At 65.7% G+C, this 461373-nt stretch carries 397 protein-coding genes and 1 pseudogene (2 of these 398 running past the window's edge); 228 read left to right on the top strand and 170 right to left on the bottom strand.

Annotation, left to right across the window (positions count from 1 at the left end; translation table 11 throughout):
• The 3 genes in view from ACQR1Y_RS04930 to ACQR1Y_RS04920 are tightly spaced (at most 26 nt apart) and all read right to left on the bottom strand, a layout consistent with a single transcriptional unit that may run on beyond the window.
• Positions 1-607, bottom strand: the beginning of a protein-coding gene (locus tag ACQR1Y_RS04930; protein ID WP_434856651.1) for an efflux RND transporter permease subunit. It extends 2468 nt beyond the left edge of the window; 607 of the gene's 3075 nt are visible here — the first part of the coding sequence; it begins with the start codon at positions 605-607; its stop codon lies beyond the left edge, outside the window.
• Between the two features lie 26 nt (positions 608-633).
• Positions 634-1749: an efflux RND transporter periplasmic adaptor subunit gene (locus ACQR1Y_RS04925; protein WP_434879815.1), complete on the bottom strand. Its 1116-nt coding sequence runs from the start codon at positions 1747-1749 to the stop codon at positions 634-636.
• Positions 1749-3329 (bottom strand): efflux transporter outer membrane subunit, encoded by a 1581-nt coding sequence (locus tag ACQR1Y_RS04920; RefSeq protein ID WP_434879816.1) that lies wholly within the window; start codon positions 3327-3329, stop codon positions 1749-1751. The genes ACQR1Y_RS04925 and ACQR1Y_RS04920 overlap by 1 nt, the downstream gene beginning before the upstream one ends.
• Before the next feature lie 84 nt (positions 3330-3413).
• On the opposite strand from ACQR1Y_RS04920, the gene ACQR1Y_RS04915 reads away from it, so the two are divergent.
• Positions 3414-4166: a TetR/AcrR family transcriptional regulator gene (locus ACQR1Y_RS04915; protein WP_434879817.1), complete on the top strand. Its 753-nt coding sequence runs from the start codon at positions 3414-3416 to the stop codon at positions 4164-4166.
• Positions 4167-4169: 3 nt separating this feature from the next.
• On the opposite strand, the gene ACQR1Y_RS04910 is transcribed toward ACQR1Y_RS04915, so the two are convergent.
• Together ACQR1Y_RS04910 and dctA are read right to left on the bottom strand one after the other, a co-directional pair.
• Positions 4170-5087, bottom strand: coding sequence for a PepSY domain-containing protein (locus ACQR1Y_RS04910; RefSeq protein WP_434879818.1), 918 nt, complete (start codon positions 5085-5087; stop codon positions 4170-4172).
• A gap of 240 nt (positions 5088-5327) precedes the next feature.
• Positions 5328-6644: a C4-dicarboxylate transporter DctA gene (gene dctA / locus ACQR1Y_RS04905; RefSeq protein ID WP_434879819.1), complete on the bottom strand. Its 1317-nt coding sequence runs from the start codon at positions 6642-6644 to the stop codon at positions 5328-5330.
• A 506-nt stretch (positions 6645-7150) separates the two neighbouring features.
• Here dctA and ACQR1Y_RS04900 point away from each other — a divergent pair.
• The 6 genes from ACQR1Y_RS04900 (at position 7151) to cyoD (ending at position 13805) form a co-directional block, all read left to right on the top strand.
• The gene (locus tag ACQR1Y_RS04900) at positions 7151-8383 is read left to right on the top strand and encodes an acetyl-CoA C-acetyltransferase (protein WP_434879820.1); all 1233 of its coding nucleotides are present in this window, start codon (positions 7151-7153) and stop codon (positions 8381-8383) included.
• Positions 8384-8643: 260 nt separating this feature from the next.
• Positions 8644-10440 carry a chloride channel protein gene (locus tag ACQR1Y_RS04895; protein ID WP_434879821.1) on the top strand — a complete coding sequence of 599 codons (1797 nt, stop codon included), beginning with the start codon at positions 8644-8646 and terminating at the stop codon, positions 10438-10440.
• 78 nt (positions 10441-10518) lie between these two features.
• The gene (locus ACQR1Y_RS04890) at positions 10519-11841 is read left to right on the top strand and encodes a PQQ-dependent sugar dehydrogenase (RefSeq protein ID WP_434879822.1); all 1323 of its coding nucleotides are present in this window, start codon (positions 10519-10521) and stop codon (positions 11839-11841) included.
• A 75-nt stretch (positions 11842-11916) separates the two neighbouring features.
• Positions 11917-12750, top strand: coding sequence for a COX aromatic rich motif-containing protein (locus ACQR1Y_RS04885; RefSeq protein WP_434879823.1), 834 nt, complete (start codon positions 11917-11919; stop codon positions 12748-12750).
• Between the two features lie 24 nt (positions 12751-12774).
• The gene (gene cyoC / locus ACQR1Y_RS04880; protein WP_434879824.1) at positions 12775-13416 is read left to right on the top strand and encodes a cytochrome o ubiquinol oxidase subunit III; all 642 of its coding nucleotides are present in this window, start codon (positions 12775-12777) and stop codon (positions 13414-13416) included.
• Positions 13413-13805, top strand: a complete 393-nt coding sequence (gene cyoD / locus ACQR1Y_RS04875) for a cytochrome o ubiquinol oxidase subunit IV (RefSeq protein ID WP_434879825.1) — start codon at positions 13413-13415, stop codon at positions 13803-13805. Before cyoC ends, cyoD begins: the two co-directional genes overlap by 4 nt.
• 174 nt (positions 13806-13979) lie before the next feature.
• On the opposite strand, the gene ACQR1Y_RS04870 is transcribed toward cyoD, so the two are convergent.
• Complete coding sequence (locus tag ACQR1Y_RS04870; protein WP_434857232.1) at positions 13980-14696, bottom strand: thermonuclease family protein; 717 nt, start codon at positions 14694-14696, stop codon at positions 13980-13982.
• 278 nt (positions 14697-14974) lie between these two features.
• On the opposite strand from ACQR1Y_RS04870, the gene ACQR1Y_RS04865 reads away from it, so the two are divergent.
• From ACQR1Y_RS04865 to ACQR1Y_RS04840, 6 genes are all read left to right on the top strand, one after another.
• Positions 14975-15766: a gluconate 2-dehydrogenase subunit 3 family protein gene (locus tag ACQR1Y_RS04865; RefSeq protein ID WP_434879826.1), complete on the top strand. Its 792-nt coding sequence runs from the start codon at positions 14975-14977 to the stop codon at positions 15764-15766.
• A gap of 1 nt (position 15767) precedes the next feature.
• Entirely contained in the window at positions 15768-17534 is a 1767-nt protein-coding gene (locus ACQR1Y_RS04860) for a GMC family oxidoreductase (protein ID WP_434879827.1), read from the top strand.
• Positions 17535-17542: 8 nt separating this feature from the next.
• Positions 17543-18796 (top strand): c-type cytochrome, encoded by a 1254-nt coding sequence (locus tag ACQR1Y_RS04855; protein ID WP_434879828.1) that lies wholly within the window; start codon positions 17543-17545, stop codon positions 18794-18796.
• A 67-nt stretch (positions 18797-18863) separates the two neighbouring features.
• Complete coding sequence (locus tag ACQR1Y_RS04850; RefSeq protein WP_434879829.1) at positions 18864-19898, top strand: S1C family serine protease; 1035 nt, start codon at positions 18864-18866, stop codon at positions 19896-19898.
• A 1159-nt stretch (positions 19899-21057) separates the two neighbouring features.
• Positions 21058-21744 (top strand): cysteine hydrolase family protein, encoded by a 687-nt coding sequence (locus tag ACQR1Y_RS04845; RefSeq protein ID WP_434875209.1) that lies wholly within the window; start codon positions 21058-21060, stop codon positions 21742-21744.
• 85 nt (positions 21745-21829) lie between these two features.
• A complete protein-coding gene (locus ACQR1Y_RS04840; protein ID WP_434875210.1) occupies positions 21830-23485 on the top strand; it encodes a regulator in 1656 nt (551 codons plus the stop codon).
• Between the two features lie 244 nt (positions 23486-23729).
• On the opposite strand, the gene ACQR1Y_RS04835 is transcribed toward ACQR1Y_RS04840, so the two are convergent.
• The 3 genes from ACQR1Y_RS04835 to ACQR1Y_RS04825 form a co-directional block, all read right to left on the bottom strand.
• Entirely contained in the window at positions 23730-24221 is a 492-nt protein-coding gene (locus ACQR1Y_RS04835) for a TlpA family protein disulfide reductase (RefSeq protein WP_434875211.1), read from the bottom strand.
• Positions 24222-24333: 112 nt separating this feature from the next.
• The gene (locus tag ACQR1Y_RS04830; protein WP_434875212.1) at positions 24334-24798 is read right to left on the bottom strand and encodes a hypothetical protein; all 465 of its coding nucleotides are present in this window, start codon (positions 24796-24798) and stop codon (positions 24334-24336) included.
• 64 nt (positions 24799-24862) lie between these two features.
• Positions 24863-25294, bottom strand: a complete 432-nt coding sequence (locus ACQR1Y_RS04825) for a DoxX family protein (RefSeq protein ID WP_434875213.1) — start codon at positions 25292-25294, stop codon at positions 24863-24865.
• Positions 25295-25393: 99 nt separating this feature from the next.
• On the opposite strand from ACQR1Y_RS04825, the gene ACQR1Y_RS04820 reads away from it, so the two are divergent.
• Positions 25394-26353 (top strand): LysR substrate-binding domain-containing protein, encoded by a 960-nt coding sequence (locus ACQR1Y_RS04820; RefSeq protein ID WP_434875214.1) that lies wholly within the window; start codon positions 25394-25396, stop codon positions 26351-26353.
• Between the two features lie 155 nt (positions 26354-26508).
• Here the strand turns inward: ACQR1Y_RS04820 and soxA are convergent, their stop codons facing one another.
• From soxA to ACQR1Y_RS04780, 8 genes are all read right to left on the bottom strand, one after another.
• On the bottom strand, positions 26509-27285 hold the full coding sequence (gene soxA, locus ACQR1Y_RS04815; RefSeq protein WP_434875215.1) for a sulfur oxidation c-type cytochrome SoxA: 777 nt from the start codon (positions 27283-27285) through the stop codon (positions 26509-26511).
• Entirely contained in the window at positions 27282-27602 is a 321-nt protein-coding gene (soxZ, locus tag ACQR1Y_RS04810; protein WP_434875216.1) for a thiosulfate oxidation carrier complex protein SoxZ, read from the bottom strand. The genes soxA and soxZ overlap by 4 nt, the downstream gene beginning before the upstream one ends.
• A complete protein-coding gene (locus tag ACQR1Y_RS04805) occupies positions 27602-28081 on the bottom strand; it encodes a SoxY-related AACIE arm protein (protein ID WP_434875217.1) in 480 nt (159 codons plus the stop codon). Before ACQR1Y_RS04805 ends, soxZ begins: the two co-directional genes overlap by 1 nt.
• Before the next feature lie 15 nt (positions 28082-28096).
• The gene (soxX, locus tag ACQR1Y_RS04800; RefSeq protein ID WP_434875218.1) at positions 28097-28543 is read right to left on the bottom strand and encodes a sulfur oxidation c-type cytochrome SoxX; all 447 of its coding nucleotides are present in this window, start codon (positions 28541-28543) and stop codon (positions 28097-28099) included.
• Positions 28527-29804 (bottom strand): FCSD flavin-binding domain-containing protein, encoded by a 1278-nt coding sequence (locus tag ACQR1Y_RS04795; protein WP_434875219.1) that lies wholly within the window; start codon positions 29802-29804, stop codon positions 28527-28529. The genes soxX and ACQR1Y_RS04795 overlap by 17 nt, the downstream gene beginning before the upstream one ends.
• Positions 29805-29859: 55 nt before the next feature.
• Complete coding sequence (locus ACQR1Y_RS04790; protein WP_434875220.1) at positions 29860-32043, bottom strand: molybdopterin cofactor-binding domain-containing protein; 2184 nt, start codon at positions 32041-32043, stop codon at positions 29860-29862.
• Positions 32044-32053: 10 nt separating this feature from the next.
• Positions 32054-32503 (bottom strand): (2Fe-2S)-binding protein, encoded by a 450-nt coding sequence (locus ACQR1Y_RS04785; protein WP_434875221.1) that lies wholly within the window; start codon positions 32501-32503, stop codon positions 32054-32056.
• Positions 32504-32643: 140 nt separating this feature from the next.
• On the bottom strand, positions 32644-34041 hold the full coding sequence (locus ACQR1Y_RS04780) for an MFS transporter (protein WP_434875222.1): 1398 nt from the start codon (positions 34039-34041) through the stop codon (positions 32644-32646).
• A gap of 496 nt (positions 34042-34537) precedes the next feature.
• Here ACQR1Y_RS04780 and ACQR1Y_RS04775 point away from each other — a divergent pair, with 496 nt between their 5' ends.
• Entirely contained in the window at positions 34538-34981 is a 444-nt protein-coding gene (locus ACQR1Y_RS04775) for a CBS domain-containing protein (RefSeq protein ID WP_434875223.1), read from the top strand.
• An 871-nt stretch (positions 34982-35852) separates the two neighbouring features.
• Here ACQR1Y_RS04775 and ACQR1Y_RS04770 read toward each other — a convergent pair.
• A complete protein-coding gene (locus tag ACQR1Y_RS04770) occupies positions 35853-36488 on the bottom strand; it encodes a GntR family transcriptional regulator (RefSeq protein WP_434875224.1) in 636 nt (211 codons plus the stop codon).
• 117 nt (positions 36489-36605) lie between these two features.
• On the opposite strand from ACQR1Y_RS04770, the gene bioB reads away from it, so the two are divergent.
• The 5 genes from bioB to ACQR1Y_RS04745 all read left to right on the top strand — a co-directional run bounded on the left by bioB (position 36606) and on the right by ACQR1Y_RS04745 (position 43030).
• Positions 36606-37652 (top strand): biotin synthase BioB, encoded by a 1047-nt coding sequence (gene bioB / locus ACQR1Y_RS04765; protein WP_434875225.1) that lies wholly within the window; start codon positions 36606-36608, stop codon positions 37650-37652.
• Positions 37653-37968: 316 nt separating this feature from the next.
• Positions 37969-39177, top strand: coding sequence for an 8-amino-7-oxononanoate synthase (locus ACQR1Y_RS04760; RefSeq protein WP_434875226.1), 1209 nt, complete (start codon positions 37969-37971; stop codon positions 39175-39177).
• Positions 39108-39737 carry a dethiobiotin synthase gene (bioD, locus tag ACQR1Y_RS04755; RefSeq protein ID WP_434875227.1) on the top strand — a complete coding sequence of 210 codons (630 nt, stop codon included), beginning with the start codon at positions 39108-39110 and terminating at the stop codon, positions 39735-39737. Before ACQR1Y_RS04760 ends, bioD begins: the two co-directional genes overlap by 70 nt.
• Positions 39734-40999: an adenosylmethionine--8-amino-7-oxononanoate transaminase gene (locus ACQR1Y_RS04750; protein WP_434875228.1), complete on the top strand. Its 1266-nt coding sequence runs from the start codon at positions 39734-39736 to the stop codon at positions 40997-40999. Before bioD ends, ACQR1Y_RS04750 begins: the two co-directional genes overlap by 4 nt.
• 165 nt (positions 41000-41164) lie before the next feature.
• Positions 41165-43030 carry an alkyl/aryl-sulfatase gene (locus ACQR1Y_RS04745; RefSeq protein ID WP_434875599.1) on the top strand — a complete coding sequence of 622 codons (1866 nt, stop codon included), beginning with the start codon at positions 41165-41167 and terminating at the stop codon, positions 43028-43030.
• A gap of 37 nt (positions 43031-43067) precedes the next feature.
• On the opposite strand, the gene ACQR1Y_RS04740 is transcribed toward ACQR1Y_RS04745, so the two are convergent.
• Positions 43068-44138, bottom strand: coding sequence for a glycosyltransferase family 4 protein (locus tag ACQR1Y_RS04740; RefSeq protein ID WP_434875229.1), 1071 nt, complete (start codon positions 44136-44138; stop codon positions 43068-43070).
• Positions 44139-44426: 288 nt separating this feature from the next.
• Here ACQR1Y_RS04740 and ACQR1Y_RS04735 point away from each other — a divergent pair, with 288 nt between their 5' ends.
• The 4 genes from ACQR1Y_RS04735 to ACQR1Y_RS04720 all read left to right on the top strand — a co-directional run bounded on the left by ACQR1Y_RS04735 (position 44427) and on the right by ACQR1Y_RS04720 (position 50372).
• Positions 44427-46190, top strand: coding sequence for an ABC transporter ATP-binding protein (locus ACQR1Y_RS04735; protein WP_434875230.1), 1764 nt, complete (start codon positions 44427-44429; stop codon positions 46188-46190).
• Positions 46191-46257: 67 nt separating this feature from the next.
• On the top strand, positions 46258-48459 hold the full coding sequence (locus ACQR1Y_RS04730) for an amylo-alpha-1,6-glucosidase (RefSeq protein WP_434875231.1): 2202 nt from the start codon (positions 46258-46260) through the stop codon (positions 48457-48459).
• On the top strand, positions 48456-48959 hold the full coding sequence (locus ACQR1Y_RS04725; RefSeq protein ID WP_434875232.1) for a PRC-barrel domain-containing protein: 504 nt from the start codon (positions 48456-48458) through the stop codon (positions 48957-48959). The genes ACQR1Y_RS04730 and ACQR1Y_RS04725 overlap by 4 nt, the downstream gene beginning before the upstream one ends.
• A 93-nt stretch (positions 48960-49052) precedes the next feature.
• Positions 49053-50372 (top strand): MFS transporter, encoded by a 1320-nt coding sequence (locus ACQR1Y_RS04720; RefSeq protein ID WP_434875233.1) that lies wholly within the window; start codon positions 49053-49055, stop codon positions 50370-50372.
• Positions 50373-50382: 10 nt separating this feature from the next.
• Here the strand turns inward: ACQR1Y_RS04720 and ACQR1Y_RS04715 are convergent, their stop codons facing one another.
• From ACQR1Y_RS04715 to fixL, 4 genes are all read right to left on the bottom strand, one after another.
• Entirely contained in the window at positions 50383-51072 is a 690-nt protein-coding gene (locus tag ACQR1Y_RS04715; RefSeq protein ID WP_434875600.1) for a helix-turn-helix domain-containing protein, read from the bottom strand.
• Between the two features lie 110 nt (positions 51073-51182).
• On the bottom strand, positions 51183-51587 hold the full coding sequence (locus tag ACQR1Y_RS04710; RefSeq protein ID WP_434875234.1) for a response regulator: 405 nt from the start codon (positions 51585-51587) through the stop codon (positions 51183-51185).
• A gap of 77 nt (positions 51588-51664) precedes the next feature.
• A complete protein-coding gene (gene fixJ, locus ACQR1Y_RS04705) occupies positions 51665-52282 on the bottom strand; it encodes a response regulator FixJ (protein ID WP_434856610.1) in 618 nt (205 codons plus the stop codon).
• Positions 52275-53786, bottom strand: coding sequence for a sensor protein FixL (gene fixL / locus ACQR1Y_RS04700; RefSeq protein ID WP_434875601.1), 1512 nt, complete (start codon positions 53784-53786; stop codon positions 52275-52277). Before fixL ends, fixJ begins: the two co-directional genes overlap by 8 nt.
• Positions 53787-54037: 251 nt before the next feature.
• On the opposite strand from fixL, the gene ACQR1Y_RS04695 reads away from it, so the two are divergent.
• From ACQR1Y_RS04695 to ACQR1Y_RS04640, 12 genes are all read left to right on the top strand, one after another.
• Positions 54038-54871, top strand: coding sequence for a universal stress protein (locus tag ACQR1Y_RS04695; protein ID WP_434875235.1), 834 nt, complete (start codon positions 54038-54040; stop codon positions 54869-54871).
• Positions 54872-54909: 38 nt separating this feature from the next.
• Positions 54910-55335 carry a CBS domain-containing protein gene (locus ACQR1Y_RS04690; protein ID WP_434875236.1) on the top strand — a complete coding sequence of 142 codons (426 nt, stop codon included), beginning with the start codon at positions 54910-54912 and terminating at the stop codon, positions 55333-55335.
• 509 nt (positions 55336-55844) lie between these two features.
• A complete protein-coding gene (gene ccoN / locus ACQR1Y_RS04685) occupies positions 55845-57491 on the top strand; it encodes a cytochrome-c oxidase, cbb3-type subunit I (RefSeq protein ID WP_434875237.1) in 1647 nt (548 codons plus the stop codon).
• Between the two features lie 11 nt (positions 57492-57502).
• On the top strand, positions 57503-58237 hold the full coding sequence (gene ccoO, locus ACQR1Y_RS04680; RefSeq protein ID WP_035646365.1) for a cytochrome-c oxidase, cbb3-type subunit II: 735 nt from the start codon (positions 57503-57505) through the stop codon (positions 58235-58237).
• A gap of 18 nt (positions 58238-58255) precedes the next feature.
• On the top strand, positions 58256-58420 hold the full coding sequence (locus ACQR1Y_RS04675) for a CcoQ/FixQ family Cbb3-type cytochrome c oxidase assembly chaperone (protein WP_035639721.1): 165 nt from the start codon (positions 58256-58258) through the stop codon (positions 58418-58420).
• Positions 58421-58426: 6 nt separating this feature from the next.
• Positions 58427-59299, top strand: a complete 873-nt coding sequence (ccoP, locus tag ACQR1Y_RS04670) for a cytochrome-c oxidase, cbb3-type subunit III (protein ID WP_434875238.1) — start codon at positions 58427-58429, stop codon at positions 59297-59299.
• A gap of 97 nt (positions 59300-59396) precedes the next feature.
• Complete coding sequence (gene ccoG, locus ACQR1Y_RS04665; RefSeq protein WP_434875239.1) at positions 59397-60878, top strand: cytochrome c oxidase accessory protein CcoG; 1482 nt, start codon at positions 59397-59399, stop codon at positions 60876-60878.
• An 18-nt stretch (positions 60879-60896) separates the two neighbouring features.
• Complete coding sequence (locus ACQR1Y_RS04660) at positions 60897-61397, top strand: FixH family protein (RefSeq protein WP_434856604.1); 501 nt, start codon at positions 60897-60899, stop codon at positions 61395-61397.
• A 14-nt stretch (positions 61398-61411) separates the two neighbouring features.
• The gene (locus ACQR1Y_RS04655; RefSeq protein ID WP_434875240.1) at positions 61412-63613 is read left to right on the top strand and encodes a cation-translocating P-type ATPase; all 2202 of its coding nucleotides are present in this window, start codon (positions 61412-61414) and stop codon (positions 63611-63613) included.
• On the top strand, positions 63604-63789 hold the full coding sequence (gene ccoS / locus ACQR1Y_RS04650) for a cbb3-type cytochrome oxidase assembly protein CcoS (protein ID WP_434856602.1): 186 nt from the start codon (positions 63604-63606) through the stop codon (positions 63787-63789). Before ACQR1Y_RS04655 ends, ccoS begins: the two co-directional genes overlap by 10 nt.
• A gap of 111 nt (positions 63790-63900) precedes the next feature.
• Positions 63901-65067, top strand: coding sequence for a DUF3734 domain-containing protein (locus ACQR1Y_RS04645; RefSeq protein ID WP_434856601.1), 1167 nt, complete (start codon positions 63901-63903; stop codon positions 65065-65067).
• 194 nt (positions 65068-65261) lie between these two features.
• On the top strand, positions 65262-67385 hold the full coding sequence (locus tag ACQR1Y_RS04640; RefSeq protein ID WP_434875241.1) for a methyl-accepting chemotaxis protein: 2124 nt from the start codon (positions 65262-65264) through the stop codon (positions 67383-67385).
• Between the two features lie 145 nt (positions 67386-67530).
• On the opposite strand, the gene glgA is transcribed toward ACQR1Y_RS04640, so the two are convergent.
• Positions 67531-68946 (bottom strand): glycogen synthase GlgA, encoded by a 1416-nt coding sequence (gene glgA, locus ACQR1Y_RS04635; RefSeq protein ID WP_434856598.1) that lies wholly within the window; start codon positions 68944-68946, stop codon positions 67531-67533.
• A 239-nt stretch (positions 68947-69185) separates the two neighbouring features.
• Between glgA and ACQR1Y_RS04630 the strand changes: the two genes are divergently transcribed.
• The 3 genes from ACQR1Y_RS04630 (at position 69186) to ACQR1Y_RS04620 (ending at position 72872) form a co-directional block, all read left to right on the top strand.
• Positions 69186-70355, top strand: a complete 1170-nt coding sequence (locus tag ACQR1Y_RS04630) for a CaiB/BaiF CoA transferase family protein (RefSeq protein ID WP_434856597.1) — start codon at positions 69186-69188, stop codon at positions 70353-70355.
• A gap of 232 nt (positions 70356-70587) precedes the next feature.
• Positions 70588-71655, top strand: coding sequence for an alcohol dehydrogenase (locus tag ACQR1Y_RS04625; RefSeq protein WP_434875242.1), 1068 nt, complete (start codon positions 70588-70590; stop codon positions 71653-71655).
• Positions 71656-71792: 137 nt separating this feature from the next.
• Positions 71793-72872 carry an isocitrate/isopropylmalate dehydrogenase family protein gene (locus ACQR1Y_RS04620; RefSeq protein ID WP_434875243.1) on the top strand — a complete coding sequence of 360 codons (1080 nt, stop codon included), beginning with the start codon at positions 71793-71795 and terminating at the stop codon, positions 72870-72872.
• Here ACQR1Y_RS04620 and ACQR1Y_RS04615 read toward each other — a convergent pair.
• The 3 genes from ACQR1Y_RS04615 to ACQR1Y_RS04605 all read right to left on the bottom strand — a co-directional run bounded on the left by ACQR1Y_RS04615 (position 72869) and on the right by ACQR1Y_RS04605 (position 75712).
• The gene (locus ACQR1Y_RS04615) at positions 72869-73690 is read right to left on the bottom strand and encodes an enoyl-CoA hydratase (protein WP_434875244.1); all 822 of its coding nucleotides are present in this window, start codon (positions 73688-73690) and stop codon (positions 72869-72871) included. The two genes, ACQR1Y_RS04620 and ACQR1Y_RS04615, sit on opposite strands and share 4 nt — an antisense overlap.
• 392 nt (positions 73691-74082) lie before the next feature.
• On the bottom strand, positions 74083-74478 hold the full coding sequence (locus tag ACQR1Y_RS04610) for a helix-turn-helix domain-containing protein (protein ID WP_015668220.1): 396 nt from the start codon (positions 74476-74478) through the stop codon (positions 74083-74085).
• Positions 74479-74485: 7 nt separating this feature from the next.
• Positions 74486-75712 carry a LysR family transcriptional regulator gene (locus ACQR1Y_RS04605; RefSeq protein ID WP_434875245.1) on the bottom strand — a complete coding sequence of 409 codons (1227 nt, stop codon included), beginning with the start codon at positions 75710-75712 and terminating at the stop codon, positions 74486-74488.
• A gap of 526 nt (positions 75713-76238) precedes the next feature.
• Here ACQR1Y_RS04605 and ACQR1Y_RS04600 point away from each other — a divergent pair.
• On the top strand, positions 76239-76484 hold the full coding sequence (locus ACQR1Y_RS04600; protein ID WP_434857227.1) for a hypothetical protein: 246 nt from the start codon (positions 76239-76241) through the stop codon (positions 76482-76484).
• 310 nt (positions 76485-76794) lie between these two features.
• Positions 76795-77529 carry a cytochrome c biogenesis CcdA family protein gene (locus ACQR1Y_RS04595; RefSeq protein ID WP_434856592.1) on the top strand — a complete coding sequence of 245 codons (735 nt, stop codon included), beginning with the start codon at positions 76795-76797 and terminating at the stop codon, positions 77527-77529.
• A gap of 10 nt (positions 77530-77539) precedes the next feature.
• Here ACQR1Y_RS04595 and ACQR1Y_RS04590 read toward each other — a convergent pair whose 3' ends face one another.
• Complete coding sequence (locus ACQR1Y_RS04590; RefSeq protein ID WP_434875246.1) at positions 77540-79054, bottom strand: sensor histidine kinase; 1515 nt, start codon at positions 79052-79054, stop codon at positions 77540-77542.
• Between the two features lie 239 nt (positions 79055-79293).
• Positions 79294-80568, bottom strand: coding sequence for a serine hydrolase domain-containing protein (locus ACQR1Y_RS04585; protein WP_434856590.1), 1275 nt, complete (start codon positions 80566-80568; stop codon positions 79294-79296).
• Between the two features lie 538 nt (positions 80569-81106).
• Between ACQR1Y_RS04585 and ACQR1Y_RS04580 the strand changes: the two genes are divergently transcribed.
• The 9 genes from ACQR1Y_RS04580 (at position 81107) to ACQR1Y_RS04540 (ending at position 92174) form a co-directional block, all read left to right on the top strand.
• Positions 81107-82423 carry a CmpA/NrtA family ABC transporter substrate-binding protein gene (locus ACQR1Y_RS04580; RefSeq protein ID WP_434875247.1) on the top strand — a complete coding sequence of 439 codons (1317 nt, stop codon included), beginning with the start codon at positions 81107-81109 and terminating at the stop codon, positions 82421-82423.
• Positions 82424-82489: 66 nt separating this feature from the next.
• Positions 82490-83398: a nitrate ABC transporter permease gene (ntrB, locus tag ACQR1Y_RS04575; RefSeq protein ID WP_434856588.1), complete on the top strand. Its 909-nt coding sequence runs from the start codon at positions 82490-82492 to the stop codon at positions 83396-83398.
• Positions 83399-83408: 10 nt separating this feature from the next.
• Positions 83409-84203, top strand: coding sequence for an ABC transporter ATP-binding protein (locus ACQR1Y_RS04570; protein WP_434857226.1), 795 nt, complete (start codon positions 83409-83411; stop codon positions 84201-84203).
• Positions 84204-84290: 87 nt separating this feature from the next.
• A complete protein-coding gene (locus ACQR1Y_RS04565; protein WP_434875248.1) occupies positions 84291-84716 on the top strand; it encodes a globin family protein in 426 nt (141 codons plus the stop codon).
• Between the two features lie 5 nt (positions 84717-84721).
• Complete coding sequence (locus tag ACQR1Y_RS04560; protein ID WP_434875249.1) at positions 84722-85936, top strand: NAD(P)/FAD-dependent oxidoreductase; 1215 nt, start codon at positions 84722-84724, stop codon at positions 85934-85936.
• Positions 85937-85953: 17 nt separating this feature from the next.
• The gene (locus ACQR1Y_RS04555) at positions 85954-88647 is read left to right on the top strand and encodes a nitrate reductase (RefSeq protein ID WP_434875250.1); all 2694 of its coding nucleotides are present in this window, start codon (positions 85954-85956) and stop codon (positions 88645-88647) included.
• A gap of 159 nt (positions 88648-88806) precedes the next feature.
• A complete protein-coding gene (locus ACQR1Y_RS04550) occupies positions 88807-89646 on the top strand; it encodes an aldo/keto reductase (protein ID WP_434875251.1) in 840 nt (279 codons plus the stop codon).
• A 196-nt stretch (positions 89647-89842) separates the two neighbouring features.
• Positions 89843-90796 carry a DMT family transporter gene (locus ACQR1Y_RS04545; protein ID WP_434857225.1) on the top strand — a complete coding sequence of 318 codons (954 nt, stop codon included), beginning with the start codon at positions 89843-89845 and terminating at the stop codon, positions 90794-90796.
• 205 nt (positions 90797-91001) lie between these two features.
• Positions 91002-92174, top strand: a complete 1173-nt coding sequence (locus tag ACQR1Y_RS04540) for a fumarylacetoacetate hydrolase family protein (RefSeq protein WP_434875252.1) — start codon at positions 91002-91004, stop codon at positions 92172-92174.
• A 130-nt stretch (positions 92175-92304) separates the two neighbouring features.
• On the opposite strand, the gene ACQR1Y_RS04535 is transcribed toward ACQR1Y_RS04540, so the two are convergent.
• The 4 genes from ACQR1Y_RS04535 to ACQR1Y_RS04520 form a co-directional block, all read right to left on the bottom strand.
• Complete coding sequence (locus tag ACQR1Y_RS04535; protein ID WP_434875253.1) at positions 92305-93255, bottom strand: hypothetical protein; 951 nt, start codon at positions 93253-93255, stop codon at positions 92305-92307.
• 739 nt (positions 93256-93994) lie between these two features.
• Entirely contained in the window at positions 93995-95251 is a 1257-nt protein-coding gene (locus ACQR1Y_RS04530; RefSeq protein WP_434875254.1) for a 2Fe-2S iron-sulfur cluster-binding protein, read from the bottom strand.
• Positions 95252-95308: 57 nt separating this feature from the next.
• Positions 95309-96412: a ferredoxin gene (locus ACQR1Y_RS04525; protein WP_434894297.1), complete on the bottom strand. Its 1104-nt coding sequence runs from the start codon at positions 96410-96412 to the stop codon at positions 95309-95311.
• A 1722-nt stretch (positions 96413-98134) separates the two neighbouring features.
• Positions 98135-98596 (bottom strand): Lrp/AsnC family transcriptional regulator, encoded by a 462-nt coding sequence (locus ACQR1Y_RS04520; RefSeq protein WP_434875256.1) that lies wholly within the window; start codon positions 98594-98596, stop codon positions 98135-98137.
• A 142-nt stretch (positions 98597-98738) separates the two neighbouring features.
• On the opposite strand from ACQR1Y_RS04520, the gene ACQR1Y_RS04515 reads away from it, so the two are divergent.
• Together ACQR1Y_RS04515 and ACQR1Y_RS04510 are read left to right on the top strand one after the other, a co-directional pair.
• Complete coding sequence (locus ACQR1Y_RS04515) at positions 98739-101138, top strand: transketolase (protein WP_434875257.1); 2400 nt, start codon at positions 98739-98741, stop codon at positions 101136-101138.
• Positions 101139-101624: 486 nt separating this feature from the next.
• Positions 101625-103055, top strand: a complete 1431-nt coding sequence (locus tag ACQR1Y_RS04510; RefSeq protein ID WP_434875258.1) for an aldehyde dehydrogenase family protein — start codon at positions 101625-101627, stop codon at positions 103053-103055.
• A 94-nt stretch (positions 103056-103149) separates the two neighbouring features.
• Here the strand turns inward: ACQR1Y_RS04510 and ACQR1Y_RS04505 are convergent, their stop codons facing one another.
• The gene (locus ACQR1Y_RS04505; RefSeq protein WP_434875259.1) at positions 103150-104118 is read right to left on the bottom strand and encodes an SMP-30/gluconolactonase/LRE family protein; all 969 of its coding nucleotides are present in this window, start codon (positions 104116-104118) and stop codon (positions 103150-103152) included.
• Between the two features lie 89 nt (positions 104119-104207).
• Between ACQR1Y_RS04505 and ACQR1Y_RS04500 the strand changes: the two genes are divergently transcribed.
• A complete protein-coding gene (locus ACQR1Y_RS04500; protein WP_434875260.1) occupies positions 104208-105026 on the top strand; it encodes an NAD-dependent epimerase/dehydratase family protein in 819 nt (272 codons plus the stop codon).
• Between the two features lie 135 nt (positions 105027-105161).
• Positions 105162-106868 carry an IlvD/Edd family dehydratase gene (locus ACQR1Y_RS04495; protein WP_434875261.1) on the top strand — a complete coding sequence of 569 codons (1707 nt, stop codon included), beginning with the start codon at positions 105162-105164 and terminating at the stop codon, positions 106866-106868.
• 8 nt (positions 106869-106876) lie between these two features.
• On the opposite strand, the gene ACQR1Y_RS04490 is transcribed toward ACQR1Y_RS04495, so the two are convergent.
• Entirely contained in the window at positions 106877-107662 is a 786-nt protein-coding gene (locus ACQR1Y_RS04490) for an enoyl-CoA hydratase/isomerase family protein (protein WP_434875262.1), read from the bottom strand.
• Positions 107663-107812: 150 nt separating this feature from the next.
• Here ACQR1Y_RS04490 and ACQR1Y_RS04485 point away from each other — a divergent pair, with 150 nt between their 5' ends.
• Positions 107813-109048, top strand: a complete 1236-nt coding sequence (locus ACQR1Y_RS04485) for an NAD(P)/FAD-dependent oxidoreductase (RefSeq protein ID WP_434875263.1) — start codon at positions 107813-107815, stop codon at positions 109046-109048.
• Here ACQR1Y_RS04485 and ACQR1Y_RS04480 read toward each other — a convergent pair.
• Complete coding sequence (locus ACQR1Y_RS04480) at positions 109045-109953, bottom strand: ribokinase (RefSeq protein ID WP_434875264.1); 909 nt, start codon at positions 109951-109953, stop codon at positions 109045-109047. The two genes, ACQR1Y_RS04485 and ACQR1Y_RS04480, sit on opposite strands and share 4 nt — an antisense overlap.
• A gap of 21 nt (positions 109954-109974) precedes the next feature.
• Positions 109975-110868 (bottom strand): sugar kinase, encoded by an 894-nt coding sequence (locus ACQR1Y_RS04475; RefSeq protein WP_434862079.1) that lies wholly within the window; start codon positions 110866-110868, stop codon positions 109975-109977.
• A gap of 203 nt (positions 110869-111071) precedes the next feature.
• Between ACQR1Y_RS04475 and ACQR1Y_RS04470 the strand changes: the two genes are divergently transcribed.
• From ACQR1Y_RS04470 to ACQR1Y_RS04460, 3 genes are all read left to right on the top strand, one after another.
• Complete coding sequence (locus ACQR1Y_RS04470) at positions 111072-112331, top strand: Glu/Leu/Phe/Val family dehydrogenase (RefSeq protein ID WP_434875265.1); 1260 nt, start codon at positions 111072-111074, stop codon at positions 112329-112331.
• Complete coding sequence (locus ACQR1Y_RS04465) at positions 112328-113176, top strand: VOC family protein (RefSeq protein ID WP_434875266.1); 849 nt, start codon at positions 112328-112330, stop codon at positions 113174-113176. The genes ACQR1Y_RS04470 and ACQR1Y_RS04465 overlap by 4 nt, the downstream gene beginning before the upstream one ends.
• Positions 113177-113812: 636 nt before the next feature.
• Positions 113813-114754, top strand: a complete 942-nt coding sequence (locus tag ACQR1Y_RS04460; RefSeq protein WP_434875602.1) for an NAD(P)H-binding protein — start codon at positions 113813-113815, stop codon at positions 114752-114754.
• A gap of 991 nt (positions 114755-115745) precedes the next feature.
• Here the strand turns inward: ACQR1Y_RS04460 and ACQR1Y_RS04455 are convergent.
• Positions 115746-116966, bottom strand: coding sequence for a cytochrome P450 (locus ACQR1Y_RS04455; RefSeq protein WP_434875267.1), 1221 nt, complete (start codon positions 116964-116966; stop codon positions 115746-115748).
• 269 nt (positions 116967-117235) lie between these two features.
• Here ACQR1Y_RS04455 and ACQR1Y_RS04450 point away from each other — a divergent pair, with 269 nt between their 5' ends.
• The 3 genes from ACQR1Y_RS04450 (at position 117236) to ACQR1Y_RS04440 (ending at position 122300) form a co-directional block, all read left to right on the top strand.
• Positions 117236-117922 (top strand): TetR/AcrR family transcriptional regulator, encoded by a 687-nt coding sequence (locus ACQR1Y_RS04450; protein ID WP_434862097.1) that lies wholly within the window; start codon positions 117236-117238, stop codon positions 117920-117922.
• A gap of 1 nt (position 117923) precedes the next feature.
• The gene (locus ACQR1Y_RS04445) at positions 117924-119114 is read left to right on the top strand and encodes an efflux RND transporter periplasmic adaptor subunit (protein WP_434875268.1); all 1191 of its coding nucleotides are present in this window, start codon (positions 117924-117926) and stop codon (positions 119112-119114) included.
• A gap of 84 nt (positions 119115-119198) precedes the next feature.
• Positions 119199-122300 carry a MexW/MexI family multidrug efflux RND transporter permease subunit gene (locus ACQR1Y_RS04440; RefSeq protein WP_434875269.1) on the top strand — a complete coding sequence of 1034 codons (3102 nt, stop codon included), beginning with the start codon at positions 119199-119201 and terminating at the stop codon, positions 122298-122300.
• 235 nt (positions 122301-122535) lie between these two features.
• On the opposite strand, the gene ACQR1Y_RS04435 is transcribed toward ACQR1Y_RS04440, so the two are convergent.
• The 10 genes from ACQR1Y_RS04435 to ACQR1Y_RS04390 all read right to left on the bottom strand — a co-directional run bounded on the left by ACQR1Y_RS04435 (position 122536) and on the right by ACQR1Y_RS04390 (position 134712).
• Positions 122536-123366 (bottom strand): ABC transporter permease, encoded by an 831-nt coding sequence (locus tag ACQR1Y_RS04435; RefSeq protein ID WP_434875603.1) that lies wholly within the window; start codon positions 123364-123366, stop codon positions 122536-122538.
• 61 nt (positions 123367-123427) lie between these two features.
• Positions 123428-124369, bottom strand: a complete 942-nt coding sequence (locus tag ACQR1Y_RS04430) for an ABC transporter permease (protein ID WP_434862073.1) — start codon at positions 124367-124369, stop codon at positions 123428-123430.
• A 409-nt stretch (positions 124370-124778) separates the two neighbouring features.
• Positions 124779-126251 carry an ABC transporter substrate-binding protein gene (locus tag ACQR1Y_RS04425; protein ID WP_434875270.1) on the bottom strand — a complete coding sequence of 491 codons (1473 nt, stop codon included), beginning with the start codon at positions 126249-126251 and terminating at the stop codon, positions 124779-124781.
• Between the two features lie 123 nt (positions 126252-126374).
• Entirely contained in the window at positions 126375-127085 is a 711-nt protein-coding gene (locus ACQR1Y_RS04420; protein ID WP_434875271.1) for a DUF1028 domain-containing protein, read from the bottom strand.
• Between the two features lie 9 nt (positions 127086-127094).
• Positions 127095-128897: a gamma-glutamyltransferase family protein gene (locus ACQR1Y_RS04415; protein ID WP_434875272.1), complete on the bottom strand. Its 1803-nt coding sequence runs from the start codon at positions 128895-128897 to the stop codon at positions 127095-127097.
• A 139-nt stretch (positions 128898-129036) separates the two neighbouring features.
• Positions 129037-130044 carry an ABC transporter ATP-binding protein gene (locus ACQR1Y_RS04410; RefSeq protein ID WP_434875273.1) on the bottom strand — a complete coding sequence of 336 codons (1008 nt, stop codon included), beginning with the start codon at positions 130042-130044 and terminating at the stop codon, positions 129037-129039.
• The gene (locus ACQR1Y_RS04405; protein WP_434875274.1) at positions 130041-131024 is read right to left on the bottom strand and encodes an ABC transporter ATP-binding protein; all 984 of its coding nucleotides are present in this window, start codon (positions 131022-131024) and stop codon (positions 130041-130043) included. Before ACQR1Y_RS04405 ends, ACQR1Y_RS04410 begins: the two co-directional genes overlap by 4 nt.
• A gap of 31 nt (positions 131025-131055) precedes the next feature.
• Complete coding sequence (locus ACQR1Y_RS04400; protein ID WP_434875275.1) at positions 131056-132024, bottom strand: ABC transporter permease; 969 nt, start codon at positions 132022-132024, stop codon at positions 131056-131058.
• A 2-nt stretch (positions 132025-132026) separates the two neighbouring features.
• Positions 132027-133007 (bottom strand): ABC transporter permease, encoded by a 981-nt coding sequence (locus tag ACQR1Y_RS04395; RefSeq protein WP_434862067.1) that lies wholly within the window; start codon positions 133005-133007, stop codon positions 132027-132029.
• Between the two features lie 109 nt (positions 133008-133116).
• On the bottom strand, positions 133117-134712 hold the full coding sequence (locus ACQR1Y_RS04390; protein WP_434862066.1) for an ABC transporter substrate-binding protein: 1596 nt from the start codon (positions 134710-134712) through the stop codon (positions 133117-133119).
• A gap of 526 nt (positions 134713-135238) precedes the next feature.
• Here ACQR1Y_RS04390 and ACQR1Y_RS04385 point away from each other — a divergent pair.
• A complete protein-coding gene (locus tag ACQR1Y_RS04385) occupies positions 135239-135499 on the top strand; it encodes a DUF6489 family protein (protein ID WP_006613360.1) in 261 nt (86 codons plus the stop codon).
• A 134-nt stretch (positions 135500-135633) separates the two neighbouring features.
• Positions 135634-136638, top strand: coding sequence for an alpha/beta fold hydrolase (locus ACQR1Y_RS04380; RefSeq protein ID WP_434875276.1), 1005 nt, complete (start codon positions 135634-135636; stop codon positions 136636-136638).
• A 296-nt stretch (positions 136639-136934) separates the two neighbouring features.
• Here the strand turns inward: ACQR1Y_RS04380 and ACQR1Y_RS04375 are convergent, their stop codons facing one another.
• A complete protein-coding gene (locus ACQR1Y_RS04375) occupies positions 136935-137855 on the bottom strand; it encodes an alpha/beta fold hydrolase (protein ID WP_434875277.1) in 921 nt (306 codons plus the stop codon).
• Positions 137856-137999: 144 nt separating this feature from the next.
• On the opposite strand from ACQR1Y_RS04375, the gene ACQR1Y_RS04370 reads away from it, so the two are divergent.
• The 8 genes from ACQR1Y_RS04370 (at position 138000) to paaE (ending at position 144371) form a co-directional block, all read left to right on the top strand.
• Positions 138000-138818 carry a hypothetical protein gene (locus tag ACQR1Y_RS04370; RefSeq protein ID WP_434875278.1) on the top strand — a complete coding sequence of 273 codons (819 nt, stop codon included), beginning with the start codon at positions 138000-138002 and terminating at the stop codon, positions 138816-138818.
• A 138-nt stretch (positions 138819-138956) separates the two neighbouring features.
• Positions 138957-139433, top strand: coding sequence for a phasin (locus ACQR1Y_RS04365; RefSeq protein WP_434875279.1), 477 nt, complete (start codon positions 138957-138959; stop codon positions 139431-139433).
• A 93-nt stretch (positions 139434-139526) separates the two neighbouring features.
• Entirely contained in the window at positions 139527-140408 is an 882-nt protein-coding gene (paaX, locus tag ACQR1Y_RS04360; RefSeq protein WP_434862093.1) for a phenylacetic acid degradation operon negative regulatory protein PaaX, read from the top strand.
• 78 nt (positions 140409-140486) lie between these two features.
• Entirely contained in the window at positions 140487-141476 is a 990-nt protein-coding gene (gene paaA / locus ACQR1Y_RS04355; RefSeq protein ID WP_434875280.1) for a 1,2-phenylacetyl-CoA epoxidase subunit PaaA, read from the top strand.
• A gap of 12 nt (positions 141477-141488) precedes the next feature.
• Positions 141489-141776 (top strand): 1,2-phenylacetyl-CoA epoxidase subunit PaaB, encoded by a 288-nt coding sequence (paaB, locus tag ACQR1Y_RS04350; protein WP_006613353.1) that lies wholly within the window; start codon positions 141489-141491, stop codon positions 141774-141776.
• A gap of 133 nt (positions 141777-141909) precedes the next feature.
• The gene (paaC, locus tag ACQR1Y_RS04345; protein ID WP_434875281.1) at positions 141910-142686 is read left to right on the top strand and encodes a 1,2-phenylacetyl-CoA epoxidase subunit PaaC; all 777 of its coding nucleotides are present in this window, start codon (positions 141910-141912) and stop codon (positions 142684-142686) included.
• Entirely contained in the window at positions 142680-143183 is a 504-nt protein-coding gene (gene paaD / locus ACQR1Y_RS04340) for a 1,2-phenylacetyl-CoA epoxidase subunit PaaD (protein WP_434875282.1), read from the top strand. Before paaC ends, paaD begins: the two co-directional genes overlap by 7 nt.
• A 108-nt stretch (positions 143184-143291) precedes the next feature.
• Positions 143292-144371, top strand: coding sequence for a 1,2-phenylacetyl-CoA epoxidase subunit PaaE (paaE, locus tag ACQR1Y_RS04335; protein WP_434875283.1), 1080 nt, complete (start codon positions 143292-143294; stop codon positions 144369-144371).
• A gap of 252 nt (positions 144372-144623) precedes the next feature.
• Here paaE and paaK read toward each other — a convergent pair whose 3' ends face one another.
• A complete protein-coding gene (paaK, locus tag ACQR1Y_RS04330) occupies positions 144624-145946 on the bottom strand; it encodes a phenylacetate--CoA ligase PaaK (protein ID WP_434875284.1) in 1323 nt (440 codons plus the stop codon).
• 20 nt (positions 145947-145966) lie between these two features.
• The gene (paaI, locus tag ACQR1Y_RS04325; protein WP_434875285.1) at positions 145967-146428 is read right to left on the bottom strand and encodes a hydroxyphenylacetyl-CoA thioesterase PaaI; all 462 of its coding nucleotides are present in this window, start codon (positions 146426-146428) and stop codon (positions 145967-145969) included.
• Positions 146429-146670: 242 nt separating this feature from the next.
• Here paaI and ACQR1Y_RS04320 point away from each other — a divergent pair, with 242 nt between their 5' ends.
• Positions 146671-147717: a YeeE/YedE family protein gene (locus ACQR1Y_RS04320; protein WP_434875604.1), complete on the top strand. Its 1047-nt coding sequence runs from the start codon at positions 146671-146673 to the stop codon at positions 147715-147717.
• Positions 147718-147896: 179 nt separating this feature from the next.
• Here ACQR1Y_RS04320 and ACQR1Y_RS04315 read toward each other — a convergent pair whose 3' ends face one another.
• From ACQR1Y_RS04315 to ACQR1Y_RS04290, 6 genes are all read right to left on the bottom strand, one after another.
• On the bottom strand, positions 147897-149114 hold the full coding sequence (locus ACQR1Y_RS04315) for a bifunctional alpha/beta hydrolase/OsmC family protein (RefSeq protein ID WP_434875286.1): 1218 nt from the start codon (positions 149112-149114) through the stop codon (positions 147897-147899).
• A 962-nt stretch (positions 149115-150076) separates the two neighbouring features.
• Positions 150077-150442 (bottom strand): hypothetical protein, encoded by a 366-nt coding sequence (locus tag ACQR1Y_RS04310; protein ID WP_434862056.1) that lies wholly within the window; start codon positions 150440-150442, stop codon positions 150077-150079.
• A 311-nt stretch (positions 150443-150753) separates the two neighbouring features.
• Positions 150754-151416 carry a sulfite oxidase-like oxidoreductase gene (locus ACQR1Y_RS04305; protein ID WP_434875287.1) on the bottom strand — a complete coding sequence of 221 codons (663 nt, stop codon included), beginning with the start codon at positions 151414-151416 and terminating at the stop codon, positions 150754-150756.
• Positions 151417-151456: 40 nt separating this feature from the next.
• Entirely contained in the window at positions 151457-152782 is a 1326-nt protein-coding gene (locus tag ACQR1Y_RS04300; RefSeq protein WP_434875288.1) for an MFS transporter, read from the bottom strand.
• Positions 152783-153172: 390 nt separating this feature from the next.
• Complete coding sequence (locus tag ACQR1Y_RS04295) at positions 153173-154594, bottom strand: amidase (RefSeq protein WP_434875289.1); 1422 nt, start codon at positions 154592-154594, stop codon at positions 153173-153175.
• A gap of 79 nt (positions 154595-154673) precedes the next feature.
• On the bottom strand, positions 154674-155450 hold the full coding sequence (locus ACQR1Y_RS04290; RefSeq protein WP_434875290.1) for an SDR family oxidoreductase: 777 nt from the start codon (positions 155448-155450) through the stop codon (positions 154674-154676).
• A 166-nt stretch (positions 155451-155616) separates the two neighbouring features.
• Here ACQR1Y_RS04290 and ACQR1Y_RS04285 point away from each other — a divergent pair, with 166 nt between their 5' ends.
• Positions 155617-156690: a tartrate dehydrogenase gene (locus ACQR1Y_RS04285; protein WP_434862051.1), complete on the top strand. Its 1074-nt coding sequence runs from the start codon at positions 155617-155619 to the stop codon at positions 156688-156690.
• 294 nt (positions 156691-156984) lie between these two features.
• Here ACQR1Y_RS04285 and ACQR1Y_RS04280 read toward each other — a convergent pair whose 3' ends face one another.
• From ACQR1Y_RS04280 to ACQR1Y_RS04270, 3 genes are all read right to left on the bottom strand, one after another.
• Positions 156985-157896, bottom strand: a complete 912-nt coding sequence (locus ACQR1Y_RS04280; protein WP_434875291.1) for an NAD(P)-dependent oxidoreductase — start codon at positions 157894-157896, stop codon at positions 156985-156987.
• A 223-nt stretch (positions 157897-158119) separates the two neighbouring features.
• A complete protein-coding gene (locus ACQR1Y_RS04275; protein WP_434875292.1) occupies positions 158120-159370 on the bottom strand; it encodes a Zn-dependent hydrolase in 1251 nt (416 codons plus the stop codon).
• Complete coding sequence (locus ACQR1Y_RS04270; RefSeq protein ID WP_434875293.1) at positions 159367-160329, bottom strand: LysR family transcriptional regulator; 963 nt, start codon at positions 160327-160329, stop codon at positions 159367-159369. The genes ACQR1Y_RS04275 and ACQR1Y_RS04270 overlap by 4 nt, the downstream gene beginning before the upstream one ends.
• 113 nt (positions 160330-160442) lie before the next feature.
• Here ACQR1Y_RS04270 and ACQR1Y_RS04265 point away from each other — a divergent pair, with 113 nt between their 5' ends.
• From ACQR1Y_RS04265 to ACQR1Y_RS04240, 6 genes are all read left to right on the top strand, one after another.
• Positions 160443-161261 carry a putative hydro-lyase gene (locus tag ACQR1Y_RS04265; protein WP_434875294.1) on the top strand — a complete coding sequence of 273 codons (819 nt, stop codon included), beginning with the start codon at positions 160443-160445 and terminating at the stop codon, positions 161259-161261.
• Between the two features lie 81 nt (positions 161262-161342).
• The gene (locus tag ACQR1Y_RS04260; protein WP_434875295.1) at positions 161343-162587 is read left to right on the top strand and encodes an ABC transporter substrate-binding protein; all 1245 of its coding nucleotides are present in this window, start codon (positions 161343-161345) and stop codon (positions 162585-162587) included.
• Between the two features lie 148 nt (positions 162588-162735).
• Entirely contained in the window at positions 162736-163614 is an 879-nt protein-coding gene (locus tag ACQR1Y_RS04255; protein ID WP_434862046.1) for a branched-chain amino acid ABC transporter permease, read from the top strand.
• Positions 163614-164618, top strand: a complete 1005-nt coding sequence (locus ACQR1Y_RS04250; RefSeq protein WP_434875296.1) for a branched-chain amino acid ABC transporter permease — start codon at positions 163614-163616, stop codon at positions 164616-164618. Before ACQR1Y_RS04255 ends, ACQR1Y_RS04250 begins: the two co-directional genes overlap by 1 nt.
• Positions 164615-165346, top strand: a complete 732-nt coding sequence (locus ACQR1Y_RS04245; RefSeq protein ID WP_041756408.1) for an ABC transporter ATP-binding protein — start codon at positions 164615-164617, stop codon at positions 165344-165346. Before ACQR1Y_RS04250 ends, ACQR1Y_RS04245 begins: the two co-directional genes overlap by 4 nt.
• Complete coding sequence (locus tag ACQR1Y_RS04240) at positions 165330-166034, top strand: ABC transporter ATP-binding protein (protein WP_434875297.1); 705 nt, start codon at positions 165330-165332, stop codon at positions 166032-166034. The genes ACQR1Y_RS04245 and ACQR1Y_RS04240 overlap by 17 nt, the downstream gene beginning before the upstream one ends.
• Before the next feature lie 237 nt (positions 166035-166271).
• On the opposite strand, the gene ACQR1Y_RS04235 is transcribed toward ACQR1Y_RS04240, so the two are convergent.
• From ACQR1Y_RS04235 to otnC, 7 genes are all read right to left on the bottom strand, one after another.
• On the bottom strand, positions 166272-166559 hold the full coding sequence (locus ACQR1Y_RS04235) for a GIY-YIG nuclease family protein (RefSeq protein WP_434875298.1): 288 nt from the start codon (positions 166557-166559) through the stop codon (positions 166272-166274).
• Between the two features lie 229 nt (positions 166560-166788).
• Positions 166789-167691, bottom strand: coding sequence for an ABC transporter permease (locus tag ACQR1Y_RS04230; RefSeq protein ID WP_434875299.1), 903 nt, complete (start codon positions 167689-167691; stop codon positions 166789-166791).
• Positions 167692-167694: 3 nt separating this feature from the next.
• Positions 167695-168576, bottom strand: coding sequence for an ABC transporter permease (locus tag ACQR1Y_RS04225; protein WP_434862091.1), 882 nt, complete (start codon positions 168574-168576; stop codon positions 167695-167697).
• 150 nt (positions 168577-168726) lie between these two features.
• The gene (locus ACQR1Y_RS04220) at positions 168727-170016 is read right to left on the bottom strand and encodes an ABC transporter substrate-binding protein (protein ID WP_434862043.1); all 1290 of its coding nucleotides are present in this window, start codon (positions 170014-170016) and stop codon (positions 168727-168729) included.
• 61 nt (positions 170017-170077) lie between these two features.
• Complete coding sequence (locus ACQR1Y_RS04215; RefSeq protein WP_434875300.1) at positions 170078-171115, bottom strand: ABC transporter ATP-binding protein; 1038 nt, start codon at positions 171113-171115, stop codon at positions 170078-170080.
• A 641-nt stretch (positions 171116-171756) separates the two neighbouring features.
• Positions 171757-171969, bottom strand: coding sequence for a hypothetical protein (locus tag ACQR1Y_RS04210; protein ID WP_434858306.1), 213 nt, complete (start codon positions 171967-171969; stop codon positions 171757-171759).
• A 21-nt stretch (positions 171970-171990) separates the two neighbouring features.
• Positions 171991-172653, bottom strand: coding sequence for a 3-oxo-tetronate 4-phosphate decarboxylase (gene otnC, locus ACQR1Y_RS04205; protein ID WP_434875301.1), 663 nt, complete (start codon positions 172651-172653; stop codon positions 171991-171993).
• A 121-nt stretch (positions 172654-172774) separates the two neighbouring features.
• On the opposite strand from otnC, the gene ltnD reads away from it, so the two are divergent.
• From ltnD to ACQR1Y_RS04135, 14 genes are all read left to right on the top strand, one after another.
• Positions 172775-173689 carry an L-threonate dehydrogenase gene (ltnD, locus tag ACQR1Y_RS04200; protein ID WP_434875302.1) on the top strand — a complete coding sequence of 305 codons (915 nt, stop codon included), beginning with the start codon at positions 172775-172777 and terminating at the stop codon, positions 173687-173689.
• Between the two features lie 31 nt (positions 173690-173720).
• A complete protein-coding gene (otnI, locus tag ACQR1Y_RS04195) occupies positions 173721-174503 on the top strand; it encodes a 2-oxo-tetronate isomerase (protein WP_434875303.1) in 783 nt (260 codons plus the stop codon).
• The gene (gene otnK / locus ACQR1Y_RS04190) at positions 174500-175774 is read left to right on the top strand and encodes a 3-oxo-tetronate kinase (RefSeq protein WP_434875304.1); all 1275 of its coding nucleotides are present in this window, start codon (positions 174500-174502) and stop codon (positions 175772-175774) included. Before otnI ends, otnK begins: the two co-directional genes overlap by 4 nt.
• Before the next feature lie 250 nt (positions 175775-176024).
• The gene (locus ACQR1Y_RS04185) at positions 176025-178052 is read left to right on the top strand and encodes a methyl-accepting chemotaxis protein (protein ID WP_434875305.1); all 2028 of its coding nucleotides are present in this window, start codon (positions 176025-176027) and stop codon (positions 178050-178052) included.
• A gap of 272 nt (positions 178053-178324) precedes the next feature.
• The gene (locus ACQR1Y_RS04180) at positions 178325-180349 is read left to right on the top strand and encodes a methyl-accepting chemotaxis protein (protein ID WP_434875306.1); all 2025 of its coding nucleotides are present in this window, start codon (positions 178325-178327) and stop codon (positions 180347-180349) included.
• Between the two features lie 258 nt (positions 180350-180607).
• A complete protein-coding gene (locus ACQR1Y_RS04175) occupies positions 180608-182632 on the top strand; it encodes a methyl-accepting chemotaxis protein (protein ID WP_434875605.1) in 2025 nt (674 codons plus the stop codon).
• 272 nt (positions 182633-182904) lie between these two features.
• Positions 182905-184611, top strand: coding sequence for a methyl-accepting chemotaxis protein (locus tag ACQR1Y_RS04170; RefSeq protein WP_434875606.1), 1707 nt, complete (start codon positions 182905-182907; stop codon positions 184609-184611).
• Between the two features lie 297 nt (positions 184612-184908).
• Positions 184909-186615: a methyl-accepting chemotaxis protein gene (locus ACQR1Y_RS04165; protein ID WP_434875307.1), complete on the top strand. Its 1707-nt coding sequence runs from the start codon at positions 184909-184911 to the stop codon at positions 186613-186615.
• Between the two features lie 237 nt (positions 186616-186852).
• Positions 186853-188529, top strand: a complete 1677-nt coding sequence (locus ACQR1Y_RS04160; protein ID WP_434875607.1) for a methyl-accepting chemotaxis protein — start codon at positions 186853-186855, stop codon at positions 188527-188529.
• A 229-nt stretch (positions 188530-188758) separates the two neighbouring features.
• A complete protein-coding gene (locus tag ACQR1Y_RS04155) occupies positions 188759-190435 on the top strand; it encodes a methyl-accepting chemotaxis protein (protein ID WP_434875308.1) in 1677 nt (558 codons plus the stop codon).
• 272 nt (positions 190436-190707) lie between these two features.
• Positions 190708-192399: a methyl-accepting chemotaxis protein gene (locus ACQR1Y_RS04150; protein WP_434875309.1), complete on the top strand. Its 1692-nt coding sequence runs from the start codon at positions 190708-190710 to the stop codon at positions 192397-192399.
• A 300-nt stretch (positions 192400-192699) separates the two neighbouring features.
• Complete coding sequence (locus tag ACQR1Y_RS04145) at positions 192700-193665, top strand: MBL fold metallo-hydrolase (protein ID WP_434875310.1); 966 nt, start codon at positions 192700-192702, stop codon at positions 193663-193665.
• Between the two features lie 39 nt (positions 193666-193704).
• Entirely contained in the window at positions 193705-194820 is a 1116-nt protein-coding gene (locus ACQR1Y_RS04140) for a tetratricopeptide repeat protein (protein WP_434858318.1), read from the top strand.
• A 106-nt stretch (positions 194821-194926) separates the two neighbouring features.
• Complete coding sequence (locus ACQR1Y_RS04135) at positions 194927-195265, top strand: hypothetical protein (RefSeq protein ID WP_434858319.1); 339 nt, start codon at positions 194927-194929, stop codon at positions 195263-195265.
• A 181-nt stretch (positions 195266-195446) separates the two neighbouring features.
• On the opposite strand, the gene ACQR1Y_RS04130 is transcribed toward ACQR1Y_RS04135, so the two are convergent.
• Positions 195447-196958 carry an acetyl-CoA acetyltransferase gene (locus tag ACQR1Y_RS04130; protein ID WP_434875311.1) on the bottom strand — a complete coding sequence of 504 codons (1512 nt, stop codon included), beginning with the start codon at positions 196956-196958 and terminating at the stop codon, positions 195447-195449.
• Positions 196959-197140: 182 nt separating this feature from the next.
• On the opposite strand from ACQR1Y_RS04130, the gene yghU reads away from it, so the two are divergent.
• The 3 genes from yghU (at position 197141) to ACQR1Y_RS04115 (ending at position 199909) form a co-directional block, all read left to right on the top strand.
• On the top strand, positions 197141-198016 hold the full coding sequence (gene yghU, locus ACQR1Y_RS04125; protein WP_434875312.1) for a glutathione-dependent disulfide-bond oxidoreductase: 876 nt from the start codon (positions 197141-197143) through the stop codon (positions 198014-198016).
• A gap of 361 nt (positions 198017-198377) precedes the next feature.
• Positions 198378-199577 (top strand): molybdopterin-dependent oxidoreductase, encoded by a 1200-nt coding sequence (locus ACQR1Y_RS04120; RefSeq protein WP_434875313.1) that lies wholly within the window; start codon positions 198378-198380, stop codon positions 199575-199577.
• Between the two features lie 11 nt (positions 199578-199588).
• Positions 199589-199909, top strand: a complete 321-nt coding sequence (locus ACQR1Y_RS04115; protein WP_434875314.1) for a cytochrome c — start codon at positions 199589-199591, stop codon at positions 199907-199909.
• 24 nt (positions 199910-199933) lie between these two features.
• Here ACQR1Y_RS04115 and ACQR1Y_RS04110 read toward each other — a convergent pair whose 3' ends face one another.
• On the bottom strand, positions 199934-200545 hold the full coding sequence (locus tag ACQR1Y_RS04110) for a flavin reductase family protein (RefSeq protein WP_434858324.1): 612 nt from the start codon (positions 200543-200545) through the stop codon (positions 199934-199936).
• A gap of 185 nt (positions 200546-200730) precedes the next feature.
• On the opposite strand from ACQR1Y_RS04110, the gene ACQR1Y_RS04105 reads away from it, so the two are divergent.
• Positions 200731-201021, top strand: a complete 291-nt coding sequence (locus ACQR1Y_RS04105; protein WP_434858325.1) for a hypothetical protein — start codon at positions 200731-200733, stop codon at positions 201019-201021.
• Between the two features lie 87 nt (positions 201022-201108).
• Here the strand turns inward: ACQR1Y_RS04105 and ACQR1Y_RS04100 are convergent, their stop codons facing one another.
• Entirely contained in the window at positions 201109-201942 is an 834-nt protein-coding gene (locus ACQR1Y_RS04100) for an alpha/beta hydrolase (RefSeq protein WP_434875315.1), read from the bottom strand.
• Between the two features lie 169 nt (positions 201943-202111).
• Positions 202112-202891 (bottom strand): SDR family NAD(P)-dependent oxidoreductase, encoded by a 780-nt coding sequence (locus ACQR1Y_RS04095; protein WP_434858327.1) that lies wholly within the window; start codon positions 202889-202891, stop codon positions 202112-202114.
• Positions 202892-203058: 167 nt separating this feature from the next.
• Between ACQR1Y_RS04095 and ACQR1Y_RS04090 the strand changes: the two genes are divergently transcribed.
• Genes ACQR1Y_RS04090 through ACQR1Y_RS04080 form a run of 3 tightly spaced genes read left to right on the top strand, consistent with a single transcriptional unit; the run spans position 203059 to position 205225 of the window.
• On the top strand, positions 203059-203853 hold the full coding sequence (locus ACQR1Y_RS04090) for an enoyl-CoA hydratase/isomerase (protein ID WP_434858328.1): 795 nt from the start codon (positions 203059-203061) through the stop codon (positions 203851-203853).
• The gene (locus tag ACQR1Y_RS04085; RefSeq protein ID WP_434875316.1) at positions 203850-204839 is read left to right on the top strand and encodes a phosphotransferase family protein; all 990 of its coding nucleotides are present in this window, start codon (positions 203850-203852) and stop codon (positions 204837-204839) included. The genes ACQR1Y_RS04090 and ACQR1Y_RS04085 overlap by 4 nt, the downstream gene beginning before the upstream one ends.
• Positions 204839-205225: a DUF6285 domain-containing protein gene (locus ACQR1Y_RS04080; RefSeq protein ID WP_434875317.1), complete on the top strand. Its 387-nt coding sequence runs from the start codon at positions 204839-204841 to the stop codon at positions 205223-205225. Before ACQR1Y_RS04085 ends, ACQR1Y_RS04080 begins: the two co-directional genes overlap by 1 nt.
• A gap of 127 nt (positions 205226-205352) precedes the next feature.
• On the opposite strand, the gene ACQR1Y_RS04075 is transcribed toward ACQR1Y_RS04080, so the two are convergent.
• The gene (locus tag ACQR1Y_RS04075) at positions 205353-206132 is read right to left on the bottom strand and encodes an enoyl-CoA hydratase-related protein (RefSeq protein ID WP_434875318.1); all 780 of its coding nucleotides are present in this window, start codon (positions 206130-206132) and stop codon (positions 205353-205355) included.
• Positions 206133-206286: 154 nt separating this feature from the next.
• Here ACQR1Y_RS04075 and ACQR1Y_RS04070 point away from each other — a divergent pair, with 154 nt between their 5' ends.
• On the top strand, positions 206287-207561 hold the full coding sequence (locus tag ACQR1Y_RS04070; RefSeq protein WP_434875319.1) for an acyl-CoA dehydrogenase family protein: 1275 nt from the start codon (positions 206287-206289) through the stop codon (positions 207559-207561).
• Between the two features lie 318 nt (positions 207562-207879).
• Here the strand turns inward: ACQR1Y_RS04070 and ACQR1Y_RS04065 are convergent, their stop codons facing one another.
• Together ACQR1Y_RS04065 and ACQR1Y_RS04060 are read right to left on the bottom strand one after the other, a co-directional pair.
• Complete coding sequence (locus ACQR1Y_RS04065; RefSeq protein WP_434875320.1) at positions 207880-209460, bottom strand: fatty acid--CoA ligase; 1581 nt, start codon at positions 209458-209460, stop codon at positions 207880-207882.
• Positions 209461-209578: 118 nt separating this feature from the next.
• Positions 209579-210454, bottom strand: a complete 876-nt coding sequence (locus tag ACQR1Y_RS04060) for an SDR family oxidoreductase (RefSeq protein ID WP_434875321.1) — start codon at positions 210452-210454, stop codon at positions 209579-209581.
• Positions 210455-210557: 103 nt separating this feature from the next.
• On the opposite strand from ACQR1Y_RS04060, the gene ACQR1Y_RS04055 reads away from it, so the two are divergent.
• The 3 genes from ACQR1Y_RS04055 to ppc all read left to right on the top strand — a co-directional run bounded on the left by ACQR1Y_RS04055 (position 210558) and on the right by ppc (position 215984).
• Positions 210558-211367: a crotonase/enoyl-CoA hydratase family protein gene (locus ACQR1Y_RS04055; protein ID WP_434875322.1), complete on the top strand. Its 810-nt coding sequence runs from the start codon at positions 210558-210560 to the stop codon at positions 211365-211367.
• Between the two features lie 147 nt (positions 211368-211514).
• Positions 211515-213059 (top strand): acyl-CoA synthetase, encoded by a 1545-nt coding sequence (locus tag ACQR1Y_RS04050; protein WP_434875323.1) that lies wholly within the window; start codon positions 211515-211517, stop codon positions 213057-213059.
• Between the two features lie 156 nt (positions 213060-213215).
• The gene (ppc, locus tag ACQR1Y_RS04045) at positions 213216-215984 is read left to right on the top strand and encodes a phosphoenolpyruvate carboxylase (protein ID WP_434875324.1); all 2769 of its coding nucleotides are present in this window, start codon (positions 213216-213218) and stop codon (positions 215982-215984) included.
• Between the two features lie 1109 nt (positions 215985-217093).
• On the opposite strand, the gene ACQR1Y_RS04040 is transcribed toward ppc, so the two are convergent.
• The 4 genes from ACQR1Y_RS04040 to ACQR1Y_RS04025 form a co-directional block, all read right to left on the bottom strand.
• Complete coding sequence (locus ACQR1Y_RS04040) at positions 217094-218209, bottom strand: SMP-30/gluconolactonase/LRE family protein (RefSeq protein WP_434875325.1); 1116 nt, start codon at positions 218207-218209, stop codon at positions 217094-217096.
• Between the two features lie 127 nt (positions 218210-218336).
• Positions 218337-219251 carry an SDR family oxidoreductase gene (locus ACQR1Y_RS04035; protein WP_434875326.1) on the bottom strand — a complete coding sequence of 305 codons (915 nt, stop codon included), beginning with the start codon at positions 219249-219251 and terminating at the stop codon, positions 218337-218339.
• Between the two features lie 244 nt (positions 219252-219495).
• A complete protein-coding gene (locus ACQR1Y_RS04030; protein WP_434875327.1) occupies positions 219496-220635 on the bottom strand; it encodes a thiolase C-terminal domain-containing protein in 1140 nt (379 codons plus the stop codon).
• A 4-nt stretch (positions 220636-220639) separates the two neighbouring features.
• Positions 220640-221053 (bottom strand): Zn-ribbon domain-containing OB-fold protein, encoded by a 414-nt coding sequence (locus ACQR1Y_RS04025; protein WP_434875328.1) that lies wholly within the window; start codon positions 221051-221053, stop codon positions 220640-220642.
• A gap of 190 nt (positions 221054-221243) precedes the next feature.
• Here ACQR1Y_RS04025 and ACQR1Y_RS04020 point away from each other — a divergent pair, with 190 nt between their 5' ends.
• Entirely contained in the window at positions 221244-221579 is a 336-nt protein-coding gene (locus tag ACQR1Y_RS04020; RefSeq protein WP_434875329.1) for an AtuA-related protein, read from the top strand.
• A 6-nt stretch (positions 221580-221585) separates the two neighbouring features.
• Positions 221586-222938 carry an amidase gene (locus ACQR1Y_RS04015; RefSeq protein WP_434875330.1) on the top strand — a complete coding sequence of 451 codons (1353 nt, stop codon included), beginning with the start codon at positions 221586-221588 and terminating at the stop codon, positions 222936-222938.
• Positions 222939-222952: 14 nt separating this feature from the next.
• Here the strand turns inward: ACQR1Y_RS04015 and ACQR1Y_RS04010 are convergent, their stop codons facing one another.
• Entirely contained in the window at positions 222953-223711 is a 759-nt protein-coding gene (locus tag ACQR1Y_RS04010; RefSeq protein WP_434875331.1) for a transglycosylase domain-containing protein, read from the bottom strand.
• Positions 223712-223941: 230 nt separating this feature from the next.
• Between ACQR1Y_RS04010 and ACQR1Y_RS04005 the strand changes: the two genes are divergently transcribed.
• The 3 genes from ACQR1Y_RS04005 (at position 223942) to ACQR1Y_RS03995 (ending at position 226645) form a co-directional block, all read left to right on the top strand.
• Positions 223942-224685: a 2OG-Fe(II) oxygenase gene (locus ACQR1Y_RS04005; protein WP_434875332.1), complete on the top strand. Its 744-nt coding sequence runs from the start codon at positions 223942-223944 to the stop codon at positions 224683-224685.
• A 5-nt stretch (positions 224686-224690) separates the two neighbouring features.
• Positions 224691-225344: a DNA oxidative demethylase AlkB gene (gene alkB / locus ACQR1Y_RS04000; RefSeq protein ID WP_434875333.1), complete on the top strand. Its 654-nt coding sequence runs from the start codon at positions 224691-224693 to the stop codon at positions 225342-225344.
• 74 nt (positions 225345-225418) lie between these two features.
• Positions 225419-226645 (top strand): MFS transporter, encoded by a 1227-nt coding sequence (locus tag ACQR1Y_RS03995; RefSeq protein WP_434875334.1) that lies wholly within the window; start codon positions 225419-225421, stop codon positions 226643-226645.
• 15 nt (positions 226646-226660) lie between these two features.
• Here the strand turns inward: ACQR1Y_RS03995 and ACQR1Y_RS03990 are convergent, their stop codons facing one another.
• Genes ACQR1Y_RS03990 through hpaH form a run of 5 tightly spaced genes read right to left on the bottom strand, consistent with a single transcriptional unit; the run spans position 226661 to position 231961 of the window.
• On the bottom strand, positions 226661-228286 hold the full coding sequence (locus ACQR1Y_RS03990) for a thiamine pyrophosphate-dependent enzyme (RefSeq protein ID WP_434875335.1): 1626 nt from the start codon (positions 228284-228286) through the stop codon (positions 226661-226663).
• An 18-nt stretch (positions 228287-228304) separates the two neighbouring features.
• Positions 228305-229174, bottom strand: a complete 870-nt coding sequence (locus tag ACQR1Y_RS03985) for a fumarylacetoacetate hydrolase family protein (protein ID WP_434875336.1) — start codon at positions 229172-229174, stop codon at positions 228305-228307.
• A gap of 12 nt (positions 229175-229186) precedes the next feature.
• Positions 229187-230725, bottom strand: coding sequence for a 5-carboxymethyl-2-hydroxymuconate semialdehyde dehydrogenase (gene hpaE, locus ACQR1Y_RS03980; RefSeq protein WP_434875337.1), 1539 nt, complete (start codon positions 230723-230725; stop codon positions 229187-229189).
• 15 nt (positions 230726-230740) lie between these two features.
• Positions 230741-231133: a 5-carboxymethyl-2-hydroxymuconate Delta-isomerase gene (locus ACQR1Y_RS03975; RefSeq protein WP_434858350.1), complete on the bottom strand. Its 393-nt coding sequence runs from the start codon at positions 231131-231133 to the stop codon at positions 230741-230743.
• Between the two features lie 21 nt (positions 231134-231154).
• Positions 231155-231961, bottom strand: a complete 807-nt coding sequence (gene hpaH / locus ACQR1Y_RS03970) for a 2-oxo-hept-4-ene-1,7-dioate hydratase (protein ID WP_434858351.1) — start codon at positions 231959-231961, stop codon at positions 231155-231157.
• A 130-nt stretch (positions 231962-232091) separates the two neighbouring features.
• Here hpaH and hpaR point away from each other — a divergent pair, with 130 nt between their 5' ends.
• From hpaR to ACQR1Y_RS03950, 4 genes are all read left to right on the top strand, one after another.
• Positions 232092-232607, top strand: coding sequence for a homoprotocatechuate degradation operon regulator HpaR (gene hpaR, locus ACQR1Y_RS03965; RefSeq protein WP_434875338.1), 516 nt, complete (start codon positions 232092-232094; stop codon positions 232605-232607).
• A gap of 168 nt (positions 232608-232775) precedes the next feature.
• Entirely contained in the window at positions 232776-233861 is a 1086-nt protein-coding gene (locus ACQR1Y_RS03960) for a malate/lactate/ureidoglycolate dehydrogenase (protein WP_434875339.1), read from the top strand.
• Positions 233862-233991: 130 nt separating this feature from the next.
• Positions 233992-234771, top strand: coding sequence for an HpcH/HpaI aldolase family protein (locus ACQR1Y_RS03955; protein WP_434858354.1), 780 nt, complete (start codon positions 233992-233994; stop codon positions 234769-234771).
• 93 nt (positions 234772-234864) lie between these two features.
• Positions 234865-236388: a UxaA family hydrolase gene (locus tag ACQR1Y_RS03950; protein ID WP_434875340.1), complete on the top strand. Its 1524-nt coding sequence runs from the start codon at positions 234865-234867 to the stop codon at positions 236386-236388.
• A gap of 217 nt (positions 236389-236605) precedes the next feature.
• On the opposite strand, the gene ACQR1Y_RS03945 is transcribed toward ACQR1Y_RS03950, so the two are convergent.
• Positions 236606-236803, bottom strand: a complete 198-nt coding sequence (locus tag ACQR1Y_RS03945; protein WP_006613836.1) for a hypothetical protein — start codon at positions 236801-236803, stop codon at positions 236606-236608.
• 435 nt (positions 236804-237238) lie between these two features.
• On the opposite strand from ACQR1Y_RS03945, the gene ACQR1Y_RS03940 reads away from it, so the two are divergent.
• The 6 genes from ACQR1Y_RS03940 to ACQR1Y_RS03915 all read left to right on the top strand — a co-directional run bounded on the left by ACQR1Y_RS03940 (position 237239) and on the right by ACQR1Y_RS03915 (position 246018).
• On the top strand, positions 237239-240553 hold the full coding sequence (locus ACQR1Y_RS03940; RefSeq protein WP_434875341.1) for a DUF2126 domain-containing protein: 3315 nt from the start codon (positions 237239-237241) through the stop codon (positions 240551-240553).
• Positions 240554-240584: 31 nt separating this feature from the next.
• Positions 240585-243122 carry a circularly permuted type 2 ATP-grasp protein gene (locus tag ACQR1Y_RS03935; RefSeq protein ID WP_434875342.1) on the top strand — a complete coding sequence of 846 codons (2538 nt, stop codon included), beginning with the start codon at positions 240585-240587 and terminating at the stop codon, positions 243120-243122.
• Positions 243119-243997 carry a transglutaminase family protein gene (locus ACQR1Y_RS03930; RefSeq protein WP_434875343.1) on the top strand — a complete coding sequence of 293 codons (879 nt, stop codon included), beginning with the start codon at positions 243119-243121 and terminating at the stop codon, positions 243995-243997. Before ACQR1Y_RS03935 ends, ACQR1Y_RS03930 begins: the two co-directional genes overlap by 4 nt.
• 102 nt (positions 243998-244099) lie before the next feature.
• Positions 244100-244480, top strand: a complete 381-nt coding sequence (locus ACQR1Y_RS03925) for a hypothetical protein (RefSeq protein ID WP_434875344.1) — start codon at positions 244100-244102, stop codon at positions 244478-244480.
• 434 nt (positions 244481-244914) lie between these two features.
• Complete coding sequence (locus ACQR1Y_RS03920; protein ID WP_434875345.1) at positions 244915-245337, top strand: hypothetical protein; 423 nt, start codon at positions 244915-244917, stop codon at positions 245335-245337.
• Between the two features lie 138 nt (positions 245338-245475).
• Positions 245476-246018 (top strand): DUF2867 domain-containing protein, encoded by a 543-nt coding sequence (locus ACQR1Y_RS03915; protein WP_434875346.1) that lies wholly within the window; start codon positions 245476-245478, stop codon positions 246016-246018.
• A 45-nt stretch (positions 246019-246063) separates the two neighbouring features.
• Here the strand turns inward: ACQR1Y_RS03915 and ACQR1Y_RS03910 are convergent, their stop codons facing one another.
• The 10 genes from ACQR1Y_RS03910 to ACQR1Y_RS03865 form a co-directional block, all read right to left on the bottom strand.
• Positions 246064-246969, bottom strand: coding sequence for an SMP-30/gluconolactonase/LRE family protein (locus ACQR1Y_RS03910; RefSeq protein ID WP_434875608.1), 906 nt, complete (start codon positions 246967-246969; stop codon positions 246064-246066).
• A gap of 286 nt (positions 246970-247255) precedes the next feature.
• Positions 247256-249295: a PQQ-dependent sugar dehydrogenase gene (locus tag ACQR1Y_RS03905; RefSeq protein WP_434875347.1), complete on the bottom strand. Its 2040-nt coding sequence runs from the start codon at positions 249293-249295 to the stop codon at positions 247256-247258.
• 14 nt (positions 249296-249309) lie between these two features.
• The gene (gene nhaD / locus ACQR1Y_RS03900; RefSeq protein WP_434875348.1) at positions 249310-250593 is read right to left on the bottom strand and encodes a sodium:proton antiporter NhaD; all 1284 of its coding nucleotides are present in this window, start codon (positions 250591-250593) and stop codon (positions 249310-249312) included.
• 108 nt (positions 250594-250701) lie between these two features.
• Positions 250702-252225, bottom strand: coding sequence for a cryptochrome/photolyase family protein (locus ACQR1Y_RS03895; RefSeq protein WP_434875349.1), 1524 nt, complete (start codon positions 252223-252225; stop codon positions 250702-250704).
• A 10-nt stretch (positions 252226-252235) separates the two neighbouring features.
• On the bottom strand, positions 252236-252826 hold the full coding sequence (locus tag ACQR1Y_RS03890; protein ID WP_434875350.1) for an RNA polymerase sigma factor: 591 nt from the start codon (positions 252824-252826) through the stop codon (positions 252236-252238).
• A 175-nt stretch (positions 252827-253001) separates the two neighbouring features.
• Complete coding sequence (locus tag ACQR1Y_RS03885; RefSeq protein ID WP_434875351.1) at positions 253002-253652, bottom strand: ChrR family anti-sigma-E factor; 651 nt, start codon at positions 253650-253652, stop codon at positions 253002-253004.
• Positions 253649-254194 (bottom strand): sigma-70 family RNA polymerase sigma factor, encoded by a 546-nt coding sequence (locus tag ACQR1Y_RS03880; protein ID WP_434875352.1) that lies wholly within the window; start codon positions 254192-254194, stop codon positions 253649-253651. Before ACQR1Y_RS03880 ends, ACQR1Y_RS03885 begins: the two co-directional genes overlap by 4 nt.
• 217 nt (positions 254195-254411) lie before the next feature.
• Positions 254412-255032 carry a GTP cyclohydrolase I FolE gene (gene folE / locus ACQR1Y_RS03875; protein WP_434858367.1) on the bottom strand — a complete coding sequence of 207 codons (621 nt, stop codon included), beginning with the start codon at positions 255030-255032 and terminating at the stop codon, positions 254412-254414.
• A gap of 83 nt (positions 255033-255115) precedes the next feature.
• Positions 255116-256456, bottom strand: coding sequence for an aminotransferase class III-fold pyridoxal phosphate-dependent enzyme (locus ACQR1Y_RS03870; RefSeq protein WP_434875353.1), 1341 nt, complete (start codon positions 256454-256456; stop codon positions 255116-255118).
• 38 nt (positions 256457-256494) lie between these two features.
• On the bottom strand, positions 256495-257421 hold the full coding sequence (locus tag ACQR1Y_RS03865) for an FCD domain-containing protein (protein WP_434875354.1): 927 nt from the start codon (positions 257419-257421) through the stop codon (positions 256495-256497).
• Between the two features lie 70 nt (positions 257422-257491).
• Between ACQR1Y_RS03865 and ACQR1Y_RS03860 the strand changes: the two genes are divergently transcribed.
• Genes ACQR1Y_RS03860 through ACQR1Y_RS03840 form a run of 5 tightly spaced genes read left to right on the top strand, consistent with a single transcriptional unit; the run spans position 257492 to position 263576 of the window.
• On the top strand, positions 257492-258640 hold the full coding sequence (locus ACQR1Y_RS03860) for a C45 family autoproteolytic acyltransferase/hydolase (RefSeq protein ID WP_434875609.1): 1149 nt from the start codon (positions 257492-257494) through the stop codon (positions 258638-258640).
• Positions 258637-260205, top strand: coding sequence for an ABC transporter substrate-binding protein (locus tag ACQR1Y_RS03855; RefSeq protein WP_434875355.1), 1569 nt, complete (start codon positions 258637-258639; stop codon positions 260203-260205). Before ACQR1Y_RS03860 ends, ACQR1Y_RS03855 begins: the two co-directional genes overlap by 4 nt.
• Positions 260206-260224: 19 nt before the next feature.
• The gene (locus tag ACQR1Y_RS03850) at positions 260225-261169 is read left to right on the top strand and encodes an ABC transporter permease (RefSeq protein ID WP_434875356.1); all 945 of its coding nucleotides are present in this window, start codon (positions 260225-260227) and stop codon (positions 261167-261169) included.
• A complete protein-coding gene (locus tag ACQR1Y_RS03845; protein ID WP_434875357.1) occupies positions 261166-261978 on the top strand; it encodes an ABC transporter permease in 813 nt (270 codons plus the stop codon). Before ACQR1Y_RS03850 ends, ACQR1Y_RS03845 begins: the two co-directional genes overlap by 4 nt.
• Positions 261975-263576, top strand: a complete 1602-nt coding sequence (locus ACQR1Y_RS03840; RefSeq protein ID WP_434875358.1) for an ABC transporter ATP-binding protein — start codon at positions 261975-261977, stop codon at positions 263574-263576. Before ACQR1Y_RS03845 ends, ACQR1Y_RS03840 begins: the two co-directional genes overlap by 4 nt.
• A 27-nt stretch (positions 263577-263603) precedes the next feature.
• Here ACQR1Y_RS03840 and ACQR1Y_RS03835 read toward each other — a convergent pair whose 3' ends face one another.
• Positions 263604-265340, bottom strand: coding sequence for a methyl-accepting chemotaxis protein (locus tag ACQR1Y_RS03835; RefSeq protein WP_434858374.1), 1737 nt, complete (start codon positions 265338-265340; stop codon positions 263604-263606).
• Positions 265341-265845: 505 nt separating this feature from the next.
• On the opposite strand from ACQR1Y_RS03835, the gene ACQR1Y_RS03830 reads away from it, so the two are divergent.
• A complete protein-coding gene (locus tag ACQR1Y_RS03830; protein WP_434875359.1) occupies positions 265846-267432 on the top strand; it encodes a B12-binding domain-containing radical SAM protein in 1587 nt (528 codons plus the stop codon).
• Between the two features lie 366 nt (positions 267433-267798).
• Positions 267799-270156: an efflux RND transporter permease subunit gene (locus tag ACQR1Y_RS03825; protein WP_434875360.1), complete on the top strand. Its 2358-nt coding sequence runs from the start codon at positions 267799-267801 to the stop codon at positions 270154-270156.
• A gap of 277 nt (positions 270157-270433) precedes the next feature.
• Here ACQR1Y_RS03825 and ACQR1Y_RS03820 read toward each other — a convergent pair whose 3' ends face one another.
• Entirely contained in the window at positions 270434-270928 is a 495-nt protein-coding gene (locus ACQR1Y_RS03820) for a hypothetical protein (protein WP_434858377.1), read from the bottom strand.
• A 472-nt stretch (positions 270929-271400) separates the two neighbouring features.
• Here ACQR1Y_RS03820 and ACQR1Y_RS03815 point away from each other — a divergent pair, with 472 nt between their 5' ends.
• The 5 genes from ACQR1Y_RS03815 to ACQR1Y_RS03795 all read left to right on the top strand — a co-directional run bounded on the left by ACQR1Y_RS03815 (position 271401) and on the right by ACQR1Y_RS03795 (position 276174).
• Positions 271401-271634, top strand: coding sequence for a hypothetical protein (locus ACQR1Y_RS03815; RefSeq protein ID WP_434875361.1), 234 nt, complete (start codon positions 271401-271403; stop codon positions 271632-271634).
• A gap of 221 nt (positions 271635-271855) precedes the next feature.
• Positions 271856-272731, top strand: a complete 876-nt coding sequence (hpnC, locus tag ACQR1Y_RS03810; RefSeq protein ID WP_434875362.1) for a squalene synthase HpnC — start codon at positions 271856-271858, stop codon at positions 272729-272731.
• Entirely contained in the window at positions 272728-273567 is an 840-nt protein-coding gene (gene hpnD, locus ACQR1Y_RS03805) for a presqualene diphosphate synthase HpnD (RefSeq protein ID WP_434858380.1), read from the top strand. Before hpnC ends, hpnD begins: the two co-directional genes overlap by 4 nt.
• On the top strand, positions 273567-274808 hold the full coding sequence (gene hpnE / locus ACQR1Y_RS03800; RefSeq protein ID WP_434875363.1) for a hydroxysqualene dehydroxylase HpnE: 1242 nt from the start codon (positions 273567-273569) through the stop codon (positions 274806-274808). Before hpnD ends, hpnE begins: the two co-directional genes overlap by 1 nt.
• A gap of 601 nt (positions 274809-275409) precedes the next feature.
• Positions 275410-276174: a phosphorylase gene (locus ACQR1Y_RS03795; protein WP_434875364.1), complete on the top strand. Its 765-nt coding sequence runs from the start codon at positions 275410-275412 to the stop codon at positions 276172-276174.
• Between the two features lie 266 nt (positions 276175-276440).
• Here the strand turns inward: ACQR1Y_RS03795 and hpnH are convergent, their stop codons facing one another.
• Positions 276441-277589: an adenosyl-hopene transferase HpnH gene (gene hpnH / locus ACQR1Y_RS03790; protein ID WP_434858383.1), complete on the bottom strand. Its 1149-nt coding sequence runs from the start codon at positions 277587-277589 to the stop codon at positions 276441-276443.
• A 34-nt stretch (positions 277590-277623) separates the two neighbouring features.
• Positions 277624-278550, bottom strand: a complete 927-nt coding sequence (gene ispH / locus ACQR1Y_RS03785) for a 4-hydroxy-3-methylbut-2-enyl diphosphate reductase (RefSeq protein WP_434875365.1) — start codon at positions 278548-278550, stop codon at positions 277624-277626.
• Between the two features lie 492 nt (positions 278551-279042).
• On the opposite strand from ispH, the gene ACQR1Y_RS03780 reads away from it, so the two are divergent.
• The gene (locus ACQR1Y_RS03780) at positions 279043-281631 is read left to right on the top strand and encodes an MMPL family transporter (RefSeq protein WP_434858385.1); all 2589 of its coding nucleotides are present in this window, start codon (positions 279043-279045) and stop codon (positions 281629-281631) included.
• 83 nt (positions 281632-281714) lie between these two features.
• Here ACQR1Y_RS03780 and ACQR1Y_RS03775 read toward each other — a convergent pair whose 3' ends face one another.
• Positions 281715-282335, bottom strand: coding sequence for a DUF2147 domain-containing protein (locus ACQR1Y_RS03775; protein WP_434875366.1), 621 nt, complete (start codon positions 282333-282335; stop codon positions 281715-281717).
• Between the two features lie 101 nt (positions 282336-282436).
• On the opposite strand from ACQR1Y_RS03775, the gene hpnO reads away from it, so the two are divergent.
• Entirely contained in the window at positions 282437-283828 is a 1392-nt protein-coding gene (gene hpnO, locus ACQR1Y_RS03770) for an aminobacteriohopanetriol synthase HpnO (RefSeq protein WP_434858387.1), read from the top strand.
• 367 nt (positions 283829-284195) lie between these two features.
• Here the strand turns inward: hpnO and ACQR1Y_RS03765 are convergent, their stop codons facing one another.
• The 4 genes from ACQR1Y_RS03765 to ACQR1Y_RS03750 form a co-directional block, all read right to left on the bottom strand.
• Positions 284196-284978, bottom strand: a complete 783-nt coding sequence (locus tag ACQR1Y_RS03765) for an anti-sigma factor (protein ID WP_434875367.1) — start codon at positions 284976-284978, stop codon at positions 284196-284198.
• Positions 284975-285529, bottom strand: coding sequence for a sigma-70 family RNA polymerase sigma factor (locus ACQR1Y_RS03760; protein ID WP_434875368.1), 555 nt, complete (start codon positions 285527-285529; stop codon positions 284975-284977). The genes ACQR1Y_RS03765 and ACQR1Y_RS03760 overlap by 4 nt, the downstream gene beginning before the upstream one ends.
• Positions 285530-285626: 97 nt before the next feature.
• On the bottom strand, positions 285627-285953 hold the full coding sequence (locus tag ACQR1Y_RS03755; RefSeq protein ID WP_434858390.1) for a cupredoxin domain-containing protein: 327 nt from the start codon (positions 285951-285953) through the stop codon (positions 285627-285629).
• A gap of 10 nt (positions 285954-285963) precedes the next feature.
• Positions 285964-286908: a metallophosphoesterase family protein gene (locus ACQR1Y_RS03750; protein ID WP_434875369.1), complete on the bottom strand. Its 945-nt coding sequence runs from the start codon at positions 286906-286908 to the stop codon at positions 285964-285966.
• A 217-nt stretch (positions 286909-287125) separates the two neighbouring features.
• On the opposite strand from ACQR1Y_RS03750, the gene ACQR1Y_RS03745 reads away from it, so the two are divergent.
• Positions 287126-288298: an acyltransferase family protein gene (locus ACQR1Y_RS03745; protein WP_434875370.1), complete on the top strand. Its 1173-nt coding sequence runs from the start codon at positions 287126-287128 to the stop codon at positions 288296-288298.
• A 450-nt stretch (positions 288299-288748) separates the two neighbouring features.
• Here the strand turns inward: ACQR1Y_RS03745 and ACQR1Y_RS03740 are convergent, their stop codons facing one another.
• A complete protein-coding gene (locus tag ACQR1Y_RS03740; protein WP_434875371.1) occupies positions 288749-290368 on the bottom strand; it encodes a GMC family oxidoreductase in 1620 nt (539 codons plus the stop codon).
• 187 nt (positions 290369-290555) lie between these two features.
• Between ACQR1Y_RS03740 and ACQR1Y_RS03735 the strand changes: the two genes are divergently transcribed.
• Positions 290556-291725: a M20 aminoacylase family protein gene (locus ACQR1Y_RS03735; protein WP_434858394.1), complete on the top strand. Its 1170-nt coding sequence runs from the start codon at positions 290556-290558 to the stop codon at positions 291723-291725.
• Positions 291726-291766: 41 nt separating this feature from the next.
• Here the strand turns inward: ACQR1Y_RS03735 and ACQR1Y_RS03730 are convergent, their stop codons facing one another.
• From ACQR1Y_RS03730 to ACQR1Y_RS03720, 3 genes are all read right to left on the bottom strand, one after another.
• Positions 291767-293032, bottom strand: a complete 1266-nt coding sequence (locus ACQR1Y_RS03730; RefSeq protein WP_434875372.1) for a TIGR02281 family clan AA aspartic protease — start codon at positions 293030-293032, stop codon at positions 291767-291769.
• Between the two features lie 208 nt (positions 293033-293240).
• Entirely contained in the window at positions 293241-294722 is a 1482-nt protein-coding gene (locus ACQR1Y_RS03725) for a UdgX family uracil-DNA binding protein (RefSeq protein WP_434875373.1), read from the bottom strand.
• Between the two features lie 105 nt (positions 294723-294827).
• Positions 294828-296066: a putative DNA modification/repair radical SAM protein gene (locus tag ACQR1Y_RS03720; protein WP_434875374.1), complete on the bottom strand. Its 1239-nt coding sequence runs from the start codon at positions 296064-296066 to the stop codon at positions 294828-294830.
• A 186-nt stretch (positions 296067-296252) separates the two neighbouring features.
• On the opposite strand from ACQR1Y_RS03720, the gene ACQR1Y_RS03715 reads away from it, so the two are divergent.
• The 3 genes from ACQR1Y_RS03715 to ACQR1Y_RS03705 all read left to right on the top strand — a co-directional run bounded on the left by ACQR1Y_RS03715 (position 296253) and on the right by ACQR1Y_RS03705 (position 302512).
• Complete coding sequence (locus ACQR1Y_RS03715) at positions 296253-297041, top strand: ImuA family protein (protein WP_434875375.1); 789 nt, start codon at positions 296253-296255, stop codon at positions 297039-297041.
• Positions 296941-298530, top strand: a complete 1590-nt coding sequence (locus ACQR1Y_RS03710; RefSeq protein ID WP_434875376.1) for a Y-family DNA polymerase — start codon at positions 296941-296943, stop codon at positions 298528-298530. Before ACQR1Y_RS03715 ends, ACQR1Y_RS03710 begins: the two co-directional genes overlap by 101 nt.
• Positions 298531-298909: 379 nt before the next feature.
• The gene (locus tag ACQR1Y_RS03705) at positions 298910-302512 is read left to right on the top strand and encodes an error-prone DNA polymerase (RefSeq protein WP_434875377.1); all 3603 of its coding nucleotides are present in this window, start codon (positions 298910-298912) and stop codon (positions 302510-302512) included.
• Between the two features lie 22 nt (positions 302513-302534).
• Here the strand turns inward: ACQR1Y_RS03705 and ACQR1Y_RS03700 are convergent, their stop codons facing one another.
• From ACQR1Y_RS03700 to ACQR1Y_RS03685, 4 genes are all read right to left on the bottom strand, one after another.
• Positions 302535-303302 (bottom strand): DeoR/GlpR family DNA-binding transcription regulator, encoded by a 768-nt coding sequence (locus ACQR1Y_RS03700; protein WP_434875378.1) that lies wholly within the window; start codon positions 303300-303302, stop codon positions 302535-302537.
• An 88-nt stretch (positions 303303-303390) separates the two neighbouring features.
• Positions 303391-304389 carry a 4-hydroxythreonine-4-phosphate dehydrogenase PdxA gene (gene pdxA, locus ACQR1Y_RS03695; RefSeq protein WP_434875379.1) on the bottom strand — a complete coding sequence of 333 codons (999 nt, stop codon included), beginning with the start codon at positions 304387-304389 and terminating at the stop codon, positions 303391-303393.
• A complete protein-coding gene (locus ACQR1Y_RS03690) occupies positions 304386-305627 on the bottom strand; it encodes a four-carbon acid sugar kinase family protein (protein WP_434875380.1) in 1242 nt (413 codons plus the stop codon). Before ACQR1Y_RS03690 ends, pdxA begins: the two co-directional genes overlap by 4 nt.
• Before the next feature lie 4 nt (positions 305628-305631).
• Positions 305632-306657, bottom strand: a complete 1026-nt coding sequence (locus ACQR1Y_RS03685; RefSeq protein WP_434875381.1) for a 2-keto-3-deoxygluconate permease — start codon at positions 306655-306657, stop codon at positions 305632-305634.
• 787 nt (positions 306658-307444) lie between these two features.
• On the opposite strand from ACQR1Y_RS03685, the gene ACQR1Y_RS03680 reads away from it, so the two are divergent.
• From ACQR1Y_RS03680 to ACQR1Y_RS03670, 3 genes are all read left to right on the top strand, one after another.
• Positions 307445-308173, top strand: coding sequence for a hypothetical protein (locus ACQR1Y_RS03680; RefSeq protein WP_434875382.1), 729 nt, complete (start codon positions 307445-307447; stop codon positions 308171-308173).
• A gap of 864 nt (positions 308174-309037) precedes the next feature.
• Positions 309038-310255 carry an efflux RND transporter periplasmic adaptor subunit gene (locus tag ACQR1Y_RS03675; RefSeq protein WP_434875610.1) on the top strand — a complete coding sequence of 406 codons (1218 nt, stop codon included), beginning with the start codon at positions 309038-309040 and terminating at the stop codon, positions 310253-310255.
• A 40-nt stretch (positions 310256-310295) separates the two neighbouring features.
• On the top strand, positions 310296-313418 hold the full coding sequence (locus ACQR1Y_RS03670; protein WP_434875383.1) for an efflux RND transporter permease subunit: 3123 nt from the start codon (positions 310296-310298) through the stop codon (positions 313416-313418).
• Here the strand turns inward: ACQR1Y_RS03670 and ACQR1Y_RS03665 are convergent.
• From ACQR1Y_RS03665 to ACQR1Y_RS03635, 7 genes are all read right to left on the bottom strand, one after another.
• On the bottom strand, positions 313415-314116 hold the full coding sequence (locus tag ACQR1Y_RS03665) for an ABC transporter ATP-binding protein (RefSeq protein WP_434875384.1): 702 nt from the start codon (positions 314114-314116) through the stop codon (positions 313415-313417). The genes ACQR1Y_RS03670 and ACQR1Y_RS03665 overlap by 4 nt on opposite strands.
• Entirely contained in the window at positions 314113-315876 is a 1764-nt protein-coding gene (locus ACQR1Y_RS03660; RefSeq protein ID WP_434875385.1) for a branched-chain amino acid ABC transporter ATP-binding protein/permease, read from the bottom strand. Before ACQR1Y_RS03660 ends, ACQR1Y_RS03665 begins: the two co-directional genes overlap by 4 nt.
• A 46-nt stretch (positions 315877-315922) precedes the next feature.
• On the bottom strand, positions 315923-316759 hold the full coding sequence (locus tag ACQR1Y_RS03655; RefSeq protein ID WP_434875386.1) for a branched-chain amino acid ABC transporter permease: 837 nt from the start codon (positions 316757-316759) through the stop codon (positions 315923-315925).
• A gap of 77 nt (positions 316760-316836) precedes the next feature.
• Positions 316837-317997 carry a substrate-binding protein gene (locus ACQR1Y_RS03650; RefSeq protein ID WP_434875387.1) on the bottom strand — a complete coding sequence of 387 codons (1161 nt, stop codon included), beginning with the start codon at positions 317995-317997 and terminating at the stop codon, positions 316837-316839.
• A gap of 43 nt (positions 317998-318040) precedes the next feature.
• Positions 318041-318916: a nitrilase family protein gene (locus ACQR1Y_RS03645; protein WP_434875388.1), complete on the bottom strand. Its 876-nt coding sequence runs from the start codon at positions 318914-318916 to the stop codon at positions 318041-318043.
• 240 nt (positions 318917-319156) lie between these two features.
• Positions 319157-319780, bottom strand: a complete 624-nt coding sequence (locus ACQR1Y_RS03640; protein WP_011925683.1) for an ANTAR domain-containing response regulator — start codon at positions 319778-319780, stop codon at positions 319157-319159.
• A 14-nt stretch (positions 319781-319794) separates the two neighbouring features.
• The gene (locus ACQR1Y_RS03635; protein ID WP_006613891.1) at positions 319795-320970 is read right to left on the bottom strand and encodes a transporter substrate-binding domain-containing protein; all 1176 of its coding nucleotides are present in this window, start codon (positions 320968-320970) and stop codon (positions 319795-319797) included.
• A gap of 1021 nt (positions 320971-321991) precedes the next feature.
• Between ACQR1Y_RS03635 and ACQR1Y_RS03630 the strand changes: the two genes are divergently transcribed.
• On the top strand, positions 321992-323071 hold the full coding sequence (locus tag ACQR1Y_RS03630) for an AI-2E family transporter (protein ID WP_434875389.1): 1080 nt from the start codon (positions 321992-321994) through the stop codon (positions 323069-323071).
• Between the two features lie 481 nt (positions 323072-323552).
• On the opposite strand, the gene ACQR1Y_RS03625 is transcribed toward ACQR1Y_RS03630, so the two are convergent.
• On the bottom strand, positions 323553-324518 hold the full coding sequence (locus ACQR1Y_RS03625; RefSeq protein WP_434875390.1) for an amidohydrolase family protein: 966 nt from the start codon (positions 324516-324518) through the stop codon (positions 323553-323555).
• Between the two features lie 352 nt (positions 324519-324870).
• The gene (gene ilvD / locus ACQR1Y_RS03620; protein WP_434875391.1) at positions 324871-326712 is read right to left on the bottom strand and encodes a dihydroxy-acid dehydratase; all 1842 of its coding nucleotides are present in this window, start codon (positions 326710-326712) and stop codon (positions 324871-324873) included.
• A 335-nt stretch (positions 326713-327047) separates the two neighbouring features.
• Here ilvD and ACQR1Y_RS03615 point away from each other — a divergent pair, with 335 nt between their 5' ends.
• On the top strand, positions 327048-327404 hold the full coding sequence (locus tag ACQR1Y_RS03615; RefSeq protein WP_434875392.1) for a copper resistance CopC family protein: 357 nt from the start codon (positions 327048-327050) through the stop codon (positions 327402-327404).
• Between the two features lie 16 nt (positions 327405-327420).
• Positions 327421-329079: a copper resistance D family protein gene (locus ACQR1Y_RS03610; RefSeq protein WP_434875393.1), complete on the top strand. Its 1659-nt coding sequence runs from the start codon at positions 327421-327423 to the stop codon at positions 329077-329079.
• Between the two features lie 207 nt (positions 329080-329286).
• Here the strand turns inward: ACQR1Y_RS03610 and ACQR1Y_RS03605 are convergent, their stop codons facing one another.
• From ACQR1Y_RS03605 to ACQR1Y_RS03595, 3 genes are read right to left on the bottom strand one after another with little or no spacing between them, the layout of a single operon-like run.
• The gene (locus ACQR1Y_RS03605; RefSeq protein ID WP_434875394.1) at positions 329287-329670 is read right to left on the bottom strand and encodes a hypothetical protein; all 384 of its coding nucleotides are present in this window, start codon (positions 329668-329670) and stop codon (positions 329287-329289) included.
• Positions 329667-330578 (bottom strand): hypothetical protein, encoded by a 912-nt coding sequence (locus tag ACQR1Y_RS03600; protein ID WP_434875395.1) that lies wholly within the window; start codon positions 330576-330578, stop codon positions 329667-329669. Before ACQR1Y_RS03600 ends, ACQR1Y_RS03605 begins: the two co-directional genes overlap by 4 nt.
• Positions 330575-333772 (bottom strand): hypothetical protein, encoded by a 3198-nt coding sequence (locus tag ACQR1Y_RS03595; protein WP_434875396.1) that lies wholly within the window; start codon positions 333770-333772, stop codon positions 330575-330577. The genes ACQR1Y_RS03600 and ACQR1Y_RS03595 overlap by 4 nt, the downstream gene beginning before the upstream one ends.
• 219 nt (positions 333773-333991) lie before the next feature.
• Here ACQR1Y_RS03595 and ACQR1Y_RS03590 point away from each other — a divergent pair.
• Positions 333992-334828, top strand: a pseudogene (locus tag ACQR1Y_RS03590) (copper resistance D family protein); the annotation flags it as partial.
• Positions 334829-334834: 6 nt separating this feature from the next.
• Here ACQR1Y_RS03590 and ACQR1Y_RS03585 read toward each other — a convergent pair.
• Entirely contained in the window at positions 334835-335476 is a 642-nt protein-coding gene (locus ACQR1Y_RS03585; protein ID WP_434875397.1) for a cupin domain-containing protein, read from the bottom strand.
• Between the two features lie 181 nt (positions 335477-335657).
• On the opposite strand from ACQR1Y_RS03585, the gene ACQR1Y_RS03580 reads away from it, so the two are divergent.
• Genes ACQR1Y_RS03580 through ACQR1Y_RS03565 form a run of 4 tightly spaced genes read left to right on the top strand, consistent with a single transcriptional unit; the run spans position 335658 to position 339114 of the window.
• On the top strand, positions 335658-336416 hold the full coding sequence (locus ACQR1Y_RS03580; protein WP_434875398.1) for an ABC transporter substrate-binding protein: 759 nt from the start codon (positions 335658-335660) through the stop codon (positions 336414-336416).
• Positions 336417-336423: 7 nt separating this feature from the next.
• A complete protein-coding gene (locus ACQR1Y_RS03575; protein WP_434858426.1) occupies positions 336424-337077 on the top strand; it encodes an amino acid ABC transporter permease in 654 nt (217 codons plus the stop codon).
• Entirely contained in the window at positions 337074-337805 is a 732-nt protein-coding gene (locus tag ACQR1Y_RS03570) for an amino acid ABC transporter ATP-binding protein (RefSeq protein WP_434875399.1), read from the top strand. The genes ACQR1Y_RS03575 and ACQR1Y_RS03570 overlap by 4 nt, the downstream gene beginning before the upstream one ends.
• Before the next feature lie 16 nt (positions 337806-337821).
• Positions 337822-339114 (top strand): NAD(P)/FAD-dependent oxidoreductase, encoded by a 1293-nt coding sequence (locus ACQR1Y_RS03565; RefSeq protein WP_434875400.1) that lies wholly within the window; start codon positions 337822-337824, stop codon positions 339112-339114.
• A gap of 21 nt (positions 339115-339135) precedes the next feature.
• Here ACQR1Y_RS03565 and ACQR1Y_RS03560 read toward each other — a convergent pair whose 3' ends face one another.
• Positions 339136-339639 carry a DUF3455 domain-containing protein gene (locus ACQR1Y_RS03560; protein ID WP_434875401.1) on the bottom strand — a complete coding sequence of 168 codons (504 nt, stop codon included), beginning with the start codon at positions 339637-339639 and terminating at the stop codon, positions 339136-339138.
• A gap of 98 nt (positions 339640-339737) precedes the next feature.
• The gene (locus ACQR1Y_RS03555; protein WP_006614518.1) at positions 339738-340952 is read right to left on the bottom strand and encodes an NADP-dependent isocitrate dehydrogenase; all 1215 of its coding nucleotides are present in this window, start codon (positions 340950-340952) and stop codon (positions 339738-339740) included.
• A gap of 299 nt (positions 340953-341251) precedes the next feature.
• Here ACQR1Y_RS03555 and ACQR1Y_RS03550 point away from each other — a divergent pair, with 299 nt between their 5' ends.
• The 7 genes from ACQR1Y_RS03550 to ACQR1Y_RS03520 all read left to right on the top strand — a co-directional run bounded on the left by ACQR1Y_RS03550 (position 341252) and on the right by ACQR1Y_RS03520 (position 350916).
• Entirely contained in the window at positions 341252-342451 is a 1200-nt protein-coding gene (locus ACQR1Y_RS03550) for a TrmJ/YjtD family RNA methyltransferase (RefSeq protein WP_434875402.1), read from the top strand.
• A gap of 219 nt (positions 342452-342670) precedes the next feature.
• The gene (locus ACQR1Y_RS03545) at positions 342671-343501 is read left to right on the top strand and encodes a tetratricopeptide repeat protein (protein WP_434875403.1); all 831 of its coding nucleotides are present in this window, start codon (positions 342671-342673) and stop codon (positions 343499-343501) included.
• Positions 343502-343781: 280 nt separating this feature from the next.
• Positions 343782-345494: a C2 family cysteine protease gene (locus ACQR1Y_RS03540; protein WP_434858432.1), complete on the top strand. Its 1713-nt coding sequence runs from the start codon at positions 343782-343784 to the stop codon at positions 345492-345494.
• A gap of 355 nt (positions 345495-345849) precedes the next feature.
• Entirely contained in the window at positions 345850-347967 is a 2118-nt protein-coding gene (locus ACQR1Y_RS03535) for a type I secretion system permease/ATPase (RefSeq protein WP_434875404.1), read from the top strand.
• Between the two features lie 10 nt (positions 347968-347977).
• Positions 347978-349396, top strand: coding sequence for an HlyD family type I secretion periplasmic adaptor subunit (locus tag ACQR1Y_RS03530; protein WP_434875405.1), 1419 nt, complete (start codon positions 347978-347980; stop codon positions 349394-349396).
• A gap of 153 nt (positions 349397-349549) precedes the next feature.
• Positions 349550-350668: a DUF2336 domain-containing protein gene (locus ACQR1Y_RS03525; RefSeq protein ID WP_434875406.1), complete on the top strand. Its 1119-nt coding sequence runs from the start codon at positions 349550-349552 to the stop codon at positions 350666-350668.
• A 26-nt stretch (positions 350669-350694) separates the two neighbouring features.
• Entirely contained in the window at positions 350695-350916 is a 222-nt protein-coding gene (locus tag ACQR1Y_RS03520) for a hypothetical protein (RefSeq protein ID WP_434875407.1), read from the top strand.
• Positions 350917-351145: 229 nt separating this feature from the next.
• On the opposite strand, the gene ACQR1Y_RS03515 is transcribed toward ACQR1Y_RS03520, so the two are convergent.
• Complete coding sequence (locus tag ACQR1Y_RS03515) at positions 351146-351838, bottom strand: TetR/AcrR family transcriptional regulator (RefSeq protein WP_434875408.1); 693 nt, start codon at positions 351836-351838, stop codon at positions 351146-351148.
• A gap of 248 nt (positions 351839-352086) precedes the next feature.
• On the opposite strand from ACQR1Y_RS03515, the gene ACQR1Y_RS03510 reads away from it, so the two are divergent.
• The 7 genes from ACQR1Y_RS03510 to cynS all read left to right on the top strand — a co-directional run bounded on the left by ACQR1Y_RS03510 (position 352087) and on the right by cynS (position 358794).
• Positions 352087-352629, top strand: a complete 543-nt coding sequence (locus ACQR1Y_RS03510) for an OsmC family protein (RefSeq protein WP_434875409.1) — start codon at positions 352087-352089, stop codon at positions 352627-352629.
• 29 nt (positions 352630-352658) lie between these two features.
• Positions 352659-353780 carry an acyl-CoA dehydrogenase family protein gene (locus ACQR1Y_RS03505; protein ID WP_434875410.1) on the top strand — a complete coding sequence of 374 codons (1122 nt, stop codon included), beginning with the start codon at positions 352659-352661 and terminating at the stop codon, positions 353778-353780.
• A 49-nt stretch (positions 353781-353829) separates the two neighbouring features.
• Positions 353830-354705 carry a sulfurtransferase gene (locus ACQR1Y_RS03500; protein WP_434875411.1) on the top strand — a complete coding sequence of 292 codons (876 nt, stop codon included), beginning with the start codon at positions 353830-353832 and terminating at the stop codon, positions 354703-354705.
• A gap of 96 nt (positions 354706-354801) precedes the next feature.
• The gene (locus ACQR1Y_RS03495) at positions 354802-356184 is read left to right on the top strand and encodes an ABC transporter substrate-binding protein (protein ID WP_434875412.1); all 1383 of its coding nucleotides are present in this window, start codon (positions 354802-354804) and stop codon (positions 356182-356184) included.
• A 172-nt stretch (positions 356185-356356) separates the two neighbouring features.
• Entirely contained in the window at positions 356357-357196 is an 840-nt protein-coding gene (ntrB, locus tag ACQR1Y_RS03490; protein WP_434875413.1) for a nitrate ABC transporter permease, read from the top strand.
• A gap of 160 nt (positions 357197-357356) precedes the next feature.
• On the top strand, positions 357357-358259 hold the full coding sequence (locus ACQR1Y_RS03485) for an ABC transporter ATP-binding protein (protein WP_434875414.1): 903 nt from the start codon (positions 357357-357359) through the stop codon (positions 358257-358259).
• Positions 358260-358305: 46 nt separating this feature from the next.
• Positions 358306-358794, top strand: a complete 489-nt coding sequence (gene cynS / locus ACQR1Y_RS03480; RefSeq protein WP_006614502.1) for a cyanase — start codon at positions 358306-358308, stop codon at positions 358792-358794.
• A 73-nt stretch (positions 358795-358867) separates the two neighbouring features.
• Here the strand turns inward: cynS and ACQR1Y_RS03475 are convergent, their stop codons facing one another.
• Positions 358868-359185, bottom strand: a complete 318-nt coding sequence (locus tag ACQR1Y_RS03475) for a DUF1476 domain-containing protein (protein WP_434875415.1) — start codon at positions 359183-359185, stop codon at positions 358868-358870.
• A gap of 309 nt (positions 359186-359494) precedes the next feature.
• Between ACQR1Y_RS03475 and purC the strand changes: the two genes are divergently transcribed.
• The 6 genes from purC (at position 359495) to ACQR1Y_RS03445 (ending at position 363926) form a co-directional block, all read left to right on the top strand.
• Positions 359495-360262: a phosphoribosylaminoimidazolesuccinocarboxamide synthase gene (purC, locus tag ACQR1Y_RS03470; RefSeq protein WP_016843454.1), complete on the top strand. Its 768-nt coding sequence runs from the start codon at positions 359495-359497 to the stop codon at positions 360260-360262.
• Positions 360263-360275: 13 nt separating this feature from the next.
• Positions 360276-360518: a phosphoribosylformylglycinamidine synthase subunit PurS gene (gene purS, locus ACQR1Y_RS03465; protein WP_434875416.1), complete on the top strand. Its 243-nt coding sequence runs from the start codon at positions 360276-360278 to the stop codon at positions 360516-360518.
• 12 nt (positions 360519-360530) lie between these two features.
• A complete protein-coding gene (locus ACQR1Y_RS03460; protein ID WP_434858446.1) occupies positions 360531-360764 on the top strand; it encodes a hypothetical protein in 234 nt (77 codons plus the stop codon).
• Entirely contained in the window at positions 360761-361462 is a 702-nt protein-coding gene (purQ, locus tag ACQR1Y_RS03455) for a phosphoribosylformylglycinamidine synthase subunit PurQ (RefSeq protein WP_434875417.1), read from the top strand. Before ACQR1Y_RS03460 ends, purQ begins: the two co-directional genes overlap by 4 nt.
• Positions 361463-361656: 194 nt before the next feature.
• The gene (locus ACQR1Y_RS03450; protein WP_434875611.1) at positions 361657-362940 is read left to right on the top strand and encodes a DUF1236 domain-containing protein; all 1284 of its coding nucleotides are present in this window, start codon (positions 361657-361659) and stop codon (positions 362938-362940) included.
• Positions 362941-363188: 248 nt separating this feature from the next.
• Positions 363189-363926: a tetratricopeptide repeat protein gene (locus tag ACQR1Y_RS03445; RefSeq protein ID WP_434875418.1), complete on the top strand. Its 738-nt coding sequence runs from the start codon at positions 363189-363191 to the stop codon at positions 363924-363926.
• Positions 363927-364173: 247 nt separating this feature from the next.
• Here the strand turns inward: ACQR1Y_RS03445 and ACQR1Y_RS03440 are convergent, their stop codons facing one another.
• Positions 364174-364656 (bottom strand): PaaI family thioesterase, encoded by a 483-nt coding sequence (locus ACQR1Y_RS03440; RefSeq protein ID WP_434875419.1) that lies wholly within the window; start codon positions 364654-364656, stop codon positions 364174-364176.
• A gap of 197 nt (positions 364657-364853) precedes the next feature.
• Between ACQR1Y_RS03440 and purL the strand changes: the two genes are divergently transcribed.
• Positions 364854-367064 (top strand): phosphoribosylformylglycinamidine synthase subunit PurL, encoded by a 2211-nt coding sequence (gene purL, locus ACQR1Y_RS03435; RefSeq protein WP_434875420.1) that lies wholly within the window; start codon positions 364854-364856, stop codon positions 367062-367064.
• A gap of 165 nt (positions 367065-367229) precedes the next feature.
• Here purL and ACQR1Y_RS03430 read toward each other — a convergent pair whose 3' ends face one another.
• Positions 367230-368426 (bottom strand): acyltransferase family protein, encoded by a 1197-nt coding sequence (locus tag ACQR1Y_RS03430; protein ID WP_434858451.1) that lies wholly within the window; start codon positions 368424-368426, stop codon positions 367230-367232.
• Between the two features lie 428 nt (positions 368427-368854).
• Here ACQR1Y_RS03430 and ACQR1Y_RS03425 point away from each other — a divergent pair, with 428 nt between their 5' ends.
• The gene (locus ACQR1Y_RS03425) at positions 368855-369028 is read left to right on the top strand and encodes a DUF1328 domain-containing protein (RefSeq protein WP_315719343.1); all 174 of its coding nucleotides are present in this window, start codon (positions 368855-368857) and stop codon (positions 369026-369028) included.
• 74 nt (positions 369029-369102) lie between these two features.
• Here ACQR1Y_RS03425 and ACQR1Y_RS03420 read toward each other — a convergent pair whose 3' ends face one another.
• Complete coding sequence (locus tag ACQR1Y_RS03420) at positions 369103-369465, bottom strand: DUF427 domain-containing protein (RefSeq protein ID WP_434875421.1); 363 nt, start codon at positions 369463-369465, stop codon at positions 369103-369105.
• Positions 369466-369696: 231 nt separating this feature from the next.
• Here ACQR1Y_RS03420 and ACQR1Y_RS03415 point away from each other — a divergent pair, with 231 nt between their 5' ends.
• Positions 369697-369936 (top strand): BolA family protein, encoded by a 240-nt coding sequence (locus tag ACQR1Y_RS03415; protein WP_315719345.1) that lies wholly within the window; start codon positions 369697-369699, stop codon positions 369934-369936.
• Between the two features lie 33 nt (positions 369937-369969).
• On the opposite strand, the gene egtD is transcribed toward ACQR1Y_RS03415, so the two are convergent.
• Complete coding sequence (gene egtD / locus ACQR1Y_RS03410; protein ID WP_434858453.1) at positions 369970-370941, bottom strand: L-histidine N(alpha)-methyltransferase; 972 nt, start codon at positions 370939-370941, stop codon at positions 369970-369972.
• 50 nt (positions 370942-370991) lie between these two features.
• Positions 370992-372245, bottom strand: a complete 1254-nt coding sequence (egtB, locus tag ACQR1Y_RS03405) for an ergothioneine biosynthesis protein EgtB (protein ID WP_434875422.1) — start codon at positions 372243-372245, stop codon at positions 370992-370994.
• 305 nt (positions 372246-372550) lie between these two features.
• Between egtB and grxD the strand changes: the two genes are divergently transcribed.
• On the top strand, positions 372551-372889 hold the full coding sequence (gene grxD, locus ACQR1Y_RS03400; RefSeq protein ID WP_006609190.1) for a Grx4 family monothiol glutaredoxin: 339 nt from the start codon (positions 372551-372553) through the stop codon (positions 372887-372889).
• The gene (locus ACQR1Y_RS03395) at positions 372886-373455 is read left to right on the top strand and encodes an O-acetyl-ADP-ribose deacetylase (RefSeq protein ID WP_434875612.1); all 570 of its coding nucleotides are present in this window, start codon (positions 372886-372888) and stop codon (positions 373453-373455) included. The genes grxD and ACQR1Y_RS03395 overlap by 4 nt, the downstream gene beginning before the upstream one ends.
• Before the next feature lie 50 nt (positions 373456-373505).
• Here ACQR1Y_RS03395 and ACQR1Y_RS03390 read toward each other — a convergent pair whose 3' ends face one another.
• The 7 genes from ACQR1Y_RS03390 to murI form a co-directional block, all read right to left on the bottom strand.
• Positions 373506-374573: a threonine aldolase family protein gene (locus ACQR1Y_RS03390; protein WP_434875613.1), complete on the bottom strand. Its 1068-nt coding sequence runs from the start codon at positions 374571-374573 to the stop codon at positions 373506-373508.
• Positions 374574-374647: 74 nt separating this feature from the next.
• Complete coding sequence (locus ACQR1Y_RS03385; protein ID WP_434875423.1) at positions 374648-375187, bottom strand: hypothetical protein; 540 nt, start codon at positions 375185-375187, stop codon at positions 374648-374650.
• Between the two features lie 214 nt (positions 375188-375401).
• Positions 375402-376019, bottom strand: coding sequence for a 30S ribosomal protein S4 (gene rpsD / locus ACQR1Y_RS03380; protein ID WP_315782312.1), 618 nt, complete (start codon positions 376017-376019; stop codon positions 375402-375404).
• A gap of 216 nt (positions 376020-376235) precedes the next feature.
• On the bottom strand, positions 376236-377060 hold the full coding sequence (locus ACQR1Y_RS03375; RefSeq protein WP_434875424.1) for an acyltransferase: 825 nt from the start codon (positions 377058-377060) through the stop codon (positions 376236-376238).
• 129 nt (positions 377061-377189) lie between these two features.
• Entirely contained in the window at positions 377190-377576 is a 387-nt protein-coding gene (locus tag ACQR1Y_RS03370; protein WP_035643542.1) for a cupin domain-containing protein, read from the bottom strand.
• Positions 377577-377636: 60 nt separating this feature from the next.
• Positions 377637-378410 carry an HpcH/HpaI aldolase family protein gene (locus ACQR1Y_RS03365; protein WP_434875425.1) on the bottom strand — a complete coding sequence of 258 codons (774 nt, stop codon included), beginning with the start codon at positions 378408-378410 and terminating at the stop codon, positions 377637-377639.
• Between the two features lie 12 nt (positions 378411-378422).
• Positions 378423-379220: a glutamate racemase gene (gene murI / locus ACQR1Y_RS03360; RefSeq protein ID WP_434875426.1), complete on the bottom strand. Its 798-nt coding sequence runs from the start codon at positions 379218-379220 to the stop codon at positions 378423-378425.
• An 880-nt stretch (positions 379221-380100) separates the two neighbouring features.
• On the opposite strand from murI, the gene ACQR1Y_RS03355 reads away from it, so the two are divergent.
• The 6 genes from ACQR1Y_RS03355 (at position 380101) to ACQR1Y_RS03330 (ending at position 383032) form a co-directional block, all read left to right on the top strand.
• Positions 380101-380430, top strand: coding sequence for an ArsR/SmtB family transcription factor (locus ACQR1Y_RS03355; RefSeq protein WP_434858459.1), 330 nt, complete (start codon positions 380101-380103; stop codon positions 380428-380430).
• The gene (locus ACQR1Y_RS03350; RefSeq protein ID WP_434875427.1) at positions 380427-380906 is read left to right on the top strand and encodes an SRPBCC family protein; all 480 of its coding nucleotides are present in this window, start codon (positions 380427-380429) and stop codon (positions 380904-380906) included. The genes ACQR1Y_RS03355 and ACQR1Y_RS03350 overlap by 4 nt, the downstream gene beginning before the upstream one ends.
• 17 nt (positions 380907-380923) lie before the next feature.
• A complete protein-coding gene (locus ACQR1Y_RS03345) occupies positions 380924-381337 on the top strand; it encodes a GFA family protein (RefSeq protein ID WP_434875428.1) in 414 nt (137 codons plus the stop codon).
• Positions 381338-381480: 143 nt separating this feature from the next.
• Positions 381481-381897, top strand: coding sequence for a thiol-disulfide oxidoreductase DCC family protein (locus ACQR1Y_RS03340; RefSeq protein WP_434875429.1), 417 nt, complete (start codon positions 381481-381483; stop codon positions 381895-381897).
• 37 nt (positions 381898-381934) lie between these two features.
• Positions 381935-382207 carry a hypothetical protein gene (locus ACQR1Y_RS03335; protein ID WP_434875430.1) on the top strand — a complete coding sequence of 91 codons (273 nt, stop codon included), beginning with the start codon at positions 381935-381937 and terminating at the stop codon, positions 382205-382207.
• A gap of 303 nt (positions 382208-382510) precedes the next feature.
• Positions 382511-383032 carry a helix-turn-helix domain-containing protein gene (locus ACQR1Y_RS03330; RefSeq protein ID WP_434875431.1) on the top strand — a complete coding sequence of 174 codons (522 nt, stop codon included), beginning with the start codon at positions 382511-382513 and terminating at the stop codon, positions 383030-383032.
• Positions 383033-383076: 44 nt separating this feature from the next.
• On the opposite strand, the gene ACQR1Y_RS03325 is transcribed toward ACQR1Y_RS03330, so the two are convergent.
• Positions 383077-383292, bottom strand: a complete 216-nt coding sequence (locus tag ACQR1Y_RS03325; protein ID WP_434858465.1) for a hypothetical protein — start codon at positions 383290-383292, stop codon at positions 383077-383079.
• 171 nt (positions 383293-383463) lie between these two features.
• Positions 383464-384099 carry a hypothetical protein gene (locus tag ACQR1Y_RS03320; protein WP_434875432.1) on the bottom strand — a complete coding sequence of 212 codons (636 nt, stop codon included), beginning with the start codon at positions 384097-384099 and terminating at the stop codon, positions 383464-383466.
• A gap of 327 nt (positions 384100-384426) precedes the next feature.
• On the opposite strand from ACQR1Y_RS03320, the gene ACQR1Y_RS03315 reads away from it, so the two are divergent.
• Genes ACQR1Y_RS03315 through ACQR1Y_RS03305 form a run of 3 tightly spaced genes read left to right on the top strand, consistent with a single transcriptional unit; the run spans position 384427 to position 388648 of the window.
• The gene (locus tag ACQR1Y_RS03315) at positions 384427-385086 is read left to right on the top strand and encodes an ABC transporter ATP-binding protein (RefSeq protein ID WP_315787428.1); all 660 of its coding nucleotides are present in this window, start codon (positions 384427-384429) and stop codon (positions 385084-385086) included.
• On the top strand, positions 385080-387446 hold the full coding sequence (locus ACQR1Y_RS03310) for an ABC transporter permease (protein WP_434875433.1): 2367 nt from the start codon (positions 385080-385082) through the stop codon (positions 387444-387446). Before ACQR1Y_RS03315 ends, ACQR1Y_RS03310 begins: the two co-directional genes overlap by 7 nt.
• 2 nt (positions 387447-387448) lie before the next feature.
• Positions 387449-388648, top strand: coding sequence for an efflux RND transporter periplasmic adaptor subunit (locus ACQR1Y_RS03305; RefSeq protein ID WP_434875614.1), 1200 nt, complete (start codon positions 387449-387451; stop codon positions 388646-388648).
• A 20-nt stretch (positions 388649-388668) separates the two neighbouring features.
• On the opposite strand, the gene ACQR1Y_RS03300 is transcribed toward ACQR1Y_RS03305, so the two are convergent.
• The 4 genes from ACQR1Y_RS03300 to ACQR1Y_RS03285 form a co-directional block, all read right to left on the bottom strand.
• Positions 388669-389772 carry a D-alanine--D-alanine ligase family protein gene (locus ACQR1Y_RS03300; RefSeq protein ID WP_434875434.1) on the bottom strand — a complete coding sequence of 368 codons (1104 nt, stop codon included), beginning with the start codon at positions 389770-389772 and terminating at the stop codon, positions 388669-388671.
• Between the two features lie 88 nt (positions 389773-389860).
• Positions 389861-390433, bottom strand: coding sequence for a thermonuclease family protein (locus tag ACQR1Y_RS03295; protein WP_434858780.1), 573 nt, complete (start codon positions 390431-390433; stop codon positions 389861-389863).
• Positions 390434-390602: 169 nt separating this feature from the next.
• Complete coding sequence (locus ACQR1Y_RS03290) at positions 390603-390785, bottom strand: hypothetical protein (RefSeq protein WP_434858469.1); 183 nt, start codon at positions 390783-390785, stop codon at positions 390603-390605.
• Between the two features lie 140 nt (positions 390786-390925).
• A complete protein-coding gene (locus ACQR1Y_RS03285; protein WP_009028865.1) occupies positions 390926-391339 on the bottom strand; it encodes a hypothetical protein in 414 nt (137 codons plus the stop codon).
• 367 nt (positions 391340-391706) lie between these two features.
• Here ACQR1Y_RS03285 and ACQR1Y_RS03280 point away from each other — a divergent pair, with 367 nt between their 5' ends.
• The 3 genes from ACQR1Y_RS03280 (at position 391707) to ACQR1Y_RS03270 (ending at position 394047) form a co-directional block, all read left to right on the top strand.
• Complete coding sequence (locus ACQR1Y_RS03280; RefSeq protein ID WP_434875435.1) at positions 391707-392636, top strand: sensor histidine kinase; 930 nt, start codon at positions 391707-391709, stop codon at positions 392634-392636.
• Positions 392637-392769: 133 nt separating this feature from the next.
• On the top strand, positions 392770-392904 hold the full coding sequence (locus ACQR1Y_RS03275; protein ID WP_434875436.1) for a hypothetical protein: 135 nt from the start codon (positions 392770-392772) through the stop codon (positions 392902-392904).
• Between the two features lie 129 nt (positions 392905-393033).
• The gene (locus tag ACQR1Y_RS03270) at positions 393034-394047 is read left to right on the top strand and encodes a zinc-dependent alcohol dehydrogenase family protein (RefSeq protein ID WP_434875437.1); all 1014 of its coding nucleotides are present in this window, start codon (positions 393034-393036) and stop codon (positions 394045-394047) included.
• Here ACQR1Y_RS03270 and ACQR1Y_RS03265 read toward each other — a convergent pair.
• From ACQR1Y_RS03265 to ACQR1Y_RS03240, 6 genes are all read right to left on the bottom strand, one after another.
• Entirely contained in the window at positions 394044-394937 is an 894-nt protein-coding gene (locus ACQR1Y_RS03265) for a DMT family transporter (protein WP_434875438.1), read from the bottom strand. The genes ACQR1Y_RS03270 and ACQR1Y_RS03265 overlap by 4 nt on opposite strands.
• 359 nt (positions 394938-395296) lie before the next feature.
• Positions 395297-396469, bottom strand: coding sequence for a M20 aminoacylase family protein (locus tag ACQR1Y_RS03260; protein ID WP_434858473.1), 1173 nt, complete (start codon positions 396467-396469; stop codon positions 395297-395299).
• Positions 396470-396670: 201 nt separating this feature from the next.
• A complete protein-coding gene (locus ACQR1Y_RS03255; protein WP_434858474.1) occupies positions 396671-396883 on the bottom strand; it encodes an MJ0042-type zinc finger domain-containing protein in 213 nt (70 codons plus the stop codon).
• Between the two features lie 86 nt (positions 396884-396969).
• Complete coding sequence (locus ACQR1Y_RS03250) at positions 396970-398700, bottom strand: CHAD domain-containing protein (protein ID WP_434875439.1); 1731 nt, start codon at positions 398698-398700, stop codon at positions 396970-396972.
• Positions 398701-398936: 236 nt separating this feature from the next.
• A complete protein-coding gene (locus tag ACQR1Y_RS03245) occupies positions 398937-399887 on the bottom strand; it encodes an exopolysaccharide biosynthesis protein (RefSeq protein ID WP_434875440.1) in 951 nt (316 codons plus the stop codon).
• Positions 399888-399900: 13 nt separating this feature from the next.
• The gene (locus ACQR1Y_RS03240) at positions 399901-400890 is read right to left on the bottom strand and encodes a TerC family protein (RefSeq protein WP_434858477.1); all 990 of its coding nucleotides are present in this window, start codon (positions 400888-400890) and stop codon (positions 399901-399903) included.
• A gap of 561 nt (positions 400891-401451) precedes the next feature.
• Between ACQR1Y_RS03240 and ACQR1Y_RS03235 the strand changes: the two genes are divergently transcribed.
• Entirely contained in the window at positions 401452-402420 is a 969-nt protein-coding gene (locus tag ACQR1Y_RS03235) for a lipid kinase (protein ID WP_434875441.1), read from the top strand.
• A 65-nt stretch (positions 402421-402485) separates the two neighbouring features.
• A complete protein-coding gene (gene ftsH / locus ACQR1Y_RS03230; protein ID WP_434875442.1) occupies positions 402486-404333 on the top strand; it encodes an ATP-dependent zinc metalloprotease FtsH in 1848 nt (615 codons plus the stop codon).
• Between the two features lie 200 nt (positions 404334-404533).
• Here the strand turns inward: ftsH and ACQR1Y_RS03225 are convergent, their stop codons facing one another.
• Positions 404534-405076: a cytochrome b gene (locus tag ACQR1Y_RS03225; RefSeq protein ID WP_434875615.1), complete on the bottom strand. Its 543-nt coding sequence runs from the start codon at positions 405074-405076 to the stop codon at positions 404534-404536.
• Positions 405077-405384: 308 nt separating this feature from the next.
• On the opposite strand from ACQR1Y_RS03225, the gene ACQR1Y_RS03220 reads away from it, so the two are divergent.
• Positions 405385-406149, top strand: a complete 765-nt coding sequence (locus ACQR1Y_RS03220) for a hypothetical protein (RefSeq protein WP_434875443.1) — start codon at positions 405385-405387, stop codon at positions 406147-406149.
• 60 nt (positions 406150-406209) lie between these two features.
• Here the strand turns inward: ACQR1Y_RS03220 and ACQR1Y_RS03215 are convergent, their stop codons facing one another.
• Both ACQR1Y_RS03215 and purB read right to left on the bottom strand, forming a co-directional pair.
• Positions 406210-406740: a YcxB family protein gene (locus ACQR1Y_RS03215; protein WP_434875444.1), complete on the bottom strand. Its 531-nt coding sequence runs from the start codon at positions 406738-406740 to the stop codon at positions 406210-406212.
• Between the two features lie 31 nt (positions 406741-406771).
• Positions 406772-408079: an adenylosuccinate lyase gene (gene purB, locus ACQR1Y_RS03210; protein WP_434858482.1), complete on the bottom strand. Its 1308-nt coding sequence runs from the start codon at positions 408077-408079 to the stop codon at positions 406772-406774.
• Positions 408080-408350: 271 nt separating this feature from the next.
• Here purB and ACQR1Y_RS03205 point away from each other — a divergent pair, with 271 nt between their 5' ends.
• Together ACQR1Y_RS03205 and ACQR1Y_RS03200 are read left to right on the top strand one after the other, a co-directional pair.
• Positions 408351-408524 (top strand): hypothetical protein, encoded by a 174-nt coding sequence (locus ACQR1Y_RS03205; protein ID WP_434858483.1) that lies wholly within the window; start codon positions 408351-408353, stop codon positions 408522-408524.
• Positions 408521-409108: a TetR family transcriptional regulator gene (locus tag ACQR1Y_RS03200; protein WP_434858484.1), complete on the top strand. Its 588-nt coding sequence runs from the start codon at positions 408521-408523 to the stop codon at positions 409106-409108. Before ACQR1Y_RS03205 ends, ACQR1Y_RS03200 begins: the two co-directional genes overlap by 4 nt.
• 279 nt (positions 409109-409387) lie before the next feature.
• Here ACQR1Y_RS03200 and ACQR1Y_RS03195 read toward each other — a convergent pair whose 3' ends face one another.
• On the bottom strand, positions 409388-410275 hold the full coding sequence (locus ACQR1Y_RS03195) for a helix-turn-helix domain-containing protein (RefSeq protein WP_434875445.1): 888 nt from the start codon (positions 410273-410275) through the stop codon (positions 409388-409390).
• 296 nt (positions 410276-410571) lie between these two features.
• On the opposite strand from ACQR1Y_RS03195, the gene ACQR1Y_RS03190 reads away from it, so the two are divergent.
• The 8 genes from ACQR1Y_RS03190 to ACQR1Y_RS03155 all read left to right on the top strand — a co-directional run bounded on the left by ACQR1Y_RS03190 (position 410572) and on the right by ACQR1Y_RS03155 (position 419603).
• Positions 410572-412209 carry a flavin-containing monooxygenase gene (locus tag ACQR1Y_RS03190; protein ID WP_434875446.1) on the top strand — a complete coding sequence of 546 codons (1638 nt, stop codon included), beginning with the start codon at positions 410572-410574 and terminating at the stop codon, positions 412207-412209.
• 57 nt (positions 412210-412266) lie between these two features.
• Positions 412267-413460, top strand: a complete 1194-nt coding sequence (locus ACQR1Y_RS03185; protein WP_434875447.1) for a serine hydrolase domain-containing protein — start codon at positions 412267-412269, stop codon at positions 413458-413460.
• A gap of 313 nt (positions 413461-413773) precedes the next feature.
• On the top strand, positions 413774-414550 hold the full coding sequence (locus ACQR1Y_RS03180; RefSeq protein WP_434875448.1) for a MotA/TolQ/ExbB proton channel family protein: 777 nt from the start codon (positions 413774-413776) through the stop codon (positions 414548-414550).
• Positions 414547-415218, top strand: a complete 672-nt coding sequence (locus tag ACQR1Y_RS03175) for a hypothetical protein (RefSeq protein WP_434875449.1) — start codon at positions 414547-414549, stop codon at positions 415216-415218. Before ACQR1Y_RS03180 ends, ACQR1Y_RS03175 begins: the two co-directional genes overlap by 4 nt.
• Positions 415215-415832, top strand: coding sequence for a hypothetical protein (locus tag ACQR1Y_RS03170; RefSeq protein WP_434875450.1), 618 nt, complete (start codon positions 415215-415217; stop codon positions 415830-415832). Before ACQR1Y_RS03175 ends, ACQR1Y_RS03170 begins: the two co-directional genes overlap by 4 nt.
• Positions 415833-416052: 220 nt before the next feature.
• On the top strand, positions 416053-416265 hold the full coding sequence (locus ACQR1Y_RS03165) for a hypothetical protein (RefSeq protein WP_434875451.1): 213 nt from the start codon (positions 416053-416055) through the stop codon (positions 416263-416265).
• Between the two features lie 112 nt (positions 416266-416377).
• A complete protein-coding gene (locus ACQR1Y_RS03160; protein WP_434875452.1) occupies positions 416378-418546 on the top strand; it encodes a tetratricopeptide repeat protein in 2169 nt (722 codons plus the stop codon).
• A gap of 118 nt (positions 418547-418664) precedes the next feature.
• The gene (locus ACQR1Y_RS03155) at positions 418665-419603 is read left to right on the top strand and encodes a S1/P1 nuclease (protein ID WP_434875453.1); all 939 of its coding nucleotides are present in this window, start codon (positions 418665-418667) and stop codon (positions 419601-419603) included.
• Between the two features lie 13 nt (positions 419604-419616).
• On the opposite strand, the gene ACQR1Y_RS03150 is transcribed toward ACQR1Y_RS03155, so the two are convergent.
• A complete protein-coding gene (locus tag ACQR1Y_RS03150) occupies positions 419617-420342 on the bottom strand; it encodes an SDR family oxidoreductase (protein ID WP_434875454.1) in 726 nt (241 codons plus the stop codon).
• A gap of 93 nt (positions 420343-420435) precedes the next feature.
• On the opposite strand from ACQR1Y_RS03150, the gene ACQR1Y_RS03145 reads away from it, so the two are divergent.
• A complete protein-coding gene (locus ACQR1Y_RS03145; protein ID WP_434875455.1) occupies positions 420436-421326 on the top strand; it encodes a LysR family transcriptional regulator in 891 nt (296 codons plus the stop codon).
• 97 nt (positions 421327-421423) lie between these two features.
• Here ACQR1Y_RS03145 and ACQR1Y_RS03140 read toward each other — a convergent pair whose 3' ends face one another.
• Complete coding sequence (locus ACQR1Y_RS03140; RefSeq protein ID WP_434875456.1) at positions 421424-421654, bottom strand: hypothetical protein; 231 nt, start codon at positions 421652-421654, stop codon at positions 421424-421426.
• A gap of 180 nt (positions 421655-421834) precedes the next feature.
• Here ACQR1Y_RS03140 and ACQR1Y_RS03135 point away from each other — a divergent pair, with 180 nt between their 5' ends.
• From ACQR1Y_RS03135 to ACQR1Y_RS03110, 6 genes are all read left to right on the top strand, one after another.
• The gene (locus ACQR1Y_RS03135) at positions 421835-422188 is read left to right on the top strand and encodes a hypothetical protein (RefSeq protein WP_434875457.1); all 354 of its coding nucleotides are present in this window, start codon (positions 421835-421837) and stop codon (positions 422186-422188) included.
• Between the two features lie 5 nt (positions 422189-422193).
• Positions 422194-422631, top strand: a complete 438-nt coding sequence (locus tag ACQR1Y_RS03130) for a hypothetical protein (protein WP_434875458.1) — start codon at positions 422194-422196, stop codon at positions 422629-422631.
• A 186-nt stretch (positions 422632-422817) separates the two neighbouring features.
• Complete coding sequence (locus ACQR1Y_RS03125; RefSeq protein WP_434858543.1) at positions 422818-423885, top strand: IS110 family transposase; 1068 nt, start codon at positions 422818-422820, stop codon at positions 423883-423885.
• Positions 423886-424834: 949 nt separating this feature from the next.
• Positions 424835-425575, top strand: coding sequence for a metallophosphoesterase family protein (locus ACQR1Y_RS03120; protein WP_434875460.1), 741 nt, complete (start codon positions 424835-424837; stop codon positions 425573-425575).
• A gap of 3 nt (positions 425576-425578) precedes the next feature.
• Positions 425579-427036 (top strand): serine/threonine protein kinase, encoded by a 1458-nt coding sequence (locus ACQR1Y_RS03115; protein WP_434875461.1) that lies wholly within the window; start codon positions 425579-425581, stop codon positions 427034-427036.
• Between the two features lie 477 nt (positions 427037-427513).
• The gene (locus tag ACQR1Y_RS03110) at positions 427514-428845 is read left to right on the top strand and encodes a dicarboxylate/amino acid:cation symporter (protein ID WP_434875462.1); all 1332 of its coding nucleotides are present in this window, start codon (positions 427514-427516) and stop codon (positions 428843-428845) included.
• Positions 428846-428963: 118 nt separating this feature from the next.
• Here ACQR1Y_RS03110 and ACQR1Y_RS03105 read toward each other — a convergent pair whose 3' ends face one another.
• Genes ACQR1Y_RS03105 through rpe form a run of 3 tightly spaced genes read right to left on the bottom strand, consistent with a single transcriptional unit; the run spans position 428964 to position 431033 of the window.
• Positions 428964-429794, bottom strand: coding sequence for a bifunctional allantoicase/(S)-ureidoglycine aminohydrolase (locus ACQR1Y_RS03105; RefSeq protein ID WP_434875616.1), 831 nt, complete (start codon positions 429792-429794; stop codon positions 428964-428966).
• A gap of 45 nt (positions 429795-429839) precedes the next feature.
• Positions 429840-430325 carry an ureidoglycolate lyase gene (locus tag ACQR1Y_RS03100; protein ID WP_434875463.1) on the bottom strand — a complete coding sequence of 162 codons (486 nt, stop codon included), beginning with the start codon at positions 430323-430325 and terminating at the stop codon, positions 429840-429842.
• A 6-nt stretch (positions 430326-430331) separates the two neighbouring features.
• Entirely contained in the window at positions 430332-431033 is a 702-nt protein-coding gene (gene rpe, locus ACQR1Y_RS03095; RefSeq protein WP_009028548.1) for a ribulose-phosphate 3-epimerase, read from the bottom strand.
• 226 nt (positions 431034-431259) lie between these two features.
• On the opposite strand from rpe, the gene ACQR1Y_RS03090 reads away from it, so the two are divergent.
• Positions 431260-432021, top strand: a complete 762-nt coding sequence (locus ACQR1Y_RS03090; protein ID WP_434875464.1) for an EF-hand domain-containing protein — start codon at positions 431260-431262, stop codon at positions 432019-432021.
• A gap of 2 nt (positions 432022-432023) precedes the next feature.
• Here ACQR1Y_RS03090 and ACQR1Y_RS03085 read toward each other — a convergent pair whose 3' ends face one another.
• Both ACQR1Y_RS03085 and ACQR1Y_RS03080 read right to left on the bottom strand, forming a co-directional pair.
• Complete coding sequence (locus ACQR1Y_RS03085) at positions 432024-433022, bottom strand: P1 family peptidase (protein ID WP_434858504.1); 999 nt, start codon at positions 433020-433022, stop codon at positions 432024-432026.
• A gap of 57 nt (positions 433023-433079) precedes the next feature.
• Positions 433080-435854: a PAS domain S-box protein gene (locus ACQR1Y_RS03080; RefSeq protein WP_434875465.1), complete on the bottom strand. Its 2775-nt coding sequence runs from the start codon at positions 435852-435854 to the stop codon at positions 433080-433082.
• A 234-nt stretch (positions 435855-436088) separates the two neighbouring features.
• Between ACQR1Y_RS03080 and ACQR1Y_RS03075 the strand changes: the two genes are divergently transcribed.
• Positions 436089-436493 (top strand): response regulator, encoded by a 405-nt coding sequence (locus tag ACQR1Y_RS03075; protein WP_434875466.1) that lies wholly within the window; start codon positions 436089-436091, stop codon positions 436491-436493.
• Between the two features lie 129 nt (positions 436494-436622).
• Here the strand turns inward: ACQR1Y_RS03075 and ACQR1Y_RS03070 are convergent, their stop codons facing one another.
• From ACQR1Y_RS03070 to ACQR1Y_RS03050, 5 genes are all read right to left on the bottom strand, one after another.
• Entirely contained in the window at positions 436623-437741 is a 1119-nt protein-coding gene (locus tag ACQR1Y_RS03070) for a branched-chain amino acid ABC transporter substrate-binding protein (protein WP_434858507.1), read from the bottom strand.
• 160 nt (positions 437742-437901) lie between these two features.
• A complete protein-coding gene (locus ACQR1Y_RS03065; RefSeq protein ID WP_434858508.1) occupies positions 437902-438633 on the bottom strand; it encodes an ABC transporter ATP-binding protein in 732 nt (243 codons plus the stop codon).
• The gene (locus tag ACQR1Y_RS03060; RefSeq protein ID WP_434858509.1) at positions 438630-439463 is read right to left on the bottom strand and encodes an ABC transporter ATP-binding protein; all 834 of its coding nucleotides are present in this window, start codon (positions 439461-439463) and stop codon (positions 438630-438632) included. Before ACQR1Y_RS03060 ends, ACQR1Y_RS03065 begins: the two co-directional genes overlap by 4 nt.
• Positions 439460-440800, bottom strand: coding sequence for a high-affinity branched-chain amino acid ABC transporter permease LivM (gene livM / locus ACQR1Y_RS03055; protein WP_434858510.1), 1341 nt, complete (start codon positions 440798-440800; stop codon positions 439460-439462). The genes ACQR1Y_RS03060 and livM overlap by 4 nt, the downstream gene beginning before the upstream one ends.
• Positions 440801-440813: 13 nt before the next feature.
• The gene (locus ACQR1Y_RS03050; RefSeq protein ID WP_434858511.1) at positions 440814-441731 is read right to left on the bottom strand and encodes an ABC transporter permease subunit; all 918 of its coding nucleotides are present in this window, start codon (positions 441729-441731) and stop codon (positions 440814-440816) included.
• A 311-nt stretch (positions 441732-442042) separates the two neighbouring features.
• Here ACQR1Y_RS03050 and ACQR1Y_RS03045 point away from each other — a divergent pair, with 311 nt between their 5' ends.
• Positions 442043-442192: a hypothetical protein gene (locus tag ACQR1Y_RS03045; RefSeq protein WP_434875467.1), complete on the top strand. Its 150-nt coding sequence runs from the start codon at positions 442043-442045 to the stop codon at positions 442190-442192.
• Between the two features lie 168 nt (positions 442193-442360).
• A complete protein-coding gene (locus ACQR1Y_RS03040; RefSeq protein ID WP_434875468.1) occupies positions 442361-442906 on the top strand; it encodes a hypothetical protein in 546 nt (181 codons plus the stop codon).
• A 10-nt stretch (positions 442907-442916) separates the two neighbouring features.
• On the opposite strand, the gene pcaD is transcribed toward ACQR1Y_RS03040, so the two are convergent.
• Entirely contained in the window at positions 442917-443699 is a 783-nt protein-coding gene (pcaD, locus tag ACQR1Y_RS03035) for a 3-oxoadipate enol-lactonase (RefSeq protein ID WP_434875469.1), read from the bottom strand.
• Between the two features lie 232 nt (positions 443700-443931).
• Here pcaD and ACQR1Y_RS03030 point away from each other — a divergent pair, with 232 nt between their 5' ends.
• From ACQR1Y_RS03030 to ACQR1Y_RS02945, 18 genes are all read left to right on the top strand, one after another.
• A complete protein-coding gene (locus ACQR1Y_RS03030; protein WP_006612358.1) occupies positions 443932-444378 on the top strand; it encodes an SRPBCC family protein in 447 nt (148 codons plus the stop codon).
• Between the two features lie 131 nt (positions 444379-444509).
• Positions 444510-444995: a (2Fe-2S)-binding protein gene (locus ACQR1Y_RS03025; protein ID WP_006612357.1), complete on the top strand. Its 486-nt coding sequence runs from the start codon at positions 444510-444512 to the stop codon at positions 444993-444995.
• Positions 444996-445041: 46 nt separating this feature from the next.
• Positions 445042-445899 carry an FAD binding domain-containing protein gene (locus tag ACQR1Y_RS03020; protein ID WP_434858515.1) on the top strand — a complete coding sequence of 286 codons (858 nt, stop codon included), beginning with the start codon at positions 445042-445044 and terminating at the stop codon, positions 445897-445899.
• Between the two features lie 22 nt (positions 445900-445921).
• The gene (locus ACQR1Y_RS03015; protein WP_434858516.1) at positions 445922-446830 is read left to right on the top strand and encodes an AAA family ATPase; all 909 of its coding nucleotides are present in this window, start codon (positions 445922-445924) and stop codon (positions 446828-446830) included.
• A 168-nt stretch (positions 446831-446998) separates the two neighbouring features.
• Complete coding sequence (locus ACQR1Y_RS03010; protein ID WP_434875470.1) at positions 446999-448204, top strand: vWA domain-containing protein; 1206 nt, start codon at positions 446999-447001, stop codon at positions 448202-448204.
• Between the two features lie 20 nt (positions 448205-448224).
• Positions 448225-448548, top strand: coding sequence for an XdhC family protein (locus ACQR1Y_RS03005; protein WP_434858518.1), 324 nt, complete (start codon positions 448225-448227; stop codon positions 448546-448548).
• Between the two features lie 3 nt (positions 448549-448551).
• A complete protein-coding gene (locus tag ACQR1Y_RS03000) occupies positions 448552-449253 on the top strand; it encodes an XdhC family protein (protein WP_434875471.1) in 702 nt (233 codons plus the stop codon).
• Positions 449250-450857 carry an NTP transferase domain-containing protein gene (locus ACQR1Y_RS02995; RefSeq protein WP_434875472.1) on the top strand — a complete coding sequence of 536 codons (1608 nt, stop codon included), beginning with the start codon at positions 449250-449252 and terminating at the stop codon, positions 450855-450857. The genes ACQR1Y_RS03000 and ACQR1Y_RS02995 overlap by 4 nt, the downstream gene beginning before the upstream one ends.
• A gap of 294 nt (positions 450858-451151) precedes the next feature.
• A complete protein-coding gene (locus ACQR1Y_RS02990) occupies positions 451152-451553 on the top strand; it encodes a DUF4189 domain-containing protein (protein ID WP_434875473.1) in 402 nt (133 codons plus the stop codon).
• A 103-nt stretch (positions 451554-451656) separates the two neighbouring features.
• Complete coding sequence (locus ACQR1Y_RS02985; protein WP_434858522.1) at positions 451657-452070, top strand: DUF2000 family protein; 414 nt, start codon at positions 451657-451659, stop codon at positions 452068-452070.
• Between the two features lie 121 nt (positions 452071-452191).
• Positions 452192-453217 (top strand): alcohol dehydrogenase AdhP, encoded by a 1026-nt coding sequence (gene adhP / locus ACQR1Y_RS02980; protein WP_434875474.1) that lies wholly within the window; start codon positions 452192-452194, stop codon positions 453215-453217.
• 100 nt (positions 453218-453317) lie between these two features.
• Complete coding sequence (locus tag ACQR1Y_RS02975) at positions 453318-454598, top strand: alpha-glucosidase/alpha-galactosidase (protein WP_434875475.1); 1281 nt, start codon at positions 453318-453320, stop codon at positions 454596-454598.
• A 123-nt stretch (positions 454599-454721) separates the two neighbouring features.
• Positions 454722-455408, top strand: coding sequence for a TetR/AcrR family transcriptional regulator (locus tag ACQR1Y_RS02970; RefSeq protein ID WP_434875476.1), 687 nt, complete (start codon positions 454722-454724; stop codon positions 455406-455408).
• Complete coding sequence (locus tag ACQR1Y_RS02965; protein WP_434875477.1) at positions 455405-456181, top strand: HlyD family secretion protein; 777 nt, start codon at positions 455405-455407, stop codon at positions 456179-456181. Before ACQR1Y_RS02970 ends, ACQR1Y_RS02965 begins: the two co-directional genes overlap by 4 nt.
• Entirely contained in the window at positions 456178-457116 is a 939-nt protein-coding gene (locus ACQR1Y_RS02960; RefSeq protein WP_434875478.1) for an ABC transporter ATP-binding protein, read from the top strand. Before ACQR1Y_RS02965 ends, ACQR1Y_RS02960 begins: the two co-directional genes overlap by 4 nt.
• The gene (locus tag ACQR1Y_RS02955; protein WP_434858528.1) at positions 457113-458270 is read left to right on the top strand and encodes an ABC transporter permease; all 1158 of its coding nucleotides are present in this window, start codon (positions 457113-457115) and stop codon (positions 458268-458270) included. Before ACQR1Y_RS02960 ends, ACQR1Y_RS02955 begins: the two co-directional genes overlap by 4 nt.
• A 39-nt stretch (positions 458271-458309) precedes the next feature.
• The gene (locus ACQR1Y_RS02950; protein ID WP_434875617.1) at positions 458310-459620 is read left to right on the top strand and encodes an adenylate/guanylate cyclase domain-containing protein; all 1311 of its coding nucleotides are present in this window, start codon (positions 458310-458312) and stop codon (positions 459618-459620) included.
• A 90-nt stretch (positions 459621-459710) separates the two neighbouring features.
• Positions 459711-461373: the 5' portion of a tannase/feruloyl esterase family alpha/beta hydrolase gene (locus tag ACQR1Y_RS02945; protein WP_434875479.1), read on the top strand. 23 nt of this gene lie beyond the right edge of the window; the window shows 1663 of its 1686 coding nt (coding positions 1-1663); it begins with the start codon at positions 459711-459713; its stop codon lies beyond the right edge, outside the window.

Below are 461373 nucleotides of genomic sequence, written 5' to 3'. Positions count from 1 at the left end.
CGTCCGTCGCGGTCAGGCCATAGGCGGCGAGCTTGTCCGGATCGAGCCAGGCGCGCAGCGCGAACTTCTTGGCGCCGAGCAGCTCGGCGGTCTGCACGCCGGAGACGGCCTGCAGCTTCGGCTGCACCACGCGGGTGAGATAATCGGTGATCTGGTTCGGCGCCAGCACGTCGCTGGCGAAGCCGATATACATGGAGTCGATGGTCTGGCCGACCTTCAGAGTCAGGGTCGGCTGCTGCGTGCCGGTCGGCAGCTGGTTCAGCACCGAGTTCACCTTGGCGTTGATCTCGGTCATCGCCTTGCCGGAATCGTAGTTCAGCCGCAGGTTCACCGTGATCGTGCTGCTGCCGGTGACGCTGGTCGACGTCATGTAGTCGATGCCGTTGGCCTGGGCGATCGCGTTCTCCAGCGGCGTCGTGATGAAGCCGGCGATGATGTCGCTGTCGGCGCCGGCATAGGCGGTGCTCACGGTGACGATGGCGTTCTGCGTGCGCGGATATTGCAGGATGGCGAGCGTCGTCATCGAGCGCAGACCGAGCACGAGGATCAGCGCGCTGACCACGAGCGCCAGCACCGGCCGGCGGATGAAGATGTCTGTGAAACGCATGGGAGGCTCTGAACGTTGGCTTGCGGCTACTGATCGACGACGTTCGGAGCGGCTTCCGCCACGGGCACGTGCGAATTGTCGACCTTCACGGGGCTGCCATTGCGCAGCTTGATCTGTCCGGCGATCACCACCGTCTCGCCCGGCTTGACGCCCTCGGTGATCGCGATGCGGTCGCCCTTGGCCGGCTTGCTCTTGATGAACATCTGCCGCGCCTTGCCCTGGCCGTCCTTGAGATCGTCGACGACATAGACGAGGTCGCCATAGGGATTGCTGACGACAGCGGTCAGCGGCAGGGTCACGAGTTGCTCCGGCTGGCCGATGCCGATCTCGACCTTGGCGAACATGCCCGGCAGCAGGCGCGCTTTTTCATTGTGCAGGGTGGCGCGGACCTGGACGTTGCGGCTGGTGGAATCGACCTTGGCGTTGATCGCCGAGATCTGGCCGGTGAAGCGCTCGCCGGGAAAGGCATCGACGGAGATGCCGACATCCTGGCCGATCCTGATATCGGCGAGCGACTGCTGCGGCAGATAGAAGTCGACGAAGATCGGATCGAGGCTCTGCAGGGTGACGATGGTGGTGCCGGCGCTGAGATACTGGCCGAGATCGACGGCGCGGATGCCGAGCCGGCCAGCGAACGGCGCCTTCAAGGTCTTCTGCTCGACGACGGCCTTCTGTTGCGCCACCAGCGCCTGCGCGTTCTTCAGATTGGCGCGGTCGCTGTCGAGCGTCGCCTGGCTGACGGCGTTGAACTTGATCTGCTCCTCGTCGCGCTTGAGGACGATGGCGGCGTTCTCGGCGGTGGCCTGCAGCGACTGCAGCTTGGCGACGTCGTCGGTTGCCACGAGCTGCAACAGCGACTGGCCGGCTTCGACCGAATCGCCCGAATTGAACTGGATGCTCTGCACGATGCCGGAGACTTGCAGCGCCAGGTCGGCGCCGTTGACGGCGCGCAGCGAGCCGACGGCGGTGAGATTGGAGCGCCACGACGCGGTCGCCGCGACAGCGGTCGAGATCGTCTGAGGCGGGTTGGCCATCGCGCCGATCGCCTTGGCGATCATGATGCCCTTGAACGTCTGGAAGCCGTACAGGCCGCCAAACAACAAGGCCATGACGGCCAGCATGATCGTCATGCGTTTCTTCATTACAGTGCTTCCTGGGTCGTGCGGTTGGGACCGGCGAAATAGCCGGGATTGGCGCGTGGTAGCGCCGCTGGTGTCTCGTCCTGGCGATTCCACCAGCCGCCGCCGAGCGCCTGGAACAGCGCCGCGGTGTCGGTGAAGCGTGTCGCCTGCGACTTGATGCGGGAGACGCGCGCGTTGAGGTAGGACTGCTGCGCCGTGATGACGTTGGCGTAAGGAACGGCGCCGCTCTTGAACTGCTCGATCGCCATCGCCAGACTGTCGGCCGTGGCCTTCTCGGCGGCGGCCTGCGCCTTCAGCGCCTCGGCGTCGTACTGGATGGCGCGAAGCGAGTCGGCGACGTTCTGGAAGGCGGTGATGACCGTGCTCTTGTAGAGCGACAGATCCTGCTCGAAGGTCGCGACGTCGGCTTCCTTGGTATGATACAGCGTGCCGCCGTCGATCAGCTTCTGGCTGACGCTCGAGGCCGCCTCCCACACCAGCGTCGTCGGCGAGAACAATCGCTCCGGTCCGCTCGCGCCATAGCTGCCCGACAGCGTCAGTTGCGGCAGCAGATTGGCGATGCCGACGCCGACCGTCGCGGTCGCCTGGTGCAGGGTCGCCTCGGCCTGCCGGATGTCGGGGCGCTGGCGGACGAGCGAGGAGGGCAGGGAGACCGGCAGCCTGCGCGGCAGCCGCAGCTCCGCGAGCATCACATGCTCGCCGCGGTCCTGGCTAGGCAGCCGGCCGAGATAGGCCATCAGCTGGTTGCGCTGCTGCGCGAGTTGCTTCTGCAGCGGGGCCAAGGTCGCCTTGGCCTGCGCCAGCGTCGCCTCCTGCGAAAGCACGTCGGATTTGGAAATGGCGCCGACGTCGAACTGGCGCTGGATGCGCCCGAGCTGATCGGTCTCGGCCTTGATGATCTCCTCGGTGGCGGCGATCTGATCGCGCAGCGAGGCGTCGGTGATCGCGGCCGTCACCACATTGGCCGTGAGCGCGAGGTAGGTCGCCTCCATCTTGAACGCCTGGTAGTCGGCTTGTGCTTGCAGTGCCTCGACCTGCCGCCGTGTGCCGCCCCAGACGTCGAGCGCATAGCTGACGCTGACCGATGCGCCGTAAAGCGTATAAAGCGAGGTCTGGCCCGGCCACTGACCCTGCTGCGTGGTCGAAGCCTGCGTGCGCTCCGCCGATCCGCTCGCGCTCACCTGTGGAAACAGCGCGCCTTGTTGCGACAGGGCGTTCTCCCGCGCGGCGCGCAGCGCCAGTTGCGCGGCCTCGATGTCCGGATGATTGCGAATCGCCTCCTCGACGAAGGCGTTGAGCTGCCGTGAGTGAAACAGCGCCCACCAGACGCCGGGGAGATCACTCCCGGGTGCGAAGCTCTGCGCGTTGCCGCCCGGCGTGACGGCGCTCGCGGTCGAACCGAGGCGCTGCTCGCGGACGTAGCCGGTGGCGGCCGGCGCGTCCGGGGACATGAAGTCGGGCCCGACAGCGCAGGACGCCAGCAGCACGCTGCAACTGACGACCCCGAGCGAAACGGGAATTCCACCGCGTCGCGGGACCGGCCTCGACGAGGTGGGAAACATTTCGACATGATCAGACATAAAACTAAACCGTTTCGTTCTCATTGAGCGACCATGCTTGCCGTGTCAGGCTTGAGTCAAGTCACGTTGGTGCTAGGAAGCGGCATGGTCACATCTTCTTCGCAAGCCAGTCCGTCAGGCGCTCTCGCGGCCGCGGGCCGCTCCGAGCTCAAGCACGGACAGATTCTCGACAGTGCGCGGACGCTGTTTCTCGAGGTCGGGTTCGACAACTCCAGCGTCGATGCGATCGCGCGGCTGGCCGGGGTGTCGAAGGCGACGCTGTATAGTCATTTCGCCGACAAGGATGCGCTGCTGCTGGCGCTGGTCGAGGACGACTGCCGCCGGCGGCGCGAGCCGCTGTGGATCGAGACGGGGCAGATCATCGAGCTCGAACGGGATCTGCGCGAGATGGCGCGCCGTTTCCTGTCGATGTTTCTGGACGACCGCGGATTGGCGATGCATCGGCTGATCATGTCGTGCGCCTCACGCTACCCGGCGGTCGCGCAGGCCTTCATGACAGCGGGGCCCGACCGGTGCGATGCAGAGGTCGCGGCGTTCCTGCGCGCGGCGCAGAAGCAGGGACTGCTCGATATCGGCAATGTCAGGTTGGCCGCGACGCAGTTTCTCACCCTGATCCAGGGGCGGCTGCCATTGACATGGGCGCTGTCGATGCAGGCGCCGAGCCCGGCCGAATGCCGTGCTCAGCTCGAAGGCGGGATCAAGGTCTTCATCGCAGCCTATGGAAGGCCGACAGCAGGCCGACAGGCGGCTTGCAAGCCAGTGTCGAAGGCCGCTTCAGGGGCCGCTTCAAAGACGCCCCTTCGACAACAGCTCAAGCGGCCGTCGCGACGGCGATGAACGTCAGGTCGGAGCGGATGTCGCGACGGCCGGTTTGACTTGCGCATCGCCCGTCCGCTTCGGCCGCCGCAGCCAGCGCTGCGTCCAGATCAGGACGCCCGTGATGAGCAGCGCGAGCAGCACCACCGAGATCAGTACGTTGGCGGCGCTGCCGATCAGCGACCAGTTGCCTTCGTGCAGCAGCCGCACCCAGTTGCGCGGCAGCGCGGAGACGCCATCGGCGGTCACGGCATAGGCGCGCAGTTCGTCGCCCTCGATGATTCGCGCCAGCATCCGCCCGCCGCGAGTGCCGATCATGTTGACGGTGCTGAGATCATGATCCCTGGCAACGATGCTGACCGCCTCCGTCAAGGAGACGCGCTTGCCTGCTGTCGCCGGCGCACTGAAGAAGCTGTTGCTGGGGTCGAGCAGGACGCCGGTCAAGGGGCTCAGCAGGATCAGCGGCAGCGTGAACCAGGCTGCGCCCTTGTGCCAGCCCGACAGCGTGTTGCGCAGCCGCGGCAGCCCCATCAGAATGCCGATGATCATGATGACGATCATCCCGATGGTGGAGATCGTCGTGAGACCCTCGATGCCGATCAGGTGCTCATGGGTCATGCGCGCCCATTGAAACACGCTGCTCGCCGCGGGCTTGTCGGCGACCGCGCCGGTGGCCATGTCGAGCTCGGTGCCGGGCCGGCCCTGCAAGGTCAGATGCTGCGTCGTCGGATTGATCGAGATGCCGCGCGCCTTGCCGTCGGGATCGTATTGCTTGATCAGGGCGACGACGCGCGCCGGATCGACGCTGCCTGGCTTCACGGCAGCAACCTGGGCGATCGGCTCGAAGGAGAGGATCAGTCCGGTGGCGATGATCACGAGCAATGGCAGCGCAAAGGTCAGGCTGATCCAGCGGTGGAGCTTGAGCAGAAGCTGCTTGTTCATCGTCATCTCCAGATGATCGTCTTGCACACGGGGCGTGGGCGAGATCGTTGTCCCTCGGCACTCACTCCCTGAACGTTTCTGTTGATCGCGCAAGGGACGACGCGGGCGATCGGTCGTCCGTTCTGTTCTCATTAGCCGAGCGCAGCATTGGGACGAAGGAGATAACTATTAATTTTAGGTCATGCGCCGTTTGATCGGCGTCATTGCAGCAAATGCGAATCCGGTCTTACGCGGATGATTTCAATTTGCATCAGATGCCAAATTGCCGCCATCGAGCACCTGCTTGAGGCGTGCGGCGTCCAAGCCATTTTCCCAGCGTGCGATGACGATGGTCGCGACCGCATTGCCGATCAGATTGGTCGGCGTCAGGCCCTGCGACATCAGGCGATGGATGCCGAGCACGAGCGCGACGCTGGCGACGGGAATGGTGCCGGTCGCGGCCAGCGTCGCCGCCAGCACGACGAAGGCGGCGCCGGCGATTCCCGCTGCGCCCTTGGACGTCACCAGCAGGATCAGCAGCAGGCCGATCTGATGCCCGATGTCGAGATGGGTGTTGGTGGCCTGCGCCAGGAAGACCGCGGCGGTGGCGAGGTAGAGGCAGGTGCCGTCGAGATTGAACGAGTAGCCGGTCGGGATGACCAAGCCGACGATGCTGCGTTCGCAGCCCGCGGCCTCCAGCTTGGCCAGCATGCGCGGCAGCACGGTCTCGGACGAGGTGGTGGCGATGCAGACCAGGATCTCGTCGCGGATGTAGCGGATCAGCTTCCACAGGCTGAAGCCCGCGAAGGCGGCGATCGGGCCGAGCACGGCGGCGATGAAGATCAGGCAGGTCAGATAGAAGCTGCCGAGCAGCAGGCCGAGCTTGGCGAGCGAGCCGATCCCGAACTTGCCGACCGTGAAGGCGATCGCGCCGAAGGCGCCGAGCGGTGCCGCCCACATCACGATGCGGACCACGCCGAAGATCATCTGGCCGGCGACCTCGATCACGTCGGTCACCGCCTTGGCGCGGTCGCCGAGCCAGATCAGGGCGAAGCCGCACATCACGGAGATGAGAAGGACCTGGAGGATGTTGCCTTCGGCGAACGCGCCGACGAAGGTCTGCGGGATGATGTTGAGCAGGAACGGCACCAGGCCGACCGCAGCGGTCTGCTTGACGTAGGGCTCGATGGTCGCGGAATTGATCGTCGCGGGGTCGACGTTCATGCCGACGCCCGGCTGAAACAGGTTCACGGCGGCTAGCCCGATGATCAGCGCCAGCGTCGTGATCACCTCGAAATAGACCAGCGCCTTGATGGCGACGCGGCCGACCTTGGCCATGTCCGCCATGTGGGCGATGCCGTTGACGACGGTGCAGAAGATGATCGGCGCGATCAGCATCCGGATCGCCTTGATGAAGGCATCCCCCAGCGGCTGCATCTGGGCGCCGAGATCCGGCTTCACCGCGCCGAGCAGGATGCCGGCGGCCATCGCGATCAGGACCTGGACCCACAATTCCTTCCACCAGCCGCGGCGGGCGCTGCCGGCGGGCGCGGCGAGGGTCGAACTCGAACTGCTCATGTCAGGTCCTTTCGGGCGCAAGGCGCGGGAAGGGGCGCGTCTTCATGGAAGCTTCGCGTCATCGCGTCAAATGCAGCGGATGCAAAGGGCGTTTGCGATTTTTCCATTATTTCGCTGCTATCGTGTTGCATAAGGATCGCGCGAGACGCCATCCGATATCCCCCACATCCTGACGTCATGGTTGAACCGAGAGGCAAATTGCCTTCTGCAGCCATCGGCTTATGGCGATGTCTTCGCGTGCGGCTTGCGACGGCGGATGTCGCCTGTTCGCTGTGCCAGCCGTGCAGCTCAAACAGGTTGAAGCCGCAATGGAGCGAGACCGCGTCCGAGGCTGTTGCTCGCGGTTCCGTGCCGCGAAAAAAAGCGTTGTGCGTCAAGCACCTGAGCGCGCGGGATTCAAGCCTGATCCGCAGTTCATGCGGTTGTCGAGCGCGACGGCGCAATGCTATCGACGACGCCAAGGACGACCGGATCGCCGGTTGCAGCTCATCAGGAGAGGAAACACCATGGCCGACGCGCTCATCATCGACGCCTGCAGGACCCCGCGCGGCATCGGCAAGGCTGGCAAGGGCGCGCTGGCGGGGCTGCACCCGCAGCACCTCGGTGCCACCGTGCTGCGCGCGCTGGCCGAGCGCACCGGCATCAACACCGGCGATGTCGACGACATCATCTGGGGCTGCTCGTCGCAGCGCGGGCCGCAGAGCGGCGATCTCGGCCGCATGTCGGCGCTCGACGCCGGCTACGACATCCGCGCCTCCGGCGTCACGCTCGACCGCTTCTGCGGCTCCGGCATCACCAGCGTCAACATCGCGGCCGCCCAGATCATGGCCGGGCAGGAGGATCTCGTCATCGCCGGCGGCTGCGAGATGATGTCGATGGATGGCCGGCGCGGCGAGGGGCCGCTGATGATGGATGCCGGCAACCTGCATCTGCGCGCGCTGCATCCGCAGTCGCACCAGGGCGTCTGCGCCGACGCCATCGCCACCATGGAAGGCATCACCCGCGCCGATGTCGACGCGCTCGGGCTGGAGAGCCAGAAGCGCGCGGCGGCGGCGATCGCCGGCGGCCATTTCAAGAAGAGCCTGGTGCCGGTGCATCGCGAGGACGGCAGCCTTGCGCTCGACCACGAGGAATATCCGCGGCCGCAGACCACGGCGGAGGCGCTGGCGGGCCTCAAGCCGGCATTCCCCGCGATTGCCGATTACGCGCTCGACGACAAGGGCACCACCTATCGCAACCTGATCCTGCAGCGCTACCCGGGCCTCGAGATCCAATTCATGCACCACGCCGGGAATTCCTCCGGCGTGGTCGACGGTGCCGCCGCGATTCTGCTGGCCTCGCCGTCCTACGCCAAGGCGCATGGCCTGAAAGCCCGAGCGCGCGTGGTCGCGACGGCGAACATGGGCGATGACCCGACCCTGATGCTCAACGCTCCGGTACCCGCGACCCGCAAGGTGCTGGCCAAGGCCGGGCTCACGACCGACGACATCGACCTGTTCGAGATCAACGAGGCGTTCGCGGTCGTTGCCGAGAAGTACATCCGCGACCTCAAGCTCGACCGCGCCAAGGTCAATGTGAACGGCGGCTCGATCGCGCTGGGGCATCCGATCGGCGCCACCGGTTCCATCCTGATCGGCACGCTGCTCGATGAACTTGAGCGCCGCGACCTCAAGCGCGGCCTGGTCACGATGTGCGCGGCCGGCGGCATGGCGCCCGCGATCATCATCGAGCGGGTCTGAGCGCTCACATCTCCATCGAGGCATGACGCCCGCTGCGGACCTCCCGCGGCGGGCGTTGCTTTTGGGACCCACCGTTCTGGAACGCCCGGGCCCCGCTGCGACCTTCCGCGCTCGCTCGTTGACGCCCCACGTTCCCACGACGGCTCTACTGCGGTTCCAGTTTCCGGACCAGCCAACCACGTTTCGGCTGGAAAGGAATTCGCGCTTGTTCCGCAAATGGCGACAGGTTATTGCCACGCAGAGGCCTCCTCGTAGAAGAAATGGCTCTCGTGCTCTCGACGCTGTCGCATATCATCGATCGCAAGGCCTCGAACCGGGTGGTCACGCGGCTGCGGGCCCTGCTGCGCAGCAACGAGTTCTACCTGATCCCGCTGGCGCTGGTGATCGGCGTGTCCACCGGCGGCATCGTGACGGTGATGAGCCTGATCGCGCAACTCGCGCATGTGGTCATCTTCGGCATCCCGATCGATGTCCGGCTGAGCGCCAACGCCTGGGTCAACCCGATCATCGCCCTGATCGCGCCGGCCTGCGGCGGTCTCATCCTCGGCCTGATGGAGTGGCAGCGGCGGCGCTGGAAGATCGCGGCGGCCGTCGACCCGGTCGAGGCCAATGCCTTGCGCGGTGGCCGGCTGTCGATGCGCGACAGTCTTGTCGTGAGCAGCCAGACCCTGGTCTCCAACGGCTCCGGCGCCTCGGTCGGCCTCGAGGCCGGCTACACCCAGATCGGCGCCGGCGTCGCCTCGCTGCTTGGGCAATACCTCACGCTTCGCCGCAACGACCTGCGCCTGATCGTCGGTTGCGGCGCGGCGGCGGCCATTGCGGCAGCGTTCGGCGCGCCGATCACCGGCGCGTTCTATGCGTGCGAGTTGATCGTCGGCGTCTACTCGGTCGCTAGCGCCGCGCCGATTCTGGCGGCCTCGCTGGCCGGAGCCCTCACGTCGCAATATCTCACCGGCGCACCTTATTCGCTTGAGATCCAGAAGGTCGGCGCCGTCGGCTTCGAGCAGTACATCGCGCTGTTCGTGCTGGCCTTGCTGGTCGCCTTCATCGGCATCGTGGTGATGCGCGCCTCGCCGGCGGTCGAGCGGCTGTTCGTGCGCATCCCGGTCTGGCTGCGGCCGGTGATCGGCGGTGTCTGCGTTGGCGCGATGGCGATTGTGACGCCGCAGGTGCTGGCGGCCGGCCACGGCGCGATGCTGCTCGACCTGCATCGCGAGATGGCGGTCGGCTTCATCGCCACCATCATCGTGCTCAAGCTCGCCGCCTGCCTGATTTCGCTGGCCTCGGGCTTCCGCGGCGGCCTGTTCTTTGCCTCGCTGTTCATCGGCAGCCTGCTCGGCAAGCTGTTCGCGGGACTGCTCGCGATGGCCGGGCTCAGCCTCGCGCTGGACCCGCTGGTCGCGATGCTCACCGGCATGGCGACGCTCGGGGTCGCCATCGTCGGCGGTCCGCTGACGATGTCCTTCCTCGTGCTCGAGATGACCCGCAGCGTCGACGTCACCGCCGTCGTGCTCGGCGCCTGCATCGTCACCTCGGTCTGCGTGCGCGTGCTGTTCGGCCACTCGTTCTCGACGTGGCGGCTGCATCTGCGCGGCGAGACCATCCGCAGCGCCAACGACGTCGGTTGGCTGCGCAACCTCACCGTCGAGCGTCTCATGCGCTCCGACGTCGGCAAGGTGCCGACCACGACCAGCATTGCCGCCTGCCGCCGCGAATTCGCGCTCGGCACGCGCCAGGCGGTGGTGGTGGTCAACAACAGCGACGACTATTGCGGGCTGGTGTCGCTGCCCGACCTGTTCTCGGGCGAGCTGGACTCGATCGCCGACGAGATCCAGGTGGTCGAGCTAGCCAAATATTTCGATGTCGCGCTGCTGCCCGAAATGAACGTCAAGACGGCAATGAAGATCTTTGACGATTCCGGCGCCGAGGTCCTGGCGGTGCTGGAGTCCGAGAACAGCCGCAAGGTGGTCGGCTTCCTGACCGAGTCGTTTGCCCGGCGCCGCTACGTCGAGGAGATCGACCAGGCCACGCGGGGCGTGCTCGGCGCCTTGTCGTGATCGCGTCGCATCGCCGCGCGACGTAATCGCCGGGCCGGGACGAAGGTGGCTGCCGGCCGCTCGAGATGCGAGGACGACATGACGCGACGGATCACGACGGCTGTCCTGAGCACGCTGATGGTGACGGCGGCTGCCGCCGAGCCGGTCGTGCTCAAGGGCAGGGACGCGTTCGGAAGCTGGCAGGGCGATACGCCCGGCACGATCCGGCTCATCCGCCCCGAAGACCTGCCCAAGCCGGGCGCGACGGCGTCCGCCGCTAATGTCTCTCGCGTGGTGCAGCGGCCGGCCTCGGCCACACCCAAGGTCCCCGATGGCTTCAAGATCGCGCTGTTCGCGGAGGGGCTGAGCGGACCGCGCATCATCCGCACCGCTCCCAACGGCGACATCTTCGTCGCCGAGACGCGGGCAGGGCGGGTTCGCGTGCTGCGCCCGAGCGAGGATGGCAGCAAGGTCGCAACGAGTGAGATCTTCGCCGACCGTCTCGGTCAGCCCTTCGGCATCGCGTTCTATCCGAGCCGCGACCCGCAATGGGTCTATGTCGCGAGCACCGAGCGCGTGATGCGGTTTCCGTATCGCTCCGGCGACATGAAGGCGTCGGGGCCGATGCAGGTCGTCGTTCCCGATCTGCCGGCGGGCTACGGCCATTCCACCCGCGACATCGTCTTCACGAAGGACGACCAGCGCATGCTGGTCTCGGTCGGCTCTGCCGGCAATGTCGGCGAAGCCCTGGGCGAACCAGCCGGCGGGCTGGCCGCCTGGATCAAGGCGCATCCGCTCGGCGCGGCCTGGGGCGGCGAGACCGATCGCGCCGGCGTGCTGGCGTTCGATCCCGACGGCAGGAACCGCAAGCTGTTCGCGAGCGGCATCCGCAACTGTGTCGGCCTCGCGATCCAGCCCGCGACCGGCCAGCCCTGGTGCTCGACCAATGAGCGGGACGGGCTCGGCGACGATCTCGTGCCGGACTATGTCACGCGGGTGAAGGAGGGCGCCTTCTACGGCTGGCCCTGGTACTACATGGGCGACAATCCCGATCCGCGTCATTCCGGCGAGCGGCACGACCTCAAGAGGCAGATCACCGTACCCGACGTGCTCCTGCAGGCCCATTCCGCCTCGCTCGGCCTGACGTTCTACGACGCCAACCTGTTCCCGCCGGAGTATCTCGGCGATGCCTTCGCGGCCGAGCACGGCTCGTGGAACCGGTCGAAGCGCACCGGCTACAAGGTTATTCGTATCAGGCTCAAGGATGGCGTGCCCACCGGCGAATATGAGGACTTCGTCACCGGCTTCGTCGTGAATGATCGCGAGGTGTGGGGCCGGCCGGTTGGCGTCACCATCGCGCGCGACGGGAGTCTTTTGATCTCCGAGGACGGCAACGGCACGAGCTGGCGCGTCAGCCGCTGAGCGCGGTCGTATTGCGGCGCAGGAACCTCCCGACCCAAGATGGGTTGTGTGCGGGGTTGAACGCCGGAAGACCGCATGAACATCTTCGATCCGAAGGGACCGATCGCCGCCGCCCAGCAGACGATCCTGATCGATTCCGTGATCATCATGCTGGCGATCATCGTTCCGACCTCGATTGCGGTGCTCGCCGCCGCCTACTGGTTCCGGAGCTCCAACACACGGGCGCGTTATCGGCCGGACTTCGCCTATTCCGGCGCGGTCGAGCTCGTCGTGTGGTCGATCCCGGCGCTGACCGTGATCCTGCTCGGTGGCGTCGCCTGGATCGGCTCGCATGAGCTGGACCCCGCCAAGCCGGTCGAGGGCACCGGGCTGCCCATTCGCATCCAGGCGGTGTCGCTCGACTGGAAATGGCTGTTCATCTATCCCGACCAGCGCATCGCGACCGTCAACAGCCTCACCGTTCCGATCGGCGCGCCGCTGCAGTTCGAACTGACCTCCGGCAGCGTGATGACCGCGTTCTTCATCCCGCAACTCGGCGGCATGATCTACACCATGAACGGCATGGTGACCCGGCTGAACCTGCGCGGCGATCACGTCGGCACTTACAAGGGGCTCGCCTCGCAATTCAGCGGCGACGGCTTTCCCGACATGATGTTCGACACCAACGTGGTGGCGCAGCCAGATTTCACCAATTGGGCAACCAACGCGGCGAAGAGCGACCAGGTGCTCGACGAAGCCAGCTACAAGGAACTCGCGGCGCAGTCGGTCGAGAAGACGCCGAGGACCTTCCGGCTCGATGATCCCGAACTGTTCGGCAAGATCGCCATGCAGCACATTCCGCCGGCGCCGGGGCCGCAGCTCAGCGAGAACAAGTCGCGCGAGGAGAGCGGTGTGTCTCATGCCCATTGACATCGTTGCAGTCGGAGTGGACCGATGTCGGTGACCACGGTCGAGCAATCGCCGGCTCTTGCCGATCCGCATCATCTGCGTGCCACCGAGCATCCGGGGCCGGCGCCGAAGCGGATCGTGACCGGGTTCGGGTTCTGGATCTTCCTGCTCTCCGACATCGTGATGTTCTCGTGCTTCTTCGCGAGCTTCGCGGTGCTGTCGGGCGGCACGGCCGGCGGACCCGGCGGGGCCGAGCTGTTCGACATCCGCAACGTCGCGATCGAGACCGCACTGCTGCTGCTGTCGAGCTTCACCTGCGGCATGGCGAGCATCGCCGCCGACCGCCACAACGCGTTCTGGTTCCAGATCGCGATGGCCGTCACCGGCCTGCTCGGCGCCGGCTTCCTGCTGATGGAGATCCGCGAGTTCGCCGATCTCGTCGGCCGCGGCGACGGGCCGAGCCGCAGCGCCTTCCTGTCGGCGTTCTTCACCCTGGTCGGCTGCCACGGCCTTCATGTCGCGGCCGGCATTCTTTGGCTGCTGACCATGATGGCGCAGGTGGTTGCGAAAGGCTTCCGCGCCGACATCGAGCGCCGCATCCTGTGCTTCGCGCTGTTCTGGCACGCGCTCGACATCATCTGGGTCGCGGTGTTCTCCGTGGTCTATCTGCTCGGGAGTGCGACATGAGCGATCACGCCCAGGAGTTCGGTGATCGCGGCGATCTCGCTCCGGGAGAGCAGCAGCACGGCGACCTGCGCTCGCGCGTGCTGTTCTATCTGGCCGGCCTCGGGCTTGCGATCCTCCTCACCGCCGTGTCGTTCTTCATCGCGGGCACCCATCTCGTCTGGCAGCCCTCGATCCCCGTCGCCATCATCGTGCTGGCGATCGCGCAGATGGGCGTGCACCTCGTGTTCTTCCTGCACATCACCACCGGACCCGACAACACCAACAACGTGCTCGCGCTCGCCTTCGGTCTGCTGATCGTGCTTCTCGTGGTCGGCGGCTCGCTATGGATCATGGCGAACCTGAACCACAACATGATGCCGATGAATCAGCTGATGCAGATGCAGCAGTAAGCATCTTCGCCGATCACCGAGCCTTTGCTGAGCCCCTGGATCGCTTCGCTGCGCTCGCGATGACGGAGTTTGCGGGGCGAGGTGCCCGCCACAGTCGTCATTGCGAGCGAAGCGAAGCAATCCAGGGGCCGCGCGAACGCTGTAAATTTGCTCCCGCGCGTCAACGCGTCGTCCTTACTTCTTCTGCGCCCGGCAATTGAACGCCCTGCGGAAGCCGGAAGCTCTCGCGTCGTCCTCGGAGCAGAACCAGCGGTCGGGCTCGGTGGTCGCGGGATAGCTCGGGCAGCCCTGCAGATGATAGATGCCGATGTTGCCGGTGACGCGGGCGCGCACCGCGAACTTGCCCTTGATGGTGCAGCCGGGCGGCGCGCTCGGCGCTTCCGGGAACAGCACCGCGCGGATCTCGCGGTCGCGGTCGGCGCGGCAGGCGGCGCCGAGCAGGGCGCCATCCTTCTTGTCGCTGCGGAACTCGTTCGGCGCGATGAAACACCCCTTCCACAGCCCGCGCAGTGCCTCCTTGGCCGCGGCGACGTCGTCCTTGACCCGTGCCTTGGCCGCCGGATCGGCGCTGACCGCGAAGCCCGCGCGCGCCATCTGCTGGTTGAGGCTGACCTTGTCGCCGTCGACGGCGCAGATCCCGATCTTGCGCGTCTTCAGCGGCTTGTCCGGACCGAGATCCTCGCAGCGCACCGAGCGGCCACCGATCAGCTTGCTGAGCTGCTCGCGCGCCTCGACGCCGCAGCTCCAGGGATCGGCATGGTCGTCGATGCAGAGCTGATCGACCTCCGGCGCATCGATGCCGTCGAGCCGATACACGGCGTCGCCGAGCTGGAGCGTGTCGCCGCTGCGCACTGTCGCCGTCGCGGCCAGCGCCGGGCTCAGCGCGGCCATGGACGCGATCGCAACAACGATCGCTGTCCGAAACCCGGCGGTCGACATTTCCATTTCTTTCTCCTTGCCCGTGCTGCTGTGAGTTCTAACATCTGGAACAACACATGATCAATTCGTGCTGATCGAAGCTGTGAAGGCTTGTTGCGGTGGACCCTGCGCCCCCGCGCAGATGAGCCATGAGCCAGACGCAGCAAAACCCGACAAGACTTCCTAACGAATTCGTCTAAGAAGCATTCCAGGCTGGGATCGCGGAGACCCGGCAAGAGGGGGCTGAAGAGATGCACACCGACGATCGCTCGGCCATGCGCGCCAAGTTCGCGCCGCCGACCGAAACGCCGCGCCATGCGGGCATGTCGCGCCGAAGCCTGTTGGCAACGGCGGCGCTGCTGATCACGACGTCTGGAGCAACGGCGAAGGTCGTGACCAAGGTGCTGCCGTGGCGGCCGAACGAGGTCTACCCGGTGACGCCCGTGACGCCGGGAGGCTGGCTGTTCTTCACCGCCGAGGAGGCCGCCGTCGTCGACGCGATCGTCGACCGCCTGATCCCTGCCGACGAGCTTGGCCCGGGCGCCAAGGACTCCGGCGTCGCCACCTTCATCGACCGGCAGCTGACCGGCCCCTATGGCGGTCACGACTGGCTCTACATGCAGGGGCCGTTCTCTACCAATCCGCTGCCGACGCAGGGCCTGCAGTCGCCTCTGACGCCGCGGCAGCAATATCGCCAGGGGCTCGCGGCGCTCGCCGCCTATTGCAAGGCCAATTTCGGTGGCCGGGCCTTCACCGATCTGTCCGGCGAGGAGAAGGACAGACTGCTCGCCGGCATGGAGAAGGGCGATGTGAAGTTCGAGGGCTTCTCCAGCCGCATGCTGTTCAATGCGGTGCATACCAACACCATGGAAGGCTTCTTCGCCGACCCGATCTACGGCGGCAACAAGGACATGGCGGGCTGGAAGCTGATCGGTTTCCCCGGCGTGCGCTACGACTTCCGCGACGTGATCGACAATCCAAACAAGCCTTACACGCTGCCTCCGGTGAGCATGCAGGGCCAGCCGGCCTGGGGAGTTCGCTGACATGGCACGCCGTCTTCCACGCAAGGATGTCGCCATCGTCGGGCTCGGCTGGACCGGCTCGATCATGGCGCTCGAACTGTGCCGCTCCGGTCTCGACGTCGTCGCGATCGAGCGCGGCCCGTGGCGCGACACAGCCACCGACTTCAACATCGGCACCGCGCCGGACGAGCTGCGCTACGCCGTCCGCCACGACATCTTCCTGCGCACGCGGCAGGAAACGCTGACCATGCGCAACAATTCGTCCCAGACCGCGCTGCCGATCCGGCGCTGGGGCAGCTTCCTGCCGGGCAACGGCGTCGGCGGCGCCGGCTCGCATTGGAACGGCCAGACCTGGCGGTTTCTGCCCAACGACTTCCGCCTGCGCAGCAACACGATCGAGCGCTACGGCGAAAAGATCATGCCGGAGGGCCACCAGATCCAGGACTGGCCGATGAGCTATGACGAGCTCGAGCCGTTCTACGACAAGTTCGAACATGTGCTCGGCATCTCCGGCAAGGCCGGCAACATCAAGGGGCAGACGCAAGCCGGCGGCAACCCGTTCGAGGGCTGGCGCGAGCGCGACTACCCGACGCCGCCGATGAAGCAGGGCTACTCGCAGGAGCTGTTCACGAAGGCCGCGACCGGCATGGGCCTGCATCCGTTCCCGCGCCCCTCGGCGAACCTGTCGTCGGCCTACACCAATCCGTACGGCTGCAGCATGGCGCCGTGCACCTATTGCGGCTTCTGCGAGCGCTTCGGCTGCTCGAACTATTCGAAGTCGTCGCCGCAGACCTGCGTGCTGCCGGCGCTGGTGCGCGAGCCGAATTTCGAGGCCCGCACCGAATGCGAGGTCACCAGGGTCAAGCTGTCGGGCGACGGCAAGATGGCGACCGGCGTGATCTATGTCGACGCCAATGGCGAGGAGTGGGAGCAGCCGGCGGACCTCGTGCTGCTGTGCGCCTACGGCCTGTTCAACGTCCGCCTGATGCTGCTGTCGGGCATCGGCAAGCCCTATGATCCGAACTCGGGCGAGGGCGTGGTCGGCCGCAACTACGCCTACCAGACCGGTTCCGGCGCGACCGCCTTCTTCGACAACGTCAACTTCAATCTGTTCGCGGCGGCGGGCTCGCTCGGCGTGGCGCTCGACGACTACAACAGCGACAATTTCGATCACGGCCCGCATGGCTTCGTGGGCGGCGCGTCGATCACCAACGCCTACACCAACGGCCGGCCGATCATGTACCGGCCGACGCCGCGGGGCACCCCGACCTGGGGCTCGGCCTGGAAGAAGGCGGTGCGCGAGACCTATCAGCGCGTCACCAATGTCGGCGCCCAGGGCAGCGTGATGAGCTACCGCGCGAATTATCTCGATCTCGACCCGACCTACAAGGATGAGCTCGGGCGGCCCCTGATGCGGATGACGTTCGACTATCAGCCGAACGAGATCAAGATGGCCAACTGGATGGCCGAGCGCTGCGAGGAGATCGCCAAGGCGATGGGCGCCAAGACCACGCAGCTCAACCGGCTCAATACCCCCTGGAACGTGGTGCCGTATCAGAGCACGCACAACACCGGCGGCACCGTCACCGGCTCTGACCCCAAGACCAGCGTGCTGAACCGCTATCTGCAGTCCTGGGACGTCTCGAACGTGTTCGTGTTCGGCGCGTCGACCTTCCCGCAGAACGCCGGCTACAACCCGACGGGCACGGTGGGAGCGCTGACCTATTGGGCGCTCGATGCCATTCAGAAGAAATATCTGAAATCTCCCGGAGCTCTGGTGCAGCAATGAGCGCGAACATGACGAGGCACGGGACCACCCGCGGACGTGGGCTGCGGCATCTGCTGGCCGTCGCGCTGCTGGCGATCCCGTCGGCGGCGATCGCCGATCCCGACACCTATCTCGAGGCAATGCGCGGCAGGGCGCTGGTGACGGCCGGCGACTGCGTCGCCTGCCACACCGCGCCCGGCGGCGCGCCGTTCGCCGGCGGGCTGGCGCTGCAGACCCCGTTCGGCGCGATCATGACGCCGAACCTGACGCCGGACAACGTCACCGGCATCGGCAGCTGGAGCGCGGACGATTTCGCGCGCGCCATGCATGAGGGCAAGCGGCCGAACGGCGCGCGGCTCTATCCGGCATTCCCTTATCCGTCCTACACCAAGGTGACGCGCGCGGACTCCGACGCGATCTTCGCCTATCTGCGCTCGCTGGCGCCGGTGTCGAACGCGGTCAACCGCAACACTCTGCCGTTTCCGTTCAACATCCGCACCTCGATGCTGGGCTGGAACGCGATGTTCTTCACGCCGGGCGAGTTCAAGCCAGATCCGGCGAAATCGGAGATTTATAATCGCGGTGCCTATCTGGTCGAAGGCCTCGGCCATTGCGGAGTCTGCCATACGCCGATGAACGCGCTCGGCGCCAACAAGTCCGACCGCGCGTTCCAGGGCGGACAGATCGACAATTGGACCGCGCCGAACATCACCAACGACGCCCAGCTCGGGCTCGGCAAATGGTCGGTCGACGACATCGTGCAATATCTCAAGAACGGCCAGGCGCGCGGCGTCATCGCCTCCGGCCCGATGAAGGACGTGGTCGAGAACTCGACCTCGAAGATGCCGGACGATGATATCAAGGCCATGGCCGTCTATCTCAAAGAACGCGGCGCGGCGGGGGCCGCGGCGCCGAGCCCCGTGGTTGCCAGTGACGGCCGGATGAAGATGGGTGAGGCGATCTTCGTCGATACTTGCGCGGCCTGCCACGTCCGCAGCGGCGAGGGCATCCCGCGGGTGTTCCCGAAGCTCGCGGGCGCGACGATCGCGGTTCAGGACGATCCGGCCTCGCTGATCCATGTGGTGATCACCGGCGGGCAGGCGGCAGCCACCGCGACGCATCCGACCGCGCCGACGATGCCGTCCTTCGGCTATCGTCTCAGCGACGAGCAGATCGCGGCCGTCGTCACCTATGTCCGCAACAGCTGGGGCAATGCCGCATCTGCGGTGAGCGCGGGTGACGTAAAGGCCATTCGCGGCAAGGTGACGGGCGCCGCCGATTGACGGCCGTCGCGCCGCCTTGCACAGACGCCGCTTGCTACCCATCTGACGAGGCGAAGGAAATTTCGCCATGTTGGACTTTACCTCAGATCTCGCCGGCGACGCGCTGTCGCCGGCGCAAGTGTCGTCTGCTGCCCCGGCCGATGACCGGGCGCTGCTCGACGCCTATTCCAATGCGGTCATCGACGTCACCGAGCGGGTCGGCCCCGCCGTCGTGCGCGTCGAGACCGGACCGAAAGCCGGCTCCCGCGCCGAGCGCGGCGGCCTCGGCTCCGGCATCGTGATCTCGCCGGATGGGCTGGTGCTGACGAACAGCCATGTGGTCGGCAGCTCGAAAGCCATCCGGCTGCGCGACGTCGAGGGCGTGGTCACCGATGCGCAGGTGCTCGGCGTCGATCCCGACACCGATCTTGCGCTGCTGCGCGCCAACCATGCCCGCGACCTGCGCTATGCCGCGCTCGGCAACTCCAAGAGCCTGCGGCGTGGCCAGCTCGTGGTCGCGATCGGCAATCCTCTGGGCTTCGAGTCGACCGTGACGGCTGGCGTCGTGTCGGCACTGGGACGCTCGATCCGCTCCGTCTCGGGCCGGACGATCGAGGACGTCATCCAGACCGATGCCGCACTCAACCCCGGCAATTCCGGCGGCGCGCTGGTGTCGTCGGCTGCCGAGGTGATCGGCATCAACACCGCCATCATCCAGGGCGCGCAGGGCATCTGCTTCGCAGTCGCCAGCAACACCGCGCAGTTCGTGCTGTCGGAGATCATCCGCCACGGCTATGTCCGCCGCGCCTATATCGGGGTCTCCGGCCAGACCGCCCCGGTGCCGCGGCGTCATGCCGTGCTCGCCGGTGTCGAGAACAAGATGGGCGCGCTCTTGATGCAGATCGAGCCGGACGGACCGGCGGCCCGCGCCGGCCTGCTGCCGGGCGATGTCGTGATCAAGCTGGACGGCGTCGACATCAACGGCGTCGACGATCTGATCCGCGTCCTCGACCGCGACCGCATCGGCCGCACCCTGGCGATGGACGTGCTGCGGCTGGGCAGATTGCGCGGCATCGACATCCACCCGGTGGAGCGCAAGCCGGCGGCGCGGCAGGCGTCCTAGTTTTCGCGGCACCCAGAGCTGTCGCCACAACCTCCGTCGTCGTCCCGGCGAACGCCGGGACCCATACCCCCAGAGAGCGGTTTGAGGCAGTCTGGTCATTGGCTTTTTGCCCAACACATCTGCTGCGGAGTATGGGTCCCGGATCGGCGCCGTGACGCGCTGGCGCGCGTCGCGGCTTGTCCGGGACGACGGCGGTGGTTTTGGCGGCGATACGGGTCAGGCGGCGATAAGCATGGCATTTCGTTCTCGCGGCTGATGACGCCCGAGTTGTTCGCTTCGTTCGTCCCTCACAAACATGCAGAGGGCGCAGGGAATGCCGGGTGACAGCCTCACCCATGGCCCGCCTGCGGAAAAAAATGCAGGCGGCAGGTACCACAGGCAAAGCCGGAACACGCCGGCATTCCCTGCGCGATGGTCTTCACGCTTATACGCAGTCTCCCTGGTGCGCCGGGCTTGTTGGCCACCATCACCACGCGGCACATCGGTGCCATCGCGGCTTGATACCAGCATCGGGGTATCAGGACGCTGCGACTTCACGTCCGCGATCGATCGTTCGTCCGCGCCCTCGTTGCCGAGGACGCTGCGATCTCTCGCGGCCACCGCATCCCCGCCTCGCGTGTCGTGACGATCGCGCGCTACGCCCCTCTGCTTGAGGCGGGACGCGGGGAGATAATCATTTATTCGTAAAAATAGCAAGTAGATTATTTTTATCGGAATATGTCGCGCCGCCCTCCGCCGTCGTCCCGGGCTTGACCCGGGACCCATACGCCGCGGCGGGAGTGGTAAGAGCGAGCTGGTCGACGTCTGTGCATCAAAGAGTAGCCGGTGGTTATGGGTCCCGGGTCAAGCCCGGGACGACACCTTTTAATCGGCGCGATCGGTGATCGTACCTCCGGCATCGTACGAAGTCCCACTCAGTCCGTTTCTTGCCGCACAGAGTTGCATCAAGGTGATCGTTGCATGCAATGACCGCTCACGAAATGGGCTGAATTCGCGCCAAATGCGCCTGCTCAGCAAGCGGGCAGCTTCGGCAATCTCACCAACCTGTTGAATGAGTTCGTACTTCGCAATCGCCGTTGCCGTCTCCCCAATTGTACACAATGGCACACCGCTTGCTTCGTTGTCTGCGACGCATTTTCGCGGGGAGGCACGCGGCGACATGGCGAACCCAGCTGCATCGGCAACCGCAACGATCATCGCCGAACCGGAGCCGATCACGCTCGATCTCTCCAAGTCCGCGCTCGTCATCATCGACATGCAGCGCGACTTCATGGAGCCGGGCGGCTTCGGCGAGACGCTGGGCAATGACGTGTCGCAGCTGGCGCGCGCCGTGCAGCCGATCGCGAATGTGCTGGCGGCGGCGCGTAAGAGCGGCATGCTGGTCATCCATACCCGCGAAGGCCACGAGCCGGATCTGTCCGACGCGCCGCCGGCGAAGGTCGAGCGCGGCGCGCCCAGCTTGCGCATCGGCGATCCCGGACCGATGGGACGCATCCTCATCCGCGGCGAGGCCGGGCACGACATCATTGCCGCGCTCTATCCCATCGACGGCGAGGTGGTGATCGACAAGCCGGGGAAGGGCGCGTTCTACGCCACCGAGATGGGCGATGTGCTGAAGCATCACGGCATCGAGAACCTTCTGGTGTGCGGCGTCACCACCGAGGTCTGCGTCAACACCACCGTGCGCGAAGCCAATGACCGCGGCTATCGCTGCGTTGTTATCTCCGACGGCTGCGCCTCCTACTTCCCGGAATTCCACGAGATGGGCCTGAAGATGATCAAGGCCCAGGGCGGCATCTTCGGCTGGGTCGCGGACTCCGCCGCGGTGCTGAAGGCCATGACCTGAGAGATGGCCTGAAAGACGGACTGAGAGATCTGAGACGAATGAGTTCGATCATGTAGTCGCTGACGGCAAACAGGGGAGCAAGGCGATGAGCGGAAGCGGGACGGCAAGCTCGGTCAAAGCGGATTTCAAGCCGGTGCTCTGGACACCCGGAGACTGGAACGCGTTCTTCGGTTTCGGCACCAACATCCTCGTCAACATGCTCGTCCTCACCGGGCTGTTGCGCTTCGTGCTGAAGATGCCGGACAGCCTGGTGTTCGGCCGCATCCTGCCGGCGCTCGGCCTGATGATGTGCCTGTCGACGCTCTACTACGCGTTCCTCGCCTATCGGCTGGCGCAGAAGACCGGACGGACCGATGTCTGCGCGCTGCCCTCCGGCGTCAGCGTGCCGCACATGTTCATCGTCACCTTCGTGATCATGCTGCCGATCACCTTGAAGACCGGCGATCCGCTGAAGGGCTGGTCGGCGGGCCTCGTCTGGGTGTTCTTCCAGAGCTTCATCCTGATGATCGGCGGCTTCATCGCGCCTTACATCCGCAAGATCACGCCGCGCGCCGCGCTGCTCGGCACGCTGGCCGGCGTCTCCGTCACCTTCATCTCGATGCGGCCGGCGCTCGAGATGTACATGACGCCGCAGATCGGCCTCGTGTGCTTCGCGATCATCCTCGTGAGCTGGTTCGGCGGCGTGAAGTATCCGAAGGGCCTGCCGGCGGGTCTGGTCGCGATCGCCGTCGGCATGATCATCGCCTGGGGCTCGAACCTGTTCGGCCTCGGGCTCGGCGGTCTCAGCGTCAAGGGCGTCGGCGATGCCTTCGCGAGCTTCGGCTTCTCGGTGCCGCTGCCGGCGTTTGGCACGGTGTTCTCCGGCTTCGAATATCTGGGGATCATCCTGGTCACCGCGATCCCGTTCGGCATCTACGACCTCGTCGAGGCCATGGACAATGTCGAGAGCGCGGAGGCCGCCGGCGACGAATATCCGACCACGCGCGTGCTGACCGCCGACGGAATCGTCAGCCTGATCGGCTGCATGATGGGCAACCCCTTCATCAACGCGGTCTATATCGGCCATCCTGGCTGGAAGGCGATGGGCGGCCGCATCGGCTATTCCGCGGCGACCGGCGTGATGGTGATTGTGCTGTCCTGGCTCGGCATCATCTCGGTGCTGCTGGCGCTGGTGCCGGTGGTCGCGATCTCGCCGATCCTGCTCTATATCGGCATGCTGATCGGCGCGCAGGCGTTCCAGACTACGCCGGTCAAGCACGCGCCGGCGATCGTGCTCGCCTTCACGCCGCATCTCGCCGCCTGGGCCAAGCTGCAGATCGACACCATGCTGGCCTCGACGGTCACGGCGGCGCAGGCCGTCGGCGGGCTGGCGGCCGACAAGGTCGACGCGGTCAAGGCCGCGGCGATCGCGGCGCTGCCGCAGCAGGGCGTGCTGTATCACGGGCTCGAGGTGATGGGCGGCGGCTCGATCCTCGCCGGCCTCGTGCTCGGCGCCATCGGCGTGTTCGTGATCGAGCGCGACTTCACCAAGGCGGCGGCCTTTGCGCTCGCCGGAGCTATCATGACCTATTTCGGCTTCATGCACGGCGAGGCCGTCGGCATCGGCGGCGGCTTCGGCGTGACGCCGGCGGTGGCGCTCGCTTATGTCGTGGTCGCCGGCGGGCTGTTCTGGCTCGGACGGCTGGGCATGTCCGAGAGCTACGTGCCGCATGCCGACATGCACGCGGCGCCGGCGGAGTAGGTGAACGGCGCTTCGACGGCTAGGCTTCACCGTCATTCCGGGGCAATCGTCAGCATGCCGTCGCGAAGCGGCGGCGTGTTGGCGATTGAACCCGGAATCTCGAGCTTGTTGAAACGGGTGCAAGCCAATGTCGGGATTCCGGGTTCAAGGCCTGCCGGCCTTGCCCCGGAATGACATCGTGGTGATGCAGACGCCGACACCAGCAGAGACCAACGTCTGCAGGCGGCCCTTGTATCTCCAACGGTCAAGCCGGTGGCTGATCGAGATAGTAGCGCAGCAGGTCCTGGCCGGGCTCCGACAGCCACTCGGCCGCGCCCGTGACATAGCCCTCGATCAAACCGCCCGTGCCGATCAGATAGGTGATCGGCATCGCCGTCGTAGCAAAGATGGAGGCGTCGGCATTGACCGGATTGGTCGCCTGAGCATGCGGGTCGGCGAAGGAGAGACGGGGCATCGCGATCGCCTCCGCATAGCGGCGGATCGTCCTGATGTCGCGGCGGTCGGTGCAGATGGTCCAGATCTCGAGCGCCGGCAGGCGCATGCGCTCCAGCGCGGCGAGCGTCGGCAGATCGGTCTTGCAGGCCGCGCACCAGGTGGCCCAGAGATTGATCAGCGTGACGTGGCCGGGCTTGGCCGTGAGCGTGACGTCCTTGCCGCTCAGCTCCTGAAGCTTCAGCGGGGGCAGTGGATTGCGCGGCCGTTCGACGATGAACTGGCTGCGGCCGCTGCGAAACATCGGCGGGCTCGGATCATCGGCAGCGGCACAGACAGCCGGAGACGATCCGAGGAGGGTGGTCGCGGCGCCCAGCAGAGCTGCGCGGCGCGTGAGCGCGCTCGCAGACGCAGAGCTAGCCATGGACATAGGCCCAGCCCTTGCGCTGCAGCTCGACGACGCGCCCTATGCCGAACGGCACCAGCCTGGCGCCGTCGATCAGCCGGATCGTCAGGTTCTCCTTGCTTTCGGCGATCGCCTTCGACGAGGCGCACATGCTGAAGCCGATATGCGGATACATCTGGCGCAGCGCGGCGATCGGCTCCTGCAGCGGCGATTTGTCGGCGCGCAACACGTCGATGCCGGTGCCGTTGGCAACGACCTCGATGATGGGCGTCTGTCCGAGGCTGGTGAAATGCCGCGTCAGATTGCCCGAATAGCTGATGGCGTGGCCCATCACATGCGGGTCATTGCGGTCGATCAGGATGACGATGCCGGCGTGATGCTGGGCGACGGCCGGCACGGCGGGGGCTGGGGCGCCGAGGGCCGTCGCGCCAGCGAGGAAGCCGCGGCGCGACACTGGTGCAACAGGTTCGCTCATGGTCTTCCTCCGTGTCGCGAGCGAGGGACGGCCCTGGACCTGGCCGGGGCCGCCGGTTGTCGGCTCAGCCGCGCGGCGCGATCGGCGCCTTGCCGTTGCGGCCCCACAGCACGAACAGCGACAGCGCCAGCAGCAGGATGTTGAGTGGCGTCACCGCGCCTTCGCCGCGCGAGAGATGGAAGACCAAGGCGAACACCTGCAGGGTGGCGCAGCCGAGGGCGGCCAGCACGGTCAGGCGCGGCATGATGCGGGTCAGCGACGGCAGCAGCATGCCGAGGCCGCCCGCCAGATCGATCAGGCCGATGATGCGGACGAAGGTCGCGGAATGATCGCCGGTCCACGGCATCATCTGCGCCAGCTCCGGAATTGGCGTGAACAGCTTTGTCACGCCGGCGAAGGCGAACAGGGCGAAGAGCAGGGCCTGTGCGATCCACAGGCCGATGCGCAGCGCGAGCGAGGGCTGCAGCGGAAGGTCGTTGGTGGTCGTCGCGGACATCAGGAGTCTCCGAGATTGAATCCTGCGGTCGACATTGATGATTTCGTCCGGTTTGATCATTATGCTTGCCGTTGAAGCATTGTTTCCTCTGGGTTGATGATGGATACGCTCGTCAGTATTCGGGTATTCTGCCAGGTCGCCGAGCTCAAGAGCTTCGCGGCCGCGGCCGACCGCCTGAGCCTGTCGCCGGCGATGGCCTCCAAGCACGTCATGCAATTGGAGCAGCGGCTGTCGACGCGGCTGCTCAACCGCACCAGCCGGCGGGTCGGCCTCACCGAGGCCGGCCAGGTCTATTTCGATCAGGTGCGTCCGATGCTGGATCAGCTGGACGAGGCCGAGGCGGTCGTCAGCAAGGCTACGGTGATCCCGCGCGGCACCTTGAAGGTCAGCGCGCCGGTGTGGTTCGCCAATGCGCTGTTCGCCGGCACGCTCGCGGCCTACCGCGCGCGCTACCCGGACGTCGTGATCGATCTCGATCTCAGCGGTCGGCTGGTGAACCTGGTCGAGGAGGGGTTCGATCTCGCGCTGCGCGTCTCGGCGGCACCCGGAGATGGACTGATCGCCCGGCCGCTGGCTCCGGTGCTGATGCAGCTCGTGGCGTCGCCGCGCTATCTCGCCGCGGCAGGGCGGCCGAAATCGGTGGCCGATCTCAACGGCCATGCGATGCTGAAATATGCGCTGTATCCGCTGCGGACGGTCACCGTCCCCGGTCCCGAGGGCGAGGTGGCGCTGACGTTCAAGGATGTGCTGATCAGCGGCAACGAGACCCTGCTGCATCACGCGGCCGTCGCCGGCATGGGCATGGCGGTGCTGCCGCGCTGGCTGATGGCCGACGACCTCGCGAGCGGCCAGCTGGAGCCGGTGCTGCCGGAGCTGCTGACGATCAAGGCGCCGCTGATGGCGGTCTATCCCAGCCGGAAATATCTCTCCGCCAAGGTTCGTACCTTCATCGATTTCATCGCCGCCGATCCGCTGATGAAGCAGGCGTCGGAGGGACCGCCGCCGGTGATCGACGCGACGGCGGCGGGCGGGAGGAAGAGGCGGAATGTGGGGGCGTGAGGAGAGGGAGGATGTTTGTCCGGGTGATCCGAGCTGATGACTGCCCCTGCCATAGGAGTTGTCGCCGCGCAACCGGTGCGCTCCCTCTCCCCGCAAAGAGCGGGGAGAGGTTGAAGCGCCCGCGCTGATAGCGGCTTCTGCTCAGAAGCACGAGCTCAAGGCCTTACCGCCGGGGCGTCGATCGTCATGCCTCGTGCGCGCGACATCAGATACAGCTCCAGTGCGATCATGTCGGGCGCGTCGAAGTCGAACGCCTGCGCGCGCACGCCAGTCATGCAGCCGCGCAGGCGGCGCTGCAGCGAGCCCATGCCCTGCCATTCCAGGCGATAGATCGGATAGCCGGTCGGTTGCCCCTGGGTGATGGACGAGCCCGCGAGATGCTTGTCCCAATTGTCGTCGTGGCAATTGGCGCAGGCGAGGTTGAGCTGGCCCTGGCGCTGAACGAACAGCTCGCGGCCGCGCGCGACGAACGGCGACAGCCGCGGATCGTCGCCGGCCTTGATCGGCATGCCGCGCGACTGCCTGGCGATCAGCGCCGTCAGCGCGAGCAGCTCGCGGCTCTCAGGCGCGAAGGCCTCCGCCTCCTGGTGCTGCCTGCGGCAGAGATTGACGCGTTGGCCGAGATCGACCGGCGCGGCGCTGGCGGCATTGAAGGCGGGATAGCGCGCGGCGACGCCCTTCATGCTGACGTCGACCGCGCCATGGCAATCGTTGCAGGATTTGTTGGCGGCGCCGGCCTTTGTCGTCCACAGCGTCTCCCCGTCGAGCACCGACAGCATCGCGGGATTGGTGGTGTCGTCGTCCTGCATCGCCTTGGTCTCCGGCGACATGAAGTCATAGCCGGAGCGGCGGTCGGCGGTCGCGATCTCGCCGGCCAGCGCCGGCAGGCCCAAGCCGAGCAGAGCCACGGCGAAGAGTGCGCGCGGCGTCATTCGACCGTGATCGCCGCCGACGCGGTGGCGACGAAGCCGTTGTCGCCGATCCATTCGAATTCGAACTTGCCGCTCTCGCTTGCCGTGGTGAAGAACGAGAGAAACGGGTTGGCGGCAATGGCGGGATAGAGATCGGCGCGGAAGATCTCGGCGCCGTTGAACCTGCAGGTGAAGCTGGTGATGATGTCGCGCGGCACGACCTCGCCGGCGGCGGTGTGACGATAGCCGGGCTCCATGACGTGGCTCATCAAGGTCTTGATCTCGATGACCGCGCCGCGCCTGGCCTTGGGCGGCACGTTGACGAGGGCTGTGGGCATCACGGCATCTCCTCGGTGCAGGCGGCGAGCGTGACGATGACGTCGACGGTCGCCGACCAGAACGAGCCGTCGGAGAGTTTTGCGATCGCGACAACTTTCTGCGTGTCGGCGAGCCGGATGCGGGTCGTGACCTGGGCGCGGCCCGCGCTCGGCGCGAGATGGAAATTCGCGACGTTGGGCTGCGGGTTCTTCTCGTTGAAGACGTGGATGCTCTTCACGAAGCTGTCGGGCGTCATCGGGTGATCGACGCTGACGGTCATCGGCACGGTGTTGCCGTTCTCGACCAGCGGCGGGATGTCGAGCCGGACCTTGCCGACCTGCACGTGAGCTTCGCCGACGAGATTGCGGATGGCGGAGGCGAGCATCGCGGGCGTCGCCTGCGCCGCGCGGACGGTGATCAGCGGCAGCGCGCTGGCGGCGGTCAGCGTGCCCGCGACTTGCAGCAGGTGGCGACGCGAGATGTGGACCGTTTCGAACATGCGGCTCATATAGGCTTACTCGCGCAGGGTCGCGAGATAGGCGACGATGTCTTCGATCTGTTCCGCCGACAGGATCGGCTTGTCGCGCCAGGCGGAACCGACGTGCGTCAGCCCGTCGACGCGGTAGTAGGACGGCATGATCGTCGCGGGATTGATGCTGCTGGCATCGACCAGCCGCAGCCGCAATTGCGGGATCGTCGCGCGGCCGCCGGCGCCGGCGAGGCTTGGGGCGAGATCGCCCTGGAAGCGCGCCTCCGGAAATGGGCCGGAGTGACAAAGGATGCAGGTCGAGCTGCGCGCCAGCACCAGCGCACGGCCGCGCGTGGCATCGCCGGGCTGGCCGGTGAGAGAGTGCGCGATGCCGTCGCCTTCGACCGTATAGGGCTTCAATCCCTCGGCGCCGGCTGTTGCGGGCAGGGCGCTGATCACCACGGCGAATAGCCGGCTAGCCGAAGGCATCATGGGTCAGCGTCTCGAACCATTCCCTTGCGGCGACCGCCTCTGCCGCACGCATCGTCAGCCGGGCATTGAGGGGGCTGGTCTGGCCACCCTCGACTTCGACGAACAGATCCCCCTTCGGCTGATACACGCCCGACAAGGAGAATGCGTAGTCCGGCGCGACGAGGCTATAGCAGACGCCGGTCAGCGGTGGCGGCTCGGATGTTGCTCCGGTGAGATCGCGCGCGATCACGGTCGCGCAGGCCTTGCCCTGCGCCTGCGCCGCGCCGGCCGATTTCGGAATGCCGCCGCCGAGGCAGGCGTCGCCGATGACGTGAATGTCTGGCACGAGCTTCGAGGCAAAGCTCGCGGCGTCGATCGGGCACCAGCCGGTGCGGTCGACCGCGCCGGCAAGCTGTGCGATGCGGCCGGCCTTTTGCGGCGGGATGATGTTGGCGACGTCGGGCGTGTAGTTGCCGAACTCGGTGATGACAGAGCGTGTCGCGACATCGACGCCGGTGACGCGGCCGCCCTGTGACAGCGGAATGCGCTCGATCATGCCCGGGTAGAGCTGCTGCCAAGCCTGCTCGAACAGCTTCTGCTGCGAAAAATTGTCCTTGGCGTCGAGGATCAGCACTTTCGACTTCGGCTTGTGAGTCTTCAGATAATACGCGATCAGGCTGGCACGCTCGTACGGCGCGGGCGGACAGCGCGAGGGATTGGCGGGCACCGCGATCGCCACCGTGCCGCCATCCGCCATGGCCTCGATCTGCTGGCGCAACAGCAGCGTCTGCGCGCCGGCCTTGTAGGCATGCGGCATGACGGCGGACGCGGCTTCGTCATAGCCTTGCAACGCATTGAAATCGATGTCGATGCCCGGCGCCAGCACGAGGCGGTCATAGGTCAAGGTGGTGCCGTCCGCGAGCGTGACCTTGTGCGCGGGCGCATCGATCGCGGTGGCTGCCTGCAGCATCACGCGAACGCCCTCGGCCGCGATCTTGTCGTAGCCGAACTGCTGCTTGCCGATGTCGGGAAGGCCGGCGATCACCTCGTTGCTCTGGGGGCAGGAGGTGAAGGTCTTGTTGGCCTCGACCAGCGTGACGTCGAGCTTGCCATCCGCCTTGCGCAGCGCGCGGGCGCAGCTCGCGCCGCCGAAGCCGCCGCCGATCACCACGACGCGCGCCGCCGTCTGCGCGCGCAGCACGGCGGGCGCGGCGATCAGGGCAGCGCTTGCCGCGATCAGGCCGCCGACCTCTCTGCGCGTACGCTTGCGGGTCAATGTCATTGCGTGAGAATAGCACGGCGGCAGCGGTTGGTCCCAACAGCTGCCGCCACGCTGATCATGCGAAGGTGATGTTCTGGTCGCGCAGCGGCACCGAGCGGATGCGCTTTCCTGTCGCGGCGAAGAACGCGTTCAGTACGGCAGGCGCGGCGACGCCGATGGTCGGCTCGCCGACGCCGCCCCAGAAGCCGCCGCTCGGGATCATGATCGATTCCACCTTCGGCATCTCGGCGATGCGCATCGAATTATAGGTATCGAAATTGGTCTGCTCGATCCGACCGTCCTTCACCGTGCAGCCGCCATAGAACAGCGCCGACAGGCCGTAGACGAACGAGCCCGCGATCTGCCGCTCGACCTGCGCCGGGTTGACGACGTAGCCCGGATCGGTCGAGGCGACGATGCGGTGGACCTTGATCTTGGTGCCGTCGATCACCGAGATCTCGGCCGCGCCGGCGACATAGCTGCCATAGCCGTGCAGCTGAGCGAGCCCGCGATAGACGCCTTCCGGTGCCGGCGTGCCCCAGCCGATCTTCTCAGCGACGGCGTTGAGGACGGCGAGATGCTTGGGATTCTTGCTCATCAGCTTGCGGCGGAACTCCAGCGGGTCCTGGCCGACGGCGTTGGCGAGCTCGTCCATGAAGCATTCGAGATAGATCGCGTTCTGGTTCACGTTGACGCCGCGCCAGAAGCCCGGATTGATGTGCGGGTTGCGCATGGAGTGCTCGATCAGCAGGTTCGGAACGGAGTAGCCGATCGTGGCCTCGCCCGAGGCCGCGAGCCCCTGGAAGGTCGCGGGGTCCTTGCCGTTGACGAGCGCATCGGGGCGCAGGCTGAACAGGATCGACTGGCCGGAGATGCGCATGTGCAGCGCGGTCAGGTTATTGTCGGCGTCGAAGCCGCCGGTCAGCTTGCACTGCGTGATCGGGTGATAGCGGCCATGCGTCATGTCCTCCTCGCGCGACCACAGCAGCTTGACCGGCGTGCCCGGCAGCTCCTTGGCGATCTTGACCGCCTGGCGAACGTAGTCCGTCTGACCGCGCCGGCCAAAACCGCCGCCGAGGATCAGCTTGTGCACCTCGCATTTGTCGGCCGGCAGGCCTGACGCCTCCAGCACCGCGGCGAACGCCGCCTCGCCATTCTGCGTGCCGCACCACACCTCGCATCGCTCCGGCGTGTAGAGCGCGGTCGCGTTCATCGGCTCCATCGTGGCGTGGTTCTGGTACGGATAGTTGTAGACGGCCTCGACCTTCTTCACCGCGCTCGCCAGCGCCGCCTTGGCATCGCCGTTCTCATTGCCGACGAAAGCCGGCCCGGAGTCCAAACCTTCGGCCAGCCATTTGCGGATCGACTCCGACGAGACCTTTGCGTTCGGACCTTCGTCCCACACGATCGGCAGCGCATCGAGCGCGGTCTTGGCGTGCCACCAGGTGTCGGCAACCACGGCGACCGCCGTGCCGTCGATCGCGACCACCTTCTTGACGCCCTTCATGCCGGCGATCTTGGCCTCGTCATAGCTCTTGAGCTTGCCGCCGGTGACCGGGCAATCCTTGATCGCGGCGTTGAGCATGTTCGGCAGCTTGATGTCGGCGCCATAGACCATCGCGCCGGTGACCTTGTCGGCGGTGTCGAGCCGCTTCACGCCCTTGCCGATCAAGGTCCAGTCCTTCGGGTCCTTCAGCTTGACGTCGGCCGGCGGCGAAAGCTTCGCGGCGGCCTCCGCGACCTTGCCATAGGTCGTGGTCTTGCCCGAGGCCTTGTGGGTGATGACGCTGTTCGCAGCCGTGCATTCCGCTGCCGGCACCTTCCACTCGTCGGCGGCGGCCTGGATCAGCATCATGCGCGCAGCGGCGCCACCCTTGCGGACATAGTCCTGCGAGGAGCGGATGCCGCGGCTGCCGCCGGTGGAGAAATCGCCCCACACCCGCTTGCGCGCGACGTTCTGGCCGGGCGTCGGATATTCCGTCGTCACCTTGCTCCAGTCGCAGGCGAGCTCTTCCGCGACGAGCTGGGCGAGACCGGTCAGCGAACCCTGGCCCATCTCCGAGCGGGCGATGCGGATCACCACGGTGTCGTCGGGCCGGATCACCACCCAGGCATTGACCTCGGGCGATCCGTCAGCGGCACGCACCACCTGCGGGCCTCCGAAGGGAATGTCGAGGCCGAGCGCAAGGCCGCCGCCGAGCGCGGCGGTGCCGATGACGAAGGAGCGGCGGTTGAGGCGCGGCGTCACATGCTGGTTCATGCCAGCCTCCTCAGGCGTTCGCCGCGGCGTGGATCGCCTCGCGCACCTGCGCGAAGGTTCCACAACGGCAGATATTGGTGATGGCGTCGTTGATGTCCTGGTCGCTCGGCTTCGGATTGTCCTTGAGCAGCGCGGCGACGGCCATGATCATTCCGCTCTGGCAATAGCCGCATTGCGGAACGTCGTTCTCGAGCCAGGCCTGCTGCACCTTGTGCAGGCCATTGTCCGCCGCGAGGCCTTCGATGGTGGTGATCTGCTTGCCCACGGCTTCCGAGACGGTGACTCCGCAGGAGCGCACGGCGGTGCCGTCGAGATGCACCGTGCAGGCGCCGCATTGTGCGATGCCGCAGCCATATTTGGTGCCGGTCAGCCCGGCGTTCTCGCGGATCGCCCACAGCAGCGGCGTGTCCGGCTCGACATCGAGCGAATAGGATTTTCCGTTAATCGTGAGGTTTGCCATCGCAGATCCCTTTCGTTCAACGCGCCCGTTGAACTGAAGGTCGCACTGTGGCGCGAAGCCTGGAATCCTTCAAATCAAGAATATGCGTTTGCGGCGCGGAAGATTTGTGATGGGGCGGGGTTTGAGTTCGCCCGAACTCATCAGCCGCGCGGCGGCGCCACCGCCAGCCGCAGGAAACTCATCACGCTGCCGAGCGCGGCGAAGCCTGCGCCGAGCGCCAGTGCCATGGTCGCGCCCTCGCGTCCGGCCAAGCTGAAGCACAGCGCGGCCAGCGCCGCGCCGGTGGTCTGGCCGGTCAGCCTTGCCGTCGCGACGATGCCGCTGGCGCCGCCGCTCCGGTGGGGCGGAGCGCTTGACATGATGGCCTTCATATTGGGCGCCTGGAAGAAGCCGAAACCGATGCCGCAGATCAGCATGCGCCAGACGATGTTCGGGATGCTCGGGTTCTCCGGCAGCATCGCGAGCAGCGCCATGCCGGTTCCGAGCATCACGAGGCCGATGCCGCCGAGCAGGCCGGCGGGGAAACGATCCGACAGTCGGCCCGCGATCGGCGCCATGATCGTGACCGCGAGCGGCCAGGGCGTCATGAAGAAGCCGGTCTCGACCTGCGAGCGCTGCAGAATGTCCTCAAAGTAGAAGGGCAGCGACACGAAGCCGAGGCCCTGCACGGAGAAGGAGCAGACAGCCGTCGCCGCCGACAGCGCGAACACGCCGCGGCGGAACAGGTCGATCGGCAGCATCGGCGCGGGATGATCGGCCTGGCGCCGCGTCAGGATGATGCCGAGCACGAGTGCGCCAACCAGTTCCGCGACCACCATCGCCGGCGTCGCGCCATGCGCGGCGCTGCCGATGCCGGTGATGAACAGGCCGAGACAGAGCGCGGCAAGGGCGGCGCCGAGGAAGTCGAACGCGTGCTCGGCGCGCGGCGTCTTCGGCAGCATCTTCATGCCGATGGCGATCGCGATGAGGCCGAACGGCAGGTTGATCGCGAACAGCCAGGGCCAGGAGCCGAGCGAGAGAATGGCCGACGCAATGGTCGGCCCGAAGGTGAAGGAGATGCCGACCACCAGCGCATTGTGGCCGAGGCCGCGCCCCAGCATCTTGCCGGGATAGACATAGCGCACCAGCGCGGTGTTGACGCTCATGATGCCGCTGGCGCCAAGCCCTTGCAATGCGCGGGCGACCACCAGGGATGGCAGAGACCAGGCCAGCGCGCAGCCGACCGAGGCCAGCGTGAACAGCAGCAGGCCGCCGAGATAGATGCGCTGGTGGCCGACGATCTCGCCGAGCGCGCCGAGCGGCAGCAGGGTCGCGACCAGGGCGATCTGGTAGATGTTGACGACCCAGACCACCTCGGCCGGCGAGACGTGCAGATCATTGGAGATCGACGGCAGCGCGATGTTGGCGATGGCGACGTCGAGCGAAGCCATCGACAGCGCCGTGAAGATCGCCGCGATCGCCCAGGGCCGCTGGCTGGCGGGCAGGCCGTCGGCCGGGCCGTCGCCGGCGAGCTTCAAAGCGTGGTGGCGGTTGGACATGGGGACCTTTTGGGCCTTTGGTGCGCGCGTCTCCGATGAGCATGTACACGGGAGCGGACGAGAGCCCCAGCCATTGCTGGCGCATGGCCGTATGCGCGGCGGCGGAGCCGAGACTGTCGGATGCTTGCAAGAGCCCCTCGTCTTGCTCCGTCATTCCGGGGCATTCGCGCGCAAAACGGCGCAGCCGTTTAGAAGCAGCGCGAATGAGCCCGGAATCCATAACCACGAACGGAAGTCGGGCGCGAGACGCCCACCACCAGGGTGCCCCATACGAGGCCTGTGGGGTATGGGTTCCGGGCTCGCGCTGCGCTTGCGGCCGGCTGCGTCGGCCTCAAGCTCCGCGCGCCCCGGAACGACGCGCGGAGAGGGCGGTCCGCGTGGTCATGGCGTCGCCCGCGGCATCGTCACGGTGCTGACGCGGCCATCTATTTCGACTATCGTCCGATGCAAACAGACCATCAAGGCAGAACAAAACAGGGAGCCCACGAGGAGATCAATGAGCACAGTCAAAGACGCTCTGGCCCAGAAGAGTGGCGCCCTGGTTCATGTTCGCTCCGGCGAGATGGTCGTCGAAGCCTTGCAGAAGATGCGCGACAACCGGGTCCGCTCGGTACTGGTCATCGACGACGGCGTGCTCGTCGGCATCGTCACCCAGGGCGACTGCGCCATCAAGGTGCTGCTGCCCGGGCTCGATGCGACGCGGACGCCGGTCGGCCAGGTGATGACGGCCGATCCGGTGACGGTCAGGCCGGACCACCGGCTGGACAGTTGCATGGCGATGATGTCCCAGCGCGGCTTTCGCCACCTGCCGGTGCTGGACGGAGACCAGGTCGTTGGCGTGATCTCGATCGGCGACGTCGTCAAGAACATCATCCGGGATCTGGAGCACAACGTCGACGACCTGATGGGCTACATCCTGAAGGACGGTCCTGGGGGGTGATGGGGGAGGGCGGTGCAGCGCCTAGAGTATCTCTGGTTATGACCAAAGCCGACTCTTGTAGCCGCCGTGGATGTTTGCATTCGACCCGAAGCCGACATGACCCGGACCCCACAACCGCCTCTTAACCGGACGTTCCATATACGAAGCCATGCGCCGTGGCGCTTAGGCGTGAAGCAAAGGATATTGGGGCCGCTGCGGTGATATCAATGAGAAGAACTCTCGTGTTCTCGCTGCTAGGCCCTGCGCTTTGTGTCGCTTCGGCCGTATTGAGCTGGCTGCGGGAAGAATCCCCGAAGAAAGCATAATCTGGGCCTTCATGTTCTCGCTTGTCGTTTCGATCTCCACCGGATTGGTTGACGGCTACCTCGCACATTTTTTCTCCTCCCAGCTCAGGGCGCCGCTCATCGCGGTCGTTGGCGGGGCGACTGTGGCGTTTCTCCTCTTTGCGATAGCGAGCCGTACAGAGAACAGCCTTATTCGGCTCACGTGTGGACCATCGTTATGGCAGGAGTAGTGTGTATGGGTCTTTGCTCTCTCCTGTCGGGGCCTTCATGTGAGGAGCTGAACTAAATTCCGCTGCTGGTTGATGTTGGACGTCCAGCTAGCGCCAGGTGCTGTCTGCTTCCGAGACGCAACATGAAACATGTCGGCCGATCTTCAGAGGGCTGGTTATGATCAGGAGTGGACTAACAACTTTGTCCTGACGCAGGCCGCCGTGATTGTGTGTGGAGCAAGTCGCTAGCCGTCGGGTGAGCGCCGGACATCACATAAGTGTCACGTCAGGGCAACTCGCAGCCCATTCCAGTCAGATTGGCCCTGATCGGGTCGGATGTCAGCGGCCCCATCTAACCGTCCGAGTCGCTGTGTGTAGCTACGCGCTCCCCGGCCGCGCCAGCCGCTCGATCGTCTGATTGTGCCGTGTCAGCAGCTCACACGCATGCCCGATCTGTCGTTCGCGCAGCGCCTGCAGGATCTGGCGGTGATCGCCGTTGCTGCGCGGGCGCCAGCCGGCGGTGCGGGCCATGGTGAGGACGAGGCGCGAATTGGCGAGGCGCAGGCCGTCGAGGCTGGCGAGCAGGCGCGGCATCGCGCAAGGCGCGACCAGCGCGTGGTGGAAGGCGCGGTTGGCGGTCTCGAACTCCTGGATGGTCTCGGCATTGTCGCCCTCGATCAGCGCAAGCTCGATCGCGGCGAGATGCGCCGGCGTGTAGCGCGGCGCGGCGTTGCGTAAGCCAACGACTTCGAGTGCGACGCGCATCTCGACGATTTCCTTGGTCGCCTTCGCATCGAGCGGCGCGACACGGACACCGCGCCTGGGCATCGCGACCACCAGGTGCAGCGCTTCGAGCTGCCGGAACGCCTCGCGGACCGGCACATGGCTCGAATTAAATTCGCGCGCGATGTGGTCCTGGCGCAGCGGCGCGTCCGGCGGCAGGGCGCCGCTGACAATGCGGTCGGTGATCGCGTCGGCAATGCGATGGGCCGTCGTGAGGTTCTCGTCTGTCATGTGATAGATTATCTATCGAAAAAGCAGGTGCGTTGAAAGCGGCGGTATCCTACGGTCCGAGAAGAGCGGTATTTCATAGATAATATCTATGAAAATCTATGATCTTGGAGCGTCAGCGTGACCCGTGTGAGCCATTCGCCTTCGGAGCCGATCAAGCAAGGCGATGCTGTTCGCCATGACTGGACCCGGGAGGAGGCCGAGGCGCTGTATGGCCTCCCGTTTCCAGACCTGATGTTCCTGGCACAGTCGACCCATCGCCGGCACTTCGACCCGACCCGGCTGGAGACCGCGAGCCTGCTCAGCATCAAGACCGGCGGCTGTCCGGAGGATTGCGGCTACTGCTCGCAGAGCGCGCATTACGACACCGGCCTGAAGGCGACCAAGCTGATGGACCACGACGCCGTCGTCGCGACGGCGCGGCGCGCCAAGCAGGCCGGCGCCGAGCGCTTCTGCATGGCCGCCGCGTGGCGCAGCCCGAAAGACCGTGATCTCGACCAGGTCTGCGACATGGTCAGCGCGGTGAAGGACCTGGGCCTGGAGACCTGCGTGACCCTGGGCATGCTGACGCCGCCGCAGGCGCAGCGGCTCAAGCAGGCCGGGCTCGACTACTACAACCACAATGTCGATACTTCGCCCGAGTTCTACGACCGCATCATCACCACCCGCACCCTGCAGGACCGCATCCACACGCTGGCGCATGTGCGCGAGGCCGGCATCAAGACCTGTTGCGGCGGAATCATCGGCATGGGTGAGGAGGTTGATGACCGGCTCGGCATGCTGGTGCTGCTCGCCAATCTCGAGGCGCATCCGGATAGCGTGCCGATCAACCTTTGGAACGAGGTCAAGGGCGTGCCGGTCAACGACACCGCGACGCGGCCCGACGGGATAGCGCTGGTGCGGCTGATCGCGGTGGCGCGCATCATGATGCCCAGGAGCGTCGTGCGGTTGTCGGCGGGGCGGCAGTACATGAGCGACGAGTTGCAGAGCCTGTGCTTGCTCGCCGGCGCCAACTCGATCTTCATCGGCGACGTGTTGTTGACGACGGCCAACCCGCAGGCCGAGCGCGATGCTGACTTGCTGGCGCGGCTCGGCATGACGTCGTCGTTGATGGCGCGCAAGAGAGAAGATGCAAGCGAAGCGGCGCATCAATCAGTCACTGCGTGATGTCGCAGGAGCGGGGCCTCATGGTTCGAGACGCGCCGCCATTGCGACCGTTCGCGACGGCTCGATCGCGTGCGCGGCGCTCCTCACCATGAGGGATGGGCTCCGCAATCGGAGCTGCACGAAGACGATGAGTCGTGTGCGCATCAAGCAAGCGTTCGATCTCATGCGGTGCTTGGCGGCTTCGCCGAACCGCTTTTCCCTCACCCTGAAGAGCATGCCCTTCAGGCGGGCGTCTCGAACGGCGAGGCCCGGACGTTGGCCGCATGGTTCTCCGACTCCAAGCGAATGCGGCTGACCGATAGGGAGCGGATACAATATGCCTTCCGACAAATTGGCGATCTATGCAAATGACCTGCAAGATCTCGCGGCGCGCGACCGTCTCCGGCGCCTGAGTCCGCGATCCGGTTTCGATTTCTCGTCCAACGATTATCTCGGCCTCGCTCAGTCGCCGCGGATCAAGCGCGCGATCGCTGCGGCGATGGAGGCGGGCACGCCCGTCGGCGCGGCCGGCTCGCGGCTGCTGCGCGGCAATTGCGCGGAGCACGAGCGGCTGGAAGCCGAAGCGGCACGTTTCTTCGGCGTCGACAGCGCGCTGGTCTTCGGCTCGGGCTATGTCGCCAACTTTGCCGTGCTGGCAACGCTGCCGCAAGCCGACGACCTGCTGGTGCTCGATGCGCTCGTGCACGCCAGCACCCATGAGGGCGCGCGCGCCAGCCGGGCCGGGGTTTGTCAGTTCGCGCACAATGATGCCAGCGCCGCCGAGGACAAGATCCGGGCGTGGCGCCGCGACGGCGGTGTCGGCCGGCCCTGGATCGTCGTCGAAAGCCTCTACAGCATGGATGGCAACATCGCGCCGCTGGATGATCTGATCGCGGTGGCCGAACGACACGACGCGTTCCTGCTGATCGACGAGGCGCATGCGACCGGCGTGCATGGCCCGCAGGGGCGTGGCCTTGCCGCACGGTTCGAAGGCCGTGACGATGTCGTCGTCGTGCACACCTGCGGCAAGGCACTCGGCGCCGCCGGCGCGCTGGTGACCGCGCACCGCGTGCTGCGCGACATCCTCGTCAACCGCGCTCGTCCCTTCATCTTCGCCACCGCGCCGTCGCCGCTGATGGCGGTGGCCGTCACGGAGGCGCTCGCGATCCTGCAGGATGAGCCGCAGCGGCAGCAGAAGCTGACGGAGCTCATGGCGTTTGCACACCGCGCGATCGTCGCACGGTTCGGCGCGACGTGGTCGTCGACGCAGATCATTCCCTACATCGTCGGCGACAATGCGCGCGCGATGACCCTCGCCGCCGGCCTGCAGCGGCGCGGCTTCGACGTGCGCGGCATCCGGCCGCCGACGGTGCCCGCAGGCACCGCGCGCTTGCGGCTGTCGCTGACCCTGAACGTCGACGAGGCCGCGATCACGGCGCTGCTCGACACGCTTGTCGAACTTGAAGGAGAGCAGCAATGGCGCAGCGCATCGTCGTCACGGGCACCGACACCGGCATCGGCAAGACCGTATTCGCCGCCGGCCTGACGGCGTTGCTCGGCGCCTGCTATTGGAAGCCGGTGCAGGCAGGCCTCGCGGAGGAGACGGATTCCGATCGCGTCCGCCGTCTGGCCGAACTCCCCGCGGATCGCGTCCTCCCCGAAAATTATCGGCTGGCGGAACCGGCGTCGCCGCATCGCGCCGCCCGCCTCGAAGGGATCAGGATTGATCCGCTCAGTCTCGATCCTCCCGACACCGGCCGGCCTCTGGTGATCGAGGGCGCCGGCGGGGTCATGGTGCCGCTCGACGACGACACGCTCACGCTCGATGTGTTCGCACGCTGGCGCTGTCCGCTGGTGCTGTGCGCACGCACGAGTCTGGGCACCATCAATCATTCGCTGTTGTCGCTGGCGGCGCTGCGCAGCCGCGGCATCGCCGTGCTCGGCATCGCCTTCATCGGCGACGCCGCCGCGGAGAGCGAGGAGACGATCTGCCGTCTCGGCAAGGTCACGCGTCTTGGCCGCTTGCCCTGGCTGGCGCCGCTTACGGCATCGACGCTGCAGCAGGCGATGACGACCGCATTCCGGCGCAAGGATTTCGCGCGATGACGCGCGCGGCAGGTTCGCCAATCTGGCATCCGTTCACGCAGCACGCGCTGCAGCCGCAGATGATTCCGATCACGCGCGGCGAGGGCGCCTATCTGCACGCGGCCGACGGCCGGCGGATCATCGATGCCATCGCGTCGTGGTGGGTGGTGACGCATGGTCATTGTCACCCGCCGATCGTGCGCGCGATCCAGCAGCAGGCCGAGCGTCTCGACCAGGTGATCTTCGCCGGATACACGCACGAGTCGGCGGAGCAGGTGGCCGCCGGGCTGCTCGACCTCACCCCGCCGGGCCTGGCGCACGTGTTCTTCTCGGACTCTGGCGCCACCAGCGTCGAGGTCGCGCTGAAGATGGCGCTCGGCTATTTCAGGAATATCGGCGAGGCGCGCACGCGCATCGTGGTGATGCAGCATTCCTACCACGGCGACACCATCGGCACGATGTCGGTCGGCGCGCGCGGCGTGTTCAACGCCGCCTACGAGCCGCTGCTGTTCGATGTGGCTGTCGTGCCGTTTCCGGCCGAGGGCCGCGAGCAGGCGACGCTCGATGCACTCGCTGCCATCTGCGAGCGGGATCGGCCAGCCGCGTTCATCGTCGAGCCGCTGGTGCTGGGTGCCGGCGGCATGCTGATGTACTCGCCTGCGGTGCTGCGCGAGATGCACCGCATCTGCCGGGCGCACGGCGTGCTGTTCATTGCCGACGAGGTCATGACCGGCTGGGGCCGCACGGGCACGCTGTTTGCGTGCGAGCAGGCGGAGATCACGCCGGACATCGCCTGCTATGCCAAGGGTCTCACCGGAGGGGCGATGCCGCTCGCGGTCACGCTGTGCAGCGAGGCCATCTTCGCGGCGCATCTGTCGGCCGATCGTGCGCGGACCTTCTTTCATTCCAGCTCGTATACGGCCAATCCGATCGCCTGCGCGGCGGCATCGGCCAATCTCGCGCTGTGGCGCCAGCCGGAGACGCGAGCCCGCGCCGCCGCTGTCGCGGCAATGCAGCAGTGCTGCCTGGAGCGTTTCCGCTATGACGAGCGGTTCTCGGATCTGCGGCGGTGCGGGACCATTACGGCGATCGATCTGCACGCCGAGGAGCCCGGTTACCTCGCCGACGTCGGGCCGAAGCTGCACGGCATCTTCCGTGACAGCCACGTGCTGCTGCGGCCGCTCGGCCACACGATCTACGTGATGCCGCCTTACTGCGTCACATCAGAGGATCTCGACACGATCTACGCGGCGATTGACGAGGCCGTCGATCGCGTGCTCTGAGCACCCTTCCGTTCTGCGCAATTTGCGCTCGACGATCTCCCGCACTAGCATCCGCCAACAAAATTCGTGACGGGGGGACTGAAAGCCATGAATGTGCCGGTCAGCGACAACAGCTCGAAGGAGGCCAAGGACGCGACCGCGGCGGTGAGGGCCGCGCAGCAGGCGATGCTCGAGACGCTGCCGTTCGGCGATACCGCCGACTTCGACGATGCGGCCCGCGGTTTTCTCGGCACCATCGACGACGCCAAGGTGGCCACCGCACAGGGCCGAACCGTCTGGAGCCTTGCGCCCTACGGCTTCCTCGAGGCCGAGGAGGCGCCGCCGACCGTCAATCCCAGCCTGTGGCGGCAGGCCAAGCTCAACATGCAGCACGGCCTGTTCGAGGTCGTGCCCGGGGTCTACCAGGTGCGCGGGCTCGACATCGCGAACATGACCCTCATCGAGGGCGACACCGGCGTGATCGTGGTGGATACGCTGACCTCGATCGAGGGCGCCCGCGCCGCGCTCGATCTCTACTATCAGCATCGCGGCACCAGGCCGGTCATGGCGGTGATGTTCACGCACACCCACACCGACCATTGGGGCGGGGCGCGCGGGGTCGTCGACGAGGACGCCGTCACCGGCGGTCGCGTGCCGCTGATCGCGCCGAACCTGTTCATCGAGCACGCGGTGTCCGAGAACATCATTGCCGGTCCCGCGATGCTGCGCCGGGCGCAGTATCAGTTTGGGCCGCTGCTGGCGAAAGGGCCGAAGGGCCATGTCGATTGCGGCCTGGGCAAGACCATGGCCGCCGGCAGCGTGGCGCTGCTGCGGCCGACCGATCTGATCATGGCAACCGGCGACACCAGGACGATCGACGGCGTCACCTTCGAATTCCAGATGGCGCCGAACAGCGAGGCGCCGGCGGAGATGCATTTCTATGTGCCGCGCTACAGGCTGTTGAACCTCGCCGAGAACTGCACGCACAATTTCCACAATTTGCTGCCGTTCCGCGGCGCCGATGTGCGCGATGCGCTGGCGTGGTCGAAATATCTCGGCGAGGCGCTGCAATTATGGGGCGGCAAGGCCGAGGTGATGTGCGGCCAGCATCACTGGCCGGTGTGGGGCGCAGCCCGCGTCGACAGGATGATCCGCGAGCAGCGCGACCTCTACAAATTCGCGCACGATCAGACTCTCCGCCTGATGAACCACGGCCTGACCGCCAGCGAGATCGCCGAGCAGATCGCGCTGCCGAAAAGCCTGGAGCACGCCTGGCATGCGCGCGGCTATTACGGCCACATCCGGCACAATGTGAAGGCGATCTATCAGAAATATCTCGGCTGGTACGACGCCAATCCCGTCAATCTCGATGCGCTGCCGCCGGTCCAGGCTGGCCGGAAATACGTCGACTATATGGGCGGCGCGGAGGCGCTGCTGGCGCGGGCGCGCGCGGATTTCGAGAGGGGCGAGTTTCGCTTCGTCGCCCAGGTCGTCGGCCATCTGGTGTTCGCCGAGCCCGACAATGCCGAGGCGCGTGCGCTGCTCGCCGATACGTTGGAACAGCTCGGCTATGCCGCCGAAAGCGCGACGTGGCGCAACGCCTATCTGTTCGGCGCTCAGGAGCTGCGCCACGGCATGCCGGAGATCCCGGCGCGCCCCGGCATGCCGCGAGAAACCCTGGCGGCGCTGCGCACCGAGCAAATATGGGACGTGCTCGGCGTCAGGCTGAACGGACCGAAGGCCGAGGGCAAGCACATCGTGCTGAACTGGAGCTTCACCGACACCGGCGAGCGCTTCGTCCTCACGCTGCAGAATTGCGCGCTGACCTATGCGGCGGGCGCGCAGGCGTCCACGGCGGATGCCGGCTTCACCCTGGCGCGATCGACTCTCGACGCGGTCATCGCCAAGGCGACGACTTTTCCGGAAGCGGTCGCCGCCGGCAAGATCAGCGTCGTCGGCAATCTGATGCGGCTCGCCGAGCTGATGTCGCTGATGGATGAGTTTCCGCGGATGTTCGAGATCGTCGAGCCGAAGCGGACCGCGGTGACCTGAGGCGGGCCGGGCGTCGGAATTGCCCGGCCCATGCGCATTACTCGGCGCTGCTGACCAGGCGGATGCGCGGCTCGGCCCGTTCGATCAGGCCGCGATAGGCGGCGAGATAGTCCAGCGCCATGCGCCGGGCCGTGAACCGCTGCTCGAAGCGCTCGCGCACGCGCGCGCGGCTGAGATCGTGCAGACGGTTGACGGCCACCACCGCGCTGAGCTCGTCCTCGACGATGAAGCCGGTGACGCCGTCGTCGATCACCTCCGGCACCGATCCGCGATTATAGGCGATGACGGGCGTGCCGCAGGCCATCGATTCGATCATGACGAGGCCGAACGGCTCGGGCCAGTCGATCGGCAGCAGCAGGCCGAGCGCGCCGGACAGGAACTCCGGCTTCTCATGGTCGCCGATCTCCCCGATGTACTCGATGAGCGGATTGCCGTTGATCATCGGATAGATCAGCTGGTCATAATAGTCCTGGTCGGCGCGATCGACCTTGGCGGCGATCTTGAGCGGGATGCCACAGCGCATCGCGATCTTGATGGCGCGGTCGACGCCCTTTTCAGGCGCGATGCGTCCGAGCACGGCGAGATAGCTCGGCGTCACGGGCTTGGGCATCAGCAGCTGTTCGGGCAGGCCGTGCAGAACGGTGCGGACCCAGTTTGCATTCGGCACGGGTCTGCGCTGTGCATCGGAGATCGAGACGACGGGAACGTCCTTGAAGACGGAGAACACCGGCTGGTGCTCGGGAAGGTCGAGCCGGCCATGCAGCGTGGTGAGAAACGGCGTGGGCTGCCGGTGGAACAGCGAGAAGGGATAGTAGTCGAGGTGGAAGTGCAGAACGTCGAACTCCTCCTCGTCACATCGCTGGCGCACGCTTTCGAGCATGACCATGTGCAGCGCGTTGGGATCCCGGACCGAGCCGTCGAGGCGCAGCGCCTTCGGCCAGGTCGGTGAGAGTTTCGCCGAGGTCTGCGAATCACCGCTGGCAAACAGCGTGACGTCGTGCCCGAGCGCGACGAGCTCTTCGGTCAGCCAGTGCACCACCCTCTCAGTGCCGCCATAGAGTTTCGGAGGCACAGCCTCCGTCAACGGAGCAACCTGCGCAATGCGCATCTCATCGTCTCCTATTCGTGATCATGGATGGAAACCCCCAGATGGCACCGGCACTGCCGCAGCAGGAACGTTGACCCATCTGCGAAGTTCCGGCGCTTGCGATCACTCTTTCTTCGACACAACGTGTTCCCACCGACCTCATTGCTGCCATCTGGCATCTTCAGCTCTGCCGACCAGCGCTCATGCGAAGTTGACAGAGCGCCACTGCTGCTGCGGCGCGGAACAGAAGAAACCGTTCATCGTTCATCTGGCCGCAACAGGTGTCGCCAACAGTCGCACAGGACAAACATGGATCAGCTATCAGGCTACGCGCACCGGCCGTTCCCCTTCGTCATGCGCTATCTGCGCAAGCGGCCGACGGCGCATCTCATCATCTTGTTGTCTGTTGTCGGTGCAGTTGCCTGTTCGGTAGGCACGCAATACGGAGTCAAGTTCCTGGTCGACAGCCTGTCGGCCGGTCCCCGCGGCAGCGGCAACGTGTGGGCCGCATTCATCCTGCTGATGGCGCTGATCGCAACCGACAACGTCCTCTGGCGCGTCGCCAGCTGGATCGCGAGCTTCACCTTCGTGAGCGTCACCGGCGATCTCCGGCGCGACATCTTCCGTCATCTCACCGGCCATTCGCCGAGCTACTTTGGTGATCGACTGCCGGGAATGCTCTCGAGCCGGATCACGGCGACCTCGAATGCCGTGTTCACGGTCGAGAACATGTTCGTCTGGAACGTGCTGCCGCCCTGCCTGGCGACGGTTGCGGCGATTCTGCTGATTGGAACCGTGAGTGGCCCGATGGCCGGCGCGCTGCTGCTGATCGCGGCCATGATGGTCCTGGCCATGTTCCGCCTGGCGTCGGCCGGCAAGCCGCTGCATGATGATTTCGCCGACAAGGCGGCGATGGTCGACGGCGAGATGGTCGACGTGATCTCGAACATGCCGCTGGTGCGCGCGTTCTGCGGCCTGCGCCACGAGCATGACCGGTTCGATGCGACCGTCGACAAGGAACTCGAAGCGCGCGGACGCAGCCTCCGCTATCTGGAAAAGCTGCGCATCCTGCACGCGACCGTCACGATCGTGCTGACCGTTGCGCTGATGGCCTGGGCGATCTCGATGTGGCAACGGGGCGGGGCAACCACGGGCGATGTCGTGCTGGTGTGCACGCTCGGCCTGTGCATCCTCAACGCGACGCGCGATCTCGCAGTCGCCCTGGTCGATGTGACGCAGCATGTCGCGCGCATGAGCGAGGCGATCGCCACGCTGCTGCAGCCGCATGAGCTGCGCGATCATCCCGAGGCCGAGCCGCTGGTCAAGAGCGGCGCCGCCATTGCCTTCAACGACATCACCTTCCACTACCCGGGCGGCCACAAGCTGTTCGAAGCGTTCACGCTGCGCCTGCAGCCCGGCCAGCGTGTCGGACTCGTCGGCCAGTCCGGCGGCGGCAAGTCGAGCCTGTTCACCCTGCTGCAGCGGTTCTACGATCCGCAGGCGGGACATATCGAGATCGACGGCCAGGACATTGCGAAGGTGACGCAGCAGAGCCTGCGCGAGGCGATCTCGGTGGTGCCGCAGGACATCTCGCTGTTCCATCGCTCGATCCTGGAGAACATCCGCTACGGCCGGCCGAGCGCGACCGACGACGAGGTGCTGCGCGCGGCGATCGCGGCGCGTTGCGATTTCGTCGAGACGCTGCCGGAGGGGTTGCAGACCATGGTCGGCGATCGCGGTGTCAAGCTGTCGGGCGGCCAGCGCCAGCGCATCGCGATCGCGCGCGCCTTCCTCAAGGACGCGCCGATCCTGCTGCTCGACGAGGCCACCGCCGCGCTCGACAGCGAATCCGAGGAGGCGATCCGCGAGGCGCTGAGCCGGCTGATGCGGGGCCGGACGGTGATCGCGATCGCGCACCGGCTGGCGACCTTGCGGAATTTTGACCGCGTCGTGGTGCTGAAATCGGGCAGGATCATCGAGGACGGCGCGCCTGAGCGGCTGATGCAAAGCGAGGGTCCCTATCGGGAACTCGTCACCCAGGAAATGAACCGGCTCGCCACGTTCGCCGCCTGATCGTTGCGTCGCGTCGCGACCTTGCCCGTCCGGTCGCGTGATCACTCCAACTTCGCACGAGGTCAAAATGTCGGCTGAAGTCGCAACCTCACTCTCGTCGATCGCCCGGGCCGATGAACCTGCCGAGCAGCCGTTCTACATCCCGATGACCGGACCCGCGGCGCGGCCGCGGCGGTCCCTCAAGCACGACGACACCTTCATCGTGCTCGACGGTCATGGCGACCTCGGCGCCTCCGCAGGCGGCCCGGACGGTCTGTTCAATGCAGATACGCGCTATCTGGCCCGGCTCGAGCTGACGCTCGACGAGGTGCAGCCGCTGCTGCTCGGGTCGAGCCTGCGCGACGACAATTCGTCCCTGACGATCGACCTGACAAATCCCGACATCTACGAGCAGGGCCGGCTGGTGCTGCCGAAGGACGTGCTGCACATCGTGCGCACCATTTTTCTATGGCGCGGCACCGCGTACCAGCGCATCGGCGTGCAGAACCATGGCGATCGGCGCGCCAGTTTCGATCTCAAGCTGGCCTTCGACAATGATTTCGCGGATCTGTTCGAGGTGCGCGGCAGCGTCCGGCCGCGGCGGGGCGCAGGCTCGGCCAAGCTGATGAGCCCCTCCGACGTGATGCTCGACTATCGCGGCCTCGACGGCACGACGCGCACGACCGCGCTGCATTTCGATCCGCGTCCGTCGCGGCTGTCGGTCGATGTCGCGACCTATCATTTCGATCTGGAGCCGCAGCAATCGACGTCGCTGTTCATCGCGGTGAGCTGTAACGCCGCTGCCGGCGAGCAGCCGGGCCGGTTCTTCCGCAGTCTGCTCGCACACCGCCGCGAGATGCGCCGCTGCACGCAAGGCGCGACCAGCATCGAGACCTCGAACGACATCCTCAACGAGGTGCTGTGTCAGGCGGCGGCCGATCTCAACATCCTGATGACGGATACGCCGCAGGGACGCTACCCCTATGCGGGCATTCCCTGGTACTCGACGACGTTCGGCCGCGACGGGCTGATCACCGCGATGCAGATGCTGTGGGTCGATCCGCGTATCGCGCGTGGTGTTCTGCGCCGGCTCGCCGAGTACCAGGCGCAGCGGACCGACCCGCTCGCCGATGCCGAGCCCGGCAAGATCCTGCACGAGATGCGCGGCGGCGAGATGGCGGCGCTGCGCGAGGTGCCGTTCGCCTGCTACTATGGCAGCGTGGATTCGACGCCGCTGTTCGTGCTGTTGGCCGGCCTCTATGTCGAGCGCACCGGCGATCTCGACACGTTGAAGCAGCTGTGGCCGGCGATCGAGCTGGGGCTCGCCTGGATCGACGGACCGGGCGATCCGGATCGCGACGGCTTCGTCGAATATCAGCGCGCCTCCGAGCACGGCCTCGCGAACCAGGGCTGGAAGGATTCCTACGACGCGGTGTTCCATTCCGATGGCCGTCTCGCCGAGGGCTACATCGCGCTCGCCGAGGTGCAGGGCTATGTCTTCGCCGGCAAGCAGCTCGCGGCCCGTTGCGCGCGGCGGCTCGGCAAGGCCGAGATGGCCGATCGGCTCGATGCCGAGGCGTCTGATCTGGCGAGGCGGTTCGAGGATGCGTTCTGGTGCGAGGAGCTCGACACCTATGCGCTGGCGCTGGACGGCAACAAGCAGCCGTGCCGGGTGCGCACCTCCAATGCGGGTCAGCTCCTGTTCAGCGGCATGGTGCGCGAGGACCGCGCCCGCAAGGTCGCGGCCGACCTGTTGCGGCCGCATTTCTTCTCCGGCTGGGGGATCCGCACGGTCGCTTGTGGAGAAGCGCGCTACAATCCGATGTCCTATCATGACGGCTCGATCTGGCCGCACGACAACGCGCTGATCGCGCTCGGCCTGTCGCGCTACGGCCTCAAGCATGCCGTGGAGCAGGTGTTCGGAGGCCTGTTCGAGGCCGCGTCCTACATGGATCTGCGGCGGCTTCCCGAACTGTTCTGTGGATTCCGGCGAGAGAAACATCGCGGGCCGACGCTGTATCCGGTCGCCTGCGCGCCGCAGGCCTGGGCCAGCGCGACGCCGTTCACCTTGCTGGAGGCGGCGCTCGGCCTGGAATTCGATGCCGCGCGTGGCGAGATCCGGCTGCGCAATCCGCGGCTGCCGGCCTTCCTCGACTGGGTCGTGCTGCGCGACCTCAGGCTCGGCAATTCCGCCATTGACCTGCGCATCCGCCGTCACGGCGAGGACGTTTCGATGGAGGTGCTGCGCCGCCGTGGTCAGATCCAGGTCTCGCTGGTGCTGGCGCAATGACGAAGCCGACACACAGGGATCGTCAGCGCATCTTGCGTCGTCTTGCCGTGCTGCCGCTGCTGGTCGCACTGCAGACCTCTGATGGCTGGTCGCAGCAGGCGTCGCCGACGCCGAAGGATGTCGCCGCTCCGGCCAAGGAGCCTGCGCCGCCGCCGTCGGTGACCATCCTCGGCGCGCGCGATGCGCATGGCGTGCTCGGGCGCGATGTTCGCAGTTCGACCGGGGAGGACATGGGGCACATCGTCGACGTCATCGTCGATCTCACCGGCACGGTGCGTGCGGCGGTGATCGATTTCGGCGGTTTCCTCGGCGTCGGCAGCCGCAAGATCGTCGTGGATTGGACGGCGCTCGATTTCAAGCACATTGCCGACAAGAGCGACCAGGTCACGCTCGACCTCACCAAGGAGCAGGTGAAGGCCGCGCCCGAATACAAGGAAGACAAGCCGGTCGTCGTGCTCGGCGCGGCCGGCAAGCTGTTGCCCTGGGATTTCGATCATTGAGTTGATGCGTGAGACCGCCGCTCCTGGCCACACGGGCACCGGGGCATGGCGGGAATATTTGTCCAGCAAGCCCTGACTTGAAGCGTCGAGAGCATGCCGATTGCACGGCCGTCGAGATCATCCGATCGGGAGCCCGCGCCGGAGCGCGCGGCAGCGGACGTGCGCGCGGACGAGGTGCAGGACCTTGGCCCGGCCGCGAGGCCTGCGCCGTCCAGGCAGAGCCTGCGCGGGCTCGACTGGTTCATCTTCTTCCTCGCAGACGTCCAGACCGGCTTCGGCCCGTTCATCGCGGTGTATCTGACGACGCAGAAATGGACGCAGGCGCAGATCGGCCTGGTGCTGTCGATCGGCGGCATCGTCGGGCTGATCGGGCAGATGCCGGGCGGCGCGATCATCGATGCCGCCAAGTCGGAGCGGCGCGTCGCCGGACTTGCCATTGCGACCATCGGCTGCTGCGCGCTCGCCTACGCGGTCTGGCCGATCTTTCCGGTGGTGGCCGGCGCGGCCATGCTGCATGCGGCGGCAAGCTGCGTGCTGGGACCAGCGATTGCGGCGATCAGCCTCGGCCTGGTCGGGCCGCGCGGCATGGCCGAACGGCTCGGCCGCAACGCGCGCTTCGCCTCACTCGGCAATGGCGTGGCGGCGGCGGTGATGGGCACTTGCGGCTATCTGCTCTCCAGCCGTGCGGTGTTCCTCGTCACCTTCATCCTCGCTTTTCCGACGCTGATCGCGCTGTCGCGCATCCGCGAAAGCGAGATCGACATCGCCCGCGCGCATGGCCGCGCCGATCAGGAGGACAAGGAGGTCGCGCGGCTGTCGAGCCTGCTCGGCCTGCTGCGACAGCGTGCGCTGCTGGTGTTCGCGCTCGGCGTGTTCCTGCTGCAACTCGCCAATGCGGCGATGCTGCCGCTGATGGCCGGCGTGGTGACGACGAAGTCGAGCGAGTGGGCGCCGATGCTGATCGCGTTCTGCATCGTGGTGCCGCAGGCGATCGTGGCGCTGAGCTCGCCATCGGTCGGCGCGGTGGCGCAGCAATGGGGCAGGCGGCCGCTGCTGATGCTGGGCTTCGCCGCGCTCACGATTCGCGGCGCGCTGTTTGCGATCGTGCACGATCCCTATTTGCTGGTGGCGGTGCAGATCTTCGACGGCGTGACGGCTGCGGTGTTCGCGGTGATGATTCCGCTCACGGTCGCCGATGTGGCGTTCGGCAGCGGCCACTTCAATCTGGCGCAGGGGATCGTCGGAACGGCGTCGGGGATCGGCGGATCGCTCTCGACCGTGGTCGCCGGCTTCGCCAGCGACCGCTACGGCAGCGTCACCGCCTTCATGGGCCTGTCCGGCGTGGCGCTGACAGGCCTCGTTCTGATCGCGCTGCTGATGCCGGAAACGGGGCAGCGCGCTCGCAGGGCGTAAGGCGTGTCGCTCAGGCGTCCATGCTGCGCAGGCGCTGACGGTTGCGCAACACGATCTGGCGGGCGCCGGAGAAGCCGAGAACGCCCTGGCTGTGCAACTGGGACAGCGCGCGCGACACGGTTTCGAGCGTCAGGCCGAGATAGTCGCCTATGTCGCGGCGGCACATCGGCAGCGCCATCATGCCAGCAACGGCAAGGCGGCGATCCATCTCGAGCAGGAAGGTCGCGACGCGCTCCATCGCGGTCTTGCGGCCCAACAGCAGCATGTGGTCTTCGGCGTGGCGCAGATCGTGGGCGGTCATGGTCCAGAGCTTGCGGGCGACCGCGACGTCGGTGCCGGCGGCCTGTTCGAGGCTGCGGCGCTTCACCAGGCGAACCGTGGTGTCGATGATGGCTTCCGCGGCCAGGCGGTGAGCGGAGCCGAATTCGAGGCCGAAGACGTCACCGGGAAGATGGAAGGCGCCGATCTGGCGGCGGCCGTCGGACAGCAGCTTGTAGCTGCGGACGGCGCCGGAGATCACCTGGTAGACGTACTCGGCCGGCTCGTCCTCGCCATAGATCTCCTCGTCCTTCTTGTAGGAGAACTCGCTGGCGATGAGCCCGGCATGGCCGGTGATCTCGGCAAAGGGGTTGGCGGCAGGAGAGGGGACGGCAGTGGCGCTGGGGGTGACGACCGAGTGGGTAAGCGACTGATTGAGCATGACCATCTCCTTGCGGCGGATGGCGATGTGGTACACGGCGCCTCCTGTTAAGGACATTTGGGCCGTTATCTTAAGGGGGTTCCCTTACGTAGATCTACGTAACCGGCCGGTCAGGAGACGCGCTGGGCGGTAGCCGAATGGTCATTGGCGATCGCCTTGCGGATGCGCTTGACCAGATTGTCGTCGAGCAGCGGCTTGAGCAGGAAATCCTGGATGCCGACGGCGGCGGCCCGGGCTTCCAGCCGGTCGTCGTAATGCCCCGTGATCAGCACCACCGGCGCGGTCGCGCCCTGCTTGCGCAACCTCTCCGTGAGCTCGACCCCGTTCAGCTCCGGCATCTTGTAATCGACCACGAAGCAGTCGACCGGCGCCTGGGTCGATGCCTTCAGAAGGGCCGTGCCGCTGCGGAAGGTGCGGACATCGAAGCCGTCCGCCTCCAGCAGGAAGCGCAGCGAACCGAGGACGTCTGCGTCGTCATCGGCGACGTAGACCTTGGGTTTGGCGTGAACCGACATGGCACGTGCCGCGCGAATGTGATGTTGAACCAAGGCGCAACATAACACCCGAATCTGTCAAGGCCGCTTGATCTAGCTCAATCCTTCAAAGCGCCTGCGCGCATCGCCAGACGCACCAGCTCCGAGAGGCTGCTCGCGCCCATCTTGGTCATCACGTTAGCACGGTAGACCTCGATGGTGCGCGGGCTGATGTCGTATTCGCGCGCGATCAGCTTGTTGGAGAGGCCGGCCATCAATCCGTCCATCACCTGGCGCTCCCGTGGGCTCAGGCTGGCGATTCGGCCGAGAATGTCCTGCGTGACCTGCTCGGTCTTCGCGGCCGGCGCAGCCTGCTGAATCGCGGTCTCGATCATTGCGACGAGGCGCTCGTCCTCGAACGGCTTTTCGAGAAAGTCCACCGCGCCGAGCTTCATGGCCTCGACAGCGAGCGGCACGTCGCCATGGCCGGTCATCACCAGGATCGGAAAGCTGCTGCCGGCGGCCTTCATGCGCTTGAGCAGCTCGATGCCGTCGATCCCCGGCATCCGCACATCGGAGACGATGCAGCCGAAGCTCAGCGTCGACAGCCGGTCGAGGAAGGTTTGCGCGTTCTCGAACAGCGTGACGTCGAAGCCGGAGGAATCGAGCAGGAAGTTGAGCGAGTCCCGCATCGCCTCGTCGTCGTCGATCACATAGACCTTGGCCCGTTCAGCCATCTTGCTCAACCTTGGTTGGGGCGCCGGGCAGGGTGAAGCGGAAGGTCGCGCCGCCTGCCTCGTTGTTCTCGGCCCACATGCGCCCGCCATGGGCCTCGATGATCGACCGGCTGATCGAGAGGCCCACGCCCATGCCGGTGTCCTTGGTGGTGAAGAAGGTCTTGAAAAGATTGGGCATGACGTCGTCGGGGAACCCCGTCCCCGTATCGGACACGGCGACCTCGATCAAGTCGTCGCTGACCCGCCGATTCGTCGCCGTGAGCTGGCGGCGCTCGGAATGCGACATGGCCTCGAGCGCGTTGCGAAACAGATTGACCAGCACCTGCTGGATCTGCACCCGGTCGGCGAGCACCAGATCGGCTTCGGGATTGAGCTGGAAGCGCAGCTGCACATTCTGTTCGCGCGCGCCGGCAAGGCCCAGCGCGCCGGCCTCCTCGATCAGCTTCGAAAGGCTCTCGACCCGCTTCTCCGATTCGCCGCGCGAGACGAAGTCGCGCAGCCGCCGGATGATCTGGCCGGCGCGAATCGCCTGCTCGGCGGCGCGGTCCATCGCGCTCTCGATCTTGGCGGTGTTCGGATCGTTGCTGCCGGCAAGCAGGCGGCGCGAGCCCTTCATGTAGTTGCTGATCGCCGCCAGCGGCTGGTTCAGCTCGTGCGCCAGCGCCGAGGCCATCTCGCCCATGGCGCTGAGTCGGGACACATGGACCAGCTCCGACTGCAACTCGCGCAGGCGCGCCTGGGTCTGCTGATGCTCGGTGAGATCATGGGCGAAGCCCGTGAAATACGGCTTGCCGCCGGACTGCATCTCGCCGATCGACAGATGCATCGGGAAGGTCGTGCCGTCGCGCCGGCGCCCTGTCACGATGCGGCCGATGCCGATGATGTGGCGCTCGCGGGTGCCGTGATAACGCGTGAGATAGCTGGCGTGGCGCGATCGGTCGGGCTCGGGCATCAGCTCGCTGACGTCGAGGCCGACCGCCTCTTCCTCCGAATAGCCGAACATCCGCTCGGCCGCGGCGCTGAAGAACTGGATGATGCCGCCGCCGTCGATCACGATCATCGCGTCGGGCACGGTGTCCAGGATCGAGCGGAAGTGCTGCTCGCGCAGCCGCAGCGCCTCCTCCAGCCGCTTTTCCTGGTCGATGTCGAGCGCGATGCCGCGCAGATGCCGCGGCTTGCCGGCCTCGTCGGGGACCACGCCGGCGAGCACCCGGATCCAGTGGCCGCCGCCGGAGACCTGGAACGACATGTCGAAACCGGTGCCCTGATGGCGCGCATGCTCGATCGCGGCCTCGACCGGAGCGCGGTCCCGTGCGGCGAGCAATGACAGGAACTGGCCATAGCTCACCGGCTCGTCGGCCGTGACCCCGAACAGCTTCCGCGTCGTCACCGACCAGTAGAACGCGCCGGAGGCGAGGTCGAGATCCCACGCGCCGAAACCCAGCGCCCGGGCGTCCTCGGGCCTGACGGATGCGTCCGGGAAAGGTTGGGTGACGCCGCGCACTTTTGAGCCTTCGATCGATTCGCCGTTGATGTCGCAGCCGGGGCCGGCCACCGTCTCATCCTATACCAGATTGGGTTGTTTCAACCCCGGCCGGCTTAAACTTTGGTTCGACAATTCAAGGCTTTCTCCGATTTTCGCCGGTTCCAGGCCCGGTCTGCGCGACGGTTCCATCGCGGCATATTGATCTATCTCATCACGGCCGGTGTTTTCGCCTCTAAGAGCGGCATGGAAGCAATGTGTGGAGAGGCGGGATGACGCTCGCGACTGTCATGGTGAGTCTTGCGCTCAGCCAGCCGAATGAGGCCCGCCTTCAGGTCGCAGGCGATCTCGCGGCCCGCTTTGGCGCAGGCGTCATCGGCGTGGCGGCGGGCGAATTCACGCCGCCGCTCTATTTCACGACCGGCGAGCAGGCGCAGGACCTGATCGAGCAGGGCGAGGCCGGGCTCCAGAACCGGCTCGCGGAGCTGGAGCGGCAATTCCGCGCGACGATCGGCGACCGCGCCGCCCCCTTGGGCTGGCGCAGCGCGCTGGATTTCCCCGCCCGCTACACGCTGGCCCAGGCCCGCGCGGCTGACATCCTGGTCACCGGCTGCGCCCCGACCGGCGTCTCCGACGCGTTCGCGGTCGCCAGCCCCAAGGATCTCGTGATGCAGGCCGGACGGCCGCTGCTCGCGGTGCCCGACACTGCGAGCTGGCTCGATCTCGATACGGTGTTGGTGGCCTGGAAGGAGACGCCGGAGGCGCGCCGGGCGCTGGTCGATTCGGTGCCGCTGCTGGCGAAGGCCAGCAACGTGGTCGTGGTCGAGATCCTGGAAAATGCCTCCGAATATGATGCCTGCGAGGCGCGCCTCGAGGATGTGATCGGCTGGCTCAAGCGTCACGAGATCGTCGCATCCGCGCGCGTCGAGGAGGCGGGGCAGGGGCGCAGCGTCACGGCCAGGCTCGACGCGGTCGCCGCCGATCTGTCGGCCGGGCTCGTCGTCGCTGGCGCCTATGGCCATTCGCGATTCCGCGAGTTCGTGCTCGGTGGCGTCACCGAGCATCTGATGACGCGCACCGAACGTTGCGTGCTGCTGTCGCATTGAGGTTTTCACCCGCTCCATCCGAGAACAGGATTGCCGCCTTGTACAGATTCCTCGAGGAAACCGCCGGCAGCTGCATGACGCGGAACGTCACCACCGTGACCCGGGAAACGACGATCCGCGAGCTCGGCGACATGTTCGATCGCGACGATTTCAACACCTACCCCGTCGTCGAGAACGACGAGGTCATCGGCATCGTCACCAAGTTCGACGTGCTGAAGTGCTTCGCCTTCACGCCGAACCAGATGATGCCGCGCTATGCCGATCTGATGAACCGGACGGTGGCGGACGTGATGACGTCGGAGTTCATCTATGTCCGCCCGGATACGAAGCTCACGCGCGTGCTTCAGCTGATGGTCGAGCACCGCATCCGCAGCCTTCCCGTGACAGATGCCGAGAACAGGGTGGTCGGGATCGTCGCCCGCGAGGACATCGTGCGGGCGCTGGCAGCGGCCGCCAAGGACTGAGCGCGGCGACCTGTTTCGCGTCGCATACCAATGTTTGATCGGCCCAGCTCGCAGATGTCCCATCTGCGAGCTTGGTCGTTCTCGTCTTCTCTCGGGATCTTTAGCCTTGTTTGAGCAAACATCTTCAAAGTTGGATTCGGGCTCTTGAAGGCACGAACGGTGCGCTCCCTCTCCCCGTCCTTCACGGGGAGAGGGTTGGGGTGAGGGGCACATCCACCGGCCGTGCGGAGAGTCCCCCTCACCCGGATGGCATCTTCGATGCGATCCGACCTCTCCCCGCAAGCGGGGCGAGGTCGGATCCGCTCGCAGCGAAAAAGCGGCCTGCAGCGAAGATGTGCACAGGCGAGTTCGGGCGGCTCGGCTGCACTCGTCATCTCACCTCGGAACCGCGCTGATTTCGGCAACATCCTGGGTGATTAGCGGCGAACGGGTCGCAAGGTTGATTTCGATCAATTCCACGTGTGGGCGATTATGGTTGCTGGTCTCGTGTTCTTTCAGCGAGATTCCGCATGAGCGCGTCCTCATCAACAAAATCCATGACCATCGGTGAGAGTGGGCTATCGCTCATTTTCGCCGTCACCGCCTTCTTGTGCGTCTTCGCTGCGGCGAAGGCACTGGATACGGCCTTCGCGTTTCACGCCTCGCTCGCGGCTGCCGCCAGCGCGGCGTCCGTCTTCTTCATCCTCAACCGCTACTTCGAGCGCGGCGACCTGCCGCCGCAGGAGATCAACGGCCGGCCCAACTACAATCTCGGGCCGATCAAGTTCGCCTCCTTCATGGCGATGTTCTGGGGCATCGCCGGCTTCGCCGTCGGCCTCATCATCGCCTCGCAGCTCGCCTGGCCGGCGCTGAACTTCGATCTGCCCTGGACCAGCTTCGGCCGCCTGCGGCCGCTGCATACCTCGGCGGTGATCTTCGCGTTCGGCGGCAACGTGCTGCTGGCGACGTCGTTCTACGTCGTGCAGCGCACCTGCCGCGTCCGCCTCGCCGGTGACTTGGCGCCGTGGTTCGTGGTGGTCGGCTACAACTTCTTCATCCTGATCGCGGGCACCGGCTATCTGCTGGGCGTCACCGAGGGCAAGGAGTACGCCGAGCCGGAGTGGTACTCCGATCTGTGGCTGACGATCGTCTGGGTGGTCTACCTGCTGGTCTTCCTGGTGACGGTCATCAAGCGCAAGGAGCCGCACATCTTCGTGGCGAACTGGTTCTATCTGGCCTTCATCGTCACGATCGCCGTGCTGCATCTCGGCAACAACCCGGCGCTTCCGGTGTCGTTCTTCGGCTCGAAGTCCTACATCGCCTGGGGCGGCGTGCAGGATGCGATGTTCCAGTGGTGGTACGGCCACAACGCGGTCGGCTTCTTCCTGACCGCCGGCTTCCTCGCCATCATGTACTACTTCATCCCGAAGCGGGCGGAGCGTCCGGTCTATTCCTACCGGCTGTCGATCATCCACTTCTGGGCGCTGATCTTCCTCTACATCTGGGCCGGCCCGCACCATCTGCACTACACGGCGCTGCCGGACTGGACGCAGACGCTCGGCATGACCTTCTCGATCATGCTGTGGATGCCCTCCTGGGGCGGCATGATCAACGGCCTGATGACCCTGTCGGGGGCGTGGGACAAGCTGCGGACTGACCCGGTGCTGCGCATGCTGGTCGTCTCGGTCGCCTTCTACGGCATGTCGACCTTCGAAGGTCCGATGATGTCGATCAAGGTGGTCAACTCGCTCAGCCACTACACCGACTGGACCATCGGTCACGTGCACTCCGGTGCGCTCGGCTGGGTCGGCTTCGTCTCCTTCGGCGCGCTGTACTGCCTCGTGCCGTGGATCTGGAACCGCAAGGGTCTCTACAGCCTCAAGCTGGTGAACTGGCACTTCTGGACGGCCACGCTCGGCATCGTGCTCTACATCTCCGCGATGTGGGTCTCGGGCATCCTGCAGGGTCTGATGTGGCGGTCCTACACGGCGCTCGGCTTCCTCGAATACTCGTTCATCGAGACCGTCGAGGCGATGCACCCCTTCTACATCATCCGTGCCGCCGGTGGCGCGCTGTTCCTGATCGGCTCACTCATCATGGCCTACAATCTCTGGATGACGGTCCGTGTCGGTGAGGAAGAGGTTCAGTCCCCCGTCGCCCTTCAGCCGGCGGAGTGAGGTATCCAACCATGTCATTCTGGCAACGACACCAAGTCTTCGAGAAGAACTCGATCATCCTGATCATCGGCATCCTGCTGGTGATCGCGATCGGCGGCCTCGTCGAGATCACTCCGCTCTTCTACCTGAAGAGCACGATCGAGGCGGTCGACGGCGTGCGTCCCTACACGCCGCTGGAGCTGGCCGGCCGCAACATCTATGTCCGCGAGGGCTGCTATCTCTGCCACTCGCAGATGGTGCGTCCGCTGCGTGACGAAGTGGAGCGCTACGGCCACTTCTCGCTCGCCGCGGAGAGCATGTACGACCACCCGTTCCAGTGGGGCTCCAAGCGCACGGGGCCTGACCTCGCCCGCGTCGGCAACAAGTATTCCGACGACTGGCACGTCACCCATCTGACCAACCCGCGCGCCATCGTTCCGCAGTCGATCATGCCCGGCTATCCCTTCCTGAAGGAGACCGAGCTGAACGCCGACAACGTCGCCGACCATCTGAAGACGTTGCGGGCCGTGGGCGTGCCCTACACCGAGGACCAGATCGCCAACGCAGCCGCCGATCTGAAGGCGCAGGTCGATCCGGACAATGCCGGCGCGGAGGCGCTCACCAAGCGCTATCCGAAGGCGGTGGTGCGCAACTTCGACGGCAAGGCGGGGGCGCCGACGGAAATGGATGCGCTGGTCGCGTATCTGCAGATGCTCGGCACGCTGGTCGACTTCAAGATCTACAACGAAAAAGCCAATCTGCGCTGAGATCGGGAGCCTGACATCATGAAGCCCATCCTTGCAGTCGAGAACATCGCGTCGTCACTCGTGACGACGCTGTGGACCCCGATCTTTGTCGCGATCTTCATCGCGATCGTGACCTATGCCCTCTGGCCTCGCAACAAGGCCGCTTTCGACGAGGCGGCGAGCATGCCGTTGCGGGAGGAGTAATTCAACATGGCTGACCACAACGAAGTCGACAGCGTCTCCGGCACCGCCACCACGGGCCACGCCTGGGACGGCATCAAGGAGCTCAACACCCCGCTGCCGCGGTGGTGGGTGATCACCTTCTACATCACCATCGTCTGGGCGATCGGCTACTGGATCGTGTATCCGGCCTGGCCGACCATCACCAGCAACACGACGGGCCTGTTCGGCTACTCGTCCCGCGCGGACGTCGCGGTCGAGCTCGCCAACCTCGAGAAGATCCGCGGCGCCAAGATGGCGGCGCTCGCGACCGCCTCGCTCGCCGACATCGAAAGGGATCCGGCGATGCTCGCCCTGGCGCGTGCCAAGGGCAAGACCGTGTTCGGCGACAATTGCGCCGCCTGCCACGGTACGGGTGCGGCCGGCGCCAAGGGTTTTCCGAACCTGAACGACGACGACTGGCTGTGGGGCGGCTCGCTGGAGCAGATCCAGCAGACCCTGCTGTACGGCATCCGCTCAGGTCATCCGAAGACCCGCGAGGGCCAGATGCTCGCCTTCGGCAAGGACGGTGTCCTGAAGCCGGCGGAGATTGTCACGGTCGCCAACTACGTCCGCGAATTGGCCGGCCTGCCCACGCGGCAAGGCTATGACGCCAAGGCCGGCGCCAAGATCTTCGCCGAGAACTGCGCGGCGTGCCATGGCGACAACGCCAAGGGCAATCCGGAGGTCGGCGCGCCCAACCTCACGGACAAGATCTGGCTGTACGGCTCGGACGAGGCGACTCTGATCGAGACCATCACCAATGGCCGCGCCGGTGTCATGCCGGCCTGGGAGGGCCGTCTCGACCCGACCACGATCAAGGCGATGGCCGTCTATGTCCATTCGCTGGGCGGAGGAAAGTAACGGAAATCCAACGGAACTTTCCTTCCAATTGAGCTGGATCAACTGAGCGGCCGGAGGTGGGCATACCTTCGGCCGCAACTGCGAGAAGACCCCAGCGATGAACCAGACGGTAAAACCCGACGACCTGAAGCCTCAAGAGGCGCAGCCGGTGGACGATTACGGTCCGCTGTACGCGCCCACCAAGAAGGTCTATCCGCAGAGCGTCTCGGGCACCTTCCGCCGGATCAAATGGGGCCTGATGGGCTTCTGTCTCGGCGTCTATTACTTCCTGCCGTTCGTGCGCTGGAATCGCGGTCTCGGCGCGCCGGATCAGGCGGTGCTGATCGACTTCCCCAATCATCGCTTCTATTTCTTCTTCATCGAGCTGTGGCCGCAGGAGGTGTATTATTTCACCGGCCTGCTGATCATCGCCGCGATCGGCCTGTTCCTCATGAACGCGATCGGCGGCCGCATCTGGTGCGGCTACCTCTGTCCGCAGACAGTCTGGACCGACCTGTTCTACGCCGTGGAGCGCCTGATCGAGGGCGACCGCCGCGAGCGGATGAAGAAGGACGCCTCCAGCGACCCGATGAAGCTGGAACGGATCTCCGAGCTCGTCCTCAAGCATTCGATCTGGCTGATGATCGCCTGGTGGACCGGCGGCGCCTGGGTGCTCTACTTCAGCGACGCGCCGACCCTGGTGAAGGAGCTCGTCACCTTCCAGGGGCCGCCGCTGGCCTATATCTGGATCGCGATCCTGACCGCCACGACCTACACGCTCGCCGGCTTCATGCGCGAGCAGGTCTGCGTCTACATGTGCCCGTGGCCGCGCATCCAGGCGGCGCTCACCGACGAATGGGCGCTCAACGTCACCTATCGCTACGACCGCGGCGAGAACCGCATGTCGGTCAAGAAGGCCGCCGAGCTGCGCGCGCTCGGCCAGCCGGCCGGCGATTGCATCGACTGCAAGCAATGCGTCGCGGTGTGTCCGACCGGCATCGACATCCGCGACGGCGCGCAGATGGACTGCATCCAGTGCGGCCTGTGCATCGACGCCTGCGACACCGTCATGACCAAGATCGGCCGTCCGACGCGGCTGATCGGCTATGACAACGACATCAACATCCATCGCCGTCAGGAAGGCAAGGCGCCGGTCTACAAGCTGGTGCGCGCGCGCACCGTCACCTATGCCGCAATCATCGCGGTGGTCGGCGGCGCGATGGTCTACAAGCTCGCGACCCGCTCGCTGCTCGACGTCAACGTGCTGCACGACCGCAATCCGGTCGCGATCAAGCTGTCCGACGGCTCGATCCGCAATGCCTACACCGTGCGCGTGCTCAACAAGCACGGCTTCGACCGTGTCATCGCCATCGACATCGAAGGTCCGGTCAACTCGACCGTCCACGTGGTCGGCGCCGATTCCGTCACGCCGGACCGTCCGATGATCGTGATCGGCCGCGACCAGACCGAGGAGCTGCGGCTCCTGGTCACCGCGCCGGAAGAGAGCAATCCGGAGAAGTCGATCCCGGTGAAGTTCCACATCACCGACATCGGCCTCGGCGTCGTCGCCTCCGCCACCGACAATTTCGTCAGCCCGTAAGATCGAAGGAGCCCGTCCATGGCCAGCCGTTCCCAACCGTCCTTCCAGCTGACCGGACGCATGGTGCTCGCGATGCTCATCGGCTTCTTCGGGCTCGTGATCGGCGTCAACGTCTACATGATGAAGATGGCGATCTCGACCTTGCCCGGGACCGACGTCGACAGCGCCTACAGCGCGAGCCTCGGCTACGAGAAGGAGATCGCGGCGGCGCGCGATCAGGACGCACGGCGCTGGAAGGTCGAGGCGCATATCGAGCGCGGCGCCAGCGGGGCGGCCGTGGTGCAGGTCAATGCGCGTGACGCGAGCGGCAATCCGGTCTCCGGCCTGACCTTCCAGGGCCGGCTCGAGCGTCCCGCCGACAAGCGTGCCGATCAGCAGGTCGATCTGGCCGAGGTCGGCATCGGAATCTATCGCGGCACCGCGGAGGCGATCGCTCCGGGGCAGTGGGATCTCGTGCTCGAAGGCGATTCCAGCGGCCGGCGGCTGTTCATGTCCAAGAACCGCGTGCTGCTGAACTGAAGGATGTTTCGATCATGCACGTGACGCGTGACTTCTCCCATTATGTGAAAGATCTCGGCAAGGGCCTCAAGCATATCGACCTCGCAGTCGAAGGTGTCAGCTGCGCCGGCTGCATGGCCAAGATCGAGCGCGGGCTGTCGGCATTGCCGGATGTGACGCTGGCGCGTGTCAATCTCACCGACCGCCGCGTCGCGCTGGAGTGGAAGCAGGGCACGCTCGATCCGGCCAAGTTCATCGATCGCCTGGCCGAGCTCGGCTACAAGGCCTATCCGTTCGAGAAGGCGAGCGCCGAGGCCACCGAGGCCGAGGAGTCGCGCTTCCTGCTGCGCTGCCTCGGCGTCGCGGCGTTCGCGACCATGAACGTGATGATGCTGTCGATCCCGGTATGGTCGGGCAATGTCAGCGACATGCTGCCGGAGCAGCGCGACTTCTTCCATTGGCTGTCGGCGCTGATCGCGCTGCCGGCGGCGGCCTATGCCGGCCAGCCGTTCTTCCGCTCGGCGTGGCGCGCGCTCAAGACCGGCAACGTCAACATGGACGTGCCGATCTGCATCGGCGTGATCCTCGCCTTGGGCATGTCGATCGTCGAGACCTTCCATCACGCCGAGCATGCCTATTTCGACGCCGCGATCATGCTGCTGACCTTCCTGCTGGTCGGCCGCTATCTCGACCAGAACATGCGGCGGCGGACCCGCGCGGTGGCCGGCAATCTCGCCGCCCTGAAGGCGGAGACCGCGACCAAGTTCATCGGCGCGGATGAAATCTCCGAGGTCCCGGTCGCCGCCGTCCGCGCCGGCGACCTCGTGCTACTCCGCCCGGGCGAGCGCTGCGCCGTCGATGGCGTCGTGGTCGAGGGCCGCTCCGAGATCGACCAGAGTCTGATCACCGGCGAGACGCTGTATGTGCCGGCCGAGCAGGGCACCGCCGTCTATGCCGGATCGCTCAACATTTCAGGCACGCTGCGCGTGCGCGTCTCCGCTGCCGCCGAAGGCACCTTGCTCGCCGAGATCACGCGCCTGCTCGACACCGCGCTGCAGGCCCGCTCGCGCTACATGCGTCTCGCCGACCGCGCCTCGCGGCTCTATGCGCCGGTGGTGCATGCCACCGCAGCGCTCACCGTGCTGGGTTGGGCGCTCGCCGGCGCGAGCTGGCACGATGCCATCGTCACCGGCATCGCCGTGCTGATCATCACCTGTCCCTGCGCGCTCGGCCTTGCTATTCCGACCGTGCAGACGGTCGCCTCCGGCGCGATGTTCAAGTCCGGCGTGCTGCTCAATGTCGGCGACGCGATTGAGCGCCTGGCCGAGGCCGATCACGTCATCTTCGACAAGACGGGCACGCTGACCTTGCCCGAGCTCGAAGTCGTCAACGCCGCCGACATTCCCGCGGACGTCTTTTCCATCGCCGGGCAGCTCGCCTTGTCGAGCCATCATCCCGTGGCGGCGGCAGTCGCCCAGGCCGCGAAGTCGCGGTCACCTTTGATGGGCGCGATCGAGGAGCCAGGGCAGGGTGTCCGCGCGATGGTGGACGGTGTCGAACTCCGGCTCGGCCGTCCCTCGTTCTGCGGCGCCGAGGCGCTGGTCGCGCAGAGCGCGAACGGCGACCCCGAAGCCTCCGTCGTGGCGTTCAGCCGCGGCGATGAGAAATACCTGTTCTCCGTGCGGCAGGGTCTGCGTCCCGATGCTGCCAGGATCGTCGCCGGTCTGCAGCGCCGCGGCATCAAGGTCGAGATCCTCTCGGGCGATCGCGAGGCGGCCGTTGCCGCCGCCGCGAAGGCGCTCGGGATCACCGACTGGCGCGCCGGCGTGACGCCGGCCGACAAGATCGCGCGCGTGGAGGAGCTCAAGCGCGCCGGCGTGAAGGTCATGATGGTCGGCGACGGCATGAACGATGCGCCGTCATTGGCCGCCGCCCATGTCTCGATGTCGCCGATCTCGGCGGCGCATCTCAGCCAGGCCACCGCCGATCTCGTCTTCCTCGGCCGCCCCTTGTCGCCGGTGCTGGCCGCGATCGACTATGCGCGCAAGGCGCTGCATCTGATGCGGCAGAATTTGTGGCTCGCGGTGCTCTACAACGTGCTTGCCGTGCCGCTCGCCATCAGCGGCGTCGTCACGCCCTTGATCGCGGCGGCGGCGATGTCGGGCTCCTCGATCCTGGTGATGCTGAACGCGCTGCGGGCCCGCAAGGTCCGCGAGGAGGCCGCGTCATGGAAGTGATGATCATCCTGGTGCCGCTGGCGCTGGCACTCGGTCTGGCCGGACTGGTCGGCTTCCTCTGGTCGCTGAAGAGCGGCCAGTATGAGGACCTCGAAGGCGCGGCCTGGCGCGCCATCGCCGATGATGATGAGCCGGCCGCCCCGGCTCAGCCGGAGGCTGCTCCTTCGAGGTCGTGATCCCCGTACCATCCGCGCAAGCGCTGCCCCTGTCGCATCGACCGCCCCTGTCGTAACAATGACGCGGGCCTTGCGAACAGGCCAAGAGTTCACGCGGATGAAGAGGCAGACATGGCCGCAGATTTGGCCGAGGGCGGCGACACGGGGCGCGCGACAATCGATCGCAGCACGCTTCCTGGGCAGGTGGTCCTCGTGCTGCAGGGCGGCGGCGCGCTCGGCGCCTATCAGGCTGGCGTCTATCAGGCCCTGAGCGAAGCCGGCATTGAACCGGACTGGGTGATCGGGACCTCGATCGGCGCCATCAATGCCGCCCTGATCGCCGGCAGTGCGGTGCAGGAGCGGATGGCCCGGCTGCGGGAGTTCTGGATGCGGATGCACGCGCGTCCGATCTGGGGCCTCCGCACCGCCTTTCCGGATCTCGACGAGAGGCTGTCCTATTGGACGACCCTGACGCATGGCATTCCCGGGTTCTTCAAGCCCAACGCGCTGGCACACGCCGGCGATGGGTTTCCACTCGGCGCTGAGCAGGCCGGCTATTATGCCACCGCTCCGCTGCGCGAGACGCTGCGGGAACTGGTCGATTTCGATCTGCTCAACGGCGGTAGCCTCCGCGTCACGGTCGGGGCCGCGCATGTCCGGACCAGCCGGATGCATTATTTCGACAGCCGCGACGGGACGCTCGACGTCCGTCATATCCTCGCCTCCGGCGCGCTGCCGCCCGCGTTTCCGGCCGTCCGCATCGACGGCGAACTCTATTGGGACGGCGGCATTCTTTCGAACACGCCGACCGAGGTCGTGTTCGACGACAATCCGCGCCGGGATTCGCTGATCTTCGCCGTCAATCTGTGGAATCCGGAAGGGACCGAGCCGGTGACGATGGCGGAGGTGTTCAACCGTCACAAGGACGTCCAATATGCGAGCCGCATGGGCAGCCAGATCGCCCGCCAGGAGCAGATCCACCGGCTCCGCCACATCATCAAGGAACTGGCCGCGCGGCTGCCGGACTCCCTCCGCAACGATCCGGCCGTGCGCGAGCTCGCGAGCTATGGCTGCCAGACCAGGATGCACGTGGTGAGGCTGTTGGCGCCGCAGCTCGATCGCGAGAACCACACCAAGGATATCGACTTCAGCGAGCGCGGCATTGCCGCGCGCTGGAGCGCCGGCTATCAGCATACGCGCTCGGTGCTGGAGCGGATGCCCTGGAGGGGTGAGTTCGATCCGCTGTCCGGCGTCGTGGTGCACGATCCGGAAGTTGTCACGAAGGCCGCCGCCGAGTAGCGGCGGGTGAACGATCCCCGAAACTGTCAAGTTCATCGAACTAATCAGCATTCGAGTACCGCAAAAACCAGGCGGTTTAAGGGATTGGTGGTCATTCGTTCTTAATGATGAGGACGCGGCAAAGATGACGCGGTCCGCGCCGGCTGACCATGCGGGTCGCCACGCGGCCGACGGCGATCGATTGGGAATGACCGATGTCCGACCTTGCGATGATGCAGAACGATCCCGTTCACCGGGAGGCTGGAGCGGTCAGTCTCAAATGGAAGATCCTGGCCGGCAATCTGCTGACCGGCGTGTTTGCCATGGCTTTCGCGTGCATGCTCGCCTGGAGCAGTTGGGGGGATCTCGGCAAGCGTGAGCAGGCCGCGCGCGTGCTCGATGCCTTCGAACTGGTGATGAAGGTGAACGCGCTGATCCCGCTCGAACGCAGCCAGTGGAACGTGCTCGGAGCACCCGGAGCGGCGTCGGCCGAGGACATGGCCAAGCTCGACAAGGCGATCGCGACGACGGACGAGGCGCTCGCACAGGCCAAGAGCGCGGTGCAGGTGGCAGGGTTGCCGACCCGGAATGTCGACGCCGCCATGCAGACCTTGAAGGATGTCCGCTCGGCAGGCCGTGGCGCAGCGCAGCTTGCGGCGGCCCAGCGCCCCGCCAATAGCCAGGCCGCGACGACCGATGGCCTCGGCCGGGCGGCCGACGCGCTCAGCGCTGCCATCGACGAGACGGCGATCGAGCTGGCGCGGTCCGGCGGGGAGGTCGAGAATCTTCTGCCATCCGCCCAGCTCGCGCAGCTGTCGCAGTCGATGCGCACGATCAATGGCGCCCGCTCGGCGGTGCTGCGCTTCTTCATCCAGAACACCAGCTGGACGCCGGCCCGTCTCGCCGATGTGACCGAAAATAGCGGGCAGGTGACCCTGCTGTGGCAGCAGATCGAACTGGCCGCCCGCAGCGTTCGCAATGCGCCGGAGGTCTCCGCGGCCCTCGAACATGCCCGCTCGACCTTGATGGGTGACGGAGAGCGCCGCTATCGCGCCATCGTGACCGCCGCGCGCGACGCCCAGCCATCGCCGATCACCGCCGAGGAGTGGGGCCGCTGGACCTCTCCGATGCTCAACAATGTCATCGTACTGCGCGACGCGGCGCTGAAAACGGCGCATCAGTCGATCGACCAGGCGATCGGCGCGGCGCGGCTGCGGCTGTCCATTGCGCTCGGAGTGCTTCTGCTGGTCGCGGCCGTTTCGGTCGCTGTGGTCATCGGTGTCGTCCGCGGCGTCATCGGCCCGCTGGTCGGCTTGACCGGCGTGACCCTGCGTCTCGCCAATGGTGAGCTCGGCGCCGAGATCCCGAACGACACCCGCAAGGACGAGATCGGTGCCATGGCGCGCGCGCTGAGGATCTTCAAGGATGCGCTGATCGCCAAGAAGGCGTCGGACGAGGCGGCGCAGCGCGATGCCCAGGCGCAGATCGATCGCGCCCGCCGGCTCGATACGCTCACCCGCAATTTCGAGGCGACGATCGCCGACATCGTCAACACCGTGTCGTCGGCCGCCTCTGGCCTGGAGACCTCCGCCGATACGCTGACCAGCACCGCGAACCGCTCGAAGGAGCTCAGCACGGTGGTCGCGGCGGCGTCGGAGGAAGCCTCCGCCAACGTCCAGTCGGTGGCGTCCGCGACCGAGGAGCTGTCCTCCTCGGTCAACGAGATCAGCCGGCAGGTGCAGACCTCCGCGCGCATGGCAGGTGACGCCGTTCAGCAGGTGCGCCAGACCAACAGCCGGGTCGCCGAACTGTCGCAGGCGGCTGCGCGGATCGGCGACGTCGTCGAACTGATCAACACGATTGCAGGCCAGACCAACCTGCTGGCGCTCAACGCGACCATCGAGGCTGCACGCGCGGGCGAGGCCGGCCGCGGCTTTGCCGTGGTCGCGACCGAGGTGAAGGCGCTGGCCGAGCAGACTGCCAAGGCCACCGACGAGATCTCGCAACAGATCTCCGGCGTGCAGGCTGCGACGCAGGAGTCGGTCACCGCGATCCAGGCAATCAGCACGACGATCGAGCGGCTGGCCGAGATCGGCGCGGCGATCGCCGCCGCGGTCGAGGAGCAGGGGGCAGCCACCCAGGAAATCTCCCGTAATGTCCAGCAGGCCGCGCACGGCACCCAGCAGGTCTCGTCGAACATCACCGACGTGCAGCGCGGGGCGACCGAGACCGGCTCGGCGTCCTCCGAGGTGCTGTCCTCGGCCAAGTCGCTTGCCGGCGACTCCAATCGCCTCAAGCGCGAAGTCGGCAATTTCCTCGAAGCGGTGCGCGCGGCGTAACCAGCAGCTCAACGGCAAGGAAAAAGCCCGGACCAGGTCGGGGCTTTTTGTTTAAGGTTGCGCGGATGGGCGCAGCGATATCTGGGGTCTCACGCGCCGCTGGCGTTGAACCCGGATGTCGCTCCGCTCATCCGGGCGACTGCAATCAAGACGCCAGCATCTTCCGATATAGCGCGTTGTAGCAGGCGGCCGAGAGGTCCCAGCTGAACGAGCGCGCCATCGCCGACAGCCGCATCGCGTTCAGCTGCTCGGTGCGTTTGAAGGCCGAGAAGGCGCGCTTGACGCCGCCGAGGAAGGATTCCGCAGACGGCTTCTCGAACAGGAAGCCGGTCTCGCCGTCGGTGATCGTCTCGGCGAGGCCGCCGGTCTGATGGCCGATCGGCAATGAGCCGAAGCGCTGCGCATACATCTGGCTGAGGCCGCAGGGCTCGAAGCGCGACGGCATCAGGGTGAAATCGCTGCCGGCAAAGATGCGCCGCGCCTGGGCGTCGTTGAAGCCGATCGCGACCCCGATCGCGTCCGGACGGCGGCGGTGAGCGTCCATCAGCGCCCGCTCGATCGACGGCTCGCCGGTGCCGGTGACGACGATCTGGCCGCCGGCGCCGACGATCTCGTCGGCGGCTTCCAGCACCAGGTCGATGCCCTTCTGATGCACCAGCCGCGCCACGATGCCGAACATCGGGCCGCGCGAGACCGCCAGCCCGAACTGCTTGCGGACGTAGTCGGCGTTGGCCTTCTTGCCGTTCCAGTCCCCGGCGGCGAAGGGCTGCGCAAGCTGCTGGCAGTAGCGCGGGTCCCAGCTCTCGTCGATGCCGTTGAGAATACCGGTCAGCTCATGCGCATTGGAGCGCTGGCGCAGCAGGCCCTCCAGACCGCAGCCGAGCTCGGAGGTCGTGATCTCCTTGGCGTAAGTCGAGCTGACGGTCGTCAGGTGCGAGGCATAGATCAGGCCGCCCTTGAGGAACGACAGCTTGTCGTAGAACTCGAGACCGTCGATGTGGAACGAGGATTCCGGCGCGCCGATCCGGCGCAGCGACTCCCGCGGGAACAGGCCCTGATAGGCAAGGTTGTGGATCGTCAGGATCGAGGGAACCTCGACCCCGCGCCACGCCAGATAGGCCGGCACCAGCGCCGCCTGCCAGTCGTTGGCGTGCACCAGGTCCGCCGCCCAGCTCGTGTCCAGGGTTCCCGCGGCGAGCTCGGCAGCGGCCGCGGCCAGCCGGCCAAAGCGGATGTCGTTGTCCGCCCAGTCGTTGCCGTTCTCGTCGCCGTAAGGGTTGCCCGGCCGGTCGTACAACTCGTCGCAGAGCAGGACGTAGACCGGCAGGCCGTCGCGCGTCGATGATCGGCCGAGCGCGCATCCCGGCATCTCTGCCAGCGGCGCGCAGTGGCCGACGATCTCGATGTGAGTGAGTTGCTCGATCACGTCCCGGTAGCCGGGCAGCATGATCCTGACGTCGGTGTGAGAGCGCAGTGCCCGGGGAAGTGCTGCGGAAACCGCAGCCAGTCCGCCCACCCGGACGAAATCGTCCATTTCGGTCGTAACGAACAGAACCCGCAAGAGATGTCCTCGATCAAGCCCCATGTTCGTCCTATGCAAGAAAGGGTCCAAAGTCTGCCATCAATAAAAGAGCGATGCCGCAGCGCCGCAAAAGGCCAAACGCTTTCGACATCGAATGGTTCGATCTAGACTCTGAGCTCACCGCAACGGATGGCTACCGCTTCGTGAATCGACGAGCACGCCGCGGATCCTGCCGTCCTGGTCTGCGGAAATGAGAACTCCACGAGGGAGCTACGCCTTTGAGTCTAGTTGGGAACGATGAGAGCCGTTTGACAGGGTGCTTCGCAGGTCTGCGCGTCCTGGATTTCTCGACCACGATTGCCGGCCCGCACTGTGCACGCATGCTTGCAGATATGGGTGCGGAGGTGATCAAGATCGAGTCAGCCGAAGGTGAAACCATGCGCACCCGGCCGCCCGTGCGCAGCGGCTGCTCCACCGCCTTCGGCCAGCTCAACGTCGGCAAGAAGAGCGTCGTGCTCAATCTGAAATGCGCAGGGGATATCGACGCGGTGCGTCGGCTGGTCGCAACCGCCGATATCCTGGTCGAGAATTTCCGGCCCGGCGTGATGCAGCGGCTCGGGCTGTCCTATGCCGCCCTGAGCGCTTTGAACCCGCGGCTGATCTACTGCTCGATCTCGGGCTACGGCCAGACCGGCCCGTCGGCGGAACTGCCGGCCTATGCGCCGGTGATCCATGCCGCTTCCGGCTACGACATGGCGCATCTCGCCTATCAGCCCGGGCGCAACCGGCCGGACCATTGCGGCATCTATCACGCCGACGTCGTGACCGGGACCTATGCCTTCGGCGCCGTCGCCTCGGCCCTCTACCAGCGCGAGCGCACCGGGCAGGGCCAGCATATCGACTGCTCGATGCTGGAATCGATGCTGAGCCTGACGCTCAACGAAATCCAATGGTCGCAATTTCCGGTTGCCCCGCCGTCACGGCCGACCTTCGGTCCGGCGGAGTGCCGCGACGGCTACGTCATGATCGCGATCGCCAGCGAGAAGACGTTCCAGAACCTGATGGGTGTCATCGGCCATCCGGAGTGGGTGCAGGATGCGAGGTTCGAGAAATATTCCGACCGGCGGGCAAACTGGGGTGCGCTGATGGATGGCGTCGAGGCTTGGTCGCGGCGGCTCAGCGTGGCCGAATGCCTGGAGGCGTTGAACGCGGGCGGCGTGCCCAGCTCGGCCTATCGCAGCGTAGCCGATGCGCTGGCTGATCCGCAGATCGCGCATCGCGGCGCGCTGGCGGAGGTCGAGGATGCCGCCGGCACTTTCAAGGTCGTCAATTTGCCGTTCCGGATGTCGGCGGCAAAGGTCGGCGCGGCGCCATGGGCGGCGGGTCTCGGGGAGCATACGGCGGACGTTCTCAGCGAGGTCGGCGCCGACGCCGCCGAACCGCGCTGACTCGGCCGAGACAAAAGGCTGCAGGGCAGCCATGACCGCGCGCATTGCGCGCGGCCTTGCCGCTCCGCGCGTTTCCCGCCAATGTTCCCGGCGTTGCAACAACAGTCCGGACCAGCCGGACGCGCTCGTGCGGGGAGGATGTCCGAAGGCGCTGCTGTAATGCGCAGCCGCCGTTCGCCCCGTCGATGTGCCGTCCGGTCCCGCCAGCCAACCGGACCACGGGAGTGAAATGATGAAGAGCTTCAAGGTCACCGATTTCAATGCGCCGCTGACCGAGGTCGATGAGCCGACGCCGCAGCCGTTCGGCAAGCAGGTGCTGATCAAGGTGAAGGCGGCGGGCGTCTGCCACAGCGACCTGCACATCTGGGAAGGCGGCTATGATCTCGGCCATGGCCGCAAGCCGTTGTCCTTGAAGGACCGCGGCGTGTCGCTGCCGCGGACCATGGGCCATGAGAGCGCGGGCGAGATCGTCGCATTCGGCCCTGATGTGACCGAGGCGGAGAAGGGCGGGCTGAAGGTCGGTGACGTCGCGCTGGTCTATCCCTGGATCGGCTGCGGCAAATGCGCCACCTGCCTCGCCGGCGACGAGAACATGTGCCTGAAGCCCGCGTCGCTCGGCGTGTATTGCGACGGCGGCTATGCCGACCACATGACCGTGCCGCATCCGCGCCACCTGATCGATCTCAAGGGCCTCGATCCGGTGACGACAGCGCCTTACGCCTGCTCGGGCGTCACCACCTACAGCGCGCTGAAGAAGGTCGAAAAGGATTTCGACACGCCGATCGTGATCTTCGGCGCCGGCGGCCTCGGCCTGATGGCGCTGTCGTTGCTCAAGGCGATGGGCGGCAAGGGCGCGATCGTGGTCGACATCGACGCGCGCAAGCGCGAGGCTGCGCTCGAGGCGGGCGCGCTGGCGGCTGTTGACGGCAAGGCGCCGGACGCGCTGGAGCAGTTGAACAAGGCGGCCGGCGAGCCGATCCGCGCCGTGATCGACCTGGTCGGCAATGCCGCCACCGCGCAACTCGGCTTCGACTGTCTGACCAAGGGCGGCAAGCTGGTCATGGTCGGCCTGTTCGGCGGCGGCGCGCCGTGGGCGCTGCCGCTCATCCCGATCAAGGCGGTGACGATCCAGGGCAGCTATGTCGGCAATCTCCGCGAGACGAAAGAGCTGCTCGACCTCGTCCGTACCAAGAACATCCCGCCGATCCCGGTGACCCCGATGCCGCTCGCCAAGGCCAATGACGCCCTGCACGGCTTGCAGAAGGGCCAGCTGGTCGGCCGCGCGGTACTGACGCCGTAGGCGGCAGTTCTCTCCTCGTCATGGCCGGGCTTGACCCGGCCATCCACGCCCCGGGCGCTATGTCGCTTGAAGTGATGGATGCCCGGGTCAAGCCCGGGCATGACGGCTGTCTATATTGTGTCAGAAAGCTTCGCCCCATGCTCTCAAGCAACGCCCTCCACATCGCAGTCCTGCCCGGCGACGGCATCGGGCCGGAGGTCATGTCGCCCGCCCTTGAAGTGTTGCGCAAGGTCGAGGCCAAGGCCGGCCTGTCGTTCCGCTTCACCGAGGCTCAGGCCGGCGCCAACAACTATCTCGCGACCGGCGTCTCGATCGCCGAGTCGACGATCCGGCTGTGCGAGCAGGCCGACGCGATCCTGCTCGGCGCCTGCGGCCTTCCGTCGGTGCGCTATCCCGACAACACCGAGATCGCGCCGCAGATCGAGCTGCGCTTCCATTTCGATCTCTATGCCGGCGTGCGGCCGGCGCGGCTGATCCCGGGCGTGCCGAGCCCGATCGTCGGCGCTGATGCCAAAGGCATCGACTTCGTCGTCATCCGCGAATCCACCGAGGGCCTGTTCGCCTCGATGGGCAAGGGTGTGGTGACACATGAAGAGGCGCGCGAGACGCTCGTCATCACCCGCAAGACATCCGAGCGGCTGTTCAACTTCTCCTTCAAGCTCGCCGAACGGCGCAAGGCGCGCGGCCGCCCGGGCACGTTGGGCTGCGTCGACAAGGCCAATGTGTTCAAGGCCTTCGCCTACTTCCGCAAGATCTTCGACGAGGTCGCGGAGCTTCATCCTGACGTGAAGACGGAGCGGCTCTACATCGATGCCTGTGCGCTGATGCTGGTGAAGCGTCCCTGGGATTTCGACGTGCTCGTCACCGAGAACATGTTCGGCGACATCCTGTCCGACCTCGCCGCCGGCCTTGTCGGCGGCATGGGCATGGCGCCCTCGGCCGACATCGGCGACCGTCACGCCGTGTTTCAGCCTTGCCACGGGACGGCGCCAGACATCATGGGGCAGGGCAAGGCCAACCCCACCGCGATGATCCTGTCGGCAGCGATGATGCTGGACTGGCTGGCCGACACCCACGGCATCGAGGGCGCGGCCGAGGCGGCGCAGCGGATCGAGCGGGCCGTCGATCAAGTCTACGCGTCCGGCCTCAAGCCGTTCGAGTTCGGCGGCCACGCCGGCACGATCGACGTCACCAAGGCCGTCCTGGAGGCGCTTTAGCGTCCTTTGAACCGCGGCTTGCGCTTCTCCATGAAGGCGCGGCGGCCCTCGCGAAAGTCGTCCGAGTCCATGCAGGCGTCGCCGATCTGCTTGATCGCCTCCATGTCGCGGCGGCTCTCGTCCTTGAGCACCTCGGCGATGGTGATCTTGGCGGCTTGTACCGCCAGCGGCGCGTTGGCGGCGATGGTGCGGGCGATGTCGAGCGTGGCCGGCATCAGTTCGTTTGCGGCCATCATCCGGTCGATCAGCCCGATCCGCAGCGCCTCCGCCGCATCGATCCGCATCCCCGTATAGAGCAGCAGCCGCGCCTGGGACGGGCCGACCAGCGACACAAGGTTGCGCAGGCCCTCAAAGCCATAGGCGATGCCGAGCCTGGCGGCGGGAATGCCGAACTGGCTGTCCTCCGATGCGAAGCGCATGTCGGCGTACATCGCGATCTGCAATCCCCCACCCAGGCAGAAGCCCTGGATGCAGGCGATCGTCGGCTTCGGATAGGCCGCGAGCAGCGCGCGCTGGGCGGCGCTCTTCTGCGCATAGGCCTCGGAGGCCTCGGCGTTGTGGCGGCTCTGCTCGAACTGGCTGATGTCGGCACCGGAGACGAACGCCTTGCCGCCGGCGCCGGTGAGCACGACGACCCGGATGTCCTGGTCGTCGCGCAGCGCGACGAGCGCCTCGCCGAGCCCCTCCCACATCTCCAGCGACATCGCATTGCGCTTGTCGGGATTGTTGAAGGTGATGGTGCCGACGCCGTCGTCGGTCTTGCCCATGAGGATCTTGCCGTCGGCAAAGGCGGAGGAATGCGCGGGACTGGTCGGCATGAGAGTCCGTCGACTGGAGGGCAGGCGGCCTGCATCGTTCGCCGTTTCGCGCTGCGGCGTCAATGCGAGATCAAACGGGTAATGGATCGGCCCGCCGAAGGCGGATGGCTCCGGCCCCGACCTGCGGAGGCGAGACGCCGGCATGCCGCCACTTCCTATGACGGCAGTGATCACGAGATCAGAACAGTGACGCAGCCTCGGACCGCTCAGCCATTGCCGGGCGGACGAAGAGGGGCCGGGAGGACCGGCCGCGTCGATCGGTCGGCCTTCAGGCCGATGCAGTGAACTCGCCCGAGCCGGCAGAGCGCCTGGCGCCCCCAAGTTGCGCCCTCGAGCGAAGATGGCCCATACCCATCACGGGCAAGCCGGTCTGACGGAGCAGACGACGTTGCCTATTCTTCGTTCGCTGCGATCGATTCCATCAGGGACACCAGCTGACGCTGGACGGTCTGGTCCTTGATCTTGCTGTAGGCGCGCAGCAACCGCAGGCTGAAGGCCGAATCCAGGAACAGGAGGCTCTCGACCTCGCGGGCCTTGCTGTCGCCGTCGTAGAAGAACGTCACGGGCACGTCGAGCGCGGTGGCGATCTGCTGCAGGCGCGCAGCGCCAACCCGGTTCACGCCCTTCTCGTACTTCTGGACCTGCTGAAAGCTCACGCCGAGCTTTTCGCCGAGTTCAGCCTGCGAGATCTTCTGCTCCACACGCCGGAGGCGAATGCGCTTGCCGAGCTCAATGTCCGGCTTGCCGGCACTGCGCTGCTTCATTTTCTTTGCCGCTGATTTATTCATACTGATTTTACCGTCCTTCCATCGGAAATCCCCCGAACAGATGGGTCAGGGGTTCACCCATATATACTGTTTTAAGTTGCTGTGGATGGATGAATTCGTCTTTAAACCACGGGTATTTGCCAGGGTTAAAAGCCTCCACCAGCCAGTCGATCATGTGGCGCACCCTAGGGATGCGGCCGGTGGTGGCGTGGTAGGACAGCCAGATGTCGTACGACCATTTCAGCTCGACCTCCAACGGGACAATCTTCCCGCCCAGCGCACTCGCATAGGTTGGGAATACCCCGATACCGGCGCCATGGGCGACCGCCCAGTAGTTGGCGCTGGAGACGTTGGTGGTCATGACGATCAGGTCGCGCTGCTCGTAGCCGGGGAAGATGGTCGCGAAGGCTGCATTGGCCGCGGCCTCGTCCGCCACCTGCAGCACCAGCCGGTGCTTCACCAGCTGGTCGATCGACTTCGGCGTGCCATAGGTTTCGAGATACTTCTCGCTGGCGAAGCACATCAGATGCATGCGGCCGAGCCGCACCAGCTTGACGTCGAGCGCCGCCGGCCGCGACAGGTGAATGGCGACGTCGGCTTCATGGCGCGACACGTCGGCCGAACGCATCGCGCAATAGAGGTCGACCATGACGTTCGGGAAGCTCTGCTGAAACTCCACCAGCCGCGGCGCCAGCCAGAACGTGCCGAGCCCCTCGGTGACGGCAACCCGCACCTCGCCCGAGGCCGCGCCGGCGAGCCCGTCCCCAGCGCGCAGCAGTTCGAAGGAGGCTGCCTCCATGCGCTCGACGGCGGAGACCACCAGCGCACCTTCGTCGGTGAGGCGAGCGCCGTGAACGTCGCGCGTGAACAGCGTCGCGCCGATCTGCCGCTCGAAATCGTCGATCCGGCGCCGCACCGCGTTGATCGAAAGCGTCAGCCGCTCGGCGGCCGAGCGGAAGCTGCCGGCCCTGACAACTTCGAGGAAGATGCGCGCGGCATCCCAGTCGGTGAGACTGGCGAGCGCGGATTTGCTGATCGCGGCCTTGCTTGGCGTGGGCCGGCCGATCGCGCTACGCGTCGACGACTTGGTCTCGGTCGCGCCCTTCGGGCTGGCGCCGCTGTCGGTCGCGGACTTGCTGTCAGAGTCAGGCACTACGGACGAATCACTTTCGCTCGCCGGCGCCAGCGGCGCGCCAGGGTCGGCCAGGTCCTGGCGTTCCTTTTGAGGAACGCCCCGTTCCGCCGCAACGCGCATACAAGCTGTCTCCGCCTGCTAGAGTGATTCCGAGAAAGTACGGATATGGCCAGTCGTGGCCGGGGTTGGTTCAGAGATCGAGGATCGATTGAGTCGAGTGTCTTCAGTCCTCTGCAGCATGTTGTTACCGCCCGCAACGGCGCGGAAGGTCATGTCTTGTACGATGTGGACACGTTTAGCGCGAGTCGGCGCCAGCATCGACGGTTTTTGTCCCGACTGCAATGAAATGGTATTCGAAGATGGCCCCTCGTCATGCTATCTTGATGAACGGATTGTGGCGCTGACTCCTCGAATGCCGGGATTTTCTCATTCGTCTTTGCGACGGGTCATGGCAGGATGCGTGTGGACGGGTCATGTGTCTGGGCGCGATGGTGCGGCCGGAACACGAGTCTCGGCGAGACGCACGGAGAACGCGCAGGGGAACAACGACGCGACGAACTTGGAAGCCATGTGGTCGGGACTTGCTCGGCTCCATCTCGTTGCACGCTAGAACGGAACGACGCCGGTGGCCAATTCAGACGAACAAATGCTTGCAGTGCTTGCATCCCTGGAGCAGTGCCGCGCGGCTCTCGCCGCGACGGGCAATCGCGAATCGGCGCATCTGGTCTCCGTGGCCATCCTTGACCTGCGCATGAAGCTCAACCGGCTGAGCGAGGACGATCTGAAGTCGCTGTGCGATGAGATGGTCCAAGCCGACAACCCCGACAAGCTGCGTGATTCGAAGCTGCAGCCCGGCCAACGTCGTCAGCCGCTCCTGCGCGTGGTGAAATAGCACGGTTCGTTATGTGCACAAAGGTGCATTTAGCGCAATCGTGATATGCTTTCCTTACAGATTTGGGCTGCGCTCCGCTCACACGATTCGGGCTTGAGTTCTCGATGCCGGGCTCGCGGGCGGGCTGCGGCTTGCCTGGAGCGCGCGGCGCGGTCGATTGGCCGGCGTGGCCGGGCCGGCTGCCGGGGCCCGCGCTGTCCGGCGCCTTCCGTAATGTCGGCGCGTCTGTTGCGTATTCCCGGTATCGGCGGCAAGAAGCGTCGTGCCCCGGCCTGATCGCGCCGCTCGTGGGGCGTATCGCGGGAACAGCATGATCCAGAACGTATCGATACCGGCCGCGTTCATCGCCGGACTGGTGAGCTTTCTTTCTCCCTGCGTGCTGCCTCTGGTCCCGCCCTACCTGGTCTATCTCACGGGTGCCACGATCGAGCACATCGAGAGCGAGGAGCCGCCGTCGGCCTCCCGCCGTGCGGTGATGATCTCGGCGGCGCTGTTCGTGCTGGGCTTCTCCACCGTGTTCGTCATGCTCGGCGCGAGCGCCTCGCTGATCGGCGGCCTGATCCGGGCCTATTCCGAGCAGCTCTCCATCCTCGCCGGTATCGTGATCATCGTGATGGGCCTGCACTTCCTCGGCCTCACCCGGATCGCCTTCCTGATGCGCGAGGGGCGGCTGCCGATCCCCAAGCCGGTCGGTCTCTGGGGCGCCTACGTGATGGGGCTCGCCTTCGCCTTCGGCTGGACGCCATGTATCGGTCCGATCCTGGCGGCGATCCTGTCGATCGCGGCTGCCGAATCCACGGTCGCCAAGGGCGCCGGGCTGCTGGCGGTCTACTCCGCGGGCCTCGGAATTCCTTTCCTGGTCGCGGCCTTCATGATCGAGCAGTTCTCGGCGCTGTTCATGCGCATGCGCGGCCATCTCGCCAATGTCGAGCGCGCGATGGGCGTGCTGATGATCGCAACCGGCATCGGCTTCCTCACCGGCGCGGTGTCGACCTTCAGCATCTGGCTGCTCGAGACCTTCCCGGCGCTGCAGAAGTTCGGCTGAGCTCAGTGGCTCAATCTTCCAGCTTGCAACTGATGGTGTAGACGACGCCGGGCGGCAGGAAGTCGACGGTGGCCTCGCCGCCCAGTTGATCGCGCGCACTGCGCTCGATCAGGCGCGAGCCGAAACCGCGCTGGATCGGAGCCGAGACGACGGGGCCGCCGGTCTCGCGCCACACCAGCCGCAGGCGGCCCGGCAGTTTCTTGGCGGCGTCCGGCTGAGTGAACTCCCAGGACAGATCGACCGCGCCGGTGTCGTTGGACAGCGCGCCATACTTGGCCGCATTGGTCGCGATCTCGTGCACGATCATCGACAGCACGACCGCGAGCCGCGGTGACAGCGCGACCTTCGGGCCGGTGATGCGGATGCGCTCGGGATTGTTCAACTGATACGGCTTGAGGACGCGCCCGATCACGTCCTCGAGCTCGGATCCCTGCCATTTCTCCTTGCTGAGCAGGTTATGTGCTTCGGCCAGTGCGCCAAGCCGGCCCTCGAACTTCTCACGCTCGGCGCGGCTGGCGCTGCGGAAGCTCTGCACCGCGATCGCCTGCAGGATCGCCAGCGTGTTCTTGACACGGTGGTTGAGCTCCTCGATCAGCAGATCGTGCAGCGTCTCGGCGCGCGCGATCGTCGTCGCCATGCGCACCGCGAAGGCAAGGCCGATCGCCAGCATGATGCCGCCGAGCAGGCTCGTGATCGCAAGGTTGCGCCACAGCGGCGCGACCAGCGACTCCTCGCTGATGCCGGCGCCGATGATCCAGCCGGTCAGGCTCGAACGGGTGAAGCTCGATAGCAGCGGCACGCCTTCGAGCGAGGTGCTCGAGAGCGTCGCCTCGGGCTCGCTCATCATGCGATCGATTACCGTCGGCGACGCCTTCTTGCCGATCGTTGCCGCCGGATTGGGGACGCGCGCGAACACGGTGGCCTGACGGTCGAGCAGCGACAAGGTCCAGTCCGCACTCGGAAGCTGCTTTTCGAGCATGTTCTGGAACATGCCCACCGGCGGGCTGAACGAGATGTCGTAGATGACCTGGCCGTCGCGAAGCACCGGCACCTCGACCGTGACGATCAGGCTCTTCTTCACGATGCCGTAGAACAGGTCGGAATATTGCGGCTGCCGCGTCTCGAACACCCGCTGCGTGATCTCGCGGTTGCTACGGAGCGGCAGATTTGTCGTATCCGTCGTCGCCGAGGAGAACAGCTGGTGTCCTTCGCGGTCGGCGACCAGGATCGTGCCGTCTTTGCCGTACTGCTGGAGGAAGCCCATCGCGATCGGGCGGAAGCGCTCGAAATCACCTGATGTCAGGGCATCGGTCAAGGCGAGGACCTGGATGCCGCCGGTCATGCGTTGCATCTCCGCGTCGAGCGTCAGGCGGATGCTGCGCACCGTGTCGAGCACCCGCTGCCGCGCATCGTTGCGGTCCTGCATGTAGTTGTGAAACACGATCCCGCCCGCGAACAGGATGAGCGGAAGCGTGGTCCCTGCGACCAGAAGAGCGAGCCGGACCGGCAGGGTGAGCTTCGGCACTGATGCCCCGTTGGTGGCGTTCGCGTTCGCCGTTCCGCGCCGCGGGAAGGACAGATACGGAAGCGTGGAGGTGGATGGCTGCGGCGAGCGGATATCAGGCTGCGGCGGCCGCATTCGCAATCGCTTTGCGGTTGCGGCCGTTCACATCCCCGTCAGCATAGGAGCGAGGTCTGCGCCCGCCAAGACCAATGCGTCGCGAATCTCCGGTTCCTTGGGCGGCTTTTTCGCCACAGCGGCTACTACAAATTGCTCTCCGCAATCGCTGCGTAGACCATGGTGCGCAGCTCGCGGCGGATCGGATAGGCGCTCGACGGCAGCACCTGCGTCATGAAGATCGTGATCAGCTCCTCCGCCGGGTCGATCCAGAACGCGGTCGAGGCGGCGCCGCCCCAGGCATATTCGCCGGCGCTGCCGGCGATCAACGTTTTGGCCGGATCCATGGTCACCGAGAAGCCGAGACCAAAACCGATGCCGTTGTAGGCGGCCTCCGCGAACATCGAGCGCGACAGCGCCGGCAGGTCGACGCCGCCCGGCAGGTGGTTCGACGTCATCAGCTTCAGCGTCTTCGGCCCCAGCAGCCTGACGCCGCCGAGCTCGCCGCCATTGATCAGCGCGCGGCAGAAGGTGAGATAGTCCGCCGTCGTCGAACACAGGCCGCCGCCGCCGGAGATGAAGTCGGGCGGGCTCAGGAAGGTGCTGGTGGCGGGATCGTCCTGCAGGGTCAGGCCGCCCTTGCGGTCGGCGGCATGGAACGACATCATGCCCGCGGGATCGGCCGAGTAGCATGCGGCCAGACGGTGCGCCTTGGCGGCGGGGACGTGGAAGTCGGTGTCGGCCATCCCCAGCGGATCGAAGATGCGCTCCTTCAGGACTTGCTCGAACGGCTTGTCGGCGATCTTGCCGACGAGATAGCCGACCACGTCGGTCGAGACCGAGTAGTTCCAGGCCTCGCCGGGCGAGAACTCCAGCGGAATCTTCGCGAGGTCATCGATCATCGATTGCAAGGTGCCGGCCTTCTCGACCGCGCCGATCTTGGCGTCGCGATAGGCGGCATCGACGTTGGAGCGCTGCTGGAAGCCGTAGGTCAATCCCGACGTGTGGCGCAGCAGGTCGACGATCAGCATCGGCCGCGTCGGCGGCCGGCTGATGAAGGCCGGCGCCGTGCCCGCGACGAAGACGCCGAGGTTCTTCCATTCCGGAATGTACTTCGCGACCGGCTCGTCCAGCGCGACCTTGCCTTCTTCCACCAGCATCATGAAGGCGACCGAGGTGATCGGCTTGGTCATGGAGTAGATGCGGTAGATCGTCTGATCGCTGACCGGTACCTTGCGCTCGACATCGGCGTAGCCAATCGAGCTCGCATGCACGATCTTGCCGCGGCGATAGACCATCAGCTGGGTGCCCGGGAAGCGGCCGGCGTCGACGTAGCGCTGCTGCAGATGCGCATCGATGCGGTCCAGCGCAGCCTTGGACATGCCGACGGATTCGGGCGAGGCGGGAGTGGGGGCGAGCATCGGGCGTCTCCGCGGTCTTGGTTTTGGTCTTGTTGCGAGATGCACGTCGCCTGATCGCAGGCGCGCACCTGAGGCCGCTGGGTGATAGCCCGAATCGTCAGCCCTTCCAATGGCGGCCGCCGTGGGCGCGACCGCCGCGCCGACGATCCTTGCCGGCTCGCGCCGGCTTGGCCGGCGACCAGACGCGCGACCGAATGACCTTCCATGGCCGTTCGAACCTGGCCGCCCACTTCTTGTGCAACGCACAGGAAGTGGGCGAATCGCAAATTTTAGATGCGGTCGAGGGGATGAAAAGCCTGCGGCCCGATGACTTAGGCCGTTGATTAGTCGAGCCTTCTCCCGCGAGCGGTGCTTGGCACAAAGCTTGAATGGATGGTTCCGACGCCATCGATGCCGTCTGCGCAAACCCCATCCGAGATCTGACGCTGCCCCTCCGAGGCTCTCCTCGGGACGCGCCCCTGTGCGCGATCGAACGGCGCCTGACGGACGGGCCTTTTCAACCGATCGAGCGCTTTTCAGACAAAGGACGACAGCACTCATGACGAAGACTGCCCATCCCGCTCGCCGCAACGGCATCAGCCGTCGTCAGCTTCTCAAGGCCGGCGCCGGCACGGCTGCGCTGCTCGCCGCTGCCAAGCTGAATCTGCCGGCTGGAGCCTTCGCGCAAGGCGCAGGGCCGGAAGTCACCAGCGCCAAGCTCGGCTTCATTGCGCTGAGCGATGCCGGCCCGCTGTTCGTCGCCAAGGACAAGGGCATCTTCGCGAAGTACGGCATGCCCGACGTCGACGTGCAGAAGCAGGCGTCATGGGGCACCACGCGCGACAATCTCGTGCTCGGCTCCGAAGGCAACGGCATCGACGGCGCGCATATCCTCACGCCGATGCCCTACCTGATCTCCTCGGGCAAGGTGACGCAGAACAACCAGCCGACGCCGATGTACATCCTGGCGCGGCTCAATCTCGATGCGCAGTGCATCTCGGTCGCCAAGGAATATGCCGACCTCAAGCTCGGGCTCGACACCGCGCCGTTCAAGGCCGCGCTGGAGAAGAAGAAGGCGTCCGGCAAGTCGGTGAAGGCGGCGATGACCTTCCCCGGTGGCACCCACGATCTGTGGATCCGCTACTGGCTCGCCGCCGGCGGCATCGATCCCGACAAGGACATCGAGACCATCGTGGTGCCGCCGCCGCAGATGGTGGCGAACATGAAGGTCGGCACCATGGACTGCTTCTGCGTCGGCGAGCCGTGGAATGCGCAGCTCGTCAACCAGGGCATCGGCTACACCGCGGTAAACACCGGCGAAATCTGGAACAAGCATCCTGAAAAGTCGTTCGCGATGCGCTCAGCCTTCGTCGACAAATATCCGAAGGCCGCGAAGGCACTGACCATGGCGGTCATGGAGGCCCAGCAGTGGGCCGATAAGATGGAGAACAAGCAGGAGCTTGCGACCATCATGGCCAAGCGGCAGTGGATGAACTGCCCGGTCGATGACGTTGCCGGACGCACGGCCGGCAAGTTCGACTACGGCACCGGCAAGGTGGTCGAGAACTCGCCGCATATCATGAAGTACTGGCGCGACTTCGCCTCCTATCCGTTCCAGAGCCACGATCTCTGGTTCATCACCGAGGACATCCGCTGGGGCAAGTACGAGGCCGGTTTCGATGCCAAGTCGCTGATCGCCAAGGTCAACCGCGAGGACATCTGGCGCGAGGCGGCCAAGGAGATGAACGTCCCAGTGGCGGAGATCCCGACCTCCAAGTCGCGCGGCAAGGAGACGTTCTTCGACGGCAAGGTGTTCGATCCCGAAGATCCCGCCGCCTATCTGAAGTCGCTGTCGATCAAGCGCATCGACGCCTGATCAGGACCTTAGCCCGCGCGCGGACAACGCGCGCGGCCCCTCTCATTGCACGGAGAAAGGCTTCCGATGTCCATGCCAGCGTTGACCAATGATCACGCTCCGAAGATCGTGCCTGCAGCGTCACCATCAACCTCCGCGTCCATCGTGACGATGACGCCGAAGCAGCAGCCGCGCGCCGAGCGCTATGTGAAGATGGCCCGCGAGGCCGCGGTGCGCATCGTGCCGCCGCTGATCGTGCTGGCGCTGTTCCTGATCGTGTGGGAGCTGTTGTGCCGCCGCGCCGGCTCGGCATTGCCGCCGCCATCGCGCGTGTTTTCCGACACCCGCGAGCTGATCTTCGATCCGTTCTTCGATCACGGCGGCATCGACAAGGGCCTGTTCTGGCATCTCGAGGCCAGTCTCCGCCGAGTGGCGATCGGCTATGCCATTGCCGCAATCGTCGGCGTCGCGCTCGGCACCCTGATCGGCCAGTCGGTCTGGGCGATGCGCGGGCTCGATCCGATCTTCCAGGTGCTACGCACGATCCCGCCGCTCGCCTGGCTGCCGCTGTCGCTCGCCGCGTTCCGTGACGGCCAGCCGTCGGCGATCTTCGTCATCTTCATCACCTCGGTGTGGCCGATCATCATCAACACCGCGGTCGGCATCCGCAACATCCCGCAGGACTATCGCAATGTCGCGGCCGTCGTGCAGCTCAATCCGCTGGAGTTCTTCGCCAAGATCATGATCCCGGCGGCCGCGCCCTACATCTTCACCGGCCTGCGCATCGGCATCGGCCTGTCCTGGCTCGCGATCGTGGCGGCGGAAATGCTGATCGGCGGCGTCGGCATCGGCTTCTTCATCTGGGACGCGTGGAATTCCTCGCATATCAGCGAGATCATTCTCGCCCTGTTCTATGTCGGCATCATCGGCTTCGTGCTCGACCGCCTGATCGCGGTCGTCGGCAAGATCGTCACCCGCGGCACCGCGACGAACTGAGAGGGACAGCATCATGGCCTATCTGAAGCTCGACCACGTCGACAAGACTTTCACCCGCGGCGCCGCGACCACCGAGGTGCTGAAGGACATCAACCTGACGATCGAGAAGGGCGAGTACGTCTCGATCATCGGCCATTCCGGCTGCGGCAAGTCGACGATGCTCAACATCGTCGCCGGCCTCACCCAGGCCACCACTGGCGGCGTGCTGCTGGAGGAGCGCGAGGTGAATTCGCCGGGACCGGACCGCGCCGTCGTGTTCCAGAACCACAGCCTGCTGCCGTGGCTCACGGTCTATGAGAACGTGCGCCTCGGCGTCGACAAGGTGTTCGCCAAGACCAAGACGCGCGCCGAGCGCGACGCCTGGACCATGCACAATCTCAACCTGGTGCAGATGGCCCATGCCAAGGACAAGCGTCCGAACGAGATCTCCGGCGGCATGAAGCAGCGCGTCGGCATTGCGCGTGCGCTCGCCATGGAGCCGAAGGTGCTGCTGCTCGACGAGCCGTTCGGCGCGCTCGACGCGCTGACGCGCGCGCATCTGCAGGACTCGGTCATGGCGCTGCACCAAAAGCTCGGCAACACCATCCTGATGATCACCCACGACGTCGATGAGGCCGTGCTGTTGTCGGATCGCATCGTGATGATGACCAATGGTCCCAGCGCCCATATCGGCGAGGTGCTCGAGGTCGCGTTGCCGCGCCCGCGCAAGCGGCTCGAGCTCGCGACCAATGCCACCTACGTCAAGTGTCGCCAGCGCGTGCTCGAATTCCTCTACGAGCGGCACCGCTTCGTTGAGGCGGCCTGATCATTGCATGACCGAATCGGAGAGCGGATCGAACCGCTCTCCGCCTCCGGCGACTAACGGGTTCTCGTTTCAGCAAAAGGATTTCCCATGACGCCGTCTCAGATCGCATTGGTCCAGGAGAGTTTTGCCAAGGTCGGCCCGATTTCCGACCAGGCTGCCGTGATTTTCTACAACCGCCTGTTCGAGGTCGCGCCGCAGGTGCGCGCGATGTTTCCCGACGATCTCACCGACCAGCGCAAGAAGCTGATGGCGACGCTGGCTGTGGTCGTGAACGGATTGTCGAACCTGCCGGCGATCCTGCCGGCCGCGAGCGCGCTCGCCAAGCGCCACGTCGATTATGGCGCGAAGCCCGAGCACTATCCGGTGGTTGGCTCCGCGCTGCTGTGGACGCTGGAGAAGGGATTGGGGGCGGCTTGGACGCCCGACGTCGCCGATGCCTGGACCGCCGCCTATGGCACGTTGTCAGGCTTCATGATCGCCGAGGCCTATGGCAAGGCGCAGGCTGCGGAGTAAGCGCATTGAGTGAGCCGCTCGTCATCGTCGGCAACGGCATGGCCGCTGCGAAGCTGGTCGAGGAGCTGTCGCGGACGGCGCTCGGCCGCTATGCGATCGCCGTGATCGGCGAGGAGCCGCGGCTCGCCTACAACCGCGTGCTGCTGTCCTCGGTGCTGGCGGGCGAGGCGGCCTCGCACGAGATCGAGCTCAAGCCGGCCGAGTGGTGGCGCGAGCGCGGCGTAACCTTGAAGTACGGCGCGCGCGTCACGAGTATCGATGTCGGCCGCCGCGAGCTGCAGATCGAGAACGACGAGAACGTCGCGTTCTCGCGTCTCGTTCTGGCGACCGGCTCGCTGCCGCTGCGACTGCCCGTGCCCGGAGCTGATCTGGCCGGCGTGCACACGTTTCGCGACAGCCGCGACACCGACGTGCTGCTCAGCCTCGCCGCGAAGAAGGGGCGCGTCGTCGTGATCGGTGGCGGGCTGCTCGGGCTGGAAGCCGCCTATGGCCTGGCGCGGGCCGGTGCCCAGGTCACGCTGCTGCACCTGATGGACCGCCTGATGGAGCGTCAGCTCGATGCGCCCGCAGCTGCGCTGCTGAAAGTGCTGGTCGAGCGCAAGGGCATCGAGGTCCTGCTGCAGGCGAGCACGGCGGCGATCCACGGCGAGGACCGGGTCGAAGGCGTGGAGCTCGCCGGTGGGCGGCGCATCGCTGCCGACGCGGTGATCTTCGCCGCCGGCATCAGGCCCAACGTGACACTCGCCAAGGAGGCGGGGCTCGCCGTCAATCGCGGCATCGTCGTCGATGACGCCATGCAGACCTCGGCACCCGGCATCTTCGCGCTGGGCGAATGCGCCGAGCATCGCGGTACCTGCTACGGTCTCGTCGAGCCCGCTTACGAGCAGGCGCGGGTGCTGGCCCGGCATCTTGCCGGCCGCAAGGCGGCGTATTGCGGCAGCGTGGTGTCGACCAATCTGAAGGTGTCCGGCGTCGCGGTGTTTTCCGCCGGCGACTTCGTCGGCGCCGAGGGCAGCGAGGCGATCGTGCTCAATGACGCCAGGCGCGGCATCTACAAGAAATTGGTCATCGCCGACGGGCGCCTGACCGGCGTCGTGCTGATCGGCGACACGCAGGATGCGCTCTGGTATCGCGATCTGATCCGCAACCGTGAACCGATCGTATCGATCCGGACCGAGATGATGTTCGGCCGCGTGAGGACGCGGCCGAAGGCAGCGTGAGAGAGGGGCCTCGCACGATGACGAGCATTGATCCGAAATTGCGCACGGTGCGCACGGCCTGTCCCTATTGCGGCGTCGGCTGCGGCGTGCTCGCCACGCCCGACGGCAGCGGCGGCGCGGCCATTTCCGGGGATCCCGTGCATCCGGCCAATCTCGGCCGGCTTTGCTCCAAGGGCTCGGCGCTCGGCGAGACGCTGGGCCTCGAGAACCGGCTGCTCCATCCGATGGTCCGCTGCAAGCACGGCATGGAGCGGGTGGCCTGGAGCGACGCGCTCGACCACGTCGCGACGCGGCTGAAGCACATCGTCGCGCGCGACGGCGAGGATGCGGTGGCGTTCTATCTCTCGGGCCAGATGCTGACCGAGGACTATTACGTCGCCAACAAGCTGATGAAGGGGTTTCTCGGCTCGGCCAATGTCGACACCAATTCGCGGCTGTGCATGGCGTCCTCAGTCGCCGGCCATCGCCGCGCGTTCGGCGCCGACACCGTGCCTGGCACCTATGAGGATCTCGACCAGGCCGATCTGCTGGTGTTCGTCGGCAGCAACGCCGCCTGGTGCCATCCGGTGCTCTACCAGCGCATGCTGGCCAACAAGCAGAACCGCGGCGCGAAGTTCGTCGTCATCGATCCGCGCCGCACTGACACCGCGAGCGAAGCCGACCTGTTCCTCGGCCTGAAGCCCGGCACCGACGCGGCGCTGTTCTCCGGCCTGCTGGTGCATCTCGCCGACAGCGGCGCGCTCGATGGCGACTACATCGCGTGTCACACGTCAGGCTTCGACGAAACGCTCGCGCGTGCCCGCAATCTCGCCGGCAGCGCCGCTGCGACCGCGCTGGCAACCGGCCTGTCGGAGGCCGACGTCGCCGCCTTCTTCAAGCTGTTTCGCGACACGCCCAAGGCTGTCACGCTGTATTCGCAAGGGGTGAACCAGTCGGCGCAGGGCACCGACAAGGTCAACGCGATCCTCAACTGCCATCTCGCCACCGCTCGCATCGGCAAGCCCGGCATGGGGCCGTTCTCGCTGACCGGCCAGCCCAACGCGATGGGCGGCCGCGAGGTCGGCGGTCTCGCCAATCAGCTCGCCGCTCACATGAGCTTCACGCCGCCGGACATCGATCGTGTCAGACGCTTCTGGAAGGCCTCCGATATCGCCACCCATGAGGGCTTGAAGGCGGTGCAGATGTTCGAGGCGATCGCGCGCGGCCAGATCAAGGCGCTGTGGGTGATCGGTACTAACCCGGCGGTGTCGCTGCCGGATGCCGATCTTGTCCGCACGGCGCTGAAGAAGCTCGAACTGTTCGTCGTCTCCGAGAACGTCCGCTCCAACGACACCGTCGATGTCGGCGCGCATGTGCTGCTGCCGGCGCAGGCCTGGGGCGAGAAGTCGGGCACCGTGACGAATTCCGAGCGCCGCATCTCGCGCCAGCGGGCGTTCATGACGCCGGCCGGCGAGGCCAAGCCCGACTGGTGGATCCTCAGCGAGGTCGGCAAGCGGCTCGGCCACGCCGCCGCGTTCAACTACACCTCCGCCGCCGACGTCTTCCGCGAGCACGCCGCACTGTCGGCGTTCGAGAACGAGGGCAGCCGCGATTTCGACATCGGCGGTCTTTCGACCTTGTCGGACGAGGAATACGACACGATGGCGCCGTTGCAGTGGCCGGTGCGCGCGGGCAAGACGCCCGAGCCGCGCTTCTTCGCCGACGGCGCCTTCTACACCCACGACCGCAAGGCGCGCTTCGTCGCGCCGGAGATGCCGGCGCTGCGCAGCGAGACCAATGCCGCGCGTCCCTTGCGGCTGAACACCGGCCGCATCCGCGACCAGTGGCACACGATGACGCGCACCGGCCTCAGCCCGCGTCTTGGCGCCCACCTGCCGGAGCCGTTCGTCGAGGTACATCCGGACGACGCGCTGCGCTACGGCCTGATGCATGACGGCTTTGCCAAGGTCACGACCGAGCACGGACAGTGCATCCTGAAAGTCGTCGTCAGCGAGCGCCAGCAGCGCGGCATGCTGTTCGCGCCGATTCATTGGAACGCGAGCAACTCCTCGCATGGCCGCGTCGGCGCGCTGGTCGCCTCGCACACCGATCCGTTCTCCGGCCAGCCCGAGGCCAAGGCGACGCCGGCCGCGATCTCACCTTACGAGTACGTCTTCCGCGGCTTCATCCTGTCTCGCACCGAACTCGCGCTGCCGTCCAATCTATGGTGGGTGCGCGCGACCGTTCCGGGCGGCTTCGGCTATCTGTTCGCCGACAATGGCGACCTGATGCGCTGGCCCGGCTGGTTCAAGGCGCGCGCCACCGACGATGTCGCCGACTACATGGATGTCGGCGGTGGCGTCTATCGCGCCGCGTCGTTCGACGGCGACCGCATCGCGACCTCGGTGTTCGTCGGCCCCGGCCACGATGCCGGCGACTGGAACGTCGTGAAGACCATGTTCGCTGCCGACCGCCTCGACGACGAGCAGCGCCGCATGCTGCTGTCGGGGCGGGCGCCGGATGGCACGGGCGGCGGCCCGATCGTCTGCGCCTGCTTCGGCGTCGGCCGGGACACGATCTGCGACGCGATCGCGTCGGGCGCCCGCACGCCGGCGGTGATCGGCGCGCAGCTCAAGGCCGGCACCAATTGCGGCTCCTGCATCCCCGAGATGAAGCGCCTGATCGCGCAGGTGCCGGCGCAGGCGGCTGATGCAGTGAAGGTGGCGAGCTAGCCTCGATCGACGACCCTGAGACGAGGGCGCAGCCCTCGTCATTGCGAGCGAAGCGAAGCAATCCAGAGTCCCGTCCACCATCCTGGATTGCTTCGCTGCGCTCGCAATGACGGCGTGCGGTGATCGACGTCGCGCACCGCATCCTCTATGCTCCCCTCCATGAAGCACAAGACATTCGGAACCGGCGGCACCGGCGTGTCCGTGATCGGGCAGGGCACCTGGTATCTCGACCACGCCGACCGCAAGCGCGCCATCGCCACGTTGCAGCGCGGGCTCGACCGCGGCATGACGCATATCGACACCGCCGAGATGTATGGCGACGCTGAGCTCGTCATCGCCGAGGCGATCGCCGGCCGCCGCGACGAGGTGTTCCTGGTCTCCAAGGTGCTGCCGAGCAACGCGTCGCGCAAAGGCACCATCACGGCCTGCGAGCGCTCGCTGACGCGGCTCAAGACCGACCGTCTCGATTGCTACCTGCTGCATTGGCCGGGCTCTTATCCGCTGGAAGAGACGGTCGCGGCATTCGAGGAGCTGAAATCCACCGGCAAGATCGCCTCCTGGGGCGTCAGCAATTTCGACGTCGACGATCTCGACGAGCTGCTCGACGTGGCAGGCCCCGGCAAGATCGCCTGCAACCAAGTGCTCTATCATCTGCAGGAGCGCGCCATCGAGCATGCCGTCATTCCGTGGTGCGGCCAGCACGGCGTCGCGGTGGTCGCTTATTCGCCGTTCGGCCATGACGACTTCCCCGAGCGCCGCAGTCCCGGCGGCGAGGTGCTGCAGCGCATCGCCGAGCAGCACCAGGTGACACCGCGGCAGATCGCGCTCGCCTTCCTCACCCGCGCGTCCTCGCTGCTCGCGATCCCGAAGGCCTCGCGCCCGGAACACGCCGAGGAGAATGCCGCCGCCGGCGACGTGGAGCTGACCGCGGCCGACATTGCCGCGATCGACCGCGCCTTTCCGCGCGGGCCGAAGCCGCGGGGATTGCCGATGCTGTAGCGCAGCATCACGGAGTATTACGGATTTTTGCTACTCCGGCGCGACCAGCGCATAGATGCTGCCCGCTTTCAACGGGTTGTCGCCACGGCGTGATTGGCGTTTTGTCGCCTCTCACCGAATCGTTCCGTCTCTCAACCTTTCGAGTTCGACCGTGACCCCGCCCCCGAGTGCGGCAGCCGCCGCGCGACTCGACGACGTGCCGACCTCCGTGCAGCAGAAGCCCGCCGCTTCGCCCAAGCGTGCGCCCGCACGCGCCGACCGCCCGTTCCGCGGTATCGCGCTGATCCTGCTGTCGACCGTGTTTCTCGGCACCTCGGACGTCACGGCGAAATATCTCTCCAAGACGTTGCCGTCGATCGAGATCACCTGGATCCGCTTCGTGGTGTTCGCGCTCATCATGGTGCCCGCGATGATCCCGGCCTCGCCGCTGTTTGCGATGCGCACCGAGCGGGTCGGGTTCCACCTGCTGCGCGGCGTCGCGCTGCTGGGCTCGTCGATCATGTTCATCTCCGGCCTGCGCTATCTGCCGATCGCGGAGGCCTCTGCCACCGGCTTCGTCGCGCCGCTGTTCGTGACCGCGCTGTCGATCGTCTTCCTCAGCGAGAAGGTCGGCCTGCGCCGCTGGATCGCGACTGCCGTCGGCCTGTTCGGCGTGCTGATCATCCTGCGCCCGGGTACCGGCGCCTTCCATCTCGCCGCGCTGTTCCCGATAGCGTCCGCCTTCGCCTGGGCCTGCACCCTGATCATGACGCGGATGATGAGTGGTCGCGAGCATGCCATCACCATCATGACCTATTCGTCGATCGCCGGCGTCTGCCTGCTCTCGGCGATGGTGCCGTTCGTCTGGGTGACGCCGTCCTGGCAGGACATCGGCTTCGGCGTGCTGGTCGGCGTCGCCTCGACCATGGGGCAGTGGATCGTCGTGCTCGCCTTCCGTTATGCCGACGCCTCGGTGCTGGCGCCGTTCTCCTACACCCAGCTGTTGTGGGTCAGCATCCTCGGCTTCCTGGTGTTCGGCGAGCTGCCGGATGTCTGGACCATCGTCGGCGCCGCCTTCATCGTCTCCAGCGGCCTCTACACCGCCCATCGCGAGCGTGTCCGCCGCTCGCAACTTCTGCAAGTGGCCGGCGAAAGCTCGCCGAATCCTTAGACGTTAAGCCCACGTCATTCCGGGGCGAGGCCGAAGGCCTCGAACCCGGAATTTCGCGCTTGTCTTGCTCCCGCGCCTCATCTCGGGACTCCGGGTTCAAGGCCTATGGCCTTGCCCCGGAATGACGGAGCGTGTGGCTTGGAGTTGGCTCCGGCCGATGCTACCTCTGCTCCCGAGCAACAAGAACAATGGGGAGCACGCCGCGATGATCGATCTGACGCCCGAGACCGTATTGCCTGATGACGGCGCCAGCGGCACGCTGGTCGGCCGGGTCTGGCGCCCCGAGGCCGACGGCCCGGCCGTGGTCGCTGTGCGCGCGGATGGCGTGTTCGACGTCACCTCGGCCTTCCCGACCGTCACCGCGCTCTGCGAGCACGACGATCCCGCTGCGGCGCTCAACGCGATGAAAGGCGATCGCATCGGCGACCTGGCCGCCATCCTCGCCAACACGCCGCCCGACCGCCGCGATCCGGCCAAGCCGTGGCTGCTGGCCCCCGTCGACCTTCAGGTGCTCAAGGCCGCCGGCGTCACCTTCGCGATCTCGATGCTGGAGCGCGTGATCGAGGAGCGCGCGCGCGGCAATCCGGCCTCGGCCGAGGCGATCCGGACAGAGGTGGTGCGCCTGGTCGGCGACGATTTCTCCAAGCTCAAGCCGGGCTCGGAGCAGGCGATGCACCTCAAGCAGGTGCTGATCGAACAGAACGCCTGGAGCCAGTATCTCGAGGTCGGCATCGGCCCCGATGCCGAGGTCTTCACCAAGGCGCCGACGCTCTCCTCTGTCGGCACCGGCATGGATGCCGGGCTGCATCCGAAATCGACCTGGAACAACCCGGAGCCGGAGGTCGTGCTGGTGGTGTCGAGCCGGGGCGCGATCGTCGGCGCCACGCTCGGCAACGACGTCAATCTGCGCGACTTCGAGGGCCGCTCCGCGCTGCTGCTGTCCAAGGCCAAGGACAACAACGCCTCCTGCGCCATCGGCCCGCTGCTGCGCCTGTTCGACAAGAGATTCACCTTGGATGACGTCCGCAAGATGGACGTCGCGCTCAACGTCACCGGCAGCGACGGCTTCGTGCTCGACGGCCATTCCTCGATTTCGAAGATCAGCCGCGATCCGACCGATCTCGTCGCCCAGACCATCGGCGCCGTGCATCAGTACCCGGACGGCTTCGCGCTGTTCCTCGGCACGATGTTCGCACCCGTCAAGGACCGCGATGCGCCAGGGCAGGGCTTCACCCACAAGCGCGACGACATTGTCACCATCTCCGCCCCCCAGCTCGGCCGCCTCGTCAACCGCATGCGCAACAGCGACGAATGCGAGCCCTGGACGTTCGGCGTGAGTGCGCTGATGCGGAGTCTCGCGCGGCGGAAGCTGATCTGAGGTACGGCGGCTTCCACAAACTCGGTGTCATTCCGGGGGGCGCGACAGCGCGAGCCCGGAATCCATACGCCGCGGCAATGATGAGTGAGGCCCATGCAGTGACAGGCAACTCGTCATTTGCGCGCGGTTGTTACAACTTGGCTCGAAAGCTGTCGACCATGGTACGAAACTCAGGCGCGATGGCGTCAAACCGCTCGGAAAGAGCGGAGCCCATCATCACGACCGGACGTCCGCCAGGATAGAGAACAACAATCAAGTAGCTTCGCTGCTGGCCGCCGGACTGTTTACCCCGCCCTAGGAACTCGAATCCGGCGACACCTGCGACCTCAACGGGCTTTCCGCTCAAGATGCTCTTGTCGGAAATTGCACGAGACGTCAGAAACTGATTCTCGCCAAATTGCCGTTGATCTGCAGGGGCGACCGGCGCGTCGCCGGCCAACGTGGTGATGAAGACCGCATCGTCGATCTGTCCGTTCGGAGGCGGCGGGCTCTCTTTGAGCATCAAGGATCGTCCGCTGACTGGTAAGCGATATTTGAAGCGCGATGTCGGTTGAACCGAAAACGGCAGCGCCGCGATCGGATCGACCGAAGCCGCAGTGGCGATGCGCACACTCGCCAAGGCGGTGCGGATGGCAGCGTCCGTCAGACCGGCGGCGGGTGATTTGGCGACCGTAACAGTGACTGATCCGACAAAATCCTTGGCGTCGAAGAAGAGCAGCCATTTGTCATAAACCTCGCTGCCGACAGGCTGCTCTGCTCGTGCCATCAGGTGGTCGTAAGGAAACTTGTCGATTTGCTCAGTTGCCAGCAGGCGCATGCCGTGTTGGGCCATCGCGCCGGACGATAGGCCGCGGCGGATCTGCTCAAATCCACCGGCTGGCATCTCCGTCATGACAATCGATGCCTTTTGGGCGGGAGCGACGAAACCGGTGAAGCTGGACGAAGCAGCGAAGCCGGCCGGAAGTTCGATTCCGATGCGACTGCCTTTAGGAGCAACAATTTCGGTTGCAACCGACTTTGTGGACAGAATTGGTATGAACGCAAGCAGCCAAAACGAGAGGGCAACAGTCCAACGTCTCATCAGAAATCGTCCTTTTACACGTAGTCCGAAAAGCTACATTGCTTGCTGAACGGATGGCAAGTGCCGAAGAAGCATGCTGCTAATCGATCCGCATCATAGACCAATCACGCTGCGACTGCAGGAAACAAGGCTCTGATCCAAATTCGCCATGCCGATCGTGATTTCTCCAGGCGGGACGCTCTCGCCAAGTAGCGCGCGGCGAGGGACTGCCGGTCCGCCGAGAAGCGATGAACATGAGCCATTGTGTTTTCACATCGGCATTGACAGACGCAGCCTCACTTAGTGCGCGCTGATCGGCGCGCAGCCTTCCAGAACTGGTCGTTATTGCGGGGCGCGCGACAGCGCGCGCGGAATCCATACGCAGCAGCGCTCGTGAGTAAGGCGATTCGGGCGACAAACGTGGCCTGTCACGTCCGCTCGTGGTTATGGACTCCGGGCTCGCTCGCTCTTGCGAGCGCCCCGGAGTGACAGCGGGTTTGGAGTTGCCGCTGCTGCCCCCCTGACACATGCAGGGCTGCCGCATATGGAAATCCTGAGCTGTCGCGACGAGCGATGCTGTAAGTTGGGTTACTCCGTCATGCCCGGGCTTGTCCCGGGTATCCACGTCGTTCCGAGCACACCGTAGGACGTGGATGGCCGGGACAGGCCCGGCCATGACGATGTGGAGAGACAGGGGCCCAACTGCGACGTCGCCTCGCTTTCAAAATCGTTGTCGAACTAGCAATGCCGATACGCCGCCTCACGCATGCCCCGACGCCATCTGCCCCGCGGCGCGGCGGGGACGCTCGGAGACCTGCTCGCCCAGCGCGCGCTCGCGGACCAGCGACAGCGCGTGGTCGCGTTCGGCGGCCGTGCTGCGGCGGGGCTCGGCAACACGGGGCAGGACCATGTCGTCCTCGATCGGGTCCTTCGGCACCAGCGACAGCGCGCGGGCGAACGGATCGAGCGAGGCATCGTGGCCCTTGCCGCTGTCGCGGCTCGGCTCCGGCTCGGCGGGACGCCGCGCCACCAGTGTCTTGATGCGGCCGAGGATGCCGGATGGCGCTTCGTGCGGAGCGGATTCGAACGGATCGGCGTAGAACGTCGCGCCGGCCTTCTCGACCATGCCTGCGAGCGCGGTGACCATGCGCGGCGAGCCGCAGGCATAGACCACGTCGGAGGCGGTCAGCGTCGGCATCGCCGGCTCGATCCGTCCGGTGCGGATCGAGGGATGATTGACCGGACCTTCCTCGACCGTCGGGATCACCGTGACGTTCGGCAGCCGCGCGAGTTGCGCCAGGATCGGCGTCATGTAGAGCTGCGGCAGCTTCTTGGCGCCGGCGATGATCACCATCGGCCGGCTGCGGTTCTCGCGCAGCGCCATCGCCGCGATCGCCCAGATCGGCGCGAAGCCGGTACCGCTGCCAGCGAGCACCAGACGGCCGGCCCCGCCCGGCCGCAGGAACGCATGACCATACGGCCCCTGGATGCGCAGCCGATGCCCGGGGCGGATGCCGCTGCCGAGCGCCTGCGTGACGCGGCCGCCGCGCACCTTCTTGATGTTGAGATGGATGACACGGCCGCCGATGCGGCCGTCGAATGAGGCGGTCGGGCTGTAGGCGCGCGCCGGATAGCCGGCGAAGGTGAACTTGAAGTACTGGCCCGGCAGATAGCTGATGCTCTTCTCCGGCGCGATCATCAGCTCCATGATATCGGGCGCGACCTCGCGCAGGCCCACCAGCCGCGCCTTGCTGATGTCGATCTCCGGCACGTCCTCCACCTCGACGTCGAGGTCGGAGACGACGCGCGCCTGGCACGCATAGATCATCCCTTGTGTATGCGTCTCGCCGCATACCGTCTGTCCCTTGGCGACGTGAACCATGCAGGTGCCGCAGGTGCCCGCGCGGCAGTCGAACGGAATCTCGACGCCGTTGGCGAGCGCGCCGTCGAGCAGCACGTCGCCCGCGCGAAGGCGGAACTGGCGGCCTTTGACGGTGACGGTCCTGAAGTTCGACATGATCAACTCCTCGCTCGATACGCTATTGACGGTGTGGGCTGTCGTGACGCCGCGGGATCAGGCCTTGCCGGGCGAGACGCGGATCAGGTTCTTGTTGGCCGTGCTCTCGAACCGGCTCGACCAGTAGTTCGACGCCATCACCGGCCGCTTCAGCCAGCTTACCTTCGGATTGCGCAGCACCAGGAACCAGAAGAAGAACGGCGTCGTGACGAGATGCGAGACCAGCGGAAACCAGTCCGGCAGCAGCGAGGCGGGGCCGGGCAGGCGATACCAATAGTAGGTGCTGATCGCGGTGGCCGCGAAGATGCGGTGCATCCGTGTGCGCGAGGCAGGCTTGTAGCGCAAGACGTGCTCACCGATCTTGAAGATGATGTAGCTGATGATCGCAGCGACGAACGGCCACGCATAGGCCGAGATGATCTCGGCCTGTCCAACCTGCTGTGGTGGATAGTCCGGCACCTGGAACCAGCCCCAGACGAAGCCGGGGAAGCTGCCGATCAGGAAGTTGCCGAGGAACTGCTGGACTTTCGTCGGCACGCCCGCGGTCGGCGTCAGCTCGGGCGTGGAGTCGGGGCAGGGATTGCTGCAGGCTTCGCAGATATTGCAGCGGGCGTTCTTGAAGGTGAGGGCCGGATTAGTGCCATAGAGGCGCTCGACGGGATGGATCGGGCACAGCGACGTGCACCAGCCCGAGCGCATCTCGAACACCGAGCCCATCGCGAACGCCATGAACGCGGCCGACAGCAGCATCAGCGCGGTCAGCGGGCCATCGACATTCAGGCCGATGCGCCGCATCGGCACGACGATGAACAGCAGCGTCACGCTGACCACCGCCAAGGTCGCCGCGCCCCATTCAGGCATGCGGATGTTCTGCGAGATGCCCATCTTGTTGGGCAAGAGATGAAACGTCGCCATCGGACAGATGTTGCGCCACAGGCCCGGCGAGATCGTCACCAGCGCCGGCGCGACCGGGATCAGCAGATTCCACATCAAGGCGATGCCGAGCGCTGGAAAGAACAGCAGCAGGTTCACCAGGAGAACGCCGACGACCAGCATCACCGTCTGCATCGTCAGCCAGAACCGCCGTTCCGCCCGTCCGGTGCTGCGGCTGCCCGGCTGCGCCGCCGGCTGATACTTGGCGGGAGCCACCTTGACGGCCACATGGGCGAGCGGCGGGGCGTCTCCATACTGCGAACCGAAATCGTACCGGGGCGAACGTTGGGCGCTGTTGTTTGGCATTGCTTTCCAGGACGCGTTGTTCTGCACGATCGCGCCGACGTCACGATCCCAGGAGCTGGACTTGTTAGTCCGACAATTCCTGTCAGTTCGTGTCTCAGCGCATGCTGTGCTGCAGAATCTGACGGCGAGATGTGGCGCTTTTTGACGGCCAATATGGACGTCCCTGGGCCATGCTGCGGTTGGGTTGCGGCCGTTTGATCTGGATCAAACCGAGGAACATCAAGGATTTGATCGGGATCTGGAGAGGTTTTTGCGAGGCGTTTGATCTGGATCAATGACGGCCTCGGCCGTGACAGATCTTGGGCCCGATCGAGTTCGATCTTGACCCTCATTCGGAGTGCGCTGATGGGGGCATCTCGCTCTATCGCACGTCATGACCGCCACTCCTCCCCCTGAGGAGACCGCCTCAAGGCGGTCGTCTCGAAGGGCGAGGCCTCGCTGGGGCCTCATGGTTCGAGACGCGCCGCGAGGGACGCTCGTAGTTCGCATTGACTTGCTTGGCGCGGCGCTCCTCACCATGAGGAGAGGCGTCGAGGGCGGCGCCGCACACTGGATCATGGGAACGTCAGCCGGCGTCTTCATTCGGAACAGCGATCGCCGAGGCTGACTGTCGGGAGATGTGACGATGTGACTGCTCGTCGGGCAAATCAGTTGCCCGCTGCAAAACCTGTCCAGCCCTGGCTGCAAAAATAAACCGCTTGTCGACTTCGTAAAAGCAGCATTATGATTTGATCGTTCCGTTGCGTCGGAGGGGACGTATCGCGGTCGTCACGGACGTCGGCAGCGGAATGCGGTGGGCGTGTGTCGTTGCAGCGTGATCATTCGCGCCGACGAACAAGGATGCACGCACGGTCAAGTCGCACGGTCCTGACACCCCGATGCTGGTGTCCAGCGCAATGCGCGTAAGCGCATTGTCGCGATACGGTGGCCAGAAAGCCCGGCGCACCGGGGAGAATGCGAAGCAGCCGTTCAAACCATCGCGCAGGGAGGGCCGGGCGTTCTCGGCCAGACCTGTGGTACCCACCGCCTGCATTTTTTCCGCAGGCGGGCCACGGGCGCGGCCAGCGCCCGGCCTTCCCTGCGCCCTTCACTGACAAAAGGGCGATGAGATCAGCATGACCCGGGCGAAGGGCGTCGCGGGACGGCGAACGCATGTGGTGATGATGCGGGTGAATCCTGCGCTCGTGTGGCGCTTCAGATGCTTGTGGCAATTCCGTCGACACGACAAAGGTCGTCATTCCGGGACGCGACGCGCAGCGGCGCGGGCCCGGAATCCATACTCCCGATCGTGGTTATGGATTCCGGGCTCGCGCTCCGCGCGCCCCGGAATGACGGAGGAGAGAGATGAGCACATGCGCGCATACCTTTATGCGGGGCACGACACATCGCTCGAGGGAGTCCAGGCGCCTCAGCCAGCTCCGCTGTCGTCCCGGACAAGCCCGGCAACGCGCAGCGTTGTCGGGCGCCGATCCGGGACCCATACCCCCAGGGAGAAGTTTGTGGCGGGATGGCAATTGGCTTTTTCGCGCATCGCAACCGCCGCGGCGTATGGGTCCCGGATCGGCGCGTGCTGCCGGACAACGCTGCGCGTTGCCGGAGCACGCTTGTCCGGGACGACGGTGGTGGGTGGGGCGGCGGCCTGGCTCACACCGGCAATGCGATCGAGTACTTCACCTGGCTCAGCGCAAAGCTCGACTCGATCGAGGCGATGCCGTCGAGCCGCGTCAGCTTGGTCTTCAGGAAGGCCTCGTACGACGACAGATCGGCCGCCACTACGCGCAGCATGTAGTCACGGTTGCCGGTCATCAGATAGCACTCCAGCACTTCCGGCCACGCCGAGATCGCCTTTTCGAAGCGCTTGAGATCCTCCTCCTTCTGCCGCGCCAGCTTGATCGAGATGAAGACCGAGACGTGCAGCCCGAGCGCCTTCTGGTCGACGGTGGCGAGATAGCGGGTGATGACGCCACGCTCTTCCAGCAGCTTGACGCGGCGGTGGCAGGGCGACACCGACAGGCCGACCTTGTCGGCGAGCTCCTGCATGGTGATGCGGCCGTCGGCCTGGAGGTGGCCGAGGATCTTGCGGTCGATGGTGTCGAGGTCGGGCATTGGGATATGGCACCGAAAAAGATCGTTGTGATGGGAAAATATCCCAATAATGACCCGCCGTGCGCGAAAATTTGAGAATTATGGTCGCCTCAGCAGGATTAGAGTCAACGAATCCACCGAACGCCCCTGGGAGCAGCGCGCCATGGCCAAGCCATCTGCATTGACGCCATCCGCATCGACAGCATCCGCACCGTCAGACCGTCTCGCCATCCTGAACGCGCTGACCCGCAAGGCGCTGTGGCTGTCGTCCTGGACCATCCACCACGCCAACCACATCCGGCCGAACATCGACGGCCTGAAGGTCGGCGGCCACCAGGCGTCCTCGGCGTCGCTCGCGACCATCATGTCGGCATTGTACTTCTCGGTGCTGCGCCCCGAGGACCGCGTCGCGGTCAAGCCGCACGCGAGTCCCGTCTTCCACGCCATCCAATATCTGTTCGGCCGCCAGACGAAGGAGAAGCTGGAGAATTTCCGCGGCTTCAAGGGCGCGCAGTCCTATCCGTCGCGCACCAAGGATGTCGATGACGTCGATTTCTCGACCGGCTCGGTCGGCCTCGGTGTGGCGCAGACGCTGTTCTCCTCGCTTGTGCAGGACTACGTCAAGGCGCATGGCTGGATGAAGGACCGCCGCGAGGGCCGCATGATCGCGCTGGTCGGCGACGCCGAAATGGACGAGGGCAACATCTTCGAGGCCTTGGCGGAGGGCTGGAAGCACGGCCTGCGCAATACCTGGTGGATCGTCGACTACAACCGCCAGAGCCTCGATGCCGTGGTGCGCGAGGGTCTCTGGGAGAAGTTCGAGACCATGTTCCGCAATTTCGGGTGGGACGTGGTGATCGTGAAATACGGCCGGCTGATGCGCGAAGCCTTCGCCGAGCCCGGCGGCGAGGCACTGCGCCGCTGGATCGACAACTGCCCCAATGCGCTGTACGCGGCACTGTGCTTCCAGGGTGGGGCTGCCTTCCGCAAGCACATCCAGGACGAGATCGGCGACCAGGGCGACGTGACGCGGCTGCTCGACAAGCGCAGCGACGACGAGCTGCTGGCGCTGATGTCCAATCTCGGCGGCCACGACATGGCCAGCATGCTGGAGGCGTTCGAGTCCATCGATCACGACCGCCCGGTCTGCTTCATCGCCTACACCATCAAGGGCGTCGGCCTGCCGTTCCAGGGCCACAAGGACAACCATGCCGGCCTGATGACGGTCGCGCAGATGGAGACCTGGCGTGCGCAGCAGAACATCCGCCCGGGCCATGAGTGGGACAAGTTCGAGGGCCTGACGCAGGACTCGGCGACCTTGGAGGCATTCCTCAAATCCGTGCCGTTCAATCGCGACGGCCGCCGGCTCGACGATGCCGTCTTCGACGTGCCGGAGCGGCTGACCTTCACTGCGGCGTCGCAGATGTCGACGCAGCAGGGCTTTGGCCTGATCCTCAACGATCTCGCGCGCAGCGACACCGCGATGGCCTCACGCATCGTGACCTCGTCGCCGGACGTGACCGTCTCGACCAATCTCGGCGCCTGGGTCAACCGCCGCGGCCTGTTCGCGCATGCCGAGAAGGCCGATCTGTTCCGCAGCGAGAAGATCCCCTCGACCTTCAACTGGGCGGCGTCGCCGAAGGGCCAGCACATCGAGCTCGGCATCGCCGAGATGAACCTGTTCATCATGGCCTCGGCGCTCGGCCTGTCGCATTCCATCAACGGCGCGCGGCTGCTGCCGATCGTGACCTTGTACGATCCCTTCATCGAGCGCGGCCTCGATGCGCTGAACTACGCCTGCTATCAGGATGCCCGTTTCATGGTGGTCGCGACACCGTCGGGCGTCACGCTCGCGCCGGAGGGCGGCGCGCACCAGTCGATCGCGACGCCGCTGATCGGCATGGCGCAGGACGGGCTGTCGTCGTTCGAGCCCGCCTTCGTCGACGAGCTCGCGGCGATCATGAAGTGGGGCTTTGCCCACATGCAGGCCGCGCCGGGCGAGGGCGGTTCGGTGTACCTGCGACTGTCGACCCGCCCGGTCGACCAGCCGCAGCGCATCATGACCCCGGAGATGGAAGCCGACATCGCCGCCGGCGCCTATTGGCTGCGCAAGCCGGGGCCGAACGCGGAGGTGATCATTGCGTATACGGGGACGGTGGCGCCGGAGGCGATCGAGGCCACCGGGCTGATCGGCGAATCCCGCCGCGACGTCGGCCTGCTCGCGATCACCTCGGCCGACCGGCTGCATGCCGGCTGGACCGCGGCACGTAGCCTGCGCCGGCATCGCCGCGGCACCCAGCACCTCAGCCACATCGAGCAGCTGCTCGCGCCGCTGCCGCGCGATTGCGGCATCGTCACCGTCATCGACGGCCATCCGGCGACGCTCGGCTGGCTCGGTTCGGTGCGCGGCCATCGCGTCGAGGCGCTGGGGGTGGAGAAGTTCGGCCAGACCGGCACGATCGACGATCTCTATCGCCACAACGGCATGGATGCGAACGCGATCATCGATGCCGCCGAGAGCCTGACAGGCGCGCCGGTCCGGCATCGCAAGATGGCGGTGTGAGGCGGCCAAAAACGAGGACGCCGCCTCCCTCACCTGGATGAGGGAGACGGCGTCGCAACTTGGATCAAATGTCTAGGTTATGAAACGCTACGCAATACAAACTGACGAAAGTATCGGTTCTGAAATCCTGTCCGGCGTCCTTTCGAGAAGCCGTCATGTCTATGACGAGGAGACTAGCCAGCGCGATCGAGCCGCGATGTGAAGCAGTTCACATCTTGGAAATGAATCTTTGAGGTGGGAATTCTGCCATCCGGAATGACGGTCATTCGGAGGCGAAAGAGGGAAGCCGCGGTTGTTGCGGCGCAAAATGGAGCGGCGACGAAACGCAGGCCGGTCGGCTTGCGTCGGTCGCGGCCTTGCTCCTATATCCGCGGGACGCAACCCCGGTCCCCGCATGTGGCGGGTTCATCCCGCGGATCGCGCGTGCCAGGATGCCGGTCCGCGCGCAGCCGCTCCCCATATGCTTCCACCTGAAGAGGTTTTCCGATGGTCAATCGCCTGCAATTCTACATCGACGGCGCCTGGGTCGATCCGGTCGTCAAGAAGTCCACCCCGGTCGTCAATCCCGCGACCGAAGAGGCGATGTATGAGGTTGCGCTGGGCTCCAAGGCCGATGTCGACAAGGCCGTCGCCGCCGCCAAGCGCGCCTTCGAGACCTTCTCGCAGACCAGCCGCGAGGAGCGCGTCGCGCTGCTCGAGAAGATCATCACGATCTACAAGGGCCGCATGAAGGAGATCGGCGCCGCCGTCTCCGACGAGATGGGCGCGCCGCTGCCGATGGCCGAGAAGCTGCAGGCCGGCGCCGGCCTCGGCCACCTGATGTCGACGCTCGACGTGCTGAAGAAGTACGAGTTCGAGGAGACGCTGCCGTCCTCCGTGGTGGTGCGCGAGCCGGTCGGCGTCGTCGGCATGATCACGCCGTGGAATTGGCCGCTCAACCAGATCGCCTGCAAGGTCGCGCCCGCGCTCGCCGCCGGCTGCACCATGATCCTCAAGCCGTCGGAGTTCACTCCGACCTCGGCGCTGATCTTCGCCGAGATCCTGCATGAAGCCGGCGTGCCGAAGGGCGTGTTCAACCTGATCAACGGCCTGGGGCCGGAGGTCGGCGCTGCGATGAGCGAGCATCCGGACATCGACATGATCTCGTTCACCGGCTCGACCCGCGCCGGCATCGACGTCGCCAAGCGCGCCGCGCCGACCGTGAAGCGCGTCAGCCAGGAGCTCGGCGGCAAGTCGCCGAACGTGATCCTGGAGGGCTCCGACCTGAACAAGGCGGTCATCGGCGGCGTCATGCACATGTTCAACAATTCGGGCCAGTCCTGCAACGCGCCGTCGCGCATGATCGTGCCGGCTGCGCGGATGAAGGAAGTGGCTGCGATCGCCAAGGGCGTCGCCGACAAGACCAAGGCCGGCGATCCCCGCGGCGAGGGCACCACGATCGGCCCGGTGGTCAATCGCGGCCAGTGGGACAAGATCCAGGCGCTGATCAACAAGGGCATCGAGGAGGGCGCGACCCTCGTCGCCGGCGGTCCGGGTCTGCCCGAGGGCGTCAACAAGGGCTTCTACGTGCGCCCGACGATCTTTGCCGACGTCAAGCCCGAGATGACGATCTCGCGCGAGGAGATTTTTGGGCCGGTGCTGGTGATCATCGGCGCCAAGGACGAGGACGAGGCGGTCAAGATCGCCAACGACACGCCCTATGGCCTCGCCGGCTACGTCACCGCGCCGACCATCGAGAAGGCCCGCGAGGTCGGCCGCAAGATCCGCGCCGGCAACGTCAATTTGCAGGGCGTCCCGAACGACCGCACCGCGCCGTTCGGCGGCTACAAGCAGTCCGGCAACGGCCGCGAGTGGGGCCGGTTCGGTCTCGAGGAGTATCTCGAGGTCAAGGCCGTCGCGGGCTACAACGCGGCTTGATGGGTCTCCGTCATTGCGAGCGCTGCGAAGCAATCCAGGGCTGAGCAAGGACTCTGGATTGCTTCGTCGCTTCGCTCCTCGCAATTACGATCCATCACCCGCCCAGCGCGCCCTGCGTATTCACGTAGAGCGCGTAGATCGACTGGCTGGCGGCCATGAACAGGCGGTTGCGCTTGAGGCCGCCGAAACAGACATTGGCGCACCGCTCGGGCAGGGCGATGCGTCCGATCGGCGCGCCGTCGGGCGCGAACACCATGACGCCGTCGAGCTCAGGGCTGCCCATGCCCCAGCCGCACCAGAGATTGCCGTCGACGTCGCAGCGCATGCCGTCCGGCGTTCCTGGTCCGGCATCGATGTGGACACGCTTGTTGGCCAACTTTGTCCCGTCGGCCGAGACGTCATAGGCCAGGATCTTGCGCGTCGGTTGCCCGCGGGACTCGACGATGTAGAGGATGGATTCATCGGGCGAGAAGCACAGCCCGTTCGGCCCCAGCACGCCCTCAGCGACGATGCTCGCCTGGCCGGTCGCGCCATCGATCCGGTACACGTGGGTGTCGATCTCCGGCTCGGCCTTGTAGCCCTCGTAATTGCCGAGCAGCCCGAAGGTCGGATCGGTGAACCAGATCGAGCCGTCGGACTTGACCACGACGTCGTTCGGCGAGTTCAGCCGCTTGCCGTCGAACGAGTCCATCAGCACGGTGATGGAGCCGTCGTATTCGGTCCGCGTCACGCGGCGGCCGCCATGCTCGCAGGTGACGAGCCGGCCGTGCCGATCCCTGGTGTTGCCATTGGCGAAATTGGACGGCTTGCGGAACACCGACACCGCGCCGGTCTCTTCTTCCCATTTGAGGATGCGCTGGTTGGGAATGTCGCTGCACAAGAGATAGCGCCCGTCGCCGAACCACACCGGTCCCTCGGCCCAGCGCAGCCCCGTAGCGATCCGTTCGACGGCGGAGAGCTTGAGCCAGTACTTCTCGAAGCGCGGGTCGAGCGCCTGGATTGCCGGATCGGGATAGAAGGTGGCAGGGCGCCAGCCCTGCGTGTGAGCGTTTCCGTCGGACATTTGGCTGGTCCCGTTATTGTGCCCCGGCGATCTCTGCTATCATCGGCTGGTCACGACCGCAAACCTGCGGACCCAACACGAGGGATGAAATGCCACGTATCTTGATGACCGGTGCGAGCGGTGGAATCGGCACGTCTTTACGGAAGCTGCTGCCGCCGATCTATCCGGACCTTTTGCTCAGCGACCTCAAACCCCCGGCCGATCTCTCCAGCCAGGAGACCTTCAAGGCGGCCGATCTTGCCGACCTGGCTCAAGTCGAGGCGCTGTGCGAAGGCGTCGACGGCATCATCCATTTCGGCGGCTATTCGGTCGAAGGTCCCTGGAACGATATCCTGCAGGCCAACATCATCGGCGGCTACAATTTGTTCGAGGCGGCACGCCGCAAGGGTGTGAAGCGCGTGGTGTTCGCCTCGTCGAACCATGCGGTCGGCTTCTATCCGCGCCACCGCAAGATCGACAATGACGTGCAGCCGCGTCCCGACGGCCGCTACGGCGTCAGCAAGGTGTTCGGTGAGGCCGTGGGCTCGCTCTATGCCGACAAGCATGGGCTGAAGGTGACCTGCCTTCGCATCGGCAATTTCGGCGAGAGGCCGCTCGACAAGCGCCGCCTGTCGATCTGGCTGAAGCCGGAGGATCTCGTCCAGCTCTGCCGCATCGGCCTCGAACATCCGGACATCCATTTCGAAGTGCTGTACGGCGCGTCGCTCAACGAGCGCGCCTGGTGGGACAACCAGCGCGCCTATGATCTCGGCTATCGCCCGACCGGCCGCGCCGAGGATTTCCGCGAGCACGCCATGGCCGAGCAGGCCAAGCTGCCCGCCGATCCGATCGGGGACTATTTCCAGGGCGGCGCGTTCTGCACCACGGAGTTCGACGGCGACACCAGCCGGATCATCGACTGGGGTTGATACGACATTGTCATTCCGGGGCGCGTCCGCAGGACGCGAACCCGAAATCTCGATGTGAGAGTGCAAACTAACTTCTGGATTCCGGGTTCGCGCTTCGCGCGCCCCGGAATGACGTAGACAAAGAAAGAGAAGACCATGACCGATGGCTTGCGCAAGGGATTGACCGCTTACGGCGATGCCGGATTCTCGCTGTTCCTGCGCAAGGCCTTCATCAAGGCGGCCGGCTATTCCGATGACGCGCTGGATCGTCCGATCGTCGGCATCACCAACACCTACAGCGACTACAATCCCTGCCACGGCAACGTGCCGCAGATCGTGGAAGCGGTGAAGCGCGGCGTCATGCTGTCCGGCGCGATGCCCTTCGTGTTTCCGACCATCTCGATCGCCGAAAGCTTTGCGCATCCGACCTCGATGTATCTGCGCAACCTGATGGCGATGGAAACCGAGGAGATGATCCGCGCCCAGCCGATGGATGCAGTGGTCGTCATCGGCGGTTGCGACAAGACCTTGCCGGCGCAGATCATGGCCGCGGTGTCGGCCGATCTGCCGACCGTTGTCATTCCTGTGGGGCCGATGGTCGTCGGGCATCACAAGGGCGAGGTGCTCGGCGCCTGCACCGATTGCCGGCGCTTGTGGGCGAAGTATCGCGCCGGCGAGATGGACGACAGCGAGATCGAGGCGGTCAACGGCCGGCTCGCGCCCTCGGTCGGCACCTGCATGGTGATGGGCACGGCCTCGACCATGGCCTGCATCACCGAGGCGCTCGGCCTGTCCTTGCCGATGAGCGCAACGATTCCGGCGCCGCATGCCGAGCGGTTCCGCTCGGCCGAGGCCAGCGGCCGGGTTGCAGCCGAGATGGCCAAGGCGAAGGGGCCGAAGCCCAGCGAGCTGTTGACGCCGGCCGCGTTCAAGAACGCGCAGGTGGTGCTGCAGGCAATCGGAGGTTCGACCAACGGTCTCGTGCATCTCACCGCGATCGCCGGCCGGACGCCGCACAAGATTGATCTCGACGCTTTCGACCACATCGGCCGCGAGGTGCCGGTGCTGGTCGATCTCAAGCCGTCCGGCGATCACTACATGGAGCACTTCCACCACGCTGGCGGCGTGCCAAAGCTGATGAAGCAGCTCGGCGATCTCATCGATCTCGACTGCCGCTCGATCACCGGCCAGTCGCTGCGCGAGATCGTTGCTGCCGCCGAGGACGTGCCTGGCCAGGACGTCATCCGCTCGCGCGCCGATGCAATCAAGCCGGAAGGTGGCCTTGCGGTGCTGCGCGGCAACCTCGCGCCGCGTGGCGCGGTCATCAAGCATTCCGCGGCGAGCGCAAAGCTGCTGCAGCACACCGGCCGCGCGGTGGTGTTCGAGTCGGTCGAGGACATGACGTTGCGAGTCGACGATCCCGAGCTCGACGTCTCGGCCGAAGATGTGCTGGTGCTGCGGAACGCGGGACCCAAAGGCGCGCCGGGGATGCCGGAGGCGGGTTATCTGCCGATTCCGAAAAAGCTCGCGCGGGGCGGCACCAAAGATATGGTGCGCATTTCCGATGCGCGGATGAGCGGCACGGCGTTCGGCACCATCGTGCTGCACATCACGCCCGAGTCCGCCGTCGGCGGGCCGCTGGCGCTGGTGCGGACCGGCGACATGATCCGGCTCGATGTCGCCGAGCGCAGCATTGATCTGCTGGTCGACGACGCAGAACTTCAGCGGCGACGCGCTGAGCTGAAGCCCGCGGCGACGCCTGACTGGGCCGAGCGCGGCTATGCGCATCTGTTTCATGAAACGATCCTGCAGGCCGATGACGGCTGCGATTTCGATTTCATGCGCAGGAAAGGGAAAAGTTGAGCGCAGTCCTACTTTCCCTTGCTGGTGAACCGCTTCACGGCGGCGCGGAATTCATCGGTATGCATGCAGTTGACGATCGCGTCGCGCTCGGCGGCGAGTTGGTCCTCGACCGAGCTGGTCGGCGCCCGGTGGATCAGCGCCTTGGTCGCCGCGATTCCCGCCGCTGTATTCTGCGCCAGCCGCTGCGCGAGCGCATCCGTGGCGGCAGTGAGTTCGGAGACGGGGACGACTTTTGCGACCAAGCCCCACTCATAGGCTTGCGCGGCCGTAAAGCTGTCCTCGGCCAGGAAGATCTGCAGCGCGCGCCGGACGCCCGCGGTGGCGACGACGCCGACCGTGCCGCCGCCATCGGGCGAGACGCCAAGCTTGGCATAGGCGGGCGTGAAGCGCGCCTCCTCCGCGGCGATGCAGAGGTCGGCGGCGAAGGCGAGCGACATCCCTGCACCGGCCGCGGAGCCGTGCACGCTCGCGAGCACGATCTTGGGCATGCGCCGCAGGCTCGCGATGAAGGCGTGGTAGTGATGCAGCAGCTCGCTCACGACGGGCGTGATGGTATCGGCCTCGGCCGCGGCGCCGATCGTCTGCAGGTCGCCGCCGGCGCAGAAGGCGCGGCCCTCGCCCTTGATCACCAGCACCCGGATGCTCGGATCGGCCTCGACCTGCGCAGCGAGACGCTCCAGGCGCTTGGCGATGGCGAGGTTGATGGCGTTGAACGCCGCCGGGCGGTCGAGCGTGATCGTGGCGATTGGGCCGTCAATGCTCAGGCGAGCGGGTTCCGCGGCTGCGTCCGACATTCAGTCCTCCCTCGTATCGTCGTTGCCGCATTTAAGGCGCACAGCGGCCCGGTGACAATGCCGGGGAAGTCTGCGACAAGGCGGTTCCGCTGGCGCGACGGGAGGTAAACCCGCAGCAGGCAAGGCTTGCAAACACGGGATATGGATCGAATGGGGCAGGTTGCTGTGACGAAGGGACCGGTGGTGATCGTGGGCGCGGGGCATGCGGGCTTCCAGCTCGCGACCTCGCTGCGTCAGGCAGGCTTTGCCGATCCCATCCATCTGATCAACGACGAGCCGCATCTGCCGTATCAGCGTCCGCCGCTGTCGAAGGCGTATCTCAAGGGCACCGGCGGTCCGGAGACGCTGATGTTCCGGCCGCAGAAGTTCTACGCGGACCAGACCATCGACCTCGTCTACGACCGCGTCGTCGTGGTCCACCGCGACCAGCGCAAGGTGCTGCTCGCCTCCGGCAAAACGCTCGACTACGGCCACCTCGTGTTCGCCACCGGCGCGCGCAACCGGCTGCTCGACATTCCCAACGCCAATCTCCCCGCCGTGCGCTATCTGCGTATTCTCGACGACAGTGAAGCGCTCAGAAGCTTGCTTGGCGATGCCAAGCGTGTCGTCGTGATCGGCGCCGGCTTCATCGGCCTCGAATTCGCGGCGACCGCGCGCATCAAGGGCCTTGAGGTCGACGTGCTCGAGCTTGGCGCGCGCGTGATGGCGCGGGCCGTCACGGCGGAAATCTCCGACTACTTCCAGAAGCAGCATGCCGAGGCCGGCGTGCGCATCCATCTGGGTGTGCAGTCCACCAGCATCGAGGCCGACGGCACCAAGGTGACGGGCGTCAGCCTCAGCGACGGCCGGCACATCCCGGCGGACCTCGTGGTGGTCGGCGTCGGCGTGCTGCCCAACGTCGAGCTCGCGGCGGAGGCCGGCCTGCAGGTTGCCTCGGGCATCGTGGTCGACGAATATCTCCTCACCAGCGATCCGCACATCTCCGCGATCGGCGATTGCGCGCTGTTCAAAAGCCCGCGCTTCGGCGGAACGCTGCGGCTGGAGTCGGTGCAGAACGCCACCGATCACGCCCGCTGCGTCGCCGCGCGGTTGACCGGCGACGTCAAGCCGTATGACGGGCAGCCGTGGTTCTGGAGCGACCAGGCCAATGACAAGCTGCAGATCGCGGGGCTCACCACGGGCTATGACCAGGTCGTGCTGCGCGGGGACCCGGCGCAAAAGGCATTCTCCGCATTCTGCTACAAGGAAGGCCGGCTGGTCGGCATCGAGTCCGTCAATCGCGCCGGCGATCACATGTTCGGCCGCAAGCTGTTGGCTGCGGGCGGCACGATCGACGCGGCCAAGGCGGCTGATCCGAGCTTCGACCTGAAGAGCGCTCTCGCCTAGAGAGCCGCGCGCACCTCCTCTGCCGTCGGCATCGACGGGCCGGCGCCCATCCGCTGCACGGAGATCGAGGCGGCGACATTGGCATAGGCGATCGCGTCCGCGATCCCCGCGCCTTGCGACAGCCGCGCCGCCAATGCGCCGACGAAGCAGTCGCCGGCGCCGGTGGTGTCGACGGCCTTCACCATGCGGCCCTCGACCAGCTTCGCGTCGCCGCCACGAACGGCGATCGCGCCGCGGGCGCCGAGGGTGACGCAGATGGTCTGGTCCGCGCGCGGATGGAGCCTCCCGACGGTCTCGACAACTTGCTGCGGCGTCGGCGTGTCGCCGAGTTCGACGCCGGACAAGAAGCCCAGTTCGGTCTCGTTGAGGACGAGGACGTCGACCAGCGCGAACAGTCCTTGAGCGAAGGTGGAAGCAGGAGCAGGGTTCAGGATCGTCGTCGCACCGGCGGCCTTCGCGCGCTGGAAGAACGCGGCGATGGTCGCTTGCGGGATCTCGAACTGGCTGACCGCCACGTCGCCAGCCGTCAACGCGATCCGCGCCGCATCATCGCTGCTCACCTCGGCATTGGCGCCGGGGATCACCACGATCATGTTGTCTGCATTCGCCAGCGTGATGATCGCCGTGCCCGTCGAGGCGCTTGCCGAGTCTCTCACCGCCGCGAGATCAATGCCTTGATCGGCGAGAAACGCCCGCAACTGCTCGCCGAACGCATCACGGCCAAGCCGGCCGATCATCACGGTCGGCGCGCCGAGCTTGGCCGCTGACACCGCCTGGTTGGCACCCTTGCCGCCGGGGAAGTACATCACCGACTGGCCCGCGACGGTTTCGCCGACGCGCGGATGACGCTCAGCCGTCGCCACGACATCCATGTTGATGCTGCCGGCAACGACGACCCGCCCCATCCGCTCTCTCCCCGACAGCCGCTAGACGCGGGCTTCGAATTCCTGCTTCACCAGCTCGATGTCGGCGAGCGTCGGCAGGCCGGCCTCGTTGCCGAGCTTCTGGATCTTGAACGTCGAGGCCGCGCGGGCAAACTCGAAATGCTCCTTCCAGCCCTTCGCCGGATTGGCCAGATACGAATACACATAAGCGCCGTGGAACACGTCGCCGGCGCCATTGGTGTCGATGACGCGCTCGCGCGGGATCGGATAGGCGGGCAACGTATGCACCGCGCCGACCTCGTCGTACCACAGCAGGCCCTTCTCGCCCTGGGTCACGCCGCCGATGCGGCAGCCGCGGCCCTTGAGGTAGTCGAGCATCTTCTCCGGCGTGAGGTCCATCTGTTCGCACAGGCGCTCGGCGACGATGGCGACGTCGATGTATTCCAACAGCTCATGCGTATTGGTGCGCAGGCCGCCGCCGTCGAGCGAGGTCAGGATGCCGGCCTCGCGACAAAGCTTGGCATAGTGCAGCGCCGCATCAGGCTGGTGGCCGTCGACATGCAGCGCCCGGCAATTGCCGAGATTGAGCAGCGGGAACGGATGGATGTGGGCGTCATCGCGGCAGCGCACGATGGCGCGCTTGCCGTCCTTGGGCATGATGAAGGACAGCGAGGAGGCGTTCACTTTCCGTGGATGTACGGAGATGCCGTATTTCGCGGTCATGTCCTGGAACATCCGCCCCAGCCAGTCATTCGCGATCGTGGCGATGAGGTCCGGCACGATGCCGAGTTTGGCGCAGCAAAATGCCGCAGTGACTGCATTGCCGCCGAACGAGACCGCGTAGTCGGAGGCGACGTGCTTCTCGTCTCCCGTCGGCATGTGGTCGGTAATGAACGTCACGTCGATGTAGGTCTGTCCGATAAAGAGGGCCTGCATTGGCATTTCTGTCTCACTAAGGGGTGATCGCGGCCCCGGCGCCGCAGATTAGCAAGCGGTTAAGGCGGATCAACGCTGAAATTCTTCGTCAAATCGTCACCATGGTGGTTGAGATCGCCCCCTTGCAACCGGCGGCCCCCTGCCGCCGGCCGTTGGGTCGCGCTATGGTTGCCGGCCTGCAGGAGCAGATTCGGGAGTGGAAGATGACTGTCTATGCGGGTCCGGTCTTCGAGATGGCGACCAATCAGTTCAACGTGATTGCCGACCATCTTGGCATCCCAGGCGACGAGCGCGACCGGCTGCTGCTGCCCAAGCGGGCGATCACCGTCTCGTGTCCGATCCACAAGGACGACGGCACCATTGCCGTCTACGAGGGATACCGCGTCCAGCATCTCCTGACCATGGGGCCAACCAAGGGCGGCACCCGCTTTGCGCCGACCGTGGATATCGGCGAGGTTGCCGCGCTCGCGATCTGGATGAGCTGGAAATGCGCGCTGGTGGGGCTGCCCTATGGCGGCGCCAAGGGCGGCGTCAATGTCGATCTGTCGAAACTCTCCCGGCGCGAGCTGGAGTCCTTGTCGCGCCGCTACATGCAGGAGATGATTCCCTTCGTCGGCCCGCACACCGACGTGATGGCGCCGGACATGGGCACCAACGAACAGGTGATGGCGTGGTTCATGGATACGTACTCCATGTACCAGGGCCAGACCGTGACCGAGATCGTCACCGGCAAGCCGGTATTCTCCGGCGGCACGCTCGGTCGCCGCGAGGCGACGGGGCGGGGTGTCGCCCATACGTCGCGCCGGGTCATGGACCTCCTGGGCATCGATCCCGCCAAATCTACTGCGGTGATACAGGGCTTCGGCAATGTCGGCTCCTATGCCGCGCTCGGCTTTCACCAGATGGGCATGAAGGTGATTGCGGTGAGCGATCATACCGGCGCGCTCCACGACCCGCGCGGCCTCGATATCCCCAAGCTGATGGAGTACGCGAGCGCGCGCGGCAGCATCGCTGGCTTCTCCTCCGAACTCGCTTTCGACCCGAACGAAATCCTCACGCTCGCCTGCGACATCCTGGTGCCGGCGGCGGTCGAGCGTGTCATCGACGCCAAGGTGGCAGCCAAGCTGAAATGCCGCGTCCTGGCGGAGGCCGCCAACGGTCCGACCACGCCGGATGCCGATCTGGTGCTCGACCAGCGCCGCGACGAGATCTTTCTCATTCCCGACATTCTCTGCAATTCCGGCGGCGTCATCGTCAGCTACTTTGAATGGGTGCAGGATTTGCAGCAGCTGTTCTGGGAGGAGGACGAGGTGACGCGGCGCGAGTACCAGATCCTCGACCGCGCCTTCGAGCGGATGGTCGCACGCGCCAAGGCCGACGACATCTCCCATCGGACGGCGGCGATGGCGATCGGCGTCGAGAAGGTTCGCAACGCCAAGAACACGCGAGGGCTGTTCCCGTGATCACCGGTCTCGACCACGTCGTCGTCCTGCTCGAGGACATCAAGGCCGGCAGCGCCGCGTTCGAGACGCTGCTGGCGCGCAAGCCGTCGTGGCAAAATTCGGGCGAGGGCGCCGACCGCGTGCTGTTCACGCTCGACAACATGACCTTGGAGCTGATGGCGCCGTCGGGGCAGGGCCCCGCCGCCGACCGCATCCGCAACGTCATCAAGATCTGGGGTGAGGGCCTCGCCAGCATCTGCTTCGCGACCATCGACATCGGCAAGATGCATCGCCGGCTCGAACGCGTGGCGCTGAAGCCGGATCCGATCGCCGAGGTCGACAGCACCGACCGCGTGACCGGCCAGACTTTGCACTGGAAGCGCACGCGCGCCATGACCGATCTCACCCGTGGCGTGCGCATGTTCTTCCTCGAGCTTGCGGGGCCGCGTCCGGCCTCGGAGACAACCGCCGACTCCGCGGTGCTCGGCCTGGATCACATCGTGGTCTCCACCGAGGACCCCGAACGCGCCGCTGCGCTCTATGGCGCAAGGCTTGGCCTGGACATGGCGCTCGACCGCAGCCACCAGGAATGGGGCCAGCTGATGTTCTTCCGCTGCGGCGATCTGATCGTCGAGGTGGTGAAGCGGCCGGTCGCCGGCAACGACAAGGCCAACGACAAGCTGTGGGGCCTGAGCTGGCGTGTCGCCGACATCGAGGCCACGCGGGCACGGCTGCTCGCTGCAGGTTTGCAGGTGTCCGAGCCACGGGCAGGGCGCAAGCCGGGGACGCGGGTGATGAGCCTCTACAGCGGCACCTGCGGGATTCATACGCTGATCCTGGAGAAGACGCCGCAGGCGGCGGAGTGAGCTGGTTCGGTGCGGCCGCAGCCTCCGAGCCTGCCCTGACGCGCGTTCAGGCGCTGTCGCATCGAGTTCGATTGAGCATGCTTGACTCCCCACGCCGCAGCCCTCGACCCTCACCCTGAGGAGACCGCCGCAGGCGGTCGTCTCGAAGGGCGAGGCCCACGACCGGGGCCTTATGGTTCGAGACGCTCCGCGCCTGACTACATTGCCCTTTATCGGCGTGCTCGGCGCGTCGCTCCTCACCATGAGGGTCAACAGCCGGGGCGGCTCTGCACACTGGACCATGAACACGCCAACGGGCGTGTTCATGGAGAGATTGCAGTGCGATACGCAGCCGTGCGGGCGAGCGATCCTGCTCATTTGTTACTCCGTCATGCCCGGGTTTGTCCCGGGCATCCACGTCGTTCTCAGCGTGCCGGACGACGTGGATGGCCGGGACGAGCCCGGCCATGACGACGTGGTGAGAGACGAGCGCATATCGGCCTCCCAGCGCGCGTGAGGAGGATGCCCATTGCGAGATCGGCTGCATCCCAGGGCGACTGCGCGTAATATAGTTCGACGCAGGTCTCGGAGCCGTTCCCGCCGATGATGTCCTCGTCTGATCCCGCAGCCGCCGTGTTCCGTCCGCGCCGCATCTTCATGCTCGGCGCCACCGGGACGATCGGCCGTGCCACCGTGCGCGCGCTGTTCGCGCGCGGGCACAAGGTGGTCTGCTTCGTCCGCCCGCGCAGCGAGGCCATCACGATCCCGGGCGCCACCGTGCGAACCGGCGACGTCACCGATCCCGGCTCGCTCGCGCGCGACGGCTTTTGCGGTGAGCATTTCGACGCCGTCATGTCCTGCATGGCGTCGCGAACCGGCGTTCCGAGGGAGGCGCAAGCGATCGACTATCAGGCCCATGTGAACGTGCTGGACGCCGCGCGCGAGGCCGGCGTCACGCACTTCGTCCTGCTGTCCGCCATCTGCGTGCAGAAGCCGCTGCTGTCGTTCCAGCAGGCCAAGCTGGCGTTCGAAGCGAAATTGATGGCAGCGGGCCTGACCTATTCGATTGTCCGTCCCACCGCGTTCTTCAAGTCGCTGTCCGGGCAGGTCGCTCGCGTGCAGCAGGGCCGGCCCTATCTCGTGTTCGGCGACGGCCGTTTGACCGCGTGCAAGCCGATCAGCGACGCCGATCTCGGCGACTATCTTTCCGGCTGTCTCGATGACGAGAGCCGCTGGAACAAGGTTCTGCCGATCGGCGGCCCGGGACCTGCGATCACGCCGCTCGATCAAGCGGAGCATCTGTTCGCGCTGCTCGGCCGCAAGCCGATCATCCGCCGCGTGCCGGTGGCGCTGCTCGACGTCATCATCGGAGGGCTCGACGTCGCCAGGCGGATCGTGCCGCGGCTGGCCGACAAAGCCGAACTCGCCCGCATCGGCCGCTACTACGCGACGGAATCGATGCTGGTGCTCGACCCCGCCACCGGCCGCTACGACGCCGATGACACGCCGTCGACTGGCTCCGACACGCTGTTCGACTATTACGCCAAGCTGATCCGCGGCGAGGCCGCGGCGGAGCGCGGCGACCACGCGGTGTTTTGAGCCCATCTCTCTCCGCGTCATTGCGAGGAGCGAAGCGACGAAGCAATCCAGGGTCACGCGTGTGGTCCTGGATTGCTTCGCTTGCGCTCGCAATGACGGTGGTGAGAGCGGTGATCACGGCGGTGAGACTTGTAATGGCCGTTGTGAGACATGCGGTTACCATCTCGCAACGCGTTTCGCGTCCGAGCTTTGCGCTTCGTCCTGCCCTCTTCCAAAAGAGGGCACGGGGAATGCCGGGCGCTGGCCGCACCCATGGCCCGCCTGCGGAAAAAATGCAGGCGGCAGGAACCACAGGTTCAGCCGAGAAACACCCGGCATTCCCCGCGCGATGGTTTGACGGCTGCTTCGCGCTCTCCCCGGTGCGCCGGGCTTTCTGGCCACCGTATCGCGACAATGCGCTTGCGCGCATTGCGCTGGACACCAGCATCGGGGTGTCAGGACCACGCGACTTGACCGTGCGCATCGATGCTGTTCGTCCGGGTGGACACCCACGCCGCAGCACCAACACGCCCACCGCATCCCGCCTCGACGTTCGTGACGACCGCGAAGCGTCCCTCTTGTGAGACGGGATGGGGATATACAATCATAATTTCTGGAAAAAAGAAAGTAGTTTTTGCAGCTGGACGGACTGGACGGGTGATGTCCTTGAGCTGGTTCCTGAACAATCTGTTTTGACGCACGTCGAATGCGGTGCAGGTAAGGGATCGTGTTCTGCAATTCGCCGCAGCGACGTTCTTAGAGAGTTCGTCATTCCGGGGCATTCGCGCGCAAAATGGCGTAGCCATTTTGGAACAGCGCGAATGAGTCCGGAATCCGTAGCCACGGAGCGATGTCGTCAGGCGAGCTGGCAACTCCGTGCGTGCCTCACACGGCATCCTGTGGTTATGGATTCCGGGCTCGCGCTGCGCGCGCCCCGGAATGACACCGAGCCGAATAGCTGGCGATATCGGCTCGGGACCGAGCGCATTTGGGGGGGCTACTGCGATCTTCCTTACCCCTCAACCACACACGGCACGCTCGCAAACCCGCGAAACCGGACCCGCCCGCCGCGCACCGGCTCGCCTGCGAGCTGATAGTTCGGAAACCGGTTCACAAACCGCGCGATCGCCACCGCGCCCTCCAGCCGCGCCAGCGCCATGCCGGCGCATTGATGCGCGCCGGTGCCGAAGGCGAGGTGGCGGTTGGCGAGACGGGTGATGTCGAAGCGTTCGGGGTCGTCGAACTGGGCGGGGTCGCGGTTGGCGGCGCCGATGCAGAGCGTGACGGAGGTGCCGGCGTCGAGCCTGACGCCGCCGAGTTCGACGGCCTCTGTCGTCATGCGGTTGCCGAGCTGGTTGGAGCTTTCGTAGCGCAGGATCTCCTCGACGGCGGTGCGGATCAAGGCCGGCGCCTCGATCAGCTTTCGCCGCTCTCCCGGATGCTGGCACAGCAGCACGAGGCCGTTGCCGATCAGATTGGTCGTGGTCTCGTGGCCCGCATTGAGCAGGAAGATGCAGTTGTGCAGCAGCTCCTTCTCGCTGAGACGCTCGCCGTCGGCTTCGCCCTGGATCAGCCGCGTCAGCACGTCGCGCTCCGGATTGCCCGGCGCCGCGCGGCGGCGCGCGACGAGCGTTTCGAGGTAGGCGAGGAAATCGCCGACAGCCTGGTTGCCGCGGGCGAACTGCGCGGGCGTCAGCACCGGCTCCAGCGCGCCGAGGATGGCGAGCGACCAGTCCCGCAAGGGAGCGCGCTCCTCATGCGGCACGCCGAGCAGATTGCCGATCACCTCGATCGGGATCGCCGCGGCAAAATCCTCGATCAGCTCGAACGTCTCTTTTGCGACGATCCGGTCGAGCAGCCCGTCGACGAGCGCGATCAGCGCAGGCTCCATCTCGGCGATCGCGCGCGGCGACAGCGCGCCCATGATCAGGCGGCGGACGCGCGTATGCGCCGGGGGATCGTTGAAGACCAGGCTCGTGGTGTGGTGCTCGTAGAGCAGCGACGAGCCGTATTTCGGCGCGAACTCGCGCTTCTTGTCGGACGAGAACGTCTTCGTCACCTTGTAGGCGGTGACGAGATCATCGTAGCGGGTGAGGAAGTAGGAGCCGTTGCGCAGGCGCTTGACCGGCGCATGCTCGCGCAGCGCGCGATAGGTGGGGTAGGGATCGGTGTAGAACGCAGGCGTCAGGCGTTCGAGGTCGAAATCGTCGGCGAGCGCGGCGTCGTCGGTCATCCCTGGTTCTCCCGGCCGATTCTGGTTTGTTGACGCGACCGTCGCACGGCCGGCGGGGGAAGAAAATCCGCCTGACGGTGTGAGCCTGTCCACGCACCACCGGGGCGTGCCGCAGAACCGCCTTGATGCAAAGGTACATTATTGCCTCCGGCGCGGACGCTTTGTTTCCAACGAATCAAATACTTGGCCAACCGTTTCCGCTGCGCCGCGGCATGTTTCTTGACATGGATCAAGTGAGTATTTACTCACGGGCGATGTCCAGTTTGCGCATGACAAGCGATCTCCGGAGGCAACTGATCCTCGGCGCGGCCAAACGCTGCTTCGCGCGACATGGCTATGCCGGTACGACGACCAAGAGCGTCGCTGCGGCGGCGGCAATCTCCGAAGCGTTGCTGTTCAAGCATTTTGCGTCGAAGGCTGCGCTCTATGCCGAGATCCTCACCGAGGAGTGCGAGGCGGACCCTGACTTCGAGATGCTGCTCGGGCAGGAACCTTCGACCGCCACGCTGGTCAAGCTGATGGCCGGCATGGTCCAGCACTTCCTCGGCATCGCCGACGGACCCAACGAGGAAGAGGAGCAGCGGCTGCGGCTGATGGCGTCGAGCCATCTCGACGATGGCGAATTCGCCCGGCTGCTGTATACGAAGATCCATGATCTGATCGGCGCCCAGTTCGTTAACTCCCTGGAAAGCGCGATTGGGTGTGGTGAGGCTGTGAGGCTCGGGGCGGCGCCGCTCGACCTGTTCTGGTTCGCGCACCACACCGTGTTGATGACGGCTCTGACCCGGCTTCCCTCGACACCGTGTCTGGCCTATGGAACCGCTGATCGCCTCGAGCGCCAGCTCAGTGAGTTCATCCTGCGCGGCATCGGAGTGACCGACGCCGCCATTGCGTACCATCTCGATCACGAATTGTCGCAACCTCCGGCCCGGCCGGCGACGGCAGAAAGTGCATGACATGAACATTGCGACGGAACCCAAGCTCTCAGGCAAGCCGATCGACGACAAGCCGCGCAAGCGCACCCGCCCGGTGCTGTGGTTCATCATCGTCGGCACTCTGCTCGCGGCGCTGGTCGGCGGCTTCGTGTGGTTCAACATGTTCCGCGACAAGATGATCGCGCAGTTCTTCGCCAACATGAAGCCGCCGCCGCTCAACGTCACCGCCGCCACGGCGTCGACGGAGACCGTGCCGAACCTTTTGACCGCCGTCGGCGACCTCGCCGCCGTGCACCAGGTCAATGTCACCTCGGACGCCTCCGGCCGCATCACCGAGATCATGTTCACGCCGGGTACGACGGTGAAGCAGGGCACGCCGCTGGTGCAGCTCTACGACGCGCCGGAGCAGGGCGATCTCGCCAACTACAAGGCCCAGGTCACGGTGGCGCAGCTCTCGCTGGACCGCGCCAAGCAGCTCGCCTCGCGCCAGTTCGGCCCGCAGGCGACCGTGGACCAGGCCCAGGCTGCCTACGACCAGGCGCAGGCGGGCGTCGCCAAGACCGAGGCGCTGATCGCGCAGAAGCTGGTGCGCGCGCCGTTCGACGGCGATCTCGGCGTCCGCAAGGTCGAGGTCGGCCAGTATCTGTCGGCCGGCACGCAGATCGTGTCGCTCACCGATTTGTCGCAGCTCTGGGTCAACTTCACGGTGACCGAAAAGGACAGTGGCCAGCTCAAGGTCGGGCAGACCGTGCGCATCGGCGTCGACGCCTATCCGGGCAAGACCTTCGAGGGCAAGATCACCACGATCGAGCCGCAGATCGCGACCGACACGCGCAATATCCGCGTGCAGGCGACGATCGCCAATCCCGAGCACATCCTCAAGCCCGGTATGTTCGCGACCACCACCGTGGTGCTGCCGGACAAGCCGCCGGTGCTGACGGTGCCGGAGACCGCGGTCGACTACACGCTGTATGGCGACTCCGTGTTCGTCATCAACGAGAAGAAGGCCGACGACGGCAAGGTCACGCTGACGGCCGACCGCACCTATGTGCAGACCGGCGACCGCATCAACGGCCGCGCCGTGATCCTGAAGGGTCTGAAGGAGGGCGACCGCGTCGTTGCCGTCGGCCAGCTCAAGATCCAGTCGGGCGCCGCGGTTGCGATCTCGACCGATCCGCCGCCGCCGGTGCCGGCGAAGCCGCCGCGCTACTGAGCGAACCTCTGAGCCAAAGCCGGGCCGCCGCGAGCAGGCGGCCCGTTCGGTCCTCATCTGACGTCTGCTGACGGGATTGCCGCGATGCGTTTCACCGATATCTTCATCAAGCGTCCGGTTCTGGCCGTCGTGGTCAGCATGCTCATCCTGCTGCTCGGCCTGCGCGCCGCGTTCGAGCTGCCGATCCGGCAATATCCGAAACTGTCGAACACGGTCGTGAACGTCACGACCGTCTATCCCGGCGCGTCCGCCGACCTCATCCAGGGCTTCATCACCACGCCGCTGGAGCAGGCGGTCGCCTCGGCCGAAGGCGTCGACTACATCACCTCGTCCTCGGTGCAGGGCACCAGCACCATCCAGGTGTTCGTGAAGCTCAACTTCGATCCGAACCAGGCGCTCACCGAGGTGCTCGCCAAGGTGAACTCGGTCCGCTACCTCATTCCGAAGGAATCCAACGACCCGATCGTCACCAAGAGCACGGGTCAGACGACCTCTGTGATGTATCTCGGCTTCTCCAGCGAGGAGCTGTCGGGCTCGGCCATCTCCGACTATCTGACGCGTGTGGTGCAGCCGGTGCTGTCGACCGTCGACGGCGTCGCCGCCGCCAACATTCTCGGCGGCCAGACCTTCGCGATGCGCATCTGGCTCAATCCGGAGAAGATGGCCGGCCGCAACGTGTCGCCGACCGATGTCGCGCAGGCGATCGCCGCCAACAACTTCCAGTCCGCCGCCGGCCAGTCCAAGGGCTACTTCATCGTCTCCAACGTCACCACCAATACCGGCCTGACCGACGTCAACCAGTTCAAGCGGATGATCGTCAAGGCCAAGGACGGCGGCTTCGTCCGCATGGAGGACATCGCGACCGTGGAGCTCGCGGCGCAGAGCACCGACGCCAGCGTCGCCTTCAACGGCGAGCGCGCGATCTTCATCGGCGTCGACGCCACGCCGCAAGGCAACCCGCTCAACATCGTCAAGGGCGTGCGCGCGCTGTTCCCCGACCTCGAGCGCAATCTGCCGCCGTCGATGAAGATGAAGGTGGCCTACGATTCCACCAAGTTCATCCAGTCGTCGATCGACGAGGTCGAGCACACGCTCGGCGAAGCCGTGCTGATCGTCATCATCGTGATCTTCCTGTTCCTGGCGTCGCTGCGCTCGGTGATCATCCCCGTCGTGACGATCCCGCTGTCCCTGATCGGCGTCTGCACGCTGATGCTGGCGCTCGGCTTCTCCATCAACCTGCTGACGCTGCTGGCCATGGTGCTGGCGATCGGTCTGGTCGTCGACGATGCGATCGTGGTGGTGGAGAACATTCATCGCCATCTCGAGGAGGGCAAGACACCGGTGCAGGCGGCGCTGCAGGGCGCGCGCGAGATCGTCGGCCCGGTCATCTCGATGACCATCACGCTCGCCGCCGTGTACGCGCCGATCGGTTTCCTCGGCGGCCTCACCGGCTCGCTGTTCCGCGAATTCGCCTTCACGCTCGCGGGCTCGGTCATCGTCTCCGGCGTCATCGCGCTGACGCTGTCGCCGATGATGTGCTCGGTGCTGCTCAAGAGCGCCGATGAGGGCCGCTTCGCGCGCCTCGTCAACCGCGTGTTCGGTTCGATGACCAACTGGTATGGCCGCCAGCTCGACCGCTCGCTCGACTACCGGCCGGTCACCGGCCTGTTCGCTCTCACGATCCTCGGCCTGGTCGGCTTCCTCTACATGCACACGTCCAAGGAGCTGGCGCCGGAGGAGGATCAGGGCATCGTGTTCTCGATCACCAAGGCGCCGAAATACGCCAATATCGACTACATCAACTTCTACACCGACAAGGTCGACAAGGCGTTCGCGAAATTCCCCGAGACCGACCTGCGCTTCATCCTGAACGGCATCCAGGGCCCGCAGGGTGGCTTCGCCGGCATGCTGCTCAAGCCGTGGGACGAGCGCACGCGCTCCTCGATCAAGCTGAAGCCGCTGGTGCAGGCGGAGCTGTCGAAGATCGAGGGCATCAACGCCTTCGCCTTCAACCTGCCGGCTCTGCCGGGCGGCCCCGGCGGTTTGCCGGTGCAGATGGTGATCAGCTCGACCAGCGGTTTCCGGGCCGTCTATGAGCAGATGGCCAAGCTGAAGGACGCGGCGCGCAAGAGCGGCATCTTCATCGTCTCCGACAGCGACCTCGATTTCAATCAGCCGGTGGTGAAGGTCTGGATCAACCGCAGCAAGGCGAGCGATCTTGGCATCACGATGCAGTCGATCGGCAACACGCTCGCGGTGCTGCTCGGCGGCAACTACATCAACCGCTTCAACCTCGAGGGCCGTTCCTACCAGGTGATTCCGCAGGTGCCGCGCGACAAGCGGCTGTCGCCGGATTCGCTGGCCGGCTACTACGTCGCGAGCGCGACGGGCCAGCAGGTGCCGCTGTCGACGGTGGTCAACATCGAGACCGCGACCGATCCGAACTCGCTGACCCATTTCAACCAGCTCAACTCGGCGACGTTCTCGGCGGTGCCGATGCCTGGCGTCACGGTCGGCCAGGCGGTCGACTTCCTGGAGAAGCAGGCCAAGAACCTGCCGTCGGGCTTCAGCCACGACTATCTCGCCGACGCCCGCCAATACGTCCAGGAGGGCAATCAGCTCGCCATCACCTTCGGTTTCGCGCTGATCATCATCTTCCTGGTGCTGGCGGCGCAGTTCGAGAGTCTGCGCGACCCGCTGGTGATCATGATCAGCGTGCCCATGGCGATCGTCGGCGCGCTGATCCCGCTGTTCTTCGGCCTCGCGACGATGAACATCTACACCCAGGTCGGTCTGCTCACGCTGGTGGGCCTGATCACCAAGCACGGCATCCTGATGGTGGAGTTCGCCAACGAGCTGCAGCTGAGCGAAGGGATGGATCGCCGCAGGGCGATCGAGACCTCCGCGCGCATCCGCCTGCGGCCGATCCTGATGACGACCGCCGCGATGGTCACCGGCCTGATCCCGCTCTTGACGGCGTCGGGCGCCGGCGCCGCCAGCCGCTTCTCGATCGGCCTCGTCGTCGTCGCCGGCATGTCGATCGGCACGCTGTTCACGCTGTTCGTGCTGCCGGCCGTCTACACCGTCATCGCCACCGACCACCAGGCCGCCGCCAAGTCGCAGCGCGCCAAGGAGATCGCGCAGTTCGATGCGGAGACGGACCACGACGTGGACAAGGCAGCGTAATCGGACGCGTCTGGTCTGACGACATTGACGGCGGCTGCCCCGGCAGCCGCCGTTTTGTTTTGAAGGTCTCTCAACGCCCCCGGTGTCGTCCCGGCGAACGCCGGGACCCATAACCACAGGCCGTGGTGTGGGGCAGGCGCGGAGTGACCTTCTCCGCCCAACAATGACCGACGGTGGCTATGGGTCCCGGCTCGGAGGCCGGGACGACGGCGGAGGGTGAAGCGCCGGCGTTGCCTCACTCTTCCTGCTGCGGATCCAGCGCGTCGCGCAGGCCGTCGCCTAGCAGATTGAGCGAGAGCACGACCAGGAAGATCGCAAGCCCCGGCCAGATCGCCATCCACGGCGCGTTGGTGAGGAAGCGCTGGGCGGCGTTGAGCATGCTGCCCCAGGACGGTGCCGGCGGCTGCTGCCCCAGCCCTAAGAACGACAGCGCGGCCTCGGCGATGATGGCGGCGGCGACCGACAGGGTTGCCTGCACCAGCAGCGCCGGCATGATGTTCGGCAGGATATGCCTGAGTGCGATCTGCAAGTCGGTGTCGCCGACGCTGCGCGCGGCCTCGACATACTCCTCGACCTTGACGCTCAGCACCTCGCCGCGGGTGAGCCGTACGAAGATCGGGGTTGCCGAGATGCCGATCGCGATCATCGCGTTGCCGAGGCTCGGGCCGAGGAACGCGGCGAGCGCGATCGCCAGGATCAGGAACGGGCAGGCGAGCATCGCGTCGGTGATGCGGCTGATCAGGGCGTCGATGAAGCCGCCGCGATAGCCCGCGAGCATGCCGATGGGGACGCCGATCGCCAGCGCGATGACGACCGAGATCGCGCCGGCCATCAGCGAGGCACGCGCGCCGTAGATGACGCGGGCCAGCACGTCGCGGCCGAGATCGTCGGTGCCGAACCAATGCGCCGCCGACGGTGCTTTCCGCACCAGCGCCCAGCTGGTCTTGATCGGATCATAGGGCGCGACCAGCGGCGCTGATATCGCGAGCAGGATGAAGGCTGCGATCAGGCCGAGCCCGACCATCGCTCCCTTGCGCTTGACGAGGCGGCGCCAGGTACGCTGGATCGGCCGCTCGAGCGGGGCGAGGGTGCGGATGCCCGGTGCTGAGAGCGTGGTCTCGGCCATGTCAGCTCCTCAGCCGCGGATTGACGAGGACGTAAGCGAGATCGGCGATCAGGTTCAGCATGATATAGACGGTGGCGGTGACCAGCACGACGCCCTGCACGACGGCGTAGTCGCGGTTGAACACGGCATCGACGATCAGCTTGCCGAAGCCGGGGATGGAGAAGATCTGCTCGGTCAGCACGGCGCCGGAGAGCAGCGTACCGAGTTCGAGCGCGCCGAGCGTGATGACGGGCGTGAGCGCATTGCGCAGCGCGTGGCGCAGGATGACCTGGCGTTCGGAAATGCCCTTGGCGCGCGCAGTGCGGATATAGTCGCTGCTCAGCACCTGAAGCATGGCGCTGCGGGTGTGGCGCATCAGGATCGCGGCGATGGCGTTGCCGAGCACGAAGGCCGGCATGATCGTCGCCGCGAGGCTGGCGCGCCAGTCCTCGGCGAGCGAGACATAGCCCGAGGCGGGCAGCCAGCCGAGCTGGATCGAGAACACGAAGATCAGCATGATCCCAAGCCAGAAGTTCGGCGTCGAGATGCCCCACAGCGCGAACAGATTGGCGGCGTAGTCCCAAGCGGTGCCGCGCTTGACCGCGGAGATGATGCCGGCGGGAATCCCGATCAGAAACGCGATCACGATCGCCATTGATGCGAGTTGCAACGTCACCGGCAGCTTCTGCAGGATGAGATCGCGCACCGGCATCTTGATGCGGAGCGACTCGCCGAAGTCCCCGGACAGAACGCCCTTGATCCAGTAGCCGTATTGGACGGGCAGGGGCTGGTCGAGGCGATACTGCTTGCGGATCTGCTCGATGACCGCGGGATCACGCTCCTCGCCGGCCATGACGAGCGCGGGATCGCCGGGCAGCAGCTGCTGCAGCGAGAAGATCAGGATCGAGACGAAGATCAGGGTCGGGATGATCTGCGCGAGGCGGCGGGCGAGGAAGGTCAGCATGTGCCAGGCCTCGCGGCGCAATGCTCATGCGTGCGATGAAAGGCCGGTCGCGCTCCCAGCGTTCCCTCCCCCCTTGTGGGGGAGGGACAGGGAGGGGGGTACTCCACGGGAGATCGGAGTGCGTGGCACCCCCCACCCCAACCCTCCCCCACAAGGGGGGAGGGAGCGCAGCGTGGGCGGGGCGCCGGCAACGCTCTCGCCAAGCGACCATGATGTTGGTGATTAGCAATCGGTCGCGCCCCCAGCGTTCCCTCCCCCCTTGTGGGGGAGGGACAGGGAGGGGGGGACCCCAAGCGAGATGGGAGTTCGTGGTACCCCCCACCCCAACCCTCCCCCACAAGGGGGGAGGGAGCAGAGCGAGTGCGGAGCGCCGACATCGCGTCCCAATGACCAGGGGCCAACCGACCGCTCACTTCAGCTTCAGCCCGATCAGACGCACCAGGCCGTCGGGCATCTGCTTGTAGCCCTCGAGCTTCTTGGTGTGCGCAATCAGGATGCGGCGATGGTAGAGGTAGAGGATCGGCTCCTCCTCGATTTCGAGCTTGGCGAGCTTCTCGTACAGCGCCTTGCGCTGCGCCATGTCGGTGATGAGGCGGGCGTCGTTCAGCGCCTTGTCGGCGTCGGCATTGGCCCAGACGCTGTAGTTCTGCGGCGCGCTGCTGTGCATGAAGACGTAGCTGTTGCCGTCGGGATCGATGCGGCCGCTCCAGGACAGCATGTAGGCCTGATAGTCGCCGGACTCGGCCTGCTTCAGCGAGGTCGCGAACTCCGTCACCCGGATCTTCATGTCGAAGCCGGCCTCGGCGGCCATCGACTGCACGACTTGGGCGACCGCCTCGGTCTCGGCGCCCTTCGGCACCAGGAAGTCGACCGCGACCGGCGGCGTGACGCCGGCCTCCTTCAACAGCGCCTTGGCCTTCTCGACATCGCGCGCGCGGATCGGGAACGCCTTCTGATAATACGGATGCGAGGGATTGACCCACTGGTTGCCCGGCATGAACTCGCCGTTGAACACCACCTGGTTCAGCGCCTCGCGATCGATCGCGAGATCCAGCGCCTGCCGCACCTTGGCGGACTGGCTGAGCTGCCCCTTGGCCTTGTCCTTGCCGATGTTGAGCGTGATGCCCTGATAGCCGAGCTCGATCGCCGTCGACAGCGCGAGCTTGGAGTCCGCGCGGACGTCCTTGATGTCGGTCGCGAGCACGCGCTCGATCAGGTCGAGGCCGCCGGACTTCAGGTTGGCCAGCCGCACCGTGGCATCGACGATCGGCTGGTAGACGATCTTGTCGATGAAGACGTTGTCCTTGTTCCAGTAGTCGGCGAACTTCTCGAATACGATGCGGTCCTGCTGGACGCGCTCGACGAATTTGTACGGACCGGCGCAGACCGGGCGCAGGCCGAACTTGTCGCCGGCCTCCTTGGCCGCCTTCGGCGACACCATCATGCCGGCGCGGTCGGTGAGCTGGGCGATCAGCGGCGAGAACGGCGCCTTCAGGACGAGCTTGATGGTCAGGGGATCGACGACATCGACGTGATCGACTGACGCCAGCTCCGGCTTGCGGAACGAGCCAGGGAAGGTGAGGTGGCGGTCGATCGAGAATTTCGCCGCCTCCGCATCGAACGACTCGCCGTCGTGAAACTTCACGCCCGGCCGCAGCTTGATCGTGACCTCCTTGCCATCGGCGGAGGTCTCGTGCGACAGCGCCAGTTGCGGCACGATGTTGAGCTTCTCGTCGATGTCGAACAGCTTGTCGCAGGTCGCCGCGAAGACGATGCGGCCGACATAGGTGCGCGCCATGGTCGGATCGAGCACGTCGGGATCCTCGGCGAGGCCGATGCGCAACGTGGTCTGCGCCTGCGCGGCAGCAGCGCAAGAGGCCATGAGAACAGCCGCGAGAGCGGCCAAGCACCAGTTCTTCCTCAGCATATGAAGTCCCCTACGAAATGCAGCCAGTGTCGTTGCACTATCCATACCAACCCCGCTCAGAGGCGGTCCTTCCGGAACTCAAGTCGGGTTCGCGAGCGCCGCCGCGATGCCGGCATCGATCGTTGCGCGATCGGTGACGCCGGCCGGGTTGTCGCGCGTCGGCATGAACTGGCGGAACACCGCCCAATGCCTGCGGCTCACGCTCTCCAGCCGTTCGAGCTCGCTAAGCGGATCGGGATGATCGTCGACGCGCAGGTCGAGCTCCGACCATTCGTCCTTGCCGTGGATCAGCAGCGCAGCCGACTGCTTGCCGCGCTTGTCGCCGCCGGCGGCCTCGCCCGCTCTCATCGCCGCGATCAGCCGCTGCGCGAAGGGCTGGGCGCTGTTGGCGAGATACGCGTTCGCAGTCTCGTTCAGCACCTGCGGGCCGGCGAGCATGTTGCCGGCGATCGAAAAGCCCTGGCCTTCGAGATGGCCGCACCAGTCGATGCAGTCGCGGCCGGTATGCGCCGCGATCTGGCCGTTGAGATCGAGGATGTGAACCTGCCGGCTCTCGCGGCCGGGATCGGCTGCTGTGAGGAGCTGCACGATCTCGCGCGGGTGGCGGCCATCGCGCAGCAGCGTCGCGCCGTCGATGCCGTAGTAGGGATTGACCAGCGCCTGCGTGGCGATGCCGCCGCGACCGGCGACGATGAATGGCACGCGTGCGCCGACGGCGAAGAAGCGCGTGGCGACAGCGATGCCGATCCGGCCGGTGGCATCGTCCTTGGCAATGATCGACCAAGTCATCGTCGGCCCTCAGCGTCCCGCGGCGTAGCCCTGCATGCCCCGCGGATTGGCTGCGGCGCGGCGGCGGCGGCCGACTCGCGAAGCGGCCGTCAGGCGGCCCTCCGACCAGTCCGGGCCGACTTCGACGACATGGCCGCGGCGGCGCAGCTCCTCGATAGTGGCTTTGGGCACGCGGCCCTCGACCACCAGCACGCCGGGGCGCGCGGTGCGCGGCCAGAACGAGATCGGGAAATGCTCGGAGTGCCAGGCGGGTGCGTCGATCGATTCCTGCAGGTTCATGCCGGCATGGACGTGGCGCAGGAAGAACTGCGTGTTCCACTGGTCCTGCTGGTCGCCGCCGGGCGAGCCCCAGGCGACGTAGGGCTCGCCGTCGCGCAGCGCCATGGTCGGCGACAAGGTCGTGCGTGGCCGCTTGCCGGGCACCAGCGCGGCCGGATGATTCTCCTCCAGCCAGAACATCTGCGCGCGGGTGCCGAGGCAGAAGCCGAGCTCGGGGATGACCGGCGAGGATTGCAGCCAGCCGCCGGACGGCGTCGCCGAGATCATGTTGCCGTCGCGGTCAATGATGTCGAAATGCACGGTGTCGCCGCGCACCTCGCCGAAGCGGCCGACGGTCGGCTCGCCCGAACCCATCGCGCCGACCGCCTCGCGGTTGCCTGCCGCCTCGCGCAGCTTCACCTCGGCGCCGTAGCCGTCGAGCTTGCCGGGCCGCAGTTCCAGCGACGCCTTCTGCGTGATCAGCTTGCGCCGCTCGTCGTTATAGGCATCCGACAGCAGCGTCTGGATCGGGATGTCGGCAAAGTTCGGATCGCCGTAGAACGCCTCGCGATCGGCGAAGGCGAGCTTCGCAGCCTCGATCTGCCAATGGATGAAATCGGGGCCGGTCGGGTCGAGGCCGTCGAGCGCAAAGCCCTTGAGCAGCGCGAGCTGCTGCAGCAGCACCGGGCCCTGGCTCCAGACGCCGGCCTTGCAGACGGTGTAGCGGCCATACTGATAGGTCAGCGGCGCCTCGATGGTCGGCTGCCAACGCGCCATGTCGTCGGCCGTCAGCACGCCCTTGTGGCGCGACCCCGAGACGTCCATCACCTCCTGAGTCCGGCAGAAGCGATCGATGGCTTCGGCAACAAAGCACTGCGACCACGCCTTGCGGGCGCGCTCGATCTGCGCGTCGCGATCACTGCCCGCGCTCTCGCCTTCGCTGAGGATCCGCGCGTAGGTCTCGGCGAGCTTGGGATTGGTGAACAGCGTGCCCGGGCGCGGCACCTCGCCGTTCGGCAAATACAGCGCTGCAGAGGTCGGCCAATGCGTCTTGAACAACTGCTCGACGGTCTGGATCGTCGCCGAGACGCGCTCGACCAGCGGATAGCCGTCGCGGGCATAGGAGATCGCCGGCTCCAGCACGTCGCGCAGCCGCATCGTGCCGTAGTCGCGCAGCAGCAGCATCCAGGACTCGAAGGTGCCGGGGACGCAGGCCGCGAGCAGTCCGGTGCCGGGCACCATGTCGAGGCCCTCGCGCTTGTAGTGCGCGATGGTGGCGCCGGCCGGTGCGGGGCCCTGGCCGCAGATCACCTCGGTGCGTCCGCGCTTCACATCGTGCAGGATGATCGGCACGTCACCGCCGGGGCCGTTGAGATGCGGCTCGACCACCTGCAAGGTAAAGGCGGCCGCGACGCCGGCGTCGAACGCGTTGCCGCCGCGCTCCAGCATCGCCATGCCGACCGCGGTCGCGAGCCAGTGCGTCGACGTGACGACGCCGAAGGTGCCGTCGATCTCGGGGCGGGTGGTGAAGGGATCGGGATTGATGAAGCTCATGGCGCGTTTTGATCTGTCCTAATTACGCGCCGTCATTGCGAGCGAAGCGAAGCAATCCAGGGCCGTGGGTGACGCCCCTGGATTGCTTCGTCGCTTCGCTCCTCGCAATGACGACCCATTTGAATTCCGTCGTCTCGCTTCACGCAACCGATGCCGTCGGAACGGCCGTCGCTGCCGGCTGGTTCACTGCGTGGCAGGCGACGCCGCCGATCAACTCCGGCGACTTCTGCCGGCACAGATCGAACGCGAGCGGACAACGCGGATTGAACGTGCAGCCGGACGGCGGATTGATCGGGTTCGGGATCTCGCCCTTGACCGGGATGCGCTGGCGGCCGGACATCGACAGATCCGGCACCGCGCCGAGCAGCATCCTGGTGTAGGGCATGCGCGGATCGTTGAAGAGCTGGCGCCCCTCCGCGATCTCGACGATGCGGCCGAGATACATCACGCCGATGCGGCTCGCCATGTGGCGGACGACCGCGAGATTGTGGCTAATGAACAGATAGGTCAGGCCGAACTTGTCCTGCAGGTCGCGCATCAGATTGAGGATCTGCGCTTGCACGGATACGTCGAGCGCCGAGGTCGGCTCGTCGCAGACGATGAAGTCGGCCTCCGAGGCGAGTGCGCGCGCGATCGCGATGCGCTGGCGCTGGCCGCCGGAAAATTCGTGAGGGAATTTCTGGCCGTCATCCGGATGCAGGCCGACCAGCGTCAGGAGCTCGCCGACGCGGTTCTTGATCTGGCGCTCGCCCTCGATCACGTTGAAGGCGCGGATCGGCTCGGCGATGATGGACTCGACGCGGAAGCGCGGATTGAGGCTGGCATAGGGATCCTGGAACACCATCTGAATGCGCCGGCGCAGCTTGCGCCGCGCCTGCGCCTGACGTGCTTCGCTCATCGACACGCCGTCGATGATGACCTCGCCAGAGGTCGGCGCCAGCAGCCCGACCACCATGCGCGCGACCGTCGTCTTGCCGGAGCCGGACTCGCCGACCAGCGCGAAGGTCTCGCCCTTCCGGATGCCGAAGCTGACGCCGTCGACCGCCTTCAGGAATTCCTGAGGCTGGCGTTCGATCATGCGGTTGAGCCAGGGTTTCGAGACGTCGAACACCCGGCGGAGATCCTTGACCTCGACGAAATCGCTCATGCCGCGGTCTCCGTCGCGCGATCATACAGATGGCAGGCGACCGCCTGCGTGCCCCGCTGCTGCGGATCGGGTCTGTCGATGCGGCAGCGGTCGAAGGCGGCGTTGCAACGTGGATTGAACGAGCAGCCCGCGGGGATCGCCGACAGCCGCGGCATCGAGCCGGGGATCTGCACCAGCCGCTTGTCCTCGCCCGCGAGAGTCGGGATCGCGCCCATCAGGCCCTTGGCGTAGGGGTGCAGCGGGTTCTTGATGACCTCCTGAACCGGGCCGATCTCGGCGACGCGGCCGGCATACATCACCGCGACGCGGTCGCATGTCTCGGCGATCACGCCCATGTCGTGGGTCACCAGCATCACGGCGGTGCCGTGGTCGCGGCCGAGCCGCTTGATCAGCGAGATGATCTGCGCCTGCACGGAGACGTCGAGCGCGGTGGTCGGCTCGTCGGCGATGATCAGCTCGGGCTCGGCGCACAGCGCGAGCGCGATCACGACGCGCTGGCGCATGCCGCCGGAGAATTCGTGCGGATAGCCGTCGATGCGCTTCTCGGGCGCGGGGATGCCGACCTCGGCGAGCAGGTCGATGGCGCGCTTGCGCGCCTGTTGGTCGGTGAGATTGGTGTGGGTCTTGATGGTCTCGATGATCTGGTCGCCGACGCGGTACAGCGGATTGAGCGAGGTCAGCGGGTCCTGGAAGATCATGCCGATGCGCTTGCCGCGCACCTTGCGCATCTCCTCCGGCGGGAGATTGTCGATGCGCAGGCCGGACAGCAGGATCTCGCCGCCGGAGATGCGGCCGGGACGGTCGATCAGGCCGATCACGGCAAGGCCCGTGACCGACTTGCCGGCGCCGGATTCGCCGACCACGCCGAGCACCTCGCCCTTGGCGATGTCGTAGGAGACGCCGTCGATCGCGCGCAGGGTGCCGCGCCTTGTCTCGAACTCGACCTGCAGGTTGCGCACGGACAGAACGGGGGCGGTCATGAGGTTGAGACCTTCATACGCAGGAGCGGGGTCATCGCAGTTTCGGGTTGAGCGCGTCGCGCAGCCAGTCGCCGAGCAGGTTGATCGACAGGATCAGCCCGGCCAGCGCGATGCCGGGGAAGGCGACGATCCACCATTCGCCGGCGAACAGATAGTTGTTGCCGATCCGGATCAGGGTGCCGAGCGAGGGCATCGTCTCCGGCATGCCGGAACCGAGGAACGACAAGGTCGCCTCGGTGATGATCGCGAGCGCCAGGTTGATGGTCGCGATGACCAGCACCGGGCCTGTCGTGTTGGGCAGCACGTGGCGCAGCATGATGACCGGCGCCGGCAGGCCGATCAGTTGCGCTGCCGCGACGTAGTCCTTGTTCTTCTCGACCATCACGGAGCTGCGCACCGTGCGCGCATATTGCACCCAGAAGGAGAGGCCGATGGCGAACACCAGAACGCCCAGCATGCTCAGCCATTCCAGGTGATTGCCGGAGACCGACTTGGCGATGCCGTTGACCAGCAGCGCGATCAGGATCGGCGGGAAGGTGAGTTGCACATCGGCGATGCGCATGATCACGGTGTCGACGCGGCCGCCGAAATAGCCGGCGACGAGACCGAGCGTAATGCCGAGCGCGCCGGAGAACACGACGCCGAGAATGCCGACCAGCAGCGAGATGCGCAGGCCGTAGAGGATGGCCGAGAGCACGTCGCGGCCCTGCTCGTCGGTGCCGAGCAGGAACGGGCTCTGCCCGTCGGCGGTCCATAGCGGCGAGATGCGCGAGTTCAGCAGCTGCAGCTGCGCGGGATCGAACGGGTTCTGCGGCGACAGCAGCGGCGCGAAGATCGCGAGCAGGAAGAACACGAGCGTGATCACGGCCGCCGCCACGGTCAGCTTGGAGCGCCGGAACGAATAGAACAGGTCGCTGGCGAGCGCGCGCTTCAGCCAGCCATCCGCGGCTCTGTGCGGCGCTTCGGTGGGGGCGGGGTGGGGCAGGGCTGCGTCGCTCATGATCAGGCAGGACGGCTGATGGTCGCGCGCAGGCGCGGATCGACCACGGTGTAGAGGATATCAACCACGAGATTGATGGTGACGAAGATCAGCGACACCATCATCAGATAGGCCGCCATGATTGGGATGTCGACATTCTGCACCGCCTGCACGAACAAGAGGCCCATGCCCGGCCATTGGAACACCTGCTCGGTGATGATGGAGAAGGCGATGACCGAGCCGAACTGCAGGCCGACCACGGTGATGACCGGCACCAGGGTGTTGCGCAGGGCGTGGCCGAAATGGATGGCGCGGGTGGTGAGGCCGCGGGCGCGGGCGAAGCGGATGTAGTCGGTGCGCAGCACCTCCAGCATCTCGGCGCGCACCAGCCGCATGATCAGGGTCATCTGGAACAGGCCGAGCGTGATCGAGGGCATGATCAGCGCCTTCCAGCCCGACAATGTGAACAGGCCGCTGCTCCACCAGCCGAGCTTGACGACGTCTCCGCGGCCGAACGAGGGCAGCCAGCCGAGCGTCACCGAGAACAGGTAGATCAAGAGGATGCCGATCAGGAAGGTCGGAAGTGAGATGCCGATCAGCGACACCATCTGGAACAGCTTGGCCAGCAGCGAGTCCCGGCGCAGGGCCGAGAACACGCCCATGAGGATGCCGAAGAAGAGTGACAGGATGGTCGCGCAGATCGCAAGCTCCAGCGTCGCGGGCATCCGCTCCTTGAGGAGATCCGAGACCGGCTGCCGGAACTGGTAGGACACGCCGAACTTGAACTGGGCCGCATTGTAGAGATAGCGGCCGAACTGCACGATGAAAGGATCGTCCAGACCCAGGGATTCGCGGATGCTGGCGCGCTCCGCCGCCGAGGCATCGATGGCGACCAGCTGGTTCACCGGGTCGCCGGCGAAGCGGAACATGGCGAACGAGATGATTCCGACGGCGATCATCACGCCGATGGCCTGGATCGCTCGGCGAAGCGCGAAGGCGAGCATCTGACCCTTTCAGGACTTGCGAGACGCGGCGGCGGGTAGCACCTGCCGCAGGAAATGAAAAGTCCCGAAAAGCAGTTCTGCTTTCCGGGACTTTGGCGTGCGGTATCGACTACTCGGTCTTGGTGGCGAGGAACAGCAGCACGGCGTTGTCGGCGCGCAGCGGGATCTTCACCTTCTTCGAGACGCCCCAGGCGACGGCCTGCTGGTGCAGCGGGATGTAGCCGTAGTCCTTGATGCCGATCTCGAACGCCTGCTTGATCAGCTGATTGCGCTTGGCGGTGTCGGTCTCGACCAGCACCTTGTCGGTCAGCGCGTCGAACTCCTTGTTGCAGTAGTTGCCGAGATTGGCTTCACCGCGGGTCGGATCCTTGGGGTCCTCGCGGCAGCCCATGATGTCGTGCATCACGTTGTGCGCGTCCATCGAGGAGGGGGTCCAGCCGAGCAGGAAGAACGAGGTGTTGTAGCCGCCCGGCTTCAGCACCTTGGCGAAGTACTGCGCCTTGGGCTGCGCGTTCAGGCTCACCTTGACGCCGATGCGGGCGAGCATGCCGACGACGGCCTGGCAGATCGCGGCGTCGTTAACGTAGCGATCGTTGGGGCAGTCCATCGTCACCTCGAAGCCGTCGGGATAGCCGGCTTCGGTCAGGAGCTTCTTGGCGGCGTCGGGATCGTATTTCGGCCGCGTGAACTCCTTGGACAGCGGGAACAGCTCGGGGGCGATCATGAGCGCCGACGGCGTCGACAGGCCGCGCATGACGCGGGTCTTGATCAGCTCGACGTCGACAGCCTTGTAGAAGGCCTCGCGGACGCGGACGTCCTTGAACGGGTTCTTGCCCTTGATGTTCGAGTACAAGAGCTCGTCGCGGGTCTGGTCCATGCCGAGGAAGATGGTGCGCAGCTCCGGTCCCTTCAGGACCTGCGCGTTCGGGCTGGAATCGACGCGGCCGATGTCCTGCACGGGAACCGGCTCGATGATGTCGACCTCGCCCGACAACAGCGCGGCGACGCGCGTGGCGTCGGAGGAGATGGTGGTGAACACGATCTCCTTCAGATTATGCTCGGGCTTGCCCCACCAGTTCGGATTGACCTTGAACACGGTCTTCACGCCCGGCTGATGGCTCTCGATGATGAAGGGGCCGGTGCCGTTCTCGTGCAGCGCGGCGTAGCTCGGCGTAGTTGCCGACACCGGCGTCGGCGCGACGGAGTTGTTCTCCTCGCACCACTTCTTGCTCATGATGTACCACGTGTCCCACTGCGAGATCAGGATGGGATTGGGCGCATCGAGCTTCACGTCGACGGTGTAGTCGTCGACCTTGATGAATTTCGCGTCGGGTGGAACGTTCGACAGGAAGTTCGAGCCGGTGGCGCGGACGCGTTCGGCGGAGAAGATCACGTCGTCGGCGGTGAAGGGTTCACCGTTGTGGAACTTGACGCCCTTGCGCAGGTGGAAGCGCCAGCGGGTCGGCTCGGGCGTCTCCCAGCTCTCGGCCAGCGCGGGGATGATCTTGAGATCCTTGTCGCGCGCGGTGAGCCCCTCATAGACGTGGGCGTGGTGCGCAATCGTGGTCGATTCCTTGAAGGTGTAGGGATCGAGCGACTTCAGAGTGCCCTGGTTGGCATAGCGCAGGGTCTGGGCCGAAGCCGGCATGACGGCGAGGCCGAATGCCACCGCCGCCGCGATGAGCAGGGATTTGCGTCCCGACATATGTCCAAATTCTCCGCGTTTGACGCTTGTTTTCGCGGCAGGCGCGATTGATCCGGCCTGCCTTGCTTGAAGTTCTTGACTCGAAGTTCGTGAAGTCTGCAGCGCCTCTTGCACGAACTTCAAGAAACAACAAGACGCCGGGCGATATGCTTGCAAGTCTGATGCCGCACCGGAACGGAGCGATCCGGAGACTGTCGGCTGGCGGTGCGCCGTATGACCAGCGGCACATCGATGGAATCATGTTGCCAGAGTTCATCGGCGGCACACAAGTGCAGTTTGTTTAAGCCTAAACGATATGGTTATGGGCCGGCGCCGCTGTGCAGCGCACGCGGCGACCCGGTCGCGACACGGCGGCGCCTGGATTGACCATCTCCCGGGAATTGCGCACCTGCAGCAACGCGCCGCTTGCTAGAGGGGGGCTCGCGCGGTGATACTGTACGCCTGACCTGCCGAGTCCGGGACACCTTGCGGTACCGGGACATGGCGGGAGACGGTGTGGGCGTCGTTTGAACAGCGCGGAGCGGATATGAAAGTCAATATCGAGATCGATTGCACCCCGCTCGAGGCGCGGCAGTTTTTCGGACTTCCCGATGTCGGTCCGATGCAGTCGGCGGTGATGGACCGGCTGCAGCACCAGATGACCAGCAATATCGACAAGCTGACGCCGGAGGCGATCATGCAGAGCTGGTTCACCTTCGATCCGCGCCTGGCTGAGCGGTTTCAGGACCTGATGCTGACCATGACGGGCCTCGGCGGCAGCCGGTCGAGCGACAAGAAGTCGGCCTGACCGAAAGCGGTCCTCGGCGACATCAGCGCGGAACTCGCGGGGCGAGGCGCGCCACACCAGCAGGCTCGGAGCAAGCCTCCTTGCCGTCGTCAGACTGGCCAGCATAGGCCGGCTGACCCATTCAGGGAGGTTGCATGAGCGATCCGATTGGGATGCCGCCGCTGCAATTCGCGCAGACGAACGGCATACGGATGGGATTCTACGAGGCGGGCCCGGCGACGGATCGGCCGCCGTTGATACTCTGCCATGGCTGGCCGGAACTGGCCTTCTCCTGGCGGCACCAGATCAAGGCGCTGGCGGACGCCGGCATCCGCGTCATTGCGCCGGACCAGCGCGGCTATGGCGCCACCGACCGGCCGGAGCCAGTCGAGGCCTATGATCTCGAACATCTCACCGCGGACCTCGTCGGACTGCTGGATCATCTCGCAATCGACAAGGCGATCTTCGTCGGCCACGACTGGGGCGGCTTCGTCGTCTGGCAGATGCCGCTGCGGCATCCGGACCGCGTCGCCGGCGTGGTGGGCATCAACACGCCGCATTTGCCGCGCGCGCCCGCCGATCCCATTGCGATCATGCGCAAGCGTTTCGGCGACATGATGTACATCGTGCAGTTCCAGGATCCCGCGCGCGAGCCCGACCGGATCTTTGGCAGCCGCGTCGAGCAGACCTTCGACGCCTTCATGCGCAAGCCGCTGCCGCGCAACGATCCTCCATCGACCGAGCCGCCGGCCGGCGGGATCGCGGCGTCGCCCTCGCTCAATCTGGCGTTCCCCCAGATGATCGCGGCCTATGACCCCGCCCAGGATAAGCGGCGGCCAATCCTGTCAGATGACGAGAAGCAGGTGTTCGTCGAGACGTTCTCGCACACCGGCTTCACGGGCGGCATCAACTGGTATCGCAACATGACCCGCAACTGGCTGCGATCGGAAGAACTCGACCACACCGTGCGGGTGCCGTCGCTGATGATCATGGCCGAGAACGACGCCGTGCTGCCGCCCTCGGCGGCTGACGGAATGGAGAAGCTGGTGCCGGACCTCGAGAAGCACCTCGTCCTCGACAGCGGCCATTGGACGCAGCAGGAGCAGCCCGAGGAGGTCAGCGCCAAGCTGATCGAATGGCGAAGGCGGCGGTTCGGCTAGGGCGGGGCGGTTCGTTGTCAGACGGACGGCGGGAAAGCCGCCAAGCAATTGACGACAGCCGAGCCAAACGACCGGTGTCATCCCGGACAAGCCTGCCGACGCAACCCATCGGCGGGCGCCGATCCGGGATCCATAGCCACCGTCCCTGATGGCTGAAGCGGGCTGGAGCCACAGCGCGTCGCAACCACCACCGCCGGTGGTTATGGGTCCCGGCTTTCGCCGGGACGACAGCTGAGCGCTTGGCGGGCAGCTTGCCCCAGACCCTTCGCGCAGCCCCACGACCCTTCGCGCTGATGCTACGCCGCCTGCGCGTTCGCGCCGTGCGCGTGCTCGGCGATCGCCTCGATGATCACGGGCCAGGTCGGCGTCGGGATGGCATGGCCCATATTGTCGAGCATCAGCAGCCTGGCGTTCGGGATCGACTCCGCAGTGTCCTTCCCAGCCGTGTGATGCACCAGCGGATCGACCCTGCCGTGGATCACCAGCGTGGGCGCCGTGACGCTGTGCAGCCGCGGCTTGCGGCTGCCGGAGGCGAGGATCGCGCGCAGCTGGCGGCCGACGCCGGCCGGACTGGGGCCGCGGGCGAAACAACGCTCCGCCAACGCGACGTCGCGGGCCTCGTCCTCGGGGAAGGAGCCGGCGCGCAATACCTTCCAGGTCTTGAGGAAGCGCCGGATGTATTCGTCCTTCGTCCGGGGCGGCGGCGCCATCAGCAGCATCGCGACCTCGCGGGTCGGCGGTGGAAGGCGCGGATTGCCGGTGGTCGACATGATCGAGGTCAGCGAGCGCACGCGATGCGGGAAGCTGATCGCGATCTCCTGCGCGATCATGCCGCCCATGGACGCGCCGACCAGATGCGCTGACTTGATGTCGAGCGCGTCCATCAGCCCGACCGTGTCCTTGGCCATGTCGAGGAGCTTGTAGGGCGCTGACACCGGGATGTTGAAGAAGCGCAGCTTGAGCAGCTCGAACGGAGTCAGGCGACGCCCGCCATGCAGCTTGCTGGATTGCCCGACGTCGCGATTGTCGAAACGGATGACATGGAAGCCGCGGTTTGCGAGCTGTTCGCAGAACTCGTCGTACCAGATGACCATCTGGCCGCCCAAGCCCATAATCAGCAGCAGCGGGGGCGCCGTGGGATCGCCGAAGGTTTCGTAGCAGATGTCGATACCGTTGGCGCGCGCGATCTGCGGCGGCTGATGAGCGGTGATAGTCACAGGAATCCTCTTTCAGGGCCAACGGATCTTCTATGCCACGGTTCCGCCGATGGAGAGAAGCAGACCGCGTCTCCCGCATTGCAACGTAACCGTGCTATGAGAGGTTGTGCTTTGAGTCTCCGCGTGGCCTGAAGGAGTGTGCCGATGACCAACAAATCCGGCGACCCGATCGCGTTCTGGCAGCAGATGGTCGGTGAGATGCAGAAGAGCTTCACGGCCTTCACACGATTGCGTCCGATGGGCGCGGCGACCGGCACCTCCAATGATCCCGCAACTTCTGGAAACGGACAGAAGCCCATGGCCGATCTGATGGAAAACTACTTTGCCGGCATGAATGTGCCGAGTCGTGGCCAGCTCACCGCCTTGAGCGAGCGGCTGACCTCGATCGAGAGCGAGCTGGCGGAGACGCGGGCGCTGCTAAAGGAGTTGCTGGCCGCGACCAAGGTGCCGGCACCGACGGTGAAGCCTGCCCCCGATCTCGCCCCGCAGTTGAGCGAGATCAAGGGTTTGCTCGACGTGCTGGTTGCGACGTCCAAGGTCCCGCCGTCTGTCGCCCCGGCGCCGGTGGACGTCACGCCCGAACTCCACGAGATCAAGGCTTTGCTGGGCGAGCTTGTTGCCGCATCCAAGGCACCCCGGCCGGACGTGAAACCGCCCGTCGATCTCACGCCCCAGTTGAGCGAGATCAAGGCGCTGCTCGACCAACTTCTGAACGGTGCGCCGGCGCAGGAACCTGCGGCCACCGCCTCGATCGAGGTGGAGTTGCGCGAGATTCGGTCGGCGCTCGATGTGCTGGTGAAGCAGACCCGGCATGCGGGTGAGGGGGCCGAAGCGACTGAGGTTCCGCCTCCGGCCGAGGTTCCGCCTAAAACCGAGGCTCCTGCGTCGGCCGAAGCCGCCCCGAAAGCCGCCGAGCCGGTTCGCCACGGCAAGTCGCGCAACAAGAAGCACGGCGGCGGCTGAGCCGCATTCCCTATCCTCCCGCAATGGTGCGTTGCAACATAAGTGTTGCGGTGCACCATTTTTGTGGTATGGTTGAGTTACTCCGGTTTTCTTAGGGACGGAGCGAGAGCCATAGCTCAGACGAGGATGGAGACGACCATGACCACCGAGACCAACAAAGTGTTCGACACCGTCAAGGATGCCTTCGCGCCGATGACGGACGCGCTGAAGAACCTGCAGACGATGGAAGTGCCGGAATCCGCGCGGGAGTTCGTCAAGAAGACTGCGTCGACCGCCAAGGAGCGCGCTGCGGAGGCCCTCGCCGGCTCCGAGAAGGTGACCTCGGCGATCGAGACCGCCGTGTTCGACGGCGTCACCGAGGCCGGCAAGATCAGCCGCAACATCCAGCAGGCGCTGTACCAGGACACCGAGGCGTTCTTCGACGGCCTGGACAAGCTGGCGTCCGCCAAGTCGATCAGCGAAGCCGTTGCGATCCAGGGTGAGCTGGCCCGTGCCCGCGGCGAGGCGCTCGTCGCCCGCGCCAAGTCGACCAGCGAGTATGTCGGCAAGCTCGTCACCGAGGGTGCCAAGGTCGCCCAGGAGAACATGGCCAAGGCCTACAACAAGACCGCCTGATCGCGCCTCACGCATCAGACGATCGATCTTCAAGGCCCGCCTCTCGCGGGCCTTTTCTTTTGTGGTGAGGCGAAACCGGCTAAAGCCATGGCCATGCCGCAGCCGCTGTCCCGCATCGTCAACGAGCTGAAGAGCGAGCCGTCGCGCACGGGCTCGCTGATCATCACCGTGTTCGGCGACGCCATCGTGCCGCGCGGCGGCAGCGTCTGGCTGGGCAGCCTGCTCGCCTTCTTCGAGGGGCTCGCGATCGACGGCAGTGTCGTGCGCACGGCGATGTCGCGGCTGACCGCGGAGGGCTGGTTCGAGCGGACGAAGAGCGGCCGCAACAGCTTCTATCGCCTGACCCGGCGCGGCGAGCAGACCTTCGCCGGCGCCACCCGGCACATCTACGATGCGCCGCCGGCCGAATGGAACGGCAGCTTCGAGCTGGTGCTGATTGGCAGTGCCGACGACCGCGAGCAGGCGCGCACCGCGCTGCGCGACGCCGGCTTCGGCAGTCCGCTGCCCGGCGTGTTCGTGGCGCCATCGAGCATCGCCGTGCCCGACGCGGTGGAGGGCGCGATCCGCCTGCAGGCGTCCGCCGGCTCGGAGATGGCGCGGCGGCTGGTGGCGGAGAGCTGGGCGTTGGAACGGACGGCAGAAGCCTATCGCAAGTTCAGCGCCTCCTTTGCGCCGCTCAAGGCCAGCATCGAGCGCGGCGAGGCGCTTTCGGATGGCCAGGCCTTCACCGCCCGCATCCTGCTGATCCACCACTACCGCCGCATCGTGCTGCGCGATCCGCTGCTGCCGGCGGAACTGCTGCCCGGGGACTGGCCGGGGCGGCAGGCGCGGGCGCTGTGCGGCGAAATCTACCGGCTGCTGCTGCCCGGCGCCGAGCGCTGGCTTGATGCCCATGCGATCAACGAGGACGGGTCGCTGCCGGCGGCGGATGTGGCGCTGACGCGGCGGTTCACCGACACGGATGAGGCGCGTTGATATATTACGGAATTCGATTGCATTGCTCGAATTTTGTAATATGTTTGCGGCAACCAAGTCCTGGGAGGACGCCGCCGCATGTATACGCAGGCGCTTAACTCGCCCGAGGAGGGCAGCCACGCCGAGGACGCCGTGCGCGCCCAACGCTTTCAGGCCCGCATCGATGCCGAGGAGCGCATCGAGCCGAACGACTGGATGCCGGCGGCCTATCGCAAGACGCTGGTCCGGCAGATTTCCCAGCACGCCCATTCCGAAATCGTCGGCATGCTGCCCGAGGGCAACTGGATCACGCGCGCGCCGAGCCTGCGCCGCAAGGCGGCGCTGCTCGCCAAGGTCCAGGACGAATGCGGCCACGGGCTCTATCTCTACGCCGCTGCCGAGACGCTCGGCGCCTCCCGCGAGGAGCTGGTCGACGCGATGCTCGCCGGCAAGGCCAAGTACTCCTCGATCTTCAACTATCCGACGCTCACTTGGGCGGATATCGGCGTGATCGGCTGGCTGGTCGACGGCGCCGCGATCATGAACCAGATCCCGCTCTGCCGCTGCTCCTACGGCCCCTACGCGCGCGCGATGATCCGCGTCTGCAAGGAGGAGTCGTTTCACCAGCGCCAGGGCTACGAGATCATGCTGACCTTGTGCCGCGGCACGCCCGAGCAGAAGGCGATGGCGCAGGACGCGCTGAACCGCTGGTGGTGGCCGGTGCTGATGATGTTCGGCCCGCCCGATCAGGCCAGCCAGCACAGCGACACATCGACCAAGTGGAAGATCAAGCGCTTCTCGAATGACGAGCTGCGCCAGAAGTTCATCGATGCCACCGTGCCGCAGGCACAGTATCTCGGCCTGACGATGCCTGACCCCGAGATGAAACAGGACGAGCAGGGCCATTGGCGGCACGGCCCGATCGACTGGAACGAGTTCAAGCAGGTGCTCGCCGGCAACGGCCCATGCAACCGTGATCGGCTCGCGGCGCGACGCAAGGCGCATGCCGACGGCGCCTGGGTGCGCGAGGCCGCGGCCGCCTATGCCGAGAAGCGCGCGCGGCGCCAGATGGCGCAAGCCGCCGAATAGCAGGAGAGCGAGATGGCGACGCCGAACACGCCGTTGTGGGAGGTCTTCATCCGCAGCCGCAACGGGCTCGCGCACAAGCATTGCGGCTCGCTGCACGCGCCCGACGCCACCATGGCGCTGCAGGCGGCGCGCGACCTCTACACGCGTCGCGGCGAAGGTCTGTCGATCTGGGTGGTGCCGTCGAGCGCGATCACCGCGTCCGATCCCGCTGACAAGGGCATGATGTTCGAGCCGGCTGAGACGAAGATCTATCGTCATCCGACGTTCTATGAGGTGCCCGAGGAAGTCGGGCATATGTGAGTGCGCACGGCTGCCAGCCGTCGTCATTGCGAGCGCAGCGAAGCAATCCAGACTGCCTGCTCGGATGTATTCCTGGATTGCTTCGCTGCGCTCGCAATGACGGAGGTCGTAGCGAGCTGACCGGATCTCAACCATGACCGTACCCTCGATCACCGTTTCCGAAACGCCGCTGGTGCTCTACACCTTGCGTCGCGCCGATGATGCGCTGATCCTCGGCCATCGCCTGTCCGAATGGTGCGGCCACGCGCCCATGCTCGAGGAGGACATGGCGCTGTCCAACATGGCGCTCGATCTGATCGGCCAGGCGCGCGAGCTCTATGGCTACGCGGCGAAGGTCGAGGGCCGCGACAATGACGAGGACAAGCTCGCTTATCTTCGCGACGTCAGGCAGTACCGCAACCTGCTGCTGGTCGAGCGGCCCAATGGCGATTTCGCGCAGACGATGGTGCGGCAGCTGTTCTATGCCGCGTTTGCCGATCTGTATTGGCGCGGCATGATGGGCTCGACCGATGCGACGCTCGCCGCCATCGCGGCCAAATCGGAGAAGGAGTGCGCCTACCATCTGCGCCACGCCAGCGAATGGGTGATCCGGTTGGGTGATGGCACCGACGAGAGCCATGCCCGCGCGCAAGGAGCGGTCGACGATCTCTGGGCGTATACCGGCGAGATGTTTAGCGTCGATGAGGCCGAGCGCGGCCTGATCGATGCCGGCATCGCGATCGATCCGACGATGCTGCTGCCGGAATGGCTCTCGATCGTCTCGCATGTCGCGCGCGAGGCGACGCTCGTGCTGCCCGAGAACGACTGGATGCAGCAGGGCGGCCGCGATGGCCGCCACAGCGAGCATCTCGGCCATCTCCTCAGCGAGCTGCAATACATGCAGCGCAGCTTCCCCGGTGCGACGTGGTAGTCGCCAACACCAGCCCGGCCGAACTGCGCCAGCGCGCCTGGGAGGCGGCGGCGGCGGTGGCCGATCCGGAAATTCCGGTGCTGACGATCGACGATCTCGGCGTGCTGCGCGCGGTCGAGGTGGTTGGCGATCGCGTCGAGGTCGCGATCACGCCGACCTATTCCGGCTGCCCGGCGATGAACATGATCGCGCTGGAGATCGAGCTGGCGCTGGAGCGCGCCGGCTTTCGCGATGCCAGCGTCCGTACTGTGCTGTCGCCGGCGTGGACGACGGATTGGATGAGCGAGGAGGGCCGCCGCAAGCTGCGCGCCTACGGCATCGCGCCGCCGCAGCCGTCGAGCGGACGCCGCGCGCTGTTCGGCGTCGCCGAGGTGGCTTGCCCGCAATGCGGCTCGGTCGATACCGAGCAGTTGGCCGAATTCGGCTCGACGTCCTGCAAGGCGTTGTGGCGCTGCAAATCGTGCCGCGAGCCGTTTGATTATTTCAAGTGCCACTGATGCAGCCACAGCCGTCATCGCGAGCGCAGCGACGCGATCCAGGGGCACGACCGGAGCCCTGGATTGCTTCGTCGCTTCGCTCCTCGCAATGACGTGGGGATAGGTTCGATGTCGATAACGCCACGCTTTCACCGTCTCGCCGTTCGTGACCTGCGCCGTGAGGCGCCCGATGCGGTGTCGTTGACCTTTGCAGTTCCGAGCGAGCTTGCGGCCGACTATCAGTTCGCGCCCGGGCAATATCTCACGCTGAAGACCACGCTCGGCGGCGAAGAGGTTCGGCGCTCCTATTCGATCTGCTCCGGCCCCGATGACGACGAGATCCGCATCGCGGTGAAGCGCGTCGATGGCGGCGCGTTCTCCAGCTTCGTCACCGACGAGTTGAAGCGCGGCGACGAGATCGACGTGATGACGCCGACCGGCCGGTTTGGCGTGGCGCTCGATCCGGCGGCGGCGCGGACCCATGTCGGCTTCGCGGCGGGATCGGGCATCACGCCGATCCTGTCGATCGTGAAGGCCGTGCTCGCGCGCGAGCCGGACAGCCGCTTCTTCCTGTTCTACGGCAACCGCACCACGGCGGGCATGCTGTTTCGCGAGCAGCTCGAGGAGCTGAAGGACCGTTTCCTGAACCGCTTCTCGGTGTTCCACGTCATCTCCGGCGAGGAGCAGGATCTGCCGATCCTGCACGGGCGTCTCGACGGTGAGAAGGTGCGCGTGCTGCTGCGCTCGCTGGTGCCGGCGGAGACCGTGGATCACGTCTTCATCTGCGGCCCCACCGGTATGAGCGAGGACATCGAGGCCGCCTGCCGCGCGCTCGGCATCGCCGACGACCGCGTCCATGTCGAACGCTTCGTCTCCGGCGCCGGCGGCAAGCCGCGGCCGAAATTGGTTGTGCCGGACTCGGCTCCGCCCAAGGCGATCGCCGCCCTGATCATCGACGGCAAGCGCCGCGAGGTGCCTGTCGCCGAGGGCGAGGCCATCCTCGACGCCGCGCTCCGCGCCGGTGTCGATCTGCCTTTCGCCTGCAAGGGCGGCATGTGCTCCACCTGCCGCGCCAAGCTCTCCGAGGGCAGGGCCGAGATGGAGCTGAACTACTCGCTCGAGCCGTGGGAATTGCAGGCCGGCTTCGTGCTGACCTGCCAGGCCAAGCCGGTGACGGAGCGGGTGGTGGTGGACTACGATCATATGTGAGAGGGTGCGCCACCACTGATACTCCTCACCCTGAGGAGCCCGCCAGAGGCGGGCGTCTCGAAGGGCGAGGCCCGGATTGTGGCCTCATGGTTCGAGACGCGCCGCGCACGACCACTTGTGCAGAGTGGCTGCCTGATCGGCGCGGCGCTCCTCACCATGAGGGGCAACAGCAGGCGGCACTGCACACCGACCATGAACATGCCGAGAGGGGCGTGTTCATGGAGAGGGTTGAGACTGCGGCGCTCTGATCCATCACTCCATCGGCCGCTTGTCCTTGATCCGCTTCGCCTTGCCCGCCGAGCGCTCCAACGTATCGGGCGGCACCGCCTTCACCTTCGCCGTCACGCCGATCGTGTTCTTGATGTGGATCGAGATCCGCTCCGCGTGCTCGCTTAAGCCCGTCTCGTCCCAATGCTCCGGCCGCGACTCCGCGTAGATCGTCAGCTCGTCCATGCGGCCTTCGCGCGTCAGCTCGAGCATGAAATGGCCGCCGCACCATTCGGTGGTCAGCAGGATCTCCTCGATCTGTGACGGGAACAGGTTGACGCCGCGCAGGATGATCATGTCGTCGGAGCGCCCCGTCACCTTCTCCATGCGTCGCATGCCGGGGCGCGCGGTGCCCGGCAGCAGCCGCGTCAGGTCGCGGGTGCGGTAGCGGATCACGGGGAAGGCTTCCTTGGTCAGCGAGGTGAACACCAGCTCGCCCATCTCGCCGTCGGGCAGCACACGGCCGGTGTCGGGGTCGACGATCTCCGGATAGAAATGATCCTCCCAGATGTGCAGACCGTCTTTGGTCTCCAGGCACTCCTGCGCGACGCCGGGGCCGATCACTTCGGACAGGCCGTAGATGTCGGTGGCGTCCATGGCGAACGCATCCTCGATCTCGGCGCGCATCGCGTTGGTCCAGGGCTCGGCGCCGAAGATGCCGATCCTGAGCGAGCTCTGGCGCGGGTCGAGGCCCTGGCGCCTGAACTCGTCGAGGATCGCCAGCATGTAGCTCGGCGTCACCGTGATGATGTCGGGGCGGAAATCGTTGATCAGCTGCACCTGCCGCTCGGTCATGCCGCCGGAGATCGGCACCACGGTGCAGCCGAGCTCCTCGGCGCCGTAGTGGACGCCAAGGCCGCCGGTGAACAGGCCGTAGCCATAGGCATTGTGGATGATCATGCCGCGGCGGCCGCCGGCGGCGCGGATCGAGCGTGCCATCACGGAAGACCAGGTCGCGATGTCCGTCTTGGTGTAGCCGACCACGATCGGCTTGCCGGTGGTCCCGGAGGAGGCGTGCACGCGCACCAGCTGCTCGCGCGGCACGGCGAACATGTTGAACGGATAGTTGTCGCGCAGGTCGGTCTTGACCGTGAACGGAAACTTGGCGAGGTCGGCGAGCTCGCGGAAGTCCGAGGGATGCACGCCGGCCTTGTCGAACGCCTGCCGGTAATGGGCGACGTTGTCATAGGCGTGCTTCAGTGACCAGGCGAGGCGCCTGGTCTGCAGCGCCATGATCTCGTCGCGCGAGGCGCGCTCGGCCGCGTCCATCTCGGGCACGTAGCTGCCGGCCGATTGATGCTTGGTCATGGGTCAGGTCCTCCGGCGGATCAGCTTGCGGTCTCTCGCGCGCCGGTCGGCACCAGCGTGCCGCCGATGCTGCGGGAATGGCCGCGGAATTCGGCGATGACGGTCTCGCCGGCGGTGACACGGACGTCGTAGATGCCGGAGCGTCCGCTGCGCGAGACTTCGCGGGCGCGAGCGGTCAGGACATCGCCGAGCTTGCCCGGCCGGATGAAGCTGATGCTGCCCTGTGCCGCGACGGTGCGGTCGTTATGCGAGTTGCAGGCGAACGCGAAGGCGGAATCCGCCAGCGTGAAGATGAAGCCGCCATGGGCGATGCCATGGCCGTTGACCATGTGCGGCTGGATTGTCATCCGCAGGGTCGCGCGGCCCGGACCGATCTCGACGATCTGCATGCCCAGCCCCTGGCTGGCGCGATCGTCCTGCCACATTGCATCCGCGCAGGCCCGGGCGAGGGCGTCGGGAGAGAGGGGTGCCGCTCCGCTCATTGGCCGGCCTCCGGCCGTGCGCAAGCCAAGACCGGCGCATGAGGATGCGCTTCTGAAACCACGGCGTTCTCTCCCGGTGATGCTTGTTGGAACAAGCATTCTGAACTAGTTAAGCGCGATATCGTGGCGAATATTCCGCGCGCGTCAAGCGAAAGCGAAGCTTGCGCAGCCCGTGTGCCGCCGCCCTTTTTCCGCAACCAGAAGGACTCCCGCGCGTGCCGGAAGCTGCTGATGTGGCCATCATGGCCGGCCTCGGGATTGGCCTCGTCTATGGCGTGGTCGGACTGCTCAGCGGCTTCTGCATGATGAGCAGCCTGCGCGGCTGGTGGGCGGACGGCGACGGTCGGCTGGTGCGCACCTACGCGCTGGCGATGGGCATCGCGGTGGTCGCCACGCAGCTGCTCGCGGCCAATGGCGCCGTCGACCTCGGCAAGTCGATCTATCTGCAGCCGACGTTCTCGCTGCCGTTGATGTTCGCCGGCGGCGTCCTGTTCGGCTACGGCATGGTGCTGGCCAATGGCTGCGGCTCGCGCGCGCTGGTGCTGCTGGGACGCGGCAATCTGCGCTCCTTCGTCGTTGTCACCGTGCTGGCGATCGCGGCGGAGATGACGCTGAAGGGCCTGATCGCGCCGCTGCGTATTGTGCTGCTGCAGGGCTCGCAGACCAATGCGACGGCGACGTCGCTGCCGGCGCTGCTCTCGATCGGTGGCCTGCACGGCGCACCGGCGCGGCTGCTGCCGGCGCTCGCGCTCGGCGGCGCGCTGCTCGTCTTCGCCTTTGCGCATGCACCGTTCCGGCGCGCGCCGGGGCAGATGCTCGCGGGCCTCATCGTCGGTCTGCTGATCGCCGGCGGCTGGTTTGCGACCGGATATCTCGGCGCTGATGATTTCAACCCTGTGCCGGTGGCATCCCTGACCTTCGTCGCGCCGATCGCCGATGCCCTGCAATACGTGATGCTGTCGACCGGCTCGACGGTGAATTTCGGCATCGCGACCGTGGCCGGCGTATTGGCCGGCAGTCTCGTGACCGCACTCGTCACGCGCCGCTTCAAGCTCGAAGGCTTTCACTCGCCGCAGCACATGCTGCGCTCGGCCGGCGGTGCCGCGCTGATGGGCATCGGCGGCGTGATGGCGCTGGGCTGCTCGGTCGGGCAGGGGCTCACCGGGCTCTCGACGCTGGCGCTGCCGTCGTTCGTCGCGATCGGCGGGATCTTCATCGGCACGGCGGTGGGTTTGCGTGGGGCGCTGCGCGTGAGGCCGTTGAAGATCGAACCGCAGCCGGCGCATTAGTTCAACTCCGTCGTCCCCACCGTCATTCCGGGGCAATCGTCGATGCGCGCTCGCGCAGCGGCGATTGAACCCGGAATCTCGAGATGGTCAGACATGAACGCAAGACAATCTCGGGATTCCGAGTTCAAGGCCTTGCGGCCTTGCCCCGGAATGACGGTGGGTGGGACGCGGTCGAATGCTCACTCCGCCGCGCGGGTGACGAGGCGGATCTCCGAGGTGAGCGTCCGGTGCACCGGGCATTTGTCGGCGATCTCCATCAGCTTCCTGCGCTGCTCATCATCGAGCGCGCCGTCCAGGTGGATCTCGCGTTCGAGCTGATCGATCAGTCCGACCTTGGTCTCGCATTCCGCGCAGTCCTCCGCGTGGATCTTGCTGTGGCGCAAGGTCACGGTAATGCGATCGAGGGGCAGGAATTTGCGGTCGGCATAGAGTCGCATCGTCATCGAGGTGCAGGCGCCGAGCGCGGCGAGCAGCAGATCATAGGGGCCTGGACCGGTATCCTGGCCGCCGACCGAGAGCGGCTCATCGGCCGTGAGACTGTGTGGGCCGAGCGCGATGCTTTGCTGCAGCTTGCTGGAGCGGGTCTCGCGCACGACGACGTCGCGCGGACCATCCGTGGTGGCGGGCTCAGGCGTTGCCGGCGCGACATAGCGGCTGGCCCAGCTCGCGATCACCTCCGCAATGTAAGCGGCATCCTGCTTGTTGCTGATCAGATGATCGGCATGGTCGAGCGAGATGAAGCTCTTCGGATGCTTGGCGGCGACGAAGATGTGGGTCGCGTTGTCGATCCCCACGGTGTCGTCGACGGGCGAGTGCATCACCAAGAGCGCCTTGTGCAGATGCTTGACCTTGTCGAGCAGGCGCTGCTCGGCGACGTCGTCGAGAAACGAGCTGCTGATGCGGAACGGGCGGCCCGCCAGCGACACCTCAGCCGAGCCGTCGCGGCGGATCGCTTCGAGGCTGTCCTTGAACATGTCGGTGACATGCGCCGGATCGGACGGAGCGGCGATCGTCACCACGGCCTTCGCATCCGGGATGTCGCCGGCCGCGGCGAGCACGGCGGCGCCGCCGAGGCTGTGGCCGATCAGGATCGACGGCGCCTGCCGGGTCTCGTGCAGATGATCGGCGGCGCGGACGAGGTCGGCGACATTGGAGGAGAACGTCGTGTTGGCGAAATCGCCCTCGCTGGAGCCGAGACCGGTGAAGTCGAAGCGCAGCACCGCGATGCCATGCGCCGTCAGCGCCATCGCAATGCGCCGCGCCGCATGCGTGTCCTTGCCGCAGGAGAAGCAATGCGCGAACAGCGCATAGGCGCGCGGCGACCCGTCGGGCAGGTCTAGGGCCGCGGACAGTTTGTCGCCGCTTGCGCCTTCAAACTGGAAACGTTCGGTCGGCATGATGATCCTCCCATCGTTGCGTCCGCCTGCGGCGATGACGCCGCATGGTCTCACATTGTCATATAGCAGATCGGCCCTGCATGCGTCGGTGCACTGAAGCGACCGGCAGCTCTCGCGCGGCGCCTGGACTGCTTCGCTTGCGCTCGCAATGACGCCGTAGCGGGCAGCGGACGCTTCACAAACTCCGTCATCGCGAGCGCAAGCGAAGCGATCCAGGGGCTCAGCAATCACGCGATGACGTCAGCAACGACACCCCGTGCTGCGTCTGCATCAACCGCGGATATGATGGTGCCATCTCGCGGCCTGCGCGGCCCGAGTTGTGCGGATCGTCGCGCCTCTCACAAGCGAGAGGGCGCAGGGAAGGTCGGGAGCCTGCCGCCCCCATGGCCCGCCTGCGGAAAAAGTGCAGGCGGCAGGTACCACAGGTTCGGCCAAAGGACATCCCGGCCTTCCCTGCGCAATGGTTGGAACGGCTTATACGTGCTCTCTCCGGGGAACGGCTGTCTTGCCCCCGTCACCGCGATGCACGTCATTGCACCGCGATTTGACGCCAGCGCCGCGGCGTCAAGACCACACGATTTCGCCGTGCGCACCGGACCGTTCGTCCGCATGGAGACCCACGCTGCGACCCGCTACGCCCACCGCATCCCGCGCTCTACGTCCGTGACGATCGCGATCCGTCCCTCTGCAACGAGGCGGGATGGCGGGGAGTAAATCACGATTTTCAGAAATGGTCAAGAGGGAGTTTGGGCAGGGCTTGCGCGCGCCTGTCTCCGCATCGTCATGGCCGGGCTTGTCCCGGCCATCCACGTCGCTCGGAGTGCTCGGACCGACGTGGATGCCCGGGACGAGCCCGGGCATGACGGAGTGACTCACTGACGGATCGTTCGTTGAGACAGCCCGTTATCTCTCCATGCGATTGATCTGCGGTCTGATTGACCGACAATATCGCACGCGAAGCGTCACTCCCGCTCAGGGATCAGCTCGATCACCTGTTCGCCGTTCCGGATCGCCGTCGGCAGGTCCTGGGCGACGAGATCGGAAATCCATCGGACCAGCGTCGGAAGGCCTTCCTCCTTCGCCAGCTTGCGAAGCGGGGGCAGGTCGCGCTCGTGCGCGGTGCCGACCTTGATGTTGAGGCGCTCATAGGGAATGTCGCCGTCGGGCGGCCGGTAGCGCGCGTCGAACAGTCGCCTTCCGTGGCTGCGCACGAGATGGATGCGGATGCCGCCGAGATCCTGCGCGGTCAGCGCGGCGAGGATGACGGAAGGCTTCAGCAGATACCCATAGCCCTTGGGAATCTTGCCGGTCTCTGAGGTGAACTCCATGCTGGGTCTCTGGCACGTTCGGATATGACGATCAGATCGTCAGCCTGCTGGTCATGACTGCGCCCTCTCCCCTTGTGGAAGAGGGCATGTAGGAAAGTGCTGCGGGCTCGGTTGGGTGAGGGGTATGCCGCGAGCGAGGTATTCGTGGAGAGAGACCCCTCACCCAATCGAATGATTGGATAGGCCGGAGATGCCCTCTCCCACAAGGGGACAAGGCGCTGTATCGCGCAGCCGCTCTGGAATGTTAGCAGCGATTCGGCGAGTAGGGCGGGCAAAGCTACGCGTGCCACCCCACGAGTCGGTTAGGCCCATCACTCCGAATAGCGCTGCTCGGCCCAGGGGTCGCCGCGGTTGTGATAGCCGCGGACTTCCCAATAGCCGGGCTTGTCGGCCTCGAGAAACTCGATGGCCTTCAGCCATTTCGCGCTCTTCCAGAAATACAGATGCGGCACGACGACGCGGACCGGGCCGCCATGCTCTCCCGTGATCGGCGCGCCGGACCAGCTGTGCGCGAGCAGGGCGTCCTCAGCGGCGAAATCCTCCAATGTCAGATTGGTTGTGTAGCCGTCATAGGAATGCAGCACGACGAAATTGGCGGACTCGCGCGGCCGGCAGGCGGCGAGCAGGTCGCGCGTTGCGAGCCCCTCCCACTGATTGTCGTAGCGCGACCAGGTCGTGACGCAATGGATGTCGGAGACGAACTGGCGTTGCTCCTGGGCGAGGAACGCGGGCATATCCCAGAACAGCGGATTCTCGACCGCGCCGTAGACGTCGAGCCGCCAGCGCTCGCGCGTAATGGTCGGCGTCAGGCCGAGGTCGAGCACCGGCCAGTCGCGGGTCAGATGCTGGCCGGGCGGCAGGCGCTCATCCTCCGGCCGCACGATCCGGCCGGTCAGGAATTTGCCCTCGCGCGCCCAGCGCTCCTTGCTGCGGGTCAGCTTGCTCTCGGGCGGCAGCCCGGATTCGTCGGCCATCTCAGCACCTCGTCAGTCTGCGGGGATCATCCATGCAGGCTCATTCATGCCTGTGCATGGCGGACGCATGCTTGGTGTCGCGCATGGTCGCATAGATCAGCAGCGAGAGGAAGATGACGCCCGACAGGTAATAATAGAACCAGGTCTCGTGCCCGATGCTCTTGAAGTACAGCGCGATCGCAGGCGCAGTGCCGCCGAACAGCGACACGGTGATCGCATAGGGCAGGCCGACGCCGAGCGCGCGGATGTTGGTCGGGAACAGCTCGGCCTTCACGACCGCGTTGATCGAGGTGTAGCCGGCGGTGAAGATCCAGGCGCCGCAGATCAGCAGGAAGGCTGTCAACGGCTCCTTGGTGCCCTTCAGCGCGGTCAGGATCGGGATCGTCGACAGCGTGCCGGCGATGCCGAAGAAGATCAGGAGCGGCTTGCGGCCGATGCGATCGGAGATCGCGCCATACAGCGGCTGCAGCACGCAGGCGAACAAGAGCGAGCCGAAGATCACCATCGTGGTCTGGTCCTCGGTCAGGCCGACCGAGAGCTTGACGAAGGTCTGCATGTAGGTGGTGAAGGTGTAGAACGCCGCGGTGCCGCCGGCAGTGAGGCCGACGACGAGCAGGAGCTCGCGCGGATATCTGAACAGGGCGGCCATCGAGCTGGACGAGCCCGCCTTCTTCTTCGCCTCTACGAAGGCTTCGGTTTCGTGCAGATTGCGCCGCATCACCGCGACGAAGATCGCGAGGCAGGCGCCGATGAAGAACGGGATGCGCCAGCCCCAGGCCTTCAGCTCGTCCGTGGTCAGAAACACCTTCTGCAGCAGCAGGAGTACGATGATCGCGGTGAGCTGGCCGCCGATCAAAGTGACGTATTGGAAGCTGGAATAGAAGCCGCGATGCTTGGCGTCGGCGACTTCCGACAGATAGGTGGCGCTGGCGCCATATTCGCCGCCGAGGCTGAGGCCCTCGATGACCCGGGCGAGCGCCAGGATGATCGGCGCGGCGATGCCGATCGTGGCATAGGTCGGCGTCACCGCGATGATCAGCGAGCCGAAGCACATGCAGAGCACGGAGACGGTCAGCGACAATCTGCGGCCATACTGGTCGGCGAGATAGCCGAACAGCCAGCCGCCGAGCGGGCGCATCAGGAAAGTCGCGGCGAACACCACGGCGGCGTTGAGCTGCTCGACGACCGGGTCCTTCGAGGGAAAGAAGGCGGGTGCGAAATACAGCGCGAACGCGGTGTAGGCGTAGAAATCGTACCATTCGACGAGGTTGCCGGCGGAGCCGATCAGGATCGCCTTGATGCGGCGCTCGACGTCGGCGATCGACGTGGCGGGCTCTACGGCAGGCTCGATCGCCTGGTCTGTCATTTCCGGTCTCCGGGCAAGCATGATTTTCCGGCCCTTCTACGGAAGCCGCGGCCATTGCCAATATGGAATAAGGGCGGGGGTGGTATGTTCCTGATGGCGGAACTTTATGCGCCCGGAGGAATCGTGCGAAGGGGCCTCGCCCTTCGAGACGCCCGCCTTCGGCGGGCTCCTCAGGGTGAGGGATGAGAGTCGTTGCGAAGATCGCAAGGGGGAGCCGCCGGTCGCGCGGCTCTCTCTACGGGCGCTGCCTACTGCAATCCGCAGCGTCGACGTCGAACTCGACCCTCATGGTGAGGAGCGCCGAGGGCGCGTCTCGAACCATGAGGCCACCGTCCGGGCCTCACCCTTCGAGATGCTGCTGCGCGGCTCCTCAGGGTGAGGAGGTCAACATCACTTCGGCGCGCGGGGATCGATCGGGGTGGAGCTGGCGACGCCGAGGATGTCTTCCAGCACCTTGGCGCCCGCCAAGAGGCCGGCGTCGTTGCGCGGGCGGGCGATCACCTGCAGGCCGACCGGCAGGCCGGAGGCGGTGAAGCCGCAGGGCAGCGACAGCGCCGGGCAGCAGGCGAGCGTGATGGCGTAGACGATGCCGAGCCATTGCACGTAGTTGTCGAATGTGTGCCCCGCGCATTCGGCGACGTAGCGGTTCTCGACCGGGAAGGGCGGCACGATGGTCGCCGGCGCCAGCAGCAGGTCATAGGTCTCAAAGAACTTCACCGCGCGCGCGGTGATGGCTACGCGCTGAGCCTCGGCGCGCGCGATCTGCGCGACCGTGAGCTTCAGGCCTTCCTCGATGTTCCAGATCACCTCGGGCTTGAGCAGGTCGCGCTTGGTGCGCAGCAGCTCCTGCTTGCTCATCGCGAAATCGAGCGCGCGCAGCACGTGGAAGCATTCATGCGCCTCGCTGAAATCCGGATGCGCCTCCTCGACGATGACGCCGAGCTCGGCGAAGCGCTGCGCCGCCTTGCGGGTCACGGCGATCACTTCGGGATCGACCGGCGTGATGCCGAGATCGGGCGAGTAGGCGATGCGCACCGGCTTCTTGCCTGAGCGGGCCGCCGCCAGGAACGAGGTCGCGGGCGAGGGCAGCGAGATCGGGTCGGCGGCGAGTTCGCCGCTCATCGCGTCGAGCAGCAGCGCGAGGTCTTCGACGGTCCGGGCCATCGGGCCCTGGACGCCGAGGTTGCGGTCGACGGCGACCGCCGGCGTATGCGCGACGCGGCCGAAGCTCGGACGCAGGCCGACGATGCCGCAGAAGCTCGCAGGGTTGCGCAGCGAGCCGCCCATGTCGGAGCCATGCGCCAGCCAGGCCATGCCGGTGGCCAGCGCGACCGCGGCGCCGCCGGAGGAGCCGGCGGCCGAGCGGGACGTGTCCCAGGGATTGCGCGTCGCGCCGAACACCTCGTTGAAGGTGTTGGCGCCGGCGCCGAACTCCGGCGTGTTCGACTTGGCGTAGATCACGCCGCCATTGGCTTCGAGATGCTCGACCATGAGATCGGAACGTTCCGGAATCCGGTCCTTGAAGATCGGCGAGCCCTGCGTCGTCAGCACGCCGGCGACGTCGGTGAGATCCTTGATCGGGACAGGCAGGCCTGCGAGCAGGCCACGTTCGCCGGCCGGCTTCTGCATCAGCGCCTTGGCGGAGTCGCGCGCGCGGTCGAAGCACAGCGTCGGCAGCGCATTGACCTTGCCGTCGACCGCCTTGATGCGCGCCTCCAGCGCGTCCAAGCAATCGAGCGGGGTGACCTCGCCTGATTTCAACTTGTCGACGACGGCGCAGGCGGTCTCGCGGATCAATCCCTGGTCGGCCAAAGCTTGGTTCTCCTGATTGGAAGCATCCCGGCGCCGTCTCGTAGACCACGTTTCGTCTGGTGTGGAAAGGTCGCTGCGCTCAACCCCACCCTGCGCTGATGCCGCCATCGACGGTATAGATCACGCCCGTGGTGTAGCCGGCGCGGTCGGACGCCAGGAACGCCATGAGGTCGGCAATCTCGCGCGGATGGGCCGGGCGGCCGAGCGGCAGGCCTTTCTGGAATTCCGTGTAACGGCTCTCGTCGCCGAACTGCTGTTTGGCGCGGGTCTTCAGCAAGGTGACGTGGCGGTCGGTGCCGACCGGGCCCGGATTGATGCCGACGACGCGGATGTTGTCGGCAAGGCTCTTGGAGCCGAGCGCGCGGGTGAAGGCCATCAGCGCCGCGTTGCCGGCGCTGCCGCAGATGTAGTTGGCGTCGAACTTCTCGCCCGCCGCCCCGATGTCGTTGACGATGACGCCCGAGCCGCGCGCCTTCATCTGCGCGTACACCAGCCGCGTCAGGTTGATGAAGCCGAACACCTTCAGGTCCCAGGCGTGGCGCCACGCCGCCTCGTCGATCTTGTCGATCGGCCCGCCCGGAATGTCGCCGGCATTGTTGACGAGGATGTCGATGTCGGCCGCCTCATGCGCCAGCCGCGTGACATCCTCGCTCTTGCGCAGGTCGACCACGTGCGCCGCCGCATCGATCTGGTGCTTGGAGCGGAGCTGCTCGACCAGCGCCGAGAGCCGGTCGGCGCTGCGCGCCGCGAGCCGGACGTGGCAGCCTTCCTCGGCGAAGGCTTCGGCGGCCGCGGCGCCGATGCCCTTGGAGGCGCCGGTGATGAGAACGCGCTTGCCGCGCAGGTGAAGATCCATGGCAACTCTCGCTGAATATGAGGAGACCGGATTGTCTCCGATTGTCTTGCGCGTCAGCCATGCGGTCAATCCCGCACCGCAGCGTTGCGCTTATTGGCCGTTTGGTCCATTCAGGCGATCGACGATTTCGGCCGGGACAACCGGCGACAATGTGAGGATCCGCTCGATGAGCAAGAAGCCATATCGCATCGCAGTCATTCCCGGCGACGGCATCGGCAAGGAGGTCATGCCCGAGGGGCTGCGCGTGATCGAGGCTGCCGCCAAGAAGCACGGCGTCGCGGTGCAGTTCGACCATTTCGACTTCTCGAGCTACGACTATTACGAGAAGCACGGCCAGATGATGCCGGACGACTGGAAGACGCAGATCGGCAGCCATGACGCGATCTATTTCGGCGCCGTCGGCTGGCCGGCCAAGATCGCCGACCACGTCTCGCTGTGGGGCTCGCTGATCAAGTTCCGCCGCGAGTTCGATCAGTACGTCAATCTGCGCCCGGTGCGTTTGATGCCCGGCGTGCCGTCGCCGCTGGCGGGGCGCAAGCCCGGTGACATCGATTTCTGGGTGGTGCGCGAGAACACCGAAGGCGAGTACTCCTCTGTCGGCGGCCGCATGTTCCCGGACACCGACCGCGAGTTCGTCACGCAGCAGACGGTGATGACACGTACCGGCGTCGACCGCATCCTGAAGTTCGCGTTCGAGCTGGCGCAGTCGCGTCCGAAGAAGCATCTGACCTCGGCGACCAAGTCCAACGGCATCTCGATCACGATGCCGTATTGGGACGAGCGGGTCGAGGCGATGGCCAAGAACTATCCCGGCGTGAAGTGGGACAAGTACCACATCGACATCCTCACCGCGAACTTCGTGCTGCATCCGGACTGGTTCGACGTCGTCGTCGGCTCCAATCTGTTCGGCGACATTCTCTCCGATCTCGGCCCGGCCTGCACCGGCACCATCGGCATCGCGCCGTCCGGCAACATCAATCCCGAGCGCAATTTCCCGTCGGTGTTCGAGCCCGTCCACGGCTCGGCGCCCGACATCGCGGGGCAGGGGATCGCCAATCCGATCGGCATGATCTGGTCGGGCGCGATGATGCTGGAGCATCTGGGGGAGAAGACCGCGGCGCAGTCGATCGTCGGCGCGATCGAGCGGACGCTCGCCGAGCGGACGCTGCGGACGCGGGATCTCGGCGGGAATGCGGATACGGTCGCGTGCGGCAAGGCTGTCGCGGAGATGGTGGATTAGTTTCGTTGGCGTCGGTCGCCCCGGCGAACGCCGGGGCCCATAACCACCGGCCGTTGTTGTGGCTACCGGTCTCTGCCACCGTTCGCTCCTGATCAATCACGCGGTATGGGTCCCGGCGTTCGCCGGGACGACGGTTGTTGTTTGGGCCGCAGCTCGGCCCACAGCGTCATTGCGAGGAGCGCAGCGACGAAGCAATCCAGGGGCGTCGCGGGACTCTGGATTGCTTCCGCCGTCGCCCTTCGGGCTATGGCGGACACGTCGCTGCGCTCGCAATGACGGAGAAGGGAGCGGGGGCTACGTCTTCGCAACGCGGCGGCAGTGCTCCCAGGCGGCGTGGATCAAATTCTCGCTCGCCTCGGGCGTGCGGAAGGCGGAGTGCGCGGAGAGCGTCACGTTGGGGATGGTCGTCAGCACGTGACCGGCCGGCAGCGGCTCGGTGTTGAACACGTCGAGGCCGGCGTGGCGGATGTGGCCGGAGCGGAGTGCGTCGATCATTGCGGTTTCGTCGACGATGGCGGCGCGGGCGGTGTTGACGAAGATCACGCCGGGCCGCATCTGCGCGATGCGCTCGCGCGACAGGAAGCCGCGGGTGTCGTCGTTGAGCAGGAGATGCAGCGACACGACGTGGCTGGTCGCCAGCAACTGATCGAGTGACACGAACTCCACACCCGGATGGCTTTTCGGCGAGCGGTTCCAGGCGATCACCTTCATGCCGCTGCCGGACGCGATGCGCGCGACCTCGGCGGCGATGCCGCCGAAGCCGATCAGGCCGAGCGTCTTGCCGGTGAGCTGCATGCCGTCGTCGCGCAGCCAGTTGCCGGCGCGCATCTCGCGGTCCATCTGCGCGATGCCGCGGGCCGAGGCCCACATCAGCGCGATGGCGGCCTCCGCCACAGCGGTGTCGCCATAGCCCTTGATCAGGTGGACGGTGATGCCGAGCTCGGCGAGCTCGTCCGGGTTCATGTAGCTGCGCGCGCCGGTGCCGAGGAAGACGACGTGCTTCAGGTTCTTGCACTGCTTGGCGACATCGGTCGGCAGCGCGGTGTGGTCGACGATGCCGATCTCGGCGCCGTCGAGAATGGCCGGCCAGTCCTCCGGCTTGATATCGGGATCGAGATGCACGCGCATCTCGGGATCGCCGGGCTGGCGCTGGCGGTCGAAGATCTCGGCCAGTGAGTCGTTGGCGTCGATGAATACTCCGCGCACGGGGTGGTCTCCTCAGTTTGAGCCGAGCTAAAACCGCGAAGGCGGTGCGCTCCCTCCCCCCTTGTGGGGGAGGGTTGGGGAGGGGGGGGCCCAGGCGAAACCGCCCGTGGGGACCCCCACCCCCGACCCCTCCCCGCAAGGAGGAGGGGAGCTCAGTGTGCCCGCGCGATCGAGAGCTGTGTTCGACCAATGATAGTTGGAAGACGTCAGAACCAACAACCGGTCACGACGCCACGCCCGCCAGCGACAGCACCGTGTGTAGCAGCACATTCGCTCCCGCCGCGCAGTCGGACTGCGTGGCGTCCTCGAGCTCGTTGTGGCTGATGCCGTCCTTGCAGGGGACAAACACCATCGCCGCGGGCATGATGGTGTTGAGGTTGCAGGCGTCGTGGCCGGCGCCCGAGGTGATGCGGCGGTGCGAGTAGCCGAGCGTGCCGGCGGCGCGCTCGACGGCGTCGACCAGCTTGGGATCGAAATGCGTCGGCGGCTTGCGCCAGACCTGGTCGATCGCGATCTCGACCTTGCGCTTCTTCGAAATCTCGCCGGCGGCGGCGCGCAGGCTGGCATCGAGCGCCTCAAGCGTGTCGGCATTGGCGCTGCGGCAGTCGATGGTGAAGGCGATTTCGCCGGGGATGACGTTGCGCGAGGGATTGGCGATCACGGCCTCGCCGATGGTCGCCACCGCGTTCGGCCCGAGCTTGATCGCGATCTGCTCCAGCGTCAGCGCGAACTCCGACAGCGTCAGCAGCGCGTCGCGGCGCAGCGGCATCGGCGTCGAGCCGGCATGGCTCTCGAATCCCGTGATCTTGCCGTCGTACCAGAACACGCCCTGGCCGTGATCGACCACGCCGATGGTCTTGTTCTCGGCCTCCAGGATCGGACCCTGCTCGATATGCAGCTCGACGAAGCCCGAGAATTTCTGCGTGCCGACCTTGGTCTCGCCGCGATAGCCGATGCCATCCAGCGCCTCGCCGACCGTGACACCTTCCGCATCCTTGCGCGACAGAATGTCCTCGACGGTGAAGTCGCCGACATAAGCGGCCGAGGCCATCATCGCCGGCGCGAAGCGCGAGCCTTCCTCATTGGTCCAATTGACGATGCACAGCGGTGCGTCGGTCTCAATACCCGCGTCATTCAGCGTGCGGATCACTTCGAGCGCGCCGAGCGTGCCCAAAATGCCGTCGAACTTGCCCCCCGTGGGTTGGGTGTCGAGATGCGAGCCGAGCCCGACCGGCGCTTTCGACATGTCGCGACCCTTGCGCAGAGCGAACATCGAGCCGAGCGCGTCGACATGCACCTCGAGGCCGGCGTCCTCGCACGCCTTCCGGAACCAGTCGCGGACCTGCTTGTCTTCCTGGCTCAGGGTCAGCCGGCGCACGCCGCCCTTCGGCGTGCCGCCGAACTTGGCGGTCTCGTGGATGCTGTCCCAGAGGCGGGCGGAATCGATCTGCAGATTGGTGACGGCGCGGCTCATGCTTGAAATCCCTGTACTCCGGCATCCTGTCCATCGCGCGCCGCGACGAGCGCGTCAACCGATGCCGTGGGATGGCTGGCCGTCTGCGCCGTCCGGGCTGCGAGCTCGGCGACGCGTTCGATCGCGACCATCTCCGGCGACGACAGCCAGCTCGCGGTGAAGGTGAGCGGCGGAATCCGCAGGTCCGTCTTCAACTCCTGCAGTCGGCCGCTTTCGATCTCATGCGCCACGATCGCGGCGGGAATGACGGCGACGCCGAGGCCCTCGACTGCCATGTGGATCACCGTTGCCAGCGAGGCGCTGGCGTGCAGCCGCATCGGCGGCAGATGCGGGCGATTGAACAGCGAGCGCACATTGTCATAGGGCTGGGTGTTGCGCGGGAAGGTGATGATCGGGAAGCGCGCCATCTGCTCGGCCGTCACCACGCCCGTGCCGAAGCCGAGGGCAGGGCTGGCAAGGAAGCTGATCGGATAATCGCACAGCACGCGGCTGCGGATGCCCGACTCCGAGGGCGCGCCGAGCGCGAAGGCGAGCTCGATCTCCTGGGCCAAAAGCCGCGCGTGCAGATGCGGCGTGACGTCGACCTCGATCTCCAGCGACAGGTTCGGATAGCTCTCATTGACGCTCTTGATCAGCCGCGGCAGCCAGTCGTGCACAATGGTCTCGGCGACGCCGAGCCGGAGCACGCCGCGCATCGCCGAGCGGTCGCCAACCTCGGCCAGCATTTCCGCGCGCAGGCCGATCAGCTTCTCGGCATAGACCAGCATCTGCCGTCCGACCGCGGTCGGCGAGGCCACGCGATGGTCGCGGTTGAGCAGCTTGACGCCGAGCTCGCGCTCGAGCTGGGCGATGCGCTGGGAAATCGCCGGCTGGGTGGTATTGAGGCGCTGCGCGGCGCCGCGGAAGCTGCCGAGCTTGACCACCCAGAGAAAGGTCTCGATGGAACGGAAATCCAACATCAGGCCCGCCTCGGATCAATTTGTTTTATCGATCCTGATTAAAAACGAAGATTAGACTTTATAACATGGCTGATGTTGAGTGAGTTTGTCGAGATATTAGGCAAATGGCTCAAATGACTGTTTCTGCGGCATTGCAGCAATCGGCGGGCGGAGCAGAGCTTCTCCCCAGCCACCAGGCCCGTCTGGATTATCGCACCGGTAAGGGCTGGAGCACGGCCGGGGTTGCCAATGGCTTCGTCCAGGGCAATCTCGCGATCATCCCCGAGCAGTACGCCGGCGCCTTCCACCGCTTCTGCCAGCTCAATCCGAAGCCGTGCCCGATCATCGGCATGTCCGATCCGGGCAATCCTCATATTCCGGCACTCGGCGCCGATCTCGATATCCGCACCGACGTGCCGCGCTATCGCGTCTGGCGCGACGGCGAGATGGTGGAGGAGCCGACCGACCTGATGGCGCATTGGCGCGACGATCTCGTGACCTTCGTGCTCGGCTGCTCGTTCTCGTTCGAAGAGGCGCTGATGGCGGACGGCCTGCCGATCCGCCATATCGAGCAGGGCTGCCGCGTGCCGATGTATCGCACCAACATCGCCTGTACGCCGTCGGGGCCGTTCGCAGGTCCCATGGTGGTGTCGATGCGCCCGTTCAAGCCGGCGCAGGCGATTCGCGCGGTGCAGATCACGACGCGCTTTCCCGCCGTGCACGGCGCGCCGGTGCATCTCGGCCTGCCGGAGCAGATCGGAATCGCCGATATCAACAAGCCTGATTACGGTGACCCGGTGCCGGTGGGCGCGGACGAAATTCCCGTATTCTGGGCCTGTGGCGTGACTCCGCAGGCTGTCATCGCGGCGGCGAAGCTGCCGTTCGCCCTCACGCATGCGCCGGGGCTGATGCTGATCACCGATCTCCGGAACAAGGATCTCGCCGTCCTCTAATCAGGCAGCCATGCTGCTTATTGAGCCTTTACCGCCGACCTCAACCGCTTCATCGATGCGCTTTCATCAGAGGATCTTCTCATGACCATCACGCGCCGTAACGTCCTGCTTGGAGCCACCGCCGCCGCCGCCCTCGGGCCGATCGCCGCCCGCGCGCAGACGTCGGAAGTGAAGATCGGCGTCATCTATCCGTTCTCCGGCGCCAGCGCGCAGATCGGCGTCGACGCGCAGCGCGCGTTCGAGACCGCGGCCGAGATCATCAACGGCAAGTATGATTTCGACCTGCCGCTCGCCCGCACCGAGGGCCTGCCGGGCCTCGGCGGCGCCAAGATCAAGCTGGTGTTCGCCGACCACCAGGCCGACCCGCAGAAGGGCCGCGCCGAGGCCGAGCGCCTGATCACCCAGGAGAAGGTCGCCGCGGTCATCGGCTCCTATCAGAGCGCGGTCGCGGTGACCGCGAGCCAGATCTGCGAGCGCTACCAGATCCCGTATCTGTCGGCCGACAACTCCTCGCCGAGCCTGCATCGCCGCGGCCTGAAGTATTATTTCCGCGCCGCCCCGCATGACGAGATGTTCTCGCAGGCGATGTTCGACTTCTTCGATGCGATGAAGAAGAAGGGCACCAAGATCGACACGCTCGCGCTGTTCCACGAGGACACCATCTTCGGCACCGATTCGAGCAATGCGCAACTCAAGCTCGCCCAGGAGCGTGGCTACAAGGTCGTCGCCGACATCAAGTACCGTGCCAACTCGCCGTCGCTGTCGGCCGAGGTGCAGCAGCTCAAGGCCGCGAATGCCGACGTGCTGATGCCCTCCAGCTACACCACCGACGGCATCCTCTTGGTCAAGACCATGGCCGAGCTCGGCTACAAGCCGAACGCGATCGTGGCCCAGGACGCCGGCTTCTCGGAAAAGGCGCTGTATGACGCCGTCGGCGACAAGCTCGAAGGCGTGATCTCGCGCGGCTCGTTCTCGCTCGACCTCGCCGCCAAGCGGCCGATGGTCGGCAAGATCAACGACATGTTCAAGGCCAAGTCGGGCAAGGACTTCAACGACTACTCGTCGCGCCAGTTCATGGGCCTGATCGTGATGGCCGATGCCATCAACCGCGCCAAGTCCACCGACGGCGAGAAGATCCGCGACGCCCTGGCTGCCACCGACATGCCGGGCGAGGCGACCATCATGCCGTGGAAGCGGGTGAAGTTCGACGAGAACGGCCAGAACAACGACGCCGACCCGGTGCTGCTGCAATATGTCGGCGGCAAGTTCGTCACGATCTTCCCGACCCAGGCCGCCGTGGCGGAAGCCAGCTGGCCGATGAAGTAACGAACTCCCGCCCGAGGGGCGGGAAGACCATGGCGGAGCATCTGTCGTGCTCCGTCATTGCGAGGAGCGCAGCGACGAAGCAATCCAGGGGCCGCAGAGAAGGTCTGGATTGCTTCGCTTCGCTCGCAATGACGGGGGAGCAAGTGAAGTGACAGCAGAAACAATCATCCAAAGTCTCGCCAGCGGCCTGCTGATGGGCCTGCTCTACGGCCTGATCGCCGTCGGCCTGGCGCTCATCTTCGGCCTGATGGACGTCGTGAACTTCGCCCATGGCGAGTTCCTGATGATCGCGATGTACGCGACCTTCTTCCTGTTCGCGTATTTCGCGCTCGACCCATTGCTGTCGGCCCCGATCGTCGCGGCCGGATTGTTCGTCTTCGGCGCGGTGGTCTATCTGCTGATCGTCAGATTTGCGGTGAGGGCCAAGGCCAACACCGGCATGGTGCAGATCTTCTCCACCTTCGGCCTCGCCGTGCTGATGCGCGGCGTCGCGCAGTATTTCTTCACCCCGGACTATCGCAGCATTCCGCACTCCTATCTGGGCGGCAAGACGATCTCGATCGCCGGCATCTATCTGCCGCAGCCGCAACTGGTCGGCGCGCTGATCGCGATCGCGGCGTTCGCCGGCCTGTACTTCTTCATCCACCGTACCGATTTCGGCCGCGCGCTGGAGGCGACGCGTGAGGATGCCGGCGCGGTGGCGCTGGTCGGCATCGACAAGAACAAGGTGTTCGCGCTCGGCTGGGGCCTGGGTGCCGCGCTGGTCGGCCTCGCCGGCGCGGTCATGGCGATCTTCTTCTATGTCTTCCCGGATGTCGGCGCGTCGTTTGCGACCATCGCCTATGTGACGGTGGCGCTCGGCGGCTTCGGCAGCGTGTTCGGCGCCTTCGCGGGCGGCATTGTCGTCGGCCTCGTCGAGGCCATCACGACGCTGATCCTGCCGCCGTCGCTGAAGACCGTCGGCATCTACGGCGTCTATCTCCTCGTCGTCTTCGTCCGCCCGCGCGGCCTGTTCGGATCGATCTGATGGACAAGGCATTCATTCAACGTCGTAGGCGCGACCTCATCCTTGCCGCGTTCCTGACCGCGATCGCCGCCGCTGTGCCGTTCTTCGTCAAGGACGTCTACGTCCAGAACATCATGGTGCTGACCCTGATGTATGCGGCGCTGTCGCAGAGCTGGAACATTCTGTCCGGCTATTGCGGCCAGATCTCGCTCGGCCACGCGCTGTATTTCGGCCTCGGCGCCTACACGACCGCGATCCTGTTCACCAAGTTCGGCGTGCTGCCGTGGTTCGGCATGCTCGCCGGCGGCCTGATCTCGGCTGTGATCGCGATGGCGCTGGGCTATCCCTGCTTCCGGCTCGGCGGCCATTACTTCGTGATCGCAACCATCGTCATCGCCGAGATCACGCTGCTCCTGTTCCAGAACTGGGACTGGGCAGGGGCCGCGCTCGGCATCGACATCCCGGTGCGGCGCGACTCCTGGCTGACGTTCCAGTTCACCCGCTCCAAGCTGCCATACTTCTACTTCGCGCTGGCGCTCGCCTGCGTCGCCTGGTTCGTCACCTGGTGGCTGGAGGATTCAAAATGGGGCTATTGGTGGCGTGCGGTGAAGGACAATCCCGTCGCGGCCGAAAGCCTCGGCGTCGACGTCTTCAACTCCAAGATGGGCGCCGCGGCCGTCTCCGCCTTCCTGGTCGCGATCGGCGGCAGCTTCTACGCGCAGTTCGTCTCCTATATCGATCCCGAGAGCGTGATGGGCTTCCAGTTCTCGCTGCTGATGGCGCTGCCGGCCGTGCTCGGCGGGATCGGCACCCTGTGGGGCCCGATGCTCGGCGCCGTGATCCTGATCCCGCTGACCGAGCTGACGCGCTCCTATATCGGCGGCTCCGGCCGTGGCGTCGACCTGATCGTCTATGGCGGCCTGATCATCGCGATCTCGCTGGCGCGGCCGCAGGGGCTGGTCAGCCTGTTCTCCCGCAAGCCGAAGCCGGCCACGCAGCCGGCGCGAGAGGCGGTGGCGTCATGACCGCATTGTTGGAGACCCGCAACATCACCCAGCGCTTCTCGGGCCTGACAGCGAACTCCGACGTCTCGATCTCGGTCGGGCGCGGCGAGATCGTCGGCCTGATCGGGCCGAACGGCGCCGGCAAGTCGACCCTGTTCAACCTGATCGCCGGCGCATTCAAGCCGACCGAAGGCCAGATCCTGTTCGACGGCGAGGACGTCACCGCACTGCCGGCGGCCGAGCGCTGCCAGCGCGGCATCGGCCGCACCTTCCAGGTGGTCAAGAGCTTCGAGAGCATGACGGTGATCGAGAACGTCATCGTCGGCTCCCTGGTGCGCACCACCAACATGCGCGACGCCCGCCGCAAGGCGCATGAGGTGCTGGCGTTCTGCGGGCTCGATGCTCGCGCCGATGTGCTGGCGAGCGACCTCGTGCCGTCTGAGAAGCGGCGCCTCGAAGTGGCGCGCGCGCTCGCGACCGAGCCGAAGCTGCTGCTGCTCGACGAGGTGCTGACCGGTCTGACGCCGGTCGAATCGCAGAAGGGCGTCGAACTCGTGCGCCGCGTGCGCGACACCGGCATCACGGTGCTGATGGTCGAGCACGTCATGGAGATCGTGATGCCGCTGGTGGACCGCGCCATCGTGCTCGACCTCGGCAAGGTGCTGATCGAGGGCAGCCCCAAGGACGTCGTCCGCGATCCCAAAGTCATTTCCGCCTATCTTGGAGACCGCCATGCTGTCGGTGCGTGACGTCACCACCGCCTATCAGGGCCTGGTTGCGATCTCGAACGTCTCGATCGACGTCGAGAAGGGCGAGATCGTCTGCGTCGCCGGCGCCAATGGCGCGGGCAAGTCGACCTTGCTGAAATCGATCGCCGGGGCCGAGCGGCCGCGCGCCGGCAGCGTCACCTTCGACGGCCACCGCATCGACGGCATGGCGCAGCATTTGATCACGGCCAAGGGCATCGCCTATGTGCCGGAGAACCGCCGGCTGTTTCCGCGGCTCTCGGTGCGCGACAATCTCCGGCTCGGCAGCTACCTCTACCGCAGCGAGGCCAACCGCGAGGAGCCGCTGGAGTTCGTGTTCAAGCTGTTCCCGCGCTTGTCGGAGCGGCTGGAGCAGCGCGCCGAGACCTTGTCCGGCGGCGAGCAGCAGATGCTGGCGATCGGCCGCGCGCTGATGACGCGGCCCAGGCTTTTGATGCTCGACGAGCCGTCGCAGGGCATCATGCCGAAACTGGTCGACGAGATCTTCCAGGCCGTCAAGAAAATCCGCGACGCCGGCATGACCGTGCTGATCGTCGAGCAGCGCATGGCGGAATGCCTGGAGATCGCGGATAAGGCGTACATCCTGCAGACGGGCCGGGTGTTGATGGAGGGCACGGCGGCGGAGATCAGCGGCAACAAGGATGTGCGGAAGGCGTATCTGGGATTGTAGGTAATGGCGTTCTGAAGGCCACCGCACTGTCAACGTGAGCAAAGCGGCGAAGCGAACAGTACCGAGTCGTTTCCACGGCCCCTGGATCGCTTCGCTACGCTCGCGATGACGGAGTTTGTGGATGGTGCAATGCCCACCACAAGCGTCATTGCGAGCGTAGCGAAGCAATCCAGGAATGCCTGACCAAATGAATGTCGTGGTGTTATCGCTTTGGGTATTGCGTATCGATCAGAATGATCAAATCAGAGTGTCGTACAAATCGTTCCATTGCGGATTGAGCGCCTCGATCAGCCCAATCTTCTTCTTTCGGCTGCCAGCCTTGATCTGCTTCTCGCGTTCGATTGCGGCCAACATGGTTTCGTGGACTTCGTACCAGACAAGAAGTTTGCACCCGTACTTCTTGGTAAATCCGGGCACGGACCCTTCACGGTGCTGGTGCGCACGTTGAGGCAAATCGCTGGTGACGCCGACGTAAAGCGCTCCATTGCGCCGGTTGGCCATGATGTAAACGCAGGGTTGTTTCATCGGTGCATACGACGCTCATGTCGAGTGGAATGGCGTGCGAACATTCCTAGTCTTTGCTGCGGCCCCTGGATCGCTTCGCTGCGCTCGCGATGACGGAGTATGAGGGACGACTGGTGCCCGCCACAACCGTCATTGCGAGCGTAGCGAAGCAATCCAGGGGCCAAGGCAAAGGTCCCCTTAGCGAGGATGTTGAGCGACAACGGCGATCAAGTGTTCAGCCGCTTTTGGCCTAAACCATCCCCTTGCCAGCATCAGACCCCTGCCGGCGCTGGCGCGCCTGCAGCACCAAGATCACCGACAGTGCGGCGAAGATCACCACGAAGGACACCGCGGAGGTCAGCGTGCCCAGCGCGTAGATGTCGGGCTTGGTCACCGTCGTCGTCAGGCCCTGCAATTCCAATGGCAAGGTGTTCACCGAGCCGATGGCCTGGCTCGAACGGGCGAGTTCATCCCAGGACAGCGTGAAGCCGAACAGGCCGATGCCGACGACCGACGGCAGGATGATCGGCAGCACGACGTGGCGGAAGGTCTGCCAGGGGGTGGCGCCGAGGTCGCGGGCGGCTTCTTCGAGGCGGCCGTCGAAGCGGTTGAAGATCGCGAACATGATCAGCAGGCCGAACGGCAATGTCCAGGTCAGGTGCGCCCCCAAGCCCGAGGTGAACAGGCCCATCGCGGTGGTGTGACCCTCCGCCAGCCAGCCCAGGCCGTAATCGGCGGCGTGCTTGTTGATGAAATCGTCGATCAGGCGGAATTCCAGCGCAATGCCGAGCGAGGTGATGATCGAGGGCATGATCAGGCTCGCGATCGCCGTATAGAAAACAATCGAGGCGCCGCGGAACGGCTTTCGGAATGCCATGCCGGCGGCGACCGACAGCACCACGGTGATGACCATCACCACGAGGCCGAGCGCCAGCGAGCGCTTGAAGGCGGCGCCGATGTCGACGATGCCGCCGCCGGAAAACACTTTTCCGAACCAGGTCAGCGACACGCCGTTCATCGGGAACGTCAGACCACCGTCGGGGCCCTGGAACGACAGGATGTAGATCGCGATCATCGGGCCGTACAGGAACAGCACATAGGCCGTGAAGAACAGCGCGAGGATGTAGAAGGAGCGGGGGCGCTTGTCTCCCATCTCTCAGAGCTCCTTGCGCACGTCGACGATCCGCGTCAGCGCGGAGATGATGATGATGGTGATGCCGAGCAGGATCACGGCGTTGGCCGCGGCGGCGGGGAACTGCAGCGCCGACAGGCGCGCCTCGATGATCTTGCCGGCGGAGGCGATCTGCTGGCCGCCCATCACGCCGATGGTGACGAAATCGCCCATCACGATGGTGATGACGAAGATCGAGCCGATCACGATGCCGGGCTTCGACAGGGGAATGACGATGTTGACCAGCGTCTGCCAGCCCGACGCGCCGGCGTCATAGGCGGCCTCGATCAGGCGCTTGTCGATGCGGATCATCGAATTGAAGATCGGCACCACCATGAAGAAGGTGAACAGGTGCACCAGCGCCAGCACCACGGAGAATTCCGAGAACAGCAGCCATTCGATCGGCTTGTTGATGACACCTGCGCCGACGAGCCCCTGGTTGACGAGGCCGTTGCGGCCGAGCAGGGGGATCCAGGCGATCATGCGGATGACGTTGGAGGTCCAGAACGGGATCGTGCACAGCAAAGACAGCACGATCTGCCAGGTCTTGCTGCGGACATGGAAGGCGAGAAAGTAGGCGACCCAGAAGCCGATCATCAAGGTCAGGGCCCAGGTCAGCAGGCACAGCTTCAAGGTCTTCAGATAGGTCTTCAGGATGGTGCACAGCTCGGGCAGGTTGGCGACGCAGCCCTCGAACGTATCGGTGTAGCCGCGGAAGCTGAGCGCCGGAATCATCTCATATTCATTGTAGTCCCAGACGCTGACGATCACGACGAGCACGAGCGGCAGCAGGAAGAACAGCGCGAACACCAGCGTCATCGGCCCCGCTTGCAGCCAGGCGATCGAGCGCGTGGTCATCTTGCGCAGCGTGCTCTGCGCGGGCGCGAGCGTTTCGGGCGAATTGTCGATCGTCACGGCCAAGGGAGATACCTGTCGTCTGGTCGCGAATGCCTTGAGCGGCTGAGAAAATCTGCCGCGCCCACGACCAGCGCGGGCGCGGCAGTAATGGCGGTCACATCAGGCGGCGATGAACTCGTTCCACTTGCGGACCATGTAGTCGTTCTCGTCCATGACGGCGTTCCAGCACACGACGCCGCCCATGCGGTCGTCATAGGAGCCGCCGTCGCGCACCGCGCCGGCCTTCTCCATCAGGGTGCCGTCCGGCGCCTTGATGTCGCTCTTCGCCGGCTTGCCTTCCATCCAGTAGCCCCACTCGTCCTCGGTCATGTTGGCCTTGGCGGTGGAGAGCACGGCCGAGTAGTAGCCCTGGCGGTTGAGATAGGCGCCGGCCCAGCCGGACAGGTACCAGTTGACGAACTCATAGGCCCAGTCGAGCTTCGGGCTGCCGCCGACGGCCTTGGAGACGCAGAAGCCGGAAGCCCAGGAGCGGTAGCCTTCCTTCAGCGGCTGGAAGGTGCAGGCGATGCCCATCGAGCGCACCTTGGTGACGGCCGGCGACCACATCGACTGGATCACCGTCTCGCCCGAAGCCATCAGGTTGACCGACTCGTTGAAGTCCTTCCAGAAGGCGCGGAACTGGCCGGCCTTCTTGGCCTCGGTCAGCACCTTCATGGTCAGGTCGATCTCGGCCTTGGTCATGTTGCCCTTGTCGGCATATTTATATTGGCCGGTCGCCTCGACGACGAGTGCGGCGTCCATGATGCCGATCGAGGGGATGTTGAGGATCGAGGCCTTGCCCTTGAACTCGGGGTTCAGCAGCTCGGCCCAGGAGTTGATGGGACGCTTGATGAGGTCGGGGCGGATGCCGAGCGTGTCGGCGTTGTAGACCGTCGGAATCAGGGTGACGAATTCGGTGGGCGTCGCCGAGAAGGTCTTGGAGTTCGCGCCCTCGAGATACAGCACCTTCCAGGGCGCGGTGCCCTGGCCGCCGATCTTCTTGCCGTTCGGCAGCTCGCCCTTGGTGAACACGGGCGTGATGTTGTTGAACTCCTTGATCTTGCGCGCATCGAGCGGAAAGATGTTGCCCGACGGCACCAGCTTCTTCAGCGAGAAATACTCGGTGTCGAGCACGTCGAACGAGTTCGGCTGGGTGATGACGCGCTTGGTGACGTCGTCGGTCGTCGCCGTGATGTATTCGATCTTGATGCCGGTGTCGGCGAGGCACTTCTTGGCGATCTCGTCGCCCTCGTTCACGGCGGTGCCTAGATAGCGCAGCACCTTCGGATCGGCGGCGTGCACGTAGGGCGCGCTGAGCAGCGTGCCCGTGCCGGCGAGACCGGCGACGCCGGCCGCGCCCTTCAGCAGCGAGCGGCGGCTGATGGGTGTCTTTTTCGATCGATCAGTCATGATCATCTCCTTGATCATCTTCTTGGGATAGAAAACGAGAAAGCGAAATCAGGCGAGAAAATCAGGCCACGAGTTCTGCGGCCGGTGCGGCGGCAGCAGCGGGGCGGGGCGTCAGCGCGTCGGCCTGCGCCGGATTCCAGGTCACGACGACGCGCTCGCCGATCACGTGGGTCTCGGCGTCGAACTCATCGTCGCTGAGCTGGGCCGAAATTTCAGGGCCGCCGTCGGTCGCGACCGCGATCAGCACATACGTGCCCTGATACTCGATCTTGCTGATCGTGCCGGGCACGGCAGGACCGTCGATCGCGGCGTTCGGCGCCTTCAACTGGATGCGGTCGACACGCACGGCGAATGTTTCGCCCTTCAGCGGGATGACGTTGTGGCCGCCGATGAAGCGGGCGGCGAATTCGGTGCGCGGATGGTTGAAGATCTCGCGCGGGCTGCCCTGCTGCTCGATCTTGCCGCCGTTCATCAGCACCACGAGATCGGACAGCGCCATCGCCTCGTCCTGGCCGTGGGTGACGTGGATGAAGGTGAGGCCGAGCTCGCGCTGCAGCCGCTTCAGCTCGGCGCGCATGCGCAGCCGCAGGAACGGATCGAGCGCCGACAAGGGCTCGTCGAGCAGCAGGATCTGCGGCGAGGTGATCAGCGCGCGCGCCAGCGCAACGCGCTGCTGCTGGCCGCCGGAGAGCTGCGCCGGCAGGCGGCCGGCATAGCTCTGCATGTCCACGAGATCGAGCAGCTCGCGCGCCTTGGCATGGCGCTCGGGCTTCGACACGCCCTTCATCTTCAGCGCGAAGGCGACGTTGTCGATCACCGAGAGATGCGGAAACAGCGCGTAGGACTGGAACATCATCGCGGTGCCGCGGCCCGCGGGCGGCAGCTCGGTGACGTTCTTGGCGCCGACGATGATGTCGCCCGAGGTGGCGGACTCATGGCCCGCGATCATGCGCAGGGTCGAGGTCTTGCCGCAGCCGGACGGGCCGAGCAGGCAGCAATAGGAGCCGGCGGGAATCCGCAGGTCGATTGCGTCGACGGCGGTGACGTGACCGTACATCTTCGTCACCTTCACCAGTTCCAAGCTCGCGCCCGCCGCCATCCGCCCTCCACATTCTTTCATCGTGATCGAGATCCGGGCATGACTTATGGTCCGCACGTTCGGGTGCCCGGCTCCCGACCTGCGTGGTGTCTGCAACGGATATGCCAATGACCGGCAGTCGGATTGCCATGTGCATAAGGAGCGCGCGCTCGGGGCGACGCGTATGCAACAGGCCAGCGCAAGCCGCTTGCTCCGGCGGCCGTCCGGCTCACGCCGGGCGCTCCCTTCAAAAAACAGCGGCAACCACGGCGTTGTGGAGGCACTTTGCCCATTCCTGTCTGTGCACCAGGCGTGTGAAGCGGGCGTCGCTGCAATCGATGGTGGCGATGCCGGTCGCGCCGCCGCGTCCCATTCGCCGGTGTCTGCCTATCGATCGAGCGGCCGCTGCTGGCCTGCGCAGCCAAGCGTTGCCTCAATATTAGGCATTAAAGCTTTCCGGAGGCAAGGCGGACTGACGAGTGACGTCGCGTCCCACGGCCGTCGTGTCGTCTGAGTGACGGCTCATGAGCCTAGGCGGCCGCTCTCTGCCGCGATCTCAGTCTTACCCTCCCCCTCCAGGGGAGGGTGACAGCGGGGCTGGCCTCCGCGCTGCCGCCGCAGAGGCGCAGACGCGCGACAGGCTGCTTGATGTGACGTTCCAGCTAGCGCAACCTTGTCCCCAGCTTGGCGTGCGCCGCCGCCATCAGCATGCGCTCGGCGATGCCGCGCAACTCGGCGATCCCGATGCGATCGGTTTCGGCAAAGACCTCGTAGGAATCGGTCACGATGGGAAACCAGCGATAGAAGCGCGCCTCCTCGAACAGCACGCGGGCGGCGGCTTCGATCTCGGCGGGCGAAGGTGCAGGGTACTGCATGCGCGTCGGCCGCCGGTTCGATCAGTGATGATCGGTGTGATCGGGCAGAGTGAGGCCGAACACCCTGACGAGATCGGCGACCTGCTGCGGTGACAGGTGGCGGGGATTGAGCCCGCGCAGCAGCAGATAGAGTTTGGCCGTCTCCTCCAGCTCCTCCATCGCGAACACTGCGGCCTCTAGCGTATCGCCGGACACGACGGGGCCGTGATTGGCCAGCAGCACCGAGGCATATTTGCCGGCGAGCCCCTTGATCGCGTCGGCCACGGCGGGATCGCCGGGGCGATGATAGGGCACCAAAGCGGTCTGACCGCAGCGCATCAAATAATAAGGTGTCAGCGGCGGGAGCGCGGCGCGCGGGTCGATCTCCGGCAGCATCGAGAGCGCGACCGAATGCGTCGAGTGCAGATGCACCACGGCGCGCGCGGCCTCGCGGGTCTGGTACAGCGCCGTATGCAGCGGCACCTCCTTGGTCGGAGCGTCGCCGGACGCCAGCCTGCCGTCAGCATCGAGCCGCGACAGCTTGGCCGGATCGAGGAAGCCGAGCGAGGCGTTGGTCGGCGTCACGAGCCAGCCGCCATCGTCGAGCCGCACGCTGATGTTGCCGGACGAGCCCGGCGTCAGCCCACGCTCGAACAGCGAGCGGCCGAACCGGCAGATGGCCTCGCGAATCGCAGTGTCCGCCACGGAGTCTTCCTCGTTCCCTCGATGCCTTGTCTCACGCTTTGGCAGCGTGGCCAAGCCGTGATACCCAGGGACGAACCGGGCCAACCGGACCTGTCCAGGAAACGCTTCGAGGATCTGCCGCATGTCGTCGCCATCGCAATTGAACGTCGCCGTGATCGGGCTCGGCTCCATGGGCTATGGCATGGCGACCTCGCTCAAGCGCGCCGGCTTTGCGGTGACCGGATGCGATGTCTCGGCGGATGCGGTGGCCCGCTTCGTGGCCGAGGGCGGCAAGGGCGCGAAGAGCCCGGCTGAGGCAGCCGCGGGCGCCGACATCGTCGTGAGCGTCGTCGTCAATGCGGCGCAGACCGAAGCCATCCTGTTCGGCCCCTTCGGCGCCGCAGAGACGATGCCGAAGGACGCCGTGTTCGTGTCCTCCGCGACCATGGACCCGGACGTCGCGCGCCGCCTCGCCAGGCAGCTCGAGGCGACCGGCCGGCATTATCTCGATGCGCCGATCTCCGGCGGCGCGCAGCGCGCCGCGCAGGGCGAACTGACCATCCTGGCCTCGGGCAGCGCGGCGGCGTTTGCCAAGGCGCGTCCGGCGCTGGATGCGATGGCGGCCAAGCTTTATGAGCTCGGCGATGAAGCGGGCCAGGGCGCCGCGTTCAAGATGATCAACCAGCTGCTTGCCGGCGTGCACATCGCCGCCGCCAGCGAGGCGATCGCGTTCGCCGCCAAGCAGGGGCTCGATATCAGGAAGGTCTATGAGGTCATCACCGCCTCGGCCGGCAATTCCTGGATGTTCGAGAACCGCATGCCGCATGTGCTCGATGGCGACTACACGCCGCGCAGCGCGGTCGAGATCTTCGTCAAGGACCTCGGCATTATCCAGGACATGGCGCGCACTCACCGCTTCCCTGTGCCGGTCTCGGCCGCGGCGCTGCAGATGTTCCTGATGACGGCGGCCGCCGGCATGGGCCGTGACGACGATGCCTCGGTGGCGCGGATGTACGCCCAGGTCACCGGCACGACGCTGCCGGGCTCTTCCAAGTAACTTTGCAAGTAACAGCACGGATTGTCACGCCATGCCGCGCTTCGCCGCCAATCTCTCGATGATGTTCACCGAGCATCCGTTCCTCGACCGCTTCGCCGCCGCCGCCAAGGCCGGCTTCACCGCGGTCGAGTTCCTGTTTCCCTATGATCATCCCGTCGAGGAGGTCGGCAAGCGCCTGCATGGCAACGGCCTGACGCAGGCGCTGTTCAACCTGCCGCCCGGCAATTGGGACGCGGGCGAGAAGGGCTTTGCGGCGCTGCCTCAGCGCTTCGACGATCTGAAAGCAAGCCTGGAGACGGCGCTGCCCTATGCCAAGGCGACCGGCGTGAAGCGGCTGCACATGATGGCCGGCATCGCCGACCGCCACGATGCGAAGGCGGTGGAGGCTTACTACAAATCGGTGGCCTGGGCGGCGGAGTTCTTTGCGCCGCATGGCCTCGACGTCGTGATCGAGCCGATCAATCCGCGCAACGTGCCGGGCTATTTTCTCAATGACTTCGGCTTTGCCGGCGATCTGATCCGCGAGCTTAAAATCCCCAATCTCAAGCTGCAGTTCGACATCTATCACTGCCAGATCATCCATGGCGACGTCACGATGCGGCTGCGCGAGATGATGGACATCACGGGCCATATCCAGATCGCCAGCATTCCCTCGCGCAACGAGCCCGATGGCGAGGAGCTGAACTATCCGTTCCTGTTCGGAGAGCTTGACCGGCTCGGCTATGCCTGCTTCGTCGGCTGCGAATACAATCCGCGCGGCCGCACCGAGGACGGGCTCGGCTGGTTCGAAGCCTACAAGGGAGTGAAGCCGTGACCTTGAAGCTCGGCTGCATCGCCGACGACTACACCGGCGCCTCCGACCTCGCCAACACGCTGACTCGCGCCGGCCTGCGTACCGTGCAGACCATCGGCGTGCCCGCCGCCGACCTCGCCTTGCCCGAGGTCGATGCCGTCGTGGTCTCGTTGAAGAGCCGCTCGATCGAGGCGTCGCTCGCGGTGGCCCGCTCGCGCGAGGCCGACGCCTGGCTGCGCGCGCGTGGCGCTGACCATGTCTTGTTCAAGATCTGCTCGACCTTCGACTCCACCGACGCCGGCAATATCGGTCCGGTCATGGACGCGCTGGCGGGTGATGCCGGTGACGGCATCGTGCTCGTGACCCCTGCGTTCCCCGAGACCAAGCGTACCGTCTATCAGGGCAATCTGTTCGTCGCCGGCGTGCCGTTGAATGAGAGCCCGCTGAAGGATCATCCGCTCAACCCGATGCATGACGCCAATCTGGTGCGCGTGCTCGCAAGGCAGAGCCGCCGCAAGATCGGCCTGGTCGATCTCGCCGCGGTGGTGCACGGACCCGAAGCGATCAGCCACCGACTCGCCGAACTGGCGGGGCAGGGCATCGGCGCAGCCATCGTCGACGCCGTGTTCGACGCCGATCTGACCGCGATCGGCGCGGCGGCCTTGCAGCACAAGGTCTCGGTCGGTGCCTCCGGCATCGGGCTCGGGCTGGCGCGGGCGCTGGTCGAGGCCGGGCACGGGCCTGCGCATGGCCTCGGCCATCACCACGACGCGCCGGTCGGCGGCCTCGCGGCGTGCCTGGCCGGCAGTTGTTCGCAAGCCACTCTGCAGCAGATCGCGCAGGCCGAGACGATCATGCCGGTCTTGCATCTCGACGCCGCGGGCCTGGTCGCCGGCCCCGACGAGGCGCGGCGGGCGCTCGCCTGGGCGCGCGAGCGTATCGGCAAGGGCCCGGTGCTGATTGCCTCCAGCGCGACGCCGGATCAGGTCAGCGCGCTGCAGGCGAGGCACGGCCGCGAGGCCGCGGGACACGCCATCGAACAGGCGATGGCCGATCTCGCGGAGGGACTGATCGAGGCCGGTGTGCGGCGGCTGATCGTCGCCGGCGGCGAGACCTCCGGCGCGGTCGTTGACCGGCTCAGGATTCCCGGCTTCCTCGTCGGGCCGGAGATCGCCGCGGGCGTCCCCGTGCTGCGCGCGATCGGCGCTCAGGGTGAGATGCTGCTGGCGCTGAAGTCCGGCAATTTCGGCGGACCAACATTCTTTGCCGACGCGCTGGGGTTGATGCGCTAGCGGTCGCATCGATGCGTTCCGGATTTCGGAACGCCGCGCGGGATCGCAAGGCCATCTGCATCATCCGTGAGCCCTCGAACGGTGCGGTCACATGCCGTGCCTCGATAAGCATCGGAGCGCACACAGAAAATGCAGAAGAATCTCGCGTGTGGAGCGCAAAGACACCCGTAAATTAACGGAGTAGAGGGACCTCACCTCTATACCACCCCTATGGGACCGCGGCGTGATGGGTCCTTCTGTGGGTAGGGCAATGAAACTGAATCGGATCGGCTACAAACTCGGACTCGCCGGCGCCATCGGCGCCACGCTCGCGGTCGGCATGATCGCCAACCAGATGATGGCCGAGAGAGCCGTCGGCCAGGCCAACCAGCAGGCGGAGCGCGCGCGGCGCGTGGTCGAGAGCGTGTTGTCCGCCAGCATCAACATGCAGCAGACCCAGCTCGGCGGCCGCTCGGCGCGGCTGGCGCGGGCGACGACCGATGCCGAAAAGGCGGCCGCCGACATTCAGCAGTTCTCGACCGCGATGGTCGCCGACATCGACGCAGCCCTCACCAACGTCTCGACATCCGAGGATCGGGCCCGGCTGACCCGGCTCAAGGAGCTGATGACGAACTATGCCGCCGGTGCGGTCGATCTCGCCGAGGCGCAGAAGAAGCTGCTGACGCAGATCGAGAAGCGCAGTGCGGTGTCCAACGACTGGAACACCAGCCTGAAGGCGCTGCTCGCCTCGCCGGCGCTGCCGAACCTCGCTTTTCGCGAGCGGGTCGAGCGTCAGCTTCACGCCGCCGACGCCAAGCTGAACTACATGCGTTCGCAGGCGTGGCGCTTCGGCATGACCGGCGACGCCGCGACCATCGCGACCGTGAAGCAGACCGTGCCCGGGCTGAAGAGCTCGCTGACCGATGCGCGCATGCTGGCCGACGATCGCGAGGTCCAGGCCACGATCGTCAAGCTCAACGGACTCGCGTCCGACTTCGTCGCGGCGAATGACGAGGTGGTGAAGACCGAGGGGATCAAGGAAGCCGTGCTGCGCGACCGCACGCTGGTCTATCTCGGCGAGGCCGGCCAGCTGATGAATGCGGCGATCCAGGACGCCCGCGCGCGCAATGCCAAGGCCAGGTCCGACGCCGACCAGGTGGCCGCGCAGGCGAGCCGCATCACGCTGATCGTCGGTCTCGCCGTTCTGTTGTCGGTGATCGCATCGGTCGTGTTCTCGTTCCTCGGCATCGCGCGACCGCTGACGCGGCTCAATGCGGCGCTCGGCGAGATGGCCCGCGGCCGTCTCGACATCGTCATCCCCGGCGCGACGCGCGGCGACGAGATCGGCGATCTCGCCAAGACCGTGACGGTGATCCAGAGCAATGCCGAGGAGAAGGCGCGCGCCGAGGCCGAGGAGAAGAACGCGCAGGACGCGGTCGCCGCGCGCCAGCGCAAGGCCGACATGCAGCGGCTGGCCGAGCAGTTCGAGGCGGCGGTCGGCGAGATCGTGAACACGGTGTCGTCGGCGTCGAGCCAGCTCGAACAGTCCGCGACGACCTTGACCCAGGCGGCGACGCGCTCGCAGGGCCTGACCACGGCGGTCGCCTCGGCATCCGAGGAAGCCACCACCAACGTGCAGTCGGTGGCGTCGGCGACCGAGCAGATGGCCTCGTCGGTGACCGAGATCAGCCGCCAGGTGCAGGAATCCGCGCGCATCGCCAACGATGCCGTCGGCCAGGCCCGCACCACCACCGGCCGCGTCAGCGAGCTGTCGAAAGCCGCGACGCGCATCGGCGACGTCGTCGAGCTCATCAACACCATCGCGGGCCAGACCAACCTGCTGGCGCTCAACGCCACCATTGAGGCGGCGCGCGCCGGTGATGCCGGCCGCGGCTTCGCGGTGGTTGCCTCCGAAGTTAAGGCGCTGGCCGAGCAGACCGCGAAGGCGACCGGCGAGATCGGCCAGCAGATCTCCAGCATCCAGGCCGCGACGCAGGAGTCGGTCGGCGCCATCAGGGAGATCTCCTCAACCATCGAGAAGCTCTCCGAAATCTCCTCGACCATCGCGGCGGCGGTCGAAGAGCAGGGCGCGGCGACGCAGGAAATCTCGCGCAACGTCCAGCAGGCCGCGCACGGCACCCAGCAGGTGTCGTCCAACATCGCCGATGTCGAGCGCGGCGCGGCCGAGACCGGCTCGGCCTCGGCGCAGGTGCTCGCGGCGGCGCAAGCATTGTCCGGCGACAGCAGCCGTCTCAAGCGGGAGGTCGCGAGCTTCCTCGGCTCGGTTCGGGCCGCGTAGTCCGGCGCATCGAAGCATTTAACCGAATGACAAAGGCCGGGGCACCACCCCGGCCTTTGCTTTGTCTGACGTGGCCGATACGCCCGTAATTGTCCGTGCTTCGCGTCAATCTGCCGCAGCAGTCCACTCGGTTTCCCGTAAATGCCCGGACGGCGGCGTTAAGCTTTTCCCTACACGCGAGTTCCAATTTGCCAATGTTAAACTTGTGCACATTGGCGCGGCGTCCTCGCTCTCGACCAGGTTTCGGCAGCGCCTCAGCGGAAAAGCGAACAATGAAGTTCAATCGCATCGGATATAAGCTGGGGCTCGCCGGTCTGGCCGGCATGCTGCTGGCGATCGCGGCCCTGGTCAATCAGCAGATGTCGCAGAGCGTGGTTGATGAGGCCACCCGAAATTCGGACCGTCAGCTCGCGATCCGCAAGCTCGCTTTGACGGCGGATGCCGAACTGCGCAGCCTGCAACTCGCCAATCGCGGCGTGCGGCTGGCGCGCAGCACGGCCGAGGTCGACAAGCTCCTCGACGAGGAGAACAAGATCGAGGCGCGCATGAGGGCCGACCTCCAGTCTGCGCAGACCACGGCCCTCCGTCCGGCCAGCAAGGAGCGCTTCGGCAAGATCCTGACCCTTGCAGGCGACTACAAGAAGGGCGCCGATGAGATCGTCCGCATGCAGAAGGATCTCATCGCGACCAACGCGCTGCGCGACACGCAGGCGGCCGAGTGGATCAAGCAGTTCGATCTGCTGATCAAGCTGCCCGCGCTGAAGGAGGCCGCCGATGCAACGGCGGTCGAGCGCGACCTGCATGAGCTCAACGGTGTGGGCACCGCGATCCGCACCAATGCCTGGCGCTATCTGGCCACGGGCGACGTGAAGTCGAAGGACGGCATGATCGCCCGCGCCAAGGAGCTCGATCAGAGCTTCGTCCAGATCACCGCAAGGGTGCCGCCGGCGGTGAAGCCGGAAATCGAGAAGCTGCGCGTCGATCTCAAGGCCTACATTGAGTCGTCGACCAAGGCAGCCTCGCTCGAAGAAGCCAAGACGAAGCTGCTGACTGAGAAGATGTTCCCGGTTGCCGACGAGGCCGGCAAGCTGATGACCGAGGCCGTTCAGGCCGCCGACAAGTTCTCGAAGGAAGCGAAGGAGCAGGCGCAGGCGGCGGAGGAGAGCGCGTCGCGCATCAACCTCGCGCTCTCGGTGGTCCTCGTGCTCGTGCTCGTCGGCTCCGTGACGTTCGGCTTCCTCGGCATCTCCCGTCCGATCGTCGCGCTCAACGGCGCGCTCGGCCGTATGGCGTCCGGCGATCTCGACATCCAGATTCCCGGCGCCAGCCGCGGCGACGAGGTCGGCGACATGGCCAAGAACGTCGTCGTCATCCGCGAGAATGCCGAGGCCAAGGCGCGCGCCGAGGCCGAGCAGAAGGCGCAGGCGGACGCGATCGCCGCGGAGCAGCGCAAGCGCGACATGCACAATCTGGCTGACTCGTTCGAACGCTCCGTCGGCCAGATCATCGAGACCGTCTCCTCGGCCTCGACCGAGCTGGAGGCGTCCGCGGGCTCGCTGACCCATACTGCCGAACGCTCGCAGCAGATGGCCGTGACCGTGGCGGCGGCCTCCGAGGAGGCGTCGACCAACGTCCAGTCGGTGGCTTCGGCGACCGAGGAGCTGTCGTCCTCGGTCAACGAGATCAGCCGTCAGGTACAGGAATCGGCCCGCATGGCCACCGAGGCCGTCAGCCAGGCGCGCCAGACCAATGACAAGGTCAGCGAGCTGTCGAAGGCGGCGGCGCGGATCGGCGACGTCGTCGAGCTGATCAACACCATCGCCGGACAAACCAACCTGCTCGCGCTCAACGCGACCATCGAGGCGGCGCGCGCCGGCGAGGCCGGCAAGGGCTTCGCCGTCGTCGCCACCGAGGTGAAGGCGCTGGCCGAGCAGACCTCCAAGGCGACCGGCGAGATCGGTCAGCAGATCTCTAGCATCCAGGCGGCGACGCAGGAGTCGGTCAACGCCATCCGGACGATCTCGGGCACCATCGAGCGGCTGTCGGAGATCTCGTCGACGATCGCGGCCGCGGTCGAAGAGCAGGGCGCGGCGACGCAGGAGATCTCCCGCAACGTCCAGCAGGCCGCGCAGGGCACCCAGCAGGTCTCGTCCAACATCACCGAAGTGCAGCGCGGCGCCAGCGAGACCGGCACCGCCTCCTCGCAGGTGCTGTCGGCGGCGCAGACGCTGTCGACCGACAGCAACCGTCTGAAGCTCGAAGTCGGCCGCTTCCTGCAGACGGTGCGGGCCGCGTAAGCCAGCCGGCTTCGTCACGGCACTCGAGATCCAAGCGGCCGCAGGCGAAAGCCTGCGGCCGCCGTCGTTTGGCGGCGAGCGAGCTAGGGTCCTGGATGCCTTGCGCGCCGGTCGCTCGGGCTGTCCGCAATTCTACGGACCCCTTACTTAAGTCTTTCTAGAACTCTGAATTCGAAATTAGTTCCCGACGGGAACATTTTTTCTGCGGACGGAAACGGACGTTCCAGCCTCAGAGTTCAGAAGGCAGTTGACCACATGATGAAGCTCAATCGCATCGGCTATAAATTGGGGGCGGCCGGACTTGCCGGCGTTCTCCTGTCCATCGGCATGTTGTTCAATCAGCAATCGGGGCAGGGCGCGGTCGAAGCGGCGATCAAGGCGGCCGAGACGCAGAATACGATCCGCAAGAACGTGCTGATGACGGATGCGGATCTGCGCAATCTGCAGCTTGCGAACCGCGGCGTGCGCATGTCGAAGACCGCCGCCGAGGTCGACGGCTTTCTGAACGAGGAGCAGCAGGCCGTCGCCAAGATCGGCAAGAATCTCGACACAGCCATCGCGCTCGCGCAACGGCCGGAAAACAAGGAGAGGCTCGGCAAGATCAAGTCTCGTGTGCTGGACTACATGCAGGCCGCCGAGGACTTGGCCCGGTTGCAGAAGCTGATTCTCTCGATGCAGGAGACCCGCAACGTCGTCTCCGGCGATTGGCGCAAGCAGATCGATGCGCTGCTCGGATCTGCCGCGGTGAAGAACGCCGCGGAGGGGGCCGAGATCGAGAAACATGTCTATGCCGCCGACTCCGCGATGACCTCGGTGCGCGCCGCGGCGTGGCGCTTTGCAGCCACCGGCGAGCCCGCGCTCAAGGATGAGATCACCAAGCGTTTGAAGATGGCCGGCGACGAATTGGCGTCGGTGTCTCCGAAGCTGCCGGCATCGGCTCAGGCCGATATCGAAAGGCTGCGCGGTCTGCTCAAGAGCTATGGCGACTCGGTGGCGCAGACGGTCGCCGCGGAGGAAAACAAGAACAAGAGCGTGCTGGAAAAGGCGCGCCCGGCCGCTGCCGAAGCGACCAAGCTAATGGTCGAGGCCATCGCGTCGGCCGAGAAGCTCGCCGCCGAAGCCAAATCCTCGGCCGACACGGAGCTCGAAAGCGCGGGCCGGCTGGCGCTGCTGCTGTCCGGCGTGATGCTGCTCGTGCTGGCAGGCTCGGTCGCCTTCGGCTTCCTGGGCGTGGCCCGCCCGATCACGCGCCTCGACGGCGCGCTCGGCCGGATGGCCTCGGGCGACATCAATATCAGCATTCCCGGCTCTAACCGCGGCGACGAGATCGGCGACATGGCCAAGAACGTTGTCGTGATCCGCGAGAATGCCGAAGCCAAGGCACGCGAGGAGGCCGAAGCCAAGGCCATCGCCGACCACAAGGCGGCCGAGCAGCGCAAGCGCGACATGTATCAGCTCGCCGATGCCTTCGAGGCGTCGGTCGGCCAGATCATCGGCACGGTGTCATCCGCCTCGAATGAGCTCGAAGCTTCGGCGAAGACGTTGACCTCGACAGCCGAGCGCTCGCAGCAGCTCGCCATCACCGTGGCCTCGGCGTCGGAGGAAGCGTCCACCAACGTGGCGTCGGTGGCGTCCGCGACCGAGGAGCTGTCGTCCTCCGTCACCGAGATCAGCCGCCAGGTGCAGGAATCCGCGCGCATGGCGGTCGGCGCCGTCGAGGAGGCGCGTCGCACCAACGAGCAGGTCAGCGAGCTGTCCAAGGCCGCCGCGCGCATCGGCGATGTCGTCGAGCTGATCAACACCATCGCCGGCCAGACCAACCTGCTGGCGCTCAACGCCACCATCGAGGCGGCGCGCGCGGGCGAAGCGGGCCGCGGCTTTGCGGTCGTCGCCACCGAGGTGAAGGCGCTGGCGGAGCAGACCTCGAAGGCCACCGGCGAGATCGGTCAGCAGATCGCCGGCATCCAGGCCGCGACCCAGGAATCGGTCAACGCGATCCGGGCGATCTCCGGCACGATCGAGAAGCTGTCGGAAATCTCGTCGGCCATCGCGGCGGCGGTCGAGGAGCAGGGCGCGGCGACGCAGGAGATTGCGCGCAACGTGCAGCAGGCGGCAGCCGGCACCGAGCAGGTTTCGTCCAACATCACCGACGTGCAGCGCGGCGCGACCGAGACAGGATCAGCCTCCTCGCAGGTGCTGTCCGCGGCGCAGATGCTGTCCGGTGACAGCAACCGCCTCAAGACGGAAGTCGAGCGCTTCCTGGGGACGGTGCGGGCGGCTTGATCAAAGCGCGCCTGCGATGATGCGAAGGGCGTGGCCACTGGCCGCGCCCTTTTTATTTTGAGCCGAGCTCGTAGCGGACCGCTGCTCCGGCGCGACACGTGTGGCTCCTCTGGAGCTCCGTATTCTCCCGGAGGGAGTCCTACGGATCACAGTTAATACAATCGTCGTGGTGATCGAGAGACATTGACCGGGTTCCGCCAATGATGCCGGTGAGCGCTTTTCTTGCGGCTAGACAGCCGTTGCAGCGACTCATGGCTCTGATGAGGTCTTCGATGTCGCTGTTGTCCCGCTTTCGCGTTCTCACCAAGATTCTTGCCATCGTCGTGTTGATGGCGGCCGTCGCCGGCATCATCAGCTGGTTCGCCATCAGCGCGCTGGAGAACGTTGCCGAAGGCGCTGCCGCAATGAAATCCGCGGCTAATCGCGCCCTGATGGCCGCGCGCGTCAACCAGAACGTGGTTGCATTGAATCGCGCTGAATTCCGCGCGGCGCTCGATCCCCGCTCGGAGAACCGCGAGGCGGCACTCAAGGCCGTAGAGGAGCAGCGCAAGCTGTTCGTCGAGCGCCTCGATGAGGTCGCCAAGACCAAGGACGATCAGGCGCGCGCGATGATCCCCGACGTCCGCGTACTGTACGACGAATACGTCAAGAGCATGGAGGAGACCTTCCGCGTCGTCACCGCAGCCAAGGACATGCAGCTCAACGAGCAGACCGAGAGAATGCGCGATGCCGCGATGAAGAGCCGCGCCAATTCCGAGAAGCTGCAATTCAAGGTCGCCGAGGTCGCCAACCGGTTGAATGCGCGCGTCGAGAATCTCGCCAAGGCGGCCGAGGAGGAGTACGAGAAGACCGCGCGCATGCTGGTCACGGTGGCGCTCGTCGGCATCGCGCTCGGCCTGACGCTGGGTTTCGTCATCGGTCAATACGGCATTGCCAAGCCGATGCGGGCGCTGGTCGCCGTGCTGCAGCGCATGGCCAAGGGCGAAGAGGTTGCAATCTCCGGCGAGGGACGCGGCGACGAGATCGGTGAGACCGCCCAGGCTGTCAACGAGATCAAGATCATGCTGGCCGAGAAGGCGAAGCAGGAGGCCGAGGCCAAGGTCGCCATGGACAAGATGATGGCCGAGAAGCGCCGCGCCGAGATGCACCAGATGGCCAACGGCTTCGAGCAGGCCGTCGGCCAGATCGTCGACACCGTCTCGCATGCCTCGACCGAGCTCGAAGCGTCAGCGACCTCGCTGAGCTCGACGGCGTCGCGCTCGCAGACGCTGGCGACCACCGTCGCCGCCGCATCCGAGGAAGCCTCGACCAACGTTCAGTCGGTTGCGTCCGCGACCGAGGAGATGTCATCCTCCGTCAGCGAAATCAGTCGCCAGGTGCAGGAATCCGCGCGCATCGCGAGCGATGCCGTCGATCAGGCGCGCCGCACCAATGAGCGGGTCGGCGAATTGTCGAAGGCGGCAACGCGCATCGGCGACGTCGTCGAGCTGATCAATACGATCGCCGGCCAGACCAATCTGCTGGCACTCAACGCCACCATCGAGGCGGCGCGCGCCGGCGAAGCCGGCCGCGGCTTCGCGGTTGTCGCTTCCGAAGTGAAGGCGCTCGCCGAACAGACGGCCAAGGCCACCGGCGAGATCGGCCAGCAGATCGGCAGCATCCAGGCGGCGACCCAGGAGTCTGTCGGTGCCATCAGGGAGATTTCCGGCACCATCGAGAAGCTGTCTGAAATCTCCTCGGCCATCGCCGCGGCGGTCGAGGAGCAGGGTGCTGCAACGCAGGAGATCTCGCGCAACATCCAGCAGGCCGCGATCGGCACGCAGCAGGTGTCGGCGAACATCGCCGAGGTCAGGCGCGGGGCCGGCGACACCGGCTCGGCCTCGTCGCAAGTGCTGTCGGCCGCGCAGATGCTGTCGAGCGACAGCAATCGTCTGAAGCTCGAGGTCGGCCGCTTCCTGGAGACGGTGCGCGCCGCCTGATCGCCAGGACATCGGCATTCCTTCAACGAAGGGCGTGGCCACCGGCGACGCCCTTCGTTCTTCGAGCAGCTTGCGAGTACCGCCCAGGCGGACGCCCATCGAGCGTCGTTCGCCCCCCCCCCCACCCCCGCGGTTTCCCGGACGGAATTCTACGGCGCGCAATTTTAATCAATTTACGGTGCGCGCGACATCAGACTGGCTCGGTTCCACATCCGCCGATGGTGCCGGATAGACGCGTGTTGGCACGGTTCGACCGTTCCTCGTCTGCCGCATCAGAAAGCTCCGACGAGGTCATCGATGTCGCTCCTGTCTCGCTTTCGCGTGCTCACCAAGATCCTCGCTATCGTCGTGCTGATGGCCGCCGTGGCCGGCACGATCAGCTGGTTCGCCATCGACGCGCTGGCGACAGTGGCGGAAGGCGCAGTGGCGATGAAGGCGGCAGCCAACCGCGCGCTGCTGGCCGCACGCGTCAATCAGAACGTCATCGCCTTGAACCGCGCCGAATTCCGTGCCGCGATCGACCCGCGCAATGAGAACCGCGAAGCCGCGCTGAAGGTCGTCGAGGAGCAGCGCAAGCTGTTCGCCGAGCGCCTCGACGAGGTCGCCAAGACAAAGGACGATCAGGCCCGCGCCATGATCCCCGATGTCCGCGCGCTCTACGAGGAGTACGTCAAGGGCATGGAGGAGACGTTCCGCGTCATCACCGCCGCCAAGGACATGCAGCTCAACGAGCAGACCGAAAAGATGCGCGACGCTGCGATGAAGAGCCGCGCCAATTCCGAGAAGCTGCAATTCAAGATCCGCGATGTGGCGGACCGCCTGAACGCACGCGTCGACAATCTCGCCAAGGCGGCTGACGAGCAGTATCAGCAGACCTCGCGCATGCTGATCATCGTCGCGGGTCTCGGCATCGTGATGGGCCTCGTGCTCGGCTTCGTCATCGGGCAGTACGGCATCGCCAGGCCGATGCGGGCGCTGGTCGCCGTGCTGCAGCGCATGGCCAAGGGCGAGGATGTCGCGATCTCCGGCGAGGGGCGCGGCGACGAGATCGGCGAGACCGCGCAGGCCGTGAATGCGATCAAGGTCATGTTGGCCGAGAAGGCGAAGCAGGAGGCCGAAGCCAAGATCGCGATGGACAAGATGATGGCCGAGAAGCGCCGCGCCGAGATGCACCAGATGGCCGATGGCTTCGAGCAGGCGGTCGGGCAGATCGTCGGCACCGTGTCGCATGCCTCGACTGAACTGGAAGCCTCGGCGACTTCACTGAGTTCGACCGCGGCGCGCTCGCAGACGCTGGCGACGACGGTCGCTGCCGCGTCGGAGGAAGCCTCGACCAACGTGCAATCGGTCGCGTCGGCCACGGAGGAGATGGCCTCTTCCGTCAGCGAGATCAGCCGGCAGGTACAGGAATCCGCACGCATGGCGAGCGATGCCGTCGAGCAGGCGCGCCGCACCAACGATCGCGTCGGAGAACTGTCGAAAGCGGCAAGCCGTATCGGCGACGTCGTCGAGCTGATCAACGCCATCGCCGGACAGACGAACCTCTTGGCGCTCAATGCCACCATCGAAGCGGCGCGCGCCGGCGAGGCGGGACGCGGCTTCGCGGTCGTCGCCTCCGAGGTCAAGGCGCTCGCCGAGCAGACTGCGAAAGCAACCGGCGAGATCGGCCAGCAGATCGGCAGCATCCAGTCGGCGACTCAGGAGTCCGTCGGCGCCATCCGGGAAATCTCCGGCACCATCGAAAGGCTGTCGGAGATTTCCTCGGCGATCGCCGCCGCTGTCGAAGAGCAGGGTGCCGCAACCCAGGAGATCTCGCGCAATATCCAGCAGGCGTCGATCGGCACCCAGCAGGTGTCGTCGAACATCGCCGAGGTGCAGCGCGGCGCCAGCGAGACCGGTACGGCCTCGTCGCAGGTGCTCTCGGCAGCGCAGATGCTGTCCGGCGACAGCAACCGGCTGAAGGTCGAGGTCGATCGCTTCCTCGATACGGTACGCGCGGCCTGATCGCCGCGCGTCCTTGGTACTGGCTCGGCGCGCGGCCGTGAGGTCGCGCGCGGCTCTGCACCTCCGTGGGCCTAAAGGCCGGTTAATTCGGTTCCATACCGGGCAACTACGATCCCGAATGTTAATGATCGTTTTAATGCCTTCTGGCCAATTGTTCGTAGTTCCCAGTCAACCGTCGCTGCCTGCCCACCGCAGGGGCTTCTACCGCCTTAGAGGACTCGTATGCTCTCGTTTCTGATGAACATGAAGACGTCGCGCAAGCTCGGCGCGGGCTTCCTCCTGACGATCATCGTCTCGGTCGTCGCCAGCTTCATCACCTGGCAGAACCTGAGCACGCTGGCGCAGAACAACGCCTGGACCGTTCACACCTATCAGGTCATCGACCAGACCAAGGCGCTGGTCTCCGCGATGGTCGACGCCGAAACCGGCGTGCGCGGCTTCCTGGTCGGCGGCACCGACAATTTCCTCGAGCCCTACAAGAACTCCGACGCCGCCTTCAAGAAGGCGCTGACCGAGGTAAAGCAGCTGACCTCCGACAATCCGGCGCAAGGACGCCGCTTCGACGAGATCGCGAAGGCCGCCGCTGGCTGGCGCCAGGACGTGGCCGAGAAAGAAATCGCGCTGATGCGCAATCCGCAGACGGTGCAGGAGGCGCGCAACCTCGAGGCCTCCGGCGCCGGCAAGAAGTACATGGACGGCCTGCGCGCCCTGGTGAAGGAGGTCATCGACGCCGAAGCCTCGCTGCTGCAGACGCGCGCCGACGCAGCCGACGCCGCTCTGGCCTCGTCGAAGACGGCGATCATGACCGGCGGCATCGTCATGGCTCTGATCGCGGTGCTCTCGCTGCTCGTGATGAATTCAGCCGTGACGCGCGGCATCACCAGCATGACCGCGGCGATGGGACGGCTGGCCAACAATGATCTCAGCGTCGAGATTCCCTATTCCGATCGCCGCGACGAAGTGGGCGAGATGGCCCGGGCCGTGCAGATCTTCAAGGACAACGCGATCCGCGTCCAGGCGCTCGAGGCCGAGCAGAAGGAGACCGAGCGTCGGCAGGCCGAGAACCGCCGCCGCGACATGATGGATCTCGCCGGCCGCTTCGAGCAGACCGTCGGCGACATCGTCAATGCCGTGTCCACCGCGTCGGGCCGGCTGGAAGGCTCCGCCAACACGCTGCGCCGCTCCGCTGAGCGGTCTCAGGAGCTGGCCACCACGGTGAGCTCGGCCTCGGAGCTCGCGTCGAGCAACGTGCAGTCGGTCGCTTCCGCGACCGAGGAGCTGTCCTCGTCGGTCACTGAAATCAGCCGCCAGGTGCAGGAATCCGCACGCATGGCCAATGAAGCCGTGAGCCAGGCGCGGCGCACCAACGAGCAGGTCAGCGAACTGTCCAAGGCCGCCGCGCGGATCGGCGACGTGGTCGAGCTGATCAACACCATCGCCGGCCAGACCAACCTGCTGGCGCTCAACGCCACCATCGAGGCGGCGCGCGCCGGCGAGGCCGGCCGCGGCTTCGCGGTCGTCGCCACCGAGGTCAAGGCGCTGGCCGAGCAGACCTCCAAGGCGACCGGCGAGATCGGCCAGCAGATCTCCGGCATCCAGAGCGCCACTCAGGAGTCGGTCGGCGCCATCAAGGAAATCTCCGGCACCATCGAGCGGCTGTCGGAGATCGCCTCGACCATCGCCGCCGCTGTCGAGGAGCAGGGCGCCGCGACCCAGGAGATTTCGCGCAATGTCCAGCATGCCTCGCAGGGCACCAAGGACGTCTCGACCAACATCATCGAGGTGCAACGCGGCGCCAGCGACACCGGGTCGGCCTCGTCGGAGGTGCTGACCGCGGCGCAGGCGCTGTCGTCCGACAGCAACCGGCTGAAGTCCGAGGTGAGCCGCTTCCTCGACACCGTGCGCGCCGCCTAAGCTCAACTCCCAACTTTCGACAGCAGGGCGTGGCCGCAAGGCCGCGCCCTTTTGCTGTTTGCCGGCAGCTCGCCGGCCCCGACCCATGCGCTCATCGCAGAGGACCCGTGATTTAGCGGGCGTGCCGGGCGATCTTTAACCTACATTAATTCCAAATCGGAGAATGTTCGCACCGTTACAACTTTTTGTTCATCGATATGGAACCTATAACGTGCTCAGCAATCTTCGCATGGTTTTCAAGGTCGGTCTGATCGCTCTTTTGATGGGCGCGGCGATGATCGGCCTGGTCAGCTACATGTCCAGCCAGATGTCGGCCATCGACTTGGCCTATACTGACGTCGTGAAGCGCGTCGATGCTTCAACGGTGCTGCTGGTGCGCACCAGCCGCCGCGCCGAGACCTATCGCGCATCGGCCTTCGAGTTGCTCACGGAGACCACCCCGGCCGGCAATGCGCGCCTGCTCAAGGCGTCGCAGGAGACCGCGAAGCAGGTCGTGGATGCGCTGACGAAGCTGAAGACCGATCTGCCGGAGAAGGCGGCGGGGATCGGCAAGACGGCCGACCTGTTCAACAAGGCGTTCGCCGCATGCGGCCCGGGAATTCAGGCGGCGGCCGCCGCCGATACATTGGAGCTCAACGCCAAGGCCGCCGAGAAGCTGCGCGGCGAATGCAGCGCCGATCTGAAGATCGCCGTCGATCAGGTCCTCGAAGTCGCCCGCGAGGCGATCGAGTTCTCGGAAGCCAAGGCGCGCGAGCAGCATGACAGCGTGATCGCGGGCACGCGTACCACGCTGATCATGGCGGTCATCGCGACCATCCTGGCGATCGGCGCGGCGCTCGCAGCCGGCGTGTTCGGGATTGCCCGGCCGATGCAGGCGCTCGCCGAGGTGCTGCAGCAGATGGCGCGTGGCGAGTCGCCGGCGATGGTCGGCCTCGCGCGCAAGGACGAGATCGGCGACACCGCGCGCGCCGTCGAGGGCGTCGGCAAGATGCTCGCCGAAAAGGCCCGCCTGGAGGCCGAGGCCAAGGTCGAGCAGGATAAGAAGGCCGCGCAGCAGCGCCGGGCCGACATGCAGAGGCTGGCCGACAGCTTCGAGGCTGCCGTCGGCGAGATCATCGAGACGGTCTCGTCGGCATCGACCCAGCTCGAATCCTCCGCCACGTCGCTGTCGTCGAGCGCGGGCCGTTCCAGGCAACTGGCCACCACGGTCGCAGCCGCCTCCGAGGAAGCCTCCACCAACGTGCAGTCGGTGGCGTCGGCGACCGAGCAGCTGTCGTCGTCGGTGACCGAGATCAGCCGCCAGGTGCAACAGTCGGCGCGGATGGCGGGCGAGGCCGTTGGTCAGGCCCGCTCGACCACCGATCGCGTCGGCGAGCTGTCGAAGGCCGCGACCCGCATCGGCGATGTCGTCGAACTGATCAACACCATCGCCGGCCAGACCAACCTGCTGGCGCTCAATGCCACCATCGAAGCGGCACGCGCCGGCGAGGCCGGTCGCGGCTTTGCCGTGGTCGCTTCCGAGGTGAAGGCGCTTGCCGAGCAGACCGCCAAGGCCACCGGCGAGATCGGTCAGCAGATCGGCAGCATTCAGTCGGCCACCCAGGACTCCGTCAGCGCCATTCGCGAGATCTCCGTCACGATCGAGCGGCTGTCGGAAATCTCATCGACCATTGCGGCCGCCGTGGAAGAGCAGGGCGCGGCGACCCAGGAAATCGCCCGCAACGTGCAGCAGGCCGCGGCCGGCACCGGCGAAGTGTCTTCCAACGTCGTCGAGGTGCAGCGTGGCGCGACCGAGACCGGCAGTGCCTCGTCGCAGGTGCTCTCGGCGGCGAAGTCGCTGTCGGCCGATAGCAGCCGTCTCAAGCTCGAGGTCTCACGCTTCCTGCAAACCGTTCGCGCTGCGTGATCGCGAAGCGAGTCCGCACGGATCCGTCACGTCGGGAACGGCGGCAGCACCCTGGTTGCCGCCGTTTTTCGTGGATCGCGGTTCAGGAGGGACAAGCAAACGACACAACCTGTGCATTTGGATCAAAAGCTCCGTAGTTGCCCGGTTGTGCCACTTTATTCTGAGTTAATCAAAGACAGGGACAATTGTCCCATAGCGACCCGAATTATTAGTCATGCCAGCGCCGGTGTGACCCTCTCGGCCATCATCGTCGATTGAAAGCCCCATCCGCCATGCGTAAGAACTTGCCTGTCACCAACGTCGAGTATCCGATTTCCGATGACACCCTGATCGTGTCGAAGACCGACACCAAGGGCAAGCTGACGTTCTTCAACGAGGATTTCGTCAAGGCCGCCGGCTTCACCGAGGCCGAGCTGATGGGCCAGCCGCACAACATCGTGCGTCATCCCGACATGCCGCCGGAGGCGTTCGACAATCTCTGGAGCACGCTGAAGGCTCGCCGTCCCTGGGTCGGCGCGGTCAAGAACCGGCGCAAGAACGGCGACTATTATTGGGTGCTGGCGACGGCGTCGCCGATCTGCAAGGACGGCCAGGTGGTCGGCTATACGTCGGTCCGGACCAAGCTGCCGGCCGATCAGCGCGCCGAGGCCGAGCAGGTCTATGCGGCAATCCGCGAGAAGAAGCCGCACAATTATCGGATCGATGACGGCGTTGTCCGCCGCCGCTCGATGTTCGATCACCTCGCGATGTTCACTGGCACGATCGCGTCGCGGCTGCGGACCCTGGTCGGTCTGCAGACGGTGTTCCTCGTCGTGCTCGGCGCGATTTCGTTCGGCGAGGGCGGACTCGGCGGCATGAGCGCCGCTGCGATCGCTGCGGCCGGCGTCGTGCTGTGCGGTTTTATCGGCATGCGCACGATGAACGTGATCACCGGCCCGCTCGATCATCTCAACGAGACCATGGAGAGCATCACGCAGGGCAAGCTCGACACCCGCATGCGCATCGATCGCGACGACGAGATCGGCCGTGCCCTGCGCAATCTGCAGACGGTTCAGACCATGGTTCGCTTCAACGCCCGCGAGCTGAAGGAGCAGGAACAGCGCGCCACGGTGCAGCGAAAGCAGGAGATGGCGAACCTCGCTGAAAGCTTCGAAGGCGCCATCGGCAACATCGTCGAGACCGTCTCGTCAGCCTCGAGCGAGCTGGAAAGCTCGGCGAACTCGCTGTCGGGGACCGCGATGCGCGGGCAGGAGCTGTCGACCACGGTCGCTGCGGCCTCCGAGGAAGCGTCGGCGAACGTCCAGGCGGTCGCGTCGGCGACCGAGGAGCTGACCTCGTCGGTGAAGGAGATCAGCCGTCAGGTGCAGGAGTCCGCGCGCATCGCCTCCGACGCCGTCGAGCAGGCGCGCCGCACCAATGACCGCGTCGGCGAACTGTCGAAGGCCGCGACCCGCATCGGCGACGTCGTCGAACTCATCAACACCATCGCCGGCCAGACCAATCTGCTGGCGCTCAACGCGACCATCGAGGCCGCGCGCGCCGGCGAGGCCGGCCGCGGCTTCGCCGTCGTCGCCTCCGAGGTCAAGGCGCTGGCCGAGCAGACCGCCAAGGCCACCGGCGAGATCGGCCAGCAGATTTCCGGCATTCAGGGCGCGACCCAGGAATCGGTCAGCGCCATCAGGGAGATTTCGTCCACGATCGAACGGCTGTCGGAGATTGCCGCGACCGTGGCGGCCGCGGTCGAGGAGCAGGGCGCAGCCACCGCGGAGATCTCGCGCAACATCCAGCATGCCGCCACGGGCACGCAGGAGGTCTCCTCCAACATCACCCAGGTGCAGCGCGGCGCCACCGAGACCGGCGACACGTCGAACCAGGTCCTGACCGCGGCGCGCCAGCTCTCCGGCGACAGCCATAAGCTCAAGCAGGAAGTCAGTCGCTTCCTACAGTCGGTGCGGGCCGCCTGATGTGGTGGCAGGGGCGCCATCAGGAGCACCCAAGTACGCTGATCGAACAGCGGCCGCACCGGCTCGGGGCACTCGCAGCCGTGTAGCGCCGCTGTTTGTTGCGCTGCATTGCGACCGAGTCGCATGGGGCGGTCGCTACGTGGCAATTTGTCTACACTCTGTTTACCAACCAGAAAGATCCTGCTGGCGCCATAATCCCGCTAAGGTGCAAAGGTTCCTTGCAATCGACACTAGTTCAACCAGCGGTACTGAGTTGTGGTGAGTCGTGTGAAAGCGTACGGACCCTCGAGAAGGTCCGTCGTGCTGGGAGCAGTAACAGCCGCGGCAGCGTTTGGGCTCGACGCGGCTCTCGCCGTCGCCGCTGCCAAGCCGCGCCGTCGCACCGTGGACCCCGAGCGCGGCTACCGACGGATCATGGTCGGCGAGGCCGAGGTGATCGCGCTGTATGACGGCATCTGGGAGAAGCCGCATGACGCGGGCTTCTTCAGCAATGCCAGCATCGACGACGTCAAGGGCGCGCTGCGCGCTGCAGGTCTGAGCCCCGCCTTTATTCCCGTTCCCATCTCGACCTTCGTCGTCCGGCTGAAGGGCAAGACGGTGCTGTGCGATGCCGGCGGCGGCGGCCAGGTTCAGGGCTACAATTCCGACGCGGTCTTCGTCTCGGGTCAGATGCTTAGCAATCTCAGGGCGGCCGGTCTCCGACGCGAAGATATCGACACCATCCTGATCTCGCATTTCCATCCCGATCACATCTTCGGACTGATGATCGAAGACACCAACACGCCGGTGTTTCCCAACGCCGAGATCATCGTCGCCGCGGCCGAATACAGCTTCTGGACAGATCCGTCGAAGACGGCCCGTCTGCCGCCCTGGAGACAGGCGCTGGCACGCCGCATCCAGGGCGTGATCCCGAGCTGGAAGAACGTGTTGCCGGTAGAGGGCGAGGACGAGGTGGTGCCGGGGATCCGCTTTGTCAGCGTTCCCGGTCACACGCCCGGCCACACCGCATTCCACCTCAGCTCCGGCCAGGAGCAATTGATGATGTCCGGCGACACGGCCTATGTGCCGGCGTTCAGCCTGCACCATCCCGAATGGCATGGCGCTTATGACCAGGACGGCCCGGCGGCGGAGGTCAGCCGGCGCAAATTGCTCGATCGAGTTGTTTCAGAAAAGATGTTGATTTGTGGATCGCATTTTCCGTGGGGCGGCTTCGGCCACCTCACCCGCGATGGCGCCCATTATGCGCTCGACCTCTTGCCCGTGTGATCCCGCCGCGAGCGCGGGGGAAGGACGCGGCACCTCGCCATGAAGAGCCATTACGAGGTGCTCGGCATTTCGCCGCGCGCCAGCCTCGACACGATCAAGCGGGCTTTTCGCCAGGCCGCGAAGGAGAACCATCCCGATCTCGTCGGCGACGGCGACGCTGCGGCCGAGCAAAAGCTCAAGATGATCATCGTGGCCTACAAGGTGCTGCGCGATCCCGACCTTCGCGCCGAATACGATGCCTTTCTCGCGCATGAGCGCGAAACGGCGCGGCGCGAGCGCTGGGATGCGATCCTGCAGTTCACGGCGGCGACGGCCGTTCTCAGCGCTGTGCTGATCGGGCTGGAGATCCTGTTCGTGCCTTCGCTCGGCGACTTCCTGAGCAGGCCGCAGCCGACGCGTTCTGTCACTCTCGATCAGCCACCGCAACCCAAGGCCGAGCCGCAGCGCGAGGCGGGCAGCCCGCCGGCATCGCCACCTGCGGTGCGGGATGAGCTCAGCGCTGCGCCGTCGGCGCAGCCTGAGGCCGTTGCAGCGGCGTCGCCGCCACCGGCAGATGTCGAGGTCGCAGAGCCGGTCGCGCCGGCAACGCCGATGAGCGCAAGCGAGTTGCTGGAGCGCGCCCTGGCCCGGAGCCGGCAGGGCGATCTTGAACTCGCCGTCGCGGATTTCGACGAGGTCGTTCGGCTCGTACCGCGCAATACCGACGTCTACCGCTATCGCGCTGAGGCTCTGGTGCGCATGGGCCGCATCGACCGGGGATTGGACGACTACGACCGGGCCATCCGGCTCGACCCGAAAAATCCTCTGCTTCTCCGTGATCGCGCGCTCGCGCTGCAGAAGCGCGGCGATCTCGACGAAGCCCTGGTCGATCTCGATCGTGCGGTGCGCATGAGCTTCAGTGACGCCGAGCTTTACAGCGATCGCGGCGCCGTGTGGCTCGCCAAGGGACGCTATGACCGGGCACTCGCCGACTTCAATCAGGCGCTGAAGCTCAATCCCGATCTCCCGCTCGCGGCCATGCGCCGCAAGGAAGCCATAGCGCGCAAGCGGGAGCATCGGCACGCCGACGATGATCGCCCATCACCCGCCGCGGCGGAAGCCGAGACCACGGGGACTCTGCCACCCGACTCCGCGTCCAAGGCGGCCCCCCGCTGAGCCGCGCCATCACGAACCCGCGGCGCGCAGATCCAATGCGCGCCACAGTTCGTTTGCCGCATGCGGTCCTCGGTCATCCGGGCTCGCAGGACCGCGGAAACATGCCATGAGTGTCTATGTCTCGATGACCGGCTTTCGCCCGAAAAGTGGAGCGAGCCGTCTTGCCCGATTCTGGTGGCATACGCTGTGGTCGCTACGGCAGGCACGCGCCGCGGCCGGCAACCTCAGCGTCGAGGTCCGGCCCGTGGCCGGTCTCTATCATACGCTGACGGTCTGGTCCGACGAGACCAGCATGCGGACTTATGTCCGCAGCGGCGCGCATCGCCGCGCGATGATGAACGTTCGTGACCTCGGCAGCGGCAAGACGCTCGGCTTCGCGGCGGACACCGCGCCTGACTGGGACACGGCCTATGCACGATGGCAGCGCGAGGCGCGGGAGGTGTAGTTGAGGGCTGATCGCTTCCCAAGAACGTCATTCCGGGGCAATCGTCATGCGCTCAAAGCGCATGGCGATTGAACCCGGAATCTCGAGCTTGTTGAGGACAGGCGCAAAACAATCTCGAGATTCCGGGTTCAAGGCCTTCGGCCTTGCCCCGGAATGACGGTGCTAGTCTAGCAACGGCGTCCTAACTCACCCGCCATTCTGGCACGCCGTCGGCGGCCATCGTGATCGAACCGAGCGCGCCGACCGGTGTCCTGTCCAGGTCCATCAGCCGCGTCAGCGTCGTCTGGTCCTGCGGCGGCACGCGCGCCAGCGTGCGCGTGTCCTGCTCGGTGCGCAGCATCACCACGCCGTGCTCGACCGCGCCGTTGCGATCATACAGCGCGGTGAAGCTCTCGACCTTGCCGTTGCCAGCCGCCTCGCTGACGAAGTCCGGCGCTGCTGAGCGATGACGATCGGCCTCCGTCTGCACGCTGACATCCTGTGACAGCGACGAGGGCTGCTCGCGCGAGATCACCAGCGCATGATGCTTGGTGACGAAGCCGCCCTGGCCGTACAGCAGGCCGCGCCTGGCGCCGCCGCGCAGCCGCCGGACCATCGCGCAGGCGGCGTGTGTCATGTAGGTGTTGAGCGGCGCGCCGAAGAAGGTCAGCCCTCCGGTGACGGTCGGCTCGACATCCGGGCCGAGGCCGAGCGTCCGCCGCGCCATCTTCGGCACGCAGGGGAAGCAGCTATAGAGCTCGATGACGTCGAACGCCGTGCCCGTGCCGCCGACGAGGTTCATCGCCGCCTGCAGCACCGCATTCTGCGGATGGCTCTCGGCGAACTGATCGCGCGTCAGATAATCGCGTGGATCTTCCGCCGAGGCGCCGCCCAGCGGATAGATCATCCGGTTCTCGGCGACGCCCGCGGCGCGCGCTTTCGCCAGGCTGGTCAGGATCAGCGCCGCGCCCATGTTGACCATGGGATTGGCGACCATCAGCTTGGTGTAGGGCCAGGCGATCGGACGGTTGTCGGCGGACGGCGTGGTGATCTCGTCCGGCGCGAAGTGCCGCTTCAGCCAGGCGTTCGGATTGTAGGCGGCGACCGCCGAGAAGCGCGACCACAGCTCGCCGGATTCGGCGAGTGCCCGCCGCGGCGTCTGGCCCCATTTGGCGGCGCTTGCGACCTCGTAGAACGGATAGACCGAGACGGGGCGGAACACGCCGAGCTTCACCGCGAGCGGCTTCTGGAACGCGGCGCCGCGCTTCGGCTCCTCGACGTCATGGGCGAACGGCGTCCACGGCAAGGTCACGCCGGCGCGCTCGGCCTTGGTGGCGGTCGATTGCGCCTCGGCGCCGCAGACCACGGCGACCTCGCATTCACCGCGCGCGATGCGCAGGGCCGCCTCATGCAAATAGCGGATCGGGCTTTCGCCGCCGACCGGCCCGTAATAACAGTGCGCAGGGTTCACACCGAGCCGCTGCGCCAGCAATTGCTCGGGATCGCGATAACGCCAGCTCAGGAAGTTGACGACGTCGAGCGAGCCGGTGTGCTGGATCAGCCTGGCGCCGGCGTCATTTTCCGCGCGGCGGATCGCCTGTTCGAGCAGCGCGAGCGGCTCCAGCCCTTCCGCGATGTCCTTGGGCCTGTCGACGATCTCGCCGACGCCGACGATCACGGGAATGCGGTCCGGGGGCAGGGCAGCTGCAGTCATGGGCGTTTCCGAAAAGCGGTCCGTGGCGAACCGTCATTGTGGTCTTGTCTTCGTTCTGTCATCGCAGGTTCGACCGCGCAATGCAGAAAATGCCGATGGCGCCCGCGCGTGCGACGGCTTCCGCTCGGCGGCATATGCGCCTAAAACCATCGCTCCTTTTGCCGCTCACGCCGGAGTCATTCGTGTCCGAACAGAACAGCTATGTGCCGCCCAAGGTCTGGACCTGGAACAAGGCCAGCGGCGGCCGCTTCGCCAACATCAACCGCCCGATCGCGGGCCCGACCCACGACAAGGAATTGCCTGTCGGCCGTCATCCCTTGCAGCTTTATTCTCTCGGCACGCCGAACGGCGTGAAGGTCACCGTGATGCTCGAGGAACTGCTGGCCCTCGGGCACAGCGGCGCCGAGTATGATGCCTGGCTGATCCGAATCGGCGAAGGCGACCAGTTCGGCTCCGGCTTCGTCTCGATCAATCCGAACTCCAAGATCCCGGCGCTCCTGGACCGCAGCGGGCCCGAGCCGATCCGCGTCTTCGAGTCCGGCGCGATCCTGGTCTATCTCGCCGAGAAGTTCGGCGCCTTGCTGCCCACCGAGCCGGCCAAGCGCGCCGAATGCCTGTCCTGGCTGTTCTGGCAGATGGGCGCCGCGCCCTATCTCGGCGGCGGATTCGGCCACTTCTACGCCTATGCGCCCACCAAGATCGAATACGCCATCGACCGCTTCGCCATGGAAGTGAAGCGCCAGCTCGACGTGCTCGATCGCCGCCTTTCCGAGAGCGAATATCTCGCCGGGCCGGACTACACCATCGCCGATATCGCGGTGTGGCCGTGGTACGGAGCGCTGTCGAAGGGCCTGCTGTACGAAGGCGGCGAGTTCCTCTCGGTGCAGGACTATAAGAACGTGCAGCGCTGGACCGACCAGATCGCACAGCGCGCCCCGGTGAAGCGCGGTCGCATGGTCAACCGCGTCTCCGGCGACCCTGCCAGCCAGCTGCACGAACGCCACGACGCCAGCGATTTCGACACCAAGACGCAGGACAAGATTGGCCAGAGCAAGTAGTTGTCTACCTTGCCGCGGTAGGGTGGGCAAAGGCGCGCCTCGATCGTTGTAGACTTGCACAGCTGTTCGAGCGCGCCGTGCCCACCATCGTCCCTCGCGTCCACCGCCGGTGGGCACGCGCCGCCTGACGGCGCCGCTTTGCCCACCTTACACATTCACCACGACCCAAGCGCTCGCGCTATTCTCGCCGCAGTGCAGCGGATCGCGGTGGCTTGACCTCCGACCTTCACATCGTTTCTCCGCCTCAGAGAATCGTGCAACTATCATCTCCTGCAGAGATCTGGCTGCGTGCCGGACGAACTGAACGCATCGTCCCGAGGTGATGACCTCTGGCGAGAACGACCACTCCGGAGGGAGTCGCATGATCGACAGGCGTGATCTGCTCAAGGGAGCGGGGCTGGCCGCCTTGCTGGGTGGCCTTGGAGCGAGCCGTGCGCTGGCCGAGGACAGCGTGACCTTGCCGTTCGCCAATGGCGAGCGCCCGCTGGTGAAATATCCGCAGAAGCGATTGATGATCGGCCTGACGAGCCGGCCGCCGCAACTCGAGACGCCGTTTTCGGTGTTCAATGACGGCGTGATCACGCCGAACAACGCCTTCTTCGTCCGCTATCATCTGGCGGGGCTTCCCTACGATCTCGATCCGGACAAGTTCGCGCTGGAAGTGAAGGGCAAGGTCGACAAGCCGCTCAAGCTGTCGCTCAAGGACATCCGCATGCTGAAGGCGACCGAGATCGTCGCCGTCAACCAGTGCTCCGGCAACAGCCGCGGCTTCTTCGAGCCGCGCGTCGCCGGCGGCCAGCTCGGCAACGGCGCGATGGGCAATGCCCGCTGGCGCGGCGTGCCGCTCAAGACCGTGCTCGAGATGGCCGGTGTCCAGACCGGCGCGAAGCAGGTCACCTTCAACGGCATGGATGGACCGATCGTCGACAAGACTCCGGACTTCGTCAAGGCGCTGGACGTCGATCACGCCATGAACGGCGAGGTGATGCTGGCCTACGGCATGAACGGCGAGGATCTGCCGTTCCTCAACGGTTTTCCGCTGCGTCTGATCGTGCCCGGCTATTACGGCACGTACTGGGTCAAGCACCTCAACGAGATCACCGTCGTCGACAGCGTGTTCGAGGGCTTCTGGATGAAATCGGCCTATCGCATTCCGGATACGCCGAACAACGCGGTCGAGCCCGGCACCGCGCCGAAGGCGACGATCCCGATCAATCGCTTCACGGTCCGTTCCTTCATCACCAGCGTCAGCGATGGCGCGAAGCTCAGGGCGGGGACGGCTGTCCTGCGCGGCATCGCCTTCGATGGCGGCAGCGGGATCAAGCAGGTCGCCGTCTCGACCGATGGCGGCCAGACCTGGACTGATGCGAAGCTTGGCAAGGACCTCGGGAAGTATTCGTTCCGGGAGTGGAAGCTGCCGGTGAAGCTGACCGCCGGAGCCCACGCGCTCAAGGTGCGGGCGACCAGCAATGCCGGCGAGACGCAGCCGGAGACGCCGCGCTGGAATCCGGCCGGTTATCTGCGCAATGTCGTCGAAACCGTCCGCGTCACCGCCGCTTGAGGAGCACGACCATGCAACGGATATCTTTCCTCGCTGCGCTGGCCGTCGCGCTCGGGTGTCTTGCCGCCGGGCCGGCCGCTCTCACCGCGGCGCCCGTCAACTACAAGGTTCCTCCGGAGACGGCGGCCTTCAAGCCGGGGCCGGACCTTGCCGCCGTGCAGGGCAATTGCACGGCCTGCCACTCTTCCGATTACATCAGCACGCAGCCGCTGATGAAGAACAAGAAGGAGTTCTGGCAGGCCGAGGTCACCAAGATGATCAAGGTCTATGGCGCGCCGATCGACGACGCCGATGTCGGCAAGATCGTCGACTATCTCGCCGCGACCTACTGACCATCCGGTCCGGCTGGGCAAGGCTCAGCTGGCGCCTTTGGCCGGCGGGAAATCCATCCGGTCGTTCGTGCGGCAATAGCGGTCGGCGAACATGCGCCCGACCGGGTGGAACAGCTCCATCTCGACCCGCATCTTTTCGCTGTCCCACAGCTCGTCGCGGATGTGGAACGCAAGGCCCTCGCCGAGCACCAGCACGCGGTCGCCGTTGACGTCGATCAGTTGCCAGGTCTTGCACTCCATCGCGAACGGCGCGTCCGCGAGCCGCGGCACGGAGATCATGCGCGAGGGCGCGAGCTTCAGCCCGAGATGATCGGGCTCGCCGACCTCGGGCGGAAAGTCGCCGCCGGTCTCGTGCATCGCCTGCGCCAGCGGCTCGTCGGTGATGTGCACCACGAACTCACCGGCGCGGCGGATGTTGACCAGCGTATCCTTGACCCGGCCGTCGGGGCGCAGGTTGATCGCGAACACGCAGAGCGGCGGATCCTCGCCCATCACGTTGAAGAACGAGAACGGCGCGGCGTTCACGACGCCCGTCTCGCCCTTGGTCGTGACCCAGGCGATCGGCCGCGGCAGCACGAAGGAGGTCAGGATCTTGTAGCGCTCGCGCGGGCTCAGATCGGTGGAGAGGTATTCCATATGGTGCGGCCTCGGATATGTCGGTCGGCCGACCGTAGTCGGCCAGGGTGCGTTGCGGAAGCTGATAAAGCGGGCAGCGGCTGCGTGCATCCACGGCGATCGCTCCGTGAAATTCAGTGTTCCCTGGAACGGCACCGGACGGGCCACGTTCGAACAGCACAGCAACTAAAAATGGAGGTCACGCCATGAAACCAACGATCAGTTTGATCGCGTGTGCGCTCGTCGTCTCGGCCACCTCGGCCCTGGCGCAGGGCGGTCAGCAGCCGACCGCGCCGCCTAGCGCGAACAACTCGGGAGCAGGCATTCAAGGTGCGCCCGGCAACAAGAACGGACCGGCGGCCACTGATTCCGGCACCGTCGGCTCGTCCTCGATCATCAACCAGCAGAATCCGAACGTCAGTGCTCAGGACCCGTCGAACATCAAGGGCATGCCTGGCAACAAGAACGGGCCGCCCGCCAAGAAGCCCCAGAATTGAATATGCGCTGGCGAGGCGGTTGCTGACGCAGCCGCCTCGCTCCGTTCTGGTGTTGTTGTTGAGCGGGTTCGCAGAGTCCTTGCCGTATCACGGCAGAGCCGCCGCGCCGTTCGTGACGATGAGATTGTCCGTATCGGCCGGCGCCAGCTCGCTCGTCGAATCGCCGCCGAGATATTTGTCCAGCGTCGCCTGGATCCGCTCACGCGCCGTATAAGGACCGCGATCGCTCATCCAGGTGTGCTGGAACTCGGTCTTGATGATGTCGATGCCGCTCTTCTTGCCGAGCTGCTTGGGCAGCACGTCCGGATCGGTCTTGAACTCCGGATCATCGGAGCGGAACGACAGGATCTTGAGCTTGTCCCTGACGACGAAAGGAACGCGCAGATTGTCAAGCGTCACCACCTGCGAGACGATGTTGGGATGCTCCTTGGCGAAATACATCGCGGTGTCGCCGCCGTTGGAATGGCCGACCAGCGTGAGATGATCGTAGTCGGCATTGGGATGCCGCTTCTTCATCTCGTTCAGCACGCAGAGAATGTTGGCCTCGCCCTTCTTGTAGACGTCGAGCCGGCCGACATAGGGCAGCCCGATCTTGGTGACGAGCGGCGGGTCCGTCGGCAGATCCTGCTGCACGCTGGCGACGAGATAGCCGCGCGCGGCGAACACGTTCGCCAGGAACGAATACTCGGTGTTCTTCACCGTGTTGCCGTTGGAGATGATCGCGACCGGCAGCCGCCAGAGCCCGGCGTTCGCCTTCATCTCGTAATCCTTGCGGACCGCGATGTCGACGTTGATCGGCCGCTGCCGCGCGGCGTCATAGAATTCCCGGCTTTCGTGCTGAATGCCCCATTTGGCCATCGCAAAGTAACCGGCCACAGCCAGGGCGGACACACAGGCCAAAACCGTCACACCGCGCTTCATGGCATCCTTCCCCTTGGAATTCTCCTCGTCATGTGATGAGGGACAACGCCGAGGTCACGGGGGCGTGGCAGGGCAAGGCGGATTAAATTTCTGAAATCTTGGAATAAGGGGCGGGAACAAATCCGGCCTTGGCGGACCGGCGCACCGGTCCACCGTAGGTCCTGGCCGGTCAGAACGCGGTATAGCCGCCGTCGATCACGAAGCAATCGGCCGTATGGTACGACGACGCCTTGCTCATGAGGTAGACAGCGATGCCGCCGAAATCCGACGGCTCGCCGAAGCGGCGGACCGGGATGCGTGGCATCACGTTGGCCACGAACTTCTCGTTGCCCATGATGCCGGCCGTCATGTCGCTCTTGATCCAGCCCGGCAGGATCGCGTTCGCGGTCACGCCGTAGCGCGCCAGCTCGACCGCCAGCGCCCGGCACAGCGCATTGAGCGCGGCCTTGGTGCCCGCGTAGTGCTCGTTGCGCGCGGTGCCGAACAGCGAGGCGAGACTTGATGTCGCAACCAGCCGGCCGAACGGATCGCCGGCTTCTGCCCGCGCCGTCATGTGCCGGGCGGCGGCCTGGAACGCGTGGAAGACGCCGTCGAGATTGGTCGCGAACATCGTGCGCCATTCCTCCTCGCTGCGCTCAATGAAGGGCTTGCGGCCACCGCCGCCGATGCCGGCATTGGCGAAGCAGCCGTCGACGCGGCCGAAGGTGTCGAGCGTAGCCTTCATGGCTTCCGCGACAGAGGCGGGGCTCGTCACGTCGCAGATGCGCGTGTCGACTTTGCCGGGCCCTGCGGCCATCGATGCGGCAGCCGCCTTGTTCTTCTCGGCGTTGCGTCCCCAGATCGAGACGTTGCAGCCACTGGACGCAAGTGCCTGGGCAATGCCGAGGCCTATGCCTCCATTGCCGCCAGTGACGACGGCCACGCGGCCGGTGAGATCGAACAGGGTCATGAGCGTTTCCGTGATGATGTGAGGACGCTGTGCGTCGCTTCGGTTATTTGGATGACGCAACCATGGACAAGCGAAGCGCAAAAATCAAATATGCTGCACGAAGCCGGCAATGCCGCGAATTTCCGCCGCGAAGAATGCAGCGCTCGAAAAGCTCTTGAGAGGAAACCATGCAGTTCAAGCACGTCACGCTCGATTTCGACGGGCCCGTCGCCATCCTCACGCTCGATCATCAGGAGGTGATGAACGCGGTCTCCATCGACATGCTCGGCGGCCTCGCCGAGGCGCTCGACGAGATCGAGGAGAGGAAGGCCGACGTTCGCTGCCTGGTCGTCACCGGCGCCGGCCGCGCCTTCTGCACCGGCGCCAATCTGCAAGGCCGCAACGCCCAGGCCAAGCCCGGCCGCAGCAATGCCGGCGCGGCGCTCGAGACCGCTTTCCATCCGTTCCTGCGCCGCCTGCGCAATCTGCATTGCCCGATCGTCACCTCGGTGAACGGCCCGGCCGCCGGCGCCGGCATGAGCTTCGCGCTGATGGGCGACATGATCCTGTGCGCCAAGTCTGCCTATTTCCTGCAGGCGTTCCGCCGCATCGGCCTGGTGCCGGATTGCGGCTCCACCTGGCTGCTGCCGCGTCTCGTCGGCAAGGCGCGCGCGATCGAGCTGTCGCTGCTCGGCGAGAAGCTGCCGGCCGAGACGGCGCTGCAGTGGGGCCTCGTCAACCGCGTCTACGACGACGCGGCGCTGAAGGAGGAGACGATGAAGCTCGCGCACGAGCTCGCCAATGGGCCGACGGTCGCGCTGGCGCAGATCCGCCGGCTGTATTGGGAGAGCCCGGAGAATTCGTTCGAGGAGCAGCTCAACGAGGAATTCCAGTCGCAGCGCATCGCCGGCGCGACCGCCGACTTCAAGGAAGGCGTCACGGCGTTCCTCGAAAAGCGTCCGGCCAAGTTCAAGGGCCAATGATCGAGACCGAACTGTCCCGCTGTGTCGTCGCGTTCATGCCGGGCGCGACCGGCGTGCGTGGCGCCGCCAAGCTTTCCGGGGGCGCCAGCCAGGAGACATGGCGCTTCGACATCGTCCATCCTGATGGCGATGTCGGCGCTATTCTGCGCCGCTCGCCGAAGGGCTACGGCGCCGCGCCCGGTCGCGCCGCCGGGCTGGACAATGAAGCCGCCCTCATGCGGCTGGCGCACGCCGCCGGCGTGCCGTCGCCCGAGGTGTTGCATGTGCTGGCGCCCGGTGATGATCTCGGCACCGGCTTCATCATGCGCCGCGTCGAAGGCGAGACCATCGCGCGCAAGATCTTGCGCGATGCTGAGTTCGCCGAGGCGCGGCCGCGCCTCGCACGCCAGCTCGGCGGCATCGCCGCCGGCATCCATGGCATCGCGCGCGCGAAGTTGCCGGCGCTGCGCGAAATGAACGCGACCAGGGAGATCGCCGAGCTCGCCCGCGAATATCACAGCTTCGACTGGCCGCGCCCGGTGTTCGCTCTGGCGCTGCGCTGGCTGTCGCAGAATGATCCCGGCCCCTCGGCGGAGGTGACGCTGGTGCACGGCGATTTCCGCAACGGCAATCTCATCATCGGGCCCGACGGCGTGCGCGCCGTGCTCGACTGGGAGCTCGCCCATCTCGGCGATCCCATGGAGGATCTCGGTTGGATCTGCGTCAACTCCTGGCGCTTCGGCGAGATCGACAAGCCCGTCGGCGGCTTTGGCTCGCGCGCGGAGCTGTTCGCCGGCTACGAGGCCGCCGGCCGCAAGGTGGATGCTGACCGGGTGAAGTTCTGGGAAGTCATGGGCACGTTGCGCTGGGGCGTGATGTGCTGCGGCATGATGCAGCGGTTTCGCATTGGCCCCGACCATTCGATGGAGCGCGCCATGATCGGCCGCCGCGCGTCTGAGACCGAGATCGATCTGCTGCGGCTCCTGGCGCCGCGAGGAGAGGGCTGATGCAGGACGAACCGACGCCGACCGAGTTGGTGCAGGCCGTAGCGGATTTCCTGCGCAACGATATCGCGCCGCTGATCTCGGGCCACCATGCGTTCAAGCTGCGCGTCGGCATCAACGCGCTGGATCTCGTGGTTCGCCAGCTGACGCAGGCTGCGCCTGCGGACGCTGCCGAGCATGCGCGCTTGAAAGTGTTGCTCGCGCGGGATGGTACCTTGCTCGACCTCAATCGCGCACTGGCCAAGCAGATCGCGAGCGGTGCCCTCGACCTCGCGACGCCGGGACTGAAGGAGCATCTCTGGCAGACCACGCTCGACAAGCTCGCTGTCGATCAGCCCAACTACGCATCCTACAAGCGCGAGGTGGGGAGGGGCACCAATGGCCCCTAACTCTCTGTCGATATGCCCGGGCTTGACCCGGGCATCCATCCTCTCACAAGGCTGTCGCGAGGCACGGATGGCCGGGTCAAGCCCGGCCATGACGGAGTTGGGGCAAGCTCGCGCAGCCATTCAGGCGCTACCGCCCCAGCCAATTCGGCGGCCGCTTCTCCGAAAACGCCTTCGGACCCTCGATGTAGTCCTGCGAATGGATCATCGCCTGCACCGCGGGATAGTCACGCTGCTCGGTGATGGCCTGCTCCAGCGAGACCGCGAGGCCCTTCTCGATCGCCTGCTTGGAGGCGCGGATCGACATCGGCGAGTTCTTGGCGATGGTATCGGCCCAGCGCTCGGCCGCCGCCAGCGCCTCGCCCTGCGGCACCACCTCGTTGACGAAGCCGAGCTCGTGGCCCTCGCGGGCGCCGACATGGCGCCCCGTGAGGATCATGCCCATCGCGCGCTTCATGCCGATCTGGCGCGGCAGCCGTTGCAGGCCACCGGCCAGGGCAGCGAGGCCGACGCGCGGCTCGGGCAGGGCGAAGGTCGCATTCTCAGACGCGATGATCAGGTCGCAGGCCAGCGCGATCTCGAAACCGCCGCCCATCGCGACGCCGTTGACGGCGGCGATCAGCGGCTTGTCACAGTCGAAGCGCGAGGTCAGGCCGCCGAATCCGCTTCGGCCCCAGCCGCGCTTGCCGCCAGCCGCCTGCCACTTCAGATCATTGCCGGCGCAGAACGCCTTGTCGCCCTCGCCGGTGACGATCGCGACCCATTGCTCGGGATCTGCGGCGAAGCCGTCGAACACCGCCTCGAGCTCGTAATGCGCATCCGTATGCAGCGCGTTGTAGACCTCGGGCCGGGCGAGGGTGACGATCGTGATCGGTCCCTTGCGCGTGACCTTCGAAAACTTCAGCTCCATCGGCCGTTCCTCCTGGTTTCTGATTGGCAACGTCACGCGAGCTTAGCGTCTGCGCCGCATGCGCGGTCATTCAAATACGCAACCGCGCTGCGCGCCACAAGCACGCGGCGCAGGTCCAAGATCAAGAACAACAACGACAGACAGGGAGACACGCATGGATTTTTCCTTGCCAAAGGAATTGGTCGCCTATCTCGACGAGCTCGACCGCTTCATCGAAGCCGAGATCAAGCCGCTGGAGCAGGCCGACGACAACATCCGCTTCTTCGACCATCGCCGCGAATGGGCGCGGACCGATTTCGAGAATGGCGGTCTGCCGCGGCATGAGTGGGAGCAGCTGCTGCGCAAGGCCAAGGACCGCGCCGACGCGGCCGGCCATCTGCGCTTCGCGATCCCCAAGCGCTATGGCGGCAGGGACGGCTCCAACTTCTGGATGGCCGTGATCCGCGAGCATTTTGCGTCGAAGGGTCTCGGCCTGCACAACGATTTGCAGAACGAGCACTCCATCGTCGGCAATCTCCCGATCGTCACCATGCTCGATCGGTACGGTCGCGACGACCAGAAGGCGATGATCGACGGTTCGATCACCGGCAAGTACCGCATCACCTTCGGCCTGACCGAGCCGCATCATGGCTCGGACGCGACCCATATGGAGACGAAGGCGATCCCGGCCACCCGCGACAACGTCAAGGGCTGGCTGATCAACGGCGAGAAGATGTGGACGACGGGCATGCACGTCGCCACCCATTGCGCGCTGTTCGCGCGCACCTCGGGCAATGACGGCGATGCCCGCGGCATCACCTGCTTCCTGGTCCCGGCCAAGAGCGAGGGCGTCAAGGTGGAGGAATATCTCTGGACCTTCAACATGCCGACCGACCACCCCCGCGTCAGCTTCACCGACGTGTTCGTGCCGGAGGATGCTCTGTTCGGCGAGGTTGGGCGCGGGCTGTCGCTGGCGCAGTGCTTCGTCCACGAGAACCGCATCCGTCAGGCGGCGAGTTCGCTCGGCGCCGCCGTCTTCTGCATCAACGAAAGCGTGAACTACGCGCGGGAGCGGAAGCCGTTCGGCAAGGCGCTGGCCGAGAACCAGGCGATCCAGTGGCCGCTGGTGGAGCTCGCGACGCAGGCGGAGATGCTGCGGCTCCTCATCCGCAAGACCGCGTGGGAGATGGATCAGCTCACCCAGGCGCAGGTCGAGCACACGCTGTCCGACAAGGTGTCGATGTGCAACTACTGGGCTAACCGCCTGTGCTGCGAGGCCGCCGATCGCGCCATCCAGGTGCATGGCGGCATGGGCTATTCGCGTCACAAACCGTTCGAGCACATCTACCGCCACCACCGCCGCTACCGCATCACCGAGGGTAGCGAGGAGATCCAGATGCGGAAGGTGGCGGGGTTCCTGTTTGGGTACATGGGGGCGAACAAGCGATGAGGCGGTGGTCGTCCAAAGACAGAAATCGTGAGCGTCAGCCAGCAATCCAGACCGGTCACTTGGCCCCTGGATTGCTTCGGCGCAAGGGCGCCTCGCAATGACGGCGGGGAGGGAGCGCACACTCTCTCCTCCGTCATTCCGGGGCGTGCGCAGCACGAGCCCGGAATCCATAACCACGACCGCCCGCGTGACGAAGACCTGCGCCACAACCAGATCGCGCCGAACCCGGTTTCGTGAGTATGGATTCCGGGTTCGCCCCGCTGCGCGGCGCGCCCCGAAATGACTCGTGGAGCGGGCATACTCCCCGTCCGCCAATTATCAATTCACCTGCCTGTCCTTGCCCGCCCAATACGGATCGCGCAGATTTCGCCGCAGGATCTTGCCGGAGGGATTGCGGGGCAAGGCGTCGAGGAAATCCACGGTCTTCGGCGTCTTGAAGCCGGCGATGCGGGTGCGGGTGAAATTGATGATGTCGGTCGCGGTCGCCTGCTTGCCCGGCTTCATCACCACGATCGCCTTGACCGCCTCGCCCCATTTGTCGTCGGGAATGCCGATCACTGCAGCTTCGGCTACGTCAGGGTGATCGCAGATCGCGCTCTCGACCTCGGCGGGATAGATGTTCTCGCCGCCGGAGATGATCATGTCCTTGATGCGGTCGTGGATGTAGACGTAGCCGTCCTCGTCCATGTAGCCGGCATCCCCAGTGCGCAGCCAGCCGTCCTTGCCGAGCGTGCGCGCCGTTGCCTCCGGTAGATTCCAATAGCCGGCCATGTTGGAGCCGGAGCGGGTGGCGATCTCGCCGACTTCGCGCGGCGGCAAGGGATTGCCAAGGGGATCGATGATCGCGACCTCGACGCCGGGCAGCGGCTTGCCGGCCGAGCGCATCCGCTCCAGCCCCTCGACGTGATCCTCCGGCGGCAGCGCGATGATGGTGCCGGTGGTCTCGGTCATCCCGTACATCTGCACGAAGCCGCATTTGAAGACGTCGATGCATTCCTTCAGCAGCGCGGCAGGAATCGGCGAGGCGCCGTAGAGCATGTATTTCAGGCGCGAGAAATCGACCTGCCGCGCGCGCGGCTGCCGCACCACGAACTGCATCGCGGCCGGCACCATGAAGAGCTTGGTGATGCCGGACTGTTCGAAGAAGTCGAGGATCCTGGTCGGATCGAACTCACGGGCGATGACGCCACGGGCGCCGTGGTACAGGCTCATCAGACCCCAGCCGGAGCCGCCGATATGGAAGATCGGCATCGCGATCAGCGACACGTCGTCGGTCGACCATTTGTTCCAGTCCGGCTTCTCATCGGGGTTTCCGGTGTTGACCAGGTTGAGGAAGTTGGCATGCGACAGCATCGCGCCCTTCGGCTTTCCTGTCGTGCCGGAGGTGTAGAGCTGGAGCGCGATGTCTTTCGGCGTGATATCAACGCCCGGATCATCGGCGCTTTGCGCATCGCGCCACGCCGTATAGTCCTGCCACTCCGGCGCGCCGCCTTCGGTGGTGATGATGTGCCGCACGCTCGGAAGCTGGTCGCGGATCTGCCGGATCATGGTGATGAACTCCGGCCCGACGAACAGGGCAGGGGCCCTGCAGTCCTCGACGATGAAGGCGACCTCCGGACCGGCCAGCCGCCAGTTCACCGGCGCCATCACGACGTTGGCCTTCATGGCGCCGACCAGCAGCTCGAAGTAGCTGTCGCTGTTCTTACCGAAATAGGCGATCCGCTCACCTGGCTTCAGGCCGAGCACCTTCAGCGCGTTGGCCACCTGGTTGGTCTTGCGGTCGAATTCGGCGAAGCTGGTGCTGCGGCCCTCGAACTCATAGGCGGTCGCGGAGCCGAGTGCCTGCGCCTGGCTGCGAACGACATCGACGAGCGTCGACGCTGCCGTCGTGACGGTCATGTTTCCCCTCCGATTGTGCCGTGTTTTCGTTTTTGTTTTGTCGTCCTCGCCCCGGATTGCTCCGGAGCGAGCATCGTTCAATCAGTCTACCGAGCGCCGCCGCCGATCAACAGTGCCGTCAGCTCGTGCGTGTCGAGCGGTCCTTCTCGTTCTGCGCCTTGATCGACTCCTTGGCCTTGGTCCAGTCGTCGTCGCTCCAGTCGCGCAGCTGATAGAAATTGCCGCCCATCGCCAGCGCCTGCGCGCCGTCCATTGCGATGGTCTCGCCGTTGATCCAGTTGCAGCCGCCGGAGATCAGGAAGACGGCGAGGTTCTGCAGCTCCTCCATGGTGCCGACGCGCCCCATCGGGTTCATCGCCTTGGTGCGCGCGCCGGCCTCGTCGCCCGGCTTGATGCGCTTGCTCATGCCCTCGGTCGGGATTTCGCCGGGCGCGATGGTGTTGAGGCGGATGCCGTAGCGGCCCCATTCGGTGGCGAGCGACATCGTCATCGCGTGGATCGCCGACTTGCTCATCGCCGACGGCACGACATAGGGCGAGCCGTTGCGCACCCAAGTCACCGTGATCGACACGACGTTGCCCGGCTGCTTCGCGGCGATCCAGCGCTTGCCGACGGCGTGCGTCACGTAGAACGTGCCGTGCATCACGATGTTGGCGACCGCGTCAAAACCGCGCGGGCTCAATTCCTCGGTGCGGGAAATGAAGTTGCCGGCGGCGTTGTTGATGAGATCGGTCAGGCCGCCTTCCTGGAAGATCGCCTCGATCATCTCCTCGACCGCCATCGCATTGCGGATGTCGACGCCATGGCTGGTGACGCGGCCGCCGTAGAGATCCATCAGCTCGGTCGCGGTCTCGTCGCAGACGATTTTCCGCCGTCCGCAAATATGCACTTCGGCGCCGAGCTGGAGGAAGCGGGCGGCCATCGCCTTGCCCAGGCCGGTGCCGCCGCCGGTCACCAGAATACGCCGACCCTCGAGGAGATTGTCCTTGAACATGGAAGTTTCCGCCTGAGATGTTGTGAGTTAATTGGTCGATTGACTAAACTGCTCCGACAGCCTTCTGTAAAGTCACAAAGACAATCGTGAGGAGACCGCCCCGATGGACAACCGCATCGCGATCGAGATCAAGGACGGCGTCGCCGATGTCCGCCTGGTCCGCGCCGACAAGATGAATGCGCTCGATCAGGAGATGTTCGCGGCGCTGGTCGCGGCGACCGAACGGCTGTCGAACGAGAAGGGGCTGCGCGCGGTGGTGCTGTCCGGCGAGGGCCGCGCGTTCTGCGCCGGGCTCGACATGGGCCGCTTTGCGGCGATGAAGGAGTCCGGCGGCAACGGTATCGCTGGCGGCGAGAAGCGTGACCTCACCGTTCGCACCCACGGCAAGGCGAATTTCGCCCAGCAGGCGGTATGGGGCTGGCGGCAGCTGCCGGTGCCGGTGATTGCTGCGGTGCATGGCGTCGCCTATGGCGGCGGCTTCCAGCTCGCGCTCGGCGCCGACATGCGCTACGTCGCGCCCGACACCAAGCTGTCGATCATGGAGATCAAATGGGGCCTCGTGCCCGACATGGCCGGCACGCCTGTTCTGGCGACCCTGATGCGCGACGACATCCTGCGCGAGCTGACCTATACCGGCCGGGTGTTCTCGCCGGAGGAGGGGCAGGCCTACGGCCTCGTCACCCGCATCTGCGCCGATCCGCGCGCGGCCGCGCTGGAGACGGCGCGGGAGATCGCGGGCAAGAACCCGGATGCGATCCGTGCCGCCAAGCGGATGCTGAACAATCTCTCGGTCGATCCGGGCCCGGCGCTGCTGGCGGAATCGGTCGAGCAGCAGAAGCTGATCGGCAGCCCGAACCAGTTGGAATCGGTACGAGCCAACATCGAAAAGCGCGCGCCGAAGTTTGCGGATTAGCGCGGTCGTTCCGGGATGCTCCGCAGGAGCAGACCCGGAACCTCGAGATTCTCCGGTGCGCAATTGCGCACCGTAGTTCGATGCTGCGCATCGCCCCGGAATGATCACGACACTCAAACCGACGTCAGATCGGACAAGGCAACAACAATGGAAACGTCCTCTCTTTTCTCCGGCATCATCTCCGGCGACCGTCGCCGCAGCCACCCCGACATCGCCGACCGCGCCGCGCGGATCGCCAGCGGTCTCGCGCAGCTCGGCGTGCGCCAGGGCGATTGCGTCTGCATGCTGATGCGCAACGACATCGCCTTCATCGAGGCCGCCTATGGCGCGATGCGGCTCGGTGCCTATGGCGTGCCAGTGAACTGGCATTTCAAGCCGGAGGAGATCGACTACATCCTGAAGGATTCCGCGACGCGGGTGCTGATCGGTCACGCCGATCTCTTGCACCAGCTTCGCGGTCTCATTCCACCTGGCGTCACCGTCCTCAGCGTGCCGACTCCACCGGAGATCCTGTCGAACTATAAGATTTCTGCAGATCTGCTTCAGGCACCTGAATTCGCGACCGATCTGGAGAGCTGGCTCGTTCAGCACGGCCCTTACGACGGACCGCAGGTGCCGCAGCCGCAGAACATGATCTACACCTCGGGCACGACCGGACACCCGAAGGGCGTCCGCCGCAGCGCGCCGACGATCGAGCAGGCGGCCTCGGCCGAGCGGATGCGGGCGCTGATCTACGGCCTGAAGCCGGGCTCGCGCGCGCTGCTCCCGGGGCCGCTGTATCATTCGGCGCCCAACGCGTTCGGCTTGCGCGCCGGACGGCTCGGCGGCGCGCTGGTGCTGATGCCGCGCTTCGAGCCGGAAGAGTTTCTCGCCATCATCCAGGCGGAGCGCATCGACACCATCTTCATGGTGCCGACGATGTTCATCCGGCTGATGAAGCTGCCGGAGGAGGTGCGCCGCCGCTACGACATGTCGTCGCTGCGCCATATCATCCATGCCGCCGCGCCGTGCCCCGCCGACGTCAAGCGCGCGATGATCGAATGGTGGGGGCCGGTGATCTATGAGTTCTACGGCTCGACCGAATCCGGCGCAGTGACCTTTGCCACGTCGGAGGACGCTCTGCGCAAGCCCGGCACTGTCGGCAAGGTCTCGCCGGGCGCCGATCTGCGCTTCCTCGGCGAGGACGGCCGCGTCCTGCCGCAGGGCGAAGTCGGCGAGATCTACTCCCGCATCGTCGGCAATCCGGACTTCACCTATCACAACAAGCCGGAGAAGCGGACCGAGATCGACCGCGACGGCTTCATCACCTCCGGCGATGTCGGCTACATGGACAAAGAAGGCTACGTGTTCCTCTGCGACCGCAAGCGCGACATGGTGATCTCCGGCGGCGTCAACATCTATCCGGCCGAGATCGAGGCCGTGCTGCACGCGGTGCCCGGCGTGCACGATTGCGCCGTGTTCGGCATCCCCGACGCGGAGTTCGGCGAGGCGCTGATGGCCGTCGTCGAGCCGCAGCCGGGTGTGGTGCTGGACACCGGCGAGATCAAGGCGCGGCTGAAAGCCTCCCTGGCCGACTACAAGGTGCCCCGGCATATCGAAATCCACGGCCAATTGCCGCGCGAGGATTCCGGCAAGATCTTCAAGCGGCGGCTGCGCGATCCCTATTGGGAACGGGCGGGGCGGCAGATCTGATGCGACCGTCAAGGACAGGAGGCGAGGGCCGCATCCAATAAGGCAGGTGACGCCTCTTTCTTGATCTTGCGCTGCGGTACGGATACGGCAGACTGACCCGTAAATGGGCAGCTGCTGGAGAGCGCATCCATGTCGCCGCAAGCCATACAAGATGTCATGCCAGAGGAAATCCGTCCCAATCGCGCCGCCGAGGCGCAGGCCATGGAGGAGGACGCGCGGCTCCGCGACGATATCCGCCTGCTCGGCCGCATCCTCGGCGACACCGTCCGCGACCAGGAGGGCGCCGATGTGTTCGACCTCGTCGAACTGATACGCCAGACCTCGGTGCGCTTCCACCGCGACGAGGACCGCCAGGCGCGGCGCGAACTGGAGCAGATCCTCGATGGCATGAGCACGGCCGAGACCGTCCGCATCGTCCGCGCCTTCAGCTATTTCTCGCACCTCGCCAACATTGCCGAGGACCAGAACAACATCCGCCGCATGCGCGCCAAGAGCGACGGCAATGGCGGCGCAGGGATGCTGGCGGCGACGCTGGCGCATGCCAAGTCGGCCGGGTTCGAGGCCGCCGAACTGCGCAAGTTCTTCTCGACCGCGCTCGTCAGCCCCGTCCTCACCGCGCACCCGACCGAGGTGCGGCGCAAGAGCACGATGGACCGCGAGATGGAGGTCGCGATGCTGCTCGACCGCCGCGAGCGGATGCAGCTGACCCCGGACGAGCGAGAGGCCAATGACGAGGCGCTGCGCCGCGCGGTGCTGACCCTGTGGCAGACCAATTTGCTGCGCCGGACCAAGCTGACCGTGCTCGACGAGGTCACCAACGGCCTGTCGTTCTACGACTACACCTTCCTGCGCGAAGTGCCGCGGCTGCTGTGCACCCTGGAGGACCGGCTGAATGACGGCGCCGAGGTCGCGGGCGACCTTGCGTCCTTCCTGCGCATGGGCAGCTGGATCGGCGGCGACCGCGACGGCAATCCGTTCGTCACCGCCGAGGTGATGCGCGGCACGCTCAAGCTGCAGTCGAGCCTGGCGCTGCACTATTATCTCGAAGAGCTGCATCGGCTCGGCAGCGAGCTGTCGATGGCGGCCCATCTCGCCGATGTCTCCGAGGAGCTGCGTGTGCTCGCCGAGCGCTCGCCCGACACGTCGCCTCATCGCAGTGGCGAGCCGTATCGGCTGGCGGTGTCGGGCATCTACGCGCGCCTCGCAGCCACCGCGAAAAAGCTTGGCATCCAGATCAGCCGCCTGCCGGTGGCGGCGGTCGCGCCCTATGACAGCGTCAAGCAGCTGCAGGACGATCTCGACGTGCTGCATCGCTCGCTGATCGCCAACAATGCCGAGGTGATCGCGCGCGGCCGCCTGCGGATGCTGCGGCGTGCCGTCGACTGCTTCGGCTTCCATCTGGCGCGGCTCGACATCCGCCAGAACTCGGCGGTGCATGAGCGCACGGTGGCCGAGCTGATCGATACCGCGATGCCCGGCATGTCCTATCTGGCGCTCAGCGAGGATGCGCGTGTCAGCCTGCTGGTCAGCGAGCTGCGTAACGCGCGCCCGCTGGTGTCGCAATTCGTCAAGTACAGCGACGAGACCATCGGCGAGCTCGATCTGTTCCGCGCCGCGGCCGAGGCGCACGCCACGTTCGGCGCCGACGTCATCTCTCAGTGCATCATCTCGATGTGCAAGGGCATGTCGGACATGTTGGAGGTCGCGCTGCTCCTGAAGGAGGTCGGCCTGATCGATCCCTCCGGCCGCTGCGCCGTCAATATCGTGCCGCTGTTCGAGACCATCGAGGATTTGCAGGCCTCCAGCGGCATCATGGACCGCATGCTGGCGCTGCACGACTACCGCCGCCTGGTCGACAGCCGCGGCGCCGTGCAGGAGGTGATGCTCGGCTATTCCGACAGCAACAAGGACGGCGGCTTCGTCACCTCGGGGTGGGAACTCTACAAGGCCGAGATCGGTCTGGTCGAGATCTTCGAGCGCCACGGCATCCGGCTGCGGCTGTTCCACGGCCGCGGCGGCTCGGTCGGCCGCGGCGGCGGCCCGAGCTATGACGCCATCATCGCCCAGCCCGGCGGCGCGGTGAACGGCCAGATCCGGATCACGGAGCAGGGCGAGATCATCTCCAGCAAATATTCCAACGCCGAGGTCGGCCGTTATAATCTGGAGATCCTGGCTGCAGCGACGCTCGAGGCCAGCCTGCTGCATCCGCGGCAGCCGGCGCCGAAGCGCGAATATCTCACCGCGATGGACCGGCTCTCGGAGCTCGCCTTCAAGGCCTATCGCGGCCTGGTCTACGAGACCGACGGCTTCGTCGACTATTTCTGGGCCTCGACCGTCATCAACGAGATCGCGACGCTCAACATCGGCAGCCGTCCGGCGTCGCGCAAGAAGACCCGCGCGATCGAGGATCTGCGCGCCATCCCCTGGGTGTTCTCCTGGGCGCAGTGCCGGCTGATGCTGCCGGGCTGGTACGGCTTCGGCAGCGCCGTCGAGACCTGGATCGCGGAGAATCCGGAGCAGGGCATGCCGTTCCTGCGCGAGCTCAATCGCGAATGGCCGTTCTTCCGCATGCTGCTGTCGAACATGGACATGGTGCTCGCCAAGAGCTCGATCGCGATCGCCTCGCGCTATGCGGAACTGGTGCCGGATGAAGAGTTGCGCGAAAAGATCTTCAGCCGCATCCGCCGCGAATGGAATCTGGTGATCGAGACGCTGCTCGACATCACCGGCCAGGAGCGCCTCTTGCAGGGCAACCCGCTGCTGGAGCGCTCGGTCCGCAACCGCTTTCCGTATCTCGATCCGCTCAACCACGTTCAGGTCGAGCTGTTGAAGGCGCACCGCGCGCAAAACCCGGACGAGCAGGTGCTGCGCGGCATCCAGCTGACCATCAACGGCATCTCGGCGGGGTTGCGGAATACGGGGTAGGTCCCGATCGCAGCTGCGGCCTCGCTGTCGTCCCGGCCTAGTGCGCAATTGCGCACGCGGCGCCGGGACCCATACCCCCAGGGAGGAGTTTGGGGCAGGCGTGTGGTTGGCATCTCGCACATCACGTCTGCTGCGGCGTATGGGGCCCGGGTCGGCGCCACGATGCGCTTCGCGCATCGCGGCTTGCCCGGGACGACGACGGTGGGGCGGGCGAATTCACGGCTCAAACAGCAATTAAGACATACGATCTCGTCCCCGCGGCGCGTCGCGCCCGAGTGCATGCGGCTGTCGTCCCTCGCAAAACATGCAAGGGCGCGGGGAATGCCGGGTGAAGGCCTCACCCATGGCCCGCCTGCAACAAGAAAAGCAGGCGGCAGTCACCACAGGTTCAGCCGAACATCCGGCATTCCCCGCGCGATGTCTTCACGCTTATACGCGATCTCCCCGGTGTGCCGGCTCGTAGACACCGTCGCCCGTGTGATGCTGGGCATCACAACGGACTTGACGCCTGCATCGGGGCGCCAGGACCACGCGATTTCACGTCCGCAACGAAGCCGTTCGTCCGCGCATCCGTGAGGACACGCTGCGGCTCCATCGCGGCCATCGCATCCCCGCCTCGCGTGTCGTGACGATCGCGCGCTACGCCCCTTGCTTGAGGCGGGATGCGGAAAGGAAAGCATGAATTTCGAAAAATAGCAATAAGATTATTTTTAGTAGAAGTTGGTACGGGGCCCATGAAGCTGTTGCCAAGACCAGAGCTCGGTCGCCATGAAGCGCGTCCCACGTTACAGCACACTTTCACCCCTCACCCTGAGGAGCGCGCCACTTGGCGCGCGTCTCGAAGGGCGAGGCCCGGTCTGGGCCTCATGGTTCGAGACGCGCCGCCATGCAGACCGTCTCTGATGGCACGAACGGGGCACGGCGCTCCTCACCATGAGGATCTGGTATCCAAGGGGTCCTGCATACCGACCAATGAACACGCCGAGAGGCGTGTTCATTGAACCAACTTCGAAGCCGGCGTGCTCGTGGAGAGAGGCGGCAGATGATCATGTCGGGCGCGCGCTGACGTGAGGCGTACGAGCAGCGCGCGCCGGGGGCAGCAGCCCGACCTAACAGATATGAGCGCCCTGCGTCTCCACATACACCGCATACAGCGACTGGCTCGCCGTCATGAACAGGCGGTTGCGCTTCTTGCCGCCGAAGCAGACGTTGGCGCAGATCTCGGGCAGCTTGATCTGGCCGATGCGCTGGCCATCGGGCGCGAAGATGTGGACGCCGTCATAGCCTTCGCCGACCCAGCCGGCGCCGACCCAGAGGTTGCCGTCGATGTCGACGCGCAGGCCGTCCGGGAAGCCGGACTTGCCGTCGAGCGTCATGTCGACCAGTGGCTTGCCGTTGGAAAGCTTGTCGCCGTTGATGTCGTATTGCCAGACCACGTTCTTGGCATTCGGATAGTGCGTGATGCCGGTGTCGCAGACATAGAGCTTCTTGTAGTCGTGGCTGAAGGCGATGCCGTTCGGCTTGAACGGCTCGTCCGCTACCTTGGTCACCGCGCCGGACTGCGCGTCGACGCGATAGACGGCTTCCTTCTGGAACGGCTGGTTGGAGCCGTTGCGGACGTTCTGGCCCTCGTACAGATTGATCGAGCCATAGCCGGGATCGGTGAACCAGATCGATTTGTCGGCGGGATTGACGACCATGTCGTTCGGGCCGTTGAGCGGCTTGTCGTTCGCCCTCTCGGCCAGCACGGTTACCGTGCCGTTGTGCTCGAAGCGGACGAGACGGGTGCGCTCCGCGGTGATCTGCCGTCCCTCGTAGTCGAAGGTGTTGCCGTTCGACTCGTTGGAGGGCTTGCGGAACTGCTGCGAGATGTGGCCGTCGTCGTCGAGATAGCGGAGCTGCCGATTGTTGGGGATGTCGCTCCAGACGAGATACTGGCCCTGCGTGTTCCACGCCGGTCCTTCCGCCCACAGGCAGCCGGTGAACAGGCGCTTGATGACGGTGTTGCCGACCTTGGCCTTGAAGCGCTTCTCGTCGATCACGACGATGTCGGGATCGGGATAGCGCTGCGGCTGCGCGCCCGGTCCGTAGTCACGCGCCACGGCGGGCGAGACGGCCGCAGCGGCGGCGGCAAAGCCGGCGACACCCTTGAGGAGCGTGCGCCGGTCGAAGCGATCAGCTTCGGCCGGCACGTCCTTGATGAGATCGTGTCGTGAATTCGTCATGGTTTCCTCCAAACGTTTTTTGTTGGGAGGCGACCATACGACGGAATCGTGGCTTTCCGCGGGTTGTTCGGATAAAAAACAACTTGAGAGTGTTTGCGCTGCGAAGACGATTTGCGCGCTGCAAATCTCAGATCGGATCCCAGCCGAAGATATCCGCCGAACGGTCGAGCTTGTAGAACGACGGCTTCAGCGCGGGCATGCCATGCTCCGCGATGGTCTGCGGCGTCCAGCCTTCGCCGCGATGCACCGAGCGCAGCGGACGCGACTGGCCCATCAGGAAGATCTCGTTCATGCGCACGGCAAAGATCTGGCCGGTGACGTCCTTCGAGGCATCGCCCAGCAGATAGGCGACGACGGGGGCGATCTTCTCCGGTCCCATCCGCTTCATGCGCTCGACGCGTTCCTTCTCGGCCTCGGTCTCCGCCGGGATGGTGCCGATCATGCGGCTCCAGGCGAACGGCGAGACGCAGTTGGAGCGGACGTTGAAGCGGCCCATGTCGAGCGCGATCGACTTCGACAGGCCAACGATGCCGAGCTTGGCCGCGGCGTAGTTGGCCTGGCCATAATTGCCGATCAGGCCCGAGGTCGAGGTGAAGTGCACGAAGGAGCCGCTCTCCTGCTCGCGGAACAGCCGCGCCGCGGAATGCGACACGTAGAACGAGCCCATCAGGTGGACCTTGATGACGGCCTCGAAGGCCTCGATGCTCATCTTGTGGAAGATCATGTCGCGCAGGATGCCGGCATTGTTGACGACGCCGTCGAGCTTGCCGAAGTGATCGGTGGCGGCCTTGACGATCTTGCTGGCCGGGATCGCTTCCGACACGGACTCGAAATTCGCGACCGCCGTGCCGCCGGCCTTGCGGATCTCCTCGACGACTTCCTCCGCGGGGGCGGCGCTGGTACCCGAGCCGTCGGAGGCCACGCCGGGATCGTTGACGACGACCTTGGCGCCCTCGGCGGCGCACAGCAGCGCGATCTCGCGCCCGATGCCGCGGCCCGCGCCGGTGACGATGATGACTTTGTCCTGGAGCGATTTGGTCATGAGAGTTTCCTTGGCTGGATGTGTGTTGTTACCTCGCCCGCCGCAGGGGGGGCGATGTTTAGCGGTTGGGGCCTCATGGTTCGAGACGCGCCGAAGAGGCGCTCCTCACCATGAGGGTTGAGATCTCTCCCAGGTATCAGTTCTCTTTCCGCGAAATCAGTCCTCGTCCTGAGGAGCCCGCCGAAGGCGGGCGTCTCGAAGGACGTTGGAGGCTGTGCTGAACGCCACGAACTGTCCCGCGTCGTTACCTCTCGTTCGTGAAGATGATCGTGCCCGACGCGGCGAACATGCCGCCGACGCCGTGGCACACGGAGATTTTCGCATTCGGCACCTGCGCCGGCGCGATGCCGCGCATCTGGCGGACGCTCTCTTGCAGCGCATACATGCCGTACATCCCCGAATGCATGTAGGACAGGCCGCCGCCATTGGTGTTGAGCGGCAGCTTGCCGCCAGGCCGCGTGTGGCCGGCGGCGATGAACGGGCCGGTCTCCTCATGCGGCATGAAGCCGAGATCGCCAAGGCCGAACAGCGGCAGATGGGCGAAGGCGTCGTAGATCATGAGGTGATCGACATCGGCATGCGTGATGCCGGCTTCCTTGAAGGCGAGGGGGCCGGCGACCCTGAAGGCGCGCGACGAGGTGAAGGTTTCCATCTGGCTGACCATCGGCGTCTCCACGCTCTCGCCGGTGCCGAGAATGTACACGGGCTTCTGCGGAAAATCCTTGGCGCGGTCGGCGGAGGTCAGGATCAGCGCGCCGCCGCCATCGGTGACGAGGCAGCATTGCAGCAGCCGGAACGGATAGGCGATCATGCGCGAGTTCAGCACGTCCTCGACCGTGATCGGGTCCTTCATCATCGCGCGCGGATTTTTCGCCGCCCATTCGCGCTGCACGACGGCGACCATCGCGAGCTGCTCATGGGTGATGCCGTAGGTCTTCATGTAGCGCAGCACGGGGATCGGAAACATGCTGGGCGGACCGTACACGCCGAACGGCGCCTCGAACTGGCCTTGCAAACTGTCGGTGGGAATCGAGCGCGGCAGCTTGCCGATCATCGACTTGCCGCTCTCGGCGTGCGTGATCAGGACGGTCTTGCACAGCCCGGCCTCGATCGCCGCGGCGGCGTGGCGGACATGCAGCATGAAGGAGCAGCCGCCGACCGAGGTGCCGTCGACCCAGGTCGGGGTGATGCCGAGGTAATGGCACATCTGCTGCGGCGTCTCGACCGCGGTGGCGAAGCCGTCGATGTCCGACAGCTTCAGGCCGGCGTCGGCGATCGCGTTCAGCGCGGCATCCGCATGCAGCTGGATCTGCGACATGTTCGGGATGACGCCGAGCTCGGTGGTCTCGGCCGCGCCGACGACGGCAACCTGGTTGCGACGCATGGCGTTATCCTTTCGCCGGTCGGAACAGGGGCAAAGTGATCTGGTCGTCGAGCGGCTCGAAGGTGACTTCGAGCGGCATGTCGAGCTCCAGCGCCTCCGGCGTCTGCGGGCAGCCGGTGATGTTGCTCATCATCCGCGGACCTTCCTCCAGCGCGACGACGGCGATCGCGTAGGGCGGCGTGAAGCCGGGCGCGGCCGGGCGATGGTTGATGACGTAGCTGTAGAGCGTGCCTTTGCCAGAGGCCTTGAAGATACTGACCTTGCGGCTGGCGCAGGACGGGCAGAACGGCCGCGGCGGGAAATACACGTACGCGCAGGCGTCGCAGCGCTGCAGCCGCAATTCGCCGGCGCGTGTGCCGTCCCAGAAATGCTGGGTCTCCGGCGTCGGCTTGGGGCGTGCGCGCATTGGCTCGGCCATCCCGGTGATCCTCCCGTGAGGCGGGCTCCGTCGCCCGCTGCTTTGCCGGTTTGATGCGCCATTTGGCGAGGGGGCGTCAACGGTCCATCGCGCCGCGCATGCGGCCCTCCTGATGGTGCAGAGGTGCCTTCGTGGCAATTGCCGCCCGATGAAAATTGGTCTTTGATGCGATCACATGATCGGAGCCGCGATGAAGCTGCGTGATATCGCCCATTCCAGGACCGGCGACAAAGGGGACATGTCGAACATCTCGGTCATCGCCTATGATTCGAAGCACTATCCGCTGCTGCTCGCAGAGGTGACGGCGGAGCGGGTCAGGGCGCACTTTGCCGGCATTGTCCAGGGCGGTGTGGTCCGCTATGAGCTGCCCAACATCGCGGCGCTGAACTTCGTGATGAGCCGGGCGCTCGGCGGCGGGGTGACGCGCTCGCTGGCGCTGGATGCGCACGGCAAATCGCTGAGTTCCGCGCTGCTCGATCTCGACATTTCGGCTGACGCCACTGACCCAAGTCTAGACCCAAGTTAGGATGCCATGACCGCTGCCAATCCGACCCTCGCCGCGCTCGCCGACGATCTCGCCGCGGGACGCACGACCTCGCGCAAGCTGGTCGAGGACTGTCTCGCCCGCATCGCCGATCCGGCCGGAGAAGGGCAGCGCACCTTCATCCATGTCGACAAGGACGCAGCCTTGGCGGCTGCTGACGGCATGGACGCGCTGCGCAAGGCCAATGCGGCGCCATCGCCTTACGCGGGCATTCCGATCTCGATCAAGGACCTGTTCGACATCAAGGGCCAGGTGACCCGCGCCGGCTCGCGTGCGCTGGAGGATTCCGCGCCGGCCGAGGCCGATGCGCCGGCGGTGGCGCGGCTGCGCAAGGCCGGCTTCGTCGTGATCGGCCGTACCAACATGACCGAGTTCGCCTATTCCGGCATCGGCATCAATCCGCATTACGGCACGCCGAAGAGCGCCTGGAAGCGCGAGGTCGGCTACGTGCCCGGCGGCTCGTCGTCGGGCGCCGCGGTCTCCATCGCCGACCGCATGGCCTTTGGCGCGCTCGGCACCGACACCGGCGGCTCCTGCCGCATCCCGGCGGCGTTCAACGGCATCACCGGCTACAAGCCGACGCAGGCGCGCGTGCCGCTCGACGGCGGCGTGCCGCTCTCGACCACGCTCGACAGCTTTGGCCCGCTCGCCAACACGGTGGCGTGTTGCGCGGTGCTGGATGCCGTGCTCGCGGAAGAGCCGATCCGGCCGCTGGTTGCGCGTCCGGTGAAGGGGCTGCGGCTCGCGGTGCCCACGACCATCGTGCTCGACGAACTCGATGCCGCGGTGGCCGCAACGTTCGAGCGGGCGCTGGACACCCTGGCGAAGCAGGGCGCGCTGATCGAGCGCATCGAATTCCCGGAGTTTCTCGATGTCGGCGTGATCGGCATGAAGGGCGGCTTCGCCGCCGCCGAGAGCTACGCCTGGCACCGCTTCCTGCTGACGGCCAAGGGCGACGTCTATGATCCGCGCGTGTCCGTGCGCATCATGCGCGGCGAGGCGATCACGGTGCCGGACTACATCGAGATGCTCAACGCTCGCCGCTCCCTGGTGACGCGCGCCGCCGCGCGCATCGCGCCCTATGACGCGCTGGTGATGCCGACCACGGCCAACGCGCCGCCCAAGATCGCCGATCTCGCCGATGACGCCGCCTTCGCCCGTGAGAACATCCGCGCCTTGCGCAACTGCACCTTCATCAACATGATCGACGGCTGCGCGATCTCGCTGCCGGCCCATCGCCACGGCGAGGTCCCGGTCGGCCTGATGCTGGCGCAGTCCGGCGGCCAGGACCGCAAGCTGCTGGAGATCGCAGCCGGGGTCGAGGGCGTGGTGCGGGGCTGAAGCGTGGCGAGCGCTCAGGGTTTGCGCGGCGGTACCGCGAGGACGGGCAAGGGCGCGGCCTTGGCGGCGGTCGCCTGGGCCTCGTCAATGAGACCGGCTGACAGCATCTTGTCGAGGATGTAGTTGCGCCACTCGCTGTCGCGTTCAGAGGGCCTCGGCCATCGGAAACGCGTGATCAGCAGGGCGATTTCGTCGACGTCGAGGCTTGCGAGGGGCTTGCCGAAATGCGCGGTTGCCGCCGCTGCGACACCATAGGTGTTGTAGCCGAGATAGCTGTCGTTCAGGTAGGACTCCACGATACGCTCGCGCGACAAGGTCCGCTCCAGACGACTCATGAAGACGAGGCTTCCGATGTGCCAATCAGCGCCGTGGCAACAGTCTGGAGCCAGGACATGCAGGCAATGGCGGGTGACCGCAAACGTGATCCTGGTATCGGGCCGTCCGTCACCCTTGATAATGGCAGCCGCCATCGCCGGCAGAACGAGATTGGGCCGCGTCTGAAAGTCCGGTCCGGTCGATGCGATAATAGCCTGGCGTAGCAGCGGAGGCATGTCGGCCAGCGCGACGTAGGGCGATCCCGCTTCGAGCGGACAAAGATGGCCGGTGGCAGGAAGCGCTGCGATCTCGGCCTCAGTGGGGACGCCAAGATGATATTTGGCGTACCATATTGCGTAGCCTTCGGCGTAGAGCAGCAGCACGACCGCGAGCGAGAGCACGGCCAGGATCGACTTTCCGAGCAGGATGAGGAAGCGCTGGTTGCGTGGACGGTGCATCGTCAGAGGTTTGGTTCCGCCCGAAGCGTTTCGGTTCATCCGGACGTTCCGGCGCGATGACCCAAAGCGTCCAGGAAACGGGTGGCTGACGCTGGCCCTTCTGTCGCATCCTCGTCATTCCGGGATGCGCGCCCTTGCGCGCAGGCCCGGAATCCATAACCACCATCGTGAGTATGGATTCCGGGCTCGTCGCTGCGCGCCGCCCCGGAATGACAGCTGGGATCAAGTTTATGGCCAGACTCGAGCAGGCAGTGCCCGACCTCAATCCGGCCGTCGCGACCGGGATCGATGCGATCGACTGGACGGTGGCTGAACGCGACCTCGACGCCAGCGGCTGCGCCGTGTTGCCGCAACTGCTCTCGGCCGACGCGTGCCGCACGCTGGCATCGTTGTATCCGGACGACAGCCGTTTCCGCAACCGCGTGATCATGGCGCGGCACGGCTTCGGGCGCGGCGAGTACAAATATTTCAGCTATCCGTTGCCGGAGCCGATCGCGCGGCTGCGGCCGCTTCTCTATGCGCAACTGGTCGGCATCGCCAACCGCTGGAACGCGACGATGGGCATCGCCGTTCGTTACCCCGACGCGCATGCCGATTTTCTCGCCCGCTGCCATGCCGCCGGCCAGACCAGGCCGACGCCGTTGCTGCTGCAATATGACGAAGGCGACTACAATTGCCTGCACCAGGATCTCTATGGCGAGCACGTGTTTCCGTTGCAGGTCGCGATCCTCCTGTCCGAGCCCGGGCGCGATTTCGAGGGCGGCGAGTTCGTGCTGACGGAGCAGCGGCCGCGCATGCAGTCGCGCGCCGAGGTGGTGCCGCTTCGGCAGGGCGATGCCGTGGTGTTTGCGGTCCACAATCGCCCCGTGCAGGGCACGCGCGGCAGCTACCGGGTCAATATGCGCCACGGCGTCAGCCGGCTGCGCGCCGGCCGGCGGCATACGCTGGGGGTGATCTTTCATGATGCGAAGTGAGGCGCATGACGGCTGATCTGTTCGATGGGCTCGATACGCCGGCTTCGGCGCGCGAGCCGCTCGCGCCCGGCGCGATGCTGCTGCGCGGCTTCGCGCGGCCTGATGAGGTCGAGCTGCTTGCCGCGATCGAGGCGATCACCGTGCACGCCCCGTTCCGCCGCATGATCACGCCGGGCGGCCACCAGATGTCGGTGGCGATGACCAATTGCGGCCCGTTCGGCTGGGTGACGGACCGCAGCGGCTATCGCTATGATCCCGTCGACCCGGAGAGCGGGCAGCCCTGGCCGGCGATGCCGCGGCTGTTGCGTGAGCTTGCCGAGAATGCCGCGAGAGAGGCTGGCTTTCCAGGCTTCGCACCAGATGCCTGCCTCATCAACCGCTATGAGCCCGGCGCGAAGATGTCGCTGCATCAGGACCGCGACGAGCGCGACTTGGGCGAGCCGATCGTCTCGGTGTCTCTCGGCCTGCCCGCGACCTTTCTGTTCGGCGGCCTCAAGCGCACGGACAAAACGCAGCGTCATCGCCTGGCCCATGGCGACGTCGTCGTGTGGGGCGGGCCGGCGCGGCTCGCCTTTCACGGCGTCGCGCCGCTTGCCGACGGCGAGCACGCCTTGCTCGGCAGCCGGCGCATCAACCTGACGTTTCGCCGCGCGCGGTAATCCCGGCCGCTCTGTGACCTCGCGCATTTTGCAATGCGCGGCCCGCGCTCTATGCTGCGCGCGGGAGAGGGGCCATGACGACTGTCGAACTTGCGGACGAGCGCGCGCCGGCTGCGACGCGGCTCGGACTTCACCTCGCGCTGCTGCAGCTGGTCTTCAGCCTGCTGTGGACCACCTATGTGATCTATCTGCCCAAGCTCGCGGCGCAGGCCGGCATCGCGCCATCAGCCGTGATTCTGATCCTGATGCTGGACCAGGCGATCTTCACGCTGTCGGATACGGCGATGGGCCTCGCCGCCGATCGCATCGGGCCGCTCGCCAGCCGCTTCGGCGTCTTCATCGCACTCGTCACGGCGGTATCCTGCGCCGCTTTCGTCGCGCTGCCGTTCGTGGCGGCGACCGCCCGTCCGGCCGTGTTCATCGGACTGATCGTGGTGTGGGCGCTGACGTCGTCGGTGCTGCGGGCGCCGCCTCTCACTCTGCTCGGGCGCTACGCCGCGCGCCCGGCCGTGCCGTTCCTGACGGCGCTGGTGATGCTCGGCTATGGCGTGGCCGGCGCGGTGTCACCTTATCTCGGCGTGATCATGCGCGATTATGACGCCCGGCTGCCGTTCATCATTTCCTCCGTCGTGCTGCTGCTGACCGCGCTCGGCCTCTCACGTGTCGCGCAGGCCGGCGGTCCGGCCGCGGCGCCGGTGGCTGTCAAGGCCGAGCCGAAGCCGCTGCGGGGACTGCCGCTCCTGTTCATCGGCGCGATGGTGATCCTGGCGCTCGGCTATCAGCTGCATTTCAGCATCAACAGCTCGGCGTTCTATCTGCGCTTCGCCAGGCCGGAGGATCTGCCCTGGCTGATGCCGGTGTTCTGGATCGGCTTCAACCTCGTGCTGTTTCCCGCGAGCGTCGTCGTCAAGCATCGCGGCGGCCTGATCGTCATGGGCATCGCGGGGCTGCTCGGCGCGATCGCCATCGTGATCGCCGAACTCGCGGGCGCGCTGACGGTGCTGCTCGTGGCGCAGTTCATCGCTGGCGCCGCCTGGGGCTGCATGATGATGAGCGCGATCTCGGCGGCGCTGGCGATCGGGACGACCGGCGCCGAGGGCAAGGTCACGGGGCTGGTGTTCTCGGCGCTGGCGCTGGCCACGTTTGCGCGGATCGCGGCCGTTGCGGGCGGCCTGCAGAAGCTGCCGGACTATGCGCCGCTGGTGCAATGGGCGCCGGTCGCGTGCTGGTTCGTGGCTGGCGCTGGCCTGCTGGCGATGGCCGCCGCCGGATGGCAGGGACGCCGCGCGTCCCCGCCGTGAGATCCTCACGCGCCCTTAGGGCTTCGGCGGATGGATGAAGGCCCAGGGTGAGACCTCGCTGTCGCGGGGTACATCGATATCGATCAGATACGGCCCGCCATGCGCGAGCGCCTTCTCCAGCGCCGCCTTGAACTGCCCCGGCGCGGTGACGCGGCTCGCGGCAACACCGAACGACTCCGCAAGCTTGACGAAATCCGGATTGACGAGATCGGAGGCGACGACGCGGCCGTCGAAGCGCTCGCGCTGGTCGCGCCGGACATTGCCGTAGGAGTTGTTGTTGAACACCAGGGTGACGACGCCGATGTTGTATTGCACGGCGGTCGCCAGCTCCTGCACGGCGAACATGAAGCCGCCATCGCCCGTGATTGCCACCACCGGCTTGTCGGGATGCGCGACCTTGGCGCCGAGCGCGGTCGGGAAGCCGGCGCCGAGCGTGCCCTGATAGCCCGAGGTGATGAAGGTGCGCGGCTGGTAGACCGGGAAGCCGTACCAGGAGGCGAAGCCGACCTGGGACAATTCGTCGGTGACGATGGCGTCATGCGGCAGTACCTCGCGCAGCACGTTCAGATAGGCCATCTGCGGCTGCACCTTCTGGATCTCCTGCAAGGTGGCCGCGGTCGCTTCGCGAATGGCCGCGCGGCGGCTCGAGGTCTTGCGATACCCGGTCTTACTGACGGCCGCCGAAAGCGCGGCCGTGCCGGCCTTGGCATCGGCGACGATGCCGGCATCCACGATCAGGCGCCGCATCTCGGCGGGATCGATGTCGATGCGGATCGACTTCAAGCCGTCCGGCTTGAACGGCCAGCGGAAGGTCGTCGGCAGCTCCATGCGCGTGCCGATGCCGATCATCAGGTCGGTGGTCGGCCACAGCTTGTAGGCCGCGGCCATGGTGAGCCCGAGCTCATGCGCGTTGGAGACGATGCCGCGTCCCGAGCGGAACGCGACGACCGGGGCGTCGATCATCTCGGCCAGTTCGAGGATCTCCCCGCGCGCCTCGATCGCGCCGGAGCCGACGAAGATCATCGGCGCCTTGGCGCCTGCGATCAGCGCGGCGGCCTTGGCGATGCGGTCGGGATCGGGCTGCGGCGGCGTAAACGGCGCGAGCGGCTTCGCGGCGGACGTCTCGGCCTTCTGCGTGAAGACGTCCCACGGCATCTCCAGCGCGGCCGGGCCGCGGCGTCCCGACAGCATCTCCTGGAACCCGCGTGCGACCAGCGTTGGCGCGCTGTCGGGATATTCGATGCGCTCGGCCCATTTCACGAAGGTGCGCAAGGTGGCGAGCTGGTCGGGCATCTCGTGCAGATGGCCACGGCCGCGGCCGAGATAGTCGGTCGGCACCTGGCCGGTCAGGCACAGCACCGGCTCGTTGCAGCCGAAGGCGGTGAGCAGCGCCGCACCGGCATTGAGCACGCCGGGGCCGGGGACGACGCTGAACACGCCGGGCTTGCCGCTGGCGCGCGCATAGCCGAACGCCATGTAGCCGCAGGCCTGCTCGTGGCGCGCGCCGACGACCTTGAGCTGCGCCTGATGAAAGGCGTCGAACAGGCCGTAGACCTGCGCGCCGGGCAGGCCGAACACGGTGTCGACGCCGTGGGCGACGAGCCCGCTGACGATGGCTTCGCCGCCGGTCATGGTGGTCATGCTGAACTTCCGTCTTGATCAGTTTTCGTCGACGACGCCGTTGCGCAAAGCGCCGACGCCTTCGACTTCGATTTCGATGACATCGCCGGGCTTGAGATAGCGCGGCGGATCGAACCGCGCACCGGCGCCGGTCGGCGTCCCCGTCACGATCACGTCACCAGGAACGAGCGTCGTGAAGGTGGAGATATAGTTGATGAGGTAGCGGAAGCCGAAGATCAGCCGCGACGTGCGATCGTCCTGCCGCAGTTCGCCGTTGACGCGGGTGGTCAGCCGGACATCGGCGATCTGGCTCTCGCTGGTGTAGGGCACGATCCAGGGCCCGAGGCTGCCGGTGGAGTCGAAATTCTTGCCCTGCGTGACGTTGAACTTGGCGTGTCGCACCCAGTCGCGGATCGTGCCTTCGTTACACAGCGTCAGCGCGGCAATGTGATCCAGCGCCTGGGCCTCCGGGATGTGCCGGCCAGCCTTGCCGATGACCAGCACCAGCTCGCCTTCGTAGTCGAGCTGCGGCGAGGCGCGCGGGCGCACCAATGGCGTCTCATGGCCGACGAAGGAACGCGGCGTCCGCATGAACATCGACGGATACTTCGGCGCGTCCTGGCCGTCCTTGTACTCGGCGTTGCGGTCGGGATAGTTGACGCCGATGCAGATGATCTTCTCCGGCGAGGGGATCGGCGGCAGCCAGGTGATCGCATCGAGGCCGTGATCCGGCGACAGGCCGGCGGCGGTCTCGATCAGCCGGGGCACGGCGCCCGCGGCAATGACTTCGCGCAAGGTCGGATAGTCCTTCGTAAAGCGCGCGGAGAGATCGACGAGACCTTTGTCAGTGACGAGCCCGTAGCGGACCGAACCATTGGCAGAGTAGGTCGCGAGGCGAGGGGAGGTCATGGGCATCTCTCCTTACACGCCGAGCCGCTGGATCTTGTGGGTGCCGCGCGCCAAGGAGACGTGCTTGGTCTCCATGTAGAAGTCGAACGAATAGTCGCCGCCGTCGCGCCCGATGCCGGACGCCTTCATGCCGCCGAAGGGGGTCGGCAGATGCCGGACATTCTCGGAGTTTAGCCAGATCATGCCGGCCTCCAGCGCGTCGGCGACGCGCAGCGCGCGGCCCATGTCACCCGTCCAGACATAGCCGGTGAGGCCATACTGCACGTCATTGGCGATCGCGACCGCGTCGGCCTCGTCGCGGAACGGGATCACGGTGAGGAACGGCCCGAATACTTCCTCTTGCGCCACGCGCATGGTCTGGCTCGCGCCGGTCACCAGCGTCGGCTCGACATAATGGCCGCCGCCTGGACCATCGAACCGCTTGCCGCCGACGGCGATGATCGCGCCGTCCTGCCGCGCGACGTCGGCATAGGAGCAGACCTTGGCGAGATGCCGCTCATGGATCAGCGGCCCGATCTCGGTCGCGGGATCGAGTGGGTGGCCGACCTTCAGCGCGCGCACGCGCGCGGCGAGCCTGGCCGTGAAGGTCTCGGCAATGCTCTGCTGCACCAGCAGCCGGCTCGACGACGTGCAGCGCTCGCCGTTCAGCGAGTAGATCATGAACACGACGGCATCGAGTGCGCGGTCGAGATCGGCGTCGTCGAACACGATCACCGGGTTCTTGCCGCCGAGCTCGAAATGCACGCGCTTCAGGGTCGGCGCGCCCTGCGCCATGATCGCAGATCCCGTCGAGCTCTCGCCGACGAAGCCGATCGCCTTGATGGCGGGATGCTCGGTCAATGCCTTGCCGGCCTCCTCGCCGAAGCCATGGACCGTGTTGAGCACGCCGTCGGGAATGCCGGCCTCCTTGGCGAGCTTCGCCAGCCACTGCGCGGTGATCGGCGACCACTCCGCCGGCTTGTGCACAACCGTGCAGCCGGCCGCGAGCGCAGGCGCGATCTTCCAGGTCGACAGCATGAAGGGCGTGTTCCACGGCGTGATCACGCCGACCGGGCCGATCGGCACCCGGGTCGAGATGTTCCAATGCTCCTCGCTCGGCGTGCTCAGGCCGTCGCGTGCCTCGGTACATTTGTCGGCGAAGAAGCGGAAATTCTCGGCGGCGCGGATCGCGGCCTTGGCCATGAAACGATAGGCCTGCCCGGTATCGACGCATTCGAGCACGGCGATGTCGTCGGCATGATCCTCGATCGCATCGGCCACGCGATGCAAGAGCTTGCGCCGCATCGCCGGCGCCATGTCGCGCCAGGACTTGAAGGCCAGCGCCGCCGAGGTCGCTGCGCGGTCGATGTCCTCGGCATTGCCCCGTGCCACGGTGGCGAGCACGGCATTGTCGATCGGCGACTTGGTCTCGAACGTCGCGCCCGAGATCGCCGGCACCACCTTGCCGTCGATGAAATGGCCGATGCCTTCGTCCTTCAGCTTCGCGAGCAGGGGCGCGGCGCGGTCGAGATTGGCCTTGTAGATGTCGGCTTTGGGGCTGGCCTTATCCATGGGATGCCTCCGCTTTCAGGGCGTTTTGGCTTTCAGGGCGTCGTGGATGTTGTTGCGCTTCCAGCTGGTCGCGGCGTCGTTGATTTGCATGTCGAAGGACAGCGCGAATTTGCTGTTGGCAAACACCGGATCGAGATGCGCCGATAGCGCCTTGAAGACATGTTCGCCTGCCTTCTGCCGCGCCGGAAGGTCGCGGCCTTCGCCGAGTCGCAACAGCATGGCGAGAAAACCGTAGTCGAGCTTGCCATCGGCAATCGCGTAGTGTTCGCAGCGGATGGCGCGGACGCGGATGCCGCCGATCGGGAAGATCCCGGTCTCGCTCGCGGCCTTGCGGACCACTTCGCAGACCGCGGCCATGTCGACACGCGCGTCGAGATTGGCGGAGTATTCGATGCTGAAATGCGGCATGGTGCGGTCGCTCCAAGAACCTCAGGCGAAATAACAGCTCACCGTCCCATAGGGACCATAGTCGGCCTGGATGGTATCGCCCTTGCGCGCCTCGATCGGCCTGATGAACGAGCCTGCGAGAACGACCTGCCCGGGCTCGAGGGCCAGCCCTTGCGCCGCGATCTTGTTGGCGAGCCAGGCCACGGCCGTTGCCGGATTGTTCAGGACGCCCGCAGCGAGGCCGGTCTCTTCGAGCTGGCCGTTCTTGGTGCAGAGCGCGCCAACCCAGCGCAGATCGGTGTCGAGGGGGCGCAGCGGACGGCCACCGAGCACGATGCCCGCATTGGCTGCGTTGTCGGCAATCGTGTCGAAGATCTTGCGCGTGGCCTTGGTCTCGGGATCGACGCGTTCGATCCGGGTGTCCAAGATCTCCAGCGCGGGCACGACGAAGTCGGTCGCGTTGAGCACGTCGAACAGCGTGCAGTCCGGTCCCGCCAGGCGCTTCTTCATGATGAAGGCGAGCTCGGCTTCGATCCGCGTCGCGATGAACCGGTCGGACGGCACGAGACCGCCATCGGCAAAGAACATGTCGTCGAGCAGCACGCCCGAATCCGGCTCGTCGATGTTGAGCGCGCTCTGCATCGCCTTCGACGTCAGCCCGATCTTGTGGCCCTTGATGACACGCCCGGCAGACACTTTGATGGCGACCCATGCCTGCTGGATCGCATAGGCGTCCGCGATGCTGATATCGGGGAATTCCTGGGACAGCTGGCGGATCTGGCGGCGGCTTTGCTCGGCCTCGTTCAGGCGCAGGGCGCAGCTTTGAATCTGGTCAGGCGTCAGCGGCATGAGAGCGATCTCTCGGAAAACAGGTGGCGGCAGATGATTAACATGTTAAGTTTTCGGCGGCAAACCGAATTGGCATATGTTGCACTGCAAATATTGAGGCGACGATTCGTCGCCTCGCTGGGGTGATGAGATGAGCGAGACCAGGGCCAAGGTTGCGAGGTCTGCGACGAAGCGCGCGCGCAAGGTCCCGATGCGCGATTTCTCCCAGTCGCTGCCGATGGCGTTGCTGCGCGCACGCGAGGCCGTGATGCGGCAGTTCAGGCCAAGCTTGCGCCAGCATGGACTGACGGAGCAGCAATGGCGCATTCTGCGCGCGCTGGCAGCGGTCGACGCCATCGAGGTGACCGAGCTGGCGCGTGTCGCTTTCCTGCTTGGGCCGAGCCTGTCACGCATTCTGCGCGATCTCGAGGCTCGCGGCCTGATCGCGCGCGAGGTTGACTCCCGCGACATGCGCAGGGGAGTTCTGTCGATCTCCGCGAAGGGCTTGAAGTTGATCGCCCAGGTCGCGCCGACATCTGAGGCGATCTATGCAACGATCGCTGAGCGCTACGGCGCGCGCAAGCTTGCCGCATTGCACAAAATGCTGGGCGAGCTTGAGCAGAGCATGGGTGACGAATTCGCGGCGGATGAGCACGCTGAGGACTGATATGAGCCGGATAAAGCGGGAATCGTCGACGCTCTTGTCAGGCTGGTACTTGGCAGGCTCTGAGCCGGTTTGATAAGAAGCGATGCAGTCGAGCGGAGATGGCGTGCGTCGCAGGCATGGCAATCCATGCTAACTCTGTCTGCGTGCTGATCGAACCCGCGAGTTGACATGGTCACAATCAAGGTTGCTCATCTCATCGACTTCGTCGCCGACATCTTCGAGCGCGCCGACTCGTCGGCGGAAGAGGCGCGACGGATCGCCACCTACCTGACCACCGCGAACCTGACCGGGCATGACAGCCATGGTGTCATTCGGGTCCCCGTCTACATCCGCTGGAAGAAGATGGGATCGATCGTGCCGAACCAGACGGCCGAGATTGTGGTCGATACGCCGTCCCTGGTGGTGGTGGATGGCAAATTCGGCTACGGTCAGACGGTGACGCCGCAGGCGGTGAGGATCGGTATCGAGCGCTGCAAGACAAGCGGCCTGGCCGCGCTGGCGCTGCGCAATTCCGGCCATCTCGGCCGCGTCGGCGACTGGGCCGAAATGGCCGCCGCCGAAGGGCTGGTCTCGATCCATTTCGTCACTGCCGCAGGCTCGCTGCTGGTCGCCCCCTTCGGTGGCGTGGAGAAGCGATTCTCGACCGCCCCTTACTGCGTCGGCATTCCGCGTGACGGGCAGGATCCGATCGTGCTCGATTTTGCGACCTCGGTCGTCGCCGAAGGCAAGGTGCTGGTGGCGAGCCGCGGCGGCAAGAAGCTGCCGAAGGGCGCGCTGATCGATTCCAACGGGACCCTCAGTGAGGATCCGGCCGTGCTGTATGGTCCCTATGAGGCGGAGGGGACGCGCGATCATACCAAGGGAACAGGCGCGATCCGCGCGTTCGGCGAGCACAAGGGCTCGGGCCTTGCGTTCATCTGCGAACTGCTCGGCGGCGCCCTGACCGGTACCGGCGCGACCTCGGCCAATCGGCGCTTCGCCAACGGCATGCTCGCGATCTACATCGATCCGAAGGTGGTCGATCCCGCCAACTTCTTCGACAGCGAGGTCACCCGCTACACCGATTTCATCCGCGCGACCAAGCCCGTCGCAGGTGTCGATCAGGTTCTGGTGCCCGGTGACACCGAGCGCAAGACGCGGGCTGAACGCACCGCCAACGGCGTGCCCTTGCCCGATGACACCTGGGCGGCGATAGTGAATACGGCACGCGAGGTGGGCGTCAGCGAGGCGAGCATCCAGCGCGCCACATCGTGACGCGGTGGCGTCCAGCGAAATCAAGCCATCCGAAGCCGCACGGGCTTCACTGACCGCAGCGTGCTGCGGGCGCAACCGAAACGTCGAACAAGTCAAATCGATTTGAACAACCAGGGAAGGAAATCCGGTCGTGGCGAACAACAAGGTCAAGCAGCTCTGGGCCGAAGGCAAAGCGGTGGTGAATGCCTGGCTCGCGATCCCCTCGGGGTTTTCCGCGGAGGTCGTGGCGCAGTGCGGCTTCGACAGCGTCACCGTGGACATGCAGCACGGTGTGCAGGACTATCTGTCGATGGTGCAATGTTTCCAGGCGATGCATGCTCATCCGGTCACGCCGATGGTGCGCGTGCCGTGGAATGAGCCCGGCATCATCGGCAAGGTGCTCGATGGCGGCGCGTATGGCGTCATCTGCCCGATGGTCAACACACCTCAGGAAGCCCGCAATCTCGTCTCCTACTCGAAGTACCCGCCGAAGGGCGTGCGCTCGAACGGCCCGATCCGCTCCGGCATGTACGGTGGCGCCGGCGAGTACCAAAAGACGGCCAATGACGAAATCGTGCTGCTGCCGATGATGGAGACGAAGACGGCGGTCGAGAACATGGAGGCCATCCTCGACGTCGAGGGCATCGACGGCGTGTATATCGGACCGTCCGATCTCGGCTTCTCCTACGGTCTCGTGCCGAAGCTCGACCGCGACGAGCCGGAGATCCTCAAGATCTACGAGAAGATCGTGAAGGAGTGCGGCAAGCGCGGGCTGAACCCGGGCATCCATTGCAGCGGCGCCGAGGGCGCGGCGCGCGCGATCAACATGGGCTTCAAGCTGGTCACGCTGTCTAACGAGGTCGGCCTGATGCAGGTCTATGCCCGTCAGCAGGTCTTGCAGACGCGCAAGGACTCCGGCGGCAAGGCCTGAGGGCGAATTGCTGATAGGGAATAGCGAGGAGGGGTGCCTCTACTCGCTCTTCGCTGTTTCCACGACCGATGAGTTCCAACGAGAGAGACTGCCATGGCTCCCGCTCCCGTCATCCGTCTTCATCCCGAGGACAGCGTCCTGATCGCGCGCGCGAGCCTGCCGCCCGGGCTGGCCGTGGCCGATGGCGTCGTGACGCTCGATCGTATCCCGGCGGGACACAAGGTCGCGGTGCGTCCCATCGCGCAGGGCGAGCCGATCCGCCGTTACGGCCAGATCATCGGCTTCGCCACTTCGCCGATCGCGCCGGGGCAGCACGTTCATACACAGAACTGCGGCATGGGCGATTTCGCCAAGGACTACGCCTATGGCGTCGACGTCAAGCCGACGCCGAATTTCGATCTGCCGGCAACGTTCGAGGGCATCCGCCGCCCCGATGGGCGCGTCGCGACCCGCAACTATATCGGCATCCTGACATCGGTGAATTGCAGCGCCCATGTCGCGGGCCTGGTCGCCGACGTCTTCAAGAGAAATCCGTTCACGGGCGATGATCCGCTCGCCGACTATCCCCATGTCGACGGTGTGGTGGCGCTGACGCACAAGACGGGCTGCGGCATGACGATGGATGAGCCGCTGAAACTGTTGCGGCGAACGCTCGGCGGCTACGCGCGGCACGCGAACTTCTCCGCGGTGATCGTGCTCGGCTTGGGATGCGAGGCCAATCAGATCGGCGGGCTGATGGAAGAGCAGAAGCTCGCCGGCCGGTTGCGCGCGATGGACATCCAGGAGGTCGGCGGCACCCGCAAGACCGTGGAGGCCGGCATTGCCTTCGTGAAGGAGGCGCTGGCCGACGCCAACAAGGTGAAGCGCGAGACGGTTCCCGCGAGCGAATTGACGGTCGCGCTCCAGTGTGGCGGCTCCGACGGCTACTCCGGAATCTCCGCCAACCCCGCGCTTGGTGCCGCTAGCGACCTGCTGGTGCGACATGGTGGCACGGTCATCCTGTCGGAGACGCCGGAGACCTACGGCGCCGAGCATCTGCTGACGCGCCGCGCCGTGAGCCGCGACGTCGGCGAGAAACTGGTGTCGCTGATGCGCTGGTGGGAAGAGTATACAGCGCGCGAAGGCGCGGAAATGAATGCCAACCCGAGTCCCGGCAACAAGGCCGGTGGCCTGACCACCATCCTGGAGAAGTCGCTCGGCGCGATGGCCAAGGCCGGCAGCACCAATCTGGTGGATGTGTTGCATTATGCCGAAGCCGTGACCAAGAAGGGCTTCGTGTTCATGGACACGCCCGGCTACGACCCCGTCGCGGCGACGGGGCAGGTGGCCGGCGGCGCCAATCTCGTCTGCTTCACCACCGGACGTGGCAGTGTGTTCGGCTGCAAGCCGGCACCGTCGATCAAGCTGGCGACGAATACGCCGATGTACAAGCGGATGGAAGACGACATGGACGTCAACTGCGGCACCATCCTCGACGGCGAGGAGACGGTGCAGGAGTGCGGCCAGCGGATCTTCGAATTGATGCTGAAAACCGCATCCGGGCAGCCGACCAAGAGCGAAAGCTTCGATTTCGGCGGCGCTGAGTTCGCGCCCTGGGTGCTCGGTGCGACGATGTAGCTCGGGCTTTCGAGCTCTTCGCTGGCTTCTTGGCCGGTTTCTCGGCTGCCTCGCGAGCGGATTGCCGGATGTTTCCGTGCCGGCATCTGATCGCAGCTGGGATCACGTCGTAGCTGAGACTGGATCGCAACTGAGATCAGATGACAGGCTGGTAGCGCCGCCTCGGTACACCGACTTGGGCTGGCCGCGCTGACGCGCGACAGCGGCGCCGAACAAATTACCGCTGGTGGCCGAGGCCAATGCCCAGCGCCAGGGCCTTCTGGCGCAGCGAGCCTTCAGTCCGCTTCATCGCCTTGGCGATCTTGGCAACCGGGGTCTTGGACTTCGAGTGCTGCTTCAGCAGCTTGATGTCGGCGGCGGTATACGGCTTGCGCGCCAACTTCTTGGTAGCTGCCTTCTTAGCTGTCTTGGCCAACGTGATTCTCCTTTTGGCAATGGGGGTCCTAAATAGCACGTGTAGTCGAGCTATCAAGTGATTGCGGCGAATGCAACGCTATTAGTTCTTGTTAGTTCAACTTTCGGGGTTAATCCCTGCTATTGCAGAGTGGTCAATCTTCCGTGACCGTATCGGCCTCTCCCTGTGGACAACTCCGAGGGAACACGGTGAAACGGGTTGTTTGTTCTTCTCCCGTTCTTGTTAGGACGCCTGAGTTGGTCACGGTCCCGCCGCAAAAGCCACCGGTGCGTGCAGTCCGAACACCTGATCGGGGCGCGATGAGACCGAAGGACGGCCGAATTGTCATCTTCCGGGCCCAGGACGGTTCATTAGGCAGCTCTGCCCGTTGTTAGTGCTTGATCCCTGAGCACGGCAATGTTCTGCTCAAAAAAGTTGCTGGAGCGCTGAACCCACGTGTCAATCTACGTCGCATTACATCACGTCACCCATTATAAGTATGATCGTCCCGTCGGATTGGGCCCGCAGACCATCCGTCTGCGTCCGGCTCCCCATACCAGGACGCCGGTGCTGAGCTATTCGCTCAAGGTCACGCCATCGAACCATTTCGTGAACTGGCAGCAGGACCCGCAGGGCAACTGGCTCGCGCGCTATGTTTTTCCGGAGAAGGTGAACGAACTGAAAATCGAGGTCGATTTCACGGCGCAGATGACCGTGATCAATCCGTTCGATTTCTTCGTCGAGCCTTATGCCGACAGCTTTCCGTTCGCCTATCCCGACGGATTGAAAGCGGAACTCGCGCCCTATCTGGAGACGATCGAGCCCGGACCAAAGTTCGCGGAATACTTGAAGTCGCTGCCGCGCGAAGCCGACAACACGGTCAACTATCTCGTTGATCTCAATGCGCAGTTGCAGAAAAAGATTCGCTATATCATCCGGATGGAGCCCGGCGTTCAAACGCCGGAGGAGACGCTGGCCTCGGCGGCGGGCTCCTGTCGCGACTCCGCATGGCTGCTGATTCAGACGATGCGGCATCTCGGTCTCGCCGCACGCTTCGTCTCGGGCTATTTGATCCAGCTTCGTCCTGATATCGATCCGATCGAAGGGCCGGTCGAGGTCGAGAATGACTTCACCGATCTGCATGCCTGGGCGGAGGTCTATCTGCCCGGTGCCGGGTGGATCGGATTCGATGTGACCTCGGGCATGCTTGCGGGCGAGGGACATATTCCCGTCGCCGCGACCCCGCATTATCGCTCGGCCGCGCCGATCTCGGGCAGTGCCGGAATTGCCGAGGTCGACTTCGCCTTCGAGATGAATGTGAAGCGTATCCGCGAAGCGCCGCGGATCACGCGGCCTTTCTCCGATGAGTCCTGGCAGAAGCTCGATCAGCTCGGCGAGGCCGTCGACGCCGATCTCGCCGCTCACGACGTGCGGCTGACGATGGGCGGCGAACCGACCTTCGTGTCGATCGACGACATGGAGTCCGCGGAGTGGAATACGGCCGCGGTCGGTCCGGCCAAGCGCGGGCTTGCCGACAGCCTGATCCGGCGCCTGCGGTCGCGGTTCGCGCCCGGTGGCCTGCTGCATTACGGCCAGGGCAAATGGTACCCCGGCGAAAGCCTGCCGCGCTGGGCGTTCGGACTGTATTGGCGCAAGGACGGCGAGCCGATCTGGCGCAATCCCGATCTGATCGCGAGCATCGACGCCCCGCGCATGGCCACGATCGCGGATGCGGAGCGCTTCCTCGATACGACGGCGGAGACGCTCGGCCTCGAGCCGGACTATGTGCTGCCGGCGTATGAGGACCCCGCGCATTGGTTGCAGAAGGAAGCGGCGCTGCCCGAGAATGTCGATGCGCTCGACTCCAAGCTGGACGATCCGGAAGAGCGCGCCCGCATGGCGCGCGTGTTCGACGAAGGGCTGCACATTCCGCGCGGCTTCGTGCTGCCGATCCAGCGCTGGAATGCGCAGCCGAAGCGCTGGCGCAGCGAGCGCTGGGGACTGCGGCGCAAGCGGCTGTTTCTGATTCCAGGCGACTCGCCGCTCGGCCTGAGGCTGCCGATCAACTCGCTGCTGTACATTCCGCCAGAAGACTTCCCGTATATTCACGAGCAGGATCCGATGGAGGCGCGCGGGCCATTGCCCGCTTATGCGCAAGGACGTCCTGTGATCGTGCCGCAGGTGCCGCCGCTGAAGGCGCTCGACCGGCCGCCACAACAACAGCAGGACGTTCAGTACCAGTATTGGGGCGGTCTCGGCGTGCGCACCGCGATGTCGGTCGAGATCCGCGACGGCATTCTCTGCGTCTTCATGCCGCCGGTGGAGACCATCGAGGATTATCTGGAGCTGATCGCGACCGTCGAAGCGACGGCCGAGGCGATGCAGATCAAGGTTCATGTCGAGGGCTATGCGCCGCCGTTCGATCCGCGCATCGACGTCATCAAGGTGACGCCCGATCCCGGCGTCATCGAGGTCAACATCCAGCCGGCGCAGAGCTGGCGCGAGGCGGTGGACATCACCTTCGGGCTCTATGAGGACGCCGCCAAGACGCGGCTCGGCGCCAACCGCTTCCTGATCGACGGCCGCCACACCGGCACCGGTGGCGGCAATCACGTCGTGGTCGGCGGCTCGTCGCCGCCGGATTCGCCGTTCTTGCGCCGTCCCGATCTGTTGAAGAGCCTCGTGCTGTATTGGCAACGGCATCCAGCACTGTCTTATTTGTTCTCCGGCATGTTCATCGGCCCGACCAGCCAGGCCCCGCGCATCGACGAGGCGCGCCATGACAGTCTCTATGAGCTGGAGATCGCGCTTGCCAATGTGCCGCCGGCCGGGCAGGGCGTGCCGTTGTGGCTGGTCGATCGGCTGTTCAGGCATCTCCTGGTCGATATCACCGGCAACACCCATCGCTCTGAGATCTGTATCGACAAGCTGTACTCGCCGGAAGGCCCGACGGGCCGCCTCGGTCTCGTCGAATTCCGCGCGCTCGAAATGCCGCCGGATCCGCGCATGTCGCTGGCGCAGCAACTGCTCATCCGTGCCCTGATCGCCAAGCTGTGGCGCGAGCCGCAGGAAGGCAATTTCGTGCGCTGGGGCACGGCGCTGCACGACCGCTTCATGCTGCCTCACTTCATCTGGGAGGATTTTCTTGATGTGCTGGATGAGCTGCGGTCGTCCGGCTACGACTTCTCGCCGGAATGGTATCAAGCGCAGCTCGAGTTCCGTTTTCCGACCTTCGGCCGCGTGCAGCATGGCGGCGTGACCCTGGAGCTGCGGCAGGCGCTGGAGCCGTGGCACGTGCTGGGCGAGGAGGGTGCCGCGGGCGGCACCGTGCGCTACGTGGATTCCTCGGTCGAACGGCTTCAAGTGAAAGCTGAAGGCTTCATCGAGGGCCGGCACCTCGTCACCTGCAATGGTAGGAGAATGCCGATGACATCGACCGGCCGCTCGGCGGAGGCCGTCGCCGCCGTCCGCTTCAAGGCGTGGCAGCCGGCCTCCGGCCTGCATCCGACCATCCCGGTGCATTCGCCGCTGACCTTCGATCTGATCGACACCTGGAACGGCCGCTCGCTCGGTGGCTGCGTCTATCACGTGGCCCATCCCGGCGGCCGCAACTACGACACCAAGCCGATCAACTCCTACGAGGCGGAGGCGCGGCGGCTCGCCCGATTCCAGGATCACGGCCACACTCCCGGACGAATCGCGCTGCCGCCGGAAGAACGCACAAATGAATTCCCGATGACCCTCGACTTGCGCAGGCCGCTCCGGCATTGATTGAGCCCTAGTTTGTGCGGAGGAGCAGGGCATGGACGGCCCGAGCGGCCAGGACCAGGGAGCGACCCCCGCCGCCGGCCGGCCGGCGGCGCGTCCTCCGCTGCGCCGCGCGACGCAATGGTCTCGCGACTACGCCCGGCTGCCCGGCATTCCCGATGAGTTCATCGGCGCCGACGGCCAGCCGCGCCCGGTGTGGACGCGTTTTGCGGATACGTTCGCCGCGCTCGCACCGACCGACATCGACCGCCGCTTCGCCTCGGCTGACCGGCATCTGCGCGAGGCCGGCGTCACCTATCGCTCGCCCGGTGACAATGCCGAGCGCTCCTGGCCGCTGAGCCATCTGCCGCTGCTGATCGACGAGGCCGAGTGGGCGCAATTGTCCCAGGGCATCGTGCAGCGCGCCGAGCTGTTCGAGCGCGTGCTGCGGGATATCTATGGCGAGGGACGCCTGATCGCGAGCGGCGCGCTGCCGGCGGCGGCCGTCGCCGGCTCCAGCGAATATCTGCGGCCCGTCTGTGGCATCAAGCCGCCGGGCGGCCGCTTCCTCAGCATTTACGCCGCCGACATCGGCCGTGGTCCTGACGGGCGCTGGTGGGTCCTGAACGATCGTACCCAGGCGCCGTCGGGCATGGGCTATGCGCTGGAAAACCGGCTGGTGCTGTCGCGCGCGTTCTCCTCGATCTACAAGTCGATGAATGCCGAGCGGCTCGCGCCGTTCTTCGAGACCTTTCGCGACGCGCTGCGCGCCGGCGCAGATCGCGACGAGCCGCGCATCGGCGTGCTGACGCCGGGCACCTTCAGCGAAACCTATTTCGAGCACGCGACGCTGGCGCGTTATCTCGGCTTCCTGCTGGTGGAGGGCGACGACCTCGCCGTCAGCGGCGATCGCGTCCACATCCGCACCGTCGCCGGGCTCAAGCGCGTCGACGTGCTGCTGCGCCGGCTCGATTCCAACTCGCTCGATCCGCTCGAGCTCGATGCCGCCTCGCGCCTCGGCGTCGCCGGGCTGATGGACGTCGTTCGCAAGGGCGGCGTCGTGCTCGCCAACATGCCGGGATCGGGCGTGCTCGAAGCGCGCGCGCTGCTCGGCTTCCTGCCGAGCCTGTCGCGGCGCGTGCTCGGTGAGGACCTCAAGATCCCGCATATCGCGACCTGGTGGTGCGGGCAGAAATCGGCGCGCGACGAGGTGTTGGATCGGCTCGAGGACTTCGCCATCGAGGGCGCCTATGGCCGCGCCGTGCCGGGCTTTGCGAGCAGCGGCCCGGTGCTGCCGAGCGAGCTCTCGGCGGCCGAGCGCGATCGCTTGCGCGCGGCCATCAAGCAGCGCGGCATCGACTATGTCGGCCAGGAGGTGGTGCGGCTGTCGACGACGCCGGTGTGGGAAGGCGGGCGGATCGCGCCACGGCCGTTCGTGCTGCGCGTGTTCGCGGCCGTGACGCCGGACGGCGGCTGGACCGTGATGCCCGGCGGCTTCTGCCGCATTGCCGACAAGCTCGATGCGCGCGCCATCTCGATGGGCGACGGCGCGCGCGCCGCCGACGTCTGGGTGGTCGGCGACAAGGCGGTCGCCGCGCGCACCCTGCTGCCGGGGTCGGACAATGTCCGCATCCGCCGCATCGCCGGCGTGCTGCCGAGCCGCGCGGCGGACAATCTGTTCTGGCTCGGCCGCTATCTCGAACGCGCGGAGGCGACGTTGCGGCTGATCCGCGTGCTCGGCGCGCAGCACCGCGATCCCGGCAGGGACGCGCCGGCGCAGCTCAACACGGCCGAGCGCATCCAGCGCCTGCTTCTCGCCTGGGGCGCGATCTCGCAGACGTCGCGGACCAGGGGATCGCAGGTCGCGGCCGAAGCGCTGCAGGCGGAGGCCCAGTTCGGCTCGGCCTTGTCGCTGCTCAAATCGGCTCAACGCACCGCGACATCGCTGCGCGAGCGGCTGTCGCCCGACGCCTGGCAGGTGATCACCGAAATGCCGAGCCGTCTGGCGCAGGACGCGGAGGACGAGGACGCCGTCGTCAGCACGGCCGAGCTCATCCTGGAGAAGCTTGCGAGCTTTGCCGGCCTTGCCCAGGAGAACATGAATCGCGCCGCCGGCTGGCGCTTCCTCGATATCGGGCGCCGCGCCGAGCGCGCCATCAACACCGCGCGGTTTGCGCGGCAGTTCGGCTATGACGAGGCGACGCCTGAGGATCTCGACGTCCTGCTGACCCTGGTCGATTGCCAGATCACCTACCGGTCGCGCTATCTGATCGGTCCGTCGCTGGCGCCGATCCGCGATCTCGTGGTGCTCGACCTCTATAATCCGCGCTCGGTCGCCTTCCAGATCGAGACCTTGAACGAGCACATCGCGGGCCTGCCGGTGCTCAAGGAAAATGGCCTGATCGAGCGGCCGCAGCGGCTTGCGGTCTCGCTGGTCGCGCGGCTCACGGCGGCGGAGGCGGCGCATCTCGACGGCCGCACGCTGTTCGCGCTGGAGCAGGACCTGCTCAGTCTGGCGGAGGCGATCGGACAGCATTACTTCCCGCACGGCCCCAATGCGACCCGGCCGGAAAAGCTCACGGGCCTCGCGTGATCTACGACATCCGTCATGTCACGACCTACGAATATGAGAGCGCGGTGAGCTTTGCGCGCTGCTCGCTGCGGCTGGAGCCCGCGAGCGGCGATGGCCAGGAACTGATCTCGCACAGCGTCGACATCCGGCCGCGTCCCTCGGAGCGCACCGCGCGGCGCGACTTTTTCGGCACGCTGACCGAAAGCATCGTCATCGATACCCAGCACCGCCATCTGCGCATCGACTCGCGCTCGCGGGTGAAGCTGGCGCGCAACGCCCCGGAGCGGGATGCGCCGAGCGCCGCCTGGGAGCACGTCCGCGACGACGCCTTCGAGGCGACCAGCCTCGGGCCGGCGTCGCCGATCGGCTACGTCTTTGCCAGTGCGCTGGTGCCGGTGCTTGCGCCGGTGACGGACTATGCGGCGGCGAGCTTTCCGGCCGGCACCGGCATCGTCGCCGGCGCGGCCGACCTGATGCGGCGCATCCGCAAGGAGTTCAAATACGACCCGAAGGCGACGGTGATCTCGACGCCGCTCGCCGAGGTGTTCGACAATCGTCACGGTGTCTGCCAGGACTTCGCGCATGTCATGATCGCGGGCCTGCGTGGCCTCGGCCTGCCGGCCGCCTATGTCAGCGGCTATCTGCGGACGATTCCGCCCGAGGGCCAGCCGCGGCTGCAGGGCGCGGATGCGACGCATGCCTGGGTATCGCTGTGGTGTGGCGAGGCGCTCGGCTGGATCGGCTTCGATCCGACCAACGATCTCGTCGTCGGCAACGATCACATCATCCTCGGCATGGGCCGCGACTTCTCGGATGTCTCTCCGATCGACGGCATCATTGTCGGCTCGCCGAAACAGAAGCTCGGCGTTGCGGTCGACGTCGTGCTGGTCGAGTAGGGCGGTTCCCGGCCGGGGAACCCGCGGAACATTTTTCCTGCATCGCACTTGATCCGCCCGAGGGGCCCGAATGGGGGCTGGTTGACCCTTTCGAGCGATGGAGTGATCGATATGAAGCGTGTTGCAATCCTCATTGGCCTCGTCGGCGCCTGCGTCGTCGGCTCCGCCTCCGCCCAGCCGAGCGCGAATCTCACCGGCACCTACCGCTGCATCCAGATGTGCCGCGACGGCATGATCGGGGCGCCTGCCTTCGTGACCCAGAACGGCGATGCCGTGAACATGACCACCGAGACCGGCGAATCGCTGCAGGCCTGGCCGGACTGGAATGCGCCGAACAGCCGGCTCTGGATCGATGCGCGTGACGAAAGCGCGGTGTATTCGCCGGACGGCATGCGCATCCAGTTCGACGACGGCCGCGTCTGGCAGCGCGATTTGCCTCCGCCGGTTTTCGTCGGCCGTGCGCCGGTGGTGTACGGGCGGTAGGTACTTCGCGCCGACTCCCACGCCGTCGTCATCGTCTGCACGCATAAGCGGATGACGTCGTGCACGTGAGGGTCGAGCAGTTTGCGCCATCATCGGTGTCGTCCCGGCGAACGCCGGGACCCATAACCACCGTCGTCTGTTGTGGGGTGTGCTGGCAACTGCGAATGTGCCTCCCACCGTGGCCTGTGGGTATCGGTCCCGGATCGGCGCCGCACCAACGCAGTCGCGTTGGCGCAGCTTGTCCGGGACGACAGCGAATTTGTTGAGCTGCCATTCAACGACAACATTAGCTGCACAAGCCGCGGCGCGCAGAATGCTCGCCTGCGCCGGCGTGACGGTTGAGTATGAGGCAGCGTTCTCGCGACATGATCTGCCCGAGTCATGATGATCAGTTCGACCCTCTGATAACGAGAGGGCGCAGGGAATGCCGGGCGATGGCCTCACCCATGGCCCGCCTGCGAAAAAAAAGCAGGCGGCAGGTACCACAGGTGCAGCCGGATCGACCCGGCATTCCCTGCGCGATGGCTTTACGGCTTATACGTGGTCTCCCTGGTGCGCCGGGCTTTTGGGCCACCATCCCCGGCGCGATCGCATTGCGCCAAGTTGACACCAGCATCGGGGTGTCAGGACATCACGACTTCACCGTGCGCATCATGCTGTTCGTCCGCGCGACTGATCACGCTGCAGCATCACACGCCCACCGCTCCCCAGGCTCCACGTTCGTGACGATCGCGATCCGCCCCTTTCACGAGCCCGGGATAGCCGCAAACATCGGCCTGATTTGCCCGACGACACAAGGGATGCGGCGTGCGGCAAACTGGCACGACGGGCAGTTTGAACATTGCGCCGCTGCATGATGGGCATAGCCGGGCGGCTTAACTCGTGGGGAATTCCCGGATGAGAGGCGTCAAATCGCCGTAGGCGATACGATGGGCTTGTGCATGAAGCACGGGATTGCTTGGATCGAGACACCGGCCGCCGACGCAGGACGCCAGATGAGATCCGGACAATCTTCTGCCGCGATGCGCGAGACGTCGCTTCCTGCGACATCGCTCATCGATCGCGCGCTGCTGTTGCGCAGTGACTACCGTGAGTCGATCGCGATCGAACTCAGCCGCGCCGACCTGTCGACCATCGACGCATTCTTCGCCATCTTCGGCCACCGGCCCCGCTGGATGAAGACCATTCTCATCCTGCGCAACGCGCTCGCGGCGCCATTCGGTCTGGAGGTCTCGCGTCATCGCGACATCCTGTCGGTGGAGCGGAAGCCCGCTTATGCGGTCGGCGACAGCCTGCTCGGCTGGACCATCTTCGTTCACACGCCCGCCGAACTCATCGTCGGGCGCGACAACGCGCATCTCGATTTCCGCGTGTCCATTCTGCGCGAGGATGCCACGGAACAGCCGCGCGCTGTGATTTCGACGATTTGCGATGCCCACAACATGTTCGGCGTCGCCTATCTGAAAGCGGTCCTGCCGTTTCACAAACGCGGCTTTCGGTGGCTGATCGCGCGGGCAAGGTCCTCCGGGCGGCTCTGACGGCTGGCAATGACAGCCTCTGTCAGTCCTTGCCGGACGCAGATCTCAACACGCTCGTCGCTGCAGACAATGCTCGCGGCCTTCGACATCGGTTCGAAATGACTCGATGAAGCCGCCCTGGCGCTGCGTCACGTACACCGTCTTGCCGTCGCTGCCGCCGAAGGCGAGGTTGGTCGGCTCCTTGGCTTTCAGCGCGACCTCGCGGATCGTGCGGCCGTCGGGCGCGAGGACGGCGATGCTGCCCTTCAGGATGTGCGCGACGAACAGCCGGCCGCTGGTATCGGTGCGGAGGCCGTCGATCGTGTTCGGCTCGAACTTCGCGATCAGTTTGGGCCGCGTCAGCGTCTCGCCCTCGACCGCGTAGGACCAGATCTCGCCGCTGTTGGACTCGCCGACGTAGAGTGTGCGGCCGTCGGGGCTGAGGTCGATGCCGTTCGTCGTGCCCATCGCGCGCGGCGCGGTCATCGCAGCGCCTTGCATCGTTCCGTCCGGGCTCCTTGCGATCCGCCAGATCCGGCCGCTGCGCGCCTTGAAGGCCGGGTCGCTCGCATAGATGGTTCCGTCCCGGGCCAGCGTGATGTCGTTGGGCTGGCTCATCTCGTCGGCGTGGAAGACGATCTGCGGCTCGGTCGTGCCGGGGGCGATGGCGAAGATGTTGTGGCGCTTGTAGTCGGCGATGAACATCGTGCCGGCGGCATCGATGCGGATCGCATTGCCGATGCTGCCGTCGGGCAACGCAGTGAACGGTTCTGACGTGGTCGCTTCCGGCGCGAGCCTGCCGATGGTGCCGGGCTTGCCGAGATTGACGACGTAGAGATTCCCCTGGGGATCGACGGCGGGGCCTTCGATGCCGAAGGTGTATTCGCCTGAGGGTGTGAGCTGGGTGCTTTCGAACAGTTTTGGCGCGGCGAGGGCTGGGGCAGTTGCTAGCAAGAGCAAAGCGGCAGCCACACCCGAGATGCGTAGGGTGGGCAAAGGCGCGGTGCGATATTGCTGGCGTCCAGGCGCGGTCTCGTGCGCGCCGTGCCCACCATAACTTGCGCCGGTGTCCGCGGCCGGTGGGCACGCATCGCCTGCGGCGATTGCTTTGCCCACCCTACGCGCTGTTGCTCGTGCGTCGTGCTCGTCACTGATGGCGGAGCCCGGGGCCACCCCCACCCCCGACCCCTCCCCGCAAGGGGGAGGGGAGCGCAGCGTCGGCTTGGGTACGACCGGTTTCAACTCGTTGAGGGCTGCGTCAGAGCGGCACCAGGAATTGCTGTTGGATGTAATAGCCATTGTCGTCCGTGCAGGTGCCGTTGAGATAGGTGTCGGCGGGCCGGAAGAAACGGCTGAAGCCGGGCTTATTGACGGCAGACTTTTCCGTCACCACGACGACCTTGCCGAACGGGATGTCGCCGCATTCGCGGCCGTCTCGGGCGAAGAATTTGCGATGCGGCGGGCCACCGGGCTTGATCCGCATCCGGGTACCTGGAACCATGCGCGCGACGAGGTCGTCGGCGATATCAAGCAGCTTGGCATAGCCTGGTTCCGTCTTGATGAGGTTGGCGCCCGGCGGCATCTGCCGTTCGGCGCCGAGGCCGCGCAGGCGCTGGCGGAGGCGGCCGGATTCGGGATCGCCGGGATAGATCCAGCCGTCCTGCGCCAGCATGTAACGCAGAACGGCGCTGTCCTTGTCGCGATCGGATTGCCCGGCCTTCAGGCCGAACTCCGAATGGCAGCCGCTGCAATGTGTCTCGACCAGGTTCTTGCGCACGGTGGTCAGGCGCTGATGGCTGGCGGCATCATCCATGACGAACGCGGTGAGCCGGTCGATCAGTTGACTGCTCCTGGTGTCGCAGGGCAGCGGCTCCGGCGCGGCCTCACCGGTGCGGTCGATGCGGATGACGCTCTGGTTCTTGTCCTCGACCAGCCAGATCGCGCCGTCATCGGCGACGGTCATGCCGACCGGCGCGCCCTGCGGGCGAATGCCGTTGACGCGATGCCAGCCGGAGATGATCTCGTCGAAGGACGCGGCGGGCGCGGGACCCGCCGCGGTCTGGAACGCGCGGCTCGGCTCGGCGGCGCAACTGACGTGATAGCGCACCGGCGGCGGACTGACCTTGGGAAAGCCGTGTTCGTCGACCTCATAGGCGAGCAGGCGGCTGCCGGTGGGACGATAGCCGTGCAGGCCGACCAGCAGCTTGCCCTTCAGGTCGTCGAAGCGCTCGCCCGTGTAGTAGAGCATGCCGAGCGGGGCGCCATGCGGCGGCAGCAGCGACCAGGGCTGCTTGTAGAGCGCGGTCGCCTTGCAGAAGTCCTTGAGGGCGCCCGACTGCAGCGCCTGCTTGAACTCCGGGCTCGGCGTGGCAAGATCGTAGCAATAGGGCCAGCCATAGTGGCGGCCCTGCTCGATCGCGTTGATCTCCTCATTGGGCGCGAAGACGTCCTGCAGGTCGCGCGCGTTCTCGCCCTGCAGGAAGGCGGTGCCGGGATCGGGAAAGCGTGGATGCAGCGCGAGCGCCATCGAGTTGCGCAGACCGCGCGCGAACACCTCGTGAGCGGGATCGGAGGCGCCTGATTTCAGGGCTGGAAAGACGCCGCCCGTGGGCGGCGTGAACAGCCAGATCGCAGCGAGCGGCGAAGCGCCTTCGGCGGCCGCGCAACGGCCAGGCGCCGATGAGAGGCAGTTGTCGCTGTGCGAGCCGACGTTGACGAACAGGCGGCCGGTGCGGTCGAAGGCAAAGGCCTTCAGCGGATGCGCGCTTTCGCTGATACGCGTGCCGTCCGGCAAGGTGAGCTTGCGGCCGGGAAGATTGCGGATGATCGTTTCGATGCTGGCCTTCGGATCGGCGGCGAGCGGGTCGAAGCGGAAGATCGACGTGTCGGTCGACGCGTAGATCTTGCCCTCGGGACCGACAACGAGGCCGAACGGATAGGACAGCCGCGTGATTGCCTCGCGGAGACGTTGGCCGGCGGGCGCTGTGGGATCGAGGATCAGCAGGCGGCCGTCCTCATGGCCCCAGCCGCCCATGTCGGCGATTACGAACAACGGCTTGCCCGGGATCTGCACGATGCTGCGGGGAAATCGCAGGCCATCGTCGCGGCTGGCGACGAGGCCGGCGCAGAAACCGGCCTTCATGTCGATCTGCAGACGCGGGAAGGCGAGGGGAGCATCGCCGCAGCTTGCGGCGCCAAGCGCATAGCCGCTCCGGATCGTCGCGTCGTCGGCGTGGCCGGGAGCTGCGCCCATCAGCAGGGCCGTGACAACTGCAAGAAGGTGCCGCGACCGTCGCATGGGCGCTGATCCGCTCAATGCATCAGATTGTGTTGCACGATGTAGGCGACAGCGCCGGCAAAATAGCCGAGCAGCGCGAGCAGGCTGATGCGGCGCACGTACCAGAAAAAATGGATGTTCTCGAGCCCCATCGCGGCGACGCCCGCGGCCGAGCCGATGATCAGGATCGAGCCGCCGGTGCCGGCGCAATAGGCGACGAACTCCCACAGGAAGCTGTCCGGCGGATATTGGCTGAGGCTGTACATGCCCATGGAGGCCGCCACCAGCGGCACGTTGTCGATGACGGCGCTGGCGAGCCCGAGCACGATCACGATCAGGTCGAGCCGGCCGACGGTGCGGTCGAGCCATTGCGCAAGTGCCTGCAGGATGTGGGTATGCTCGAGGGCTGCGACCGCGAGCAGGATGCCGATGAAGAACACGATCGAGGGCATGTCGATCCGGGTCAGCGCATGCACTAGCGTCAGGCGCTGCTTCTGCTCGGACGCCTTCTGGCGGTGAATGATCTCGCCGACCATCCAGAGCAGGCCGAGGCCGAACAGGATGCCCATGAACGGCGGCAGGTGGGTCACGGCCTTGAACAAGGGGACGGCGACCAGGATGCCGAGGCCCATGAAGAACATGAGGTTGCGCTCGAACGGCAGGATCGGACTGATCGAGGCAAGGCCGGCGCTCGCCGGCGGCACCAGCTCCTTGCCGCGCAGGGTGAAGCTGACGGCGGCGAGCGGGACCACCAGGTTCAGCAGCGAGGCGATGAACACCGATTTCATGATCGCGAGCGGCGTGATCTGGCCGCCGATCCACAGCATCGTCGTGGTGACGTCGCCGATCGCCGACCACGCGCCGCCGGCATTGGCGGCGATCACGATGATGGCGGCAAAGACGAGCCGGTCCTCGTCGCGGCCGGACAGCTTCTTCATCAGCGACACCATCACGATCGCGGTCGTGAGATTGTCGAGCATGGCGCTGAGGAAGAAGGTGACGAAGCCGACCAGCCAGACCAGCGTGACCTGGTTGCGGGTGCCGATCAGCGAGGTCACGACCTCGAAGCCGTTATGAGCATCGATGACCTCGACGATGGTCATGGCGCCGATCAGGAAGAAGATGATCTGGGCCGTCGAGGCCACGGACTCGTTGAGCTCGCCGGCCACCGCGGCCGGCGTCGCGCCCATCACCGCGTAGATCGTCCACATCAGCCCGGCGCCGACCAATGCGGTCGCGGCCTTGTTGATCCGGAACGGGTGCTCCAGCGCCACCACGGCATAAGCGAGCGCGAACACGGCGACGATGGCGGCGGTCATGGGCGGGGCATTCCGGGCTTAAGATCGGCGGGCGGGAAGGAACTGCCCAAGATATGACCGATCGGCCGGCTGCCAGCAAGCCGTGAGCGTCGTTCAGGTGGGGAGGGATCAGACCATCTCGGCGGTGATCGCGTCGGCCTGGCTGCGGATGGCGCGGATCTCGGCGGCGCTGCGGCGGTCGAGATTGACGTACTGGTTGCGCATCCGGCCGTTGTTGGCGAAGCGGCGGCGGTGCTTGGCGAGGAAGCTCCAATACAGCGTCGTGAACGGGCAGGCCTTGTCGCCGGTCGCCTGCTTAGGGTCGTAGCGGCAGTGGCGGCAATGGTCGCTCATGCGGTCGATGTAGTGGCCCGACGCCGCATAGGGCTTGGTGCCGACCACGCCGCCATCGCCATGCTGGCTCATGCCGAGCGTGTTGGGCAGCGATACCCAGTCGATCGCGTCATGGAACATCGACATGTGCCAGAGATGCACGTCGTAGGACTTCACGCCGAGCAGCATCGCGAACAGGCCGAGCACCATCAGCCGCTCGATGTGATGCGCATAGGCGTGGTCGATGGTGTGGCCGATCGCCTGCGACAGGCACCGCATCTCGGTCTCGCCGGTCCAGTAGAAGCGCGGCATCGGCAGGTCGGCGTCGAGCGCGTTCTCGTCGGCATAGTCAGGCATGCGCTGCCAGTAGATGCCGCGCACGAATTCGCGCCAGCCGATGATCTGGCGCACGAAGCCTTCCAGCGCGTTCAGCGGCGCGTTGCGGTTGGCGAGCGCGGCGTCGACCACCTCGCGCGGATTGAGCATGTGCAGGTTCAGCGCGCCCGACAGCCGCGAGTGATACAGGAACGGCTCGTCGGTGAGCATCGCATCCTGATAGGTGCCGAACAGCGACAGCCGCCAGGCGACGAAATCCGACAGCTCGGTCAGCGCGTCGACGCGCGACACCGGCAGGTCGAAGCGCTCGAGCTTGCCGGGGCTGTTGGAGAAGCGTTTTGCAACCAGCTTGATGACGTCCTGCGTGATCTCGTCCGGCGTGTAGGAGCGAGGCACGGGGATCGGAGGCCGCGACTTGCCAAAGCCCTTGCGGTTCTCGGCGTCGAAATTCCAGCTGCCGCCGACCGGTCGGCCGCTGTCGTCGATCAGGATCCCGGTCTTGCGCCGCATCGCGCGGTAGAACGTCTCCATGATCGGCCGCGGATGGCGCTCGGTGAAGGCGTCGAACTCGTCGGCCGTGCACATGAAGTGGCGGTCGCGGCGGATGTCGACCTGCGGCAGCTTGCGCAACTTCTCTCGCACGCGAAAATCGCCGGGCTCGAGCACGATCGTGGCCTCCGGCCGCAGCACCGCCTGGTAGCGGACGATCTCGCTGTCGAGTGCGCCGGTGTTGGCGGGGTCGTCGAGCCGGACATAGTGGCCGCGGCGGCCGCGGCCGGCGAGATCGGCATGGAAATGGCGCATCGCCGCGAAGAAGTAGGCGATCCGCATCTTGTGTTGCGGCACGTAGATCGCCTCGTCGGCGACCTCCATCTGCAGCACCACGTCCTGCTCAGGATCGAAGCCGTCGAACGCGGCCGAATCCGCATCGAGCTGGTCCCCCAGCACGACGACGAGATGTCTGACGGCCTGTGTCTTGGTCATCGGATCCAGATCATGCAGCCACGGCGTGGGCGTGTCCGAGGCAGTCCTTGCGCACGGCCGCCAGGCTGCGATGCAGCCAGGTCTTGATGGTGCCGACGGGTACGCCGAACCGCTCCGACAGCCGCGTGCGGCTTTCGCCCTCGAGATAGGCCAGCGCGAGCAGTTGCCGGCGGTCCTCCGGCAGCCGCTCGAGCGCCTCGCGGGCGATCGGTTCCGCCTGCGCATAGTCGAACTCATCGGCGGCGGCCCCGTCGGCCGGATCAGGGATCGTCAGCGCCTCGTCGAGCTCCGAGGTCGGCAAGCCGGTGGTGCGCAACGCATCGATCGCCGTGTTGCGCATGATGGTGCACATCCAGGTGATGGGCGAGGCGCGTGACGGATCGAAGCTCGCGGCGTGGCGCCAGATCTTCAGGTAGCCGTCCTGCAGGATGTCGTCGAGGTCGGCCGAGGAGGGCAGCAGGGCACGCACGGTCTTGCGCATCTTCACGATCGTGGCAGCGTGGAGCTCGGCGAAGGCCTGCTGGTCGTGACGGCCGGCGCGGGCCAGCAGGTGGCTGAGATGCGCGACGTAACTGTTCGGCTTCGCGCTCGTTGACCGCATCATTCTCCTCCATGCGCTTCCTGTTCGGAAACGGCGCAGGATCAGGCGCGGATCACTGCAAGCTTGCGGTCGTCGCCGTCGCGAGGCAAGTGGCGATTCGTCCAGACGATCGAGATCGTCCGGACGCGCCGTTGCGCTCGCACTGTCAGTTCAGATGAGAGGCCGGCCGAGAGGATCAGAGCCTGACGAAGGGGCTGATCAGGCGGCCGAGCAAGCCATGCATGCGCAGGTCGCCGGTCATCGCCACGAGGCAGATGCAGGGACCCTCGTCGCCGACCACCGGGCGATGATCGACCTCGTCATCGCCGTAGTCGAAATCACCGGGTCCGTAGTAGCCGCCGAGATGGCTGAAGCTGCCCTTCAGCACGCAGGTGAGCTCGTTGCCGGAATGGGTATGTTCGAGCATCCGCGCGCCGGGCTCGGAGCGCAGCAGGAAGGCGCGCGACTTGGCCGAACCGGACAACTGGATCGGGCGCATGCTGATTCCCGGCGCAACGCGGCGGCGCTTACCGATCTTGCAGCGTTTGACCATCTCCGGCAGGTCGGCGAGCTCCGGATCGATCTCGGCGATCTCGCTGACCTGCGGACGGGACTGGGGGCGGCGATCGATCCTCGCCATCACCGCGTCGAAGGCGTCAGCCGCCATGGCGACCGGCTCGGCCTGATCGAGCGCGGCGCCAGCGAGCTGCTCGACGGCGCGCACGAAGCGCCGGCACCGGCCGCATTCGGCGACGTGAACACCGACGACAAGCCGTTCGGCCTCGTCGAGCGCACCCGTGGCGAAGTCCGCCAGCAGGTCTTCCGGCGGGTGATGGCTGATCGTCATGTCGCGTCGTCCAACAGGTCTCTCAGGCGATTCATCGCCAGTCTGATGCGTGATTTTACCGTTCCGAGCGGCAGTCCGAGAACTGCCGCGATCTCCGAATGGGGTCGTTCCTCGATGAACGACAAGCGGATCACGGTGGATTGCTCCACCGATAATCTTTCGATCGCTGCTGTGACGCGTGTGGCATCTTCGACACGCGACATGATCTGATCGGCGGCGAGGGTCGGATCGGCTTCCTCATCGAGGACGATCTCCTTGCTGAGCCGACCGTCGCGGATCGCCTTGCGGGCCGCGTCGATGCGTTGGTTGCGCGCGATGGTGAAAATCCAGGCGGCGGCGCCGGCCGTCGACGGGTCGAACTGAGCCGCCTTGGTCCAGACTGCCACCATCGTGGATTGCGCGATTTCCTCAGCTTCGTCGGCATTGCAGCCGGTCTTGATGAGGAAGCCTTTGATGCGCGGCGCAAAATGCTCGAACAGGGCCTTGAATGCCTCACGGTCGCCGCGCGCGGCAACACGTCCGATCAACTCCGCCCAGTCCACAGTTGCCTTCGGCCCTCTGCCCGTCATTGCCACGGCACGAGCACCCGATCCCCGCACCATTCGATGCCGGGACGATGCCACGTTCCATGGCGTTAATCTAGCCGCTCTCAGTCGCGTGGTCATGTTCCCCGACACGCATGGTCCATGGGGTTGAACGCTGGAGGAGAGCGGCTGGATCACAGTGGGGCGAAGAATCTTGGATCGAAGGGGCCGAAGGTCAGTCCTTCAGGTCCGAATTGACCATCGCCAGGAACTCCTGCCGGCTCATCGGATCGGTGCGGAAGCAGCCGAGCATGCGGCTGGTGGTGAGGTCCACGCCGTGCTTCTTGACCCCGCGCGAGCTGATGCAGTGATGGGCGGCCTTGATCACCACAGCGACGCCCTGCGGCTGCAGCACCTCGTCGATGATGTTGGCGATCTCGGCGGTCATGCGCTCCTGGATCTGCAGCCGCGCCGCATAGGCCTCGACCACGCGCGCGAGCTTGGAAATGCCCACCACGCGGCTGCGCGGCACATAGCCGACCCAGGCGCGGCCGATGATCGGCGCCATATGGTGCTCGCAATGGCTCTGGAACGGGATGTTCCGCAGCAGCACCATCTCGTCGTAGCCGGCGGTCTCCTCGAAGGTCTTGCGGAGATAGTCTTCCGGGTTTTGGTCGTAACCGGCGAAGTAGCTCTTATAGGCGCGGGCGACACGGGCGGGCGTCTCGGACAGGCCCTCGCGCGAAGGATCCTCACCGATCCAGGTGAGGATGGTGCGGATGGCGTCCTCGACGTCGTCCTGGGTGACGGTCACGGGATCGCAGACGAACGGGAGTTTCTTGGCTGTGTTGCGCACGGGGGCTCTCCGAAAGCAGGGAAACGGAACCCCTGCCGCACTGGATCACCGGCCCGCGAAATTCACACGCCTCGCGATGTCCCTCACTCCAGCGCGTCGAGCGCCTGCCGGATGGTCCGGAAGACCGCCTCGATCTGCTCCTCCGAGATGATCAGGGGCGGGGAGAGCACCAGCGTGTCGCTGGAGCCGCGGATCAGCACGCCGTCCGCGAAGCAGCGGTTGGCGCATTCGCTGCCACGGGCGCCCGGTGCGCCGTCGCGGGGCTTGAGGTCGATGGCGGCGAGCAGGCCGATATTCCTGATATCGATCACATGCGGCGCCTGTCTCAGCGCGTGGACGGCCTTTTCCCACAGCGGCGCGATCCGCTGGACGCGCCCGAACAGGTCCTGCTCCGCATAGACGTCGAGCGCGGCGAGCGCCGCGGCGCAGGCGAGCGGGTGGGCCGAATAGGTGTAGCCGTGAAACAGCTCGATTCCCGGAGCGCCGCTCATCATTGCGCCATGGATGTTGCGGTGGACGATGACGCCGCCCATCGGCACCGCGCCATTGGTCATGCCCTTGGCGCAGGTGATGATGTCCGGCGTCGCGCCGAAAGCGTTCGCGGCGAATGCACCCCCGACCCGGCCGAAGCCGGTGATGACCTCGTCGAAGATCAGCAGGATGCCATGGTGATCGCAGATCTCGCGCAGCCGCTCGAGATAGCCGACCGGCGGCGGCAGCACGCCGCCCGAGCCGGTGACGGGCTCGACGATGACGGCGGCCACGGTCGCGGGGTCGTGCAGGGCCAGGAGCTTCTCGAGCTCATCGGCGAAGTGGACGCCCCATTGCGGCTGGCCGCGCGAGAACGCGGCGCGCTCGGGATCGTGGGTGTGCGGCAGATGATCGATCTCGGGCAGCAGCGGGCCGAAGTCGCGGCGATGGCGCGAGAGGCCGCTGACCGATAGCCCGCCCCAGCCCATGCCATGATAGGCGCGGGCGCGGCTGATGAAGCGGATGCGCTCGCCCTGGCCTCGGGCCCGATGATAGGCGCGCGCGATCTTCAACGCCGTGTCGACGGATTCCGATCCGGAGTTGGTGAAGAACACATGATCGAGCCCCTCCGGCGCGATCGCGGCAATGCGCGCGGCGAGTTCGAACGCGGCCGGATGGCTCATCTGGAATGACGAGACGAAGTCGAGCCTGGCCGCCTGCGCCTGGATCGCTTCGACGATGCGGCGCTGGCCGTGCCCGGCGTTGACGCACCACAGCCCGGCCATCGCGTCGAGCACGCGGGCGCCGTCGGGCTTGATGTAGTGCATGCCTTCCGCGGCGACGAACAGGCGTGGGTTGGTCTTGAACTGCCGGTTCGGCGTGAACGGCATCCAGAATGAGTCGAGCTGCGCATCGCTGAGGGCGGCGTCGATCGGCGCGGGGGCGGTGGTCATGGCAATACTCCGGAAACGAGCGGATCGTGGATTGATGATCAGATGGATTTGCGGTCCTGGCCGGGCGGCCGCCTGAGCGCGGCAGCGCTCTCCAGGTGCCGGCGCAGCAGTTCGGCGGCGCGTTGCCGGTCGCCGCCCTCGATCTGGTCGAGGATCGCCAGATGCTCGCGGCAGTTCACGACCACGCGCTCGTGCCCGAAGGCCCAGTCGTAGTTGGCGAAGCGGCGCAGCCGGTTCTGCTGCTGCACCGACACCAGCAGGAAGCGATTGCCGGAGGCCGCTGCGAGGCCTTCGTGAAACGCGGCGTTCATCTCGAACAGGGCGATGCTCGCGGTCTCGTTCCAGGGCGCATCGAGCATCGCCTGGTGCTGCCGCCGCATCTCGGCGGCCCAGGCCGGATCGAGCCGGAAGCTCGGCTCGAGCAGGCCGGCCGGTTCGACCACCAGCCTGAACCGATAGCTCTCGGCGCGCGCTTCGGCATCGGCGAGGCTGGGTTCGAAGCGCCACCCGTGCCCCGGCTTGCGCTGGACCGCTGCGACCTCCGCGAGGCGGGTGAGCACCCGTTGCACCAGCGGTCGCGTCGCCTTGTAGCGCTGCATCAGGTCGCGCTCGGAAACGTCGAGCGGCAACCGTCCGGTGCGGCGATCCCGGGCGATGGCGAGGAACAATCGTTCGGTCTGTTCAGGCTCCGGCTTGGCCGGCGTCTTGGCGGGCGCAGGCGGCACGTCGGCGACGAAATAGCCGCGCAGCGCGCCGCGGCGGATCAGGCGCTTGGATGCGAGCAGTTTCAGCGCCGCGCGCACCGGCGTGCGCGATACCTGCAGCCGCTCGGCCAGCGCCACCTCGGCGAGGCGCGTTCCCGCCGGCAAGCCGTCGCTGCGGATCAACTCGAGAATATCCGTCGACAGCTGCTGCTGCAGCCGGCTGGGCGCGATGCGGGAGGGGCGTGAAGATTTTTGTTTCATGTCATCACAAAATACATTACGGTTTCGAGGAAGGCAAAGGGAAGTTGCGTAAAGGAAGCTTGCGACAGTGATGATCGAACCGTTTCCCCTGATCGAAATCTCCGGCGCGCCGTACCAGCGGGGTGTTCAATATGGCCAGCAGGCCGTGGCCCGCATCCGAAAGGGTACGACGCACTATCTGGCGCAGCTCAGGGATCTCTCGCTGGACGCGGCAGGCGTTGCCGCGCTGGTACGCGACTATCTGCCGGTCATCGAGCAGTTCGAGCCTGATTATGTCGAGGAAATGCGCGGCATCGCGGTGGGCGCGGACGTGCCGTTCGAGGACGTGGTGCTGCTCAACGCGCGGACCGAGATTCTCAAGCTGGCGCGGCCCGAGGTGCGGGCGCGATTGAAGACGCCCGATGAGCCCGATGGCTGCACCGGCGTCGTCGCGCTGCCTGTGGCGACCGCGCATCGCCGTCTCATTCACGCGCAGAACTGGGACTGGAAGCGCGAATGCGTCGAGACCGCGGTGGTGCTGCGGGTGCGCCGTGACAACGGGCCTGACCTGCTGACATTCACCGAGGCGGGCGCGCTGGGACGCTCCGGGTTCAACGCGATCGGCGTGGCCATCACCGCGAACTACCTCGAATCCGACCGCGACTATCGCGAGGTCGGCGTGCCCTTGGCGCTGATCCGCCGCAAGGTGCTGGAGAGCGAGCATGTCGCGCTCGCCATGCGCACCGTCTATTGCACCAAGAAATCGGCCGCCAACAACATGATCGTCAGCCATTGCGAGGGTGTGGCGATCGACTTCGAATGCGCGCCGGACGAGAGCTTCCAGGTCCACCCGGAGCGGGGGCTTTTGGTGCATGCCAATCACTTCGTCAGCCCGGTGGCGCTGTCGAAGCTCAAGGACACAGGCATCGCCAACACGCCCTGCAGCCTCTATCGCGACATTCGCGTCCGCGACCTCTTGCAGCCGCAGATCGGCGCCATCACCAAGGACGCGGTGAAAGCGGCGCTGTTCGACAATTTCGCCGATCCCTGGTCGGTGTGCCGTCCGCCGCGGCGCAATCTCGGCAACAATCTCAGTGCCACCGTCGCGATGATCGTGATGGAGCCGGCTGACGGTCTCATGGAGGTCGCGCCGCTCCCGGCGTTGAACAAGCAGTTCACCAGCTATCGGCTCGAGATGGCGGTTGGCGCGGACCGCGCCCCAGCCGCCCTGGCGTCATGATGCGGTCCGTCCGGCGCTTTCCCTTGCTGCTCACCGGCGCGTTGATTGCGCTGCTGGCAGGCTCGCCCGGTGCCGGCGCGGAGACGCTGCTGCGCACGAGGCTCAATGCCGACATCCGGTCGACCGATCCCGGCACCAACCGCGACGCCAACACCGATGGCGTGATGGCGCATGTCGTCGAAGGTCTTGTCGCCTTCCGCGACGATACGTCGGTTGGGCCCATGCTCGCGGAGAGCTGGACGATATCGGACGACGGCAAGATCTACACATTCAAGCTGCGTCCGGGTGTCAAATTCCACAACGGCGCGACGATGTCGGCAGACGACGTGGTCTGGTCGCTGAAGCGCTGGCTCGATCCCGCCACGCAATGGCGCTGCCTGTCGGAGTTCGGTCCGAACGGGATTGCCCGGATCGAGAAGATCGACGCCATCGATGCGCAGACCGTCACGGTGACGCTCGACCAGCCGACGGCATTGTTCCTGCCGACCTTGGCCCGTCCGGATTGCGGGCAGACGGCCATCCTTCATCGCGATTCCGTCGGCGCCGACGGCAAGTGGATCGCGCCGATCGGGACGGGGCCGTTCAAGCTCGGCGAGTGGAAGCGCGGTCAATATGTCGACGTGATCAAGTTCGACGGTTACGCCGCGCGAAGCGAGCCGCGCACCGGCTTGACCGGCGCCAAGGCGGCGGCCGTCGACCGCGTCCGCTTCAACGTCATCCCGGACAGCGCGGCCGCCAAGGCCGGCCTGCTCAGCGGCGACCTCGACGTCATCATGAGCCTGTCGATCCCCGATATGGGCGACCTGAAGACGCGGCCCGAGGTGCAGCTCAGCATCACGCCGTCGCTCAGCATGACCGGGATTCTGTTCCAGACCCGCGATCCGCTGCTCAAGGACGTTCGGATTCGTCGTGCCCTGGCGCTTGCGCTCGACATGCCGCAGATCGTCGATGTCGTGATGGAAGGCACCGCGCGGGCGAACAATTCGGCGCTGCCGATCGGCAGCCCGTTCCACGGCGGCGTGCAGGCGCAGGGCTACAAGCAGGATCTGACCGAGGCCAAGAAGCTGCTCGCAGCCGCCGGCTATCGCGGCCAGCCGATCAAGCTGATCACCAACAAACGCTACAGTTTTGTGTTCGATGCCGCCGTGCTGGCGCAGGAGATGGCGCGCGCGGTCGGCATCAACATCGAACTGGAGGTGCTCGACTGGGCGGCGCAGCTCGATCGCTACAATCGGGGCGACTACCAGGCGATGGCGTTCATCTATTCGGCCCGGCTCGATCCGTCGCTGAGCTTCGAGATGGTGATGGGGCCGAAGGCGTCACAGCCGCGCAAGGTCTGGGACAATGCCGAGGCCCAGGAGATGCTGCGCCAATCGATGCTGACATCCGATCCGGCCAAGCGACAGGCCCTGTTCGACGAGATGCACCGGCGCTTCATCGCCGATGTCCCGATGATCGTGCTGTTCAACGGCTCGGAGCTCACTGCGCTGCGCAAGTCGGTGAAAGGCTATGCCGGCTGGCTCTATCCGCAGGCGCGGTTCTGGGGCGTGAGCCTGCAGCCCTGACCGCCGGAGTTCGAGGACGATGCTCGGTTATCTGCTGCGCCGCCTGGTGACGACGATCCCGACGCTGCTCATCGTGGCGGTCGCGGTGTTCCTGCTGGTGCGCCTCATTCCCGGCGATCCCGTCCAGGTCATGCTGGGTGATGCTGCCGACGCGGCGCAGACCGCGGCGCTCAGGCAGCAGCTCGGTCTGGATCGCGCGATCCCGGTGCAATTCCTGTACTGGCTCGAGCGGCTCGCGGTCGGCGATCTCGGTCATTCCATCACCAACGGCCTGCCGGTTCTGCCGCTGATCCTGGAGCGTTTCCAGGTCAGCGCCGCGATCGTGCTGGTCGCGGTCGCGATCGCGGCCTGTATCGCCGTGCCGGCCGGCCTGATCGCTGCCTGGCGGCAGAACTCCGCGATCGATCTCGTCATCGTCGGCAGCGCCACGCTGCTGCTGTCGATCCCGAGTTTCTGGCTCGGCCTGCTGCTGCTTCTGCTGTTCGGCCTCAAGCTGAAATGGCTTCCCGTCGTCGGCTATGTGCCGTTCTCGGAGAGCTTCGTCGGCGCCGCGCTGTTCATGGTGCTGCCGGTGGTCACGCTGGCGATGATCGAGGTCGGCGTGTTGACGCGGATGGCGCGCGCGGCCTCGATCGAGGTGCTGCGGCTCGACTATGTCACCCATGCGCGCGCCAAGGGCGTGCCGGAATGGCGCGTGCTGGCGCGTCACGTGCTGCCCAACGCCTTTGCGCCGACCTGGACCCTGATCGGACTGGTGCTCGGCCATCTGCTCGGCGGCATCGCCGTGATCGAGACGGTGTTCACCTTGCCGGGTCTCGGGCGCCTGCTGGTCGACTCGATCTTCGCGCGGGACTATCCGGTGGTGCAGGGCTGCCTGCTGTTCACGGCGCTGATCTATGTCGTCGTCAATCTGATCGTCGATCTCTGCTATCCGCTGTTCGATCCCCGGGTGGCGGTGGCATGAGGGTCCGGGCGAATACGGCGATCGGAGGCGTCCTGATCGCGCTGCTCGTCGGCGCAGCACTGGGCGCGGAGCTCTGGACGCCGTTCGATCCGCTACGTGTCAATCTGCGGGCGCGCCTGCAGCCGCCATCGTCGCAGCACTGGTTCGGCACCGACGAATTCGGTCGCGATGTGCTGAGCCGGATCATGGCCGGCGCGTCGACCAGCGTGATCGTTGCGCTTGCGACCGTCGTGCTCGCGGTCGCCGCGGGCGTCCTGATCGGCAGCATCAGCGGCTATTGGCGCGGCTGGACCGATCGCCTGATCATGGCTATGAACGACGCGCTGCTGGCGTTCCCCGGCATTCTGCTGGCCCTTGCGGTGATGATCGTGATCGGGGCCAACACTTTCGGCCTCGTGCTCGCACTGGCGCTCGCCTACATGCCCTCGGTCGCGCGCGTGGTCCGCGGCACCGTGCTGTCGATCCGCGAGAAGGAGTACATCGAGGCCTCGCGCGTGCTCGGCAATTCCGAGCTCTATTCGCTGCTGCGCCACGTGCTTCCCAATGCGGTCGCGCCGGTGGCCGTGCTCGCCACCAGCATGTTCGGCTGGGTGCTGCTGGCGGAGAGCGCGCTGAGCTTCCTCGGCCTCGGCGTGCCGCCGCCAGCGCCGACCTGGGGCAACATGCTGGCCGGCAGCCGGCCCTATATGGAGAGCGCGGCGTGGCTGAGCATCGCCCCCGGCTTGTGCATTGCGCTGACCTTGCTCGGCATCAACCTGCTCGGCGACTCCTTGCGCGATCGCCTCGACCCGCGGATGGCGCAGCGATGACGGCGCCGCTGCTCCGGATCGAGGGTCTAGGCATCACGACTGCCACCGGCGCGCCGATCGTCCATGACATCTCGTTCGAGATCGGCCGCGGCGAGTTCGTCGCCGTGGTCGGTGAGTCCGGCAGCGGCAAGACGGCGGCCGCGCGCGCCGTGCTCGGCCTGCTGCCGGCCGGGCTGGTGCGCAGCCGTGGACGCATCATGCTCGACGGCGAGGATCTGACCGCGCTGCCGCCGCGCCGGCTGCGCGCGCTGCGGGGGCCGGTCATGGGCATGGTGTTCCAGGAGCCGATGGTCTCGCTCAATCCGGCGCTCACGATCGGCGCGCAGATGATGGAAGGGCTGCTGCTGCACGAGCGCCTGGGGCGCGACGAGGCGCGCCGCCGCTGTCTGGACATGCTGGCGCGCGTGCAGATCCGCGATCCGTTCAGGACCTTCGACGCCTATCCGCACGAATTCTCCGGCGGCATGCGCCAGCGCATCATGCTGGCCTCCGTCATGCTGCTGCGGCCGAAGCTCCTGATCGCGGACGAGCCGACGACGGCGCTGGACACGCTGACTCAACGCGAGGTGCTGGACCTGATGGTCGCGCTGGCGCGCGATCACGGCACCGCGGTCATGCTGATCACCCACAATCTCGGCCTGGTCGCGCGCTACGCGCAGCGCGCCGTGGTGCTGTGCCGCGGGCGGCTCGTGGAGACCGGCACGGCGCAGCGGATTCTGACCGAGCCGCGCGAGGCCTATACCCGCGAACTGGTCGAGGCTCTGCCGCGCCGGACCGCCGCGCGCAGCGTCCCTGAAGCGGCCGAGGTCGTGATGGCCGTCCGCGGCTTGAAGGTGGCATTTCCCGGCCGCCAGCGGCTGTTTCGCCGCGACGCGGGCCTGATGGCCGTCGACGGCGTCGATCTCTCCATTCGTGCCGGCGAGACCGTCGCGGTGGTCGGCGGCAGCGGCTCGGGCAAGACCACGCTCGGCCGCGCGATGCTGCGGCTGTTGCCGCTTGCGGCGGGTGAGGTGCGTTTCCTGGGCCGCGACGTGACGTCGGCGATCGACCAGGACTTCCGCCTCGCCGCGCAGCTGGTCTTCCAGGACCCGTATTCCTCGCTCGATCCGCGGATGCGCGTCGGCGACATCGTCGCCGAGCCGTTGCGCCACACCGGGCTCACGGCGGCGGAGCGAGCGGGCAGCGTCACGGCGACGCTGGAAGAGGTCGGGCTGTCAGGCCTCGCGCAGCGCTGGCCGCATGAATTGTCGGGCGGGCAGCGGCAGCGGGTGGCGATCGCCCGGGCGATCATCCGCCGGCCGGCCTTCGTCGTGGCCGACGAGCCGGTGTCGGCGCTGGACATGACCATCCAGGCGCAGGTGCTCAGCCTGTTCGCGCGGCTGCAAGCGCAATATGGCTTCGGTTGCCTGTTCATCAGCCACGATCTGGCGGCCGTCGAGCAGGTCGCGGACCGCGTGGTGGTGATGCAGGGCGGACGGATCGTGGAGCAGGGCAGCCGCGACGACGTGTTAGACCGGCCGCAGCATGCCTATACCAAGGCGCTGCTCTCGGCCGCGCCGATCATCGCGTTTCCGGAGCGGGACGCGGTGCACGCCTGAGGCGGAACGCGGCCTCGTGCGTGCCGGTCAGCTCGCCTTGCGCTGCCTTGTGTCGGATGACGGGCCGGAGCGCAGGTTCTGGAAGAACCGTTCGACCTCATGGGCGAGCGTCTGCGCGGTCGCATTGAGATCGCCGGAGGCCGAGAGCACCGAAGCGGCCGCCGTCGAGGTCTCGCCGATGGCGTCGCGCAGCGAGCCGATGTTGGAGACCAGGGTCTGATTGCCCTGCGCGGTGGACTGCGCATTCACCGAGATCTCGCGCGTCGCCTGGTCCTGCTGCTGGATGGCGTTGGAGATGTTGGTGGTGATTTCGTTGATGCCGCGGACGGCATCGCCGATCTCGCGGACGGCATCGACCGCGGTCTTGGTCGAGGCCTGGATCAGCCCGATGTTCTGGCTGATCTCTTCGGTGGCCTTCGCGGTCTGTCCGGCCAGGGCCTTGACCTCGTGGGCGACGACCGCAAAGCCGCGGCCGGCCTCGCCGGCGCGGGCGGCCTCGATGGTGGCGTTCAAGGCGAGCAGGTTGGTCTGTTCGGCAATCGTCTGGATCAGGGTCAGCACGCCGTCGATGCGCTGGGTGGCGGCGGCGAGGCCCTCGATCTCGGTGATCGATTTTTCGGTGCGGTGGCCGGTCTGGGCGACGGCGCCGGCGGATTGCTGGATCTGGCGGCCGATCTCCTCGACCGAGGTCGACAGCTCCTCGGCGGCGCTGGCGACCGCGGAGACGTTGGTCGAGGCCTGGGTGGTGGCGCTGGCGGCGGTGCCGGCCCGTTCATTGGCGTCCGCGGTGAGGCGCGTGATCGTCTCGGCGGTGCTGCGCATCGCCGCGGCGTTCTCGGTCACCGTGCGCATCACGCCGCCGATCGCGGTGCGGAACTGCTCGACGGCCGACTCGATATGGCGGGCGCGGGCCTCGCGGATTTCGGAATCCTGCGACACCTGGACATTGAGGTCGCGGTTATGCGCCATCGCCTGCTGGAACACGCCGATGGCGCGGGCGAGTTCGCCGATCTCGTCGGCACGGCCGGCATGCGGCACCTCGACGTTCTCGGCGCCGGTCGCGACCTGACGGATGGTCTCGGTGATCTGCGACAGCGGGCGGGCGACCGAGCGGGCGATGATCACCACGCCGGCGACGACGAGCAGCAGCATCACACCGCCGAGGCCGGTGAGCACCAGCGACAGCATCCGGTTGGTCTCGGTGGCCTCGCCGATCTTGCGGCCGCGCTCGAGATAGACTTTCGACAGTTCGTCGAGATCCTTGTTCAGGGCCGAGCGGACCGAGCGGTTGGCATCGTTGTCGCCCCATTCGCGTCCCGCGGCCGGGCTGATCTCATTGGCGCGCCGCACCAGCTCCTTGCGGAAGTCCACGAACTGCTCGATGCGCTTCTTGAAGGTCGCGAATTGCTGCGCATCGTCGACCTGCACGATCGACTGCCATTTGTCGACGACCTTGAGGATCTCGGCGTTGAACTTGAGCAGGCCATCGCCGTAGCGCTTCACGACCGCCGGATCGGTCGACATGTACACGCCGCGTGATTCCATCACGACCGCGTAGACCAGGCCGTTGACCAGCTGCACGTTGAGCGCGGCGAGATTGGCGGTCTCGATCGCCTTGGTGAGCTCGGCGGCACGCCGTGAGTTGTAGTCCGACAACCAGGTGATCGCGGCCGTGAGCAGCGCAAAGAGTCCGAAGATCGCGTAGAGCTTGACCGCGATGGAGTGGCGCGAGGCCGTCGTCGCCGACGTCTGACGTGAAGTCATGAGCTGGAATACCGCAGTTGGGTGACACGGACACGGTGCTTATTTGTTAATAGTTATGCAAAAGCTTCATGGAGAAACCGTTAAGTGCCATCGCAACTACCATGCAACCCGCGCGTACTTTTCTTTGAATTTCAATTTGTTAGGACGCGAGTCGCCGCACTTTGCCACCACCGGTATCCGCTTAACTACGGACGACGGGTGCCCGGTTCATCGCCGCAGCCGTTGCCGACGTCCCGGCACGAGCAGGCGCCCGTCGGTCTGTTGCGATACGCTGGCGACCGGCTGCGATGATCGCTGTCCCGCGCGCCGCCGCGTCCAACGCCAGAGGCGAAGCTGAGACGCCCGGTGGAATTCGCGCACCCAGGTTCCGCTGAGTCATGCAGGCATTCAAACAACCCAGGTGACTCGGCGGCGAGCCGCGGGCTCAACTTTTCCGGAAGGGGGTAGCGAAGCGTTAAGTCCCACCGTAAGGTAACCGGATATCTGGTCGTTGCGAGGATGGTCGATGAGATTCGAACGCACCGAAACGATACGCCGTATTCTTTGTGTGTTTCCGCGCTATACTTCGTCGTTCGGAACCTTCGAGCATGCCTATCCGCTCACCGACGGCGTGCAGGCCTTCATGCCGCCCCAGGGACTGCTGCTGATCGCGGCCTATCTGCCGAAATCCTGGGAAGTCCGCTTCATCGACGAGAACATCCGGCCTGCGCGCGAGGAGGATTTCACCTGGGCGGAAGCCGTGTTCGTCAGCGGTATGCACATCCAGCGCCAGCAGATGAACGACATCTGCCGCCGCGCGCATGAGTTCGACCTGGCTGTGGCGCTCGGCGGCCCCTCGGTCAGCGCCTGCCCGGACTATTATCCGAGCTTCGACTATCTCCATGTCGGCGAGCTCGGCGATGCCACCGACGAACTGATCGAGCGCTTGGCGCGGGATCCGTCGCGGCCCGCGCAGCAGGTGGTGCTGCGGACCAACGAGCGCGTCGCGATGACGGAGTTCCCGGTGCCGGCCTATGAGCTGGCGGAGGTGACGAGATACTTCCTCGGTAGTATACAGTATTCCAGCGGCTGCCCGTATCAGTGCGAGTTCTGCGACATCCCCGGCCTGTACGGGCGCAACCCGCGCATCAAGAGCCCGCAGCAGATCATTGCCGAGCTCGACAAGCTCCGGGAATGCGGCGTCACCGGCTCGGTCTACTTCGTCGACGACAATTTCATCGGCAACCGCAAGGCGGCGATGGATCTGCTGCCGCATCTGATCGAATGGCAGAAGCGTACCGGCTATGTGATGCGGCTCGCTTGCGAGGCCACGCTGAACATCGCGAAGCGGCCCGAGATCCTGGAGAAGATGCGGGAGGCCTACTTCATCACGATCTTCTGCGGCATCGAGACACCCGATCCTGACGCGCTCACGGCGATGCAGAAGGACCACAACATGATGGTGCCGATCCTGGAGGGGATCAGGACCATCAACAGCTACGGCATGGAGGTCGTCTCCGGCATCATCATGGGGCTCGATACCGACACGCCGCAGACCGCGGACGCGCTGCTGCAGTTCGTCGAGGAGAGCCGGATCCCGCTGCTGACGATCAATCTGCTGCAGGCGCTGCCGAAGACCCCGCTGTGGGACCGGCTCGAGCGCGAGGGCAGGCTGGTGCATGACGACAGCCGCGATTCTAACGTCAAGTTCCTCATGCCCTATGACGACGTGGTGACAGGCTGGCGCCGCTGCATGGAAGTCGCCTACGAGCCGGAGCGGCTGTTTGCGCGCTTCAAGCATCAGTGCGACAACACCTATTCCAACCGCATCAAGATGCCGGTCAGCGACGAGATGAAGACCTGGCCGAACATCAAGCGCGGCCTTGTCATGATGGGGAAGATCTTCTGGAAGGTCGGCGTGCTCGGCGACTACAAGCGGCCGTTCTGGCGGTTTGCCTGGAGCCAGCTCAAGCGCGGCGAGATCGAGAACTTCATCGCGGTGGCGATGATCGCGCATCATTTGATCATGTTCGCCCGCGCCGCCTCCCGCGGCCATCAGAACGCGTCGAACTATTCGCTCCGGCTGCGCGAGGCCGCCGTTCCAGCCGGCTGAACTCCGTCGGTAGGGCCGGGCAGCCCCGCCTCGCCCTCGAGGGCAAGGCCGGATCCGGTAGGCTGTTGGGGACTGGATGCTTGAGCGTGGCGCCGGGTGTGCCGCCGCCATGCCCTTTTCAAGCATGACAGAATCGTGGCGTGATCCCATTCTCCTTGCGGCCTCGCCGTCTTGTGTGGCGCCCCCGGTTGCGGTGCGGGAGTGAACCCTGCTAGACCCTGGCTCGACAAATTTTCACGTTTTTTCAAGGATTAGCTTGGGCTGCGGGCCATAATCCGGTCATCTCTGCTTCGCCGAGCGGCCTTATTTCTGCCCTATGCGCTCAGGCCTTCCGAACTGGGCCGCGCCCCAACCACTGGACACCGCATGCTGGAAGTCAGGCACGACAACGAAGTCCATGTCGAGAAGGTCGAGCAGCGACCGGCCGACAGCATCGCCTTCGGCATCGAGCGCATCGGCCTGTTCGCCGTCAAGGCGCCGATCATCTCCTGCCTGGTTCTGCTCGTGCTGATCGTCGGGGCCGTGTTCGGCATCAAGCGCATCCAGATCGACGATTCGCTGAGCCAGCTGTTTCGCTCCGACAGCAAGGAATTCCATCAGTACGAGGAAGTCACCAAGAAGTTCCCGGCCGAGGAATTCGATGTCCTCGTCGTCGTCGAGGGCAAGACGCTGCTGGCCCGGCAGAACCTGGAAAAGCTGCGCGACTTCGTGACCGATTTGCAGCTCGTCGAGGGCACCCGCGGCCTGGTGTCGCTGTTCTCGGCCCGCCAGGCACCGGCGCCGGGCAAGCTGCCCGCGGCCCTGTTCCCGTCGGAGCTTCCGGAGGGCGAGGCCTATGACAAGTTCATCGAGACGGTGAAATCCAACGAGATCATCCGCGGCAAGCTGTTGTCGGAAGACGGCACGCTGGCGCTGATCGTGCTCTCGCTCGAGCCGAAGGTGGTCGCGTCGAACGATCTCGGCAAGGTCGTCGGCGAAATCCGCAAGCTGATGACCGATGACCTCGGTGATACCGGGCTGAACGTGCAGCTCTCCGGCGTACCGGTGATGCAGCTCGAAATCCGCAACGCGGTCGAGCGCGACGGCCTGACCTACAACGTGCTCGGCATCCTCGCGGGCTGCATCATCGCGATCATCTTCTTCCGCAAGGTCTCGTTCATGGTTGCGGCGGCGTTCCCGCCTTTGATCGCGATCCTGCTCGCGCTTGGCGCGCTCGGCTGGGCCAACTTCAACCTCAACATGTTCCTGAACGTGATGACGCCGCTCATCATGGTCATCAGCTTCTCCGATTCGATGCAGCTGACATTCGCAGCCCGCGACCGGCTGATCGCGGGACAGGACAAGGTGACGGCATTCAAGAACGCGGTGCTCGTCGTCGGTCCCGCTTGCGTGCTGACCCACGCCACCGCCGGCATTTCCTTCATCGCTTTGCAGTTCTCCGACAGCGACCTGATCCGCAAATTCGGCGAGGCGGGCCTTGCCGCGACAGTGATCGCGCTCGTGGCGGTGCTGTCGCTGGTGCCGGTGTTCGGCGTGCTGCTGGTGCGCAACGAGAAGGTGTTCGCGGTCAAGTTCCAGGGCGCGGACGCCGGCGTGCAGGCGCTACGCAACTTCTGCTACTGGATCGCGGTGCGCATGGTCGGCCGTCCCGGCCTCTTCAGCCTGATCGCGGTGATCTTCGTCGGCGGACTCGCGGTGATCTATGCGAGCCTGGAACCGCGCTACCGTCTCGCTGACCAGGTGCCGGACAAGCAGCAGGCGGTCGCGGCCAGCGACCGCCTCGATGCCAAGCTGACCGGCGCCAACCCGGTCAACGTGCTCATCCAGTTCCCCAAGGGCGCCTCACTCTACGCGCCGGAGACCCTGCAGACCATCGCCGACGTCCACGCCACCGTCGAAAAGACGGCCGGCGTCGGCAACGTCTGGTCGGTGGAGACGCTGCGGCGCTGGCTGGCGGAGAAGGCGCAATCGTCGGATACCGCGACGCTGCAGGAATACGTCAATCTGATCCCCGAGCATCTGGTGCGTCGCTTCATCGACAAGGAGCAGGACGCGGTGGTGGTCGCGGGCCGCGTGCCCGACCTCGATTCGAGCCAGTTGCTGCCGGTCGTCGACAAGCTCGATCACGAGCTCGACGCGGTCAGGAAGAAGCATCCTGGCTATGAGGTCGCGGTGACCGGCCTGGCTGCGATTGCCGCGCGCAACTCGGCCAGCATGATCCAGAAGCTCAACCACGGCCTGACCATCGAGTTTGCGCTGGTGGCGATGTTCATCGGCCTCGCGTTCCGGTCCTGGGTCGTCATGCTGGCCTGCATCCTGCCCGGCATCTTCCCGGTCGTGATGTCCGGCACCTTGCTGTGGGCGATGGGGGAGGGGCTGCAATTCGCCAGCGTGGTCGCGCTGACCGTCTCCTTTGGCCTGGGCCTGTCCGCGACTATCCACTTCCTCAACCGGCTGCGAATGGAAAGCGCGCCCGGCGTCAGTGCGGCCGTGGCCGTCGAGCGCGCCACCGTGCTGGTCGGTCCTGCGCTGATCCTCACCACGGTGGTGCTGGCCTGCGGCCTCGTCGTCACCGTGTTCTCGGACCTGCCGTCGCTGCGTCTGTTCGGCTGGCTCAGCGCGTTCTCGATGGTGGCCGCGCTGTTCGCGGACCTCTTCATCCTCCGCCCGACAGCGATGTTCCTGATCAACCTGTCGCAAAAGCTGAAGCGGAAGCCGGTGTAGGGGCTTGGTCTAAGCCCTCACACAACTAGGATCGCCGTGAAGCGAGCGGTGGAGCCTTCACACACAACTGTCATCGCCCGGCTCGACCGGGCGATCCAGTACGCCGCGGCCTATCGGTTCAATCGCTACCGCCTCTGGAATACTGGATCGCCCGGTCGAGCCGGGCGATGACAGCGGGGCTCGAACTCCGCGCCTCGACGGGTGCGTAAGCCGACTAAAACAAAACGGCCCTGACATCGTCAGGGCCGTTTGCTTGTTCAGCTGCTGATGGACCCGATCAGGTCTTCGACATCGTGATGTTGACGCCGCGGATCTCGCCCTTCGAGGAGATCTGCACGACCTGCTTGTTGCCGCTGGTCTTCAAGGTGATGCTGGCGGCGAAGCCGGCGGCCTGGACGAACACGTCGATCTGGCCGTTGCCCGCAGTGCCCTGCAGTTCGCCATTCACGTTGCGGCTGGACTCGCTCCAGTTACCCGAAATGCGGTCACCCTGGCTGGTGACGTCGCTCGACAGATCGAACTTGTAGCTATCGCTGGCGCATTGCAGGCTCTGCTTGAGGTTCGCGCCGGCCACGCGGTAGCTGGCCTTGCAGCGGATGCGCTCGGTGGTGCCGTCGGACAGCGCGACCGTGCCGTTGCCGGACCACGAGCCGTCGAAGCCGGCGAACGGGCCCGACTGCGCGTGAACTGCGGTCGCCGCCACGAACAGGGCTGCTCCGAGACCGGCGGCCTTGACGACGCGCCCAGAGAAAGGTGAGCCGAACAGTTTCATATCGAGTTTCCCATCCAGAATGACACGGTGTGCCGGCTTAAGCAGCCGCTTCGAACACTTGGTGTTCTCGCCGAAGGTTAGGTTCAAATGACGGCCGGTCGGGCGCTGCGACCGGTCGCCATGATGCCCGTCGGCACCGTGCGACCGGCCGGCGCCGAATATCGTTGCTCGCGAACTGCTGCAAAACACAGCTTCCGCGGCGGCGCATCTAACGGTCCGCGCGGCATGTGTGCAACAGCCAAATACGAAAAAGCTGTTCCGAAAATAATGCCCTAGTATCAAAGCCTTGTTTATGCCAAAGCTGTGATGCCGAAGCCGGGCTGCTTCGGATCATAGGGCGTAAATTTGGCCGCATTTGGCAGCGTACCTCCGGCGCTGGGGGGCTTGCGGTCCTTGCCAAACCAAACAGGTGTTTCCCGGGCAGCAACGGCGATCCGGGAGGTCTCCTCTGCTGTCAAAATGAAGGAACACGATGCGTAAGATTGTCCTGGCACTTTCCCTGATGTCGCTCACCGTTTCCACCGCCGCCGTCGCGCAGGGCGGACGTGGCACCGCCGAAGAGCAGGCGGCCTGCACCCGTGACGTTCAGAAACATTGCCGCGCGGTGATCGATCAGGGCGACTTCACGATCCTGGCGTGCCTGAAGGAGAACCGCTCCAAGATCACCCCCGAATGCGACAAGGTGCTGAAGAGCCACAACCAGTAAGCGGGTGCCGTCCGGAAGCATGCTTCCGGACCATCTTGGTTAACGGCCGTCGGCCCGCCCGTCAGGGGCGGGCGGCGGCCGGACTGCATGGGCGGTCCGGCATCGATTGCATTGGTTTTGGCCGGATCTTGCCCTATATGGGGGCCAGCAATCCGTTCGCATGAGCGAAGCGGCGGGCCTTGTTTTCCGTAAGCCCCTTCAACCTGATAGCTGTTTCGTCGATGACCACCGCGAGCGATTTGCGATCCGGCAAGACACACCGGGACGAGAACTTTCCGGTTGCCTCCTGGATCATCCGTCCGGAGCATCGGGCGCTGATCCTCGCCTTCTACAATTTCGTGCGCACCGCCGACGACATCGCCGATCATCCGAGCCTGCCGGGTGACGATAAGCTGCGGCTGCTCGATCTGCTCGAGTCCGAGCTGACGGGAACAGGCGAGACCCAGGACGTCGCCGTCAGCCTGCGCCGGGCGCTTGCGACGCGCGGCATGTCTCCGCGCCACGCGCTTGATCTGCTGGTCGCCTTCCGCATGGATGTGACCAAGCTGCGCTACGAGAACTGGGACGAGGTCATCCACTACTGCCGCTATTCGGCGATGCCTGTCGGCCGCTTCATGCTCGACGTGCACGGCGAGGATGTGTCGACCTGGGCCGCCTCCGATGCGGTGTGTGCCGGGCTGCAGATCAACAACCACCTGCAGGATTGCGGCAAGGACTACAAGGCGCTGAACCGCGTCTATCTCCCGCGCGATGCACTCGCCGAGGCTGGCGCGACCGTCGAGATGCTGGGGGAGTCCAAGTCGTCGCCGCAACTGCTCGGCTGCCTGCAGAAGCTCGCGGTGCGCAACGCCGCGCTGCTGGAGGAGGGCAGGGACCTCAACAGCGGCGTCAAGGATTTCCGGTTCGGGCTCGAGATCGCGGTGATCCAGGCCTTCGCCGACCGCATCGTGGCGCTGCTCCAGGTGCGCGATCCCCTGAGCGAACGCGTGCATCTGACGCCGGCCGGCATGCTCGGCCTCACCTTCACCTCTGTGATGGGCGAGATCGGCCGCCGCGTCGCTGGCCGCCATCCCCAGACCAAATCGGCGGGCGCATGACCCTCGAAGCAACCGCAGAGACTATCGACCACGGTACGGCTGCCTCCGGCAGCTCGTTCTATGCCGCCATGCGCATCCTGCCGCGCGCCCAGCGCGATGCGATGTTCCAGGTCTACAGCTTCTGCCGCGAGGTCGACGATATCGCCGACTCCGATGGGCCGCGAGCCGAACGGCTGGCGGCGCTGCAGCAATGGCGCGACGACATCGACGCGCTGTACCAGGGCCACCCGCCGCCGCGGCTGCGCGACTACGTGACTTCGGTGAAGACCTTCGGGCTGAAGCGCGAGGATTTCCTCGCCATCATCGATGGCATGGAGATGGACGTGCCGGCGGAGATCCGCGCGCCGGATCTCGCCACGCTCGACCTGTATTGCGACCGCGTCGCCAGCGCGGTCGGCCGGCTCTCGGTGCGCATCTTCGGCATGCCCGAGGAGGACGGCATCCTGCTCGCCCATCATCTCGGCCGCGCGCTGCAACTCACCAACATCCTGCGCGACATCGACGAGGACGCGGCCATCGGCCGGCTCTATCTGCCGCGCGAGGCGCTGCTGTTCGCCGGCATCACCGGCGATGATCCCGCCAAGGTGACGCAGGAGCGCGCGCTGCCGAAGGTCTGCAACTCCGTGGCGGTCAGGGCCAAGACGCATTTCGAGAAGGCCGACGAGATCATGCGGCGCAATCGCCGCCGCGCGGTGCGCGCGCCGCGGATCATGTCGAAATACTACCGCGCCGTGTTCGACCTGCTGCTCGAACGCGGCTTCGCGCTGCCGCGCGAGCCCGTCCGCGTGAGCAAGCTCACGAAGATCGGCATCATCCTCCGTTACGCAATCATCTGATGCAGAAGACCGCTCACATCATCGGCGCCGGCGTGTCCGGCCTTTCCGCCGGCGTGCGGCTCGCCAATGCGGGCTACGTCGTCCATGTTCACGAGGCGACGCAGCAGCTCGGCGGCCGTTGCCGCTCCTATTATGACGCCGCGACCGATCTCGTGATCGACAACGGCAATCATCTGCTGCTGTCGGCCAATCACCACGTGCTCGATTATGCCCGGACGATCGGCTCCGAGGCGGGACTGGTCGGCCCCAAGGAGGCGCAGTTTGCCTTCGCCGACATCAAGACCGGCCAGCGCTGGCTGCTCGATCTCGGCAGCGGCCGGCTGCCGCTGTGGGTGTTCGACAAGAGTCGCCGCGTGCCGGATACCAAGCTCGGCGACTACCTGGCGCTGTCGCCGCTGATCTGGGCCGGCACCTCGAAGACGATCGGCACCACCATCCCCTGCAAGGGCACGCTGTACGACCGTCTGGTGCAGCCGCTGTTGCTGGCCGCGCTGAACTGCGATCCGCCGGAGGGCTCGGCCGGGCTCGCCGGCGCCATCGTCCGCGAGACCCTGTTGGCCGGCGGACAGGCGTGCCGTCCGCTGATCGCGCATGACGGTCTCTCGGGCGTGCTGATCGATCCGGCCGTGAAATTCCTGGAAGGAAAGGGCGGCAGCGTCCGCATCGGCCGCGAGCTTCGCGGGCTCGAAAGCACCGGCGGTCGCGTCACCGGTCTGAAATTCGGTGAGGAGACCGTTGCGCTCGGGCCGTCCGATGTCGTCGTGCTGGCGGTGCCGCCGCGCCCGGCGATGGGCCTCCTGCCGGGGCTGACCGGGCCGACGAAGTATCGCGCCATCGTCAATGCTCATTTCCGCATCACGCCGCCGAAGGATGCGCCGCCGCTGCTCGGCGTCGTCGGCGGCCTGATCGAGTGGTTGTTCGCGTTTCCGCAGCGGCTGTCGGTGACGATCAGCAATGGCGACCGCCTGGTCGACATGCCTCGCGAAGAACTTGCGGCAGCGATCTGGGCCGATGTCTGCAAGGCCGCCGGCATCTCCGCCGAACTGCCGCCATGGCAGATCGTCCGCGAGCGACGTGCGACCTTCGAAGCGACTCCGGAGCAGAACGCGCTGCGGCCGGGTGCGAAGACGGCGTTCAGCAATCTCGCGCTGGCGGGTGATTGGACGGACACCGGCTTGCCGGCGACGATCGAGGGCTCCGTGCGATCTGGTGATCGGGCAGCCGATCTGCTGCTGGGATAACGGCCGCCACGGCGCGGCTGCGCATTGTCGATGCAGCGCCGACCTTCGGATCTGCTGAGCAGGGCGCCACATCATCGGTGTCGTCCCGGCCTCCGAGCTGGGACCCATACGCCGCGGCGGTTGTGGTGAAAACACGCTGCCGGTCGAGCGGGCCCAACCAAGAGGTGTCACGGAGTATGGGTCCCGGATCGGCGCCCGCCAACGCTGCGCGTTGCCGGGCTTGTCCGGGACGACACCAGTTGTTTTGCGCGAGGCTCGGGCGATCCATTTGCTCACATCCGCCCCCCTCGATCCCGCCTCCTGGCGTGAGTCTCACATTTTCGTGGCTCGTTTCTTGCTTAAAGTTCCATGGCCGGTGACGCTTTGGCGATCCTGTTCCCGACTGGAACAAGCGCCAGCGGGACCAAATGGCAACACCGGGCAAAAAACGCTTCGCCTACGGGTGCAGTGCGGCGCAAACGGGGTTTCCTCGCGGAATTTTTCTGCGTAATCCTCGGTTTGTTAAGGTCTTTCCGCTCTGGCGCTGCTGCGGCTTAAGGCTTTGGAACAAGAGACGGAGACGTCGGATCGCGACGTCCGAGAAGGTGTCAGGGGTCGGATTGTGAAGTTGGGGATGGGGGACGATTCGTCCGCGGATCGCCCGATTGATCCGCGGCCGGTCTTGGTCGTGACGGGACTTGTGCAGGAGGCTCGCATCGCGGCCGGCCCTGGCATGATGGTCATCTGCAGCTCGAGCGATCCCAAGCAATTGCGCTCGCTGCTGACCGTGTTCGACCCGACTTCGATCCGTGGCGTCATCAGCTTCGGCGTGGCCGGCGGCCTCGATCCCAGCCTGAAGGCCGGCGATATCGTCGTCGCCACCGAAGTGACCGCAGGCGATGCCCGCTGGCTGTCAGGCCTGTCGCTGCGTGAAGAGCACATCGCCCGTGCCGCGCTGAAGAAGCGCCGCGTCGTGCGCGGCGTGCTCGCCGGCGCCGAAGAGGTGGTCGTGGCGCAGGCCCGCAAGGCCGCGCTGCGTATGAAGACCGGCGCAGCTGCCGTCGACATGGAGAGCCACATCGCGGCCGCCTATGCCGCCGAGTTCGGGCTGCCCTTCGCCGCGCTGCGCGTGATCTCCGATCCGGCCCACCGCACGCTGCCGTCGCTCGCGAAGGATGCGATCAAGCCGAACGGCGACATCGATCTGCCGATGATCCTGCGCGGCGTCGCGCGCAATCCGACCGTGCTGGGCGGCCTCGTGTCGACCGGCATCGAGTTCAACCGCGCCTTGCGCTCGCTGCGCGGCGCCCGCGACCTGCTGCTGAGCGGCCTGCTGGCAGCGGAGCATTTCCTCGAGACCGAGACGCTGGCGGCCGCAGAGGCGTGAGGCAGCGCCTCACGAGCGCTCGCCTAATGAGTTAGAGCCGAGGTTCTCCACTTATTCAGCTTGCTCCGTCATTGCGAGCGCAGCGAAGCAATCCAGGGTGGTGTGCGGGACTCTGGATTGCTTCGCTACGCTCGCAATGACGCGTGGAGAGAGCTTCGCACACTCGCGAAGCCTGCGCCTGACTGAAGCCCTACGTATTCCAACATAACTGCAACAAAAAGGCCGCCGATTGCTCGGCGGCCTTTTTGCTGTTTGGTGATAGCGGATCAGGCCGCCGTCGAGGCCTTCTGCTGCGCTTCGATGGCCTCGTCCTTGCGGATCTCGGAGAGGCGCTTCTGGACCTCGGAGGAGAACACGTACTGCGCCGGGCGCTGCTTGGAGAGGTCGATCTCCGGCGCCATCGGGCCCTCGGTGCGGATACCGCGCAGCGACACGGCCATGGCCTTGATGGGGTTGCTCAGCGCCGCGTTGGCCGCGGTGGCCTCGTAGCCGCAATGCGCCATGCAGTCGGCGCACTTCTCGTACTTGCCGGTGCCGTAGGAATCCCAGTCGGTGGTCTCCATCAGCTCCTTGAAGGTCTTGGTGTAGCCTTCGCCGAGCAGATAGCAGGGCTTCTGCCAGCCGAAGATATTGCGCGCGGGCATGCCCCAGGGCGTGCACTCGAACTCCTGGTTGCCGGCGAGGAAGTCGAGGAACAGGCCGGAATGCATGAAGTTCCACTTCTTGCCCTTGCCGAGCTTGAAGACGTCGCGGAAGAGCTGCTTGGTCTTGGTGCGGTTCAGGAAGTGCTCCTGGTCCGGCGCGCGCTCATAGGCATAGCCAGGCGACATGGTGACGCCGACGCCGAGCTCGGTGGTGAAGTCGAGGAACTTCGCGATCTCCTCCGCCGGGTGACCGTCGAACACGGTGGCGTTGACGTTCACCGTGAAGCCGCGGGCCTTGGCGGCCTTGATCGCCGAGACGGCGCGATCGAACACGCCCTTCTGCGACACCGCCTTGTCGTGATGCTCGCGCAGGCCGTCGAGATGCACCGAGAAGAACAGATAGGGCGACGGCTCGAACAGATCGAGCTTCTTCTCCAAGAGCAGCGCGTTGGTGCAGAGCGAGACGAACTTCTTGCGCTCGACTAGGCCGCGCACGATCTCGCCGATCTCCTTGTGGATCAGCGGCTCGCCGCCGGGGATCGCCACCATCGGCGCGCCGCACTCGTCGGCGGCGTCCCAGCACTCCTGCGCGCTCATGCGGCGGTTGAGGATCGCGTCGGGATAATCGATCTTGCCGCAGCCGGCGCAGGCCAGGTTGCAGCGGAACAGCGGCTCCAGCATCAGAACGAGGGGATAGCGTTTGCGGCCGAGAAGCTTCTGCTTCATCAGATAGGCCCCGATACGCAGTTCCTTATGGAAGGGGATTGCCATTACGTCTCTTCTTTCTGGACCAAACGAGGACCGATCAGCCCGCGACCAATTCGGCCGGCAGGCGGAATTCGATGTTTTCTTCCCGCCCCGGGACCACCGCGACCTCGACCGGTCCGATGCGCCGCAGGGCCGCGATTACGTCGTCGACAAGCACTTCGGGAGCCGAGGCGCCGGCAGTGATGCCGACGGCCTTGGCTCCTGTCAGCCAATCCGGATTGAGCCCGCTGCCATCAGCGATCAGATAGCTGTCGACGCCGGCCTCGGTGCCGATCTCGCGCAGTCTGTTCGAGTTGGAGCTGTTGGCGGCGCCCACCACCAGGATTACGTCCACCAGCTTGCTTAAGTCCCTTACCGCAGATTGCCGGTTTTGTGTCGCATAGCAGATATCCCGGATATCGGGACCTTGAAGGTCTGTAAAGCGGGCCTGGAGGGCCGAAATGATGTCCCTGGTGTCGTCCACGCTCAAGGTGGTCTGGGTAATATAGGCCATCGGGGTGTCCACGGGCAGGGGCAGGGCAGCAACCTCCGAAACGTTCTGGACGAGGTAAACGGGGCCTGGAACCTGGCCCATGGTTCCCTCGACCTCCGGGTGGCCGGCATGGCCGATCAGCACCAGGGTACGCCCCCTGGACGTGTAGCGCTTGCCCTGGTTGTGGACCTTGGTGACGAGCGGGCAGGTGGCATTGAGCACCGGCAGGCCGCGGGAGGCGGCTTCCTCCTCGACCGAGCGGGCCACGCCGTGGGCACTGAAGACGGTCACGGCGCGCGGGGGGACCTCCGACAGATCCTCGACGAACACAGCGCCCTTGGCCTTCAGGCTCTCCACGACGTGCTTGTTGTGCACGATCTCATGGCGCACATAGACCGGAGGGCCGTACTTCTCCAGCGCGCGCTCGACGATCTCGATCGCACGCACGACGCCAGCACAAAAACCGCGCGGTTGCGCGAGATACACCTGCATTGGACGACCGTCAGCCACACTGCCTCACTTTCGACCCGCCACTTCCGTGCCTGCGATGAGGTTGCAACATCCGGACCAAGCGGATGCCTCATTTGCTCGCCGAGAGGCACTGGAAGCGCAGGGCTTTGTGTCAAAAATCGAGCAAATAGGAAAGCCGGTCTGCAAGTCGCTCGCATGTGATCGCCGGCACACAGCGCCGCAGGGCAGTGGGGTAATTCAGTAATGATAAATTAATTCAGTCAAATGAGTGACTTATACTCTCACTCGTTCGTCACTTTACCGCCGAGAACAGGCGCTATATCAGCCGCCCCGACGGTTCCGTGCATCGTGTCGACCTGATCCGCCGTCCAGGGACCATCCTCGTCTTCCAAGGTTGGGCCAAGCCGGGTCGGGGCTCGCTTCCGGACATGCTCCGAGGCTGGCTCCGATCTGGGAACTCCGCCATGCAGCGGACGTTTCCGCCCAGCGCTTTAAACATTAGAAAGTCACGAAGTGCTGACCAAGATTGTCGTGTCCATCGTCAAGGCCTGCACCCGGTTTGCGTGGCCGACGTTGATTGCGGGCCTCCTCTTGTCGGTGGGCGCGGGCGTCTACACTGCTCGCCATTTTTCCATCAATACCGACATCAACAAGCTGATTTCTCCCGATCTCGACTGGCGCAAGCGCGACCAGCAATATGAGCAGGCGTTCGATCGCGACCGCATGATCCTGGGCGTGGTCGAGGCAGCGACGCCGGAGCTCACGGGCGTGGCGGCCGACGCGCTGGCGAAGAAGCTCAAGAGTGATACCCAGAACTTCTCCTCGGTGGAGTTGCTGGGCGGCGGCGAGTTCTTTGCCAAGAACGGCCTGTTGTTTCTGCCGACCGAAGAGGTCCAGCAGCTCACCGGGCAGTTCGCCGCGGCTGCGCCGCTGGTGGAGATCATGGCGGGCGATCCTTCGATCCGCGGCCTGACCGGCGCGCTGGAGACCGGCCTTGCCGGCGTCAAGCGCGGCCAGGTCCAGCTCGACAACACCGCGCGCCCGTTCGACTACATCTCGCAGACCGTCGAGACGGTGCTCGACAAGGGCGATGCGACCTTCTCCTGGCGGCAGCTCATCTCGGACAAGCCGCTCACCGACAGCGACAAGCGCGCCTTCATCCAATTCAAGCCGATCCTCGACTATCAGGCGCTGGAGCCCGGCAAGGCGGCGACCGATGCGATCCGCCAGGCGGCCGCCGAGCTCGATTTCCCGAACCGCTTCCACGCCCGGGTCCGGCTGACCGGACCGGTGCCGATCGCGAACGAGGAATACGCCACCGTGCAGGAGGGGGCCGTCGTCAACGGCATCGGCACCGTCGTCGTGGTGCTGGTTATCCTGTGGCTGGCGCTGCATTCGGCCAAGATCATCTCGGCCGTGTTCATCAATCTCTTTATCGGCCTTGCCATCACCACGGCGGTTGGCCTGATGATGGTCGGATCGCTCAACCTGCTGTCGGTCGCCTTCGCCGTGCTGTTCATCGGCCTCGGCGTCGACTTCGGCATTCAGTTCAGCGTGCGTTACCGCTCCGAGCGCTTCAAGAACGATAACCTGGCGGAGGCCCTTGCCGAGGCCGCGCACCGCTCGGCGGTGCCGCTGTCGCTCGCGGCGATGGCAACGGCTGCCGGTTTCCTGTGCTTCCTGCCGACCGACTACAAGGGCATCTCCGAGCTCGGCGCCATCGCCGGCGCCGGCATGATGATCGCGTTCCTGTCCTCGATCACGGTGCTGCCGGCGCTGCTCAAGATCCTCAACCCGCCGGGCGAAAAGGAGCCCGTCGGCTACGCCTTCCTGGCGCCGGTCGATCACTTCCTGGAGACGCATCGCAAGCCGATCATCATCGGTACGCTGGGCCTCGTCATCGCCGGCCTGCCGCTGCTCTACTACATGAAGTTCGACTTCAACCCGATGAACCTGCGCAATCCGCACGCGGAGTCGATCGCGACCTATCTCGATCTGCGCAAGGACCCGAATACCGGGGCCAACGCCATCGACGTGCTGACCCGTTCGGAGACGGAGGCCAAGGCGATCGAGGCCAAGCTCGAGAAGCTGCCGGAAGTCGCGCGCGTGATGTCACTCGACAGCTTCGTGCCGGAGGACCAGCCGGCCAAGCTGAAATTCATCGCGCAGGGCGCGAAGGTGCTGGGACCCGCCCTCAATCCGGACCAGATCGACGCCGCGCCGACCGACAAGGAGAACGTCGACGCGCTCAACTCGACGGTCGACAACCTCCGGCGCACCGCCGGCGACGGCAAGGGGCCGGGCGCCGTCGCCTCGCGCCGTCTCGCCGATGCGCTGGCCAAGCTCGCCGGGGCCAGCGAAGCGGTTCGCAACAAGGCGCAGGCCGTGTTCGTGGATCCCTGGAAGATCACGCTGGAGCAGCTCGGAGCCGCGCTGCAGGCGCAGCCGGTCACGCTCGCCAACCTGCCGCCGGAGCTGGTCTCGCAGTGGAAGAGCAAGGATGGCCTGATTCGGGTCGAGGCGCAGCCGAAGGGCGATCCCAACGACAACGACAATCTCCGGCGGTTCGCCAATGCCGTGCTCACGGCCGAGCCGAACGCGATCGGCGGTCCGGTGTCGATCCTGAAGTCGGGTGACACGATCGTGAAGGCGTTCATCCACGCCGGCATCTACTCGCTGGTGGTCATCAGCCTACTGCTGTGGGTGACGCTGCGCCGGTTCTCCGACGTGTTGATGACGCTGGTGCCTCTCCTGGTTGCCGGCGCTGTCACGCTCGAAATCTGCGTGCTGATCAAGCTGCCGCTGAACTTCGCCAACATCGTCGCGCTGCCATTGCTGCTCGGCATCGGTGTGGCGTTCAAGATCTACTACGTGGTGGCGTGGCGCGGCGGCCGCACCAACTTGCTGCAGACCAGCCTTACCCGGGCGATCTTCTTCAGCGCGCTGACCACGGCGACCGCGTTCGGCAGCCTGTGGCTGTCGAGCCACCCGGGCACGTCCAGCATGGGCAAGCTGCTGGCACTGTCGCTGGTGACGACTCTCGCCGCGGTGCTGCTGTTCCAGCCGGCCCTGATGGGCAAGCCCCGCGAGGTCCATGAATAGGTCCAAGGTTCGAACCAAGATATGGACAACGAAAAAGCGGCCGATCGCTCGGCCGCTTTTTTTTATTTCAGGGTTGAGATTCGTCAGCGCGGTCGCGCCACCTCCGGAAGCAGGCAGATGTCGCCCACCTGGTCGGCGGGCTTCGCGCCCGGCTTGGCCGATGCGGTGGCAGCGTTGGCGGTCCCGGTCGTCGTCTTGGGCGCCGGCGCAGGGGTGATTGGTTTCTGTGTACCTTTCGCCATGCTGTTTACGGGGCTCGACGGGATCGGCGGCCCGACGCGCGTCCAGGTCTCGCCGCCGCACAGGAACCCGAGCACGCAGCCCTGGATCTCCAGGTGATCCGGATCCGTCGGCGTGATCGTCGAGGCGTACAGCTTGCCGTCCTTGGCGTTGTAGACTTGGCCTTCCCAGGCCTCCGCGCCGGGCTTCTTCTTCATGTCGATCAGGATCGGCATGCCCAATGTCGGCCGGCTTTGCCGGGCCGGGTCGGGGTTGTTCACGTCACGGCCGCCCGGGGTCTTCTCCCAGGCCACCACGCCCCACATGCTGCCATTACATTGTGCGACTCGGATGTTCGCGACCCCATCGGCGACCTTCCAGTCACCGGTCGGATCGGCAGCGCTTGCAGAAGAAATTCCTGCTGCGAGCAACACTGCAGAGTATGCTATCCTCGTCGACATGAGATATCTAAGGCGATGCAACATTGGCAGAAACCCGTGCTTGCTTTGATGGTGCGAATGAGGGCAAAACGCCGCATTGCGCGTTTTCAGTTGACGTCACGTCCATCAACCGAAGTATGTAGCCGATGCTAAAACCCAATCTAGACGTTTCCGAGATGTTTGTGGAGCGCCAAGCGCAGCGCAGCACGATGCACTCTCGGCATCTGAACGAGCAATTGGTCCGCGTTCTCAAGACGATTGGATATGATGTCGGGTTCCAAAAGGGACAAGGGCAATATCTCTACGATCGTGATGATGCGAAGTATCTTGATCTGCTCAGCGGTTTTGGCGTCTTTGCAATCGGCCGCAACCATCCGACGCTGCGCGATGCGCTGAAGAGTGTCCTCGACAGCGATCTGCCGAACCTGGTTCAGCTCGACGTCTCCACATTGGCGGGCGTTTTGGCCGAGCGGCTCTTGGAATATGTCCCTTATCTGGACAAGGTGTTCTTCGCCAATTCCGGTGCCGAAACCGTCGAGGCCGCGATCAAATTCGCGCGTGGCGCGACGGGGCGGCCGGGCATCGTCTATTGCGGGCACTCCTATCACGGCTTGACCTACGGCGCGCTGTCGCTGACCGAGGATTCGAATTTCCGGACCGGTTTCGAGCCGCTGCTGCCGGGCTGCACGGCCGTGCCTTTCAACGATCTCGCTGCGCTCGAACAAGCACTGTCTTCACGAGAAATTGCGGCCTTCATCGTCGAGCCGATCCAGGGCAAGGGCGTGAACATGCCCTCCGACGAGTTCCTCCCTGGCGCCGCTGCACTCTGCAAGAAATACGGGACCATCTTCATCGCCGACGAAATCCAGACCGGCATGGGCCGCACCGGGCGGTTCCTCGCCGTGGAACACTGGAACGTCGAGCCCGACATGGTGCTGCTCTCGAAGGCGCTGTCGGGCGGTCATGTGCCGGTCGGCGCGCTGCTCACGCGCAAGGCCATCTTCGACAAGATCTTCAACCGCATGGACCGCGCCGTGGTGCACGGCTCGACCTTTGCCAAGAACGACCTCGCGATGGCCGCGGGCATCGCGACGCTCGAGGTCCTCAAGGCGGAGAAGCTGATCGAAGCGGCCGCCAAGCGCGGCGCCGAGTTGCGACTGGCTCTCACGCGGATGGTGCCGGGATACGAGCTGCTCAAGGAAGTGCGCGGCAAGGGCCTGATGATCGGCGTCGAGTTCGGTCCGCCGAAATCGCTTCGGTTGAAGGCGTCCTGGACCATGCTGGAGAGCGCCAACAAGGGCCTGTTCTGTCAGCTCATCACGGTGCCGCTGTTCAAGGATCACAAGATCCTGACCCAGGTCGCCGGTCACGGCCTGCACACCATCAAGCTGCTGCCGCCGCTGACCATCACCGAAGACGACTGCGCCTGGATCGAGCGCGCCTTCGACGACGTGATCGCCCAGAGCCACAAGGTCCCCGGCGCGATCTGGTCGCTCGGCAAGACCCTGGTCGACAACGCGATCCGCAAATCGGCTTAGAGCCGACGAGCCGCATAGTAGCGACCGGACAACGTCTCGTAGCGACACGCCGAACTGTCATCGCCCGGCTTGATGACCGGGCGATCCAGTACGCCGAGGCGGTTGTGATCAGCTCGAAGGGCCGCGGCGTACTGGATGCCCGCCTGCGCGGGCATGACAGCGGTGATGCGGCTGCGAAGGAGAGGCAAAGGCGGGGAGCCCCGTGCCCACCATCTGATTTCTCGTTCGTTCGCGGCGGGCACCCTTCGCTTTGCCCACCCTACGGTTTCAGATAAAATCTCCGTCATTGCGAGCGCAGCGAAGCAATCCAGGGCTGCGCAATGACTCTGGATTGCTTCGCTGCGCTCGCAATGACGAAGCGAGAGAGTCAGCTTCTCCCACCCATCGCACGCTCGAAGCGTTCGCCGAACTCGTTGAGCTCCTCGACATTGATGTCGCTCACCGCCCAGTAGCTCAGGCCGCGGTCGCGCCAGCTGCGGATGTTGAAGCCTTGCAGCGTATCCAGCTTTGCCGCGCGACTCTCGGTCGAGGACGTCTGCGCGACGAACAGATTGATCACGTGCTGGCGGCGGCGATAGACGACCGCGCCGATCGCGCGTGCATCGACGTAGTCGAGACGGCCGCCGACCAGCGTGAAGCCTTCCGCCGTCAGGTCGATCACCGGCGGGGCGACGTCGAGCTTGCCGTTGAACCACGGCTTCACCGTGTGCTGGTCGGTCGAGATCACATCGGTCAGGTGTCCGGCCTGCAGCGAGCGCAGATGCGCCGAGACGATCTCGGCCTCGATGCGCTGCTGGTCGTCGTTGCGCAGCACGATCGCGACGAGGCCGGTCGCGGCAAGCGCCGACACGGCCGACCCCATGGCGAAGCCCTTCAGCAAAGAGCGACGGCTTGGCGCGGCGACGAGAGGCGTCACGATCGGCGGCTGTACCGGTGGCAGCGCAGCTTCGATTCGCTCTCGCAGGGCGGCCGGTGCCTTGAAGCTCAGCTCGGTGCTGGCGAGCGCCTGCTTCATCTGCCTGATCGCAGCGAGTTCGGCGGTGCAACGCGGACAGCTCGCCAGATGGGTTTCGACCTCGCGCGCGTGGCCGGCATCGAGCTCGTTGTCGGCCAGTGCGTGGATCAGGATTTCGGCTTCATCGCAGGTCATGGCTTGGTTTCCTCCTGCGCGAGCCAGGCGGCGCGCAGCAACGCGCGGGCGCGGGCGAGGCGGGACATCACGGTGCCGACCGGCACGCCGGCGGTCTCGGCGATCTCGCGATAGGACAGATTGTTGATCTCGCGCAGCACGAAGGTCTCGCGAAACGGCTCGGCCAGCGTGGCGATCATCTGCTGAATTGCAGATGCGTCGCGCTCGCGCAGCAGCGCGCCCTCCGGCGTCTCGGCGCTCTCCTGCCAGATCGGCGCCTGCTCGGCCGCCTCGGGCGCGCCGTCGAGCGTCTTGACCGGCGCGACGGAGCGCCTGGCAAACTCGGCGTGGCAGACATTGCGCAGGATCGCGAACAGCCACGGCTTCATCGCCGGACCGCGATATCCATCGAAATGCTTCAACGCCCGCAGGTAACATTCCTGCACGGCGTCCTCGGCGTCCGCTGGATTGCGCAAGAGATAGCGCGCCAGCGTGTAGACGTCGTCGAGATAGGGCAGCGCCGCCTCGCGGAAGCGCCGGGCCCGCTCGGGATCGTCAGGCGATGGGGGCACCGGCATCCTTTCCGGTTCGGGGCGCGGCATCACGGCCGGAGCGTCGGCTTGCTGCCGGCCCGGTCGTGACACTGTTCTCATGCCCTGGTTCGTGACGCTACTCAACCTTGACCATCCCCGTCATGTGCGGATGCAGCGAGCAGAAGTACTTGTAGTCGCCACTCGACGCGAAGGTGAACGAGAAGCTGTCGTCGGTATCGAGCGTCTTCGACCGGTATTTGCCGGCCGACACCACCGTGTGCGGGATATCGTCATGATTGGTCCAGGTCACGGTGTCGCCGACCTTCACCTTCACCTCTGCCGGCGTGAAGGTGAAGTTGTCGATCGTGACCTTGATGGTTTCGGCGTGCAGCGGCGCGAGGCCGAGCACGGTGGCGGTGAGAGCGAGGCGAATGCTTCGCCCCAGCGATGCTGATACGGTCATGTCGTCGCCCTCAGCCTGCCAGCGGCGTGTCGATGATCGCAAGCCGCTCGTCACCGACCTTGAAGTCGATGCTGGCGATGCCGAGCAGGCTGCGCAGCCTGGCGTCCTCGACCTTCATCGGCCCGGGCGAGGGCGCGGTGCCCGGCGCCGGCTGCGGGAAGGCGGTCGAGCGCGCGGTGTGGAAGGTGACGTTGCCCTCGACCTTCTGCATCACCTGGTGGATGTGGCCGTTCAGCACCGTCACCGAGCCGAAGCCCTTGAGCATGTCGAGCGCCCGGCCGCCGTCCTCCGTGCCCCAGCCCCATTGCGGATACACCGTCCACAACGGGATATGCGCGAACACCACGACCGGCGCCGACTTGGAGCGACCCTTGAGATCCTGCTCCAGCCAGGCGAGCTGCTCGGCGCCGAGATTGCCGAGCCCGCCGGCCTTGAGATCGACGACGTTGACGAGCCCGATGAAGTGCACGCCACCAGCGTCGAACGAATACCAGCCGGCGCCGCGGGTGCCCTTGCCGTAGCGTTCCTTGTAGAGCTTGACGTCCTCGTCGAGGAAATCATGCTCGCCGGGGACGTAGTGCACGTCGAGCCGGGTCTGCGAGATGATGCGGTCGGCATCGTCGAACTCCGCCGCCTTCGACAAATGCGAGATGTCGCCGGTATGGATCATGAAGGCTGGCTTGTTCGGCATGGCCTTGATCCGGTTGACGGCTTCCTCCAGCGTCCTGATCGCGTTGGGATTGGCCGGCTTGTCGAAGCCGACATGGCTGTCGCTGATCTGCAGGAAGGTGAGGCCCTGCGTCCGCTGTTCGGCCGCTTGCGCGGCATCGAGCAGGCCCAGCGACCGCGGCACGCCGCCTGCAATCGTCCACAGCACGCCGGTCCCGGCCCAGGTCATGCATTCCAGGACCTTGCGGCGGCTGGCGCCTCGGTCATCGTGATTGTCGAAGCTCATGGTGCTCTCCCATCGCCCGCACGGGGCTGACAAGCGAGGAGAGCGGAGCAGGCGACGATTTATTCCCGGCGAATGCAGGTCTTTGCGAGATGACGCGTTCGTGATCATGCCTTTGATGGTACGCGGTTCGCATACTCAAGCATGATATCGGCCGGGCAGCGCATGGACTATACAACGGCCAGCGGCAGCGTAGCTGCTGATGTTGGATGCAAAGCCGATGCATGACCGCCTGACCCCGAATGTCCAACAGGCCGACATGGCCAGCGGCCGCATCATCCCGCTCGACCGCGCCCGAACCTTCATCACGCTGTCGGTCGTGCTGTATCACTCCGCCATCAACTACACTTATTTCGGCCAGGGCGGCGACCGCATGCACTGGCTCGGCTTCGATCTGGTCGCGCTGTTCAACGACAGCTACTTCATGTCGTGCATGTTCTTCCTCTCCGGCCTGTTCGTACCGGCGAGCCTGGAGAGGAGGGGCGCCGGAGACTATCTTGGCCGCCGCACGCTGCGGCTCGGCGTGCCCTACATCGTGTCGATCTTCGTGATCATGCCGATCGCCTACTACCGCTACTACGTGGCGGAGGATCAGTTCACGACGGTGTGGGAACGAATGATATCCACGGGCCCGTGGCCGTCGGGCTCGGCCTGGTTTCTCGGCGTCTTGCTGATCTTCGACCTGTTCGCTGCCCTTGCGTGGACTGTTGTGCCTCGGGCTATCCCAGTATTCGGTCGGTGGGCTGGCACGCTGCTGCGCTCTCCACTCACGGGTTTCCTGATCTTCCTGGCCATCGCCAACGCGGCCTATCTGCCGCCGCATCTCGGCTTCGGCGACGGGCTGTGGTTCATGCCCGGCCATTTCCCGTTGCCGCTGCAGGCGAGCCGATCGCTGCTCTATCCGGCCTTCTTCATCGCCGGCATCGCCATCGGCGCAGCGGGCCTGCGGACCGGCCCCTTGGCGCAGGACGGCGCGCTGGTGCAGCGCTGGGCCGTCTGGTTCGGTCTCTCATACGGCTGCTACGGCCTGATCCTGTTTCTCGCCTACGCCCACCACAATTGGATCGCCGATTTCGACTCGCCGCCGCTGTGGTGGCGGGCCGCCTACGGCAGCGCCGTGGCCAGCTTCTGCGCGTCGATGGCATTCGGCGTGCCGAGCTTCTTCCTGCGCTGGGTCAGGGCGCCATTGGGGCTGATGGACCGCATGCAGCCCTCGGCCTACGGCATCTATCTCCTGCACTTCCTGCCGCTGCTCTGGTTGCAATATCTGGTGTTCGATCCCGCGTGGCCCGCCGCGGTGAAGTTCGCCATCGTGCTGGTGGGGACGCTGATCGTGAGCTGGGGCGCGGCGGCGTTGTTGCGGCGAGTGCCGTTGGTGGCCAGGATCATCTGAAAAGACAGAGCTGGGTTGGAGCCCCTGGATTGCTTCGCTTCGCTCGCAATGACGATTGTGGGGGACACCGAGCGACACTTCGAACTCCGTCATCGCGAGCGTAGCGACGCGATCCAGGGGCCATGGACAGGACTCTTGGATGTGCCGACGTCTCGCCGCCGTGCCCACCATCTTGCTCTGGTGTCTGCCGCAAGACGGTCGGCACGCGCCGCCTTTCGGCGTCGCTTTGCCCACCCTTGTTTTCGCGGCATAAAGTGACGACAGGCAGATGACGGGCTGAGGGTTATTCCCGCTGTCCCGCATCGCGTCCGATGGTCGCGCGCTGTCAGAGAAGTGTCAGCTTAGGCCGTTAAACCTCCCGTCGGTTCGCGCGGCGTAAGCGTACAGCCCATCGTCAGCAGTTCGATCTCGCGTCATGCCGCCCGTGACAGGCGGGCGGCATGGAGATCGTCAGCGCCCATCCTCCAAAATCATCGACGCTGACTTCTCCGCGATCATCGCCGTCGGCGTGTTGGTGTTGCCTGACGTAATCGTCGGCATGATCGAGGCGTCGGCGATGCGCAGGCCGTCGAGGCCGCGGAAGCGCAGCCGTTCGTCGACCACCGCCATCGGATCGTCAGCGGTGCCCATCTTTGCGGTACCGACGGGATGAAAGATCGTGGTGCCAATGTCGCCCGCGGCCTTGGCGAGCGCGGCGTCGTCGTCGCCGACAGCGGGGCCGGGGAGATATTCCTCGGGCTTGTACGCCGCGAGCGCGCTCTGCTTCATCAGCCGCCGCGTGACGCGGATGGCGTCGGCGGCCACCTGGCGGTCGTCCTCGGTCGCCAGGTAGTTCGGGGCGATCGAGGGGGCCTCATCGATCTTCGCTGATCTGATGCGCACCGTGCCGCGCGAGGTCGGCCGCAGGTTGCAGGCGCTGACGGTGATCGCAGGGAAGCGGTGCAGGGGATCGCCGAATTTGTCGAGCGACAATGGCTGCACGTGGAACTGGATGTTGGCGCGATCGCGCCGGGGGTCGGAGCGCGTGAAGATGCCGAGCTGAGACGGCGCCATGGTCAGCGGGCCGCGGCGGCGGAGTGCGTAGTCGACCCCCATCAGGCCGCGCCTGACCAGCGAGTAGTAGGTCTCGTTCAGCGTCTTCACGCCGGATACCTTGTAGATCGCGCGCTGCTGCAGATGGTCCTGCAGGTTGCGCCCGACCCCGGGCTTGTCGATGACGACATCGATGCCGAGTTCGCCGAGCCAGTCCGCCGGCCCGATGCCCGAGCGCTGCAGCACCTGCACCGAGCCGATCGAGCCGGCGCTCAGGATCACCTCGCCCTTGGTGCGCGCCTCGATGGTCTCGCCGTTCTGCTGGAATCGGACTCCGACCGCGCGGCCGTTTTCGACGATCAGCCGCTCGACCAGGACGTTGGTCTCGAGCCGGAGGTTCTGCCGGTTCAGCGCCGGCTTGAGGAAGCCACGCGCGGACGACCAGCGCCGGCCGCGCTTCTGGTTGACGTGGAAATAGCTGATGCCTTCATTGTCGCCGGTATTGAAGTCCGGGATGCGGCGGATGCCCATCTGCTCGGCGGCGTCGCCGACCGCGTCCAGCACCGCCCAGGACAGCCGCGGCGCCTCGATCCGCCAGCCGCCACCCACGCCGTGGTGCTCGCTCTCGCCCAGAAAATGGTCCTCCAGCCGCCGGAACACCGGCAGCACGTCGGAATAGGACCAGCCGGACAGGCCGAGCTGGCGCCAATGGTCGTAATCGGCGGCCTGGCCGCGCATCGAGATCATGGCGTTGATCGCCGAGCAGCCGCCGATCACCTTGCCGCGGGGATAGGCAAGCGACCGCCCGTTCAGGCCCGGCTCGGCCTCGGTGCGAAACATCCAGTCGGAGCGGGGATTGCCGATCGCAAAGAGGTAGCCGACCGGAATATGGAACCAGATCCAGTTGTCGTTGCCGCCGGCCTCGAGAATCAGCACCCGCGTCCTGGGATCGGCCGACAACCGGTTGGCGAGGATGCAGCCGGCGGTGCCGGCGCCCACCACGATGTAGTCGTAATCCCCCGCGAGCTGGCGTCCCATCGGCATTCCCTTCCCAATCTTTAGGCCAGCTTTTAGTCAGCCGGCACGGCGGCGGACAAGCGCCACGTTCATGGCTGGTTGACCGAGCCATGAGACAGGCGCAGCCCAGATCCTGGCTAGATCTTGGGCGGTGCGACTTTTGCATGCTAGAACGGCTCAAATCCCTTCTGGAGTTACGAGATTTCCCATGCCCATCGTCAACCGCGTCGCCGATCTGCAGCCCGATATCCAGGCCTGGCGGCGGGATATCCATTCGCATCCCGAGCTGCTCTATGAGGTGCACCGGACCGCGGCCTTTGTGGCCGACCGGCTGCGCGAGTTCGGCTGCGACGAGGTGGTGACCGGGCTCGGCAAGACCGGCGTGGTCGGCGTCATCAAGGGCCGCAAGCCCGGCAATGGCGACGTGAAGGTGCTCGGCCTGCGCGCCGACATGGATGCGCTGCCGATCGAAGAGATCACCGGGCTGCCTTATGCCTCCAAGGTCCCGGGCATGATGCACGCCTGCGGCCATGACGGCCACACCGCGATGCTGCTCGGCGCCGCGCGTTATCTCGCCGAGACCCGCAACTTCGCCGGTGAGGTCGCCGTGATCTTCCAGCCGGCCGAGGAGGGCGGCGGCGGCGCCGATGCGATGATCAAGGATGGCCTGATCGAGCGCTTCAAGATCGACCAGGTCTACGGCATGCACAACGGCCCCGGCCTGCCGGTTGGCGCCTTCGCCATCCGCCAGGGGCCGCTGATGGCCTCCACCGATTCGGTCGACATCACCATCGAGGGCCATGGCGGCCACGCGGCCAAGCCGCACAACTGCATCGACTCGCTGATGGTCGGCGCGCAGCTCGTCACCGCATTGCAGCAGGTCGTCGCCCGCAACGTCGATCCGCTGGAAGCGGCGGTGCTGTCGATCTGCGAGTTCCACGCCGGCAATGCCCGCAACGTGATTCCGCACAGCGCGGTGCTGCGCGGCACCGTGCGCACGCTGACGCCGAAGGTGCGCGAACTGATGGAGAAGCGCGTGCGCGAGGTCGTCGCCGGCGTCGCCCAGATGACGGGCGCCAAGATCGACCTGGCCTATACCCGCGGCTATCCGGTGGTGGTCAATCACGCCGAGCAGACCGAGATCGCGATCCGCGCCGCCAAGGAAGTCGCGGGCGATGCCAATGTGCACGAGATGCCGCCGATGATGGGCGGCGAGGATTTTGCCTACATGCTCGAAGCCCGCCCCGGCGCCTTCATCTTCGTCGGCAACGGCGACAGCGCCGGCCTGCATCACCCCGCCTACAACTTCAACGACGAGGCGATCGTCTACGGCACCTCGTTCTTCATCAAGGTGGTCGAGAACACGCTGGCGGCGTGAGCTGCTGCTACGCGTTAAGCGTCGCTCGTCGTTGAGCGGCGCTACTCGTTCAGCGTCTTCGCCTTGAGCTGGATCTCGCGCTCCGAGATGACGACCGTGAAGCGGCTCAGGAACGACATGCCGAGCAGGCCGTCGACGCCATCGCCGATGCTCTTGCTGGCGATGATGGTGGGGACGCTGGAAGCCGAGACGCCGGCCAGCTTGACGCTGTCGACTGTCGCCAGATTGGCCGAGGTGGTGCCGTTGGCGGTCTGGATTTCGACCGGATCGGTCTTGAACATCTGCGGCTTGGCCTTGTCGGCGAAGCCGCGGGTGAGCATGACGAAGCTCGCGCCGGTGTCGATGATGAAGGTGCCGGTGACACCGTTGATCTGCACCTTGGCGGTGGAGACGCCGTTGGAGCGGCGGGGGATGCGCGCGGTGCCGGTCGCATAGGCCTGGCTGCAATTGCCCTTGACGGCCAGCGCGGCGATGCGGCGGAGCAGCGGCTGGGTCGAACGTTTTTCGCTGTCCAAGGCGATATAGGTCTGGATCGGGCCGATCGCCTCGCAGGGACGGTCGAGCTTCTCGTAGCTGTCGGACATGCTGGTGAAGACGTCCGACACGATCAGCTTCGCGTCCGGCATCAGGCTGATGAGCGTCGTATAGTCGTCGATCGACGCTGCATAGCGCTTCAGCGCCTGCTCGGACCGGGCGCGGATCACATAGGGCTTCTGCACCTCGGGGCGGCGCCCGATGACGTCGGAGCTCAGCCTGATCGCCTTCTCGTAGTCGCCGAGCAGATAATACAGCTCGCCGGCGCGCCCGCGCTCGGCGGTGCTTTCCGGGCAACTGTCGGAAAAGCCGTTCAAGAGGTCGGCGGCCGCCCGGGTCTCGCGGCGTTCCTCGAGGGCGACGGAGGCCTGGAAGACGGTCTGCTTGTCGCACGGCTCCTTCTGCAGCATCGCGAGCAGGCCATTGAGCTTGGCGCCGCTCTCGATGCCCGGAGGAAGCGGCGCCAGGCCATAGCGCTGATAGAGGCCGGTGAATCTGCTTTCCAGTTTGACGTCCGGCGCCGCCGCCGGCCGGTCGGGCTCGGCGACCGCGGAGGTGCGGAAGGTCTGGATGACCTGGTCGACAGGCGCAGCGAAGTCCGGCCGCAGCAGATACAGGCTGCCGCCGCCGATCGCTGCGGCCGTGATCAGCCCGAGAAAGATCCGCGGCAGCACGCTGCGCCGCTCGATGAATTCGGTCGTACGATGGTCGCCGGGCTTGAAGTCAGGGGTTGGCGTCGCTGTCCGGCTGTCCGCCGCTTGATCGTTCGTCATCGCCCAGTCTCGACCCCAACCTCATGCGCGACCATGGTCGCGCCATCCCCACACACCTGTGAATGCCGAACGCGGTTCCCGAGATCAAGCAGGACGAGAATGTCGCCCGGGCGCGCGGCGATCTCGATCAGCCCATGGTTGCATTGTCGAGGCGAGACGATGGAGGAAAATGGACCGAACGGCGGGCAGGGGGAGGCTGGGGCCGCCGTTACGCCGCCTGCGCGCGCTTGAGCGCAGCCGCGGCGATCTTCAAATCCTTGACGAACAGCTCGTACTCCCGCGCCTTGGCGTCCGCATCGGGCAGCCGGAGCAAATAGGACGGGTGCACCGTGATCATCGCCTGGGGGCCCTCAGCCAGGTCGACGATATGGCCCCGGTTCTTGGTGACCTGGGTGATCTTGCCGAACACCGCCTGCGCGGCGGTCGCGCCCATCGCGACCACCAGGGCCGGGCGGACGGCGGCGAGCTCGCGCTCGTACCAGGGACGGCAGGCCTTGATCTCCGGCGTGGCCGGCTTCTGGTGCAGCCGGATCTTGCCGCGCGGCACGAACTTGAAGTGCTTGACGGCATTGGTGACGTAAACCTTGGAGCGGTCGATGCCGGCCTCTTCCAGGGCGCGGTCGAGCATCTGGCCGGCCGGGCCGACGAAGGGATGGCCGGCGAGGTCCTCCTTGTCGCCGGGCTGTTCGCCGACCAGCATCAGTGGCGCATGCTCAGGGCCTTCGCCGAACACGGTCTGCGTGGCGTCCTTCCACAGCGGGCAGGCGCGGCAGGCGGCAGCCTCTTCACGCAAGGTCTGAAGATCGGTCGCCTCGACATCACGTGAGGTCTGAGCAGCAGGCGCGGGCGCTTTCGGCTTGCGGGTCATCGCGGTCTCCTCGACGCGTTTCTGCGGCTTGTGCGGTTCGGTGCCGGGCTCTGCGATCATCACGGAGGTGCGCCGGCTGGCTTCGGCGATCAGCGGCTGGATCAGCTTGGCCTCAGGCAGATTCTGCCAGTATTTCTTCGGCATCTCCTTTTCCATCGCCTTCACTTTCAGCCGTGCCGGATTGAAAATGCTGGCGTAATAGCGAAGCCACACCTCTTCGAGCCGGTCTTCGGTCGGCGCTTCAGCCTTGCTCACCCCCGGTGTGAACGACACCCGGCTGCCGTCCCAATGCGCGCAGATCTCCGGCGTCAGGATCGACCAGGGCATGTCGGCGAAGCGGCGGGCGAAGAACGGAGCGGCGCGTTCGACGATGTGGTGCTCGGGCTCGAACCAGGCGACATAGCGCGCCTCGCGCTCGCGGCCGACCTCGCGGAAGCGGACGAAGGCGTGCATCTTGTGGACGTCGCGGCGGACCGCGCGGGCGAGCGCATTGGCCTGGGCGACATCGGGATCGGTCGCGATGTCCATCAGGTCGTGGTTGGTGCGCAGACGCCACAGCAGCCGGTAGAGCAGGGCGAAGCGGTTGGGATCGCTGTGCAGGATCGCGCTCTCGGCCAGCTCCATGAAGCTCGCCGGCACCGAGAACGCGCCCTTCGGGACATCGGGGAGCCGTGTCTCCGACTGATCGTCGAACAGATCAGCCGCCGCGCCCTTCACCCGCCAGCTCACATCGGCCGCCCTGACGTCGTTCATCGCCAGCGCCCGCGCCGCCTTGCGCCAGCCATCGAAATCGGTGTCGCTGTCGAGTGTTACGACGTGCATCTGTCTCCTTACGTCATTGCGAGGAGCGGAGCGACGAAGCAATCCAGAGTCGTCGTGTCGCCCCTGGATTGCTTCGGGGCTTCGCCCCTCGCAATGACGACTTGGCTAAAATCCAAATCCCAGCTGCTGCGGTTTCGGCCGCAGCCGGGCCCTGAGGCTGGCGCCGTCCAGCAAGGACGGCGACGGCCGGTGGTCCGAGAGAACGATGAACGGCAGCGCCTTGTTCCTGACAACGTTGAGCTGGGCGAGATCCGCGAAGCGGATCGTCGTCGTGCGGCGCGTGGCGAGGATGCGCTGCACGGTGCGGGTGCCGAAGCCGGGCACGCGCAGCAGCTCCTCGCGGCTGGCGGTGTTGATGTCGAGCGGGAAGCGGTCGCGGTGGCGCAGCGCCCAGGCGAGCTTGGGGTCGATGTCGAGCGGCAGCATGCCTTCGCTTTCCTCGACGATCTCCTCCGCGTCGAAGCCGTAGAACCGCATCAGCCAGTCGGCCTGGTACAGCCGGTGCTCGCGCACGAGGGGCGGGGCCTGCAGTGGCAGCGCGCGGCTGGCATCGGGGATCGGGCTGAAGGCCGAGTAATACACGCGCTTGAGCTTGTAGGCGCCGTAGAGATTGGCCGAGGTCGACAGGATGGTCCGGTCGTTGGCGGCATCGGCGCCAACGATCATCTGCGTGCTCTGGCCGGCCGGCGCAAAGCGCGGCGGCCTCGCGCGGCGCACCGTCTTCTTGGCTTCCGCCGTCTCGTCGAGCTTGAGCCGCAGGCGGCCCATGGTGCGGCGGATCGCGCGCTGGTCCTTCTCCGGCGCGAGCCTGGTCAGGCTGTCCTCGAGCGGCGTCTCGATGTTGATGCTGAGCCGGTCGGCATATCTGCCGGCCTCCGCGATCAGCGCCTCGTCGGCCTCCGGAATCGTCTTGAGATGGATGTAGCCGCGGAAGCGATGCTCCTCGCGCAATTTGCGCGCGACTGAGACGACCTGCTCCATCGTGTAGTCGGGACTGCGGATGATGCCCGACGACAGGAACAGCCCCTCGATGTAGTTGCGGCGATAGAAGTCGATCGTGAGCTTCACTACCTCGTCGACCGTGAAGCGCGCGCGCGGCACATTGGAGGAGGCGCGGTTGACGCAATACAGGCAGTCGAAGTTGCAGGCATTGGTCAGCAAAATCTTGAGCAGCGAGATGCAGCGTCCGTCCGGCGCATAGGAGTGGCAGATGCCCATGCCCGGCGCGGTCGAGCCGAGCCCCTTGCCGTCACGGGAATCCCGCATCTCCGTACCGCTGGAGGCGCAGGACGCGTCGTACTTGGCGGCATCGGCCAGGATCTCGAGTTTACGCAGCAGCTCCATGCTTTTGAATCCCTTTGATTCCACTCGTTGAATCCGGACCGGGTCAATCCCGATTGACTCTCTCGGACGCGTTAGCTTTATATTAGAACGTATCATGAACAAAGAGGTTCGTCGCGGGTTCAACTGCCTGCATTCATTTTGAAGAACGGCAGCACTCGCACGATGGATTGAAAGGAGCGGCGACGGATGACCGGCGCACGCATGGATACGCTCGCGCGTCTGCGCGGCCGCATTGCCCGTCTCGAAGCGGCCGATGGCGCGCATGATCTGCGCCGGGTCGCGCTCGGCCATGACGAGGCGGACGCGGTGCTGCAGGGCGGGCTCGCCACCGGCGCGCTGCACGAGGTGTTCGCGGAAGGCGGCCGCCAGGCGGCGGCCGCGACCGGCTTCGTGTGTGGCCTCGCCGCGCGCGTTGCCGCACGGAAGCCGCTGATCTGGATCCGGCAGGACTTTGCCGAGCGCGAGGCCGGCGCGCTGTCGATGAGCGGGCTCGCCGAGCTCGGCCTCGATCCGCGCCGCCTCGTGGTCGTGCGCGCGCCCGATCTCGATCATGCCCTGCGCACCGCCGCCGATGCACTCGCCTGCGATGCGCTGGGCGGCGTGATGCTGGAGGTGTGGGGCGAGACGCAAAAGCTCGATCTCGTCGCCAGCCGCAAGCTGACCCTGGCGGCGCAGGAGTCCGGCGTGACCGCGCTGCTGTTGCGCGTCGCCGCGACGCCGGAGCCGTCGACCGCGGAGACGCGCTGGATGGTGCGCACCGCGCCGTCGCCTGTGGTCGCGCCATGGATGGCGTGGGGCGCGCCGCGCCTCGATGCCGAACTCATTCGCAACCGTCACGGCCAGACCGGACGATGGATCATGGAGTGGATGCCCGATGCGTGCCGTTTCAGCGAACCGGCGGCGGATCCTCAGCCTGTGGCTGCCGCGCCTGCCCATCGAGCGCATCAAGCGGAGCCGCGCCGCCGATCCGCTTGAGCAAGGCAAGCCGCAGGTCGTCGTCATCAAGGACGCCAATGCGCTTCTCATCCATTCGCTCGACGAGGCGGCGGCGCGCCACGGCGTGTCGCTCGGCCAGCCCTTGGCGAATGCCCGCGCGGTCTGTCCCGATCTCGTCGCGCACGAGGCCGATCTCGCCGCCGACGCCAGGCTGCTGGAGAGCATCGCCGACTGGTGCGACCGCTTCACGCCCTTGGTGGCGCTCGATCCGCCGCACGGGCTGTCGCTCGACATCACCGGCTGCGTGCATCTGTTCGGCGGCGAGGCCAAGCTGATGCAGTCGGTGTGCGATGCGCTGACGGCGCATGGCCTCACCGTGTCGGCGGCGATCGCCTCCAACGCGGTGTGCGCGCGGACGCTGAACCGGCAGGTCCATGGCCGTATCGTGCCGGATGGCGAGGAGGCGGCGGCGGTCTCGGCCCTGCCGGTGGCCGCGCTCGGCGGCAGCGACGCGATCACGCTCGGCCTGCGCCGCGCCGGCCTCAAGACCATCGGTGACGTCGCATCGCGCGGCCGCAACGAGATCACCGCGCGCTTCGGCGCCGCCTTCACCCGTGTGCTGGCGCAGGCGCTGGGCGAGGCCGACGCGCCGATCAGCCCGCGCAAGGTCCCGCCGGACTACATCGTCGACAAGCGCTTTGCCGAGCCGGTCGCGACCGACACCGTGATCGCGGCGAGCCTCTCCAGCCTTGCGGCGATGCTGGTGGCGGCGATGGCGCAGCAGGGCAAGGGCGCGCGGCGGCTGGAGGCCTGCTTCTTCCGCACCGACGGCTTGGTGCGTGTCATCGCGGTCGATACCGGCCAGCCGGTGACGGACGCCGCCGTGATAGACCGGCTGTTCCGCGAGCGGCTGGAGGCCTTGAGCGATCCGCTCGATCCCGGCTTCGGCTTCGACATGATCCGGCTCGCCGCCGGCCGCAGCGAGATCGTGGTGCAGCAGCAGCGCGATCTCGACGCCCATGTCCACGACAATGACGAACTGTCGGCGCTGATCGACCGCATCGCCGCGCGCATCGGCGGAAAACGCGTCGTCGTGCATCTGCCGGTCGACACCCATGTCCCCGAGCGCGCGGCGCTGCCGCTGCCGGCCCAGCACAATCTCGCGGCCACCAGCACCGCCGCCTGGCCCGAACGTACCGACGGCGAGCCGCCGCTGCGTCCTTTGAGGCTGTTCGCGCGCCCCGAGGCCATTCAAGTGATCGCCGGCGTCCCCGACGGCCCGCCCGCCCGCTTCGTCTGGCGCCGCGCCGCGCATGCGGTGGTCCGCGCCGAAGGCCCGGAACGCATCGCGATGGAATGGTGGCGCCCCGACGGCCAGGGCCTGACCCGCGACTATTTCCGCGTCGAAGACGAGCACGGCCTGCGCTTCTGGCTTTATCGCGACGGCCTGTATGATCGTGAATTCGAGCAGCCGGAGAACGGCCCGCCGGTGCAGCCCCTCTGGTACATGCACGGCCTGTTCGCATGAGGGGCAGGGCGATCGCAGCGAGCAATGGCAGAGGGGTAGTCCTTCCAGATGCGCGCCACGAACTCGGTGTTAATGACTCCGTCATTCCGGGGCATTCGCGCGCAAAATGGCGAAGCCATTTTGAAGCAGCGCGAATGAGCCCGGAATCCATAACCACAGGCCGATGTCGTGAGTGGAGATGCCCACCACCAGCGTGCCTCAAACGGCACCCTGTGGGTATGGGTTCCGGGCTCGCGCTCCGACTTGAGGCCGACATGCGTCGGCCTCAAGCTCCGCGCGCCCCGGAACGACGGCGCTTGTGCAAGCCGCTGCGGCAGGACAAATCACCTGTATTTATGGATCACATTGTCGCCGACCCAGCATTCGCTGCGGCCGCGCCATGACTCCCGTCGCCTACGCCGAGATCGGCGTCACCACCAATTTCTCCTTCCTGCACGGCGGCTCGCATCCCCAGGCCTATGTGCACCAGGCCGCCGATGACGGCCTCACCGCCATCGGCATCGCCGACCACAACACGCTGGCCGGCATCGTCCGCGCCTATAGCGAGCTGAACAACGACCAGCTGAGCTACAAGCCAAAACTGCTCTACGGCACGCGGCTGGTGTTCACCTGCGGCACGCCGGACATCCTGGTCTATCCGCGCGATCGCGCCGCCTATGGCCGGCTGTGCCAGCTGCTCACCCGCGGCAAGCGCGGCAGCGACCTCGACAAGGTCGCCAAGGGTGATTGTCGCCTGACGTTCGAGGATCTGTTCGACTTCATCGACGGCCAGCTCGTGGTGCTGATGCCGCCGCATCGCTTCGGCGAGGACGCCCTCGGCAACATCCTTGCTCGTCTGAAAGACAGCCCCGCCGAAGGCGTTTGGCTCGCCGGCAGCCTGCAGTATCGCGGCGACGACCGCCGCCGGCTGGCGCGGCTGGCGCGTCTCGCCGCGTCCGCCAAGGTGCCGCTGATCGCCACCAACGACGTGCTCTATCATCAACCTAGCCAGCGCATGCTGCAGGACGTGCTGACCTGCATCCGCGAGAAGGCCTCGATCGAGAGCATCGGCCGCCGCCTGCAGGCCAATGCCGAGCGCCATCTCAAGCCGGGACATGAGATGGCGCGGCTGTTCCGCGATCATCCCGACGCCATCACCGAAACTCTCCGTTTCGCCGACCGCATCAGCTTCTCGCTCGACCAGCTCAAATACCAATATCCCGACGAGCCGGTACCGCCCGGCAAGACCGCGCAGGGCCATCTGGAGGACCTGACCTGGGCCGGCGCCAAGAGCTATTTCGGCGACAAGCTCGATACCAAGCTACGCGCAGTCCTCAACAAGGAACTGGCGCTGATCGCCGAGCTCAACTACGCGCACTATTTCCTGACCGTCCACGACATCGTGCGCTACGCCCGCAGCCAGGGCATCCTGTGCCAGGGCCGCGGCTCCGCGGCGAACTCGGCTGTCTGCTACGTGCTCGGCATCACCTCGGTCGATCCGACCAAGATCGACCTGTTGTTCGAGCGCTTCATCTCCAAGGAGCGGCTGGAGCCGCCGGATATCGACGTCGATTTCGAGCATTCGCGGCGCGAGGAGGTGATGCAATATGTCTACCGCCGCTACGGCCGCCACCGCGCGGCGATCATCGCCACCGTCATCCATTATCGCCCGCGCAGCGCCATCCGCGACGTCGGCAAGGCGCTCGGCCTGACCGAGGACGTCACCTCCGTGCTCGCCGATACCGTATGGGGCAGCTGGGGCGACGGCCTCTCGGACATGCAGGTGCGCCAGGCTGGGCTCGATCCGAAAAATCCGATGATCCGTCGCGCGGTGGAGCTCGCCTCGGAGTTGATCACCTTTCCGCGCCACCTCTCGCAGCATGTCGGCGGCTACGTGCTGACGCAGGACCGGCTCGACAGCTACGTGCCGATCGGCAACGCCGCGATGGACGACCGCACCTTCATCGAATGGGACAAGGACGATGTCGACGCGCTCAGCATGATGAAGGTCGACGTGCTCGCGCTGGGCATGCTGACCTGCATCCGCAAGAGTTTTGCGCTGATCGAGCAGCACAAGGATATTCATTACGATCTGGCGTCGGTGCCGCGCGAGGACCCGAAGGTCTACGACATGCTGTGCAAGGGCGAGTCGCTCGGCGTGTTCCAGGTCGAGAGCCGGGCGCAGATGAACATGCTGCCGCGGCTGAAGCCGCGCACCTTCTACGATCTCGTCATCGAGGTCGCGATCGTCAGGCCCGGCCCGATCCAGGGCGACATGGTGCATCCATACTTGCGCCGTCGCAACGGTCTCGAGAAGGTCAGCTATCCGGCGCCTGCGAGTGGTCCGAAAGACGAGCTCTACAAGGTCCTGCACAAGACGCTCGGCGTGCCCCTGTTCCAGGAGCAGGCGATGCGGATCGCGATCGAGGCCGCAAAGTTCTCGCCCGAAGAGGCCAACGGCCTGCGCCGCGCGATGGCGACGTTCCGCAACGTCGGCACCATCGGCTCCTATGAGGAGAAGATGGTCTCGAACATGATCGCGCGCGGCTATGATCCGGCCTTCGCCAAGAGCTGCTTCGACCAGATCAAGGGTTTTGGCTCCTACGGCTTCCCAGAAAGCCATGCCGCGAGCTTCGCGCAGCTGGTCTATGTCTCGTCCTGGCTGAAGCGCTTCCATCCCGACGCGTTCTGCTGCGCGCTGTTGAACTCGCAGCCGATGGGCTTCTACGCGCCGGCCCAGATCGTCGGCGACGCCCACAAGAACGGCGTCGAGATCCGCGACATCGATGTCTCCTATAGCTTCGCCGACAACACGCTGGAAAAAACCGACGGGAAATACTGCGCCGTCCGCCTCGGCTTCCGCCAGATCGACGGCTTCCGCTGGATCGACCGCGACGAGGAGCGGATCAGGAAGTTGTCGGAAGCGGTGCGAAGGGAGGCGAGGGCTGTTTCCACACATTCCTTGCCAGCCATCCCCTCGCTGTCATTCCGGGGCGCGCGCAGCGCGAGCCCGGAATCCATAACCACGATCGGGAGTATGGATTCCGGGCTCGCCCTCCGGGCGCCCCGGAATGACAGCGGGGAGAGAGTGTTGTCCAACTCACAATTCATTGATGGATTGCGCGACGCTGTCGCATCGCCCCGGAATGACAACGAACAACAAACCCACATGTTGCTCTCGAATGCCGACCGCGAGGACGACTGGGCCGACCGCATCATCCGCGCGCGCCAGCGCCGCCCGTTCACCTCGCTCGAGGACTTCGCCCGCGACACCGCGTTGCCCAAGCGCGCGCTGCTGCTGCTGGCCGATGCCGACGCGTTCCGCTCGCTCGGGCTCGACCGTCGCGCGGCACTCTGGGCCGTACGCCGGCTGCCCGACGATGTGCCGCTGCCGCTGTTCGAGGCGGCAATCGCCCGTGAGCAGCCGGACGAGGGCGCACAGCCGCTGCCGGAGATGCCACTGCCGGAGCACGTCGTCGCCGACTATCAGACCATCCGCCTGTCGCTGAAGGGCCACCCGATGGAGTTCCTGCGCCGGCGCTTCGCCGCCGAAGGCGTGCTGGCCTGCCGCGATGTCAACGACGCCAACGATCGCCGCCGCATCCGCTGCGCCGGCGTGGTGCTGGTGCGGCAGCGGCCGGGCAGCGCCAAGGGCGTCGTGTTCATGACCCTGGAAGACGAGACCGGCATCGCCAACATCGTGGTGTGGCCGAAGGTGATGGAGACCTTCCGCAAGGAGGTGATGGGCGCGCGCCTGGTGCTGGTCGAGGGCCGCATCCAGAGCAGCCCCGAGAAGGTCGTGCACCTCGTCGCCGAGTGCCTCGTCGACCGCACCTCCGATCTCGCGCTGCTGTCAGACGACCGCCTCGGCGCCATCCCGCAGGGGCAGATGCCCGCCGAGCCGCTCAACGACGACCGCCGCGACCACCCCGACAACCCCTCCCAGCGCGTCAGCCACCCCCGCAACGTCCGCATCCTGCCGCGCTCGCGGGATTTCCATTGAGGCCGGCGCGCAAGGCGCCGCCTCAGCCGGCGCGGCCCACCACGACCCGCGCACCTGCTTCCGCAAACGCCGCGCGTTGTGCCTCCGACGCGCCGTCGTCCGTCACCAGGGTCCAGCGCGGCGGCAGCGGGGCCCAGGCGTCCTGTTCGGCGCGGCCGAGCTTGCCGGCGTCGGCGAGCACGATCAACTCGCGGGCCTGCTGCATCATCAGCGATTTCAGCGCCACCTGGTCGAGATCGGCCTCGCACAGGCCGCGGTCCGTCACCACGCCGTCGGCGCTCATGATCGCGCGGTCGGCCGTGATCCGCCGCAACGCGTCGCTCGCCAGCGGCCCCATCGTGCTCATGCTGGTGGTGCGCAGCGCGCCGCCCAGCACCACGATCTCGATCGCCGGCGCCTTGGCGAGGAAGGGCAGCAGCGCAAGATTGTTGGTGATGATGCGCAGCCGCCGCTGCAACAGCAGCCGGCCGAACGCAGCCACCGTCGAGCCGGCGTCGAGGATCAGGGTGTCGCCGTCCTCGATCAGCTCGGCCGCCGCGCGCGCGATCGCCTGCTTCTCGCGGCCCTGCACCGCCAGCCGCTGCTCCAGCGTCGCCTCGGCGACGTGGCCGGTGAGAATGGCGCCGCCATAGGTGCGGCGCACGGCGTTGCTCTTCGACAGATGCTGCAGGTCGCGGCGCACGGTCGAGGCGGAGACGTCGAAGCGCCGCGCGAGATCGTCGACATCGATCTCGCCGGCGTTCAGGGCTTCCAGGAGCCGGGCATGCCGCTCCTTGCTGCGCATCGACATCGACCTCTCACCCTCACTGCCGCGCCATGCTCATTGGCGCCGGTTGATGAGCGGACGCCATAGCATGCCGGCGCAGCTGCGCAATCCGTCAGGCGGCCTGCCTCGGCGCGAGATCCGCAGCCTGGCGCAGCGCCTCGATCAGGCTGCGCTCGTCGGCGATGCCCTTGCCGGCGATGTCGAACGCCGTGCCGTGGTCGACCGAGGTGCGGATCACGGGCAGGCCGACCGTGATGTTCACGCCGGCCTCCAGCCCCAGCACCTTGATCGGGCCGTGGCCCTGGTCGTGATACATCGCCACCACCATGTCGTAGTCGCCGCGGCCGGCCAGGAAGAACAGCGTGTCGGCGGGCAGGGGGCCGCGCACGTCCCAGCCCTTGCGCTGGCAGGCTTCCACGGCCGGCGTGATCTTGACGGCCTCCTCGCCGCGGCCGAACAATCCGTTCTCGCCGGCATGCGGATTGATGGCGCAGACGCCGATCTTCGGATGTTTGATGCCGGCGCGCACCAGCACGTCATGTCCGCGCGTGATCACGCGCTCGACGAGCCCAGGCTCGATCTTCTCGATCGCGTCGAGCAGGCCGATATGCGTGGTGACGTGGATGACGCGCAGCTTCGGCGACACCAGCATCATCGACACTTCCGGCGTCCCGGTCAGATGCGCCAGCAGTTCGGTATGCCCCGGGAATCTGTGCCCGGCCGCATGCAGCGCCTCCTTGGAGAGCGGAGCGGTGCAGATCGCCTGCGCCGTCCCCGACTGCACGATCTCGACGGCCTTCTCGATGTAGCGATAGGCGGCTTCGCCGGCCACCGGCGACACCTGGCCGAACGGCAGGTCGTCCGGCACGATCTTCAGGTCGACGCATTGCACGGCGCCGGAGGCGAAATCGGCCTCGCTGGCCGCGCCGAGTGCGTCGACGTCGCGGGCGGTACCGACGATCCGGCCGGCTTTGCGCAGCCGCGTCGCGTCGCCGATCACCAGCGGGTTGCAGATCGACCGCGTCGCCGGATGGTTCAACGCCTTCATGATCACCTCGGGCCCGATGCCGGCCGGATCTCCCATGGTGATTGCGATGGTCGGACGGGTCATGAGAAGCTTCCTCTGGTTCGGATCGCGCGCAGGCGCTCGCTGATGCGGATCAGGCTGTGCGCGTCGCCGAACGCGCCCGCCTTGGTGGCAATCGGAACGGTCATCTGGCCGAGCGTGAGGCCGAGCGACACGCCGGGCTCGATCTCGTCGGCGAGACGGATGCCGTTGACGCCGAAGCGCGCGAGCAGGGCGGCCGCGGTCTCGCCGCCGGTTGCCGCGAAGGCGCCGACGGCGGGCGCGACTGTCTGCAGCGCGTCGGCGAGATTGTTTGCGAGTTGAGTGCCGAGCCGCATGTCCGGGTGATCGGTCATCGTGATCTCGACGAGCGCATCGCCGCCTTGCGCGAGATGCGCGGTCACTTCTGCCGCGAGCGCAGCGCTGATGTCATGATCCTGACCGAGCAGCATCTCCGGCGCGACCGGAAAATGCCGCACGCTGCCGCTCGCCTGCAGCGCGCGCGCCGCACTGCGCGAGGCTCCCGCGAGCGAGCCGACCACGATCAGGGTCCCGCAGGCGTTGGCGGGGATCCGCAAGGTTTCGCCGGTCTCTGCGGCCTCGAGACCGGCCAGCGCATGCGCGAGCCCGGCGCTGCCGATGAAGAACGGCGCCGGCGAGACGCTGCTGCTCGCCGCCGCGATCAGGTGCAGATCCTGCTCGGTCTCGGCGTCGCAGATCGCGACGATGTTTCCCTCGGCCGCGAGCCTAGCCAGCGTGTCCTTCAGGTCGGGGCCACGCACGGTGGCGAGGGCCACCTTCTCGGACCGCACTGCCGCCGTGGCGAGCACGTCAGCCAGATCGGCGCTGGCATAGCTGTGGTCGCGCTGCCAGACCTCGGCCTGTTCGAGCGGCCGTCCCTGCACCAGGATGCGTCCGTCCACAGTGGTGCGGCCGGTTGCCGGGAAGGCGGGGGCGAACACGCCGAAGGCCGGGCCCGATTGCGCGAGATGCGCAATCGTCGCCGCCGTCTCCGCCGCCGGCTGTCCGCGCAAGGTCGAGTCGATCTTCTTGAACAGCCGCTGCCCCGGCCGGGCAAGCCGCGCCAGCACGTCGCCGTGCCGGCGGGCGGCGTCCTCGGCCGAAAGGCCGCGGCTCGCCGCGTCATAGGCGAGCACGGGCAGCCGGTGATCGGACGCGTCGTCGCCCCAGGTCACCGCGGCGGCGCGTCCGCGCCGCCCGAAGGCGATCGCGCAGTCCGCTGCCCCGGTGAGGTCGTCCGCGACGATCAGCCAGCCTGCCATGGGATCAGTGACCTGCCGGACGTGGCGTGGGTGTCAGCGCAGCAGCGGTCGCCACCTGGTCCTCGCTCTCCGTGTCCACGCCAGGGCCGACCTTGCGGCTGACCCAGGCGGTCAGCAGCGGCGTCAGGATGGCGGTGACGACGACGCAGGCCGCGATCAGGATGGTGGCAGGGCCGGCCGCCGGGGCGTAGGCCGGATTGGCGGCGGCCACGATGGCCGGAACGGCCGCCGCATTGCCCGCGGTGGAGGCCGCGGCGACGCCGGCGACGCCCGTGCCGCCAGTGATGCGGTCGGCGAGGAACAGCGGAATGCCGGTCACGATCACCACCGCGACGCCCATGCCGAGGCCGAGCAGGCCGGCCTGCCAGACCTTCGACAGGTCGAGCCCGGCGCCGAGCGCGAAGGCGAAAAACGGGATCATCACCGGGATCGCGCGGCTCAGGAACGCGCGCATCTCGCGGTCGAGATTGCCGATGATCATGCCGACGACCAGCGGCAGGATGGCGCCGACCAGCGCCTGCCACGGAAACGCCGACAGGCCGGCGACGCCAAGCGTCAGCATGGTCAGGAACGGGCCGCTCTCCAGGGTCATGATCGTATAGGCGCCGACGTCGCGCGGCCGTCCGTACTGGCCCATCAGCGCCATGTAGAGCCCGCCATTGGTGTCGTTCATCGCCGCCACAATGGCGAGGGTCGAGATTCCTGCGAACATGCCCGAGGTCACCGGCGTCTCGCCGAGAATGCGGCCGAAGATGACGCCGAGGATCACGGCGACGCCGACCTTCACGACCAGCAGGGTGCCGCCCTTCTTGACGATGTAGGGCGTGGCGCGGAAGTCGATGCTGGCGCCCATGCAGACGTAGAACACGGCGAGGATGGTCAGCGATCCCGAGAACAGCGCACCGGTGAAGGAGCCGAAGAATTTCGGCGTCTCGGGGAAGAACGTCGCGATCAGCGCGCCCACCAGCAGCGGCACCACCATCATCCCGCCCGGCACCTTCTCGATCGTCTGCTTGATGGGCACCTGCATGTCCCGCGTCCTTCCCTGACAACGTCAAATTCTAGGCATTTTGCGCATTTTTCTGGGAAGAAAGATGCGCTCCCAGGTCAAATAAGCTCGAAATGCGCAGAATGCAAACATGATTTGCTCAATATGCGCAATTTGGCAGTTGGTATGCCCGGAGTGCGCGCGCCGCCCCGCGCGTCGCGCCCTGTTGCGGTCGACGAGTCGCCTGACGCCTGCGGCTATTCGCGGTCAAGCGCGCCCTGGAGCAACCTTCGATGCAAGCCAAGGATCCATCGAGACGGGCTGCAGCCGTATGGAGTGCTCGACGATCGAGGCTCGACAACCTGCATGCGAGGACCGCCCAGCCGACATCGCGCGTGCTGCTGCACGATCCCTTCAACGTGACGAGATAAGTACAATGCCTACATTCTTGCTTGTTAGTTTGTAGGATCGAACCTTCGCCTTGTAGGGCAGGGCAATCGCATGTGGACATTCCAGGCTGTCGCGACGAACGATCCTGCAGGTTATTTACTCCGTCATGCCCGGGCTTGTCCCGCCTGCGCGGCCGAAGCCGCTTCGGCGCGGCGAAGGCCCGGGCATCTACGTCGTTCTCAGCATGCCGGCGGACGTGGATGGCCGGGACAAGCCCGGCCATGACGACGTGGAGAGAGACGAGCACAAAACGGCGATCGCCACATGCGATTGCCCTGCCTACCGCTGCTCCGCCCGAAGTCGGCAGACGGGCCATCTTGTGGCCTTCATCGCCACGATATCAATTCTTGTCGTCCAACACGCCACGAAGCCTCTCCTCATGCAGCTCTCCGACCGCTCTCTCTTCATCCTGAACATGGTGTTCGTCGTCATCGGCGTGCTCGTGCTGCGCTCCAATCCCGACGTCGGCATCGTCACCATCGCCTTCTTCGGATCGGGCGCCGTCCTCGCCGCCAGCATCATCATCCGCAAGCGGCGCTCGGTGCCGAAGGCCGAGCGGGTCATGCTCGCCGGCGGTGTCCCCATTCGCCCCTCGCGCGTGCTGATCGGAGGCCTCGGCGCCTGGCTTGCAGTTCTCGGCGTGATCCTGACCGTGTTCGGCTGGTCCTACGGGATCGTGTTTCGTTGCCTGTCGATCGCCTCGCTGATGTTCGGCTGCTATCTGCTGGCCGCCGTCCTGATCGGCTGGCTGCCGAGCACCTCGATCCAGTTCGACGAGACGGGGATCACCTTCGGCTATCGCGGCTTTTCCTACGTTGTCGCGTTCGACAACATCGCGGATCTGGCAGTCGCCGAGATGAACCGCAATCCCTTCCTGCTCATCCGGCTGCATCAGCCTGATGCCATCGCGGTGACGCCGCCCGCAAGGCATCTCGATGCGCTCAAGCGGATCGGCCGATCCGAAGCCCTGATGGGCGCTCACATCGCCATTCCAACCCAGCAATATTTGATGGACGCCACGCTGCTCTCGCAGGCCATCGCGCGCTATGTCAACGAGCCGTCGGCGCGCAGCGAACTCGCGGTGAGGTCGCTGGCCAAGGTGAAGTAGATCAACCAGGGACGGCGACGCCGGTCGGCCTGCAACGAAAAAAGCGCTTTACAATTTTCAGAATTCGTGTTCTATTCTCGCGCATCCCGTCCCAACGAGAAGGGGCGTAGCGCGCGATCGTCACGACACGCGGGGCGGGGAGCGATGGCCGTGGTGTTGCCGCAGCGTGCTTGCACGTGGACGAACGGCAGCGCGCGGACGTGAAGTCGCAGCGTGCTGGCACCCCGAAGCTGGTGTCCCGCGCAGTGCGTAAGCATTGTCGCGAATGGTGGCCAACAAGCCGGCGCACCAGGCAGACTGCGTATAAGCGTGAAGACCGTCGCGCAGGGAAGGCCGGACGATTTCGGCTGCACCTGTGGTACCTGCCGCCTGCATTCTTGTTAGCAGGCGGGCCGCAGGCGTCAGTCGGCGCCTGGCCTTCCCTGCGCCCTCCTCACGAGAGGGTGAAGCGATCAGCACAACTCGGGCGCATCCGCGCCGCGAGGCTGCGGTCCGATGCCGCGAAGCGATCGGTCCGATTCGCGGATTGTGCGCCGAACGGCAGTTCGAAAATGGAGTAGGTGCGTACCCGTGGAGGTTGGCTTCGGCGGCCGCGACACCGTCCTCGCGATTTATTACGGCAGGATGACATTATGGTGCGTCGCGAAGGAAATCGCGATTGCCCAAAACGAGCTGAATACAAGCTGAACGGCTGTCGTTGAACTTTCAAATTTTTAAAGCAAAACAACGGCGAGTTTGGCGATTTTTAGGTTGTTTAAAGCTCCAGTTCCGCACTATTAGCGGCAACGATGAGCCCGCCAATGCCGGAATCGTCGACGGATACAACGAGCCATGGCGTCTGAACCGAACGCATATCCGCAGCTGATGAGCACCAAGCGACTGGTGATGGGTCTGGCCGTGCTGGCGGTCGCCGGAGCAGGCGCTTATGGCTATACCCGGTTGGGGTCTGCGCCGGCCCCCAAGGACAACATCGAACTCTCCAGTCAGTCCAAGCGCAACGGCACGACCTTTACTCCGTCGGCGGCGGAATGGGCGACGCTGACGATCGAGCCGGTTTGCGAAAAGATATTCCGCGCCGAGCACATCACCGAGGGCAAGGTGGCTGTCGATGAGGATCGCTCGACGCCGGTGTTCTCCCCCTATGCCGGCCGCGTGACCAAGCTGCTCGCTCGTCCCGGCGAGACCGTGCGCCAGGGCCAGCCGCTGTTCGTGATCGAGGCCGCAGATACCGTCCAGGCCCAGAACGATTTCATCACCGCCATCACCTCGATGAACAAGGCCAAGTCGACGCTCGACCTCGCCGACATCCAGTACAAGCGCGCCAAGGACCTGTTCGAGGGCCGGGCGATCCCGCTGAAGGATTTCCAGCAGGCGGAGGCGACCTCCGTCCAGGCGCAGAACGACATGCGGTCGTCGCAGACCGCGCTCGAGGCCGCCCGCAACAAGCTGCGGATCCTCGGCTTCACCGATGCCGCGATCAGCAACTTCCAGAGCAAGGGCGTGATCGACCGCGAGATCACGATCTACGCGCCGATCGGCGGCACGGTCGTCCAGCGCAAGGTCGGACCGGGACAGTACGTCAATGCCGGCGCGAGCGATCCCGTGTTCGTGATCGGCGATCTCTCGACCGTCTGGCTCACCGCCTTCGTGCGCGAGAGCGATGCCGCGCTCGTGAACATCGGCGAGGAGATTCTCGTCCACGTGCTGGCCTTGCCCGGCCGTCCGCTCAAGGCCAGCATCAACTACGTGGCAGCCTCGATCGACCCGGCTACGCGCCGGCTCTTGGTGCGGGCCACCATCGACAACAAGGACGGCCTGCTCAAGCCTGAGATGTTCGCCAATGTCACGATTTATTCACCTGGCGAGCAGCCCGCCGTCGCGGTGCCGCGGCAGGCCTTGATCTACGAAGGCAACCAGGTGCGCGTCTGGGTCGCCCGCCCCGACAAGTCGATCGAGCTGCGCAAGATCAAGACCGGCCTGATCAATGGCGATCAGGTCGCGGTCGAAAGCAATCTGAGCCCCGGCGAGCAGATCGTGACCAAGGGCAGCCTGTTCATCGATCGCGCCGCCTCCGGCAGCTGACGTGGTTCTCTTGCCTGCCGTGCTGAAAGCTCCGACCTGAATGGACCGCCTCGTTTCCATCGCCGTCCAGCGGCGCTTCCTGATGGTCGGAATGTTCGTCGCCATCCTGATCGGTGGCCTGATCGCCTTCCGGCAGTTGAATATCGAGGCCTATCCCGATCCCACCCCGCCGATGGTCGACATCGTGACCCAGAGCCCCGGGCTCTCGGCCGAGGAGATCGAGCGCTACATCACGATTCCGATCGAAACCCAGGTCGCCGGCATCAAGAACCTGCGCACGATCCGAACGATCTCGCTGTACGGCCTGTCCGACGTCAAGCTGCAGTTCTCGTTCGACTACACCTATGACGAGGCGCTGCAGCAGGTGCTGAACCGGCTGTCGCAGTTGTCGCCCTTGCCCGGCAACGTCACCCCGCAGATCTCGCCGCTCAGCGCGGTCGGCGAGATCTATCGCTACCGGCTGCGCGGTCCGCCCGGCTACAGCGTGCTCGACCTCAAGACCCTGCAGGACTGGGTGCTGCAGCGGCGCTTCCGCGCCGTGCCCGGCGTGATCGATGTCACCGGCTGGGGCGGCAAGACCAAGACCTATGAGATCCAGGTCGACTTCAACAAGCTGGTCGCCAACGGCCTGACCCTGCCGCAGCTGCTGCAGGCGGTTGGCAACTCCAACATCAATGTCGGCGGCAACACGGTCGAGATCGGCACGCAGTCGGCGGTGGTGCGTGGCGTCGGCCTGATCCGCTCGATGGACGACCTCGCCAACACGATGGTGTCGCAGAGCGGCGGCAATCCGGTGCTGGTGAAGGACGTCGCCAACGTCACCGTGGCGGAGAAGCCGCGACTCGGCATTGCCGGCCTCAATAACAATGACGACATCGTCCAGGGCATCGTGCTGATGCGGCGCGGCGAGCAGAGCTCGCCGACCATCGCGCGCGTCGAGCAATTGGTCGACCAGATCAACAATTCGACCATCCTGCCGCCGGGCGTGCGGATCGAGCGCATCTATGACCGCAAGGACCTGATCGACACCACGACCCACACCGTGCTGCATAACATGGTGGTCGGCATCGGCCTCATCGTGCTGCTGCAATGGGTATTCCTCGGCAATCTCAGAAGCGCGCTGATCGTCGGCGCCACGATTCCGTTCGCGCTGTTCTTCGCCGTCATCATCCTGGTGCTGCGCGGCGAGTCCGCCAACCTGCTGTCGGTCGGCGCGATCGATTTCGGCCTGATCGTCGACGCCACCGTGATCATGGTCGAGGCGATCTTCCGGCGCCTCACGCAGACCACGCCCTTGTCGGAAGCGGAGTCGAGCCACATCTCGCCCGAGACGATGATGGGCATGAAGAGCCACGCGATCCTGTCGGCGGCCGCCGACGTGTCGCGCTCGATCTTCTTTGCCGCGGCGATCATCATCGCCGCCTTCCTGCCGCTGTTCACCTTGAGCGGAGTCGAGGGCAACATCTTCGGGCCGATGGCGCGCACCTATGCTTATGCGCTCGCCGGCGGTCTGCTCGCCACGTTCACGGTGACCCCGGCGCTGAGCGCCATTATCCTGCCGGCGCATGTCGAAGAGACCGAGACGCGGCTGATGCGGATGCTGCACGCGATCTATGCCCCGGTGCTACGCTGGGCGGTGGGTAACCGCAATCTGGTGATGACCGGCGCGATCGGCCTCGTGCTGCTGACGGTGGTGGTCGGACGGCTGCTCGGCCTGGAATTCCTGCCCAAGCTGGAAGAGGGTAACCTCTGGATCCGCGCCACCCTGCCGCCGACGATCTCGCTGCAGGAAGGCAACGCCTACGTCAACGAGATGCGCAAGATGATCCGCGCACGTCCAGAGGTCGAGGCGGTGGTCTCGCAGCACGGCCGCCCCGACGACGGCACCGATGCCGCCGGATTCTTCAACGCCGAGTTCTTCGCCCCGCTGAAGCCGGTGAAGGACTGGCCCGGCACCAAGGACAAGGACCAGCTCACGGCCGAGCTCTTGAAGCAGCTCGACGACCGCTTTCCCGGCGTCGAGTTCAACTTCTCGCAATATCTGCAGGACAACGTCTCAGAGGCCGTGTCCGGCGTGAAGGGCGAGAACTCGATCAAGCTGTACGGCAACGATCTGCAGGCGCTGACCGACACCGCCAACAAGATCAAGCAGGTGCTGTCGACGGTGCAGGGCGTCACCGATCTTGCGGTGTTCACCTCGCTCGGCCAGCCGACGGTGCAGATCGACATCGACCGCGCCAAGGCCGCGCGCTACGGTCTTGCGCCCGGCGACATCAACGCCACCATCAAGGTCGCGATCGGCGGCGATACCGCGGGCGATCTCTACGAGCCGGGCTCCGACCGGCATTTCCCGATCATCGTCCGCCTCGCGCCGGAATATCGCAAGAGCGCCGAGGCGATTGAGAACCTGCGTATTGGCGCGCAGGGGCCGAATGGCATCACGCAGATTCCGCTGAGCGAGGTCGCGACCATCAAGCTGGTGTCGGGCGCGGCCTATATCTATCGCGAGCAGCAGGAGCGCTATCTCCCGATCAAGTTCTCGGTGCGCGAGCGCGATCTCGGCAGCGCCATCCAGGAGGCGCAGCAGAAGGTGGCCGAGCAGGTGCAGCTGCCGGCCGGCTCGCGCGTGGAGTGGGTCGGCGAGTTCGGCAATCTGCAGGACGCCATCAAGCGGCTGTCGATCGTAGTGCCGATCAGCCTGGCGCTGATCGGTGTTCTCCTGTGGTTCAATTTCGGCTCGATGGCCGACACTCTGCTCGCCATGAGCGTGATCCCGATGGCGATCTTCGGCGGCGTCGTGGGCCTGGTGCTGACCGGAATTCCGTTCAGCGTGTCCGCGGCGATCGGCTTCATCGCGCTGTTCGGCATCGCCGTGATGGACGGCATCATCATCCTGTCGCAGTTCAACCAGCTGATCGACGAGGGCGTCGAGCGCATCGAGGCCGTCATCCGCACCGGCGAATTGCAGCTGCGGCCGGTGCTGATGACCTGCGTCGTCGCCGGCATCGGCCTGATGCCGGCCGCGGTCTCGACCGGCATCGGCTCCCAGGTGCAGAAGCCGCTCGCGATCGTGGTGGTGACCGGCATGATGCTGGCGCCTGCTGTCATCCTGATCACCTTGCCGGTCTTGATCTCCTTGTTCTCCCGCCGGAGGGTCCGCTAAATGCGCATATGCTCGTCGATCCGCGCGGCGGCATCGGCATCGACCTCGGCGGCATCGACGATCTCGCCGCGCTTGAAGACGAGGTAGCGGTCGCTGATCGACAGGGCAAAAGGCAGGTGCTGCTCCACCACGATCATGGAGGTGCCGATCTCGCGGCGCGCGCGGACCAGCACCTCGGAGAGACGATCGACGACCGAGGGCTGCAATCCCTCGGTGACCTCGTCGAGCAGCAGCACGTCGGGCTTGGCCATCAGCGCCCGGGCGACGATCAGCATCTTCTGCTCGCCGCCCGACAACGTTCCGGCGCGCTGGCCGAGCCGCTTGGTCAGCACCGGAAACCAGCCGCCAACCTGCTCGAACAGCGCGTCGATATCCTTGTCCGACAACAGGCCGAGCCGGAGATTGTCCCGCACCGAGAGGTCCTGGAACAGCGCATGCTCCTGCGGCACATAGACCAGCCCCATCTTGCGCTTCAGATGCGGCGCCACCCGCGTGACGTCCTTGCCGGCAAGCCTCACGCTGCCGCGCCACGCCGGCAGGAAGCCGAGAATGGCCTTGAGCAGCGAGGTCTTGCCCATGCCGTTCTTGCCGACGATCGCGAGCGTCTCGGCCTTCGCCAGCGCAAAGCCGACATTGCTGATCACCTCGGAGGAGCCGTAGCCGCTCGCAAGCTCTTTGACTTCCAGCATCGCGCTCATGCCGGCACCTCCGCATGCGATACGTGCTGACCCGTATAGATCTCTCGCACGAGTTCGCTATTCACGACCTCGTCGACCGAGCCATCGAGCGCGAGGCGGCCCTGGTGCAGCACGATGATGCGCGAGGAGATCTCGCGGACGAAATCGAGGTCGTGCTCGACCAGGAGAATGCAGAGCCGGTCGCGGCGGGCGAGGCTGGTCAGGATGTCGGCAAAGCCCTGCCGCTCGGCGCGGGTCAGGCCGGCGGTGGGTTCGTCGAGCAGCAGCACGTCGGGCTCGAGCGACAGCACCATGGCGAGCTCGAGCGCCTGCTTCAGCCCGTGGCTGAGATTACGGGCCTCTTCATCGAGCCGTTCGGCGAGCCCGGAGCGTTCCACGACCGACATCGCCGCGGGCGGCAGCGCCAGCGTGGCGGATCGGGAGGTGAGTGCTGGCGGATCGGCATGCGTCCGCGCCACGCGCAGGCATTCGGCGACGGTCAGCGTTTCGAACACCGACGCCGTCTGGAACTTGCGTCCGAGGCCAAACCGCACGACGCGGTCCGGCGGCAGCCGGGCGATGTCATGGCCTGCAATGGCAACGTCGCCGGTCGAGCGCTCGCGCCCATCCGACAGGCAGCGGATCAACGTGGTCTTTCCGGCGCCGTTGGGACCGACCAGGCTCAGCAGCTCGCCGCGATACGCCGTGAACTGCACGCCGTCCAGCACGGCGAGACTGCCGTAGTGCTTGCCGAGCGCGCGCACTTCGATGGCGACAGCATCGGGATTGCTGACGGCGGTCGCGGCGGTAGCCGGTTGCAGGATCGTCGCAGTCCCTGTCGCCGAGCGCCCTCGCTTGATGAGGCGCATGACAGCGCCGAGCAGGCCGTCGGGGAATACCAGGATCACCACGATCAGCGCGAGGCCAACGATCAGTTCCCAGACGTAAGGAAGACTGTTGGCGAGATAGGCGCTTGCGACCTCGATGCACAGCGCGCCGATGACCGGGCCGATCACCGTGCCACGGCCACCGAGCGCGACCATGATCACGAGATTGGTGCCGAAGGTGAAGCTGGCATTTTCCGGCGCGGCGACCGCGCCGAAGCCGGCATAGAAGAAACCGGCCAGCGCGGAGACCATCGCCGACAGCACCAGCACGACAATGCGCAGCCGCGAGGTGTCGATGCCGAGATAGGTGCAGCGCGAGTCATTGTCGCGCAACGCCGACAACAGCCGGCCGGTGTCGCTGCGCATGACGACGAGCGCGAGAACCGCGGTTGCGAGCAGTCCGAGGCCCGCGAGGCGCAGCCAGGTCTCGATCTCCAGATCAAAACTCTCGAAGCCGACGAGGCCGCTCGACGAGCCGGTGAACGTGCCGCCGGAGTAGAGGATCTGCACCAGCACGATCGGCACGACCAGCGAGATCACCGAGGCGTAGAGCGGTGTCGAGCCGGGGTAGAACGACAGCCAGCCGGTGAAGGCGGCGACCGCGGCCGCAACGGCGACCGCGGCGCCGATCGCGGCGAAGATCTGCCAGGTGCCGAAGCCATATTCGGTGAACATGATCGCGAGCGCGTAGGCGCCGATGCCGAAGAAGGCGGATTGGCCGAAGGTCAGCGTGCCGCAATAGCCCCACATGATGTCCACGGTGATCGCCGCGATCGCCACGAAGCAGGCGCGCACCAGGATGTTCACGAGGTAAGTGTCGAGCAGCAGCGGCGCGACGAGGACCACGCCGGCGGCGAGCGCCACCAGCAAGGCGGGGACGATCAGGCGCGGCATCGCGCGGCTCGTTGGAGATGTCGCGCGAGAGGCGAGGGGGCGCGCGTCAGGCACGGGCAAAACCCTCCGGCCGGATCCGCAGCACAATGGCGGCGCAGATCGCAATGGTGAGACCGCCGAGGATCGGATTGACGAAGGTCGAGACCAGCACTTGCAGGGTCCCGAGCACCGCGCAGGAGCCGGCCAGCGCCAGCAGCGAGCCGCCGGACACCATGACCAGCATGAAGGCGCCGATCAGCCAGGGCACGCCCATGTTCGGATCGACGCTGGACAGCGGCGTGATCAGCGCGCCGGACAGCGCGGCGAGCCCGCTGCCGAGCGCGAAGGTGATCAGCCGGACGCGCGAGGAATCGACGCCGAGTCCCTGCGCCAGCATCTCGTTCATGATCACGGCCTTAGTCGATAGGCCCAGCCGTGTGCCGTTGAGCAGGGCAGTAAAGAGCAAACCGACGACGATGGCCGCGACGATCATGACTAGCCGGTAGGCGGAATAATCGGCGCCGAACAGATGCACCGTGCCCGAGATCGGCGCCTGCACGAACTGGACCTCGCGGCCGAACGTCAGGGTGATGAGCTGTCCCAGCACGATGCCGAGGCCCCAGGTGGCGAGGATCGCATCCAGGGGACGCTTGTAGAGACGGCGGACAATCACGATCTCGGTGACGCCGCCGCAGATCGCACCAGCGATGAAGGCCAGCGGCAGGACCAGGAACCAAGGCAGGCCCAGTTGCGCGCCGACGAGGGCCGAGTAGGCGCCGACGGTGAGGAAGGCGGCGTGGGCGAAGTTGATGATCTTCATCACGCCGAACACGATCAGGAGACCGGCGGCGATGATGAAGAGCATGGCGGCCGTCGTGACGGCATCGAGGGCGACGGTCAGCATGGTGACTTCCACATGAGAGAAGCGGGGCGGGCCTTAAGTCCGCCCCGCGGGATCATACGCGATCCGGATTGGATCGGTCAGGACTTGCCCGGGCACTGCGCGCCCGGATCGACGTCCTTGAAGCTCTGGATGACCTTGACGCTGCCGTCGGCCTGGACCTGACCGAGATACATGGTCAGCGGCGCATGGCGCTGCTTGTCCATCTTGATCGTGCCGCGGGGGCCGTCGACCGAAACCTCGGCGAGCGCCTTCAGCACCTTGTCCTGGTCGGTGCTGCCGGCCTTCTCGACCGCCGCCTTGTAGGCGTAGACGGCCTCGTATTGCGGGACCGACAGATCGTTCGGGGTCTTCAGCTCGCCGCCGAACTTCTTGGCCATTGAGGCCAGGAAGGTCTTGTTGGCCGGCGTATCGATGCCGGTGACGTAAGACGCCGACAGGAAGATGCCGGCCGCGTCCGCCCCCATGCCCTTGGCGGTGCCCTCGTCGACGGCGAGGTTGCCGTAGGGCAGGTTCACGCCGGCGGCGCGGAGCTGCTTGGTCAAGGTGACGTTCGGCGCGCCGCCTGCCGTCGAGGTGATCAGCGCGTCGGCGCCGGAGGCCTTGAGCTTGGAGATAATCGAGGTCCAGTCGGAGCCATCCATCGGCAGGTATTCTTCGCCAACGACCTTTCCGCCCGTCTTCTCGATGTACATCTTCGTGAATGCGAGCATGCCGCGGCCGAAGGCGTAGTCGGAGCCGATCAGGAAGTAGTTCTTCGCCTTCTTCTCCTTGTTGAAGTAGTCGACGATCGGCGGCACCTGCTGGTCCGGCACCCAGGCATTGACGTAGAGATAGGGGCTGCAGGACTTGCCCTCGTAGAACGAGGTGTAGATGTAGGGCGTCTTGCCGCGGGCGACGATCGGCAGGCCGGCGTTGCGGGCGGCGCTGGTTTCCATCGAGATCAGCACGTTGACCTTCTTCTGGAAGATCAAGGCGTCGAACGCCTTCTGCGCGCCGGCCGCGCCGGAGGCGTCGTCGGCGACCTCCAGCTCCAGCTTGCGGCCGAGCACGCCGCCCTTGGCGTTGATCTCCTCCACCGCGAGCTCGGCGGACTGCACGACAGATGGCGCGACCACGGAGTTGGCGCCGGACAGGCCGACGGGCACGCCGATCTTGATTGGATCGGCGGCCAGGGCAGGAGAGAGCGCTGTTGCCGCAAGGGCGAGTGCCAGCGAGGTAGTCAGAAAACGCGATGTCATCGATTGTCCTCCGTGAATGGTCGAAACAGAAATTATGAACTTGTCAGTACCAGCCGCGCTTCACCTCGCTGCCGAGCATCTCGTCGTAGACGTCGGAGCGGCGGTCGCGCAGGACCTGGTTGAAGGCGTTCCAGTTGCGGGCGCGGCGGGCCTCGCCGAGCGCCACGTCGGCGATCACGATCTCCTCCTTGTCGCGGCTCGCGGGGCCCGCGACCGGCCAGCCGGTGTAGCTGACGATCAGGCTCTGGCCTTCGAACGGCTGGCCGCGCTCGACGCCGACGCGGTCGGCGCAGGCGATGAAGATCGAGTTGGAATGTGCGGCCGCCATTGCCAGGATGTTGGCCATGGCCTCGCGGCCCTCGGCCTGGCCGGGGATCGGCACCCAGTTGGTCGGCACGCAGACGATGTCGGCGCCCTGCAGCGCGTTGAGGCGATAGCTCTCCGGGAACCAGCCGTCGTAGCAGATCGCCATGCCGATACGGCCGATCTCGGTGTGGTAGACGGGGAAGCCGAGATTGCCGGGCTCGAAATACAGGTTCTCCTCGTTCCACAGGTGCACCTTGCGGAACGTGCCGATGTAGCCCTTCGGCCCGATCAGCACCGCGCTGTTGTAGAGCTTGGTCCCCTCGCGCTCGCAAATGCCGGCGACCAGATGCAGGCCGTGCTTCGCCGCGATCTCGCTCCAGGCGGTCACGGCGAGGCCGCCCGGAATGGTCTCGGAGGCGGCGAAGGCCTCCTCGCGGGATTTGAACACATAGCCGGAGGAGGCGAGTTCGGGGAGCACCACGAGCTTGGCGCCTTGCGCCACCGCCTGTTTGATCAGGTCGAGGCTGTGGGCGCGGTTGGTGGCCAACTCGCCGACCATCGGCTGCATCTGGATGCAGGCGATCCGCAGTTTGCTGTCGTCATCCGTCGTCAAGGCACGAGTCTCCGTTGCGTTCGCGAGGATCGCGCGCGCCAAACAAAAAGCCCCCGACTGCGCCTTGCGGCGCAATACGAGGGCTGCATAGCCTGATGTGAAATGGCCGACCGGCCATTGGCGGACATCCGATGTCCACGCTGGCCGCAAGTAACTCAAATGCGCGAAGCGAAGTCAACGCCGTCGCTTGCAAAAATTTGAGGCCGCCGCTGCCCAACCCGTGGGCGCGACAATTGGCCCTCAGCGCGACACCGGCGCATCCAGCACCCCCAATCCGCCCAAGGTCTCCTGCGCATTGATGATCGAGATCGCGATGTCGGCCATCGCGACGCGCTTCTGCGTCGCCTGCGCGCGGATCAGCTCATAGGCCTCGACCTCGCCGACCTGCTTCAATCCCATCAGGATCTTCACCGCCTTGTCGACGTCGCGCCGCGCCTTCAACGTCTCCTCGAGCTTCTGCACCTTGCCTTCGAGCCGGCGCGTGTAGCCGCGCAGCGAGCGCGCCAGCACGAGCGAAGAGAGAATACCGAACGAGCGGATCGGCTTGTTGACGACGCCATGCGCATTGCTGTCGAGCAGGCGCTTCAGGATCGTCGGATTCTCGTAGTCGACGATGGCGATGAAGGTGAGCGGATGCTCGGTCGTGCCCTCGGGGAAGATCATCTCCTCGGAGGTCTCGATCAGCTGGAACACCGTGTCGATGTCGTGCGGGATCGCGGCCGGCGGCGGCCAGACGCCGCGCACGTTGCAGCCGATCCGCTTGAGCTGATCGATCAGCGCGTCGCCCTCGGCGTCGCGCGGATGGATCACCAGCACGCGGGCGCCGCGCAGCTCCTCGATCAGGCGGCGCACGCCGGGCTTCATGCGGTCATCCGGCCTCATGCTGACAGCGCCTCTTCGCTCAGCCAGCGGCCGCCGATCGGCGACACCGACAGATACGGATCCGGCTTGATCGGACTCTTGCTCTCCCAGACGATGTCGAACTGGCCGTCGGCGCGGACGCGGCCGATCCGCGGCGTGGTCCAGACGTGATTGTTGTCGGGATCGATCCGGATCGGTCCCTCCGGCGCCTCGAGGCTGAGGCCGAGCGCGGCCTCCACCAGCCTCTGCGTGTCGAGGCTGCCGGCCTGTTCGAGCGCGCGCGCGAACAGCTTGATCTGCGCATAGGCCGAGGCGCTCCACATGCTGACCGGCGTGTCGGCGCCGAAGGTGGCCGCGAAGGCCGCCTTGAAGCGGTCGTTGCTGTCGCGCGCCAGCGTGCCGAAATAGCTCGCGGCTGTCAGATGGCCCGCGCAATATTCGGCGCCGATGGCGCGCACCTCGCCTTCGGCCATGGTGAGGCTCGCGATCGGCAGCCGCTTCGGATCGAAGCCGGCCTGTGCATACATCCGGTAGAAACGCTGCGCGGTGCGGCCGACGATGGTCGAAAACACGACGTCGGGCGCGGCGTCCCTGATGGCATCGAGGCCGCGCGTCAGCTCGGCATCGGTGGCTTCCATCGTCACATACTGCTCGCCGACCACGCGGCCGGCATAGGACTCGACGAGGTCGCGCATGATGCGGTTGGATTCGCGCGGATAGATGTAGTCGGAGCCGATCAGATAGACGCGCGGGCCATGCTTGCGCACGATGTATTCGGCGAGCTGGAACGCGTTCTGGTTCGGCGCCGGCCCGGTGTAGATGACATTCGGGGAGTATTCGAAGCCTTCGTAGAGCGAGGGATACCACAGCAGGCCGTTGCGGCGCTCGATCGCCGGCAGCACCGCCTTGCGTTCCGCCGATGTCGAGCAGCCGAAGATGACGGAGGCGCCGTCCTCGGTCAACAGGCGGTCGGCGAGCTTGCGGAAGGTCTCCGGCTGCGAGCCCGGATCATAGGCGATGACCTCGATCTCGCGGCCGAGCACGCCGCCTTCGGTGTTGATCTCCTGGATCGCGAGCGCGGTGCCGAAGAAGTGCTCGGACTCCGTGACCTGCATCAGGCCGCTGCGCGAGAACAGCACGCCGACGCGCCAGACATCCTTGTCGGATGATTTTGCGGCCGGTCTCGTCGTCATCATCATGCCTCCAGGTCGACGGGCCGGCGCGGCCGGCTCGGAAAGCGCGGACTATTGCCACTCGGCGCGCGGTTGGCAACGGGGGCCGCAGGCGAGGTTCCGTCTCGGGACAAGCTCCAGCATCGCCGCGACGCAGGGAGCGTCCGGATCATGCATCAGGCAGGCCCCCGAAATGATGAGGGCGCAGGGAATGCCGGGCGCTGGCCGCACCCATGGCCCGCCTGCAGACAAAAAAGCAGGCGGCAGTCACCACAGGTCAGCCGAGACATCCCGGCATTCCCTGCGCGGTGGGCTTCACGCTTATACGCGCTCTCCTCGGGGACCGGCTTGTTGACCCCGTCGGCCGCGGAGCTCGTCAGACCTCCGCATACCTTGGCCTCAGCACCGGGAGGCCAGGACCACGCGACTTCACGTACGCCAGGGCATCGCTCGTCCGCACATCACGCGCGCCGATGCCCCAACGTCCACCGCATTGCCGGCCCAACGTGTCGTGACGACGCGTACGCCCCTCATCCGGACCGGAACGCGGATGTTATACCCATGATTTGCTGATTTTCGGAAGTGATTTATTTTTCGCCGGGGCTCTTGAAACGGGCTTTGTGGTTGATCGCATGACCGAAACCAGCGTTTTGGTGCACGGCCGTGCCCCTTGTTCAGTCGTCATTCCGGGGCAGCCGCGCAGCGGCTGAGCCCGGAATCCATACTCACGAACTGCCATGCGGGGCGAAGTGGCTGTCACGCGCAGTTCGCTCCACCTCGGGCGGTCGTGGTTATGGATTCCGGGCTCGCGCTGCGCGCGCCCCGGAATGACGATGGGGGACGCTGTGTGTCCCCATGCTCAGGGTGATATGAGCAGCAAACGATCTTGGATGTCGCTGGCCGCGTCGCTTGATCCGCGACGAGATTGGAGCCCGATTGGCGCGTTCGTGCGTTGACGTTAAGAATGCGGCGATGTCCGGCTCACGAGCCTCCCTGAAACCTGGGCGCGTGAACGGAAGTCGCGACCAGACGAAAGATTGACATGCGCAGTTTCGAAGACCGAGTTCTCCTGTTTCTGCTGGCTGTGATCACGCTCGCGCTCGGCTGGATCCTGCTGCCGTTCTACGGCGCGCTGCTGTGGGGCGTGGTCGGCGCGATCGTGTTCGCGCCGCTGCACCGCCGGCTGTCACAGTCGATGCATGGTCGTGACGGGCTGGCGGCGGCGATCGTCGTGCTGCTGGTCGTTCTGATCATCATCATTCCATTCTCGCTGGTCGCGGCGGCGCTGGCGCAGCAGGCGGCCGGCGTCTACGGGCAGGTGCAGGGCGGCCAGTTGGACGTCACGCAGTATTTCCAGAAGATGCTGGACGCGCTGCCCAGTTGGATCGTCGATCTGCTGAACCGCTTCGGGCTCGGCAGCCTGGCGGGGCTGAAGGACCGGCTGTCGGCGCTGCTGTTGCGAGGCAGCCAGGTGATCGCTGGCCAGGCACTCAATATCGGGCAGGGCACGTTCGAGTTCTTCGTCAGCCTGTTTTTGATGCTGTATCTGCTGTTCTTCCTGCTGCGCGACGAGGAGACGTTGTCGCGGCGAATCGCGGACGCCATCCCGCTGCGTGACGAGCAACGCGACGCGCTGCTTTCGAAATTCATCATCGTGATCCGCGCGACGGTGAAGGGCAATCTGGTCGTCGCGCTGGCGCAGGGCGCGCTCGGCGGCCTGATCTTCTGGTTCCTCGGCATCACCGCGCCGCTCCTGTGGGCCGTGGTGATGGCGTTCATGTCGCTGCTGCCGGCGGTGGGCGCGGGCATCGTGTGGTTTCCCGTCGCGCTGTATCTCTTGGCGACCGGCTCAATCTGGCACGGCGTGATCCTGATCGCCTATGGCGCGCTGGTGATCGGCCTCGTCGACAATCTGCTGCGCCCGATTCTGGTCGGGCAGGATACCAAGATGCCGGACTACGTGGTGCTGCTGTCGACGCTCGGCGGCATCGAGGTGTTCGGGCTGAACGGCTTCATCATCGGCCCGGTGATCGCGGCGATGTTCATCGCGATATGGGACATGTTCACGGTGGTGCGCAGCGAGAATCGCGCGGTGGCTGATGTGACACGTCCGGCGGACTAGCGCAGCGTCATACGCTGTTGCGAGCCAAGCTCGTCGTCACGCAAACGGTCGTCATTCCGGGGCGGCCGCGTGAGCGGCTGAGCCCGGAATCCATAACCACGAATGGTCATCGTTGTGCGAGCTTTGGCCACATTCATCGCGCTTCGATCGAGACAGTTGTGGTTATGGATTCCGGGCTCGCGCTACGCGCGCCCCGGAATGACGAAAGGTGTGTAGCCCGGGCGAGCGAAGCGACCCCGGGTTCTCAAAGCACAGCGCGTGAGACCCCGCATGTCGCTGCGCTCATGCGGGCTGCGGCAAAGCATACGCGGCAAGAACGCGGTGTCATGCCCGCGCAGGCGGGCATCGAGTACGCCGCGACGTCTCGGGTTGATCAAGATCGTCCCGGCGTACTGGATCGTCCGCCTTCGCGGACGATGACGGCGGAGTTTGTAGTCCACCGCTTGCGCTCGCAATGACGGGCGTAAGGTCAGTGCACGGCTCAAAACCCGTAAAGCCTCGCCGGATTATCGACCAGGATCTTCTTCCGGATCGCCGCATCCGGTGCCCACACCGGGAGCTGGTTCATCAGGCGGCCGTCGTCGATCGGATAGAACGGCCTGACGTCGGTCACCTTCAGCTCCGGATGCGGCGAGGAATCCGGGTGCGGCCAGTCGGTGCCCCAGACGATGCGGTCGGAATTGGCGGCGATGAGGGCTTTCGCGAACGGGATGACGTCGGTGTAATCGGGGCCCTTCGTCGAGGCGCGGTAGGCGCCGGAGATCTTGACGTAGGCCTTGCCGCTGCGGACGAGCTCTACGAGGTCGGAGAAGCCGGGCTGCTCCAGGCCGAGCTCGGCCTGCGCGCCGCCGAAATGATCGAATACGGCGGGCACCGGTGATTGCATCACCAGGTCCTTGATCGCCGCGATCATCGGCGTGTTGGTGTAGAGCTGGACGTGCCAGCCGCGCGCCTTCATCCGCTCGACCGCGGCCTGGAAGCGGGCGCGGCCGACAGTGGGATCGTTGATGCCGCCGGTCGCGAGGTTGAGGCGGATGCCCCGGAAGCCGTCGGCATTCATCTGATCGAGCTGTGCCTCGGTGGTCTTGTCGTCGATGACGGCGACGCCGCGGGCGTCGTTGCCCCTGGCCTTCATGCCGTAGAGCGTCGACGAATTATCCGTGCCGTAGACGCTCGGCGTGACGATGACGACGCGCTGGATGTGCAGCGCCTTGTGCAGGGCGGCCATCTCTTCCGGCAGGGCCGGCTCGGGCGTGTAGACGCGGTTGGCCGCGAACGGGAATTTCTCGGGATCGCCGTGGATGTGGGTGTGGCAGTCGCAGGCCCCGGGCGGCACGTCGAAATCGACTGGTGTGGACGGCTGTGAGGGCTTGGCGCGCGCGGCTGTGGTGGTCATCGTCACTCCGGCGGCGAGCGAGGCGAGCAGCAGGCTGCGGCGGTTCAACATGGCGGTCCTTCCCCGGAGATCAGAGCGCGTGCGTAATGGTCGACGCGCCTTTGGACAGGAGGGTGAACCTGCTCGCGCGAGGGGGCAAGAGCGAAATAAGCGAGAGTTGCGAAGTCACCCGAAGTGTCGTCCGTGGCCCCTGGATCGCGTCGCTGCGCTCGCGATGACGGAGTGTGTGGAGGGCGCGGTGCTCGCCACACCCGTCATTGCGAGCGGAGGGAAGCAATCCAGGACTGGTTGACCAGAAGACGGTCTGAGTTGTGGCCCCGTCAGCAGCGTCTCGTCGAGATCAATCCGTTACGAGGCGAGGGCGGCAGCGCCGAGCCGTTCGGGCCGGCGCCGCCGCGTTCTCTCAGTCCTTTACGATGCGCACCGCACCCTTGGCGGCGCTGCTCGCGAAGGCGGCGTAGGCCTTCAGCGCGGTCGACACCTTGCGGGCGCGGGTCTTCGGCTTCCAGGCCTTGTCGCCCCGGGCTTCCATCGCGGCGCGGCGCTGCGCGAGCTCTTCATCCGACACCGCGAGATGAATCGTGCGGTTCGGAATGTCGATCTCGATGCGGTCGCCCTCCTGCACCAGGCCGATCATGCCGCCTTCTGCGGCCTCCGGCGAGACGTGGCCGATCGAGAGGCCCGAGGTGCCGCCGGAGAAGCGACCGTCGGTGATCAGCGCGCAGGCCTTGCCGAGGCCCTTCGATTTCAGGTAGCTGGTCGGATACAGCATCTCCTGCATGCCGGGGCCGCCGCGCGGGCCCTCATAGATGATGACGACGATGTCGCCTTCCTTGATCTTGTTGGTCAGGATCGCCTCGACCGCCGCGTCCTGGCTTTCCATGACGCGCGCGGGGCCGGAGAATTTCAGGATCGAGGCATCGACGCCCGCGGTCTTCACGATGCAGCCGTCGCGCGCGATGTTGCCGGTCAGCACGGCGAGGCCGCCATCCTTGGAATAGGCATGGTCGAGATCGCGGATGCAGCCCTTTTCGCGATCGAGATCGAGCTCCTGATAGCGGCGGTCCTGGCTGAAGGCGACCTGGGTCGGCACGCCGCCGGGGGCGGCCATGTAGAAGTTCTTCACGCTCTCGCTGGAGGTCTGGCGGATGTCCCAGCGCTCCAGCGCTGATGCCAGCGAGGCCGAATGCACGCTCGGCAATTCCGTGTGCAAGAGGCCGGCGCGAGCGAGCTCGCCGAGGATGCCCATCACGCCGCCGGCGCGATGCACGTCCTCCATGTGCACGTCGGCCACGGCGGGCGCGACCTTGCACAGGCAGGGCACCTTGCGCGACAGGCGGTCGATGTCGGTCATCGTGAACGGGATCTCGCCCTCATGCGCGGCGGCGAGCAGATGCAGCACGGTATTGGTCGAGCCGCCCATCGCGATGTCCATGCTCATCGCATTCTCGAAAGCCTTGAAGTTGGCGATCGAGCGCGGCAGCACGCTCGCGTCATCCTGCTCGTAGTAGCGGCGGGCGAGGTCGACGATCAGATGGCCGGCCTCGACGAACAGGCCGCGGCGGTCGGCATGCGTCGCCAGCACCGAGCCGTTGCCGGGCAGCGACAGGCCGAGCGCCTCGGTCAGGCAGTTCATCGAATTCGCGGTGAACATGCCGGAGCAGGAGCCGCAGGTCGGACAGGCCGAGCGCTCCATCACCTCGACATCGGCGTCCGACACCTTGTCGTCGGCAGCCACGATCATCGCGTCGATCAAATCGACCTTGCGCAGCTTACCCTGGATGTTGACCTTGCCGGCCTCCATCGGCCCGCCGGAGACGAACACCGCGGGGATGTTGAGCCGCATCGCGGCCATCAGCATGCCGGGGGTGATCTTGTCGCAATTGGAGATGCACACCATGGCGTCGGCGCAATGCGCGTTGACCATGTATTCGGTGCTGTCGGCGATCAGCTCGCGCGACGGCAGGCTGTAGAGCATGCCGTCATGGCCCATCGCGATGCCGTCGTCGACGGCGATGGTGTTGAACTCCTTGGCGACGCCGCCGGCCTTCTCGATCTCGCGCGCGACCAGCTGGCCGAGATCCTTGAGGTGCACGTGGCCCGGCACGAACTGGGTGAAAGAGTTGACCACGGCGATGATCGGCTTGCCGAAATCCTCGTTAGTCATGCCGGTGGCGCGCCACAGGCCGCGGGCGCCGGCCATGTTGCGGCCATGGGTGGAGGTGCGGGAGCGATAGGCGGGCATGACGGGTTCCTTCGGCGTTCCTCGGATCAGGGCAATCTTGGTCCGGCGGGCAGGACGACTGGCCGCGACGGCCGGACGGGCGGCAATGATGGGGCGAGGCATACAGCGAAGTCCTTGACGATTCGACCCTAAATTTCGCCGCAGCGGGAATGCGGGACGGGCAGGGCAGGCGTCGGCCGGTGCGCGCCAAACTGGCTGTCCACAGCTCCGCTCACGGCATTGTGGTGAGGTATGGAACGGGCGGCTGCCATAGATTAGAACGGAATCGTTCTTTTCTCCGGGCGCAGCTCTTGCTTGCGGGACGCTGTGCATCCTCAGATGTCGGCAATCATCCCATGCTCGCCCTGCGACTTCGCCTCGTGCTGCCCCTGGCCGTCCTCGCCTTGCCCGCCACAGCCTCCGCCCACGCCATCATCGTCTCGTCGCAGCCCGCCTCGGGCGCGACCATCGACAAGGAGGCGCTCGCGATCCGGCTGCGCTTCAACAGCCGCATCGATCACGCGAGGTCGCGGTTGAAGCTGAAGGCGCCCGATGGTGCCGAGCAGGCCTTGACCCCTGCGGCGGACGCGCCAGCCGACGAGATCGATGCGCAGGCGAGGGCGCTCAGCCCCGGCGCCTGGCACCTGCAATGGCAGGTGCTCAGCGTCGACGGCCACATCACCCGCGGCGACATTCCGTTCACCGTGCGCTAGCCATCGTCCTGCAGTCATGGCGCTGTTCCTCGACATCTTCGGCTATCTCTCGGTGGTGCTGCGCGGGCTGACGCTGCTGGCGCAGTCGTTCACCATCGGCGGGATCGCGTTCCAGCTCCTGCTGCTGCGGCCGATGCAGGACAAGCTGTCGGCCGATGCGCTGGTGGTCGGCAAGCGGGCGCAGCGGTTCTTGCGCCGCAGCGCCTATGGCTGGTTCGCCGTGGTCGCCCTCTCGCTGGCCGTCAACATGGCGGCGCTGATCGGCACGCTCGATCTGTCGCTGCGCGAGGCCATCGGCGCGGACTTCGCGCGCTCGGGCGTCGTGGTCGCCGCCTGCGCGCTCGGCATCGCCGCGCTGGCGCGGACCGGCACCTGGGTGACGTGGCGCGCCGCGGCGCTGGTTGCGCTGATGGGGCTGGCGCTGGCGATGCAGCTCAACCTGACGCATGCGGCGAGCCGGCTCGACGTGCGCTGGCCGCTGCTCGCGGCGGATTTCCTGCACATGCTCGGCGCCGGCGTGTGGATCGGCGGCCTGCCGTATTTCCTGCTCGCGCTGAACGGCTGCACGGCGGAGGACGACCAGCGCCGCATCGGCCGGCGCTACTCGCTGATGTCGATGGCCTCGGTGGCGGCGATCGTGCTCGGCGGCACCATCATGGCAATCGCCTATCTCGGCTCGTTCGAGGCGATCTACGGCACGGCCTATGGCGTGATGACCTCGGCCAAGGTCGCGATGCTCGTGATGCTGCTCGCGCTCGGCGCCGCCAACTTCTTCGCCGTCGAGCGGCTGCGCCGTGGCGATCCCGCAGCCCCCTTGATGCGGATGAAACGCTTCGTCGAGGTCGAGCTCGGCATCGGGCTGACGGTGCTCTTGACCGCGGGCTCGCTGACCTCGCTGCCGCCCGGGGTCGATCTCAGCCAGGACCGGCTGAGCTTCGCGGAGATCGTCGAGCGCGCCGCGCCGCAATGGCCGCGGCTGACCAGCCCCTCGCTCGACCAGCTCACGATCTCCCAGCTCCAGGCCAAGATCGACGCCGCCGACGCCCAGCGCGTGACCGCGCCGCAGGCCTATGTGTCGGGCGAGGGCGTCATCCTGCCGCGCAGCGCAGCCGACATCGCCTGGTCGGAATACAACCACCATTGGGCCGGCATCTTCGTCGTGCTGATCGGTCTGCTCGCGCTGATCGAGCGGTTTTCCTGGGGGCGGTGGGCGCGGCACTGGCCGCTCTTGTTCCTGGTGATGGCGGCGTTTCTGTTCCTGCGCGCCGACGAGATGGCCTGGCCGCTCGGCCCGATCGGCTTCTGGGCGTCGTGGCGCGATCCCGAAGTGGCGCAGCACCGGCTGTTCGTGGTGCTGATCATCCTGTTCGGGCTGTTCGAATGGCACGTCCGGCTGCGCGGGCAGCAGGCGGGCCGCGCCGCGCTGGTGTTTCCGCTGACGGTCGCCGCCGGCGGCGCACTGCTGCTGACGCACTCGCACGCCATCGCCAACATCAAGGACCAGCTGCTGATCGAGATGAGCCACACGCCGCTGGCGCTCTGCGGCATCACCGCCGGCTGGGCGCGCTGGCTGGAGCTGCGGATGGACGGCCGCATCAGCCGCGCCGCCGCCTGGGTCTGGCCGGTGGCCTTCGTGCTGGTCGGGCTGATCCTGCTGGATTATCGCGAGGCGTGAGAGGGTGTACACCAATTGACTCTGGCTGAGTCAGCGTCCGCAACCATCGCTAGGATAAAGTGTGACTGCCAAAATGAGATCGCATTAGATTTGTTCTCCCAAGTGTACTCGCTTTATGTTGTATCATCCAAGGCACCATCCTCAAGCTGCCACACAACCCTCGAGCTGCCCAAAAGGTCTGAAGGCGAATCGCGACGCTATACGCGTCTAGAGTTTGGCTGCTATTGTATTTGCTAGTTCGGTCAGCGCTTCCACGCTCAACTCGGGCGCAATTGCGAGTAGAAGGCCAACTCGGGCCATCTCTTCCGTGACTTGCCTTAACGCAGTTATGGTCCCGCCAACGGTCACGCCCGTCGCGGCAATCGTTGCGGTTAGTACTCTGGTATCTCCGTAATTCTTGAAAACCAAAAAGAGGAGAAGAGCAAAAACGAGTGCTCCAATCGAAAGCCTGATCCAGTATGCACGCTTGAGATTTCTGGCTAGTCCATCCAAGACCAGCATAAGGCGGTCTCGGTCGATTGTTCGACCTTCTCCGCTTAGTTTCCTTATGTCTGGAAATGCATTTGGAAGCGCCGTCTTCAACGTATTCATCGTCTCGTCTCTTCTCGCTCGTGTTGCAGGATGACGTCTGCCAGCCGATGTCGTGCTTCGACGTAGTCCCACCCTCGTGCGACGAGGTCGTAAGTAATCCGTAACGCAGCCATTCGACTAATAGGGTCTGTTTCGAGTTCGTTGGCTATGACGATACGATCTGGACGATATCGTTTTATTGCTGAGATAATTTGTGCGGACTGACAGTTTGAAAGATCGGCCACGCCGGTCCACAAATCTGAGACGACATTGCCAATGTCAATGGCTGAGTGCAGGCCGTCAGCCAGCTCCAGGCGATTGCCGGCTCTAAATGCTTCAGGCCACCAATCGTCAAGCGCAGCTCGGTTGAAATGATGAATAGTGCTGGCATCCATATGCCATTGTGCCCCGTCGGGGGGCGGCGTTAAAGCAGGAAGTCCCCTTAATCTCTTATCGATTAGTTCTGCCAAACGAGAGCGTCGAACCTCTTCGCTCCCTCTAAGTTTTTCTACCCAATGCGAAGGCATGCTTGTTCGAAAGTGTGTGGCAACATGGTCAGACGCTTCTAATAGCCGCTTGGTAACGATCGGCGTTGCCAACAAGATATCGTCCTTCGAAAATGCGGGGCCGCGCCAATGAGCTACTACAGTAACAATAGGGAATTCATTAAAAACATCGCGGGCAGATTCCAGTGTGGCGTCTTCCGTTACCCAGACTCCGAGATGTCTGGCCTCGGCCGCTAGACTGTTTGCTGCATTCGCGACGCTCTCAAATGTTCTTTCCCACAGCTCTGAAGCGTTGCCCCAAAGACGGCCTCGGCCAACGTAGTCAGCATAAGCGTTTCCTTCGAACGCATTCTGAATGGCGTCTAAGCTGCGAGGGAGGGCAAGCAGCAGGGCGCAATCCCGAATTGCAGGTGTGATTGTCATACATCTTTGCGACGAGAAGGGGGGATGATGCTATCAACGACGACGATATCGCGCCCCTCGCGGGACAGGTTAATCTCAATAGTTGACGCTCCGTTTTCACGTAGCATAATACTTTTATATCGCGTGAAAGCGTCTTCCAGATCGATGTTGGTCGAGCTTTTGAATGCTTTCAAGCTATCTGAGTTGAGTTTTAAGAGTTTTTCAACTTCAGGTTTATCTTTAAACCACGCTATTGCCCGAATGAATATCGATTGAGGCTTACTTTCGATGGTAACTGGAACCGTTACCTCAACAACATGCATATGGCCCGGATTTGATGAAACATCCACAAAGATGCTGTCTTCTTCCTTTGGAAATCTGATCTCTGCCTCTGACCACCTAGGCGTTGCCTTCAGCTCAGACGCAAAACTAGCCGGCTTGACGTGTATTCGCTCAGAGTCTCGGCCTATCCAGGACTTAATCCGGTCCACGGTGTTCTCGAATACTGTCCCTTCTGTCTTAGGCGATGGTTCGGTCCGTTTCAGAGCGCTATACATCAGTCGTCGTTGCGGGTCAGGTCCGTCGGCAAATCCGAAGAGGCTCCGCTCGCCGCCAAATGGCGGCTTTCCGCCAGCGCCAGCGACGCTCTCGCCGCGCCGGTAAAGAGATTCGATATGACGTACGACGTCCGCCTTGCCCGTTGAACTGAATATCACTTTTGGCTTCGCCACAGTCGGTGGTCCCAATGAGACGTCTCTTATCGTAGTTTCAAGTGCTTCATACATGCTGGTGACGTTCGGCGTCGCGATCGTTTTCGGTGGTGCTGGGTGGGGTCTAATTAAAACATAGCCAGATGGTGGCGATGGCGCGACGAGCACGTCAGGTCCCGTGCTCTGGATGATTGCGTCAAGCTCAGGCGTCGCTTTGGAGCTGCTTCCTTCAAGGCGAAACCCGATTTGTGTTGATTTCGCGTCTGGACCTGCGCCTCGAACAATCCGGTCCGTTCTAATCTGCAGTGCGTCAGCGATCGTGCGAATCGGCCGTGTTGCTACTCGTGAAGTCGCCAAATGTCTTTCAGCGGCTTGAATGCCTTTCGCCTGATTTTCGTCAATTAGACCAACCTCTCTGTCGAAGAGTCTGACAATATCGCTTTCTGCATCTTTGTCCGCTGGACTGATTCGTATTGTTCGCCCTTCTGCGTAACTACCTCCGCTCTTAACCTGACCCTTTCGAAGGGTTGGATCTACCACAACGCGAGTGGCTCGACCTCCGATATTGTGGCCGCCGACTAGCTCGCGTAAGTCCTCGCCAGATTTAGACAAAACGATAGAGGGCGTTTTGATCCAACCTGCTGGATTGTGTTCGAGTGCTTTGACGACCTGTCGTCGCACGGTTTCGGGTGAGCGCACTATCCGAATTCCAGTGTGAACTAAGGGGTCTAGCAAGCTTTTCAGTTCAGGGGCGGTATCTTCGCCTCGCGCCGTCGCGTTCGCCACCTGCTCCTTCCAATTAGGTCCGCCAAACTGTTCCAGGAGAACAGATGTTGTCTTGAAACGGGACCGTAGCTTCGCTAGTTCTTGCTGCACATCAGGTGGAGGTAACTTGTTCAGAAGATCTCTGACTGCTGCCGTGCCTCGATCAAGAAACTCGTCGTTGAGCCAAAGATCCTTTGTTGACGGACCTGTGTCGTTTTGAAGTGCACCGAGTGCTTCTTTGACGTTGCGCGATAGTATTTCCTCTACATTTGTCATGGTAGCCGAAGCGGGTGCATAGTCATGCGGACGGTTTGCTCGCATGTCAAAAGCACGAAACACTTGGAAAAGGCACGCGTACTGTAGAGCCCGCTCAAGGAGTGGATTGCGTAACGAACTAAAGTAAGAGTAGGCGTCGTCTTCGGCCTTCGAGAGCGTCGCCTTCGCACTCTCATTATTATCGATCGAGCCTTCCGGAAAATACGATACGGGAAGGCTGCCAGTATTTCGTGGTACGAACACATCAAGTCCATCAATGGACGAGACTAGACCAACGCCCGCTGTATTCCAGTTGTATGTCAGGCGCGTCGTCTTCAGACTCCGCAGGGCACCGGAGAATCCGAATGGATAGTAAGGGGGGAGGGGGTGGGGAAATCCTCTGTACGAAATATGTCCGCTCTCCGACCAGCTTTTTAGCATGTTGTCGGTAAAGTTAAGGAGGCTTCCAAACTCAGTATCGATGATACTATCGCTGAGTAGAATTGGGGCCCAGTCCCAGCCGAGTAGATCGCCCGCGTGCGCTAATAGCTTTCCAGCAAAAGGTCTTCTTCTCTCATAGCTTTGAGATAGCTGGAATGATCGTTCCGACGCCAAGAGAAAAACGGTCTCTAGTCGAAGTGGGGGCATGTCGACGCGAGATGTTGTGCGCTCACGCCCAATTAACGCGACCCTCCGATCACTTAGCTTGATTGCGCCGATAAATGCGTCGGTGTCGACAAAGAATTTGCGGAGGTCAGGAATGTAGTTGTTCAGTAAATCGCTTGTGCTACGAGGCATCAGAGCGACAACGAGTCCGGGTCTGTCGCTGTAGAATGTTCCGATTTCGTTTTTTGTCGCGAGCTCTTTCAGTGTTGCTGGCGTCCCTGTCAAGCTTGTCAGTTTTTGTGCCGCTGGTCCAAGGAGCCAACTTGCGAGCTCTTCCTTGCTAACCTCCAAAGGCGGTGGGGCCTGACCGCTAGGTCGAGTCAGATTGTCGATGTTCCTTATCTCTGCCTTGTAGGTGCTGCCGAAAGTCGCGGTGGCGAGCAGCGCGAGACTCTCTTGAAGTTGAGTTTTTGTTATCGCTTCCCTGGTATCGATGGAGATGATGAGATCCTCCACCCAGCCGTCAAATCCAAGTGTGCTTCTTCGCCTCTGAATTGCTTCGATCTTTTCTGACGGTATTGTCAAGAGAGCCCGGACAACAGAGTCTGCCCGATCGGCAGGTATGTGCGGGGGGGGCTCGGTCCATACTAGGATTGTTCGTCCGGTTTGCAAATTCTCACAGTGTGCGAGGCCCTGATCGTGAATTGGAAAGGTCTGTCTCACGCGCTGCCAAGCGCTGTCGACAGTGCATTCGTCGGCGGCAAGCAGCGGCGATATTGTGCAAGATAAGATGAGCCACGCAGCTAGAGAGCTGACAGTTAACTCCGTGAGCATGGCGCAAAATGAATGCTGATCTTGTTGTTTGTCACGAAAGATCATTTGCTGTCCCTCCGGGCGCAGCACCACAGTCATCCGGGCTAGCGGACGGTAATAGTAACCATTATGGCGAAAAAGATATGTCTCTATAGTACACCCATAAGTGGAAATGTCTACTGGAAACGGTTGGCCGATGAGCCGCGTCTACATATCAGAGTTCACTGTTGCGCAGCGCCGTTTTCACCTTAGTCGACGTTGGAGTCCTCCAAAATCGCGCGAGGCGAGGTCGAGCTCGGCATCGGGCTGACGGTGCTCTTGACCGCGGGCTCGCTGACCTCGCTGCCGCCCGGCATCGATCTCAGCCAGGACCGGCTGAGCTTCGCGGAGATCGTCGAGCGCGCCGCGCCGCAATGGCCGCGGCTGGCCAGCCCCTCGGTCGACCAGCTCACGGTCTCGCAGCTCCAGGCCAAGATCGATGCCGCCGATGCGCAGCGCGTGACCGCGCCGCAGGCCTATGTGCCGGGCGAGGGCGTGATCCTGCCGCGCAGCGCGGCCGACATCGCCTGGTCGGAATACAACCACCATTGGGCGGGGATCTTCGTCGTGCTGATCGGCGTGCTCGCGCTGGTCGAGCGCTTCTCCTGGGGGCGGTGGGCGCGGCACTGGCCGCTGCTGTTTCTGGTGATGGCGGCGTTCCTGTTCCTGCGTGCCGACGAGATGGCCTGGCCGCTCGGCCCGATCGGCTTCTGGGCGTCGTGGCGCGATCCGGAAGTGGCGCAGCACCGGCTGTTCGTGGTGCTGATCATCCTGTTCGGCCTGTTCGAATGGCGCGTCCGGTTGCGCGGACAGCAGGCGGGCCGCGCCGCGCTGGTGTTTCCGCTGACGGTCGCGGCCGGCGGCGCGCTGCTGATGACGCATTCGCACGCCATCGCCAACATCAAGGACCAGTTGCTGATCGAGATGAGCCACACGCCGCTGGCGCTCTGCGGCATCACCGCCGGCTGGGCGCGCTGGCTGGAGCTGCGGATGGACGGCAAGATCAGCCGCGCCGCCGCCTGGGTGTGGCCGGTGGCGTTCGTGCTGGTCGGGCTGATCCTGCTGGACTATCGCGAGGCGTGAGGCGCCTTACGTCACGCAGTTCACCCAGAGCACGACGGCCTTGGCGTCGTCGGCCGGATTGGAGAAGCGGTGCGGGCGGCGGCTGGCGAAGCGGAAGCTGTCGCCGGTCTTGAGCGACCACGTCTCGGCATCGACCGTGAGGATCATCTCGCCTTCGAGCACCAGGCCCGCTTCCTCGCCGTCATGGGTGTAGAGCTCGTCGCCGGTCGAGCCGCGGGGCTCCAGATGCACCAGGAACAGATTGAGCTTGGTGTCGGCGCCGCCCGCGCTGAGCAGCTGCTTGGACACGCCGGTGCGCCACAGCTTGAGCTCCGGCCGCTGCGCGCCGCGCGTGACCACGGCGTCGGACGCCGCATCGCCGCCCGGGGTGCCGCCGAACAGCGCGGCGATTCCGACGCCGAGCACGTCGGCGAGCGTCGCCAGTACGCGCAGCGACGGTGACGACAGGCCGCGCTCGATCTGGCTGAGGAAACCGATTGAGAGCTCCGTCTGCGCCGCGACGGTCTCAAGCGACAATTTCCGGTCGCGCCTGAGATCGCGGATGCGCCCGCCGACCGCGACGTCCATCGCCGGCTCGACCGCCGTCGCGGCCGTCTGCGACGGCGCCTTGCGCTTTCGCGAAGGTGCGGCTGCGCTGGGTTTGCGCAATCTCTTGCCTCCACTCACGTCAGACCGCTTCCTTCATTTGCATGAAAACCGCTTGCAACATCCGCCGAAGTATGCCCAAATTTTCATATTGGTGAAAATAGGCCGAAACCGCGCGGCCCGCAACGGCTGCCATTGCAACTGATGAGGCTCACTGCGGCCGGCCGGTCCGAAGGGGGATGTGATGCTGTTGAAGGGTTTTGTTCGGGCCGCCTGCGCGGCCCTGGTGTTGGCGGCGGTCGCGCCTGTCTCGGCGCAGCAGGTGCTGAAGGTCGGCTCGACCCCGACCGGCATTCCCTTCACTTTCCTCGACACCAAGACCAACCAGATCCAGGGCGTGATGGTCGATCTCATGACCGAGATCGGCAAGGACGCCGGCTTCAACGTGCAGATCGAGCCGATGCAGTTCTCGGCGCTGATCCCGTCCTTGACGTCCAGCAAGATCGACATCATCGCCGCCGCGATGTTCATCACCCCGCCGCGCAAGGAGGTGGTCGATTTCTCCGATCCGATCTACACCTATGGCGAGGGCCTGATCGTGCCCAAGGCCGACACCAAGGCCTACGCCTCGCAGGAGGATCTCAAGGGCGAGGTGGTCGGCGCACAGGTCGGCACGGCGTTCGTCGACGCGCTGAAGAAGTCCGGGCTGTTCTCCGAGGTCAAGGCCTACGACACCATTCCCGACATCCTGCGCGACGTGAACACCGGCCGCCTCAAGGCGGGCTTCGCCGACTATCCGATCCTGGCCTATAATCTCAAGCAGGGCGCTTTTCCCGACGCGCGGCTCGTCGCCAGCTACAAGCCGGTGACGGTCGGCTCGGTCGGCATCGCCGTGCGAAAGGGCGAGGCGGAGCTGCTCGGCAAGGTCAACGCCTCGCTGGCCAAGCTGAAGGCGAACGGGACGGTCGACAAGATTCTCGACAAATGGGGCCTGAAGGGCTGACCGGATCATGAATCGATTCTGGCACGATGCCGTCGAGTTCTTTCCGATCCTGCTCAACGGCGTGGTGCTGACGATCATCGTCACCCTGGGATCGCTGCTGCTCTCGACCGTGCTCGGGCTGGTCTGGGCGATGATGCGGGTGTCGGGCATCCGCGTGTTGTCCGGCCTGAGCGCGGCGCTGATCAATCTGATCCGCGGCATCCCGATCATCGTGCTGCTGTTCTATCTCTACTTCGTGATGCCAGACCTCGGCGTCACCCTGTCGGCGTTGCAGGCTGCCATTCTCGGCCTCGGCATCGCCTATTCGGCCTACCAGGCGGAGAACTTCCGCGCCGGCATCGAGGCGATCGACAAGGGGCAGATCGAGGCGGCGCAGTCGATCGGCATGGGCTGGTGGATGACGATGCGCCGCGTGGTGCTGCCGCAGGCGGTGCGCATCGTGCTGCCGCCCTATGGCAACGTCATGATCATGATGCTGAAGGATTCCTCGCAGGCCTCGACCATCACGGTCGCCGAGCTGGCGCTGCAGGGCAAGCTGATCGCGTCCTCGACGTTCAAGAACTCCAGTGTTTTCACGCTTGTGGCGCTGATGTATCTCACCATGAGCATCCCGCTGATCCTGCTGGTCCGACACTTCGAGAAGCGGGCGTCACGCCGATGATCGAGCTCGCCGACGTTCACAAGAGTTTCGGCAAGGTCGAGGTGCTCAAGGGCATCACGGCCTCGGTCGAGAAGGGCGAGGTGGTCTGCATCATCGGCCCGTCCGGCTCCGGCAAGTCGACCATCCTCCGCTGCATCAACGGGCTCGAAAGCTACGATCGCGGCACGATCAGCGTCGAGGGGCTGCGGGTCGATCGCGACGCGCGATCGATCGTGGCGATCCGCACCCAGGTCTCGATGGTGTTCCAGCGCTTCAACCTGTTCCCGCACCGGACCGCGCTGGACAATGTCATCGAGGGGCCGCTCTACGTGAAGAAGGAGCCGCGCGCAGCGGCGATGGAGCGTGGCCGAGCGCTGCTCGCCCAGGTCGGGCTCGCCGACAAGGCCGACATGCATCCGCCTCAGCTCTCCGGCGGCCAGCAGCAGCGCGTCGCCATCGCGCGCGCGCTCGCGATGCAGCCCAAGGCGATCCTGTTCGACGAGCCGACCTCGGCGCTCGATCCCGAGCTGGTCGGCGACGTGCTCGGCGTGATGCGCAAGCTCGCCGATGACGGCATGACCATGGTGGTCGTCACCCATGAGATCGGCTTTGCCCGCGAGGTCGCCGACCGCGTGCTGTTCATCGACGGCGGCGTCATCGTCGAGCAGGGCCCGGCGAAGGCGATGCTCAATCAACCGCAGCACCCGCGCACGCAGGATTTCCTGCGCCGCGTGCTGCATCCGCTGTGATCCAAGCGAGACTGCCATGACAAATCCCGATCGCCTTCCGCTGCCGCCGTCGGTCTACGCCGTGACGGCTGTTGAGCCCGCGGCGACCCCGCCGCTCGACGTCGACAAGAACGTTTCGGTTGCGATCATCGGCGGCGGCTTTACGGGCCTGTCGACGGCGCTGCATCTGGCGGAGCAGGGCACCGACTGCGTGGTGCTCGAGGCGCAGGAGCCCGGCTGGGGCGCCTCCGGCAACAATGGCGGCCACACCAATCCCGGCCTCAAGCATGACCCGGACCAGATCGAGGCCGATTTCGGCACCGAGCTCGGCCGCCGCATGATCGACTTCGCCTACGGCACGACCAACTTCACCCACGACCTGATCCGCCGCTATCAGATCCCCTGCGAGGCCCGGCAGCAGGGCACGCTGCGCGCCGCCTATCATCCCGCGAGCGCCACGGCGATCGAGCGCACCGCCGAGCAGTGCATCCGCCGCGGTATGCCGGTCGAGCTGTATGACCGCGACAAGCTGCGCGAGGTCACCGGCAGCGACCGCTATGTCTGCGCCATGTTCGACGCGCGCGGCGGCGATCTGCATCCGCTGAACTACGCGCGCGGGCTGGCGCGGGCGGCGATCTCGGCCGGCGCCGCGGTCCATGGCGACACGCCGGCGCTGTCGTTGCGCCGCGACGGCACGCGCTGGCGGATCGAGACGCCGCGGGCGGTGGTGCACGCCGACAAGGTGCTGATCGCGACCAACGGCTTCACCGGGGATCTCTGGCCGGAGCTGCGCCAGACCGTGATTCCGGTGTTCTCCTCGATCGCAGCCACCGCGCCGCTGTCGGAGGATGTGGTCCGCGCGATCATGCCGACGCGCTCGGTGCTGTATGAGAGCGGGCACATCACGGTCTACTACCGCATCGACCAGAACAACCGCCTCTTGATGGGCGGCCGCGGCCCGATGCGCTGGATCAATTCGCCCGGCGACGTCGGCTATCTCATGCGCTATGCGGAGCGGCTGTGGCCGCAGCTCACCGGCGTGGCCTGGACCCATGGCTGGAACAGCCGGCTGGCCATCACCAAGGACCACTATCCGCATGTCCATGAGCCTGCCGATGGCATCCTGATCTCGCTCGGCTGCAATGGCCGGGGCGTGGCGCTGTCCACGGCGATGGGCGCCCAGCTCGCGCGTCGGCTGATTAGCGGGACCAAGGCGGAGATCGACATGCCCGTGACCGGCATCAAGCCGATCCCGCTGCACGGCCTGTGGCCCGTCGCCGTGACCGGTGCTGTCATCGCGGGACGGGTGCGGGACCGGCTCGGGCTGTGAGCCGGCCGCGCGTCGGCGGGCCTACTCCTTCTTCAGGAACACATAGTCGGCGGCGTAGGCCACACTGCGGAATTGTCCCGCGGTGTCGCAGGCGCCCTCGAGCTTGCCGCCGGCGGTGTTGATCCGCTGCACCGTGGTGACGTTGGCCAGGAGGCCGGAGCCTTTGTGCGCAGTGGCCGTGAGCTTGAGCCAGGGGATGTCGTTGTCGGTGGCGCCGATGGCGGTCCCGACGACGCGGCCGGTCACGCCCGAGCCGTCCTGATGCTCCCAGTTCGGCCCGGCGTAGTGCCGGCCGACGGTCTTGCCGCCATCAAACAACGTGGCGATCGGCTCGCGGAACGCCCAGGCGAGCTTGCCGTCCTTGTCGGTCTTGCACTCGTAGACCTGCGCGCCCTCGGCATGCAGCGTCAGCACCGGCTTCTCGCCGGCGGCCACGAGAGCATCGGGAATAGTGGTCTCGGCAGCCTGGACGGGGATGGAGACGGCGCCCAACAGGAGCAGCGACAAATTCGGGATCACGCGCATGGTCAAGTCCTCGAGGGTGGCGGCGGAAACGAAACGGGCCACGCTGGTGGCGCGGCCCGTTGATAGGTGACGAATTTGAAGGGCGAAAGTGGCGAAACTTACGCCGCCATCGCCTTGGTCAGGTTCTCGGCGATCTTATCGAGGAAGCCGGTCGTCGACAGCCAGCGCTGGTCGGCGCCGACCAGGAGCGCGAGGTCCTTGGTCATGTAGCCGGCCTCGACGGTGTCGACGCAGACCTTCTCCAGGGTGGAGGCGAACTTCGCCAGCTCGGCATTGTTGTCGAGCTTGGCGCGGTGCGACAGGCCGCGGGTCCAGGCGAAGATCGAGGCGATCGAGTTGGTCGAGGTCTCCTTGCCCTTCTGGTGCTCGCGGAAGTGGCGGGTCACCGTGCCGTGGGCGGCCTCGGCCTCCACCGTGTTGCCGTCCGGGGTCAGCAGCACCGAGGTCATCAGGCCGAGCGAGCCGTAGCCCTGGGCCACGGTGTCGGACTGCACGTCGCCGTCATAGTTCTTACAGGCCCAGACATAGCCGCCCGACCACTTCAGCGCCGCGGCGACCATGTCGTCGATCAGGCGGTGCTCATAGGTGATCTTCTTGGCCTCGAACTTGTCCTTGAACTCCTTGTCGAACACTTCCTGGAACAGGTCCTTGAAGCGGCCGTCATACACCTTGAGGATGGTGTTCTTGGTCGACAGGTACACCGAGTAGTTCTTGGCCAGGCCCATGTTGAACGAGGCGCGGGCGAAATCGACGATCGAGTCGTCGAGATTGTACATCTCCATCGCGATGCCCGGACCCGGCGCCTTGAACACCTCGCGCTCGATCACGGTGCCGTCCTCGCCGACGAACTTCATCGACAGCGTGCCCTTGCCGGGGAATTTGAAGTCGGTGGCGCGGTACTGGTCGCCATAGGCGTGGCGGCCGATGATGATCGGCTTGGTCCAGCCGGGGACGAGGCGCGGCACGTTCTTGCAGATGATCGGCTCGCGGAACACGACGCCGCCGAGGATGTTGCGGATGGTGCCGTTCGGCGACTTCCACATCTCCTTGAGGCCGAATTCCTTCACGCGGGCTTCGTCCGGGGTGATGGTGGCGCACTTCACGCCGACGCCGACCTTCTTGATCGCGTTGGCGGCATCGATCGTGATCTGGTCGTTGGTCTTGTCGCGGCTCTCCATCCCCAGGTCGTAATACTGCAGATCGATGTCAAGGAACGGGTTGATCAGCTTGTCCTTGATGTACTGCCAGATGATCCGGGTCATCTCGTCGCCGTCGAGTTCGACGACCGGATTGGTCACCTTGATTTTTGCCATGATCGATGGGGCCTTCTTGGGAACAGCGCGCCAGGAATGGAAAGCGCTTGTGAAATCAAGCGCGTCATAGCACTGCTGCACCGCGCACGGAAGCGCACCCGGTAGGCTCCCGGTGCTGATTTTCGCAGCCCGCTCATGCGGCGGGCAAGGGAGCGGGACCGGTCGCCTGCCATTTCGAGCAAACTGCAAAATTCCGGCTTAAGCCAATTATTTTGCTTGAGAATTCTTCTCCGCCGGGCCAACGGAGCGGGCAGGGCGCCGCAGCGGCGCTCATCTGACATGGAAGTTGAGGACCGATCGTGTCGGGGACCGACAAGACCAAGGCAGGAATTGAGATCGCAGGACCGGTGGTGATCCTGGTCGAGCCGCAGCTCGGCGAGAACATCGGCATGGCCGCGCGCGCGATGGGCAATTTCGCGCTGACCGAGCTGCGCCTGGTCAACCCGCGCGACGGCTGGCCGAACATCGCCGCCCAGCGGGCGGCGGCCGGGGCCGACCATATCATCGACCATGTCCGGCTGTTCGATACGCTGCCGCAGGCGATCGCCGACCTCGACCTGGTGTTCGCGACGACGGCGCGCTCCCACGACCAGGCCAAGCCGGTGATGGGGCCGGAGGCGGCCGCGAAGGAAATGCAGGGCCAGATCGCCGCCGGCGGCCGGGCCGGCATCCTGTTCGGCCGCGAACGGTCCGGGCTGACCAATGAGGAGGTCGCCCGCGCCAACCGCATCATCACCTATCCGGTCAATCCGGGCTTCGCCTCGCTCAACCTCGCCCAGGCCGTGCTGCTGATGGGCTATGAATGGTTCAAGCTGGTCACATCAGGCGCGCTGCCGTTTGCGATGCCCGAGCGCTCCGAGCGCGCCACCCAAGAGCAGCTGGAGGCGTTCTTCGAGAACCTCGTGCGCGAGCTCGACCGGGTCGAATTCCTGCGCCCGGCCGAGAAGCGCGAGACCATGCTGGTGAATTTGCGCAACATCTTCTTCCGGATGGAGCCGACGAAGCAGGACATGCATACGCTCCACGGCGTGATCATGGCGATCGCCGAGGGGCGGAAGGGTCCGGCCAAGGGCGGCGTGCTCGACAGCACGCAGGCGACGCGGCTGCGCGCGCTGATCGCCGAGCAGGGTACGGTCGCCAATCTGCCGGATTCGCGGGGATCGCTGCGCGGGCTGGCGCGGCTGCTCCGCCGCAATCCGACCGACGCTGAGCGCGCGCTGTGGCACGCGCTGTCCCGCGACCGCCGCTTCGCCGGCCAGTTCAAGCGCCAGACCCCGGTCGGCCGCCACATCCCGGATTTCGTCTCCTTCATCCATCGCCTCGCGATCGAACTGGTGGGCACCGACGAGAGCGAAGGCGTGGTGGCGGACCGCGCGCAGCGCAAGGCGTGGCTGGAGAGCCGCGACTATCGCGTGACCGAAGTGCGGACGGCGGATGTCGAGGCGGACCTGGAGGCCGAGCTGGTCAGGCTGCAGGTGCTGATTGCCGAGGCGAAGTAGCTGATCGTGTTTTCGCTTGGGTCTTGCCCGGCAGAATCGATCGCCTGTCCGCCTGCGACCCCACAACGATGACGGGATCATCATCTCGCTGCGAACGGACGACTCCGCGAAGCCGTTAACACCGGCTGAACGATGATCCGTGAATGCAATTACCGATTGTGGTTCGTCTCGTCGGCCCAGGTAACATCCCCGTACCACAACAACAACAGGGGGACACACATGGCGATGCGACGATGGTGCCTGCTCATAGGTCAGGCGCTGGTCATCTGTCTGATCTTCAACTTATCAGCGAACGCAGCTGCAGCGCGGTGCACGAACCGAGCGAACGTCGATTCGCGCATTGCCGGCTGCACGATCATGATCGAGCAGAGCAGGTCGGCGGCCGCGCAACTGATCAAGGCTCGTCTGGCGCGCGCCGGCGCTTATTTCAACAAGGGCGATCTGGATCATGCGATCGATGACTACAAGCAGGTGATCGCCGCTGCCTCGATCGATCCGCTCTCCGCCTTCAATCGCGTGACACACGATCTGCGCAGCCACGAGCCGCTGGCCTTGTCCGGCTCGGATCAGGCGTTGCGACGCGACAGCGACCGTGCGCGCGCCTATCGCGGGCTCGGAATCGCAAGCTTTCAGGCCGGCCTGCTGGAGCAGTCGCAAGACGGATTCAGGCGGCTCAGCGCGATCGATCCCGGCAATGCCGACACCGCCCTGTGGCTCGATCTGGCGCGCCGGCGCGCTGGCCATGCCAGCGAACTCGCCAGCCACGCGAGGCGGCTCGATATGCGCCATTGGCCCGCGCCGCTCTTGCGTCTGTATCTCGGGGAGGAAACGGTCGATGGTGTGCTTGCGGCAGCCGACCGCGGCGGGGGCGCGACACGACGGCTGCGGCGCTGTGAGGCAAGCTTCTTTGCCGGCGAGCTGATGCTGCAGCAGAACCGCGAAGCGGCAGCCATCAGGTTGATTGACCGGGCACTTGCCGAATGCCCGCCGGGGTCCGACATGCGATCCGTTGCGGGCGCGGAAGCGCGCGTTCTCAGCGTCGTACCTTGAACTGGATGGTGCAGGGCAGCCTCGACGCGCGAATGCTCATGGCTGGCGTCGCGCGCTCGAGCACGCCCATCGCACCCGGTACTAATACGGTCTCCGTATCATTTGCCGCCGATCCGTAAACTCCTACCGGGCGAACGGCGCTGGGATACAGCTGATCGCGACAAATTTCTAAAACTTGAACGGATCGCGCAGCTTTGCCGCAAGGCCTGATGCGAACGATGGCGGGACGATCGCGAAGGCGGTCACGACAAGTCCCATCGTTCACGGAGAGCCTCGACCAATGCCGATCCTGCCGCAGGGCCTACGCAAGCCGCAGACCGACCAGACCAGCGACCCGACCGGATTGTTCGAGACCGACACCTGGTTCACGCCCGACCTGACCAAGACGTGGCTGTTCACCCAGGCCCCCGCGACAGCGGCCGCGCCGCCTCCGGCGCCGGCTGCGGACCCGTCGGCCGGGATCGCGCTCTATGGCAATTTCTGCAGCGTCGCCGCGACCGTCACCACCGCGTCCAGCACGACCAAGAGCGTCACGACGCCGACGATCAGCACGACCGCCGTCGCTGCGACCACCGCGACCAAGAGCACCGTGCCGGCCTGGGTGAACACGCTCACCAACGCCCAGATCAAGGCCGACATGACGGCCGCGATCACCAACGGCACCGTCACCTATGCCGGACTGCTCAAGGTCTTCACCGACGTCGACGCGACGCTGGCTGCGACCAAGACCAAGCTGAGCGCCAGCCAGTTCGCCGACCTCAAGACGATCGCGGCCAACCTGAACAACGGCGTGTCGACGTCGAGCTACCTGACCTATGTCACGCAGGCATTCGTCAACGGCAACGCAGGGAACGCGACCTGGACCGGCGGCGCCGCGAGCTCGGTTGCGCTCGGCAATCTCGCGACCGGTTCGACCGAGCTGCAGTTCGCCGAACTGATCGGCAAATGGTTCCTCGGGACTGATTTGCCGTCGTCGAAGGTGATCCTCGGCAGCACGCAGTTCTCGGTCTCGTATTCGAACTCGACCAAGCCGCTGTTCTCGGCCGCCGGCGCCAGCATGAACGACATCAACCAGGGCTATCTCGGCGACTGCTACCTGCTCGCGGGCCTCGCCGAGGTAGCCTACAAGGAGCAGTCGGTCATCTCGTCGATGTTCACGAGCAACGGCAACGGCACCTATGGCGTGCGCTTCTACGTCAACGGCACCGCGCGCTACGTCACCGTCAACACCGCGCTCGCCAATGGCGGCACCATCTTCAACAATGGCGGCAGCGCGATCTGGGCGAGCCTCGCCGAGAAAGCCTATGCCGAGCTGCAGGCCAGCGGCGTCTACACTGGAAACTCGATCAATTACGGCAATTCCTACACCACGATCGGCAATGGCGGTGCCCCGCAGATCGCGCTGGAGGCGATCACCGGCGCGACCCAGATCACCGACTTCCGCGCCATGGGCGGCTCATGGGGCAAGGTGGTCTATAATTCGTCGTTCGGCGTGACGAACTATACCACCGGCAATTCGACCTCCGGCGTGCTCGCGACCATTGCGGCCAGCCTTGCGGCGGGCGACGACGTGATCCTGTCGTCCTACACCAACGCCAAGGATTCGACCGGCAAGACCACCCTGGTCGCCAACCATGCCATGTCGATCTACGGCTACAACAGCGCCACCGGCATGCTGCAGGTTCGCAACCCCTGGGGCTCGGCGGCCGGGCAGTATTGGCAGACCACGTTCGAGGTCAGCCTCGCGACGTTGCTTGCGGCCGGCGATACGATCACCATCGACAATGTCGGCGACGCCAAGAAGCTCGCGGCGAGCACCACCACGACGTCGTCGGGGCTGAAGCTCGTCTCCGACGCCAACGACCTCTCTGCGGCCGCATCCGGCTTCGTCCAGGCGATCGCCTCGCTCACGGACGGTGGCTCGTCGAACGTGGCGTTCACGCAAGGCCAGACCCTGCAGCAGCGCACGCTGGCGATGCCGATGGCGGCGTGATCCGCCGAAGGCAACCCCAGTCTCCGTCATTCCGGGGCATTCGCGCGCGAAATGGCAAAGCCATTTTGTGCGTGAATGAGCCCGGAATCCATAATCACAGAACGGTGTCGTGGAGCGAGATGCCCACCACGAGTGTACCTCAAAGCCGCTCCCTGTGGGTATGGGTTCCGGGCTCGCGCTGCGCGCGCCCAGGAACGACGCCAGACGTGATCTGCATGGGGAGATGACCAGGTCTTGCCGGCCCGTAGCGCCACGGATGCGTGCAGTCCCCGTTAAGCATCCGACTTAACGCCACGCGAACGCAGGTCCCGGAGGCTTGCGGCGGGGACGTCGGACCGAGAGGCGGGATCAGTCGATGCAGGCGTGTACGGATCAGGGCGCATGGGCGCTGGCGCTCTCGCTGCATCTGCTCGGCATCGTCGCCGATCCCGGGCGCATTCAGCATGAGGCCGGGCGAAGCGATGCGCTCTCCATCGATGATCTCCTGCGCGCGACTGCGCGCTTTCCGGTCAAGGCCAGGCTGATCACGTCCAAAGTTGCGCGGTTGAAGTCCACGCCGCTGCCGACGGTGGCCGTGCTCAGGGATGGCGGCTTTGCGGTGATCGGCAAGGTGACCGAGACCGGCGTGTTGATCCAGGGGCTCGCCGATGCCGGACCGCGCCTGCTGAGCTTTGCCGAGTTCGAAGCCGTCTGGTCCGGCCAACTCATCCTGATCGCCAAGCGCGCGGAGCTCTCCGACACCGCGCGCCGCTTCAATTTCGGCTGGTTCGTCGCCGCAATCGGAAAATATCGCCGCATCCTGATCGAGGTGCTGCTGGCGTCGTTCGTGATCCAGCTGTTCGGCCTGGCGACGCCGATGATCTTCCAGGTCGTGATCGACAAGGTGCTGGTGCATCGCGGCCTGTCGACCTTGGAGGTGATGGTCGCGGGCCTCGCGCTGATCGCGCTGTTCGAGGCCGTGCTGTCCGGCCTGCGTACCTATCTGTTCACGCACACCTCCAACCGCATCGATGTCGAGCTCGGCGCGCGGCTGTTCCGGCATCTGATGCGGCTGCCGCTGGCCTATTTCGAGAGCCGCCGCGTCGGCGACAGCGTCGCGCGGGTGCGCGAGCTCGAGACCATCCGGCAGTTCATCACCTCGTCCTCGATCACGCTGGTGCTCGATCTCGCCTTCGCCGCCGTCTTCATCGGCGTGATGTTCCTGTACAGCTCGACCCTGGCGTGGATCGTCTGCGGCACGCTGCCGGTCTATGCGCTGCTGTCGCTGGCGACGACGCCGGCGTTCCGCACCCGGCTCGACGAGAAATTCCGCCGCGGCGCCGAGAACCAGGCCTTCCTGGTCGAGAGCGTCACCGGCGTCGAGACCATCAAGGCGATGGCCGTCGAGCCCTTGATGCAGCGGCGCTGGGAGGAGCAGCTTGCGAGCTATGTCGGTGCGTCGTTTTCTGCGTCGCAGATCGGCAATTGGGCGAGCCAGGCCGCGGGCCTGCTCAACAAGGGCATCGGCGCGCTGACGCTCTTTGTTGGCGCCGGCCTCGTGATCGCCAACAGGATGACGGTCGGCGAACTCGTCGCTTTCAATATGCTGGCCAACCAGGTGTCGGGTCCGGTGTTGCGGCTGGTCCAGGTCTGGCAGGATTTCCACCAAGTGCGCCTGTCGGTGGAGCGGCTCGGCGACATCCTCAACACGCCGGTGGAGGCGAAGAGCGGCGGCGCCGAGCAGAACCTGCCTCCGCTGGACGGCGCGATCGAGTTCGAGCGCGTCACCTTCCGCTATGGCCTCAACACCCAGCCGGTGCTGCGCGAGGTCTCTCTCAAGATCGGGGCAGGGCAGGTGGTCGGCATCGTCGGTCCCTCCGGCTCCGGCAAGAGCACGATCGCCAAGCTGGCGCAGCGGCTGTACCAGCCGGAAGCCGGCCGCGTGCTGGTCGACGGCATCGACACCGCGGTGCTCGATCCGTCCTGGCTGCGGCGGCAGATCGGCGTCGTGTTGCAGGAGAACGTGCTGTTCAACCGCTCGGTCCGCGACAACATCGCGCTCGCCGATCCCGCGCTGCCGATGGAGAAGATCGTGGAGGCGGCGAAGCTCGCCGGCGCGCACGAGTTCATCTGCCGGATGCCGCAGGGCTACGACACCGTGATCGGTGAGCGCGGCGTGTCGCTGTCCGGCGGCCAGCGCCAGCGCATCGCGATCGCGCGCGCGCTGGTGGGCGATCCCCGCATTCTCATCTTCGATGAGGCGACTTCGGCGCTCGACTACGAATCCGAGAGCATCATCCAGGCCAATATGCGCGACATCGTGCGCGGCCGCACCGTGCTGATCATCGCGCACCGGCTGTCGACGGTGCGCAGCGCCGACCGCATCCTGACCATCGAGAACGGCGTCATTGTCGAGGATGGCACGCACGACCAGCTGGTGGCCGGCGGCGGCCGCTATGCGACCCTGCACCGAATCCAGTCCGCGGGCCGCTGAGGAGAGGGCGATGAGCACACCTGCAAGCCTCCTGCGTGGCCTGTCCTTCGGCGGCAAGACCTCTGAACAGGAGTTTCTGCCCGCAGCCCTCGAAATCACCGAGACGCCGCCCAATCCGCTCGGGCGCATTACCGCGCTGGCGCTGTGCACCGTCACCTTCGCCGCGCTCGGCTGGGCCGTGCTCGGCAAGGTCGACATCGTCGCCGTCGCCAGCGGCAAGGTGATCTCGCATACCCGCACGCAGGTGGTGCAGCCGTTCGAGACCGCGAGCGTCAAGGCCGTGCTGGTGCAGCCCGGCCAGCGCGTGCGCGCCGGCGATGCGCTGATCGAGCTCGACAAGACGGCGGTGACGGCGGAGGCCGACCGCGCCCGCAGCGATTTGATCGCGAGCCTGCTCGACGAGGTCCGGCTGGCGGCGTTTCTCGATGGCGTGAAGAGTGGACCGTTCGAACTGGTGGTCGGCGCCGAGCCGCTCGACCGCGCCCGCGCCCAGGCGCAGCTCACCGCGCAGGTTGCGATGCGCGCCAGCCAACTGGCGGCGTTGGCGCAGGAGCGCGCCCAGCATGTCGCCGAGCGCGAGGCGTTGCAGCAGACGGTCGCCAAATATGAGCAGACGCTGCCGATGGTGACGCAGCGCGCGGACATCCGCATCAAGGCCAGCGAGATCGGCAATGCCTCGATCATCGCGCGGCTGGAGAGTCAGCAGCTCCTGGTGGAAACCCGCGCGGAGCTCGAGATCAACAAGGCCAAGATCATTGCGCTCGATGCGACCATCGCCGGGCTCGATCAGAAGATCGCCGCCACCGAGGCCGACATGCGCGACAAGGCGATGCGCGATCTCGCGACCGCGCGCGAGCGCGCCCGCGCCGCCGGCGAAGCGCTGACCAAGGCCACCCGTCGCGCCGAGTTGCAGACCCTGCGCGCGCCGATCGACGGCACCGTGCAGCAGATGCACGTCGCAGCGGCCGGAGCCGTGGTGACCCCAGCGCAGCAACTGCTGTCCGTCGTGCCCGACGACGACCGGATCGAGGTCGAGGCGGTGGTCGAGAATCGCGACGTCGGCTTTGTCGAGGCCGGCCAGCGCGTCGAGCTGAAGGTCGATGCCTTTCCGTTCACGCGCTATGGCCTGCTCGGCGGCAGGGTGACCTCGGTCGATCGCGATGCCGAGGCCGCTCCGGTCAATTCCAGCGGCGTGCAGGGCACCGAGCGCCAGGCCGACCAGACCGACCGCGTCGAGGCCAGCGAGCGGCTGCGCTACATGGTCCACATCGCGCTTGATCGCGCGACCCTCGACGTCGATGGCCGCGCGGCGGCGCTGGTGCCGGGCATGTCGGTCAAGGCCGAGATCCTGACCGGCAAGCGGCGCATCATCGATTTCCTGCTGGCGCCCTTGCGCGAACATGTCCACGACGCCATGCGTGAGCGCTGAGCCTGCGGCCGAGCCGTCATGCTTAATACGCCCCGGCGTATTTGAGCAAAAATGCCCGGTCAAATCTGCCGGGCATCGCTTACGGAACGCTCGTGCTTTGACGGTATAGTTGGCAGCATACCTTTCCTCATTGCGGCGTGACGGCTCATCATCATGAACGAGACCAAATCGGTATTGCGCGACCTCGAAGACGCGATTGCGCGTGGGACGGCCGACAGCCGCGAGCGGGCGCTGTGGCATGCGACCGATCTGCTGCTTGCCGGCCGCTATTGCGAGGAGGAGATTTCGACCTTCGGCGAGGTGATCGGCCGGCTCGCCGACGAGATCGAGGTCGAGGCGCGCGCCAAGCTCGCCGATCGTCTCGCCAGGATCGAGTATTCGCCCGCCAGCGTGATCCGCAAGCTCGCCTTCGACGACGAGATCTGGGTCGCCGGCCCGGTGCTGCGCGAGTCCGAGCGGCTCGATGACGCCGCGCTGGTCGAGAATGCCAGCACCAAGAGCCAGGCGCATCTGCTCGCCATCGCCGAGCGCAAGTCGCTGAGCCCCGAGGTGACCGACGTGCTGGCGCGGCGCGGCGACCGCGAGGTCGCCACCGCAGTGGCGCGCAACCACGGCGCCCAGTTCTCAGGCTCCGGCTTCCTGCACATGGTCAAGCGCGCCGAGAACGACTCCATCCTGGCGGAGCATCTCGGTCGTCGCCTCGACATCCCGCGCCATCTGTTCCAGCAACTGATCGCCAAGGCGTCGGACGATGTCGGCAAGCGGCTGGCGAGCGAGCGCCCGGAGCTGATGGGCGAGATCGAGAGCTCGGTCGCCAACATCGCCGGCGATCTGCAATCGAAGTTCGGACCCGGCTCGCGCAACTACTTCGTCGCCAAGCGCACCGTGACGATTCAGCATCGCCTCGGCAATCTGCAGGAGAGCACGATCGCCGGTTATGCGACGGCGCACAAGGTCGACGAGGTCACGATCGGCCTGTCGCTGCTGTCGGGCCTGCCTGTCGACGTCGTCGACCGCGCGCTGTTCGACCGCAACCGCGAGATGCTGCTGATGCTGGCCAAGGCGCTCGGTTTTTCGTGGGACACGATGATGGCGCTCGCTTTCCTCGGCGCCCGCGAGCACAAGATGACGGCCGGCGAGCTGGACGACCTGGAGCGCGACTACATCCGGCTTCAGACCCAGACGTCGCGCAGCGTGCTCGAATTCTACCAGACGCGAAAGAATGCCGGAAAATCCGGCGTCAAGCATGCGCCACGGGCCGTGGCGCATTGAGGCCCAAGCGAGAGAGGTGACCGCGGATGAATGGCATGGGACTTCATCTCCACAGCGGGCGAGGGCACGGTGGCCGCGACGCCGTGGACCGCGCCGCGGTCGATGCCGCCTGGCACGTTCTCGAAGCCGCCAATGAGCTCGGCGATGAGGCCACCGTCGCCGCCTGCCGCCGCATCATCGATGCGGGCCTCAATGGCGCGGGCGCTGACGAGGCCGATCTGCAGCGCGTGGCGAATTATTTCCGGTAGGTCTCGCCTCGGCCTTCCCTAAACGGCCGGACCCGCGCGGCCCCACGATCCGCGTAAGCAAGGCACGATCTCGCCTCGTCATTGCGAGCGCAGCGAAGCAATCCAGGGTGGTGAGCGGGACTCTGGATTGCTTCGCTGCGCTCGCAATGACGCGCCGAAATAGCTCTCCTCAAACGAACAGCTCGTAGCCGAGATAAAAGCGTGACGTAACGGCTACGTTGAGATTGGCTCACACCGCCGCAAGCTGCGGATCTGCTTTTCCAGCGCGCCTGGCCGTCTTGTGCTTCGCCGGCTCGAACAATGCGCTCGCCGCGATTCCCGCCGTATCGGCGACATCAGGATTGCGCGACACCATGGCGGCGACGATCGCGCCGTCGATCAGCAGCGCCAGCTGATGCGCAAAACTCTCCGGCTCCGCCGCGCCCATTTCGCGAGCCAGCTTTTCGATATGCGCCAGCACCACCTTCTTGTGGCGCAGCGCGATGGTGCGAAACTGCTTCTGGTCCTTGTCGTGCTCGCCGACCGCGTTGATGAAGGGGCAGCCGTAGAACCGCTCCTCGCTGAACCAGCTCTTCAGCGCCGGGAAGATGCGGGCGAGCTTGGTTTCGGCATCGCCGCCGCCGCTCTCCATCGCGCCGATGAACCATTCACGCCACTGCCTGCCTTCGCTTTCGAGCACGGCGGTGACGAGCGCGGTCTTCGATCCGAATAGTTTGTATAGCGTGGTCTTGGCCGTGCCGGCCTCGCTGATGATGGCGTCGATGCCGGTGGCGTTGATACCGTTCTTGCAGAACAGATGCGTCGCCGCGCCGAGCAGGCGGCCGCGCGCCGACTCGTCATCACCAGCGGCGATCGGTCGCGCGACCGCCTGCTTCTTGGCTGAGTGTTTGCCCGCGGCCGGCTTGATCTCTTTCTTGCCCATGCGCGCAAGCTTATGCGCTGTGCGCGTGAGTCAGCAAGGCCGCTGATGCGGATGAGGCAGCGCTGCGCTCAATTTCATCGCTGATGGCAGCACTCTGCATGGCGCTTGGGCAGGCGAGGGCGCGCCAGATCCCGCCATCTTCTTCTAAGCCGCGAGGATCATTCCGCCTTTTGATTTCCCTGGTCCCTGGCACGCTTCGTGCAGGAAACAGACCGTTCGGTATCCTCGATCCCAGGGAGAGAAAAGAGATGACCGCTGTGGTTCAGAAGACGGCGCTGACGGGCTGCCTTGCCCCTATCGACAAAGGCGGGCTCGAACAGCTCATCGCCAACGGCAAGGCCAACCCCAAGGTCATCAAGACCCTGAAGTGCAAGACCGTCGCGGAGGGCAAGTTTCGCCACGCCAACTACATCCGCAACCTTGCGCCCTACATCGTCGACGAGCCGCCGGGGCTGCTCGGCGACGACACCGCGCCGAATCCGTCGGAAGCCTCGCTCGCCGCGCTCGGCTCGTGCCTCGCGGTCGGCCTGCACGCCAACGCCGTGCATCGCGGCTGGATCGTCAACAAGCTCGAGCTGGAGCTCGAGGGCGATCTCAACATCACCGCGGTCTGGGGCACGGGCGACGTGTCCGAGAAGCCCGTCGGCTTCACCGACGTGCGCGTCAAGGTCGACATGGAATGCGAGGGCATCTCCAAGGACGAGGTCCAGGCGCTGATCGATCACGTCAAGAAGTGGTCGCCGGTCGCCAACACCTTCACGCGCCCGGTCAATCTCGAAGTCGGGATCTGATCTGACCACGCGCAGCGGAGGGCGTCATCATGGGTTCACTCGGACAGCATCTGGCGGTCGATGGGGCGGGCGTGATGCCCGTCGCGTCGACCGTGGAGGAGGTGGCGGCGATCGCGCGCAACGAGCTCGCGCCGCTGGCCTCTGGCATCGACGCCGGCACGGTGTACCCGGCTGACGTGCTCCGCCGCTTCGGCGAGGTTGGCGCTTGGAGCAGCCATGTGCCGGAAGATGGCGCAGCCGATCTCAACTGCGCCATCGGCTCCATCGCGGCGATCGGCGAGGTCTGCGGCGCCTCCGCCTTCATGGCGTGGTGCCAGAACACGCTGGTCTGGTACATCGCCAATTCGAGCAATGCGGCGCTGAAGGATCGTCTGCTCGACGATGCCGCCAGCGGCAAGCTGCTCGGCGGCACCGGGCTCTCGAATCCGATGAAGAGCTTCTTCGGCATCGAGAAGCTCAAGCTGAAGGGGCGGAAGGTCGAGGGCGGCTATGTCGTGCGCGGCGCGCTGCCCTGGGTCTCCAACCTCGGGCCGGACCACATGTTCGGCACGATCTTCGAACGCGAGGATGCGCCCGGCGAGATCGTGATGTTCGTGGCCGACTGCGCTGATCCGGCGGTCACCTTGCAGCCGTGCCAGCCGTTCCTCGCCATGGACGGCACCGGCACCTACGGCATCCAGTTTCGCGATTTGTTCGTGCCGGATGATCTGATCCTCGCCGATCCAGCAGGGCCGTTCGTCAAGAAGATCCGCGCCGGCTTCATCCTGCTGCAGGCCGGCATGGCGCTCGGCCTGATCAAGGACTGCATCAAGATCATGCAGGAGGTCGAGGCGCCGCTCGGCCACGTCAACCGCTATCTGCCGCAACAGCCGGTCGACTTCAGCGCGCTCGCCGACGAACTCGCCAGGGAGACCGCTGCACTCGCCAGTGATCCCTACAACACCGACGAGACCTACTGGCGCAAGGTGGTCGCGCTGCGCCTGCGGGCGGGCGAGGCCAGCGTCGCCGCCGCTCACGCCGCGATGCTCCATTGCGGGGCGCGCGGCTACATCAAGGGCAATCGCGCCGAACGTCGCCTGCGCGAGGCCTATTTCGTCGCGATCGTCACCCCCGCGACCAAGCAGCTCCGCAAGATGCTCGCCGACGGCTGACGCCGGCGAGAACGGCAAACAACGAAGTTTAGACCAGGAGAGGCCTGCCATGACGGACGTACTGATTACTGCCGGCGAACTCGCTGACTTCATCAAGACAGAGCCGTGTGTCGTCATCGACACCCGTAATCCCGATGCCTACGCTGCGGGCCATCTTCCCGGCGCCGTCAACGTCCATGAGATCTTCACCTATCTCGCGACGTCGACCCCGGAGGGTATCGAGGAGCTGAAGACCAAGTTCGCCGACGCGTTCGGCGCCGCCGGCCTGTCGGGCGCGGAGACCGCCGTGGTCTACGAGCAGTCGATGAACTCCGGCTTCGGCCAGTCGTGCCGCGGCTACTTCCTGCTCACCATGCTCGGCTATCCCAAGGTCAAGGTGCTGCACGGCGGCTATGACGCCTGGGCCGCGGCCGGCCTTCCGGTCACCACCGATGTGCCGTCGCCGGCCAAGGCTTCGTTCAAGATCGTGCCGGAGGCGGGCAGCATCCTGATCGATGCGAAAGCCATGCTCGCTGCCGTCGGCAATCCGGCGATCGCGATCCTCGACGTCCGCGACGTCGACGAGTGGATCGGCGATTCCTCCTCGCCCTACGGCAAGGACTTCTGTCCGCGCAAGGGCCGCATCCCCGGCGCCGTCTGGCTCGAATGGTACCGGATGATGAAGCCGACCGGCGAAGGCCCGCGCTTCAAGTCGAAGGACGAGATCCTCGCCGAATGCGCCACCGTCGGCATCACCCAGGACACGCCGGTCTATCTCTACTGCTTCAAGGGCGCGCGCGCGTCGAACACGTTCCTGGCGCTGAAGAACGCCGGCGTGAAGGATGTGCGGATGTATTTCGGCTCGTGGAACGAGTGGTCGCGCGATCCATCCCTGCCGATCGAAGAAGGTCTGCCGATGCCGGCTCTGACCAGCAAAGCGGCATAGAAGCTGCATGAGATGCACGTCCGGCCGCTGAAAAACGCGGCCGGATGAGCAGTTTGAAGGCGCTGATAGCGCAGGTGTGACAAAGGGGCGCAGCACATGTCGATTTTCGATGATCCGTTCGATGCCGAGTCCGGGGTGAATGCCGGTTGTATCTGCGGCGAGCATCGCAGCCCGGCCGAGCATGAGCACGCCATGGCGCTGCGCTGCGAGCCGGTCGTCGACAGCGACGAGAAGCGCTACGAGAACGTCGTCGCGTCCGCCGTGCTGCGCGCCGTGTTCCCGGAAGTGACCACGCGCCGCGCGTTCCTGAAGACGGTCGGCGCCGCCACGGCGCTTGCGGCTGTTTCTCAGTTCTTCCCACTGAAGACCGCGACCGAAGCGTTCGCGCAGGCCGGCACGCCCGAGAAGAAGGATCTCAAGGTCGGCTTCATCCCGATCACCTGCGCGACGCCGATCATCATGGCCGCGCCGCTCGGCTTCTATGGCAAGGCTGGCCTGAACGTCGAGGTGGTCAAGACCGCCGGCTGGGCCGTGATCCGCGACAAGACCATCAACAAGGAATACGACGCCGCGCACATGCTGGCGCCGATGCCGATCGCGATCTCGCTAGGGCTCGGCGCGCAACCGATCCCGTTCACCGTGCCCGCGATCGAGAACATCAACGGGCAGGGCATCGTGCTGTCGATGAAGCACAAGGACAAGCGCGACCCGAAGGACTGGAAGGGACTGAAATTCGCGATTCCGTTCGACTATTCGATGCATAATTACCTGCTGCGCTACTATCTCGCGGAGCACGGCATCGATCCCGATACCGACGTGCAGCTTCGCTCGGTGCCGCCGCCGGAAATGGTCGCCAATCTCCGGGCCGACAACATCGACGGCTTCCTCGCCCCCGACAACATCTGCCAGCGCGCGATCTATGACGGCGTCGGCTTCCTGCACCTCCTCTCGAAGGAGATCTGGGACGGCCATCCCTGCTGCAGCTTCGCCGCCAGCCGCGAGTTCATCACGACGGCGCCGAACAGCTTTGCCGCGCTGACCCGTGCCATCGTCGATGCCACCGCCTATGCGTCCAAGGCCGAGAACCGCAAGCAGATCGCGGAGGCGATTGCGCCGGCCAACTACATCAACGCGCCGGTGACCGTGCTGGAGCAGGTGCTGACCGGCACCTATGCCGACGGTATCGGTGGCGTGAAGACCGACCCGAAGCGCGTCGATTTCGATCCGTTCCCGTGGCAGTCCTTCGCGGTGTGGATGCTGACCCAGATGAAGCGCTGGGGCCAGATCAAGGGCGATGTCGACTACAAGGCGGTCGCCGAGCAGATCTATCTCGCCACCGACACCCGCAAGGTCATGACCGAGATGGGGCTGACGCCGCCGAAGGATTCCTACAAGTCGTTCTCGGTGATGGGCAAGAGCTTCGATCCGACCAAGCCGGACGACTATGTCGCGAGCTTCAAGATCAAGAAGGCGTCGTGATGGGAGCAGCGCTGTCGGCCTCGCCAATGGTGTCGTCCCGGCGAACGCCGGGACCCATACGCCGTGACCTGTCGTGGGGCAGGGCTGGTGGAGAATATCTTATCCATCCATCGGATTCGGTGGTTATGGATCCCGGCGTTCGCCGGGATGACGGCGGCAGGTGGGGCTGCTGATGACCACCTCACTCCGGCTGCGCGCCGCCGTCGTCTCGATCGTCCTTCTCGCCGTGTTCCTCGGCGCCTGGCATCTTGCCACGCGCAGCACCGGCACGGCCGCCAACATGAGCCCGGAATACGCCAAGCTGATGGGCATGACCGCCACCCAAGGCAAGTCCGCCATGCCCGGGCCGCTCGATGTCGGCGCCAAGCTGTGGGAGCATTTGAAGCGGCCGTTCTACGACAACGGCCCCAACGACAAGGGTCTCGGCATCCAGCTCGCCTACTCGATCGGGCGTGTCATGCTGGGCTATCTGATCGCGGTCGCCATCGCGATTCCGCTCGGCTTCCTGATCGGCATGTCGCCCTTGATGAGCAAGGCACTGGATCCGTTCATCCAGATCCTCAAGCCGATCTCGCCGCTCGCCTGGATGCCGCTGGCGCTCTACACCATCAAGGATTCCAGCCTGTCGGCGATCTTCGTGATCTTCATCTGCTCGGTTTGGCCGATGCTGATCAACACCGCCTTTGGTGTGGCGAGTGTGCGGAAGGAGTGGATCAACGTCGCGCGAACGCTCGAAGTCGGGAATTTGCGCCGCGCCTTCACCGTGATCCTGCCGGCGGCGGCGCCGACGATCCTGACGGGCATGCGGATCTCGATCGGCATTGCCTGGCTCGTGATCGTCGCGGCCGAGATGCTCGTCGGCGGCACCGGCATCGGCTACTTCGTCTGGAACGAGTGGAACAACCTGTCGATCACCAATGTGATCATCGCGATCCTGCTGATCGGCGTCGTCGGCATGGTGCTGGACCAGCTCCTCGCCCGCGTCTCGCGGCTCGTGACGTTTCCGGAGTAGGGCGCATGATCGGGCAAGCTGCTGCAACGGGCGCGACTCTGTTCCCCTCCCCCTTGCGGGGAGGGGTTAGGGGTGGGGGTGCCACAAGCGAGAGTCTTTGTGGAGGACCCCCCTCCCTGACCCTCCCCCACAAGGGGGGAGGGAACGGAGAGACCGCGTCATGAGCGACAAATTCATCTCGATCGAGGGCATTGCCAAGCGCTATGACGGCGCGCGGAGCACGACGATCTTCGAGAACCTCTGGCTCGGCATGACCAGGGGCGAGTTCGTCTGCGTGATCGGGCATTCCGGTTGCGGCAAGACCACGGTGCTCAACATCCTGGCCGGGCTCGATGCGCCGAGCGAGGGCGTGGTCGTCGTCGACGGCCAGGCCATCGAAGGGCCGAGCCTCGACCGTGCCGTGATCTTCCAGAGCCATGCGCTGCTGCCGTGGCGGACGGTGCTCGGCAACGTCGCTTATGCGGTCTCGTCGAAATGGCGCAAATGGGATCGCGCCAAGGTCAAGGCGCATGCGCTGAAATATATCGAGCTCGTCGGTCTCGCCGGCTCCGAGCACAAGCGTCCCTCGGAGCTGTCCGGCGGCATGAAGCAGCGCGTCGGCATCGCGCGGGCGCTGTCGATCACGCCGAAGATCATGCTGATGGACGAGCCGTTCTCGGCGCTCGATGCGCTGACGCGCGGCACCTTGCAGGACGAGGTCCGGCGCATCTGCGTCGAGACCGGGCAGACCGTGTTCATGATCACCCACGACGTCGACGAGGCGATCTACCTCGCCGACAAGATCGTGCTGATGACCAATGGCCCCGGTGCGGTGCTGGCCGAGATCGTCGAGAACCCACTGCCCAAGGACCGGCTGCGCGGCGATCTGCACCGCCATCCGCTGTACTATTCGCTGCGCAACCACATCATCGATTTCCTGGTCAGCCGCAGCAAGACCTTCACCGCGGAGACGCCGGACCATGATCCGCGCAAGGTGCCGGTGGTGAAGATCGGCCGCACCGAGCCGACGATCGTCGCGTCCAAGCCGGCCGACACCGACGCGCCGCAGGCGGCGGCGCGCTGACGCTCAGAAGAAACCCTCAACGAAGGCCCATCAAGGGAGACCAAGCATGAAGCGATCCGACCTCACCGAGAAGCTGCTCGACATCAAGCGCGAGAAGGGCTGGAGCTGGAAATACATCTGCGAGAAGATCGGCGGCTATTCCGAGGTGCTGATCGTCGGCGCCATTCTCGGCCAGATGAAGCTGACCAAGCCGCAGGCCGCCAATGCCGGCGAGCTATTCGGGCTGTCGAAGTCGGAGATCTCGATGCTGAACGAGACGCCGATGCGCGGCGAGGGTGTGCAGATGCCGCCGACCGATCCGTTGATCTACCGCTTCTACGAACTGGTGATGATCAACGGCCCGGCCTGGAAGGAGCTGATCCAGGAGGAGTTCGGCGACGGCATCATGTCGGCGATCGATTTCGACATGGTGATGGAGCGCCTGCCCAATCCGAAGGGGGACCGCGTCAAGATCTCGATGTCGGGCAAGTTCCTGCCGTACAAATATTACGGTGCGAGCGGCAACGTGCCGGAGTATGGATTTAAAGAAGAATAGGTGAGCAGGGAGTGGCGAGTAGCGAATAGGAAAGGATTCCCTACTCGCTATTCGCCCACTCGCTATCCGCTCGTTACTGTCCGGCCTTGATCTGCGCCACCGCGGTGGCCAGCAGTTCGCTCATCTTGGACCGGATCTCGGCCTCGGTGACGCCCTTGGCCGAGAGATCGCCCAGCACCTTGCGCACGACATCAGCGTCGCCGGCTTCCTCGAAGTCGGCCGCAATGACGTCCTTGGCATAGGCGTCGGCGTCAGCGCCGGACTTGCCGAGCTTTTCGGCCGCCCACAGGCCGAGGAGCTTGTTGCGGCGGGCTTCCGCCTTGAATTTCAATTCCTCGTCATGAGCGAACTGCTTCTCGAACGCGTCCTCGCGCTTGTCGAACGTGGTCATAGCCGGAACTTCCAGTGTTGCCGAAAAGGGTTAACCGCGCAGGCGGTTGCGGGGCGGTGGCCGCATGCCTAAATAATTGGAACACAACGCCAATACAACGGGCACGAGGCCGCAGGAAGGCCGGTAAAACTGAGGTCCGGGAGTCCGGATCGATTGTGCTCGGGACCCCAATGGGATAGGTTCAATTCGGCCCGGTTCTTGTTCTGTTTCCGTCCGATCCGGGCCTCGCGGCAGCTCCGTCGTGGTCCTGTCCAAAATCATCCGGAGCCCACCAATTTCATGGATTTCAACAAAACACGGTACATCCCAATGAGCCGTCGGCGTCGCATTTATGAAGGCAAGGCCAAGGTCCTGTACGAAGGTCCCGAGCCGGGCACCCTGATCCAGCACTTCAAGGACGACGCCACCGCCTTCAATGCCAAGAAGCACCAGGTGATCGAAGGCAAGGGCGTCCTCAACAACCGCATCTCGGAGTACCTGTTTCAGCACCTCAACGACATCGGGGTGCCGACCCACTTCATCCGCCGCCTGAACATGCGCGAGCAGCTGATTCGCGAGGTCGAGATCGTCCCGCTCGAGGTCGTGGTGCGCAACGTGGCGGCGGGCTCGCTGTCGCAGCGCCTCGGCATCGAGGAAGGCACCCAGCTGCCGCGTTCGATCATCGAATTCTATTACAAGAACGACCAGCTCAACGACCCCATGGTGTCGGAGGAGCACATCACGGCGTTCGGCTGGGCCACCCCCCAGGAGATCGACGACATCATGGCGCTCGCCATCCGCGTCAACGACTTCCTGACCGGTCTCTTCCTCGGCATCGGCATCCGCCTCGTCGACTTCAAGATGGAATGCGGCCGGCTGTTCGAGAACGAGATGATGCGGATCATCGTCGCCGACGAGATTTCCCCCGATTCGTGCCGGCTGTGGGACATCAAGTCGAACGAGAAGCTCGACAAGGACCGCTTCCGTCGTGATCTTGGCGGCCTTCTGGAGGCCTATACCGAGGTCGCCAAGCGGCTCGGCATCCTCATCGAGAACGAGCGCCCAGCGGGCTCCGGCCCGGTCCTGGTCAAGAGCTAAAGGGAATCAAGACGTGAAAGCGCGTGTCACGGTGACACTGAAAACCGGCATCCTCGATCCCCAGGGCAAGGCGATCGAGGGCGCCCTCAAATCGCTCGGCGTCGACGGTGTCGCCAGCGTGCGCCAGGGCAAGGTGTTCGACATCGAGCTCGCCGGCGTCGACAAGGCCCAGGCGGAGGCGGCCCTGAAGGCCGCCGCCGACAAGCTGCTCGCCAACACGGTGATCGAGAATTATGCCATCGAGATGAAGGGCTGACGGGGCTTGGCCATGGCTGAGGTGACGAACGAGCTGATCTTCGGGATTCTCAAGCAAATCCAACAGCGGCTTGATCGCGCGGATCATCGGTTCGACGAGATGCGAGCCGATCTGACTGCTCTCCGGTCTTACCAATTGTCGATGATGCAGGATCTCCAAAACGCATATGCGGTACTCGGTCGCCTCGACGAAAGGTTTGACCGTATGGAGCGACGCCTCGAACTCAGTGAAGCTCCTTCGCTATGAAATCCGCCATACTCGTCTTCCCCGGCATCAACCGCGAACGCGACATGGCGCGGGCGCTGCGCATGATCTCCGGCCATGAGCCGGCGATGGTCTGGCACGCCGAGACGTCGCTGCCGAAGGGGACCGATCTCGTCGTCGTCCCCGGCGGCTTCTCCTATGGCGATTACCTGCGCTGTGGCGCCATCGCGGCGCGGGCGCCTGTCATGGACGCGGTGCGCGATCACGCCGCCAAGGGCGGCCTGGTGCTCGGCGTCTGCAACGGCTTCCAGATCCTGTGCGAATCCGGCCTGCTGCCGGGTGTGCTGATGCGCAACGACCGGCTGAAGTTCATCTGCAAGGACGTGCATCTGCGCGTCGAGCGCTCGGATTCGCCGTTCACCCGCGGCTACAATGCCGGCCAGGTCATCCGCGTGCCGGTCGCCCATGGCGAGGGCAACTACGCGGCCGACGAGGAAACGTTGAAGCGGCTCAATGGCGACGGGCGCGTGCTCTATCGCTACTGCTCGGCCGATGGCGAGGTCGGCGACCTCAGCAACATCAACGGCGCGGCGCATTCCATCGCCGGGATCGTCAACGAGAACGGGAATGTGCTCGGCATGATGCCGCATCCCGAGAATCACGTCGAGGACATCATGGGCTGCACCGACGGCCGCGGCCTGTTCGCCGGCCTCGTCGCCCATCTCGACCGGGCGGCCTGATCCGTTCATCGAATTCGTTCCGCAGTTTTTTCTGCAGCCGTCCGGCAACGCCGGGCGGCTGTTTGCGTTGTCCGCCCGCGACTGGGGCAGGGAACCAAGGAGGTTCTCACATGACGACGAAACACTGGCTGGGAACGGCCGCGATCATCCTGGCAATCGGCACGGCATCAGGTGCTGCATCGGCGCAGGGCGACATGAAGCGCGAGGGCGGCGCAGCGGCCCCGACGGCGCGCGAGGCGACACGGCCCGCAGCCGAGGCCAAGGGAGAGGTGAAGGGCGGCGCCGCGGCGGCGGAGCGCGCCGGGTCCGAGGCAAAGCAGAGCGCGCAGGAGCAGCGCCGTAGCGAGCCCGCAGCCGGTGGGCGCGAGCAGGCGCAGGAGCGCGCGGCTGAGCGGCCGGCGCATGACGCCAAGCAGAGCGCCGAGAGCAAGGGCGGTGCGGCCGCCGAGCGCGGCCGTGATGCCAAGGAGAGCGCCGAGACGAAGTCGCCGACCGACAGCAAACAGGCCGACAAGCAGTCGGACAGCAAGGCCAAGGCCGAGTCGAGCAAGGCCGAGTCAAATAAGGCCGAGTCCAAGCAGGAGCAGGACCGTGCCGCCGAGTCCAAGTCGGGCGCGACGGATCGCAAGTCCAACCGCGAGGCCGATCGCAATGATCGCAACGGCCCTGACAAGGACAAGACCAAGCAGAGCCAGGACGAGCGCAAGACCGGCACCTCCGACAAGGCGGCTGACAAGGCTGGCGACAAGGACAACGATCGCACCAAGCAGGCCAACCAGCCGACCGCTACGGACAGCAAGAACTCGACCGCGCAGCAGAACCCGCAGACCACGCCGGCCGGCACCAGTCAGCAGACCGGTCAGGCCAACACCCAGACCCAGCCGAACGGCACCCGCACCAATGCGCAGGTTCAGGTCAACGAGCAGCAGAAGACCCGCGTGGTCGATCAGCTCAAGCGCGATCGCGACTTCGACCGCGCGCGTACCGACATCAACATCAATGTCAGCATCGGCGAGCGCCTGCCGGAGCGCGTGCGTCCGCGTCCGCTGCCGTCGGATATCGTGACCATCGTGCCGGAATATCGCGGCTACGAGTACACGATCGTGCGTGACGAGATCGCCATCGTCGATCCGCGCAGCCGCGAGATCGTCGACGTCATCCCGCAGAACGGCATGCGTGCCGATCGCGGTTACGACCGCGGCGGTTACGGCGTGAGCTCGACCCGGATCGTGCTGTCGGACGATCAGCGCCAGATCCTGCGCCGCGCCGCGACCGAGACGGGCACCGTGGGCTCGACGACCTCGTCCTCGTCAACCTCGTCCGGCTCGAGCTGCCTGAGCCTGCGTCGCGTACCCGAAGAGCTGGCGCGCGCCAATCCAGAGCTTGCCAACTACCAGTATCTCGCGATCGGCGAGCAGGTGGTTCTAATCGATCCGCGCGACCAGAAGGTGGTGCAGGTCATCGACCAGCAGCAGTAAGGCCGCAGCCATCGGTTTGGCGAAGCGAGGGCGGGAGCGTGGCACGCTTCCGCCCTTTGCGTGTGTGCGCCCAGGATCAGCAGTGCGCAGGCCGAACGTGACGGTGCCCTCGCTTGAACCCGCCGTGGCGTGATTGCGTCAAACGCCCATGGGCAGTCCTGCTGCAACAGCGCAGGATTGTCGGGCCCATCGGAGCGCGCTATCAACGAAGCGTGTACCGTTGCGGCTGTGGGACTGGGGGATTTGCCGTGCCTATCGCGCTTGTCGTTCTGCTGCTCGACATCTCGCTGATCTATCATGCGTCGCGGACCGGACGCCTGCAGCCCTGGGCCTTCATTATCCTGATGGTGCCGATGATCGGCGCGCTCGCCTACATCGTGGTCGAGCTGGTGCCTGAATGGCTCGGCAGCCACGACGTCCAGAAGGCGCGCAAGCGCGTCGCCAATAAGCTCGATCCCGAGAAGTACTATCGCGAGTTGTCGGACCGCGTTGGGATCACCGACACGATCGCCAACCGCGCCGCGCTCGCTGAGGAATGCGTCGTCATCGGTCGTTATGACGAGGCCGAGCGGCACTACGACCATATCCTCAGCCTGCCGATGGGCCATGAGCCGGTCTTCGCGCTCGGCAAGGCCAAGGCGCAGTTCGCGCGGCGGCGCCCCGCGGACGCGCTAGCCACGCTCGACGAGTTGCAGAAGACGTGGCCGGACTACAACTCCACCGAGGCGCATCTGCTGTATGCGCGGGCGCTCCAGGATGCCGGCCGGACCGATGAGGCGCTCGAGGAATACCAGGCGCTCCTGGACTACGCGCCCAGCAGCGAGGTGAAGGCGCGCTACGGATCGCTGCTCAAATCAGTCGGTCGCGTCGACGAGGCCAAGGTCGTGTTCACCGAGCTCCTGATCCAGATGAAGCGCTCGCCGCGCCACGTCCGGAAAGCGCAGGCCGAGTGGATCGCCGTCGCCGAGAAGCAGATCGCTGGGTAGGCTGGAGAGGCGGCGACCCTCGCTCTCTCCACACGTCATTCCGGGGCGCGCGTAGCGCGAGCCCGGAATCCATACTCACGAACGGGTATGTGTCGCGAGCTGCGCGCGGCGACGATCTTCGTCCCGGCCACCGATTGGGGGTATGGATTCCGGGCTCATTCGCGCTGCTTCAAAATGGCTTTGCCATTTTGCGCGCGAATGCCCCGGAATGACGGTGAGAGTTGAACATGATCGCTCTTGACCCGCGCTACGGCGAGCTCGCGGTCTCCGGCGTCCGCCGCTTCACCCGCTTGATCGTCCCGGAAAACGAGAACAGCGGCTTCGGGCCCGAATGCAGCATGCCGCGCAGGAAGATCAGCGAGGCGCCGGCGCGGGTGACCTCGCCGGTGGCTTCGATCAATTCGCCCTCGCGCGCGGCATCGAGGAATTCTGACGAGAAAGACACCGTCACGCCCGGGCCCTGCAGGATCGGGGCTGCGAAGGCGAACAGGCAGTAGTCGGCGAAGGTCATCAGGCAGCCGCCATGGACGTTGCCGGCGCCGTTGAGGTGCTTTTTCTCGACCCGGAAGGCGCAGCGGATCGAACCGTGCTCCTCCATCCGGTGCCAGAACGGGCCGGTGTGGGATTCGTAGCTGTCGCGCATCCAGGTGCGCCAGCCGGCGAACTCTCCATCGGTGGCGATGTGGATGCCGGGGCGGTTCTCGAAGGCGGAACGGGACAGATCGTGCACGTGACGGGGCCTTTAACTGTTGATTGACCGTCTTAAATCCGATCAATCGCTAATCTGCAAATATCCCGCCACACGGTCCGGGCCAAAGCTCTGGACAGGGCGGGAGAGGGCCGTAAAAGGCCTTTTCGCATCAGGCCCGGCTTTCTATGAAGCAGGGTTTAAGGGACCAGCGGCCCACGGGGCAAAGGCATTTCTCCATGCGCAATGAACCGCAGATCACCCCCGAGCTCGTCGCCGCCCACGGCCTGAAGCCCGACGAATATGAGCGCATCCTGAAGCTGATCGGCCGCGAGCCGACCTTCACCGAGCTCGGCATCTTCTCGGCGATGTGGAACGAGCATTGCTCGTACAAATCGTCGCGCATCCATCTCAAGGGTCTGCCCACCAAGGCGCCCTGGGTGATCCAGGGCCCGGGCGAGAACGCCGGCGTCATCGACATCGGGGATGGCCAGGCCGTCGTGTTCAAGATGGAGAGCCACAACCACCCGAGCTATATCGAGCCGTACCAGGGTGCCACCACGGGTGTGGGCGGCATCCTTCGCGACGTCTTCACCATGGGCGCTCGCCCGATCGCCTGCCTGAATGCGCTGTCGTTCGGCGCCCCGGAGCATCCCAAGACCAGGCATCTCGTGTCCGGCGTCGTCGCCGGCATCGGCGGCTATGGCAACTCGTTCGGCGTGCCCACGGTGGGCGGCCAGACCCGCTTCCACACCCGCTATGATGGCAACATCCTGGTCAACGCCATGGCGGTCGGCCTCGCCGACGCCGACAAGATCTTCTATGCGGCGGCCTCCGGCGTGAACATGCCGATCGTCTATCTCGGCTCCAAAACGGGGCGCGACGGCATCCACGGCGCCTCGATGGCCTCGGCCGAGTTCGACGATTCCTCCGAGGAGAAGCGCCCGACGGTGCAGGTCGGCGATCCCTTCGCCGAGAAGCTGCTGCTGGAGGCGTGCCTGGAGATCATGGCCGCCGATTGCGTGATCGCGATCCAGGACATGGGCGCGGCGGGCCTGACCTGCTCGGCGGTCGAGATGGGCGCCAAGGGCGACCTCGGCGTCGATCTCGACCTGGACTCGGTGCCGACCCGCGAGACCGGCATGAGCGCCTACGAGATGATGCTCTCGGAAAGCCAGGAGCGCATGCTCATGGTGCTCAAGCCCGAGAAGGAAAAGGAAGCCGAGGCGATCTTCCGCAAATGGGGCCTCGATTTCGCTGTGGTCGGCTACACCACGCCGAGCAAGCGCTTTGTGGTGAAGCATGGCGGCGACGTCATGGCCGATCTGCCGATCAAGGAGCTCGGCGACGAGGCGCCGCTCTATGACCGTCCGCATGTCGCATCGCCCGCGCTGCCGGTGATCCACGCCCGCGAGGTCAAAGCGCCGATGGACGTGATTCCGGCGCTGGAGAAGCTGATCGCGACGCCCGATTTGTGCTCCAAGCGCTGGATCTGGGAGCAGTACGACCACGTCATTCTCGGCAACACCGTGCAGCGCCCCGGCGGCGATGCCGCCGTGGTGCGCGTGCAGGACGGGCCGAAGGGCCTCGCGCTCACCGTCGACGTCACGCCGCGCTATTGCGAGGCGGACCCGTTCGAGGGCGGCAAGCAGGCGGTGGCGGAAGCCTGGCGCAACATCACCGCCGTCGGCGGCCGGCCGCTCGCCATCACCGACAATCTCAACTTCGGCAATCCGGAGCGGCCCGAGATCATGGGCCAGTTCGTCGGCTGCCTGAAGGGCATCTCGGAGGCCTGCCGCGCGCTCGACTTCCCGGTCGTGTCCGGCAACGTCTCGCTCTACAACGAGACCAACGGCCGGGCGATCCTGCCGACGCCTTCGATCGGCGGCGTCGGCCTGCTCGACGATTTCACCAAGTCGGCCAGCATTGCCTTCAAGGCCGAGGGCGAGGCGATCCTGCTGGTCGGCGACACCCACGGCTGGCTGGGCCAGTCGGTCTATCTGCGCGACGTTTGCGGTCGCGAGGAGGGCGCTCCGCCGCCGGTCGATCTCGCCGCCGAAAAGCGCATCGGCGACGTCGTGCGCGGCATGATCCATGCGGGCACGGCGACGGCGGCACATGACCTGTCCGACGGCGGTCTGCTGGTCGCGCTGGCAGAGATGGCGATGGCCTCCGGCATCGGCGCGCGGCTGCTGGCCGCGCCGGCCTCGATTGTGCCGCACGCCTATTGGTTCGGCGAAGATCAGGCGCGCTACCTGGTGACGGTGCCGGAGACCGAGGCTGGTCGCGTCCTCGCCAAGATGCGCGGCGCCAACGTGCCGTGCACCCGCATCGGCACGACCGGCGGCACGGCGCTGGCGATTGCCGGTGAGGCGTCGGTCGAAGTCGCCGCGCTCAAGACCCGGTTCGAAAGCTGGCTGCCAGGCTACATGGGCGGCACCGCTGCCTAAACCTCCATTGTCGTCCCGGACAAGCTACGGCGGCGCATCGCGCCGTGTAGCGCTGATCCGGGACCTATACTCCGTGCACGGAGTAGTCGGCGGGCCCGCGTCAGGCAACAAGGTCCTGTGGTTATTGGTCCCTCCGCTCGCAATGACGGAGGAGTCGGACGTGTCTTACAATACGTTCTTCGCCCCCGGAATCTGCCTGAGCACCCAGGTCGCGCCCCAGCTCAGCAGCACGCTGCCGACAAACGCGATCGTTGCCTTGGCGATCGCCGGCCCATTGAGGTCGAACAGCCAGTACTGCAGCCACAGCACGATCGGATAGTGCACCAGGAACATGCCGTAGGCATCGGCCTGCAGGCGATCGAGTACGGAGAATTCCGAGCGGCGGTGGTTCAGGAAGTAGGACAGGATCGCGAACAGGATCGCGGCGCTGAAGATCACGAAGAACACGCCATAGGCCGCCTCGTACCAGTGCGGCAGCACCGGCGGATTGTCCAGCACCTGGCGCTTGATCGTGATCAGCACCCACAGCAAGGCATAAGGCACCACGGTGACCACGATCCAGGCGCCGAGCCCGCGTTGCGACATCTGTCCTTCCGCGGCCAGCAGGCCACGCTCGAAATTGGCCGAGCCGATGCCGGCGCCGATGTAGAAATAGGCGGCGTAGAGCAGCACGCGGCTGGCCTGGACCGAGAAGGGCCCCGCCTCGAACCAGTGGGTCGGCCCGAAATACAGCCGCGAGGGGATGTAGAGCACGCCGGTGATCAGCAGGAAAATGAAGAAGAAATCGCGCGGATGTTCGAAGGCGCGCTGCGACAGCCGGTTGATCGGCTCGAGCAGGCGCGGCGAGACGCGATACAGCAGGGCCGCCGAGGTATCGAACGCGAGCAGCACCCAGATGAACCAGATCGGACCGCTCGGCCAGGGGCCGACGGTGACGGTCTTCCACCAGAAGGCCGAGAAGGTCGCATCGGGATTGGCGCGCAGTTCGATCGCATAATAGGCGAGCGGAATGAGTGTCAGCGCAGCGACGACGAAGGGCAGGCCGAGCCGAAGCAGCCGGTCGCGCAGGAATTGCAACGTCGTCTTGTGGGCGAGGCCGGACCACACGAACAGGCCCGACAGGAAGAAGAACATGGCCATGAAGAAGCTGTCGGTGGCCAGCACGATACAGTCGAAGCCGAGGAAGGAGGTCGGGTCGGTGTGCCCGAAATAGGTGTAGGGAATCACGGCATGATGCAGCAGCACGATCAGCGTGAGAAAGGTGCGCGCATGATCGAGCGCAGCATTGCGTGCCCGCGCCTTCGGGCGAGCCTGCAGTTCGACCTTGGCGGCCGCCGCCGATTGTGTAACCGATGTGACCATATGCCCCCCAGCGCCGCTGCTGTTGCCGTGCTCTTGCCGCCGCCCCTGTGAGGCCGGCACCCCCAACTCGGGCGCATGCAAACCTCGATCCAGGACGCGCGAGCTGAAATGAATGCGCTCGTGTGACTTTGGCGCCATCGTCCGCCGCAGCCTTCGCTGCAACTCAGCGGATGACGTTGCCCGAATACCAGATGTTGTCCTCGACGCTGCAAATCAGCAAGCGCTGCGGCCCGCAAGCGGGTTTCGCACACACTCGGCAAAAATCTGCAGCCATCTTCACTACGAATCGCAGCAACTCAAGTTACGCGGAGGGGCGCGGGGAGTTGCGGAATTTCACGGCGGCGGCGCGGTGGCTCAAGGAACCGGTTCCGGATCGCGTGGTTAGTGAGCCGACGCGCCTGCGCGGCGCTGTACCGGAGGACTATACCGTGACTCTTCTGAAATGGGCGCTGCTGTTTTTCCTGATCTCCGTGGTTGCCGGTATTCTCGGCTTCACCGGGATCTCGGCCGCCTCCGCCGACATCGCGCGGATCCTGTTCTACATCTTCCTGGTGATCTTCCTCGTGCTTCTGATTCTCGGGCTGACGATCTTCAGGGTGTAGCGGGGCAAACTTTCATCAGAGCCAAACGATCGCCGCGGGGGCAGCCTGCGCCAGCCCCGCGGTGGTCTCCAGCCTCAATCCGCGATTTCCTCGATCCTGACCTTGTCTGAATAGAACGCCAGGTGGCCTGCAATCTCGGTCATCGCCGGAAAAGGCACTTCGTAGCTCCAGATCGCATTGTCCAGCGTCTTGCCGTTCGCCTTGATGCTGAAGTAGCTGGCGTCGCCTTTGTAGGGGCAATGGGTGACCCGCTCGGTCTTCTGCAGAGCGGCCATGTCGGCGTCCGCCCGCGGCACGTACTGGACGGCGGGATAGCTCGCTTCCTTCAGCGTCAGAGCGCGATTGGTATCCGCGATCACGACGCCGTCGGCGAGCACCCGCACGCGCCGGGGGTTCGCAGTAATGGTGATCGGATGATCCGGCCCTGGAAGCTTCATGTCCTGCCCTCGTGATCCCGCTTCCGGGGTGCGTCACCCGGTCCCGCTTTATCCCTGTTTCCCGGTATATAATGGTTCGAGGCGTGACCACGGAAGCAGTTCGCGCTAAATTCCGCCATCACGGTCGCGCGAGAACGCCTTGATTCGCAGCGTTCGACGGCGCACTGATGGAGGCAGTCATGGCGACCGGGGCCGCCGCGGTCCGTCGTCGAGAGAAGGAGATGCAGCGGGATGCCTATGGATGCCCACGATATCGAGCAGATGATCAAGGCCGCCATCCCCGACGCCCAGGTGACGATTCGCGATCTCGCCGGCGACGGCGACCACTATGCCGCCACCGTCATCTCCGAGGCCTTCCGCGGCAAGTCGCGGGTGCAGCAGCATCAGCTCGTGTATCAGTCGCTGCGCGGCCAGATGGGCGACGTGCTGCACGCTCTCGCCTTGCAGACCGGGGTGCCCGACCAGCGCTGACGACTGCGCCTCGCGATCGTCGCGCGTCGGGCATCACGCCTCGGCGACGAGCGCCTGGACCGAGAACATCGTCTCGGCATCAGTCCAGACCGTTTGCACCTTCCAACCCGAGCCGCGGGCCAGCGCGCCGAAGCGCTCGATGCTGTATTTGTAGCTGTTCTCGGTGTGGATGCTTTCGCCAGCGCGGAACGACACGGTGGTGCCGAGCAGCCGGACAGTCTGCGGCTTGCGCGCGACCAGATGCATCTCGATGCGGTGCTGCTCGCGGTTATAGATCGCCCGATGAACGAAGGCGGACAGGTCGAAATTGCCGCCGAGCTCGCGGTTGATTCGGAGCAGCAGGTTGAGGTTGAAGCGGGCGGTCACGCCGGCCGCATCGTTGTAGGCGGCATGCAGAACGCGCTCGTCCTTCTCGAGGTCGACGCCCACGATCATCAAGGCGCCGGCGCCCAGGATCTCCCGCGCCGAACGCAGGAAGCGGCAGGCTTCGTGGGGCTCGAAATTGCCGATCGTCGATCCCGGGAAGAAGCCGACCTTGGGCTTTCCTTCGATGGCGTCGGGCAGCTTGAAGGCGGTGGTGAAGTCGGCGACGACGGGATGGACCGCAAGGGTCGGGAAGTCGCGCCGCAGGCTGTCGGCCTGGGCGGTCAGGAAGTCACCGGAGATATCGACCGGCACGTAGGCCGCGAAACGGCAGTTGTCCAGGAGTAGGCGAACCTTGGTGGTCGCGCCGGCGCCGAACTCGATCAGCGCGGCATCTTCGGGAATGATCGCTGCGATCTCGGGGCCACGGTCTCTGAGAATACCGAGTTCGGTGCGGGTCGGGTAGTATTCCGGCAGCCGCGTGATCTGCTCGAACAGGTCGGAACCGGCCGCGTCGTAGAAGTATTTCGGCGACAGCTGCTTCGGCTGGCGGCTCAGGCCCTCGATCACATCGGACGCGAAAGCCGATGTCTTGGCGTCAGGCAAATGGGCATTGGCCAGGGCGTTGACGTGCACGTTCATGATACTCTCCTGGACGCGCACAGGCGCGACTGTCGGGCGTGGCTGGCGGCTCAGGCGTAATCGGCGAGCCGCAGCCCGGTGAATTGCCAGCGGTGGTGCGGATAGAAAAAGTTGCGATAGCTGACGCGGCTGTGGCCGTCCGGCGTCGCCAGCGACGAGCCGCGCAGCACCAGCTGATTGACCATGAACTTGCCGTTATACTCGCCGAGCGCGCCCTCGACCGGCCGATAGCCGGGGTAGGGGCTATAGGCGCTGCGGGTCCACTGCCAGACGATGCCAAAGGCGTCCTTCAACTGATCGCCGCGCGCCGCGACCTCCCACTCCATCTCGGTGGGCAGATGCTTTCCGGACCAGCGCGCGAAGGCGTCGGCCTCATAGTAGCTGACGTGGCAGACCGGCGCGTTCGGATCGACGGACTTCAAGCCGCCGAGCGTCATGATCTTCCATTCGCCTTCGACCTTGTACCAGTGCCCCGGCGCCTGCCAGCCGTCGCGGCTGGCGGCCGCGAAGCCGTCCATCAGCCACAGCGTCGCTGTCTGATAGCCGCCGTCTGCCATGAACGCCTGCCATTCGGCGTTCGTGACCAGATTGCGCGCGATCCTGACCGGTCCCACGAGCGCCCGATGCGTCGGCCGCTCATTGTCGAAATGATAGCCGTCGCCGGCGTGCCCGACGGTGTGGATGCCTTCGGCAAGGCTGATCCAATCCTCGCCCGCTTCAGCCGGCGCCGGAAAGCGCCACAAGGGGTCGTAGGCCGGAGCGGTCGGATTTTGGGCGAAGGCGTGGAGGATGTCGGTCAGCATCAGCTCCTGATGCTGCTGCTCATGGTTGAGCCCGACTTCGACCAGCGGGGCGACGGCCGCCAGGGTGGCGGCATCGGCGCGGCCCAGGAATTCGACCATGGCCGAATCGACATGCCGGCGATAGGCCGTGACATCGGCGGCCCCGGGACGGGTGATCAGGCCGCGCTCGCCCCGCGTGTGACGGGGGCCGGCACTGACGTAATAGGAATTGAACAGGAAGGCGTAATCCGGGTGGTAGGGCGTATAGCCCCGGCAGTGCTCACCCAGTACGAACTGTTCGAAAAACCAGGTGGTATGGGCGCGGTGCCATTTGGCGGGACTGGCATCCGGCATCGACTGGATGACCTGGTCCTCCGAGCTCAGCGGCGCCGCGCGTCGCTCGGTCTCGCCGCGAACCGACAGGTAAGCCTCGATCAGGCCTGCGGCCTGGGCCCCTGACCTCGGCGTCGGACGCACATCAGTGATGGGAAGCGGGGCCGGGGCGGACGCTGAACTGGTCACGAGGGTCTCCGTTTGCCGGAAGAGAACGATATTCGACGGAACAAGTTCCTCTGGGCAGTTCGTCCTAGATAGGGGCTTGGTTACGGGATGAAACCCTCGCGTCGGCTATAATATTGCTGTCATCAGGCTATGGCCGGACGGTGGAGCTGCGTTGCGGCGGCCCCCTGGCATTTTACTTTGGCTGAACAACGGTTTGCGCTACATATAGAGGCTGTGACGGTCGGCCGGGCACGACGGAGGTCGAACGGCGACCAGCGCGACACCGAGCCCCAGGCGTTCCTTGAGGCGCCCCAGAGGAAGCGAAGATGAGCATCGAGCAATTCATCGACAACGAAGTGAAGTCGAACGACGTCGTCCTGTTCATGAAGGGGACGCCGCAGTTTCCGCAATGTGGATTTTCCGGCCAGGTCGTGCAGATCCTCGATCATGTCGGCGTCGGCTATAAGGGCCTGAACGTCCTGGAGTCGGCTGAGCTGCGCAACGGCATCAAGACGTTCTCCAACTGGCCGACCATTCCGCAGCTCTATGTGAAGGGTGAGTTCGTCGGCGGCTGCGACATCGTGCGCGAGATGTTCCAGAGCGGCGAGCTGCAGCAGCTGTTCACCGACAAGGGCATCCCGGTCGGCACGGCAGCATCCGCCTGAGCTATCCGGTCCGCAGCATCGGCGCGACCCGGTTCGAGGTCGTCGTTGCCGACATCACCAAAATCGGCGTTGACGCGATCGTCAACGCCGCCAATTCGTCGTTGCTTGGTGGGGGCGGCGTCGACGGCGCCATCCACCGCGCCGCGGGGCCGGATCTGGTCATGGAATGCCGTATGCTCCATGGCTGCAAGACCGGCGAGGCCAAGATCACAAAAGGCTACCGGCTGCCGGCGCGCCATGTGATCCACACGGTCGGCCCGGTCTGGCAGGGCGGCGAGCGCGGCGAGCCGGAGCTGCTCGCCTCTTGCTACCGGCGCTCGATCGAGCTCTGCCACAAGCATCGTCTGGACTCGGTCGCGTTCCCCGCGATCTCGACGGGCATCTTTCGCTTTCCCGCGGACCGTGCGGCATCGATCGCGGTTGCCACGACGATCGAGGCCATCAACGACGAGACCTCGCTGTCGCAGATCGTGTTCTGCTGCTTCTCCGAGGCAAGCGCCGAGCTGCACGATGACGCGTTGAGCCAGGCCATCGAGAGCCGCGCTCGCGCAGGATCGCCGCGATAGGCGGCCGTCCTGCGGGGGCGTGGGTCCCTCGAGTCCTCGCATCGTGATCGTCATGCGCCGCGCACGATCTCCCTGACATGTCCGATCGTTTCCTCGATCATCGCGGCTGACACGTCGAGATGCGTGCAGGCGCGGATGCGGCCGTCCATCATCGCGAGCAGCACGCCGCGCTTGCGGAGTTCACTCACCATCCTGTCGCCGGAGACGCCGGCGCCGTCGGGCTTGAAGAAGACGAGATTGGTCTCGGGCTCCTGCACCTCGATGCCCTGGATCTGTGACAGCCCGCGCGCCAGCGCGCGCGCATTGGCGTGATCCTCGGCCAGGCGGTCGACGTGATGATCGAGCGCGTAGATGCAGGCGGCCGCCACCACGCCGGCCTGGCGCATGGCGCCGCCGAGGCGCTGCTTCCAGCGCCAGACCTCGTCGATGAAGGCGGCGCTGCCGGCGAGCACGCCGCCGATCGGCGCGCCCAAGCCCTTGGAGAAATCGATCCAGGCGGAATCCCAGCCTGCCGTCATGTCGGCGGCCGAAATGCCGGTGGCGACGGTGGCATTGAGCAGCCGCGCGCCGTCCATATGCGTCGCCATGCCGTTCGCCTTGGCGATCGCCACGATTGCATCGAGATCAGCCTTCTTCCAGATCGTGCCGCCGCCGATATTGGCGGTCTGCTCGACGCTGACGACGGTCTGCGGCGGCTGATAGCGCGAGCGCGGATGTAGCGCGGCGCGGAACGTCTCCGGCGTGAACTGGCCGTCGGGCCCCTTGAGCTGCGTGACCTGAAAGCCGCCGAGCGCGGCATGGGCGCCGCCCTCGCGCGAGATGATGTGCGCGGTCTCGTGCGCCAGGATCTCGTCGCCAGGGCGACAGTGCACCAAGGTGGCTGCGACGTTGCACATCGTGCCCGAGGGCATCAGTACCGCGGCTTCCTTGCCCATGAGCGCGGCGACGCGGGCAATGAGCTCGTGCACGGTCGGATCGTCGCCGATCTGCTCGTCGCCGACCTCCGCCCGCGCCATCGCCTCGCGCATCGCGGCTGTGGGGCGCGTCTGCGTGTCGGACAAAAGATTGACGCGCACGGGCGGCGCCTTGGGATCGCGCGGGGGCGGGGTGTAATACATCGGCAGTCCTCGTTCGGCTTTCACGTGAGGACCTTACCCAACTCGCATCGCTCCCGCAAAAAGCTCCTCCTCGATCAGGCCGCGCGCGGCGGATTGAGCCAGATGTCCGGCCGCCGCAACGGCCGGGCTTCGATCGGTTCGGCCACCAGCGCCGGCGCCTCGACGCAGTCGAAAACCCAGGACTCCAGCGGGCTGCGGCGCGATGGCGACAACAACAGCGCCGCGCCCGGGCGCTGCCGCTTGATGTTCCAGCCCATGTTCACCGCGGCCCAGCCGACCAGCATGGTTTGCCACTCGTCAGCGGGTTCGGGAGAATTGTCGAGACAATGGAGAAGTTCGAGCGCGAACGGATCGTAGCGAAGTTGCGCGTCGGCAAAGGTGAGCCCGGTGCCGAGATGGCGGATTACATGGGCTGTCGCATCGGACTGGACGTGCCAGCAGGAGCGTTCGAGAAGGTCGAAGACGGTCGACGGGTAGAGGCCGTCGTTGAAACGGTAGCGGATCCCCGAGAGCCGCGCGCGTAACGGTGAAGTGCGCAACGGCGGCAGAGGTGGAGCACCGACCGCATCGGCCTGCAACGCACCGAAGATGATATTGCGCCTGTTGAACTCCATGGCGAACGCCCCGCTACTTTACAACTGCGGGCAGTGAATCACGGGTCGGATTCGCTGTCAGCCCCAGGTGAGGCGATTCGGTGGCAAGTGTGGCATTCGGGAATCGGTTCGCCTGATCCGAAAACCCAAAACAGAAGTCCAAAAAAACAAAGGCCCCGGCGCGTGCCAGGGCCTTCGGATTATCAGATGTGGGCGGAGCGGCGCTCCGTCAAGATCAGCGCGAGTAGAACTCGACGATCAGATGCGGCTCCATCTGCACCGCGAACGGCACGTCCGACAGCGCCGGGATGCGGATGAACTTCGCGGTCATCTTGGAGTGATCGGCCTCGATGTAGTCGGGCACGTCGCGCTCGGCGAGCTGGCTGGCTTCCAGCACCACGGCAAGCTGCTTCGAGGCTTCCTTGACCTCGATCACGTCGCCCGGCTTGACCTGGTAGCTCGCGATGTTGACCTTGCGGCCGTTCACCTTGATGTGGCCGTGGTTGATGAACTGGCGCGCGGCGAACATCGTCGAGACGAACTTGGCGCGGAACACCACGGTGTCGAGACGGCGCTCGAGAATGCCGATCAGGTTCTCGCCGGTGTCGCCCTTGAGACGGCCGGCCTCGACATAGATGCCGTGGAACTGACGCTCGGAGATGTTGGCGTAATAGCCCTTCAGCTTCTGCTTGGCGCGCAGCTGCACGCCGAAGTCGGAGAGCTTGCCCTTGCGGCGCTGGCCATGCTGACCGGGGCCGTATTCGCGGCGGTTGACGGGGCTCTTCGGGCGGCCCCAGATGTTCTGGCCCATGCGGCGATCGATCTTGTACTTCGCCTCACTGCGCTTAGTCATCGCGTCCTCTTCAGTCTTTCGTTCGGGTTTGAGGAAACGCGCCCTCCTGTGTGTCCCGGGAACCGGGTCCACCGACAGGCCCATCCCCAAAGCATGAAGGGAGAAGGCCACGGGTCGCGAAACGCAACGCGGGCCGAAAGCGGCCCGCGAGCAGGGCGGTTCTTAAGGGAGAAACCGCTGACTTGTCAAACCTCAACCGCCGATTTGGCCGGGAAATCACCCCTGGGGTCCCCCGATGGCGGTGATTTTCGGCCGTTTCGGCTCGCACGCCCGGCCGGTCTCCGCCAAATCCGACCCGGCTGACGGTAAAGCCCTCAGTTCGGCCGCGATCTCCCCGTTCAGCACCTGTTCAAGCCGGATCGCGGTCCTCGCGATCATGGCGCCATCGGTCACCCGGTGATCCCAGCGGATCAGGAGGCGCACGGTCTGGTCGGGCCGGACGACGTCGTAGTTGATGATGAACGGCCCCGGGCTGAGCGCCAGCAACTGGCCGCCGCCGCAGGCGGCGACGCTGGTCACCGAAAAATTGCCGAACCAGTTCGCCCGCTGCCGCCCGAAGCTGAGGCCGACCCACCAGGCGAAGCGGCGCAGCGGGAGCGGTAACCGGGTCGCCCGCATGATCTTGCGGAACATCGGGACGTCGCCGACCGGGGCCTCCTTGCCCTGCCGGATCACCGCGTCGACCTCGGCCAAGGTCATGGTCTCCGGCCCGGACACGCGCTGCGGCAGCACGCAATCCTCGCCGTTCTCGACTCGGGCGATGGTCACGGTCGCGACGCTGCGCGGCAGCTCGTAGAAGCAGGGCCACGGCCATTTGACGTAGAGCGAGCGCAGCACCGGCTCGTCGCGGGCGACGAGCGCGAACGCCTTCACGAACAGGGCGGCGAAGCCGGGCGGGCGATCGGCCGCGGCACGAGCGTCGAGCAGCGGACCGAGCTGGAGCGTGCGCTCCAGCGACACGAACGGCACGTCGCGCGAGGCGTGCATCAGATCGATGATCAGACGGCGGTGCAGCGAAATCGGCCTGGTCTGTCCGCGCATCTGGAATCGGTACTCCCATTCATTGGTGTCGATGGCCGTCTGATGCAGCCGTTATCGGGCAGACCCGGACCGCTCCGCCGGCGGCCCTGTTACCCCGGGCCGCGGCGCGGTGAAAGCCTCGTCTTGCCGTCAGGGCGCCGGCGACGCCAGCGGCTTGGTTTTGTCGACCACGTAGACGCCGAGCACCTTCAGACCCTTGTCGCCGTGAACCTTGGCGTCGTGAACGACCCCGGCCGGGATCTGGAACGAATCGCCAGGTTTCAGGTGCCGGTCGGGCTGGCCCTCGACGATGAGCTCGGCCTCGCCTTCCAGGATGTAGGCGGTCTCAACACCGGGGTGGGTATGCCGGCCCGCGGCGCCGCCGGCCGGAACCTCGGCGAGTGCCTGCACGATGGTATGGCCGTCCGGAAAATCGATCTTGTTCAGCAGGGTCCGCTTGATCGCCGGCTGCTGCGCCAGCGCGGCGCCGAGTCCCAGCACGGCCAGCGACAAGCCGAAAATCGTCTTCTTCATCATGGTCTTCTCCCCCAATGTTGTTTTTCGTTCAAAACCTGAAGTCCGGGCATCCGCGCGGACTCAGCGCCTGATCCCTTCGAAACTCGCGGCAATGCCGCGCTGGAACAAGGACCAGTCGAAGCCGAGCGCGAGCGCGAGGTAGCCGCGTTCGATCATCGCATTGGCCTGTTCGGCCGAGCGCGCCGCGCCGCCGATCGGCACGCCTGACTTGAGGATGCCGGCCTCGGCGCGCGCGATGAGCGATTTGACTTCGGGATCATCGAGTTGTCCGCGCTTGTTGATCGAGGTGGCCAAGTCGCCCGGGCCGATCACGGCGATGTCGATGCCGGGCGTGGCCATGATCTCGTCGATGCGCTCGACCGCCTCGACATGCTCGATCGTGACCATGCAGATCATGTCGTCGTCGGCGGTCGCCATGTACTCGTCCATCGACACGTTCCAATGGAACGGCGCGTGAAACGGGCCCCAGAGACGGTCGCCGCGCGGCGGATAGCGCACGCTGCGCACCGCCTTCTCGGCATCGCTGCGGCTCGAGATCATCGGGAAGTTGATACCGAGCGCGCCGAGATCCATCGGCGCCTTCGCCAGATGCGGCTCGTTGGCGGCGATGCGCACCAGCGGCACGCAGGGCGTGCCCGCCGTGGCCGTGATCATCGCATGCGCGGTGGAGAGGTCGATCGGCCCGTGCTCGAGGTCGACGATGATAAAGTCGAGCGACTGCGCCATGATGCGCACGGTCTGGATGCTCGGAATGGTGGCGATGGCGCCGAAGGTCGGCTGCTTGTCGCGCCAGGCCTGCTTGAGGCGGTTGAGCGGTTTGGGCGTTGCTGACATCGGACGTCTCCGTCAGGCCGGCACGCGGCCGCCGAAAAACGGCGTGAGTGCGCGGCTGAGTTGATGCGGCTTGTTCGAGGTGAAGATCATCGCGGCGCCGCCGTGATCGACGCGGTCTGACTGCGGGCCGAGCAGGTCGACGACGCGGCGCGCGATCGCCGGCGCCGGATCGATCCAGGCGACCGGCCACGGCGCGAGCCTTTGCAGCCGGTCGAGCAGCAGCGGATAATGCGTGCAGGCGAGCGCGACGGTGTCGGTGCGAGCGCTCGCGTCATCGGCGTCGCCGATGAAGCAGGGCGCGATCTCGGCCGCGATGGCGGCGTCGCTGACGCTGGTTCCGCTCAGCGCGGCCTCCGCCAGCGAGGCCAGCTCCGGCGAGCCGACCAGCGTCACCGCGCAGCCCTGCGCGAAGTCGCGAATGAGCGCGTGGGTGTATTCACGCTGCACGGTGGCCTTGGTGCCGAGCACGGAGACGCGCCTGGTCCTCGATTGCGCGCAGGCCGGCTTGATCGCCGGCACGGTGCCGACGAACGGCGTCGCGTAGGCGGCGCGCAGCGGCGCCAGCGTCTGCACCGAGGCGGTGTTGCAGGCGATCACGATCAGATCCGGCCGATGCGCGGCGATGAGGTCGCCCATCAGCGGCACCACGCGCGCGATCAGCGCCGGCTCGCTGTGATGGCCGTAGGGGAAGAAGGCATCGTCGGCGACATAGACGTAATGCGCGTCGGGCCGCGCCCGCACCACCTCGCGCAACACGCTGAGGCCGCCGAGGCCGGAGTCGAACACGAGAATCGTCGGGCGGGTTGTCACGTCGCGAGTGTACCGGATCGGGGAGGGCGGTTCAGTCGGTTTTTCTGCAGGCGGTGGCGGGAGTAGGGCGTCTCGGTGTGTTCCGGTGGCGGAGGTGAAGGTTCAAACCTGCCAATGGGAGCCACTGCCGTTGCCACACATTCAGTGTCATCCCGGCGAACGCCGGGATCCATAACCACCGGCGGATATTGGTGCAAAGGCTGGCAGCTCCAGCGTGCCTCATACAACCGCCGCGGAGTCTGGGTCCCGGGTCGGCGCCGCGCCGCCGCTGTCGCGTCGTCGCAGCTTGCCCGGGACGACGACGGAGTGTGTCGACACGGCATTTCATCCTCGCACCCGCTGTCGCGTCCGAGTGTTGTCATCTCATCGCCCTCTCGAAGATGAGGGCGCGGGGAAGGCCGGGTGCCGGTCGCACCCATGGCCCGCCTGCAACAAAAAAAGCAGGCGGCAGTCACCACAGGTACGGGCCGGATCATCCGGCCTTCCCCGCGCGATGGCGCTACGGCTTATACGTGCTCTCCTCGGGGACCGGCTTTTGACCCCGTCGCCTTGCGCGCTCGTCCAGACTTTGCGGCGCAGACTTGGTCTCGGCACCGGGAGACCAGGACCACACGATTTCGCCGTGCGCATCGGATCGTTCGTCGGCATGATCGCTCACGCTGCAACCCGACACGCCCACCGCATCCCGCACTCCACGCTCGTGACGATCGCGAAACGCCCCTCAAGTGAGACGGGATGCTGGACCATAGCACAGCATTCGGGAAAACGGAAGAAGAAAATTCGGATTTTCGGTGTGTCGAGCCCGGCGGTCACCGCGCGGTTCCGAGAGCCGAAAGGATTAGTGTTGACTAATTCATTAGCCATAGCTATTGTTTTTTGCATGCTCCAACCCGAATCCATCACCACCGTCATGCGCGCCTTGGCCGACCCGACCCGCCGGGCGGTGTTCGAGCGCATCGTTGATGCCGACGAGATCACCGTAGTCGAGCTGACCCGCGGCAGCAGCGTCACGCAGGGGGCGATCTCGCAGCATCTGAAAGCCCTGAAGCAGGCCGGCCTGGTCTGCGAGCGACCCGAGGGGCGCAAGGTCTACTACCGTGCCGAGCCGCGCGGCCTCGCGCCGCTGGCCGACTGGATGAGCCATTACGGCGCCTTCTGGCGCGACCGCTTCGCCGATCTGAGGAAACTGCTGAAGGACATCGACCCATGAACCAAAACGTGAAGCCGGACACCCAGGCCATCGTGGTGGAGGAGATCTTCCCGCACGCGCCGGAGGTCGTCTGGAAGGTGCTGACCAATGGCGAACTGATCGGCCGCTGGCTGATGGCGCCCACGGGGTTCGAGGCCAAGGTAGGAACGTGCTTCACCTTCCAGACCACGCCGGCCGGCGAATGGGACGGCACCATTCATTGCGAGGTGCTGGAGGTCGTGCCGAACGAGCGGCTGTCCTACGCGTGGAAGGGCGGCCATGCCGGCAATGTCGGCTACGGCGCGCCGCTGGCGACCGTGGTCACCTTCACCCTTGCCAGAGCCGACAACGGCACGCGCCTGCGCCTCGTGCATTCCGGCTTCGTGCTGCCGGCCAACGAGACCGCGTATCGCAAGATGGGCGAGGGCTGGAAGACGGTGGTCAAGAAGCTCAATCAGCTCGTCACGGACGAGACATCGCTGCAGCGGCCGCATTGAAGCAACGGAGAGCTCACATGAAAAACGTCTATGCCGGCGGCTGTGCCTGCGGCGCTGTGCGCTACGAAATCAAGGGTAAGCCTGTGGTGATGCTGGACTGCCAGTGCCGGCAATGCCAGCGCGACAGCGGCACCGGGCATCAGTCGCACCTCACCTTCGTCGCGGCGGAGGTGAAGGTCGACGGCGAGGTGTCGCACTGGGAAACGACCGGCGACGGCGGCACCGTGAAGCGCCGCGCCTTCTGTCCGACCTGCGGCTCGTCGATGCACCTGACGTTTCCGGCGATGCCCGATGTCTTCATCGTGACGCCGGCAAGCCTGGATGATCCCGGCCGCTACCGGCCGCAACTGGTGTCCTGGACCGCGGCTGGATACGCCTGGGATCACCTCGATCCGGCGCTGCCGAAATTCGAGAAGATGCCGCCGCGGTGATGCGATGGCGCTGCGGTAAGAGGTCTGGATGTCACCTCAGTTCCATGAGGACATCGTTTACCGAAATAGCCGAGCCACAGACCCAAAACGCGCGCGCGGACGTTTAAGCTCCAGGACCGTTAGTCGGTGTCTTGGAGATCCGCATGGCGCAAGAGCCTGCACAATCGACCGTCTACTTCGACGGCTCCTGTCCGCTGTGCCGGGCGGAGATCGGCTATTACAGCCGCACGGATCAGGCGGGCGCGCTGTGTTTCGTCGACGTCTCCAAGGCCGGCGCCGCGACTCCGGAGGGCCTGACTCAAGGGCAGGCGATGGCGCGGTTCCACGTGCGCGCAGCCGACGGGCGGCTGCTGTCGGGCGCGGCGGCCTTCGTCGAGGTCTGGCGCCGCCTGCCACGCTGGCGCTGGGCGGCGCGCGTGGCATCGCTGCCGGGCGTGCTCACTGTCCTGGAGTTGGGCTACCGGCTGTTTCTTCCCGCACGGCCGTTCATCTCTCGCGGTGTCGGGCATATCATGCGCCGCAAAGCTCCGGCTGAAGGGCCGCAACGCGGCGGAGCCTGACGCAGCGTCCGGCTGACCAACAAACCCGGGTGGTGCGATGTCGCAATTCCTGAACTGGTTCTTCCGCAACCGCGCCACCGGCGAGATCACGATTGCCCAGATGCCGAACCCGGCGCTGTGGATCGTGCTGGTGGGAAGCGTGGTCGGCTGGGTGTGGCACCCGCAAGGGCGAATAGGCGACAATCTCGATTGCTTGGTCAAAGCCAGTCTGGTCGTCTGGGCGGTCGACGAGATCGCGCGCGGCGCCAATCCCTGGCGGCGCTGCCTGGGTGCGGCCGTGCTGATCTATGTCGTTGCGAGCACGGCTTGAGGCGTCCTTGTGCTGGCCACGGCGTGGGATGGTATCATTGTCACTCCGCAGTCTCCTTGAAATCCCTACGCGATCCGCGTATGCTAGATCCCAAAGACGTCATCGTGGAAGTCACCAATGTCGACCAAGACGTCATGTTGGTCGAGCTTCGCACGCCCGTGGGAACTGTATCGATCCTTGGCAGCGTCACGCTGGAGGGACCTGTTCTGCATATCCGTCGGGCTCACATCGACGGATTATCACCGGGAGCGCTCGGCCGTCGCGGCTTGAATGCGATCGGTCGCAAACTGCTGGATGAGGCCGATGCCGACCAAGTTGTCATTGAAGGAGGCACTCGCACGACAGGCCTCTTCAAAGGCCGGAGACCGCGGATCATCCGGTTTCCCCGCCCACCGGATTCTCCTGGAGGCGACTGATCTGTCTCGTCCGGTCGAACTGGCGAAAACGCTGGTTCGTTACGGACTGAGTCTGAAGCGCGCCCATGGTGCCATCGACCGGCTGGCGTCAGGAGAACGGGTTGCCGTCGAGGTCAAGGTCGACGACGTCGAGCAGATGATCAGCGGGCTTACCTCATTTGGCTTGAACTGCTCGGTCGCTCGCATCGGAGCTGTCGATGTTAAACAGATACGCGAGCGGCAGCAGTTGTCACAGACGGAGTTCTCTCTGCTGTACGGGCTCGACGAGCGCACGCTGCAGAATTGGGAGCAGCACCGCAATGAACCCGATGCACCTGCGCGCATATTGCTTAAGCTGATCGAGACGCATCCCGAGCTCGTGGTGGATGCCGTCTACGATCAGATGAAGACCGGCGGCGACCCTGCCTGAGGAAGGTCGACGTTGCATGGCAAGGCCTGGCCGCGCCCAGCGCGTCAGTCCTCGTCGTGCTCGGCTTCGTCGAGCTCCTCCAGCTCCTCGCTGGCGTGGTCGATCACGTCGATGGCCTGCTGGACCTCGATGAGGCTCTTCACCGCAGTTTCCGTTTCGCCCTTCTTGTAGCCGGCCGCAACGGCCTTGGCCAAATTCAGGCGCAGTTCGACCAGCACGTTGCGCGCGGTCAGGTAAACGTCGAGGTCGTTGTCGGCCATGGTGCTCCTCATCTAGGCTGTCCGTCCGATTGGTAGCCGCAGCGTATGGCGGGCATGTGTCGGATCGGGCGTGCATCGGCTGATCGCCGTGGTGTCGCGGACCCCTGAGGCGGGGCGGCCAGCCTTGGGGGGACGGCGCCATGGCGAGCCGGGTGCGCGGCGAGGGCAGCTTCACTGAAGCTGCTCGCGTGTCGGCCAGGGCGGCGCGGTCCATAAGGTCTTCCAAGCTCCGTCTCCGCAATTGTCGAGGCGGTAGTCGACCCTGATCAGCGGCAGCTCCCTGGCATCAGGCGCGATCTTGTAGATGTGCCGGACTGCTCCCGTACACATGTCGTTTCCTCCGGTGGCCTCGAACACCTGGTCGTCCTTGTTCCAGGTGACGAAGCCGGCATTGTCGGCTGCCACGAAGCCGCGCTCCGGAGCCATCTTTGCGAGCTGTAGCAAGCGGGGGCGCCGGCTGTTCTGAAGGTCGAAGATCTCGTGCCATGTGATCGCGATCCCGGAGCAGGGCACGAGCACGAACCGCCTTTTCTCGACGAATAGGAAGCGGACGGGCAACGTCTCGAGATTTTCCTTGTATCGGCAGTAGGTCTGCTCGATCGCCCGCACGAGCTGCTTCGGCAGGAGGTCCGGATCGTGAATTTCGAATTCGCTTTGTCCCTTGAAGTCGATGCCGTCGAACTCGCTGTTCTCGATTTTCCTGATGTGTGAGGCTTCGTCGTCGCTCCGCGCGGGCACGGCGACCGCCGCGACCAGACAGAGCGCGATCAGCAACGCCCGAAAGATGGAGAGGCGGTGTCCGTTCACTGGTATCCTCACCATGATCGAGATTATTCAGGCACATCCGTGACCCTGGGGCAACGACGTCGCTGGCCGGATATAGGCGCTCAGCGCTGCGACGCCAGTTCCCTGACTGCGCATGCCGTGCCGGGTGCGGGTGATGCCGCGCGCTTGACCTGCATCAACTGACACGGGCGGCTGCTGACCGATGGTTGGGACGCGGGACGCTTGCCGCCACGGAAGCACAGCTTGACGAGTCCGACCGCAATCGATGATCCGAATGCTGCCGCGCCTCCGGAGCCACCGGGCGCCGCGCCGGTGTTTCGCGCACGCAAGCTCTCCAAGACCTATCGCATGGGCGAGGTCGAGGTGCATGCGTTGCGTGACGTCGATCTCGACATCTACGAGGGCGAGTTCGTGGTGCTGCTCGGCCCCTCCGGCTCCGGCAAGTCCACCTTGCTGAACATCCTGGGCGGGCTCGACAGTCCGACGTCTGGCGATGCGCAGTGGCGCGATCATCAGCTGGTCGGCGCCGATGACGCCGAGCTCACGCGCTACCGGCGCGAGCATGTCGGCTTCGTGTTCCAGTTCTACAATCTGATCCCGAGCCTGACGGTGCTCGAGAACGTCCAGCTAGTCACCGAGATCGCCGAGAGGCCGCTCGATCCGCTGGAGGTGTTGAAGCTCGTCGGCCTCGAGAAGCGGATCGACCACTTTCCCTCGCAACTGTCCGGCGGCGAGCAGCAGCGGGTCGCGGTGGCCCGCGCCATCGTCAAGGCGCCCGATGTGCTCTTGTGCGACGAGCCGACCGGCGCGCTCGACTACGAGACCGGCAAGGTCGTGCTGGCCGCGATCGCGCGCGCCAATCAACGGCTCGGCACCACCACCATCGTCATCACCCACAATGCGGCGATCGCCGGCATGGCCGACCGCGTGCTGCGGCTCGGCGGTGGCCGCATCGTCGGCGAGACGCGCAATCCGCGGCGGCTCTCGGCCGAGGAGGTGACGTGGTGAGCCTGCTCAACCGCAAGCTCTGGCGCGACGTCGGCGCCATGCGCGGGCAGGTGATCACGATCGCGCTGCTGGTGGCCGCGGGGGTCGCAGTGTTCGTCGGCTCGATCTCGACCTATCAATCGCTGCGCGACGGCTGCGAGCAGTTCTATGCGCAGGCGCAGTTTCCGCAGGTCTTCGTCACCTTGAAGCGCGCGCCGCTGACGCTGGTCCCGCGGCTCAACGCCATCGACGGGACCATGGCGGTCGAGCCGCGCATCGTGCGCGAGGTCATCGTCGACGCGCCGGCCGCGTCGCAGCCGGTGTCGGCGCGCCTCGTCTCGCTCAGCCGCGCCGGCGACGAGCCGTTGGCCCGGCTGCATCTGCGCCGCGGCACGGCGCCAGCGCCGGGTGATGCGCGCAGCGCCGCCGTCAACGAGGCCTTTGCCGAGGCTAACGGGGTGAAGCCGGGTGACGAAATCCGCGTGCTGCTCAACGGCCGGCTGCAGGCGTTCCGGGTCTCCGGCATCGCGCTGTCCTCGGAATATGTCTACGCCGTGCGGCCGGGATTGCCGATCCCGGACGATCGCCTCTACGCTATCCTGTGGGTCGACCGCAGCGCGGCCGAGGCCGCCTTCGACATGAAGGGCGCGTTCAACGACGCGGCTGTCGCGCTGGCGCCGGGGGCCGATGCGCAATCCGTCATCGAGGAACTCGACCGGCTGCTCGAGCCGTACGGCTCGATCGGCGCGATCGCGCGGCGCGACCAGCCGTCGAACCGGTTTCTCGAGGATGAGCTCAACCAGCAGAAGGTGATGTCGATCACCATCCCCATCATCTTCTTCGGCGTCGCCGCCTTCCTGCTCAACAGCGCGCTCGGGCGGCTGGTCGCGGCGCAGCGCGAGCAGATCGCGGCGCTGAAGGCGCTGGGGTTTCCGACCCCGGCGCTGACGCTGCACTATCTCGCGCTGATGCTGGTGATCGTGCTGATCGGCTCGCTGCTCGGCATCGCCGGCGGCTTTGGCTTCGGACAGGCGATGATCGCGAGCTATCACGGCTTCTTCCGCCTGCCGGAACTGCCGTTCCGGCTTGCGCCCTGGGCGATCCTCGCGGGCATCGCGATCAGCGCCGCGGCCGGCTCGCTGGGCGTGATCACGGCGCTGCGGGCCGTCGTTGGCCTCGCGCCGGCGGAGGCGATGCGGCCGGCGATGCCGCTGGGCTTCCGCCGCTCCTGGATCGAGCTGATGATGCCCGGCGGCGCGCGGCACGCGCGGCGGATGATGATGCTGCGCAACGTTGCAGGACGGCCATTCCGCTCGCTGTTCACCGTCGTCGGTATCGCCTTCGCGGTACCGATGATGGTGCTCGGGATCTTCTGGCGCGATGCGATCGGCGAGATGATCGAGCTCCAGTTCAATCTCGTCGAGCGCGGCAACGCCACGATCACCTTTCCGCATCCCGTGGATCGTGGCGTATTGCGCGATCTGGCGCGGCAGCCGGGCGTGCTCCTGGCCGAGGGCCAGCGTATCGTGCCGGTGCGGTTGCGCGCCGGCCACCGCAGCTACTTGACCTCGGTGATCGGCCTCGCGGCGACGGACGAATTGCGCCGGCCGCATGATGCCGCGCGCCATCCGATCGTGGCGGCGCCCGACGGCATCACCTTGACGCGGCGGCTTGCCGAGCGGCTGGCGCTGGGCGCCGGCGACCTCGTCACCGTCGAGGCGATGGAGGGCCGGCGGCGGCGGCGCGACGTCCCGGTCAGCGCCATCGTCGACGAGGCGATCGGGATGGCGTCCTACATGGACATCGACACGCTCAACCGCTTCACCGGCGAAGGCACGGTGATCTCGGCCGCCAGCCTGCATGTCGACCCGGCGGCGCTGGCCGCCCTCGGCACGCGGTTCAAGAGCCTGCCGATGATCGAATCCGTCTCGATGAAGGCCTATGCCGTCTCATCCTTCATCGACAAGATCGCGGGCCTCGTGTTCGTCACAGCGGGCATCCTCACCGGCTTCGCTGCGATCATCACCGTCGGCGTGGTCTACAACAGCGCCCGCATCAGCCTGCAGGAGCGGGCGTGGGAGCTCGCCAGCCTGCGCGTGCTCGGCTTCAGCCGCGGCGAGGTCGCGGGCATCCTGTTTAGTGAATTCGCGCTCGAGGTCGCGGTCGGGATTCCGCTGGGCCTGTTGCTGTCACGCGGCATCATCGCGCTGATCGCGCGGCTGCATTCCAGCGAGAGTTTTCAGATCCCCGGCGTGATCGCGCCGCGCACCTATCTGATCGCGACCGCAGTCGTGTTGGCCAGCGCCGCGATCAGCGCCATCATCGTCCGCAGGCGGGTCGACCGACTCGATCTGGTTGCTGCTCTCAAGACCAGGGAATGAGCATGCGTCCCGTGTTGCGCCGTCTCGTCATCGTGTCAGCGGGTCTCGCGGTTGCCGCGGTCGTCGCCTGGATGGTGATGCCGAGCCCCGTGCCGGTGGAGACGGCCACGGTGACGAAAGGACGCTTCGTTGCGACCGTGGAGGACGACGGCAAGACGCGCGTGCGCCAGCGCTATGTCGTGGCCGCGCCGCTCTCCGGCCGTCTCGGACGCATCCGCTTCAAGGCAGGCGACCAGGTTAGGGCCGACGAATTGGTCGCCACCATCATGCCGGCGCCGGCGCCGCTGCTCGATCCGCGCGCGCGCCGCGAGGTGGAGGAGCGGCTCGGCGCGGCCGAAGCGAACGTCGAGCGCGCGAAAGCGGTGGTGGCGCGGGCGCAGGCGCAGAGCGCGCAGGCGAGCGCCGATCTGGCGCGCACCACAGCGTTGGCCGCAAGCGGGGCTGCGACGGTGCAAGCCAAGGAGCGCGCCGAGCTCGCGCTGCGGATCGCCGAGCGGGATCTGCGTGCGGCCGAATATGTCGACCATGGCGCCGGGCACGAGCTCGATCAGCTTCGTGCGATGCTGGCGCGCTACGGCAGCAGCACCGATGCCGAAGTGCCGGCCGGCAGCTGGAACGTGACGGCGCCGGTCGGCGGTCTCGTGTTGAAATTGATCCAGGAAAGCGAGACCATGGTGCAGCCTGGATCGCCCCTGCTCGAGCTCGGCGATCCCCACGATCTCGAAGTGGTCGTGGACGTGCTCAGCACCGATGCGGTGGAGATCCGTCCCGGCGCCGACGTCACGATCGATCGCTGGGGCGGGGCGGGCCGCCTGTCGGGCCGGGTTCGCCGCGTCGAGCCGGCGGCCTTCACCAAGATCTCCACGCTTGGTGTCGAGGAGCAGCGCGTCAATGTGCTGATCGACATCGTCTCGCCGGCCGAGCAATGGCAGCGGCTCGGCGACGCCTATCAACTCGATGCGCAGATCGTCGTCTTCACCCAGGACGATGCGACCATCGTGCCGACCGGCGCGCTGTTCAGGCGCGGCGACGACTGGTCGGTGTTCGTGCTGAAGGACGGGCGTACCGAGCTGCGAAAATTGCGGATCATCCGCCGTTCCGGCCGCTTCGCGGCCGTGGCCGAGGGCGTCGCCGTCGGCGATATCGTGATCATCTATCCCAGTGACCGCGTCGCTGACGGCGTCAAGGTCGCACCGCGCTGACACGCTGCGCCCAGGGAGCCTCAGCGCTGCGACGCCAGCTCCCGCAGCCGCGCGTGCCGCGCCAGAGCATGCGCGATCAGGCTGTCCATCAGCGCGGGCTGGGGCAGGCCGGTGGCTTCCCACATCTTCGGGTACATGCTGATGTTGGTGAAGCCGGGCAGGGTGTTCACCTCGTTGACGTAGACCTCCTCGCCGCGGACGAAGAAATCGACGCGCGCCAGGCTCTCGCAGCAGAGCGCGTTGAACACCTCGACCGCCATCTGGCGGAGGCGCGCGGCGAGCGCCGGCTCGACCTGCGCCGGGACGTGCAGCGAGGCGCCCGAGGCGTCCGTGTATTTCGCCTCATAGGAATAGAACCCGTGGCTGTCCGCCGGCACGATCTCGCCGAGCTCGGAGGCTGAGACCTCGCCATCGGCGCGCTCCAGCACGGCGCATTCGATCTCGCGCACCGGCGCGATGCAGCGCTCGATCAGAATCTTGCGGTCGAAACGCAGCGCGAGCGTGCAGGCGGCGTCGAATTCGGCGGCGTTGCGGGCCTTGGAGATGCCGACGGAGGAGCCGAGATTGGCCGGCTTGACGAACAGCTCGGACGAGCCCACGGCCTGAACGGCGACGTCATAGCTCACCGGGGCCGTGGCGGTCATCGTGACGAACGGCACGATCGGCAGGCCGGCGTCGCGCAAGAGCCGCTTGGCGACGTCCTTGTCCATCGCCACAGCCGACCCCAGCACGCGCCCGCCGACATAGGCGACATCGGCCAGTTCGAGCGCGCCCTGCACGGTGCCGTCCTCGCCGTTCGGGCCGTGCAGCACCGGAAAGATCACATCGAAGGCGAGCTCGCGCGGCGCGGCGGCGCTGCTGTCGACGACGAGCGCGCGGCCCTGGCCGGCGGGCAGCAGCACGATGGCAGGTGCGTCCGCCGGCACAGTCAATGCGGTCGAGGTGGCATCATTGGCCGCGTCGGCGAGCACCCAGCGACCATCGGGCGTGATGCCGATCAGGGTGACGGCGTAGCGGCTCGCATCGAGCGAGCGGAAGATGTTGGCGGCCGATGCCCGGGAGACGTCGTGCTCGGCCGAGCGCCCTCCGAACAGGATCGCCACGCGCGTTTTCGTCTCTGTCATCGTCATCCAGTCCTGGCCTTGCGGTGCGCGACCGTAGCGCGCCGGGCCCGCGCGTGGCAATTCCGGCCGCGTCCTCTCGCGGACGCCGTCAGCGCCTTGGCATCTGACTTGGCACCGGACTTGGCATCTGACTTGGCATCTGATCGTCCGAGCACGTTGAAGTCGTCCCGCCGGCATGCATGCAGCTGCGATAGAGTGGTGGCGCGATGAAGCGGCCGGACCAGATGCCGCGGCTGCCGCGGCGTGCGGCAAGCTGGTCGGGCGCATAGGCGCCGTGAGAATATTGCGGCTCCTCGATGGCGAGCCCGCGCGACACCAGGAATTGGCCGAGATCGGTGCCCCCGGCGGAGCAGCGCGCGACGATGCGGCCGTAGCGGTCGCCTTCGATCGGCGCGCAGCGCACCGTCTTGCCGCGCGTGAAGGCGTCCAGCGTATTGGCGGACAGCGCGCCACAACGGTATGCCTTGCGATCGCGCCCGCGGCAGAGCTGCGCGCTTTCGGGCGCATCGACGCCCCACAGCCGGATGCGTTCGCCATGAATGTCCAGCGTATCGCCATCGACGATGCTGACGCGGCCGACCAGATCGCGCGCGGAGGCTGGAGACGCCGTCGCGAGCAACAGCGCGACGCAGGCGAGGCGGGGGAGACGAGATCGCAAGATGGCATCCGCGGAAAAGAGGTTGTCGTGTCGCCGCAGCGAATCGGACGCTGCGCGCGATCTGACATAGCAGAGCCTATTCGTGCGATTGTGTGGCCGATGGGTCCACAAGGGCCGGCGGGCGACGCGCATGCGCGGTGACGTCTGCGCGGCCGGCAGCGCTCTCGAAAGGTCAGCGCTCGCTCAGATTGGCCGCACGTGCGGCGCGCTCGACCTCGGCCGCCAGCGTGCTCAGATGTTCGGCAAGACGCGCGAACAGCTCGCGCTTGTCGCGATCGGTGGCGAGATCACGGATCAGCGCGCATTCGGCCGCATCCGCCCGCAGCTTGTCCGGCTGGGTGATCAACTCTGACATGTTTCGCTTCCCTGCCGCGCCGGCAAGATTTCGAAACGACGAGGGCTCCGCATTGTTCCGGGTCTCTCGAAAAATTTGCTCATCGCCAGATTCGAATACCTCTGCGCACGATCGGTCGTTGCGCGGTCGGATGCGCATCTCTATCGCTCGCCGGGCCACCATGTCGACGCCGGATGCGCGGCCGAGATCTTGGTCTCGCGCAACGCCACCAGCGCGCTGCGCTTGTAGGGGCGGCCGGTTCGCCGCGAGCAATCCTGGCAGCGCATGTAGCGTTCGAGCTCGTGGATCGGCGTGGTCTTGGCGCGCCTGATGATGTCGAGCGCGACGGTCTGGTTGGTGTCGCAGCCCAGGCAGCGCACTTCGAGATAGTAGTAGCCGGCATTGAGCGCATCGCCGAGCAGCGGCGACGGTTGCGCCGGTCCCTTGTAGCCGAGCATGCGCTTGTTCCAGGCGTCGCAGGCGAGGCGATCGGCCTGCTTGCGCGCACGCGCGGCCTGCTCCTGCGCGATGCGGATGCCGGCCCCATAAAGTCTCTCGCGCGATTTCGTCGTCATGGCGCGCCATGATCGGCTCTGCGGCGCTCAGCTTCAAGCCGCTAGAATTAGCGCGGCAGGCGCTGCCGGCTACAAGCTCTCAGGCGCGGAGCGTTCTGATACCGTCTGCGCCCACGCCATTTCGAATCGCGGTGCCCTGCGCACGAGGGCGGCCAGGCGGCGCGCGTAACAGGTCGTCATCAGCACCACGTTCCGCTCGCGACTGAGATCGTGACGCGGCCATCCGGTTCCCACCGCATCGCCAACTCCATGGCGCGCCTAAACGCAGAGCACTGAGAAAGGTTCCAAAAATTTTGGCTTCTCCCGGCAGTTCCTGCAGCTTGTTCCCATCAGCGTGCGGCGATAGACCTTGCGCTCGGGGTCAATCGTGCGCGCGGGTCGGAGTTTTTCAGATTGGATCGTTCGGAGCAGACCGTGGTCGGCGACCGCGTTCCTGCTCACCACGCTGGCCGTCGCGATGGCGACCGGCGGGCGTATCGCGCTCGATGCCGCCGGCGCCACACTGCCTTACGCGACGTTCTATCCGGCAGTGGTGTTCGCGGCCCTGTTCGGCGGAATTCCTGCCGGCGTCTTTGCTGCATGGCTCTCCGCGACAGTCGTCCTCGTCGGATTCACCGACCGGCCCGATCATACCGAGGCCGTCAATCTCATCGGCTTTCTGAGCACGGCGGCGCTGGTGATCTGGCTTTCGCATCTGTGCCGCCGCGCGCTCGCGGAGCTGAAGCACAGCGAGCAGTCGCGCGAGCTGCTGCTCGGCGAACTCCGACACCGCGTCAACAATCAGCTCGCGGTGTTCCAGGCCATCGTCCGCTCGAGCTTGTCGGGGGAGGATCGCGCCAAGGGCGAGGCGATCGCGATGCGGCTCGACGCGGTGGCGCGCGCCAACACGCTGGCCTGGTCGGATCACCGCCGCATGAGCCTGCGCATGCTGATCGAGGCCGAGCTGCAGCCCTATCGCGAGTCCGGCGTGGTGACGGTGGACGGGCAGGATGTCCCGCTGGGCGGCGAGGCGGCGCGCAACCTCGCGCTGGTGCTTCATGAGCTCGCGACCAACGCCGTCAAATACGGCGCGCTGCGCGGCGAGGGCGGGCGGCTCGAGGTACAGCTCGCACAGGACGGCGGCCGCAGCACCGTGACCTGGCGCGAGCTGTGTCCGCACCCGATCGCGCCGCCGCCGGGCGAGGGGTTCGGCACGCGCATGATCCGCGCGAGCCTTGCGGCGATCGGCGGCAGCATCGAGCAGGATTTCCGCGAGGAGGGCCTGCTCTGCCGCATCCGCTTCGAGCCGGCGGTGTGATGCCGCAGAGCGAGGCCGTGAGGGCTGAGTTCCTCGTGCCGCTGCAGCACCGCGCATCCGTCACGCCCGGACATGGGTCCCATGCGAAACGGGCGCTCGGCTGTCGCGTATGTATCAGATGGATCGACGCGACATGATGCTGCTGGCCGGGCTGCTGCTGATCACGATCATCATCACCTGGTTCGGCACCGAGTATGTCATCAGCCATGTCGTCATCCCCCTGGTCGATGGCGACAGGCCGACGGCGCCCGACATGCCGTCGCCCTAGCATCCGCGCGAGAGGCCTTGTTTGTCCGCGGCGCGGAACGAGGCCCGGCTTGATCGCGCGCCGGAAACCCTCCACCATTGCTGCATGACGCGCGAGGCAACGGCGCGCACACGGGCAGGGAGAGACGCGATGAAATGCTGGGAGCTGCAGGGGCCGGGCGGGATCGATGCGCTGGCGCTGGTGGACAAGCCGGTCCCGCAGCCGGGCCGCGGCGAGGTGCTGGTGCGGCTGACGGCTGCGAGCATCAACTATCGCGACCTCCTCACCGTGCGCGGCGGCTACGGCTCGCGGCAGAAATTTCCGCTGGTGCCGCTGTCGGACGGCGCCGGAATCGTCGAGGCGGCGGGCGAGGGCGTCGCGGCCTTCACGGCGGGCGATCGCGTCATCGGCAGCTTCTTCGAGAGCTGGACCGGAGGCGAGCCGAGCGAGACCAAGATGCGCGCGGCGCTTGGCGGCGCCGTCGACGGCACGCTGACGGAATATCGCATCTTTCCCGCGCACGCGCTGGTTAAGACGCCGGCCCATCTCAGCGACATCGAAGCCGCGTGCCTGCCTTGCGCGGGCGTCACCGCCTGGAGCGCGGTGATCAAGCTCGGCGGCATCAGGCCGGGGCAGACGGTGCTGACGCAGGGCACCGGCGGCGTCTCGATCTTCGCGCTCCAGATCGCCAAGATGGCCGGCGCGCGGGTGATTTCGACGTCGTCGAGCGAGGAGAAGATCGAACGGCTCAGGGCGCTCGGCGCCGACGTCACGCTGAACTACAAGACCACGCCGGACTGGGGCAAGAAGGCACGCGAGATCACCGGGCAGGGCGTCGATCTCGTCGTCGAGGTCGGCGGCGTCGGCACGCTCAACGAGTCGATCCGCGCGACGAAGATCGGCGGCACCATCGCCTTCATCGGCGTGCTCGCCGGCGCGCCGGCGTCCGAGCTGCGCCTGCCGTTGATGGTGATGCAGCAGCAGCGGCTGCAGGGCGTCACGGTCGGCTCGGTCGACGATCTGCAGGCGTTCGCGCACGCGCTGGCGCAGCATCAGGCCAGGCCGGTGGTCGATCGCGTGTTTGCCTTCGCCGACGCGCGCGAGGCGTTCCACTACATGTCGAGCGGCGCGCATTTCGGCAAGGTGGCGATCGCGCTGAGCTAGGCCGGTTTGCGCGGCGGCATCGTCATCGCGATCACGCCGATGACGATGCAGCCGAGGCCGATCAGCGCCGTCGGCGCGAGGCGCTCGCCGAGGCCGACCACGGCGATGGCGACGCCGACCGGCACGCGCAGATAGGATTGCGCGGTCGCACCGATCGAGCCAAGCGTCTGCAGCAGGCGGAAATAGATCACCATCGCAGCCGCGGTCGAGACGGTCGCGAGCGCAACCAGCGCCAGCACGGAACGCAGCGACGGCGACAGCGTCCAGGGATGGTCGATGGCGAGTGCGAGCGGCAGCAGGATCGCGGCGCCCGTGAGCAGCGAGCCCGCGGCCGGCAGCATCGGGTCGAGTCCCTTGAAGCCCTTTCCGACGATCGCGGCGCCGGCATAGCAGATGGTGGCGGCGACGATCGCGACCTGCGCCGTCAACTGCTCGCCGAGCCCGCGCAGCGCCTCGACGCCGACGATCAGGCAGGTGCCGGCGAGGCCTGCGCCCACGCCGCCGAGTTTGCGCCAGGTGACCGGCTCGTGCCGCGTGACCAGCACGGTCAGCAGGAAGGTGAAGATCGGCGAGGTCGCGTTCAGGATCGTGGCGAGGCCGGCGTCGACGCTGCGCTCTGCCCAGGCGATCAGCGTGAACGGGACGACGCTGTTGAGGCCGGCCTGCACCGCGAAACGCCGCCAGGTCGCGCCGTCTCGCGGCCAAGTGATACCACGGCTGCGGATGATAGCTCCTAGCAACAGGCCCGCGATCAGCGTGCGCGCGGCGATCAAGGTCAGCGGCGGGATGGTTTCGACGCCGATCTTGATGAAAGTGTAGGATGCGCCCCACAGCGTGGAGAGCAGGAGCAGAAGGGCGAGGTCTCGGATGAGGTCTGTGCGGCTCTGCATTGTGGCTCGCGGGCGGGAGAAGGACACCTTCTCGTAGCCGCTGGCCGGGCTCGACGTTTCGATACGGAGCGAACTGTTCTATTGGTGCTTGAAGCGCGCGCCATTTTGGCCGGTGCGCGGAGCCCCTGGATCGCTTCGCTGGCGCTCGCGATGACGGAGCTCTTGGAGCGTTCGGTGGCCGCCACGACCGTCATGGCGAGCGCAGCGACGCAATACAGACTGTTTGCTCAGGGCTGTGGCCTTAGGGTGGGCAAAGGCGCCGCCGTGCCCACCGTTTTGCGGCGGAGTATGCCGTCTGAGGGTGGGCAAGCTGCCGACTTTCGGCGGCCGCTTTGCCCACCCTCGCTTTCATCGACTGATCAGTTTGCCGGCATGCTCTTCTCGACCAACTTCACCCAATAGGAGGCGCCGGCGCTGAGGATGTTGTCGTTGAAGCGGTAGGCCGGGTGGTGGCACTCGTTGCCCGGGCCCATGCCGATGAAGACGAAGGCGCCGGGGCGGGCTTCGAGCATGAAGGCGAAATCCTCGCCGCCCATCAAGGGAATGGCGCGGTCGTTGACGCGCTCGGAGCCGGCGACCTCGCGGGCGACGTCGGCGGCGAAGGCGGCCTGCGCCGGGTGGTTCATCGTGACCGGATATTTGCGCTCGTAGATCGCTTCCGCCGTGCCGCCATAGGCGCGCGCGGTGGCCTCGGCGACCTCGACGATGCGCTTCTCGACGAGATCGCGGATCTCCGGATCGAGCGTGCGGACGGTGCCGAGCATTTCGACCGTCTCGGGGATCACGTTGAAGGTGGTGCCGCCATGGATCGAGCAGATCGAGATCACAGCCGACTTCAAGGGATCGACGTTGCGGGCGACGATCGACTGCAGCGCGTTGACGATCTGCGAGGCGATCAGGATGCTGTCGACCGCGCGATGCGGGCCGGCGCCGCCATGGCCGCCCTTGCCGGTGACCTTGATATGGATCGCGTCGGCCGAGGCGAGCATCGCGCCGGGCGAAATCTCGAAATGGCCTTCCGGCACGCCCGGCATGTTGTGCATGCCATAGACCTCCTGGATGCCCCAGCGGGTCATCAGGCCGTCATCGACCATCGCCTTGCCACCAGCGCCGCCTTCTTCCGCCGGCTGGAAGATCACGATCGCGGTGCCGTCGAAATTGCGCGTCTCGGCGAGATGTTTCGCCGCGCCCAGCAGCATCGCGGTGTGGCCGTCATGGCCGCAGGCATGCATCAGCCCGGGCGTCTTCGACGCGTAGGGCACGCCCGAGGTTTCCTCGATCGGCAGCGCGTCCATGTCGGCGCGCAGGCCGATGGTCCGGCCCGAGCCCGCGTTGCGGCCGCGGATCACGCCGACCACGCCGGTGCGGCCGATGCCGGTCACGACCTCGTCGCAGCCGAATTCGCGCAGCTTGTCGGCGACGATGCCGGCGGTGCGATGCACCTCGTACAGCAGCTCGGGGTTTTCATGGAAGTCGTGACGCCACGCGGCCATTTCGTCGGAAAGCGCGGCAATGCTGTTGATGATGGGCATGAGAAAAGAACTGCTCGCTGGAGGATTGTCGCCGTCGCGGCAGGCACGGCCGAAACGGCCGCGCGGTCACCGCGCGATCGGGGCCGACTATGGCCCGCGCGAAAAACCCAGGCAAGCAGCCGCCGGCGATGGCGCCATGCGAGGATGCAAGGGCACCGTGGACCGGTCATGCAGGGTGTTCCGGATTTCGGAACGCGCGCGTCAGGCGAAGCAGGGCGGGGTCGGCACGCGCGGATATTTGTGCTCCGGCGCCACGTCGAGACGGAAGGCCCGCAGCTTCGGTTCCTCCCACGCCGCCAACGGCGTTCCGCAGACGCCACAGTCGAAGCGGCCGGCGGCGCCGGCTGCGGATGTGGATTCCGCGATCTCATAGACCGCACGGCAATGGGGGCAGGTCACGCTGGATATCTTCATGAGCTCATCCTGGCATGCATCGCGATCGCACGTCCTTGAACCAGATCAATGCGGGTTTGGATCCCGCGGAACCGCAGGCGACGCGATCACGCCTCCTCGGGCTGCCACGGCGTCGGTGTCTTCGTGAACGCGCGCCAGGCGTCACGGAGCGGCTGTTCGACGCCGGCCATCGCATGCGCGTGCCAGCCGGTGATCGCGGCGGCCGCGATCGCAGCATCCGTCGACGTTGTGCCGAGGCTGTCGATGACGCCGGCGGTCACCGCCATGTCGTTGTAGTGGCCGAGCTCCTCCTGCAGGCCGGCGAGCGACCTGGCGTATCGCCTGGTCGGCTTGCTCGCACCATAGAGCGGCAGCAGGAAGTCGATGCTGTAGCGCAACTTCTTCAGCACCAGGCGCAGCCGGTGGCGGCGCTCGGCCGGCAGCGTCTTGAAATGGCGGCCGCGCTTGAGCACCTTCTGATGCCGCTCCGACAGCACGTGGCCGGCGAAATCGATCGCGGGTCCCGCGAGCCGTCCGAGCACGTCGGGCGAGACGTCGTTGCGCCAGCCCCGTGTCACGATCCAGCCGCCGAGCCCGAGCACGAAGGAGGTGCTGCGGCGTTCGGCCAGCGCGACGCGCAGCTTGCGATAGGCGAGCTCGCGCTGGCGTTCGGCGAGCCCCTGCAGCGTCTCGAAACCGGCGACGGTCGGACAGGCCTCCGCGATGTCCGGCAGCGTCTGCGTCAGGAACACGTCGAGATCGCGCGCGGCCGACAGGTTCTGCGCCAGCCAGCGCGCATCGTCCTCCAGACCTTGCAGTGTCGCCGAGGTGCCGAGCGGCCGCATGAGATGCAGGGCCGCGCGCAGCCGGCGCAGCGCCACGCGCAACTGATGCACGCCTTCAGGATCGCGGCCGTCTTCGGCCGCGGGCATCGCCTGCAGCAGATGATGGAAGCTGCTGCGCAGGATGACGGCGAAGGCTTCGTCGAGCGACACCGCCGGATCGAGGCGCGGTTTGCGCGGCTTCTCGGCGCCCGGGGCCTTGCCCGCCGCGAGATCGAAGCCGCGGGCTGATTTGCTGCGGATCGACGGCCGCACCGTGCCGTGCTCGGCCAGGCGAAGGGCGGTCTCGTAGATCGTGGCCGGGTCGCCGCTCTTCAGCTCCAGCTCGATCTCGCTGACCTCTTCGCTGTCATCGCCGGCTTTGATGATGCCGCTGTCGAATGCAATCTCGAGTACCGCGCCGGGCAGGTCGAGCAGCCGCGCGTGACGATGGACATCGGCCGTGAACACCGCCTGCAGCGGTGCATCCGTCACGGCCGCGCGCAGCTCCTCGGGAAGCAAGGCGGCCGCCAGCGCCGCATCGGGCGCGATCGAGGTCACGCTCGCCTCCCACTCGCCGCGCTTGAGCGGATCGTCGCTGTGCTGCGCCTTCACGGTCTGGACGAAGCGCGTACCGCTCTGGCGCACCCGCAGCGTGAAGCCGTTCTTCCACAACGTGCGCTTCGGCGTGTCGTAGTAGACAGATTTGAGATGCTTGCGCGTGCCCTTGTTGCGCGCATGCGCAACCACGATCGGCGCGTGATGAAAATCGGCGAGCTGATCCGGTGCGACCAGCAGCTTCAGCTCGATCTCTTCGCCTGCATTCGCGGGGTCCGGCAAAGCCGTAGGGGCCGCATCTGCCGGGTTCTCCGCAGCGATCGGCTCCGAACCATCGTGAGACGGACCCGACGTCTCGGCTGCATCAGCCGTGTCGCTGCCTGCGGACGTGCCTGCGCCGGATGCGGCCACCGCACGATCGCTGCTTTGCATCGGCGTCGTTGCGCCTGAATCCGCCATGTGTCGCTTCTGCAAAGGTTTGATGACCGTCATTCACACATAACCGAGCCCATATGAAAGAGACAGCATGAATTGCTCAGCGTGATGACAGAGACGGCGCGCAAAGCTCAGCCGGCAAGTTCATTTTCCATCGTCGCATCAATGGGCAATCCGTCTTGCTGCACAGGATCTGGCTCACGAAAAAATGTCCGGTGCAGGCGGCCGGCACGCCGATGCCGCCCGACGGCATGGGAACTTCAGATCCATCCCGTCAGCATCAGGCGCGTCCCGAGAAAGATCGCGGCCGCCGCGGTGGCGAGGCCCGCCGCTGCGACGAGGTTGCGGCCGCGGCGCGCCAGCGCGCGCGAGCGCTCCCGCGGGTCCTGCGCCGGGTCCATCGGCGCGCGGCGGCGACGGTGGCGAACGGCGTGAACCCACAGGGCCAGCGCAGCAGCGCCGGCCAGGACTGCGAAGACGGTCGCAACGCCGGCCGCAAAACCGAGATCGACCCCAACGCTCTCCAGCATCGCGCGGAGATGCACCGCGAAACGCGCCAGCAAGGTCGCCGCGTAGTCCGCCGCTGCGGCGCCGGTGTACAGCAGCACCGCCGTCCAGACGACGGCGGCCGCCGCGATCAGCAGCGACGTCAGCACCGCCAAGCCGTCGCCGGCCATGAAGCCGATCGAGGCGGCGATCAGCGCCAGCGCCGGCATGACATTGCCCATCGGAATCGGAAGAATGATCGTCACGGCCATCAGCAGCAGCGGCAGCGCCAGCAGCATGCGCGCGCTGCGTCCGGTCAGCCAGACCAAGCGGTCTTCGCGCAGGCCGCGCTCGGCAAATCCGGCCCAGTCGAGCCCGGCGCGGATCACCTTGCGCAGCAGCCGCTGCGGCACCGGTCGCCGCCGCAAGGTCTCCGGCAGCCACAGCCGCTCGGCGCCGAACAGGATCTGCAGCGCGACCAGCGCCACCAAGGTGCCGAACACCATGCCGAACGGTCCCGGCAGCGGGAGCAGCGCCGGGATCGTCAGCAGCAGCAAGGTCAGGCCAAGGCCCTCCGCCTCGAGGCGGTCGAACAGCTCGCCGACCGACGGCTCCTCCGAGCGCACGGTGCGTGCGATCGCGAGCAGCCGCCGGCTGATCGGCCCGTTATGGCGGCGTGGCCCGGACGAGACCTCATCGTTGGATGCGACGTCGTTCATTGCCACGCCATGACCCCGTTCATTTCACACCGCCGCTGGCCTCTTCGACCGCAGGACGGGTCTTCCACAGCGAGTAGGCGATGCCCGCGCCGAGCAGACCGAAGGTGATCCCCAGCGACAGCGCCGGCGGGAATTTCTCCAGTCCGAGCAGGTCGGCCAGGAAGATCTTCGAGCCGATGAAGATCAGCACCGCTGCGAGCGCCAGCTTCAGATACTGGAAGCGATCGACCATCGCGGCAAGCGCGAAGTACAGCGCGCGCAGGCCCAGGATCGCGAAGATGTTCGAGGTGTAGACCACGAACGGGTCGGTCGAGATCGCGAAGATCGCGGGCACGCTGTCGACGGCGAAGATGACGTCGGCAAACTCGATCAGGATCAGCGCCAGGAAGAGGGGCGTCATGAACCAGGTCATCTTGCCGCTGGCATCGGGCTGGCGCACGAAGAAGCGCTCCTCGTGCAACCGGTCGGTAACGTCGAAACGGCGACGCATCCAGGCCAGCGCCGGGTTGGAGCCGACATCATGCGGCTTGTCCTTGAACACCAGCATCTTGATGCCGGTCGCGACCAGGAACAGCGCGAACAGGTAAAGCACCCAGCTCGCCTGCGCGACGATCGCCGCACCCAGGCCGATCATGATCGCGCGCAGCACGATGACACCGACGATGCCCCAGAACAGCACGCGGTGCTGATAGGCGCGCGGGATCGCGAAATAGCTGAAGATCATGGCGATGACGAAGACGTTGTCCATCGCCAAGGCCTTCTCGATCGTGAAGGCGGTCAGATAGGCGGTGCCGGCTTCGCTGCCGAGCTGCCACCATACCCAGGCGCCGAAGACGAGCGCGAGCACGATGTAGACGGCGCTCATCACCAGGCTTTCGCGCACCGAGATTTCGCGCGTCTTGCGGTGGAGCACACCGAGGTCGAAAACGAGAAGGGCAAGCACGATTGCGAGAAAGGCGAGCCACATCCAGACGGGCTTGCCGGCAAACGCGATGAACAGGAATTCCACGACGGGTCCTCTTGTCAGGCCGGTGAGATTGATGTCGTCAGGTCCGACATCGTGAGCGCACCGGCAGCTTCACCAGAGGGGCCCGGACCAGGGGTACTCCGCGGACATATGTGGGGGTCCACCGGCTTTCAAGAGGCGGATGGCGCCGACGACGTTCAGTCAGATGAACGGGAAGATGCGACAGACTGCCTCCGCGAGGCTGCCTTGCGGCCCGACCCGCACGAACTAATTCCAGGGGACCGGAGATCCGGGCCCCTCTGATAGTCGCACGACTATGATGTCGGACTCTCTCACCTGACAGATACCGTCATCGGTATCGCGCTCTTCGCAGCGCTTTTGGGAGTTTGATGACATGCGGCCACTCGCGTCGCTTGCAGCTATTGACCTTTGCCGCTCTTCGTGCCGGCCGGGGCGCCTCGGCCGCATCAGCCAGCACGGCACCGGGCGGCCGGATCGTCCCGACGGCGATCGTGATGGAACCGGGAGCCGCTCCGGTCATTTGGTATGGAACCCGCGCCTGATGCCCAGAGCGCGCTGGTATCTTGTGTACGGGAGCATGGCGTGACAGCGGGGGGTGACCAGACGACAGTCGCGAAGGCGCGGCTCTCGCGGCCAAGTGCCGCGGTTCGGCGTCTCCTGGTGATCATCAATCGCGGCAGCCGCTCGGGCGGCGAGGCGGCCGGAATTGCCGTGTCGCGGCTGGGGGCTGCTGGCTATGATCTCGTGATCTCGGCGCCGCATAGTCCGCGCGAGGTCGCGCCGTGGATCGAAGCCCATGCCGATGATGCGGAAGCGGTGGTCATCGCCGGCGGCGACGGCAGCCTCAATGCCGCCGCGCCCGCGCTGGTGAGAACAGGTCTGCCGCTCGGGATCATCCCGGCAGGCACCGCCAACGATCTCGCCCGGACACTCGGCCTGCCCGACGACATGGAAGCGGCGGCCGACGTGATCGCGGCCGGTCACCGCCGTGAGATCGATCTCGGCGATGTCAACGGTCATCCGTTCTTCAACGTCGCCAGCCTCGGGCTCAGCGCCGATCTGGCGCGGCAGCTGACGAAGGAGACCAAGCGTCGCTTCGGACGGCTCGGCTACGCCATCACTGCGCTCAAGGTGCTCACCAATGCGCGACCGTTTCGCGCGATGATCGTGTCGTCGGACGGCGCCGTACGCGTGAAGACCTTGCAGATCGCGGTCGGCAACGGCCGCTACTACGGCGGCGGCATGGCGGTCCGGCACAATGCGGAGATCGATGATTCCCATCTCGATCTCTATTCGCTGGAGATCGGGCGCGTCTGGAAGCTGCTGGCGATGGCCTACGACTTCCGCAAGGGGCGTCATGGCCTCTGGCAGGAGGTGCGGGCCTCGCGCGACACATCCTTCGAGATCCGCACGCGGCGGCCGCGCCCGATCAATGCCGATGGCGAGCTCGTCACCTTCACCCCGGCGCGCTTTTCCGTGCTGCCACGCGCGGTCTCGGTCTTCGTCCCCAGGAGCGGAGCGTCGAACGCCGCGACGCCCGACCGGCGCTGACGCGGCGCCGCTTGATCCGCGCCTTGCAGCCGCTCGTTTTCGACTGATCACACCTTGAGAGACCCATGACCAAGCAGACCCGCTTCAATCTCTGGTACGCAATCGTCGCGATCTTCGTCGCGATGATGATCCACAATGCGTGGACGAGCTATCGCCAGGTCGCCGTCATTCCCTACAGCCAATTCCAGGACCTGCTGTCGGCCGGTAAGGTGAAGGAGGTCGGCGTCTCCGAGAACTATCTGGAGGGCACGCTGAAGGAGCCGCTGCCCGGCGGCCAGACGCGCTTTGCGACCACGCGGGTCGACCAGGAGTTCGCGAAAGAACTCGCCAAGGCCAACGTCACCTTCACCGGCCGCGTCGAGAGCAACATCCTTGGCGACATTCTCTCGCTGGTGATGCCGATCGCGCTGTTCTTCGGCGTCTGGTACTTCCTGTCCCGCCGGATGATGGGCGGCGCCGGCGGGCTCGGCGGCGGCCTGATGCAGATCGGCAAGAGCAAAGCCAAGGTCTATGTCGAGGCCAATACCGGCGTGCGGTTCGACGACGTCGCAGGGGTCGACGAGGCCAAGGACGAGCTGCGCGAGATCGTGTCCTTCCTCAAGGATCCGAAATCCTATGGCCGGCTCGGCGGCCGTATGCCCAAGGGCGTGCTGCTGGTCGGCCCACCCGGTACCGGCAAGACGCTGCTCGCGAAGGCCGTCGCGGGCGAGGCGGGCGTGCCGTTCTTCTCGATCTCGGGCTCGGAGTTCGTCGAGATGTTCGTCGGCGTTGGTGCCGCGCGCGTGCGCGACCTGTTCGAGCAGGCGCGCGCCAAGGCGCCCGCCATCATCTTCATCGACGAGCTCGATGCTTTGGGCCGCGCGCGCGGCATGGGGCCGTTCGCTGGCGGCCATGACGAGAAGGAGCAGACCCTCAACCAGCTGCTGGTCGAGCTCGACGGCTTCGATTCCTCCACCGGCCTCGTGCTGCTCGCGGCGACCAACCGTCCGGAGATCCTTGACCCCGCGCTGCTGCGCGCCGGCCGCTTCGACCGCCAGGTGCTGGTCGATCGTCCGGACAAGCCGGGCCGCATCCAGATCCTCAACGTGCATCTGAAGAAGGCCAAGCTCGCTGCCGATGTCGATCCCGAGAAGGTCGCGGCGCTGACGCCGGGCTTTACCGGCGCCGATCTCGCCAACCTCGTCAACGAGGCGACCTTGCTGGCGACGCGGCGCGGCGCCGACGAGGTCACGCTCGACGATTTCAACAACGCGATCGAGCGCATCGTGGCGGGCCTGGAGAAGCGCAACCGGCTGCTCAATCCGAAGGAGCGCGAGATCGTGGCCTATCACGAGATGGGCCATGCGATCGTCGCGATGAGCCTGCCGGGCACCGATCCCGTGCACAAGGTCTCGATCATCCCGCGCGGCGTCGGCGCGCTCGGCTACACCATCCAGCGCCCGACCGAGGACCGCTTCCTGATGACGCGCGAGGAGCTCGAGAACAAGATGGCCGTGCTGCTCGGCGGCCGGGCCGCCGAGCTCGTGGTCTACGGTCATCTGTCGACCGGCGCCGCCGACGATTTGCGCCGCGTGACCGACATCGCCCGCTCGATGGTGACGCGCTACGGCATGTCGGAGAGCCTGGGCTCAGTGGCCTATGAGCGCGACAACCAGTCGTTTCTGGCGCCGGGCGCCTCGCGCAGCGCTGACTATGGCGAGGCCGCCGGCGACGCGATCGACGCGGAGGTTCGTGCCATTGTCACTTCAGCCCTCGACCGCACCCGCAAGCTGCTGCAGGACAAGCGCGACGTCCTGGAGCGCGCCGCGCGCCGGCTGCTGGTGAAGGAGACGCTCGACGAGAGCGAGCTCGCGGCCATCCTGAAGCAGGACCAGCGCGCCGGTGATCTGGTGGCAGCGGCGCAGCCGATGTAGTTGGTTGGCGGCGTGGCAACCATCAAACTCGTCATCGCGCATTGGAGGATGAGCACAGTGGTCGTGAATGCGCCCTCTCCCACCCTGGCGAAGCTTTGCTTCGCCTTGGGGGAGAGGGCGCTGCATCTAACGGCGCAGGGGCACTTCGCTGATTTGTAGCACGTAGCCCGGATATCGCTTTCGCTCTTCCGGGTACGTGATCATCGCCTTGGCCACATCCGGGCGAGCGTCTCGTCCTTCTTGATGAACTCGTGCCAGAGCGTGGCCGCGATGTGCAGGCCCACTACGAGATAGACCACATAGGCCAGCGTATCGTGCGCGATTTCGCCGGCGTGGGCGACGGCCTTGTCGCCGGCGAACAGGCGCGGCCAGCTGAAGGTCCAGAAATAGCGCAGCGAATAGCCGCCGGCCGACGAGAACATGTAGCCGGTGACCGGCATGATCAGCAGCAGCGCATACAGCGCCCAATGATTGAGCTGGGACAGCGCGCGGACGATGGGACCGAACGCGGCAGGCGTCGCCGGCGCTGTCGTCGTTGCCCGAACCATGATGCGCAGGACCGCCAGCAGAAACAGCGTGACCCCGAGCGACTTGTGAATCTCGAGCAACTCGCGCCGCGGCGAGGTGCCGGCAGGCTGCAGGCCGCAATACAGCCCGATCAACATCGCCGCAATGAACAGCACTGCGGTCGCCCAATGGATCCGTCGCAGCAGCGGATCATAAGCGGTCTCGGTCGGCGGCACGTGCAGGTTCTCCATGGCGAGTTGAAACGTCAGCTCCATAGGGCACCTTGGCGCCGCTGTCGGCTCACAATTCGATGACGTGAGTGGGCAGACCTCGTTCATCTCGTGCTTTGCGGAAGCGAATCCATCGCGAGGCAAGCAGGAGTTCGTCATGATCAGCAATACAAAATCGATCTCAAATTGTCGCCGCCCTCCGGCACCACCGTATCCTGCGTGACGACGTCACGCTGCGGATGGCGTGCGCGACGGACTAGCGTTGAGGCATGGAAACGGTAGGATGCCGGCGTGGATCGTTCGAGAGCAGTGCCATGACACGACGAAGCTGGATCGGATGGGCGTCACGCCTCGCGTTTGTCGCCGTGACGCTCGGGAGCGCGGGCGCCGACGCCGCCGAGCGGACGATGTCCTGGGAGGGCGGCTGCCGCTTCACGGTCCGGTACGATCCCGCCAAGCACGACGAGACGCGGCTGCGTAACACCGTGCGTCTGCTGTTCGGCCCGTCCGATTTCGACTCGCCGGGCACGCCGCCGGCGTTCGATCCGAAGGCGGTCGCGGCGCTCGACCCCGACAAGATCGACCGCACCTGCAAGGCTGCGCTCGACGCCGCCGCGCGGCTGGAATTCATCGCGCTGCCCGGTGTCGACGATTACCGCCGCGCCAAGATGGCGGAGCTGAAGGACAGTTGCGATTTCGACCTGGCGCATACCCGCGGCTTCAAGACGCCCTCGGCGCTGCGCGACTATCAGCCCGCAGCCGCCTGTGCAAAGTTCGTCGACGCGATCGAGGGCAAGACCGACCTGCAGCAGACGTTTCGCGAGAACGTCGACAAGGGCTGCGCCGACAACGCCAGCCCCAAGGCCTGCGTCGCCCGCTACGTTGCCGAAGCCGCGAGGCCGGACGGCCAGGAGCGGATGCGGATCTATCTGGTCAATTTCGGCTGGAGCAATTGCGCGATCAACTACAACCTCCGCAACACCGGCGAGAAGAAGATGGAGGCGATGCGGAGCGCGCTCGAGACCCAGTTCCGCAAGATGTTCAAGGTCAAGCAGGACAAGTGCGAGGAGGCGGACTGACGCGCCGTCCGCCTGCTGGAAGGCGGCGCTCACGCCCGCCGCGCGATGCTGCCGTGTTCGTCAGATCAGTCCGGACAGGCGAGGCAGGCGGCGCAGCTTCTGCTCCAGCAGCGCCCTGAACTCCCGGATCGTCTGGTCGGACAGGTCCTGCTTCGGGATCGTGTGGCCGACCGACTTGCTGAGGCACAGCAGGAAGATCTTGCCGTTCTCCTTGAAGCCGCGCAAATCCGACCACGCGAGGCGCGACGTCATCCGCGGTCCCGTGATCGTGATCCCCTCGTCGTCCGCCGCGATCGCCATTGCGCCGTACAGCATGGGGTTCTGGCGATACAGCGATCCGGCGCGCATGGGGATCAGGACGAAGGTCGTCAGCGCGGCGACCGTCAGCCCGGCGATGGCGCAGAACAGCAGCCACAGCAGCACGACCGTCGCCAGCGTCCGGCCTTCATACTTGTTGAAGAAGTCGGGCAGGCTCGTGACGGTGAACACCGTGAACAGCCCGCCGCCGAACACGATCGCCTGGCCGTCACCATTCTGCAGGCGCGCGCCCTGGACGAGCGCGGCCTTGCTCAGCTCGTAGCGAAATTGCATCTTTAGCGGACTCGGCCGGCAAGAATGTTTCTCAAGCAGCCCCGAACACGCGCTTGAAGATCGTGTCGACGTGCTTGAGGTGGTAGCCGAGGTCGAACTGCTCGTCGATCTCGGCGTCCGTCAGATACTTCTTTACGTCCGCATCGGCCTTCAGCAAGGTGCGGAAGTCGCCTTCGCCGCGCCAGACCGGCATCGCGTTGCGCTGCACCAGCTTGTAGGAATCCTCGCGGCTGGCGCCCTTCTGGGTCAGCGCGATCAAGAGGCGCTGCGAGTGGACGAGGCCGCCGAGCTTGTCGAGGTTCTTCTCCATGTTGGCCGGATAGACCAGCAGCTTCTCGATCAGGCCGGCGAGGCGCACCAGCGCGAAGTCGAGCGTCACCGTCGCATCGGGGCCGATCATGCGCTCGACCGAGGAATGCGAGATGTCGCGCTCGTGCCAGAGCACGACGTTCTCCATCGCCGGGGTCACATAGGCGCGCACCATGCGGGCGAGGCCGGTCAGGTTCTCCGACAGCACGGGATTGCGCTTGTGCGGCATCGCGGAGGAGCCCTTCTGGCCCTCCGAGAAGAACTCCTCGGCTTCCAGCACTTCCGTGCGCTGCAGATGGCGAACCTCGGTGGCGAAGCGCTCGACCGAGGAGGCGATCACGCCGAGGGTGGCGAAGAACATCGCGTGGCGGTCGCGCGGAATGACCTGGGTCGAGACCGGCTCAGGCGTCAGGCCCATCGCCTTGGCGACGTGCTCCTCCACGCGCGGATCGATCTGGGCGAAGGTGCCGACGGCGCCGGAAATGGCGCAGGTCGCAACCTCCTTCCGTGCGGCGACCAAGCGCTCGCGGGCGCGCGTGAATTCCGCATAGGCATAAGCGAGCTTGAGGCCGAAGGTGACCGGCTCGGCATGGATGCCGTGCGAGCGGCCGATGGTCGGCGTCATCTTGTGCTCGAAGGCGCGCTTCTTCAGCGCGGCGAGCACCTTGTCGAGATCGGCGAGCAGCAGGTCGGCCGCGCGGGTCAGCTGGACGTTGAGGCAGGTGTCGAGCACGTCGGAGGAGGTCATGCCCTGGTGCACGAAGCGCGCCTCGGGGCCGACGATCTCGGCCAGGTGTGTCAGGAAGGCGATGACGTCGTGCTTGGTCTCGCGCTCGATCTCGTCGATGCGGGCGACGTCGAAGGTGGCGTCCTTGGCCTTGGCCCAGATCGTCCGGGCGGCATCCTTCGGGATCGTGCCGAGCTCGGCCAGCGCGTCCGCCGCATGCGCCTCGATTTCGAACCAGATCTTGAACCGGGTCTGCGGCTCCCAGATCGAGGCCATTTCGGGACGGGTATAGCGGGGGATCATCGGGGCTCTCCGAGGCAGGAGGTGAGGTGGGCGGGCCGATCGCGGCCGCGCCTGCAGCATTTTACGCCGTGCTCTATCAGAGCCGCCGGGGGGATACAAACGGCGGGTTTCACTGTCCAATCCGGCGCTGTAAGGTATTATGATACTAATTTTAGAAATCGTGCTGACAGATATTGAAATCTGTCAGCGCGATGGTGTATATGCAATCCATGATCAACTAGCACTGTCTGACCATGGGGTTCAGCGGCTTCAACTGCGAAGGACCGCTTCGATGAAGATTGAAAAGCGATTGCTCCACTCACAATTCCAGGACTGGCTGAATCTCCGGGTGGCTCGTCACCTGGAGGCCCAGGCCGCCAAGTTCCGCGCCGTCCCGGCGGCGGATCGCGGCGAGGCGATCCAGATCAAAGCGCATCCCAGTGATGCCGATATGGTGCACGCATGAATGAGGCCGTGGTTCTGACATCCGAGCGCATCCTCGAAGTCACCGAGGACGTGTTGCGCCGTTACGGGCTCGCCAAAGCGACGGTCGTCGACGTCGCGAGAGCGCTCGATGTCAGCCACGGCTCCGTCTACCGTCACTTTCCGAGCAAGGCGTCGCTGCGCGAAGCGGTGGCCAAGCGCTGGCTCGAGCGCGTCAGCGTGCCGCTGGCGCAGATCGCGGCAGAGCCGGGGCCGGCGCCGGCCAAGCTGGAGCGCTGGCTGCGCGAGCTGTTCGACGCCAAGCACAAGCGAGTGTGCGAAGACCCTGAGATGTTCGCGACCTACCTGACGCTCGCCCGAGAGGCCTGCACGGTGGTGAAGGCGCACAAGCAGGATCTGATTGCCCAGGTCGAGGGCATGATCACCGAGGGCGTCGCCCAGGGCGCGTTCGAGGTCGATGATCCCAAGACCGCGGCCGCGGCAATCTTCGACGCGACGCGCAGCTTTCATCACCCCGCCCACGCCGACGAATGGGCCGATTGTACCTGTTCGACCCGGGTCGACGCGGTGCTGACCTTGTTGTTGCGAGGCCTGGCAAAGCGATAGCTGCGTCTAGCCTGAATATCGCTGCGCTCATGCGGGTTACGGAGTCCCTGCAGGGTGGGCAAAGGCGCAAGGCACGATATGAGTTCGTGCCGAGCTGTCGCGCGCCGTGCCCACCATCGATCAGCATGTTCCGCGGCGAGACGGTGGGCACGGCGCCATTGCCAGCTCGCTTGTGGTAACCGCACGGCAGCGCCTTTGCCCGCCCTTCAGATCCGCCGGGCCGCTCGTCAGCGTCAACCGCGCCAATGGCGCATCGACTAAAACTCTTCCACCGACGTCCTAGCCCATGCAGGCTTTGCGAAATTCGGCCGGTGTGACGTTGAGCTTGCGGCGGAAAATCCGGTTGAGGTGACTCTGGTCGGAGAATCCGCAGAGCAGGGCGATCTCCTTCAGCGCGAGCCTGTCCTTGCGCAGGTGCTCGCATGCGCGTTCCACCTTGCGATTCAGGACGTAGGTATGCGGCCGCATGCCGTAATGCGCATGAAATTTTCGCGCGAACTGCACTTGCGTGCAGTTGCAGATGCTGGCCAGCTCCTCCAGCGTGATGTTTCTGCCGATGTTCTGCTCGATGTAGTCTTCGATCAGCCGGGCGTGGGCCGGCCGGAAGCGTCCCTGCGAACAGGGCAGTTTGAATTGCACCGAGGCATAGCTCCGCAGGATGTGCACGCTCGCCTGAAGGGCCAGGGCATCGTAGCACAGCCGGCCGCCTGGGCCGCCGTCGGAGATCTCCTGCACCATCCGGTCACTGATCCAGGTCAGGACCGGATCGTCGATCCGGAGCAGATCATGCAGTTCGATGGCTTCGGCATCGCGATCGAACGCCTCGCTCGCGGTCTTCGCCATGAGGCTCGGCGCGATATAGAAATGGGTGACCTCGACGTCGCTGTTCCAGCGCCAGTTCGACGCTTCCGCACGCGTCAACAACGTCGTGACGCCGCGGCCGACATGATCCTGCTTCCACGCGCCGGTCACCCGGCGGTTCATCGACGTGGTCCCTCCGCGGTAGACGACAACTAAGAAGTTCTCGGAGGGCGGCACCCAGATATCGGACGGCGCATAGCGGAAGACGCGGAGCCGAAAGTCCGCCTTTCCGATTGCCGAGCTGTCCAGCATCAGCTCGCCGGGAGCGTAGCGCGGCAGCTCCTCGACGCTGATCAAATGGCCCATCGCGCGAGCCTCCCTTGATTTTTTTATGGCGCGATTGATCGCTGCTGCTTCTCATTGGCCTTGCGGCGGAGCCAGCATAGGCCGGTTTCGCGGTTTGCCAAGCGAGCTTTGTTGCGACGTGCGAGCACAGCTGGCGCGTGCGCCGCACCGTTCAAGAAATCGTCTGTTTCGTCCAAGCCCCGACGGGTCGCCGGCCCATAGCCTGCGCGGGCGACAACGAAAACGCAGCCCCCGTCCGATGGCACACGGACGAGGAACGGCGGCGTGCGCCCTGAAACAAGGATGAGGAGGACCAGATGACGGAAGCCGCTGTGAACGCCAACGGAGACGCTTCGCGTGTGACGACCAGGCTCGATGCGGTCGTGATCGGAGCCGGCGTGGCCGGGCTCTATCAGCTCTATCGCCTGCGCGAGCAGGGACTGAGTGTCCGGGCCATCGACGCCGCATCAGGCGTCGGCGGGACCTGGTACTGGAATCGCTATCCCGGCGCCCGCTTCGATTCGGAAGCCTACATCTACCAGTATCTGTTCTCCGAGGAGCTCTACAAGGGCTGGAGCTGGAGCGAGAAGTTTCCGGCCCAGCCGGAGATCGAACGCTGGCTCAACTACGTCGCCGACCGGCTCGATCTGCGCAAGGACATACAGTTCGGCACCACCGTCAAGCGCGCGCAGTTCGACGAAGCGACGCAGCGCTGGCTGGTCAACACCGACAAGGGCGAGCTGATCGATACCCAGTTTCTCGTGACTTGCTGCGGCATGCTGTCGGCGCCTTACGTGTCGTTCCCCGGCCAGGACACATTCGAGGGAGAATTGTTCCATACCGCGCGCTGGCCGAAGCAGCCGGTCAGCTTCGCCGGCAAGCGCGTGGGAATCATCGGCAATGGCGCGACCGGCATCCAGGTCATCCAGACCGTTGCCGGCGAGGCCGGCCACCTCAAGGTCTTCGTCCGCACCCCGCAATACATCATTCCGATGAAGAACCCGAAATACGGCGCCGACGATGCGGAGGCCTACAAGTCGAAATTCCAGCACCTGACGGAGCGCCTGCCGCACACCTTCACCGGCTTCGAGTATGATTTCGAGCATGCCTGGGCCGACCTGTCCCCGGAGCGGCGCCGGCAGGTGATCGAGGAGTGCTGGGAAGACGGCTCCCTCAAGCTGTGGATTTCGTCCTTCGCCGAGCTGTTCTTCGACGAGGCGGTCAATGCGGAGATCTCCGAATTCGTGCGCGGCAAGATGCGCGAGCGGCTGAAGGATCCGAAGCTGTGCGACCTCCTGATCCCCGCAGATTACGGCTTCGGCACGCATCGCGTGCCGCTCGAGCAGAACTTCCTCGAAGCCTTCCTTCGTCCCAATGTCGAGATCGTCAGCGTCAAGACCAACCCGGTCGAACGCGTCACCCCAAAGGGCATTCAGATGGCCGACGGGACCGTGCACGAATTCGACATGATCATCCTGGCGACCGGCTTCGACGCCGGCACCGGCGCGCTGACGCGGATCGATATTCGCGGGCGCGGCGGCCGATCGCTCAAGGAGGAGTGGAGCAGGGACATCCGCACCACGATGGGCCTGCAGGTGCACGGCTATCCCAATCTGTTCACGACCGCGGTGCCGCTCGCTCCCTCGGCCGCGCTGTGCAACATGACGACGTGCCTGCAGCAGCAGGTCGAATGGATCGACGACTGCATCAAATACATGCGATCGAAAGATCTGAGGGTCATCGAGCCGACTAGGGAAACCGAGGATGACTGGGTCGCGCATCACGACGAGACCGCCAATGCGACGCTGATCGCCAAGACGAATTCCTGGTATCTCGGCTCGAATATCGCGGGCAAGCCGCGGCGGGTTCTGTCCTATTGCGGCGGGGTCGGGGCCTATCGCCAGAAATGCGATGAGGTCGCGGCCAGCGGCTACCGGGGCTTTGCCATGCATTGAGCCGTCGGCAGATGCCGGCGCTGGGACACCAAGCAAAAAGCACGAGGGAGGACTACCATGAGCATGAATTTCACCGCGGCGGCGGATGCCGTTCTCGACGGCGTCGTCACATCCACGCCGCGCGTACCTGGCGTGGTCGCGATGGTGACGGACCGCGATCGCAACATCTACCAGGGCGCGGCGGGACAACGCCGTCTCGACCGGCCCGAGCCGATGACCACCGACAGCATCTTCGCCATCTTCTCCACCACCAAGGCGATCACCGGTACGGCCGTGCTGCAACTCGTCGAGGACGGCAAGCTGGATCTCGATGCGCCAGCGAAGCGCTACGCGCCGGAGATCGGATCGCTCCAGGTGATCGAGGGCTTCGACGCCAAGGGCGAGCCGATCCTGCGCGCGCCGAAGCGCGACATCACCACGCGCATGCTGATGACGCACACCGCGGGGCTGAGCTATGACTTCATCAATCACACCTACAACCGGCTGGCGCAGGAGAAGGGCCAGCCCAGCGTGATCGCCGCGACCAAGGCCTGCCTGATGACGCCGCTGCTGTTCGATCCCGGCGACCGCTGGGATTACGGCTCCAACATGGACTGGTGCGGCCAGATCGTCGAAGCCATTGCCGGCCGGCGCCTCGGGGAGGTGCTGAACACGCGCGTGTTCGAGCCGCTCGGCATCAAGGACATGTCCTTCGAATTGACCGATGCCATGCGCAGCCGGCTGGCCGGAATCCACGCGCGCAACGCCGACGGCTCGCTGACGCCGATGGATTTCGAACTGCCGGCCGAGCCCGAGGTGCACATGGGCGGCCACGGCCTCTATGGCACGGTCGGCGACTACATGCGCTTCATCCGCATGTGGTTGAATGATGGCATGGGTGAGTTCGGCCGGGTGCTGAAGCCTGAGACGATACGCATGGCCGAAAAGAACCATCTCGGCGACAAGAAGGTGACGCCCCTGACCGGCGTCATTCCGGCATTGTGCAACGATGCGGAGTTCTTCCCCGGCCAGTCCAAGTCGTGGGCGCTGAGCTTCATGATCAACGAGGAGCAGGCGCCGACGGGACGTCCGGCCGGTGCGCTGGGCTGGGCCGGCCTGGCCAATCTGTTCTACTGGATCGACCGGCAGAACGGATTCGGCGGCTTCTGGGCGACGCAGATCCTGCCTTTCGGTGACCCGACGTCGTTCGTCGGCTACATGAACTTCGAGACGGCATTCTACCAGAGCCTGCGCCAGCGCATGGCGAGCTAGTGCCGAACGACGCGGGAAACTGAACGTGTCGAAAGGGGGGACTCACCATGAGCCCCCCGGCGCTCGAACGACAGCTTCGCGAGCCGGCCGCGGGAACTGGCGGCGCAGCGCGATCAGCAGCCACGCATCGCCAACGGTCTTGCCCATCGAACGGCGGACAATCGCTGGCGATGCTGATGCACTGCAACAAGCGCAAGCCTAAAAAAAACTTCTCGAGCCTCCGAGGCAGATGTCTTTGGACGCGGTTCTGCCGCTCTGCTTAACTTCGATGTCAATGCGCCGGCGCAACGGTGCGACATCGGGGAGTGCAAGCATGAGCGTGGTCAGTCATACCGACCGAGTGGAACCCACGCGTGATCCCGCCGAGCGCGGCCCGCTGTTGCTCTGGATGATCTTCACCGGCCTCACCGTGTTCGCCGCCGTGGTGCTGGCCCGCTACGGCTACTTCCACCTGATGGTCGCCTCCGACCGCACCTATATCTCCAGCGTCATCGCGGTGCTCTATGTCATGACGTGCGCTCATTGCTTCTGGCGGACGCGGGCGATCGCGCGCGAGGCGGATGCAGCGCGCGGCTGCCGCGCGGTGCTGATCGGGCCGGACGCGGAACGCGCGCTCGAGCCGGAGGCGCGCCTGCTGCCGAACGGGCTCGTCACCAATCACATCAGGAGCCTCGTCACCAAGGCGCGGACGCAAGGGGCAGGGCGCCTCGACCAGACGCTGCTGTTGCGCACGCTGGCTGACCGGCTGCGCGGCTCCAACGGCTTCGGCGGCTTCGCCTCGGACACGCTGATGAAGCTCGGCCTGCTCGGCACCATCATCGGCTTCATCATCATGCTGGCGCCGATCGCCGGTCTCGACGTCAATGACAAGCTGGCGATGAAATCCTCGATGGGCCTGATGAGCGACGGCATGGCGGTGGCGATGTACACGACGCTGGCCGGCCTGGTCGGCTCGATCCTGGTGCGCATCCAGTACTACATGCTCGACGCCGCCACGGGGCGCGTGTTCTCCGATGCCGTGATGCTGACGGAGACGCGGGTAACGCCGCGGCTCGAGCGCGCGATGGACCGCGCGGAGCAGGGCGCATGATGGACGATTTCGGGCTCTATCCCCGCGACGAGCCATTCGATCCGTTCAGCGTGATGCTGTTCAAGGCGCTGCAGATCGTCGCGTTCTTCTTCTTCATCGCCGTGCTCGCGATCTCGCCTGACGCCAAAGATGGCAAGGTCGACAGCAAGGCCGAGTTCCTGATCACGATGGACTGGCCGGACAACCACCCCGATGATCTCGACCTGTTCGTGCAGGACCCCGTCGGCAACATCGCCTGGTACAGGCATCGCGAGGCCGGCTTCCTCACGCTCGACCGCGACGACCGCGGCGGCGCCAATGATTTCATCCTGGTCAACGGGTTGAAGATCCCGTCGCCGATCCGCGAGGAGATCGTGACCGTCAGAGGCATCGTGGCCGGCGAATACACCGTCAACATCTCGCATTTCCAGAACGTGAGCGGCGCGCCGGTCGAGGCCAAGGTCAAGGTGCAGAAGCTCAATCCCACGGCGCAGGTGATCTTCGACGACAAGGTCGTGCTCGATCATTCCGGCGACGAGAAGACGGCGCTGCGCTTCAAGCTCGATGCCACGGGAAAGGTGATCGACGTGCAGCGCCGGCCGAAATCGCTGCTGGAGACCTTTCGAAATGTCCGCGCCAACGGCGCCGACCTCGATCCCAAGACCGGCGTGAGGATGCTGCGGCCATGATGAGCAGCCTGCAAACCGTCATCGTGACGCTCTCGGTGTGCTACGCGCTGATCGGCGCGCTGCTGCTGCTGGTGCTGGTCTATGCGCGGCTGCCTTGGCCGGTGAAGGCGGTCGCGGTCGTCATCACCAGCGCGTTCTATGTCGGCAGCTTCGTCGGCGCCCGCGGCCTGCTCGGCTGGGCCAGCGTCGACCGGCTGCCCAAGGCGTTCAAGGTGCTGCAGGTCAGGATCGTCGATCCGCACAGCGTCGAGGGCGATCCCGGAGCGGTCTATCTGTGGGTCGAGACGCTCGACGATGACAATCGCCCGAGCGGCGTGCCGCGCGCCTATCGCATTCCCTTCAGCGACAAGCTGGCCGAGAAGGCGCAGCACGCCGCCGACCAGATCGCTGCCGGCCATCCGCAAGGCGGCCGCGCCGCCGATTTCGGCACCGGCGACGGCGGCGTCATCGATGCCGCGCGCGAATACATCCTGCCCCGGACGATCATCGAGACCGCCGGCGGCGACCCGTCGACCGGCGAGTTCAAGGCCGCGCAGCATGCCGGCGACGGCGTCTCCTTCACGCCGCTGCTGCCGCCGCGCATGCCGCCGAAGGACGAGCCGGCCCAACGCTGACATATCCTTGGTCCCCGCTTGTCCTTGGCCGCTGCCTGGCCTCGTACGCTTCGGCAAGTTGCAGCGGATTGCGCGGCATGGGATTGAAACGGGATCGGTGATCCGGCGGCGGTGGCGCCTTCATCGTCGCAAAAGCGAAACCATTGACATTCGCTTCAAATGGTCCAAGAGTTGCGAATTGCTTCTCGTACAACTTCAATGTCCTCGCTGGAGTATTGCAATGGCGAACGAGACAGTGCACCCGGTCAATCCTCACAACGCCAAATATCCCGAGATCATCACGGAAACGGAGACTGAGGAGCGCACCGAGTCGACGGAAGAGCAGAAGCTCACCTACGAGTCCGGCGCGCCGCGCGGCACGTCGGTGATCAAGAAGATCACCACGACCAAGACCAAGGTTCGCACCACGACGCCCTACACCGGCACTGTATGACCGCCCGCGGGGGATCCTCGTGCCGCCCCCGTCAATTAACGCGATCGACGAGCGGAGCGCGGCGCGGCCTGCGTTCGTCGATCCGTTGCGCGAAGCATTGCGCCGATCACGCGTGGTCGCGCTGCGAGGCGCGCACGGGCTCGGTTTGCGTGCCTCGGCGCAAGCCGCCGCGCGCAGTGTCGCGGGGCCGGACATCGAGACCGCCGATGGAGACTGGCACCGCCATGGCTATCTCGCCGGTTTCGAGGACATGCTGCTTGGCCTGCTGCGGCGCGGCGAGACGGCATACCCCGATGTCGTCGCGCGCCATGAGCAGAGCCTGAAACGGCTATGGCCGTTCCGCACGTCGGCCTGCTTCAAAGTGCCGCGCGATCTCACCAACACGTCCGACCGAGACGAGCGGACCCGGTTCTACCATCACGAATACCAAAACAAGCTGCTGGTCGGTGCGGCGGAGTTCGCGCTGGACATGCTGGAGGTTACCGATCGAACGGTGTCCCTGATCATCGACAATGCGCAGGCCATGTCGCCCACGTCCCGAAATCTGCTCGACACGATGTTGCGGCGTCAGGGCGAGGGGGCACGCCTGCGGATCATCCTGCTGGACCGTTCGGCGGCGGCCTTGCCGCCGCAATGGCCGTTGATCGACGTCCTGCCATGGGCGAAGCACGAGTTCGATGCGCTGTTTGATGAAGGGCGGCTTCGCCGCGCGCAGCGCGATCTCGTCTATGATCGTTCCGGCGGCAATGTCGCGGTTGCCGCCGTGATCGTTCGCTGCATGGCTCAGGGCATCAATGCCACGGACCGGCTCGATGTCGAGGCGATGGTCCACCTCCATCTGGCGACGCTGTCCCAGGAGGCGCGTATCGCCATGGCGCGCGCCTTTGTCGCCAACCGGATGGACGGCGACCTGATCGAACAGTGCAACGTCGCCAGCCTTCCGGACGAGCTCATCGACACGCTCAATATCGAGGCGCACGCGCGGCTGCTGAGCGCCCATCGCGGCGGGGAGGGGCCTCTCGTCCTGGCGCATGCGTTGGCCGTTCGCGACAGGTTCCGGCGCGCCGAAGCGCTGTGCGAGCCGTCGGCGATCCTGATGGGCATCGGCCTCTACGATACATGGTTCGCCTATTTTGCGGCGATGTTCGGCGATGCCGACCTGCGGCGACACGGCTCGGGCGACGATGCCGTCAATGGCATGTTCATCAACGCAGCCTTCGTGCTCTATGCGATGGGCTTCGCGCCGTCCGCCTTGCGCTATCTCGAGTTCTTCCTTGCCCATTTTCCCGATAGCCGTTTCGTGCCCACCGCGCTTTATGCGCAGTCCATGACCTATGGACGCTACCAGGTTCCTGTCGACCTCGATCGCGCCGAGGCCTGCGCCGTCGCCAATCTCGCGCTGATCGACCAGCGCTTTCGCGCGCATCCGCGGTACAAATACATCAAGGTCTTCGCCGAAAACGCCTACGCTTATATCCGCGCGCGCAGGGGCGACCTCCGCGGTGCGCTCGCGCTGTGCGAACATGGCATGGCCGAGATCGTGGAGGCCTATGGCGAGCAGCAGTTCCGGCTGCATCGTTCGATCCTGATCTACAATACCAGTCAGGTCTACGAACTCGCCGGGGATAGCGCGCGCGCCGAGGCGCGCTTGCGCGACGCCATCGCCTGCGATCCGTTCTATGCGGAATACTACAATGATCTCGGCAATCTGCTCGGGCGTCTCCCCGGCCGTGAGCACGAAGCGGCGGAAGCCTATGCGCGGGCGATCGCGTTGTCGCCGCCATATTACGAGGCGTATCTCAACAGGGGCATGCTGCGCGTCGAACTCGGTGACTTCGAGGGTGCCGCGGCTGATTTCGAGCGAGCGTTGCAGATCAAGCCCTCGGAGTGGCGCGCGATGCGGGAGCTCGGCAATATCGGTCTCCTGCGCGGTGACGCGCGCGGCGCCCTCGAGTTCTACGAGCGCGCGATGGCGCACGAAGCGGGGGACGCGGATCTCTATGCCAATGCCGGGCTGGCTGCGTCCGAGCTCGGCGATGTCCGCAAGGCGATGGCCTATGCGCAAGCCGCGATCGAGATCAATCCGCGGCATCCCGGCGCCAACAACAATCTGGCCGCGGAATTGCTGGCGAGCGGCGATCTCGACCGGGCTGCCGGCCACGCCCGGGTCGCGGCCGAGGATCGCAGCGATCCCGATTATGCGGCGAATCTCGACGTCATCGAGGCGCTGCTGGCCGAGCGGAACGCGGCCGTGCGCGATACGCCGCCGACCCGGCACTAGGAGCGCGCACACACGGTGAAATTGCCAACGCCGGTCGTTCGCGATAGCGTCCGGTTCGCTGGTCTTCTGGTGAAATCTGCGAATGGCCGCTTGTGCTCGATCGCGAGGGAGAGTTGTCGTGCGAACGCTGATGATTGCCTTCACCGTCGCCGTGCTGTGTCCGGCCGGTCCGGCCCTGGCGTGGTGGGACGAAGGCCACATGCAGATCGCGTATCTGGCCTACAAGAAGCTGACGCCCGCGGCGCGGGATCGCGCGGACGTTCTGCTCAAGCTCAATCCCGATTATGCGAGCTGGATTGCCGGCGCTCCCGCGGGCCAGGAGAAGCTCTACGCCTTCGTGCACGCGGCGACCTGGCCCGACGACATCAAGATGAAGCCGGACTATTATGACGATCAGGTGACGGACTCCACCGCCAAGCAGCTCGTACCGTACGGCCACCTCAAGCACACTTATTGGCACTACAAGGATGCGCTGTTGTCGGCCGACGACACGCCGCTGCCGCGTCCGGATCCGGTCGACGCGGTGTCGCAGCTCAAGCTGATGATCGCCAAGCTGCCCGCCAACACCGACGCCTCGGAGCCGCTGCGCTCGTACAGCCTGAGCTGGACGATCCACCTCGTCGGGGATCTGCACCAGCCGCTGCACGCCGTCGCCCGCTATTCGGCCGCGCTTCCCGACAAGGGCGGCGACCGCGGCGGCAACGAGTTGCAGGTCGTCGCCGCCAACGGCGAGACGCAGAATCTGCACGCCTATTGGGACGGCATCTTCGGCGGCTATTCCACGGTGTTCGGCGCGATCTTCGATGCCGACCAGCGCGGCGGTCTGTCGACCGTGATACCCGACGCCGGCAAGGCGCAGATCCTCGACCCCGCGGTCTGGGCGCAGGAGAGTTTTGAGCTCGCCAAGACGACAGCCTACGCTCCGCCGGTGCGAACCGACAAGCAGCCGGTCGAGTTGACACGCGAGTACGAGACCAACGCGCGCGATCTCGCCCGCAAGCAGGCCGCGCTCGCCGCTGCGCGGCTCGCCAACCTGCTCGAGGTGCTGTTGCGGTAGAGCCGCCCGCGCCTCACGGCGCCCGGGTCGGCCGGACGACGATCTCGTTGACGTCGACATCGTCGGGTTGCGCGATGGCATAGCGCACGGCGCGGCCAATCGCGTCCGGCTGCAGGGCAATCGCACGGTAGGTCCGCATCATCTCGGCTGCGCTCTCGTCGGTGATGGTGCTGGCGAGTTCGCTTTCCACCACGCCCGGATGGATGCAGGTGACGCGCAGCTTCTCATTTTCCTGCCGGAGCCCGTCCGAGATCGCCCGCACGGCGTGCTTGGTCGCGCAGTAGATGGCGGCGGTCGGCACGACCTGCAGAGCGCCGATCGAGGCGATGTTGATGATGTGTCCGGAGCCGCGGGCGAGCATGCCGGGCAACACCGCCGCGACGCCGTTCAGCACGCCCTTGATGTTGACGTCGACCATGCGATCCCACTCGTCGACCTTCATCGCGGCCATCGGCGACAGCGGCATGATGCCGGCATTGTTGATCATGACGTCGACGTGCCCCCACATCGCGCGCGCAGCCCCGGCAAAGGCCGCGACGTCAGCGCGGCTGGTCACATCCAGCGCCCGAACCTCGGCGGTTCCGCCGGCCGCGCGCAGCTCGGCGGCCAGCGCCTCCAGCCGATGCAGGCGGCGCGCCCCCAGCAGCAGCCGCGCACCCGTGGCAGCCAGCTCGCATGCGATCCCCGCGCCAATGCCGCTCGAAGCCCCGGTAATCAGGATGACCTTGTCCATGTTCAACTCCCGTCGGTTGGTGACGGGCGGAAGCTAGGTGGCCGGCATTGTCACGACAATTTGCCCAATTCTTGTCTCGGTGTTAAGCGTGTCTAACCAATGCGGATCGACAAGAACATCATCGAGCTGTTCGTGGCGGTCGCCGATGCCGGGAGCTTCCGCCTGGCCGCGGACCGGCTGGGCGTGACGCGGTCTGCCGTCAGTCAGGCGATGGGCAGGCTGGAGGACCATCTCGGGATTTCCCTGGTCAGCCGGACGACCCGCAGCTTCAGCCTGACCGAGGCGGGACGCCGCTTCTATGCGGACGTCGCGCCGGCGATCGGCGCGCTGAACGCCGCCGCCGAGCAGATCGGCGACAAGGCCGGGCCGCCGTCCGGACTGCTGCGGCTGGCCGTGTCCTCCATCGCCGAACGCTTCATCTCCGGGCCATTGCTGGCCTCGTTCATGCGAGCCTATCCCGCGATCGAACTGGACGTCACCATCACCGACGACACCTTCGACATCGTCGCCGAGCACTACGACGCGGGGGTGCGCCTGGGAGAAGTCATCGCGCAGGACATGATCGCTGTCCCGGTGTCCGGAGATCAGAGGCAGCTGGCCTTTGCCGCACCGAGATATCTGGAAGCGCACGGCGCGCCGGCGCACCCGCGCGATCTGATCCATCATGCCTGCATCGGCTGGCGGCCCGCGCCGCTGGCCGCGCCCTATCGCTGGGAGTTCACCGAAGCGGGCAGGGACTTCAATGTCGAGGTCAAGCCCAGCCTGACGACCAACGACATGTTGTTGATGATCCGCACCGCATGCGCGGGCGGCGGCATCACCTTCGGCATGGAGGAGACGTTCCAGCCCTACGTCGCGCGTGGCGAGCTGGTGCCGCTGCTCGAAAGCTTCGCGGCGCCGTTTGCCGGATTCTACCTGTACTTTCCAAGGCGTCGGAACCTGGCGCCCAAGCTCCGCGCGCTCATCGATCATGCGAAGCGGGGACTATGACGGTAGCGCGCGCAGCCCGGATGAGCGCAGCGACATCCGGGGTCACTGACGCAGCGCGTGAGACACTCGAATGCCGATACCGGCGTGAGCTCACGGACTACGAGTCCTCCTCCTCGAACAGGTCGGGCTCGCCGATCCAATTGATGACGATCTGCCTGGCAACCTGTTTGTGTCCCCAAGGAGATGTCAGTTTGACATCATGAATGTGCAGGTGATGCCTGTTTTGCGTCTTGAGCCTCGTCAAATGTTCTATCAACACATCAACGCCGTCGGCATCGACCATCAGATCGACACCACCAAGTACGTCATTCCAAACAGCGATGATCATCGATGACTCCGGCCAGCTGAAATTGCGGATGATTGCGAGCAACAAGGAAATGAACCGGAACAGCCTCCTGTGCTACTTATCGCTGAGGAAGCGAGCCTGCTAACGGTAGCGGTTGCTTCCGACACAGCCGAGGCGACCCTCATGCCCTACATCATTGGTCTGATTGCGGTGATCGTCATCATGAATCTGCAGATGGCCGGCGCGATTCCGATGGATGCGGTCGGTGCGGGGCTGGTGATCGCGGCCGTGACTTTCGCCGCCGCCCTGGCGGTCGCCATCCATGAGGCGTGGACGCAGAAGCGCGGCGTCATCGGCTGGATCGTGAACATCATCGTGGCGCTGCTCGGGTCCTTCATTGCTGCCCAGGTTGGCGGCCCGGTCGTCGCCATTCCGCTCCTGGGCCTCGCGGGCGAGGGCAGCAGCTCGCTGGCTGCCGCGGGCGGCGGCGTGATGGTGGCCGCGCTGGCGCTCATGATGGTCGTCGGCATCGGCGGCGCATCGGGCGCGGTCTGGCTCGTCAATAGGCGGCGCTGAGGTTCTTGATCAGCCGTGTGCGGGACCGGATCAGCGATCAGAACAGACCGACGATGGAGTTGATCGGCGATCCCCCCGAGCTGGCCGGCCTGCCGTGCGAGGCCTTCATCTGCGAAGCCTTCATCTACAAGGCCGACCTCGTCGCGAATGCGAACTTGGTCTATCTCCGTTTTGCAGGCATCTGGCATCAGCTCGTGCTGGACTGCGGAGTCATCTTCTGGCGGCGTCTGACCGGGGCGCCGTCACCTGACGCGATCGACGAACTCGCATTTCAGTCCACGCACACGGATGTCGGAGCTGTCACGGGCGTCGTGGGACAACGACTCCGCGACTACCGGATGTCCAGCAACAGCATCACCGCCGAGGTCAGGTTCTGCTTCGAGAATGGGTGCACGATCATCATCGACAATGCCGACGACCGCACGACATGGCGGACCGCGTAGCCAGCCAAGTAAACAGTCAAGTAGATGGGGTAACGGGCCGACCACCCGAGCGTCTCGCTCGCTACGGCGCGATTTATAAGCGCGCTCGCGAGACGCTCGGTTGGCGGAGAGGTGGTCGTCCCTCAAATTGATGGTGTTCAAAACGGAGTCGGGCAAGCCCGCTCCTCGCATCATTCGGGGACGACCATGAGCCACTATGCCGGAATTGACGTGTCTTTGAAATCCTCTGCGGTCTGCATCGTCGATGGAGGAGGCAATATCGTTCGGGAGGCTCCCGTCGAGAGTGAGCCAGCGGCCTTGATCGGTTGGTTCAAGCAGCTCGGCCTCGAGATTGAGCGGATCGGCTTGGAGGCAGGGCCGCTGTCGCAATGGCTGTATGCGGCGATGCGGGAGGCGGGCCTGCAGGTCGAATTGCTGGAGACGCGGCACGTGCGTGACGCCTTCAGGGCGATGTCGGTGAAGTCGGACCGCAACGATGCCAGGGGCATTGCCCAGTTGATGCGACTCGGCTGGTTCCGGCCCGTCCATTGCAAATCGATCGAGGCGCAGGAGACGCGTGCGGTTCTCACGGCCCGCAAGCTGCTGCAATCGAAGCTGCACGATATCGATAACTGCTTGCGCGGCGTGCTACGAGGCTTCGGCTTGAAGGTCGGCAAGACCACCGAGCGCAGCTTCGCAAAGCGCGTCGAGGAGCTGGTGGATGGCCATCCGGGATTGACGCTGGTCGTGCAGGCGCTGCTCGAGGCTCATGCGGTGCTGCTGCGCGAGTTCAAGAAGCTGGACAGGCAGGTGCAGCAGCTCGCGAAGGCCCATCCCCAGGCCAAGCTGTTGATGAGCACGCCGGCGGTCGGTCCGATCGTCGCGCTCACCTACGTGTTCGCGATCGACGACCCCAAACGCTTCCGATCCTCCAAGGCGACCGGCGCACATTTTGGCCTGACGCCGCGACGATACCAGTCCGGCGAGACCGATTATAGCGGCCGCATCACGAAGGTCGGCGACGCATCGGTGCGCGAGGCGCTCTATCAGGCGGCGCACATCATGCTGACCAAGCCGGTGAAAAATTGCTCAGAGCTAAAGAGCTGGGCAATGCGGGTCGCCAGGCGCGCCGGTCCGCGCAAGGCCAAGGTGGCTCTGGCGCGCAAGCTTGCCGTGATCCTTCACCGCATGCTCGCCGACAACATGCCCTTCAACCCCGCGGCCAAGCCTGTCACGGCCCAGCCGGCCGCCAAGGCTAAGCCTGCCGCAGCCTAAGTAAGGGAGCATCGATCGAGTTCTGGGCGGGCCACAACACCAGGCTCTCCCCGAGCAGGGTCCCTTCGCCGGGACGATGGATCCGGTCAGGCCGCCATCCGGGTAGTCGGTTCACAACCACGCTCTCCGTAGATTGGCCGGCCGGATCCTCTTACGCAGCCCAACAGGTGGCGGCCATGCGCCGACCCCGTACAGAAGCAAGGGCCCGGCGATAGGACATGCAATTGGGATTGACAAACCAAGGCCCGTTACAGAAGCCCGGATGAGCGCAGCGACATCCGGGTTCACCGACACAGCGCGTGAGACACCGGATATCGTCGCGCTCGTCCGGGCTACGAAGTGGCCAACGCCATCTCCCCACCTGCGATGACATGTGAGCGGGACCAAAATATGTGTTTCACTTTTTCAGAAATCATGCTATACGCAGCCATCCCGTCCCGGGCAGAGGGGCGTAGCGCGCGATCGTCACGACACGTGGGGCGGGGATGCGACGGACGCTGGGACGGCATGAGACGAACGCTTGGCCCGCGGACATGAAGTCGTGTGGTCCTGACCTCCCGGTGCCGAGGTCAAGTCGACGCCAGCGCTCGCGCGTTGCGGCGATGACGGGGTCAACAAGCCGGTCCCCGGGGAGAGCCCGATATAAATGTTAAAACCGTCGCGCGGGGAATGCCGGGATGTTCGGCTGAACCTGTGGTGACTGCCGCCTGCTACTCTTTCTGCAGGCGGGCCATGGGCGAGGCCAGCGCCCGGCATTCCCCGCGCCCTCTCGCGTTTCGACAGGGCACAGCGATCGCAAGGCTCGGGCGAGATCTCGCCGCGAGAACGCGAGCTCGTGTCGCTGATGGCTCGGCCCGGCTCAAAAACGACTTGCTGCGGCCGGTCCGGTTTGATGTTGCTCAAATTCCGTGCGAAGCCCACCTGTACGGTGGGAACCGGGAGGTCACGGGTGCTGCTGGCGATATTTACCGACATCCATGCCAATCGGCAGGCCTTCGCGGCCTGCCTGGAGGCGGCGCGCGCCCGTGGCGCCGAGCGCCTGATCTGTCTCGGCGACATCGTCGGCTATGGCGCCGACCCGGAATGGTCGGTCGACACGGTCATGGCGATCGTCGCCGAGGGCGGGCTCGCGGTGCGCGGCAATCACGACAATGCGGTGTCGACCTCGAGCGAGAGCATGAATGCCGAGGCGCAGGCGGCGATGGAATGGACGCGCGGCCGGCTGAGCGCCGAGCAGCGCCGCTTTCTCGCCGAGCTGCCGATGAGCGTCGGCGACGAGGACCGGCTGTTCGTGCATTCGGAGGCGTCGAGCCCGCCGCGCTGGCGCTACATCCAGAGTTCGGCCGACGCCGCGCGCAGCATGATCGCCACCGAGGCGCAGGTCACGTTCTGCGGCCATATCCATCGGCCGGCGCTGTACTCGATGTCGGCGACTGCCAAGATGACGAGCTTCACGCCCACCGCGAACATGCCGATCCAGCTGTTGCGCGGCCGGCAATGGCTGGCCGTGGTCGGCTCGGTCGGCCAGCCGCGCGACGGCGATCCCGCGGCATCCTTCGTGACCTTCGAGACCAGAACGCGCGAGCTGACCTATTGCCGCGTGCCATACGATGTCGAGGCGGCGGCGCAGCGCATCCGTGACAACGGCCTGCCGCCCTGGCTGGCGCAGCGGCTCTCGATGGGGCGTTAGAGCATGGCGAGATCGAAGCTTCAGCCGGGCGTCGTCATCGACGGCTTCACGGTCGGTGACTGCGTGCATTCCGGCGGCATGGCGACGCTCTGGAGCGTCACGCGGCCGGACATCGACCGGCCCATCCTGATGAAGGTGCCGCGCGTCTCCGAGGGCGAGGATCCCGCGGCGATCGTCAGCTTCGAGATGGAGCAGATGATCCTGCCGAAGCTGTCGGGTCCGCATGTGCCGGCGTGCTTCGGCACCGGCGATTTCGCCACGCAAGCCTATGTCGTGATCGAGCTGATCCCGGGCGAGACGCTGTACAAGCGATTGCCCGAACTGCCGCTGCCTTATGAGGAGGCGCGGTTGCTGGTCGCGAAGATCGCGACCGCGCTCGCCGACCTGCACCGGCAGCACGTCATCCATCACGACATCAAGCCTTCCAGCATCATGTTCCGTCCGACGGGGGAGGCGGTGCTGATTGACTACGGCCTGTCCTGCCACAAGCATCTGCCGGATCTCCTGCAGGAGGAATTCCGCTTGCCATACGGCACCGCGCCCTACATGGCGCCGGAGCGCATGATGGGCACCCGCAGCGATCCGCGCAGCGACATCTTTTCGCTCGGTGTGCTCTTGTATTTCTTCACCACCGGCGTGCGGCCGTTCGGCGAGACCGAGACATTGCGCGGCATGCGCCGGCGTCTCTGGCGCGATCCCTATCCGCCGCGGCAGTTGAAGCCGGACTATCCGCCGTGGCTGCAGGAGATCGTGCTGCGCTGCCTGGAGATCGAGCCGGTCTGGCGCTACCCGACCGCGGCGCAGCTCGCTTTCGATCTCGGCAATCCCGACCAGGTCAAGCTGACGGCGCGGGCCGAGAAGCTCAAGCGCGACCCGATCACGACCGTGTGGCGGCGGCGTTTCAACCGCGGCCTGGTGCAGCCGGAGACCAAGCCGTCGGATGTCGCGGTGCAGATCGCCACCAGCCCGATCGTGGCGGTGGCGATCGACACGTCCGAGGGCGGCGAGGAGCTCAACGGCGCGCTGCGCGTCACCGCCGAGCGCATTCTCGCGACCTTGCCGTCGGCACGGCTCGCCTGCGTCAACGTGCTCAAGCTCGGCCGCCTGACCATCGACCGCACCCTGGACGAGGCCGGCAACAACAAGCACATCGACCGCATGGTCGCGCTGAAGCACTGGGCGACGCCGCTGAAGCTCGACACCAGCCGCCTCACGGTGCACGTGCTCGAAGCCGTCGATCCCGCTGCCGCGCTGGTCGAGTTCGCCGAGGTCAACCAGGTCGACCACATCATCATCGGCGCCCGCCGCGATTCCGTGCTGCGCAGCCTGCTGGGTAGCGTGTCGGCGAAGGTGGCGGCAGAGGCGGGCTGCACCGTAACCGTGGTGCGCACGCGGGCGGCCGCGCGCGAGGCGGACGACGACGACGATGATGTGCCGACGAAGGTCGCGTCAGGTGAATGAGATTGGAAGCACAGGATGCTTCGCTGTTTGTTGAACTAATCGATGAGCCGAGCGTGAGTTCAATTGAGAGTAGGACCCGAGCCGCTGCCGCAAAGTCGGTGCGCTCCCTCGCCCCGTTCTTACGGGGAGAGGGTTGGGGTGAGGGGCGGCGGCACGGGCAGTATCAGTTTGGGGGCAGACGCACCGGGAGTGCTCGTCGAGAGACCTGTACCCCCTCACCCGGATTGCATCTTCGATGCAATCCGACCTCTCCCCGCCCTAGCGAAGCTTCGCTTCGCCCCTCGCGGGGCGAGGTGTACAGCGCAAGCGGCGCGAGCACGACAACTCATTCCTTCACCTTTCAACCATGACCGTCGAAGCATCATCAGCCGCCTCAAATTCGGGCGCAGCTGCGATTGCCTTTCAAAAACTCTCCCGCCACAGTGACAATGTGACGCGCGTGGGCGCGCAGTTTCTGTTTGACCAGGGGGACGTGCGATGGCGGCGACGGATGTGAGCATGGCGGGGACGGCGTCGCCGAAGGGCAGCCTGTTCGGCTCGTTGTTTGTCCAGCTCGTGGCCGCGCTGGTGCTCGGCATCCTGATCGGCGTCTTCGCACCCGATACCGCCCAGGGCCTCAAGTTCTTTAGCGACGCCTTCCTCCGCCTGATCGCGATGGTTGTGGCGCCGATCGTGTTCTGCGTCGTCGTGCACGGCATCGCCAGCGCTGGCGATCTCAAGAAGGTCGGCCGGGTCGGCGTCAAGTCGCTGGTCTATTTCGAGGGCATGACGACGATCGCGCTGGCCTTCGGCCTGGTGCTGGCGCTGCTGTTCGGCCCCGGCCACGGCATGAACATCGACGTCTCCAAGCTCGATGCCAAGCAGCTCGCGAGCTTTGCCGACAATGCCCACAAGCTCCAGGGCGGCGGTTTCGGCGGCTTCATCCTCAACATCATCCCGCCGACCGCGTTCGATGCCTTCGCCCGCAATGACGTGCTGCAGGTGCTGTTCTTTGCGGTGATCTTCGGCATCAGCCTGGCCCTGGTCGACGAGCCCGGCAAGCCGGTGGTCAACCTGATCGACGCGGTCGCCAAGGTGCTGTTCAAAGCCATGGGCTTGATCGTCCGCGTGGCGCCGCTCAGCGTGCTCGGTGCGATCGGTTTCACCGTCGGCAAATACGGTATCGGCTCGCTCAAGCAGCTGCTCGCGCTGGTCGTGCTGTTCTACGTCTCGGTGGCGCTGTTCGTCCTCATCGCGCTCGGCCTCGTGATGCGGCTCGCCGGTCTCAGCCTGTTCAAGTTCCTGCGCTACCTGAAGGAGGAGCTGCTGATCGTGCTGGCCACGGCATCATCCGACTCCGTGCTGCCGCAGATCATGCGCAAGCTCGAGGCGATGGGCGTCAAGCAGGAGGTCGTCGGCCTGGTCATCCCGACCGGCTATTCGTTCAACCTCGATGCCTTCTCGATCTATCTGACGCTCGCGGTCGTGTTCATCGCGCAGGCGACCAACACGCCGCTGTCGGTCAGCGATCTGCTGCTGGTGCTCGGCGTGTCCCTGGTGACGTCGAAGGGTGCGCACGGCGTGCCGGGCTCGGCGATCGTCATCCTCGCCGCAACGCTCGGCGCGGTGCCCGCGATCCCCGCGATCGGCCTGGTGCTGGTGCTGTCGGTCGACTGGTTCGTCGGCATCGCCCGCGCCGTCGGCAATCTGATCGGCAACTGCGTCGCCACCGTCGTCGTCGCCGCCTGGGAGAACGATCTCGACCACGCCAAGGCGAAGGCGGTGCTCGATCGCGGCACCGCGGAGGAGGTGGAGTATCAGGGGGCGTGAGTGCGGCAACACACGGTGGTCACCCAGTAGCCCGGATGAGCGCAGCGACATCCGGGGTCTCACGCGCTGCTACGTTGAGCTCGCATGTCGCTGCGCTCATGCGGGCTACAGCATCCGTTCACCGGAACGGCCGCAGCTTCATGTGCCGGTTGGAGTCCTTGTACAGCAGATATCGGAATCGGCCGGGGCCGCCAGCGTAGCAGGCCTGCGGGCAGAAGGCGCGCAGCCACATGAAGTCGCCGGCCTCGACCTCGACCCAGTCGCGGTTGAGCTTGTAGACGGCCTTGCCCTCGAGCACGTAGAGGCCGTGCTCCATGACATGCGTCTCCAGGAACGGGATCACCGCGCCGGGCTCGAAGGTCACGATGTTGACGTGCATGTCGTGGCGGACATCGAGCGGATCGACGAAGCGCGTGGTGGCCCAGCGGCCGTCGGTGCCGGGCATGCCGACCGGTGCGATCTCCGCTTCATTGGTCACGAAGGGCTCCGGCGCGGCGATGCCGGGGACGGCCTCATAGGCCTTGCGGATCCAGTGGAAGGTCGCGGGCGCCGCGCTGTCGTTCGTCAGCGTCCATTTGCAGGAGGGCGGCAGGAAGGCGTAGCCGCCCTTCGCGAGGCGATGCGTGGTGCCGGCGATGGTCAGCGCGATCTCACCGCCGACGACGAACAGAACGCCCTCGGCCTCTGGATCAGGCTCCGGCTGGGTGCTGCCGCCGCCGGGCGCGACCTCGACGATGTATTGCGAGAATGTCTCCGAGAAGCCGGAGAGGGGACGCGCGATCACCCAGGTCCGCGTCTTGTCCCAGAACGGCAGCGGCGAGGTGACGATGTCGCGCATCACGCCCTTGGGGATGACGGCATAGGCCTCGGTGAACACGGCGCGCCCCGTCAGCAGGTCGGTCTGCGGCGGGTGGCCGCCCTGCGGCACGAAGTAGTTCGGCTTGTCCATCATCGTCTCTCCTGCGCGCGGATCAGCGAATTCGCGCGACACCAGTCAGGGAATGCTCAGGAACAGCGGCTGGTCGAGCCACAGTTCCTCGAGATTGTCGGGGCTCATGCGATCGACCACCATGAAGCGCGAGGCGTCGTCGAACACCAGCAGCGGATGGTGCCAGACATTGCGGGCGTAGTTCACGCCCTGGCGGCCGGTGGCGGTGAAGGCCCGGTAGCTCGTGGCATCGCGCGGATCGGCGCAGACGAGCACAAGCCAGGGCCGGTCCTGCAGCGGCATGAACAGCTGGGTGCCGAGCGGATGCCGCTCCATCAGCTTGATCTCGATCGGCAGCGGCCGCGGCTTGGCCTCGAACAGGCTGATGTTCACCGGCACGCCGCCCGCCGTGATGTCGATCGCGGCGAGCGCGTTGCAGCGGCGGGCAAAGCCCTGGTTGATCTCGATCGGCTCGGCGCCGTCGGTCTCGACGACGTCGCCGAAGGGAGCAAACGCCGCCTTGGTCAGCGGCTGCGGCGTGAGCGTGCGCATTGCTCCTCAGATCGCTTCGCCGCGCGCGGACGCCGCGGCGTCGCGGATCGCGGCGATGTTGCTGCGATAGGCCTCCGTCGTGCCGCCCTTGAACACGGCGGAGCCGGCGACGAAAGCGTTGGCGCCGGCGGCCGCGAGCGCGCCGGCATTGTCGCGGCCGACGCCGCCGTCGACCTCGATATCGATCGGGCGGCCCGCGGTCATCGCGCGCAGATCCTGCACCTTGCCGATCGCCGAGGAGATGAACGCCTGGCCGCCGAAGCCGGGGTTGACCGACATGATCAGCACGAGGTCGACGAGGTCGAGCACATATTCGATGACGTTGAGCGGCGTCGACGGATTGAGCGACACGCCAGCCTTCTTGCCGAGCGCGCGGATCGCCTGCAGCGAGCGATGCAGATGCGGGCCGGCCTCGGCATGCACTGTGATGTGGTCGCAGCCGGCCTTGGCGAACGCCTCCAGGTAGGGATCGCACGGCGTGATCATCAGATGCGCGTCGAAGATCTTGGTCGTGTGCGGGCGCAGCGCCTTGATGACATCAGGGCCGTAGGAAATGTTCGGCACAAAATGACCATCCATCACGTCGAGATGGATCCAGTCGGCGCCGGCGGCATCCACCGCGCGCACCTCTTCGCCGAGCTTGGAGAAATCCGACGCCAGGATGGACGGCGCAATGACGAGCGGACGCGGCGTGAAGGACTGGGTCATGGGCATCTGTTCCAGGGCGTACGGGGATGTCGCCGTATCATGCAGGGCGGGCTGCGGCAACGCGAGCGGGAAAAATCTGCCGGGTGCGGCACGATGTGCCGGGTTCAAGCCACCGTAACATCGCGAAATATCCGGACATATCAGCGGTTTGCCGCTGGCATGGGGATTGCGAGAGCCGTGGGGAGATGTTCTGCCGCCTCGCGGGCGGTCTTGCGGGAGTTTCGCCATGTGGTTTGCACTTGGGGCCGCCTCGTCGGTCCTGGACAGCCTGCAGTCGATCGGCTCGACGAAGTCGGGGTCCGGCAAGTCGGGCGGCGGTCTGTTCAGCCTCGACAGCAAGGGAGCGGGCAGCTCCGGCAATTTCAGCCCGTGGTCGAGCTCGGGCAGCAGCAGCTCGGGGCAGATCGCACCGGAGACGATGAACGCGCTGCTGGCGGCGCAGAGCCAGTCGGGCGCATCGGCGGGTGCGAGCTCCTCGACCAATCCGTTGCAGGATCTGTTCTCGCAGATCGACGGCGATGGCAATGGACAGATCAGCAAGTCCGAATTCGAGAATGCGCTTGGCGCCGGCGGCAGCAACGTCGCGAATGCCGACAAGGTGTTCGGCAAGCTCGACACCAACAACGACGGCAGTGTCAGCATGGACGAGCTGTCCTCGGCGCTGCAGGGCGCCAAGGGCCGACGCGGCCATCACCATCAGCAGGCGGGTGCGGGTCAGGCGGGCAGCTCGGGGAACTTGTCGAGCGCGGGCGCCGATGCGCTGATGCAGGCGCTGTCGGGCGCGTCGAGCTCGTCGTCCACCAACAGCGATGGCTCAACGACGACCATCATCACTTACGCCGACGGCTCCAAGATGACGCTGATCGCGCCGGCGGCCACCACGGCCTCCAATACGGCTGCCGCGTCCTACAACGACATGATCGAGAAGCTGATGCAGAATCAGCCCAAGCTGCGGCCCGCCACATCGACGACGGCGGTGAGCGTGTAAGCTCAGCCGCCGAAGCGGTCCTGCCAGCATGGCAGGGCGCCTGCGAATGGCAGCCGCTTCGCATGATAGACGCCGCGCGCGATCGCGCGGGCCAGCACGTTCGCCGCCACCATGCCGAGCTCGCTCAGTTCGACCAGCGGCTCGACGGGCTTGGCGCAGGTCGCCGCGGCGAACACGATGTCGCCGTCGAGCGGCAGGTGCACCGGATAGATCGCGCGCGCCATGCCGGTCTGGGCGATCATCGCCAGACGCTTCGCCTGCGCCTTGGTCAGGATGGCGTCGGTCACGACCAGGGTAATCGTGGTGTTCTCGGAGGCCGACGGGGCAGGGCCACCCTTGATGCGCATCGCCAGCATGTCCGGCGTGAAGCTGGCGGGCAGGCCGCGGCCGCCGAACTCGCCGTTCGCTTCGTAAGGCGCAGCCCAGAACCATGGGCCGTCGCCGACGGTCACGCTGCCTACCGCGTTCACGACCGCGATGGCCGCAACCTTGATGCCGCGGCTGGTCACGGCAGACGCCGATCCGAGACCGCCCTGCAGATTGGCCGTGGTGGCGCCGAGCCCGGCGCCGACGCTCCCCAGCGCAAACGTCGTGTCGGCCGCGGCCGCGGCGGCATAGCCGAGCTCGCGATACGGCGCGTAGCGGCCCCATTGCTTGTTGCCGCCGTTGAGCAAGTCGAACACGATGGCGCCTGGCACGATCGGAATCAGCGCGTCGCGCACGGCGAAGCCGCGGCCTTGCTCGGCGAGCCACGCCTGAATGCCGCTGGCGGCCTCCAGCCCGAATGCCGAGCCGCCGGACAGCGCGATCGCATCCACCCTCTCGACCGTATTGGCGGGGTCGAGCAGCGCGTCCTCACGCACCCCGGGGCCGCCGCCGCGGATGTCGATCGCCGCGACGGCCGGCTGATCGAACAGGATCGCGGTCACGCCGGAGGCGAGCGACGCATCGTCGGCGTGGCCGACGCGAACGCCTGCGATGTCGGTGAGAAGATTCTGCACGGTCGCCCTCGGCTGCGGGTGATGAGGGCCGATGGATACCCCAGCCGCTCGGGCCGCTCAACGATCGAGCGCGATGCGGATCATCCGGGCAAGTTCCTGCTTGCGGTAGGGCTTGGCCAGCAGCAGCACGTTGGCGTCGAGACGGCCATGGTGCACGATCGCATTTTCCGTATAGCCGGACGTAAACAATGTCTTCAGCGACGGCCGGCGCGCGCGGGCGGCATCCGCGAGCTGGCGGCCGTTCATGCTGCCCGGCATGATCACGTCGGTGAACAGCAGGTCGATCTCGGGATGACGCTCCAGCACGTCGAGCGCTTCGGCCGCATTGGCGGCCGCAAGGGTCGTATAGCCAAGAGCCGCGACCTGGGCGAGCACGTGCTGGCGCACCAGCGGGTCGTCCTCGACGATCAGGATCGTCTCGTCGCCACCGCGCAAATCCGTGACCTGTTGTCCTGCCTCCGCCACGGGCGCCGAGGTGGAGCGGGGCAGATAGAGCTTGATCGAGGTGCCATGGCCGACCTCGCTATAGATCTTGATGTGGCCGCCGGACTGCTTGACGAACCCGAACACCATGCTGAGGCCAAGGCCCGTACCCTTGCCGATGCCCTTGGTCGAGAAGAAGGGGTCGAACACCTTTTCGAGATAAGCGGGCGGAATACCGCAGCCGGTATCGCTGACGGCGAGCATCACGTAGTCGCCGACGGCGACCTCGTTGTTGGCATTGGCGTAGTCCTCGTCGAGCACGACATTCGCGGTCTCGAAGGTCAGCTTGCCGCCTTCCGGCATCGCATCGCGGGCATTCAGCGCCAGGTTGACGATGGCGGTGGCGAGCTGGTTGGGATCTGCCAGCGCCGTACACGGATCGGTGCTGAGGATGCGCACGATCTCGATCTGCGCCCCGAGCGTGGGTCGCAACAGCGCCGCGGTCTCGTCCATCAAGGCGTTGACGTCGAGATCGACCGGTTGCAGCGGCTGCTTGCGCGCGAAGGCGAGCAGTTGCCGCGTGAGCTCGGCGCCACGGTCGGCGGAATCATCGATCAGCTTGGCGACCGATGCGAGTTCCGGGCGATCGGACACAGCATCGGCGATGATGCCGATGCTTCCCGTGATCACGGTGAGGATGTTGTTGAAGTCGTGGGCGACGCCGCCGGTGAGCTGGCCGACCGCCTCCATCTTCTGCGCCTGACGGATTTGCGCCTCGGCGGCGCGCTTCTCGGTAAGGTCGCGGCCGATGAAGAAGTGACGCTGCACCGGTTCCGACCAGCTTGCCATCCAGTTCAGGACGACGCCGCGCCCCTCCTTGTGCAGCAGCTGCGCCTCGAAATCGCGAACGTCCTGGCCGCGGCGGCAGAGCCGCATCTGCGTGCGAACGACCTCGAGCTCGGGCGGATAGACGAAGTCGCTGGCGTTGCGGCCGACCATCTCCTCGGGCTCATAGCCCAGGATGGAGCGCGCGCTGGGGCTGACCTGCATCAGCTGACCATAGGAATTGGCGATCAGGATCAGGTCCTGCGACGTCTCGAAAATGCGGCGGCGCTCCTCGGTTTCCCGGGTCAGGGCCGTGCGGGTCCGCTTGGCTTCGGTGATGTCGCGCGCGACCTTGGAGGCGCCGATCACGGCGCCGCGCGCATCCAGGATCGGAGACACGCTGAGCGACACTTCGATCTGATGGCCGTCCTTATGGCGGCGTACCGTTTCGTGGTGTTCGATCTTCTCGCCGCCGCCGATCCGTTCCAGGATGCGATCGACCTCGCTGCGCCGGTCCGGCGGCACGATCAGGCCGATGTCGTTGCCGAGGGCCTCGTCGGAGGCATAGCCGAACAGCTGCTCGGCGGCACGGTTCCAGGAGGTGATCTTGCCGTGCAGGGTCAGCGTGATGATGGCGTCGTTGGAGGATTCCACCACGGCGCTGAACAGACGCTCGCGTGCGATGAATCGCGCACGCTCGCTTTCGCTCTGCCGGCGCTGCCGCTGCAGGAGACGCGTCAGCTTCGCCTGCAGCCCGACATTGTCAGCGAGCAGCACGCCGAGCACGAAGCTCGCGGCCAGCAGGCCGTAGAAGCGGCCCGCATAGTAGCCGAGATCGAAGCGGGATGCGTTGAGCAGCGAGGACAGCGACAGATCGAACAGCCAGGCGCACAGCACGACCATGACCCAGAGGTCGAGAATGCTGTGCGGCCGGCGCGAGGCGAGCACCACCAGGGCAACCGTTGTCACGCACCAGATCGCGCCCACCGCAACCTTCAGTTCCAGCGTGGCGGTTCCACCTGTCAGCAACTGCGGCAGCGCTGCGTCGAAGGTGATGACGCCCCAGGTCAGAGCTCCGAGCGCGAGGGCCACGCCGCCGACGGCCACCGAGAGCGACGTCGCCAGCGAACGAACGGGCGTGAACTGGCGGCGGTCGTGCAGCGCATAGACCAGCACGAAGAGCGGAAATCCGCCGTGCCAGATCATGTAGATCCATACCGCTGTCTGCGAACCGGCTCCGAGCAGTCCGGTCGGCGAATACAGACCCGGAAAGACCAGCGTGTGCAGCAATGCCGCGGGCGCGGTGAACAGGTAGCCGGAGGCCAGCCACAGCAGCGACCGCGAGCGCATGAGGACAAACTGGGAGAACAGCAGAAATGCGGTGATGGCGTCGTTGAGGGCCAGCGCGGATTGATAGCTCGCGATGAACGCTGGGATCGCCGTCAGCTGCAGCTTGGCAAAGGGGGCGGCGACGGCAAACAGCACCCCGGACATGGCAACCGCGACGAGCGCCGCGAGTTGGTCTCGGCGCGTGGCAAGGGAGGTCGACAGAAGGACGTCGCGGTGATCCTCGTTGCTTGGCATCTCCAGGGTCCTGCGCAGCCGGCGTCAAGCGCGAGATCACTGCTGCGACTGATGCGCGAAAATGGCGGAAAGTCTAATTAAGGTTGTGTGGTGCCGGATCGAAACGTTATGTAGAATGAGTCGAGAGTTGGAGTAACTGCACCTTTACCGCGACTGAGATAAATATACCCATAGTTGTACCTGATTTCTTTTTATGTTGTAGGCTGTCCAACAGAAAAATTTCTGGAGAAGTTGATGCCACGAATTCTTGTGGTCGACGATCAGAAGGACGTGCGGACCATGATCAGCATGGTGCTGCGCGTCAATCAGTTCGAGGTGGTCGAGGCGGGAACCGCCACGGCCGGACTCCAGTTGTTCCGTGAGCAGGCTTTCGACGCCGTGATCGTCGACATCTATCTCGACGATACCAACGGACTCGATCTCGTCAGCAGCATGCGCGCGCTGGTTCCCGATTTGCCGGTGGTGGCGGTGTCCGGGATGAGTGCCTTCGACGGTGCGTCGATGTCGGAGGAACTGACACGTGTGGTGTATCTGCAGAAGCCGTTCCGTCCCGCCCAGCTGACGCGGGCGGTCGAAATGGCCCGCTCGGCGGTCGCCGGCAAGAGCGAAGCAGTCTCGCTCTCGGCCTGCGCCGGCTGAGCCGGTCCGCGCATGCCCTGAACGACGCGGCACGGCTGCGCAGTCGGGAAGGTGACTCAACAAAACGCCCCGGTCTTCGACCGGGGCGTTCGTGTTTTCGGTATTACAGAGATCGAGACCGGACGCCGATCAGGAGCCCTTGCCTCCGAGCTCGGCGTAGGCGCCCTTGGCGTCCCACTTGTAGACGACGTAGTCGATCTGCTTGATGTCGCCCTTGGCGTCGAAGCCGAGCTTGCCGAGCACCGTGTCCCACTCGCCGGCCTTGATGGTGTCCATCACCTTCTTGGCGTCGGTGGTGTTGGCCTTCTTCACCGCCTGCGACCAGACCTGGATCGCGGCGTAGGTGTAGAGGGTGTAGCCCTCGGGATCGATGTTCTTGGCCTTGAACTTCTCGACGATCGCCTTCGCGGTCGGCTTGTTGCGCGGCTCGGGGCCGAACGTGAAGAGGGTGCCCTCGGCGGCCGGGCCGGTGATCGAGGCGAACTCCTTGTCGTTCATGGCGTCGCCCGCCATCAGGATGGTCTTGAGGCCCTGGTCGCGCATCTGGCGCAGGATCAGGCCGGCTTCCTGATGATAGCCGCCGACATAGACGAGGTCGATGTTCTCACGCTTGAGGCGCGACACGATCGCGTTGAAGTCCTTGTCGCCCTTGTTGTACGACTCGAACATCTTCTCGGTGACGCCGGCCTTGTTGAGCGCCTTCTTGGTCTCGTCGGCAAGACCCTTGCCGTAGGTGGTCTTGTCGTTGAGGATCGCGATGTTCTTGCCCTTGAAGTTCTTCGCGATGTAGTTCGCGGCGACCAGGCCCTGCTGATCGTCGCGGCCGCAGACGCGCGCCACGTTCCACAGCTTGCGCTCGGTGAACAGCGGGTTGGTCGAGGCCGGGGTGATCTGCAGGACGTTGCTGTCGGCATAGGCCTCGGAGGCCGGGATCGACGACGACGAGCAGAAATGGCCGGCGACGAACGGAATGCCCGAACCGGCGAGCTTCTCGGCGACCGAGCGGGCCTGCTTCGGATCGCAGGCGTCGTCACCCACCTGCAGCGCGAGCTTCTTGCCGAGCACGCCGCCTGCGGCATTGAGGTCGGCGACCGCCATCTCGGCGCCGTTCTGCATCTGGCGGCCGAAGGCCGACTCGCCGCCGGTCATCGGGCCGGCCACGGCGATGGTGATGTCTTCGGCGAAGGCCGCGGTCGAGAGCGCAAGCGAGGCGCCCAGAGCCAGACCAATGAGTTTGAGTGGTTTCATGAGAAATCCTCACAGGGGGTAGGTCGACATGGAAATGGCCCGAACGGTGGGCCGCAGACCGCGCGCATTGTGGCTGATTTTCCGCCGAAGTCACCGCAAAATTTCGGGGAGACCGACGAAGGGCTAAGGCCATTTCGGCCGGGATTTTCGACCCCGGCCTTCAGTGGCGGCCGCCCTCCAGATAGGCCGCGCGGATCTCGGGGCGCTGCAGCAGCTCGGAGCCGGTACCCGACAGGGTGATCATGCCGTTGACCAGCACGTAGCCGCGATGGGCGAGCTTGAGCGCGTGATTGGCGTTCTGCTCGACGATCAAGACGGTCAGTCCGTCCTGGCGGTTGAGCGTCCGGATCGCGTCAAAAATCTGTCGCGCGATCAGCGGGGCGAGCCCGAGCGAGGGCTCGTCGAGCAGCAGCAGCCGCGGCCGGCTCATCAGCGCGCGGCCGATCGCCAGCATCTGCTGCTCGCCGCCGGACAGCGTGCCGCCGCGCTGCTCGAAGCGTTCCTTCAGCCGCGGAAACAGCGCGAACACACGCTCCAGCGTATCGGCGCGCTGCGCCTCAGTGGTGTCGCCGGCGTCTGCGCCCATTTGCAGATTTTCCGCAACGCTCATGCGCGGGAAGATGCGGCGGCCTTCCGGCGACTGCGCGATCTTGAGCCGAGCGATCAGGTGCGTCGGGACCTGGGTGATGTCATGGCCGTCATAGACGATATGGCCGGAGCTCGCCCGCGGGCGGCCGAAGATCGACATCATCAGCGTCGACTTGCCGGCGCCGTTGGCACCGATCAGGGCGACGATTTCGCCAGCCTTGATGTCAAGGTCGACGCCCTTCAGCGCTTCGATCTTGCCATAGGACGCGCGCAAATTCTGGATCTGGAGGAGGGACGCGCTCACGCCTCGGCCTCCATCACCGCTGCGGCCTCTTCCTCATCGGTGCCGAGATAGGCGGCGATCACCTTGGGATCGTCGCGGATCTCGCGCGGCGTGCCCTCCGCGATCTTGACGCCGTAGTCCATCACTACGACGCGGTCGGAGATTTCCATGACGACGCTCATGTCATGCTCGATCAGGAGGATCGAGGTGGCGTGGTCGCTGCGGATCGACAGCAGGAGCTCGCTCAACGCCGCGCTTTCTCGCGCGTTGAGGCCCGCGGCCGGCTCGTCGAGGCAGAGCAGGGCGGGGCCGGTGCACATCGCGCGCGCGATCTCGAGGCGGCGCTGATCGCCATAGGCGAGGTTGCCGGCGGCGTCGTCGGCGCGGTCGATCAGGCCGACGCGCTTCAGCCAGAACACGGCATTGTCGATCGCGCTCTGCTCGGCCGCGCGCCAGGAGGGGACGCCGAGCAAGCCGAGCAGGGTCAGGCCGGACGCCTTCATCAAGGCGTTGTGCTGGGCGACCATCAGGTTCTCCAGCGCCGTCATGCCGGGAAACAGCCGGATGTTCTGGAAGGTGCGCGCCACCTTGGCCTGCTTGGAGATGTTGAAGTCCTTCAGCTTCTGCATCTCGAATTGCGTGCCGTCGTCATGTGTCAGGCGGATCACGCCCGAGGTCGGTTTGTAGAAGCCGGTGATGCAGTTGAACACTGTGGTCTTGCCGGCGCCGTTGGGGCCGATCAGTGCCGTGATCTGCTGGCGCTGCGCGGTGAACGACAGCGCGTTGACGGCGACGATGCCGCCGAAGCGCATGGTGAGGTTCTCGAGCGTGAGAATGGGAGCTGAGCTCATCCGTGGCCTTCCTTGACGAGGTCCGAGGAGATGCTCTTCGATTTTTCCAGGAACACGGTGGGCGCGCGATGGCCGACGATGCCGCGCGGCCGCCAGATCATGATCAGCACCATGGCGAGGCCGAACACCAGCATGCGGTAGACCTCAAGGCTGCGGAACAGCTCGAAGCCGCCGATCATGGCGAGCGCGGCCAGCGCGACGCCGAGCTGCGAGCCCATGCCGCCGAGCACGACGATGGCGAGCACCAGCGCCGATTCCTGGAAGGTGAACGACTCCGGGCTGATGAAGCCCTGGCGGGTGGCGAAGAAGGCGCCGGCGAAGCCGCCGAACATGGCGCCGGTGGCGAACGCCGTCAGCTTGGTCGTCGTGATGTTGATGCCGAGCGCGCGGCAGGCGACCTCGTCCTCGCGCAGCGCTTCCCAGGCACGACCAATCGGCAGCCGGCGCAGCCGGATCGTGACCCAGTTGGTGAGCAGCGCCAGCGCCAGGATCAGATAGAACAGGAACACGATGCGATGGGTCGGCGAGAACGGGATGCCGAGCATCGCAGCAAGCCCGCCCTCACCGGGAGCGAGCGGAATGCCGAACAGGGTCGGACGCGGAATGCCGGAGATGCCGTTGGGGCCGCCGGTGACGTCCTGCCAGTTGATCAGCACCAGGCGGATGATCTCGCCGAACGCCAGCGTAACGATGGCGAGATAATCGCCGCGCAGCCGCAGCACGGGGAAGCCGAGCAGCACGCCCCAGAACGCGGCGAGGATGCCGGCGAGCGGCAGGCAGATCCAGAACGACAGGCCGAAAGTGGTCGAGAGCAGCCCGTAGGAATAGGCGCCGACCGCGTAGAAGGCGACATAGCCGAGGTCGAGCAGGCCGGCGAGGCCGACCACGACGTTGAGACCCCAGCCGAGCATCACATAGGTCAGGACGAGGATGCCGAGGTCGAGAATGTAGCGCTGATTGTAGAAGATCACCGGCACGAGGAAGGTGAAGATCAACAGCGCCGGCGCGAGATAGCGGGCAGCGACCGACATGCCGCTCTGCACTGACGACGGCACGAAGCTGCCGAGACCGCCGCGCGGGCCGAGCCACATTCTCAGCAGCTCGACAACGATCGAGCCGACGAACACCGCGCCGACGAGGCTCGCGAGCTCGCCGAACCGGGTCCAATATTCCAGCTGGCCGCTCTGGCCGGCCTCGGTGCGGACGCCGACCATCAGCGAGAACAGGCCGAGCGCGACCAGCGCGCTGAGGACCGCTTTCTTGAGGATGAAGGCGGCTCCGACGGGCTCGGAGCCATTCGACGGGACAGGCGAAGATGATGGAAGAGACGCGCTCACACGGGCTCCGTCGTCAGACTTTTTCGACTTCGGGACGGCCGAGGAGGCCGGTCGGCATGAAGATCAGCACCACGATCAGGATCGAGAACGCCGCGACGTCCTTGTACTCGACCGAGAAATAGGCCGACCAGAACGTCTCGATCAGGCCGATCGCAAGACCGCCGAGCATCGCGCCGGGCAGTGAGCCGATGCCGCCGAGCACGGCCGCAGTGAACGCCTTGATGCCGGCGACGAAGCCCATGAAGAAATCGACCAGGCCGTAATACAGCAGGTACATCATGCCGGCGACGGCGGCGAGCGCGGCGCCGATCACGAACGTCATGGAGATGGTGCGGTCGACATCGACGCCCAGCAGCGCCGCCATTGTCTGGTCCTGCTCGCAGGCGCGCATGTCGCGGCCGAGCCGGGTGCGCGACACCAGCCACGTGAACAGCGCGAGCAACACGATCGTGGTGATCACCACGACGATCTGGATGTTGGAGAGCTGCACGACGAAGCCGCTGTCACCCTCGTGCAGCGTGTAGCCGCCGGTGATGATCGGCGGCACCGGCTTGACGCGCGCGCCCTGCGAGACCTGAGAGAAGTTGGTCAGCACGAACGACATGCCGATCGCCGACAGCATCGGCGCCAGGCGGAAGGAGTGGCGCAGCGGCCGATAGGCGATGCGCTCGATGGTCCAGCCATACAGCGCGGTGATCGCCATCGACACCAGCAGCACGATCAGCAGGATGACGGGAACCGCGGTCAGGCCGATCGACACCAGCACCAGGAACGAGATCAGCGCGATGAAGCCGCCGATCATGAAGACGTCGCCATGGGCGAAGTTAATCATGCCGACGATGCCGTAGACCATGGTGTAGCCGATGGCGATCAGGCCGTAGATCGAGCCGAGCACGAGGCCGTTGATGAGCTGCTGCGCGAAATAATCCATGAACTGCCGTTTTGAGACTGTCGATACTCGTTCGCAACGCGGCGGGGACCTCGCGGGCGGGTGTTGGTATTCCTCCACACCCGCGGCCGCAGACAACGCGTCCTGGAGTACTAACAGCTAGGAACCGTCTGCCGCAACAGCGTGCAGTGCCACAATTGCGGGCTTATCCCGCCTGCTTTGATGGCTGGTTCCGCGGCCATGATTTCGCCCGATGCCCGAGTGGCGCCTGATGCCGGCAAAACGCAGCGAGAGGCAACGCGAACCACGGTTCCCGCATTGGTTGTCATTGCAGCGTCACCGAGGAGACCCTCATGAGCAGCCTGACGGACAAGAACCAGGGCCACCAGAACCCCGGCCAGAATCAGCAGGGGCAGACCAGCGGCAAGCCGATCAGCCAGGACCAGGGGCAGGGGGCCCAGCGTCCACAGGAAAAGCCGCCAGGCCAGGATCGTGGCGGCTGAAGGCCGTTGCCGCTGGGGACCCGCAAGCGGTCCTTACCGCCTTTGGCCCTCCCCCTGGGCGCCCGTTAAGGTAAACAAAGGGTTTAAATTGCCCGCTGCATTTGCCGCGCGTTAGCTCGTCTGGAACTCGCCATGCCGGCGGGGGACGGGACGCAGAGGCGGGCGAGCATGATCAGGAACATTGTGATCAGGAACTGGCGGCTGAGCTGCGTCAATGGCGTGCTGCTGGCGCTGTATTTCGTCCCGGTCTGGACGACTGTGGCCTTCCAGATCATGGTGTCGCCGATCCAGGGGCTGTTCGCGCGGCCAAATATCGCCGTGGCGCTGTTCATCAGCGACCATTTGCATCTGTCCGCGATCGACACGGTCCGCGCCGCCTGGCTGCTCGCCCTGGCGCGACTGACGGTCGCAGGTTTCTTCGCGATGTTCCTGGTGCTGATACTCGTGCCGCGGGTGCGAAAGGTCGCGGGCTATGTCGAGTCGCTATCGATCGGGCTTGGTCTCGGCAGCATCCTGGCGTTCACCAGCATGATCCTGGCGTCCCAGGTCGGGGAGACCCAGGCACTGCGTCTGCATGCCACGGAGCTGCTGATGCTGTTGGGGACCGCGATCGTCATGCTCGTGGAGAAGCCGGCGACGCCGGCTCATTCGTCCGACGAGGCGTGTGCCATGCCGGCGCTGGACGTCGAGCGCGCGGCGCAGCCCAGCAGCTAATTTCCTTTGATCAGCGCTGGGTCAGGAAGCCCAGCACGGCGTCGTTGAACGGGCCGGCCGCCTCGACATTCGAGATGTGCGCGGCGTCGACGATGGTCATGCTGGCGCCGGGAATACGGCTGCGAATCGCTTCCGCCATGTTGATGGGCGTCGATTTGTCGTAGCGGCCGGCCACGACCAAAGTCGGGCTCTTGATGCCAGGGAGATCCTCGCGCAGGTCGAGCGCGCGCAGCGCCGCGCAGCTGGAGAGATAGCCCTCGACCGGCGTGGCGAGCAGCATGGCCTTCATCCGGTCGGCAACCTCGGGATTGCGCTCGCGGAACTCCTGCGTCAGCCAGCCGGCAATCACCGTGTCGGCGATTCCGGAGAGACCCCCCTCCGTGACGGCCTTGATTCGCGCGTCCCAGATCGCCGGATCGGGGTAGTAGCAGGTGGTATTCGCGAGCACGACCTTGCCGAGACGCTCGGGGGCGTGCGCGGCAAGCCACTGGCCGACCATGCCGCCCATCGACACCCCGCACCAGTGCACCTTGTCGATGTTCAGATCGTCCAGAATCGCGAGCGCATCGCGGCCGAAGCGCTCGATGGAGTAGGGCCCGGGGGCGACCGTCGACTTGCCATGGCCGCGCCGGTCATAGCGGATGACGCGAAAGACCTGCGTGAAGGCACGCATCTGCGGCTCCCACATCTGCAGGGTCGAGCCCAGTGAGTTCGACAGCATCAGGGTCGGCCCGCCGTCGCGGCCCTCGACGGTGACGTTCAACAGACAACCGTCGGCATCGATCATCGGCATGGGCGCAATCCTTGTCGCAGGCGGCGGTCAACGCCGGAGGAATCGTGCAGATTTGATGGCGAACTAACCATTGCGGGCGCCGTCTGCCAATCAAAACCCGCCGGCCGGGAGACCCGGAATGCTGCGGTGCTCCCGCGTTTCTGCAACGCTTGACGGCGCTGCTTGCCCTTCCTTTTGGGCGTTCGGTGCTTTACTTGAATGCCTCTAACCGCGCCAATCCGGGGGAATGCTCATGGCAATGACGATGACGGGCGAGGTCCAGCTGGCGGCTCCGCGTGAGGCCGTCTGGGCCAAGCTGAACGATCCTGAGGTGCTCAAGGCCTGCATCCCCGGCTGCGAGGAGCTGGAGAAGACCGAGGATGGCGGCTTCCGCGCCGTCGCCAAGATGAAGGTCGGGCCGGTGTCCGCGCGCTTCAAGGGCAAGGTCACCTTGAGCGATCTCGATCCGCCGAACGGCTACAAGATCTCCGGCGAGGGCGAGGGCGGCGTGGCCGGATTCGCCAAGGGCGGCGCGGTCGTCGGGCTGGCGGAAAAGGATGGCGGCACGCTGCTGAGCTACAATGTCGACGCGCAGATCGGCGGCAAGCTGGCGCAGCTCGGCCAGCGCCTGATCAACGGCGCGGCCAAGAAGCTCGCCGATGAATTCTTCGCGAACTTCGCCAAGGCCGTTCAAGGCTGACCGCAACCGACCCATGCGCTGTCCGGGGCGAGGTTGCCCGTCGCGGAGAGCGTCAATATGATGGTTTTCGACCGATTTTTGCTGGGCTGCGCTGCAGTGCAACGCTGTGCGCGGAATATAGAGAGTCCTGAATGGCCAAGATTTCCATGATTGTGAACGGTAATCCCGTCACGGCGAACGTCGACCCGCGGACGCTGCTGGTGCAGTTCCTGCGCGAGAATCTGCGCCTCACCGGCACCCATGTCGGCTGCGACACCTCGCAGTGCGGCGCCTGCGTCGTGCATCTCGACGGCAAGGCGGTGAAGTCCTGCACGACGCTCGCGGTGATGGCCGACGGTCACGAGGTCCGCACCATCGAAGGTCTCGCCGCAGACGGCGCGCCGCTGCATCCGATGCAGGAGGCCTTCCGCGAGCACCATGGTCTGCAGTGCGGCTTCTGCACGCCGGGCATGATCATGACCGCGGTCGATCTCGTCCACCGCAAGGGCCACGAGCTCAGCGAGGAGACGATTCGCGAGGAGCTCGAAGGCAATCTCTGCCGCTGCACGGGCTATCAGAACATCGTGCAATCCATTGCTGCCGGCGCCAAGGCGATGGCCAAATCGGACCTCGCCTAACAGCCGGACCCCGCCTCAGCCGCCCGCCGCGACAGGACATTTCCCCATGTACGAATTCAAATATCACCGGCCGGCCACCGTGCGCCAGGCCGCGAATCTCCTCACCAAGAACGAGGACGCCAAGCTGGTCGCCGGCGGTCACACGCTGGTGCCCGTCATGAAGCAGCGGCTCGCCAGCCCGCCGCATCTCGTCGACCTTTCGCATGTCGAAGGTCTGGACACGATCGAGGTCAAGGGCCGCAACCTCGTGATCGGCGCGATGGCGCGCCATGCTGACGTCGCGAACTCCGCCACGGTCGGCGAGGCGATTCCGGCGCTCGCGCATCTGGCCAGCCTGATCGGCGACCCCGCCGTGCGTCATCGCGGCACGATCGGCGGCTCCATCGCTAACAACGATCCGACCGCCGACTATCCGGCAGCGTGCCTCGCGCTTGGCGCGACCATCGTCACCAACAAGCGCAAGCTGAAGGCCGAGGAGTTCTTCCAGGGCCTGTTCACGACCGCACTGGAGCCGGACGAGATCATCACCAAGGTGAGCTTCCCGCTGGCGAAGAAGGCCGCTTACGTCAAATTCCGCAACCAGGCCTCGCGCTACGCGCTGGTCGGCGTGTTCGTCGCGCGCCGTCCGTCGGACGTCCGCGTCGCCGTCACCGGCGCTGGCGGCAACGGCGTGTTTCGCGTCACCGCCTTCGAGGAAGCGTTGCAGAAGCGCTTTTCGCCGAAGGTGCTGGAAGGCATCCCGGTGTCGGCCGAGGGGCTCAACAGCGACATCCACGGCAGCGCCGAATATCGCGCCCACCTGATCGGCGTGCTCGCGCGCCGCGCGGTCGATGCCGCCAATGCCGAGGCCAAGGCCTCGACGGCGTCGGACGGAGCCGCCGAGCCCGAAGCTCCGGCGTCGTGACGTCGAAGGAAGCGGTCTCGCCATGAGTGCTCCGGCTCTGCCAGCATCGGTCGATGCGATGCTCGAATTGTTGTCGTCGCGCGGCTATCTGGCCGAGCGATCGCTGGCGACGGTGACCTATCTGTCGCTGCGCATGGGCCGGCCGCTGTTTCTCGAAGGCGAGGCCGGCGTCGGCAAGACCGAGATCGCGAAGGTTCTGTCGGCGGCGCTCGGCCGCAAGCTGATCCGCCTGCAATGCTACGAGGGTCTCGACGTCGCGTCCGCCGTCTATGAGTGGAATTCGGCGGCGCAGATGATCGCGATCCGGCTGGCGGAAGCCGGCGGCGACGTCGACCGCGACCAGTTGTCATCGGACATCTTCGCCGACCGTTACCTGATCAAGCGCCCGCTGCTGCAGGCGCTGGAGCCCGATGTCGCCGGCGCCCCGGTGCTGCTGATCGACGAGCTCGACCGCGCCGACGAGGCCTTCGAGGCCTATCTGCTCGAAATCCTCTCCGACTTCCAGGTCACGATCCCCGAGTTCGGCACCGTCAAGGCGCCGCATCCGCCGATCGTCATCATTACCTCGAACCGCACCCGCGAGATCCACGACGCGCTGAAGCGGCGCTGTCTGTATCACTGGGTCGACTATCCCTCCGCCGAGCGCGAGCTCGCGATCGTCAAGACGCGGCTGCCCGGCATCTCGCAGCGGCTGTCGCAGCAGATCGTGCGTTTCGTGCAGGCCCTGCGCGACCAGGATTTCTACAAGTCGCCGGGCGTGGCCGAGACACTGGACTGGGCCACCGCGCTGACCGAGCTCGATGCGCGCTCGCTCAATGCCGAGGTGGTCGGCGATACGCTGGGCGCGCTGCTGAAGTATCAGGACGACATCGCCCGCATGCAGGGCGACGCGTTGAACAAGGTGATCAAGGACGCGACCAGCGAGACGTAGGTCCCGCTGGTGCCTCAAACAACGGTCGTCATTCCGGGATGCGTGCGCAGCACGCAGGCCCGGAATCCATAACCACGATCGTGAGTATGGATTCCGGGCTCGCCCTTCGGGCGCCCCGGAATGACGGCCTCAAGTTGAGGCGCGTCTGGACTTCGAGGGGATCAGGCCATGCCCACCAGCATCAATCACCTCGCGCCGCCGACCGGCGGCATCGCCGATAGCATTGCGGGCTTTGCGCGCGCGCTGCGGGCCGCTGGTCTGCCCGTCGGACCGGGCGCCGTCATCGACGCCATGACCGCGCTCGAAGTCATCGACATCGGCAAGCGGCCGGACGTCTTCACCACGCTGGAATCGATCTTCGTCAAGCGTCACGAGCACGCGCTGATCTTCGCCCAGGCCTTCGACCTGTTCTTCCGCCCCGCCGAGGAATGGAAGTCGATGCTCGATTCGGTGCCGCTGCCGGATCATGCCAAGAAGAAGCCGCCGCCGGCCTCGCGCCGCGTCCAGGAGGCGATGTCGCAGCCGCAGATGCATGAGGAGCCGAAGGCGCAGGAGCAGGATCTGCGCCTCTCGGTGTCCGACCGCGAGGTGCTGCAGAAGAAGGACTTTGCGCAGATGAGCGCGGCGGAGATCGCCGAGGTCGCGCGCGCCATCGCCAAGATGCGGCTGCCGCAGGCCGAGCTGAAGACCCGCCGCCACACCACAGATCCGCGCGGCCACCGCATCGACATGCGCAAGACCCTGCGCCAGGCGCTGCGCACCGAGGGCGAGATCATCAACTTCCATCGTCTCGGGCGAATCGAGAAGCCGGCGCCGATCGTGGCGCTGCTCGACATTTCCGGCTCGATGAGCGAGTACACGCGGCTGTTCCTGCATTTCCTGCATGCCATCACCGACGCGCGCAAGCGCGTCTCGGTGTTCCTGTTCGGCACGCGTCTGACCAATGTCACGCGCGCGTTGCGGCAGCGCGATCCCGACGAGGCGCTGGCGAGCTGCTCGGCCAATGTCGAGGACTGGGCCGGTGGCACCCGGATCGCGACCTCGCTGGAGACCTTCAACAAGCAATGGGCGCGGCGCGTGCTCGGGCAGGGCGCCATCGTGCTCCTGATCTCGGACGGACTGGAGCGCGAGGCCGACAGCAAGCTCGCCTTCGAGATGGACCGGCTGCACCGCTCCTGCCGCCGGCTGATCTGGCTGAACCCGCTGTTGCGCTATTCCGGCTTCGAGGCCAAGGCGCAGGGCATCAAAACCATGCTGCCTCACGTTGACGAATTCCGCCCCGTACATAACTTGACGTCGATCGAGACCCTGATCTCGGCGCTGTCGGCGCCGCTGCCGCCGCATCAGCGTAGCGCCATCCGGCCTGCCGCCTGATCAGTCCAAAGGAGATCACCATGCTCAACCGGGACGAAGACATCCTCAAGGCCGCCGAGGACTGGCACAAGGGCGGACACGGCGTGGCGCTCGCCACCGTGGTCGAGACCTGGGGCTCGGCGCCGCGCCCGGTCGGCTCCAATCTCGTGATCAATGACGATGGCACCTTCCTCGGCTCGGTGTCCGGCGGCTGCGTCGAGGGCGCCGTCGTCACCGAGGCGCTGGACGTGATCTCCAGCGGCCAGCCGAAGATGCTGGAGTTCGGCGTCGCCGACGAGACCGCCTGGAATGTCGGGCTGTCCTGCGGCGGCACCATCCGCGTGTTCGTCGAGAAGGTGGGCTGATCGATGCAGCTGTCGACACTGGCCGAGCTCAACGCCGAGCGCGCCGCGCGCCGCCCGGCCATTCTCGTCACCGACGTTGCCTCCGGCGAGCAGCGCCTGGTCAAGGCGGCGGCGATCGCCCGCGATCCGCTGAGCGATGAGCTCGCCAAGCATCTGCGCATGGGCAAGAGCGGCATGGTCGAGGCGGGCGGCAAGCGGCTGTTCCTGAACGTCTACGCGCCGACGGCCAAACTCGTGATCGTCGGTGCCGTCCATATCAGCCAGGCGCTGGCGCCGATCGCAAAATCGCTCGGCTATGACGTCACCGTCGTCGATCCGCGCACGGCCTTTGCCAGCCCGGAGCGCTTCCCGGACGTGCCGCTGATCGCCGAATGGCCCGACGTGGCGCTGCCGCCGCTCAACGTCGATCACTATACCGCGTTCGTGGCGCTGACGCATGATCCGAAGATCGACGATCCGGCGCTGCTGCACGCCTTCTCGCGCGACTGCTTCTATATCGGCGCGCTCGGCTCGCGGAAGACGCACGCCAAGCGTCACGACCGGCTGCGCGCGCAGGGCGCGAGCGATGCCGATATCGCCCGCATCCATGCGCCGATCGGGCTCGCCATCGGCGCCGTGTCGCCGTCGGAGATCGCGGTCTCGATCATGGCCGAGATCACCGCGACGCTCCGCCTGCCGGCCAAGGAGAAAGAGCAGGCGGCATGAAGTTCGGTCCTGCCAGTCCGCATGAGGCGATCGGCGGGGTGACGGTGCACACCCTGCGCAAGGGATCCTTGGTGCTCAAGAAGGGCACCCTGATCGGCTCCGCCGAGGTCGATGCGCTGGTCAGGGAAGGGGTCAAGGAGATCGTCGTCGTCCGGCTCGAACCTGGCGACGTGTCCGAAGACGAGGCGGCCGCCGATGTCGCCAACGTCGTGGCGGGTGAGGGCATTCATGTCGATCGCGCCTTCACCGGCCGCGCCAATCTGTTCGCGGCTCAGCCGGGCGTGTTGGTGATTGACCGTGCCGCAGTGGACCGGATCAACGAGATCGATGAGGCCATCACCTTCGCGACCTTGCCTGCCTTCAAGCCGGTGGTCGAAGGCGAAATGGTCGGCACCGTCAAGCTCATTCCATTTGGTGTGGAGGGCCGCCTGCGCGACGCCGCGGTCGTGGCGGCGGGCAAGGGTGCACTCAGCGTCGCGCCCTATATCATCAAGCGCGTCGGCGTGGTCTCGACGATTCTTCCAGGACTTGCGCCGAAGGTCATCGACAAGACGCTGCGGGTGACCGCCGAGCGCCTGGCACCGGCCGGCGCCTCCATCATCGCCGAGCGCCGCGTGCCGCATGAGCAGGCGGCGCTGGCTGCCGCGATCAAGGAGCTGCTCGGCCTCGGCGCCGAGCTCGTCATCGTATTCGGCGCCTCGGCGATTGCCGATCGCCGCGACGTGATCCCGGCCGCGATCACCGGCATCGGCGGCGCCATCACCCATTTCGGCATGCCGGTCGATCCCGGCAATCTGCTCCTGATCGGCAGCGCCGGCGGCGTGCCGGTGCTCGGCGCGCCCGGCTGCGCCCGCTCGCCGGCCGAGAACGGCTTCGACTGGGTGCTGATGCGGCTGCTCGCCGGCATCAAGGTGACCCGCGCCGAGCTGACGGCCATGGGCGTCGGAGGTCTGCTGATGGAAATCGTGACCCGGCCGCAGCCGCGCGCCAAGCCGGAGGAGACCGAGGGCGAGCGCAAGGTCGCCGCCATCGTCCTCGCCGCCGGACGCTCGACCCGGATGGGCGGGCCGAACAAGCTGCTCGCCGAGCTCGACGGCAAGAAGCTGGTGCGGACGGTGACCGAGCAGGCGCTGGCGTCCAAGGCCAGCGAGATCATCGTCGTCACCGGCCATCAGGCCGAGCTGGTCGAGCAGGCGCTCGCCGACCTCGAGGTCCGCTTCGTCCGCAATCCCGATTTCGCCGGCGGCCTGGCCAGCTCGGTGAAGGCAGGCATTGCTGCAGTGCCGGAGGGCATCGACGGCGCCGTGGTCTGTCTTGGCGACATGCCGATGGTGTCGTCCGATCTGCTCGACCGGCTGATCGGCGCCTTCGCGCCCGATCGCGGCAATTTGATCGTCGTGCCCGTCTCCGAAGGCCGCCGCGGCAATCCCGTGTTGTGGTCGCGCCGCTTCTTCGCCGAGCTGATGACGCTCGACGGCGACGTCGGCGCGCGGCATCTGATCGCCAAGCATACGGAAGCCGTCGCCGAGGTGCCCGTCGACGGCGACAGCGCCTTTCTCGACATCGACACGCCGCAGGCGCTGGAAGCCGCGCGGCGAGGGTGATCTTTGTCGCCTGCTGGACTCCCACTTGGTCATTCCGGGGCGCGCGGAGCGCGAGCCCGGAATCCATACCCACAGGAAGCCGTGTGAGGCGCGCTGGTCGTTGGCATCTCGCCTCACGACATCGTCCTGTGGCTATGGATTCTGGGCTCATTCGCGCTGCTTCAAAATGGCTTCGCCATTTTGCGCGCGAGGGCCCCGGAATGACGCCGACAACCCCAGTCTCAACCTCTCGTTCACCAACTTTCAACGCCCCCCGGCTAGATTTGCCGACATTGGGCCTCGGGGGAGGAGAGAGTGATCATTTCGACCGCCGCGCGACGTCTCGCGCTGTTTGCATTTGGACTGACCGTGATCGTCGGCGCCGCGCGCATTGCGACCACCGTGATCAGCCCGGCGCATGCCGCCGGTGCCTTCGCCATCGGCCAGTGCGCGGCCTATGGCCAGGCGTTCGACTACCCGGCCGAGCACCTCGCCAAGGCCGCAGCGCTCAAGCAGTGCAAGGGCGACTGCACCGCCGTGACGATGAAGAAGGCCTGCGCGGCTTTCTCCGTCGACCTGACGAATCCTTGCGGCCCCCACGGCTATGCGGTGCGGCCGAAGATCTCCGCCTCGCTCAACGAGGCCACGCGCGAATGCTATAAGTATGGCGGCAAGGAATGCGTGATCCGCGCCTGGGTGTGCGACGCCAAGGGCTGATGGTTCGGCAATCTGAGTTCCACGCGCGCACTTTCGATTCACGACTTCACGCCCGGAATGGCCTTGCTATTCTGGGCGTTCGCAATTTGGAATTGGAAGTGACATGCAATTCGATACCAAGATCGCGCTCATCATCCGGAACGATCTCGAAGCGTGGCAGAAGCTCAACGTGGCGGCGTTCCTTGCCAGCGGCATTGCTGCGGCGTTTCCGGAATGCATCGGCGCACCCTACGAGGATGGCTCCGCGACGAGCTATCACGCGCTGATTGGCCAACCGATCCTGATCTACGGTGCACCCGACAACGCGGCCTTGGCGCGCGCCCTGGATCGGGCGTTGTCGCGCAACGTCAAGCCGGCGGTCTACACGGAAGACATGTTCAAGACGACGCATGACGAGGCCAACCGTGCCGCCGTGAAGGCGGTGGCGCGTCCCGATCTCAATCTGGTCGGACTGGCGTTTCGTGCCGAGCGCAAGGTGATCGACAAGGTCGTCGACGGGCTGAAGTTTCACGCGTGAGCTTCGTGCTGTCATGAAACTGTTATATGCTGCGCATCAAAGCGGCAGCGTCCTTTGATACCGATCAAGACCGCGAGACTGCGGGGTCGTTAGTTTGCGCCTCAACATGAGGAGCAGACCGATGCAGACCATGAAAGCCGCCGTCGTCAAAGCCTTTGGCAAGCCGCTCGTCATTGAGGACGTACCCGTGCCGGTGCCCGGTCCGGGCGAGTTGCTTGTGAAGTTGAAGGCCTGCGGCGTGTGCCACACCGACCTCCACGCCGCCTCCGGCGACTGGCCGGTGAAGCCGACGCCGCCGTTCATTCCGGGCCACGAGGCCGCAGGCGTGGTCGCCGCGCTCGGCGCTGGCGTGACCGATTTCAAGGTCGGCGACGCGGTTGGTGTGGCCTGGCTGCACGATGCCTGCCTGCGCTGCGAATATTGCGAGACCGGCTGGGAAACCCTGTGCGAGCACCAGCACAACACCGGCTACAGCGTGAACGGCGGCTTCGCCGAATATGTCATCGCCTCCGCCGCCTTCGCCGCGCGCCTGCCGGCCGATGTGGACTTTGCCAGGGTGGCGCCGATCCTCTGCGCTGGCGTCACCACCTACAAGGGCCTGAAGGAAACCGACACGCGTCCCGGCGAATGGGTCGTCATCTCCGGCGTCGGCGGCCTCGGCCACGTCGCGCTTCAATACGCGAAGGCCATGGGCTTGAAGGCGATCGGCCTGGACATTGCCGAGGACAAGCTGAAGCTGGCGCTGGAGGCCGGCGCCGAGCATGCCGTCAACGCGCTCGACAAGGACGCCGTGGAGCGTGTCATCGCGATCACCGGAGGAGGGGCGCACGGCGTGCTGGTGACGGCCGTGTCGACACCCGCCTTCGCGCAGGCGCTGAAGATGGTTCGTCGCAAAGGCACCGTCAGCCTGGTCGGCCTGCCGCCCGGCGAATTCCCGACCCCGATCTTCGACGTCGTGCTCAAGCGTATCACCGTGCGCGGCTCGATCGTCGGCACCCGCCGCGACCTCGACGAAGCCATCGCCTTCGCCGCCGAAGGCAAGGTGAAGGCCGAGGTGACGACGGCGCTGCTGTCGGAGATCAACACCATCTTCGACCGCATGAAGGCCGGCAAGATCGACGGCCGCGTGGTGCTCGACTTCACCTGATCAGCGCGTTCGCCCCGCGCAGACGGTCGCCATCCTTCGAGCTGGCGGCCGTCTTGATCTGGATCACGCCTGCGGCGCGCCGGACTGGCACAGTCTGCAGATGACCGCCGTCACCAAGATCGTCTTCCTCGGTGCGAGCAGCGCATCGTTCGGGCTCAGTGTGTTCAGGGACCTGTTCTCGACGCACGATCTCGCCGGGTCGACGCTGGTGCTGGTCGGTCGCGACACGACGCGACTGGCGCGGGCGGAGCGCTTGGCGAGGCTGCTGAACGATCTCTCCGGCGCAGGCCTCGAGATCGAAGCGACGACCGACTGGCGCGCCGCGCTCGACGGCGCCGGCTTCGTGATCCATTCCACCGCGATCGATCGCAACCGGCTGTGGAAGCTCGACTTCGAGGTGCCGCGCAAATACGGCATCCGTCATACGCTCGGCGAAAATGGCGGACCGGGCGCGCTGTTCTTCACGCTGCGCACCTTGCCCGTGGTGTTCGATTTCGTGCGTGAGATGGAGCAGCGCTGTCCGCAGGCGCTGTTCATCAACTTCTCCAATCCGGAGAGCCGCATCATCCTCGCGCTCGGCCTGCACAGCAAACTTGCGCATATCGGCCTTTGCCACGGCATCTTCATCGCGCGCAGCCAGGTGGCAGCGATCCTGGGCTTGCCCGAGGGACGCGTCGAAGTGGCAGGTGCCGGGCTCAATCACTTCCAATGCCTGCTGCAGATCCGCGACCGCGAGACCGGTATCGATCTCTATCCGCTGCTGCGCGAACGGGAGCGCGGCCACGATCCCGAGGTCGCGCCGCTGACCCGAACGCTGCTGCGCGACTTCGGCTGTTGGCTCGGCTGTGGCGACGGCCATGTCGGCGAGTATCTCGCCTATGGCTGGGAGGCGGGCGAGCGCGGCTATGATTTTGCCTGGGACGAGGCGGAGAGATCCAAGCTGATCGGCCAGATCGATGATGTCCTGTCGGGGCGCGCCGACGTGCCGGATTGGTGGCGGATGCCGTCGGGCGAACGCGCGGTGACAGTGATCGCGTCGGTGCTGCACGACCGCAGGCAGGTGATCGAGTCCGGCGTCGTGCTCAATCGCGGTGTGGTCTCCAATCTTGCGGCGGACGCAGCCGTAGAAGTGCCCGTCGTTGCCGATCGCGGCGGCATTCATCCGGTCTCGCTCGGGCCGCTGCCGGATCCCGTCGCCAAGTTGATGTCGGTCCAGGTCCAGGTACAGCAACTGGCGGTGCAGGCCGCCATGATGGCCTCGAAGGAGCTCGCGCTGCAGGCGCTGCTGATCGATCCCGTCGTCAACTCGGGCTCGGCGGCCCGCAAGATCCTCGACGAGCTCTGGGAGATCAACCGTCCCTATATCAGGCCATGCGCCTGATCCCGCGCCGCTGATCCCCGCTTCGCGCCAATCGGTCCGCGGCACGCTGCCTCGCAGGAGGCGGGAACCGACCACTCCTCAGAATGCCTTTACAATGACTGACTAGTCAGTCATATTTTGTGCATGCCGAAGTCATCGAGACGAACCGGAGAGGGAAGGGCCGCTGTGGCCGCCTCCGCAAAACAGGAAGCGACCGACGCTGCGGTGTCCCGGCGCGCCGATCGCGCGGCCGAGCGCCGGGCGTCGATCGTGCAGGCCGCCATGGACGAATTCATCGCCCGCGGCTTTGCGGCGACGCGCCTTGACGACATCGCCAAACGGGCAGGGGTCGCCAAGGGTACGATCTACCTGCACTTCAAGGACAAGGAATCGATGTTCGAGGAATTGATCCGGACCGCGATCGTGCCCTTCGTCGGCCGTTTGGCCGCGCCGCCGCCGGTGGGCGGGTCGGTGCGGGACATGGTCGAAGCCTTGGCCCGCATGTTCCTCCAGGAGATCGCCGGCACGCGGCGGGCCGATCTCGTCCGCCTGATCATTGCCGAGGGGCCGCGCTTTCCTGCAATCGCCGATTTCTATTACCGCGAGGTCGTCTCGCGCGGTCTCGACGCGATGCGCGCGCTGATCCAGCTGGCGATCACGCGCGGCGAGATCCGTGAGCCCAAGCTCGTGCAGCATCCGCAATTGATGATCGCGCCGATGATGGTCGCGGTGATCTGGAAGAGCCTGTTCGAACGCCATGCGCCGCTCGATGCGGAAGCGATGCTGCAGACGCATCTCGATCTGATCTTCGGGCCGAGGAGGCCAGCATGAGCCTGCTGCATTGCCTCGCCGTGCTGGTCACGGCCTTCAGCTTCGATGGTTGCAAGGAGACGCGCGATCCCGGCTACCAGGGCTGGGTCGAAGCCGACATGATCTTCGTCAGCCCGGACGAAGCGGGGCGTGTGACCAAACTCAACATTCGCGAAGGCGACGAAGTCAAGGTCGGCGATCCGCTCTATTCTGTCGACGACGATCTGCAGCAGGCCGATCTCAACCAGACGAAGGCGACGCTCGCCAACGCGCAGCAGACCTATGACCGTGCCGCCGCGCTGAGCAAGACCGGGGCGGGGACGCAGGCCACGCTCGATTCCGCCGTCTCGGCGCTGCGCATCGCCGAGGCGCATGTCGTGACCTCGCAGACTCGGCTGGCGCGGCGCAAGGGCGTGGCGCCGGTCGCCGGCACCATCCAGCAGATCTATTTCCGCGAGGGCGAGATGGTCGCCGCACAGCGGCCGGTGCTGTCGATCATGCCGCCTGGGAACATGAAGGTGCGCTTCTACGTGCCGGAGACGGACCTGCCGAAATTCGCCGTCGGCGACGAGGTCAAGGTCACCTGCGACAATTGCGCGGGAGATCTCACTGCCCGGGTGTATTTCCTGGCGACGACGGCGGAGTACACGCCGCCGGTCATCTACAGCCTCGAGGAGCGTAGCAAGCTCGTCTACCTCATCCAGGCGCGCCCCTCTCGGCCGGATGCATTGCGCGTCGGCCAGCCCGTCAGCATCTATCCGAACCCGAAGACGCCGGTGGCGGACAAGCGATGAGCGCGGGCGGACCAGCCGGGATCGCGATCGACGTCAAGCGGCTGAGCAAATCCTTCGACGGCCGCGAGGTCGTGCATGACCTGTCCATGCAGGTGAAGCGCGGCTCGATCTATGGCTTTCTCGGGCCGAACGGCTCGGGCAAGACCACGACCATCCGCATGCTCTGCGGCCTCTTGACCCCCGACAGCGGCGAGGGCTCCTGCCTCGGCTTCGACATCCGCCGCGACGCCGACAAGATCAAGCGTCGTGTCGGCTACATGACCCAGCGCTTCAGCCTGTATCAGGACCTCTCCGTGCGCGAGAACCTCGAGTTCGTCGCGCGGCTCTACGGCATGCCCGATCCACGCCGTGCCGCGCGCGACATGGTGCAGCGCCTCGGTCTGTCCGGCCGCGAGCGGCAGCTCGCCGGCGAACTGTCGGGCGGCTGGAAGCAGCGGCTGGCGCTCGGCGCCTGCACCTTGCCGAACCCGCAACTGCTGCTGCTCGACGAGCCCACGGCGGGCGTCGACCCGAAGGCGCGGCGCGACTTCTGGAACGAGATTCACGCGCTCGCCGGCGAGGGGCTGACCGTGCTGGTCTCGACCCACTACATGGACGAGGCCGAGCGCTGCCACGAGATCGCCTATATCGCCTATGGTCATCTGTTGGCGCACGGCACCGTCTCCGAGGTGATCGCGCAGTCGGCGCTGACGACATACACCGTCAGCGGCGATGATCTGCGTACGCTTGCGGCCGATCTCGCCGGCAAGCCCGGCGTCGACATGGTGGCGCCGTTCGGCACCAGCCTGCACGTCTCTGGCCGCGACGCCAAGGCCCTGGACGAGACGATCGCGCCGTGGCGCGACAAGCCCGGCCTGCAGTGGCAGCACGCCGCGCCGTCGCTCGAGGACGTCTTCATCGACCTGATGAACCGGTCGCGGGACAATTTCCAATGAGCGAGACCGCGCATCAGCAGAGCATTCCTTCGCCGCGCTTCGGCTTCTGGCGGCGCACCTATGCGATGCTGGTCAAGGAGTTCATCCAGCTGCGCCGCGACCGGGTCTCGTTCGCGATGATCGTGATGCTGCCGGTGATGCAGCTGATGCTGTTCGGCTACGCCATCAACACCACGCCGCACCATCTGCCGGCGGCGGTGCTGCTGCAGGAGGACAGCGATCTCGGCCGCTCGATCCTCAAGGCGATGGAGAACACGGCTTATTTCCGCTTCACCCGCGAGGTCACGAGCGTCGCCGAATTCGACGATCTCCTGCTCTCGGGCAAGGTCCTGTTCGGCGTCGAGATCCCGCGCGGCTTCGAGCGCGCCGTCCGCCGCGGCGACCGTCCGGCGCTGCTGGTTGCCGCCGATGCCACCGATCCAGTCGCAGCGTCCTCGGCGCTGTCCTCGCTCGGCACCATCGTGCAGACCGCGCTGTCGCACGATCTCTACACCGGTGATCCGGTCACGACGCCGTTCGAGATCAGGGCCCATGCCCGCTACAACCCGGCCGCTTCGTCGCGGCTCAACATCGTGCCGGGCCTGGTCGGCACCATCCTGACCATGACGATGCTGATCTTCACCGCGCTGTCGGTGACGCGCGAAATCGAGCGCGGCACGATGGAGAGCCTGCTGTCGATGCCGATCACGCCGGTCGAGGTGATGCTGGGCAAGATCATCCCTTACGTGATGGTCGGCTTCCTCCAGGCGACGATCATCATCGGCATCGGCGTGCTGCTGTTCGGGGTCCCCGTGATGGGCAGCCTGCTGCTGCTGGCGCTGCTCTCGACCCTGTTCATCGCCACCAACCTCTCGATCGGCTACACCTTCTCCACATTGGCGCAGAACCAGCTGCAGGCGATGCAGCTCTCGATGATGTTCTTCCTGCCGAGCATCCTGCTGTCGGGCTTCATGTTTCCGTTTCTTGGCATGCCGCAATGGGCGCAGATCGTCGGCGAATGCCTGCCGCTGACGCACTACCTGCGGATCGTCCGCGCCATCATGCTCAAGGGCTCGACGCTGGCCAACCTCCAGCACGACACGATCGTCCTGTTCGGCCTGATGCTGTTCGCCATGACCGTTGCGGTGATGCGCTTCCGCCGCACCCTCGATTAGGGCAGAATGGCGGCCGGGCAGAGGACCGGCTGGGGCATGATGCGAATCTCGGGGATAGGCAAGGCAAGCGGTACGGCGGCCGCGCCGGCGGAGTTCAACCATGCGCTGATGCGCCAGACGTTGAACACCGAACTGTTGCGGGTGAAGGCCCTGATCGCGACGGCGACGCTGTTTTTCGTTATCACCACGGTAGTCGACATCTTCGTGCCGCGCATTTCGGAATGGATCTGGCCGAACCGAACGCGGATCCTCGATGTCCACGTGGTCATCGTATCCTTCATCGCCTTCGAGCTTCTCATCCTGTTCCGGATCAAAGCCCATATGCGCCGCGACCGCGACGTGCCGGTCGTCTGGCGCTACATCAGCGCCCTGGTCGAGACCTCGATGCCGACGCTCGTACTCATCATGCAGATCGAGGGGATTGGAGCGGACCGGGCGCTCGGCTTCGGCGCGCCGCTGGTCTATTTCATCTTCATCATTCTCTCGACCTTGCGTCTCGATTTCTGGCTGTCGAGCTTCACCGGCCTGGTGGCTGCGGCGGAATTGCTGACGGTGGCGCTGACAGGCCGTGCCTCCATCGATGTCAGCCAGCATCCCGAGATCTACTATCACGGCGAACGCAGCTTCATCATTTTCCTGAGCGGCCTGCTGGCCGGGGCCGTTGGCGTCCAACTGAGACGCCAGTTCGCAGCGAGCATCGAGGCGGCCTCGGCGCGCGATCGCGTCACCGACCTGTTCGGCCAGCATGTCTCGCCGCAGGTTGTCGAGCGTCTGATGAAAGAGGGCACCGCGGAGGCGCGCGACATCCGTCAGGTCGCGGTGATGTTCGTCGATTTCCGCGGCTTCACGGCTGCGGCGCGATCGAAGTCGCCGCAGGAGGTTGTCGACCGGCTCGACGGCGCCTTTGCCGTGCTGGTCGAGATCCTCGAGCGTCATGGCGGCATCGTGAACAAATTTCTCGGCGACGGTTTCCTCGCGCTGTTCGGCGCGCCGTTCGAGACCCGCGACGCCGCGGCGCAGGCGGTCGCGGCGGCGCGCGAGATGGTGGCAGCGATGCAGGACGTCAACGCGGCGTCGTCCTGGCCGCTGCGGATCGGCATCGGCATCCATCTCGGCGAGGTCGTCGCCGGCAGCATCGGCTCGCCGCGCCGCAAGGAATACACCGTGATCGGCGACACCGTGAACTTCGCCTCCCGGTTGGAAGCGCTGAACAAGGAGTTCGGCTCGCAATTGCTGATCTCGACCGAGGTCCGGCAAGCCGCGGGTGATGGCGCCGAAAATGCAGTCTTTCACGGCGAGGTCGTCGTGCGTGGCTACGATCGGCCGTTCGAGGTCTGGCAGCTGCACTAGCAGTTGATGCCGCCGTCCCGGTCGGCGATTTACAACGGCGCATCCCCAAGGTTTACTCCGCCCCAACGAACAGGAATCAGGGGGAAATGCATGATCCGATCGAGGACCTCGTTGATCGCGGGCGTCGGCCTTGTCTGCGCTGCGGCCATGGGCTCGGCCCGCGCGGACGACGCCGGCTGCAGCAAGGTGACGGCGGAGGCGCTGAAGGTCCCCGGGCTCACCTTGACCGGATCGAAACTTCAGGAAGCCGGCGACGGACTGCCGCGGCACTGCATTCTCTCCGGCAAAGTCAACGAGCGGACCGGCGTCGATGGCCGGGCCTATGCCATCCAGTTCGAGATCAGGCTGCCGGAGACCTGGAACGGCCGCTTCCTGCACCAGGTGAACGGCGGCAATGACGGCGTCGTGGTGCCTGCGCTCGGCGACAAGGCCGACGGCCTTGTCAGTGGCGGCACCACGCCGCTGGCGCGCGGCTTCGCCGTGCTGTCGTCGGACAGCGGCCATTCCGGCAGCGATCCCGCCAACAAGCCGCGAGGGCTCGCGGCGGGCTCGGCCTTCGGGCTCGACCCGCAGGCGCGCCGCGATTACGGCTATTCCGCCGACATCACGCTGGCGCCGATCGCCAAGGCGATCATTGCCGCGCATTACGGCAAGAAGCCGGATTACTCCTACATCGCCGGCTGCTCCAATGGCGGCCGTCACACGATGGTCGCGGCCGAGCGCATGCCCGAGCAGTATGACGGCTTCCTGGTCGGCAATCCCGGCTTCAACCTGCCGCGCGCGGCCGTGCAGCATGCCTGGGATGTGCAGGCACTGACCAAGGCCGATGCCGACATCCGCAAGTCGATCACCCGCGAGGACGCCAAGCTGATCTCGTCCAAGATCATCGAGCTCTGCGACGGTCTCGATGGCGCCAAGGACGGGCTGACGGCCAACCTGAAGGCGTGCCAGAAGACGTTCAGCTTCGACAGCCTGCGCTGCGCTGCCGGGGCGACCGACGCCTGCCTGCCGGCCGCGAAGGTCGATGCGCTGAAGACGATCTTCGCCGGCCCGCGCAATTCGAAGGGCGAGGCGCTGTATTCGGATTGGCCGGCCGATGGCGGCGTCGGCACCGGCAACTGGCGCGCCTGGAAGGTCGAAAGCCCGGTGGCGCCGTGGAACAACCTTCCGATCATCGCCACCATGGGCGGTGCCTCGCTGAACTACATCTTCTCGACGCCGCCGGTGGAGGTCGAAGGCTCGCCGGACAAGCTGGTCGAGAAGCTGCAAGCTTACGACTTCGACAAGGACGCGCCGAAGATCTACGCCAAGGAGGGGCCGTTCACGGAGTCCGCGATGGACTTCATGACGCCGCCCGCGGTCGACAATCCGACCTTGCCGGCGTTCCAGAACGGCGCGCGCAAGATGCTGATCTATCACGGCCAGGCCGATCCGGTGTTTTCGGTCAACGACACCATCCGCTGGTACGAGAAGCTCGATGCCAATGTGCAGGGCAAGGCCGATACGTTCGCTCGCCTGTTCGCATTGCCCGGCGAGACGCATTGTGGCGGCGGCGTCACGCTCGAAAAGTTCGATGCGCTGGGCGCGCTGATGGACTGGGTCGAGAAGGGCAAGGCGCCGGAGGCGATCACGGCGTCGGTCAATGCCGCCAACAAGGAGCTGCCGCCGAATTGGAGTGCGCAGCGGTCGCGTCCGCTGTGCCCGTGGCCGAAGTTTGCCAAATATGTCAGCGGCGACATCGAGCAGGCGTCCT

The organism is Bradyrhizobium sp. HKCCYLRH3099 (assembly GCF_051167855.1).
In the GTDB taxonomy this organism is placed as follows: domain Bacteria; phylum Pseudomonadota; class Alphaproteobacteria; order Rhizobiales; family Xanthobacteraceae; genus Bradyrhizobium.
This window is presented reverse-complemented; position numbering and strand designations above follow the sequence as displayed.

Excerpts from the sequence above, each read along its gene's own strand:
- ACQR1Y_RS04925 (WP_434879815.1), bottom strand. The coding sequence starts at position 1,749 with ATGAAGAAACGCATGACGATCATGCTGGCCGTCATGGCCTTGTTGTTT.
- ACQR1Y_RS04920 (WP_434879816.1), bottom strand. The coding sequence starts at position 3,329 with ATGTCTGATCATGTCGAAATGTTTCCCACCTCGTCGAGGCCGGTCCCG.
- ACQR1Y_RS04915 (WP_434879817.1), top strand. The coding sequence starts at position 3,414 with ATGGTCACATCTTCTTCGCAAGCCAGTCCGTCAGGCGCTCTCGCGGCC.
- ACQR1Y_RS04910 (WP_434879818.1), bottom strand. The coding sequence starts at position 5,087 with ATGAACAAGCAGCTTCTGCTCAAGCTCCACCGCTGGATCAGCCTGACC.
- dctA (WP_434879819.1), bottom strand. The coding sequence starts at position 6,644 with ATGAGCAGTTCGAGTTCGACCCTCGCCGCGCCCGCCGGCAGCGCCCGC.
- ACQR1Y_RS04900 (WP_434879820.1), top strand. The coding sequence starts at position 7,151 with ATGGCCGACGCGCTCATCATCGACGCCTGCAGGACCCCGCGCGGCATC.
- ACQR1Y_RS04895 (WP_434879821.1), top strand. The coding sequence starts at position 8,644 with ATGGCTCTCGTGCTCTCGACGCTGTCGCATATCATCGATCGCAAGGCC.
- ACQR1Y_RS04890 (WP_434879822.1), top strand. The coding sequence starts at position 10,519 with ATGACGCGACGGATCACGACGGCTGTCCTGAGCACGCTGATGGTGACG.
- ACQR1Y_RS04885 (WP_434879823.1), top strand. The coding sequence starts at position 11,917 with ATGAACATCTTCGATCCGAAGGGACCGATCGCCGCCGCCCAGCAGACG.
- cyoC (WP_434879824.1), top strand. The coding sequence starts at position 12,775 with ATGTCGGTGACCACGGTCGAGCAATCGCCGGCTCTTGCCGATCCGCAT.
- cyoD (WP_434879825.1), top strand. The coding sequence starts at position 13,413 with ATGAGCGATCACGCCCAGGAGTTCGGTGATCGCGGCGATCTCGCTCCG.
- ACQR1Y_RS04870 (WP_434857232.1), bottom strand. The coding sequence starts at position 14,696 with ATGGCCGCGCTGAGCCCGGCGCTGGCCGCGACGGCGACAGTGCGCAGC.
- ACQR1Y_RS04865 (WP_434879826.1), top strand. The coding sequence starts at position 14,975 with ATGCACACCGACGATCGCTCGGCCATGCGCGCCAAGTTCGCGCCGCCG.
- ACQR1Y_RS04860 (WP_434879827.1), top strand. The coding sequence starts at position 15,768 with ATGGCACGCCGTCTTCCACGCAAGGATGTCGCCATCGTCGGGCTCGGC.
- ACQR1Y_RS04855 (WP_434879828.1), top strand. The coding sequence starts at position 17,543 with ATGACGAGGCACGGGACCACCCGCGGACGTGGGCTGCGGCATCTGCTG.
- ACQR1Y_RS04850 (WP_434879829.1), top strand. The coding sequence starts at position 18,864 with ATGTTGGACTTTACCTCAGATCTCGCCGGCGACGCGCTGTCGCCGGCG.
- ACQR1Y_RS04845 (WP_434875209.1), top strand. The coding sequence starts at position 21,058 with ATGGCGAACCCAGCTGCATCGGCAACCGCAACGATCATCGCCGAACCG.
- ACQR1Y_RS04840 (WP_434875210.1), top strand. The coding sequence starts at position 21,830 with ATGAGCGGAAGCGGGACGGCAAGCTCGGTCAAAGCGGATTTCAAGCCG.
- ACQR1Y_RS04835 (WP_434875211.1), bottom strand. The coding sequence starts at position 24,221 with ATGTTTCGCAGCGGCCGCAGCCAGTTCATCGTCGAACGGCCGCGCAAT.
- ACQR1Y_RS04830 (WP_434875212.1), bottom strand. The coding sequence starts at position 24,798 with ATGAGCGAACCTGTTGCACCAGTGTCGCGCCGCGGCTTCCTCGCTGGC.
- ACQR1Y_RS04825 (WP_434875213.1), bottom strand. The coding sequence starts at position 25,294 with ATGTCCGCGACGACCACCAACGACCTTCCGCTGCAGCCCTCGCTCGCG.
- ACQR1Y_RS04820 (WP_434875214.1), top strand. The coding sequence starts at position 25,394 with ATGGATACGCTCGTCAGTATTCGGGTATTCTGCCAGGTCGCCGAGCTC.
- soxA (WP_434875215.1), bottom strand. The coding sequence starts at position 27,285 with ATGACGCCGCGCGCACTCTTCGCCGTGGCTCTGCTCGGCTTGGGCCTG.
- soxZ (WP_434875216.1), bottom strand. The coding sequence starts at position 27,602 with ATGCCCACAGCCCTCGTCAACGTGCCGCCCAAGGCCAGGCGCGGCGCG.
- ACQR1Y_RS04805 (WP_434875217.1), bottom strand. The coding sequence starts at position 28,081 with ATGTTCGAAACGGTCCACATCTCGCGTCGCCACCTGCTGCAAGTCGCG.
- soxX (WP_434875218.1), bottom strand. The coding sequence starts at position 28,543 with ATGATGCCTTCGGCTAGCCGGCTATTCGCCGTGGTGATCAGCGCCCTG.
- ACQR1Y_RS04795 (WP_434875219.1), bottom strand. The coding sequence starts at position 29,804 with ATGACATTGACCCGCAAGCGTACGCGCAGAGAGGTCGGCGGCCTGATC.
- ACQR1Y_RS04790 (WP_434875220.1), bottom strand. The coding sequence starts at position 32,043 with ATGAACCAGCATGTGACGCCGCGCCTCAACCGCCGCTCCTTCGTCATC.
- ACQR1Y_RS04785 (WP_434875221.1), bottom strand. The coding sequence starts at position 32,503 with ATGGCAAACCTCACGATTAACGGAAAATCCTATTCGCTCGATGTCGAG.
- ACQR1Y_RS04780 (WP_434875222.1), bottom strand. The coding sequence starts at position 34,041 with ATGTCCAACCGCCACCACGCTTTGAAGCTCGCCGGCGACGGCCCGGCC.
- ACQR1Y_RS04775 (WP_434875223.1), top strand. The coding sequence starts at position 34,538 with ATGAGCACAGTCAAAGACGCTCTGGCCCAGAAGAGTGGCGCCCTGGTT.
- ACQR1Y_RS04770 (WP_434875224.1), bottom strand. The coding sequence starts at position 36,488 with ATGACAGACGAGAACCTCACGACGGCCCATCGCATTGCCGACGCGATC.
- ACQR1Y_RS04760 (WP_434875226.1), top strand. The coding sequence starts at position 37,969 with ATGCCTTCCGACAAATTGGCGATCTATGCAAATGACCTGCAAGATCTC.
- bioD (WP_434875227.1), top strand. The coding sequence starts at position 39,108 with ATGGCGCAGCGCATCGTCGTCACGGGCACCGACACCGGCATCGGCAAG.
- ACQR1Y_RS04750 (WP_434875228.1), top strand. The coding sequence starts at position 39,734 with ATGACGCGCGCGGCAGGTTCGCCAATCTGGCATCCGTTCACGCAGCAC.
- ACQR1Y_RS04745 (WP_434875599.1), top strand. The coding sequence starts at position 41,165 with ATGCTCGAGACGCTGCCGTTCGGCGATACCGCCGACTTCGACGATGCG.
- ACQR1Y_RS04740 (WP_434875229.1), bottom strand. The coding sequence starts at position 44,138 with ATGCGCATTGCGCAGGTTGCTCCGTTGACGGAGGCTGTGCCTCCGAAA.
- ACQR1Y_RS04735 (WP_434875230.1), top strand. The coding sequence starts at position 44,427 with ATGGATCAGCTATCAGGCTACGCGCACCGGCCGTTCCCCTTCGTCATG.
- ACQR1Y_RS04730 (WP_434875231.1), top strand. The coding sequence starts at position 46,258 with ATGTCGGCTGAAGTCGCAACCTCACTCTCGTCGATCGCCCGGGCCGAT.
- ACQR1Y_RS04725 (WP_434875232.1), top strand. The coding sequence starts at position 48,456 with ATGACGAAGCCGACACACAGGGATCGTCAGCGCATCTTGCGTCGTCTT.
- ACQR1Y_RS04720 (WP_434875233.1), top strand. The coding sequence starts at position 49,053 with ATGCCGATTGCACGGCCGTCGAGATCATCCGATCGGGAGCCCGCGCCG.
- ACQR1Y_RS04715 (WP_434875600.1), bottom strand. The coding sequence starts at position 51,072 with ATGCTCAATCAGTCGCTTACCCACTCGGTCGTCACCCCCAGCGCCACT.
- ACQR1Y_RS04710 (WP_434875234.1), bottom strand. The coding sequence starts at position 51,587 with ATGTCGGTTCACGCCAAACCCAAGGTCTACGTCGCCGATGACGACGCA.
- fixJ (WP_434856610.1), bottom strand. The coding sequence starts at position 52,282 with ATGGCTGAACGGGCCAAGGTCTATGTGATCGACGACGACGAGGCGATG.
- ACQR1Y_RS04695 (WP_434875235.1), top strand. The coding sequence starts at position 54,038 with ATGACGCTCGCGACTGTCATGGTGAGTCTTGCGCTCAGCCAGCCGAAT.
- ccoN (WP_434875237.1), top strand. The coding sequence starts at position 55,845 with ATGAGCGCGTCCTCATCAACAAAATCCATGACCATCGGTGAGAGTGGG.
- ccoO (WP_035646365.1), top strand. The coding sequence starts at position 57,503 with ATGTCATTCTGGCAACGACACCAAGTCTTCGAGAAGAACTCGATCATC.
- ACQR1Y_RS04675 (WP_035639721.1), top strand. The coding sequence starts at position 58,256 with ATGAAGCCCATCCTTGCAGTCGAGAACATCGCGTCGTCACTCGTGACG.
- ccoP (WP_434875238.1), top strand. The coding sequence starts at position 58,427 with ATGGCTGACCACAACGAAGTCGACAGCGTCTCCGGCACCGCCACCACG.
- ccoG (WP_434875239.1), top strand. The coding sequence starts at position 59,397 with ATGAACCAGACGGTAAAACCCGACGACCTGAAGCCTCAAGAGGCGCAG.
- ACQR1Y_RS04660 (WP_434856604.1), top strand. The coding sequence starts at position 60,897 with ATGGCCAGCCGTTCCCAACCGTCCTTCCAGCTGACCGGACGCATGGTG.
- ACQR1Y_RS04655 (WP_434875240.1), top strand. The coding sequence starts at position 61,412 with ATGCACGTGACGCGTGACTTCTCCCATTATGTGAAAGATCTCGGCAAG.
- ccoS (WP_434856602.1), top strand. The coding sequence starts at position 63,604 with ATGGAAGTGATGATCATCCTGGTGCCGCTGGCGCTGGCACTCGGTCTG.
- ACQR1Y_RS04645 (WP_434856601.1), top strand. The coding sequence starts at position 63,901 with ATGGCCGCAGATTTGGCCGAGGGCGGCGACACGGGGCGCGCGACAATC.
- ACQR1Y_RS04640 (WP_434875241.1), top strand. The coding sequence starts at position 65,262 with ATGTCCGACCTTGCGATGATGCAGAACGATCCCGTTCACCGGGAGGCT.
- ACQR1Y_RS04625 (WP_434875242.1), top strand. The coding sequence starts at position 70,588 with ATGAAGAGCTTCAAGGTCACCGATTTCAATGCGCCGCTGACCGAGGTC.
- ACQR1Y_RS04620 (WP_434875243.1), top strand. The coding sequence starts at position 71,793 with ATGCTCTCAAGCAACGCCCTCCACATCGCAGTCCTGCCCGGCGACGGC.
- ACQR1Y_RS04615 (WP_434875244.1), bottom strand. The coding sequence starts at position 73,690 with ATGCCGACCAGTCCCGCGCATTCCTCCGCCTTTGCCGACGGCAAGATC.
- ACQR1Y_RS04610 (WP_015668220.1), bottom strand. The coding sequence starts at position 74,478 with ATGAATAAATCAGCGGCAAAGAAAATGAAGCAGCGCAGTGCCGGCAAG.
- ACQR1Y_RS04605 (WP_434875245.1), bottom strand. The coding sequence starts at position 75,712 with ATGCGCGTTGCGGCGGAACGGGGCGTTCCTCAAAAGGAACGCCAGGAC.
- ACQR1Y_RS04600 (WP_434857227.1), top strand. The coding sequence starts at position 76,239 with ATGCTTGCAGTGCTTGCATCCCTGGAGCAGTGCCGCGCGGCTCTCGCC.
- ACQR1Y_RS04595 (WP_434856592.1), top strand. The coding sequence starts at position 76,795 with ATGATCCAGAACGTATCGATACCGGCCGCGTTCATCGCCGGACTGGTG.
- ACQR1Y_RS04585 (WP_434856590.1), bottom strand. The coding sequence starts at position 80,568 with ATGCTCGCCCCCACTCCCGCCTCGCCCGAATCCGTCGGCATGTCCAAG.
- ACQR1Y_RS04580 (WP_434875247.1), top strand. The coding sequence starts at position 81,107 with ATGACGAAGACTGCCCATCCCGCTCGCCGCAACGGCATCAGCCGTCGT.
- ntrB (WP_434856588.1), top strand. The coding sequence starts at position 82,490 with ATGTCCATGCCAGCGTTGACCAATGATCACGCTCCGAAGATCGTGCCT.
- ACQR1Y_RS04565 (WP_434875248.1), top strand. The coding sequence starts at position 84,291 with ATGACGCCGTCTCAGATCGCATTGGTCCAGGAGAGTTTTGCCAAGGTC.
- ACQR1Y_RS04555 (WP_434875250.1), top strand. The coding sequence starts at position 85,954 with ATGACGAGCATTGATCCGAAATTGCGCACGGTGCGCACGGCCTGTCCC.
- ACQR1Y_RS04550 (WP_434875251.1), top strand. The coding sequence starts at position 88,807 with ATGAAGCACAAGACATTCGGAACCGGCGGCACCGGCGTGTCCGTGATC.
- ACQR1Y_RS04540 (WP_434875252.1), top strand. The coding sequence starts at position 91,002 with ATGATCGATCTGACGCCCGAGACCGTATTGCCTGATGACGGCGCCAGC.
- ACQR1Y_RS04535 (WP_434875253.1), bottom strand. The coding sequence starts at position 93,255 with ATGAGACGTTGGACTGTTGCCCTCTCGTTTTGGCTGCTTGCGTTCATA.
- ACQR1Y_RS04530 (WP_434875254.1), bottom strand. The coding sequence starts at position 95,251 with ATGTCGAACTTCAGGACCGTCACCGTCAAAGGCCGCCAGTTCCGCCTT.
- ACQR1Y_RS04520 (WP_434875256.1), bottom strand. The coding sequence starts at position 98,596 with ATGCCCGACCTCGACACCATCGACCGCAAGATCCTCGGCCACCTCCAG.
- ACQR1Y_RS04515 (WP_434875257.1), top strand. The coding sequence starts at position 98,739 with ATGGCCAAGCCATCTGCATTGACGCCATCCGCATCGACAGCATCCGCA.
- ACQR1Y_RS04510 (WP_434875258.1), top strand. The coding sequence starts at position 101,625 with ATGGTCAATCGCCTGCAATTCTACATCGACGGCGCCTGGGTCGATCCG.
- ACQR1Y_RS04505 (WP_434875259.1), bottom strand. The coding sequence starts at position 104,118 with ATGTCCGACGGAAACGCTCACACGCAGGGCTGGCGCCCTGCCACCTTC.
- ACQR1Y_RS04500 (WP_434875260.1), top strand. The coding sequence starts at position 104,208 with ATGCCACGTATCTTGATGACCGGTGCGAGCGGTGGAATCGGCACGTCT.
- ACQR1Y_RS04495 (WP_434875261.1), top strand. The coding sequence starts at position 105,162 with ATGACCGATGGCTTGCGCAAGGGATTGACCGCTTACGGCGATGCCGGA.
- ACQR1Y_RS04490 (WP_434875262.1), bottom strand. The coding sequence starts at position 107,662 with ATGTCGGACGCAGCCGCGGAACCCGCTCGCCTGAGCATTGACGGCCCA.
- ACQR1Y_RS04485 (WP_434875263.1), top strand. The coding sequence starts at position 107,813 with ATGGGGCAGGTTGCTGTGACGAAGGGACCGGTGGTGATCGTGGGCGCG.
- ACQR1Y_RS04480 (WP_434875264.1), bottom strand. The coding sequence starts at position 109,953 with ATGGGGCGGGTCGTCGTTGCCGGCAGCATCAACATGGATGTCGTGGCG.
- ACQR1Y_RS04475 (WP_434862079.1), bottom strand. The coding sequence starts at position 110,868 with ATGCAGGCCCTCTTTATCGGACAGACCTACATCGACGTGACGTTCATT.
- ACQR1Y_RS04470 (WP_434875265.1), top strand. The coding sequence starts at position 111,072 with ATGACTGTCTATGCGGGTCCGGTCTTCGAGATGGCGACCAATCAGTTC.
- ACQR1Y_RS04460 (WP_434875602.1), top strand. The coding sequence starts at position 113,813 with ATGCTCGGCGCCACCGGGACGATCGGCCGTGCCACCGTGCGCGCGCTG.
- ACQR1Y_RS04455 (WP_434875267.1), bottom strand. The coding sequence starts at position 116,966 with ATGACCGACGACGCCGCGCTCGCCGACGATTTCGACCTCGAACGCCTG.
- ACQR1Y_RS04450 (WP_434862097.1), top strand. The coding sequence starts at position 117,236 with ATGACAAGCGATCTCCGGAGGCAACTGATCCTCGGCGCGGCCAAACGC.
- ACQR1Y_RS04445 (WP_434875268.1), top strand. The coding sequence starts at position 117,924 with ATGAACATTGCGACGGAACCCAAGCTCTCAGGCAAGCCGATCGACGAC.
- ACQR1Y_RS04440 (WP_434875269.1), top strand. The coding sequence starts at position 119,199 with ATGCGTTTCACCGATATCTTCATCAAGCGTCCGGTTCTGGCCGTCGTG.
- ACQR1Y_RS04430 (WP_434862073.1), bottom strand. The coding sequence starts at position 124,369 with ATGCTGACCTTCCTCGCCCGCCGCCTCGCGCAGATCATCCCGACCCTG.
- ACQR1Y_RS04425 (WP_434875270.1), bottom strand. The coding sequence starts at position 126,251 with ATGGCCTCTTGCGCTGCTGCCGCGCAGGCGCAGACCACGTTGCGCATC.
- ACQR1Y_RS04420 (WP_434875271.1), bottom strand. The coding sequence starts at position 127,085 with ATGACTTGGTCGATCATTGCCAAGGACGATGCCACCGGCCGGATCGGC.
- ACQR1Y_RS04415 (WP_434875272.1), bottom strand. The coding sequence starts at position 128,897 with ATGAGCTTCATCAATCCCGATCCCTTCACCACCCGCCCCGAGATCGAC.
- ACQR1Y_RS04410 (WP_434875273.1), bottom strand. The coding sequence starts at position 130,044 with ATGAGCGATTTCGTCGAGGTCAAGGATCTCCGCCGGGTGTTCGACGTC.
- ACQR1Y_RS04405 (WP_434875274.1), bottom strand. The coding sequence starts at position 131,024 with ATGACCGCCCCCGTTCTGTCCGTGCGCAACCTGCAGGTCGAGTTCGAG.
- ACQR1Y_RS04400 (WP_434875275.1), bottom strand. The coding sequence starts at position 132,024 with ATGAGCGACGCAGCCCTGCCCCACCCCGCCCCCACCGAAGCGCCGCAC.
- ACQR1Y_RS04395 (WP_434862067.1), bottom strand. The coding sequence starts at position 133,007 with ATGCTCGCCTTCGCGCTTCGCCGAGCGATCCAGGCCATCGGCGTGATG.
- ACQR1Y_RS04390 (WP_434862066.1), bottom strand. The coding sequence starts at position 134,712 with ATGTCGGGACGCAAATCCCTGCTCATCGCGGCGGCGGTGGCATTCGGC.
- ACQR1Y_RS04385 (WP_006613360.1), top strand. The coding sequence starts at position 135,239 with ATGAAAGTCAATATCGAGATCGATTGCACCCCGCTCGAGGCGCGGCAG.
- ACQR1Y_RS04380 (WP_434875276.1), top strand. The coding sequence starts at position 135,634 with ATGAGCGATCCGATTGGGATGCCGCCGCTGCAATTCGCGCAGACGAAC.
- ACQR1Y_RS04370 (WP_434875278.1), top strand. The coding sequence starts at position 138,000 with ATGACCAACAAATCCGGCGACCCGATCGCGTTCTGGCAGCAGATGGTC.
- ACQR1Y_RS04365 (WP_434875279.1), top strand. The coding sequence starts at position 138,957 with ATGACCACCGAGACCAACAAAGTGTTCGACACCGTCAAGGATGCCTTC.
- paaX (WP_434862093.1), top strand. The coding sequence starts at position 139,527 with ATGCCGCAGCCGCTGTCCCGCATCGTCAACGAGCTGAAGAGCGAGCCG.
- paaA (WP_434875280.1), top strand. The coding sequence starts at position 140,487 with ATGTATACGCAGGCGCTTAACTCGCCCGAGGAGGGCAGCCACGCCGAG.
- paaB (WP_006613353.1), top strand. The coding sequence starts at position 141,489 with ATGGCGACGCCGAACACGCCGTTGTGGGAGGTCTTCATCCGCAGCCGC.
- paaC (WP_434875281.1), top strand. The coding sequence starts at position 141,910 with ATGACCGTACCCTCGATCACCGTTTCCGAAACGCCGCTGGTGCTCTAC.
- paaE (WP_434875283.1), top strand. The coding sequence starts at position 143,292 with ATGTCGATAACGCCACGCTTTCACCGTCTCGCCGTTCGTGACCTGCGC.
- paaK (WP_434875284.1), bottom strand. The coding sequence starts at position 145,946 with ATGACCAAGCATCAATCGGCCGGCAGCTACGTGCCCGAGATGGACGCG.
- paaI (WP_434875285.1), bottom strand. The coding sequence starts at position 146,428 with ATGAGCGGAGCGGCACCCCTCTCTCCCGACGCCCTCGCCCGGGCCTGC.
- ACQR1Y_RS04320 (WP_434875604.1), top strand. The coding sequence starts at position 146,671 with ATGGCCGGCCTCGGGATTGGCCTCGTCTATGGCGTGGTCGGACTGCTC.
- ACQR1Y_RS04315 (WP_434875286.1), bottom strand. The coding sequence starts at position 149,114 with ATGCCGACCGAACGTTTCCAGTTTGAAGGCGCAAGCGGCGACAAACTG.
- ACQR1Y_RS04310 (WP_434862056.1), bottom strand. The coding sequence starts at position 150,442 with ATGGAGTTCACCTCAGAGACCGGCAAGATTCCCAAGGGCTATGGGTAT.
- ACQR1Y_RS04305 (WP_434875287.1), bottom strand. The coding sequence starts at position 151,416 with ATGGCCGACGAATCCGGGCTGCCGCCCGAGAGCAAGCTGACCCGCAGC.
- ACQR1Y_RS04300 (WP_434875288.1), bottom strand. The coding sequence starts at position 152,782 with ATGACAGACCAGGCGATCGAGCCTGCCGTAGAGCCCGCCACGTCGATC.
- ACQR1Y_RS04290 (WP_434875290.1), bottom strand. The coding sequence starts at position 155,450 with ATGGATCTTCACCTGCGCGGCAAGCGCGTTCTCATCACCGGCGCCTCC.
- ACQR1Y_RS04285 (WP_434862051.1), top strand. The coding sequence starts at position 155,617 with ATGAGCAAGAAGCCATATCGCATCGCAGTCATTCCCGGCGACGGCATC.
- ACQR1Y_RS04275 (WP_434875292.1), bottom strand. The coding sequence starts at position 159,370 with ATGAGCCGCGCCGTCACCAATCTGCAGATCGATTCCGCCCGCCTCTGG.
- ACQR1Y_RS04270 (WP_434875293.1), bottom strand. The coding sequence starts at position 160,329 with ATGTTGGATTTCCGTTCCATCGAGACCTTTCTCTGGGTGGTCAAGCTC.
- ACQR1Y_RS04265 (WP_434875294.1), top strand. The coding sequence starts at position 160,443 with ATGACTGTTTCTGCGGCATTGCAGCAATCGGCGGGCGGAGCAGAGCTT.
- ACQR1Y_RS04260 (WP_434875295.1), top strand. The coding sequence starts at position 161,343 with ATGACCATCACGCGCCGTAACGTCCTGCTTGGAGCCACCGCCGCCGCC.
- ACQR1Y_RS04250 (WP_434875296.1), top strand. The coding sequence starts at position 163,614 with ATGGACAAGGCATTCATTCAACGTCGTAGGCGCGACCTCATCCTTGCC.
- ACQR1Y_RS04245 (WP_041756408.1), top strand. The coding sequence starts at position 164,615 with ATGACCGCATTGTTGGAGACCCGCAACATCACCCAGCGCTTCTCGGGC.
- ACQR1Y_RS04240 (WP_434875297.1), top strand. The coding sequence starts at position 165,330 with ATGCTGTCGGTGCGTGACGTCACCACCGCCTATCAGGGCCTGGTTGCG.
- ACQR1Y_RS04235 (WP_434875298.1), bottom strand. The coding sequence starts at position 166,559 with ATGAAACAACCCTGCGTTTACATCATGGCCAACCGGCGCAATGGAGCG.
- ACQR1Y_RS04230 (WP_434875299.1), bottom strand. The coding sequence starts at position 167,691 with ATGGGAGACAAGCGCCCCCGCTCCTTCTACATCCTCGCGCTGTTCTTC.
- ACQR1Y_RS04220 (WP_434862043.1), bottom strand. The coding sequence starts at position 170,016 with ATGACTGATCGATCGAAAAAGACACCCATCAGCCGCCGCTCGCTGCTG.
- ACQR1Y_RS04215 (WP_434875300.1), bottom strand. The coding sequence starts at position 171,115 with ATGGCGGCGGGCGCGAGCTTGGAACTGGTGAAGGTGACGAAGATGTAC.
- ACQR1Y_RS04210 (WP_434858306.1), bottom strand. The coding sequence starts at position 171,969 with ATGCAGTACCCTGCACCTTCGCCCGCCGAGATCGAAGCCGCCGCCCGC.
- ltnD (WP_434875302.1), top strand. The coding sequence starts at position 172,775 with ATGTCGTCGCCATCGCAATTGAACGTCGCCGTGATCGGGCTCGGCTCC.
- otnI (WP_434875303.1), top strand. The coding sequence starts at position 173,721 with ATGCCGCGCTTCGCCGCCAATCTCTCGATGATGTTCACCGAGCATCCG.
- ACQR1Y_RS04185 (WP_434875305.1), top strand. The coding sequence starts at position 176,025 with ATGAAACTGAATCGGATCGGCTACAAACTCGGACTCGCCGGCGCCATC.
- ACQR1Y_RS04180 (WP_434875306.1), top strand. The coding sequence starts at position 178,325 with ATGAAGTTCAATCGCATCGGATATAAGCTGGGGCTCGCCGGTCTGGCC.
- ACQR1Y_RS04175 (WP_434875605.1), top strand. The coding sequence starts at position 180,608 with ATGAAGCTCAATCGCATCGGCTATAAATTGGGGGCGGCCGGACTTGCC.
- ACQR1Y_RS04170 (WP_434875606.1), top strand. The coding sequence starts at position 182,905 with ATGTCGCTGTTGTCCCGCTTTCGCGTTCTCACCAAGATTCTTGCCATC.
- ACQR1Y_RS04165 (WP_434875307.1), top strand. The coding sequence starts at position 184,909 with ATGTCGCTCCTGTCTCGCTTTCGCGTGCTCACCAAGATCCTCGCTATC.
- ACQR1Y_RS04160 (WP_434875607.1), top strand. The coding sequence starts at position 186,853 with ATGAACATGAAGACGTCGCGCAAGCTCGGCGCGGGCTTCCTCCTGACG.
- ACQR1Y_RS04155 (WP_434875308.1), top strand. The coding sequence starts at position 188,759 with ATGGTTTTCAAGGTCGGTCTGATCGCTCTTTTGATGGGCGCGGCGATG.
- ACQR1Y_RS04150 (WP_434875309.1), top strand. The coding sequence starts at position 190,708 with ATGCGTAAGAACTTGCCTGTCACCAACGTCGAGTATCCGATTTCCGAT.
- ACQR1Y_RS04140 (WP_434858318.1), top strand. The coding sequence starts at position 193,705 with ATGAAGAGCCATTACGAGGTGCTCGGCATTTCGCCGCGCGCCAGCCTC.
- ACQR1Y_RS04135 (WP_434858319.1), top strand. The coding sequence starts at position 194,927 with ATGAGTGTCTATGTCTCGATGACCGGCTTTCGCCCGAAAAGTGGAGCG.
- ACQR1Y_RS04130 (WP_434875311.1), bottom strand. The coding sequence starts at position 196,958 with ATGACTGCAGCTGCCCTGCCCCCGGACCGCATTCCCGTGATCGTCGGC.
- ACQR1Y_RS04120 (WP_434875313.1), top strand. The coding sequence starts at position 198,378 with ATGATCGACAGGCGTGATCTGCTCAAGGGAGCGGGGCTGGCCGCCTTG.
- ACQR1Y_RS04115 (WP_434875314.1), top strand. The coding sequence starts at position 199,589 with ATGCAACGGATATCTTTCCTCGCTGCGCTGGCCGTCGCGCTCGGGTGT.
- ACQR1Y_RS04110 (WP_434858324.1), bottom strand. The coding sequence starts at position 200,545 with ATGGAATACCTCTCCACCGATCTGAGCCCGCGCGAGCGCTACAAGATC.
- ACQR1Y_RS04105 (WP_434858325.1), top strand. The coding sequence starts at position 200,731 with ATGAAACCAACGATCAGTTTGATCGCGTGTGCGCTCGTCGTCTCGGCC.
- ACQR1Y_RS04100 (WP_434875315.1), bottom strand. The coding sequence starts at position 201,942 with ATGAAGCGCGGTGTGACGGTTTTGGCCTGTGTGTCCGCCCTGGCTGTG.
- ACQR1Y_RS04095 (WP_434858327.1), bottom strand. The coding sequence starts at position 202,891 with ATGACCCTGTTCGATCTCACCGGCCGCGTGGCCGTCGTCACTGGCGGC.
- ACQR1Y_RS04090 (WP_434858328.1), top strand. The coding sequence starts at position 203,059 with ATGCAGTTCAAGCACGTCACGCTCGATTTCGACGGGCCCGTCGCCATC.
- ACQR1Y_RS04085 (WP_434875316.1), top strand. The coding sequence starts at position 203,850 with ATGATCGAGACCGAACTGTCCCGCTGTGTCGTCGCGTTCATGCCGGGC.
- ACQR1Y_RS04080 (WP_434875317.1), top strand. The coding sequence starts at position 204,839 with ATGCAGGACGAACCGACGCCGACCGAGTTGGTGCAGGCCGTAGCGGAT.
- ACQR1Y_RS04075 (WP_434875318.1), bottom strand. The coding sequence starts at position 206,132 with ATGGAGCTGAAGTTTTCGAAGGTCACGCGCAAGGGACCGATCACGATC.
- ACQR1Y_RS04070 (WP_434875319.1), top strand. The coding sequence starts at position 206,287 with ATGGATTTTTCCTTGCCAAAGGAATTGGTCGCCTATCTCGACGAGCTC.
- ACQR1Y_RS04065 (WP_434875320.1), bottom strand. The coding sequence starts at position 209,460 with ATGACCGTCACGACGGCAGCGTCGACGCTCGTCGATGTCGTTCGCAGC.
- ACQR1Y_RS04060 (WP_434875321.1), bottom strand. The coding sequence starts at position 210,454 with ATGTTCAAGGACAATCTCCTCGAGGGTCGGCGTATTCTGGTGACCGGC.
- ACQR1Y_RS04055 (WP_434875322.1), top strand. The coding sequence starts at position 210,558 with ATGGACAACCGCATCGCGATCGAGATCAAGGACGGCGTCGCCGATGTC.
- ACQR1Y_RS04050 (WP_434875323.1), top strand. The coding sequence starts at position 211,515 with ATGGAAACGTCCTCTCTTTTCTCCGGCATCATCTCCGGCGACCGTCGC.
- ppc (WP_434875324.1), top strand. The coding sequence starts at position 213,216 with ATGCCAGAGGAAATCCGTCCCAATCGCGCCGCCGAGGCGCAGGCCATG.
- ACQR1Y_RS04040 (WP_434875325.1), bottom strand. The coding sequence starts at position 218,209 with ATGACGAATTCACGACACGATCTCATCAAGGACGTGCCGGCCGAAGCT.
- ACQR1Y_RS04035 (WP_434875326.1), bottom strand. The coding sequence starts at position 219,251 with ATGACCAAATCGCTCCAGGACAAAGTCATCATCGTCACCGGCGCGGGC.
- ACQR1Y_RS04030 (WP_434875327.1), bottom strand. The coding sequence starts at position 220,635 with ATGCGTCGCAACCAGGTTGCCGTCGTCGGCGCGGCCGAGACCACCGAG.
- ACQR1Y_RS04025 (WP_434875328.1), bottom strand. The coding sequence starts at position 221,053 with ATGGCCGAGCCAATGCGCGCACGCCCCAAGCCGACGCCGGAGACCCAG.
- ACQR1Y_RS04020 (WP_434875329.1), top strand. The coding sequence starts at position 221,244 with ATGAAGCTGCGTGATATCGCCCATTCCAGGACCGGCGACAAAGGGGAC.
- ACQR1Y_RS04015 (WP_434875330.1), top strand. The coding sequence starts at position 221,586 with ATGACCGCTGCCAATCCGACCCTCGCCGCGCTCGCCGACGATCTCGCC.
- ACQR1Y_RS04010 (WP_434875331.1), bottom strand. The coding sequence starts at position 223,711 with ATGCACCGTCCACGCAACCAGCGCTTCCTCATCCTGCTCGGAAAGTCG.
- ACQR1Y_RS04005 (WP_434875332.1), top strand. The coding sequence starts at position 223,942 with ATGGCCAGACTCGAGCAGGCAGTGCCCGACCTCAATCCGGCCGTCGCG.
- alkB (WP_434875333.1), top strand. The coding sequence starts at position 224,691 with ATGACGGCTGATCTGTTCGATGGGCTCGATACGCCGGCTTCGGCGCGC.
- ACQR1Y_RS03995 (WP_434875334.1), top strand. The coding sequence starts at position 225,419 with ATGACGACTGTCGAACTTGCGGACGAGCGCGCGCCGGCTGCGACGCGG.
- ACQR1Y_RS03990 (WP_434875335.1), bottom strand. The coding sequence starts at position 228,286 with ATGACCACCATGACCGGCGGCGAAGCCATCGTCAGCGGGCTCGTCGCC.
- ACQR1Y_RS03985 (WP_434875336.1), bottom strand. The coding sequence starts at position 229,174 with ATGACCTCCCCTCGCCTCGCGACCTACTCTGCCAATGGTTCGGTCCGC.
- hpaE (WP_434875337.1), bottom strand. The coding sequence starts at position 230,725 with ATGGATAAGGCCAGCCCCAAAGCCGACATCTACAAGGCCAATCTCGAC.
- ACQR1Y_RS03975 (WP_434858350.1), bottom strand. The coding sequence starts at position 231,133 with ATGCCGCATTTCAGCATCGAATACTCCGCCAATCTCGACGCGCGTGTC.
- hpaH (WP_434858351.1), bottom strand. The coding sequence starts at position 231,961 with ATGCCGCTGACGCCTGACCAGATTCAAAGCTGCGCCCTGCGCCTGAAC.
- hpaR (WP_434875338.1), top strand. The coding sequence starts at position 232,092 with ATGAGCGAGACCAGGGCCAAGGTTGCGAGGTCTGCGACGAAGCGCGCG.
- ACQR1Y_RS03960 (WP_434875339.1), top strand. The coding sequence starts at position 232,776 with ATGGTCACAATCAAGGTTGCTCATCTCATCGACTTCGTCGCCGACATC.
- ACQR1Y_RS03950 (WP_434875340.1), top strand. The coding sequence starts at position 234,865 with ATGGCTCCCGCTCCCGTCATCCGTCTTCATCCCGAGGACAGCGTCCTG.
- ACQR1Y_RS03935 (WP_434875342.1), top strand. The coding sequence starts at position 240,585 with ATGGACGGCCCGAGCGGCCAGGACCAGGGAGCGACCCCCGCCGCCGGC.
- ACQR1Y_RS03920 (WP_434875345.1), top strand. The coding sequence starts at position 244,915 with ATGGCCTCACCCATGGCCCGCCTGCGAAAAAAAAGCAGGCGGCAGGTA.
- ACQR1Y_RS03915 (WP_434875346.1), top strand. The coding sequence starts at position 245,476 with ATGAGATCCGGACAATCTTCTGCCGCGATGCGCGAGACGTCGCTTCCT.
- ACQR1Y_RS03905 (WP_434875347.1), bottom strand. The coding sequence starts at position 249,295 with ATGCGACGGTCGCGGCACCTTCTTGCAGTTGTCACGGCCCTGCTGATG.
- nhaD (WP_434875348.1), bottom strand. The coding sequence starts at position 250,593 with ATGACCGCCGCCATCGTCGCCGTGTTCGCGCTCGCTTATGCCGTGGTG.
- ACQR1Y_RS03895 (WP_434875349.1), bottom strand. The coding sequence starts at position 252,225 with ATGACCAAGACACAGGCCGTCAGACATCTCGTCGTCGTGCTGGGGGAC.
- ACQR1Y_RS03890 (WP_434875350.1), bottom strand. The coding sequence starts at position 252,826 with ATGCGGTCAACGAGCGCGAAGCCGAACAGTTACGTCGCGCATCTCAGC.
- ACQR1Y_RS03885 (WP_434875351.1), bottom strand. The coding sequence starts at position 253,652 with ATGACGATCAGCCATCACCCGCCGGAAGACCTGCTGGCGGACTTCGCC.
- ACQR1Y_RS03870 (WP_434875353.1), bottom strand. The coding sequence starts at position 256,456 with ATGACCACCGCCCCCGCGCCGATCGACGCCGCCCTCAGCGATGCGCAG.
- ACQR1Y_RS03865 (WP_434875354.1), bottom strand. The coding sequence starts at position 257,421 with ATGAAACAAAAATCTTCACGCCCCTCCCGCATCGCGCCCAGCCGGCTG.
- ACQR1Y_RS03860 (WP_434875609.1), top strand. The coding sequence starts at position 257,492 with ATGATCGAACCGTTTCCCCTGATCGAAATCTCCGGCGCGCCGTACCAG.
- ACQR1Y_RS03855 (WP_434875355.1), top strand. The coding sequence starts at position 258,637 with ATGATGCGGTCCGTCCGGCGCTTTCCCTTGCTGCTCACCGGCGCGTTG.
- ACQR1Y_RS03850 (WP_434875356.1), top strand. The coding sequence starts at position 260,225 with ATGCTCGGTTATCTGCTGCGCCGCCTGGTGACGACGATCCCGACGCTG.
- ACQR1Y_RS03845 (WP_434875357.1), top strand. The coding sequence starts at position 261,166 with ATGAGGGTCCGGGCGAATACGGCGATCGGAGGCGTCCTGATCGCGCTG.
- ACQR1Y_RS03840 (WP_434875358.1), top strand. The coding sequence starts at position 261,975 with ATGACGGCGCCGCTGCTCCGGATCGAGGGTCTAGGCATCACGACTGCC.
- ACQR1Y_RS03835 (WP_434858374.1), bottom strand. The coding sequence starts at position 265,340 with ATGACTTCACGTCAGACGTCGGCGACGACGGCCTCGCGCCACTCCATC.
- ACQR1Y_RS03830 (WP_434875359.1), top strand. The coding sequence starts at position 265,846 with ATGAGATTCGAACGCACCGAAACGATACGCCGTATTCTTTGTGTGTTT.
- ACQR1Y_RS03825 (WP_434875360.1), top strand. The coding sequence starts at position 267,799 with ATGCTGGAAGTCAGGCACGACAACGAAGTCCATGTCGAGAAGGTCGAG.
- ACQR1Y_RS03820 (WP_434858377.1), bottom strand. The coding sequence starts at position 270,928 with ATGAAACTGTTCGGCTCACCTTTCTCTGGGCGCGTCGTCAAGGCCGCC.
- ACQR1Y_RS03815 (WP_434875361.1), top strand. The coding sequence starts at position 271,401 with ATGCGTAAGATTGTCCTGGCACTTTCCCTGATGTCGCTCACCGTTTCC.
- hpnC (WP_434875362.1), top strand. The coding sequence starts at position 271,856 with ATGACCACCGCGAGCGATTTGCGATCCGGCAAGACACACCGGGACGAG.
- hpnD (WP_434858380.1), top strand. The coding sequence starts at position 272,728 with ATGACCCTCGAAGCAACCGCAGAGACTATCGACCACGGTACGGCTGCC.
- hpnE (WP_434875363.1), top strand. The coding sequence starts at position 273,567 with ATGCAGAAGACCGCTCACATCATCGGCGCCGGCGTGTCCGGCCTTTCC.
- hpnH (WP_434858383.1), bottom strand. The coding sequence starts at position 277,589 with ATGGCAATCCCCTTCCATAAGGAACTGCGTATCGGGGCCTATCTGATG.
- ispH (WP_434875365.1), bottom strand. The coding sequence starts at position 278,550 with ATGCAGGTGTATCTCGCGCAACCGCGCGGTTTTTGTGCTGGCGTCGTG.
- ACQR1Y_RS03775 (WP_434875366.1), bottom strand. The coding sequence starts at position 282,335 with ATGTTGCATCGCCTTAGATATCTCATGTCGACGAGGATAGCATACTCT.
- hpnO (WP_434858387.1), top strand. The coding sequence starts at position 282,437 with ATGCTAAAACCCAATCTAGACGTTTCCGAGATGTTTGTGGAGCGCCAA.
- ACQR1Y_RS03765 (WP_434875367.1), bottom strand. The coding sequence starts at position 284,978 with ATGACCTGCGATGAAGCCGAAATCCTGATCCACGCACTGGCCGACAAC.
- ACQR1Y_RS03755 (WP_434858390.1), bottom strand. The coding sequence starts at position 285,953 with ATGACCGTATCAGCATCGCTGGGGCGAAGCATTCGCCTCGCTCTCACC.
- ACQR1Y_RS03750 (WP_434875369.1), bottom strand. The coding sequence starts at position 286,908 with ATGAGCTTCGACAATCACGATGACCGAGGCGCCAGCCGCCGCAAGGTC.
- ACQR1Y_RS03745 (WP_434875370.1), top strand. The coding sequence starts at position 287,126 with ATGCATGACCGCCTGACCCCGAATGTCCAACAGGCCGACATGGCCAGC.
- ACQR1Y_RS03740 (WP_434875371.1), bottom strand. The coding sequence starts at position 290,368 with ATGGGACGCCAGCTCGCGGGGGATTACGACTACATCGTGGTGGGCGCC.
- ACQR1Y_RS03735 (WP_434858394.1), top strand. The coding sequence starts at position 290,556 with ATGCCCATCGTCAACCGCGTCGCCGATCTGCAGCCCGATATCCAGGCC.
- ACQR1Y_RS03730 (WP_434875372.1), bottom strand. The coding sequence starts at position 293,032 with ATGACGAACGATCAAGCGGCGGACAGCCGGACAGCGACGCCAACCCCT.
- ACQR1Y_RS03725 (WP_434875373.1), bottom strand. The coding sequence starts at position 294,722 with ATGCACGTCGTAACACTCGACAGCGACACCGATTTCGATGGCTGGCGC.
- ACQR1Y_RS03720 (WP_434875374.1), bottom strand. The coding sequence starts at position 296,066 with ATGGAGCTGCTGCGTAAACTCGAGATCCTGGCCGATGCCGCCAAGTAC.
- ACQR1Y_RS03715 (WP_434875375.1), top strand. The coding sequence starts at position 296,253 with ATGACCGGCGCACGCATGGATACGCTCGCGCGTCTGCGCGGCCGCATT.
- ACQR1Y_RS03710 (WP_434875376.1), top strand. The coding sequence starts at position 296,941 with ATGCGTGCCGTTTCAGCGAACCGGCGGCGGATCCTCAGCCTGTGGCTG.
- ACQR1Y_RS03705 (WP_434875377.1), top strand. The coding sequence starts at position 298,910 with ATGACTCCCGTCGCCTACGCCGAGATCGGCGTCACCACCAATTTCTCC.
- ACQR1Y_RS03700 (WP_434875378.1), bottom strand. The coding sequence starts at position 303,302 with ATGTCGATGCGCAGCAAGGAGCGGCATGCCCGGCTCCTGGAAGCCCTG.
- pdxA (WP_434875379.1), bottom strand. The coding sequence starts at position 304,389 with ATGACCCGTCCGACCATCGCAATCACCATGGGAGATCCGGCCGGCATC.
- ACQR1Y_RS03690 (WP_434875380.1), bottom strand. The coding sequence starts at position 305,627 with ATGGCAGGCTGGCTGATCGTCGCGGACGACCTCACCGGGGCAGCGGAC.
- ACQR1Y_RS03685 (WP_434875381.1), bottom strand. The coding sequence starts at position 306,657 with ATGCAGGTGCCCATCAAGCAGACGATCGAGAAGGTGCCGGGCGGGATG.
- ACQR1Y_RS03680 (WP_434875382.1), top strand. The coding sequence starts at position 307,445 with ATGCAGCTCTCCGACCGCTCTCTCTTCATCCTGAACATGGTGTTCGTC.
- ACQR1Y_RS03675 (WP_434875610.1), top strand. The coding sequence starts at position 309,038 with ATGAGCACCAAGCGACTGGTGATGGGTCTGGCCGTGCTGGCGGTCGCC.
- ACQR1Y_RS03670 (WP_434875383.1), top strand. The coding sequence starts at position 310,296 with ATGGACCGCCTCGTTTCCATCGCCGTCCAGCGGCGCTTCCTGATGGTC.
- ACQR1Y_RS03665 (WP_434875384.1), bottom strand. The coding sequence starts at position 314,116 with ATGAGCGCGATGCTGGAAGTCAAAGAGCTTGCGAGCGGCTACGGCTCC.
- ACQR1Y_RS03660 (WP_434875385.1), bottom strand. The coding sequence starts at position 315,876 with ATGCCGCGCCTGATCGTCCCCGCCTTGCTGGTGGCGCTCGCCGCCGGC.
- ACQR1Y_RS03655 (WP_434875386.1), bottom strand. The coding sequence starts at position 316,759 with ATGCTGACCGTCGCCCTCGATGCCGTCACGACGGCCGCCATGCTCTTC.
- ACQR1Y_RS03650 (WP_434875387.1), bottom strand. The coding sequence starts at position 317,997 with ATGACATCGCGTTTTCTGACTACCTCGCTGGCACTCGCCCTTGCGGCA.
- ACQR1Y_RS03640 (WP_011925683.1), bottom strand. The coding sequence starts at position 319,780 with ATGAAGCCCGGCGTGCGCCGCCTGATCGAGGAGCTGCGCGGCGCCCGC.
- ACQR1Y_RS03635 (WP_006613891.1), bottom strand. The coding sequence starts at position 320,970 with ATGACGACGAGACCGGCCGCAAAATCATCCGACAAGGATGTCTGGCGC.
- ACQR1Y_RS03630 (WP_434875389.1), top strand. The coding sequence starts at position 321,992 with ATGCGCAGTTTCGAAGACCGAGTTCTCCTGTTTCTGCTGGCTGTGATC.
- ACQR1Y_RS03625 (WP_434875390.1), bottom strand. The coding sequence starts at position 324,518 with ATGTTGAACCGCCGCAGCCTGCTGCTCGCCTCGCTCGCCGCCGGAGTG.
- ilvD (WP_434875391.1), bottom strand. The coding sequence starts at position 326,712 with ATGCCCGCCTATCGCTCCCGCACCTCCACCCATGGCCGCAACATGGCC.
- ACQR1Y_RS03615 (WP_434875392.1), top strand. The coding sequence starts at position 327,048 with ATGCTCGCCCTGCGACTTCGCCTCGTGCTGCCCCTGGCCGTCCTCGCC.
- ACQR1Y_RS03610 (WP_434875393.1), top strand. The coding sequence starts at position 327,421 with ATGGCGCTGTTCCTCGACATCTTCGGCTATCTCTCGGTGGTGCTGCGC.
- ACQR1Y_RS03605 (WP_434875394.1), bottom strand. The coding sequence starts at position 329,670 with ATGAATACGTTGAAGACGGCGCTTCCAAATGCATTTCCAGACATAAGG.
- ACQR1Y_RS03600 (WP_434875395.1), bottom strand. The coding sequence starts at position 330,578 with ATGACAATCACACCTGCAATTCGGGATTGCGCCCTGCTGCTTGCCCTC.
- ACQR1Y_RS03595 (WP_434875396.1), bottom strand. The coding sequence starts at position 333,772 with ATGATCTTTCGTGACAAACAACAAGATCAGCATTCATTTTGCGCCATG.
- ACQR1Y_RS03580 (WP_434875398.1), top strand. The coding sequence starts at position 335,658 with ATGCTGTTGAAGGGTTTTGTTCGGGCCGCCTGCGCGGCCCTGGTGTTG.
- ACQR1Y_RS03575 (WP_434858426.1), top strand. The coding sequence starts at position 336,424 with ATGAATCGATTCTGGCACGATGCCGTCGAGTTCTTTCCGATCCTGCTC.
- ACQR1Y_RS03570 (WP_434875399.1), top strand. The coding sequence starts at position 337,074 with ATGATCGAGCTCGCCGACGTTCACAAGAGTTTCGGCAAGGTCGAGGTG.
- ACQR1Y_RS03565 (WP_434875400.1), top strand. The coding sequence starts at position 337,822 with ATGACAAATCCCGATCGCCTTCCGCTGCCGCCGTCGGTCTACGCCGTG.
- ACQR1Y_RS03560 (WP_434875401.1), bottom strand. The coding sequence starts at position 339,639 with ATGCGCGTGATCCCGAATTTGTCGCTGCTCCTGTTGGGCGCCGTCTCC.
- ACQR1Y_RS03555 (WP_006614518.1), bottom strand. The coding sequence starts at position 340,952 with ATGGCAAAAATCAAGGTGACCAATCCGGTCGTCGAACTCGACGGCGAC.
- ACQR1Y_RS03545 (WP_434875403.1), top strand. The coding sequence starts at position 342,671 with ATGGCGATGCGACGATGGTGCCTGCTCATAGGTCAGGCGCTGGTCATC.
- ACQR1Y_RS03540 (WP_434858432.1), top strand. The coding sequence starts at position 343,782 with ATGCCGATCCTGCCGCAGGGCCTACGCAAGCCGCAGACCGACCAGACC.
- ACQR1Y_RS03535 (WP_434875404.1), top strand. The coding sequence starts at position 345,850 with ATGCAGGCGTGTACGGATCAGGGCGCATGGGCGCTGGCGCTCTCGCTG.
- ACQR1Y_RS03530 (WP_434875405.1), top strand. The coding sequence starts at position 347,978 with ATGAGCACACCTGCAAGCCTCCTGCGTGGCCTGTCCTTCGGCGGCAAG.
- ACQR1Y_RS03525 (WP_434875406.1), top strand. The coding sequence starts at position 349,550 with ATGAACGAGACCAAATCGGTATTGCGCGACCTCGAAGACGCGATTGCG.
- ACQR1Y_RS03520 (WP_434875407.1), top strand. The coding sequence starts at position 350,695 with ATGAATGGCATGGGACTTCATCTCCACAGCGGGCGAGGGCACGGTGGC.
- ACQR1Y_RS03515 (WP_434875408.1), bottom strand. The coding sequence starts at position 351,838 with ATGGGCAAGAAAGAGATCAAGCCGGCCGCGGGCAAACACTCAGCCAAG.
- ACQR1Y_RS03510 (WP_434875409.1), top strand. The coding sequence starts at position 352,087 with ATGACCGCTGTGGTTCAGAAGACGGCGCTGACGGGCTGCCTTGCCCCT.
- ACQR1Y_RS03505 (WP_434875410.1), top strand. The coding sequence starts at position 352,659 with ATGGGTTCACTCGGACAGCATCTGGCGGTCGATGGGGCGGGCGTGATG.
- ACQR1Y_RS03500 (WP_434875411.1), top strand. The coding sequence starts at position 353,830 with ATGACGGACGTACTGATTACTGCCGGCGAACTCGCTGACTTCATCAAG.
- ACQR1Y_RS03495 (WP_434875412.1), top strand. The coding sequence starts at position 354,802 with ATGTCGATTTTCGATGATCCGTTCGATGCCGAGTCCGGGGTGAATGCC.
- ntrB (WP_434875413.1), top strand. The coding sequence starts at position 356,357 with ATGACCACCTCACTCCGGCTGCGCGCCGCCGTCGTCTCGATCGTCCTT.
- ACQR1Y_RS03485 (WP_434875414.1), top strand. The coding sequence starts at position 357,357 with ATGAGCGACAAATTCATCTCGATCGAGGGCATTGCCAAGCGCTATGAC.
- cynS (WP_006614502.1), top strand. The coding sequence starts at position 358,306 with ATGAAGCGATCCGACCTCACCGAGAAGCTGCTCGACATCAAGCGCGAG.
- ACQR1Y_RS03475 (WP_434875415.1), bottom strand. The coding sequence starts at position 359,185 with ATGACCACGTTCGACAAGCGCGAGGACGCGTTCGAGAAGCAGTTCGCT.
- purC (WP_016843454.1), top strand. The coding sequence starts at position 359,495 with ATGAGCCGTCGGCGTCGCATTTATGAAGGCAAGGCCAAGGTCCTGTAC.
- ACQR1Y_RS03460 (WP_434858446.1), top strand. The coding sequence starts at position 360,531 with ATGGCTGAGGTGACGAACGAGCTGATCTTCGGGATTCTCAAGCAAATC.
- purQ (WP_434875417.1), top strand. The coding sequence starts at position 360,761 with ATGAAATCCGCCATACTCGTCTTCCCCGGCATCAACCGCGAACGCGAC.
- ACQR1Y_RS03450 (WP_434875611.1), top strand. The coding sequence starts at position 361,657 with ATGAAGCGCGAGGGCGGCGCAGCGGCCCCGACGGCGCGCGAGGCGACA.
- purL (WP_434875420.1), top strand. The coding sequence starts at position 364,854 with ATGCGCAATGAACCGCAGATCACCCCCGAGCTCGTCGCCGCCCACGGC.
- ACQR1Y_RS03430 (WP_434858451.1), bottom strand. The coding sequence starts at position 368,426 with ATGGTCACATCGGTTACACAATCGGCGGCGGCCGCCAAGGTCGAACTG.
- ACQR1Y_RS03420 (WP_434875421.1), bottom strand. The coding sequence starts at position 369,465 with ATGAAGCTTCCAGGGCCGGATCATCCGATCACCATTACTGCGAACCCC.
- ACQR1Y_RS03415 (WP_315719345.1), top strand. The coding sequence starts at position 369,697 with ATGCCTATGGATGCCCACGATATCGAGCAGATGATCAAGGCCGCCATC.
- egtD (WP_434858453.1), bottom strand. The coding sequence starts at position 370,941 with ATGAACGTGCACGTCAACGCCCTGGCCAATGCCCATTTGCCTGACGCC.
- grxD (WP_006609190.1), top strand. The coding sequence starts at position 372,551 with ATGAGCATCGAGCAATTCATCGACAACGAAGTGAAGTCGAACGACGTC.
- ACQR1Y_RS03390 (WP_434875613.1), bottom strand. The coding sequence starts at position 374,573 with ATGTATTACACCCCGCCCCCGCGCGATCCCAAGGCGCCGCCCGTGCGC.
- ACQR1Y_RS03385 (WP_434875423.1), bottom strand. The coding sequence starts at position 375,187 with ATGGAGTTCAACAGGCGCAATATCATCTTCGGTGCGTTGCAGGCCGAT.
- rpsD (WP_315782312.1), bottom strand. The coding sequence starts at position 376,019 with ATGACTAAGCGCAGTGAGGCGAAGTACAAGATCGATCGCCGCATGGGC.
- ACQR1Y_RS03375 (WP_434875424.1), bottom strand. The coding sequence starts at position 377,060 with ATGCGCGGACAGACCAGGCCGATTTCGCTGCACCGCCGTCTGATCATC.
- ACQR1Y_RS03370 (WP_035643542.1), bottom strand. The coding sequence starts at position 377,576 with ATGATGAAGAAGACGATTTTCGGCTTGTCGCTGGCCGTGCTGGGACTC.
- ACQR1Y_RS03365 (WP_434875425.1), bottom strand. The coding sequence starts at position 378,410 with ATGTCAGCAACGCCCAAACCGCTCAACCGCCTCAAGCAGGCCTGGCGC.
- ACQR1Y_RS03355 (WP_434858459.1), top strand. The coding sequence starts at position 380,101 with ATGCTCCAACCCGAATCCATCACCACCGTCATGCGCGCCTTGGCCGAC.
- ACQR1Y_RS03350 (WP_434875427.1), top strand. The coding sequence starts at position 380,427 with ATGAACCAAAACGTGAAGCCGGACACCCAGGCCATCGTGGTGGAGGAG.
- ACQR1Y_RS03345 (WP_434875428.1), top strand. The coding sequence starts at position 380,924 with ATGAAAAACGTCTATGCCGGCGGCTGTGCCTGCGGCGCTGTGCGCTAC.
- ACQR1Y_RS03340 (WP_434875429.1), top strand. The coding sequence starts at position 381,481 with ATGGCGCAAGAGCCTGCACAATCGACCGTCTACTTCGACGGCTCCTGT.
- ACQR1Y_RS03335 (WP_434875430.1), top strand. The coding sequence starts at position 381,935 with ATGTCGCAATTCCTGAACTGGTTCTTCCGCAACCGCGCCACCGGCGAG.
- ACQR1Y_RS03330 (WP_434875431.1), top strand. The coding sequence starts at position 382,511 with ATGCCGACCAAGTTGTCATTGAAGGAGGCACTCGCACGACAGGCCTCT.
- ACQR1Y_RS03325 (WP_434858465.1), bottom strand. The coding sequence starts at position 383,292 with ATGGCCGACAACGACCTCGACGTTTACCTGACCGCGCGCAACGTGCTG.
- ACQR1Y_RS03315 (WP_315787428.1), top strand. The coding sequence starts at position 384,427 with ATGGGCGAGGTCGAGGTGCATGCGTTGCGTGACGTCGATCTCGACATC.
- ACQR1Y_RS03305 (WP_434875614.1), top strand. The coding sequence starts at position 387,449 with ATGCGTCCCGTGTTGCGCCGTCTCGTCATCGTGTCAGCGGGTCTCGCG.
- ACQR1Y_RS03300 (WP_434875434.1), bottom strand. The coding sequence starts at position 389,772 with ATGACAGAGACGAAAACGCGCGTGGCGATCCTGTTCGGAGGGCGCTCG.
- ACQR1Y_RS03290 (WP_434858469.1), bottom strand. The coding sequence starts at position 390,785 with ATGTCAGAGTTGATCACCCAGCCGGACAAGCTGCGGGCGGATGCGGCC.
- ACQR1Y_RS03285 (WP_009028865.1), bottom strand. The coding sequence starts at position 391,339 with ATGACGACGAAATCGCGCGAGAGACTTTATGGGGCCGGCATCCGCATC.
- ACQR1Y_RS03275 (WP_434875436.1), top strand. The coding sequence starts at position 392,770 with ATGATGCTGCTGGCCGGGCTGCTGCTGATCACGATCATCATCACCTGG.
- ACQR1Y_RS03270 (WP_434875437.1), top strand. The coding sequence starts at position 393,034 with ATGAAATGCTGGGAGCTGCAGGGGCCGGGCGGGATCGATGCGCTGGCG.
- ACQR1Y_RS03265 (WP_434875438.1), bottom strand. The coding sequence starts at position 394,937 with ATGCAGAGCCGCACAGACCTCATCCGAGACCTCGCCCTTCTGCTCCTG.
- ACQR1Y_RS03260 (WP_434858473.1), bottom strand. The coding sequence starts at position 396,469 with ATGCCCATCATCAACAGCATTGCCGCGCTTTCCGACGAAATGGCCGCG.
- ACQR1Y_RS03255 (WP_434858474.1), bottom strand. The coding sequence starts at position 396,883 with ATGAAGATATCCAGCGTGACCTGCCCCCATTGCCGTGCGGTCTATGAG.
- ACQR1Y_RS03250 (WP_434875439.1), bottom strand. The coding sequence starts at position 398,700 with ATGGCGGATTCAGGCGCAACGACGCCGATGCAAAGCAGCGATCGTGCG.
- ftsH (WP_434875442.1), top strand. The coding sequence starts at position 402,486 with ATGACCAAGCAGACCCGCTTCAATCTCTGGTACGCAATCGTCGCGATC.
- ACQR1Y_RS03220 (WP_434875443.1), top strand. The coding sequence starts at position 405,385 with ATGACACGACGAAGCTGGATCGGATGGGCGTCACGCCTCGCGTTTGTC.
- ACQR1Y_RS03215 (WP_434875444.1), bottom strand. The coding sequence starts at position 406,740 with ATGCAATTTCGCTACGAGCTGAGCAAGGCCGCGCTCGTCCAGGGCGCG.
- purB (WP_434858482.1), bottom strand. The coding sequence starts at position 408,079 with ATGATCCCCCGCTATACCCGTCCCGAAATGGCCTCGATCTGGGAGCCG.
- ACQR1Y_RS03205 (WP_434858483.1), top strand. The coding sequence starts at position 408,351 with ATGAAGATTGAAAAGCGATTGCTCCACTCACAATTCCAGGACTGGCTG.
- ACQR1Y_RS03200 (WP_434858484.1), top strand. The coding sequence starts at position 408,521 with ATGAATGAGGCCGTGGTTCTGACATCCGAGCGCATCCTCGAAGTCACC.
- ACQR1Y_RS03195 (WP_434875445.1), bottom strand. The coding sequence starts at position 410,275 with ATGGGCCATTTGATCAGCGTCGAGGAGCTGCCGCGCTACGCTCCCGGC.
- ACQR1Y_RS03190 (WP_434875446.1), top strand. The coding sequence starts at position 410,572 with ATGACGGAAGCCGCTGTGAACGCCAACGGAGACGCTTCGCGTGTGACG.
- ACQR1Y_RS03185 (WP_434875447.1), top strand. The coding sequence starts at position 412,267 with ATGAGCATGAATTTCACCGCGGCGGCGGATGCCGTTCTCGACGGCGTC.
- ACQR1Y_RS03180 (WP_434875448.1), top strand. The coding sequence starts at position 413,774 with ATGAGCGTGGTCAGTCATACCGACCGAGTGGAACCCACGCGTGATCCC.
- ACQR1Y_RS03175 (WP_434875449.1), top strand. The coding sequence starts at position 414,547 with ATGATGGACGATTTCGGGCTCTATCCCCGCGACGAGCCATTCGATCCG.
- ACQR1Y_RS03170 (WP_434875450.1), top strand. The coding sequence starts at position 415,215 with ATGATGAGCAGCCTGCAAACCGTCATCGTGACGCTCTCGGTGTGCTAC.
- ACQR1Y_RS03165 (WP_434875451.1), top strand. The coding sequence starts at position 416,053 with ATGGCGAACGAGACAGTGCACCCGGTCAATCCTCACAACGCCAAATAT.
- ACQR1Y_RS03145 (WP_434875455.1), top strand. The coding sequence starts at position 420,436 with ATGCGGATCGACAAGAACATCATCGAGCTGTTCGTGGCGGTCGCCGAT.
- ACQR1Y_RS03140 (WP_434875456.1), bottom strand. The coding sequence starts at position 421,654 with ATGATCATCGCTGTTTGGAATGACGTACTTGGTGGTGTCGATCTGATG.
- ACQR1Y_RS03135 (WP_434875457.1), top strand. The coding sequence starts at position 421,835 with ATGAATCTGCAGATGGCCGGCGCGATTCCGATGGATGCGGTCGGTGCG.
- ACQR1Y_RS03125 (WP_434858543.1), top strand. The coding sequence starts at position 422,818 with ATGAGCCACTATGCCGGAATTGACGTGTCTTTGAAATCCTCTGCGGTC.
- ACQR1Y_RS03115 (WP_434875461.1), top strand. The coding sequence starts at position 425,579 with ATGGCGAGATCGAAGCTTCAGCCGGGCGTCGTCATCGACGGCTTCACG.
- ACQR1Y_RS03110 (WP_434875462.1), top strand. The coding sequence starts at position 427,514 with ATGGCGGCGACGGATGTGAGCATGGCGGGGACGGCGTCGCCGAAGGGC.
- ACQR1Y_RS03105 (WP_434875616.1), bottom strand. The coding sequence starts at position 429,794 with ATGGACAAGCCGAACTACTTCGTGCCGCAGGGCGGCCACCCGCCGCAG.
- ACQR1Y_RS03100 (WP_434875463.1), bottom strand. The coding sequence starts at position 430,325 with ATGCGCACGCTCACGCCGCAGCCGCTGACCAAGGCGGCGTTTGCTCCC.
- rpe (WP_009028548.1), bottom strand. The coding sequence starts at position 431,033 with ATGACCCAGTCCTTCACGCCGCGTCCGCTCGTCATTGCGCCGTCCATC.
- ACQR1Y_RS03090 (WP_434875464.1), top strand. The coding sequence starts at position 431,260 with ATGTGGTTTGCACTTGGGGCCGCCTCGTCGGTCCTGGACAGCCTGCAG.
- ACQR1Y_RS03080 (WP_434875465.1), bottom strand. The coding sequence starts at position 435,854 with ATGCCAAGCAACGAGGATCACCGCGACGTCCTTCTGTCGACCTCCCTT.
- ACQR1Y_RS03075 (WP_434875466.1), top strand. The coding sequence starts at position 436,089 with ATGCCACGAATTCTTGTGGTCGACGATCAGAAGGACGTGCGGACCATG.
- ACQR1Y_RS03070 (WP_434858507.1), bottom strand. The coding sequence starts at position 437,741 with ATGAAACCACTCAAACTCATTGGTCTGGCTCTGGGCGCCTCGCTTGCG.
- ACQR1Y_RS03060 (WP_434858509.1), bottom strand. The coding sequence starts at position 439,463 with ATGAGCTCAGCTCCCATTCTCACGCTCGAGAACCTCACCATGCGCTTC.
- ACQR1Y_RS03050 (WP_434858511.1), bottom strand. The coding sequence starts at position 441,731 with ATGGATTATTTCGCGCAGCAGCTCATCAACGGCCTCGTGCTCGGCTCG.
- ACQR1Y_RS03045 (WP_434875467.1), top strand. The coding sequence starts at position 442,043 with ATGAGCAGCCTGACGGACAAGAACCAGGGCCACCAGAACCCCGGCCAG.
- ACQR1Y_RS03040 (WP_434875468.1), top strand. The coding sequence starts at position 442,361 with ATGATCAGGAACATTGTGATCAGGAACTGGCGGCTGAGCTGCGTCAAT.
- pcaD (WP_434875469.1), bottom strand. The coding sequence starts at position 443,699 with ATGCCGATGATCGATGCCGACGGTTGTCTGTTGAACGTCACCGTCGAG.
- ACQR1Y_RS03030 (WP_006612358.1), top strand. The coding sequence starts at position 443,932 with ATGGCAATGACGATGACGGGCGAGGTCCAGCTGGCGGCTCCGCGTGAG.
- ACQR1Y_RS03025 (WP_006612357.1), top strand. The coding sequence starts at position 444,510 with ATGGCCAAGATTTCCATGATTGTGAACGGTAATCCCGTCACGGCGAAC.
- ACQR1Y_RS03020 (WP_434858515.1), top strand. The coding sequence starts at position 445,042 with ATGTACGAATTCAAATATCACCGGCCGGCCACCGTGCGCCAGGCCGCG.
- ACQR1Y_RS03015 (WP_434858516.1), top strand. The coding sequence starts at position 445,922 with ATGAGTGCTCCGGCTCTGCCAGCATCGGTCGATGCGATGCTCGAATTG.
- ACQR1Y_RS03010 (WP_434875470.1), top strand. The coding sequence starts at position 446,999 with ATGCCCACCAGCATCAATCACCTCGCGCCGCCGACCGGCGGCATCGCC.
- ACQR1Y_RS03005 (WP_434858518.1), top strand. The coding sequence starts at position 448,225 with ATGCTCAACCGGGACGAAGACATCCTCAAGGCCGCCGAGGACTGGCAC.
- ACQR1Y_RS03000 (WP_434875471.1), top strand. The coding sequence starts at position 448,552 with ATGCAGCTGTCGACACTGGCCGAGCTCAACGCCGAGCGCGCCGCGCGC.
- ACQR1Y_RS02995 (WP_434875472.1), top strand. The coding sequence starts at position 449,250 with ATGAAGTTCGGTCCTGCCAGTCCGCATGAGGCGATCGGCGGGGTGACG.
- ACQR1Y_RS02985 (WP_434858522.1), top strand. The coding sequence starts at position 451,657 with ATGCAATTCGATACCAAGATCGCGCTCATCATCCGGAACGATCTCGAA.
- adhP (WP_434875474.1), top strand. The coding sequence starts at position 452,192 with ATGCAGACCATGAAAGCCGCCGTCGTCAAAGCCTTTGGCAAGCCGCTC.
- ACQR1Y_RS02975 (WP_434875475.1), top strand. The coding sequence starts at position 453,318 with ATGACCGCCGTCACCAAGATCGTCTTCCTCGGTGCGAGCAGCGCATCG.
- ACQR1Y_RS02970 (WP_434875476.1), top strand. The coding sequence starts at position 454,722 with ATGCCGAAGTCATCGAGACGAACCGGAGAGGGAAGGGCCGCTGTGGCC.
- ACQR1Y_RS02965 (WP_434875477.1), top strand. The coding sequence starts at position 455,405 with ATGAGCCTGCTGCATTGCCTCGCCGTGCTGGTCACGGCCTTCAGCTTC.
- ACQR1Y_RS02960 (WP_434875478.1), top strand. The coding sequence starts at position 456,178 with ATGAGCGCGGGCGGACCAGCCGGGATCGCGATCGACGTCAAGCGGCTG.
- ACQR1Y_RS02955 (WP_434858528.1), top strand. The coding sequence starts at position 457,113 with ATGAGCGAGACCGCGCATCAGCAGAGCATTCCTTCGCCGCGCTTCGGC.
- ACQR1Y_RS02950 (WP_434875617.1), top strand. The coding sequence starts at position 458,310 with ATGCGAATCTCGGGGATAGGCAAGGCAAGCGGTACGGCGGCCGCGCCG.